This is a genomic window from Paracoccaceae bacterium (assembly GCA_012103375.1).
In the GTDB taxonomy this organism is placed as follows: domain Bacteria; phylum Pseudomonadota; class Alphaproteobacteria; order Rhodobacterales; family Rhodobacteraceae; genus WLWX01.
This window is the reverse complement of sequence record WLWX01000001.1, coordinates 172,457-626,396: the sequence shown is the minus strand read 5'-3', so window position 1 is coordinate 626,396 and position 453,940 is coordinate 172,457. Positions and strand designations below refer to the sequence as shown.

Annotated in this window: 449 protein-coding genes, 4 tRNA genes, 31 pseudogenes and 3 riboswitches (2 of these 487 cut by a window edge); of the genes and pseudogenes, 257 read left to right on the top strand and 227 right to left on the bottom strand. The window is 61.8% G+C overall.

Annotation, left to right across the window (positions count from 1 at the left end):
• Positions 1-1,373 carry the end of a valine--tRNA ligase gene (locus tag GKR99_03255; protein NKB26625.1) on the top strand. The gene continues 1,711 nt to the left of window position 1, outside the view, so only the last 1,373 of its 3,084 coding nucleotides appear in the window; the start codon falls outside the window, past its left edge; its stop codon occupies positions 1,371-1,373.
• 279 nt (positions 1,374-1,652) lie between these two features.
• Here GKR99_03255 and GKR99_03250 read toward each other — a convergent pair whose 3' ends face one another.
• Entirely contained in the window at positions 1,653-1,817 is a 165-nt protein-coding gene (locus GKR99_03250) for a twin-arginine translocation signal domain-containing protein (protein NKB26624.1), read from the bottom strand.
• Positions 1,818-1,912: 95 nt separating this feature from the next.
• Here GKR99_03250 and GKR99_03245 point away from each other — a divergent pair, with 95 nt between their 5' ends.
• A complete protein-coding gene (locus GKR99_03245; GenBank protein NKB26623.1) occupies positions 1,913-3,019 on the top strand; it encodes a pyridoxal phosphate-dependent aminotransferase in 1,107 nt (368 codons plus the stop codon).
• 332 nt (positions 3,020-3,351) lie between these two features.
• Positions 3,352-3,552 (top strand): hypothetical protein, encoded by a 201-nt coding sequence (locus tag GKR99_03240; GenBank protein ID NKB26622.1) that lies wholly within the window; start codon positions 3,352-3,354, stop codon positions 3,550-3,552.
• A 121-nt stretch (positions 3,553-3,673) separates the two neighbouring features.
• On the opposite strand, the gene GKR99_03235 is transcribed toward GKR99_03240, so the two are convergent.
• Positions 3,674-4,864: an aminotransferase class V-fold PLP-dependent enzyme gene (locus tag GKR99_03235; GenBank protein NKB26621.1), complete on the bottom strand. Its 1,191-nt coding sequence runs from the start codon at positions 4,862-4,864 to the stop codon at positions 3,674-3,676.
• A 232-nt stretch (positions 4,865-5,096) separates the two neighbouring features.
• Between GKR99_03235 and GKR99_03230 the strand changes: the two genes are divergently transcribed.
• Positions 5,097-6,779 carry an ATP-binding cassette domain-containing protein gene (locus GKR99_03230; protein ID NKB26620.1) on the top strand — a complete coding sequence of 561 codons (1,683 nt, stop codon included), beginning with the start codon at positions 5,097-5,099 and terminating at the stop codon, positions 6,777-6,779.
• 39 nt (positions 6,780-6,818) lie between these two features.
• On the opposite strand, the gene GKR99_03225 is transcribed toward GKR99_03230, so the two are convergent.
• The 3 genes from GKR99_03225 to GKR99_03215 all read right to left on the bottom strand — a co-directional run bounded on the left by GKR99_03225 (position 6,819) and on the right by GKR99_03215 (position 8,971).
• Positions 6,819-7,589: a periplasmic heavy metal sensor gene (locus GKR99_03225; protein NKB26619.1), complete on the bottom strand. Its 771-nt coding sequence runs from the start codon at positions 7,587-7,589 to the stop codon at positions 6,819-6,821.
• A gap of 177 nt (positions 7,590-7,766) precedes the next feature.
• Positions 7,767-8,360 (bottom strand): RNA polymerase sigma factor, encoded by a 594-nt coding sequence (locus GKR99_03220; GenBank protein NKB26618.1) that lies wholly within the window; start codon positions 8,358-8,360, stop codon positions 7,767-7,769.
• Between the two features lie 80 nt (positions 8,361-8,440).
• On the bottom strand, positions 8,441-8,971 hold the full coding sequence (locus GKR99_03215; protein ID NKB26617.1) for a hypothetical protein: 531 nt from the start codon (positions 8,969-8,971) through the stop codon (positions 8,441-8,443).
• A gap of 189 nt (positions 8,972-9,160) precedes the next feature.
• Between GKR99_03215 and GKR99_03210 the strand changes: the two genes are divergently transcribed.
• A complete protein-coding gene (locus GKR99_03210; protein ID NKB26616.1) occupies positions 9,161-9,547 on the top strand; it encodes a DUF983 domain-containing protein in 387 nt (128 codons plus the stop codon).
• Positions 9,540-10,238: a DNA mismatch repair protein MutT gene (locus tag GKR99_03205; protein NKB26615.1), complete on the top strand. Its 699-nt coding sequence runs from the start codon at positions 9,540-9,542 to the stop codon at positions 10,236-10,238. Before GKR99_03210 ends, GKR99_03205 begins: the two co-directional genes overlap by 8 nt.
• Before the next feature lie 120 nt (positions 10,239-10,358).
• On the opposite strand, the gene GKR99_03200 is transcribed toward GKR99_03205, so the two are convergent.
• Entirely contained in the window at positions 10,359-11,246 is an 888-nt protein-coding gene (locus GKR99_03200; GenBank protein NKB26614.1) for an EamA family transporter, read from the bottom strand.
• Positions 11,247-11,285: 39 nt separating this feature from the next.
• Positions 11,286-12,179 (bottom strand): fatty acid desaturase, encoded by an 894-nt coding sequence (locus GKR99_03195; protein NKB26613.1) that lies wholly within the window; start codon positions 12,177-12,179, stop codon positions 11,286-11,288.
• Between the two features lie 107 nt (positions 12,180-12,286).
• Here GKR99_03195 and GKR99_03190 point away from each other — a divergent pair, with 107 nt between their 5' ends.
• Complete coding sequence (locus GKR99_03190) at positions 12,287-13,144, top strand: helix-turn-helix domain-containing protein (protein NKB26612.1); 858 nt, start codon at positions 12,287-12,289, stop codon at positions 13,142-13,144.
• Here GKR99_03190 and GKR99_03185 read toward each other — a convergent pair.
• The 5 genes from GKR99_03185 to GKR99_03165 all read right to left on the bottom strand — a co-directional run bounded on the left by GKR99_03185 (position 13,141) and on the right by GKR99_03165 (position 18,100).
• A complete protein-coding gene (locus tag GKR99_03185; GenBank protein ID NKB26611.1) occupies positions 13,141-13,884 on the bottom strand; it encodes an SDR family oxidoreductase in 744 nt (247 codons plus the stop codon). The two genes, GKR99_03190 and GKR99_03185, sit on opposite strands and share 4 nt — an antisense overlap.
• Positions 13,881-15,200, bottom strand: a complete 1,320-nt coding sequence (locus GKR99_03180; GenBank protein ID NKB26610.1) for a carnitine 3-dehydrogenase — start codon at positions 15,198-15,200, stop codon at positions 13,881-13,883. Before GKR99_03180 ends, GKR99_03185 begins: the two co-directional genes overlap by 4 nt.
• Entirely contained in the window at positions 15,121-15,738 is a 618-nt protein-coding gene (locus GKR99_03175) for a hydrolase (protein ID NKB26609.1), read from the bottom strand. The genes GKR99_03180 and GKR99_03175 overlap by 80 nt, the downstream gene beginning before the upstream one ends.
• A 47-nt stretch (positions 15,739-15,785) precedes the next feature.
• Complete coding sequence (locus tag GKR99_03170) at positions 15,786-16,700, bottom strand: 3-keto-5-aminohexanoate cleavage protein (GenBank protein NKB26608.1); 915 nt, start codon at positions 16,698-16,700, stop codon at positions 15,786-15,788.
• Positions 16,701-17,065: 365 nt separating this feature from the next.
• A complete protein-coding gene (locus GKR99_03165; protein NKB26607.1) occupies positions 17,066-18,100 on the bottom strand; it encodes an aldo/keto reductase in 1,035 nt (344 codons plus the stop codon).
• A gap of 213 nt (positions 18,101-18,313) precedes the next feature.
• On the opposite strand from GKR99_03165, the gene GKR99_03160 reads away from it, so the two are divergent.
• Complete coding sequence (locus GKR99_03160; protein NKB26606.1) at positions 18,314-18,856, top strand: hypothetical protein; 543 nt, start codon at positions 18,314-18,316, stop codon at positions 18,854-18,856.
• Positions 18,857-19,030: 174 nt separating this feature from the next.
• On the opposite strand, the gene GKR99_03155 is transcribed toward GKR99_03160, so the two are convergent.
• Together GKR99_03155 and GKR99_03150 are read right to left on the bottom strand one after the other, a co-directional pair.
• A complete protein-coding gene (locus tag GKR99_03155) occupies positions 19,031-19,189 on the bottom strand; it encodes a hypothetical protein (protein NKB26605.1) in 159 nt (52 codons plus the stop codon).
• Positions 19,190-20,334: 1,145 nt separating this feature from the next.
• Positions 20,335-21,293, bottom strand: a protein-coding gene (locus GKR99_03150) for an IS630 family transposase (protein NKB26604.1) whose coding sequence is annotated in 2 segments (ribosomal slippage) — positions 20,335-20,949 and positions 20,952-21,293 — 957 coding nt in all. Because the reading frame shifts where the segments join, the coding sequence is not laid out codon by codon here.
• A 471-nt stretch (positions 21,294-21,764) separates the two neighbouring features.
• On the opposite strand from GKR99_03150, the gene GKR99_03145 reads away from it, so the two are divergent.
• Both GKR99_03145 and GKR99_03140 read left to right on the top strand, forming a co-directional pair.
• The gene (locus GKR99_03145; GenBank protein NKB26603.1) at positions 21,765-23,603 is read left to right on the top strand and encodes an ATP-binding cassette domain-containing protein; all 1,839 of its coding nucleotides are present in this window, start codon (positions 21,765-21,767) and stop codon (positions 23,601-23,603) included.
• Positions 23,564-24,271, top strand: coding sequence for a hypothetical protein (locus tag GKR99_03140; protein ID NKB26602.1), 708 nt, complete (start codon positions 23,564-23,566; stop codon positions 24,269-24,271). The genes GKR99_03145 and GKR99_03140 overlap by 40 nt, the downstream gene beginning before the upstream one ends.
• A gap of 218 nt (positions 24,272-24,489) precedes the next feature.
• Here GKR99_03140 and GKR99_03135 read toward each other — a convergent pair whose 3' ends face one another.
• Complete coding sequence (locus GKR99_03135) at positions 24,490-25,161, bottom strand: gamma-glutamylcyclotransferase (GenBank protein ID NKB26601.1); 672 nt, start codon at positions 25,159-25,161, stop codon at positions 24,490-24,492.
• A 117-nt stretch (positions 25,162-25,278) separates the two neighbouring features.
• Here GKR99_03135 and GKR99_03130 point away from each other — a divergent pair, with 117 nt between their 5' ends.
• The 6 genes from GKR99_03130 (at position 25,279) to GKR99_03105 (ending at position 29,715) form a co-directional block, all read left to right on the top strand.
• Entirely contained in the window at positions 25,279-25,734 is a 456-nt protein-coding gene (locus GKR99_03130) for a DUF393 domain-containing protein (GenBank protein NKB26600.1), read from the top strand.
• Complete coding sequence (locus GKR99_03125; GenBank protein NKB26599.1) at positions 25,731-27,419, top strand: DUF4166 domain-containing protein; 1,689 nt, start codon at positions 25,731-25,733, stop codon at positions 27,417-27,419. The genes GKR99_03130 and GKR99_03125 overlap by 4 nt, the downstream gene beginning before the upstream one ends.
• A gap of 314 nt (positions 27,420-27,733) precedes the next feature.
• Entirely contained in the window at positions 27,734-28,342 is a 609-nt protein-coding gene (locus GKR99_03120) for an NAAT family transporter (GenBank protein ID NKB26598.1), read from the top strand.
• A 38-nt stretch (positions 28,343-28,380) separates the two neighbouring features.
• Positions 28,381-28,962 carry a TIGR02281 family clan AA aspartic protease gene (locus GKR99_03115; GenBank protein ID NKB26597.1) on the top strand — a complete coding sequence of 194 codons (582 nt, stop codon included), beginning with the start codon at positions 28,381-28,383 and terminating at the stop codon, positions 28,960-28,962.
• Between the two features lie 25 nt (positions 28,963-28,987).
• Complete coding sequence (locus tag GKR99_03110; GenBank protein NKB26596.1) at positions 28,988-29,395, top strand: hypothetical protein; 408 nt, start codon at positions 28,988-28,990, stop codon at positions 29,393-29,395.
• The gene (locus GKR99_03105; protein ID NKB26595.1) at positions 29,335-29,715 is read left to right on the top strand and encodes a hypothetical protein; all 381 of its coding nucleotides are present in this window, start codon (positions 29,335-29,337) and stop codon (positions 29,713-29,715) included. Before GKR99_03110 ends, GKR99_03105 begins: the two co-directional genes overlap by 61 nt.
• A 344-nt stretch (positions 29,716-30,059) precedes the next feature.
• Here the strand turns inward: GKR99_03105 and GKR99_03100 are convergent, their stop codons facing one another.
• The 3 genes from GKR99_03100 to GKR99_03090 are packed head-to-tail and all read right to left on the bottom strand — an operon-like array spanning position 30,060 to position 33,157.
• Complete coding sequence (locus GKR99_03100; protein ID NKB26594.1) at positions 30,060-31,241, bottom strand: ABC transporter substrate-binding protein; 1,182 nt, start codon at positions 31,239-31,241, stop codon at positions 30,060-30,062.
• Positions 31,242-31,260: 19 nt separating this feature from the next.
• Positions 31,261-31,665, bottom strand: coding sequence for a DNA polymerase III subunit chi (locus GKR99_03095; GenBank protein ID NKB26593.1), 405 nt, complete (start codon positions 31,663-31,665; stop codon positions 31,261-31,263).
• A gap of 7 nt (positions 31,666-31,672) precedes the next feature.
• On the bottom strand, positions 31,673-33,157 hold the full coding sequence (locus GKR99_03090) for a leucyl aminopeptidase (protein ID NKB26592.1): 1,485 nt from the start codon (positions 33,155-33,157) through the stop codon (positions 31,673-31,675).
• Positions 33,158-33,331: 174 nt separating this feature from the next.
• On the opposite strand from GKR99_03090, the gene lptF reads away from it, so the two are divergent.
• The 6 genes from lptF to rsmA are packed head-to-tail and all read left to right on the top strand — an operon-like array spanning position 33,332 to position 40,868.
• Positions 33,332-34,474, top strand: coding sequence for an LPS export ABC transporter permease LptF (gene lptF / locus GKR99_03085; GenBank protein ID NKB26591.1), 1,143 nt, complete (start codon positions 33,332-33,334; stop codon positions 34,472-34,474).
• Positions 34,471-35,565, top strand: coding sequence for an LPS export ABC transporter permease LptG (gene lptG, locus GKR99_03080; GenBank protein ID NKB26590.1), 1,095 nt, complete (start codon positions 34,471-34,473; stop codon positions 35,563-35,565). The genes lptF and lptG overlap by 4 nt, the downstream gene beginning before the upstream one ends.
• A complete protein-coding gene (lptD, locus tag GKR99_03075; GenBank protein NKB26589.1) occupies positions 35,565-37,670 on the top strand; it encodes an LPS assembly protein LptD in 2,106 nt (701 codons plus the stop codon). The genes lptG and lptD overlap by 1 nt, the downstream gene beginning before the upstream one ends.
• A gap of 50 nt (positions 37,671-37,720) precedes the next feature.
• Positions 37,721-38,986 carry a peptidylprolyl isomerase gene (locus tag GKR99_03070; protein ID NKB26588.1) on the top strand — a complete coding sequence of 422 codons (1,266 nt, stop codon included), beginning with the start codon at positions 37,721-37,723 and terminating at the stop codon, positions 38,984-38,986.
• 12 nt (positions 38,987-38,998) lie between these two features.
• Positions 38,999-39,970: a 4-hydroxythreonine-4-phosphate dehydrogenase PdxA gene (pdxA, locus tag GKR99_03065; protein NKB26587.1), complete on the top strand. Its 972-nt coding sequence runs from the start codon at positions 38,999-39,001 to the stop codon at positions 39,968-39,970.
• A gap of 55 nt (positions 39,971-40,025) precedes the next feature.
• Positions 40,026-40,868, top strand: a complete 843-nt coding sequence (gene rsmA / locus GKR99_03060) for a 16S rRNA (adenine(1518)-N(6)/adenine(1519)-N(6))-dimethyltransferase RsmA (GenBank protein ID NKB26586.1) — start codon at positions 40,026-40,028, stop codon at positions 40,866-40,868.
• A gap of 303 nt (positions 40,869-41,171) precedes the next feature.
• On the opposite strand, the gene GKR99_03055 is transcribed toward rsmA, so the two are convergent.
• From GKR99_03055 to prfA, 3 genes are all read right to left on the bottom strand, one after another.
• Positions 41,172-41,774 carry a DUF4167 domain-containing protein gene (locus GKR99_03055; GenBank protein ID NKB26585.1) on the bottom strand — a complete coding sequence of 201 codons (603 nt, stop codon included), beginning with the start codon at positions 41,772-41,774 and terminating at the stop codon, positions 41,172-41,174.
• Between the two features lie 237 nt (positions 41,775-42,011).
• Positions 42,012-42,842 (bottom strand): peptide chain release factor N(5)-glutamine methyltransferase, encoded by an 831-nt coding sequence (prmC, locus tag GKR99_03050; protein NKB26584.1) that lies wholly within the window; start codon positions 42,840-42,842, stop codon positions 42,012-42,014.
• A complete protein-coding gene (gene prfA / locus GKR99_03045; GenBank protein NKB26583.1) occupies positions 42,839-43,894 on the bottom strand; it encodes a peptide chain release factor 1 in 1,056 nt (351 codons plus the stop codon). The genes prmC and prfA overlap by 4 nt, the downstream gene beginning before the upstream one ends.
• A 74-nt stretch (positions 43,895-43,968) precedes the next feature.
• Here prfA and GKR99_03040 point away from each other — a divergent pair, with 74 nt between their 5' ends.
• Positions 43,969-44,241 carry a hypothetical protein gene (locus tag GKR99_03040; GenBank protein ID NKB26582.1) on the top strand — a complete coding sequence of 91 codons (273 nt, stop codon included), beginning with the start codon at positions 43,969-43,971 and terminating at the stop codon, positions 44,239-44,241.
• 8 nt (positions 44,242-44,249) lie between these two features.
• Here GKR99_03040 and speB read toward each other — a convergent pair whose 3' ends face one another.
• From speB to GKR99_03025, 3 genes are read right to left on the bottom strand one after another with little or no spacing between them, the layout of a single operon-like run.
• The gene (gene speB / locus GKR99_03035) at positions 44,250-45,194 is read right to left on the bottom strand and encodes an agmatinase (GenBank protein ID NKB26581.1); all 945 of its coding nucleotides are present in this window, start codon (positions 45,192-45,194) and stop codon (positions 44,250-44,252) included.
• Between the two features lie 12 nt (positions 45,195-45,206).
• On the bottom strand, positions 45,207-46,580 hold the full coding sequence (locus GKR99_03030; protein ID NKB26580.1) for an aminotransferase: 1,374 nt from the start codon (positions 46,578-46,580) through the stop codon (positions 45,207-45,209).
• On the bottom strand, positions 46,577-47,737 hold the full coding sequence (locus tag GKR99_03025; GenBank protein NKB26579.1) for an amidohydrolase: 1,161 nt from the start codon (positions 47,735-47,737) through the stop codon (positions 46,577-46,579). Before GKR99_03025 ends, GKR99_03030 begins: the two co-directional genes overlap by 4 nt.
• Positions 47,738-47,799: 62 nt before the next feature.
• On the opposite strand from GKR99_03025, the gene mazG reads away from it, so the two are divergent.
• The 9 genes from mazG to GKR99_02980 all read left to right on the top strand — a co-directional run bounded on the left by mazG (position 47,800) and on the right by GKR99_02980 (position 56,103).
• On the top strand, positions 47,800-48,609 hold the full coding sequence (gene mazG / locus GKR99_03020; GenBank protein ID NKB26578.1) for a nucleoside triphosphate pyrophosphohydrolase: 810 nt from the start codon (positions 47,800-47,802) through the stop codon (positions 48,607-48,609).
• Between the two features lie 131 nt (positions 48,610-48,740).
• Positions 48,741-49,988 carry a sodium:proton antiporter gene (locus GKR99_03015; protein ID NKB26577.1) on the top strand — a complete coding sequence of 416 codons (1,248 nt, stop codon included), beginning with the start codon at positions 48,741-48,743 and terminating at the stop codon, positions 49,986-49,988.
• Between the two features lie 100 nt (positions 49,989-50,088).
• The gene (locus GKR99_03010; GenBank protein ID NKB26576.1) at positions 50,089-51,036 is read left to right on the top strand and encodes a YihY family inner membrane protein; all 948 of its coding nucleotides are present in this window, start codon (positions 50,089-50,091) and stop codon (positions 51,034-51,036) included.
• A 70-nt stretch (positions 51,037-51,106) separates the two neighbouring features.
• Entirely contained in the window at positions 51,107-51,967 is an 861-nt protein-coding gene (locus GKR99_03005) for a PhzF family phenazine biosynthesis isomerase (GenBank protein NKB26575.1), read from the top strand.
• Between the two features lie 96 nt (positions 51,968-52,063).
• On the top strand, positions 52,064-52,489 hold the full coding sequence (locus GKR99_03000; protein ID NKB26574.1) for a transcriptional repressor: 426 nt from the start codon (positions 52,064-52,066) through the stop codon (positions 52,487-52,489).
• 102 nt (positions 52,490-52,591) lie between these two features.
• On the top strand, positions 52,592-53,872 hold the full coding sequence (locus tag GKR99_02995) for a phosphopyruvate hydratase (protein NKB26573.1): 1,281 nt from the start codon (positions 52,592-52,594) through the stop codon (positions 53,870-53,872).
• Positions 53,873-54,382: 510 nt separating this feature from the next.
• The gene (locus GKR99_02990; GenBank protein ID NKB26572.1) at positions 54,383-54,553 is read left to right on the top strand and encodes a hypothetical protein; all 171 of its coding nucleotides are present in this window, start codon (positions 54,383-54,385) and stop codon (positions 54,551-54,553) included.
• 252 nt (positions 54,554-54,805) lie between these two features.
• Complete coding sequence (locus GKR99_02985; protein ID NKB26571.1) at positions 54,806-55,660, top strand: alpha/beta fold hydrolase; 855 nt, start codon at positions 54,806-54,808, stop codon at positions 55,658-55,660.
• Positions 55,661-55,671: 11 nt separating this feature from the next.
• Entirely contained in the window at positions 55,672-56,103 is a 432-nt protein-coding gene (locus GKR99_02980; protein ID NKB26570.1) for a cupin, read from the top strand.
• A gap of 46 nt (positions 56,104-56,149) precedes the next feature.
• Here the strand turns inward: GKR99_02980 and GKR99_02975 are convergent, their stop codons facing one another.
• Positions 56,150-57,079 (bottom strand): class I fructose-bisphosphate aldolase, encoded by a 930-nt coding sequence (locus GKR99_02975; protein NKB26569.1) that lies wholly within the window; start codon positions 57,077-57,079, stop codon positions 56,150-56,152.
• 459 nt (positions 57,080-57,538) lie between these two features.
• Positions 57,539-58,030, bottom strand: coding sequence for a GNAT family N-acetyltransferase (locus tag GKR99_02970; protein ID NKB26568.1), 492 nt, complete (start codon positions 58,028-58,030; stop codon positions 57,539-57,541).
• Positions 58,031-58,115: 85 nt separating this feature from the next.
• On the opposite strand from GKR99_02970, the gene GKR99_02965 reads away from it, so the two are divergent.
• Together GKR99_02965 and GKR99_02960 are read left to right on the top strand one after the other, a co-directional pair.
• Positions 58,116-58,721 carry a flavin reductase family protein gene (locus tag GKR99_02965; protein ID NKB26567.1) on the top strand — a complete coding sequence of 202 codons (606 nt, stop codon included), beginning with the start codon at positions 58,116-58,118 and terminating at the stop codon, positions 58,719-58,721.
• A gap of 70 nt (positions 58,722-58,791) precedes the next feature.
• The gene (locus GKR99_02960) at positions 58,792-59,901 is read left to right on the top strand and encodes an endonuclease/exonuclease/phosphatase family protein (protein NKB26566.1); all 1,110 of its coding nucleotides are present in this window, start codon (positions 58,792-58,794) and stop codon (positions 59,899-59,901) included.
• Positions 59,902-59,960: 59 nt separating this feature from the next.
• Here GKR99_02960 and GKR99_02955 read toward each other — a convergent pair whose 3' ends face one another.
• Positions 59,961-61,595, bottom strand: coding sequence for an STAS domain-containing protein (locus GKR99_02955; protein ID NKB26565.1), 1,635 nt, complete (start codon positions 61,593-61,595; stop codon positions 59,961-59,963).
• Between the two features lie 191 nt (positions 61,596-61,786).
• On the opposite strand from GKR99_02955, the gene GKR99_02950 reads away from it, so the two are divergent.
• The 4 genes from GKR99_02950 to GKR99_02935 all read left to right on the top strand — a co-directional run bounded on the left by GKR99_02950 (position 61,787) and on the right by GKR99_02935 (position 64,625).
• Positions 61,787-62,419 (top strand): hypothetical protein, encoded by a 633-nt coding sequence (locus tag GKR99_02950; GenBank protein NKB26564.1) that lies wholly within the window; start codon positions 61,787-61,789, stop codon positions 62,417-62,419.
• Positions 62,420-62,496: 77 nt separating this feature from the next.
• A complete protein-coding gene (locus GKR99_02945) occupies positions 62,497-63,366 on the top strand; it encodes an S-methyl-5'-thioadenosine phosphorylase (protein NKB26563.1) in 870 nt (289 codons plus the stop codon).
• Positions 63,363-64,037, top strand: a complete 675-nt coding sequence (locus tag GKR99_02940) for a DUF2927 domain-containing protein (GenBank protein NKB26562.1) — start codon at positions 63,363-63,365, stop codon at positions 64,035-64,037. The genes GKR99_02945 and GKR99_02940 overlap by 4 nt, the downstream gene beginning before the upstream one ends.
• Before the next feature lie 57 nt (positions 64,038-64,094).
• The gene (locus GKR99_02935) at positions 64,095-64,625 is read left to right on the top strand and encodes an adenine phosphoribosyltransferase (protein NKB26561.1); all 531 of its coding nucleotides are present in this window, start codon (positions 64,095-64,097) and stop codon (positions 64,623-64,625) included.
• Positions 64,626-64,740: 115 nt separating this feature from the next.
• Here the strand turns inward: GKR99_02935 and GKR99_02930 are convergent, their stop codons facing one another.
• Positions 64,741-65,058: a hypothetical protein gene (locus GKR99_02930; protein NKB26560.1), complete on the bottom strand. Its 318-nt coding sequence runs from the start codon at positions 65,056-65,058 to the stop codon at positions 64,741-64,743.
• A gap of 74 nt (positions 65,059-65,132) precedes the next feature.
• Between GKR99_02930 and GKR99_02925 the strand changes: the two genes are divergently transcribed.
• The gene (locus tag GKR99_02925; protein ID NKB26559.1) at positions 65,133-65,279 is read left to right on the top strand and encodes a hypothetical protein; all 147 of its coding nucleotides are present in this window, start codon (positions 65,133-65,135) and stop codon (positions 65,277-65,279) included.
• A 296-nt stretch (positions 65,280-65,575) separates the two neighbouring features.
• Here the strand turns inward: GKR99_02925 and GKR99_02920 are convergent, their stop codons facing one another.
• Positions 65,576-66,994, bottom strand: a complete 1,419-nt coding sequence (locus tag GKR99_02920; protein NKB26558.1) for an FAD-binding protein — start codon at positions 66,992-66,994, stop codon at positions 65,576-65,578.
• Between the two features lie 4 nt (positions 66,995-66,998).
• On the bottom strand, positions 66,999-67,838 hold the full coding sequence (locus GKR99_02915; protein NKB26557.1) for a Zn-dependent hydrolase: 840 nt from the start codon (positions 67,836-67,838) through the stop codon (positions 66,999-67,001).
• A 129-nt stretch (positions 67,839-67,967) separates the two neighbouring features.
• Between GKR99_02915 and GKR99_02910 the strand changes: the two genes are divergently transcribed.
• Positions 67,968-69,086: a hypothetical protein gene (locus tag GKR99_02910; protein ID NKB26556.1), complete on the top strand. Its 1,119-nt coding sequence runs from the start codon at positions 67,968-67,970 to the stop codon at positions 69,084-69,086.
• Positions 69,087-69,144: 58 nt separating this feature from the next.
• On the opposite strand, the gene GKR99_02905 is transcribed toward GKR99_02910, so the two are convergent.
• Positions 69,145-69,297 carry a hypothetical protein gene (locus tag GKR99_02905; protein ID NKB26555.1) on the bottom strand — a complete coding sequence of 51 codons (153 nt, stop codon included), beginning with the start codon at positions 69,295-69,297 and terminating at the stop codon, positions 69,145-69,147.
• A 256-nt stretch (positions 69,298-69,553) separates the two neighbouring features.
• On the opposite strand from GKR99_02905, the gene GKR99_02900 reads away from it, so the two are divergent.
• Entirely contained in the window at positions 69,554-69,943 is a 390-nt protein-coding gene (locus GKR99_02900; GenBank protein ID NKB26554.1) for a hypothetical protein, read from the top strand.
• A gap of 45 nt (positions 69,944-69,988) precedes the next feature.
• Positions 69,989-70,783 carry a hypothetical protein gene (locus GKR99_02895; GenBank protein ID NKB26553.1) on the top strand — a complete coding sequence of 265 codons (795 nt, stop codon included), beginning with the start codon at positions 69,989-69,991 and terminating at the stop codon, positions 70,781-70,783.
• 6 nt (positions 70,784-70,789) lie between these two features.
• On the opposite strand, the gene GKR99_02890 is transcribed toward GKR99_02895, so the two are convergent.
• The 9 genes from GKR99_02890 to coxB form a co-directional block, all read right to left on the bottom strand.
• Complete coding sequence (locus tag GKR99_02890; protein NKB26552.1) at positions 70,790-71,374, bottom strand: GNAT family N-acetyltransferase; 585 nt, start codon at positions 71,372-71,374, stop codon at positions 70,790-70,792.
• Positions 71,374-72,636 (bottom strand): insulinase family protein, encoded by a 1,263-nt coding sequence (locus GKR99_02885; protein ID NKB26551.1) that lies wholly within the window; start codon positions 72,634-72,636, stop codon positions 71,374-71,376. Before GKR99_02885 ends, GKR99_02890 begins: the two co-directional genes overlap by 1 nt.
• Positions 72,633-74,021 (bottom strand): threonine synthase, encoded by a 1,389-nt coding sequence (locus tag GKR99_02880; protein ID NKB26550.1) that lies wholly within the window; start codon positions 74,019-74,021, stop codon positions 72,633-72,635. The genes GKR99_02885 and GKR99_02880 overlap by 4 nt, the downstream gene beginning before the upstream one ends.
• Positions 74,022-74,035: 14 nt before the next feature.
• Positions 74,036-74,719 (bottom strand): SURF1 family protein, encoded by a 684-nt coding sequence (locus tag GKR99_02875; GenBank protein ID NKB26549.1) that lies wholly within the window; start codon positions 74,717-74,719, stop codon positions 74,036-74,038.
• 75 nt (positions 74,720-74,794) lie between these two features.
• Positions 74,795-75,622 carry a cytochrome c oxidase subunit 3 gene (locus tag GKR99_02870; protein ID NKB26548.1) on the bottom strand — a complete coding sequence of 276 codons (828 nt, stop codon included), beginning with the start codon at positions 75,620-75,622 and terminating at the stop codon, positions 74,795-74,797.
• A gap of 17 nt (positions 75,623-75,639) precedes the next feature.
• Positions 75,640-76,212, bottom strand: a complete 573-nt coding sequence (locus GKR99_02865) for a cytochrome c oxidase assembly protein (protein NKB26547.1) — start codon at positions 76,210-76,212, stop codon at positions 75,640-75,642.
• 38 nt (positions 76,213-76,250) lie between these two features.
• Positions 76,251-76,430: a hypothetical protein gene (locus GKR99_02860; protein ID NKB26546.1), complete on the bottom strand. Its 180-nt coding sequence runs from the start codon at positions 76,428-76,430 to the stop codon at positions 76,251-76,253.
• Positions 76,427-77,347 (bottom strand): protoheme IX farnesyltransferase, encoded by a 921-nt coding sequence (locus GKR99_02855; protein ID NKB26545.1) that lies wholly within the window; start codon positions 77,345-77,347, stop codon positions 76,427-76,429. Before GKR99_02855 ends, GKR99_02860 begins: the two co-directional genes overlap by 4 nt.
• A 37-nt stretch (positions 77,348-77,384) precedes the next feature.
• Positions 77,385-78,239, bottom strand: a complete 855-nt coding sequence (gene coxB / locus GKR99_02850) for a cytochrome c oxidase subunit II (GenBank protein ID NKB26544.1) — start codon at positions 78,237-78,239, stop codon at positions 77,385-77,387.
• A gap of 191 nt (positions 78,240-78,430) precedes the next feature.
• Here coxB and tldD point away from each other — a divergent pair.
• The 3 genes and pseudogenes from tldD to GKR99_02835 all read left to right on the top strand — a co-directional run bounded on the left by tldD (position 78,431) and on the right by GKR99_02835 (position 80,944).
• Positions 78,431-79,775: pseudogene (tldD, locus tag GKR99_02845) on the top strand (metalloprotease TldD).
• A 39-nt stretch (positions 79,776-79,814) separates the two neighbouring features.
• Positions 79,815-80,102: a transposase gene (locus GKR99_02840; protein ID NKB26543.1), complete on the top strand. Its 288-nt coding sequence runs from the start codon at positions 79,815-79,817 to the stop codon at positions 80,100-80,102.
• Entirely contained in the window at positions 80,048-80,944 is an 897-nt protein-coding gene (locus GKR99_02835; GenBank protein NKB26542.1) for an IS3 family transposase, read from the top strand. Before GKR99_02840 ends, GKR99_02835 begins: the two co-directional genes overlap by 55 nt.
• Here the strand turns inward: GKR99_02835 and GKR99_02830 are convergent.
• The gene (locus tag GKR99_02830; GenBank protein ID NKB26541.1) at positions 80,912-81,226 is read right to left on the bottom strand and encodes a metalloregulator ArsR/SmtB family transcription factor; all 315 of its coding nucleotides are present in this window, start codon (positions 81,224-81,226) and stop codon (positions 80,912-80,914) included. The genes GKR99_02835 and GKR99_02830 overlap by 33 nt on opposite strands.
• A 197-nt stretch (positions 81,227-81,423) precedes the next feature.
• On the opposite strand from GKR99_02830, the gene topA reads away from it, so the two are divergent.
• The gene (gene topA / locus GKR99_02825) at positions 81,424-84,105 is read left to right on the top strand and encodes a type I DNA topoisomerase (protein NKB26540.1); all 2,682 of its coding nucleotides are present in this window, start codon (positions 81,424-81,426) and stop codon (positions 84,103-84,105) included.
• Between the two features lie 10 nt (positions 84,106-84,115).
• On the opposite strand, the gene GKR99_02820 is transcribed toward topA, so the two are convergent.
• Positions 84,116-84,769 carry a ribonuclease T gene (locus GKR99_02820; protein NKB26539.1) on the bottom strand — a complete coding sequence of 218 codons (654 nt, stop codon included), beginning with the start codon at positions 84,767-84,769 and terminating at the stop codon, positions 84,116-84,118.
• 122 nt (positions 84,770-84,891) lie between these two features.
• Between GKR99_02820 and GKR99_02815 the strand changes: the two genes are divergently transcribed.
• Positions 84,892-85,662, top strand: a complete 771-nt coding sequence (locus tag GKR99_02815; protein NKB26538.1) for a DUF1013 domain-containing protein — start codon at positions 84,892-84,894, stop codon at positions 85,660-85,662.
• A gap of 45 nt (positions 85,663-85,707) precedes the next feature.
• On the opposite strand, the gene GKR99_02810 is transcribed toward GKR99_02815, so the two are convergent.
• Positions 85,708-86,666 (bottom strand): IS630 family transposase gene (locus GKR99_02810; GenBank protein NKB26537.1). Its coding sequence is split into 2 segments (ribosomal slippage): positions 85,708-86,322 and positions 86,325-86,666, totalling 957 coding nucleotides; the frame shifts between segments, so codons are not numbered across the junction.
• Between GKR99_02810 and GKR99_02805 the strand changes: the two genes are divergently transcribed.
• A complete protein-coding gene (locus GKR99_02805) occupies positions 86,665-87,318 on the top strand; it encodes a DUF4453 domain-containing protein (protein ID NKB26536.1) in 654 nt (217 codons plus the stop codon). The two genes, GKR99_02810 and GKR99_02805, sit on opposite strands and share 2 nt — an antisense overlap.
• Before the next feature lie 60 nt (positions 87,319-87,378).
• Here the strand turns inward: GKR99_02805 and recR are convergent, their stop codons facing one another.
• From recR to GKR99_02785, 4 genes are all read right to left on the bottom strand, one after another.
• A complete protein-coding gene (recR, locus tag GKR99_02800) occupies positions 87,379-87,975 on the bottom strand; it encodes a recombination protein RecR (GenBank protein NKB26535.1) in 597 nt (198 codons plus the stop codon).
• Entirely contained in the window at positions 87,972-88,592 is a 621-nt protein-coding gene (locus GKR99_02795; protein ID NKB26534.1) for a methyltransferase domain-containing protein, read from the bottom strand. Before GKR99_02795 ends, recR begins: the two co-directional genes overlap by 4 nt.
• A 3-nt stretch (positions 88,593-88,595) precedes the next feature.
• The gene (locus tag GKR99_02790; GenBank protein NKB26533.1) at positions 88,596-88,940 is read right to left on the bottom strand and encodes a YbaB/EbfC family nucleoid-associated protein; all 345 of its coding nucleotides are present in this window, start codon (positions 88,938-88,940) and stop codon (positions 88,596-88,598) included.
• Positions 88,941-89,150: 210 nt separating this feature from the next.
• Positions 89,151-90,902 (bottom strand): DNA polymerase III subunit gamma/tau, encoded by a 1,752-nt coding sequence (locus GKR99_02785; GenBank protein ID NKB26532.1) that lies wholly within the window; start codon positions 90,900-90,902, stop codon positions 89,151-89,153.
• A 193-nt stretch (positions 90,903-91,095) separates the two neighbouring features.
• Here GKR99_02785 and GKR99_02780 point away from each other — a divergent pair, with 193 nt between their 5' ends.
• On the top strand, positions 91,096-91,800 hold the full coding sequence (locus tag GKR99_02780; GenBank protein NKB26531.1) for a 3-oxoacid CoA-transferase subunit A: 705 nt from the start codon (positions 91,096-91,098) through the stop codon (positions 91,798-91,800).
• Complete coding sequence (locus GKR99_02775; protein ID NKB26530.1) at positions 91,800-92,438, top strand: 3-oxoacid CoA-transferase subunit B; 639 nt, start codon at positions 91,800-91,802, stop codon at positions 92,436-92,438. Before GKR99_02780 ends, GKR99_02775 begins: the two co-directional genes overlap by 1 nt.
• 117 nt (positions 92,439-92,555) lie before the next feature.
• On the opposite strand, the gene GKR99_02770 is transcribed toward GKR99_02775, so the two are convergent.
• The 3 genes from GKR99_02770 to GKR99_02760 form a co-directional block, all read right to left on the bottom strand.
• Positions 92,556-93,062, bottom strand: a complete 507-nt coding sequence (locus GKR99_02770; protein ID NKB26529.1) for a response regulator — start codon at positions 93,060-93,062, stop codon at positions 92,556-92,558.
• A complete protein-coding gene (locus GKR99_02765; protein NKB26528.1) occupies positions 93,020-95,404 on the bottom strand; it encodes an AAA family ATPase in 2,385 nt (794 codons plus the stop codon). The genes GKR99_02770 and GKR99_02765 overlap by 43 nt, the downstream gene beginning before the upstream one ends.
• A gap of 184 nt (positions 95,405-95,588) precedes the next feature.
• Positions 95,589-96,959: a transposase gene (locus tag GKR99_02760; protein ID NKB26527.1), complete on the bottom strand. Its 1,371-nt coding sequence runs from the start codon at positions 96,957-96,959 to the stop codon at positions 95,589-95,591.
• 360 nt (positions 96,960-97,319) lie between these two features.
• On the opposite strand from GKR99_02760, the gene GKR99_02755 reads away from it, so the two are divergent.
• The 9 genes from GKR99_02755 to GKR99_02715 all read left to right on the top strand — a co-directional run bounded on the left by GKR99_02755 (position 97,320) and on the right by GKR99_02715 (position 106,555).
• Complete coding sequence (locus tag GKR99_02755; protein NKB26526.1) at positions 97,320-98,414, top strand: alpha-hydroxy-acid oxidizing protein; 1,095 nt, start codon at positions 97,320-97,322, stop codon at positions 98,412-98,414.
• 494 nt (positions 98,415-98,908) lie between these two features.
• On the top strand, positions 98,909-102,343 hold the full coding sequence (locus GKR99_02750; GenBank protein ID NKB26525.1) for a pyruvate carboxylase: 3,435 nt from the start codon (positions 98,909-98,911) through the stop codon (positions 102,341-102,343).
• A gap of 4 nt (positions 102,344-102,347) precedes the next feature.
• Positions 102,348-102,737, top strand: coding sequence for a glutathione metabolism protein (locus GKR99_02745; protein NKB26524.1), 390 nt, complete (start codon positions 102,348-102,350; stop codon positions 102,735-102,737).
• Between the two features lie 43 nt (positions 102,738-102,780).
• Positions 102,781-103,098, top strand: a complete 318-nt coding sequence (locus GKR99_02740; protein ID NKB26523.1) for a hypothetical protein — start codon at positions 102,781-102,783, stop codon at positions 103,096-103,098.
• A 45-nt stretch (positions 103,099-103,143) separates the two neighbouring features.
• Positions 103,144-103,320 carry a hypothetical protein gene (locus GKR99_02735; protein NKB26522.1) on the top strand — a complete coding sequence of 59 codons (177 nt, stop codon included), beginning with the start codon at positions 103,144-103,146 and terminating at the stop codon, positions 103,318-103,320.
• A gap of 165 nt (positions 103,321-103,485) precedes the next feature.
• Positions 103,486-104,226 carry a TerC family protein gene (locus GKR99_02730; protein NKB26521.1) on the top strand — a complete coding sequence of 247 codons (741 nt, stop codon included), beginning with the start codon at positions 103,486-103,488 and terminating at the stop codon, positions 104,224-104,226.
• A 68-nt stretch (positions 104,227-104,294) separates the two neighbouring features.
• A tRNA-Gly gene (locus GKR99_02725) sits at positions 104,295-104,369 on the top strand.
• Positions 104,370-104,684: 315 nt separating this feature from the next.
• The gene (locus tag GKR99_02720; GenBank protein NKB26520.1) at positions 104,685-105,788 is read left to right on the top strand and encodes a glycosyltransferase; all 1,104 of its coding nucleotides are present in this window, start codon (positions 104,685-104,687) and stop codon (positions 105,786-105,788) included.
• A 5-nt stretch (positions 105,789-105,793) separates the two neighbouring features.
• The gene (locus GKR99_02715) at positions 105,794-106,555 is read left to right on the top strand and encodes a hypothetical protein (protein NKB26519.1); all 762 of its coding nucleotides are present in this window, start codon (positions 105,794-105,796) and stop codon (positions 106,553-106,555) included.
• Positions 106,556-106,577: 22 nt separating this feature from the next.
• Here GKR99_02715 and GKR99_02710 read toward each other — a convergent pair whose 3' ends face one another.
• The 3 genes from GKR99_02710 to GKR99_02700 are packed head-to-tail and all read right to left on the bottom strand — an operon-like array spanning position 106,578 to position 108,571.
• Positions 106,578-107,672, bottom strand: coding sequence for a glycoside hydrolase family 3 (locus tag GKR99_02710; protein NKB26518.1), 1,095 nt, complete (start codon positions 107,670-107,672; stop codon positions 106,578-106,580).
• A gap of 45 nt (positions 107,673-107,717) precedes the next feature.
• On the bottom strand, positions 107,718-108,113 hold the full coding sequence (locus GKR99_02705) for a gamma carboxymuconolactone decarboxylase (protein ID NKB26517.1): 396 nt from the start codon (positions 108,111-108,113) through the stop codon (positions 107,718-107,720).
• Positions 108,110-108,571, bottom strand: a complete 462-nt coding sequence (locus GKR99_02700) for a GatB/YqeY domain-containing protein (GenBank protein ID NKB26516.1) — start codon at positions 108,569-108,571, stop codon at positions 108,110-108,112. The genes GKR99_02705 and GKR99_02700 overlap by 4 nt, the downstream gene beginning before the upstream one ends.
• A gap of 194 nt (positions 108,572-108,765) precedes the next feature.
• On the opposite strand from GKR99_02700, the gene carA reads away from it, so the two are divergent.
• Together carA and GKR99_02690 are read left to right on the top strand one after the other, a co-directional pair.
• Positions 108,766-109,944 (top strand): glutamine-hydrolyzing carbamoyl-phosphate synthase small subunit, encoded by a 1,179-nt coding sequence (carA, locus tag GKR99_02695; GenBank protein NKB26515.1) that lies wholly within the window; start codon positions 108,766-108,768, stop codon positions 109,942-109,944.
• A gap of 106 nt (positions 109,945-110,050) precedes the next feature.
• Entirely contained in the window at positions 110,051-111,907 is a 1,857-nt protein-coding gene (locus GKR99_02690) for a glycosyltransferase (GenBank protein ID NKB26514.1), read from the top strand.
• 74 nt (positions 111,908-111,981) lie between these two features.
• Here the strand turns inward: GKR99_02690 and GKR99_02685 are convergent, their stop codons facing one another.
• The 13 genes from GKR99_02685 to GKR99_02625 form a co-directional block, all read right to left on the bottom strand.
• Complete coding sequence (locus GKR99_02685) at positions 111,982-113,151, bottom strand: aminoacetone oxidase family FAD-binding enzyme (GenBank protein ID NKB26513.1); 1,170 nt, start codon at positions 113,149-113,151, stop codon at positions 111,982-111,984.
• Between the two features lie 37 nt (positions 113,152-113,188).
• Positions 113,189-114,301, bottom strand: coding sequence for a gfo/Idh/MocA family oxidoreductase (locus tag GKR99_02680; GenBank protein ID NKB26512.1), 1,113 nt, complete (start codon positions 114,299-114,301; stop codon positions 113,189-113,191).
• Positions 114,298-115,374 (bottom strand): gfo/Idh/MocA family oxidoreductase, encoded by a 1,077-nt coding sequence (locus GKR99_02675; protein NKB26511.1) that lies wholly within the window; start codon positions 115,372-115,374, stop codon positions 114,298-114,300. The genes GKR99_02680 and GKR99_02675 overlap by 4 nt, the downstream gene beginning before the upstream one ends.
• Before the next feature lie 13 nt (positions 115,375-115,387).
• The gene (locus GKR99_02670) at positions 115,388-116,365 is read right to left on the bottom strand and encodes an ABC transporter permease (protein ID NKB26510.1); all 978 of its coding nucleotides are present in this window, start codon (positions 116,363-116,365) and stop codon (positions 115,388-115,390) included.
• Positions 116,362-117,321 (bottom strand): ABC transporter permease, encoded by a 960-nt coding sequence (locus GKR99_02665; GenBank protein ID NKB26509.1) that lies wholly within the window; start codon positions 117,319-117,321, stop codon positions 116,362-116,364. Before GKR99_02665 ends, GKR99_02670 begins: the two co-directional genes overlap by 4 nt.
• Entirely contained in the window at positions 117,318-118,805 is a 1,488-nt protein-coding gene (locus tag GKR99_02660; GenBank protein NKB26508.1) for an ATP-binding cassette domain-containing protein, read from the bottom strand. Before GKR99_02660 ends, GKR99_02665 begins: the two co-directional genes overlap by 4 nt.
• A gap of 61 nt (positions 118,806-118,866) precedes the next feature.
• Complete coding sequence (locus GKR99_02655; protein NKB26507.1) at positions 118,867-119,892, bottom strand: substrate-binding domain-containing protein; 1,026 nt, start codon at positions 119,890-119,892, stop codon at positions 118,867-118,869.
• A 60-nt stretch (positions 119,893-119,952) separates the two neighbouring features.
• Positions 119,953-120,864 (bottom strand): TIM barrel protein, encoded by a 912-nt coding sequence (locus GKR99_02650; protein ID NKB26506.1) that lies wholly within the window; start codon positions 120,862-120,864, stop codon positions 119,953-119,955.
• Positions 120,865-120,882: 18 nt separating this feature from the next.
• On the bottom strand, positions 120,883-122,031 hold the full coding sequence (locus tag GKR99_02645) for a gfo/Idh/MocA family oxidoreductase (protein ID NKB26505.1): 1,149 nt from the start codon (positions 122,029-122,031) through the stop codon (positions 120,883-120,885).
• A gap of 30 nt (positions 122,032-122,061) precedes the next feature.
• The gene (locus GKR99_02640; protein NKB26504.1) at positions 122,062-122,781 is read right to left on the bottom strand and encodes an SDR family oxidoreductase; all 720 of its coding nucleotides are present in this window, start codon (positions 122,779-122,781) and stop codon (positions 122,062-122,064) included.
• An 18-nt stretch (positions 122,782-122,799) separates the two neighbouring features.
• Complete coding sequence (locus GKR99_02635; GenBank protein ID NKB26503.1) at positions 122,800-123,114, bottom strand: Rieske 2Fe-2S domain-containing protein; 315 nt, start codon at positions 123,112-123,114, stop codon at positions 122,800-122,802.
• Positions 123,111-124,217 carry a fatty acid desaturase gene (locus tag GKR99_02630; GenBank protein ID NKB26502.1) on the bottom strand — a complete coding sequence of 369 codons (1,107 nt, stop codon included), beginning with the start codon at positions 124,215-124,217 and terminating at the stop codon, positions 123,111-123,113. The genes GKR99_02635 and GKR99_02630 overlap by 4 nt, the downstream gene beginning before the upstream one ends.
• Entirely contained in the window at positions 124,214-125,419 is a 1,206-nt protein-coding gene (locus tag GKR99_02625) for a DUF4432 family protein (protein ID NKB26501.1), read from the bottom strand. Before GKR99_02625 ends, GKR99_02630 begins: the two co-directional genes overlap by 4 nt.
• A 218-nt stretch (positions 125,420-125,637) precedes the next feature.
• Here GKR99_02625 and GKR99_02620 point away from each other — a divergent pair, with 218 nt between their 5' ends.
• On the top strand, positions 125,638-126,654 hold the full coding sequence (locus GKR99_02620) for a substrate-binding domain-containing protein (GenBank protein NKB26500.1): 1,017 nt from the start codon (positions 125,638-125,640) through the stop codon (positions 126,652-126,654).
• A 210-nt stretch (positions 126,655-126,864) separates the two neighbouring features.
• Here the strand turns inward: GKR99_02620 and GKR99_02615 are convergent, their stop codons facing one another.
• Positions 126,865-128,172, bottom strand: a complete 1,308-nt coding sequence (locus tag GKR99_02615; protein ID NKB26499.1) for an FAD-dependent oxidoreductase — start codon at positions 128,170-128,172, stop codon at positions 126,865-126,867.
• A gap of 311 nt (positions 128,173-128,483) precedes the next feature.
• Here GKR99_02615 and GKR99_02610 point away from each other — a divergent pair, with 311 nt between their 5' ends.
• From GKR99_02610 to GKR99_02575, 8 genes are all read left to right on the top strand, one after another.
• Positions 128,484-130,217 (top strand): extracellular solute-binding protein, encoded by a 1,734-nt coding sequence (locus tag GKR99_02610; protein ID NKB26498.1) that lies wholly within the window; start codon positions 128,484-128,486, stop codon positions 130,215-130,217.
• Positions 130,218-130,363: 146 nt separating this feature from the next.
• The gene (locus tag GKR99_02605; protein NKB26497.1) at positions 130,364-131,428 is read left to right on the top strand and encodes an ATP-binding cassette domain-containing protein; all 1,065 of its coding nucleotides are present in this window, start codon (positions 130,364-130,366) and stop codon (positions 131,426-131,428) included.
• Between the two features lie 12 nt (positions 131,429-131,440).
• Positions 131,441-132,502 carry an ATP-binding cassette domain-containing protein gene (locus GKR99_02600; protein ID NKB26496.1) on the top strand — a complete coding sequence of 354 codons (1,062 nt, stop codon included), beginning with the start codon at positions 131,441-131,443 and terminating at the stop codon, positions 132,500-132,502.
• An 11-nt stretch (positions 132,503-132,513) separates the two neighbouring features.
• Complete coding sequence (locus GKR99_02595; protein NKB26495.1) at positions 132,514-133,374, top strand: ABC transporter permease subunit; 861 nt, start codon at positions 132,514-132,516, stop codon at positions 133,372-133,374.
• A 249-nt stretch (positions 133,375-133,623) separates the two neighbouring features.
• Complete coding sequence (locus GKR99_02590; GenBank protein ID NKB26494.1) at positions 133,624-134,421, top strand: ABC transporter permease subunit; 798 nt, start codon at positions 133,624-133,626, stop codon at positions 134,419-134,421.
• Between the two features lies 1 nt (position 134,422).
• Positions 134,423-134,701 carry a hypothetical protein gene (locus GKR99_02585; GenBank protein ID NKB26493.1) on the top strand — a complete coding sequence of 93 codons (279 nt, stop codon included), beginning with the start codon at positions 134,423-134,425 and terminating at the stop codon, positions 134,699-134,701.
• Between the two features lie 91 nt (positions 134,702-134,792).
• On the top strand, positions 134,793-135,188 hold the full coding sequence (locus tag GKR99_02580; GenBank protein ID NKB26492.1) for a BlaI/MecI/CopY family transcriptional regulator: 396 nt from the start codon (positions 134,793-134,795) through the stop codon (positions 135,186-135,188).
• Positions 135,172-136,308: a hypothetical protein gene (locus GKR99_02575; protein NKB26491.1), complete on the top strand. Its 1,137-nt coding sequence runs from the start codon at positions 135,172-135,174 to the stop codon at positions 136,306-136,308. Before GKR99_02580 ends, GKR99_02575 begins: the two co-directional genes overlap by 17 nt.
• Before the next feature lie 38 nt (positions 136,309-136,346).
• Here the strand turns inward: GKR99_02575 and GKR99_02570 are convergent.
• The 3 genes and pseudogenes from GKR99_02570 to GKR99_02560 all read right to left on the bottom strand — a co-directional run bounded on the left by GKR99_02570 (position 136,347) and on the right by GKR99_02560 (position 138,401).
• Positions 136,347-137,161, bottom strand: a pseudogene (locus tag GKR99_02570) (methyltransferase domain-containing protein).
• Positions 137,162-137,233: 72 nt separating this feature from the next.
• The gene (locus tag GKR99_02565) at positions 137,234-137,416 is read right to left on the bottom strand and encodes a hypothetical protein (GenBank protein ID NKB26490.1); all 183 of its coding nucleotides are present in this window, start codon (positions 137,414-137,416) and stop codon (positions 137,234-137,236) included.
• Between the two features lie 121 nt (positions 137,417-137,537).
• Positions 137,538-138,401 (bottom strand): tetratricopeptide repeat protein, encoded by an 864-nt coding sequence (locus GKR99_02560; GenBank protein ID NKB26489.1) that lies wholly within the window; start codon positions 138,399-138,401, stop codon positions 137,538-137,540.
• A gap of 297 nt (positions 138,402-138,698) precedes the next feature.
• Between GKR99_02560 and GKR99_02555 the strand changes: the two genes are divergently transcribed.
• From GKR99_02555 to GKR99_02540, 4 genes are all read left to right on the top strand, one after another.
• Positions 138,699-139,187, top strand: coding sequence for a c-type cytochrome (locus GKR99_02555; protein ID NKB26488.1), 489 nt, complete (start codon positions 138,699-138,701; stop codon positions 139,185-139,187).
• 170 nt (positions 139,188-139,357) lie between these two features.
• On the top strand, positions 139,358-140,398 hold the full coding sequence (locus tag GKR99_02550; protein ID NKB26487.1) for a C4-dicarboxylate ABC transporter substrate-binding protein: 1,041 nt from the start codon (positions 139,358-139,360) through the stop codon (positions 140,396-140,398).
• A gap of 105 nt (positions 140,399-140,503) precedes the next feature.
• The gene (locus GKR99_02545) at positions 140,504-140,905 is read left to right on the top strand and encodes a TRAP transporter small permease subunit (GenBank protein NKB26486.1); all 402 of its coding nucleotides are present in this window, start codon (positions 140,504-140,506) and stop codon (positions 140,903-140,905) included.
• Between the two features lie 5 nt (positions 140,906-140,910).
• The gene (locus GKR99_02540; GenBank protein NKB26485.1) at positions 140,911-142,269 is read left to right on the top strand and encodes a TRAP transporter large permease subunit; all 1,359 of its coding nucleotides are present in this window, start codon (positions 140,911-140,913) and stop codon (positions 142,267-142,269) included.
• Between the two features lie 111 nt (positions 142,270-142,380).
• Here GKR99_02540 and GKR99_02535 read toward each other — a convergent pair whose 3' ends face one another.
• Positions 142,381-143,082, bottom strand: coding sequence for a 23S rRNA methyltransferase (locus GKR99_02535; GenBank protein ID NKB26484.1), 702 nt, complete (start codon positions 143,080-143,082; stop codon positions 142,381-142,383).
• 104 nt (positions 143,083-143,186) lie between these two features.
• On the bottom strand, positions 143,187-144,311 hold the full coding sequence (locus tag GKR99_02530) for a Ppx/GppA family phosphatase (protein ID NKB26483.1): 1,125 nt from the start codon (positions 144,309-144,311) through the stop codon (positions 143,187-143,189).
• A gap of 284 nt (positions 144,312-144,595) precedes the next feature.
• On the opposite strand from GKR99_02530, the gene GKR99_02525 reads away from it, so the two are divergent.
• From GKR99_02525 to GKR99_02515, 3 genes are read left to right on the top strand one after another with little or no spacing between them, the layout of a single operon-like run.
• Entirely contained in the window at positions 144,596-144,892 is a 297-nt protein-coding gene (locus tag GKR99_02525; protein ID NKB26482.1) for a hypothetical protein, read from the top strand.
• Positions 144,892-145,815 carry a methylenetetrahydrofolate reductase gene (locus GKR99_02520; protein ID NKB26481.1) on the top strand — a complete coding sequence of 308 codons (924 nt, stop codon included), beginning with the start codon at positions 144,892-144,894 and terminating at the stop codon, positions 145,813-145,815. Before GKR99_02525 ends, GKR99_02520 begins: the two co-directional genes overlap by 1 nt.
• A 13-nt stretch (positions 145,816-145,828) precedes the next feature.
• The gene (locus tag GKR99_02515) at positions 145,829-146,815 is read left to right on the top strand and encodes a methyltetrahydrofolate cobalamin methyltransferase (protein NKB26480.1); all 987 of its coding nucleotides are present in this window, start codon (positions 145,829-145,831) and stop codon (positions 146,813-146,815) included.
• Positions 146,816-146,874: 59 nt separating this feature from the next.
• On the opposite strand, the pseudogene GKR99_02510 reads toward GKR99_02515, so the two are convergent.
• Positions 146,875-147,621 (bottom strand): annotated as a pseudogene (locus tag GKR99_02510) (hypothetical protein).
• 91 nt (positions 147,622-147,712) lie between these two features.
• On the opposite strand from GKR99_02510, the gene GKR99_02505 reads away from it, so the two are divergent.
• On the top strand, positions 147,713-148,255 hold the full coding sequence (locus tag GKR99_02505; GenBank protein NKB26479.1) for a MarR family transcriptional regulator: 543 nt from the start codon (positions 147,713-147,715) through the stop codon (positions 148,253-148,255).
• 51 nt (positions 148,256-148,306) lie between these two features.
• Here the strand turns inward: GKR99_02505 and GKR99_02500 are convergent, their stop codons facing one another.
• Positions 148,307-148,861 carry a hypothetical protein gene (locus GKR99_02500; protein NKB26478.1) on the bottom strand — a complete coding sequence of 185 codons (555 nt, stop codon included), beginning with the start codon at positions 148,859-148,861 and terminating at the stop codon, positions 148,307-148,309.
• A 204-nt stretch (positions 148,862-149,065) separates the two neighbouring features.
• On the opposite strand from GKR99_02500, the gene GKR99_02495 reads away from it, so the two are divergent.
• The 4 genes from GKR99_02495 (at position 149,066) to GKR99_02480 (ending at position 153,194) form a co-directional block, all read left to right on the top strand.
• Positions 149,066-149,380, top strand: coding sequence for a hypothetical protein (locus GKR99_02495; protein ID NKB26477.1), 315 nt, complete (start codon positions 149,066-149,068; stop codon positions 149,378-149,380).
• A 90-nt stretch (positions 149,381-149,470) separates the two neighbouring features.
• Positions 149,471-151,513 (top strand): DUF4445 domain-containing protein, encoded by a 2,043-nt coding sequence (locus GKR99_02490; protein NKB26476.1) that lies wholly within the window; start codon positions 149,471-149,473, stop codon positions 151,511-151,513.
• Between the two features lie 428 nt (positions 151,514-151,941).
• Entirely contained in the window at positions 151,942-153,021 is a 1,080-nt protein-coding gene (locus GKR99_02485; GenBank protein NKB26475.1) for a fasciclin domain-containing protein, read from the top strand.
• Positions 153,022-153,120: 99 nt separating this feature from the next.
• Positions 153,121-153,194 (top strand) — tRNA-Gly (locus GKR99_02480).
• 54 nt (positions 153,195-153,248) lie between these two features.
• Here the strand turns inward: GKR99_02480 and GKR99_02475 are convergent.
• Together GKR99_02475 and GKR99_02470 are read right to left on the bottom strand one after the other, a co-directional pair.
• Positions 153,249-154,352 (bottom strand): ATP-binding cassette domain-containing protein, encoded by a 1,104-nt coding sequence (locus tag GKR99_02475; GenBank protein ID NKB26474.1) that lies wholly within the window; start codon positions 154,350-154,352, stop codon positions 153,249-153,251.
• 49 nt (positions 154,353-154,401) lie between these two features.
• Entirely contained in the window at positions 154,402-156,495 is a 2,094-nt protein-coding gene (locus tag GKR99_02470) for a 3-hydroxyacyl-CoA dehydrogenase (protein ID NKB26473.1), read from the bottom strand.
• A 260-nt stretch (positions 156,496-156,755) separates the two neighbouring features.
• Between GKR99_02470 and GKR99_02465 the strand changes: the two genes are divergently transcribed.
• The 4 genes from GKR99_02465 (at position 156,756) to acs (ending at position 160,494) form a co-directional block, all read left to right on the top strand.
• Entirely contained in the window at positions 156,756-157,178 is a 423-nt protein-coding gene (locus GKR99_02465; GenBank protein ID NKB26472.1) for a YeeE/YedE family protein, read from the top strand.
• On the top strand, positions 157,178-157,603 hold the full coding sequence (locus GKR99_02460; protein ID NKB26471.1) for a hypothetical protein: 426 nt from the start codon (positions 157,178-157,180) through the stop codon (positions 157,601-157,603). Before GKR99_02465 ends, GKR99_02460 begins: the two co-directional genes overlap by 1 nt.
• A 191-nt stretch (positions 157,604-157,794) precedes the next feature.
• Positions 157,795-158,532, top strand: coding sequence for a hypothetical protein (locus GKR99_02455; GenBank protein NKB26470.1), 738 nt, complete (start codon positions 157,795-157,797; stop codon positions 158,530-158,532).
• 15 nt (positions 158,533-158,547) lie between these two features.
• A complete protein-coding gene (gene acs, locus GKR99_02450; protein ID NKB26469.1) occupies positions 158,548-160,494 on the top strand; it encodes an acetate--CoA ligase in 1,947 nt (648 codons plus the stop codon).
• Positions 160,495-160,803: 309 nt separating this feature from the next.
• Here the strand turns inward: acs and GKR99_02445 are convergent, their stop codons facing one another.
• The 6 genes from GKR99_02445 to GKR99_02420 form a co-directional block, all read right to left on the bottom strand.
• Positions 160,804-161,562: an SDR family oxidoreductase gene (locus tag GKR99_02445; GenBank protein NKB26468.1), complete on the bottom strand. Its 759-nt coding sequence runs from the start codon at positions 161,560-161,562 to the stop codon at positions 160,804-160,806.
• Between the two features lie 71 nt (positions 161,563-161,633).
• Positions 161,634-162,209 (bottom strand): hypothetical protein, encoded by a 576-nt coding sequence (locus tag GKR99_02440; protein ID NKB26467.1) that lies wholly within the window; start codon positions 162,207-162,209, stop codon positions 161,634-161,636.
• Between the two features lie 123 nt (positions 162,210-162,332).
• Positions 162,333-162,974, bottom strand: coding sequence for a hypothetical protein (locus GKR99_02435; protein ID NKB26466.1), 642 nt, complete (start codon positions 162,972-162,974; stop codon positions 162,333-162,335).
• Entirely contained in the window at positions 162,964-163,392 is a 429-nt protein-coding gene (locus GKR99_02430) for a VOC family protein (GenBank protein ID NKB26465.1), read from the bottom strand. Before GKR99_02430 ends, GKR99_02435 begins: the two co-directional genes overlap by 11 nt.
• Positions 163,371-164,225: a polyketide cyclase gene (locus GKR99_02425; GenBank protein NKB26464.1), complete on the bottom strand. Its 855-nt coding sequence runs from the start codon at positions 164,223-164,225 to the stop codon at positions 163,371-163,373. Before GKR99_02425 ends, GKR99_02430 begins: the two co-directional genes overlap by 22 nt.
• A 555-nt stretch (positions 164,226-164,780) precedes the next feature.
• Positions 164,781-165,530, bottom strand: a complete 750-nt coding sequence (locus GKR99_02420; protein NKB26463.1) for an alpha/beta fold hydrolase — start codon at positions 165,528-165,530, stop codon at positions 164,781-164,783.
• A 125-nt stretch (positions 165,531-165,655) separates the two neighbouring features.
• On the opposite strand from GKR99_02420, the gene GKR99_02415 reads away from it, so the two are divergent.
• From GKR99_02415 to thrS, 3 genes are all read left to right on the top strand, one after another.
• Positions 165,656-166,414 carry a metalloregulator ArsR/SmtB family transcription factor gene (locus tag GKR99_02415; GenBank protein ID NKB26462.1) on the top strand — a complete coding sequence of 253 codons (759 nt, stop codon included), beginning with the start codon at positions 165,656-165,658 and terminating at the stop codon, positions 166,412-166,414.
• A 1-nt stretch (position 166,415) separates the two neighbouring features.
• Positions 166,416-166,817 carry an MAPEG family protein gene (locus GKR99_02410; protein NKB26461.1) on the top strand — a complete coding sequence of 134 codons (402 nt, stop codon included), beginning with the start codon at positions 166,416-166,418 and terminating at the stop codon, positions 166,815-166,817.
• A 166-nt stretch (positions 166,818-166,983) separates the two neighbouring features.
• Positions 166,984-168,930: a threonine--tRNA ligase gene (gene thrS / locus GKR99_02405; protein NKB26460.1), complete on the top strand. Its 1,947-nt coding sequence runs from the start codon at positions 166,984-166,986 to the stop codon at positions 168,928-168,930.
• 77 nt (positions 168,931-169,007) lie between these two features.
• Here thrS and GKR99_02400 read toward each other — a convergent pair whose 3' ends face one another.
• Both GKR99_02400 and GKR99_02395 read right to left on the bottom strand, forming a co-directional pair.
• The gene (locus GKR99_02400; GenBank protein ID NKB26459.1) at positions 169,008-170,045 is read right to left on the bottom strand and encodes an AAA family ATPase; all 1,038 of its coding nucleotides are present in this window, start codon (positions 170,043-170,045) and stop codon (positions 169,008-169,010) included.
• Positions 170,046-170,274: 229 nt separating this feature from the next.
• Positions 170,275-171,063: pseudogene (locus GKR99_02395) on the bottom strand (metallophosphoesterase).
• A gap of 161 nt (positions 171,064-171,224) precedes the next feature.
• Between GKR99_02395 and GKR99_02390 the strand changes: the two are divergent.
• On the top strand, positions 171,225-172,652 hold the full coding sequence (locus GKR99_02390) for a sodium:proline symporter (protein NKB26458.1): 1,428 nt from the start codon (positions 171,225-171,227) through the stop codon (positions 172,650-172,652).
• A 114-nt stretch (positions 172,653-172,766) separates the two neighbouring features.
• On the opposite strand, the gene GKR99_02385 is transcribed toward GKR99_02390, so the two are convergent.
• From GKR99_02385 to GKR99_02375, 3 genes are all read right to left on the bottom strand, one after another.
• Positions 172,767-173,657 (bottom strand): amidohydrolase family protein, encoded by an 891-nt coding sequence (locus GKR99_02385; protein NKB26457.1) that lies wholly within the window; start codon positions 173,655-173,657, stop codon positions 172,767-172,769.
• A gap of 16 nt (positions 173,658-173,673) precedes the next feature.
• Entirely contained in the window at positions 173,674-175,404 is a 1,731-nt protein-coding gene (locus tag GKR99_02380; protein NKB26456.1) for a dihydroxy-acid dehydratase, read from the bottom strand.
• A 120-nt stretch (positions 175,405-175,524) separates the two neighbouring features.
• The gene (locus tag GKR99_02375) at positions 175,525-176,556 is read right to left on the bottom strand and encodes a LacI family DNA-binding transcriptional regulator (protein ID NKB26455.1); all 1,032 of its coding nucleotides are present in this window, start codon (positions 176,554-176,556) and stop codon (positions 175,525-175,527) included.
• A gap of 349 nt (positions 176,557-176,905) precedes the next feature.
• Here GKR99_02375 and GKR99_02370 point away from each other — a divergent pair, with 349 nt between their 5' ends.
• The 5 genes from GKR99_02370 (at position 176,906) to GKR99_02350 (ending at position 180,673) form a co-directional block, all read left to right on the top strand.
• Positions 176,906-177,544 carry an RraA family protein gene (locus tag GKR99_02370; protein ID NKB26454.1) on the top strand — a complete coding sequence of 213 codons (639 nt, stop codon included), beginning with the start codon at positions 176,906-176,908 and terminating at the stop codon, positions 177,542-177,544.
• A gap of 67 nt (positions 177,545-177,611) precedes the next feature.
• Positions 177,612-178,607: an ABC transporter permease gene (locus GKR99_02365; protein NKB26453.1), complete on the top strand. Its 996-nt coding sequence runs from the start codon at positions 177,612-177,614 to the stop codon at positions 178,605-178,607.
• Positions 178,558-179,619 carry a substrate-binding domain-containing protein gene (locus GKR99_02360; GenBank protein ID NKB26452.1) on the top strand — a complete coding sequence of 354 codons (1,062 nt, stop codon included), beginning with the start codon at positions 178,558-178,560 and terminating at the stop codon, positions 179,617-179,619. The genes GKR99_02365 and GKR99_02360 overlap by 50 nt, the downstream gene beginning before the upstream one ends.
• Before the next feature lie 55 nt (positions 179,620-179,674).
• Positions 179,675-179,971, top strand: a complete 297-nt coding sequence (locus GKR99_02355) for an ATP-binding cassette domain-containing protein (GenBank protein ID NKB26451.1) — start codon at positions 179,675-179,677, stop codon at positions 179,969-179,971.
• 57 nt (positions 179,972-180,028) lie between these two features.
• Complete coding sequence (locus tag GKR99_02350; GenBank protein NKB26450.1) at positions 180,029-180,673, top strand: ATP-binding cassette domain-containing protein; 645 nt, start codon at positions 180,029-180,031, stop codon at positions 180,671-180,673.
• A gap of 72 nt (positions 180,674-180,745) precedes the next feature.
• Here the strand turns inward: GKR99_02350 and mmsA are convergent, their stop codons facing one another.
• From mmsA to GKR99_02325, 5 genes are all read right to left on the bottom strand, one after another.
• On the bottom strand, positions 180,746-182,248 hold the full coding sequence (mmsA, locus tag GKR99_02345; protein ID NKB26449.1) for a CoA-acylating methylmalonate-semialdehyde dehydrogenase: 1,503 nt from the start codon (positions 182,246-182,248) through the stop codon (positions 180,746-180,748).
• A 36-nt stretch (positions 182,249-182,284) separates the two neighbouring features.
• Positions 182,285-183,646, bottom strand: coding sequence for a TRAP transporter large permease subunit (locus GKR99_02340; GenBank protein ID NKB26448.1), 1,362 nt, complete (start codon positions 183,644-183,646; stop codon positions 182,285-182,287).
• 2 nt (positions 183,647-183,648) lie between these two features.
• Positions 183,649-184,245 (bottom strand): TRAP transporter small permease subunit, encoded by a 597-nt coding sequence (locus GKR99_02335; GenBank protein ID NKB26447.1) that lies wholly within the window; start codon positions 184,243-184,245, stop codon positions 183,649-183,651.
• Between the two features lie 84 nt (positions 184,246-184,329).
• Positions 184,330-185,421 carry a C4-dicarboxylate ABC transporter gene (locus tag GKR99_02330; GenBank protein NKB26446.1) on the bottom strand — a complete coding sequence of 364 codons (1,092 nt, stop codon included), beginning with the start codon at positions 185,419-185,421 and terminating at the stop codon, positions 184,330-184,332.
• Between the two features lie 79 nt (positions 185,422-185,500).
• A complete protein-coding gene (locus GKR99_02325) occupies positions 185,501-186,664 on the bottom strand; it encodes an iron-containing alcohol dehydrogenase (protein ID NKB26445.1) in 1,164 nt (387 codons plus the stop codon).
• Between the two features lie 182 nt (positions 186,665-186,846).
• Between GKR99_02325 and GKR99_02320 the strand changes: the two genes are divergently transcribed.
• Positions 186,847-187,689, top strand: coding sequence for a hypothetical protein (locus tag GKR99_02320; protein NKB26444.1), 843 nt, complete (start codon positions 186,847-186,849; stop codon positions 187,687-187,689).
• Positions 187,690-187,898: 209 nt separating this feature from the next.
• The gene (locus GKR99_02315; GenBank protein ID NKB26443.1) at positions 187,899-188,354 is read left to right on the top strand and encodes a MarR family transcriptional regulator; all 456 of its coding nucleotides are present in this window, start codon (positions 187,899-187,901) and stop codon (positions 188,352-188,354) included.
• 139 nt (positions 188,355-188,493) lie between these two features.
• Here the strand turns inward: GKR99_02315 and GKR99_02310 are convergent, their stop codons facing one another.
• The 9 genes from GKR99_02310 to GKR99_02270 are packed head-to-tail and all read right to left on the bottom strand — an operon-like array spanning position 188,494 to position 196,828.
• Positions 188,494-190,002: an aldehyde dehydrogenase family protein gene (locus GKR99_02310; GenBank protein ID NKB26442.1), complete on the bottom strand. Its 1,509-nt coding sequence runs from the start codon at positions 190,000-190,002 to the stop codon at positions 188,494-188,496.
• Positions 190,003-190,004: 2 nt separating this feature from the next.
• Positions 190,005-190,466, bottom strand: a complete 462-nt coding sequence (locus GKR99_02305; protein NKB26441.1) for a dCMP deaminase — start codon at positions 190,464-190,466, stop codon at positions 190,005-190,007.
• Positions 190,456-190,806, bottom strand: a complete 351-nt coding sequence (locus GKR99_02300) for a ferredoxin (protein NKB26440.1) — start codon at positions 190,804-190,806, stop codon at positions 190,456-190,458. The genes GKR99_02305 and GKR99_02300 overlap by 11 nt, the downstream gene beginning before the upstream one ends.
• 4 nt (positions 190,807-190,810) lie before the next feature.
• The gene (locus GKR99_02295) at positions 190,811-191,581 is read right to left on the bottom strand and encodes a crotonase (GenBank protein ID NKB26439.1); all 771 of its coding nucleotides are present in this window, start codon (positions 191,579-191,581) and stop codon (positions 190,811-190,813) included.
• Positions 191,578-192,744 (bottom strand): CoA transferase, encoded by a 1,167-nt coding sequence (locus GKR99_02290; GenBank protein NKB26438.1) that lies wholly within the window; start codon positions 192,742-192,744, stop codon positions 191,578-191,580. Before GKR99_02290 ends, GKR99_02295 begins: the two co-directional genes overlap by 4 nt.
• Before the next feature lie 11 nt (positions 192,745-192,755).
• On the bottom strand, positions 192,756-194,123 hold the full coding sequence (locus GKR99_02285) for an FAD-dependent oxidoreductase (protein NKB26437.1): 1,368 nt from the start codon (positions 194,121-194,123) through the stop codon (positions 192,756-192,758).
• A gap of 55 nt (positions 194,124-194,178) precedes the next feature.
• Positions 194,179-194,997 carry an ABC transporter permease subunit gene (locus GKR99_02280; GenBank protein NKB26436.1) on the bottom strand — a complete coding sequence of 273 codons (819 nt, stop codon included), beginning with the start codon at positions 194,995-194,997 and terminating at the stop codon, positions 194,179-194,181.
• Positions 194,997-195,788, bottom strand: coding sequence for an ATP-binding cassette domain-containing protein (locus GKR99_02275; GenBank protein ID NKB26435.1), 792 nt, complete (start codon positions 195,786-195,788; stop codon positions 194,997-194,999). Before GKR99_02275 ends, GKR99_02280 begins: the two co-directional genes overlap by 1 nt.
• 5 nt (positions 195,789-195,793) lie before the next feature.
• A complete protein-coding gene (locus tag GKR99_02270) occupies positions 195,794-196,828 on the bottom strand; it encodes a nitrate ABC transporter substrate-binding protein (protein NKB26434.1) in 1,035 nt (344 codons plus the stop codon).
• Positions 196,829-196,963: 135 nt separating this feature from the next.
• On the opposite strand from GKR99_02270, the gene GKR99_02265 reads away from it, so the two are divergent.
• From GKR99_02265 to GKR99_02230, 8 genes are all read left to right on the top strand, one after another.
• A complete protein-coding gene (locus tag GKR99_02265; GenBank protein NKB26433.1) occupies positions 196,964-197,869 on the top strand; it encodes a LysR family transcriptional regulator in 906 nt (301 codons plus the stop codon).
• A 664-nt stretch (positions 197,870-198,533) separates the two neighbouring features.
• A complete protein-coding gene (locus tag GKR99_02260) occupies positions 198,534-199,508 on the top strand; it encodes a transposase (GenBank protein ID NKB26432.1) in 975 nt (324 codons plus the stop codon).
• Positions 199,459-199,746: a transposase gene (locus GKR99_02255; GenBank protein NKB26431.1), complete on the top strand. Its 288-nt coding sequence runs from the start codon at positions 199,459-199,461 to the stop codon at positions 199,744-199,746. Before GKR99_02260 ends, GKR99_02255 begins: the two co-directional genes overlap by 50 nt.
• The gene (locus GKR99_02250) at positions 199,692-200,588 is read left to right on the top strand and encodes an IS3 family transposase (protein ID NKB26430.1); all 897 of its coding nucleotides are present in this window, start codon (positions 199,692-199,694) and stop codon (positions 200,586-200,588) included. The genes GKR99_02255 and GKR99_02250 overlap by 55 nt, the downstream gene beginning before the upstream one ends.
• Before the next feature lie 8 nt (positions 200,589-200,596).
• Positions 200,597-201,187, top strand: a complete 591-nt coding sequence (locus GKR99_02245; GenBank protein ID NKB26429.1) for an OmpA family protein — start codon at positions 200,597-200,599, stop codon at positions 201,185-201,187.
• Complete coding sequence (locus GKR99_02240) at positions 201,120-202,310, top strand: hypothetical protein (GenBank protein NKB26428.1); 1,191 nt, start codon at positions 201,120-201,122, stop codon at positions 202,308-202,310. The genes GKR99_02245 and GKR99_02240 overlap by 68 nt, the downstream gene beginning before the upstream one ends.
• A complete protein-coding gene (locus tag GKR99_02235; GenBank protein ID NKB26427.1) occupies positions 202,258-202,683 on the top strand; it encodes a hypothetical protein in 426 nt (141 codons plus the stop codon). The genes GKR99_02240 and GKR99_02235 overlap by 53 nt, the downstream gene beginning before the upstream one ends.
• Before the next feature lie 43 nt (positions 202,684-202,726).
• On the top strand, positions 202,727-204,802 hold the full coding sequence (locus GKR99_02230; protein NKB26426.1) for a protein kinase: 2,076 nt from the start codon (positions 202,727-202,729) through the stop codon (positions 204,800-204,802).
• A gap of 58 nt (positions 204,803-204,860) precedes the next feature.
• Here the strand turns inward: GKR99_02230 and GKR99_02225 are convergent, their stop codons facing one another.
• The gene (locus GKR99_02225; protein ID NKB26425.1) at positions 204,861-205,019 is read right to left on the bottom strand and encodes a hypothetical protein; all 159 of its coding nucleotides are present in this window, start codon (positions 205,017-205,019) and stop codon (positions 204,861-204,863) included.
• Between the two features lie 8 nt (positions 205,020-205,027).
• Here GKR99_02225 and GKR99_02220 point away from each other — a divergent pair, with 8 nt between their 5' ends.
• The 3 genes from GKR99_02220 (at position 205,028) to GKR99_02210 (ending at position 207,436) form a co-directional block, all read left to right on the top strand.
• Positions 205,028-205,498: a hypothetical protein gene (locus GKR99_02220; GenBank protein ID NKB26424.1), complete on the top strand. Its 471-nt coding sequence runs from the start codon at positions 205,028-205,030 to the stop codon at positions 205,496-205,498.
• Positions 205,499-205,692: 194 nt separating this feature from the next.
• On the top strand, positions 205,693-206,487 hold the full coding sequence (locus tag GKR99_02215; GenBank protein ID NKB26423.1) for an FHA domain-containing protein: 795 nt from the start codon (positions 205,693-205,695) through the stop codon (positions 206,485-206,487).
• The gene (locus GKR99_02210) at positions 206,471-207,436 is read left to right on the top strand and encodes a SpoIIE family protein phosphatase (protein NKB26422.1); all 966 of its coding nucleotides are present in this window, start codon (positions 206,471-206,473) and stop codon (positions 207,434-207,436) included. Before GKR99_02215 ends, GKR99_02210 begins: the two co-directional genes overlap by 17 nt.
• Before the next feature lie 23 nt (positions 207,437-207,459).
• On the opposite strand, the gene GKR99_02205 is transcribed toward GKR99_02210, so the two are convergent.
• Positions 207,460-207,927 carry a hypothetical protein gene (locus tag GKR99_02205; protein ID NKB26421.1) on the bottom strand — a complete coding sequence of 156 codons (468 nt, stop codon included), beginning with the start codon at positions 207,925-207,927 and terminating at the stop codon, positions 207,460-207,462.
• A gap of 56 nt (positions 207,928-207,983) precedes the next feature.
• Here GKR99_02205 and GKR99_02200 point away from each other — a divergent pair, with 56 nt between their 5' ends.
• Positions 207,984-208,379 (top strand): sulfur reduction protein DsrE, encoded by a 396-nt coding sequence (locus GKR99_02200; protein ID NKB26420.1) that lies wholly within the window; start codon positions 207,984-207,986, stop codon positions 208,377-208,379.
• A gap of 184 nt (positions 208,380-208,563) precedes the next feature.
• Here GKR99_02200 and GKR99_02195 read toward each other — a convergent pair whose 3' ends face one another.
• Entirely contained in the window at positions 208,564-208,731 is a 168-nt protein-coding gene (locus GKR99_02195) for a hypothetical protein (protein ID NKB26419.1), read from the bottom strand.
• A 186-nt stretch (positions 208,732-208,917) separates the two neighbouring features.
• Positions 208,918-210,795, bottom strand: a complete 1,878-nt coding sequence (locus GKR99_02190) for a tetratricopeptide repeat protein (protein ID NKB26418.1) — start codon at positions 210,793-210,795, stop codon at positions 208,918-208,920.
• A 534-nt stretch (positions 210,796-211,329) separates the two neighbouring features.
• Between GKR99_02190 and GKR99_02185 the strand changes: the two genes are divergently transcribed.
• The 3 genes from GKR99_02185 to GKR99_02175 are packed head-to-tail and all read left to right on the top strand — an operon-like array spanning position 211,330 to position 214,999.
• Positions 211,330-212,799 (top strand): pyridoxal-phosphate dependent enzyme, encoded by a 1,470-nt coding sequence (locus GKR99_02185; protein ID NKB26417.1) that lies wholly within the window; start codon positions 211,330-211,332, stop codon positions 212,797-212,799.
• Positions 212,781-214,226 (top strand): aspartate aminotransferase family protein, encoded by a 1,446-nt coding sequence (locus GKR99_02180; protein NKB26416.1) that lies wholly within the window; start codon positions 212,781-212,783, stop codon positions 214,224-214,226. The genes GKR99_02185 and GKR99_02180 overlap by 19 nt, the downstream gene beginning before the upstream one ends.
• The gene (locus tag GKR99_02175; protein ID NKB26415.1) at positions 214,223-214,999 is read left to right on the top strand and encodes an SDR family oxidoreductase; all 777 of its coding nucleotides are present in this window, start codon (positions 214,223-214,225) and stop codon (positions 214,997-214,999) included. Before GKR99_02180 ends, GKR99_02175 begins: the two co-directional genes overlap by 4 nt.
• Before the next feature lie 12 nt (positions 215,000-215,011).
• On the opposite strand, the gene GKR99_02170 is transcribed toward GKR99_02175, so the two are convergent.
• Positions 215,012-215,970, bottom strand: a protein-coding gene (locus GKR99_02170) for an IS630 family transposase (protein ID NKB26414.1) whose coding sequence is annotated in 2 segments (ribosomal slippage) — positions 215,012-215,626 and positions 215,629-215,970 — 957 coding nt in all. Because the reading frame shifts where the segments join, the coding sequence is not laid out codon by codon here.
• Between GKR99_02170 and GKR99_02165 the strand changes: the two genes are divergently transcribed.
• Together GKR99_02165 and GKR99_02160 are read left to right on the top strand one after the other, a co-directional pair.
• Positions 215,969-216,490, top strand: a complete 522-nt coding sequence (locus GKR99_02165) for a hypothetical protein (GenBank protein ID NKB26413.1) — start codon at positions 215,969-215,971, stop codon at positions 216,488-216,490. The two genes, GKR99_02170 and GKR99_02165, sit on opposite strands and share 2 nt — an antisense overlap.
• A 141-nt stretch (positions 216,491-216,631) precedes the next feature.
• Positions 216,632-218,017 (top strand): IS1182 family transposase, encoded by a 1,386-nt coding sequence (locus GKR99_02160; GenBank protein NKB26412.1) that lies wholly within the window; start codon positions 216,632-216,634, stop codon positions 218,015-218,017.
• Between the two features lie 103 nt (positions 218,018-218,120).
• On the opposite strand, the gene GKR99_02155 is transcribed toward GKR99_02160, so the two are convergent.
• The 3 genes from GKR99_02155 to GKR99_02145 all read right to left on the bottom strand — a co-directional run bounded on the left by GKR99_02155 (position 218,121) and on the right by GKR99_02145 (position 218,964).
• Positions 218,121-218,420: a HigA family addiction module antidote protein gene (locus GKR99_02155; protein ID NKB26411.1), complete on the bottom strand. Its 300-nt coding sequence runs from the start codon at positions 218,418-218,420 to the stop codon at positions 218,121-218,123.
• The gene (locus GKR99_02150) at positions 218,392-218,670 is read right to left on the bottom strand and encodes an excinuclease ABC subunit A (protein ID NKB26410.1); all 279 of its coding nucleotides are present in this window, start codon (positions 218,668-218,670) and stop codon (positions 218,392-218,394) included. Before GKR99_02150 ends, GKR99_02155 begins: the two co-directional genes overlap by 29 nt.
• Before the next feature lie 87 nt (positions 218,671-218,757).
• Entirely contained in the window at positions 218,758-218,964 is a 207-nt protein-coding gene (locus tag GKR99_02145; protein ID NKB26409.1) for a cold-shock protein, read from the bottom strand.
• A gap of 162 nt (positions 218,965-219,126) precedes the next feature.
• Here GKR99_02145 and GKR99_02140 point away from each other — a divergent pair, with 162 nt between their 5' ends.
• The 8 genes from GKR99_02140 (at position 219,127) to GKR99_02105 (ending at position 225,838) form a co-directional block, all read left to right on the top strand.
• The gene (locus tag GKR99_02140) at positions 219,127-219,477 is read left to right on the top strand and encodes an arsenate reductase (GenBank protein NKB26408.1); all 351 of its coding nucleotides are present in this window, start codon (positions 219,127-219,129) and stop codon (positions 219,475-219,477) included.
• Between the two features lie 79 nt (positions 219,478-219,556).
• Complete coding sequence (locus GKR99_02135; GenBank protein ID NKB26407.1) at positions 219,557-219,925, top strand: hypothetical protein; 369 nt, start codon at positions 219,557-219,559, stop codon at positions 219,923-219,925.
• A gap of 98 nt (positions 219,926-220,023) precedes the next feature.
• On the top strand, positions 220,024-220,500 hold the full coding sequence (ybeY, locus tag GKR99_02130) for an rRNA maturation RNase YbeY (protein ID NKB26406.1): 477 nt from the start codon (positions 220,024-220,026) through the stop codon (positions 220,498-220,500).
• Between the two features lie 24 nt (positions 220,501-220,524).
• Positions 220,525-221,424 (top strand): CBS domain-containing protein, encoded by a 900-nt coding sequence (locus tag GKR99_02125; protein NKB26405.1) that lies wholly within the window; start codon positions 220,525-220,527, stop codon positions 221,422-221,424.
• A 141-nt stretch (positions 221,425-221,565) separates the two neighbouring features.
• Positions 221,566-223,053 carry an apolipoprotein N-acyltransferase gene (lnt, locus tag GKR99_02120; GenBank protein ID NKB26404.1) on the top strand — a complete coding sequence of 496 codons (1,488 nt, stop codon included), beginning with the start codon at positions 221,566-221,568 and terminating at the stop codon, positions 223,051-223,053.
• A gap of 90 nt (positions 223,054-223,143) precedes the next feature.
• A riboswitch (SAM riboswitch) is annotated at positions 223,144-223,194 on the top strand.
• 7 nt (positions 223,195-223,201) lie between these two features.
• A complete protein-coding gene (locus tag GKR99_02115; protein ID NKB26403.1) occupies positions 223,202-224,383 on the top strand; it encodes a methionine adenosyltransferase in 1,182 nt (393 codons plus the stop codon).
• 61 nt (positions 224,384-224,444) lie between these two features.
• Entirely contained in the window at positions 224,445-225,152 is a 708-nt protein-coding gene (trmB, locus tag GKR99_02110; protein ID NKB26402.1) for a tRNA (guanosine(46)-N7)-methyltransferase TrmB, read from the top strand.
• Between the two features lie 104 nt (positions 225,153-225,256).
• Positions 225,257-225,838: a GcrA cell cycle regulator gene (locus GKR99_02105; protein NKB26401.1), complete on the top strand. Its 582-nt coding sequence runs from the start codon at positions 225,257-225,259 to the stop codon at positions 225,836-225,838.
• A gap of 324 nt (positions 225,839-226,162) precedes the next feature.
• Here the strand turns inward: GKR99_02105 and GKR99_02100 are convergent.
• Both GKR99_02100 and GKR99_02095 read right to left on the bottom strand, forming a co-directional pair.
• Positions 226,163-226,687, bottom strand: a pseudogene (locus GKR99_02100) (transglycosylase SLT domain-containing protein).
• 103 nt (positions 226,688-226,790) lie between these two features.
• Positions 226,791-228,641 (bottom strand): hypothetical protein, encoded by a 1,851-nt coding sequence (locus GKR99_02095; GenBank protein ID NKB26400.1) that lies wholly within the window; start codon positions 228,639-228,641, stop codon positions 226,791-226,793.
• Between the two features lie 65 nt (positions 228,642-228,706).
• Between GKR99_02095 and rimO the strand changes: the two are divergent.
• Together rimO and GKR99_02085 are read left to right on the top strand one after the other, a co-directional pair.
• Positions 228,707-230,213: pseudogene (gene rimO, locus GKR99_02090) on the top strand (30S ribosomal protein S12 methylthiotransferase RimO).
• A 43-nt stretch (positions 230,214-230,256) separates the two neighbouring features.
• Positions 230,257-230,427, top strand: a complete 171-nt coding sequence (locus tag GKR99_02085) for a hypothetical protein (protein NKB26399.1) — start codon at positions 230,257-230,259, stop codon at positions 230,425-230,427.
• Between the two features lie 87 nt (positions 230,428-230,514).
• Here the strand turns inward: GKR99_02085 and GKR99_02080 are convergent, their stop codons facing one another.
• Positions 230,515-231,027: a hypothetical protein gene (locus GKR99_02080; protein NKB26398.1), complete on the bottom strand. Its 513-nt coding sequence runs from the start codon at positions 231,025-231,027 to the stop codon at positions 230,515-230,517.
• A gap of 50 nt (positions 231,028-231,077) precedes the next feature.
• Between GKR99_02080 and GKR99_02075 the strand changes: the two genes are divergently transcribed.
• Positions 231,078-232,032 (top strand): IS630 family transposase gene (locus GKR99_02075; protein NKB26397.1). Its coding sequence is split into 2 segments (ribosomal slippage): positions 231,078-231,428 and positions 231,430-232,032, totalling 954 coding nucleotides; the frame shifts between segments, so codons are not numbered across the junction.
• A gap of 107 nt (positions 232,033-232,139) precedes the next feature.
• Here GKR99_02075 and GKR99_02070 read toward each other — a convergent pair.
• From GKR99_02070 to GKR99_02055, 4 genes and pseudogenes are all read right to left on the bottom strand, one after another.
• Positions 232,140-232,532 (bottom strand): hypothetical protein, encoded by a 393-nt coding sequence (locus tag GKR99_02070; protein NKB26396.1) that lies wholly within the window; start codon positions 232,530-232,532, stop codon positions 232,140-232,142.
• A 42-nt stretch (positions 232,533-232,574) separates the two neighbouring features.
• Positions 232,575-232,919: a hypothetical protein gene (locus GKR99_02065; protein ID NKB26395.1), complete on the bottom strand. Its 345-nt coding sequence runs from the start codon at positions 232,917-232,919 to the stop codon at positions 232,575-232,577.
• A 68-nt stretch (positions 232,920-232,987) separates the two neighbouring features.
• Positions 232,988-234,794, bottom strand: a pseudogene (locus GKR99_02060) (hypothetical protein).
• On the bottom strand, positions 234,706-236,091 hold the full coding sequence (locus GKR99_02055; protein NKB26394.1) for an IS1182 family transposase: 1,386 nt from the start codon (positions 236,089-236,091) through the stop codon (positions 234,706-234,708). The pseudogene GKR99_02060 and the gene GKR99_02055 overlap by 89 nt, the downstream one beginning before the upstream one ends.
• A 224-nt stretch (positions 236,092-236,315) precedes the next feature.
• On the opposite strand from GKR99_02055, the gene GKR99_02050 reads away from it, so the two are divergent.
• The 3 genes from GKR99_02050 (at position 236,316) to xylB (ending at position 239,899) form a co-directional block, all read left to right on the top strand.
• Positions 236,316-236,522: a hypothetical protein gene (locus tag GKR99_02050; protein ID NKB26393.1), complete on the top strand. Its 207-nt coding sequence runs from the start codon at positions 236,316-236,318 to the stop codon at positions 236,520-236,522.
• A gap of 358 nt (positions 236,523-236,880) precedes the next feature.
• Positions 236,881-238,281 carry a Do family serine endopeptidase gene (locus GKR99_02045; protein ID NKB26392.1) on the top strand — a complete coding sequence of 467 codons (1,401 nt, stop codon included), beginning with the start codon at positions 236,881-236,883 and terminating at the stop codon, positions 238,279-238,281.
• 166 nt (positions 238,282-238,447) lie between these two features.
• Positions 238,448-239,899 (top strand): xylulokinase, encoded by a 1,452-nt coding sequence (gene xylB / locus GKR99_02040; GenBank protein NKB26391.1) that lies wholly within the window; start codon positions 238,448-238,450, stop codon positions 239,897-239,899.
• Positions 239,900-240,079: 180 nt separating this feature from the next.
• Here xylB and GKR99_02035 read toward each other — a convergent pair whose 3' ends face one another.
• Both GKR99_02035 and GKR99_02030 read right to left on the bottom strand, forming a co-directional pair.
• A complete protein-coding gene (locus GKR99_02035; protein NKB26390.1) occupies positions 240,080-240,517 on the bottom strand; it encodes a peptidoglycan-binding protein in 438 nt (145 codons plus the stop codon).
• A 214-nt stretch (positions 240,518-240,731) separates the two neighbouring features.
• Positions 240,732-241,130 carry a hypothetical protein gene (locus GKR99_02030; GenBank protein NKB26389.1) on the bottom strand — a complete coding sequence of 133 codons (399 nt, stop codon included), beginning with the start codon at positions 241,128-241,130 and terminating at the stop codon, positions 240,732-240,734.
• A 150-nt stretch (positions 241,131-241,280) separates the two neighbouring features.
• Here GKR99_02030 and GKR99_02025 point away from each other — a divergent pair, with 150 nt between their 5' ends.
• Together GKR99_02025 and GKR99_02020 are read left to right on the top strand one after the other, a co-directional pair.
• Positions 241,281-241,604, top strand: a complete 324-nt coding sequence (locus tag GKR99_02025; protein ID NKB26388.1) for a 2Fe-2S iron-sulfur cluster binding domain-containing protein — start codon at positions 241,281-241,283, stop codon at positions 241,602-241,604.
• Complete coding sequence (locus GKR99_02020; protein ID NKB26387.1) at positions 241,604-242,332, top strand: VCBS repeat-containing protein; 729 nt, start codon at positions 241,604-241,606, stop codon at positions 242,330-242,332. Before GKR99_02025 ends, GKR99_02020 begins: the two co-directional genes overlap by 1 nt.
• Before the next feature lie 4 nt (positions 242,333-242,336).
• On the opposite strand, the gene GKR99_02015 is transcribed toward GKR99_02020, so the two are convergent.
• Together GKR99_02015 and purD are read right to left on the bottom strand one after the other, a co-directional pair.
• Positions 242,337-242,921, bottom strand: coding sequence for a hypothetical protein (locus tag GKR99_02015; GenBank protein NKB26386.1), 585 nt, complete (start codon positions 242,919-242,921; stop codon positions 242,337-242,339).
• Positions 242,918-244,189, bottom strand: coding sequence for a phosphoribosylamine--glycine ligase (purD, locus tag GKR99_02010; GenBank protein ID NKB26385.1), 1,272 nt, complete (start codon positions 244,187-244,189; stop codon positions 242,918-242,920). Before purD ends, GKR99_02015 begins: the two co-directional genes overlap by 4 nt.
• A gap of 63 nt (positions 244,190-244,252) precedes the next feature.
• Here purD and GKR99_02005 point away from each other — a divergent pair, with 63 nt between their 5' ends.
• Positions 244,253-245,812 (top strand): exodeoxyribonuclease VII large subunit, encoded by a 1,560-nt coding sequence (locus GKR99_02005; GenBank protein NKB26384.1) that lies wholly within the window; start codon positions 244,253-244,255, stop codon positions 245,810-245,812.
• An 80-nt stretch (positions 245,813-245,892) separates the two neighbouring features.
• Here GKR99_02005 and GKR99_02000 read toward each other — a convergent pair whose 3' ends face one another.
• From GKR99_02000 to GKR99_01985, 4 genes are all read right to left on the bottom strand, one after another.
• Positions 245,893-246,285 carry a hypothetical protein gene (locus GKR99_02000; GenBank protein NKB26383.1) on the bottom strand — a complete coding sequence of 131 codons (393 nt, stop codon included), beginning with the start codon at positions 246,283-246,285 and terminating at the stop codon, positions 245,893-245,895.
• Between the two features lie 67 nt (positions 246,286-246,352).
• Entirely contained in the window at positions 246,353-246,919 is a 567-nt protein-coding gene (locus GKR99_01995; GenBank protein ID NKB26382.1) for a peroxidase-related enzyme, read from the bottom strand.
• Positions 246,916-247,635 carry a GNAT family N-acetyltransferase gene (locus GKR99_01990; GenBank protein NKB26381.1) on the bottom strand — a complete coding sequence of 240 codons (720 nt, stop codon included), beginning with the start codon at positions 247,633-247,635 and terminating at the stop codon, positions 246,916-246,918. The genes GKR99_01995 and GKR99_01990 overlap by 4 nt, the downstream gene beginning before the upstream one ends.
• Positions 247,632-248,363: a competence/damage-inducible protein A gene (locus GKR99_01985; GenBank protein ID NKB26380.1), complete on the bottom strand. Its 732-nt coding sequence runs from the start codon at positions 248,361-248,363 to the stop codon at positions 247,632-247,634. Before GKR99_01985 ends, GKR99_01990 begins: the two co-directional genes overlap by 4 nt.
• 48 nt (positions 248,364-248,411) lie before the next feature.
• Here GKR99_01985 and sfsA point away from each other — a divergent pair, with 48 nt between their 5' ends.
• Positions 248,412-249,218, top strand: coding sequence for a DNA/RNA nuclease SfsA (sfsA, locus tag GKR99_01980; protein NKB26379.1), 807 nt, complete (start codon positions 248,412-248,414; stop codon positions 249,216-249,218).
• Here sfsA and GKR99_01975 read toward each other — a convergent pair.
• Positions 249,167-250,537: a transposase gene (locus GKR99_01975; GenBank protein ID NKB26378.1), complete on the bottom strand. Its 1,371-nt coding sequence runs from the start codon at positions 250,535-250,537 to the stop codon at positions 249,167-249,169. The two genes, sfsA and GKR99_01975, sit on opposite strands and share 52 nt — an antisense overlap.
• Positions 250,538-250,695: 158 nt before the next feature.
• Here GKR99_01975 and map point away from each other — a divergent pair, with 158 nt between their 5' ends.
• Entirely contained in the window at positions 250,696-251,508 is an 813-nt protein-coding gene (gene map / locus GKR99_01970; GenBank protein NKB26377.1) for a type I methionyl aminopeptidase, read from the top strand.
• Positions 251,509-251,572: 64 nt separating this feature from the next.
• Positions 251,573-252,508, top strand: coding sequence for a 2-dehydropantoate 2-reductase (locus GKR99_01965; GenBank protein ID NKB26376.1), 936 nt, complete (start codon positions 251,573-251,575; stop codon positions 252,506-252,508).
• On the opposite strand, the gene GKR99_01960 is transcribed toward GKR99_01965, so the two are convergent.
• From GKR99_01960 to GKR99_01945, 4 genes are read right to left on the bottom strand one after another with little or no spacing between them, the layout of a single operon-like run.
• Positions 252,503-253,156, bottom strand: coding sequence for an HAD-IA family hydrolase (locus GKR99_01960; GenBank protein ID NKB26375.1), 654 nt, complete (start codon positions 253,154-253,156; stop codon positions 252,503-252,505). The genes GKR99_01965 and GKR99_01960 overlap by 6 nt on opposite strands.
• Positions 253,122-253,496, bottom strand: a complete 375-nt coding sequence (locus GKR99_01955) for an ADP-ribosylglycohydrolase (protein ID NKB26374.1) — start codon at positions 253,494-253,496, stop codon at positions 253,122-253,124. Before GKR99_01955 ends, GKR99_01960 begins: the two co-directional genes overlap by 35 nt.
• Entirely contained in the window at positions 253,493-254,056 is a 564-nt protein-coding gene (rsmD, locus tag GKR99_01950; GenBank protein ID NKB26373.1) for a 16S rRNA (guanine(966)-N(2))-methyltransferase RsmD, read from the bottom strand. The genes GKR99_01955 and rsmD overlap by 4 nt, the downstream gene beginning before the upstream one ends.
• Positions 254,053-255,258, bottom strand: a complete 1,206-nt coding sequence (locus tag GKR99_01945; protein ID NKB26372.1) for a pyridine nucleotide-disulfide oxidoreductase — start codon at positions 255,256-255,258, stop codon at positions 254,053-254,055. Before GKR99_01945 ends, rsmD begins: the two co-directional genes overlap by 4 nt.
• A 97-nt stretch (positions 255,259-255,355) precedes the next feature.
• On the opposite strand from GKR99_01945, the gene GKR99_01940 reads away from it, so the two are divergent.
• Positions 255,356-255,844 carry a redoxin family protein gene (locus tag GKR99_01940; protein NKB26371.1) on the top strand — a complete coding sequence of 163 codons (489 nt, stop codon included), beginning with the start codon at positions 255,356-255,358 and terminating at the stop codon, positions 255,842-255,844.
• 145 nt (positions 255,845-255,989) lie between these two features.
• On the opposite strand, the gene GKR99_01935 is transcribed toward GKR99_01940, so the two are convergent.
• From GKR99_01935 to smpB, 8 genes are all read right to left on the bottom strand, one after another.
• Entirely contained in the window at positions 255,990-256,307 is a 318-nt protein-coding gene (locus GKR99_01935; GenBank protein NKB26370.1) for a mechanosensitive ion channel, read from the bottom strand.
• 190 nt (positions 256,308-256,497) lie between these two features.
• Positions 256,498-257,055 (bottom strand): mechanosensitive ion channel, encoded by a 558-nt coding sequence (locus tag GKR99_01930; protein ID NKB26369.1) that lies wholly within the window; start codon positions 257,053-257,055, stop codon positions 256,498-256,500.
• A complete protein-coding gene (locus tag GKR99_01925) occupies positions 257,055-257,324 on the bottom strand; it encodes a 4a-hydroxytetrahydrobiopterin dehydratase (GenBank protein NKB26368.1) in 270 nt (89 codons plus the stop codon). The genes GKR99_01930 and GKR99_01925 overlap by 1 nt, the downstream gene beginning before the upstream one ends.
• Positions 257,321-258,538, bottom strand: a complete 1,218-nt coding sequence (locus tag GKR99_01920; protein ID NKB26367.1) for a GNAT family N-acetyltransferase — start codon at positions 258,536-258,538, stop codon at positions 257,321-257,323. Before GKR99_01920 ends, GKR99_01925 begins: the two co-directional genes overlap by 4 nt.
• A gap of 92 nt (positions 258,539-258,630) precedes the next feature.
• Positions 258,631-259,815: an aminotransferase class I/II-fold pyridoxal phosphate-dependent enzyme gene (locus GKR99_01915; GenBank protein ID NKB26366.1), complete on the bottom strand. Its 1,185-nt coding sequence runs from the start codon at positions 259,813-259,815 to the stop codon at positions 258,631-258,633.
• A 1-nt stretch (position 259,816) separates the two neighbouring features.
• On the bottom strand, positions 259,817-260,671 hold the full coding sequence (sseA, locus tag GKR99_01910; GenBank protein ID NKB26365.1) for a 3-mercaptopyruvate sulfurtransferase: 855 nt from the start codon (positions 260,669-260,671) through the stop codon (positions 259,817-259,819).
• 90 nt (positions 260,672-260,761) lie between these two features.
• Entirely contained in the window at positions 260,762-261,052 is a 291-nt protein-coding gene (locus tag GKR99_01905; GenBank protein NKB26364.1) for a hypothetical protein, read from the bottom strand.
• A gap of 117 nt (positions 261,053-261,169) precedes the next feature.
• Positions 261,170-261,646, bottom strand: coding sequence for an SsrA-binding protein SmpB (gene smpB, locus GKR99_01900; protein NKB26363.1), 477 nt, complete (start codon positions 261,644-261,646; stop codon positions 261,170-261,172).
• 103 nt (positions 261,647-261,749) lie between these two features.
• Between smpB and GKR99_01895 the strand changes: the two genes are divergently transcribed.
• A complete protein-coding gene (locus GKR99_01895; GenBank protein ID NKB26362.1) occupies positions 261,750-262,181 on the top strand; it encodes a two pore domain potassium channel family protein in 432 nt (143 codons plus the stop codon).
• Between the two features lie 19 nt (positions 262,182-262,200).
• Here the strand turns inward: GKR99_01895 and GKR99_01890 are convergent, their stop codons facing one another.
• Positions 262,201-262,443 carry a hypothetical protein gene (locus GKR99_01890; protein NKB26361.1) on the bottom strand — a complete coding sequence of 81 codons (243 nt, stop codon included), beginning with the start codon at positions 262,441-262,443 and terminating at the stop codon, positions 262,201-262,203.
• 144 nt (positions 262,444-262,587) lie between these two features.
• On the opposite strand from GKR99_01890, the gene GKR99_01885 reads away from it, so the two are divergent.
• Positions 262,588-262,857, top strand: a complete 270-nt coding sequence (locus GKR99_01885) for a hypothetical protein (GenBank protein NKB26360.1) — start codon at positions 262,588-262,590, stop codon at positions 262,855-262,857.
• Positions 262,858-262,876: 19 nt separating this feature from the next.
• On the opposite strand, the gene GKR99_01880 is transcribed toward GKR99_01885, so the two are convergent.
• The 5 genes and pseudogenes from GKR99_01880 to GKR99_01860 all read right to left on the bottom strand — a co-directional run bounded on the left by GKR99_01880 (position 262,877) and on the right by GKR99_01860 (position 264,880).
• Positions 262,877-263,245 (bottom strand): RidA family protein, encoded by a 369-nt coding sequence (locus tag GKR99_01880; GenBank protein NKB26359.1) that lies wholly within the window; start codon positions 263,243-263,245, stop codon positions 262,877-262,879.
• 64 nt (positions 263,246-263,309) lie between these two features.
• Positions 263,310-263,504, bottom strand: coding sequence for a hypothetical protein (locus GKR99_01875; GenBank protein NKB26358.1), 195 nt, complete (start codon positions 263,502-263,504; stop codon positions 263,310-263,312).
• Positions 263,505-263,540: 36 nt separating this feature from the next.
• Positions 263,541-263,813: an AAA family ATPase gene (locus tag GKR99_01870; protein NKB26357.1), complete on the bottom strand. Its 273-nt coding sequence runs from the start codon at positions 263,811-263,813 to the stop codon at positions 263,541-263,543.
• Between the two features lie 4 nt (positions 263,814-263,817).
• Positions 263,818-264,093: pseudogene (locus GKR99_01865) on the bottom strand (4-hydroxy-tetrahydrodipicolinate synthase).
• Between the two features lie 466 nt (positions 264,094-264,559).
• Positions 264,560-264,880, bottom strand: a complete 321-nt coding sequence (locus GKR99_01860) for a hypothetical protein (GenBank protein ID NKB26356.1) — start codon at positions 264,878-264,880, stop codon at positions 264,560-264,562.
• Positions 264,881-265,087: 207 nt separating this feature from the next.
• Between GKR99_01860 and GKR99_01855 the strand changes: the two genes are divergently transcribed.
• Positions 265,088-265,243, top strand: coding sequence for a hypothetical protein (locus tag GKR99_01855; protein ID NKB26355.1), 156 nt, complete (start codon positions 265,088-265,090; stop codon positions 265,241-265,243).
• A 73-nt stretch (positions 265,244-265,316) separates the two neighbouring features.
• Here the strand turns inward: GKR99_01855 and GKR99_01850 are convergent, their stop codons facing one another.
• Positions 265,317-265,736, bottom strand: a complete 420-nt coding sequence (locus GKR99_01850) for a hypothetical protein (GenBank protein NKB26354.1) — start codon at positions 265,734-265,736, stop codon at positions 265,317-265,319.
• 13 nt (positions 265,737-265,749) lie between these two features.
• Between GKR99_01850 and GKR99_01845 the strand changes: the two genes are divergently transcribed.
• The 4 genes from GKR99_01845 (at position 265,750) to GKR99_01830 (ending at position 267,373) form a co-directional block, all read left to right on the top strand.
• Complete coding sequence (locus GKR99_01845) at positions 265,750-266,160, top strand: hypothetical protein (GenBank protein ID NKB26353.1); 411 nt, start codon at positions 265,750-265,752, stop codon at positions 266,158-266,160.
• A 146-nt stretch (positions 266,161-266,306) separates the two neighbouring features.
• A complete protein-coding gene (locus tag GKR99_01840; GenBank protein NKB26352.1) occupies positions 266,307-266,519 on the top strand; it encodes a hypothetical protein in 213 nt (70 codons plus the stop codon).
• A gap of 36 nt (positions 266,520-266,555) precedes the next feature.
• Positions 266,556-267,251: a transglycosylase SLT domain-containing protein gene (locus GKR99_01835; GenBank protein NKB26351.1), complete on the top strand. Its 696-nt coding sequence runs from the start codon at positions 266,556-266,558 to the stop codon at positions 267,249-267,251.
• Entirely contained in the window at positions 267,194-267,373 is a 180-nt protein-coding gene (locus tag GKR99_01830; protein NKB26350.1) for a hypothetical protein, read from the top strand. The genes GKR99_01835 and GKR99_01830 overlap by 58 nt, the downstream gene beginning before the upstream one ends.
• 17 nt (positions 267,374-267,390) lie before the next feature.
• Here GKR99_01830 and mnmD read toward each other — a convergent pair.
• A pseudogene (gene mnmD / locus GKR99_01825) lies at positions 267,391-268,136 on the bottom strand (tRNA (5-methylaminomethyl-2-thiouridine)(34)-methyltransferase MnmD).
• 52 nt (positions 268,137-268,188) lie between these two features.
• Here mnmD and GKR99_01820 point away from each other — a divergent pair.
• Positions 268,189-269,231: pseudogene (locus tag GKR99_01820) on the top strand (FAD-dependent oxidoreductase).
• Positions 269,232-269,499: 268 nt separating this feature from the next.
• On the opposite strand, the gene GKR99_01815 reads toward GKR99_01820, so the two are convergent.
• Positions 269,500-270,225, bottom strand: coding sequence for an acyl dehydratase (locus GKR99_01815; GenBank protein NKB26349.1), 726 nt, complete (start codon positions 270,223-270,225; stop codon positions 269,500-269,502).
• A gap of 170 nt (positions 270,226-270,395) precedes the next feature.
• Positions 270,396-270,539, bottom strand: coding sequence for a hypothetical protein (locus tag GKR99_01810; protein ID NKB26348.1), 144 nt, complete (start codon positions 270,537-270,539; stop codon positions 270,396-270,398).
• On the opposite strand from GKR99_01810, the gene GKR99_01805 reads away from it, so the two are divergent.
• Positions 270,519-270,926, top strand: coding sequence for a VOC family protein (locus GKR99_01805; protein NKB26347.1), 408 nt, complete (start codon positions 270,519-270,521; stop codon positions 270,924-270,926). The two genes, GKR99_01810 and GKR99_01805, sit on opposite strands and share 21 nt — an antisense overlap.
• Positions 270,923-271,618, top strand: coding sequence for a TSUP family transporter (locus tag GKR99_01800; protein NKB26346.1), 696 nt, complete (start codon positions 270,923-270,925; stop codon positions 271,616-271,618). The genes GKR99_01805 and GKR99_01800 overlap by 4 nt, the downstream gene beginning before the upstream one ends.
• Positions 271,619-271,629: 11 nt before the next feature.
• Here GKR99_01800 and GKR99_01795 read toward each other — a convergent pair whose 3' ends face one another.
• Both GKR99_01795 and cobO read right to left on the bottom strand, forming a co-directional pair.
• Positions 271,630-272,172 (bottom strand): NADPH-dependent FMN reductase, encoded by a 543-nt coding sequence (locus GKR99_01795; GenBank protein NKB26345.1) that lies wholly within the window; start codon positions 272,170-272,172, stop codon positions 271,630-271,632.
• Positions 272,173-272,180: 8 nt separating this feature from the next.
• Positions 272,181-272,795, bottom strand: a complete 615-nt coding sequence (gene cobO, locus GKR99_01790) for a cob(I)yrinic acid a,c-diamide adenosyltransferase (protein NKB26344.1) — start codon at positions 272,793-272,795, stop codon at positions 272,181-272,183.
• Between the two features lie 177 nt (positions 272,796-272,972).
• On the opposite strand from cobO, the pseudogene GKR99_01785 reads away from it, so the two are divergent.
• Positions 272,973-273,931 (top strand): annotated as a pseudogene (locus tag GKR99_01785) (IS630 family transposase).
• Between the two features lie 101 nt (positions 273,932-274,032).
• Here the strand turns inward: GKR99_01785 and GKR99_01780 are convergent.
• From GKR99_01780 to GKR99_01770, 3 genes are all read right to left on the bottom strand, one after another.
• Positions 274,033-276,858 (bottom strand): DNA translocase FtsK, encoded by a 2,826-nt coding sequence (locus GKR99_01780; protein ID NKB26343.1) that lies wholly within the window; start codon positions 276,856-276,858, stop codon positions 274,033-274,035.
• Positions 276,859-276,868: 10 nt separating this feature from the next.
• Entirely contained in the window at positions 276,869-278,056 is a 1,188-nt protein-coding gene (locus tag GKR99_01775) for an aminotransferase class I/II-fold pyridoxal phosphate-dependent enzyme (protein NKB26342.1), read from the bottom strand.
• A gap of 105 nt (positions 278,057-278,161) precedes the next feature.
• Complete coding sequence (locus tag GKR99_01770; protein ID NKB26341.1) at positions 278,162-279,490, bottom strand: amidase; 1,329 nt, start codon at positions 279,488-279,490, stop codon at positions 278,162-278,164.
• 82 nt (positions 279,491-279,572) lie between these two features.
• Between GKR99_01770 and GKR99_01765 the strand changes: the two genes are divergently transcribed.
• Complete coding sequence (locus GKR99_01765; protein ID NKB26340.1) at positions 279,573-280,799, top strand: 2-octaprenyl-6-methoxyphenyl hydroxylase; 1,227 nt, start codon at positions 279,573-279,575, stop codon at positions 280,797-280,799.
• Between the two features lie 22 nt (positions 280,800-280,821).
• On the opposite strand, the gene GKR99_01760 is transcribed toward GKR99_01765, so the two are convergent.
• From GKR99_01760 to GKR99_01745, 4 genes and pseudogenes are all read right to left on the bottom strand, one after another.
• Positions 280,822-282,453 carry an alpha-D-glucose phosphate-specific phosphoglucomutase gene (locus tag GKR99_01760; protein ID NKB26339.1) on the bottom strand — a complete coding sequence of 544 codons (1,632 nt, stop codon included), beginning with the start codon at positions 282,451-282,453 and terminating at the stop codon, positions 280,822-280,824.
• Positions 282,453-284,483, bottom strand: coding sequence for a glycogen debranching protein GlgX (gene glgX / locus GKR99_01755; protein NKB26338.1), 2,031 nt, complete (start codon positions 284,481-284,483; stop codon positions 282,453-282,455). Before glgX ends, GKR99_01760 begins: the two co-directional genes overlap by 1 nt.
• Positions 284,484-284,488: 5 nt before the next feature.
• Positions 284,489-285,907 carry a glycogen synthase GlgA gene (gene glgA, locus GKR99_01750; GenBank protein ID NKB26337.1) on the bottom strand — a complete coding sequence of 473 codons (1,419 nt, stop codon included), beginning with the start codon at positions 285,905-285,907 and terminating at the stop codon, positions 284,489-284,491.
• Positions 285,904-286,281: pseudogene (locus tag GKR99_01745) on the bottom strand (glucose-1-phosphate adenylyltransferase). Before GKR99_01745 ends, glgA begins: the two are co-directional and overlap by 4 nt.
• On the opposite strand from GKR99_01745, the gene GKR99_01740 reads away from it, so the two are divergent.
• Complete coding sequence (locus GKR99_01740) at positions 286,251-286,403, top strand: hypothetical protein (GenBank protein NKB26336.1); 153 nt, start codon at positions 286,251-286,253, stop codon at positions 286,401-286,403. The pseudogene GKR99_01745 and the gene GKR99_01740 sit on opposite strands and share 31 nt — an antisense overlap.
• A 61-nt stretch (positions 286,404-286,464) precedes the next feature.
• Here GKR99_01740 and GKR99_01735 read toward each other — a convergent pair.
• The 4 genes and pseudogenes from GKR99_01735 to GKR99_01720 all read right to left on the bottom strand — a co-directional run bounded on the left by GKR99_01735 (position 286,465) and on the right by GKR99_01720 (position 293,791).
• A pseudogene (locus tag GKR99_01735) lies at positions 286,465-287,391 on the bottom strand (glucose-1-phosphate adenylyltransferase).
• A 1-nt stretch (position 287,392) separates the two neighbouring features.
• Complete coding sequence (glgB, locus tag GKR99_01730) at positions 287,393-289,357, bottom strand: 1,4-alpha-glucan branching protein GlgB (GenBank protein ID NKB26335.1); 1,965 nt, start codon at positions 289,355-289,357, stop codon at positions 287,393-287,395.
• Between the two features lie 49 nt (positions 289,358-289,406).
• Positions 289,407-291,807 (bottom strand): annotated as a pseudogene (gene glgP, locus GKR99_01725) (glycogen/starch/alpha-glucan family phosphorylase).
• Positions 291,808-291,889: 82 nt separating this feature from the next.
• On the bottom strand, positions 291,890-293,791 hold the full coding sequence (locus tag GKR99_01720; GenBank protein ID NKB26334.1) for an acyl-CoA synthetase: 1,902 nt from the start codon (positions 293,789-293,791) through the stop codon (positions 291,890-291,892).
• A 349-nt stretch (positions 293,792-294,140) separates the two neighbouring features.
• Here GKR99_01720 and GKR99_01715 point away from each other — a divergent pair.
• Positions 294,141-295,099 (top strand): annotated as a pseudogene (locus GKR99_01715) (IS630 family transposase).
• Between the two features lie 78 nt (positions 295,100-295,177).
• Here the strand turns inward: GKR99_01715 and GKR99_01710 are convergent.
• From GKR99_01710 to GKR99_01680, 7 genes are all read right to left on the bottom strand, one after another.
• On the bottom strand, positions 295,178-296,965 hold the full coding sequence (locus GKR99_01710; protein ID NKB26333.1) for an ATP-binding cassette domain-containing protein: 1,788 nt from the start codon (positions 296,963-296,965) through the stop codon (positions 295,178-295,180).
• 161 nt (positions 296,966-297,126) lie between these two features.
• Positions 297,127-298,137 (bottom strand): Ldh family oxidoreductase, encoded by a 1,011-nt coding sequence (locus GKR99_01705; GenBank protein ID NKB26332.1) that lies wholly within the window; start codon positions 298,135-298,137, stop codon positions 297,127-297,129.
• Between the two features lie 14 nt (positions 298,138-298,151).
• On the bottom strand, positions 298,152-298,730 hold the full coding sequence (locus GKR99_01700) for a DUF3726 domain-containing protein (GenBank protein NKB26331.1): 579 nt from the start codon (positions 298,728-298,730) through the stop codon (positions 298,152-298,154).
• Between the two features lie 8 nt (positions 298,731-298,738).
• Positions 298,739-300,418 carry a hypothetical protein gene (locus tag GKR99_01695; protein NKB26330.1) on the bottom strand — a complete coding sequence of 560 codons (1,680 nt, stop codon included), beginning with the start codon at positions 300,416-300,418 and terminating at the stop codon, positions 298,739-298,741.
• On the bottom strand, positions 300,415-301,392 hold the full coding sequence (locus GKR99_01690; GenBank protein NKB26329.1) for a membrane dipeptidase: 978 nt from the start codon (positions 301,390-301,392) through the stop codon (positions 300,415-300,417). Before GKR99_01690 ends, GKR99_01695 begins: the two co-directional genes overlap by 4 nt.
• On the bottom strand, positions 301,389-302,837 hold the full coding sequence (locus GKR99_01685) for an aldehyde dehydrogenase family protein (GenBank protein ID NKB26328.1): 1,449 nt from the start codon (positions 302,835-302,837) through the stop codon (positions 301,389-301,391). Before GKR99_01685 ends, GKR99_01690 begins: the two co-directional genes overlap by 4 nt.
• Positions 302,838-303,194: 357 nt before the next feature.
• Complete coding sequence (locus tag GKR99_01680; GenBank protein NKB26327.1) at positions 303,195-303,506, bottom strand: hypothetical protein; 312 nt, start codon at positions 303,504-303,506, stop codon at positions 303,195-303,197.
• On the opposite strand from GKR99_01680, the gene GKR99_01675 reads away from it, so the two are divergent.
• Complete coding sequence (locus GKR99_01675) at positions 303,495-303,614, top strand: hypothetical protein (GenBank protein ID NKB26326.1); 120 nt, start codon at positions 303,495-303,497, stop codon at positions 303,612-303,614. The two genes, GKR99_01680 and GKR99_01675, sit on opposite strands and share 12 nt — an antisense overlap.
• Positions 303,615-303,700: 86 nt before the next feature.
• Here the strand turns inward: GKR99_01675 and GKR99_01670 are convergent, their stop codons facing one another.
• The 5 genes from GKR99_01670 to GKR99_01650 form a co-directional block, all read right to left on the bottom strand.
• Positions 303,701-304,174 carry an AMP-binding protein gene (locus GKR99_01670; GenBank protein ID NKB26325.1) on the bottom strand — a complete coding sequence of 158 codons (474 nt, stop codon included), beginning with the start codon at positions 304,172-304,174 and terminating at the stop codon, positions 303,701-303,703.
• Entirely contained in the window at positions 304,175-304,648 is a 474-nt protein-coding gene (locus tag GKR99_01665; GenBank protein NKB26324.1) for an AMP-binding protein, read from the bottom strand.
• Between the two features lie 5 nt (positions 304,649-304,653).
• Entirely contained in the window at positions 304,654-304,791 is a 138-nt protein-coding gene (locus GKR99_01660; GenBank protein NKB26323.1) for a hypothetical protein, read from the bottom strand.
• Positions 304,772-305,326, bottom strand: a complete 555-nt coding sequence (locus GKR99_01655; GenBank protein ID NKB26322.1) for a hypothetical protein — start codon at positions 305,324-305,326, stop codon at positions 304,772-304,774. Before GKR99_01655 ends, GKR99_01660 begins: the two co-directional genes overlap by 20 nt.
• 262 nt (positions 305,327-305,588) lie before the next feature.
• The gene (locus GKR99_01650) at positions 305,589-306,512 is read right to left on the bottom strand and encodes a porin (GenBank protein NKB26321.1); all 924 of its coding nucleotides are present in this window, start codon (positions 306,510-306,512) and stop codon (positions 305,589-305,591) included.
• Between the two features lie 275 nt (positions 306,513-306,787).
• Between GKR99_01650 and GKR99_01645 the strand changes: the two genes are divergently transcribed.
• The 6 genes from GKR99_01645 to GKR99_01620 all read left to right on the top strand — a co-directional run bounded on the left by GKR99_01645 (position 306,788) and on the right by GKR99_01620 (position 312,917).
• Positions 306,788-307,270, top strand: a complete 483-nt coding sequence (locus GKR99_01645) for a DUF3576 domain-containing protein (GenBank protein NKB26320.1) — start codon at positions 306,788-306,790, stop codon at positions 307,268-307,270.
• A 73-nt stretch (positions 307,271-307,343) separates the two neighbouring features.
• On the top strand, positions 307,344-309,908 hold the full coding sequence (locus GKR99_01640) for a leucine--tRNA ligase (protein ID NKB26319.1): 2,565 nt from the start codon (positions 307,344-307,346) through the stop codon (positions 309,906-309,908).
• Positions 309,895-310,383 (top strand): hypothetical protein, encoded by a 489-nt coding sequence (locus GKR99_01635; GenBank protein NKB26318.1) that lies wholly within the window; start codon positions 309,895-309,897, stop codon positions 310,381-310,383. The genes GKR99_01640 and GKR99_01635 overlap by 14 nt, the downstream gene beginning before the upstream one ends.
• Positions 310,380-311,381: a DNA polymerase III subunit delta gene (locus GKR99_01630; protein ID NKB26317.1), complete on the top strand. Its 1,002-nt coding sequence runs from the start codon at positions 310,380-310,382 to the stop codon at positions 311,379-311,381. The genes GKR99_01635 and GKR99_01630 overlap by 4 nt, the downstream gene beginning before the upstream one ends.
• Complete coding sequence (locus tag GKR99_01625; protein ID NKB26316.1) at positions 311,381-311,971, top strand: glutathione S-transferase; 591 nt, start codon at positions 311,381-311,383, stop codon at positions 311,969-311,971. The genes GKR99_01630 and GKR99_01625 overlap by 1 nt, the downstream gene beginning before the upstream one ends.
• Before the next feature lie 13 nt (positions 311,972-311,984).
• On the top strand, positions 311,985-312,917 hold the full coding sequence (locus GKR99_01620; GenBank protein ID NKB26315.1) for a glutathione-dependent reductase: 933 nt from the start codon (positions 311,985-311,987) through the stop codon (positions 312,915-312,917).
• On the opposite strand, the gene GKR99_01615 is transcribed toward GKR99_01620, so the two are convergent.
• The 6 genes from GKR99_01615 to GKR99_01590 form a co-directional block, all read right to left on the bottom strand.
• On the bottom strand, positions 312,912-313,898 hold the full coding sequence (locus tag GKR99_01615; GenBank protein NKB26314.1) for a tetraacyldisaccharide 4'-kinase: 987 nt from the start codon (positions 313,896-313,898) through the stop codon (positions 312,912-312,914). The two genes, GKR99_01620 and GKR99_01615, sit on opposite strands and share 6 nt — an antisense overlap.
• A complete protein-coding gene (locus GKR99_01610; protein ID NKB26313.1) occupies positions 313,885-315,153 on the bottom strand; it encodes a hypothetical protein in 1,269 nt (422 codons plus the stop codon). Before GKR99_01610 ends, GKR99_01615 begins: the two co-directional genes overlap by 14 nt.
• The gene (locus tag GKR99_01605) at positions 315,033-315,278 is read right to left on the bottom strand and encodes a DUF4170 domain-containing protein (protein ID NKB26312.1); all 246 of its coding nucleotides are present in this window, start codon (positions 315,276-315,278) and stop codon (positions 315,033-315,035) included. Before GKR99_01605 ends, GKR99_01610 begins: the two co-directional genes overlap by 121 nt.
• Positions 315,279-315,509: 231 nt before the next feature.
• Positions 315,510-316,307, bottom strand: a complete 798-nt coding sequence (locus GKR99_01600; protein ID NKB26311.1) for a 3'(2'),5'-bisphosphate nucleotidase CysQ — start codon at positions 316,305-316,307, stop codon at positions 315,510-315,512.
• Complete coding sequence (locus GKR99_01595; protein NKB26310.1) at positions 316,294-317,640, bottom strand: TldD/PmbA family protein; 1,347 nt, start codon at positions 317,638-317,640, stop codon at positions 316,294-316,296. Before GKR99_01595 ends, GKR99_01600 begins: the two co-directional genes overlap by 14 nt.
• Before the next feature lie 123 nt (positions 317,641-317,763).
• The gene (locus GKR99_01590) at positions 317,764-319,290 is read right to left on the bottom strand and encodes a DUF2125 domain-containing protein (GenBank protein ID NKB26309.1); all 1,527 of its coding nucleotides are present in this window, start codon (positions 319,288-319,290) and stop codon (positions 317,764-317,766) included.
• Positions 319,291-319,422: 132 nt separating this feature from the next.
• Here GKR99_01590 and GKR99_01585 point away from each other — a divergent pair, with 132 nt between their 5' ends.
• The 4 genes and pseudogenes from GKR99_01585 to GKR99_01570 all read left to right on the top strand — a co-directional run bounded on the left by GKR99_01585 (position 319,423) and on the right by GKR99_01570 (position 321,566).
• Entirely contained in the window at positions 319,423-319,806 is a 384-nt protein-coding gene (locus GKR99_01585) for a hypothetical protein (GenBank protein NKB26308.1), read from the top strand.
• Between the two features lie 114 nt (positions 319,807-319,920).
• Complete coding sequence (locus tag GKR99_01580; protein NKB26307.1) at positions 319,921-320,274, top strand: hypothetical protein; 354 nt, start codon at positions 319,921-319,923, stop codon at positions 320,272-320,274.
• Positions 320,267-321,143: pseudogene (locus tag GKR99_01575) on the top strand (FAD-binding protein). Before GKR99_01580 ends, GKR99_01575 begins: the two are co-directional and overlap by 8 nt.
• 78 nt (positions 321,144-321,221) lie before the next feature.
• Positions 321,222-321,566 (top strand): DUF2794 domain-containing protein, encoded by a 345-nt coding sequence (locus GKR99_01570; protein ID NKB26306.1) that lies wholly within the window; start codon positions 321,222-321,224, stop codon positions 321,564-321,566.
• A gap of 68 nt (positions 321,567-321,634) precedes the next feature.
• Here GKR99_01570 and GKR99_01565 read toward each other — a convergent pair whose 3' ends face one another.
• The 3 genes from GKR99_01565 to GKR99_01555 form a co-directional block, all read right to left on the bottom strand.
• Positions 321,635-322,489 carry an NLP/P60 hydrolase gene (locus GKR99_01565; GenBank protein ID NKB26305.1) on the bottom strand — a complete coding sequence of 285 codons (855 nt, stop codon included), beginning with the start codon at positions 322,487-322,489 and terminating at the stop codon, positions 321,635-321,637.
• Positions 322,486-323,868 carry a leucyl aminopeptidase family protein gene (locus GKR99_01560; protein ID NKB26304.1) on the bottom strand — a complete coding sequence of 461 codons (1,383 nt, stop codon included), beginning with the start codon at positions 323,866-323,868 and terminating at the stop codon, positions 322,486-322,488. The genes GKR99_01565 and GKR99_01560 overlap by 4 nt, the downstream gene beginning before the upstream one ends.
• A 78-nt stretch (positions 323,869-323,946) precedes the next feature.
• A complete protein-coding gene (locus tag GKR99_01555) occupies positions 323,947-324,327 on the bottom strand; it encodes a hypothetical protein (protein ID NKB26303.1) in 381 nt (126 codons plus the stop codon).
• A gap of 142 nt (positions 324,328-324,469) precedes the next feature.
• Between GKR99_01555 and GKR99_01550 the strand changes: the two genes are divergently transcribed.
• Positions 324,470-325,111 carry a carbonic anhydrase gene (locus tag GKR99_01550; GenBank protein ID NKB26302.1) on the top strand — a complete coding sequence of 214 codons (642 nt, stop codon included), beginning with the start codon at positions 324,470-324,472 and terminating at the stop codon, positions 325,109-325,111.
• A gap of 102 nt (positions 325,112-325,213) precedes the next feature.
• Here GKR99_01550 and GKR99_01545 read toward each other — a convergent pair whose 3' ends face one another.
• From GKR99_01545 to GKR99_01525, 5 genes are all read right to left on the bottom strand, one after another.
• Positions 325,214-325,402 carry a hypothetical protein gene (locus GKR99_01545; GenBank protein ID NKB26301.1) on the bottom strand — a complete coding sequence of 63 codons (189 nt, stop codon included), beginning with the start codon at positions 325,400-325,402 and terminating at the stop codon, positions 325,214-325,216.
• A gap of 211 nt (positions 325,403-325,613) precedes the next feature.
• Entirely contained in the window at positions 325,614-326,636 is a 1,023-nt protein-coding gene (locus GKR99_01540) for an aspartate-semialdehyde dehydrogenase (protein NKB26300.1), read from the bottom strand.
• Between the two features lie 66 nt (positions 326,637-326,702).
• Positions 326,703-327,881 (bottom strand): MFS transporter, encoded by a 1,179-nt coding sequence (locus GKR99_01535; GenBank protein ID NKB26299.1) that lies wholly within the window; start codon positions 327,879-327,881, stop codon positions 326,703-326,705.
• A 360-nt stretch (positions 327,882-328,241) separates the two neighbouring features.
• The gene (locus GKR99_01530; GenBank protein ID NKB26298.1) at positions 328,242-328,919 is read right to left on the bottom strand and encodes an ATP-binding cassette domain-containing protein; all 678 of its coding nucleotides are present in this window, start codon (positions 328,917-328,919) and stop codon (positions 328,242-328,244) included.
• A 39-nt stretch (positions 328,920-328,958) separates the two neighbouring features.
• Positions 328,959-330,170: a hypothetical protein gene (locus GKR99_01525; GenBank protein NKB26297.1), complete on the bottom strand. Its 1,212-nt coding sequence runs from the start codon at positions 330,168-330,170 to the stop codon at positions 328,959-328,961.
• Between the two features lie 92 nt (positions 330,171-330,262).
• Between GKR99_01525 and GKR99_01520 the strand changes: the two genes are divergently transcribed.
• The 3 genes from GKR99_01520 (at position 330,263) to GKR99_01510 (ending at position 332,914) form a co-directional block, all read left to right on the top strand.
• Positions 330,263-331,090 carry a sugar ABC transporter permease gene (locus GKR99_01520; protein ID NKB26296.1) on the top strand — a complete coding sequence of 276 codons (828 nt, stop codon included), beginning with the start codon at positions 330,263-330,265 and terminating at the stop codon, positions 331,088-331,090.
• The gene (locus GKR99_01515; GenBank protein NKB26295.1) at positions 331,087-332,076 is read left to right on the top strand and encodes a glycosyltransferase; all 990 of its coding nucleotides are present in this window, start codon (positions 331,087-331,089) and stop codon (positions 332,074-332,076) included. The genes GKR99_01520 and GKR99_01515 overlap by 4 nt, the downstream gene beginning before the upstream one ends.
• 97 nt (positions 332,077-332,173) lie before the next feature.
• Complete coding sequence (locus GKR99_01510) at positions 332,174-332,914, top strand: SDR family oxidoreductase (GenBank protein ID NKB26294.1); 741 nt, start codon at positions 332,174-332,176, stop codon at positions 332,912-332,914.
• Between the two features lie 4 nt (positions 332,915-332,918).
• Here the strand turns inward: GKR99_01510 and GKR99_01505 are convergent, their stop codons facing one another.
• Entirely contained in the window at positions 332,919-333,677 is a 759-nt protein-coding gene (locus GKR99_01505; GenBank protein ID NKB26293.1) for a helix-turn-helix domain-containing protein, read from the bottom strand.
• 118 nt (positions 333,678-333,795) lie between these two features.
• Between GKR99_01505 and GKR99_01500 the strand changes: the two genes are divergently transcribed.
• The 4 genes from GKR99_01500 (at position 333,796) to GKR99_01485 (ending at position 339,884) form a co-directional block, all read left to right on the top strand.
• A complete protein-coding gene (locus GKR99_01500) occupies positions 333,796-335,394 on the top strand; it encodes an FAD-dependent oxidoreductase (GenBank protein ID NKB26292.1) in 1,599 nt (532 codons plus the stop codon).
• The gene (locus GKR99_01495; GenBank protein NKB26291.1) at positions 335,391-336,062 is read left to right on the top strand and encodes a YjbE family putative metal transport protein; all 672 of its coding nucleotides are present in this window, start codon (positions 335,391-335,393) and stop codon (positions 336,060-336,062) included. The genes GKR99_01500 and GKR99_01495 overlap by 4 nt, the downstream gene beginning before the upstream one ends.
• 121 nt (positions 336,063-336,183) lie before the next feature.
• The gene (locus GKR99_01490) at positions 336,184-337,290 is read left to right on the top strand and encodes a C4-dicarboxylate ABC transporter substrate-binding protein (protein ID NKB26290.1); all 1,107 of its coding nucleotides are present in this window, start codon (positions 336,184-336,186) and stop codon (positions 337,288-337,290) included.
• 122 nt (positions 337,291-337,412) lie between these two features.
• A complete protein-coding gene (locus GKR99_01485; GenBank protein NKB26289.1) occupies positions 337,413-339,884 on the top strand; it encodes a TRAP transporter large permease subunit in 2,472 nt (823 codons plus the stop codon).
• Here GKR99_01485 and GKR99_01480 read toward each other — a convergent pair.
• Together GKR99_01480 and GKR99_01475 are read right to left on the bottom strand one after the other, a co-directional pair.
• On the bottom strand, positions 339,776-340,774 hold the full coding sequence (locus GKR99_01480) for an NAD-dependent epimerase/dehydratase family protein (GenBank protein NKB26288.1): 999 nt from the start codon (positions 340,772-340,774) through the stop codon (positions 339,776-339,778). The two genes, GKR99_01485 and GKR99_01480, sit on opposite strands and share 109 nt — an antisense overlap.
• Positions 340,771-341,532 (bottom strand): hypothetical protein, encoded by a 762-nt coding sequence (locus GKR99_01475; GenBank protein NKB26287.1) that lies wholly within the window; start codon positions 341,530-341,532, stop codon positions 340,771-340,773. The genes GKR99_01480 and GKR99_01475 overlap by 4 nt, the downstream gene beginning before the upstream one ends.
• Before the next feature lie 119 nt (positions 341,533-341,651).
• Between GKR99_01475 and ade the strand changes: the two genes are divergently transcribed.
• The 6 genes from ade to GKR99_01445 all read left to right on the top strand — a co-directional run bounded on the left by ade (position 341,652) and on the right by GKR99_01445 (position 347,522).
• A complete protein-coding gene (gene ade / locus GKR99_01470; protein ID NKB26286.1) occupies positions 341,652-343,454 on the top strand; it encodes an adenine deaminase in 1,803 nt (600 codons plus the stop codon).
• Entirely contained in the window at positions 343,451-344,929 is a 1,479-nt protein-coding gene (locus GKR99_01465) for an AMP nucleosidase (GenBank protein ID NKB26285.1), read from the top strand. The genes ade and GKR99_01465 overlap by 4 nt, the downstream gene beginning before the upstream one ends.
• Positions 344,930-345,077: 148 nt before the next feature.
• Positions 345,078-345,368, top strand: a complete 291-nt coding sequence (locus GKR99_01460) for an HU family DNA-binding protein (GenBank protein NKB26284.1) — start codon at positions 345,078-345,080, stop codon at positions 345,366-345,368.
• Positions 345,369-345,437: 69 nt separating this feature from the next.
• Positions 345,438-346,316: an EamA family transporter gene (locus GKR99_01455; protein ID NKB26283.1), complete on the top strand. Its 879-nt coding sequence runs from the start codon at positions 345,438-345,440 to the stop codon at positions 346,314-346,316.
• 60 nt (positions 346,317-346,376) lie between these two features.
• A complete protein-coding gene (locus tag GKR99_01450) occupies positions 346,377-347,090 on the top strand; it encodes a cytochrome c biogenesis protein CcdA (GenBank protein ID NKB26282.1) in 714 nt (237 codons plus the stop codon).
• 15 nt (positions 347,091-347,105) lie between these two features.
• Positions 347,106-347,522, top strand: coding sequence for a thioredoxin (locus tag GKR99_01445; protein ID NKB26281.1), 417 nt, complete (start codon positions 347,106-347,108; stop codon positions 347,520-347,522).
• A 259-nt stretch (positions 347,523-347,781) separates the two neighbouring features.
• On the opposite strand, the gene aroC is transcribed toward GKR99_01445, so the two are convergent.
• Together aroC and GKR99_01435 are read right to left on the bottom strand one after the other, a co-directional pair.
• On the bottom strand, positions 347,782-348,882 hold the full coding sequence (aroC, locus tag GKR99_01440) for a chorismate synthase (GenBank protein NKB26280.1): 1,101 nt from the start codon (positions 348,880-348,882) through the stop codon (positions 347,782-347,784).
• A gap of 68 nt (positions 348,883-348,950) precedes the next feature.
• Complete coding sequence (locus GKR99_01435; GenBank protein ID NKB26279.1) at positions 348,951-349,394, bottom strand: GNAT family N-acetyltransferase; 444 nt, start codon at positions 349,392-349,394, stop codon at positions 348,951-348,953.
• A gap of 73 nt (positions 349,395-349,467) precedes the next feature.
• Positions 349,468-349,565, top strand: a riboswitch (TPP riboswitch).
• Positions 349,566-349,600: 35 nt separating this feature from the next.
• On the opposite strand from GKR99_01435, the gene GKR99_01430 reads away from it, so the two are divergent.
• Genes GKR99_01430 through GKR99_01420 form a run of 3 tightly spaced genes read left to right on the top strand, consistent with a single transcriptional unit; the run spans position 349,601 to position 352,816 of the window.
• Entirely contained in the window at positions 349,601-350,587 is a 987-nt protein-coding gene (locus GKR99_01430) for a thiamine ABC transporter substrate binding subunit (protein NKB26278.1), read from the top strand.
• Positions 350,563-352,137, top strand: a complete 1,575-nt coding sequence (locus GKR99_01425; GenBank protein ID NKB26277.1) for a thiamine/thiamine pyrophosphate ABC transporter permease ThiP — start codon at positions 350,563-350,565, stop codon at positions 352,135-352,137. The genes GKR99_01430 and GKR99_01425 overlap by 25 nt, the downstream gene beginning before the upstream one ends.
• On the top strand, positions 352,124-352,816 hold the full coding sequence (locus GKR99_01420) for an ATP-binding cassette domain-containing protein (GenBank protein ID NKB26276.1): 693 nt from the start codon (positions 352,124-352,126) through the stop codon (positions 352,814-352,816). Before GKR99_01425 ends, GKR99_01420 begins: the two co-directional genes overlap by 14 nt.
• Before the next feature lie 57 nt (positions 352,817-352,873).
• Here GKR99_01420 and GKR99_01415 read toward each other — a convergent pair whose 3' ends face one another.
• The 7 genes and pseudogenes from GKR99_01415 to GKR99_01385 all read right to left on the bottom strand — a co-directional run bounded on the left by GKR99_01415 (position 352,874) and on the right by GKR99_01385 (position 359,156).
• Entirely contained in the window at positions 352,874-353,689 is an 816-nt protein-coding gene (locus tag GKR99_01415) for a cytochrome c1 (GenBank protein NKB26275.1), read from the bottom strand.
• Positions 353,690-353,703: 14 nt separating this feature from the next.
• Positions 353,704-355,047 (bottom strand): cytochrome b, encoded by a 1,344-nt coding sequence (locus tag GKR99_01410; GenBank protein ID NKB26274.1) that lies wholly within the window; start codon positions 355,045-355,047, stop codon positions 353,704-353,706.
• A 12-nt stretch (positions 355,048-355,059) separates the two neighbouring features.
• Positions 355,060-355,647, bottom strand: coding sequence for a ubiquinol-cytochrome c reductase iron-sulfur subunit (gene petA / locus GKR99_01405; GenBank protein ID NKB26273.1), 588 nt, complete (start codon positions 355,645-355,647; stop codon positions 355,060-355,062).
• A gap of 206 nt (positions 355,648-355,853) precedes the next feature.
• Positions 355,854-356,440 (bottom strand): annotated as a pseudogene (locus GKR99_01400) (glutathione S-transferase).
• Positions 356,427-357,074, bottom strand: a complete 648-nt coding sequence (locus GKR99_01395; GenBank protein NKB26272.1) for an FMN-binding negative transcriptional regulator — start codon at positions 357,072-357,074, stop codon at positions 356,427-356,429. Before GKR99_01395 ends, GKR99_01400 begins: the two are co-directional and overlap by 14 nt.
• A gap of 4 nt (positions 357,075-357,078) precedes the next feature.
• On the bottom strand, positions 357,079-358,323 hold the full coding sequence (gene mtaB / locus GKR99_01390) for a tRNA (N(6)-L-threonylcarbamoyladenosine(37)-C(2))-methylthiotransferase MtaB (protein NKB26271.1): 1,245 nt from the start codon (positions 358,321-358,323) through the stop codon (positions 357,079-357,081).
• Positions 358,320-359,156, bottom strand: coding sequence for a diaminopimelate epimerase (locus GKR99_01385; protein NKB26270.1), 837 nt, complete (start codon positions 359,154-359,156; stop codon positions 358,320-358,322). The genes mtaB and GKR99_01385 overlap by 4 nt, the downstream gene beginning before the upstream one ends.
• A gap of 133 nt (positions 359,157-359,289) precedes the next feature.
• Between GKR99_01385 and GKR99_01380 the strand changes: the two genes are divergently transcribed.
• From GKR99_01380 to GKR99_01365, 4 genes are all read left to right on the top strand, one after another.
• A tRNA-Lys gene (locus GKR99_01380) sits at positions 359,290-359,365 on the top strand.
• Positions 359,366-359,555: 190 nt separating this feature from the next.
• Positions 359,556-360,431 (top strand): STAS domain-containing protein, encoded by an 876-nt coding sequence (locus tag GKR99_01375; protein NKB26269.1) that lies wholly within the window; start codon positions 359,556-359,558, stop codon positions 360,429-360,431.
• Positions 360,432-361,056: 625 nt separating this feature from the next.
• Positions 361,057-361,130, top strand: a tRNA-Gly gene (locus tag GKR99_01370).
• Between the two features lie 105 nt (positions 361,131-361,235).
• Complete coding sequence (locus tag GKR99_01365) at positions 361,236-361,883, top strand: YggS family pyridoxal phosphate-dependent enzyme (GenBank protein NKB26268.1); 648 nt, start codon at positions 361,236-361,238, stop codon at positions 361,881-361,883.
• Here the strand turns inward: GKR99_01365 and GKR99_01360 are convergent.
• Positions 361,880-362,005, bottom strand: coding sequence for a hypothetical protein (locus tag GKR99_01360; GenBank protein ID NKB26267.1), 126 nt, complete (start codon positions 362,003-362,005; stop codon positions 361,880-361,882). The genes GKR99_01365 and GKR99_01360 overlap by 4 nt on opposite strands.
• On the opposite strand from GKR99_01360, the gene GKR99_01355 reads away from it, so the two are divergent.
• Positions 361,951-362,157, top strand: coding sequence for a hypothetical protein (locus GKR99_01355; GenBank protein ID NKB26266.1), 207 nt, complete (start codon positions 361,951-361,953; stop codon positions 362,155-362,157). The genes GKR99_01360 and GKR99_01355 overlap by 55 nt on opposite strands.
• Positions 362,158-362,215: 58 nt before the next feature.
• On the opposite strand, the gene GKR99_01350 is transcribed toward GKR99_01355, so the two are convergent.
• Positions 362,216-362,527 carry a hypothetical protein gene (locus tag GKR99_01350; protein ID NKB26265.1) on the bottom strand — a complete coding sequence of 104 codons (312 nt, stop codon included), beginning with the start codon at positions 362,525-362,527 and terminating at the stop codon, positions 362,216-362,218.
• Positions 362,528-362,607: 80 nt separating this feature from the next.
• Positions 362,608-363,684, bottom strand: a complete 1,077-nt coding sequence (gene ribA / locus GKR99_01345) for a GTP cyclohydrolase II (protein NKB26264.1) — start codon at positions 363,682-363,684, stop codon at positions 362,608-362,610.
• Positions 363,685-363,863: 179 nt separating this feature from the next.
• On the opposite strand from ribA, the gene GKR99_01340 reads away from it, so the two are divergent.
• Positions 363,864-364,550 carry a response regulator gene (locus GKR99_01340; protein NKB26263.1) on the top strand — a complete coding sequence of 229 codons (687 nt, stop codon included), beginning with the start codon at positions 363,864-363,866 and terminating at the stop codon, positions 364,548-364,550.
• An 81-nt stretch (positions 364,551-364,631) separates the two neighbouring features.
• On the opposite strand, the gene soxR is transcribed toward GKR99_01340, so the two are convergent.
• Positions 364,632-365,078, bottom strand: a complete 447-nt coding sequence (soxR, locus tag GKR99_01335) for a redox-sensitive transcriptional activator SoxR (GenBank protein ID NKB26262.1) — start codon at positions 365,076-365,078, stop codon at positions 364,632-364,634.
• Positions 365,079-365,169: 91 nt separating this feature from the next.
• On the opposite strand from soxR, the gene GKR99_01330 reads away from it, so the two are divergent.
• Positions 365,170-365,550, top strand: coding sequence for a VOC family protein (locus GKR99_01330; protein ID NKB26261.1), 381 nt, complete (start codon positions 365,170-365,172; stop codon positions 365,548-365,550).
• A 153-nt stretch (positions 365,551-365,703) separates the two neighbouring features.
• Here the strand turns inward: GKR99_01330 and GKR99_01325 are convergent, their stop codons facing one another.
• On the bottom strand, positions 365,704-366,954 hold the full coding sequence (locus GKR99_01325) for an MFS transporter (protein NKB26260.1): 1,251 nt from the start codon (positions 366,952-366,954) through the stop codon (positions 365,704-365,706).
• A gap of 94 nt (positions 366,955-367,048) precedes the next feature.
• Between GKR99_01325 and GKR99_01320 the strand changes: the two genes are divergently transcribed.
• From GKR99_01320 to GKR99_01275, 10 genes are all read left to right on the top strand, one after another.
• Positions 367,049-367,837 (top strand): exodeoxyribonuclease III, encoded by a 789-nt coding sequence (locus GKR99_01320; GenBank protein ID NKB26259.1) that lies wholly within the window; start codon positions 367,049-367,051, stop codon positions 367,835-367,837.
• Between the two features lie 9 nt (positions 367,838-367,846).
• Complete coding sequence (locus GKR99_01315; GenBank protein NKB26258.1) at positions 367,847-369,334, top strand: FAD-binding protein; 1,488 nt, start codon at positions 367,847-367,849, stop codon at positions 369,332-369,334.
• The gene (locus GKR99_01310; GenBank protein NKB26257.1) at positions 369,331-369,732 is read left to right on the top strand and encodes a DUF4383 domain-containing protein; all 402 of its coding nucleotides are present in this window, start codon (positions 369,331-369,333) and stop codon (positions 369,730-369,732) included. Before GKR99_01315 ends, GKR99_01310 begins: the two co-directional genes overlap by 4 nt.
• 3 nt (positions 369,733-369,735) lie before the next feature.
• Positions 369,736-370,173: a hypothetical protein gene (locus GKR99_01305; GenBank protein ID NKB26256.1), complete on the top strand. Its 438-nt coding sequence runs from the start codon at positions 369,736-369,738 to the stop codon at positions 370,171-370,173.
• Between the two features lie 50 nt (positions 370,174-370,223).
• On the top strand, positions 370,224-371,594 hold the full coding sequence (locus GKR99_01300) for a transposase (GenBank protein ID NKB26255.1): 1,371 nt from the start codon (positions 370,224-370,226) through the stop codon (positions 371,592-371,594).
• Between the two features lie 265 nt (positions 371,595-371,859).
• The gene (locus GKR99_01295) at positions 371,860-372,309 is read left to right on the top strand and encodes a hypothetical protein (protein NKB26254.1); all 450 of its coding nucleotides are present in this window, start codon (positions 371,860-371,862) and stop codon (positions 372,307-372,309) included.
• Complete coding sequence (locus tag GKR99_01290; protein NKB26253.1) at positions 372,299-372,601, top strand: hypothetical protein; 303 nt, start codon at positions 372,299-372,301, stop codon at positions 372,599-372,601. Before GKR99_01295 ends, GKR99_01290 begins: the two co-directional genes overlap by 11 nt.
• 65 nt (positions 372,602-372,666) lie before the next feature.
• A complete protein-coding gene (locus tag GKR99_01285) occupies positions 372,667-373,584 on the top strand; it encodes a tetratricopeptide repeat protein (GenBank protein ID NKB26252.1) in 918 nt (305 codons plus the stop codon).
• A gap of 47 nt (positions 373,585-373,631) precedes the next feature.
• Positions 373,632-374,273: an ATP-dependent protease gene (locus GKR99_01280; protein ID NKB26251.1), complete on the top strand. Its 642-nt coding sequence runs from the start codon at positions 373,632-373,634 to the stop codon at positions 374,271-374,273.
• On the top strand, positions 374,270-374,461 hold the full coding sequence (locus GKR99_01275; protein ID NKB26250.1) for a Trm112 family protein: 192 nt from the start codon (positions 374,270-374,272) through the stop codon (positions 374,459-374,461). Before GKR99_01280 ends, GKR99_01275 begins: the two co-directional genes overlap by 4 nt.
• Before the next feature lie 57 nt (positions 374,462-374,518).
• Here GKR99_01275 and pyrF read toward each other — a convergent pair whose 3' ends face one another.
• Positions 374,519-375,235: an orotidine-5'-phosphate decarboxylase gene (gene pyrF, locus GKR99_01270; protein ID NKB26249.1), complete on the bottom strand. Its 717-nt coding sequence runs from the start codon at positions 375,233-375,235 to the stop codon at positions 374,519-374,521.
• A gap of 70 nt (positions 375,236-375,305) precedes the next feature.
• On the opposite strand from pyrF, the gene GKR99_01265 reads away from it, so the two are divergent.
• From GKR99_01265 to GKR99_01170, 20 genes and pseudogenes are all read left to right on the top strand, one after another.
• Complete coding sequence (locus GKR99_01265; protein ID NKB26248.1) at positions 375,306-376,130, top strand: hypothetical protein; 825 nt, start codon at positions 375,306-375,308, stop codon at positions 376,128-376,130.
• Positions 376,131-376,261: 131 nt separating this feature from the next.
• On the top strand, positions 376,262-376,510 hold the full coding sequence (locus GKR99_01260) for a hypothetical protein (GenBank protein ID NKB26247.1): 249 nt from the start codon (positions 376,262-376,264) through the stop codon (positions 376,508-376,510).
• A 197-nt stretch (positions 376,511-376,707) separates the two neighbouring features.
• Positions 376,708-377,910 (top strand): annotated as a pseudogene (locus GKR99_01255) (AAA family ATPase).
• Positions 377,911-378,123: 213 nt separating this feature from the next.
• A pseudogene (locus GKR99_01250) lies at positions 378,124-379,545 on the top strand (AAA domain-containing protein).
• 243 nt (positions 379,546-379,788) lie between these two features.
• Complete coding sequence (locus tag GKR99_01245; protein ID NKB26246.1) at positions 379,789-381,111, top strand: extracellular solute-binding protein; 1,323 nt, start codon at positions 379,789-379,791, stop codon at positions 381,109-381,111.
• 95 nt (positions 381,112-381,206) lie between these two features.
• Positions 381,207-382,079: an ABC transporter permease subunit gene (locus tag GKR99_01240; GenBank protein NKB26245.1), complete on the top strand. Its 873-nt coding sequence runs from the start codon at positions 381,207-381,209 to the stop codon at positions 382,077-382,079.
• 3 nt (positions 382,080-382,082) lie between these two features.
• Positions 382,083-382,910 (top strand): ABC transporter permease subunit, encoded by an 828-nt coding sequence (locus tag GKR99_01235; protein NKB26244.1) that lies wholly within the window; start codon positions 382,083-382,085, stop codon positions 382,908-382,910.
• A 46-nt stretch (positions 382,911-382,956) separates the two neighbouring features.
• Positions 382,957-384,015, top strand: a complete 1,059-nt coding sequence (ugpC, locus tag GKR99_01230) for a sn-glycerol-3-phosphate ABC transporter ATP-binding protein UgpC (GenBank protein ID NKB26243.1) — start codon at positions 382,957-382,959, stop codon at positions 384,013-384,015.
• Positions 384,016-384,020: 5 nt separating this feature from the next.
• Positions 384,021-385,331: a histidinol dehydrogenase gene (hisD, locus tag GKR99_01225; GenBank protein ID NKB26242.1), complete on the top strand. Its 1,311-nt coding sequence runs from the start codon at positions 384,021-384,023 to the stop codon at positions 385,329-385,331.
• 4 nt (positions 385,332-385,335) lie between these two features.
• Complete coding sequence (locus GKR99_01220) at positions 385,336-386,367, top strand: substrate-binding domain-containing protein (GenBank protein ID NKB26241.1); 1,032 nt, start codon at positions 385,336-385,338, stop codon at positions 386,365-386,367.
• Positions 386,368-386,547: 180 nt separating this feature from the next.
• Entirely contained in the window at positions 386,548-387,918 is a 1,371-nt protein-coding gene (locus tag GKR99_01215; GenBank protein NKB26240.1) for a transposase, read from the top strand.
• Positions 387,915-388,103 (top strand): hypothetical protein, encoded by a 189-nt coding sequence (locus GKR99_01210; protein ID NKB26239.1) that lies wholly within the window; start codon positions 387,915-387,917, stop codon positions 388,101-388,103. Before GKR99_01215 ends, GKR99_01210 begins: the two co-directional genes overlap by 4 nt.
• 49 nt (positions 388,104-388,152) lie before the next feature.
• A complete protein-coding gene (locus GKR99_01205) occupies positions 388,153-389,121 on the top strand; it encodes a cupin domain-containing protein (protein NKB26238.1) in 969 nt (322 codons plus the stop codon).
• On the top strand, positions 389,121-389,816 hold the full coding sequence (locus GKR99_01200; protein NKB26237.1) for an alpha/beta fold hydrolase: 696 nt from the start codon (positions 389,121-389,123) through the stop codon (positions 389,814-389,816). The genes GKR99_01205 and GKR99_01200 overlap by 1 nt, the downstream gene beginning before the upstream one ends.
• Positions 389,801-390,168, top strand: a pseudogene (locus GKR99_01195) (RraA family protein). The gene GKR99_01200 and the pseudogene GKR99_01195 overlap by 16 nt, the downstream one beginning before the upstream one ends.
• On the top strand, positions 390,126-390,287 hold the full coding sequence (locus GKR99_01190) for a hypothetical protein (GenBank protein ID NKB26236.1): 162 nt from the start codon (positions 390,126-390,128) through the stop codon (positions 390,285-390,287). Before GKR99_01195 ends, GKR99_01190 begins: the two are co-directional and overlap by 43 nt.
• Positions 390,288-390,414: 127 nt before the next feature.
• Positions 390,415-390,732, top strand: a complete 318-nt coding sequence (locus GKR99_01185; GenBank protein ID NKB26235.1) for a hypothetical protein — start codon at positions 390,415-390,417, stop codon at positions 390,730-390,732.
• 11 nt (positions 390,733-390,743) lie between these two features.
• Positions 390,744-391,697 carry a D-glycerate dehydrogenase gene (locus GKR99_01180; protein NKB26234.1) on the top strand — a complete coding sequence of 318 codons (954 nt, stop codon included), beginning with the start codon at positions 390,744-390,746 and terminating at the stop codon, positions 391,695-391,697.
• A 180-nt stretch (positions 391,698-391,877) separates the two neighbouring features.
• A complete protein-coding gene (locus GKR99_01175) occupies positions 391,878-392,093 on the top strand; it encodes a LacI family DNA-binding transcriptional regulator (protein ID NKB26233.1) in 216 nt (71 codons plus the stop codon).
• Positions 392,094-392,159: 66 nt separating this feature from the next.
• Positions 392,160-392,852, top strand: a pseudogene (locus GKR99_01170) (IS5/IS1182 family transposase).
• Positions 392,853-392,855: 3 nt separating this feature from the next.
• Here GKR99_01170 and GKR99_01165 read toward each other — a convergent pair.
• Entirely contained in the window at positions 392,856-393,125 is a 270-nt protein-coding gene (locus GKR99_01165; protein NKB26232.1) for a hypothetical protein, read from the bottom strand.
• A 51-nt stretch (positions 393,126-393,176) separates the two neighbouring features.
• On the bottom strand, positions 393,177-393,635 hold the full coding sequence (hpaR, locus tag GKR99_01160; GenBank protein ID NKB26231.1) for a homoprotocatechuate degradation operon regulator HpaR: 459 nt from the start codon (positions 393,633-393,635) through the stop codon (positions 393,177-393,179).
• Positions 393,636-393,727: 92 nt separating this feature from the next.
• Between hpaR and GKR99_01155 the strand changes: the two are divergent.
• From GKR99_01155 to GKR99_01120, 8 genes and pseudogenes are all read left to right on the top strand, one after another.
• Positions 393,728-394,116 (top strand): annotated as a pseudogene (locus GKR99_01155) (5-carboxymethyl-2-hydroxymuconate isomerase).
• Positions 394,113-395,072: pseudogene (locus GKR99_01150) on the top strand (aldehyde dehydrogenase family protein). Before GKR99_01155 ends, GKR99_01150 begins: the two co-directional pseudogenes overlap by 4 nt.
• Before the next feature lie 15 nt (positions 395,073-395,087).
• Positions 395,088-395,892 (top strand): annotated as a pseudogene (locus GKR99_01145) (3,4-dihydroxyphenylacetate 2,3-dioxygenase).
• A 154-nt stretch (positions 395,893-396,046) separates the two neighbouring features.
• Positions 396,047-396,900, top strand: a pseudogene (locus tag GKR99_01140) (2-hydroxyhepta-2,4-diene-1,7-dioate isomerase).
• A complete protein-coding gene (gene hpaH, locus GKR99_01135) occupies positions 396,897-397,697 on the top strand; it encodes a 2-oxo-hepta-3-ene-1,7-dioic acid hydratase (protein ID NKB26230.1) in 801 nt (266 codons plus the stop codon). Before GKR99_01140 ends, hpaH begins: the two are co-directional and overlap by 4 nt.
• A gap of 10 nt (positions 397,698-397,707) precedes the next feature.
• Positions 397,708-398,499: pseudogene (locus tag GKR99_01130) on the top strand (2-keto-3-deoxy-L-rhamnonate aldolase).
• Between the two features lie 87 nt (positions 398,500-398,586).
• A pseudogene (locus GKR99_01125) lies at positions 398,587-399,545 on the top strand (IS630 family transposase).
• A 40-nt stretch (positions 399,546-399,585) separates the two neighbouring features.
• A complete protein-coding gene (locus tag GKR99_01120; GenBank protein ID NKB26229.1) occupies positions 399,586-399,909 on the top strand; it encodes a hypothetical protein in 324 nt (107 codons plus the stop codon).
• Here the strand turns inward: GKR99_01120 and cobN are convergent.
• The 4 genes and pseudogenes from cobN to GKR99_01100 all read right to left on the bottom strand — a co-directional run bounded on the left by cobN (position 399,898) and on the right by GKR99_01100 (position 405,848).
• On the bottom strand, positions 399,898-403,596 hold the full coding sequence (gene cobN, locus GKR99_01115; GenBank protein ID NKB26228.1) for a cobaltochelatase subunit CobN: 3,699 nt from the start codon (positions 403,594-403,596) through the stop codon (positions 399,898-399,900). The genes GKR99_01120 and cobN overlap by 12 nt on opposite strands.
• Positions 403,596-404,047, bottom strand: a pseudogene (locus tag GKR99_01110) (GNAT family N-acetyltransferase). Before GKR99_01110 ends, cobN begins: the two are co-directional and overlap by 1 nt.
• The gene (gene cobW / locus GKR99_01105; protein ID NKB26227.1) at positions 404,044-405,111 is read right to left on the bottom strand and encodes a cobalamin biosynthesis protein CobW; all 1,068 of its coding nucleotides are present in this window, start codon (positions 405,109-405,111) and stop codon (positions 404,044-404,046) included. Before cobW ends, GKR99_01110 begins: the two are co-directional and overlap by 4 nt.
• 92 nt (positions 405,112-405,203) lie before the next feature.
• Complete coding sequence (locus GKR99_01100; protein ID NKB26226.1) at positions 405,204-405,848, bottom strand: hydantoin utilization protein A; 645 nt, start codon at positions 405,846-405,848, stop codon at positions 405,204-405,206.
• A 106-nt stretch (positions 405,849-405,954) separates the two neighbouring features.
• Positions 405,955-406,163, bottom strand: a riboswitch (cobalamin riboswitch).
• 218 nt (positions 406,164-406,381) lie between these two features.
• Here GKR99_01100 and smc point away from each other — a divergent pair.
• Together smc and GKR99_01090 are read left to right on the top strand one after the other, a co-directional pair.
• Positions 406,382-409,837, top strand: coding sequence for a chromosome segregation protein SMC (gene smc / locus GKR99_01095; GenBank protein NKB26225.1), 3,456 nt, complete (start codon positions 406,382-406,384; stop codon positions 409,835-409,837).
• Between the two features lie 277 nt (positions 409,838-410,114).
• Positions 410,115-410,591 (top strand): YbjN domain-containing protein, encoded by a 477-nt coding sequence (locus GKR99_01090; protein ID NKB26224.1) that lies wholly within the window; start codon positions 410,115-410,117, stop codon positions 410,589-410,591.
• A 63-nt stretch (positions 410,592-410,654) separates the two neighbouring features.
• Here GKR99_01090 and GKR99_01085 read toward each other — a convergent pair whose 3' ends face one another.
• The 4 genes from GKR99_01085 to GKR99_01070 form a co-directional block, all read right to left on the bottom strand.
• The gene (locus GKR99_01085) at positions 410,655-411,839 is read right to left on the bottom strand and encodes a lytic murein transglycosylase (GenBank protein ID NKB26223.1); all 1,185 of its coding nucleotides are present in this window, start codon (positions 411,837-411,839) and stop codon (positions 410,655-410,657) included.
• A gap of 120 nt (positions 411,840-411,959) precedes the next feature.
• Entirely contained in the window at positions 411,960-412,871 is a 912-nt protein-coding gene (locus GKR99_01080; GenBank protein ID NKB26222.1) for a cobalamin biosynthesis protein, read from the bottom strand.
• On the bottom strand, positions 412,868-413,839 hold the full coding sequence (locus GKR99_01075) for an aminotransferase class I/II-fold pyridoxal phosphate-dependent enzyme (GenBank protein NKB26221.1): 972 nt from the start codon (positions 413,837-413,839) through the stop codon (positions 412,868-412,870). Before GKR99_01075 ends, GKR99_01080 begins: the two co-directional genes overlap by 4 nt.
• Complete coding sequence (locus GKR99_01070) at positions 413,832-414,206, bottom strand: DUF1636 domain-containing protein (protein ID NKB26220.1); 375 nt, start codon at positions 414,204-414,206, stop codon at positions 413,832-413,834. The genes GKR99_01075 and GKR99_01070 overlap by 8 nt, the downstream gene beginning before the upstream one ends.
• Before the next feature lie 152 nt (positions 414,207-414,358).
• Here GKR99_01070 and GKR99_01065 point away from each other — a divergent pair.
• Positions 414,359-414,747, top strand: a pseudogene (locus GKR99_01065) (hypothetical protein).
• Positions 414,748-414,758: 11 nt separating this feature from the next.
• On the opposite strand, the gene GKR99_01060 reads toward GKR99_01065, so the two are convergent.
• The gene (locus GKR99_01060; GenBank protein ID NKB26219.1) at positions 414,759-415,733 is read right to left on the bottom strand and encodes a glutathione S-transferase family protein; all 975 of its coding nucleotides are present in this window, start codon (positions 415,731-415,733) and stop codon (positions 414,759-414,761) included.
• A 307-nt stretch (positions 415,734-416,040) separates the two neighbouring features.
• Between GKR99_01060 and GKR99_01055 the strand changes: the two genes are divergently transcribed.
• From GKR99_01055 to GKR99_01015, 9 genes are all read left to right on the top strand, one after another.
• Entirely contained in the window at positions 416,041-417,234 is a 1,194-nt protein-coding gene (locus GKR99_01055) for a sirohydrochlorin chelatase (protein NKB26218.1), read from the top strand.
• 55 nt (positions 417,235-417,289) lie between these two features.
• Positions 417,290-417,928, top strand: a complete 639-nt coding sequence (locus GKR99_01050; GenBank protein ID NKB26217.1) for a precorrin-8X methylmutase — start codon at positions 417,290-417,292, stop codon at positions 417,926-417,928.
• A complete protein-coding gene (locus GKR99_01045) occupies positions 417,925-418,413 on the top strand; it encodes a hypothetical protein (protein ID NKB26216.1) in 489 nt (162 codons plus the stop codon). The genes GKR99_01050 and GKR99_01045 overlap by 4 nt, the downstream gene beginning before the upstream one ends.
• The gene (gene cbiE / locus GKR99_01040; GenBank protein NKB26215.1) at positions 418,410-419,609 is read left to right on the top strand and encodes a precorrin-6y C5,15-methyltransferase (decarboxylating) subunit CbiE; all 1,200 of its coding nucleotides are present in this window, start codon (positions 418,410-418,412) and stop codon (positions 419,607-419,609) included. Before GKR99_01045 ends, cbiE begins: the two co-directional genes overlap by 4 nt.
• Entirely contained in the window at positions 419,606-420,307 is a 702-nt protein-coding gene (gene cobI / locus GKR99_01035; protein ID NKB26214.1) for a precorrin-2 C(20)-methyltransferase, read from the top strand. The genes cbiE and cobI overlap by 4 nt, the downstream gene beginning before the upstream one ends.
• Positions 420,298-422,130 (top strand): precorrin-3B C(17)-methyltransferase, encoded by a 1,833-nt coding sequence (gene cobJ, locus GKR99_01030; GenBank protein NKB26213.1) that lies wholly within the window; start codon positions 420,298-420,300, stop codon positions 422,128-422,130. The genes cobI and cobJ overlap by 10 nt, the downstream gene beginning before the upstream one ends.
• A gap of 284 nt (positions 422,131-422,414) precedes the next feature.
• Positions 422,415-423,179 (top strand): precorrin-4 C(11)-methyltransferase, encoded by a 765-nt coding sequence (cobM, locus tag GKR99_01025; GenBank protein ID NKB26212.1) that lies wholly within the window; start codon positions 422,415-422,417, stop codon positions 423,177-423,179.
• An 87-nt stretch (positions 423,180-423,266) separates the two neighbouring features.
• Positions 423,267-423,614 carry a hypothetical protein gene (locus GKR99_01020; GenBank protein NKB26211.1) on the top strand — a complete coding sequence of 116 codons (348 nt, stop codon included), beginning with the start codon at positions 423,267-423,269 and terminating at the stop codon, positions 423,612-423,614.
• A complete protein-coding gene (locus GKR99_01015) occupies positions 423,614-424,597 on the top strand; it encodes a rhizopine catabolism protein (GenBank protein NKB26210.1) in 984 nt (327 codons plus the stop codon). Before GKR99_01020 ends, GKR99_01015 begins: the two co-directional genes overlap by 1 nt.
• 286 nt (positions 424,598-424,883) lie before the next feature.
• Here GKR99_01015 and GKR99_01010 read toward each other — a convergent pair whose 3' ends face one another.
• Together GKR99_01010 and GKR99_01005 are read right to left on the bottom strand one after the other, a co-directional pair.
• Positions 424,884-425,249, bottom strand: a complete 366-nt coding sequence (locus GKR99_01010) for a VOC family protein (protein NKB26209.1) — start codon at positions 425,247-425,249, stop codon at positions 424,884-424,886.
• Entirely contained in the window at positions 425,246-426,412 is a 1,167-nt protein-coding gene (locus GKR99_01005; GenBank protein ID NKB26208.1) for a putative C-S lyase, read from the bottom strand. The genes GKR99_01010 and GKR99_01005 overlap by 4 nt, the downstream gene beginning before the upstream one ends.
• A gap of 99 nt (positions 426,413-426,511) precedes the next feature.
• Between GKR99_01005 and GKR99_01000 the strand changes: the two genes are divergently transcribed.
• The 4 genes from GKR99_01000 (at position 426,512) to GKR99_00985 (ending at position 428,767) form a co-directional block, all read left to right on the top strand.
• Positions 426,512-427,033, top strand: a complete 522-nt coding sequence (locus GKR99_01000; GenBank protein ID NKB26207.1) for a peptide deformylase — start codon at positions 426,512-426,514, stop codon at positions 427,031-427,033.
• Complete coding sequence (gene def / locus GKR99_00995) at positions 427,030-427,527, top strand: peptide deformylase (GenBank protein NKB26206.1); 498 nt, start codon at positions 427,030-427,032, stop codon at positions 427,525-427,527. Before GKR99_01000 ends, def begins: the two co-directional genes overlap by 4 nt.
• A complete protein-coding gene (locus tag GKR99_00990; GenBank protein NKB26205.1) occupies positions 427,524-428,423 on the top strand; it encodes a methionyl-tRNA formyltransferase in 900 nt (299 codons plus the stop codon). Before def ends, GKR99_00990 begins: the two co-directional genes overlap by 4 nt.
• Positions 428,424-428,509: 86 nt before the next feature.
• Positions 428,510-428,767 carry a hypothetical protein gene (locus GKR99_00985; protein ID NKB26204.1) on the top strand — a complete coding sequence of 86 codons (258 nt, stop codon included), beginning with the start codon at positions 428,510-428,512 and terminating at the stop codon, positions 428,765-428,767.
• A gap of 60 nt (positions 428,768-428,827) precedes the next feature.
• Here GKR99_00985 and GKR99_00980 read toward each other — a convergent pair.
• The 5 genes and pseudogenes from GKR99_00980 to GKR99_00960 all read right to left on the bottom strand — a co-directional run bounded on the left by GKR99_00980 (position 428,828) and on the right by GKR99_00960 (position 432,706).
• A pseudogene (locus GKR99_00980) lies at positions 428,828-429,971 on the bottom strand (lytic murein transglycosylase).
• A 107-nt stretch (positions 429,972-430,078) separates the two neighbouring features.
• Entirely contained in the window at positions 430,079-430,555 is a 477-nt protein-coding gene (gene rnhA, locus GKR99_00975) for a ribonuclease HI (protein ID NKB26203.1), read from the bottom strand.
• Complete coding sequence (locus GKR99_00970) at positions 430,548-431,150, bottom strand: methyltransferase domain-containing protein (GenBank protein ID NKB26202.1); 603 nt, start codon at positions 431,148-431,150, stop codon at positions 430,548-430,550. Before GKR99_00970 ends, rnhA begins: the two co-directional genes overlap by 8 nt.
• Positions 431,147-432,097 carry a 4-hydroxy-3-methylbut-2-enyl diphosphate reductase gene (gene ispH / locus GKR99_00965; protein NKB26201.1) on the bottom strand — a complete coding sequence of 317 codons (951 nt, stop codon included), beginning with the start codon at positions 432,095-432,097 and terminating at the stop codon, positions 431,147-431,149. Before ispH ends, GKR99_00970 begins: the two co-directional genes overlap by 4 nt.
• Before the next feature lie 339 nt (positions 432,098-432,436).
• Positions 432,437-432,706 (bottom strand): metal-sensing transcriptional repressor, encoded by a 270-nt coding sequence (locus GKR99_00960; protein NKB26200.1) that lies wholly within the window; start codon positions 432,704-432,706, stop codon positions 432,437-432,439.
• A gap of 74 nt (positions 432,707-432,780) precedes the next feature.
• On the opposite strand from GKR99_00960, the gene GKR99_00955 reads away from it, so the two are divergent.
• The gene (locus GKR99_00955; protein NKB26199.1) at positions 432,781-433,296 is read left to right on the top strand and encodes a hypothetical protein; all 516 of its coding nucleotides are present in this window, start codon (positions 432,781-432,783) and stop codon (positions 433,294-433,296) included.
• The gene (locus tag GKR99_00950) at positions 433,296-433,757 is read left to right on the top strand and encodes a c-type cytochrome (GenBank protein ID NKB26198.1); all 462 of its coding nucleotides are present in this window, start codon (positions 433,296-433,298) and stop codon (positions 433,755-433,757) included. Before GKR99_00955 ends, GKR99_00950 begins: the two co-directional genes overlap by 1 nt.
• A 40-nt stretch (positions 433,758-433,797) precedes the next feature.
• On the opposite strand, the gene GKR99_00945 is transcribed toward GKR99_00950, so the two are convergent.
• Entirely contained in the window at positions 433,798-434,358 is a 561-nt protein-coding gene (locus GKR99_00945) for an NYN domain-containing protein (GenBank protein NKB26197.1), read from the bottom strand.
• 169 nt (positions 434,359-434,527) lie between these two features.
• Between GKR99_00945 and folK the strand changes: the two genes are divergently transcribed.
• From folK to GKR99_00870, 15 genes and pseudogenes are all read left to right on the top strand, one after another.
• Positions 434,528-435,064 (top strand): 2-amino-4-hydroxy-6-hydroxymethyldihydropteridine diphosphokinase, encoded by a 537-nt coding sequence (folK, locus tag GKR99_00940; protein ID NKB26196.1) that lies wholly within the window; start codon positions 434,528-434,530, stop codon positions 435,062-435,064.
• Positions 435,065-435,148: 84 nt separating this feature from the next.
• Complete coding sequence (locus GKR99_00935) at positions 435,149-435,502, top strand: DNA-directed RNA polymerase subunit omega (protein NKB26195.1); 354 nt, start codon at positions 435,149-435,151, stop codon at positions 435,500-435,502.
• Between the two features lie 54 nt (positions 435,503-435,556).
• A complete protein-coding gene (locus tag GKR99_00930; protein NKB26194.1) occupies positions 435,557-437,677 on the top strand; it encodes a RelA/SpoT family protein in 2,121 nt (706 codons plus the stop codon).
• Positions 437,678-437,718: 41 nt separating this feature from the next.
• A complete protein-coding gene (locus GKR99_00925; protein ID NKB26193.1) occupies positions 437,719-438,372 on the top strand; it encodes a DUF2062 domain-containing protein in 654 nt (217 codons plus the stop codon).
• A 1-nt stretch (position 438,373) separates the two neighbouring features.
• Positions 438,374-439,132 (top strand): pyridoxine 5'-phosphate synthase, encoded by a 759-nt coding sequence (locus tag GKR99_00920; protein ID NKB26192.1) that lies wholly within the window; start codon positions 438,374-438,376, stop codon positions 439,130-439,132.
• A gap of 426 nt (positions 439,133-439,558) precedes the next feature.
• Complete coding sequence (locus tag GKR99_00915; protein NKB26191.1) at positions 439,559-440,542, top strand: transporter substrate-binding domain-containing protein; 984 nt, start codon at positions 439,559-439,561, stop codon at positions 440,540-440,542.
• A gap of 63 nt (positions 440,543-440,605) precedes the next feature.
• Positions 440,606-441,283 (top strand): ABC transporter permease subunit, encoded by a 678-nt coding sequence (locus GKR99_00910; protein NKB26190.1) that lies wholly within the window; start codon positions 440,606-440,608, stop codon positions 441,281-441,283.
• A gap of 47 nt (positions 441,284-441,330) precedes the next feature.
• On the top strand, positions 441,331-441,981 hold the full coding sequence (locus GKR99_00905) for an ABC transporter permease subunit (protein ID NKB26189.1): 651 nt from the start codon (positions 441,331-441,333) through the stop codon (positions 441,979-441,981).
• A complete protein-coding gene (locus tag GKR99_00900; GenBank protein ID NKB26188.1) occupies positions 441,947-442,684 on the top strand; it encodes an ATP-binding cassette domain-containing protein in 738 nt (245 codons plus the stop codon). Before GKR99_00905 ends, GKR99_00900 begins: the two co-directional genes overlap by 35 nt.
• An 11-nt stretch (positions 442,685-442,695) precedes the next feature.
• Positions 442,696-443,382 carry a glutathione S-transferase family protein gene (locus GKR99_00895; GenBank protein NKB26187.1) on the top strand — a complete coding sequence of 229 codons (687 nt, stop codon included), beginning with the start codon at positions 442,696-442,698 and terminating at the stop codon, positions 443,380-443,382.
• A complete protein-coding gene (locus GKR99_00890) occupies positions 443,383-444,159 on the top strand; it encodes a glucose 1-dehydrogenase (protein NKB26186.1) in 777 nt (258 codons plus the stop codon). It abuts the gene before it with no gap.
• A 24-nt stretch (positions 444,160-444,183) separates the two neighbouring features.
• Entirely contained in the window at positions 444,184-445,284 is a 1,101-nt protein-coding gene (locus GKR99_00885) for a mandelate racemase (protein ID NKB26185.1), read from the top strand.
• Complete coding sequence (locus tag GKR99_00880; protein NKB26184.1) at positions 445,284-446,330, top strand: hypothetical protein; 1,047 nt, start codon at positions 445,284-445,286, stop codon at positions 446,328-446,330. The genes GKR99_00885 and GKR99_00880 overlap by 1 nt, the downstream gene beginning before the upstream one ends.
• Before the next feature lie 13 nt (positions 446,331-446,343).
• Complete coding sequence (locus GKR99_00875) at positions 446,344-447,132, top strand: dihydrodipicolinate synthase family protein (protein NKB26183.1); 789 nt, start codon at positions 446,344-446,346, stop codon at positions 447,130-447,132.
• Positions 447,133-447,291: 159 nt separating this feature from the next.
• Positions 447,292-447,507 (top strand): annotated as a pseudogene (locus tag GKR99_00870) (dihydrodipicolinate synthase family protein).
• A 91-nt stretch (positions 447,508-447,598) separates the two neighbouring features.
• Here the strand turns inward: GKR99_00870 and GKR99_00865 are convergent.
• Positions 447,599-448,498: a rhodanese-related sulfurtransferase gene (locus tag GKR99_00865; GenBank protein ID NKB26182.1), complete on the bottom strand. Its 900-nt coding sequence runs from the start codon at positions 448,496-448,498 to the stop codon at positions 447,599-447,601.
• A 147-nt stretch (positions 448,499-448,645) separates the two neighbouring features.
• On the opposite strand from GKR99_00865, the gene GKR99_00860 reads away from it, so the two are divergent.
• On the top strand, positions 448,646-449,356 hold the full coding sequence (locus GKR99_00860) for a DUF1194 domain-containing protein (protein ID NKB26181.1): 711 nt from the start codon (positions 448,646-448,648) through the stop codon (positions 449,354-449,356).
• Positions 449,357-449,532: 176 nt separating this feature from the next.
• Here the strand turns inward: GKR99_00860 and GKR99_00855 are convergent, their stop codons facing one another.
• On the bottom strand, positions 449,533-450,813 hold the full coding sequence (locus GKR99_00855; GenBank protein NKB26180.1) for an aminotransferase class I/II-fold pyridoxal phosphate-dependent enzyme: 1,281 nt from the start codon (positions 450,811-450,813) through the stop codon (positions 449,533-449,535).
• Positions 450,814-450,947: 134 nt separating this feature from the next.
• Between GKR99_00855 and GKR99_00850 the strand changes: the two genes are divergently transcribed.
• Entirely contained in the window at positions 450,948-451,715 is a 768-nt protein-coding gene (locus tag GKR99_00850; protein NKB26179.1) for an NAD kinase, read from the top strand.
• A gap of 108 nt (positions 451,716-451,823) precedes the next feature.
• Here GKR99_00850 and GKR99_00845 read toward each other — a convergent pair whose 3' ends face one another.
• Both GKR99_00845 and GKR99_00840 read right to left on the bottom strand, forming a co-directional pair.
• Entirely contained in the window at positions 451,824-453,716 is a 1,893-nt protein-coding gene (locus tag GKR99_00845) for an AMP-binding protein (GenBank protein NKB26178.1), read from the bottom strand.
• An 84-nt stretch (positions 453,717-453,800) separates the two neighbouring features.
• Positions 453,801-453,940, bottom strand: the 3' end of a protein-coding gene (locus tag GKR99_00840) for a hypothetical protein (GenBank protein NKB26177.1). 568 nt of this gene lie beyond the right edge of the window; 140 of the gene's 708 nt are visible here — the last part of the coding sequence; its start codon lies off the right edge, out of view; the stop codon is at positions 453,801-453,803.

Sequence of the window (453,940 nt, the reverse complement as noted above, 5' to 3'; positions counted from 1 at the left end):
TTGAAGGTATGCAGAAGACAGCGAACCCAACTGCGTTTGCGATTGGTTCGCCAGAGAGCATGCAACTTGAGAAAGTTGTTCTCGCCCGCGACCCCGACGTCCTTGACACCTGGTTCTCCTCCGGCCTCTGGCCCATCGGCACCCTCGGCTGGCCCGAGGAGACCGAGGAATTCAAACGCTACTTCCCCACCTCGACTCTGATCACCGGGTTCGACATCATCTTCTTCTGGGTCGCCCGGATGATGATGATGCAGTTCGCTGTGGTCGGGCAGAAACCGTTCAGCGACGTTTACGTCCACGCCCTTGTCCGCGATGAGAAGGGCAAGAAGATGAGCAAAAGCCTCGGCAACGTCATGGACCCCCTTGAACTCATTGACGAATTCGGGGCCGACGCGATGCGGTTTGCGCTGATCTCGATGGGCCGCGACCTGAAGCTGTCGAAGCAGCGGATCGCCGGATATCGCAACTTCGGCACCAAGCTGTGGAACGCCGCGCGTTTTGCCGAGATGAACGGCGTTTTTGGCCAGCAGCCCGGCGAAACGCCGACCCCAACCCACCCCGTCAACCGCTGGATCGTGGGAGAGGTCGCGCGCACCGCGGCGGATGTTGACGAAGCACTCGCCGCCTATCGCTTTTCCGACGCCGCCAGCACGCTTTATGCTTTCGTCTGGGGCCGGTTCTGCGACTGGTACGTCGAATTCTCCAAGCCGCTGTTTGATGGCGAACACGCGGGCGAAACCCGTCAGACGATGGCCTGGGCGCTGGATCACTGCCTGCTGATGCTGCACCCCTTCATGCCCTTCATTACCGAAGAGCTTTGGGCGCTGTCCGGCAAGCGCACCAAGCAACTGGTGCATGGCGATTGGCCCGAGTTGGACGCTAGTGTCGCGGATGCCGAGGCGGACGCCGAAATCTCCTGGGTGATCGCATTGATCGAAGGCATCCGATCGGTCCGTGGCGAAATGAACGTCCCCGCATCGCTGAAAGCGCCGCTGGTGCGGGTCGAACTGGACGCCGCCGGGGCGAAGGCGTGGGGCAATAACGCCGCCCTGATCACGCGAATGGCGCGGCTGGGCGATGTGACCGAAGGCTCCGCGCCCAAGGGGTCCGCGACGATCGCTGTTCCGGGCGGCTCGTTTGCTTTGCCGCTGGCCGACATCATCGACGTCGGAGCCGAAAAAGCGCGGCTTTCCAAGACGTTGGAGAAGCTCGACAAAGACCTGCGAGGGCTGAGCGGGCGTCTGAACAACCCCAAATTCATCGACAGCGCGCCGGAAGAGGTGGTCGAGGAAACCCGCGCTCTGGCGACCGAAAAAGAGGCCGAGCGGGCGCGGATTGCGGCAGCTGTGGAACGGCTGGGTGAGGTAAGTTAACGGCGAATTTGCGGGCAGCGTCTGGCCTGAAGGGGACGTTGGCAAGACACGTCTTCCCGCCCGGAATCAAGCCTGCCAGGGCGCCGGGCGATCGCCTGACCGTCCCGCGGGCAGGCGATTTCGCTAAGGGCGCAACTCCTTCGATACTTACCGTCAAGGCTGGACCATAAATTGCCACACAACAGCGTTGCGTCGCCTACCCCCCGGTCAGGCGCTCTCCCGGCTTGGCGATTGATCATTACCGTCCGCTCCAGGCCAGAATAGCCCCGAACGCCCTGACTACGGCACCAGCCGATCAACCGCCCGCATCATCCCCAACGACTTGTCATAGACCAGCGTCAAAATCCGCCGCCCTCCGGTTTTCGTGGCAATCTGCGGCACGGCGCGCAGACTGACGGCGGCGGCGCTTGCGGCGAGAAACCCTCGGCGATTCAGGTTTGGCATATCGGGCCTTTCACTGGTTACCGCTATTATCTGGGGCACGCCCCGCCACCGAATCAAGCCTTGCAGGCGCCCAGCGAATCGGCAGACTGGCGGGCATGAGGGGACCTCGTTTTACCGAACTCGCCGCCAGCCTGCCCGCCACCGTGCCGTTCGTCGGCCCGGAAACGCAAGAACGCGCGCGCGGTGCGCCCTTCATCGCGCGTCTTGGCGCGAACGAGAATATCTTTGGCCCCTCACCTCGCGCAATCGCCGCCATGGCCGATGCTGCGGGCGACGCGTGGATGTACGGCGACCCGGAAAACCATGACCTGAGGGCGGCGCTGGCCGCGCATCACGGCGTCCCATCGGACAACATCGTGGTTGGCGAAGGCATCGACGCGCTGCTGGGGTATCTGGTGCGGCTGCTGATCGGCCCCGGCGATGCGGTGGTGACCAGCGACGGGGCCTACCCGACCTTCAACTTCCACGTCGCGGGCTTTGGCGGTGCGCTGCATAAGGTGCCCTACCGCGATGACCACGAAGACTCCGAGGCGCTGCTGGCCAAAGCCGCCGCAGTGGACGCCAGGCTGATCTATTTCGCCAACCCGGACAATCCGATGGGCAGCTGGCACAAGGCCGCGGTGGTAACGGATATGATCGGCCGCGTGCCCGATGGCGCAGTATTGATCCTGGATGAGGCTTATGGCGAATTCGCCCCTGAAGACAGCCTGCCGCCGCTGGATACCTCCGACCCGCGGGTGATCCGAATGCGCACGTTCTCAAAGGCTTACGGGATGGCGGGCGCGCGCATCGGCTATGCCATCGGGCATAGCGACTTGATCGGGGCGTTCAACAAGCTACGCAATCATTTCGCCGTGAACAGGATCGCACAGGCAGGGGCGCTGGCCGCCTTGGCGGATCAGGGATACCTCGCCAGCGTCGTTGCCGACGTGGCCGCCGCGCGCGACCGGATCGGGTCGATCGCCGCTGAAAACGGGCTGAGCACCCTGCCTTCGGCCACCAACTTCGTCGCCATCGACTGTGGCCGGGACGGCGATTTCGCCCGTGCCGTGCAGGCCGGGCTGGTCGAGCGTGGGATATTCGCCCGCATGCCCTTCGTTGCACCGCAAGATCGCTGCATCCGGATCAGCGCCGGGCGACCAACGGATCTGGAGGCGTTCGCCCTGGCTTTGCCGAAGGCATTTACCAACGCGCAGCGTTAAAAAACGGCACCAACTTTGCAAGGCGCCCATCATCGCCCTACAGACCCCAACCGCACGAGCATAAGGAAAGATCCACCCCAATCCACAACCGCCTCTCCCTTCTTGCCCATCATTGACCCAAAAATATCCCGGGGGGTCTGGGGGGCTGGCCCCCCAGCTATCGTTTGGTCTGGGGGCTGGCCCCCAGCCATCGCCCGCGGCCACGAGCCGACGGATTTTACATCCGGTGGTCCCCGCCTCGAAATCATCGCGACGGAACACGCTCGCTGGAACACAGCCAAATCTCGCCGACGTTATTCGACGATTGCCAACACCGTGTTAAACTGCAGCGCATGACAGAACGCCAGCAGCATCCCGGTCGGGTCGAGGATTACACGATGCCATTTCTGGTGTCGGTCTTCGTGCTGATCTTCATCGCGCTCTTCGCGATATGGGCTTGGGCGGGGCTGGTCTGGGTGCTGTTTTGTGGGTGGCTGGCAGGGCGCGGGCTGTCGCGGGCCGAACAACGCATGGCGGTCAGGGCGGGCTTATAGCGGTTCGCGTTTTACTTGAGACATCGCATATCAGAAATCGCGTTCTAAATCAGCAACTTGCCGATTGAGAGGCGGAGAACTCTGATTCAGGTTAAACGCGAACTGCTTTAGGGTCCCGACCCTAACCAGTTGAAAGCACTTCAGCAGCGGCACTGATCGCTCCGGGTCCGTGCGGGATGTCCAGCGCTTTCATCCCGGTTTCGATGGCGCCCAGCGCGCCCAGGATCATCTGCGCGTTCACATGGCCCATATGGCCAATGCGGAATGTGCCGGTCGCGTCGGGGTCATCGTCTGTGTCAAACCCCAGCCCGATGCCCAGCGTCACGCCTGCGTTGGCGGCGACCCAGCTGCGCAGCTCGGTCGCTTTGGGGCTCGGCAGGTGCAGCGTTGTGACCGCGTGGCTGCGCTGCGCCGGATCGGCCACGTTCAGGCGCAAGGTCCCGGCAATTGCCCAGGCGTCGGCGGCGGCCCAGATCGCCCGGGCCAGGGTTGCGTGGCGGGTCCAGATCGCCTCGATACCTTCCTCGGCAATCATGTCCAGCGCTTCGCGCAAGCCGAACAGATGATGGGTCGGCGCGGTGCCGCAGAAATAATGCGTCAGCAATTCGCCATCGGCGCGCGGTTGCCAGTTCCAATAGTTGCTGACATGCGCCGGTGCCGCCGCCCGTGCGTGGTCGTTGAAATAGACGAATGCCAGGCCCGGCGGCGTCATCAGCCCTTTCTGGGATCCCGCAACCATCAGATCGGCGCCCCAGGCGTCCATCTCGAACCGGTCACAGGCAAGGGCTGCGATGCAATCGACCATCAGCAACGCGGGGTGCCCGGCGGCATCCAGCACGGCACGCAGCTGGGCAATATCGCTTAGCACACTGGTCGAGGTATCGGCCTGCACCACCATCACCGATTTGATCCGCTGGTCCGTGTCAGCAGCCAGCGCCTGGGCCAGACGATCGGGATCGACCGGCGCGTGTATGCCGTGGTCGATGATCAGCGTCTCAATCTGCATCGCCTGCGCCATGCCCGCCCAGCCGTGGGCGAATGCGCCGGTGGCCAACACCAGCGCCAGATCGCCGGGCGCGTGGGTATTGGCCAGGGCCGCTTCCCAGCCTGCATGGCCGTTGCCGATGTAGATGGCGACGTCATGGCGGGTGCGCGCCACCGCCTTCAGGTCGGCAACAATGCCGGGCATCGCATCGGTCAACCCGCCTTCATAGATATTCGGCGCCGGGCGGTGCATCGCCGCCAGCACCCTGTCGGGCATCACCGAGGGGCCGGGAATCGCCAGATAATGCCGCCCCTGTCCCAGTGTCATGTCCCGCCCTTTCCTGCACCCTGTCTGTCCGTACTGGCTATGCCTGCCATCAACCAAGGTCAATCAGCCGCGCCCTGCACGCTTGCCCTTGCACCGGACGCGCGCTAGACCCGCCCGCACTCAAACGCCGGAGCCATTCAGGTTGAGCGACACCTATCCCGAAGATCAGCAACCCGCCCTGCCGCTGGTTGGCCGTTTGTGGCGGACCTATCTGCACAAGCACATCCCCTGGATGGTGGTTGCGTTTGTGCTGATGACGATCGAGGGCGCCTCGACCGGGTTGTTCAGCTATATGCTCAAACCGGTGTTCGACAATATATTCGTCGCCGGGCAGCTGGATGCCCTGTGGTGGGTCGGTAGCGCGATATTCCTGATATTCACGGTCCGTGCCGTTGTGGGCGTTCTGAACCGGATGATCGTGATGCGTATTTCGCAGAAATGCGCCTCGGACATGCAGGTGGATCTGGTGGGCCATGTGCTGCATCTGGATTCGGTGTTCTTCCAGGCAAATTCACCCGGCCACCTGATGGAACGTATTCAGGGTGACTCGGCGGCCGTGCAGGCGGTCTGGCGCACCCTGGTCGAAGGCTTGGGCCGCGATATCATCACGCTGGCCGCGCTGATGTACGTGACCCTGTCGATTGATGTCAGCTGGACCCTGACCGCGCTGATCGGTGTGCCGCTGCTTGTGGTGCCGATCCTGGTGATCCAACGCTATATCCGCCGCCGCACCAGCCGGTTGCGCGAAGACAGCGCGCGCCGTTCAACCCGCCTGAACGAGATTCTGCACGGTGTCGATGCGATCAAACTGAACGAGATGGAGGACTATCAGCAGGGCCTCTACAAGACGCTGATCCACAAGATCATCGACGGCGCGATCCGTTCGGAAATGGCCCGCGCGACGCTGCCGGGGTTTGTCGACGTGGTCACCGGCATCGGTTTTTTCGGCGTGATGATCCTGGCCGGGACCGAGATTGTGGACGGCGACAAGACGGTTGGCGATTTCATGTCCTTCCTGACCGCGATGATCCTGACCTTCCAGCCGGTCAAGCGCCTGGGCACGATGGCCGGAACGATCCAGACGGCAGCGGCCAGTCTGGAACGCGTGTTTGGCCTGCTCGACACGCCACCCACGATCAACACGCCCGCTTCCCCGAAGGCCCGCCCGACAGGGCCGTTTGATGTGGCGCTGGAAAACGTCGATTTCGCTTACGGAGATCTGCCGGTCCTGCGCAACGTCAGCTTCCACGCGGCGGCAGGAAAGACCACCGCGCTGGTCGGGGCGTCGGGGGCCGGGAAGACCACGATCTTCAAGGCACTGACCCGTCTTATCGACCCCGATCAGGGGCGCATTCTGGTCGGCGGGACCGATGGCACCGAAATGGCGCTGACGGACCTGCGGGGGCTGTTTTCCACCGTCACGCAGGACGCGCTGCTGTTTGATGAGACTCTGCGCGAGAACATCGTTCTGGGCGACAACACGGTCTCGGACGATCGACTGATGGCGGTTCTGGATGCCGCACGGGTCAGCGAGTTTCTGGACCTTCTGCCCAATGGGCTGGACAGCCGCGTCGGCCCGCGCGGCTCGGCCTTGTCGGGCGGTCAGCGCCAGCGCGTTGCCATCGCCCGCGCCCTTCTGCGCGACACGCCGGTGCTGCTGCTGGACGAGGCGACCAGCGCGCTGGATACCGAAAGCGAAAAACTGGTGCAGGAAGCGCTGGATCGCCTGGCCGAGGGGCGCACGACCCTGACCATCGCACATCGCCTGTCCACCGTGCAGAACGCCGACAAGATCGTGGTTCTGGACGGCGGACAAGTGATCGAGGAAGGCCCCCATACCGAGCTTTTGGCAAAGGGCGGGCGCTATGCCGATCTGTACAACATGCAGTTTCGCGGCAAGGGCCAGACGGCCTGATTTCTGCCCCTCGTGAACCGGACCCCTGGTGAAACGGGCCTAGCGGCCCTCGCCCCGGCGTGATCCCGGCCCGCGTTTCAGGGCCGCGTCAAGGCGGTCGGCATAGGCGGCGCGCTGATCTTGGGTCATCGCGCTCAGCCGTTCAAGGATCAGCCGCTCGCCCGTGCGTTGCTGGATCTGGGCGGCGTCGCGCTGATTGTCGAACAGGCGCTGCAATGCGTCCGGGTCGAAGGGATCGGCGCGCAGGGCGGCCACCAACGCCTGAAAGCTGCGGCGCAGGGCGGCGCGGTTTTGGCGCAACGTGGCCCCCTCGTCCCGAAGCGCAGTCAGCAGCGCCCGCCTGTCGGCAGGTTCCAATGCGCGCACGAAGGGGGCATTGCCAATCTCGCGCAAGGGACCACGGCGACCATCGGGGTCGATGCCACCGATCCGCCCTGGCCCGCCGCCGGACCAGAGCGCCCCGGCCACCGCCCCGACCACCAGCAGGTTCAGTGCCAGCGACACCGCCAGCATCACTCGCATCCCCGTCCAGCGACGCCTTTTGCCGTTGCCCGTATCCGTCATCGCCCTAGCCTTCCGTTTCCAGCAGATCGAGGCCCGGCAGCAACTCGACATAATCATATTCGGTCGCCGAATCCGCCCAGCCGTATGCCAATGTGCCGACCGTGTCGGGCAGCGCCGCACCGATCCAGACCCCAAGTGCCGCGACCGAGGCGAGCGCCGTCGCCGCGGGCCAGCCGCCAACCGCCGCCAGCGCCATGGCCAGAATGCCCGGTCTGGCCGCGTCTGTCTGGCGCTTGGTTCCGGCATACAGCGCCCGCTGATCGGTCACCTCTGCCGCGTCTGCCAGCACCCGTGCCTGCAATGCCGCGCCGGGCTGCGGTGCGGTTGCGCGGGCCGCATCAAAGAATGCGTCAAGCGCTGAATCGGGCGCGGTATCGGATGCCGCATCTGGCGCGCCCGGATTGTTGTGCGTGTTCTTTGTGCTCATCCTTCAAACCCCAGTTCTGCGCGCCGCCCGGCCAACAGGGCCGCCAGCGCGCGTTTGCCACGGGCGGTCAGACATTCCACCGCCTCGACGCTCATGTCCATTGCCTGCGCAATCTCGGGGTTTGAACACCCGTCGAGATGGCGCATCACCACCGCCTGACGCTGTCGGTCCGGCAGGGCACTCAGCGCTTCCTGCAAGGCCCGCGCGCGATCCCCGTCTTCCAGCGCGGCCACCACGCCCGGCGTCGGATCCACCGGCTCGCCTGCGTCGTCCAGGGGCCGCGCCCGCCCCGATTTGCGCAGCCGGTCCGTGCAAAGATTGCTGGTCACACGGTAAAGCCATGTTGAGACCTTCGCCTCGCCCGCGTGCCAGTCCGGCGCGATCCGCCACAGACGCAACATCGCCTCCTGCGCGACATCTTCGGCCTCGGCCCGGTCGCCGCCCAGCATCCGGGTGGCGAACCCCAGCACACGCGGCAACAGCCGATCCGCCAGCGCCTGCGCGGCGCGCGCACCGCCCTGACCATAGGCAGCCAACAGAGCCTCGTCGCTGTCGGCGGCGGGCGCGTCCTGGGCGGTGCTGAGCTTCATCTGTCGGCGCGATCCTGCGTTCCGTCCAATGCCATGTTGGTGGCAGGGCGACCATGACGCAACCCTGCCACCGACCTGCCTTACCTGTCGCCGCGGCCGCCACCGCCACGCTTTCCGCGCCGCTCGGACATTTCGGCCTTGGCGGTGTCGAACTCTGCCTCGCTGAGGGCGGCATCGCCATCGGTGTCAAAGCGCTCGATCAGACGCTCCAACCGCTGCATCGGATCGCCGCCACCCCGACGGCCCTTGCGCATGCCGCGCCGATCGCCCTTGTCCGCGCTGGCCATTTCCTCGGCGCTCAGCAGGCCGTCGCCGTTCTGGTCAAGCTCTTCAATGCGATCACCGGCGCGCGCAGCCCGTAAGGCACCACGCTGATTGGCGAATTCTTCGGGCGACAGCGATCCGTTGCCATCCGCATCAATCGTTGCAAAGCGTTCGGCGAATGCGGCTTCCACATCCGCCATGGACAATTTGCCATCACCGTTTTGATCAAGCTGCTCGAACGTGATGTCCTGCCCGCGCCCGGGGCGCGCATCGGCCAATGTGGGGGCCATTGCGCCCAGCGCGACTGTGGCTGCAACGGCGGCGAGGATTGTGGTTCTGGTTTTCATGACTGGTACTCCATCTTCAGTAACTGGCAATTTTGCCCGACACGGGATGCCTCATTGCGCCCGCGTTCATGAAGTCAAACGGGCCAGCGCGGGGTTTCCGTCGCGGATCGGCGAAAAAAGTTGCGACACGGCGACGCGGTGGGCTGCAACGGCTTTGATTTCGGCGGCAGCGCGCGTATCTGATGGGGTATGACCGCCACCGACATACATCCCGAAGATCGCCCCCTGCGCCCGGCCCTGCTGCGCGGCTGGCGCCGCCGCTGCCCGAATTGTGGCGAAGGCCATTTGCTGAGCGGGTATCTGAAAGTCGCCGACGCCTGCACCCATTGCGACCAGCCGTTTCATCACCACCGCGCCGATGACGGGCCCGCCTATCTGACCATTGTCGTGGTCGGTCACCTAATGGCCCCGCTGATTCACGTGGTCTTTACCACTTTCCGCCCCGAACCGCTGGTGCTGGCCAGCACCTTCACGGTGGGCTGTGTGGCGCTGTCGCTATACCTGCTGCCGCGCCTGAAGGGCGGGATGATCGCCTTCCAATGGTCGCGCCGGTTGCACGGGTTCGGCGGTGCCTGAACCGGTTCCGATCCGCGACGCCGCAACTGTCATCCTGGTCCGCGACCCCGCTACCGCACCCTGCATCCTGATGGGCCAACGCGGCGCGCGCGCCGCCTTCATGCCCTCAAAATTCGTCTTTCCGGGCGGCGCGGTGGACGCAGGTGACGCCGACATCCCGCTTATAACCCCGCTGCCCGCGCCCTGTCTGCGCAATCTTGGCGATCAGAACGGTGGCGCCGCACCAGCGACCTTCGCCACAGCCGCAATACGCGAGCTGTTCGAGGAAACCGGCCTGATCCTGGGCCAGCCCGCTGAATGGCCCGACCCGCCCGCCGATTGGTGCGCCTTTGCCGCAACCGGCCACCGGCCCGCCGCAGCCAGCCTGTCATTCGTGTTCCGCGCCATCACCCCGCCGGGCCGCCCGCGCCGCTTCGACGCGCGCTTCTTCGTCGCCAACGCCGCCGCCGTCATAGGCGACCCGGATGACTTCTCGGCCGCTTCGGACGAGTTATCGCACCTCGCCTGGGTGCCGCTGGATCAGGCCCGCCGCCACGACCTGCCCTTCATCACCGAAGTCGTCCTGGCCGAGGTCGCGCGCCGCCTGCCTCACCTCGCGCCGCCTGAACAGGTGCCGTTCTTTCGCAATGATGATGAGGAAAGCCTGTTCCTGCATCTGGGCGGCGTCAGCCCGCTACAGTCAGCACAATAAGAACTTTATGCCTTCGGAGAGGATATTTTTGGGTCAATGATGCAGGCAGAAAGCCGGTATTGACCATCATTGATCCGGAAATATCCCTGCCGGAGGCAAGAAATTTCTTCCTGCCATACCTCAGATCACAAGGATCAGCACAACGACCGACAGGCTGATCAGGGCCATGCCCGCAACCTCGCGCCCGGTGATCTTCTCGCGGAAAAACAGCACCGAGGCGGCGATCGAGAAAATCAATTCCGTCTGGCCCAGGGCGAAGACATAGGCGGCGTTTTTCAGCGTGAATGCAGTGAACCAGCAAAAGCTGCCGATCATCGAGGTAACACCGACAAGCGCGCCGATACGCCAGTGCCGCAGGGTGGCGGTGAGCTGGCCACGTTCGCGCCAGACCAGCCACGCCCCGAGAATCAGCGTCTGCACAGCCGTGACCATGGCCAGTGTCGTTCCGGCGCGCAGCACCACATCGGGCGAGGCCAACGCCAGCGTCGCACCACGATAGGTCACAGCAGAAATCGCGAAGAAAACGCCGGACATCAGGCCAAGACCCGCGGCGCGGTTCAGCCGCCAGTCGCCGCCCTTTTCGCGCGACAGCAGCAGCACGCCGCCCAGACCGATGGCGATGGCGATCAATCCGGGGACAGACACAGCCTCGCCCAGGATCACCAGCCCGGCCAGTGCAGTCAGCATCACTTCGGTTTTCTTGAAGGTGACGCCGACGGCAAAATTGCGCAATGAAAACAACAGCACGATGCAAACCGTTGCCAGAATCTGCGCCACGCCACCGGTGATCGCGAACGCCCAGAAGCGGGTCGAGAATGCCGGCACCTCGACTTGTCGCAGGGTGACGTAGGCCAGCAAAAATAGTGCCACCAGAGGCGCGGAAAAGACAAAGCGCGCGAAGGTTGCACCGCCTGCGGACAGGCCGGTCACGCTCAGATGCTTTTGCAGCATATAGCGCACAGTCTGGGCGGCGGCGGCGGTGAGTGTGATCGGAATCCAGGCATCCATCCCCGCGCTATGGCACGGGGACGGCGGCGCGCGCCAGCGCTATCCCCGCTTCGACAACGGATGCGCCACCGGGTCTTTCGGTTTCAGCAGGTGGCGGCGGAAAATCTCAGCATAGCTGGCATAGTGATAATGGCCGTTGCAGGCCAGATACCGCCCGGGGTTCGCCGCATAAAGCCCCGGCAGGCGATACCAGGGCACGCGCGGATGCATGTGGTGCACCTTGTGCAGATTGTTGTTGAGGAACAGCCAGGACAGCGGTCCGCGATCCTCGATCACCACGGTGCGGTTGCGCGACAGGGCATCGGCGCGATGTTCCAGGAAGGTGCGGATGCGCAGCAGGCTGAGCGCGCCGTAGACCGCGATGGCATAGGCCCAGAACGGCATCACCGCGAGTGAAGTGAACCACCAGATCACCGGCACCAGCGCCGGGATATGCCACAGCCAGCCACGCAACACACGCCGGTCGCCGCTGCGCGCTGCACGCAGGTCGGACAGGAAGAACATCGCCGTTCCCAGCGCCGGACCGACGATCAGACGCCCCAGCAGCGTATTGTTGAACCGGCACAGCACCTGCATCGGGCGCGGCAGGCGCGCCCAGACGGCGGGGTCCAGAAAATTGCTTTCCGGGTCGTCATAGGGGTCGGTCAATCGGCTGTCGTGATGGTGGTCCAGATGGGTGTCGCGAAACCGCAGGAACGGGATCACCAGCGTCAGGCCCGGAAACACCAGGGCTGCGTTCAGCATTGGATTGGCGGTTGGATGACCGTGGGTCGCCTCGTGCTGCAAGCTGCCGAAGAAGGCGGTCGCCACGGCGGCCACGGCGATCCCCAACGGCAACCACAGCGCCGCAAGAATAGTCGTCGCGAACGCCCAGACCACGTAGCAGGCCAGCAACAGCGCCAGCGTCGGCCATTCGGGGTTCAGCGGCTTCATCCGGGCTCCAGCAATTTGTCAGGTGATGTCAGTGTGCCCGACTTCACGGTTCCGTGACATTTCGGTTCTGCGCACCATTTGATCACGTTCTGTGATATTTCACAGCAATGGTGACCAAATACGACAAACGCGACCGCGCCGCCCTGTTGCGGGACCGGCTGCTAAAGGCCATGGCCCTGGCCGACACCAACCAAAGTGCGCTGGCCCGCGATGCCGGTGTCGACCGGTCCACAATCTCTCAACTGCTGGCCACGGACGGAGTGCGGTTGCCGAACGCGCAGGTCGTCGCCGAATGTGCCCATGCGCTTGGCGTATCTGCCGACTGGCTGCTGGGTCTGTCCGACCGGCCCGAGATGGCCGCGGATTTGCTGGCGGCGTCCCTTTCAATGACAAAAGCGCCGCGCGCACTGGTCGACGAACAGATCTTCAAGTGGCACCGAGAGGCCGCAGGTTACAAAATCCGCCACGTCCCGGCGGGCCTGCCCGACATGCTGAAAACGCAGGCGCTTCTGGAATGGGAATACACGCCGCATCTGGGACGAACCGCGCAGCAGGCGATTGGGGCGTCCAACGATCGGCTGGATTGGATGCGGGCCTCAGGTTCGGACTATGAGATCGCGATGCCGATGTATGAGGTCGCCAGTTTCGCCCGCGCCGAGGGATATTACACCGGCCTGCCTGCCGCGATCCGGCGCAGCCAGATTGACCGGCTGCTGGAGCTGCACGATCAGCTGTACCCCCGCCTGCGTCTTCACCTGTTCGACGCGCGCCGCCTGTTTTCGGCGCCGGTGACCGTGTTCGGGCCGCTGCTGGCGGTGGTCTACGTCGGGCTGCACTATCTGGCGTTTCGCGATACCGAACGCGTGCACGCCTTCACCGATCACTTCGACGGGCTGGTGCGTGAAGCGAACGTAAGCTCTCGCGATTGGCCGGGGCATCTGCGCACGCTGCGCGACGGGATTTAGACTTTCGGATCGGGGTTTTCGGTATGACCATCGACAGCGATCACCTGGCCGGACACCCGTGCTGCGGCGTCGCTGGCCAGAAACACGGCCATGGCGGCGACGTCTTCGGGGCGCACCCAGCTCCGCAATGAGGTTCCGGCGGCATAGCCTGCGCGCAACGCCTCGGGCGTCATGCCCTTGGCCGCCGCCTCACGCGCAACGACGCCCTCCATCCTCGGGCCTTCCACCGCGCCGGGGCAGATTGCGTTGGCGCGGATGCCGAATGGCCCAAGCTCCATCGCCAGCGTCTTCATCAGCCCGATCACGCCCCATTTCGCCGCCGCATAAGGCGCGCGGTTGGGAAAGCCGAATTGCCCCGCGGTTGAGGATGTGAGGATGATCGCGCCGCGCCCCGCCGCCTTCATCGCCGGGATCGCATGCTTGCAGCTGAGGAACGCGCCGTTTAGAGTGACAGATTGGCATGTATTCCAATCTTTTAACTCAATATCTTCAACCAATGCCGTAGGTCCAGTAATACCCGCGTTCGCGCAGAGTGTGTCAAGCGGACCCACCTCGTCCATCAGCGCCGCGATGGCGTCTTCATCCGCCACATCGGCAACTCGGGCATGCCAGTTTGCGGGCAGATCGCCCAATGCCGCTGCATCCACATCGCTAACCCAGACCGTGGCGCCGCCATCTGAAAAGGCCTGCGCCATGGCCCGCCCGATGCCCGAGGCACCGCCGGTGATCAGCACGTTCACGGCCGCTGACCCACGGCCCGCCCGATGCCATCCGGGCGTGGCAGGCTGGCGTGATCGGCCGCGATTTTGCTGAGCTTGCGCGCAACCTCTGCCCCCGGCGGGCTGGGTTTGCGGGTCTCCAGGCTGACGTGCAGCAGGAAATGTTCGCCCGTCGCCAGAAGGCGAATCTCGTCGTACATCTGATGGAAAAGATGGAGTTTTTTGCCTTCGCCTTGCAGGCAGATCGTGTCGATCCGAATGCGGGTTCCGGCGTGGGCTTCGTCGATATGGCGAATATGGGTTTCGGCGGTGAAATAGCTGCCGCCAGTCGCGATATAGGCAGCGTCGCAGCCGATGAGCTCCATGAAGCGGTCGGTTGCGTCGCCAAAAGCCTGCAGATACCGCGCCTCGTTCATATGACCGTTGTAGTCGGTCCAGTCCAGCGGCACAGCGCGGGTGACTGTGGGGATCGGACCGGTCAGGTCATCGGGATCACGGCGCAAGGCTTTGTCGGCGGCGTTCAGGACCGCGCCCGCGCCTTCGTTCGTCACCTTCAAGGCGCGCAGGATACCGACGAGGTTGGTATCGCGGGCGCGTTCCAATTCGCGGATTGAACGTTCACCGGATTGCGCATCAGATTGATCTGCAATGGCTTTTACCAGATCATCGGTCAACTCTGGCACGTCCATCAACTTGGTCCAGGGCCATTTCAGCGCCGGGCCGAACTGTTCGATGAAATGGGCCATCCCGGCCTCGCCACCGGCGATCCGGTAGGTTTCGAACAGGCCCATCTGCGCCCAACGCAGGCCAAAACCCATGCGGATCGCCTGGTCGATTTCCTCGGTCGTGGCGATACCATCCTTGACCAGCCACAGCGCCTCTCGCCAGACGGCTTCGAGGAAGCGATCCGCGATATGGGCGTCGATTTCGGTGCGGACGTGGAGCGGGTACAGGCTCAAACCGCGTAGAATTCCCGATGCTTTATCAATATGTTTCGGTGCGAACTTCGGGCTTTGCACTAGTTCGATTAATGGCAGAAGGTAAACCGGGTTGAACGGATGTGCGACCAGGATCTGGGCAGGCCGTGCCGCGCCGTCCTGAAGCTCGGACGGTTTGAAGCCGGATGTGGACGATCCGATGATGGCGTCGGGCGCGCAGCTGTCCTGAATATCAGCCAGGATCTTCTGTTTCAGATCAAAGCGTTCCGGCGCGCTTTCCTGAATCCACTCGGCTCCAGCCACGGCCTCCGCGATTGTTTCATGGAAGCTGAGCGTGCCTTCGGGCGGCAGTGCGATGTCGAACAGCCCCGGCCCCGAAATGCACGCCGTCCAGCGGATCGACCGAGATCACCGATCCGGCGTTGAAGAAATCCGCGCCCACCCGCCCGGCGCGGTATCGCAGCGCATCGGTCAGCCCCGCACCCTTTGCTTCGGCACCGGCGAAGTAATTGGCCAGGCAGCCAATCTCGCGTACCGGGGCCGGTGCAACGATCAGGACGCGGGGCGGATGCGCCAATGTCGCGGCAAGCAGGGCGAGTTTTTCAACGCCAAGCGCTATGTCTGCCGCGGGGGCGGAAAAACGCGCCTTGAGGTCATTGGTCCCCAGCATGATGATCAGCCCGTCAATGGGCCGATGGCTGTTCAGGATCGCGGGCAGAATGCGCAGACCGTTCAGATGCACCCCTTCGAAGGGGTCATCCTGAACGGTGGTGCGGCCCGGCAGCCCTTCTTCGATGACCCGGAAACCAGTGCCAAGTTCCGCCGCCATCACGCCCGGCCAGCGTTCGTTCGGGCCAAGGCGGCCATCGTCATCAATCGTCGCCATCGGCAGCGTGCCATGGGTATTGCTGTCGCCATAACAAACGATTATTTTCATACGCTTAAGCCTCGTGTTTCACGTGAAACATATAACAAGATCTTAATCTAGCCATTGATCGGAGCCTGCTTGGTCAAACCCAGTTTATCACGCACGGTTTGCGGGCCGATCACCTTTGCGCCCAGCCGTTCGACGATTTCCACCGCACGGGCCACCAAGGCTTCGTTGGTCGCCAGAACACCCCGATCCAGCATCAGGTTATCTTCCAAACCGACCCGCACATTGCCGCCCGCCAGAACCGATGCCGCGACAAAAGGCATCTGGTTGCGACCCAGAGAAAATGCAGAAAAAGTCCAGTCTTGCGGGATGTTGTTCACCATTGACATGAAGGTGTTGAGGTCATCCGGCGCGCCCCAGGGCACCCCCATGCACAGCTGCACCAATGCCGGGCTTTCCAGGATACCATCCTCGACCAGTTGCTTGGCATACCAGAGGTGGCCGGTGTCGAAGGCCTCGATTTCCGGCTTGGCACCCGCCTCGGTCATCAGGCGGCCCATGGCCTGCAGCATGCCGGGCGTGTTGGTCATCACATAATCCGCCTCGGCAAAGTTCATCGTGCCGCAATCGAGAGTCGTAATCTCGGGGCGGCATTCGAGGACATGTGCGACGCGTTCCTCGGCCCCGACCAAATCAGTACCTGCGGCAAGCGGCAGCGGGGTTGAGGCACCGCCGAACACCATATCACCCCCCATGCCCGAGGTCAGGTTCAGCACCGCATCTGTACCGGAATCTCGAATACGATCAGTAACTTCGCGGTAATACTTCAAGTCACGGCTTGGCGCCCCGGTTTCAGGGTCGCGGACATGGCAATGCACCACCGCCGCACCAGCTTTAGCAGCTGCAATCGCGCTGTCGGCGATCTGTTTGGGGGAGCGTGGCACATGCGGGCTGCGGTCCTGGGTAGAGCCCGAGCCGGTGACGGCGCAGGTGATGAAGACCTCTCGGTTCATGGTCAATGGCATGGTGGCGTCCCCCCGATGTTTTCCGGCAGGTGACAGGGAAATTGCGCATCTGGCAAGGGGGGTGTTGCGGGGCAGCAGTGTCGCGACACGGGACTTGTCGGTGGTGGTGGCGGGATGAAGCGCTGCGGCAAGGTCTAGCGGCCTGGTGCGGAGATCTGCGACACACCTCAAGCAGGGCGCGCGCCGGATCGGTGGGCTGGCGCTGCGCCATAGTGTTTGCATGTTTTATGGTTCAGGCTTGGCCGTCAACCAGCGCCTGACCGGCGAGACCGGTCCGGCGCGCGCCCTGCGCCTTGCGGCGCACACCGGGCGCAAAGACAATTTGCCAATGACCGCTCCGCACCAAGCATTCCGTTGGCCACGCCCTAAAACGGCATCGGATGCGCCTTATGCGCCTCGGCGATGTCACTAAGCACGTCATCGCCTAGCACCAGATCGGCGGCTCCCAAGGCAACCTCTAGCTGCGCCATGCTGGTCGCCCCGAAAATCGGGATCGTCAGGAAGGGCCTCGTGCGGGTCCAGGCCAGCGCCATTTGCACCAGGTCCAGTCCGTGTTTTGCCGCGACCCCCTGATAGGCGCGCACGGCGTCATCCATCCGCGCCGATATCCGCCCGCCAAGGCCGGGGGTCAGGTCCAGCCGAGATCCACCCGGAACCGCGCCATCCAGATACTTGCCCGACAGGATGCCGCAGGCCAGCGGGCTGAACGCCAGCAGGGTCACGTCTTCATGCACGGCCATCTCGGCCAGGTCGGTGTCATACTGACGGCACATCAGCGAGTATTCGTTCTGCATCGTCGCAACGCGCGGGCCACCGGATTCAGCCGCCCTCAGCCAGCCCATCGTGCCCCAGACGCTGTCATTGCTCAGCCCGAAGGCGCGGATCTTGCCGGCCTCCTGCACCTCCTCCAGCGTGCCCATTACATCGGCCATGTGCTGGCGCACCTCGGCCGTGTCCGACCCGTTCGGGTCGTAGTTCCAGATCTTGCGGAAGTGGAACGACCCGCGGTTCGGCCAGTGAAACTGGTAAAGGTCGATATAGTCTGTCTGCAGTCGCTTCAGTGACCCATCGAGCGCCAGCTTCAGATCGCGCGGGTTGATGCCGCGCCCGTCGCGGACCATGGCGATGTCACCGCTCATCTTGGTGGCGATCACCACGTCCTTGCGTCGCCCCTTGGCGTTCCATGTGCCGATGATCGCCTCGGTTCCGCCAACGGTTTCCTTGCTGACCGGGTTCACGGGATACATCTCGGCCGTGTCGATGAAATCGCAGCCCTGTGCCAGCGCGTGGTCGATCTGTGCGTGGGCCTCGGCTTCGGTATTCTGGGTGCCCCAGGTCATCGAGCCCAAGCAGAATTCCGAAACCGCAATCCCCGTGCGGCCAAGCGTCAAGCGTTTCATCTGCGGTATCCCCTGTTGGTTTTGCTTAGTGATAGCGACCGGCGGGGTCGTGGCAAGCCGGTTGTTCCGGCCGGGTGACCGGGCCGATTTTGCTTGAGAACAAATTGAGAACATCTTAACCTATCTGCCATGTCCACGCATCTGGCACCCCATCTGATCACCCGTGGCCCGCCCCGGCGGGACGGTGGCGCGGGCGTGGAATTCGCGCCGGGCATGGCGCTGGCCCCGGCCCGTGTGCACGAAGCTTGCGGCGCGGCGCGGCGCACGCTGGCGATGCTGGTGGCGCGGGCCACCACCGGGCCGGTGTTCTGGATCGCGCCCGGCTGGGGCAGCGACCGCCCCAACCCCGAGGCGATGACCCGCTTTGTCGATCCGGGCCGTTTCATCTTCATCAGCCCGCGCCGCCCCGAAGACCTGCTGTGGGTGATGGAAGAGGCGCTGCGCACCGGCGCCATCCCGCTGGTCGTCGCCGACCTGCCCGGCCCCCCGGCCCTGACCCCGGTGCGCCGGTTGCATCTGGCCGCCGAAACCGGCGCAACCACCAAACGCAGCCTGCCGCTGGGCCTGATCCTGACCCCGGGGACTGGCGGCGGCGCGCCGGGCGTCGAAAGCCGCTGGTCACTGGAACCGGCCCACGAGGCCGACACCTCAGAAGGCTGGTCCCTGACCCGCCTGCGCGCCCGCACCGCGCCCGAGCGGGTCTGGCAGATGGTGGCGGATGCGAAGGATGCAGGGGCGCTGGTGGCGGCGGCGTGAGGTAAGGCCGACGACGGCAGTACGACACCCGGGAACTGCGGGCGGAAACGGTGATTTCAGGAGTCAGCTTTGCGGAGATTGTGTTGAAAAACTCCGTTTTAGGGCCTGAACGATGATTTTTCTTTCCATGCAGCCCGATCCTAAATTTTTGGCGCGGGGGTCGGCCCAAATCGCCTACATGCGCTCACGCGCAGCCATGCGCTGTCTCGTGGTCAAAGCTTTCCGACTATTTCGCTTCATAGGTTTTCGCAAGAAATCCGCGACGCTCTGATTTCGGAGTTTTTCAACACAATCCGGACATTGCTGACCTTGGCCATCAGCCCCAACAGACATACCGGGTATCCCGAAACCTGAGTCGTAGTAGCGTGCTTTGAAGTTCTGTAGGCCAGCGACTGCACCGTAGCGCTCGCCAATGAAGCCCTTGGTCTCAGCCGCAGTGCCGGGGTCGGTGATGGTGTCGAGCGCCTAGCCGAAGGTGCCGTATGTATTCTGTTTGGCGACCGAGCCAGCGGCGTCTGTGATGGCACGGACAGAGGAGAGCTGAACACGGTGCAGATACGGCCTGCGCGGCGAGGAGAGCATTGCTGCGCTGTGTCGCTTTGCTCAATACTACTATGCGCCGGCCATTCCGATTTGAAACTACCTCATCGCAATTCTTCCCAAAATTCTTCGAAAGAATTTGCAATCATAGGTGTGACTTTACGAAATTCTCTAAGGGAGTCTTCCTCCATCTCGATGTTACTATGCAAATAAATCTTGCCATTCTCTTTGAATATTAGCAATAGGTCTCCGATCTCGGTAATGCCTATAACGATATAGGCAGACGCCTCTTTGCCAAAACGATCAAGGTCAAAGGCTTGCTCTAAGTGTCAGTTCATTTCGAGGCTGGAAAAAACAGGAACTGGGCCAAGAGAATATAGATATCGCAACTCGATTTCAACGTCCTCTGCTGGCAGGTATATTTTTTTTCGTTTCGGGAGCCCACCATTGGCCGATTGTGTTGAAAAACTCCGAAATCAGAGCGTCGCGGATTTCTTGCGAAAACCTATGAAGCGAAATAGTCGGAAAGCTTTGACCACGAGACAGCGCATGGCTGCGCGTGAGCGCATGTAGGCGATTTGGGCCGACCCCCGCGCCAAAAATTTAGGATCGGGCTGCATGGAAAGAAAAATCATCGTTCAGGCCCTAAAACGGAGTTTTTCAACACAATCGGCCGAAATCAAATACTGTTTGTAGGGCTCTGGAAGATTCAAGCCGTTGCGTTCTTCGAATTCTTCTACAGCCTTTGGCGAAGTCGCGCCAAAAGGGTTGGGCAAGTGGATAGGATTTGGCATTCCGCGCTCCCAAAATAAGGCGAATCATAGGATCCAATCCAATTGTAGGATTGTTGCTTAAATGCAGTCTGGATCGATTGCACAACGTGTTCCATGATCCATCAAAAACCACTCAGTGAACCTATATCCTAAAGCGTTTCGACATTAACCTGAGACATATCCGGCGGCCTTAAAGTAGTTCCAGCATTCTACTGGGTCGTAGAGATCGCAGATTGCTCCGATTGCTTCGAAGACCTGGGTAAAGGACCTGGCCCCGATCCGTCGCAAATGGGCTTTCAGTTTAGAGAAGGCCTGCTCGATGGGATTCAGGTCGGGCGAGTACGGTGGCAGGTAAAGGAACCAGCAGCCGTGATTGCGTAAAGCCTGCGTCGCCTCCTTATTCCGGTGGGTTGCCAGGTTGTCGAGAATGACGACAGTGCCGGGGTTGATCTCGGGGACCAGCACTTCGCGGATGTAGGCCGCGAAGGCGGGGCCATCTATCGCTCCCTTGATGACCCAAGGTGCGATCAGCGCGCCTTGGGTCAGGCCCGCGATCAAGGTTTGGGTTCCCCAGCTTCCGAAGGGCGCATCCATCGTCAGGCGCTTACCGCGCTTGGCTCTGCCGCGTAGGCGCGTGAGGTTTGTCTTCACTGCGGTTTCGTCAATAAAGACAACGCGCTCAGGAAAGGTCGCAATGGCTGGCGAGCGGTATCTGAACCAGTCGGCCCGTTGCTGCCTTACCTTGGCGCGGCGGCGCTCGGTTGCGACCAGCGACTTTTTTTGTACGTGAAGCCGAGCCGGGACAGAAGGTTGGCGATGGAGGAGTGATGCACCCGCACACCCTCTGCATCGGCCAGCGCATTACGCAACTCAAAGAGCGTGATGTCAGGGTCTTGTGCGATCAACTCCTCAAAGAATTCCCGATGCGGAGCCAGCTTTCCCTTGCCGCGCGGCGGTCCCTGCCGGGCAGGTTCCGCATGACCCTTCATCCTCACCTGACGCGCCCACCGCGCGCCTGTGGCAGGCGACAGCTTCAACCGCAACGCCGCCGCGCGCCCGCTCAACCCTTCTTCAATGTATCTCTGAAACCGTATCCGAAGCGCAGATGGCAAAGGTGCTGACATGATCCATCCTCCCAAACAGGATGAATCACAGATCAGGTCTCAAGGGAATCCCTCGCGATTCAGGTTCAAGACGAAACGCTTTAGGCAGACGATAGAGTACTTCATAACAACTTGAATCTGATACATTCTCTCTACTGCGGTGGCGTGCCCCATCGGGTGGTCCGGTTTGATCGTTAGTGCATCGTGGGCCTTTGCTCCATTGGAACGAGGTTTTTAGGCGCGGGCGGGCGATATCCCAAGTTGTGGACAACTTTCGGGGGGCTACTCCACAGAAAATGTTCGAATGACCGGCTAAACCCGCTCACCTGCTTCGGTAGGTCTGCATTGATCGAATTGGTCAGTAAATCCCCTCGGCGACCAATAGACATCGCCAAGTAAGTTCTTGCGCTTCGGTCACATTGCCTCCCAAGCCGCCATCCAACCCCACCAAGCCCGATTGACGCCATCGCCCCGCTCAGGCATTGCCCGCCCATGCTGAGTATTCGCGACATACGCTATTCCGTCGAAGGGCGGCCATTGCTGGAGGGGGCTTCGGCCAATATCCCCGAAGATCACAAGGTCGGGCTGGTGGGCCGGAACGGGACCGGCAAGACCACCCTGTTCCGTCTGATCCGCGAGGAGCTGGTTCTGGAGGGGGGCGCCATCAGCCTGCCCGCCCGTGCCCGCATTGGCGGTGTCGCGCAGGAGGTTCCGGCCAACGAGGTCTCTCTGCTGAACACGGTTCTGGCGGCAGACACCGAACGCGCCGATCTGCTGGCCGAGGCGGAAACCGCGACCGACCCGACCCGGATCGCCGAGGTGCAGACCCGACTGGCCGATATTGACGCCTGGTCGGCAGAAGCAAGGGCAAGCTCGATCCTGAAGGGCCTTGGGTTCACGCAGGCCGAACAGGCGATGCCGTGTTCGGATTTTTCCGGCGGCTGGCGGATGCGGGTAGCCCTTGCGGGTGTGCTGTTTTCCGCGCCGGACCTGCTGCTGCTGGACGAACCGACAAACTACCTCGACCTGGAAGGGGCGCTGTGGCTGGAAAGCTATCTGGCGAAATACCCGCATACGGTCATCATCATCAGCCATGATCGCGGCCTGCTGAACCGGGCCGTGGGCGCGATCCTGCATTTGGAGGACCGCAAGCTGACCCTCTATCAGGGCAGCTATGACACCTTCGCCGAAACCCGTGCCGCGCGGCTGGCCGCGGCCGAGGCGGAGGCCAAGAAACAGGAAGCGCGGCGCGCCCATCTGCAAAGTTTCGTGGATCGCTTCCGCTATAAGACCAGCAAGGCCGTGCAGGCGCAAAGCCGGTTGAAGATGATCGCCAAGATGAAGCCGATCACCACCCCGGCCGAGGCGGCGCTGCGCAAATTCACATTCCCTAGCCCGGAAGAGCTGTCGCCGCCCATCGTGGCGATGGAAAGCGCCAGTGTCGGTTATGGCGACCATGTGGTGCTGTCCAAACTGACGCTGCGCATAGATCAGGACGACCGGATCGCCCTGCTGGGCCGGAACGGAGAGGGGAAATCGACCCTGTCCAAGCTGCTGGCCGGCAAGCTGGAGGCAATGGGCGGGCGGGTGACGACATCCTCCAAGCTGCGGGTCGGATATTTCGCGCAGCATCAGGTGGATGAGCTGTTCATCGGCGAAACCCCGATTGATCACATCCGCCGCCTGCGCCCAAGCGAAACACCCGCCAAGCTGCGTGCCCGGTTGGGCGGTTTCGGGATCGGGGCGGAACAGGCGGAAACGCTGGTCGGGCGTCTGTCGGGCGGGCAGAAGGCGCGGCTGTCGCTGATGCTGGCCACCATTGACGCGCCGCATCTGCTGATCCTGGACGAACCGACAAACCACCTGGATATGGAAAGCCGTGAGGGGTTGGTCGAAGCGCTGACCGCCTATAGCGGCGCGGTCATTCTGGTCAGCCACGACATGCATCTGCTGAGCCTGGTCGCAGACCGGTTGTGGCTGGTCAGCGGCGGGCGGGTCGCACCCTATGAGGGTGATCTGGAAGCCTATCGCAAGATGCTGCTGACCCGCGACGCCCCGGCGCAAAAGGCGAAACCGGTGGCGAAGGTGATCAGCCGCGACGACCGGCTGGCGCTGAAGTCCGAAGTCAAGAAATGCGAAGCGCGCCTGACCAAGCTGAACGAGATGCGTGACAAGCTGGCCAAAAAGCTGGCCGACCCGGAGTTGTACGAGCCAGGAATGGCCAATCAGGCCGCCACCTGGCAAAAGAAATACGCCGAGGTGATGGGCGGCCTGGAACGCGCGGAAGCGATGTGGATGGCAGCGGCGGAAAAGCTGGAGGCCGCAGGGTGAGAACGTTGCGCATTCCCTACCTAGCGCCAATAATTGCGCTTGGTTTTTTGGCAATGTCTCCGAACTCTTCACATGCGATTGAAAAGATCTACACAAAGGATTTGCATGCGTCGCCGGAGGACACCCTGCGGTTCACAGGCAACGGAGCCATTGCGCCGGGGACAAAACTCAAGGCCTTCGTCCTTGGAGGATGGCCGGAGCATGCAGAGACACCGCGCCCAACACCCGAAACCAACCTGTCTGTCCTGCGCGGGCAACAAGAGAACTTCGAATGGGCAAATGCGTTTCTGCTGCGTGTCGACCCGGCCAATTTTTCGTGGTTGAAGAACGCGTCACTTGCCGGAGTGGACGCGAAACTGAACATGGGCCGCGATCCTATTCTGATTTCCTTCGAAGAACCGATCTGCGCAATCGGGTTGAAATACGCGCAAGGTGGCGCCCATAACCCGCATCATCCGGAACTCAGGAAACGCACTAGCATTTCGTTCTATGATTATTCCGGGGTGCTGATCGGACGCTTTGACGAGAAGCCTGGGTATTTCACAAACGAGGCGGCATTTCAAAAGCAGGCACTTGAGCCAGAGATATTTGCCTTCCAGATCAGTTCCGAAGTGCCGTTTGCGATCATCTGGATCGTGGCCCAGCCCTGCGCTGTCGCCGTCGGTTGAACTGATCACGGTCGCGGGAATCCTGGGGTAGAAATCTCCCGTTTTCGCTGTCCACTAGCACGTAATCTTTTTTGGCCTGTTTAACTTGGAGTCTAGCCACCTTTTCGGTCTGAAGCGGTTGCGCCTTGCAAAAGAATCTTGAGTGCGCTGCAACCATGCAAGGCGGTGATACCCAACGCGTCGGGTCGTGTTTCGGGAACCTACCAAGCAATCGCGCCCTAACGCATGGCCTCCAAATACGCGGCCACCCGGTCCTGCATGTCCCACAAATACGGATCGTGAATTCCTGCTATTTCAAGGTTTTGGACCGTGTTGAGCAGGTAATCCGGGGCCGAGCCGAACAGGCCAACGGCGCGCGACAGGTCTGCGGCGATCTGATCCGGGTCAAGCTTTCCAACGTAACCCGGCAGATCGCGATGTGTTACGAATGCAAGGCAGGTCAGCGGGCCGGAATCCGCATCAGCCTTTGTCCAGACCGGGGGGAATGGCGGTTCACGGCGCAGCAGCGTGTCGACCGTACCGCTCAGATCATCATCGGGAAGTTGCAGGGCAACGCCCCGGCAACTGCCGCCGATATTCAGCGACAACGCTAAACCCGGCGCGTCCGGATTTCCGCGATAGCGGATGTCCGGCCCAAGGCAAAAGGCGCGGTGCCAGCCCTGCACGTCGGCAACACGGCTGTCGTCAGGCGCGAACCCCGGCTTCCAGATCAGCGATCCGAAGGCGAAGACCCAAAGCGGGCCATCGGGGCGGCTGGCCAGCACGTCGTTGCGGGTGGATTCGAAAAAAGCCTCGGTCTGGAGTTCGGCAAGTTCGGGCGATGCGCCGGGGTCGTCGATGTTGGCAGGCAGAAGATTCACCAACTCCCGCGTCAGTCGCATCGTCTTCATTGGCTCCACCCGCGTCAATCCGGGTCAACTGAAGGACGATCTGGCAGCTTGCGTCAACGGATATCCGCGACAAGGCATCGCGTTGCATGCCACCGTCACGCGGCTTAACTTGCTGGTATGATGCCAATTTCCGATCACCCAACCACGAATTCCGCGGCAGAGGTGAACCTGTCCGACATCGCGCATCTGGCCGTGATGGACGCCCATTGCGCGATCTGCGCGCGCGGGGCGCGGTGGATTGCCAAGAATGACCGGCGCGGCGAATTTCGGATTGTGCCGATGCAATCGGACCTTGGGCGCAGCCTGTTGATCCGCCACGGGCTGGATCCGGACGATCCGTCATCTTGGCTCTATCTCGACAAGGGGGTGCCGCATGCCTCGCTGGATGCGGTGATCCGGGTCGGGCAGCGGCTGGGTGGTCTGTGGCGCGCGCTTGCCCTATTGCGCGCGCTGCCACGACCGGCCCAGAACCTCCTGTACTACAGCGTTGCGCGAAACAGGTATCGGCTGTTCGGGCGGGGTGATCTGTGCACGATGCCGGACGATGATGTTCAGGCAAGGCTGTTGCAGTGAAAATCCTGATCCTGGGCGGATACGGCACCTTTGGTGGCCGTCTGGTCGAATTGCTGGCGGACCTCGACGGGATCGAAATTCTTGTGGCCGGGCGCAGCCTGACAAAGGCGCAGGTCTATTGCGACGGGTTTCGCGGGGCCGCTAGCGTCACACCACTAGCGCTGGATCGCGCCGATATCGCCGAAGCGCTGGACAGGTTGGCGCCCGATGCGCTGGTCGATGCGTCCGGGCCGTTTCAGGCCTATGGCAGCGATCCCTACGCCGTGGTGCGCGCCTGCATCGCAGCCGGGGTCGCCTATTTCGATCTGGCTGACAGTGCCGCGTTTGTGGCCGGGATTGACCAGTTTGACGAGGCCGCCAAAGCCGCCAATATTCCGGTTCTGTCCGGCGTCAGCAGCTTCCCGGTTCTGACCACGGCGGTCGTCACCGAAATCGCGCGTGAAATGGAGGTTCGCGCCATATTTGCGGGCATTGCCCCATCGCCACACGCGGGGGTCGGCCTGAATGTGCTGCGCGCGGTGCTTGGGTATGCTGGCGCGCCTGTGACGCATCTTGAGGGCGGCGGGCTGACAACCTCGGTCGGGCTGGGCACGACGCGGCGGGCGGCGATCTGTGTTCCCGGCCATCTGCCGCTGCCGACAAGCCGGTTTTCGATCGTGGACGTGCCCGACCACCAGGTGATCCCGGCACTTATGCCCGAGGTGAGCGACATCTGGATGGGGGCGGCGCCGACGCCGGGTTATCTGCACCGCATGCTGAACCTGCTGGCGTTGGCGCGGGCGAGGTTTGGATTACCCTCGCTCGCGCCGCTGGCCCCGGTGTGCCACTGGGTGCTGAACACGCTGGCACATGGGCCGCATCGTGGTGGCATGCTGGTGCGGGTTGCCGGGATGCGTGACGGCGCGCCGGCTTCAGCCAACTGGGCCCTTCAGGCCGAGGGCGACTCCGGGCCGCTGATCCCCTCGATGGCGGTGGCAGCATTGCTGCGCCATATGGTGTCGGGGAAGATCCGCCCGGCGGGTGCGCGTGCCGCGACGCAGGACCTTTCGCTGGCGGATTATGACCCCCTGTTCAAGGCGCATGGCATTGCAACCGGGTTTCGCCGGGACTGGCCCGCAACCAAGAACCTGTATCGACGCGTGTTGGGGGACGCCTTTGACAAGATGCCGCCCGCCCTGCAGGCGCTGCATTCGGTCACGCGCAAGCACATCTGGTCGGGCCGGGCCGAGGTTACGCGCGGTCGCAATCCGCTGGCCCGTTTTATCGCGGGCCGGATCGGATTTCCAAAGGCTGGCAAGGACGTGCCGGTCACGGTCACCCTGATCGCCGACGGGGCGGGTGGCGAACGCTGGCACCGCAACTTTGACGGGGCAGATTTTCGCAGCCACCAAAGCGGTGGCCGGACGATAAACTCGACTCTGATCGTCGAATGTTTCGGCCCTGTGCGCGTCAGCCTGGCGGCGGTGATCGACGGTGATCGGTTGCGGATCATTCCGCAGCACTGGTCCCTATGGGCGATGCCCCTGCCACGGTTTCTGCTGCCCGGTGGCGAAACGTTCGAGGATGTGGACGACCAGGGGCGGTTCCGCTTTAACGTCACGATTGCGGCGCCGCTGATCGGGCTGATCGTGGCCTATCGGGGGTGGCTGGTCGAAGAGTATGCCGGAAAGGACAAAGCGCGCTGAACCGCGCGCCAATGTCTAAGCCCTTTCGAAAGGCGGGCCAAACCCCCGCCAATCAAAGGATTATTTTTCACATGACTTGAGGCTGCACTCGATTGCGGCGACGCTTGCCAGATTGGCCTTTTTGCAAACGGTCGGTTTTGAATAGGTCTTTTTCATTCTGCGCTTCCCTTCATGTCACAGACAGCATTGGGCCTGAAGCCGCGGATGTCTTCAAGAAAAAACCGTGGAGTCCATCAGACTTCGGTTAACCTGTTGCGGTTTCGCGTCGTGCATCCGGGTTGACGGGCGCATCGGCAAGCGACACACCCCGCCCTATGGACGCTGCCTTCCTTCTGACCGCATTTGCGACGCTGTTCGTTATCATCGACCCGATCAGTCTGGCGCCGATGTTTATCGCCCTGACACCGGGCAGCAGCGCCGCGCATCGCCGCGCGGTAGCCTTGCGCGCCTGTATTATCGGCGCGGCCGTGCTGGCGCTTTTTGGTCTGTTCGGTGAAGACCTGTTGGAGCTGATCGGCATTTCGATGCCCGCGTTTCGTATCGCCGGGGGTGTTCTGTTGTTCCTGACCGCGCTCGACATGCTGTTCGAGCGCCGGTCCGAGCGGCGTCAGGGCCAGACCAGCCCGTCCGACGACCCATCGGTCTTTCCGCTGGCAACCCCATTGATTGCGGGACCGGGGGCCTTGGCCTCGATGATCCTGCTGACGGGTGAGGCCGCCAGCCTCGGCGATACCATCGGCGTCTATCTGGTGATGATCGCGGTCCTGATCATCACAATGCTGATGTTTCTGGCCGCCGGGCCGCTGGAAAAACTGCTGGGCGATACGGGGATCAATGTGGTCACCCGGCTGCTGGGGATGCTGCTGGCGGCGCTGTCTGTACAATTTGTGATCGACGGTGTGCGCCAGGCCTTTGCCATCTGACCTTTTCGCGCGGGCAATCAGCGCTTAAGTACCCTTGCATGGATGGCGATAACATTGGGCGATTGTTCTATCTGGTGCTTCTCGGCATGGCCGTGGGGGGCTGGTTCATCGCGGAAAACCGGCAGTCGCTGGGCAAGACGGCGCGGCAGGCAGCGGCCTGGGGGCTGATCTTTGTCGGGGTGATCGCCGGGGTCGGGCTGTGGTCGGATATCTCGCGCGAGGTTTTGCCGACCCGCGCTATCGTCACCGGAACCGGACAGATCGAGGTGCCGCTGGCCAATGACGGGCATTTCTATCTGACCTTGCGGCTGAATGACACGCCGGTGCGGTTCATGGTTGATACCGGTGCAAGTGCAATGGTGCTGAGCCATCAAGACGCCGAACGTGCCGGTCTGGACCCCGACAGCCTGAGCTTTCTGGGCCGGGCGCAGACGGCAAATGGCGAGGTGAAAACAGCGGATGTGCGGGTGGATCGGGTCACGGTTGGCGGAATTGTCGATCGGAACGTGCGGATGTCGGTGAATGGCGGCGAGATGGACGGCTCGCTTCTTGGGATGAGCTATCTCAGCCGGTTCGACAAGGTCGAGATTGACGGGCGCAAACTGGTGTTGACGCGCTAGGATCAGGCCCGGCCCTCCGGCGTTGGTGCTCCAAACATCTTGCAGTCGCGGCGGGCTGGCGCAATGCTGGGCGCGGGTTTGGGTGAGCATTGCGATGAGCAAACCGAGGACGGATGCCAAGGGCCGCGCCAGTGAGCGGTTGAAAGGCGCCTATGAACTGGCGACACCCGAAGATAATCGGGCGTATTATCAGGGATTTGCGGACGAATATGACGATGGGTTCGCGGCCGCGCTTGGCTATGCCTTACCGCCTGCAATTGCCCGCGCCTATCGCGCAGTTGCCGGGGACGCGGACATTCCTGTTGCCGATATCGGCTGCGGCACCGGGTTGGTGCTGCCGCTTTGGGTCTTCCGGCAGACCGGATCGACGGGATGGATATCTCGCCCGACATGCTGGCGAAGGCGCGGGCCAAGGGGCTGTACCGGGCGCTGATCGAGGTTGATCTGACCGGTGACATCACGCATCTGGCCGCGCGCTATGGCACGGTCCTGTCGGCGGGCACATTCACCCATGGCCATCTGGGGCCGGAGCCATTGGTGAAGCTGCTGGGGATCGCACGGTCGGGCGGTTTGTTCGTGATCGGTGTGAATGGCCAGCATTATATGGCGCAAGATTTCGACGCGGTGTTGGAGCCGCTGCTGAACGACGGGGTGATCCGTAACGTCGCGGTCGAAAACGTGCAGATTTACGATAAGGCAGGGCATGAGCATTCCGAGGATACGGCGCTGATCCTGACGTTCAGGAAGTGTTAGGGGGCGTTGGTTGCATTGGTGGTTTATTGACTGGGGGGCGACGGAAACGCGCATCTCCTCGCCCGGAATCAAGCCCGTAAGGGCGCCGGGCGATCGCCTGACCGTCCCGCGGGCAGGCGATTTCGATGGGCAGTGGAACCTTCATAGCTTGGAGTTAACGCTGAACCATTAATTGCCCCACACCAGCGTTGCATCGCCTACCCCCGGTCAGGCAATCACCCGGCTTGGCGAAGCCAAAATCCACCCCCTCTAATCAGCCGACGATCCGGCTGCCAAGCCGCCGAGACCATGAAAAAACGGCCCGGAGTTTCCTCCGGGCCGCCCTTGTTACGATGTCGTTCAGATCAACGATACTGGATCGTCTCGAACTGCTGATCCTTGACTTCGACTTCACGGTAGGAGCCTGCGGACTCACCACCACCGATCAGTTCAACCGCGGACGCACCGACATAGTCGACATCCCCACCATCGGCGAGGATTTGCAGCGCCTTGGCCAGCTCACCAGGGAAGATTTTTTCGCCCGGTGCGTTGGCGACGTCAAAGATCTTGTCTTTGAAATCTGCACTTGCTGACGACCCTGCGGCCTGCATGGCCAGCATGATCAGCGCGGCAGCGTCGTAGGATTCCGGCGTGAACGGCGATGTTCCGTCAAAGCCTTCGGCGGTGGCAATCTCGGTATAGGTTGCCATGCCGGGGCTGTCGGTGCCCGCAACCTGACCAAACGACCCGTTCAGGTCTTCACCAATGGTCAGAATGTTGTCACCGATCATGCCGCCGGGCAGCACGAAACGTTCCCATGCGCCCGCGTCGAGTGCGGCCTGAACGATCCCGCGACCACCCTGGTCGAGGTATCCGGCAACCACCAGAATCTCACCACCGGCCGAGGACAACGCGCCCACTTCAGCGGAATAGTCCGCTTTGCCGTCTTCGTGGCTGGTGTTGATGGTAACTTCACCGCCAGCCGCTTCAAATGCAGCTGCAAAGCTGTCCGCCAGACCCTTGCCATAGTCGTTGTTGGTATAGGTCAGGGCGACCGACTTGATGCCTTTTTCCATGATAACCTCGGTCATCACCTGGCCTTCGCGGGCATCGGAAGGCGACGTGCGGAAGAACAACCCGTCGTCTTCGGCGTCCGACAGGGCCGGGCTGGTGGCCGAGGGTGAGACCATGACGATGCCGTTCGGGCGCGCCACGTTTTGCAGAATCGCGCCGGTCACACCGGAACAGTCGCCGCCAACGATGGCGTTCACACGGTCCGACGTTACCATACGCTCGGCGGCGGTCGTGGCCGCGGCCGAATCGATGCAGGTCGAGTCACCGCGCACAGATGTCACGTTCGAGCCATCCAGAAGCAGGCCGGATTCGGTGACTTCGGCCATTGCCAGTTCAGCGCCAGCGGCCATCGGGCCGGTCAGCGATTCAATCGGGCCGGTGAAGCCGAAGATGATGCCAAGTTTGATGTCTTCGGCCATCGCGCCAGACGCGATAAGCGAGGTGGCCGCAGCCGTCAGAAGGAGTTTTTTCATAGTCTTCCCTATTGGTTTGTTATGCGCTGGCCCCGGCTTCGGTCAGGTCCTTCCACTGATCGCGCGCGTGTTGCACGGCTGCGGGATCGTGCCCGTCGAACAGGATGCAGGTACGCTCGAATCCGCTAACCTCTGCCGGGGTCACCGGCGCGCCGTCGATGGCCATCAGGCAGGCCGGGTTATTGGTGGGCGCGTCTCCGGTCAGCAGGATCGGCTGGGCGGCATCGTGGTCGCCGCCCGCGATGCCGTGGGGCAGGAATCCCTCGCCCGCCTGCCAGAGGGCACGGTCCAGCCAGTTGCGCCGATCCGCATCCGTCACCCGCACCGCCACCCGCCACCCGTTGGCCAGCGATTTTTCCAGCAACAGCGGCAGCGTCGCCTCCACCGGGTTACGGGTCAGGTGATAAAAGAACGCCGCCCCCATTTGCGCGTCAGCCCTGCGGCTCGTACCGGTCGCGCACCAGCCGGTCCAGCGTCAGGACGCCCCAGCCGGTGGCACCTTTGGGCGCGTATTTCGTGGCCGCTTTCACCTGTGCGGTTCCGGCGATGTCCAAGTGGCACCAGGGCGTGTCATCCTTGACGAAACGTTGCAGAAACTGCGCCGCAGTGATTGAGCCTGCGGCCCGCCCGCCGACATTCTTCATGTCGGCCTTGTCGGATTTCAGCTGTTTGTCATAAGCATCGGCGAGCGGCAGCCTCCAGGCCCCCTCACCCTCCGCATTCGCGGCCTTCAAAAGCGCGTTGCAGAACGGATCGTCGTTGGAAAACACGCCGGTGTTTTCGTGGCCCAGCGCGATGATGACCGCCCCGGTCAGGGTTGCCAGGTCGACCATCGCGGCGGGTTTGTATTTTTCCTGCACGTACCACATGACGTCACACAGGACGAGGCGCCCTTCGGCGTCTGTATTGATGACCTCGATGGTGTCGCCCTTCATGGATTTGACAATGTCGCCAGGGTGTTGGGCGCGCCCGTCTGGCATATTCTCGACCAGGCCGACGATGCCGATCACGTTGGCCTTGGCCTTGCGCATCGCCAGCGTCTTCATGGTCCCGGCGACGGTGCCCGCGCCGCCCATGTCCATGGTCATATCTTCCATGCCGCCCGCCGGTTTCATCGAGATGCCCCCGGTGTCGAACACCACGCCCTTGCCGACCAGCGCCAGCGGGGCGTCGCCCTTCTTGCCGCCAAGATGTTGCATCACCACGACTTTCGATGGGCTTTCCGAGCCCATGCCAACCGCCAGAAGCGAGGCCATGCCAAGCTTTTCCAGCGCCGGTTCGTCCAGAACCTCGACCTTCAGGCCGGTGGATTTCAGATCGACCAGCTGATCGGCAAAGCTGTTGGTGGTCAGCACATTCGCCGGGGCCGAAACCAGATCGCGGGTGAAGAACACGCCCGCGGCACGGACCGCGACATCGGCGGCAGCGGCCTTGGCGGATTTGGCGTCCGTCACCATCATGGTCATCGACGGTTTGGATTTCTTGCTGTCCTTCTTGTCCGAGCGCATGTCGGCGTAATCATAGGCGCGCAATGTCATGCCCAGCGCCAGTTCTTCGGGGCGACGCAAAGCGCCTGCCAGAACAGTCACCGGCCCGTCGGCGGCTGCGCGCCCGATCGCGGCCCCGGCGCGGCGCGCTTCATCAACATTGGCGTTCCGGTCAAGGCGCACGATCTGCAATGCCGTCGCCGCAAGCCCCGCCGGATAGGCAAGGTCGCGCGCGGTTGCAGGCTTCATTTCAGCGCCTGCATCACTTTCCGCGAAGCGTTTCACCGCGCCTTTGCACAGCCGGTTGACCCGCCGTGCGCCGACATCAAGCTGACCGTTCTTGCCCAGCAGGACCACGATCCGCCCCTTGATTGCGGCAAGGTCTTCCAGGTTGGTTTCGATGATATTGACAGCGATCGGCGTGGTCATGGTCTGCGTCCTTTGATCCGGGTTTTGCGGACCTTAGACCTGCCGCTGGTCAGTTGCCAGCAAGCGGCGCCCCACAAACCGCAGAAGCCGGTTCCACCAGCGCGCGCAATGGGCTAACCTTAGGGCAGAGCATGACAACAACAAACGCCACCACGACCAACAGGTAACGACCGCTTGGACCGATTCGACCGATATCTGCTGTCGCAGCTGCTGATAGTTTTCGGCTTTTTCTCACTCTTCCTGGTGCTGGTGTATTGGGTGAACCGGGCTGTCCGGCTGTTTGACCGGCAGATCGGCGACGGCCATTCAACGCTGGTGTTCCTTGAGTTGAGTGCGCTGACCCTTCCGGGCATCATCCGCCTGGCCCTGCCGGTGGCCGGGTTCGTGGCGTCGGTCTATGTGGCCAACCGGCTTATTGCGGAATCCGAACTGGTGGTGGTTCAGGCGACCGGGTCCAGCCCGCTGCGGCTGGCGCGCCCGGTGCTGATGTTCGGCGTCGTCATCATGTCGATGGTTCTGGTGCTGAACCACTTTCTGGTTCCCGCGTCGCGCGCCGAACTGGCGCAGCGTGATGCCGAACTGTCGCAGAATATCTCGGCCAGGTTGCTGACGGCGGGTGAATTTGTGCATCCCAGCCGCGATGTGACCTTCTATGTCCGCGACATCACCCGCCAGGGTGAGATGCTGGATATCTTCCTGTCGAGTGCCGACAGCGATGGGTTTCAGAACACATACACAGCGCGGCGCGCCTATCTTGTCACGCGCAACGATGGCCCCAAGCTGCTGATGTTCGAAGGCGCCTTGCAGACGCTGGACCCCGAGACGCGCCAGCTGACTGTCAGCCGGTTCGAGGATTTCGCCTTCGACCTGAGCGAGGTAACGGGCGATGCCTCGACCGTGCGGCGCACTTATAATCATGTGTCGACGATTGAATTGCTGCGGGCCGACCCGCAACTGGCCGAGGATTTGCGCACCACCCCCGGCAAGTTGCTGGCAATCGGGCATCAGCGGACGACCGCCGCGCTGGTGGCGCTGATTGCGCCGATGCTGGGGTTCCTGTCGCTGCTGACGGGCCGGTTCAGTCGCTTCGGGTTGTGGCGGCAAATCGCGATGGCCACCGGGCTGATCGTCATGATCAATCTGGTCGACACAGTCGTACTGAGCGTGGTTGAGGCGACGCCTGCGCTGTGGCCGATGGCCTATGTCACGCCATTGTTCGGCGCAGCCTGTGTGCCGGGGTTGATCTGGTGGGCATCGCGCGCGAACCGCGCCAGCCGCCGCGCCGGGCGCCAGCAGACCGGGGTGCCGGCGACATGAGGCTGCATATCTATTTCGCGCGGCGTTTTCTGACCTCTTTCGGGGCCGTGGCTGGGGTGCTTGGCGGCGTTCTGGCGTTGTTTTCGATGATCGAACAAATCGGACGGTTCGCTGGCGACGATGTCACCTTCATCCAGCTTCTGGGGCTGACGCTGTTGGATGTGCCGGGTGCAATATACGACGTGCTGCCGCTGATCATGGTTCTGGCGACGCTGACGCTGTTCCTGGCGATGGCACGCTCGAGCGAGCTGGTGGTGACCCGCGCAACAGGGCGGTCGGCGCTGATGGCACTGATCTCTCCGGTGTTGATGGCGCTTTTGCTGGGGATCCTTGCGGTGGCGGTCTTCAACCCCATCGCTGCGGCGACACGGGCACAATATGATGTGACCGCTGCACGTTATGACAATGCGGGCACCAACACGTTGTCCATCGGGCGCAGCGCTTTGTGGCTGCGTCAGGGCGATGCGACCCAGCAAACGGTGATCCGCGCCGGGTCTGCCGAACTGGAGGGCACGTTGCTGGGCGATGTGACCTTCGTGACCTTCGATGCCGAGGGCAACCCCGTGCGCCGGGTCGAGGCCGAATCTGCGCGGCTGGCCGGTGGGCTTTGGAATCTGGAGAATGCCAAGGGCTGGCCGCTGGATGCGGACAACCCTGAACGCGCGGCCGCGACCTTTGATGTGGCCACGCTCCGCTCGGGCCTGACCGAGGATCAGATTCGCGACGGCTTTGGCGCGCCCTCGAAAATCTCGATTTGGGATTTGCCGGATTTCATCCGGTCGCTTGAATCGGCCGGGTTTTCGGCGCGCAATCACCGGGTCTGGATGCAATCGGAACTGGCCTTGCCGGTGCTTCTGGTCGCCATGGTCCTGATCGGAGCGGGCTTCACGATGCGCCACACGCGCTTTGGGCGCACCGGACTTATGTTGCTTCTTTCCCTCGCTACGGCATTTACGCTCTATTTCATCCGAAATTTCGCGCAAATCCTTGGCGAAAGCGGACAAATTCCGGTAGAGCTTGCTGCGTGGGGTGTCCCCATTGCGGCAATCTTGCTGCCACTGGGACTGATATTTCACATGGAGGACGGTTGATGCGGCGATTGATGCTAGCTTTGAGCTTGGTGCTCATGCCTGCATTCGCACTGGCGCAAGTGGCGCTGGTGGCCGACAAGGTCTTCATTCGCAACGATAAAACGCTGGTTGCCGAAGGCAATGTCGAGATTTTTCAGGATGGAACGCGGCTGCGCGCCAGCCGAATCGAATACAACGAACAACGCAACAGCCTGAAGATCGAAGGGCCGCTGTCGCTGGAAGATGGCTCGGGATCGATTCTTTTGGCAGAGCAGGCTTCGCTGGATGAAGGGCTGCGCCGCGGGATTCTGACCAGCGCGCGAATCGTTCTGGACCAGCAGCTGCAGATCGCCGCGAATGAGGTTGCGCTGGTCGATGATCGCTACCGCGCGCTGACCAAAGTCGTCTCGTCAACCTGCCGGGTTTGCGCGACCAGCCAGACGCCGCTGTGGGAAATCCGGGCCGAGCGGGTGATCCACGACACCGAAGAACAGCAACTGTACTTCAAGGGCGCGCAGTTCCGGGTTGCCGGTGTGCCGCTGGCCTATCTGCCGCATCTGCGCATACCGGGCCCCGAGGTTGAGCGTCAGTCAGGCGTGCTGCTGCCAACACTCAAATCCAGCAGCAAGCTGGGGTTCGGGGTCGAGGTTCCTTATTTCCAGACGCTGGGCGCGTCGGCTGATGTTACCTGGACACCGCTGCTGACCACCGACACGCGCACCCTGGGCGCACGGTATCGGCAGGGATTCTCGACCGGGCATGTGGAACTGAACGGCGCAATCAGCGACGACGATATCATGGCGGGCGATGCGCGCGGTTATCTGTTCGCCGAAGGGGCCTTTGCCCTGCCGGGCGAATTCAACCTGCGCTTTGATCTGAAGTCGACCTCGGACGATGATTATCTGGATGACTATGGCTTCTTCAGCGGCGACCGCCTGACCAGCGTGATCGAAGCGGACCGCGTCGATCGCTATAGCTATACCCGCGCCGGGGTGACCCATTTCAACTCGCTGGATGTGAGCGGGACTGACGAAGATGAGCTGCCTGAAACCTTGTTTGAACTGTCCCACAACAAACGCATTGCTTTAGCGGGCGGCGAAGCGCGCCTGTCCTTCGACTATTATGATCTGAATCGTCCCTCGACCGGCGATATGGTTGGCCGCGACACCGCGCGCCTGGGCATTGGCGCCAGCTGGCGCGGCGATCAGCAACTGGCCAATGGCATGGTTCTGGGGGCCGAGGCTGGTGTGACGGTGGATGCCTATTCCATTGATCAGGACAGCAGCTTTCCCGACGACAGCCCGACGCGGGTGATCCCCTTCGGCATGGTCGAACTGCGCTGGCCGCACACGCGGATGGACGCACGCGGTGGTTATCAGACGCTGGAACCGGTGATGCAACTGGTCTGGTCGGATGACGACGATGTTGCCGTGCCTGACGAAACCAGCGTCATGGTGGACTTTGATGAGGGCAACCTGTTCGCCTCCAACCGCTTCTCGGGCTTTGACATGGTGGAAACCGGGCTGCGCGCCAATCTGGGTGTGACCTGGACACGCTATGACGAAGACGGCTGGTCATCGGCGTTTTCGGTCGGCAAGGTGCTGCGGTTTGACGATGAAGACCAGTTTGCCGAAGAAACCGGCCTGCGCGGGGATCAATCCGATTGGCTGGTCGCCGCCGCCTTCAACATGGGCGACAAGGTCTCGCTGGCGAACCGGGCAATCTTTGACAATGGGTTCGATTTCACCTCGAACGAGGCGCGGGTTGATGTGCGGACTGACCGGGCAATGTTCTCGGGCGCGTATCTGTGGATGGAAGGCGAACCGGCGGAAGACCGCCCAGATGACATGCATGAGCTTTTGGTCGACGCCAGCTATCGGCTAAGCCGTCACTGGACCGGCAGTGTTGATGGCCGGTACGATTTCATGGGGGATCGCTTTGCCGAGTTGGGTGTTGGCCTTGAATACCGTAACGAATGCGTGCGCGTCGGCTTTTCAGTCTCGAACAGCTACGACGATGCGGTTAGTACGGATGTCGATACCAGCTATGGGGTCGAACTTCAGTTGCTTGGCATTGGCGGCGGTTCCAGCGACCAAAGCTATGCCCGTCAATGTGGTACATTCTAAGCCACATTTGCCCGCAAATCGCCCGGCCCCTGCAACGAAACCCGTAACGGATGCCTGATGTGACCTGTTCTGTCTTTTCCCGTGCCCTGCTTGCCCGAATTGCCCTGTGCGTCGGCCTGTTGATGACCCTGTTGCCGGTTCCTGCGCCGGTGGCGGCGCAAAACCTGTTCGCCCCGGCTGCCCGCGTGAACGACCGCGTCATCACCCGGTATGAGGTGCGACAACGCGCCCGCTTCCTCAAAATTCTGGGGGCGAATGGCGACCTTAACAAGCAATCACTGGACCGGCTGATTGAAGAACGCGTGCAATTCGACGCCGCTGCCGCCCTTGGATTGTCGGTGACCGAAGCCGGGATTCAGGCCGGCATGGAAGAGTTTGCCAAACGCGCCAACATGGACGCCAACAAGCTGATCGCGGCCTTGCGGCGCGCCGGCGTGGAAGAGGAAACATTCCGCGCCTTTGTCGAGGCCGGATTGCTGTGGCGCGAAGTGATCCGCACGAAATTCGCCGAATCCACAAGGATCGACTCGATCGAAATTGATCGCGCCTTAGCACAGCCGCAGGCAGGCAGCACCAAAGGCGTGCGGGTTCTGCTGTCGGAAATCATCCTGCCTGCGAATTCGGCGGCGGCAAAGAAACGCGCGGACGCCAGGACGGCCGAGATTCTTGGCCTGAACAGCATCCCCGCATTTGCGGCGGCGGCCAGAAAATATTCGGCGGCAGCCTCGCGTGGGCGTGGCGGGCGGATCGATTGGCTACCGCTCAGCAATCTGCCGGGCAATATCGGCAGCCAGATCCTGACGCTGAAGCCCGGCCAGGTCGCCGGTCCCTTCCCGGTGACCAATTCGGTCGCCTTCTTCCAGCTTCGCGAGATTGAAGAAGGTGGCCCCGGTGCCACCGCCAAGGCCGTGGATTACGCGCAATTCCTGTTTCCCGGTCAGCGCACGGAATCAAACCTCAAGGCGTTGTTGAAAGTCGCTGGAAAAGTGGACACCTGCGACGATCTCTATGCCTTTGCCCGCAAGGAACCCAAACGCCTGATCCGGGTCCTGCAACCGACCGAGGCGGTGCCCGGCGACATTGCCATTGAACTGGGAAAATTGGACCCGAACGAGATTTCGACCGCGCTGGTGCGCGGCGGAAACCTGGTCTTGCTGATGCTGTGTCAGCGCACGCGCATGCAAAACCAGCAGGGCGACGACGGGCCGGACCGGAAAGCTGTCGAAAATCGCCTGCTTAACCAGCGTCTGAGCGGTCAGGCCGCTGCCTATCTGGCCGAGTTGAAAGCCAATGCCTCGATCGCGCTGGCGCGCTAGGCGCGGCACTTCATGACGCAGGCGCCCATCGCGCTCAGCTGTGGTGACCCGTCGGGCATCGGCCCTGAAATCGCGGTCAAGGCGCGGGCGGCGCTTGGCGCGGATTGCCCGTTCTTCTGGATCGGCGCCCCCCGGCATCTGCCATCGGGGGCCGAGTTTGCGCTGATCGACAGCCCAGATCAGGCACAGAGGATTTCGCCTGCGGCCCTGCCCGTCCTGCCCATGGCAATTGCGCAGAATGCGGTGCCTGGTCAGCCCGATGCGGCGAATGCCACAGGAGTCATCGCAGCGATTGAACGGGCCGTGACGCTGGTTCAGGCGGGCGATGCCGCGGCCGTCTGTACGGCGCCGATTCACAAGAAGGCGTTGAAGGATGGCGCGGCGTTTGCCTTTCCCGGACATACCGAGTTTCTGGCCGCACTCGCCGGGATTGACCGCGTCGTGATGATGCTGGCCTGTGACGCGCTGCGGGTCGTTCCGGCAACGATCCACATTCCTCTGGCCGAAGTGTCCGCCGCCCTGACCCCGGCCCTGTTAGAGGACACGCTGCGCATCACCCATGCCGCAATGATCCAGGATTTCGGGCTGGCCGACCCGCGCATTGCCGTGGCCGGGCTGAACCCCCACGCAGGCGAAGGCGGCGTCATTGGGCGTGAGGAGATCGAGGTGATCGCCCCCGTTCTGAACCGCCTACGGGCCGAGGGGATGCGCCTGAGCGACCCAATGTCCGCCGATACGATGTTCCACGCGGGCGTGCGGGCGCTGTATGACGTGGCCGTGGCGATGTACCACGATCAGGCGCTGATCCCGATCAAGACGCTGGATTTTTCCGGCGGGGTGAATGTGACGCTGGGCCTGCCGTTCGTGCGCACCTCGCCCGATCACGGCACCGCCTATGACATCGCCGGAACCGGGCGCGCGGATGCGACCTCGTTAATTGCGGCGCTGCGGATGGCGCAGGATATGGCGTCGGCGCGAAGGTGAGGGGTTTCTGCGAAAAATCGGCCCTCGGCCAAGGGGCGGAACGGAAGATGCGCGGATGAGTGCCATCGACGATCTGCCCCCCCTGCGCGACGTGATCGCGGCCCATGGGTTGAGCGCGCGAAAATCGCTGGGGCAGAACTTTCTGCTGGATCTGAACCTGACGTCAAAGATTGCACGTTCGGCCGGGGATCTGACCGGCTGCGACGTGTTAGAGGTTGGCCCGGGCCCGGGTGGGCTGACGCGGGGGCTGTTGGCGGCGGGCGCACGTCGGGTGCTGGCGGTGGAAAAGGACGCGCGCTGCTTGCCCGCCCTGGCGCAGATTGCCGATGCCTATCCGGGGCGTTTGCAGGTGATCGAAGGCGATGCGTTGGAGATTTACGTGATGGCGCATCTGACCCCGCCGATCCGCATCGTTTCAAACCTTCCCTATAACGTCGGAACCGCCCTGCTGACCCGCTGGCTGGACCCACCCGCGTGGCCACCATTCTGGGATTCGCTGACCCTGATGTTCCAGCGCGAGGTTGCCGAACGCATCGTCGCAACGCCGGGGGCTTCGGGTTACGGACGCCTGGGCGTATTGGCAGGTTGGCGCAGTGATGCGCGCATCGTGATGAGCTTGCCACCTGGCGCCTTCACCCCGCCGCCCAAGGTCAGTTCAGCAGTGGTCCGGCTGGACGCCCTGCCCACCCCGCGTTTTCGAGCCGATGCGCGCGTGTTGTTGCCGCTGGTGAAGGCGGCCTTCGGGCAGCGCCGCAAGATGCTGCGCTCGAGCCTGAAGGGCGTCGCGCCGGGGATCGAAGAGCACCTGATCGCCGCCGGAATCGCGCCAACCGCACGCGCCCAAGAAATCCCGGTACAGGATTTCTGCGCCCTGGCCCGGCAGATTGCGCAAGCGTGAACCAGCTAATGTTGCCATCCCAAATATCTGAATCGCGAAAGAATTGATCTGCGCCCGGTGCGCGCCGAAGGCGCGAGGCGCGCACGCCGGACCGGCCCCACCGGTCCGGCGTGCGCCCTGCTAAGGTTGGGCGTTCGACTTTGGGAATCGTTGCAGATTAAATGGATGAAGCTTTAAGGTTGTCTGAAATCAGAGCGACAAACGCGCAAGCGTATCGCCTATAAAATCTGCAACAATGGCCCACGGCGAACACCCGTCGTCAGCTGGGCGCACCGGGCGCAGGCCATCACAATTTTCGGAGTGTTACTCGGCCGCCTCGGGTGCCTCGGGCGCTGCATCCGGTTTTGGGGCCGCTGGTTTGCGGGTGCGTGGGCGGCGCGTCTTGGGGGCGACGGATTCGGGCGTTTCCACCAGATTGCTGTCAACGGCGGGCTCTGCTGCCATGTCCACATCAGGTTGGGGCGCATCGGCGGACAGCGCTGCGGGCGCGTTCTGATCTGCGTTGCCGTTGCGACGCTCATTACGTTGATCCGGGCCGCGGTCATCGCGCTGATCATTGCGACCACCCTGGCCACCTTGAGCGCCCTGATTTCCGTCACTGCGGTTTTGCTGATTCTGCTCGCGCTGGCGATCCTGTTCGGCACGCCGCGCGTCCTGTTCCTTCTGCGCCTCGGCCAGCATGCGGGTGTAATGTTCCGAATGCTGCTGGAAATTCTCCAGCGCCACGCGATCACCGCTTAGCTGCGCGTCCCGCGCAAGCTGGTTGTATTTGTCGATAATCTGCTGCGGCGTGCCGCGCACTTTACCTTCGGGGCCCGAGCTGTCGAACACACGATTGACGATATTGCCCGACGGGGGGCTGTTGTTGCGGTTTTTATTCCGCGAACGGGATTTGGAAGATCTCATTCTCATCCTGATACGCTGTGGCCTCGGCCTGGGGTTCGCTCCGATCCAGCGAGAAGTTCGCCGGTCCCTGGCATCTGATTGGCAAGGGCAAAGGGGATGAGGCAGCAACGTCCCGGCTTTGCTTGAGGTAGGAATAATCATGCCGCGCGCCTTCTGACAAGCAAAAAACCCGCTACGCGGCTGGATTTGGTCGGTTTTTGGCCGAAGTGCGCCGGTTTCACCACGATTTCAGGGGCGTTAACGCAGGCGCGCGACGATAACCCGGTCGTGGCCGTTCAGATCCTTGTGTGGCGGCGCGACCTCCAGCCCGGCGGCGGCGAAAATGTCGCTGACCGCCCGGGCCTGGGTTGCGCCGATTTCGACCATCAGGCGACCCGCCAGGGTCAGGTGCCGGGCGGCTTGTTTGGCGATGGCGCGGTAGGCATCCAGCCCGTCGCCGCCGGGCGTCAGCGCGATGCGCGGTTCATGGTCGCGCACTTCGGGCGCAAGATCCGGCATTTCACCTTCGGCTATATAGGGCGGGTTCGAGGTGATGAGGTCAAAGCGACCCGACACATCCTCTAGCCAGTCAGAGGTGTCAAAGAACGCCCGGCTTTCCAGCCCGAAAGCGGCGCGGTTTTCGCCCGCCACATCAATCGCGCGTTCGCAAATGTCGGTGCCGACGCCGGTGGCGCCGTTGCGTTCCAGCAGCAGCGTCAGCAGGATACAGCCGCTGCCGGTGCCAAGATCAAGCACCCTGTCGAACGGCACATTCAATGCCGCGTCGATCAGGGTTTCGGTATCCGGGCGCGGGTCAAGAACATCCGCGGTGACGCGGAACCGGCGGCCATAAAACTCGCGCCAGCCGGTGATTTGCGACACGGGCTGGCGGGCCGCGCGGGCGGCGATTGCCGCATCGAACCGGGCCAGACCATCGCCCGGCAGCGTCTCGGACATCGCAAGGGTCAGACGCTCGGGCGGGATTCGCAACGCATGGGCCATCAACCGGCGTGCATCGCGTGCCGGCGTATCGACGCCTGCCGCCGTCAGGCGCGCAATCGCCTGGCGCAGGGTCTGATCGGCCGTCATAGCCCGGCGTCGGCCAGCCGCGCGGCCTGATCGTCGGCCGTCAGCGCGTCCACAACCTCGTCCAGGTCGCCCTGCATGATCTGATCCAGCCGATACAAAGTCAGCCCGATGCGATGATCGGTTACGCGCCCTTGCGGGAAATTATAGGTGCGGATGCGTTCGGACCGATCGCCCGAACCGACCTGCGATTTGCGATCTGCCGCGCGTTCGTCATCAACGCGCTGACGTTCCATATCGTAAAGCCGGGCGCGCAGAACCTGCATCGCGATGGCGCGATTCTGGTGCTGCGATTTCTCGGAACTGGTGACCACGATGCCGCTGGGCACATGGGTAATCCGAACGGCGGAATCGGTGGTGTTGACGTGCTGCCCGCCCGAGCCGCTGGCCCGCATGGTGTCGATGCGGATATCGCCGGGATCAATGTCGATATCAACGTCTTGCGCTTCGGGCAGCACCGCGACGGTGGCCGCCGACGTATGGATGCGCCCGCCGCTTTCGGTGGTTGGCACGCGCTGCACCCGGTGCACGCCGCTTTCGTATTTCAGCCGCGCGAATACCCCTGACCCGGTGATGTTGGCCACGGCTTCCTTGATGCCGCCCAGCTCACTCTCGGAATGTTCGATAAGGGCAAAGGTCCAGCCCTGCGCCTCGGCGTATTTCTGATACATCCTAAGCAGGTCACCGGCGAATAACGCCGCCTCGTCGCCGCCGGTTCCGGGGCGGATTTCAATAATCGCGGATCGTTCGTCGGCGGCGTCCTTTGGCAGCAGCGCGACCCGAAGCGCCTGTTCCAGGACTGGCAGGCGGGCGCGCAAGGTCGGCAACTCATCCTCGGCCAGGGCGCGCATTTCGGGGTCGTCCAGCATCGCCTCGGCCTCGGCCAGGTCGGATTGCAGGGTGTTGTATTCGCTGATTGAGGCGACGACCGGCTTCAGATCGGCGTATTCCTTCGCAAGATCAGCGATTTGCCCGGGGTCGACGCCACCGGACATTTTCGCTTCGAGGAACTCGAACCGTTCGACAATTTGTTGCAATGTATCCGCAGGAAGCATCGCTGACCTGTCTCGCATCGGCGTGATTTGGTCAAGGGCGGGTTTTGTGGTAAAAATGGACCATGCGCAGCTTGATGACAGCCTTGATTCTGGGCCTTCCATTGGCCGCCCCTGCGTTTGCAGACGTCAAACAGGGTCAGAAAGTCATCGACTGTTTCTGCACTGACAAATCCGGTCTGCGCGTTGAATTGGGTGAGAATATCTGCCTTCAGGTCGACGGGCGCGCCTTCATCGCACGCTGCGAGATGAGCCTGAATGTCCCGATGTGGCGGGACACTGGTGAGGGATGTTTGTCGAGCCAGGTCAAACCTGCACCCAATATGACCCCGATCCCGACGGCGGGCTAACCGGCGCGTCAGCGATAGGGTACGCCGGGCAGGATACTCAGAATCTCGAACAGCAGGTTTGCCCCGGTCAGGGCGGTGTTGCCGGTGGTGTCATAGGGGGGTGAGACTTCGACAAGGTCGGCCCCGACGATGTTGAGGCCGCGCAGCCCGCGGATCAGCTCCATCGCCTGCGGCGTGGTCAGCCCGCCAATCTCGGGCGTGCCAGTGCCAGGGGCATAGGCAGGATCGAGGCTGTCGATGTCGTAGGTCAGGTAAACCGGGCGCTCGGGGCCGATGGCGGTGCGAACCTTCTCGGCCAGCGGGGTCAGGGATTTGTGCCAGATTTCGGGCGCGAGGACGCAGTTGAAGCCCCAGCCCTGCGCCTCGGTAAAATCCTCCGCCGTATAGCCGGTGCCGCGAAGGCCGATTTGCCAGACATGTTCGGCGCTGATCAGATTTTCTTCGTAAGCGCGGCGAAAGACGGTGCCGTGGGTTTCCTTTTCGCCGAACATCTCGTCATTCACATCGGCATGGGCATCGACATGGACCAGCGCCACCGGCCCATGCTTCTTGGCGATGGATCGCAGGATCGGCAGGGTAATCGTGTGGTCGCCGCCGATGCCGACAGGTTTCACGTCATGGGTAAGAAGATTGTCATAGAACGCTGTAATAATGCGGATACTTTCGGCCAGGTTGAATGTATTGATCGGCACATCGCCCACGTCGGCGCATTGCAGGGCGTCAAACGGTGCAGCGCCGGTTTGAATGTGATAGGGGCGGATCATCGCACTTTCAGAACGTACTTCCTTCGGTCCGAACCGCGTCCCTGACCGCCACGAGGTGCCGTGGTCCATTGGGATGCCGACAATAGCCACGTCAAGCCCCGCCGCGCTGCCCACCTGTGGCAAACGCATGAATGTGCCGGGTCCGGCAAAGCGCGCCAGGTCATTGCCGCTAATCGGTTGGTTGGGCATATCGGTCTCCTGTTAGTCGAGTGTAATGTTCTGGCGGGTCAGATCATCGGCCACGGTTTTTATCACGTTTTCAAGTGTTTCCGCGATGAAGCTGATCTGAAGCTCATCAATGGTCAGCGCCGGGGACATGACATTCAGATGGCCGATGGGCCGGACCATCAAGCCGCGCGCTTCGGCCGCGTCGGCGATCAGGTGGCCGATGTCGACCGCATCCGGCAGCAGCGCCTTGGTGGCCTTGTTGGCAACGAATTCGACGCAACCGATCAGGGCTTTGCCACGGACATCCCCGACCAGCGGCAGGTCAGCCAGCGGGGCGAGTGCGGTCTGAAACAGCGCGCCCATTTTCACGGCGTTTTTCAGCAGGCCTTCCCGTTCGATAATCTCGATATTCTTCAGCGCTGCCGCGCAGGCCACCGGATGGCCGGAATAGGTGAAGCCCGAGGTGTACCAACGATCCTCAGACGCCATCGCGTCCCAAATCTGGTCCGAGAATATCAGTGCACCTATCGGTTGATAACCGCTCGATAACCCTTTGGCACAGCAGATTATATCCGGGATCACGCCATAGACATCCTTACTCGCGAACCAATGCCCCAGCCGCCCAAAGGCGGTCACAACCTCATCCGCGACCAGCAGGATGTCATGGCGATCACAAACCTCTTTCATGCGGGCCAGATAGTCGTCGGGCGGGACCAGAACGCCACCGGAGGCCTGGATCGGTTCGGCGAAGAACGCGCCGACGCGGTCGGGCCCGATGCGGTCGATCTCCGCCTCGAACTCGGCCACCAGCCAGTCGGTCAGATCGCCCTCGCACCCCTCGGGCAGGCGGTACTGGTGCGGTGCGTGGATGTGGCTGATGCCATCGCTCAGATAGCGGAACTCGGGCGCGCGGTCGCCGTCGCGCATCCCCAACGACATCGCCGCGAAGGTGGATCCGTGATAGGAATGCTGCCGCGCGATCACATGGGTCTTGTCGGGCCGGCCCATCGCCGCCTGCGCATAAGCCACCATGCGGAAGGCGGAATCGAGCGCGGTGGACCCCCCCGTCGTCAGGTGAACCCGGTTCAGATCACCCGGCGCCAGTTCGGCCAGTTTGGCCACCAAACGTGCGGCGGGGCCATTCGACATATCGACGAAGGTCGACGAAAACGCCAGCCGCTGCGCCTGATCGGCGATGGTCTGGGCCATCTCGCTGCGGCCCAGCCCGATCTGCGTGCACCATAGCCCGCCGACCGCATCCAGATAGCGATTGCCCTGATCATCCCACAGCAGCAGCCCGTCGCCCTTGACGATCACGCGGCGTTCCGGCGCGCCTTGCATCTGGTTCCACGGGTGCAGGTTATGCGCCGCGTCCAGCGCGGCAAGATCGGCATTTGTGTCAGTCATAGCGGTTGGGCCTTTTCGACGAGGCGGGCGAAATAGGACGCGCCGATCGGGGCCACCGCGTCGTTGAAGTTGAACGCCGGGTGGTGGCAGAACGGCCCGATGCCCTGCCCCAGAAATGCGTAACAGCCGGGGCGTTCGTTCAGGAAATAGGAAAAATCCTCGGCCCCCATATCGGGTAAGCGATCGGCGATGGTCGCCGCATCCCCGACAACCTCGCGCGCGACGGCGGTGGCGAAGGCGGTTTTGTCGGCGTCATTTATCGTTGCCGGGTAATTCATGCGATAGTCCAGGTCAGCGGTGCAGCCGAAGGCCGCCGCCTGACCTGACACAATCTCCTCCATGCGGCGGCGCGCCATGTCTTGCACGCCGGTGTCAAACGTCCGCACCGTGCCCGCGATGGTCACATCAGCGGGGATCACGTTGGTCGCCGATCCGGCGCTGATCTGCGTGACCGACACGACCAGTTCGTCTTTGGCGCGCACATTGCGGCTGACGATGGTGGAAAACGCCTGCGCCATGGCCAGCGCGGGCGGGATCGGGTCCACCGCTTCGTAAGGATAGGCACCGTGGCCGCCCTGCCCAGTCACGGTGATAAAAAAATCATCCACCGCCGCCATAATCCGCCCCGGCGTGGTCGAGATCAGCCCGGCGTCAATTTCCGGATCGCAATGCAGTGCATAGACCTGAGCGATGTCGAATGTGTCGAGGATGCCTTCCTCGACCATGATGCGGCCACCACCGACGGATTCCTCGGCGGGCTGGAAGATCAGCGCCACGCGGCCCTTGAAGTTACGGGTTTCGGCCAGGTATTTCGCGGCCCCCAGCAGCATCGTGGTATGCCCGTCATGGCCGCAGGAATGGGCGACGCCGGGGGTCTGGCTGGCATAATCCACACCCGTCGCCTCGACAATCGGCAGCGCGTCCATATCGGCGCGCAGTCCGATGGTTGGGCCTTCGCCCTGTCCTTCGATGATCGCCACCACACCGCTGGTCGCGATCCCTTCATGGATATCGGTGATGCCAAACTCACGCAGTTTTTCGACCACGAAGGCCGCTGTCTGGTGACACTCCAGGCTCAGCTCCGGGTGCGCATGCAGATGCTGGCGCCATTCGGCCATCTGGGGCGCGAAATCTCCGATGCGGTTGAGGATGGGCATGGCTCGACAGTCCGGGTGGTTCGTTGCGATAACGACCCAATCAGAGGAAGCGGGGCGAAGCAATGGGTGATGACCTGATACGGGACCGGGATGGCGGCATGGACCGGTTGCGCGCGATCATGGCGGCGCTGCGCGACCCCGATGCAGGCTGTCCCTGGGATATCGAGCAGGATTTCGACTCGATTGCGCCCTATACGCTTGAGGAGGCGTATGAGGTTGCCGATGCGATTGCCCAGAAGGATTGGCCCGGCCTGTCGAGCGAACTGGGCGATCTGCTGCTTCAGGTCGTCTATCACAGCCAGATGGCTGCAGAGGCTGGGTATTTCACGCTGGACGATGTGGTGCGCGGGATTTCCGACAAGATGGTTGACCGGCACCCGCATGTGTTCGGCGATGACAGCCGAGACAAGTCGGCAGAACAGCAGACGAAGGATTGGGAGGCTGCGAAAGCCGCCGAGCGCGGCTCGGCGGGCGTTCTGGATGGCGTCGCGCTGGCCCTGCCTGCGCTGACCCGTGCAGGAAAGCTGCAGAAACGCGCCGCGCGGGTCGGGTTCGACTGGCCGACGACCGGAGAGGTGCTCGACAAATTGGCCGAAGAATCGCTCGAACTGGTCGAGGCGAAAGAGGATCTGGGGCCGGATGAGGTGGCCGAGGAATTTGGCGATCTGCTGTTTGTCATGGTCAACCTGGCGCGCCATCTGGACGTCGACCCTGAGGAGGCGTTGCGCGCCGCCAACGCCAAATTCACCCGCCGCTTTGCCAGTATCGAGGGCGCGCTGGCCGAAAAGGGCAAAACACCGGCGCAATCCGATCTGGCCGAAATGGACGCGCTGTGGGATGCGGCAAAACGGGCCGAGAAAGGCCGGTCATAGCGGTCAGTAAGGGTGTGATGATCCGCAAGGGGCAGATGCACGCCGCACCAAAGCCATTCCGCCACCCTGCGCGCCATGTTAGGACGGCGCAACCGCCCCAATAACCACCCAATCATCGGACAGGCCCGCCCATGACATTCCTGCAAATCGCCGCACTTCTGATCGTGCTCGCCGGGCTGTTCGGGTCGGTGAATTACTTCTTCCTCAAGCTGCCATCGTCCATCGGAATTCTGGTGGTCGCGCTGGCGGCCTCGCTTGGGATCATGGGGCTGGATCTGGTTATGCCATCGCTTGGCGTGGCCGATCAGGTGCGTGGTTTCGTGCGCGGCATCGAATTTTCTGAGGCGCTGCTGGAGGGCATGCTGGGGCTGTTGCTGTTCGCGGGTGCGCTGCATGTGAAGCTGTCGGATTTGCAAAAGCAGTGGGGCGTCGTGGCCCTGATGGCGACAATGGGCGTGGCGCTGTCGACGGTGATCGTCGGGTTCGGGTTTTCCTGGCTGACGGGGATGCCCCTGATGGTGGCGCTGGTGTTCGGGGCGCTGATCTCGCCCACCGACCCGGTCGCGGTGCTGGGCGTGTTGCGAGAGGCGAACCTGCAAAAATCGCTGGAAACCAAGATTGCCGGGGAAAGCCTGTTCAACGACGGGGTCGGCTATGTCGTGTTTCTGGTGCTGGTCGGTCTGGCGTTTCCCCATGGGGACGATCACGGCTCGGGCCTGTCGGGGGCCGCACAGCTGTTTCTGCAGGAGGCTTTGGGCGGCGCGCTTCTGGGCATTGTGCTGGGCTGGCTGACGTTCCGCCTGATGCGGCGGATCGACGATTACGCGCTGGAGGTTTTGCTGACGCTGGGCCTGGCCTTCGGCGGCTATGAACTGGCGGTCTGGCTGCATGTCTCGGCCCCGATCATGGCGGTTTGCGCGGGGCTTCTGATCGGCGATATCGGCGCGAAACATGGGATGAGCGAACAGACCCGCCAATATGTCGAAGGGTTCTGGATCCTGATTGACGAGATCCTGAACGCCGTGCTGTTCCTGCTGATCGGGTTCGAGGTCTTCGCCGTCGCCTTTTCCGCCGATCTGGCCACGGCCGGGTTCTTTGCCATCGCGCTGGCGCTGTTCGGGCGTTTTGCGGCGGTACTGGTCCCGGTCAGCCTGCTGCGCCCGCTGCGCGAATTCACGCCGGGAACCGTGCGGATCATGACCTGGGGCGGGCTGAAGGGCGGTATTTCGGTCGCGCTGGCGCTGTCCCTGCCCGAGGGGGACTGGAAACCGCTGATCCTGACCGCCACATACATGGTTGTGCTGTTCTCGATCATCATCCAGGGGCTGACGGTTGCCCCGCTGGCGCGTCGCATCGGGCGCGAACCCGATCTTGTCTGACCCGGACCCGTTGCAGGGCGAACAATCGGACCCATCCCTTGTGCCGCGTGGCACTGATCAGTGCGACACCGATCAGCCTGACGCCGTGGCCAAGCAACAGATCGGACGTGGCCGCAACGCCACCGCGCCGCATCGGATACCGCTGCGCGGTTGGTTCAACATCGGGCTGCGCCTGTGGAAGCGGTTGCGAAGCGACCGGATCGGCCTGATCGCAGCCGGTGTGGCCTTCTATGGTCTGCTGGCGCTGTTTCCGGGCATCGCCGCCTGCGCCGCACTGGCCGCGCTGTGGACCGACCCGGCCATCATCGTCTCAGAGATCACCAAAATCGGCGCGCTGCTGCCAGACGCCGCCGCCACCATCGTCATTGACCAGGCAACCGGGGTTGCCGGCAGTCAGACCGGCGGGCTGGGACTGACCGCGATCATCGGTTTTCTGATTGCGTTCTGGTCCGTTTCTCGCGGGGTGCGCAGCCTGATTGACGGGCTGAACATCGCCTATCAGGAGGTTGAGCGGCGCAGCTTCATCCGCCTTTACCTGACCACTTTCGCGCTGACCCTGTGGCTGATCATCGGCTTTATCATGGCCGTCGCTCTGGCCACCGTGATCCCGGCGGTGTTGGCCTATGCGCATCTGGGTGATGAGTTCGAGGCCACGATAGCACAGCTGCGCTGGGTGGTGATGCTGGTGTTCACCATTCTGGGGCTGGAACTGTTCTATCGCATCGGCCCGTGTCGGCGCGCGGCGGACTGGCGTTGGCTGACACCCGGCGCGCTGCTTGCGACGGCGCTGTGGCTGGCAGGATCGGCGGTGTTCACCTGGTATGTGTCGAATTTCACCAGCTATCAGGAAAGTTTCGGCGCGCTTGGCGGGGTCATCATCCTGTTGATCTGGCTGTGGCTGTCGGCCTTCGTGATCCTGTTCGGGGCCGAGGTTGACGCCGAAATCGAAGCGCAAACTGCCGTGGACAGCACCGTCGGGCCGGATCGTCCGATTGGAAAGCGCGGCGCGGTCAAGGCCGACCAATTGGGATCTGTGAAGAAGCCTTAACAATTTATCATGTGATCTGCGGGCGGACCCTCTGATAGCTTGCGAGCGACCGCAAACAGGGGCGCAAATCATGTCCGATTACCTGATCTATGACGTTTTCACCGACCGCGCCTTTCGCGGCAATCCGCTGGCCATCGTCACCGATGCAACGGCCCTGCCGGATGCGCAGCTTCAAGTGATCGCGCGTGAATTCAACCTGTCCGAGACGGTGTTCCTCTATCCGCCCGAAAACCCTGACCACACCGCACGCGCCCGCATTTTCACCCCGGTGAGCGAGCTGCCCTTCGCGGGCCACCCGACGATTGGCACCGCCATCGCACTGGCGGCGATGGGGCGCGGAAACCATCTGACGCTGGAGTTGGGGGTCGGGCCGATTGCCTGTGTCGTGAATGGGGATGTGGCCAGCTTCACCTCGACCGTACCGCTGGATGTTGGGGCCGCCGTCGACCCGGCGCTGATGGCCGCTTGCATCGGCCTTGCGCCGGATGCGATTCGGTCTGACACGCATGCGCCGACCATGGCCGGTGTCGGCCTGCCGTTCGCCTTTGCCCAGTTGTCGGGGATGGAGGCCCTGCGCGCCGCGCGTCCCGTCACCGATGCTTTTCAGACCTGTGCGCGGACCTATCCGGTGCGCGACGATTTCTTTTCGGCCATGGTCTATGTACGCCAGGGCGACGCACTGTTCGCGCGGATGTTTGCGCCGCTGTCCAATATCCCCGAAGATCCGGCGACTGGCAGCGCCTCGGCCGCGCTGGCCTGCTATCTGGCCGAGTTGGCGGGCGAATCGAAGGTGTTTGACATCACCCAGGGCGTGGAAATGGGGCGTCCGTCATCAATCGGGGTCAAAGTCACCGTTTCTGATGGAAAGGCGCGCAGTTTCGTCGTGTCCGGCCAGGCCGTGAAGGTGATGGAGGGGCGCTTGTGCTTTTAGGGTCAGCCCCCGGTGCGCGCGGCTCCTCAAACCCATAGCCGAGGCCTCGACACCACGTTAGACTGGTCTGACCCTGTTTCGTGGAACGACCCTGTGATGGCCCCTGCCCTGCCCGACGCCGATGATACAATCGCAGCCCGCTGCGCTGCCGCAGGTCTGCGTATGACCGGCCAGCGGCGCATCATCGCCTCGGTACTGGAAGGGTCCGACGATCACCCCGACGCGGAAGAACTCTATGCCCGCGCCGCAGCGCAGGATCCGCGCATCTCGCTGGCGACGGTGTATCGGACGGTCAAGCTGTTCGAAGAGGCCGGGATACTTGAGAAGGTCGAATTCGGCGACGGGCGCGCACGTTATGAAGATGCCGAGCGTGCGCACCACGATCACCTGTTTGATCTGGCAACCGGACAGGTCATCGAATTTGTCGATCCCGAGATTGAGGTGCTTCAGGAAAAAATCGCCGCCAAACTGGGCTATACGCTGAAAGGTCATCGGCTAGAGCTGTACGGCGTCAAGAAATAGGCGGCTGCGGGCCTGTTAGCGCCAACACGCACCATTCACTCTGCCCGGTGCGCCTGCTATAGCGCGCGCAATCCGTAAACACCGCGCAAAGGAAACTGCCCCATGTCCACGATTATCGACATCCTCGCCCGTGAAATCCTCGACAGCCGGGGCAATCCAACGGTCGAGGTCGACGTGATCCTTGAAGATGGCACCATGGGGCGGGCCGCCGTTCCATCTGGCGCGTCGACCGGCGCGCATGAAGCGGTCGAGCTACGCGATGGCGACAAGGCGCGCTATAAGGGCAAGGGCGTTTTGAAGGCCGTGGCAGGCGTGAATGGTGAGTTGGCCGAGGCACTGGTGGGTTTCGACGCGACCGAACAGGAAGCCATCGACGGCGCGATGATCGAGCTGGACGGAACCCCGAACAAGGCGCGTCTGGGGGCAAACGCCATGTTGGGGGTCAGCCTTGCGGTTGCCAAAGCGGCGGCAGATTTCACCGCGCAACCGCTTTACCGCTATGTCGGGGGCACCTCGGCACGCACTCTGCCGGTGCCGATGATGAATATCCTGAACGGCGGCGAACATGCTGACAATCCGATTGATATCCAGGAATTCATGATCGTCCCCGTCGGGGCGGAAAGCCTGTCGGACGCCGTGCGCATGGGGTCCGAGGTGTTCCACACGCTGAAAGGCGAATTATCCGCCGCTGGCCTGTCCACCAGGATCGGCGACGAAGGTGGGTTTGCGCCCGATATCTCGTCCAGCCGCGCGGCGCTGGATTTCATCCTGAAGGCCGTCGAAAAAGCGGGCTATACGCCGGGTGACGACATGATGCTGGCGCTGGACTGTGCCGCGACCGAGTATTTCCGCGATGGCAAATATGAGATGAGGGGAGAGGAGTTGAGCCTTACCCCGGACGAGAATGTCGCCTATCTTCAGGCACTGGTGGCGGATTATCCGATCTTTTCCATTGAAGATGGTGCATCCGAAGATGACTGGGACGGCTGGGCCACGATGACCGAGGTTCTGGGTGAAACAACGCAGCTGGTCGGCGACGACCTGTTCGTGACCAACCCCGAACGCCTGGCCCAGGGGATCGAGGCGCGAACCGCCAATTCGCTGCTAGTTAAGGTGAACCAGATCGGCACGCTGTCCGAAACCCTGCGCGCCGTGGACATGGCGCACCGCAACCGGATGACCTGCGTGATGAGCCACCGTTCGGGCGAGACCGAGGATGCGACCATCGCAGACCTTGCCGTGGCCACGAACTGCGGACAGATCAAGACCGGATCGCTGGCACGCTCCGACCGGCTGGCCAAGTACAATCAGCTGATCCGGATTGAGGAGCTTCTGGAAGACACGGCAATCTATGCGGGCCGTTCAATCCTGCGGCAAACCTGACGGATCAGGCGCGCCGGTTCTACCAGCCCCGTCTGCAAATCTTCTTGTTGAAAATATCCCGGGGGTCTGGGGGCTGTCCCCCAGGAAGTCGCGTGTCTGGGAGCTGGCCCCCCAGCTATCTCATCTCTGGGGGTTGGCCGTTCGTTCGTTCAGCCCTTCCCGATTGACGCCGGCTCAATCACAGATTCCGGCGGGGATGGTTCTGCCGATCTGCAAATCGGCGGCGAAACGCGGCGTCGGCCCGGGCGCGCCGCTGCACCTTTCGGGCGGTATCTGACGGTCCGATCAGCCAAAACAGAATTCGGGTCAGGATCGTCCGGAATGCGGGGGCGCGGTCGGTGACAGCCATGGTGTCCACCTTTCCTGTTATTTGGCGACCCGGTTTGCGTCGCCCTTCATGTCCCCTAAGCTGCCTGTAAGAGCGCACCGCGCGATATCGGGCAGATGTCCCGATACGCGCATTGTGGTCCGAAATTCGCTGGGACATCTGTCCCGAAAGGCAGGCCGATCATGCGTCCGGTGAAATATGCACGTGCTGACGACGGTGCCTCGCTGGCCTGGGTGCGCGGCGGGTCGGGCGTACCGCTGGTGAAACCGGCAAACTGGCTGACCCACCTGCAATATGACGACGACAGTCCGATCTGGGCCGATTGTGTTGAAAAACTCCGTTTTAGGGCCTGAACGATGATTTTTCTTTCCATGCAGCCCGATCCTAAATTTTTGGCGCGGGGGTCGGCCCAAATCGCCTACATGCGCTCACGCGCAGCCATGCGCTGTCTCGTGGTCAAAGCTTTCCGACTATTTCGCTTCATAGGTTTTCGCAAGAAATCCGCGACGCTCTGATTTCGGAGTTTTTCAACACAATCGGCCCATTGGATTACGTTTCTGGAATCGCATTTCGACTATCTTCGCTATGACGAACGTGGCTGCGGGTTGTCCGATACAATGCTTGGCAATCTGACGTTGGACGATTGGGTCGCCGACCTGCGCACGGTGGTCGAAGCCGCCCAGATGCCGCGTCCGTTTGCCCTGTTGGCGATGTCGCAGGGCGCGGGCGCTGCGGCGGCCTATGCCGCGCGCTATCCGTCGGATATCTCTCACATCATCTTCCTGGGCGGATATGCCCGCGGCGCATTCCGGCGCGGCGACGCGGAACAGGACGCGCTCTACCGCGCGGTGACCGAGGTTTTTCGCCTCGGCTTCACCCAGGAAAATCCGGCATTCACAGATGTCTTCACCTCGCGCTTTGTCCCGAATGGGTCGGCCGAGCATCGGCGCTGGTTCTCGGACATGTGCCTGCGCACAACGACGCCCGAAGCCGGAGCGCGGCTGTTGCAAGCGCGCGGAGAGATGGATGCGAGCGGCGCCCTGCCCCAGGTGCTTGCGCCGACCCTGGTGTTTCACGCAACCGGCGATCAAGTGGTGCCGATCGCCGAAGGCCAGGCGCTGTCTCGTGACATCCCTGGTGCGGCGTTCATGCCGCTAGCCAGCGACAACCATGTTTTGCAGGTTGATGAGCTTGCCTGGGGCGAATTCAGCCGACAAATGCTCGATTTCCTCGGCGCTGTCCCGGCAGCGGCAGAACACGCGGCCGCGTTTGACCTGACGGATCGGGAAGCCGCGATCCTGTCACTGATCTGCGACGCCCAAAGCAACAAACAGATCGCCCGCACGCTGAATGTCTCCGAAAAGACCGTGCGCAATCACGCCACGAACATCTTTGCAAAACTCGGCGTCAGCACCCGGCAAGAGGCGATGCTGAAAGCCGCCGGACCAAAACCAGGTTAGGGACACGCCCCATGCAGACTGCAGCCAGCATCATTGAACATTTCAACCTTATCCCCCACCCCGAAGGCGGGTATTATCGCCAGACCTGGGCCGCTGATGCCCCGCCCGGCACACGCCCCAGCGGCACCGCGATCCTGTTTCTGCTGCCTGAGTCTCAGGTCAGCCACTGGCACCGCGTCGATGCGACCGAAATCTGGCTGTTTCACGCAGGAGCGCCGCTGATCCTGCGACAATCACCCCTTGAGGTCGGACCAGCCCGCGCCGACTGGTTGGGCACGGATATCGCGGCCGGGCAGTCACCCCAGCTGATCGTCCCGCCACATCACTGGCAATCTGCACGCTCGACAGGGGACTGGACGCTGGTCAGCTGCACCGTCAGCCCCGGCTTTCAATTTGACGGCTTCACGCTGGCCCCGCCGGGGTTTGATATCCCCGACGCCTGAGATCGGGCCATTCTCATCGCTTGAAAAGGCCGCAAGCGCGGCCCCCTCAGGCGCGGCCCTTGTAGATATCGACCAGCTTGCCCAGCATGTCCAATGCGTCCGCACGGGGCCGCTGGAACGAGTTACGCCCGATGATAGACCCGTTGCCGCCGCCATCGCGGATCGCGCGGGCATCGTCAAAGACCGAATCCGCGCCCTTCTTGGCCCCGCCCGAGAAGACAACGATCCGCCGCCCGGCAAAGGCCGCATCCATACAGTGCCGCACCCGCGCGGCCTGACCGGCGATATCAATACCCTCGCCCTCATAGACCTTCTTGGCCTCGGGGTGTTCCAGATGATCGGTGCTGAGCTTGATCTTGATGATATGCGCCCCCAGCAGGGCGGCGATCTGGGCGGCATAGGCGGCGATGTCGATGGCGGTTTCGCCGTCTTTCGACACGCCTTCACCGCGCGGATAGGACCAGATGACAGTGGCGATGCCGACGGCAGCAGCCTCGGCGCGGATCTCGCGGATTTCTTCCATCATGCCCAGCGCCATGTCCGAGCCGGGATAGATCGTAAAGCCGATGGCCGCACAGCCCAGCCGCAGCGCGTCATCGACTGAAGCGGTGATGGCGCTGTCCTTGCCTGCACTGCCCGACATCAGCGAATTGGCCGAGTTCGCCTTCAGGATCGTCGGGATCTGTCCCGCAAACGTGTCGGCCCCCGCCTCCAGCAGGCCAAGCGGTGCGGCGAAAGCATTCAGTCCGGCATCAATCGCCAGCTTGTAATGATACTGCGGATCATAGCCACCCGAATTGGCCGCAAAACTGCGTGCGGGGCCGTGTTCAAACCCCTGATCGACCGGCAGGATAATCATCTTGCCCGAACCGCCCAGCCGCCCCTGCATCAGGATCGAATGCAATTTGGCTTTCACGCCCGGTGTCTCGCCCTCGTAACGCGCCAGAATACCGCGAACCGCTTTGGTGGTCTTCATGAGGAATGCTCCTGTCTTTTGCCCGATCCTGGCGTTGGAGATACCCGCACCAGCAGCAGCAGCAACCCGGGTTGCGCTAACAGGCGCGCAGAAATCAGCGATGCGCGGATTTGCGCAGGTCGGGCGGGGGCTGTCTGCCCCCCGAATTCGGTCACGTTTCGTGACCGAAACCCCCCGAAGGTATTTTCAGACTGATAATGAAGTTAAGACATTCTTTACCAAGATCCGCCAAACTGGCCTCACGGTACAGGCAGAGGTGCTGATGACCGTGACTGGTAATGGCGGCCCGGCATCCCATAAAGATGCCGGGTCGTTGTTCAGCGCGGTGGAAACGAACAAGACTCCCTGAACATTATCAGTCCTTAAATACCTTCGGGGGTGAATTGTCCGCCAGGACAAGAGGGGGCAGACAGCCCCCTTTTCCCCGCCCGCTGCAAGCGCGACAAACCTTTGGCTTGTCTATTCGGCCTTCGGGTCAAGCCGGCGAACCGGTCCTGCGACCCCGTCCCAAGCGTCCTGCGTCAGTTCCAGGCCAAGCACCCGTTCCGGGTTGGTCGGGGGCGGCATGATGACATCACGCAGACGGTAAAATCCAAATCGCCCGTAATAGGGCGCATCCCCGACCAGCATGGCGCGGTCCCAGCCTTGCGCCTGTGCCAGGCAATCGCGGATCAGTGCGCCGCCCAGCCCTTCGCCCTGGCGCGTTGGGTGCACGGCAATGGGGCCGATCAGCAAGGCAGGCGCCTTGTCAACGGCGACCGGCCAGACACGGATTGCCCCGGCGAGCACGTGATCCTCATCCCGCGCGACCCGGCACATGGCACCGACCGGATCGACGCCATCGCGCAGGCGATAGGACGACAGCGCCTCGCGGCCCGGCGCGAAACACAGGTCATAAAGGGCCTCGACCTCCCACCAGTCGCTGGGGGTTTCTGTTTCAATCCGGATCACGCGCGCCTCGGACGTTTTCACTGGATTTGGCCCTAGCACGGGGCTAACCCGGTGACAAATCGCCGATTTTTTACCCGAGGTTCACATGTTCTATCGCCCCGAAGACGGCCACGGATTGCCGCATAATCCGTTCAACGCCTTAATCACGCCGCGCCCGATCGGCTGGATTTCGACGCGCAGCCGCGATGGCCATGACAACTTGGCGCCCTATTCCTTTTTCAACGGGGTCGCCTATGTGCCGCCGCAGGTGATGTTCGCCTCGACCAGCGGCAAACCAGACCGTGAGGTCGGCAAGGACAGCCTGTCGCAATTGCAGGATACCGGCGTGTTCTGCGTCAACATCGTCGAGACCGCGATGCAGGATGCGATGAACCAGACCTCGGGTGCTTGGGGCGCAGAGGTGGATGAATTCGAGCTTGCCGGCATCGAAAAGGCCGCGTGCGACACCATTGATTGCGCGCGTGTCGCGCATGCGCCCGCAGCGCTGGAATGCCGCGTGACGCAGGTTATCAAGATCGAAGGGGCGGAAAACTATGTCACCTTTGGTGAGGTGACCGGCATTCATCTGCGGGACGATTGCATTGTTGACGGTCTGTTCGAAGTGACCCGGTTCAAGCCGCTGGCCCGGCTTGGATACCGCGATTACACCAGCGTTTCGGACGTATTCAGCCTGAAGCGCCCCGGAGAATAGAGCAAGGGCGCGACAAATCGCGCGGCTGTGCTAGACTTTCGCAGGTATTTGACAGCGAAAGGACTTTATCATGGCCCAGACCAACATGCGCGACCTCAGCTTTGCGACGTTCAACCTGCTGAACCTTCAGGTGCCCGGCGGGCTGACCTATTCCAACTCTCCGCCGATCGAGGATTCTGCCGAAGGCCGCGCCGAATACGCCCGCAAGGTCGGCTGGATCGCGGCGCAGCTGGTGCTGCTGGATGCCGAGGTTATCGGGTTTCAGGAACTGTGGTCGGCCAGTGCGTTGGAGGATGCGTTTCGCGCCGCGGACCTGTTTGACGATTACGATCTGATCGCGCGTGACGCGCCCGGGATCGGGCGCCCGCAGGTGGCGCTGGCGGTGCGCAAGGATCGCAATGGCAACAGCCAGGTGGCACCTGGGGCGGATTGGATTGCGGATTTTCCTGTCGATTTCACCTTCGATGGGCTGCGTGAAACCGACGGTGCGGAAGAAGAGATTACCGTCACGATTAACCATTTCTCGCGCCCGATCCTGCATGCGGTGATCCAATCAGAGGGCGCGCGCCCGACGCCGCCGGGCGTTTCGGTCTATGTGTGTCACCTGAAGTCGAAAGGCCCTGCGCGGCTGTCATTCGCACAACCTCGCCCTGTCGCGTTACAGACCTACGCCAATCTGACCAAAAGCACCGTCAGCCATATTCGCCGGGTGATGGAGGCAGGGGCGCTGCGCGCGATGCTGGACGGCGTGATGAAGCAAGAGGATGACGCCGCGATTTCGCCCACTGTTGTTCTGGGCGACCTGAACGATGACACGTTGTCGGTCACGAACGAGCTGATTTCGGATCAACCGACTTATCGCGTGATCCAGAAAAGCCGGGCCGGGCTAACCTCGGACAAGGGGCTGTATTCGGTTGAACGCTTGCAGCAGTACCGATCCATGCGGCACGTTTATTACACCCATGTTTACAAGCACAAACGCGAAAGCCTGGACCACATTCTGGTGTCCGAGGAATTCTATGACCATTCGCGCAAACGCCAGTGGTCGTTCCGCGAGATGGAAGTTTTCAACGATCATTTGAATCGTGAGGATTTTGAGGAGTTCGGCGCCAGCGATCACGGGCTGGTGCGTGCCTATTTCGACTGGAACCCGATGCCTGCCGAGATTGACCTGACGTGATCGCACGCGAAGAAGGCGCCACCGACCTGATCAGCGGCTCCCCCTTCAATGTTCATTCCTCAGTGGCCGCCGCCCAATTGGCCGACGCGCACGGCATAGTCGACGGCAACTTCGTAATCCGGGTCGTCGTCCTCCTCCACCACCAGCTGTCCTGCGCGTGACAACAGGGCGTGGCAACTGCGGCTGAGGTGGCGCAACTGCACGGATTTTCCGGCGGCCTCGTATTTCTCGGCCACGGCTTCGATCGCGGTCAGGGCGGATTGATCGGCAACCCGGCTGTCGGCGAAGTCGATGATGACGGTGTCGGGGTCTTTCGCGGGGGTGAACAATTCTCCGAACCCGGCACTGGAACCGAAGAACAGCGGCCCCTGCACGCGGTAGACACGGCTGCCGTCGTCGCGGTCTTCGATATGGGCGTGGATGCGCGTGGCATTCTGCCAGGCATAGGCAAGTGCCGAGACGATGACCCCGACCACAACCGCCATGGCGAGGTCTTGCCAGACCGTCACGACCGTCACGACCGTCACCAGAACGATCACCATCGCATCGGTGCGCGGCACGCGGGCCATGATTTTGAACGAGTTCCAGGCAAACGTCCCGATCAACACCATGAACATCACGCCGACAAGGGCCGCCAGCGGGATCTGTTCGATCAGCGGGGCGGCAAACAGGATGAAGACCAGCAGGAACAGCGCGGCCGAGATGCCCGACAGGCGGGTGCGCCCGCCGGATTTCACGTTGATCATCGACTGACCGATCATCGCACAACCGCCCATGCCGCCGAAAAACCCGGTGACCGTGTTGGCGACGCCCTGGGCCGCGCATTCCTGGCTGGCTCCGCCGCGTTTATTGGTGATCTCTCCGACGAGGTTGAGGGTCAGAAGGCTTTCGATCAGGCCGATGGCGGATAGGATCAGCGCATAGGGCAGGATGATCAGGAAGGTTTCAAGCGTCAGTGGCACCGTCGGGATGTGGAACGACGGCAGGCTGCCCTGGATCGAGGCGAGGTCGCCGACGCGCGGCACATCGATGTTGAACGCAACAACGGCCAGCGCCACGATCCCGATCCCGGCCAATGGTGCGGGGATCACGTTGGTCAGGCGCGGCATGATCCAGATGATCGCCATCGTTGCCGCCACCAGCGCCAGCATCGTCACCAGCGGCCAGCCCGACAACCACTGCCCCGAGGCCAGCCCGTGACCTGATTGTTCTGCGGTTCCGGGCACCTGAAACTGGCCAAGCTGGGCCAGGAAAATTACGATAGCCAGGCCATTGACGAAGCCCAGCATCACCGGATGCGGCACCATGCGAATGAACTTGCCCAGCCGGAAAATGCCCGCGCCGATCTGGATCAGTCCCATCAGAACCACGGTGGCGAACAGATATTCCACCCCGTGTTGGGCGACCAGCGCCACCATGACCACCGCTAACGCGCCGGTTGCGCCCGAAATCATCCCCGGTCGCCCGCCAATAACGGCCGTGATCAGCCCGACGATGAACGCCGCATACAGCCCGACCAGCGGGTGCACACCGGCGACAAAGGCGAAGGCCACGGCCTCGGGCACCAGGGCGAGGGCGACGGTCAGCCCGGCCAGAAGCTCGATCCGCAACCGGCGCGGCGTGAAATGCGTATGGCGGCGGTCGAACGCGGGCAGGGAAATGCCGTTAGAGACGGCAGAAAAGATGCTGGGCACGAGGGGTATGTATCCGATTTCGGGGAATTTGTCGGTGCCCGTTTAGCGGCATTGGTGGCCTGTTGGCAACGGCTGGGCGGAATATCAGCTTTGCAGGGCGCGCATGACCGGTCGCAGGCCATGGATCGGTAATATCGCTTGGATGCAGATCACCCGGCTGACACATTGCCGAGAAGATCCAGAGGGGTGCCATGGACTTCATTCCCATGTTTGTCACGCTGGCGGCGATCCAGATCGCAGGTTGGCTGACGCCGGGCGCGAATCTTCTGGCGATCATCGCGGCCTCTACCAGCGTCGGGCGGCGCGCGGGGGTTTTGACGGCATTGGGGATCGCGGCAGGTGTCACCCTGTGGACATTTCTGTCGGTTGCGGGGGTCGCGGTTGTGTTTCAGCTGATGCCGTCGGCGTTCCTTGCACTGAAACTTGCCGGGGCGGTGTATCTTCTTTGGTTGGGGATTGGCGCACTGCGCAATGCGGCATCCGGTGGTCGCAGGCTGACGGCAGATCGCACGACCGCATCGGGTTGGGCGGCGTTTCGCACCGGCTTTGTCGTTTTGTTGCTGAACCCGAAAGCACCGCTGTTCTTTGGTTCGATCCTGACGGCGTTCATCCCGGTCGGCGCGCCCAACTGGGTTCTGGCGGCCATCGTCGTGGAATACGCGGTGTTGAGCGCGGCGTTGAATTCAACCACTGCATTGGTGTTTTCGACCACGCCGGTCCTGGCGTGGTTTCAGCGCGCCCAAGGGGTGATTTCGGCAGTGTTCGGAGTGATGTTCTGCGGGCTTGCAGGCCTCATCCTGTTGGAGTTGTTCGGCGCGGTGTGACCGGGGTTGTGGGTGGACTCGGCCCGATGGTCTGGGCAAGGATAAACCCAGCGAATTTGGCCGGGAAGGGCTGACGAATGGACACGATGATCGGGGTGATCGGCGGCAGTGGCGTCTACGATATCGACGGGTTGGTGGGGGCCGAGTGGCAATCCGTTCAGACCCCTTGGGGCGATCCGTCGGACGCGATCCTGACCGGGCGGCTGGACGGGGTCGCCATGGCCTTTCTGCCGCGTCACGGGCGCGGGCATGTGCATTCGCCGACCAGCGTTCCCTATCGCGCCAATATCGACGCGTTAAAGCGGCTGGGGGTGACGGATGTGATCTCGGTCAGTGCCTGCGGGTCATTCCGGGATGCGATGGCGCCGGGTGATTTCGTCATCGTGGATCAGTTCATTGACCGGACGTTTGCGCGCGAGAAGAGCTTCTTCGGCCCCGGCTGCGTCGCCCATGTCAGCGTCGCCCACCCGACCTGCCCGCGCCTTGGCGCTGCCTGCGCCGAGGCGGCCCGCGCAGAAAGCATCACCGTGCACGACGGCGGCACCTATCTGGCGATGGAGGGGCCGCAATTTTCGACCCTGGCCGAAAGCCGGATGTACCGCGAGGTTTGGGGCGCGGACGTGATCGGCATGACCAACATGCCCGAAGCGAAACTCGCGAGGGAGGCCGAGCTTTGCTATGCCAGCGTCGCGATGATCACCGACTATGACAGCTGGCACCCCGACCACGGAGAGGTCGACGTGACCCAGATCATCGCCACGCTGATGGGCAACGCCGACAAGGCGCGCGGGTTGGTCAAACGCCTGCCGGGGCTGCTCGGGGCCGAGCGTGCGCCCTGCCCGCATGGCTGCGACCTGGCGCTGGAATTTGCCGTGCTGACGGGCCCCGAGGCGCGCGACCCCGCGGTCGTGGCCAAGCTGGACGCGGTGGCGGGGCGGGTTTTGTGAGGGTTTTTCTGTTTGTACTGCTCTTATGCATTCCGAAAATGGCTTTTGCTGAAAATGTTGTTCATCTGGACCAGCACGTACCTGACGAGGATTTTTATCGAGCTCTGGCTTGTGCGGCGAAACCCGGAGGTGCGTGTCAGCAACCATTGGTGCGCTGGCCAAAGGCTCGACAGCGCGACGTTCGTGTTGCGCTTGCCCGTATCGAAGACGGCTACCCAAAGCGTGAGGCGCGTATTGTCGATGATGCAATAAATCGAGCAATTGAAAAGATAAACAATGCCGGATCAAACATCGTCTTGCGACGAGTGGCGCCTGCGGCAAAGGCAGACATTAATATCTTTCTATTGAATGTTCCGCAAAACAGCGTTCTGCGCGGATCGCGCATTCGTGGGATGGACGGGACCAAGATCGAAGCGGCTTCCTCTCGTATTTGGTGGCGAGGGCCGTCGAAATCGATCTATCGAGGTGTGATTGTCATAGCACCCGGACACACGGCATATACGTATAAGTCCATTGTGCTTGAGGAGTTATACCAGAGCCTCGGGCTATTGGCCGATATCACCGGCAACTTCTATAAAACCGCAACAATCGCGGCACAGAATTCAAACATGCGACTGAGCCTAAGCCGCCAAGATATCGCTGCACTTCACCTGCATTATCCAATGCGCTGAACACCAATGTGCACGCCCGGGACGGGATCGGGGCGAGATCATCACAAAGGACACCCAATGAAATCCATCAAAGACTACATCCGCACCATCCCGGATTTCCCGCACGAAGGGATCATGTTCCGCGATGTCACGACGCTGTTCGCGGATGCGCGCGGGTTTCGGATTGCCATCGATCAGTTGATGCATACCTATGCGGGGACCGATATCGACAAGGTTGTGGGGCTAGAGGCGCGCGGGTTCATTCTCGGCGGGGCCATCGCGCATCAGCTGTCGGTCGGTTTCGTGCCGATCAGGAAGAAGGGCAAGCTGCCGGGCGCGACCATCGAACAAAACTATTCTCTGGAATACGGCGAGGCGGTGATGGAGGTTCACGACGACGCCATCCAACCCGGCGAACGCATCCTGGTGGTCGATGACCTGCTGGCCACCGGCGGCACGGCCGAGGCCGGGATAAAACTGATCGAGCGGTTGGGCGGCGACATCACCGGCTGCGCCTTCGTGATCGACCTGCCGGAACTGGGCGGACGCAAGCGGCTGGAAGCGCTTGGAATGGCTGTGCATGCCTTGTGCGAATTTGAGGGGGGATAAGGCGCTGCGGGCTGCTGCCGTCGCCAAGCGATCAATTGCGTGAACAGGTTCCGCGCATTCATCCACAACAGTTTGGTTTTACGCATGATTTGCGCCGCGCCTGTCATCCTAATACTCAGTGGAGCTTGAATCCCAAGCCTGAAAACAAATTCATAATCAAAACCAAGAGCAATTTGAGATGCCAATTATTCTGTTGATCCTTACGGCCATCGGTGGCGCGATCTGGTGGTGGGTGCGCAACAACCCGAGGGACGCGATCCACGCCGCCCAAGATGTCGTTGCGACGGTCAGGAATGCTCCGCGCAAGCTGGCTTTTCGCAGGCAAATGAATGCGCATCCGGTCGAAGGCATTGATGATCCGCGCATCGCAATTTGTGCGATCGCGCAAGCGTTTATCGAGCTCGACGACCTTCCCACAAAAGATCAGCGTCAACACCTGCACCTTATGCTGCGCACAAAACTGCGTTGTGACGAAGCCGAAGCAGAAGAAATGGAAGTTCTGGGCCGTTGGCTTCTGACGCAAAGCAATGGTCCGATTGTGTTGAAAAACTCCGAAATCAGAGCGTCGCGGATTTCTTGCGAAAACCTATGAAGCGAAATAGTCGGAAAGCTTTGACCACGAGACAGCGCATGGCTGCGCGTGAGCGCATGTAGGCGATTTGGGCCGACCCCCGCGCCAAAAATTTAGGATCGGGCTGCATGGAAAGAAAAATCATCGTTCAGGCCCTAAAACGGAGTTTTTCAACACAATCGTCCCAAACCGGCGATCCCACGGCTTGGCCGGCGTCTGAACACGATCGAAGGCGATGCCTCGTGGGATGTGCTTCAGGATATTCTGGCAGAATTGGTCGAAGGCGACCTGTCATCGGCACAGACTGATGCGATTGACGATATCCGACTGGCGTTCCGCAAGAAGTGACACTCGCCCCCGGAAACGCCTGTCGCGCCCATCAGCCCAGCACCGCCCCCGGATTCATGATCCCCGCTGGGTCCAGCGCCGCCTTGATGCTGCGCATTGCTGTCAGGCGCGCCGGGTCGCCATAGCGTTGCAAGTCCGCGACTTTGGCGCGCCCGACCCCATGTTCGGCGCTGAAACTGCCGCCCAGTTCGTGGGTCCGGTCGTGAATCATGCGGGTAATCTGTGCGCCCATACCTGGGTAGTCGGCCTTGCTGCGCCCCGGCACCGGGAACACGTTGAAGTGCAGGTTGCCGTCGCCAAGGTGGCCGAAGGCGTTGATGCGAAACGCATCCAGCGCGGCCAGTCGGGTTGGCATGTCTGCGATGAAACCGGGGATTTCGGACAGCGGCAGCGCGATATCGTGGCTGGCGATGGGGCCGATCCGCTTGTTGGCTTCGGGGATGGTTTCGCGAATCTGCCACAGATCGGCGCGTTGGCTTTGGGTTTGCGCGATGATGCCGTCACTGACTAGGCCCGCTTCGGCCGCGCGGGCAAACAGGGCCTCCAGCGCGGCGTCGGGATCGGCGTTGCCATAGGCGCTGACCTCGATCAGGACACTCCAATCCGGGGTGGTCGGGAACGGGCGGTGATAGGTCAGGCGCGCCTCATCCAAAAACTGCAGCCCCATACCGTCGATCAGTTCGAATGCCGTGACACCTGGCCCCATGTCACTGCCAGCCATGGCCAGAAGGTCCAGCGCGGCGGTCGGATCAGGCACCACGAGCATCGCAGTTCCCAGACGGGTCGGTTGCGGGAACAGGCGCAGGCTGGCCGCGGTGATGACGCCCAGCGTGCCCTCGGCCCCGATCAGCAAGTTGCGCAGGTCGTAACCGGCGTTGTCCTTCCTCAGCCGTCGCAACCCGTGCCAGATTTCTCCGTTGGGCAGCACTGCCTCCAGCCCCAGGCACAGATCGCGCGCGTTGCCATAACGCAGCACCTGCACGCCGCCTGCGTTTGTGGACAGGTTTCCACCAATCCGGCACGACCCTTGCGAGGCGAGCGACAGTGGAAACAGCCGGTCGACCGCTTCGGCGGCGGCCTGTACATCGGCAAGGATCGCGCCGCCTTCGGCGACCAGCACATTCTCGGACGGGAACACGCCGCGAATGGCGTTCATCCGATCCAATGACAGCAGAATGGGGGGCGGGCCGTCCATGGCCACCTGCCCCGCAACCAGCCCGGTGCCGCCGCTGACCGGTACGACGCCGACGCGGGATTGTGCCGCAAGGCGGATCACCTGAGCCACCTGATCGGTATTGGTTGGCGCCACCACGATCCCGGCCTGCCCGGTCCACTTGCCGCGCGGTTCTTCCAGATCCTGTGGCAGGACCGCGCGGGTCGCGCCATCTGGCAGGGCCTTGCGCAGTGCGGCAATCAACGTGTCATCGACAGGGTACAAAGGGGCGTTCATACCCCTAGTTATCACTCAGATACTCCGGGTCCAGGACAACCACTGTGGGGCGTGAGGGCAGCGAGCGTGCCGAAACCTCGATCCAGTTCTGGCCGGGGCGCTGGATGTCGAATTCGTCGCTCATCCCGGCCAAAAAGAACTCTAGCGAACCACCTTCGAACCAGTGCATCGGCAGCACAATGGACGACCGCAATCGTTTAAGAATACGGATCATCGTCGGCAGGTCGACGGTCATCCCGCCATCCACCGCCGCCATCACCACATCCAGCCGCCCGAGGGCCGCATATTGCTGTGCGTCCGGTTCGTGATGCAAATGGCCAAGGTGGCCGATGCACAGGCCCGCAACTTCAAACACGAAGATCGAGTTGCCGAATTTTTCGACATCGTCGAAATAACGGCTGCGGATGTCGGTCGCGACATTCCTGACCAGCATCTCGCCCAGGTCAAGGTGATGATCCGCCGGTTCGCGCCCATTGCCCCAGCCCTTCAGCACATGCGGAATGGCCGGATCCGGGCTGGCCGTCCAGTGGCTGTCATGGGCGTGGTTCATGGTGACAACATCGGGCACATGCCTGGTTGGCCCGATGAAGCGGGTGTAATCGGTCACCGCACTCAACCCGCCCTCAGTCTCCAGCAGGTACATCGAATGCGCGATATAGCTGAGGCGCACCGTGTTGCGTTCCAGCGGCGCGGAAAAACTGGCACGGTGCAGGAATTCGATGCCGGGCGTCGCGTCAGCCAGCGCGATGCAATGGCTGGGCCGGCGATCCTGAGCGTTGGCAGGGTCAGGAAACCCGGCAAACAGCACAGCGGCAAACAGAAACGTTAGGACGACAGGGCGCATGACAATCCTATAGCACAATTGGCTGAAATCTTTTAGTAAAATTGCTGAGACCGAGGAACACCCCGGCACGCTGCGGCGCGTGGTATTCGCATAGACTGGCTGAGCACAGAACAGGAAAGAGGCCTGGCAATGATCGACTGGCTAAAACACCAAGCCGTCAAGGCAGCACAGCCCTATCGAAAACGGATCATCGTTGAAACCAAGGTCGAACCGCACAGGTTCGAATTCAAGATGGGGGATAGGGTCCACTTTCTTGAGGCTGATCGGGATCTTCCGGAATTCGAGACCTTTGATTTTGCAGCCATCATAATTGCGGCCCTGGCCATTCGACGCGGTGTTCCGGTTCAATTTGATTTGCCTGTCTCCGAAGGTATGGCGATCACGCTGGCGCGGATCTCTGTGTTATGGTCGGTTCGGTTTCCGTCCACGTCGCATCCGCTGGACCTTGAACTGACCAATATCGTCCCAGACCCGACGACACCACGCACCGGCGGAATTCTGTGCCTTAGCGGCGGCGTGGATTCGACCCATGCGGCAATCGAGGCATCCCAAGATAAGGGTTATACCCACGGAATGGTTTTGCACGGTCTGGATTTCGCGCTCGACAATCCACAAGGATTTGGCGGGCGGATGGCGAAAATCTCCGAGATCGCGGATCACTTTGGCCTGGACCCCATAATCGTTCGCACGAATATCCGCAAAAGTCTGCGCGCGCGGGAAGCTTATTATACGCTTCTTCTATACAGTTGCCTGCATTTCGCCGGAAATTCTTTGGCTCGTTGCGGATTTGCCGCTGATCAGACAATTCCAGAATCAATGCTGTCAACAACGGCCAGCAATGTCCCGGGTATTGACGGTTTTTTGGGAACGCCAACGCTTCCTTTCGATCATTTCGGCAGAGAACCAGACAGATTTGAAAAAATAAAAGTACTATACGACAGGGATCCGAAACTCGTTTCCCTTTTGGGATTCTGCTTTTTCGACCCGGTTGATGGCGGCAATTGTGGCGAATGTGAAAAATGCATGCGCGCAAGGTTTGCGCTTGATCTGAATGGAATGTCGCAAACACTTCTGTTTGCCGACACGCGTGATCCGGTGGCATTTTACGAAAACCACACTGACAACAAGCGAACCACCCTCCTATTGACCTTATACAGGCTTGAAGGTCTGGCGCTTCGCACCCAACCCGGACCGGAGAGAGACAGGATGATTGTGTTGAAAAACTCCGTTTTAGGGCCTGAACGATGATTTTTCTTTCCATGCAGCCCGATCCTAAATTTTTGGCGCGGGGGTCGGCCCAAATCGCCTACATGCGCTCACGCGCAGCCATGCGCTGTCTCGTGGTCAAAGCTTTCCGACTATTTCGCTTCATAGGTTTTCGCAAGAAATCCGCGACGCTCTGATTTCGGAGTTTTTCAACACAATCGGATAATAGGCGCCGCTGAAAAATGCCGCGCACGTCTGACCGGTTTCAAGGCACCAAAGCTTGGAAAGCGCGCAAGCTGATGCGGTGCAAGAATAAAATCGACTTAACCGTTGACACATATCAAGACAGAGCTGTTTGAATGGATCGTACACAGGGCACCCTTTCCGACAAGGTTCACCGGAAATTCCTGAACATTGTCAGGTCGGCAAGACCAAGGCACCACGCAGATATTGACGCCGTGGGCAATCGGTTGCTTTTTCGAATTGGGAAGAAAACGCGTTATTTTGAAATGGATCGACCGCTGCCGAATTTCGAGACTTTTGATTTCGCGGTCTTCACACTCGCCGCACAATCCATTCGACGCGGTGTTTCATTCCGGTTTGATCTTCCAATCTCGCAATCTGCCGCCAACGCAGCGGCGCGCATCGGTAGCATTTGGCAGCAACGCACGCCGCAGTTCGCTTCACCGATGGATATTGAATTCACCAATATCGTTGCGGATCGGGCACCCGCGTCCGAGGAACGAATATTGTGCATTAGCGGTGGAATTGATTCAGCCGATTGTGTTGAAAAACTCCGAAATCAGAGCGTCGCGGATTTCTTGCGAAAACCTATGAAGCGAAATAGTCGGAAAGCTTTGACCACGAGACAGCGCATGGCTGCGCGTGAGCGCATGTAGGCGATTTGGGCCGACCCCCGCGCCAAAAATTTAGGATCGGGCTGCATGGAAAGAAAAATCATCGTTCAGGCCCTAAAACGGAGTTTTTCAACACAATCAGCCTACAGCGCGCTTACCAACCCTGAATTCGCGCACGGGCTGTCGATCCGCGGTTTTGACTTTCCGATGGAGAACTATTCTGGCTTTAGCGGTCGCCAGAAACGAATGCAGAAAGTCGCGGATCATTTTTCGTTGGAATTGCAGGAACTGCGAACAGATCTGAGCCTGTCGTACAAAACACAATATGATTCCTTCAATGTTTTATTCTTGACGACATGCCTCGGCTTTGCCGGGTACGGAATGGGTGGCGGCGCATTTTCCGGCGATTTTTCGGCAGCGGGTCAGTTGGTTGCAACAACCTTTTGCAGTGCGGAAGGTATTTCGAAATATCTTTCGACCAGTGAGTTCCAGGTCGAAATGCTCGGGTCGCTTCCAAGCCGCGGCGAAAAGATTAAAACAATCTATGAAAATGCACCGGATCTAATTGGTCATCTCGGTTTTTGTCTGGTCGAACAGGAACACGGTGGAAATTGCGGCGTCTGCGATAAATGCATCCGCACGAGATTAGCGATGGAATACATGGGCCTGGACCATTCGCTGATTTTCGAGGATGAGCTTGATCCGATCGAGTATTTCCGCCAGCGCAATCCAGGTTCGGCATATATGGCCAATCTGGTGTTGCTGCACATTGATCTGACCATAGATGGGCAAATCGACGATGCCAAACGGCGTGAATACATGAAAATCGCCGATGATATGCGCCGCAAATGGCACGGGTTGCGCGGCAATTACATTGCCTGACGGCCCCTATCCCGCCGTGGTCCGGCCCCGCCGGTCACTGCGCAAATTCGCGTAAAGCACGTGATTGCGCCATCGCCCGCCGATTTGCAGATAGCTTTGGGCGACGCCCTCATATTTGAATCCAGTCGCCTCTAGCACACCCCGAGAGGCCTCGTTTTCCTTCAGGCACGCGGCTTCGATCCGGGACAGGTCCAGGTTTGTGAACGCGTGGTGGACGACGGCCATGATCGCCTCGCGCATGAAGCCCTGTCGGATGTGGCGCTGCCCGATCCAATAGCCCAGCGTGCCCGCCTGCGACGGACCGCGGCGGATGTTGTCCAGCGTGATCGCGCCTAGCAGTGCGCCATCGCTGCGCCGTTCCAGAAACAATGGCAGCGCCGTACCACCATTGATCGTGCGCTGTGCCCAATAGACCCGGTTGGAAAACGCCTTGCGGGTCAGGTGATCGCGTGCCCACGCGGGCTCCCACGGGGTCAGAAAATCGGCGCTGTCACGGCGCAGGGCGGTCCAGGGGCGGTAATCTGCGTGGGCAGGCGGGCGCAGCGTCAGCCGCGCGGTTTCGATCCGAAGGCGGCGGCGAAACCAGATCATCACGCCGCAAGGCGCGCCAACAGGGCGGCGTGATCCGGGGCCTTGTCGACAGGACCATACAACGCCAGCGCCGCGCCCCCTGCCCCGGCCATTCCTGCGGCCAGTGCTTTGACATCGCCGGTGGTAACCGCGTCAATCCGCGCGACGGTTTCATCCAGATCAGGCACCCGGTCCCAGATTGCCAGCAGGCGCGCGATGCGTTCGGCGCGCGACGACGGGCTTTCCAGCCCCATCAGCAACCCGGCTTTCATCTGGGCGCGGGCGCGCGCGACTTCGGCGGGCGTCATGTCATCGGCGGCGCGCTTCAACTCATCAATGGTCAGTTCGGCAAGTCCTGCAATCTCGTCAGCGCCGGTGCCCGCATAGATCGTCATCAGCCCGCTGTCAGAATAGGCCCCAGCCTGCGCGAAGATCGAATAACACAGGCCCCGCTTTTCGCGCGCTTCCTGAAACAGGCGCGATGACATGCCGCCGCCGAGGGCGGAGGCCAAGATCTGCGAGGTATAGATGTTTTCATCCCTGTAGCCGGGCGATTCCACGGCCAGCGCGAAATGCACCTGTTCCAGATTGCGGGCGCGGCGGAATTCGCCACCGCTGAACGTCGCCGCACTGGCCGGGCCGGTATCGCGCGCAGGGATCGCGCCGAACAGATCTTCGGCCATCCGCACCAGCGCGTCATGATCGACGGACCCAGCTGCGGCGATGATCATCTGGCTGGGCGCATAGCGTTCGGTCACAAAGCCCGCCAGATCATCGCGATTGAACGCGCCGACACGTTCTGCCGGGCCAAGGATCGTGCGGCCGATGGGCTGGTCTGGATAGGCAACCTCTTGCAGCCAATCGAAGACAATATCGTCGGGGGTGTCCAGCGCCTGGCCAATCTCTTGCAGGATGACGCCACGCTCAATCTCGATCTCGGCCGGGTCGAAGACAGGGTTCAGGACGATGTCGGCCAGCACATCCAGCGCCAGCGGCACGTCGGCTTCCAGAACGCGTGCGTAATAGGCCGTCATCTCGCGGCTTGTGTAGGCGTTGATGAAGCCGCCGACATCCTCGATCGCCTCGGCAATTTCCAGTGCCGAACGCCGCTCGGTCCCCTTGAAGGCCATGTGTTCCAGGAAATGCGCGATGCCGTTTTGTTCAAGACGCTCGTGCCGGCCACCGGCGGTCACCCAGATCCCGACCGAGGCGCTTTTCAGGCCCGGCATATTCTCGGTCACGACACGCAGCCCGTTGGGCAGTCTGGCAAGTTCTACGGTCAAGTCTGGCGACGCCCCCGGATCAGATTTTCGACGGCGGCGAGGCCATTTTCGACCTGCGTCACTCGTTCTGATCGGTCATAAAGATCGGCCATCCGGTTGGGAAGGGCCGGGCGCACCCCTGTTGCATTTTCCACAGCATCCGGGAACTTGGCCGGGTGGGCGGTGGCGAGCGTGATCATCGGCGTCGCGCCAATGTGGTCGGCGGCGACCTTCACGCCGACCGCGGAATGCGGGCAGAGGGTTTCGCCACTTGCCGCGCGGGTCGCGGTGATGGTGGCAAGCGTTTCCGCCTCGGACGCGCGGCCCGATGTGAATTCCGCCCGCAACCGTTCCAGCGCACCCTGAGAGATTTTGAACTGCCCCGTGGTCGCCAGATCGTCCATCTGCCCGGCCACTGCCGCGCCGTCGCGGTCGTAAAGGTCGAACAGCAGACGTTCGAAATTTGAGGATACCTGAATATCCATCGACGGGCTGATCGAGGGCGTGACACCGGATTTGGAGTAACTGCCGGTTTCCAGCGTCCGGTGCAGGATGTCGTTCTGATTAGTCGCGATCACCAGCTGCGCAATTGGCAGGCCCATTTTCCGGGCGATATGACCTGCGAAAATATCGCCAAAATTCCCTGTCGGCACAGTGAAACTGACCGGGCGGTGCGGCGCACCAAGGCTGACCGCGCTGGTGAAGTAATACACAACCTGCGCAAGCACCCGCGCCCAGTTGATCGAGTTGACGCCCGCCAGCCCAACCTCATCCCGGAAGTCGAAATCGTTGAACATCGCCTTCAGCATCGCCTGGCAATCGTCGAAATCGCCGTCGAGCGCGAGGGCATGGACGTTATCTTCCGTGGGCGTGGTCATCTGGCGGCGCTGTACCTCGCTGACGCGGCCATGGGGGTAGAGGATGTAGACATCGACGTTATCGAGGCCCCGAAACGCCTCGATCGCTGCCGATCCGGTATCGCCGCTGGTCGCGCCGACGATGGTGATACGTTGCCCCGAACGCGCCAAGGCGGTCTGGAACAGCTGGCCGATCAGCTGCATGGCGAAATCTTTGAAGGCCAGCGTGGGTCCGTGGAACAATTCCAACAGGAAGTAGTTCGCGTCCAGTTGCACCAGCGGCGCGCGGGCGGCGTGGCCGAAGCCGTCATAGGCGGCGGCGATGGCGGCGCGCAATTCGGCCTGGCTGAAACTGTCGCCGACGAAGGGCCACATGATCCGGAACGCCGCCTCTTCGTAGGACAGGCCCGCCAGCGATGCGACCTCATCCTGTGTCAGGGTCGGCACATCTTCGGGCACGTATAGCCCGCCATCCCGGGCAAGCCCGGTCAGCATCGCCTGTTCAAAGCTTAACGCGGGCGCTTGCCCGCGGGTCGAAATGTAACGCATGGGAATGTGTCGCCTTAGAACCGCCGCCGTCTGGGACGACTGATACGGTGAACCAGCGTCACTGTCATCCCCGCCCAGATCAATGCCAGCGCAAACCAGGTGATCGCGTATTGCAGATGATCGTTGGGAATGCCCGAGGTGTCGATGGGATGCGGGGTGGTAGTTGCTTCCAGACCGCCAATTTCGCGCGCGACCAGCAGAACCGGTTCGGTCCCCAGCACGGCTGCCATCAGCGGCACGTCACGGGCGAACCAGATGTTTTCTTCGCGCTGGGGGTCTGGCGTAAACTCGTCAACCTCGTCCGGCCAGTGCAGGTTGCCGATAACGCGTGCCGCCGAAGGTTCGCGAACCGTGTCTTTCTGATCTGTCGGGATCGTGCCACGATCAACCATGACAAGGCGGCCATCTGTCGTCTGGAACGGGGCAATCACGCGATACACAGCGCCTTCGCCTTTGACGCTGGCCAGCACGTGCAGTTCATCCCCGGTGAAGACACCTTCGGCGGCGACCGGAAGATAGCGATGCGCCTCTGCCTGCGGCATCGCGGGCAAGGCCACCGGATCGGCGGTCATGGCGGCCTCAAGCTCTCCCAATACATTCTGTTTCCAGTCGAGGCGCTGCATCTGCCAGATGCCGAGTGCTGCCAGCAGGACAAAGCCTGCGATTGCACCAATGATGATGAGGGTCAGTCGAGTCATGGTCATCCACATAAAAAGGCGCAGGCCGCGACCTGCGCCAGAGCAATTGTCAAAGGGGCCGAATTTCGGCGCTTATCAGCTTCCCCAGATATAGATGGCGGCGAAAAGGAACAGCCAGACCACATCGACGAAGTGCCAGTACCAGGCCGCAGCCTCAAAACCCACGTGGCGTTCGGGGGTGAAGTGGCCGCGCAGGGCACGCATCAGGCAGACGAACAGGAAGATCGTGCCGATCAGAACATGCGCGCCGTGAAAGCCGGTCGCCATGAAGAAGTTCGCGCCATAGATATTGCCCGAGAAACCAAAAGCCGCGTGGCTGTACTCATACGCCTGGAAGAAGGTAAACAACGCCCCCAGCGCGATGGCGATGATCAGCCCGTTCACCAGGTCTTTACGGTTGTTTTCATGCACCAGCGCGTGGTGCGCCCAGGTCGCCGCACAGCCCGACAACAGCAGGATCAGCGTGTTTATCAGCGGCAGATGCCAGGGGTCGAAGACCTCGATCCCGGCAGGTGGCCAGACGCCGTCCACGGCAGGACTGATGCCATCGGGGTGCATCGGATACATGGCGTGCTTGAAGAACGACCAGAACCAGGCGGAAAAGAACATCACCTCGGACATGATGAAGAAGATGAAGCCATAGCGCAGGCCAAGGCGCACAACCGGTGTGTGATCGCCGATCTGGCTTTCCTCAACCACGTCGGCCCACCATGCGTACATCACATAGGCGACCATCAGCAGGCCAAAGATGAACACCCACGGGTAAAGCGGGATGTCGGCGGCCGTAACCTCTTTCATCCACAAGACCGCACCGAACAGCATGACGAAGCCGCCAACCGCACCGATGAATGGCCAGACCGAGGGGTTCAGGATGTGATAATCGTGGTTCTTTGCATGTGCCATTGCGGGGCCCTCTGATCTTATAGGTCGTCCTGCTGCGAAGGGATGGCCAGCGCGGCCTGTTCTTCGGGCAGGTCAGTTACGTGGAAGGTGTAGGACAGCGTGATGTGTTTGACAAACTTTGCGTCGCGATCATCGACCATTTCGGGGTCAACAAAGAAAGTGACAGGCATGCGCACCGTTTCCCCGGGTTGCAGAACCTGAAGTTCAAAGCAGAAGCAGTCGATCTTGGTGAAAAACCCGCCAGCCTCGTAAGGTGCGACATTGAAACTGGCGCTGCCTGCGACGGGCCGGTCGGTCGGGTTGTGGGCGATGTAATAGGCCAGCATCGGTTCGCCGATCTTGGCGGTGATTTCGCGCAGCTCGGGCTTGAACGTCCAGGGCATGCCACGTTCGAGCGAGGCATCAAAGCGTACTGTAACCGTCTGATCCAGCACCTCGGCGGGGGCCTCAGCCGCGACCAGCGGCGTGCCGCCAAAGCCTGTGACGCTGCAAAACCAGTTGTAAAACGGAACCGAAGCCCAGGCCAGCGCGCCCATCACCAGCGCCACGCCAATCATCTGGCGCGCCGTGCGTTTCTTGCGCCGGGCCAGGTCTGCGCCCGCAGCTTCGTCAGGGATCACCGGATCGCTCATTCAGTTTCTGCCAGCGCGGGGCGCGAAACGTGGTCGTATCCTTCAACCGGTCCGTTTGCCGAGACTTTGGCAATCGTCAGCCCAAAGATCAGCGCCCCAAAGGCGGTCAGCGCCAGCCCGACGCCGACGTTGCGCGACAGGCGACGCTTGTGCATGTCATGCTCGGCCCGGATCATACCAGCGCCCGCCAGGTTGCATCGACCAGAAGCGCGCCGAAATGCAGGAACAGGTAGGCGAGCGAGAGTTTGAAGAACTTCCGCTCAGCCAGGTATTTGTCAGCCTCGGCCGCGCCTTCATCCCGGTTCCAGATGTCCCAGGCGCCTTTCAGGAACAGCGCATTCAGAACCACCGCCGCAGCCAGCGTGACCGGCCCGCCGATCGAGGTCAGCGCCAGCCAGATCGCAACCGGCACCAGTAGAACGGTATAGGCCAGAATATGGGTCCGGGTGACACGCCGCCCGTGAGTCACGGTCAGCATCGGCACGCCTGCGTCCTTGTAATCGGACTTCATGAACAGGGCGAGCGCCCAGAAATGCGGCGGCGTCCACATGAAGATCAGCGCGAACATCAGAAGGCTTTCGACCGCGACGCCACCGGTCACCGCTGCCCAGCCGATCATTGGCGGGAACGCGCCCGAGGCCCCGCCGATCACGATGTTCTGCGACGTCCAGCGTTTCAGCCACATGGTGTACACGACGGCGTAGAAGAAGATCGTAAAGGCCAGCAGACCAGCGGCCAGCAAGTTGGTCGCCAGCCCCAGCATCATCACGGAAAACCCGCTGAGCGTCAGGCCGATGGCCAATGCCTCTCCGGCAGTGACGCGGCCCGATGGCACGGGACGGCCCGCGGTGCGCTTCATCACCGCATCAATATCCGCGTCCCACCACATGTTCAGCGCGCCCGAGGCCCCGGCCCCGACCGCGATGCACAACACAGCCGTGAACCCGACGAAGGGATGCAGCGCGCCGGGCGCAACCAGAAGGCCGACCAGCGCCGTGAACACCACAAGAGACATCACACGCGGCTTCAGCAGGGCGACATAGTCGCCGAACCCGGCCTCATAGTCCGCAGTGATCGCAGTTGCGTCGGTCATGTCAGTCTTTCGATGTGGCATGGTTCCCCACGAAACTTCAGTCGGCGGCGGCCACCTTCACGGTGCGCGGAATTCCGGCGTATTCGGCGATCGCGCTGTCCAGCCAGGCTTCATAAGCTTCCTGACTGACGACCTTTACGGTGATCGGCATATAGGCGTGATCCTTGCCGCAAAGCTCGGAACACTGGCCGAAATATACGCCCTCACGCTCGGCCTTGAACCAAAGTTCGGCCAGGCGGCCCGGCACGCCGTCCTGCTTGACGCCGAATGCGGGCATCGCCCAGGCGTGGATCACGTCCGATCCGGTGACCTGCACAACGATGGTCTTGTTGACCGGCACCACGACGGCCGTGTCGGTGGCCAACAGGTATTCGTCATTGTTGTACCCGGCAGCGGCCAGATCTTCGCGCGGAAGCATGAAGCTGTCGAAGCCGAATTCATGGTCAACATACTCATGCGTCCAGAACCACTGGTTCCCGGTCGCCTTGATGGTCACGTCAGCTTCGGGGATTTCCTGCTGATCGAACAGAACCGGCAAGGAAAATGCGCCGATAAAGACCAGAATCACCACCGGAACCAGAGTCCAGGTCACCTCGATCGGGGTGTTGTGGGTGAACCGCGCCGGTTCGGGATTGGCGCGGTGGTTGAAGCGCACGATCACCCAGATCAGCAGCAATGTGACGAATACGGTGATCGCAGCCATGATCCCGTGCACCATGTTGTCCAGCCACACGATGTCCTGCATCAGGCTGGTCACGGCGGGCTGGAAGCCCGTTGCATCCGGATCCGGCTTGCCCACAACCTCAAGCCCCGTGGGGTCGGCCACCTGTGCCTGTGCGGCCGCACCGAAGAAGGCTGCCATGATCCCGGTTGCGATTGATTTCATCTGCATCATCGTGGTCCTGTCTGATCCCGGTCCGGCGCGGCGTTTCCCCCGTTCCGGCCCTGCCCGGTTCGCCCGATGCGGGCCCCCGTTGTTTCCTGGCCGTTAGAAATCATATTAGAGGGGGCGGAACAAGCCCGCAGCCTTGCGGCATTCAGCCGCGAACCCCACCAACGTCTTCGCCCGAAAGGCACCGCCGCATGACCGATTCTACGCCGTTCCGCCCATTTGAAACCACGCTCGACCGCGACGCCGCCCTTTCCCGGCTGCGCGCCGCCACAGATGGCGCCGATGACGGAGAATTGTTTGTCGAACGTCGCCGCGGCGAGACATTGTCGTTCGACGACGGCCATTTGCGTACCGCCAACTACACCACCTCGGAAGGGTTCGGCCTGCGCGGTGCGCGGCGTGGCGACCGGATACGCCCATTCATCCGAGATTTCCGAGGGCGCGCTGGCCCGCGCGGTCGGCACCGTGCGCCTGGCCGTGGGCGACGGCGGCGGCGTCATGGCCCCCGGCCCGCGCCCGACGAACGTAAGGCTTTATGGCGATTTCAACCCGGTCGAGGACGCCGCGTTTCCGATCAAGGTCGAAACCTTGCGCGAAATCGACGCTTTCGCGCGCGACCTCGACCCGCGCGTGGTGCAGGTCACGGCAACCATCGGTGCCAGCGTGCAAGAGGTTGAGATTCTGCGCCCCAAAGGCACTTTGGTCCGCGATGTGCGCCCGATGGTGCGGGTCAATGTCTCGGTCATCGTGGATCAGGACGGGCGGCGCGAATCCGGCAGTGCCGGCGGCGGCGGGCGTATCCCGCTGAGCGGTCTGTTGGGCCGCGACCACTGGGAGGGTTTGGCGCGCGAGGCGTTGCGGATCGCCATCGTGAACCTGTCGGCCGTCCCGGCGCCCGCAGGTGTCATGGACGTCGCCCTTGGCCCCGGCTGGCCCGGTATTTTGTTGCACGAGGCTGTGGGCCACGGATTGGAAGGTGACTTCAACCGCAAGAAAACCAGCGCTTTCGCGGGTCTGATGGGCCAGCGCGTTGCGGCCCCCGGCGTGACGGTTCTGGACGACGGAACAATCCCGGACCGGCGCGGCAGCCTCAGCATCGATGACGAAGGCACGCCTTCGGGCAAAAACACACTTATCGAAGATGGCATTCTGGTCGGTTACATGCAGGACCGCCAGAACGCGCGGTTGATGGGGGTCGAGGCGACCGGCAATGGCCGCCGCGAAAGCCACGCCCACACGCCGATGCCCCGAATGACCAACACTTATATGCTGGGCGGGGATGCCGCGCCCGAGGACATCGTCGCCGACGTCAAAGACGGCATATTCGCCGTCGGTTTCGGCGGCGGGCAGGTCGACATCACCAGCGGCAAATTCGTGTTCAGTTGTACCGAGGCCTACCGCGTCGAAAACGGCAAGCTCGGCGCGCCGGTCAAAGGCGCCACCCTGATTGGCGACGGCGCCACGGCCCTGAAAAACATCCGCGCCATCGGCAACGACCTGGCGCTGGACCCCGGCATGGGTGTCCTTCCCCCCTAAAACTGGGCCACTACATTGGTCTTGAGAGGGGAATATGTAATGGCACGGAAACGGCATTCGGACGAAGATGTATTGAAGCTGCTGCGTGAGATTGAGCTGAAGCTGACGGGAGGAAGTGACGTTGCATCGGCGTGTCGTAGCGTCGGCATCAGCGATGCGACATATTACAACTGGCGGAAACGGTTTGGTGGTATGGGACGGTCGCAGTTGTCGGAGATGCGCAGCCTGGAAAAGGAGAATGGGCGTCTCAAGAAGATCGTCGCTGAGCTTGAATTGGACAAGCTGATCCTCAAAGAAAGCCTGAACTACTTAAAGCCCAGGGCCTGACGACTGGGGAGCTCCGTCAGGCCGTTATTCATACGCGCCAAAAGCTCGCGACCTCGGAGCGGAGGACCTGCCGGGTCGTCGGTATGGCGCGAAGCTCTCTGCAATATCGACCCGCGCCAAAAGACGATGATGCTCTACGGCTCGCTTTGATCCGCCTGGCCAAGCAATATGGGCGCTACGGCTATCGTAAAGTTTCGGAACTCCTGCGCATCGAGGGCTGGCGGGTCAATCATAAGAAGGTTGAGCGTCTCTGGCAGGAAGAAGGACTGCAACTCCCGCAGCGGCACAGGAAGCGCAGACGGCTTTATCACAAGGACAGCTCGATCATTCGCCTCAGGCCGACGCATCCGAACCACATCTGGAGCATCGACTTCGTTCACGACAAGCTCAGCAATGGCCGGAGCTACAAGATGCTGACCGTTCTGGATGAGTACACCCGGCAGGCCCTGGCCGTGGAAGTTCGCAGCAGGATGGGCGCCGAAGATGTTCTGGAGGCGCTATATCCGCTGCTCCTCTGCCATGGCACGCCGGAGTATATCCGCTCCGACAACGGCCCAGAGTTCGTAGCCAAGGCGATGCAGGAGTGGTTGGTTCGCGTTGGTGTTCGACCAATTAGAATCTATCCGGGGTCCCCTTGGGAAAACGGATACAACGAGAGGTTCAACGGCACTCTCCGGCACGAGATCCTCAACGCTGAATGGTTCACAACAACGAAACAGGCACAGATCGTCATCAATCATTGGCTTAAGCAGTACAACCACACACGTCCGCACCAGGCTCTGAACATGCGACCACCAATGCCAGAAACTCTAATCAGAAATGGCCCAGAACTTGGGGGCTAGACAATCGCGCGCCGACATCACGCGATGCAGCCCGGCCAGCCAATCCTCGACCGAGGCCAGCCCTTGCGGCGCAAGGCGACAGGGGCGGCGTGTGCCGTCGATGCGCCGTTCGATCAGGCCAGCACCTTCCAGCACTTTCAGATGGCGAGAGATCGCAGGCTGACTCATCCTGAACGGCCTGGCGATATCCATGACGCCCAGCTCACCATCCGCAAGGCGGGCAAGAATTGCGCGCCGCGTCGGGTCGGCAAGGGCCGCGAATGCGGCGTCGGTGGTGGGCAGTGTCGATACATTCATGCGTCATATGTTATATAACAATTTAATTATGTAAAGATCAAAAATTTCGCGCGGCAAAAATCACTCACCCAAGGGTCGAAATCCCGCTGTCTGAAACCATTTCTCAACACAGCGCGTTGACAAACCCCCTGCCCCGCCCCCACATCTGCCGCGTTTGAATTGATCGCCCCGGAAGGATTCCCATGCCCGTTGTTGTTGTTGAATCCCCGGCCAAGGCGAAAACCATCAACAGCTATTTAGGCAAGGATTACACGGTTCTGGCCAGTTTCGGGCACGTCCGTGACCTGCCGCCCAAGGATGGGTCGGTCGACACCGACAACGACTTTGCGATGAAATGGGAAGTCGCCAGTGATTCCAAGAAACACGTTAAAGCGATTGCCGACGCGCTGAAAAATGACCCTGAACTGATCCTCGCCACTGACCCCGATCGCGAGGGGGAGGCGATCAGCTGGCATCTGGAAGAAACCCTGCGCGGCAGAAAGGCGCTGAAGAAGGACACGCCGGTCAGCCGCGTGGTTTTCAACGCAATCACCAAATCCGCCGTGACCGAAGCGATGGCGAACCCGCGCCAAGTCGACATGGAACTGGTCGAGGCGTATCTGGCCCGCCGGGCGCTGGATTACCTTGTCGGCTTCAACCTGTCGCCGGTGCTTTGGCGCAAACTGCCGGGTACGAAATCCGCAGGCCGTGTGCAATCCGTCTGCCTGCGCCTGATCGTCGAACGCGAGATGGAGATCGAGGCCTTCCGCGCCCGCGAATTCTGGTCGGTCCGCGCGATGATCGAAACCCCGCGCGGCCAGACGTTCGAGGCGCGGTTGACGGTGCTGGGCGGCAAGAAGCTCGATAAATTCGACATCAAAGATGCTACCGCCGCCGAACTGGCCGTGCAGGCGGTCACCTCACGGGCGCTCAAGATCGCCTCGGTCGAATCCAAGCCTGCCAACCGCAACCCGTCTGCGCCGTTCATGACCTCGACCCTGCAACAGGAAGCCAGCCGCAAATTCGGCTTTGGCGCCCGCCAAACGATGAGCGTCGCCCAGCGCCTCTACGAGGCCGGGCTGATCACCTATATGCGGACCGACGGCATCGACATGGCGCCCGAAGCGGTGATGGCAGCGCGCGATGCGATCAAGGATCGCTATGGCGCGGATTATGTGCCCGGCTCTCCGCGGATGTATAAGAACAAGGCGAAAAATGCGCAGGAAGCGCATGAATGTATTCGCCCGACCGAGCTGTCCAAATCGACCGAGGATGCACGGATCGCCGATGCGGATCAGAGGAAGCTCTATGATCTGATCTGGAAGCGCACGATTGCCAGCCAGATGGCCGCGGCCCGTCTGGAACGCACCACCGTCGACGTGGCCAGCGACGATGGCCAGGTGATGCTGCGTGCCACGGGTCAGGTGATGATCTTTGACGGGTTTCTCAAGGTTTACGAAGAAGGCCGCGACGAAGCGCTCGAGGATGACGACAGCCGCAGGTTGCCTCAGGTCCATCAGGGCGAAGCCGCCAAACTGGCCGCTGGTGGTCTGTCGGGTGATTTCGACAAGGGCAGCGATAATCTGATCGAGGTTGCAGCCAATGGCGCGATGATGCGCTCGGCTTCCGCTGTCTTGTCCGAAAACGGCGCGGTGCTGGGCAGCCAGCACCATACGCAACCGCCGCCGCGCTATACCGAGGCGACGCTGGTCAAGCGCATGGAAGAACTGGGGATTGGTCGCCCCTCGACCTATGCCAGCATCGTTACGACGATCCAGGATCGCGAATATGTCCGCAAGGACAAGGGCCGCCTGTTTCCCGAAGACAAGGGGCGGCTGGTGATCGCGTTCCTCGAAAACTATTTCCGCCGCTATGTGGGGTATGAGTTCACCGCCCATCTGGAAGAGGAGCTGGATGACATCACCAGCGGCGACCGGGAATGGACCGATGTGCTGGGCAAGTTCTGGCGCGACTTTTCCGCAGCGATTGCGGAGACTTCGGAGCTGTGGATCACCGAAGTCCTCGAAAAAATCAACGATGTGCTGGAACCACATCTTTTCCCCCCAACCGAAGACGGCGGCGATCCGCGCCTGTGCCCGCATTGTGGCGCCGGGCGGCTGTCGATGCGCACCGCTCGTTCGGGCGGGGCATTCATCGGCTGCTCCAACTATCCCGAATGCCGCTATACCCGCCCCTTCGGCCCGCCCGATCCCGAGGCCGAGGCCAGCGCAATACCGCCCGATGGCAAGCTGCTGGGCGAAGATGCGGGCGACGAGATCCGCATATTCAAAGGCCGCTTTGGTCCCTACGCCCAGCGCGGTCCCGTGACGGAAGAAAACAAGAAGCCGCCGCGCCAGTCGATCCCCGAACAATGGCCCGCCGAAGAGGTGACGCTGGAACAGGCCGTGCGCCTGCTGTCGCTGCCGCGCGAAATTGGCCCGCACCCGGAAGACGGGGTGATGGTCTGGTCCAATATCGGACGCTATGGCCCGTATCTGAAACACGCCGAAAGCACCTCGTTCCGGGGGGGGACCAACGCGAATCTGGAAAGCATCGAAGAGGTGTTTACCGTCGGCATGAACCGCGCCGTGCAGCTGCTGGCCGAAAAAGTCGCCAGCCGCGGGGCGCGTGGCGCCAAGACGCTGCACGAATTGGGCGACCACCCCGATGGCGGCCCGGTCAGCGTGATGGAAGGCAAATACGGGCCTTACGTGAAGTGGGAAAAGATCAACGCCACGATCCCGAAAGAAACCGCGCCTGAAGCCGTGACGATGGAACAAGCCGTGGAACTTCTGGCCGAACGGGCCGCGAAAAAAGGCGTTCGCAAGAAAAAGGCGGCCCCGAAGAAGAAGAAGGCCGCCGCCAAGAAAAAACCTGCGGCGTAAAAAAAGCCGGTTAGGGTTCAGGCCCTTTACGGGCCTGTGGCATTGATTCAAACAATGCGCCGCTCAACTTGCAATCGCGCACCACGTCCGCGCCGCAGGGTCTGGGCTCCAACGCACGCGTCAGGCAGATGCGCGCCTCCTGAATGCGGCTCGCCTTGCAGGTGATGGTGATCCCGTCGGCCACCAAAGCCTCGTTTTCCTCAAGAAACGCCTGTTCAACCACGCCGGCGGGCAGTTTGATGTCACGGTCCAGCTGGCGAAAAACCTCGGGGCGGGTCACACGGGCGTAAGCCTCGCGCGACAGGGCAAAAAAGTCTTCTGACGACAGGCCCGAACAGCGCCCGTGCTTCTTCCACTGATGCCAGGCCGAACCGCCCGACCCCATGATATCGGCCATCGCCGCCGTATCGCGGCGCGACGGATCCCGCGCGCCCGTGCGGCAATAGCTGGGCCAGCCGCGTTCGTATTGCGGCCAAAGCCCGTGCAGCACCCAGCCAAACCCCGCGTCATCGTCACATTGCGGTGACCCGCGCGCATCGCCTTCCAGTGCGCACCAGGTCGGCGACCATGACAGCGACAGCACGTAATAGTCGAAATCGCCCGCCTGTTCGCCCTCGGCCAGGGCCGCGAACGGCCACAACAGAACCAGAATGAGTGCTCGCATTTGCTCTTCCCCTTCGGCGTCGCCGCGCCTATATACCGGCCAACCTCCGAAATTATGAGGATGTGGTCCACCCCGGACCAGCCGAATTCCCGGCGCAGAGAAGTTGTGTGAAGGAGCCCGCGATGAACACCCCCCTGATGGCCAAGGCCACCGCCGTCTGGCTGGTCGACAACACCACGATGACCTTCAAGCAGGTCGCCGATTTTTGCGAGCTGCACGAATTGGAAGTGCAGGGCATCGCCGATGGTGACGTTGCAGCCGGGGTAAAAGGGTTCGACCCGATCGCCAACAACCAGCTGACCCAGGAAGAGATTGACAAGGCCGAAGCCGATCCGCTGCACAAGCTGACGCTGAAGTTCAACCCCGCCTCGGTAGGCGAGGAAAAGCGCCGCGGGCCGCGCTATACCCCGTTGTCCAAGCGTCAGGACCGCCCGGCGTCGATCCTGTGGCTGGTCAAGTTTCACCCCGAATTGTCGGACGCGCAGATCTCCAAGCTGGTGGGCACCACCAAACCGACGATCCAGTCCTTGCGCGAACGCACCCATTGGAACATTGCCAATATCCAGCCGATCGACCCGGTCGCGCTTGGCCTGTGCAAACAGTCCGAACTGGATGCAGCCGTGCAGAAAGCCAACGCCAAGAAGGCGCGGGAAGGCAGTGTGATGTCGGATGATGAACGCCGCAAGCTGGTCAGCACCGAACAATCGCTGGGCGGCGACGCCGAGGCCAAGATTCCGACCGCGATTTCGGGGCTGGAGACATTCACGCTGACCGAATCCGATGAAGGCGAAGAAAAAGAGGCCGCCCTGCCCGACGCAGACAGCCTGTTCACATTTGACGGATCGGATGACGCCGATGATGAAGAAGACAACAGCGACGATCCGCGCGACTGATCAGGCTTGGCGCGGGCAGGGAAACTCGGCTAAAGCGTTTCGACATTAACCTGAGACATATCCGGCGGCCTTAAAGTAGTTCCAGCATTCTACTGGGTCGTAGAGATCGCAGATTGCTCCGATTGCTTCGAAGACCTGGGTAAAGGACCTGGCCCCGATCCGTCGCAAATGGGCTTTCAGTTTAGAGAAGGCCTGCTCGATGGGATTCAGGTCGGGCGAGTACGGTGGCAGGTAAAGGAACCAGCAGCCGTGATTGCGTAAAGCCTGCGTCGCCTCCTTATTCCGGTGGGTTGCCAGGTTGTCGAGAATGACGACAGTGCCGGGGTTGATCTCGGGGACCAGCACTTCGCGGATGTAGGCCGCGAAGGCGGGGCCATCTATCGCTCCCTTGATGACCCAAGGTGCGATCAGCGCGCCTTGGGTCAGGCCCGCGATCAAGGTTTGGGTTCCCCAGCTTCCGAAGGGCGCATCCATCGTCAGGCGCTTACCGCGCTTGGCTCTGCCGCGTAGGCGCGTGAGGTTTGTCTTCACTGCGGTTTCGTCAATAAAGACAACGCGCTCAGGAAAGGTCGCAATGGCTGGCGAGCGGTATCTGAACCAGTCGGCCCGTTGCTGCCTTACCTTGGCGCGGCGGCGCTCGGTTGCGACCAGCGACTTTTTTTGTACGTGAAGCCGAGCCGGGACAGAAGGTTGGCGATGGAGGAGTGATGCACCCGCACACCCTCTGCATCGGCCAGCGCATTACGCAACTCAAAGAGCGTGATGTCAGGGTCTTGTGCGATCAACTCCTCAAAGAATTCCCGATGCGGAGCCAGCTTTCCCTTGCCGCGCGGCGGTCCCTGCCGGGCAGGTTCCGCATGACCCTTCATCCTCACCTGACGCGCCCACCGCGCGCCTGTGGCAGGCGACAGCTTCAACCGCAACGCCGCCGCGCGCCCGCTCAACCCTTCTTCAATGTATCTCTGAAACCGTATCCGAAGCGCAGATGGCAAAGGTGCTGACATGATCCATCCTCCCAAACAGGATGAATCACAGATCAGGTCTCAAGGGAATCCCTCGCGATTCAGGTTCAAGCCGAAACGCTTTAGGCTGTGGTCCATGCGTGCGCTGATCTTCATCCTGACAATCCTGTCCGCCCCGGCCACAGCCGGAACGATTTGTGACGAGTTGTGGCTGACGCGCAATCAGGTATTCGATCAGGCCGGATATTGCTTTGGGTCGACGCTTGGCAAAACGGTATTCAACAACGCCGATTGCACGACCAAATCCCCGGCGCTGAGCGCGCGGGCCAAACAATTCGTCGACCGCATCAAATCTGCCGAGGCCGCCAGCCGCTGCAATGTGAACACCGACCGGCGACAGCTGGATGTGCCCCTGCTGGCGCAGCGTTTGCAGCTGCATGATCTGCCGATCCGCGATGACACAGAAAGCGCCTGCATCGGCTGGCGCGGCCCCGAGGTTGCGTTGTTCGCGGGGCGCAATACTCAAACAATGTCCATCGGCACAATCCGCCCGGGCGATACCATTTACAGCGCACACCTGAGTGCCGAGGGCTGGGATTTCGTGATTTTGCAGCGCGCCGGTCAGCAGGTCGCGCTGGGTTGGACGCCGGGGATCGCCTATGACGTCGACAGTTGCGAAACCTTCGCGGGCTGAGGCGCTGGAAAAGAAAGATGCCTCCGGCGGGGATATTTTTGGGTCAATGATGGCCGGGGGTCAGAAGGATTTGCGGGCCTTCAGTGCGGCGGTGATGGTGCCGTCGTCGAGGTAGTCCAGTTCTCCGCCAATCGGCACGCCTTGCGCGAGCGAGGTGACGGCGCAGCGACCCTCAAGCTCTCCTGAAATGTAGTGCGCTGTGGTCTGGCCATCGACGGTGGCGCCGACGGCGAGGATGACCTCGGAGATATTCTCGGCCGCGACGCGGGCGATCAGGCGTGGAATGCCAAGGTCTTCGGGGCCGACCGCGTCCAGTGCGCTGAGGGTTCCACCAAGCACGTGATAGCGGCCCTTGAAGACGGCTGTGCGTTCCATTGCCCATAAGTCCGCGACATCTTCGACGACGCAAATCTCGCCCGTGGCGCGCTTTTCGGATGCGCAGATATCGCAGGTGTCGGACCCGGCGATATTGCCGCAGGTCAGGCATTCGCACGCGGTGGCGGCGACGGTTTGCAGCACATCGGCCAGCGGCATCATCAGCAGGGCGCGTTTTTTGATCATGTGCAAGACGGCGCGGCGGGCCGAGCGCGGGCCAAGCCCCGGCAGCCGCGCCATCAGGTCGATCAGGGCCTCGATATCCGCGTTGGCGTTGCTCATTGCGATTTCCGGGCGATGATGAAGACAGAATCGCCCCCTTCTGGTTGCCAACTGTCGATGATCGAGAACCCGCCGCTGGTGATTGAGGATTCCAGGTCTTCGCGGGTGAAATGTTTGAGGATCGGGAACAGGCCCAGCGCGCGCGGGATCGGGCCAAGAACTTTTATCCAACCGTGGCGCCCCCCGATACACACCGTGCTGGACACGAACAGACCGCCAGGTTTCAGCATCTTCGCAATATGGGCAATCCCGGCGTCGCGATCTTCCAGAAGATGCGGCAGGCTGAGCGTCAGGACGGCGTCGAAATTGCCGTTGGCATCCAGATCTTCCAGCGCTGCTTTCGTGAGGGTGACGTTGGTCACTGCGGCATCGGCGACCCGCTGGCGCGCGATGTCCAGCATCTTGGCCGAGAAATCCACAGCCTCGTAACTGGCGACGTGGGGCGCATGGATCACCGCCGTGCTGCCGGTGCCGCAACCGATTTCGCGCACGTTCATATCGGGGCGGAAATGCGCCTGTGTTTCGGCCAGTTTTCTGCGATAGGACGCCTCGTCACCGATCTTCTGGCGTGAATACGGGCCTGAAAGAAGGCTCCAGAAGCGGCTGGTATCAGCCATCACCTAGAACGGCAGGTTCATGCCCGCAGGCAGGCCCATGCCTTCGGTCAGCTTGCCCATTTCCTCGGCGTGCTTTTCCTGCGCTTTCAACTGCGCATCCTTGATCGCTGCCAGGATCAGATCCTCGGCAACCTCTTTTTCGCTTGGCACGAAGATCGACGGGTCGATTTCCAGCGCGGTCAATTCCCCCTTGGCGGTGGCGGTCGCCTTGACCAGCCCGGCGCCGGATTCGCCGGTGACCTTCACCTGGTCCAGCGCCTCCTGCATCTCGGCCATCTTGCCCTGCATTTCCTGCGCGGCCTTCATCATCTTGCCCATGTCGCCCAGCGCGCCGAGACCTTTTAGCATGAGGGAGTGCTCCGTTTGGTTGCGGTGATGTTGGACAGATATGCGGCGCAGGGTGCGGGGGCAAGGGCGGGGGGCGCGGTTTGGAACCGGAGTCAACGTCTGTGCGCATGGGACAGGCCGGAAGGGCGCCATGCAATTGGCATGAAATGCGACCCTGCCAGAATTCTTCGAAGTCTCGCTTCTTCGCGCCCGGCCGAAATGCGTTGCATTTCAGCCGTCGTCGAAGGGATCCCATTCGTCTTCTACCTCTGGCAGGGCCTCGGCCTCCGCCTCTGCCGCGATGGCTTCCGGCGTTCGGATGTCGGTGATCTTCGCGCTTGGGAAAGCGTCGAACACTGCTTTGACCAGCGGATTTTCGGCGGCCTCAGCGCGCGCCTCAGCCTCCTCGGCGTCGCGCAATTCGCCGATTGTGGGCGCGCCGCCGCTGCCGGTGACGCTGACGGCCCAGCGCACGCCGGTCCAACGGCCAAGGGCAGACCCGAGGCGGGCGGCAAGATCCCTCGGGGCCTCTGCCGTGGGTTCGAATTCGATCCGACCGGGGCTGTAGCTGACCAGCCGCAGGCTGTTTTCGACCTCGACCAGCAACCGCACGTCGCGGTTCGACCGGATCAGCGCGACGACATTCTGGAAATCCCCGAACCGGGCGAGCGCGATGTCCGGGTCGGCATCAGTCGCAGGCAGGGCCGAACCGGTCTGGCGTGGCGGATTGGCAGCGGCGCGCACCTGCGCCTGTGCAACGGCCTGCGCCCCCGGCGACCCGCCAGAGGGGGCAGCGGGGGCGGGCGCGGCACTGCCCGGTGGGGCGTCGCCCAGCGCCTTCATCAACTCCCCCGGTGTGGGCAGATCGGCCACATGGGTCAGGCGGATCACGGCCATTTCGGCGGCCATCATCGGGTTCGGGGCCTGCGCGACCTCTTCCAATGCTTTCAACAGCATCTGCCACATCCGGGTCAGCACCCGCATCGGCAGGCGCGCGGCCATTTCCTGGCCGCGGTTGCGTTCATCCGGGCCGACGGTGGGGTCGTCGGCGGCGGCGGGCGTGATCTTGATGACGCTGACCCAATGGGTCACCTCGGCCAGATCGCGCAGCACCGCCATCGGATCGGCGCCGTCGGCGTATTGCGCGCCCAACTCCTCCAGCGCGCCCGCAGCTTCCCCCCGCAGGATCAGATCGAACAGGTCCATGACCCGCCCGCGATCCGCCAGCCCCAGCATGGCGCGGACCTGATCGGCGGTGGTTTCGCCGGCCCCGTGGGCGATGGCCTGATCCAGCAAGCTCATCGCGTCACGGGCGGACCCTTCGGCGGCCCGCGTGATCAGGGCGAGGGCATCCTCGGCGATCTCGGCGTTTTCCTGCGCCGCGATGAATTTGAGGTGGTCGATCATCACCTCAGGCTCGATCCGGCGCAGATCAAAGCGCTGGCAGCGGCTGAGGACGGTAACGGGAACTTTGCGGATTTCGGTGGTGGCAAAGATGAATTTGACGTGCTCGGGCGGTTCTTCCAGCGTCTTCAACAGCGCGTTGAAGGCGTTTTTCGACAGCATGTGAACTTCGTCGATGATGTAGATTTTATAGCGCGCGCTGGCCGCGCGGTAATGCACCGAATCGATGATTTCGCGGATGTCATCCACGCCCGTGCGGCTGGCGGCGTCCATTTCCAGAACATCGACGTGGCGGCCTTCGGCGATCGCGACGCAGGGCTCACATTCGCCGCAAGGCTCGGTCGTGGGGCCGCCCTGCCCGTCTTTACCGACGCAGTTCAGCCCCTTGGCGACGATCCGCGCCGTGGTGGTTTTGCCGGTGCCGCGAATGCCGGTCAGGATGAAGGCCTGCGCGATCCGGTCCGCCGCAAACGCGTTCTTCAGGGTGCGCACCTTCGCATCCTGCCCGCGCAGGTCGGCTAATGTCGCTGGGCGATATTTACGCGCCAGCACCTGATAGGCTTTGGTCGGTTCGCTCAACTGATCCCCCGGATTCGCGTGACCGGATCAGGCTATGCCCCACAAGGCGCATCGTCCACCACCGAGTCGTCCACCGCCATGCAAACTCGGCCCCGACGGGCCGGGCAACCGGTTTTGCAACCGCTTGCAACGCCATTGACTTTCGCCCCCCACTCGGCACGAAAGGCCACCGTTCCAGCACGAGGTTTCGCCGATGAAAAAAGTCTATGATTCCGCCGCAGAGGCGCTTGATGGCCTGCTGCATGATGGCATGCTTGTTGCCGCAGGCGGCTTTGGCCTGTGCGGTATTCCGGAACTTCTGCTGGCCGCAATTCGCGATGCGGGCACCAAGGACATGACCTTCGCGTCCAATAACGCGGGCGTCGATGACTTCGGGATCGGCATCCTGTTGCAGACTCGACAGGTGAAAAAAATGATCTCCTCCTACGTGGGCGAGAACGCCGAATTCATGCGCCAATACCTAAGCGGAGAGCTTGAGCTGGAGTTCAATCCCCAGGGCACCCTGGCCGAACGGATGCGCGCCGGTGGCTGCGGAATCCCCGGATTCTATACGAAGACCGGCGTCGGCACGGTGATTGCAGAAGGCAAGGACCACAAGGATTTCGATGGTGAGACTTACATCATGGAACGCGGCATCGTCGCAGATCTGTCCATCGTGAAGGCCTGGAAAGCGGACGAAACCGGCAACCTGGTGTTCCGCAAGACCGCCCGCAACTTCAACCCGCCCGCAGCGATGTGCGGCAAGGTCTGCGTGGCCGAGGTTGAAGAGATTGTGCCGAAAGGATCGCTCGATCCCGACTGCATCCACCTGCCCGGCATCTATGTCCATCGGCTGGTTCAGGGGACGCACGAAAAACGCATCGAACAGCGCACTGTGCGCCAGCGGGAGGACGCATAATGGCCGGTGACACCAAAGGATGGGATCGCAACCAGATGGCCGCGCGCGCGGCTGAAGAGTTGCAGGACGGCTGGTACGTGAACCTTGGCATCGGCATTCCGACGCTGGTGGCGAATTATGTCGGCGACAAGGATATCACGCTGCAATCGGAAAACGGCATGCTGGGCATGGGGCCGTTTCCGTTTGAAGGGGAAGAAGACCCCGACCTGATCAACGCGGGCAAGCAGACGATTACCGAGCTTAGCCGCACAGCCTATTTCGATTCTGCGCAGTCCTTCGGGATGATCCGGGGCGGCAAAATCGCTGCGGCGATTCTGGGCGCGATGGAGGTGGCCGAGAATGGCGACCTTGCCAACTGGATGATCCCCGGCAAGCTGGTCAAGGGCATGGGCGGGGCAATGGATCTGGTCGCCGGTGTCGGACGGGTGATCGTGGTGATGGACCACACCTCAAAGCATGGCGATTCCAAGCTGCTGAAGGAATGTACCTTGCCGCTGACCGGGAAATCCGTGGTTGATCGGATCATCACCAACCTGGGCGTGCTTGACGTGGTCGAAGGCGGGTTGAAAATCGTCGAGACCGCCGACGGCGTCAGCGAGGACGAATTGCGCGCCGCCACGGAAGCAACGATTGTCTGACGGCATTTGACTGCGATCACCCGGGCCGGTCGGCCCAGCGCGGGATAGGCGAAATTGCGAGTCGGCGTCAGTCGACGCCGCTGATTGGCACAGCTCCGCGCACCGGCACGGGTGTTTTCAGGACGCGGCCTTCAGCCCGTGTTCGGCCACGGCCAACAGTTCCTGATTGCTGACTGGCTTGCGCAAAACGGCGGCCACCGACGGGGCCATGGCGAATAATTCACCCGATGGAAATACGGTCGAGCCTGTGGTGATGACAATCTTGCATTCGGGATTGGCATAGGCGGCCAGCGTTGCCACCGACAGCCCGGTATCATCGCCAAGGTAGAGATCCAGAATCATGACATCATACCGGGTCATCATCAGCGTCTTGCGCGCGCCCTGCGAATCCGCGACAGCCACTACGTCATGCCCGGCTTGACCGAAAACCTCGGTCCAGAGGGCGCGCAGCCCGGCATCATCTTCGCAAATCAGGATTTTCACGTTGTGGTATTCACGCCAGGCGCGCCTTTGGTCATTGCCTGGGCCAACCCTAGGCGCGCGTTGGTAAAAAAACCGATAACTCCGTTCCGGCCTGCCGTTCAGAACGGAACGTCGCCGGCCTTTTCGGCGGCCACAACGAATTTTGCGACAACCTTCTTTTCGCCCGCCTTGTCAAAGCGGATGTCCAGTTTGTCGCCTTCGATCCCGAACACCGCGCCATAGCCGAATTTGGTATGGAACACCCGGTCACCTTCCAGAAAGGACGAGGTCGCGCTGGCATCAATGACGATGTTGGAGGCTTCGCGCGGCTGGCTCATCCCGCGGGCCTGGCTGCGGGCCTGCAGGCGCTTCCATCCGGGCGAGTTGTACCCGTCTGCCTGCGCCACACGTTCGGCAATGCCACTTTCGCCAGCCGGGGCCATGCCCGCCGCGCCATACATCCCGCCCTGCAACCCCGAAGGGGTCAGAACTTCAACATGGTCAGCGGGCAATTCGTCGATGAACCGGCTGGGCAGTGCGGATTGCCACTGGCCGTAAACACGGCGGTTTGCGGCGAAGGATATCGTGCAGACCTCCTCGGCCCGGGTGATTCCGACGTAGGCGAGGCGGCGTTCCTCCTCCAGCCCCTTTAGCCCGCTTTTGTCCATCGAGCGTTGGGACGGGAACAGACCATCCTCCCACCCCGGCAGGAAAACGGCGGGGAATTCCAGGCCCTTGGCGGCATGCAGCGTCATGATGGAAACCTTCTCGGCCCCCTCATCGGTTTCGTTGTCCATGATCAGGCTGACGTGTTCGAGGAAACCTTGCAGGTTCTCGAACTGCTCCAGCGCTTTCACGAGTTCCTTGAGGTTTTCCAGGCGTCCGGGGGCTTCAGGCGTCTTTTCGTTTTGCCAATGCGCGGTATAGCCGGACTCCTCAAGGATCACTTCGGCCAGTTCGATGTTGCTTTGCGCGGCGTCCAGCGCCAGCCGGTGCCAGCGATCGAAGCCGGCCAGAACCTCACCCAGCGCCTTGGCCCCCTTGCCTTTGATCCCGCCCGCCGCCAACGCCAGCCGCGCGCCTTCCAGCAGGCTGACGCCATTTGTGCGGGCGGCGATCTGCATGGTCTGGATCGCCTTGTCGCCCAGCCCGCGTTTCGGGGTGTTCACGATCCGCTCGAACGCCAGATCGTCGTCGGGGCTGACCGCAACGCGGAAATAGGCCATGGCGTCGCGGATTTCCATGCGCTCATAGAAGCGCGGGCCGCCGATCACGCGGTACGGCAAGCCGATGGTAAGGAACCGATCCTCAAACCCGCGCATCTGGTGAGAGGCGCGGACCAGGATGGCCATGTGATCCAGTGATTTCGGGGCCATGCCGCGGGTGCCGGACTGCATCGCCTCGACCTCCTCCCCGATCCAGCGCGCCTCCTCCTCACCGTCCCAATGGCCGATCAGGCGGAGCTTCTCGCCCTCGGTCGCCTCGGTCCAGAGCGTTTTGCCCAGCCGCCCCTTGTTGGCCTCGATGACCCCGGCGGCGGCGGCAAGGATGTGGGGGGTAGAGCGATAGTTCTGTTCCAGCCGCACGACCTTGGCGCCTTCAAAATCCTTCTCGAACCGCAGGATGTTGCCCACCTCAGCCCCGCGCCAACCATAGATCGACTGATCATCATCGCCGACACAGCAGATATTCTTGTGTCCGCCCGCCAGCAGCCGCAGCCACAGGTATTGGGCGACGTTGGTGTCCTGATACTCGTCGACAAGGATATAGCGGAACCAGTTGCGGTATTTGTCGAGGATGTCCGGGTGGGTTTGGAATATCGTCACGACATGCAGCAGCAGATCGCCGAAATCCACGGCGTTGAGGGTTTTCAGCCGCTCCTGATAAGCGGCGTATAGGGCGACGCCTTTATTGTCGAAGGCCCCTGTATCGCTGGCGGGCACCTTGTCCGGCGTCCAGGCGCGGTTTTTCCAGCCGTCGATGATATGGGACAGCATCCGCGCGGGCCACCGTTTGTCGTCGATGTTGGCGGCCACAATCAGCTGTTTCAGCAGGCGGATCTGATCGTCGGTGTCGAGGATGGTGAAGTTGGTTTTTAGGCCCACCAACTCTGCATGGCGGCGCAGCAGCTTGGCGCAGATCGAATGGAAGGTGCCGAGCCACGGCATCCCCTCGACCGCTTCGCCCAGATGGCGGCCGACGCGGGACTTCATCTCGCGCGCGGCCTTGTTGGTGAAGGTGACGGCCAGAATCTCGTTCGGGGCCGCCCGCCCGGTGTTCAGTAAATGCGCGATCCGGGTGGTTAGCGCCTTAGTCTTGCCGGTCCCGGCGCCCGCCAGCATCAGCACGGGGCCGTCCAGCGCCTCAACCGCTTCGCGCTGCGCGGGGTTCAGATCGTCCAGGTATGCGGTGCTGCGCGACCCTCCCCGCGCGGCCATCGCCTGTTGCGACAGGCTGGGCGCGGCGGCGGCCTCGAAGGCGTCATCTTCGGAAAGGTCGTTCATGGCGCGCACCCTAATCGGTGAAGGATTGAAAGGCCAGAGTGTTCATTGTTTGTTCGGAATAGTTAACAAGAGCACGCCATCCGTGCGGATGGCCCTAAGGGGATGTTAGCAATGATACTGTTGAAGAAGTCGATGTTTTGGTCGGCGCGTTGTTGAGCGAGAGGCGGCCGCGCGCCGTTTTCTTTCACGTTGGCACTGTTGCTGGCACCAACTTCGCCAGTTTCCGGAGGTTTTGAGCTGTTGCTGCGAGTTGGAACTGTTCGGTTGCGCCTTTGGGTCCTCGAAGCCGCATCATCTGCACGCCGATGTATCGTTTCAGGTGGGCAAAGAGCATTTCAACCTTCCGCCTTTGGATGAACGACGTCATGTAGGCATCTGTTTTTCGGATATCGCGAGCGACGTCTCGGGCGGCTTCGTGAACGGACCGCATAAGGCGTCTGCCGTCGTCCTTCGGACAGCATTGCGACTTCAGAGGGCATGCGTCGCAATCGTGCTTTGAGGCTCGGTATCTGATGAACCCGTCTTTGCTGCCATTGGGCTTTCGCGGTTTTGAGAAGTTCCGCCGATATGTTTGCAAGGCTTTGCCGGTCGGGCAAGTATAGCTGTCGGTCGCCGGGTCGTAGACAAAGTCTTCGCGTGAGAATGTGCCGTCAGTTCGTTTTGACTTATCCCAGACCGGAATGTGGGGTTCGATTTGACGTTCGTCCACAAGCCAGCCCAACATCTCGGCTGATCCGTAACCCGTATCACCCACAAGCTTGTCAGGTTTGATGCCAAACCGCTCATGTACACGATCGATCATCTCCCTTGCTGCCCGCGCCTCTGCAGGCCGGATCGGAGCCGTCGGCTCGACGTCCACGATGACTGCATTATCCAAATCGACCATATAGTTAGTGGAATAGGCAAAGTAGGCGGCTCCCCCGTCAGCCCCAGTCCAACGCGCTGCTGGATCAGCCGGTGAGATGTATTTGGGGACGACCTTGGTCGCAGCACCGAAGGCCACATCATCCAGCGTCTCGAGATATTCGTCGACGGCACGGGACGTCAGATCTGCTGGCAGTCCGTCTTTGCTTTCAACGCCGCGCGTCTGGTTTGCATTCGCGGGGATCAGACTGGCATCAACACCAAAGCTGTGGCCGCCAACCAGCCCCTCATCCATGCAGCGCTGCAAAACGACCTCGAACAAATGTCGGAACAAACCGCTCTCGCGGAAACGGCCATGCCGGTTCTTAGAGAATGTCGAATGGTCGGGCACTGGATCAGCCAAATCAAGCTTACAAAACCAACGATACGCCAGATTGACATGAACCTCTTCGCAAAGCCGTCGCTCGGAACGGATGCCCTGACAATAGCCCAACAACAGCATGCGGATCATCAGTTCAGGATCAATCGAAGGGCGGCCATTGGCACTGTAGTATGAAGCGAGCAAGGGGCGCACACCTGTCAGATCAAGGAAGCGATCAATTCCCCGGACGGGATGATCCTTCGGCACAAAACTCTCGATCGAGAACTCATAGAACAGCGCGCCTTGCGCAACTTGCCTTGGACCCATCATCGCCGAACCCTCCACCCTCAAAACAAGTGAATCAGAGCGTGCGCGGCCAATCAACGGACTTTTTCAACAGTATCCAATCAAACGCCGAGCCGGGCGAGCGCCTGACCGGCGGTAGGCGATGCTACAATCGCGCGTGGCAATTTATGTCTCAGCGATAACTCCAAACTACGAAGGTTTCGCATCCTATCGAAATCGCCTGCCCGCGGGACGGTCACGCGATCGTCCGGCGCCCTTGCGGGCTTGATTCCGGGCGAAGAAGTAGACGGTGCCAACGTCCGCTTCACGCCACACCCACCGGAACACCGGACCATCAGGCAGGTTCCCATTGATCTCGCTGCGAACGCGGGGCAATAGACGCCCATGGATCTCGACCTGCTCTATCCCGAAGTGGCCGATCTGCGCGCCCGGGCGCGCCGACGACTACCGCATTTTGCCTGGGAGTATCTGGACAGCGCCACCGGTGATGAAGGCACCGCGCACCGGAACACGGCGGCGCTGGATGCGGTGACGCTGAACACCGCGATTTTGGGGGGCGAGGTTACGCCGGATCTGACCACCCGGCTGATGGGGCGCGATCAGGCGCTGCCGTTCGGGATCGCCCCCGTGGGCATGTCGGGCCTGATCTGGCGCGACGCGGAACCGATCCTCGCACAGTTGGCGGGCGAGAGCGGCATCCCCTATAGCCTGTCCACCGTGGCAACCCGCACGCCCGAAGACCTGGCGCCGCATATTGGCAACCAGGGCTGGTTCCAGCTGTATCCGCCGGGTGACGGGGACATCCGGCGCGACCTGCTGAAGCGCGCCAAGGACAGCGGTTTCCACACCTTGATTCTGACCGTCGATGTCCCTGTCGCCAGCCGCCGGGAACGCCAGCGCCGCGCCCGCCTGTCGAACCCGATGCGGATCACCCCGCGCGTCCTGGCCCAGGTTGCGATGCGCCCGGCATGGGCGTTGGCTATGGCCACCAACGGCATCCCGAAACTGGCAACCCTCGAAAAATACGCAAGAGTTGATGCCAACCTGCCCTCGACAGCGCATATCGGCTATCTGCTGAGGACCGCGCCGGACTGGGACTATCTGGACGCGGTGCGCACTGAATGGGACGGCAAGCTGGTGGTCAAGGGCGTAACCCGCGCCGATGACGCAAGCGCTTGTGAACAGGCCGGGGTGGATGCGGTCTGGGTCTCGAACCATGCCGGGCGCCAGTTTGCCGCCGCCCGCGCCAGTCTGGATTTTCTGCCCGAGGTCCGCGCTGCCACCAGCCTGCCAGTGATCTTTGACAGCGGCGTCCGCTCTGGCACCGACATCCTGCGCGCCATCGCGCTGGGGGCGGATTTCGTGATGCTGGGCAAGGCGTTCCACTATGGTCTGGCCGCCTTCGGGGCCAGGGGCGCCGCGCATGTGGTGCATATCCTGCGCGAACAATTGATCGCCGACATGGGCGGATTGTGTTGAAAAACTCCGAAATCAGAGCGTCGCGGATTTCTTGCGAAAACCTATGAAGCGAAATAGTCGGAAAGCTTTGACCACGAGACAGCGCATGGCTGCGCGTGAGCGCATGTAGGCGATTTGGGCCGACCCCCGCGCCAAAAATTTAGGATCGGGCTGCATGGAAAGAAAAATCATCGTTCAGGCCCTAAAACGGAGTTTTTCAACACAATCGGCCAGATGGGGATTTCCCGCCCCACGCAGGCGAGGGACCGCTTGCCGGTATGAAAACCGACAGGCCGGGCCGCCGGATATAAGATCCGCCGGGTCATTGCCGTGGGCGGTGGCTTGAGGGGCCTGCCCCTCCAGACCTCCCCGGAGTATTTTTGGCGAAAAGACAATCAACGACGCGATAGTTGGCACCCCGGCAACAGGTTAGCCGCTTGCAACCAATAAGGTTTACCACTTGCCCCCAACCCACTAAAGCAATGCTGCACCTGCACAGTACCGGAGAACCTGTCGTGGCCGAATTCAAGAAAATCCTTATCGCCAACCGTGGCGAGATCGCCATCCGCGTGATGCGCGCCGCCAATGAATTGGGCAAGCGAACGGTCGCGGTCTACGCCGAAGAGGACAAACTGTGCCTGCATCGTTTCAAGGCGGATGAGGCATATCGCATTGGCGAAGGCCTGGGACCGGTTGCTGCCTATCTGTCGATCGAAGAAATCATTCGCGTTGCGAAGGCCTGCGGCGCGGACGCCGTGCACCCCGGTTATGGCCTGCTAAGCGAAAACCCCGAATTCGTTGACGCCGTGACAGCGGCGGGCATGACCTTTATCGGCCCCTCCTCCGACATCATGCGTGCGCTTGGCGACAAGGCCAGCGCCCGGCAGGTCGCCATCAAGGCGGGCGTGCCGGTGATCCCGGCAACCGCAGTTCTGGGCGATGACATGACCGCCATCGCCAAAGAGGCGGATGAGATCGGCTATCCGCTGATGCTGAAGGCAAGCTGGGGCGGCGGCGGGCGCGGCATGCGCCCCATCGAAGGGCCCGATGAGCTGGAAGAGAAGATTCGCGAAGGCAGGCGCGAGGCTGAAGCCGCGTTCGGCAACGGCGAAGGCTACCTCGAAAAAATGATCCTGAAGGCGCGCCATGTCGAGGTTCAGATCATCGGCGACAAGCACGGCGCGATCTATCATCTGTGGGAGCGTGACTGCTCGGTCCAGCGGCGCAACCAGAAGGTGGTTGAGCGCGCGCCAGCCCCCTATCTGTCTGGTGCACAACGCGAAAAACTCTGCAACCTTGGCAAGAAAATTGCCGAGCATGTGGGATACCACTGCGCCGGGACCATCGAATTCCTGATGGATATGGAAACGGGTGAGTTCTATTTCATCGAAGTGAACCCCCGCGTGCAGGTCGAACACACCGTGACCGAAGAAGTGACTGGCATCGACATAGTACGCGCCCAGATCCTGACGGCTGAGGGCAAAAGCCTTGTCGAGGCGACGGGCACCGCCAGCCAGTATGACGTGAAGCTCGATGGTCACGCGATCCAGTGCCGGATCACCACCGAGGACCCAACCAATAATTTCATCCCCGACTATGGCCGCATCAGCACCTATCGCAGTGCGACCGGCATGGGCATCCGTCTGGATGGCGGCACGGCGTATTCCGGCGCGGTGATCACCCGGTACTACGATTCGCTGCTGGAGAAGGTCACCGCCTGGGCCCCGACGCCCGAGGCCGCGATTGCCCGGATCGACCGCGCGCTGCGCGAATTCCGCATCCGGGGCGTCAGCACCAACATCGCCTTTGTCGAGAACCTGCTGAAGCACCCGACGTTCCTCAACTACGAATACCACACCAAATTCATCGACCAGACGCCCGAGCTGTTCGATTTCGCGCCCCGCCGTGACCGGGCGACGAAAATCCTGACCTATATCGCCGACATCACCGTAAACGGCCATCCAGAGGTTGCGGGCCGTCCGCGCCCGCCGTCCGATCTGCGTCAGCCAAAGGCACCGCCCGCCGGTGATGCGCCCAAGGGGCTGAAACAGATGCTGGATGGCAAAGGCCCGGAGGCCGTGGCCAAGTGGATGTCGAAGCAAAAACAATTGCTTCTGACCGATACGACAATGCGCGACAGCCACCAGTCGCTGCTGGCAACGCGGATGCGGTCGATCGATATGATCAATATCGCGCCCAATTATGCGTCTGACCTGCCGGGGCTGTTCTCGGTCGAATGCTGGGGCGGCGCGACCTTTGATGTGGCCTATCGCTTCTTGCAGGAATGCCCCTGGCAGCGCCTGCGCGACCTGCGCCGCGCCATGCCGAACCACCTGACGCAGATGTTGCTGCGCGGCTCCAACGGGGTTGGCTATACCAACTATCCGGACAATGTGGTGCAGTCCTTCGTGCGTCAGGCCGCCGATACCGGCATCGACCTGTTCCGCGTGTTCGACCCCCTGAACTGGGTCGAAAACATGCGCGTGTCGATGGACGCTGTGCTGGAAACCGGCCGCATTCTGGAAGGCGCGATCTGCTATACCGGGGATGTGATGGATCCGGCGCGATCCAAGTACGACATGAAGTACTACGTTGATATGGCCAAGGAATTGGAAGCCGCAGGTTCCCACATCCTGTGCATCAAGGACATGGGCGGGCTGGTCAAACCGGACGCCGCGCGCGCGTTGGTGAAGACATTGAAAGGCGAAGGCGGCCTGCCGATACATTTGCACACCCACGACACCGCAGGGATCGCCTGCGCCTCAATCCTGGCCGCGGCCGAGGTTGGTCTGGATGCCGCCGATGTGGCAATGGATGCCCTGTCTGGCAATACCTCTCAGGCGACGTTCGGCACAGTGGTCGAAGCGCTGAAACACTCGGACCGGGCCACCGACATGGACGCCAGCGCCGTGCGCCGCATCTCGAACTATTGGGAGGATGTGCGCAATCACTACGCGGCGTTCGAATCCGGCATGCAATCACCCAGTTCCGAAGTTTACCTGCACGAAATGCCAGGCGGGCAGTTCACCAACCTCAAGGCGCAGGCGCGCTCGATGGGGCTGGAAGATCGCTGGCACGAAGTGGCCGAGGCTTACGCCGACGTGAACCAACTGTTCGGCGATGTGATCAAGGTGACGCCGATTGCGAAAACTGTCGGCGATCTGGCGCTGATGCTGGTCACCCAAGGCGTGACCTGCGAAGATCTACTGAAGCCCGAAACCGAATTTTCCTTCCCCGACAGTGTCATAACCCTGATGCGTGGTCAGGTTGGCCAGGCGCCTGGCGGCTTCCCGCCCGCGATCGTCAAGAAAGTTCTGAAGGACGAAAAACCGATCACCGTGCGGCCCGGATCGCTGTTGAAAGACGCCGATCTTGACGCGGAACGCGCCGCGCTTGCCAAAGAAGTCGGAGAAGAAATCGACGACGAGGATCTGAACGGATACCTGATGTATCCCAAGGTGTTCACCGACTATATGGCGCGCCACGCCACCTATGGCCCGGTACGCACCCTGCCGACACCTGTGTTCTTCTATGGCATGGAACAGGGGCAGGAAATCTCGGCCGAGATCGACCCCGGCGTGACCCTTGAGATCCGTTGCCAAGCCATCGGAGAGACCAACGACCTGGGTGAACGTCGGGTGTTCTTCGAACTCAACGGTCAGCCCCGCACGGTGCGCGTCGCGGACCGGCGCGTGACCAGCGCGGTCGAGGCGCGCGCCAAGGCCGATCCCGGCAACGACGGGCACATCGGCGCCCCCATGCCCGGCGTCGTCGCCACAGTCGCCGTCGAGGCAGGCCAGAAGGTCAAACAAGGCGACCTGCTGCTGACCATCGAAGCGATGAAGATGGAAACCGGCCTGCACGCCGAACGGGATGCGACAGTAAAGGCAGTTCATGTCGCGGCAGGCGGGCAGATTGATGCCAAGGATCTGCTGGTCGAGCTGGAATAACGCCATGAACCCCTTGTCCATCACGCCCATCTACGACGTTCTGATCGCGGTTCTGTTCCTCTGGCTGTCGTGGCGCGTGATCAAGGGCCGCCAAGGTGCTGGTGCGGGCATGGGCGACGGTGGGGATGAACAGCTGGCCCGCCGCATTCGGGCGCAGGCGAACTGTGCTGAGTATGCTCCGCTGGGCCTGATCCTGATCCTGCTGGCTGAATTGCAGGGCATTGGCCCGCTGTGGCTGCACGGAGCGGGCATGTTGTTGCTTGTCGGGCGTGGTCTGCACGGAGTTGGCATGACCTTTCCTTACGGCCGCTTCATGACGCGGGTGCCGGGTATGGCCATAACGTTCGCGGCCTATGCCTTTGCATGTTCGCTGAACGTCGCCGGTCTGTTTTAGATCGCGCTTTGATCGGTGGTCATTCCGCACCGATAAGAACGTTATGTCGAGGCTTCGCGGCGGAAATAGGCTGAAGCGGACATTACCAGCGCATCTCAAGCAGGGCGCGCGCCGGGCCGGTGGGCTGGCGCAGAACCGTGGAGTTTGCATGATTTATGGCTCAGGTTTGGTCGTCAACTCGCTTGGAAGCGCCAAGATCAGACCAGAGCCTGACCGGCGGGACTGGTCCGGCGCTTCGGCGGATTGTGTTGAAAAACTCCGAAATCAGAGCGTCGCGGATTTCTTGCGAAAACCTATGAAGCGAAATAGTCGGAAAGCTTTGACCACGAGACAGCGCATGGCTGCGCGTGAGCGCATGTAGGCGATTTGGGCCGACCCCCGCGCCAAAAATTTAGGATCGGGCTGCATGGAAAGAAAAATCATCGTTCAGGCCCTAAAACGGAGTTTTTCAACACAATCGGCGGATTGTGTTGAAAAACTCCGAAATCAGAGCGTCGCGGATTTCTTGCGAAAACCTATGAAGCGAAATAGTCGGAAAGCTTTGACCACGAGACAGCGCATGGCTGCGCGTGAGCGCATGTAGGCGATTTGGGCCGACCCCCGCGCCAAAAATTTAGGATCGGGCTGCATGGAAAGAAAAATCATCGTTCAGGCCCTAAAACGGAGTTTTTCAACACAATCGGCCAGCATTGCATGGCAGATGAACGCCATTCTAGGATGACCGCCTCTGCAACAGGTGTGAATCGATATGATCGAACTCCTCTCAAACCCCGCCGTCTGGGCGTCCTTTGCCACGCTGACAATCCTCGAGATCGTTCTGGGCATCGACAACGTCATCTTCATCTCCATTGCCGCCAGCCGCCTGCCCGAACATCAGCGTGCGCGCGCCCGCTATATCGGCCTGCTTGGCGCGTTGGTGCTGCGAATACTGCTGCTGTTCTCGATCGCCTGGATCATCGGGTTGACGGCGCCCATCGCCACGATATTTGGCTTGGAGATTTCGTGGCGCGACATCATTCTTGTCGCCGGGGGGCTGTTCCTCCTCTACAAATCCACGACCGAAATCTTTGCCGAGGTCGAAGGCGAGGATCACGCCAAGAATACCGGCGTCGCGACAGCAACATTCGGTGCCGTCATCACCCAGATCATGATCCTCGATATGGTGTTTTCACTCGATTCGGTCATCACCGCGGTTGGCATCGCGGACCATCTGGAGGTTATGGTGGCCGCGGTCGTCGTCGCCATTCTGGTGATGATGCTTGCCGCCGAACCGATCAGCAATTTTGTCTCGGGCCACCCCAGTACGAAGATGCTGGCGCTGGCCTTCCTGGTGATGGTCGGCATGGCGCTGGTCGCAGATGGTCTGCATTTCCATATCGAGCGTGGGTTTATCTATGCAGCCATGGTCTTCGCCGGCGGCGTTGAGGCGCTGAACCTGTGGCGGCAAAAACGTCGCATGCGGCTGGCAATGGGCAATGTAGCGGACTGAGGCTTGATGCGCGAAAAACCCCTTGCAGCCCCGCGCCAGAGTTTATATCTGACGCAAACCCAATGGATGCGGGCGTAGCTCAGGGGTAGAGCATAACCTTGCCAAGGTTAGGGTCGTGAGTTCGAATCTCATCGCCCGCTCCAATAAACAGGGCCATCCGGCAACGGGTGGCCCGTTTTTTTTGGGACCGCTGCGCAGCAAGCCCCCGGGCACGGCCTGGTACGGTCTTTTATTTGCCGGGCGTCTCGATCATTGTGCGGGGATGGGGCGCGCGACGAACAGTTCTGGCAATGACGATCCGGCGTGGCCCGTTGGCTGAGCGTCGGCATATCCTGCGGATCACGCCGCATTTTCAGCGCCAAGGCCCCTGCCCGGTGCGTTATGATCCCTGCGGCGGATTGCAGATCCAGACCCGACGATTGACCAAAGCACTGGAGTAGGCAGGCGCCAGCCAAACGGTGCTGACAACCCGCCTGCCAAACAGCCCCCGGACCGAGTGTATGTCGGCCCGAACCCGGATCCACTCGGTCGGCCCCGGCCTGTCCGGATGGTTGGTGCCCTGGATGCTGGGTGTGACATGGGGGTTGGCGGTCATGGCGTATCTTTGGCGGCAACGCAGGCGCGACACCCTTGTTCACATCCATTTCAATCACTGGCTGTGCTGTCGCCTTCTGGTGGTCGGCGCACGCATTCTGGGCATGCCGACTGTGGTCACCTTCAGCACCCAGCTTTGGGTGGCGCGCAAAAACCCCGCACTACGGCGTGCGGCCCGCTGGATCGACGGGATCAGTCTGCGCCGGGCCACGCGGGTCATTGCGCTGACGCAGACACAGGCGCGCCGCCTTGTTGATGCCTATTCGATCGCTCCGGCCCGGGTTTGCGTGATCCCGGATGCCATTGATGCGGACGCATTCCGCGCCTCGGCAGACACGGACGATATCGGCGACTTTCGCACGCGCCACGCCATACCGCGTGACAGGAAAATCGCCCTCTACCTCGGGCGTATCCGGGCCGAGAAGGGATGGCGCGACCTGCCGGACATCGCACGCGCGCTTGCGCCGGATGGCTTCCTGCTGATCTGTGGCGACGGGCCGGACCGGGCGAAACTGACGGCGGCCATGCGCCTGAATGCCGCTGAGCCGAACTGGAGCATCACCGGGTTTGTCGATCAAGCCGAAGCGCGTCTTGCACTTGGGGTGGCGGATGTCCTGATCCTGACGTCGCGGCGCGAAGCCTTCGGCAGCGTCATGCTAGAGGCGATGGCCTGCGGCGTTCCCGCCGTTGCTTACCGCGTCGGCGGATTGACCGAGGTTTCGGGCAGTCCCCCCGCGATCCGATTGGTCGAACCGGGCGACAAGACTGCAATGATCGACGCTGTTCGACAGATCCTTGACGATCCCATGGCACATGCGCAACTGACCCGGCGCGGTCTGGCACGGGTGCAGCATTTTGCGCTGTCAGATGCAATCAGCGCAACAATGGCTGTCTATCGCGCGATAGAAACCGATGCGTCCACCGCGCCGAGGAGCGTGCCTGAGCTGCAGAAGAAAAAGGCATATTGACGACGATGACGACAATCGAGGACGCAACAGTCATTGTCGCACACCCGGATGATGAAATCCTGTGGTTCGCCTCGGCCCTGCCAAGGGCCGCACAGGTGATCATTGCGTTTCAGGATTATGCGCGGCGCCCCGGTCTTGGCGCACGCCGGGCAGCGGCGATGGCGGCGCTGCCCTTCCCCGTTGACGCGCTTGCCCTGGCCGAAGCCGGGACATTTGATGCGGTCAACTGGTCCGATCCCATCCTGACAGACCACGGGCTGGCGATGAACGCGCCCGGCCAGCTTGGGGCGGTCATTGACGCCTATGCCGCGAATTTTCGGGCGCTTACCAAAGCCCTCTCTGCCAGGTTGAACCCCGGGTCCCGCGTGTTTACCCATAACCCCTGGGGCGAATATGGTCATGCGGACCATGTTCAGCTTTATCGGGTTCTGGAACACCTGCAGCCTCGGATCGGGTTTCAGATGTGGGTTTCGGGCTTTGTGTCGCGCCGCACCTCGGCATTGGCGCGAAGATATGCGGCCACGCCGGGGCCAATCCTGCGGGCGCGCCCTGACCCGGATCTGGCTGATCAGGTTATGCGAACTTATCAGAGCCATGATTGCTGGACGTGGAAAGAGGACTGGGTCTGGCCGATGGAAGAGGTCTTCCTGCCAGCACCTTTGCAATTGATCGAAAACGGCGAAGCACCTCCGGTGCCGGATACCGCGCCGCTGCTGCACATCCCAGCGCCCGAGGTTGGGCCGGACAATCTGGTCTATTTTCGATAGGTCGCCTGCCTGCACGCGGCGCTCAGCTTTGCCGCAAGGTCTCTATGCGCCGCTCGCTTTGCGCCATCGCCTGATCCGAAATCGCGCCGCCGGCAAGTGCGCCCTGCACGGCGGAATTGATCCGCGCGCCGAGGCCGGCATCGGGGTTGGCGAAATTGCCAAAGATCAGCAGGTCATTGCCTGCCGCGATGGCCTGATGCACTGACGCGGCTTCGTCGTAGGCGTTGCGCACCGCGCCCATTTGCAGATCGTCGGTGATCACCGGCCCGTCGAAGCCGATTTCATGGCGCAGAACCCCGATCGCCTTCTGGCTGAGCGATGTCGGCTGGAACCGCCCGTCAGACAGGTTCTCGTGAAACAGATGCGCCATCATCACGGAATCGGCCAGCCCTTCGCCGACCAGTTTGGCGAAGGGATCCAACTCAACCGCGGACCAGCTTTGCGTGATGTCCGGCAGGCCCAGATGGCTGTCGTCCGTGGTGCTGCCATGGCCGGGAAAATGCTTGAGGCAGGTCGCCAGCCCAGCCGCCCGATGCGCCCAGATGAACTGCCGCGCGGCAGCCGTGACAACACGAGGATCGGCCGAGAAACTGCGCCCAAGCCCGCCGATGATCGGATTGCGCGGGTTGACGTTCAGGTCGGTGACCGGCGCCAGGTTCAGCGTGATCCCGGCCTTGGCCAGCTGGGCGGCGCGCGGTTTGTAGTAGTCATAGACGCAGTCTTCACTGTCGCATCGCGCCACGACCTGCTGCGCGGCCAGCCAGCTTTTGAACCCGCGCGCATCGTTGGTGCGGGTCGTGGGGCCGCCTTCGTTGTCGATTGTGATGATCGGGGGCGTCGCACCGCCCGCGTCCCGCAACACGTCCAGCAGCCTGCGCAACTGGCGCGCGCTGCGGATATTGCGCTGGAACAGGACGACGCCAGCGACGCGGCCCGCCGCAAGATCACGCGCGACAGCCTGAACCCCGGCGTCGCGCGCCCGCGTTCCGGCAAACCCTACCAGAATGCGCGCCCCGGCGCGACGCACAGGATCGGCCTGCGCGATTGCCGGGGCGGCCAGCACGCTGAGCATTGTGGCCGAAGCGGCGTGCAGGAAATGTCGGCGGGTCTGAGTCATGCTGTGCGGGTCTAGCCTGTGTCGGACGCCGCAACCAGAGGCCCCTCAACCAGTGGCGTCAGCCGCGTCCAGCACGCGGCGCGCGATGCGAAAGCACTCCAGCGCCATCGGCACGCCTGCGTAAATCCCGACGGCATGGATTATGGCACGGATTTCATCATGGCTGACACCGTTGTTCAGCGCGCTGCGGCAGTGAACCTCCCACTCATGCAGGCGGCCCAGCGCACCCAGCATCGCCAGGTTCATCATGCTGCGGGTCTTTGGCGGGATCGCCTCATCGCCCCAACCGAAACCCCAGCACCAGGCCGTCATGGCTTCCTGAAACGGGCGGGTTAGATCGTCGGCGGCGGCGAGGTTGTTTTCGACATAGTCGGCACCCAGCGTCGCCTTGCGCTGTTCCAGCCCCTTCAGGAACAGGTCTTCGTCGAAGAGGTCGCTCAACTCAGCCGTGCCTTGACCATCGGCCCGACCGTACCGAAATCCATCTGTCCGGTGAATTTGCCCTTCAGCGTCCCCATGACCGCGCCCATATCCCGGATCGAGCTTGCGCCCGCCTGAGCAATCGCGGCGTCGATGGCGGCGGCGACTTCGTCTTCGGACATCTGCCGGGGCAGGAAATCCTCGATCACTTTGATCTCGTCACGTTCCTTTTCGGCCAGTTCCAGCCGCCCGCCCTCATCATAGGCGCGCGCGCTTTCGTGGCGCTGTTTGACCATTTTGCCCAGAATGACCAGCACTTCGGGGTCGCCGATCGCGGCCTCGCCATCCTCGGTTCCGCGCTGCGCAATCTCGCGATCCTTGATCGCGGCGTTGATCAGCCGCAGCGTCGACAGGCGCGTTGCATCCTTGGCACGCATCGCGTCCTGCAACGCGTCGGCCACTTTCGATTTCAGTGTCATCACAGACATCCCACTGTTTTCGCACCCCAGTCTGCGACAATAGCCAATCAAGGAACCGCCCGCAACAGGGGTATTTCTACGTAACGTGTTGATTTCGTTACGTTAGCCAAAACAAACCAGCCGCTTGACCCGCCCCGGCCACACCCGTAGGTTGCCGCGAATTTGCCAACAGCCACGATCCGGAGGACCCCGTGATGACCAGCGCATCAACGCCTGCGAGGCCAACGGCCTGCCTGGTACTGGGCGACGGTACGGTGTTCTACGGCAAGGGGTTCGGGGCGACCGGGCAGGTCGTGGCCGAGCTGTGTTTCAACACCGCCATGACCGGCTATCAAGAGGTTATGACCGACCCGTCCTACGCCGGTCAGGTCGTGACCTTCACATTCCCCCACATCGGCAATACCGGCGTGACGGAGGAGGATTCAGAAGCCGCCGACCCCGTGGCAGAGGGGATGGTCGTCAAATGGGATCCCACCGCGCCATCAAACTGGCACGCCACCGGTGCGCTTTCCAATTGGCTGGCAGCGCGCAACCGGATCGGCATCGGCGGCATCGACACCCGCCGCCTGACCCGCGAAATCCGCCAGCAGGGCGCGCCGCATGTGGCGCTGGTCCACGACCCCGCGGGTGACTTCGATCTGGAAACGCTGGTCGCAGCCGCGCGCGGGTTTTCGGGGCTCGAGGGGCTGGATCTGGCGAAAACCGTCACCTGCGCGCAATCCTATCGCTGGGACGAGATGCGCTGGGCCTGGCCAGATGGGTTTCCCCGCCGGGAAGGGCCGGGCCATAAGGTCGTCGCCATCGACTATGGCGCGAAACGCAATATCCTGCGCTGCCTGGCCAGCGCAGGCTGCGACGTGACCGTCCTGCCCGCCACTGCAACGGCCGAGGACGTACTGGCCCATGACCCGGACGGCGTGTTCCTGTCCAACGGTCCCGGTGATCCGGCGGCGACAGGGGCTTACGCGGTGCCGATGATAAAAGGCGTGCTTGAGGCGCGGCCAAAGATGCCGGTCTTCGGGATTTGCCTTGGCCACCAAATGCTTGCGCTGGCGCTGGGGGCGCACACCGTCAAGATGAACCACGGCCACCACGGCGCGAACCACCCGGTCAAGGATTTCGAAACCGGCAAGGTCGAGATTACGTCGATGAACCACGGCTTCACCGTTGACGCGCAGACACTGCCCGACGGCGTCACAGAAACCCATGTGTCGCTGTTTGACGGTTCAAACTGCGGCATCCGGATCGTGGACCGGCCGGTCTTTTCTGTCCAGTATCACCCCGAGGCCAGCCCAGGCCCGCAGGACAGTTTTTACCTGTTCGAACGTTTCGCCACTGCGATGGACGCGGCAAAGGAAACCGCCTGGCGTTAGGGTCGGTTTCCTGCTTTTTTACTCAAATGCGCAGCGGTTCGATTAACTGCCTATTAACGCTTGCACCGTTACTCAAAGGTTAATCGCCTGATGCGAAAGACCCTTTATGCAGACTGCGCTTGCCGCAAGACCCGCGACTGACCAACGTTCATTGCCCGATTCAATGGCAAGCGCGCTTGTAGATATGGGCGTTCTGACGGCACGGGATCTTGACGCGGCCTACAGCGCGGCGGCACGGGGCGAGGCGCGTCTGGCTGACGTTTTGTTGTCGATGGGGTTGATCCGGACCGGTGATCTGGCGCGGGCGCAATCCGCCGTTACCGGCGCGGCGCGGTTCGTACCGGATCAGCACATCGTGGATATCCGCCTGATCGACCAGCTTGGCGCGGATGCCTGCATTCATCTGGGAATCCTCCCGCTCAACACGCCCGGCGGCGCGACCCTGGTCGCGACCGCACGCCCGGAACGCTTTGCGGCGGTGCGGCGCTGGCTGGCCACCAAGCTTGGCCCGGTCCGCATGGTCATCGCGACCGAAGACCAGATGCACGCCTGCCTGCTGCCACTGCGCCAGCGCGCGCTGGCCCGCGGTGCCGAGGTGCGGGTCGACGCCGCCGAAAGCTGTCGCGGCTGGTCGCCGCGCAGGTTCGGCTGGCTGTTTGGCGGTGTGATGCTGGCGGCGCTGGCATTCGCGGCCCTCGCGCCGGTGCTGGCGTTTTCGGCCCTGGCGGTCTGGGCTGTCGTGACGCTGATTGCGACAACCGCACTTCGCAGCGCTGCAACACTGCTGCAGATGCGGGCCATGCGCCGGGGCGAGGTTGGCATTAATGTCGATCCCGCCCCCAACAAGCGCCTGCCCGTCGTGACCCTGCTGGTCCCGCTGTTTCGCGAGCGTGAGATTGCCGCCACGCTGGTGCGCCGTCTGGCCGCGCTCGACTATCCGGCCGGTTGTCTCGATATCTGCCTGGTGGTTGAAGAAGATGACCTGACCACGCAGGACACATTGGCCGGTGCCAACCTGTTGCCGTCAATGCGCCAGATCGTCGTGCCGCGCGCGATGTTGCAGACCAAACCCAGGGCGCTGAACTATGCGCTGGATTTCGCCCGCGGCTCGATCGTCGGGATCTATGACGCCGAGGATCTGCCCGCGCCGGATCAGATCCGACGCGTTGCCGAACGCTTCCTTGCCGCAGGTCACGAACTGGCCTGCGTGCAGGCGGTTCTGGATTTTTACAACGCCGGGTCGAATTGGTTGTCCCGCTGCTTCACGGTCGAATACGCCACCTGGTTTCGTATTATCCTGCCGGGGCTGGAACGCATGGGTCTGGTGGTGCCGCTGGGCGGCACCAGCCTGTTCTTTCGCCGCGCCGCGATCGAAGCGCTGGGTGGTTGGGACGCGCATAACGTGACCGAAGACGCCGACCTCGGGCTGCGTCTGGCGCGCCACGGCTATCGGACCGAGCTGATTTCAAGCGTCACCCAGGAAGAGGCGAACTGCCGCTTCTGGCCCTGGGTCAAACAGCGTGCGCGCTGGCTCAAGGGCTATGCCGTCACATACGCCGTCCATATGCGCCGCCCACTTCGGTTGCTGCGCCAACTGGGCGCATGGCGGTTTCTGGGCGTGCAGGTGGTGTTTCTGGGCACCCTCAGCCAGTTTGTTCTGGCCCCGGTCCTGTGGTCCTTCTGGCTGATCCCGCTGGGGTTGCCGTATCCGCTGGTCAACGTCGCGCCCTGGGGCGTGCTCGTCCTGCTGGGCGCCTTGTTTCTGCTGAGCGAGGTCATCACCATCGGCTGCATCGCCGCTGCAACCACCGGGCGCAGCTGGTTGATCAAATGGGTGCCGACATTGCATTTCTATTTTCCGCTGGGCGCGCTTGCCGCATACCGGGGTCTGCTGGATATGGTCGTCCGGCCCTATTACTGGGACAAGACCGCGCACGGAATCTACGACGCACCGCCTGAGTGAGGTTTGTGCGGGCCAGCGCCCATGCCGTCCTTTCGAGTCATGTGTACGCCTGCACAATCACCCCGTCAGCGGCGTCACGCCCGACGCGCCGCAATCGCCCGGCCTGCGGCAACCCCCGATGACCAGGCCCACTGGAAGTTATACCCGCCCAGCCAGCCGGTGACATCCACCGCTTCTCCGATGGCATAAAGCCCCGGAACCGCGCGGGCCTCCATGGTTTTTGACGACAGCGCGTCGGTCGAAATGCCGCCCGCCGTCACCTCGGCCTTGGCGAACCCTTCGGTGCCGCTGGGGCGGAATGTCAGATTGGTCAGCTCGCCAGCTGCAAGATCAAGATCGCCATTGCTGAGGTTGCCCAATTCGGTTTCCAGCCCGATGCGCCCGGCCAGTGCCTCGGCCAGGCGCGCAGGCAACCGATCTGCCAGCGCCGCCTTGAGATGCGCACGCGGCATGCGACCGCGTGCGTCGCGCAGCCACTCCCCAGCATCGGGCGCAAGATTCAATGAAACGGGATCACCCGGCGACCAGTACGACGAGATTTGCAGAATCGCCGGTCCCGACAACCCCTTGTGGGTGAACAACGCGGCCTCGGCAAAGCTGACGTCGCCAACCCGCGCAATTGCCGGAACACTGACGCCCGACATGGTGCGGAACAGCATGTCATCTGCGCCCAGTGTCAGGGGAACCAGCGCCGGGCGCGGCGTCACGACCGGCAGGCCGAACTGACGCGCGATGTCATAAGCGCGCCCGGTCGCCCCCATCTTCGGAATCGAAGGCCCGCCGGTGGCGATGACCAGTTGCGGCGCCGACGCACCTGCCGCGCGGAATCTGCCATCTGTGTGCTCGATATCGCCAATCTCGGTCGACAGGCGCAGCTCGACACCGACCTTGGCGCATTCCTCCAGCAGCATCGCCACGATCTGCCGGGCCGAGCCATCGCAGAACAGCTGCCCCAGCGTCTTTTCGTGCCAGGAGATCCCGTGGTCTTCGACCAGCGCGAGGAAATCCCATTGCGTATACCGCGACAGCGCCGATTTCGCGAAATGCGGGTTTTCGGACAGGAAGCATGTGGGCTCGCAGCCCATGTTGGTAAAATTGCACCGCCCACCGCCCGAGATCAGGATTTTCTTCCCCGGTTTCGCGGCATGGTCAATGACCAGAACCCGCGCCCCGCCCTGCGCCGCCGTTGCGGCACACAGAAACCCGGCCCCGCCGGCACCCAGAATGATCACATCGAAATCCATGGCGGCCTTTTATGGCGCGACCAGCAGCACGGAAAGCCTACATCGACAGACGGCGCACGGTGCCCACGTCCACCGACCGAGCCGTGCGCCGTGACTCGATCGCCGCAAAGGCCAGCGCCAGACTGTCCAGATTTCCGCGTGCCCCATTGGCCGGTTCGCCGCCCTGTTCGATCGCGACCAGCAGCGCGCCCATCGCCCCGCGAAAGCCATCGTTGAACCACGTCCCTTGCAGGTCAGGCTGCGACTGTCCCGCCGGCGTGGTCAGGGTCACAACCTGCCGCCCCAGATCTGCCCCTTCACTGCGCAAACTGCCCTTCGCGCCTGCAATGAATGTGGTGTCGCGCGGCCCTAAGGGCGTCGCCCCGTCAAACACCAGGCTCGCCTGGCCGCCCTCCATCACCACCTGCGCCTGCGCCATCAGCGGCACTTTTGCCGCCTGACTGTCCGGGCGCACCGAGGATGCAAACACACTCCGCGCCCGCCCCGGCATGACGCTGGCGACGAAATCAAACCAGTGAATGCCAAAGTCATAAAGGATCAGATCCTCGATCCCGTCAAAGGCGGTCCCGGCGATCCAGCCGTGATCCCAGTGGACAGCGACGTGACAGCTCAGCACCTCGCCGATCAGCCCTGCGGTAACCGCCTCGCGCATCCAGGCCATATGCGGTGACCAGCGCCCATTCTGGTTCACCGCCAGCTTCACGCCCTTCGCATCCGCCAGATCGGCCAGCCGCGCGCCCTCATCAAGGTCCAGCACGAAAGGCTTCTGGCTGAGGACATGCTTGCCCGCGTTCAACGCCGCCGCGATCATCGGGCCGCGTTCTTCCGGGTGGGGCGTGATGTCGAGGACCTCGATTCTGTCATCCGCCAGAACCGAGGCGAGGTCATCGGTTACCTGCGCGTCGGGATAGTATTCATCGGCCAGCGCCTGCGCCTTGGAAACCGTCCGGTTGCAGATCGCCGCAACCTCCCACCCCGCAGTCCGATAGGCACCCAGATGCGCCGGAACGATCCCACCCGCGCCGACGATCCCGATCCGTGGCGTGTAAGCCCTCGGCATCGGTGGCTGATACGGTAAATCGGGGGCCGGAACCTCGACCATTTCGGACGAGACCTTCGCGTGGCTGGCGCTGCCCGATGTCTCGCTCATGGCAGCAACGCCAGTGTGCGCTTTTCGGCCGCCGAGGCCGCCGCCGTGTCCACGATCCGCTGCGCAGTCAGGCAGAGGTCCGGGGCAAGTGGCCCTTCGACCGGCGAACCACTCGCCAGACAGCCCAGCACATATTCAATGCCGTTCCGCCGCCCCTTGCGTAAAGCATCCGCCGGGACCGCCGTGATCTCTGGCCTTTCACGCGTCTGCACCGTCACGTGATCCGCGTAATCCGCGCTGGCAATCGTGCCATCGCTTCCCACGAAAACAAACCCGCAGGTCGGTTGCGGCTGCGTCGTCCACGGGTCGGTGAAGGTGCCCCAGCGCGTCTCCATCTTAGACAGGCCCCGCGCATATCGGCAAATGGTGATCGAGTGCTGGTCGACCTCGATCCCCTCAGCCTCATCCACAACGCAGGTCACCTCCAGCGGCGCCTCACCATCCATATACCACGTGCCCAGCGTCGCGCCGTATCCAAGGTAATCCAGCAGGCTGCCGCCGCCCGAGGCGCGTTTGTACCACCAGCTGTCGGGCTTCTGGCGCTCAACCTCCTCCGGCGTCACCTCGACCTTATCGGCGAGGTGATAGAGCGGGCCGCGATTGCCGTCGTAGAAATGCACTTCCAGCAGATCGCCAATCACCCCTTCATCCAGCAGGCGCTTGGCGGTGACATGGCTTTCCACCCATGCCAGCGGCCAGTTGATCGCCATCAGCTTGCCGGTCGGTTCCATCGCCGCCAGCATCCGGCGGGCGTCAGCGGCCGAGGCGGCGAAGGGCTTTTCAACGAAGACATTGGTGCCGTATTTGGCCAGCCGTTCGGTGTAATCCGCATGATCCGCCGTTGCGGCGCAAAGGATCGCCAGGTCCGGCTTGGTCGCCTCCATGCAGGCGTCGAAATCGGTGAACAGGCGGTCATCTGGCACGCCGAAGGTCGCCGCCGCACTCGCCATCCTCGCCGGGTCGGGATCGAACAGCCCGGCGATTTCGGCGTCGGGGTGCTCATGCACCATCCGCAGCAGGTCGCCCATGTGCATGTGGTCGAAACTGATGCCAGTCACGCGGAATTTGGCCATAGAAACCCCCTCCTCAACTTTGGTCGGTCAGCCGGATATAGACCGTGGTGACCGCCAGAATAATCGCCCCGAACAGGATGCGCCGCGCGCCTTCGGGCATTTGCAGCAAGGTCAGCAGCGTCCCCAGAACCGTCAGGATCAGCGCGCCCAGAATGGTACCGCCATAACCGCCGCGCCCGCCGAAGATCGAGGTTCCCCCGATCACCGCCGCCGCCACCGACGGCAGCAGCAGCGGATTGACCAGCGACAGCGACGGCGCCTTGATGAGGCCGACATAGAGCAGCCCCGCCACCCCCGCGATCAGCCCCGACAGAACATAAAGCGCCAGGAATACCTGCCACGAACGAACGCCCGATATCCGCGCTGCCTTCTCGTTCGAGCCCAACGCGTATAGCAATCGCCCAAAGCCGGTGCGTCGCTGGCCCCAGACGATCAGCACCGCGAAAGGCACGAAAAGCAGCAGCGAATTCGGCGCGCCCCAGGTCCGCCCGGTGCCCAGCCACGCCAGCCCGTCCGGCACGACCGAGCCTGTGGCGATGACGAACCGCTGGTAGACCTGCAAACACCCGGTCCCGATCAGCCCGGTGCCAAGCGTCATGATCAGCGGATGCATCCGGCAGACGGCCACCCCGAACCCGTTCGCCAGCCCGATCAGGACTGCCGGAATCAACCCGATCAGGATCGCCAAAGGCACGCCCACGATCGGCACCTGTGTCGCCATCACGAAGGCGGTGATTGTCGCGGCGACTGATGCGCTGAGGTCAATCCCGCCGGTCAGCATCGTCAATGTCTGACAGGCCGCCAGCATCGCCAGCGGAATCGCGAATTTGATGGTGTTGCCGACCCAGCGTTCGTTCACGATCCCGGGGCGCATGAACTCCAGCAGGCCGACGAGCACCAGCAGCAGGATCACCAGCGGAATCAGGTGGTTGTCGCCCAGGAACCGCGCCAGACGGCGCATCGGGGGTGTTTGTTCGGTGGTCGAGGTCATGCCGTTTTCACCCGCCCTGCCCGCACCGCCAGAATACCGCCCAGCATCACCACCGCCACCATGATCGAGCCTTCGACGATGGTGGTCACGTTCGGATCCACACTCAGCAGCGTCAGGTCCATCCGCACCAGCCGCAGGATAAACACCGCGATGATCGGCCCCAGCAATGCACCCTTGCCGCCGCCAAGCACCACGCCGCCCAGCACCACTGCGGCAACGCTGGCCATCAGGTAGGGGCCTGGAATCGGTTCACCGTTGCCGGTGGAAAACGTCAGCGCCAGCCCGCCCATCGCCGCGAACAGCCCGCAGATTGCGTAAGCCGCGATCCGGGTCCGCCCGATGGCGATGCCGCTGCGATAGGCTGCGCGTTCGTCACTGCCAATCGCATAGATCGACAGGCCCAACTTCGAGCGCCGGATCGGCACCCAAATGACGGCGAGCGCGATGACCAGAACGACGAAGGCTTTGGGCAGCCAGGGGAAGATCACCGTGCCGACAATCATCTCGCGCAGCCACGGCACCGCCGCGCCGCCCGGCGCCTTCAGGATCAGCAGGGCGACGCCTTCCCACACGAACAACATCGCCAGCGTGACCACGATGTCCGGCACCCGCGTCACCACGATCAGCGCGCCGTTCAGCGCCCCCATTGCGACCCCGATGCCCAGCACCAGCAGGACCAGCGGCACCGCCATCGCATCGCTCGCCCCGTCCATCAGAACCGCCGCCGTCACCCCGGCCACCGCCATCATCGAGGCGACGGACAGATCAATCCCGCCCGCAATCACCACCACCGCCATCGCCGCCGTTGCAAAGGCAAAGGGCAGGGTCGCACGGGCCAGCGATTCGAGGCCCGAAGCGCCGAAATTCGGCTGAATGAACCGGGTCAGAACGAACAGTGCGACCAGCAACGCCACCAGCCCCAGCACCCAACCGTTCTTTGCAATCAGCCGGTTCATGCGGGCACAGCCTCGGCCGCGCTCAGCCCATATGCGGCGCGCATCAACGTCTGTTCATCCGCATCTGCCGCCTCGACCACGTCCACCAGACGCCCGTTGAAAATCACCGCCGCCCGGTCGCAGGCCGCCGGAACCTCGGCCAGTTCGGAGGTGTAATAGAGGACCGAGGCCCCCTGTTCCGCCAACTCTCGCACCAGCAGGTAAATCTGCCGCTTGGTGCGCACGTCGATGCCGCGCGTCGGGTCAAACAGCAGCAGGATATCGACCCCACTGGCCAGCCAGCGCCCGATGGTCACCTTCTGCTGATTGCCGCCCGACAGGCGCTGAACCTCGCCCATGGCGCGGCGGTCGATCTGCATCCGGTCCACGGCGTCATCCACCCGCCGAGCTTCCTCCCGCATCCGGATCGCGCCCCATTTGCCGGGCCGTGCCAACAGCGGCAGCGCCAGGTTTTCGCGCACCGAGCGTTCCATGAGCAGCCCGTCCGCCCGGTCCCCCGGAACAAAGGTCATCCCCGCCTTGATTGCATCCGCCGGGTGGCTGAAGCTGAGCGGCGTGCCGTCCAGTTCCACCGCCCCGCCCGTGGGCCGGATCATGCCTGCAAGCACGTCGAACAGCTCATCCTGCCCCTGCCCTTCCAGCGCGACGACACCCAGAACCTCGCCCCTGTGCAAATCCAGCGAGACATCGGCCAGCTTGGTCCCGGCGGACAGGTTTTTCACCCGCAACCGCGTGTCCGCCTGCGCCGTCGCCACACCCGCGGCTGTCGGCCCGTCGCCCAACGCAGCGCCCAGCATCAGTTCGACCACCTTTTCCTCAACCCCTGCCTCAATCGGCAGGTCGCCCACCGTCTGCCCATCGCGCAGCACGGTGGCGCGGTCGCAGATCTCGGCAATTTCGGAAAATCGATGCGAGATATAAATCACCGCCTGCCCCGCATCCGCCTGTTTACGCACGGTTTTCAGTACATTCTCAACAAGGTCGGTCGGCAGGGCGGCGGTCATCTCGTCCAGCAGCAGCACATCGGGTTCAGCGGCCAGCGCGCGCGCCAGATCGAGGATGCGCAGCGTCGCCAGCGGCAGTTGCCCGATCATATCGTCCAGCCGCAACCCTTCGATCCCCTGTTCCGTCACCCAATGCTGGAACGCCTCAACCGGGGTGCCACCCAGCCGCAGATTATCCGCCACATCAAGGTCCGGGATCAGCGAAGGTTCTTGATAGACCGGCACCAAACCGGACCGCCGCGCTTCGGCGGGCGAGCCGACGCGCCGTTCCTCGCCCCGGATGCGCACATGCCCGGTGTCGGCCTTCAGCGCCCCGGTCAGAATTTTCACGAAGGTCGATTTCCCGGCGCCATTGGCGCCCATCATGGCAACGATCTCACCCCGGTCAATCGTCAGGCTGGCGTCCTTCAGCGCGACGACCGCACCAAAGCGCTTCGACACGCCCTGCGCGTCCAGCAACCGCCCTTCGGGTTCCACCATACCTGCCCCCGTCAATCACGACCGGGCCCCGAAAGGCCCGGCCAGTTTTTAGGTCAGACGATTACTCGCCCGGACCTTTGCAGGCGATGATCTCGTCCATGCTGTACGTCGTCCAGCCAGGGATCGAGACCGAAACAGGCCATTCCGGGTCAAGGTTCGGGTTCTGCGCCGCCTCGATCAGCTTCATGCCTTCGTCGTCGTTGTTGGCCCAAAGCGACGGGTCGACCAGAACGGTGCTGTCCGCCGGCACGTCACCGTCCAGGATCTGGATCGCCAGCGTGACGCCGGCACCGCCGATGGAACCGGGGTTGGTCACAGCCGCGCCGGTGAAGCCTTCCACCGTCGCCAGTTGACCCACGAAGCCCGCGTTATCCGCCCCGACAATCGGCACCAGCGGCACGTCGGATTCGATGAACGCGTCGACGATCACGTTGTCGATGCCGCTGGTCCAGACCCCGTCAAACGGAATGCCGGTGGCCAGATAGTCAAGGATCTGCTGCTTGCCCTGATCCTGCTGCCAGCCGGTGAAAACCTCGTGCACGACATTGACGTCGGGGTGTTCAGCCAAAGCGCGCTGGAACCCTGTGTGGCGGTCGTTGTCGGCCCCCGCCCCGGCGGCACCGCGCATATAGACCACGCTGCCGGAGCCGCCCATTTCCTCAAACAGCCATTTCGCGCCGAGATAAGCGTATTCTTCCTGATTGTTGGACAGGATGTAGGCCCCTTCAGCCGTCACTGCCTGATCGACGGCTACAACAACGATGTCCTTGGCAATCGCCTCTTCAATGGCGGAATTCACACCTTCCGAGTTCGAGGGGTTCAGCACGATGGCGTCCACCCCGGCTTCGATCAGGTTGCGGATATCCTCCAACTGGCCCGCCGCATCGGTGTTGCGGTGCGCGATGTTCAGGCTGTCGACCTTGCCCGACACCAGCGCCTGCGCCTTCATCGCGCAGACCATTTCCTCGCGCCAGCCATTGCCCTGCACGGTGTTGGAAATCCCGATGGTATAGCCGCCGTGGCTGGCCGCGAAGGCCGCCCCGGTCAGGCTGGTCACCAGCATCGCTGCGGCGCTTGTCGTTACCATGAGTTTTTTCATCTTGGTCACTCCCTTGGGTTGGTTATCGGTTTCAGTGCATCCGGTCCGCTACTTGATGAACGGGCTCAGAATATCGCGCGCGAGCAGAAAGCCGCGCTTGATCTTGTCGTCGGTACCCTCAAAATCGCGGTCCTCATGTTCGATGATGACCGGCCCGTCATAGCCGACGCGGTAAAGTTGAGAGAAGAAGTCGCCCCAGTCGACATCGCCGAGGCCACAGAGGCGCGGCACCTGCCAGCCCATGCCCGCAGACAGGATGCCGTGGTCATAAAGGCCATCGCGGTCTATCATCAGGTCCTTGGCGTGGACATGCGCAAAGCGGTCGCCGAATTCGCGGATGAACCGGCCCTGGTCGATCATCTGATAGATCAGGTGGGACGGGTCGAAGTTCATGCCCACCCCGTCCCAAGCCTCGAAAATTCGCCGCCAGATGCGGGGGGAATAGGCGATGTTGTGCCCGCCCGGCCATTCATCGTTTGAGAATATCATCGGGCAGTTTTCGAATGCCAGCGTTACCCCGCTGTCGCGGGCATGCGCCACGATATCGGGAAAGATCTTCTCGGCCCGCGCCCAGTTGTCGTCCACGGTCAGGCTGCGGTCGCCACCGACGAAGGTGTTGACCACGCCCACACCCATGACCCCGGCGGCGGTAATGACCTTCTTCAGATGACCGATCACCTCCTCCCGGTGGTCCGCATCGGCGTGCAGCGGGTTCGGATAATAGCCGAGGCCCGATACCTCGACCCCCTTGTCGGCCAGCGCGCCCATAATCTCGGACCCCTGATCCTTGCTCAGACCATCAACGTTGATGTGCGAGGTTCCGGCATAGCGCCGCGCCTCTCCGCCCGAGGCGGGCCAGCAGGCCACCTCCAGCGCCGACATGCCGTTGGCGGCGGTCCAGTCAGCGACCTTCATCAGGTCGGTGTCTTCAAATGGGGCGGTCAGCAGGCCCAGTTTCATCGCGTCATTTCCTTGTCCTTACAGATCAACCCATTGGCCCTTGGCCGCGCTTTCCAGCACCGCATCACAGAACCGCATTTCATAGTGCCCGTCGGCGAACCCGGCATAGGTCGCATCCGGCGAACGCCCGCCCCTTGCGACGTCGCCATAGACTTGCCGGAACAGCGCGAAGAACGTGTCCGCAAAGCCTTCGACATGGCCCCCGGGCAGGCTTGCCGCCGCCGCGCCCGCCGCATTCATCAGCGCCGCATCGCGTTGCAATACCCTGTTCGCCCCATCCCGCTGCCCGATCCAAAGATGATCCGGCATTTCGGAATCCCAAGCTGCCGAGGCCTTGGACCCCGCGATGTCCCATTGCAGCGAGTTCTTGCGCCCGACATTCACCTGGCTGGTCGTCAGGCAGGCCCGCGCGCCACCCGCGAACTTCAGCATGATCATCGCCGCATCGTCGGTCTCGATCTGCCGCGTCTCCGTTTCGCCCGCAGCGTCCTGCGAAAACGTCGCCACCGGCCCAACCGGCTTCTGACGTTCCCGGATGAAGGTCGTCAGGTCCGCAAAAACCGACGTCGCCTTCTGCCCGGTGATGAAGCTGGTCAGGTCCGCCCAATGGGTGCCGATATCCCCGACCGAGCGCAGCGCGCCGCCCACCTCAGTCTCCAGCCGCCAGTTCCAGTCGGTCGGCTTGGCCAGCCAGTCCTGATGATAGTGGCCGGTGATGAAGCGGATGTCGCCAAGATCGCCATCCCGCACCATCTGATGCGCGTGCTGGTTCAGCGGATAGAAACGAATGTTGTAGCAAACCGCCGCGACCAGCCCGCTGGCCTCGACCAGCTTCAGCATCTCGGACGATTCCTCCGAGGTCATCGCCAGAGGCTTTTCGCAGATCACATGCTTACCCGCCGCCAGGATCGCCTTCACCTGCGAATAATGCGCGTGATTGGGGGATGTTACGTGGACAAGATCAACTTCTGGATCAGCCAACAGATCGTCGAGGTTGCGGTAGGAACGCACCACGCCCATCGCCTTGGCGCCTTCGGCACCACGCTCAGCGCTGGAGCCCAGCACGCCCTCAACCCGCACGCCCAGCCGCCGCAGCGCCTGCGTGTGCACGGTTCCGATGAAGCCCGTGCCAATCACTGCGGCCCCTAATTTGCTGAAATCCGTCATGTTACCGCTCTCAATCCCCATGTGTTAACGTCACGCAACCGAATAGCCGCCGTCAACCGGAATGCAGGCCCCGGTGATGAATTCGGCGGCGTCCGAGGCCAGGAACAGCGCCGTTCCGGCGATATCCTGCGGCTGGCCCCAGCGCCCCAGTGGTGTGCGCAGATTAACCGCCGCCACATGATCCGGATCAGTCCGGCTGCGTGCCGATTGCTCGGTCACAATGAACCCCGGCGCGATGGCGTTGACCTGGATGCCATCCCCGGCCCAGGCGATCGCCAGCGATTTCATCAACTGAGTCACCGCCGCTTTGCTGGCCCCATAAGCCGGGTTCTTCGGGCTGCCAAAACCCGCATACATCGAGGCGATGTTGATCACCGCACCGCCCGCCGCCTTCAACTGCGGATGAAACGCCAGCGCGGTGCGGAATGTTCCGTGCAGATTGATATCGACGACTTTGGCGAAGAAGTCTGGCGCCATCTCTTCGCCCCGCGCCGTGATCGCCGCACAATTCACAAGAATATCAAGCGCTTGCAGACCATTCGCAAAATCCGTCACCGCATCCCCGTCGGCCACGTCCAACTTGTGATAGGTGAACCGATCCTGGTCCTCGGCCGCAGGCTGATCTTCGAGTCCGGTGATCACAACCTTGGCCCCGGCGGATTTGAACGCCCGCGCGATGGCCGCGCCGATCCCGGCACGGCTAGCCCCGATGACGCAAACGCGGCGTCCGGTAAAATCAAATGATGCCAGACTGTTGGTCACTGTTCCTCAACCAATTTCAATCTCGATCCGCCCGTCCTTCAATCGCGCAGGATAAGTCGCCAGCGCCTCGCACACCGGCGCGCGTAATGCTGCCCCGGTCTGGTAGTTGAAGCGCCCGTTGTGCTTGGGGCATTCGATGGTGTCGTCCATCACCAGCCCGTCGGCCAGATGTACTTTTTCATGGGTACACAACCCGTCCGTTGCGAAGACCTCGCCATCGGACGTCCGATAGACAGCGAAGGTTCGATCCCCGTGGTCAAACCGAATAACGTCTTCCAGATCAATATCTTCGGCGTCGCAAACATCCACCCACGCGCTCATGCCTCTGCCCCCCGCGATGGAATGCCGTCGACGGCATGGAATTCTTCACGATAGGGCCGCGCGGTCGGTGGCAACGCGCGGGGCAGCGTATATCCAGCCTCTCGCGTCTGGCGAGCCAGCGCATAAATCAGATCGCCATAGGCGTCGGCGATCGAGGCGTTCGGCGCCGGCAGATCATGCTTGATCAGGGCGTGCAGGCGCGGCAGCGCGTGGTAAGGAACCATTGGAAACATATGATGTTCCACGTGATAGTTCATGTTCCAGTAGAGCCATCGGGAGACCGGATTGATATACACCGTGCGGCTGTTCAGCCGGTGGTCCAACACATCCTCGGCCAGCCCGCCGTGCTGCAAAAGACCCATCATCACCAGATGCCAGCAGCCATAGATCCGCGGGCCGCCGATCAGCAGCAATGGCAGGATCGACCAGCTGACCAGCGCCATCAGGATCGCGGTAGCGTAGATGCCCATGTGGATCCGCGCCCAGAACACCGCCTTGGCACGTTCGGCTTCGGGGATGTAATCCTGCTCAGCTTCTGACACGATGCCTAAAGAGTTCCTTGCAAGCGCCCGTAAATCATAAATAATATCCGGCAAGCCGATGAACTTCAGCGCCACCAGGATCAGCGTCGGCGGGCGCATCAGCGCAATCTCTGGATCGCGCCCGATGATGATGGTGTCGGTGTGGTGGCGCGCATGGCTCCACCGCCACGAGATTGGATTGCGCATCACCATGAAGGACGCGATGTGATAGACGGCGTCGTTCTTCCAGCCGGTCCTGAAGGCCGTTCCATGACCGCATTCATGCCAGCGGCTGTCACAGACGGTGCCATACAGCACCCCATAGCCAAGCAGAAACGGCACCGCCCACCAACTGCCCCACAAGGCGATCACCGACGATCCGGTGAAGATCAGCAGCAGGAACCAAAGCAACGTGTCCTGATCCGCCTGCGCGTCGCTGCGTTTCATCAGGAATTTCATCACCTTGCGCGGCACTTCTGAATGATACCATTCAGCTGAGGCAAGCCCCAGTTCGACGGCGCGCTGATTGTTCGGCCCCACAAGGCTGTAGTCGCGTTTGATCTGCGGGTTGAAAGCATTCATGTGCAATCCTTCCCATTTGTCGAAGCGGCGCCATGCAACTTGGGGTATACTCCCGACGGCTGAGGGTACTCATTTTCCGGCTGCCCGGAAATGGCAGCGATGCGGGCGCGGGCCCCACTCAGATCCGCAGCTCCGTCGAGCACCCGGAAGCGTGCGTCATACGGGCGCTCTGCCCCCGGGGGCAGCCAGATCATCTCATCCCGGTCGCGCGCGAAATTGTTGCCGGGCAGATGGTGGGTCGAAGGTTCCAGGCCCAGGACATATTCACCGGCGCGGAAATTCTGCCATTGCAGGGCAACGGGAAGCTGGTCTTTTCGGGTGGTGATTTCCAGGCCAAGGCCCAGATGATCGTTGATCAACGCCATTGGGACCAGCCCGGCCGCATCCGCCAACATATCGTGCTGCCAGACCTGTTCGCCCAGACCGACGCGCGGTTCAGGGACGGTGCGATACCCGATGCCCTGCGCGTCCAAACCGTGTTCGGCGTGGGTGGCGTGGATCACTTCGGCAATCGGTGCGACAAACTCCGCATTTTTATCAAGCAGCGGATAGCCAAGGTTAACGTGATACATGAACATATGCGGTTCGACCGAAAACCCTGCGTTTACGACGCGATCCCTCAGCCGAACCTCATTCCCGCCAAGGTCCGCTTCGATCCGGCGATGCAGGTGCAGGACCTCTCCGAAAATGGTGGCCTGCACCGTGACGCCTTCGGCCCAAAGGGTGCAGGTATCGCCCGACCAAGCCTCGCCATAGCCGGTCAGGCGCGCCGGGGTATTGCTGATCCGGCCGTGCAACCCGTGGGTCACCGTGGCCTTGCGCGGATAGCCATAGGTATCTGCGGGCACGGTTTCGGGCCCGAGTGTGTGATCCAGCCCGCAGGTTGCCAGAAACCCGGTAAAGCCCCGGTTCCATCCCAACCCGTCATCCTCGGCGGCATTGTGCAGCCCCGGGTGCCGCATCCCGGCGGCCGATTGCCAGCCGATCGCGCGCCCCTTGTGCGACAGCGCCGAAATATCCATTGCCCGGTCGACCGATACGGTGAAATCCAACCCGCTGCCGGTCGCGAAATCCAGCACCCGCATGCCACGCCCGGCGCCATCTTCCAGTGTCGACAATCGCACCCCGCCAATCTGGCTGAGGTTGCCGGTCCGCTGCGCCAGCGACGCGGCCGTATGGTCGGTGCCGAACAATCGGGTCATCGGACGGTTGATCCTTGCGGTGCAGGCATTGGCCAAATGTGACGGGTAATCGACGGGTAAGTCAAACGAATTGAGTTGATTTTTGGGGTTTTCTGAGGTGTTCTCAACAAGTTTGCGCAGTTATCCACAGATATTTACGATCAACAATGCCCAAAAACGCTCTGTCGATGCGTGAATGGCTTGCATGTATACCCCAAAATACCTCAGAATATTACGCGATGCCGCGACCAACCATGTCAGATGTCGCCCGCGAGGCGCATGTATCGCTCGCCACAGTAGACAGGGCGCTGAACGGTCGTGGCGGGGTGCGTGCGCAGACCCGGGCGCAGATCACGGCCGCGGCGCACCGGTTGGGCTATCCGGTCGCTGAAGCAGACGGGTCGATCACACCGCCTGCCCCGGTGCGTCTGGTGTTCCTTCTGCCGGACGGCACCAATGCGTTTATCAACGATCTGGCGCAGCAGGTGGCCGCGCAATCGGATCCGGCCAAGGGGATCCGGGCCAGCGTTGAACTGGTGGCGGAATTCAACCCGACAGCACTGGCGGCACGTCTGGTGGCGCTGAAGGGAACTGTTGACGGGATCGCCCTGGTCGCGCTGGATCATCCCCAGGTGCGCGAGGCGATCCGCGAATTGCTGGCGGCGGGAACGCATCTGGTTACGCTGGCCTCGGACATTCTGAACGTTCCACACCAGGGGTATGTCGGGATCGACAACGCCCAGGCGGGGCGGCTGGCGGGGTATCTGCTGGGGCGGTTTCTTGGGCCGGGGGCCACCGGAAAAGTGGCGTTCTTTGCAGGCTCTCTGTTCTATCGCGGGCATCTGGAACGCGAGATGGGATTTCGTCAGGTTCTGACCGAAGATTTCCCGGCGCTGGAACTGGTCGAACTGCGCGAGGTGCAAGAGGATCGCACCCGCGCCGAGGCTGAAATGACGCAGTTACTGGCCCGCCACCCCGATCTGGCCGGAATCTACAACGCCGGGGGCGCAACAGCGGGCATCGCGGCGGCATTACGACGCGGGCCGCGAAATCCGGTTTTCATCGCGCATGAGGTGACCACCGCCACCAAGGCGCTGCTGCTGGACAACACACTGGATGCTGTCATTGACCAGAACCCCGGCGCCGAAGTGGCCGAGGCGCTGCGCCTGCTGAAGGGCGCGGCGCGCAGGCAGACCGTCGCGGTAATGCCGCCCCAGATGCGGGTATTCTTTCGTGAAAACCTGCCAGAGGCGTAGCAGCTCGGCGCGCGCCAGAAACGCGCCAGCACCAATCGGATCACGGCAGGCCCAAGTCCCCTCGCCAATGTCTTTTCGCCAAAAATACTCCGGGGAGGTCTGGAGGGGCTGGCCCCTCCAGCCACCGATCGCACTCCATCGTTTCCGCCATTCTCAAGGCTCTGACCGTCGGCCCTGAAACCACTCCTCGTAGGATTTCCAAGATTGGCCTTATCCCAAGACCGAAAAACTTGATTCCTCGTTGATTTCGCGCCGCCGCGAATAAAACCCGGCATCGATTATGTGCCCGGTGTAGGGCATGGTGAATTGCAGCGGGGTGATGTCGTGATCTGTCCCGCCCTCGACATAATCCACCAGCGCAGCTATCAGCTTGCCCGCAATCGGTGCGTTCTTGTACTGGTTCCCGCTGGACCCGCAGGCCATATAGAAACCGCCCAGCGCGGACTTGTCATAGATGGGAATCCAGTCGGTCGAGGCATCATAGAGGTCCACCACCCCGCGCGCCTTGGACGGGATGCCAAGCGAGGGCACCCGCTGGCCATAGCGCATCGCCTGCGTTGTCCATTGATCGGTAAAGTCGCGGTTATAGTCGGTGTCGTTCTCGGCCCACTGGTGCGGATCGCAGGGCGGATCTTCCGAGCCGACAAGAATATTGTTGCCGTGTTCGGGGCGGATGTAACAGGCGATATCGCTGTCCGACACGACCATGCCTTCCGCGTCGAAGTCGAACCCTTCGGGCGCTGGGACATGGGTAACCTCTTGCCGCAAGGGCCGGGTCTTGATCGTCATGTCGTCCAGCACACCCGCCAGCGCGTTGATATGGGCCGATCCGGGACCGGCGACGTTGATCACGACGGGGGCTTCGATCACCTCGCCATCCGATAGCGCCACGCCGGTGACCTTGCCGCCCGATTGCAGGATCTTGGCCACCTCGACCCCCATACGAAACTGCGCCCCATGCAGGCGGGCCGCATCGGCGAGGTTTTGCGATGACAGCGCCGGGTCGGTGACGTAACCGGCGTTTTTCCAGAACACCCCTCCGGTCAGGTGCCCTCCGTTCGGCTTGCCGAATTCCGGGTCGTCCATCCGCCGCGCCGGGCTGAAACTGTCGAGGCTGTAGATCGGCAGGCGCGCGGTGATCTGGTCGGCGTCCCATTCCTCGACCGGGATGTTCAGGGCGCGGCTGTTTTCGAGGTGTCTGGCAAGCTGGTCATTTTCTTCGGTTTTCATGACCAGGCAGCCGCATTCCTTGAACTGCGCCAATTCGGCGTCCGCAGGCAGGCCCAGATATGCCGCCCAGTCGCGCCAGTAGTGATACCCTTCCCAGGCAAAGGCGGTGCCGTCGAAGGTGGAATAATGCATGCGGATGATCGCGCAGGACCCGGCGGTCGACCCGTGGCCGATCTGGCTGTTGCGGTCCAGCGACAGGGTCTTCCAGCCCGCCTTGGCCATTTCAAACGCGACCGCCGTGCCGATCACGCCGGTGCCGATGATGATCGCATCGGGGGTGTTGGTCATGGATTCGTCCTTTGATTGGCACCGGGTTTGGGTTTTTTCTGACACCGTCCGACAGGGCGCGCACGATGCCTGAGGCTGACCGAAACTCCACCCTTGAAGCGGATTATTGTCAAGGCACCGCATGCGTTTACAACGTCCGCCGTCAGGCGGTTGGCGCGCCTGTGATATCGATCCAGGGCATGCAATCGTAGCCGAAATTCCCCCGCGCATTCGCGTCTACTAAAGATTTAGTTTGACAACGCGAAACCGCTGACACCAGTATCACGGACCGGTGAACACCGGCACGAACAAACTCTATGGGAGGAGACGAGATGCGTAAGTATCTGCTCTCCGCCGTTGCGGTTTCGGCCGTAATCGCGGGGCCTAACGCTGCGCTTGCCGATGCGGCAGCAGCGAAGAAATGGATCGACGAGGAATTCCAGCCCTCGACGTTGACCAAAGACGAACAAATGTCGGAATTGCAGTGGTTCATTGACGCCGCCGCACCGTATTCCGGTATGGAAATCAACGTATTGTCGGAAGGTATTCCGACGCATGGGTACGAATCCGACGTTCTGACCAAGGCGTTCGAGGATATCACCGGGATCAAGGTGAACCACCAGATCCTGGGTGAAGGCGAGGTTGTGCAGGCTGTGCAGACACAGATGCAGACCCAGCGGAACCTCTATGACGGCTACGTCAATGACTCGGATCTGATCGGCACCCACTCGCGCCTGCAACTGGCCTATAACCTGACTGAGCAGATGGCCGGTGACTGGGCGGCGACAACATCGCCGACACTGGACCTGGATGACTTCATGGGTCTTCAGTTCACCACCGGGCCGGATGGCAACCTGTACCAACTGCCCGACCAGCAGTTCGCGAACCTTTACTGGTTCCGCAAGGACTGGTTCGACGATGCTGACAACCAGGCCGCCTTCAAGGCCAAATACGGCTATGACCTGGGCGTTCCGGTCAATTGGTCGGCTTACGAGGACATTGCCGACTTCTTCAGCAATGACGTGAAGGAGGTCGACGGCACTACGATCTATGGCCACATGGATTACGGCAAACGCGCGCCTGACCTGGGCTGGCGGATGACCGACGCCTGGCTGTCGATGGCCGGTGCCGGGTCGAAGGGTGAGCCGAACGGCATCCCGATCGACGAATGGGGCATCCGCATGGAAGCCGGAACCTGTAACCCGGTCGGTGCGAGCGTTTCGCGCGGTGGTGCAGCGAACGGCCCGGCGGCAGTTTACGCGATCCGCAAGTGGGACGAATGGCTGCGCGCTTACGCCCCTCCGGGTGCGGCGTCGTTTGACTTCTACCAGTCGCTACCCGCACTGGCACAAGGCAACGTGGCCCAGCAGATCTTCTGGTACACTGCGTTCACCGCCGACATGGTGAAGCCGCAGTCGGAAGGCAACAACACGGTGGACGCCGATGGCAATCCGCTGTGGCGGATGGCACCCAGCCCGCATGGCCCTTATTGGGAAGAAGGCCAGAAGGTTGGCTATCAGGACGTGGGAAGCTGGACGTTCCTCAAGTCCACGCCGTCGGACCGTGCGCAGGCCGCATGGCTTTATGCGCAGTTCGTGACCTCCAAGACGGTCGACGTGAAGAAGTCCCACGTGGGTCTGACCTTCATGCGCGACTCGACCGTGAACCACGAAAGCTTCACCGAACGTGCGCCCAAGCTGGGTGGTCTGGTCGAGTTCTACCGCTCGCCTGACCGCGTCGCATGGTCGCCAACCGGCATCAACGTGCCGGACTATCCCAAGCTGGCGCAAATCTGGTGGCAGCAGATCGGTGACGTGAACTCAGGCGCGTTCACCCCTCAGCAGGCGATGGATCGTCTGGCCGAGGAGATGGATATCACCATGGCCCGGATGCAGGCCGCTGACGAGGCCGCCAATGTCTATGGTGGTTGCGGTCCGCGCCTGAATGAAGAGCGTGACGCCGAATACTGGTTTGCCAACGGTGGTGCCAAGCCGCCGCTGGACAACGAAAAGCCGCAGGGCGAGACCGTCAACTATGACGACCTCGTCGCACGCTGGAACCAGTAAGCACACCCTCCCTGTTGGTCGCGGTCCCAGAACCGCGACCAGACAACCGCCGATCCCGGTTAAAATCGGGGTCGGCAATCGCAGGCCGGGCTTCAGCCCGGCATCACCAATGCAGCCGGGGGGAAACCCGGCCTACGGGATCACGCATGACGGTAGAACTTAAAAATGCCAGCAAGGTTGTGCGGGGGATCACGCATATAAAACCGACGTCGCTGCTGCTGGACACCGGGCATTTCAACGTCCTGTTGGGCCAAACCGGGTCGGGCAAGACGTCGCTGATCAAGCTGATGGCGGGGCTGGATCCGCTTGCCTCTGGTCAGATCTTCATGGACGGCAATGATGTCAGCAAGCTGAGCACACAGAAGCGCAACATCAGCCTGGTCCACCAGTTTTTCGTCAACTATCCGCATATGAACGTCTTCGACAACATCGCCTCCCCCCTTCGGGTCGCAGGCATGGCGAAGTCGGAAATCGAAGGGCGCGTGCAGGAAGCCGCCGATATCCTGCAACTGGGCCCGATGCTGAAACGCCGCCCGCACGAGCTGTCGGGCGGGCAGCAGCAGCGCACCGCGCTGGCGCGCGCCATCGCCAAGGAAAGCCGGGCGGTGTTCCTGGATGAGCCGCTGGCGAACCTCGATTACAAACTGCGAGAGGAATTGCGCGAACAACTGCCCGAGCTGTTCGCCGGGCGTGGCGCAGTGGTCGTCTATGCGACCTCGGAACCCGAAGAAGCGTTGTTGCTGGGCGGCAAGACCGCGCTGATGAACGACGGGCGGGTGACGCAATTCGGCGCGACGGCGCAGATCTACCGCGAACCGCAGGATCTGACCTCGGCGCAGGTCTTCTCGGACCCGCCGATCAATGTGGCAGCGATGACCAAACAGGGAACGACGGCGCGGCTGGGTGCGGGCGTGGAATGGACGCTGGCGGGCGAAGCGGCCGGATTGGCCGACGGCATCTATACGGTCGCAATCCGGCCTAATCACGTCACGCCGGTCAAGCACGGCGATCACAATGTTCCGGTGAAAGGCACCGTGCAAATTACCGAGCTTTCGGGCTCGGAAAGCAGCGCGCATTTCACCTTTGGCGAGGACAGCTGGGTGTCACTGGCCCCCGGCGTGCATCCCTATAAGATCGGCGAAGATCATAAGTTTTTCATGGACCCGTCCAAGTGCTATTTCTTTGCACCTGACGGCCAGATTGTGGCCTGAGGGGCGCGCGGAATGGCAAAAATTACTCTGTCCCAGCTGCGCCACAGCTATGATCCCGAAGCCATCACCGAGGATGAATTCGCGCTGAAGATGATCGACCTCGACTGGGACGATGGCGGGGCCTATGCCCTGCTGGGGCCGTCGGGCTGCGGGAAATCGACCTTGCTGAACATCATTTCCGGCCTTTTGGAACCGTCCGAAGGCCGGGTGCTGTTCGATGACAAGGACGTCACGCATCTGCCGCCGGATCAGCGCAACATCGCGCAGGTGTTCCAGTTTCCGGTGATCTACGACACGATGAGCGTTTACGACAACCTCGCCTTCCCGCTGCGCAATCGCGGGATTCCCGCCGCCAAAGTGGACGAAAGCGTGCGCGAGATTGCCGAGATGCTGGAAGTGACCGACATGCTGAAAGTGCGGGCGGCGAACCTGTCGCCCGACAACAAGCAGAAGATCTCGATGGGGCGGGGCCTGGTGCGTGATGACGTTAACGTGGTGATGTTTGACGAACCGCTGACCGTGATCGACCCGCATTTGAAGTGGAAGCTGCGTTCCAAGCTGAAAGAGCTGCATCAAAGGGTGAAGGCAACGATGATCTACGTCACCCACGACCAGACCGAGGCGCTGACCTTCGCCGATCAGGTGGTTGTCATGCAGGACGGGCTGATCGTGCAGATCGGCACGCCGGTCGAATTGTTCGAACGGCCCGCGCATACGTTTGTGGGTCACTTCATCGGCTCTCCGGGTATGAACGTCCTGCCTGCCGAGGTGCGCGACGGGGCGGCGTTTTTCAACGGCGCGCAAGTGGCGCTGGAAGGAAAGATCGGCGACCGGGACGGCACGCCCGAGATTGGCGTGCGGCCCGAGTATGTCGCGATCAGCGACAGCGGACTGCCCGCGACAGTCAGGAAAGTCGCCGACATTGGCCGCCATAACGTGGTCGAGGCGATGCTGGGCGACATCCGCGTCAACGCGATTGTCGAGGCGGACCCGCCCGCGCAGGGCGACACCGTGCATCTGGCGTTCAAGCCCGAACAGACACGGCTTTACCGCGACGGCTGGCTGGCAACTTAGGGGGCCGCATTATGAAAGTTGTCAACCAACGCGCCTGGCTGTTCGTTTTGCCAGTTGTCATCCTGGTCGCCTTCAACGCGCTGATCCCGATGATGACGGTCGTCAATTATTCGGTGCAGGAGACCTTCGGCAACAACGTGTTCTTCTGGCAGGGTCTCGACTGGTTCATCCAGTTGATGCGGTCCGAGCGGTTCCACGCCGCGCTTGGGCGCCAGTTCATGTTCACCGGGCTGATCCTGCTGATCGAGGTGCCTTTGGGTGTCATCATCGCACTGTCGATGCCGAAGAAGGGTTTCTGGGTGCCGGTCTGTCTGGTGACGATGGCCCTGCCGATGCTGATCCCGTGGAACGTTGTCGGGGCGATGTGGAACATCTTCACCCTGCCCGACATCGGTTTGCTGGGCTATTTCCTGAACCACACCCTGGGCATCAACTATGACATGACGCAGGATCCGTTCGCCGCCTGGGTGACGATCATCACGATGGATGTGTGGCACTGGACCTCGCTGGTGGTGCTGCTCAGCTATGCCGGGTTGGTGTCGATCCCCGACGCCTATTATCAGGCCGCGAAGATTGACGGGGCGTCGAACTGGTCGGTGTTCCGCTATATCCAACTGCCCAAGATGAAGCGGGTGCTGACCATCGCGGTGCTGCTGCGGTTCATGGACAGTTTCAACATCTATACCGAACCCTTCGTGCTGACCGGTGGTGGTCCGGGCAATTCAACGACGCTGTTGTCGATTGATCTGGTCAAGATCGCACTGGGTCAGTTTGACCTTGGCCCGGCGGCCGCGATGAGCCTGATTTACTTCGCAATCACCCTTCTGGTCAGCTGGCTGTTCTACACCATCATGACCAAAGACGAGAATTGAGGGCGGGATGGGACAAAAATCAAAGCACAAGCCGGGCGAGCGTCTGTCTGAGGGGAGGCGCCGCAACCTTGGTTCGGGGCACTTAATGATGGCCAAGCACATCCCACAATTGGAAGGTTTGGTGACTTATCCAAAGCGCCTGCCCGTCGGGCAGACAGGCGCTCGCCCGGCGCCTTTCAGGCTTGATTCTGGGCGGAAGGCGATGCGTTCAGACAGCGAAACCAACGTGGTAATACTGGCGGTCGCATCATGAAAAAACGCAACCTGATCCCGATCCTCTATATCCTGTTCCTGATGCTGCCGATCTATTGGCTGGTCGCGATGAGCTTCAAGACAACCGGAGAAATCATCGGCGGGTTTTCCCTGTTCCCGCAGACCTGGACGTTCGACAACTACCGGGTGATCTTCACCGATCCGACCTGGTATTGGGGCTATATCAACTCGATCCTCTACGTGTCGCTGAACACGGTGATCTCGGTCTGTGTGGCGCTGCCGGCGGCCTATGCGTTTTCGCGGTTTTCGTTTCTGGGCGACAAGCATCTGTTCTTCTGGCTGCTGACCAACCGGATGGCCCCGGCGGCGGTGTTCGCGCTGCCGTTTTTCCAGCTTTACTCGGCGGTCGGATTGTTCGACACGCATCTGGCGGTCGCCCTCGCCCACTGCCTGTTCAACATCCCGCTGGCGGTATGGATTCTGGAAGGATTCATGGGCGGCGTTCCAAAGGAACTGGACGAGACGGCCTATGTCGACGGCTATTCCTTCCCGCACTTCTTCGTCACGATCTTCCTGCCTGCGATCAAGGCGGGCGTGGGCGTTGCGGCATTCTTCTGCTTCATGTTCTCTTGGGTCGAATTGCTACTGGCCAAAACCCTGACGGCGGTCGAGGCGAAACCGATTGCGGCGACGATGACCAAGACGGCCTCAAGCGCAGGATATGAATTGGGCCTGTTGGCCGCCGCCGGGACGCTGACGATCATTCCCGGTGCCATCGTGATCTATTTCGTGCGGAACTACATCGCCAAGGGCTTTGCCCTGGGGAGGGTTTGATATGCTGACATGGATGGCCTGGACTTGGCCGACCGCATTCGTTTTCATCGGCATTTTCAGCGCCATGGGCGTGCTGACCGTGCTGGAAATCAAACGCCCCGGCGGGGCGGAACGGCGTGGGATACTGGGGCTGACGACGACGCGCGGCGACCGGTTGTTCATCACGCTTCTGGGGTCGGTCTATATCTTCCTCGCGTGGCTTGGGCTGGTCGGACTGCCGCTGTGGGGACCGCTGGGGCTGGCCATCGCCTGGGCCGTGTTCTGCTTCTGGAAAGTGTGACTTAATCTTGCGTCACCGAAATTGAGCATTTGCCGAATCCGATGGATTCCTTAAGGGTAAGGCCGGGGACATGACCGAAACCGGGGACCGGATGCGGCAAAAAAAGAAAACCGACTTCCTGACCGAGGTCGAACTGGAATTCATGACCGCGCTTTGGTCGCTGGAACAGGGCTCTGTGCGCGATATTCTGGGCGCCCTCGCGCCGACGCGCAATCTGGCCTATACTTCGGCTGCGACGATCATGCGGATACTTGAGAATAAGGAGTTCGTGACGAGTACGCGGGACGGCAAAACCTTCATTTACCGGCCCAGTTTAACCAAGGATACCTATCAGACACGCTCGCTCAAGAACCTGTCGGCGAAACTGTTTGATGACACGCCGGCCTCGCTGGTTGCGCGACTGGTCGACGACGATGAATTGTCCGAAGAGGCAATCGAGGAAATTCGAGCGTTGCTGGATCGGAGGTTGAATGATGATCGAGACTAGCGCTGTATTCGACGCCTATATCAATGCCAATATCCTGTTGATCGTGGCCTATTTTGGCTGGCTTACCGTCACCTTCGGGCTGGACCGTGCCGGGTTCGGCGGGGCACATACCGCGCGCCTGTCACTTCTGAACGGCGTTTTCCTTGCGATCCTGTTCACACCTGTCGTGGTCGTTGCCTATGGCGCAATGCTCAGCGCGGGTGCGCTTCCGCCCGGTGTCTCGCTTTCGGTGTCGGATTTCGTTGTGGCGCAATATCTGAACGGCGGATTCGCCATGAAACCGACCGAGTTTGAATCGGTCATGGATCTGCGCGCGACCCTTAGTGCGCAAATCCTGTCGATGTCGTCGGTAACCGGTATGGTCATCGCATCGGCGCTAATTGCCGGGTTTGTCTGGTTCGCCGCAAAACTGGCGCTGAACATCCGCACCCTGCGCAGTATCATCCGCGACAGCCATCTGTGGCGGCGGTTTGGCGTTGTCGAGTTGCGGCTGTCGGACCGCGTTTCGGTGCCGTTTTCGACCCGTGGCTGGCGGCGGCGGTATGTCGTGATCCCCTCAGCCATGCTGGCCGACAGCGCTGACCTGAAGATGGCGCTGGCGCATGAATTTCAGCACCTGCGGCACTCTGATCTGGAGTGGGAGATCGCGCTGGAATTTCTGCGCCCTCTGTTTTTCTGGAACCCGGTGTTTTTCCTATGGAAGCGCCGTGTCGAACACCTGCGCGAACTGGCCTGTGACCAGCGCGTTCTGGCCACCCGGCGCTTTGATGTCGCCGATTATTGCGAATGCCTGCTGCGGGTTTGCCGCGACAGTCTTGCGCGCCGTGCGGGCGGTTGGGGCGCGGTGCCCAGGGTGGCGCTGGTGGCAACGGATGGGCATTCGCCAGCGACTGCGCCATTCCTGCGCCAACGTTTCACTGCGATGCTGGATGGCGGGCGCGGGCGATATTCGCGCGCGGTTAACACTGGTCTGATGATCGCGCTGGTGTTGCTGATTTCGACTGTTGCGGTGTCGATCCAGAAAACCGGCGATTGGAGCCATGATCGCCTGATGCTGTCCACAATCGTCAATCTTGAGCGGTTGGAAGTCATCAATACGTTTGGGCAGCGCAGGCCCTGAGGATCGGCGCAGAGGGTTTCCCCGCTGCGCCGGACCCATCACTTGCAGATCACCACTTCGGCGTATTCAGACGGCACAACAAAGCCGTCTGGTCCGTCCGTGTTGAACTGGGCTGCCAACGCGCGCAGGTCATCTTCCAGCGCCTGCCCCTTGTCGCCCAATGCGATGAACGCTTTGTGCAGCGGGCCATAGTAGGTGCGGAACACGTCGATGAAGTGATCGAACGAGGCATAGCGGAAAGTGAACGTCTTCAACGTCACGTCGATCGAGGTAACTTTGTCGCCAAACATCTCGGCCAATGCATCGGCGTCGCCCCACATTGCCGGGGACCGCATGCCCGGTGCGGGGGGATGTGCTTGCCCAGTGTTTTGAAGACCTGACCGATGAAACTGCCTGCGGTCCAGTTTGCCAGAGCAATTGTGCCGCCTTTTCGCACCACGCGCGCAAGCTCGGACGCCGCAGTGAATTGATCGGGCGTGAACATCACGCCGAAAGTTGACAGAACAACGTCGAATTTGTTGTCAGCGAACGGCAGCGCCTCGGCGTCGGCCGTTTGGAACCGAACCGGCAGCCCTTCGGCAGCGGCGCGCAACTGGCCCCGGTCCAGCAGTGATTGCACATAGTCGGTCGAGGTCACGTCGCAGTAGCGGCGCGCGGCAGCCAACGTGGCGTTTCCGTTTCCGGCAGCGACGTCCAGCACGGTGGTTCCGGCGCGCAGATTGATCGCCTCGCACAGCGTCTCACCGACGATCTGAATTGTGGTGCCGACGACGGCGTAGTCGCCCGAGGCCCATGCGGCCTGTTGCTTGGTCTTGACGGCGGCGAAGTCGGGGGTTTGGATTTGCATGTTCATGGGATTGGTCTTTCCTTGATTGGATTTGCTGATGGGATTGATTGAGAGTTTCTTTGAGATTTTGCGGGCCATTCAGCCGGAGATATTTCCGTCGCGCGGCAGGATGTTCGGCAGATGGATAATCCCGGCCATCACCTCTCCGCTGCCGGAAAGGCGCATGTTGTCGCGGGCGTTATGGCGCGGATCAGCCGAGTGCAGGCTGCGCACAGGCTTGCGCCTGGTGGCCCGGGCAAGGGATTTCAGAAAGCGTGTCATTAGGTGTCTCCGTTTCGTTTGAGGGCGCCGTGATTGGCGATGAAACGGGTTTAGACCGGCGCAGGGGCGCAGGCTTGAAGACGGTTTGGGGAATTCTCGGGGAAATCGGGGGGATGCGCGATCAGGCGCGCAGGACGGCCATATGATCCAGCAGCGCCGCGCCAAGATCCCGGCCGGTCAGCAGCAGCACTTCGCGATCGGTCACGTCAGGTGTGATGCGCAGCGCATCGCGCAGGGCGCGTTCGGCCCCTGTTCGGTCGCCGCGCGCCTGACAGGCCGCGGCAAGAACCAACCTTGGGATATGATTGCGGTCATCTGCCTGGCATCCGGTCAGCCCGTGCGCATGCGCCTTGTCGGCATTGCCACGCATCAATTCGGCCACCGCCAAGAACGACCACCAGATTGCAATCTCTGCGTTCATCGCGCTGATTTCGATGCCATGTTCCAGGGCTTCGACAGCGCCATCCAGATCGGTCGTCAGAAGCAGCGCCGCCCCCAGCGCCACCCAGGCCTGCGCGTTGTTCGGGTTCAGCCCGATCGCCTTTCGCAAAAGCGGAATCGCACGCTCGGGATGGCCGACATCGGCCAGGGCGCAGGCAGCGATGCCAAGGACAGTCGAGTCCGCCCCGGCCAGATCAAGCGCGCGCTCAGCCTCGGCGATGGTTTCCGCAACCAGGGTCGCGCTTGCGGCGAAAATGCCGATCCGACTGCCGATGCCCAGGATCAACGCCAGATAGGCGCGCACAATCGGCTGGTCGGGATCACGCTGCAGCAGGTCACGCAGAACCTGCTCAGCCTCGGCAAAAGCCGCGCGATTCCAGCCTTTCAAAGACAGCACACCCATCGCCCGGATCAACTGAGCACTCGTGCTTTCGGGACCTTCGGATTGGCTGTTGTCGGCGACCATGGTTTGCACAATCGCGGTTTCCAGACGCGGCAGAATCGCTGTCAGCAGTGCCTTGCCGGTATCTTCGCCTGATGGCACTTCGAAGCGTTGCGCCCAGCAGGAAAAGCCGCTTTCGGTTCGGATCAGCTGATTGTGTTGAAAAACTCCGTTTTAGGGCCTGAACGATGATTTTTCTTTCCATGCAGCCCGATCCTAAATTTTTGGCGCGGGGGTCGGCCCAAATCGCCTACATGCGCTCACGCGCAGCCATGCGCTGTCTCGTGGTCAAAGCTTTCCGACTATTTCGCTTCATAGGTTTTCGCAAGAAATCCGCGACGCTCTGATTTCGGAGTTTTTCAACACAATCGGCCCAAACTTGCAGCCCCGGAGGGACCGATGAAACGTCTGATCGCCATATGCCTAGTTGCCCTGACCAGTGTGCCCGCGCTGGCGGAATCTCATTCAGAACCGCGCATGATCGCAGCCCCCACCGGCGATGCTGAAGCGGGCGAGAAAGCGTTCCGCAAATGCGTGGCCTGCCATATCGTCGCCAACGCCGAGGGTGAGGTTCTGGCCGGCAAGCGTGCCAAGGCGGGGCCGAACCTGTTTCAGGTCGCGGGCCGGATGGCCGGATCGGTCGAAGGGTACAAATACTCCAAATCAATGATCGCCGCTGGCGAGGCCGGTCTGAAATGGACCGAGGCGGATTTCCTGCCCTATGTTGCCGATCCGACCAAGTTCCTGCGGGCCTATCTTGATGACCCAAAGGCGCGCGGCAAGATGACCTTCAAAGAACCCAAAGAACAGGCCGCGGCCGATGTCTGGGCGTTTCTTGTCAGCCTTGATCCCGATGTTGAAATCGACGCTGAAGCGACCAGCAACTAAGCGGTCGCTCACCAGCACCTGAATTTTTCTGTCGTTCTGAGAAATTCAGGTGCCAGGTTTCGCGCCGCGCAAGGCGCTGCGCGCGCCGCATACCATGGTCATCCGATCACAGTTGGCGTTATGCTGCCGCTCAGCCGCGCAGAATCGCGCGCACTTCCAGGGAGACCACTATGAAAATCAACGCTTTGAAAGCCGCCGTCACAGCCTCGGTCCTGGCGATCGCCAGCGCCGGGATTGCGCAGGCGCAGGACTATACCTTCAAGCTGCACCATTTCCTGAGCGAAAAGGCCCCGTCGCACAGCCAGATGCTGGCGCCCTGGGCGAAAGCGGTTGAGGAAAATTCGGGCGGCGCGGTAAAGATCGAGATTTTCCCGTCAATGTCGTTGGGCGGGCGTCCGCCCGAGTTGATCCAGCAGGCGCGCGACGGCGTGGTCGATCTGGTCTGGACCGTGAACGGGTACACGCCGGGCCTGTTCCCACGCACCGAGGTTTTCGAACTTCCAAACGTGTTCAGGAACGACCCGCGCGCCGCCAACCTGGCGATGTACGATATGTTCGAAAGTGACCTGAAGGACGATTATCAGGGCGTTGAGGTCATGTTCCTGCACGTCCACGGCGGTCAGGCGATCCACATGCGCGACGCAGAAGTGCGCAGCCCGGCGGATTTCGAAGGCAAGAAACTGCGCATCCCGACACGCACCGGCGCCTGGGTGATCGAGGCGCTCGGAGCCTCGCCCGTGGCGATGCCGGTGCCCGACCTGCCGCAGGCGCTGGCCAAAGGTGTGATCGACGGCGCGCTGATCCCTTGGGAGATCATCGCCCCGCTGAAAATCCAGGAACAGACCGAATTCCAGATTGAGGGCGCGGAGAAAGAGCGTCTGGGCACGACATCGTTCCAGGTCTCGATGAACAAGGCGCGCTGGGATGGCTTGCCGCCGGAAATACAGCAGACGTTCCGCGATGCGTCGGACCGGGATTGGGTGGCCAAGGTTGGCGACGTCTGGCGTGCAACCGATGATCACGGGATTGAAATGGCGGTCGAATCCGGCAACACCCACATCACGCTGAGCGAGGAAGAAACCGCTGCCTTTCGCGATGCGCTGGCCCCGGTTGTCGACCGCTGGATCGAAGAGGTTTCCGCAAACGGTATCGACGGCGCTGCGCTGGTCGAAAAGGCGCAGGCGCTGATTGCGCAGCACGGCGCGATGTAAGTGGACGCAACAGCGCGAAACAGGGTGGGGCCTTTTGGCCCCGCCCGGCGCCTGATCGACATCTGGGCGCTGGCCGGTGGGGTGATCCTGCTGGCCGTTGTCGTGATGCAAGTGATCTCGGTCATAGGCGGCGTGGTCTGGAAGCCGTTTCCGGGCGACTATGAAATGACCGAAGTTGGCGTTGTGATCGCGGTGTTTTCCTTCCTGCCCCATTGCCAGTTGCACCGGGCCAATGTCTCGGCAGATATCTTCACCCAGCGCGCCCCGCCTTTTGCGATTGGCCTGTTCGGGTTGCTCGCCTCGGTCGTCGCGATGGGGTTTGCGTTGCTGCTGTGCTGGTGGATGTATTTCGGGATGCTGGATCAGAAGGCTTACAATTATGAGACGACGATCCTGCAGTTTCCGACCTGGATCGCGTTCATTCCGATCCTGTTCTCGCTGGCGCTGCTGGCGCTGGCCTCTCTGATCACGCTGGCCGAGGAATTCGGCACCCTGAAAAAGGCCTGAGCCTGATGCAAGACGCGCTGCTGACCGGGTTCGCCGGGCTTGGGGTTCTGGTGGCGCTGATCGCTATTCGCATGCCGATTGGCCTGTCGATGATCCTGGTGGGTGGCATCGGGGTTACGCTGCTGAACGGGCCGGCGATCTTCATGTCGCAGCTGAAGACGCTCGCCTACGGGCAGTTCAGCAACTACGATCTGAGTGTCGTGCCGATGTTCGTGCTGATGGGCGCGCTGGCGACGCGGGCCGGGTTTTCGCGCGATCTGTTTCGGGCGGCGAATGCGTGGTTCGGGCGGATGCGCGGCGGCACAGCGATGGCGGCGATTGCGGGTTGTGCGACCTTCGGGGCGGTCTGCGGGTCGTCACTGGCCACAGCCTCGACCATGGGCAAGGTCGCCCTGCCCGAGCTTAAGCGCTACAATTATTCCGGTGCGTTGGCGACGGGGACACTGGCCGCCGGTGGGGTGCTTGGCATCCTTATCCCGCCGTCGGTCGTGCTGATCATCTATGCGATCATTGTCGAGGCGAATATCGTCACAATGTTCATGGCCGCCTTCATTCCCGGCCTGATGGCGGTGGCGTTGTTCCTGCTGACAATCGCCGTTTATGTCTGGTTCCGCCCCGAGGCTGGTCCGCGTGGCGAAATACCTGACCGGGCCGAATTCATCGCCGCCTCGCTGGGTGTCGTGCCCGTCGCGCTGATCTTCCTACTGGTGATCGGCGGCATCTATGGCGGTTTCTTCAACCCGACGCCGGCGGCGGCGATCGGCGTGGCGCTGGTCTGGCTGTTCGGGGCTTTTCGGGGCCGGATGGGGTGGGGCAATATTTCCGGCGCGCTGCTGGAAACGGCCAAGACGGCGGGCATGATCTATCTGATCATCCTGGGCGCCGAGATGCTGAAGATCTTCATGTCGCGCGCCGGGGTGCCGCAGGCGGCGGCCGAGTGGATGGGGAATTCCGGCCTGGCCCCGATGACAATTCTGGTGCTGCTGCTGGTGTCGCTGATTGTACTGGGCTGCCTGATGGATTCGCTGTCGATGATCCTGCTGGCGATCCCGTTCTTCTGGCCGGTGCTGTTGGAGATCAACGGCGGCCTCTATCAGGGGGCCGAGGGCGCGGGCTTTGGCATGTCGACCGAGGAGCTTAAGATCTGGTTCGGGATCCTGGCGCTGATCGTGGTGGAACTGGGGCTGATCACGCCGCCAGTGGGGATGAATGTCTTCGTGATCTCGGCACTGGCCAAAGACACGCCTATGTCGGAAACCTTCAAGGGCGTGATGCCGTTTTTCGGGGCCGAGTTGATCCGGGTTGCAATCCTGCTGGCGTTCCCGGTCATCACGCTATGGTTGCCGCGGTTTTTGAGTGGGTGATCCGAAGGCATTGCGCCGCGCCTTGCGCGTCGCGGGGATTGGGGGCGTTGCCCCCCTTGCCCTTCGGGCAATTCCCCCCAGGATATTTTTGGGTCAATGATGGTGTTGGGGTCAGCCCCGGAAGCCGGTTGCCACGACGAATTTTTCGGAGCTGTCTGAGCGGCTCGCCTCAGGCTTCACGTGGGCGACTTTGGTGAAGTTTTGTTTGAGGACTTTCTGCAATTCGCCTTCGGCCCCGCCCGCCAGCACTTTGGCCACGAAGGTGCCGCCCGGTTCCAGCACGTCGAAGGCGAAATAGGCGGCAGCCTCGCACAGCGCCATGATCCGGTTGTGGTCGGTCTGTTTGTGACCCGACGCTGACGCGGCCATGTCCGACATCACCACATCCGCCGCCCCGCCCAGCCAGTCGCGCACCTTGTCGTCGGCTCCGTCTTCAAGGAAATCGAGGAGGTGCAGTTCGGCGCCGGCGATCGGCTCCATCTCTTGCAGGTCCACGCCGATGATGCGACCCTGTGCCTTGCCGGATCTGTCACCCAGCGCATTGATCCGTTTCACCGCCACCTGACACCAGCCGCCCGGAGCCGCGCCAAGGTCGACCACGCGCGCGCCGGGGACAAGGAAGCGGTATTTGTCGTCCAGTCCGATGATCTTGTAGGCCGCGCGGCCGCGATACCCTTCGGCGTGTGCCTTGCGCACGAATGGGTCATTCAACTGGCGTTCCAGCCACAGGGTCGAGCTGAGCTTGCGCCCGCGCGCGGTCTTGACCCGTACGCGCAGGTCACGTTCGCCGCGTCCGCTGGTTTTCTTGGCCATGTATGACCCCCCGGGTCTGTGTCGTCGTTTCAGATACGCTTATCAGGGCAGACTGCAAGACGCACGGCGTTGCTTCTTTTTCGGGTTTTGCCTTTTGGCGGTCGTCAGAACGGGCCGTCTTCCAAAACGCCATCTGCCGACATCTGCGAATAGAGCAGCCCTTCGCGCAGGCCCCGGTCTGCGACCGTCAGCCGGTCTGTCGGCCACAGCCGCAACAACGCCTGCAAGATGGCCGCGCCGGACATGATCAGCGTGTGCCGGTCGCGCCCGATCCGGGGGTCATTGCGCCGCCCTTCGGGGCCGAGATGCAGATAATCCTCGATCACTTTGTTGATCTGATCAGACGTCATGCGCAGCCCGTCGACCTTGTTGCGATCATACCGGCGCAGGCCAAGGTGGCTGGCGGCCACGGTGGTCACAGTGCCGGAGGTTCCGACAATCTGGAAACCTTCGCGGGTCTGTTCATCGGCGTAGGGGGCGAAGTTGGACAGGTTTTCCTCGAAAAACCAGCTCATCAGGGCGAATCTGGCGGAATCGTCTTCGACGTCGTTGAATTGTTCGCGCAGGGTCGCAACGCCCAGCGGGACCGAGATCCAGTCAACCACGCGCGCGGCCGGGAACGGTGCGCTGTTGGGATCAGCGGTCGGCGCGAAACCCTGGCGCAGGCGCATGATTGCGCGCGGGCGTTCCAGTGCGGGTACGCGCGTCAGGTCGATCCACACCAGCTCGGTCGAGCCACCCCCGATATCCACCACCAGCAATTGTTCGGTCCTGGTCGAGACAAGCGGCGCGCAGGATACGACGGCCAGGCGCGCCTCCTCCTCGGGCTTGATGATCTCCATCGCCAGGCCGGTTTCGCGGCGGATCAGCTCCATGAAGGTGGCGCCGTTCCTGGCGCGGCGACACGCCTCCGTCGCGACCAGCCGCATGCGTTTGACGTTGTGCTTGTTCAGCTTCTTCTTGCAAATCCGCAACGCCTGCACCGTGCGCCCCATCGAAGCACGCGACAGGCGACCTGAGGCTTCCAGCCCGCGGCCAAGCTGCACGGATTTGGAAAAGCTGTCGACAACGTGAAACTGGCTGCCCTTTGGCTGGGCAACCAACATCCGGCATGAATTCGTCCCCAGATCCAATGCGGCATAAAGCTCGGACGGATCAGGCGACGCTGGCGCGGGCGTTTCGACCGGTTTCGGGAACGCGTCCGCACCAAAGGGACGCTTGGGCGGCATGACGCCCTCCGATATGTCTTGTTGGTTTCACCCTAGGGCGGGCGAAATCATCGTGCAAGATTTGTTCTGTTACAGTTGTGACATGATCGCGCGGTTGGCACCCTCAAGCCATTCATAACCTGAATGAAAATCTTTCACGCCCGCCCCGGTGGCTGTGCGATGTTGAATCGGATACTACATGGCAGGTCGCGCTTGGACTGCACCATGTCGAAAAACGACCCCAGTCGCGCCCGGCAGAGGCATAGAAGCGAAAATGAAACCAGCGCCCAACGGGGAATCATTCCATGCCTGATGTCACCATCGTCTACTGGCGCGATATTCCGGCGCAGGTCATTGTCGGCAAGGGCCGGCGCGCCGAAAAGCGCCCCCTGCCCGAGCGGTTTGAACAAGCCATTGACCGCGCTGCAATGAAAACCGGTGCGGCGGAAACTGACGCCTACCTGGCCGAGTGGCGCAAGGCCGATCCGGTGAGCATCGACGGCGACCCGGCAGATATTGCGGAATCCGAGGCCGGGCGCCTGGATGCGGAGTATGATCGGGATCGCCTGATCTCTTTGATCGACAACGGAGGCCGGGCCTGATGGCATTGCTGAATTTCAGGAAATCCGCCGCACCCGCCACCGGAACGGCGGTGATGGAAGCGTTCCTCGACGGGTATTCGATCGAGGTGATGCCGCGCACCGCCGCCAAGGTTGAGGATTTTCGCAACCATTTGCCGCAAGGCACCCGCGTCTATATCGCCCATATCGAGGGGACGTCGATTGACGACATGGTCGCCACCGCCAAGCGGCTGAACGGCGAAGGGTTTCCGGTGATGCCGCATTTCCCGGCCCGGATTATCGCCGATAAGGCGACATTGGCCGACTGGATCGCGCGTTATCAGGGTGAGGCGGACGTGAAGCAGGCGCTGTTGCTGGCGGGCGGGGTGACCACGCAGGTGGGCGACTTCGATAGCTCGATGCAGCTGCTCGACACCGGGTTGTTCGACAAGGCCGGGTTCACGCATCTGCATGTTGCCGGGCACCCGGAAGGCAACCGCGATATCGACAGCGACGGCACCACGGCGAACGTCGATGCGGCGCTTGTGTGGAAGCAGGGGTTTTCGGAACAGACCGACGCGCAGATGGCCATTGCCACGCAGTTCGCGTTCGAGGCTGCGCCGATCATCGACTGGGCCGACAGCCTGGTGGCGCGCGGGATCACCCTGCCCGTACACATCGGCATAGCGGGCCCTGCCAAGCTGCAAACGATGATCAAATTCGCCATCGCCTGCGGGGTCGGCCCGTCACTGAAGGTGCTGCAAAAGCGCGCGATGGATGTTACCAAGCTGCTGCTGCCGTATGAGCCGACGCAGATCGTCGCCGATCTGGCGGCGCACAAGGCGGCCAATCCCGACTTTAACGTCACGAAAACACACATCTTCCCGCTTGGTGGTATCAAGACCTCGGCCACCTGGGTCACCGACAATGGCGGGGCCGCTGGCGTTCCCGCTGCCCAATCCTGAAGGACTTTCCCCCATGACCCGCACCATCATTTCATCCGCGACCAAGTCCATCGCCATCGGCTTTGACGAACCGTTCTGCGTGATTGGCGAACGCATCAACCCCACGGGGCGCAAGAAACTGGCGGCCGAGCTTGAGGCCGGGGATTTCACGACCGTGGAACGTGACGCGCTGGAACAGGTCGCCTGCGGGGCTATGGTGCTGGACATCAACTCGGGCGCGGTTTTCATCAACAAGATGGCCGAAGACAAGCGCTATGCCGACAACAACTTTGTCGAACCGCCGCTGATGAAAGAGCTGATTACCCGCGTGCAGGCGCTGGTCGATGTGCCGCTTTGCATCGACAGTTCGGTCCCCGGCGCACTTCAGGCGGGGTTGGAGGCGACGACGGGTCGCCCGCTACTGAATTCGGTCACGGGGGAAGAGGAACGGCTGGAGGTCGTGCTGCCACTGGTCAAGAAATACGACGTGCCGGTGGTGGCGATTTCCAATGACGACACCGGTATTTCCGAGGATCCGGATGTGCGGTTCGCGGTGGCCAAGAAGATCGTCGAACGTGCCGCCGATTTCGGCATTCCCGCCCATGACATTGTGGTTGACCCGCTGGTCATGCCGATTGGCGCGATGGCGACGGCGGGCAAGCAGGTGTTCGCACTGGTCCGGCGTTTGCGCGAAGAACTGGGCGTCAACACCACTTGCGGTGCGTCGAACATTAGCTTTGGCCTGCCCCAGCGCCATGGGATCAACGCCGCCTTCCTGCCGATGGCGATGACGGCGGGGATGACCAGCGCGATTATGAACCCCGTCCGCTCGGTCGAGATGGAGGCGATCAACGCCGCCAACATGCTGCTGGATCATGACCCCAACGGCAGCCGCTGGATCGCGTTCAGCCGGATTCTCGATCAGGTGCACGCGGGCGAAAGCTTTCCGGCGGCTAGTATGGCGGCGCAATCGACGGCACGTACGGGCCGTCGGCGGGGTGGGCGACGCTCGGTCGCATAAAGCACCCGCTCCACCTTCTTCGGGGCGCAGCGATCCGGGTCGCTGCGCCCTTTTTCGTTTCAGTGCAGGACACCCGGCAGGCTGAGGTCGCCCGAGGCGACATCGAACACATCCGTGACGCATAATAGCGGCGCGTGGATGTTGGCGTTGACCCGCAGGGCCGCCGTAACACCATAATAATTCACGCCGGACAACTCCACGTCACTGGCGAACCCTGCCGTGACGGTAATCTCCGGCCCGTCGAACAGGGGTGAGAATCAGGGGCTGTCCAGAAAAATCGGGAACCCCGGCCAGGTCGCAGGCAGGCGCGGGGTTTCGCCTTCGGGGATATCGCGCACGGCCAATGCGCCCGCGCCGCAAGCCTCGGTCGGGGTCAGAACGACCCAGTGGCTGTGCCAGATCAACCCGTCATTGGCCGGATCGCCGTCCTGATTTTCATCCACCAGCGGGGTGTCGTCAAAATCCGGGTGGCTGGTTGCCGCCAATGCCAGAATGCCGGTGCCCGCCTCGAACCCGACCGAGCTTGGGTCCAGCGAGGTTGGCCAGACATAGGACAGCACCGGCGCGCCGCCGACAGCGCCTGCCGGTTCGGGCGTTTCGGCCCCCGCAACCCCGTTCGTGGTCATATGGAAGGTCACCTGATTGCCGGTCCGGTGGGCGTGGGCTGCCAGGATATCGAAGGCCGCAACGCCATCGTTTGCGTCCGACCTGATGGCCCCGTCTTACATGTGGGCTGAATGAGAACCCGCAAAAGCGGTCGAGGCCAGCAGTGAAAGCGCCAGTGCGGGAAGAAGTGGATGTGCCATTGGTCTGTTCCTTTCGATCACAATGTGCGTCTCTTATTAGTAGCGAGTCGCTATAGTTGCAATAGTAATATCGACTCGCTACATATCGAGTATGGAACCGACACAGCAAATACGCGCCCTGATCAACCGGCTGGCCCGGCTGGATGCGGCGGAAACTTGGGGGGGTGATCTGAACCCGGCCCAGCGCACGGCGCTGGAATATCTGGCAAGCGCGAACCAGTATTCGCGCGCGCCGTCGCATGTTGCGGATTTTCTGGGAACAACGCGCGGCACCGCGTCACAGACGCTGAAGGCACTGGCGCGCAAGGGATATCTTCGCGAAGCGCCACGCACCGGGGACAAACGCTCGATCAGCTACCGCGTGACCGAAGACGGGCAAAAGGTTCTGGGCGGCCAGTCGGTTTTGCAAACTGCGTTGGGGCAGATGACGGGCGACGCGCAGTCGGTTTTGGCCGATGATCTTGGCGCAGTATTGCGCGGGGCGACCAGGCTCAACAACGCCAAGCCATTTGGCATTTGCCGGACCTGCCGGCACTTCGCGGCGCGGCCCGAGGGCGGGCATTGCGCGCTGTTGAACGTGGCGCTAGCGCCGCAAGAAACGGAACAGCTTTGCCACGAACAACAGCCTGCTTGACGCCGGCCGCGCGGCGCAATGGCACGCGGGCCAAGGCCCGCGCGCGTAAGGTTACTTCATCATTCCGACGTTGGCTTCAGTCGTGAAGACGTAATTGTCCGCATTCTGGTGGCAAGCGATGCACCCAGCCTCGGCCCCTTTGCCGACCAGACCGGCAAGCTGCATGCCCTTCGGGTTCTTGTCGAGCGATCCATCCGGCAGGTATTTCACCCAGAACCATTTGTTCGTTTCGTCATCATACCCGGCCTCACGCTGGAACATGACCGTCAGCGCGCCCAGATGCTTGGACGGATCGCCCAAAACCTCGTCAATGCTGACGCCTTCGGGGCCATAGTTGCGCTTGACGATCAACGCGCCTTCGTGCCCGTCGACAGTGGCCGAAGTATAGAAGGTTTCCAGCATCATGCCGTGGGGTTCTACGCCCTCATAAGGGAACGACATGATCGCCCCGTCGCCGACCAGTTTGCTGGCCTCCATCACCTCCCAGAGCAATGCCGCATAGGCAACATCATGATCCGTCCCGAAGGGGGCCATTTCCTGCGCCGAGGCCGCCGTTCCCAGGCCAAGCGCCACACACGCCGCTGCCGCAGTTTTTTGAATTCGCATCCCGTATCTCCATAGTCTTATTGATGGGACACCGACTCATTTCGGTGTCCGTGACGACTTTAACCGGGGTGGCGAACAGGTGCGGTCACACCCCAATAACAACGCCATCACGTTCCTGTCGAAACGCCGTGATCGGGCCAGGTTGGTGTGGACATGGGCACGATCACAACGCCAGTCTTTGCGCGAAACGATGTGGAGAGTGCGATGCGTATGCCGACGATTTTGACCTGGGCGATCTGTCTGGGCGCTGGCCCGGCGATAGCCGAGGTCTGCGTGACCAATGCGACGGAAAGCCCGGCGTTTTTTGCTGCGGAAGTGCATGGTGGCGCGCGGGTCACCCAAACCTTGCCTGCCGGGGGGACACTCTGCGCGCCGGGTGATGGCACCGGGGTGGTCAGCGTTTTCGAACACGCGGAAGAGACCGAAGGATGCTCTCGTCTGGTGGCTGAAAACGGGTCGGACAGCCTGATCCGCTATGCCTCGTTCGACCGCTGCGAATGGGCCTCGCACAGCCAATAGGTCGCTGGTTTGCCGCGCCATGCCGCGCGGTGGCTTTCCGCTGCCCGATCCCACGCTATGGTGCGCCCGAAGCAGTTGACAGGCAGGCAGATGGCGAACGACGCATTGGTGATTTTCACGCCTTCGGGCAAGCGGGGACACGTGCCTGTCGGAACGCCGGTTCTGACGGCGGCGCGCCAGTTGGGCGTCGATCTGGATTCGGTCTGCGGCGGCAACGGCATCTGTTCCAAGTGCCAGGTCAGCCCCGGTGTGGGGGAATTTCCCAAGCACGGGCTGACGGTGGCAGCGGACGCCCTGTCGCCGATCAACAAGGTCGAGGAGCGTTATGACCGGGTGCGCGGGCTGACAGCGGGGCGCCGCCTTGGCTGTCAGGCGACCGTGCAGGGCGACGTTGTGATCGACGTGCCACCCGAGAGTCAGGTGCACCGGCAAGTGGTGCGCAAGCGTGCCACGGCGCGCGACATCACCATGAACCCCGCCACGCGCCTGCGCTATGTCGAGGTTGCAGAACCCGACATGCACGCCCCGACCGGCGATCTGGAACGCCTGGGCGACGCCCTGCGTGACGCGTGGGAGGTTGAAGAGATCATCATCGACCTGCCCGTCCTGACCCGCCTGCAACCGGCGCTGCGCAAGGGCGACTGGAAGGTCACCGTGGCGCTGTTCCGCGACCATACCGGCGGCCCGCACCGGGTGCTGGACGTCTGGCCCGGTTTCTTCGAAGGCCCGCTGTTCGGGCTGGCCATCGACCTCGGCTCGACCACCATCGCCGCCAATCTGGCGGATCTGTCGGACGCGCGCATCCTGGCCTCGACCGGAATGATGAACCCGCAGATCCGCTTTGGCGAGGATCTGATGAGTCGCGTCAGTTATTCGATGATGAACCCCGGCGGAGCGGCGGAAATGACGGCGGCGGTGCGTGCGGCGCTGGGGCAGCTGGCGGCCGAGATTGCCGGTGAAGCGGATATCGACGCGCGCCAGATTGTTGAGGCCACGGTGGTTTGCAACCCTGTGATGCACCATATTCTGATGGGGATTGATCCGGTGGAACTGGGGCAAGCGCCGTTTGCGCTGGCAACCTCGGACGCGATGGAACAGCCTGCCGCCGACATCGGGCTGACCACGATCAACCCAGCCGCGCGCGCCTATGCCCTGCCCTGCATCGCCGGGCATGTTGGCGCGGATGCCGCCGCCGTTGCCCTGTCCGAAGCGCCGCATCTGGCGGAACCGCTGACGCTGATCGTCGATGTGGGGACCAACGCCGAGTTGTTGCTGGGCAATCGCGAACATGGCGTGCTGGCCTGTTCGTCGCCCACGGGTCCGGCGTTTGAGGGCGCGCAGATCGCCCACGGCCAGCGCGCCGCCCCTGGGGCCATTGAGCGGGTCGAGATTGATCCGATCACCAAGATCGCCCGCGTCTGGGTTATCGGCAGTGACCTTTGGTCCGACGATCCAGGATTTGCCGAAGCCACCAAAGACAGCGGCATCACCGGCATCTGCGGTTCCGGCATCATCGAGGCGGTGGCCGAAATGCGAATGGCCGGGCTGGTCGATCCGTCCGGGCTGATCGGTTCAGCCGAGGCCACGGGCAGTGATCGGATGATCCCGGATGGGCGCACCCACAGCTATGTGCTGCATGATGCGACTGCGACCGGCGGGCCGCTGATCACCGTTACCCAGGGCGATATCCGTGCGATACAACTGGCAAAATCAGCGCTTTATGCCGGGGCGCGGCTGTTGATGGACGAGATTGGTGTCGAAACCGTTGACCGGGTGATCCTTGCCGGGGCTTTCGGGGCCCATATCTCACCCAAGCACGCGATGGTTCTGGGGATGATCCCCGATTGCCCGCTGAAGCAAGTCACCTCGGCAGGGAACGCCGCCGGGACCGGGGCGCGGATTGCGTTGGCCGACATCGACGCGCGTGCTGGGATCGAGGCACGGGTGCGCCAGATCACCAAGATCGAAACCGCGCTTGCGCCGCGCTTTCAGGAACATTTCGTCGCTGCAAATGCGATCCCGCATGCGACGGCAAGTTTCCCCAACCTCAGCGCCGCGGTGACGCTGCCGGATGTGTCATTCAATACCGGTTCGGGTGGTGATGGCGGCGGGCGGCGGCGGCGCAGGCGGTAGGCTGGAATCTAGAAAATGCCCTGAATCGTATGTTGGGCCTCTGCATCGGTAGCCGTGCGCTTGGCAGCCCGTGGGTTGGCGATGCGACGTTTGTGTGGGGCAGTTGGATGGTTCAGCAATCCCGTCAAATCTGAAGGAAACGCGCGCCCGCAGGGTCGCCAACCCGCCCGGACGGGCTGGCGAGTGCACGGCGGCTGCGCCTTGATTCCGTGCACGGGGTACGCCACGCGAATGGCAAATCTCGACCAATCCCCTCAACCGACGGCCCCCTCATATCGCCGCCCCTCAAACCATCCTCACGGTTTCGTCATGACCTCTTTTGAAACCAATCCCGACACGGCCCCGTATCTTTTAGCACAACGACGCTCATGACCGGGCGTTGAGATGTGCAAACAGTGAGGATACCCCCCGTGCTTACAACCATCCGTATGACATTGACCGCAAGCGCCCTGGCCCTGGCCACCGCAGGAACCGCATTCGCCGCAGGCCACGCCAACCCCGAAGTTGGTGGCGCAGAGATGTTCACCGACAAGAACATCATCGAAAACGCCTTGAATTCCCCGATCCACACGACGCTGGTGGCCGCTGTGCAGGCCGCAGGTCTGGTTGACACGCTGATGGGCGATGGCCCGTTCACTGTGTTTGCCCCCACCGATGATGCCTTTGCCGCCCTGCCCGCGGGCACGGTCGAAACGCTGGTGAAGCCTGAAAACAAGGACACATTGACCAAAATTCTGACCTGCCACGTTGTTGGCGGCGCTGTCATGGCCTCGGCCGTGGCGGACATGATCGCCTCGGGCGGTGGAAGTGCCTCGGTCGAGACTTTGGGCGGCTGCGTGCTGACCGCTGCGCTGGATGGTGACAATGTGACGATCACTGATGAAAACGGCGGTGTGGCCACGGTAACCGTTGCCGATGTCAAGCAAAGCAACGGTGTGATCCACGTAATCAACGCGGTGCTGCTGCCGGGTGCTGACGATGCGATGAAGGACGACGCCATGGAAAGCTCCATGGAGATGGAAAATCCGATGGTTGGCGGCGCCGAGATGCTGGCCTCCAAGGATATCATCGACAACGCCGTGAATTCACCCATCCACACCACGCTGGTGGCAGCCGTTCAGGCCGCTGACCTGGTCGAAACACTGAAAGGCCCTGGCCCGTTCACCGTTTTCGCACCGACGGACGACGCCTTCGCCGCACTGCCCGAGGGCACGGTAGAGACCCTGCTGAAGCCCGAAAACAAGGCGATGCTGCAAAAGGTTTTGACCGCGCATGTGGTTGCTGGTGCGGTAACTACCGAAGATCTGACCAAGGCCGCGCGCCGGTCACACGATGGGTTTTATCACTTCAATGCCGTATCGGGCGACGCCCTGTCGGCCAAGGTAACCCACGGGGGCCGCGTGTTCATCTTTGATGAGACCGGAAACGCCTATGAGGTGACAACCGCCAATGTCATGCAGTCCAATGGCGTGATCCATGTCGTCGAAGGTGTCCTTCTCCCCCGCTAAAGCTGAATGTTATCTGACAATTACGGGCCGTCCCTTACGGGGCGGCCTTTGCCAATGGCCTTGACGATGCGCGGCGGCTGCCCTAACTCAGTCGACGTTGCGGGTGTAGCTCAATGGTAGAGCGCCTGGTTCCCAACCAGACGACGAGGGTTCGATTCCCTTCACCCGCTCCAACCCTTTCATACCAAGCGCAACAGAACACTCCGCCTTTGCAGCACGTGTCTGGTTCAGGCCGGAAACACAAAGCAGCGTTCGCGCCGCAGCATCAGCCACAATGCGGTTCCGGGCTGCGGCAGGAACACCGAAGGTACTGAGGCCGTCAGCCGCGATCCGTCGAAATCCATGCGAAAATCGACAAGCGATTCCTTGCCCATAAGCCGCGCACGTTCAACAACACCGCGCGCAGGTGTCCCGTCTTCGGGCGTCGGGTTCGGACCTCGGCCGCCGCGGTCAAAGTCGATGCGGATATGCTGTGGGCGGATCACAATCTCGACCTTGGTGCCATCGGCGAAGCCGGGCGCGAGGAACTGGCCGAAGGGCGTTTCGGTCAGGGCCCCCTCGACAGTGCCCGCGATGACGTTGATGTCGGAAAAGAAGGCGGCGGCGGCACGATCAACCGGTGCGTTATAGACGTTATAGGGCGCGCCCTGCTGCACGATCCTGCCGTCACGCATCAGGGCGATCTGGTCGGCCATGCGCATCGCCTCGTCCGGTTCATGGGTGACCAGCAGCACGGCGGTGCCTTCATCCTTCAGTATTTCCAGCGTTTCATCGCGAATGCCGTCACGCAGCCGGTTGTCGAGGCCAGAAAACGGTTCATCCATCAGCATCACGCGCGGACGCGGCGCCAGTGCGCGGGCCAAGGCGGCGCGCTGCTGTTCGCCGCCCGACAAGGCATGCGGATAAGCATCGGCATACGCGCTGAGCCGTACCCGTTCCAGCAAGGTCGACGCCCGCTCCAGCCGGGCGGCGCGGGGGCCGTTCAGACCGAAGGCCACATTGTCGATGACCTTGAGATACGGAAACAGCGCGAAATCCTGAAACATCAGCCCGATCGAGCGTTTTTCGGCCGGGATATGAACCGTGTGATCGGACAGGATGCGCCCGTCAACCTCGATCACGCCGGCATCCTGCCGGTCCACCCCCGCGATCAGGCGCAGGGTCGTGGATTTGCCGCAGCCCGATGGCCCCAGCAGACAGGTTACCTGACCGGCAGGAACCGCAAAGGACACGTCATCGACAACCGCCCGCCCCGCGAAATTGCGCGACACATGCGATACGACAAGCCCTTTCTGCGGCGCGGGCGTTACCTGATGAAAATCGTCAGACATTTCAGGGTGGCGTATCAGGCGCGCAATTGCGTCGCAAGTCGCCAGCTTTTCATTCGCGCCGGGTATTCAGATCCGAAAACTGCTGGCCGTTCTTGATCAGCTCAGCCCAGAGCGGCGATGGCGTCCATGCGCCGGGTGCCGAGGCGTTCATTGCCGCCAGGGTTTGCTGCAATTGTGGCAGGCCCGTCAGGTCGGCCGCCAACATTGGCCCGCCGCGGGCCCGCGCCATTCCAAGGCCCGAAAGCGCCACCAGGTCGACATCAATCGGGCGTTCGGCGATCTTGTCGGTCAGCAACCACGCCCCGGCATTGGCAAGGGCGGCCTGCATCCGCAGAGTAATTTGCGCCGCTGTGATTGGCGCACCCTGCCCTGACCGTGCCATGGCCAGGATATTGCCAACCTCTGGGTCCGTATAGGCGCGGCCTTCGTTCCTGTCATAGCTGAACCACCCGGCCCCAGCACTGCGACCCGTCCGGTTGGCAGCCAGCATGGCGCCGGTCATCGGCATTCCCAGAATTTGCGGATTGCGATCCGGATAACTTCGCGATTGATCAGCGCGGGTCACGGTCAGGCCGATGCGGTCTTCAGCCTCCAATGGGCCGAGGCGAAAGCCCCAGTCGCGAATGGCGCTGTCCACCGCTTCTGGCGAGGCGCCGAGGCCAAGCAGTTGTTCCGCAACCTGACGCATCGCACCGCGAAGCCGCCCGGCGATCAGGCCATTGCCGGACGCCGCCGGGGATACCGGCACGGCACGCAGACCCATCCGACGCGCCAGCTCATTCAGCGAGGCACCCAGCCCCGGCGCGGCATCGCGGGTCACGACAATTTCGACCAGCGGATTGGCCGCCAATGGCGGGTGGAATACCATCTGCGCCACCCGTTCGGCGGACCCGGTGGCCCCTGCCAGAACCGAAATATCCAGATCGCGCGCCACGGCCAGAATGGGATCGCCGCCCGCCGCGCCTGCGCATTCGGCCAGATCACGTCCCGCCTGCGCGGCATCCTCTGATCCGGCATGAATGATGAAGTCCGCACCCGCGGCCGAGGCGTGTGCGGTCGCGCCACTCAGCCGGGTCATTCGGGCATCCCGTTCGGCAGCGGTAAGGTTTCCTTGCGCAACCGCGCGGTCATAAACGTCAAAGATACGGCCAACTGCATCTTCCAGCGCCTGATCATTCGCCTCGATCAAGGTCACGTCCAGCCCGCAGTTCACCTTGGCCATCGCGATCGAACCGCCCAGCTGACCACCGCCGATCACCACGCAGCAGCGGATCTCGGTCGGGGTTCCGGTCGCAAGGATCGGCGATTTTCCGGCAGATCGTTCGGCTTGAAACGCATGCCGCAGGCCGCGTGACTGATCCGAGGTCATCAGATCGGTGAACGCCGACCGTTCACGGCGCAACCCCGCTTCGAACGGCAACAGCAGCGCGGCCTCGACACAATCAATGATCTTCCCGGTCGCCCCGGCGGCGGGTTCATCCAGCGCGGCCCGCCAGGCAGCGATATCCGCCAGAAAGGCAGCCGGATCCGACAGGCCCGAGGTCACATGGCGAGTCGGACGCGACCCCAGATCGCTTTGGATCACCTGATTTACCCAGATCCGCGCAGCCTCGGTCAGGTCACCTTCGACTACATCGTCCAACATGCCCATCTGCCGGGCAGCTTCGGCAGCAATCGGTTCGCCGGACACGATGACCTCCAGCGCGGCTCTGGCCCCGCTTAGCCGGGGCAATCGCTGCGTTCCGCCAGCACCGGGCAACAAGCCCAGCTTCACTTCGGGCAATCCGACCCGTGCGTCTTTCGCCGCCACCCGGTAGTGCGCCGCCAACGCCAGTTCAAATCCGCCGCCAAGTGCTACGCCCTGGATGGCCGCAACAACCGGGATCGGGCAATCTTCGATGTGGCTGCACAATTCGCCCAGTGACGGATCAACCGGCGGCTTGCCGAATTCCGTGATATCGGCCCCGGCCGAGAAATTCTTGCCCTGACTGCGGATCACCACGCCCAAAGCGCCTTGCGAAATCGCATGATCCAGCCCGTCGTGCAGCCCACTTCTGAGCGACGCCGAAAGCGCATTCACCGGCGGATTGTCCAGCGTCAGCACCGCGATACGGTCGCGCATTTCAATTCCAACTGCGGTCATCAGTTGCCCGGTTTTCGGCTGTTGGTGCGGAATACATGCATGCTTGGGCTCCCTCAAACCGGCACGCCCGACCGGATATGCGTATTCTTATAGGCCGCACCCGATATGGCAACTGATCCGGGCCTTGTTGCGCGCGCCACTCGGCATTCGTGCATCGCGCCCATTGTGGCCGTCGCCAACCCTCAATAAGAAGCGGAACCTTGGGGCGGCGGATCGCGACGGGCAATTGTCCGATCCCGGCAAGCGGAAAGGGACGGGGAATGATTGACTGGGCTTACGGGTTGGCCGGTGGGCTGATGATCGGCTGTGCTGGCGCGATGTTCCTTCTTATCAACGGCCGGATCATGGGCGCCTCGGGCATATTGGGCGGATTGATTGACCGCACCGGCTGGTCGAACGGGGCCGAGCGTGCGGTCTTCGTCGCATCACTGATCCTCGTTCCCGGCGTCATCGCCGGTTTCACTGGTGGGGCAGAATCGTACCTGAGTGATAATTGGCTGGTCGTGGCAATCGCCGGGCTTCTGGTCGGCGTCGGTACCCGGCTTGCAGGCGGCTGTACCAGTGGCCACGGCGTCTGCGGTATCTCGCGCCTGACCTTGCGCGGCATTGCAGCGACGGTGATCTACATCATTGCCGGGGCGGTGATGCTAAGCTTGGTTCGGCATCTTTGGGGGTTAATCTGATGCGGTTGATATTCGCGGCATTGGCCGGCGGCCTGTTTGGCATCGGTCTGATGGTGTCAGGCATGACCAACACCCGCAAGGTTCAGGGATGGCTGGACATATTCGGCGACTGGGATCCGACGCTGGCTTTTGTAATGGGCGGAGCGATTATCCCGATGTCAATTGCCTGGTGGATCACAACCCGCCGCGTCAAACCGGTGTTGGGCGGCAGTTTCCCGGCCCGGCCACCACAGGTGCTGGATCGCGGTCTGGTCATCGGCTCGATGCTTTTTGGCGCCGGTTGGGCGCTGGCCGGGCTATGCCCCGGCCCGGCGCTGGCCGCACTCAGCTGGACCGGGGCACCGGGTCTGGTGTTCCTGATCGCAATGACCGCCGGGATGCTTTTCGCACCGGGTATCCGCGCGAAGATAGCACCCGCACATTAGGGCTTATGTCGGCCAACCGCGCAAACCCAAACAGGACCGCCGATTGAACGGCTTGACGCTGCCGGATTGCCTGGCAAGCAGTCTGTCCCCAGACGCCAAGATCCTGTCTTCGGCAGATTGACCGAGGACCTGCTTGACGACGACCTGTTTGACACCGAGGGTCTGGCAATCTGACAGGTCCACAACTCACCATGTTCTCACTCAATCGGTATCCCGTCTCGGAAGATATGCAGGAATGGATCATTTCCGAATTCCTGTGGGCGGCGAAAAACGGTTTGTTAACAACCGACACTCCGCTGGTGACGCCAACCAAGGCGTTTTTTCCAACCCCGTCGGGCACACCGGAGGACATTGCGCGCGGGATCATTGGCAACATCCTTGCCGTGCTAGGTCGGGCGAACGAACAGATCGGCCTGCTGCCGCTTGACCGCCCAGCCGCCGAATACCGCGCTGCCGGTGCTTTTGAACAACTTGGCGAAACCGCAGGCGCGTGGACTGGTGATGGCGATGGCTCGGTCATTTTCTATGACCCCGAGGCGGTCGCGCGACCGCTGACCATGATCTCGACCCTTGTTCACGAAGTCATGCATCATATCCTGAATGGCGTTCCGTCAGGCCGGGCAGATCCCTTGGAAGAGGAAATGCGGACAGACCTGCATTGCATCACAACCGGATTTGGATTGTTGCAGGTTTTGGGGGCCGAGCAGGCCGGTTGGCAAGGTTATATGCGGCAGCCGACGCGGCTTTATGCACTTGCGTTGTTCCTTGAAGTCCGCGTTATCGAACCGGAAGCGGCACAATCGCGGCTTTCAGGGCGGATGAAACGTGGATTGATCCGCGCGATCCGCGTTGTCAAAACTCATCAAAACCGTATTGAAGAGATACAAGCCGAAATGACGCCTGCGCTGATGCCTGTGTCGCAGACCTAGATTGGGAAACTTGCCATGTCCGACCTATACGCCCCTTCAAAAGAACTTGCCGCGAAGGCCCATATCGACTCCGCCAAATACGATGAGATGTACGCGCAGTCTGTTGCTGATCCGGCGGCGTTTTGGGGGGAGCATGGCAAGCGGGTTGACTGGATGCGGCCTTACACCTCGGTCAAGGACACCAGTTTCGAACACGGCAAGGTCGCGATCAGCTGGTACGGTGACGGCACGCTGAACGTCGCTGCCAACTGTATCGACCGGCATCTGGAAACCCGCGGCGATCAGACCGCGATTATCTGGGAACCCGATGACCCGGATGCGGCGTCAAAACACATCACCTATCGCGAGTTGCACGCCGAGGTTTGCAAATTCGCCAATGTCCTCAAGGCGATGGGCGTGGGCAAGGGGGATCGGGTGATCCTCTATATGCCGATGATCCCTGAAGCGGCTTATGCGATGCTGGCGAGCGCGCGGATTGGCGCGGTGCATTCGGTCGTCTTCGGCGGGTTCTCAGCCGATGCGCTGGCCGCGCGGGTCAACGGCTGCGACGCCGCCGTGGTGATCACCGCCGACGAGGCTCCGCGCGGCGGGCGCAACACGCCGCTGAAGGCCAACGCGGATGAAGCGTTCAGGAAGGTCACCGGCGACGCCAAGATGCTGGTCGTCCGGCGCACAGGCGGCGATGTCGCCTGGAAGGCGGGGCGCGACCACTGGCTGCACGAGATGGCCGCCGAGGTTCCCGCCGATTGCCCGCCCGAGGAGATGGGCGCGGAAGATCCGCTGTTCATCCTCTATACCTCAGGTTCGACGGGGCAGCCCAAGGGCGTGGTGCATACCTCGGGCGGCTACCTCGTCTATGCGGCGATGACCCATGAATACACCTTCGATTACCACGACGGCGATGTCTATTGGTGCACCGCGGATGTGGGCTGGGTGACCGGGCACAGCTATATCGTCTATGGGCCGCTGGCCAATGGCGCGACCACGCTGATGTTCGAAGGGGTGCCGACCTATCCTGATGCCTCCCGCTTCTGGCAGGTGTGCGAGGAACACAAGGTCAATCAGTTCTACACCGCCCCCACCGCAATCCGCGCCCTGATGGGCAAGGGGGATGAGTGGGTGAAGAAGGCCGACCTGTCGTCGCTGCGGCTGCTGGGCACCGTCGGAGAGCCGATCAACCCCGAGGCCTGGAACTGGTATCATGAGGTTGTGGGCGGCGGGCGCTGCCCGATCGTCGACACCTGGTGGCAGACCGAGACCGGCGGCCACCTGATCACCCCCCTGCCCGGCGCCACGGCGACGAAACCGGGCTCGGCCACGAAACCGTTCTTCGGCATCCGCCCGGTGATCCTGGAACCGACCACGGGGCAAGAGATTACCACGACCGAAGCCGAAGGCGTGCTGTGCATTGCCGACAGCTGGCCGGGGCAGATGCGCACGGTCTACGGCGATCATGAGCGCTTCATGAAGACCTATTTCGACGACTATAAGGGCTATTACTTCACCGGCGACGGCTGTCGGCGGGACGCTGATGGTTACTACTGGATCACCGGCCGGGTGGACGATGTCATCAACGTCTCGGGCCACCGGATGGGCACGGCCGAGGTGGAATCCTCGCTTGTCGCCCATGACAAGGTGGCCGAGGCGGCGGTCGTCGGGTACCCGCATGACATCAAGGGTCAGGGCATCTATGCCTATGTCACCCTGATGGGGGGTGAGGAGGCCAGTGAGGCGCTGCGAAAAGAGCTGTCCGACTGGGTCCGCAAAGACATCGGCCCGATCGCCAAACCCGACCTGATCCAGTTCGCCCCCGGCCTGCCGAAGACACGGTCCGGCAAGATCATGCGGCGGATTCTGCGAAAAGTGGCCGAGAATGATTTCGGCTCACTCGGGGATACCAGCACCCTGGCCGAGCCCGAAGTGGTGAATGATCTGATCGCGAACCGGATGAACCGGGGGTAGCGGGCTTTTGGGCCGCGGTCGCTGAGGCGCGAAAGGTCTGGCGCGGACATTGCTCTAAACGAAGTGCAAGCCGGGCGGGTGCCGGACCGGTGGGCAGGCGTCGATACGGGTGCGTTGGGCAATTTATGGTTCAGCGTTGGCCTGTCGTTCTGCGCATTGCGCGACATCTCGAAAGCGCCTGCCCGCCGGGCAGACAGGCGCTCGCCCGGCGCCCTTGCGGGCTTGTTCCGGGCGAAGGGATGCGCGGTGCCAATATCCGGGCAAAGCTGAAAACAGGTAGACGATCCAGAATGCCCGCGCAGCTTACGCCTATCCCGCCGTCCAACCCCCGTCGATCAGCACAGACGACCCCGTCACCAAACCCGCAGCGTCACTCGCCAGCCATTGCACGGCGCCCATGATATCCTCAACCTCGCCCACGCGGCCCAGTTTGATCTTGCTTTCAATCCAGGCTTTCCGTTCCGGGATCTTCAGCGTCTGCTCAGCCAGCTCGGTGCGGATAAACGTCGGGCAGATCGTGTTCACCCGGATTTTTTCGCCCGCCCATTCGATCGCCATCGCCTTGGTCATCCCTTCCAGTGCGTGTTTCGTGGCGCAGTAGACCGTGCGGTCCTGCCCGCCGACATGCGCCATCTGGCTGGAGATCTGCATGATCGAACCACCCCGCCCGACCATTCCGCGCGCCACCTCGGTCGCCAGGAAATACGCCGCCCGCACGTTGACCGACATTACCGCGTCATAGTCCGCCGGGTCCGTTTCCAGCGCCGTAGAATGGCGCGCCAGCCCGGCCGAGTTCACCAGCACATCGAACGGCCCGGCCGCGGCAACGGCTGCTTTCACCGCGTCTATGTCGGTCACGTCCAGCTCCAGCGCCTCGGCCGACATACCAGCGCCATTCACCTCGGCCACCGCCTTCGCCAGGGCCTCGGCCCCACGCGCCGCCATCACCACATGTGCGCCCTGTTCGGCCAGCGCCACGGCGCAGCCAAGGCCGATCCCGCGCGAGGCCCCGGTCACCAAAGCGCGGCGGCCATCGAGGCGGAATGAGGGGGTGCGGGGAAGGGTCATGGGGGCGCTCCGGGTGGTGTTTCGCGCATGCTAACGCATCGCAATGCGGAACTGCAACGAGTCCAAACAGTTTACAACCTGTCCGGTCGCGTCGACATCCAAGCCCGATAATCGCTTTCAAGCGCGCCTATCAGGCCCGGTCTCAGACTTATGATGTCGAATCCTCCATCATAAGGTGCCAGCACCGTTCGTGTCTCCTGCGAGAACAGGATCGCGCGTTCTTGAAAATTGGCAATTTCGACAAACAGGTTGTCCAGTGCGTGTGGTTTCCAATCAAATGCAACAGCGAAGAACGTCATCTCAGATTGGTCTTCCTCCCTATCGCTGCAATCGACCCACGTCATGGCCTTCGTAATATTCATCCGTACAGTTATGTCATCGTCCTCCGCCGGCAGATCTGTGAAATGACCAGTTGCCACCCAAATCCGCGTGCGTTCGCCAAAGCACGCAGTTGCGAGTTTGTTTGCCCGGCAGAGTACAATAGCCCGCTCATCATCAGTGTCGGCATAACGCTTGGCTTCGGGCAGAGCATGAAACCGCGTCCAGCACTCAAAGAAGTCATGCCTCAAAACGTGCGCAAGTGGAGGAGTCTCACCAAAGAATCGCAGCCACACTTGCGCGAAGTCGATGGACTGAAGGGCAGACATGGCGTTCGACATGAACGCTTAATAGTCCAATTGCGGTAAAGGCGGCAATGTACTGCACAGCGTAGACTTTGCGCTCCTTGGACCCTGCACCGTTGGCAATCAGTGTAGGCATTCCCATCGACCTCATGGCAAATCCAACCCCCGAAACGCCGGAAAATCCCGATACCGCGCCCGCCGGGCCTCGGACGATTCACCCGGCTCCGCCCCCTCCCGCTTCAGATAGCCCTTGGGCGCTATGTAACTCAGCACCCGCTTCGCTGCCGGGCCTTCCTTCCACGTCAGGTTGAAGGCCGCGAGTTTGGGGAAAAACCAGACCTCGTGAAAATCCAGGTGATCCCACAGCCACCAGCCCAGATCGCGCCAGTCTCGCCCGGCCTCATAGCGATCCACGAACCACGGGATCACCACCGTCGCGGTTGCCCCCATCCGCCCCTTGGCATCGCGCCGGTCCCAGATATGGCCCGCAAAATCGCTTTCCGAGCGTGCGCAGGACCAGCCCCGCGCATTGCCCAGATCGTTGACCGCAACAGTGCGCAAACCGGATCTGATGGTGATCGGCCCGAAAGTCTCGCACAGGGGTTCCAGAAGGGTCCGGCACAGCCCCTGCCCCGCCGCAATAGCCAGATCCGGATCATCGGGGATGTTGGGAATGCCATTCAGATCGGCAATTTCGGAGTGCAGAAAATCGCGCAGAAAGAAATGCCGCGACAGGCGAACACGCCCCAGATCGTCCAGCCCCGGAACGCTGGTCGGCCTACGCCGCATATCCGTTCCAGCGGAATTCTCGGTTGGGGCCAAGTGGCGAGTGCGGATTCCAGGCAAATTCCCAGATATGACCGTCCGGATCGGCGACATAGGCGATGTGCCCGCCCCAGAAAATGTCATGTGGTTCCTTGATGACGGTTGCCCCGGCGGCCCGCGCCTTTTCAGTCAGCGCTGCAACATCTGCTTTGTCAGGCAGATTGTGGCCCAGCGTGACGCCGGAAAACCCAGGCGTGCGCGCCTGGCCCAAATCGCGTTCCAGATCGGCCAGCGGATAGAGGCCCAGCACCTGCCCGATCAGATCAAACGCCACCACCCCATCCGGGCTGTCCACACGCGCCCAGCCGAGCGCTTCGTAGAAGGCCGCCGAGGCCGCCATGTCGCTCACCCCAAGGGTAATCAGGCTGATCCGCTGGTCCATCCGGGCAACTCCTTCATTCGCGCAAACACATCGACGCCAAGTTGCGCATAAACGTCCAGCAGGTCCACCAGAACCCAGTTTTCCCGGATCAATCCTGACTCCACCCGCCAGAAATCCAGCGATCGCATGGTCAGCCGCCGTGCATTGGGCGGAATGCCAAGCCAGCCATCGCCCGAAAGTGTCATGTGCATCCCGGGCCAGGCGGTGAAGCCGACATAGGCGCCTTCGGCAAAGAAATGGCCGCCCGCCGGATCACCGACACGGTCCGGCATGGCGTTCAGGAACGGGATCTGGTGATGTCGGCGAAAATCGTCGATTCCGCGCGCGGTTCCGATCCCGGCGGGGCCGTACCAGGCGCAGTTCGGGTGCCAGAAGGCATCCAGCCGCATGGCATCGACACCCTGATCGCTTTTGCCCAGATGGGTCAACATATCGCCCACAACGGCCAGTGCCTCTGCCCCGTCGCCCGCCACTGTCAGCCCGTCCTGCGTTATCGGCCCCGGCACCAGCCATTCCCGCCCGAGCGAGGGCGCCATCGGCCAAACACCCGCCTGCATCATCAGTTCTGGTATATCCCAAAGCGCCTGCATTTCGACTATCCTGCCGCCTTCGATGCGGAAGAAGTCGTGGAACCGGACCGAGGCTGCGCGCCGTGTCTGCGGGATGTCCAGAAATGGCGCCATGAAGGTGCCGACCCAGTGGCCGCAGACGCCAACCCAATCTGCGCCGTCAGCGTCCTGCCCGGCAATCCGGATCACCTCTCGCCGTTCCAGATCGGGGAAGGATGTCCGCAGCGTGCCCAGTGCGGTATTCAGGTATCCGGCAGGCTCCATCGTCTCAAACGGGTACGCCAGGTGGACTGTGGCATTTGGCGGATTGTGTTGAAAAACTCCGAAATCAGAGCGTCGCGGATTTCTTGCGAAAACCTATGAAGCGAAATAGTCGGAAAGCTTTGACCACGAGACAGCGCATGGCTGCGCGTGAGCGCATGTAGGCGATTTGGGCCGACCCCCGCGCCAAAAATTTAGGATCGGGCTGCATGGAAAGAAAAATCATCGTTCAGGCCCTAAAACGGAGTTTTTCAACACAATCGGCGCAAAGAGGTCCGCAAGGGCGTCATTGCCTTCAGCCCAGTCAATCAGGCGGGACACCAGTTTCTTGTTCTCAGTCATCAGTGACCCACAATTTTCCAGTCAATAAACCTTCGGCAGAGGTTCCGATCCAGCTGCCGATAGGTTGCGGACAGAATAGGACCTGTGAAAGGACGCTCAAGGGCCGTTTGCAATCGCGTGCAGATTGACAACATTGACATGGGCCGGCCAGTTCCCGACCAGTGCGCCCCCGGTCGCACGCACGCCGCCTGTCAGCGCCGCACCCGGGCAACCAGATCAGGTAGCTGCAGTCAAAACCTCTTCAACCGCCGCCTGGATCATTGCCAGTTGCGCAAGGTCCGAGAACCGGTGATCCGCGCCTTTGACCAGCGTCAGGCGGATATCGTCGCCGCTGGCGTGGTCCAGCAAGCGCAGGGCGACCGACTGGTCAACATCCGCGTCCGCCGTCCCCTGCAACAGGCGCACCGTAAACGGCAGCGGCAACGGGTCGCGCAGCACCAGATTGTCGCGCCCGTCCTCGATCAATCGCTGCGTATAGACGTATGGCTCGGGGCCGTAGTCCGAGGGTTCCTCGATCCGCCCATCACGCGCCAATGCCGCGCGGGCATCCGCGTCCAGTCCGGCCCAGATGCTGTCTTCGGTGAAATCAGGTGCAGCGGCGATGCCCACCAGCCCGGCGACCAGATCGGGGCGCACCCGGGCAATCAGCAGCGCGATCCAGCCGCCCATGGACGACCCGACCAGCACTTGCGGGCCACGTGTCAGCAGTTCGACCGCCGCGCGGGCGTCCACCGCCCAATCACCGATGCAGCCGTCTTCGAAGGCGCCGCTGCTGTCGCCATGGCCGGAATAGTCGAGGCGCAGGAACGCGCGACCCTGCGCTTTGGCCCAAGCTTCCAGATGCAGCGCCTTGGTGCCCTGCCGGTCCGACTTGAACCCGCCCAGAAACACGACGCCCGGCCCCTGCCCCTTGGTCAGATCATAGGCGATTCGACGGCCCTGGGGCGTGGTGAGTTCCTGCGACATTGGTCCTTCCGGGTCAGGCGATTCGTCTGCACGCTATGCCTGCGGCGCCCTTGTTTTCAACGCGAAAATACCTTATCACGTGACCGCATTGACACGTGATTAACGAGTCACCTATAAGAAAACCCATGGACGCGATCTTCAAGGCCCTCAACGACCCCGCGCGCCGTGACCTGCTGGACAGTCTGCGCCAACAGGACGGCCAGACATTGGGAGAGCTTGAGGCGGTGCTGGATATGACCCGTTTCGGCGTCATGAAGCATCTGAAGGTTCTTGAGGACGCACAGCTGATCACAACGCGCAAGAAGGGGCGCTTCAAATACCACTACCTCAACGCCCTGCCCCTGCAGGAGGTGATCGACCGTTGGATCGAACCCCTGCTGGCCAAGCCTGCGGCCCGTGCCGTGATCGACCTGAAGAAGCAACTGGAAGGAACCGCCCCGATGACAACAAAGAAACCCGACTTCGTGATGGCGACGTATATTCGCTGCACTCAGGATGCCCTGTGGGATGCCCTGTCTGATCCGGCCAATGTGGTGCACTGGCACTTCATGGCAACGCGTGCCGAAGGCTCGATGAAGGCTGGCGGATCATCCACCTACTACGGCCCCGACGGCAACGCGTTCCTGACCATCAAGGTCACCGGCCAGACCCCGAAAACGCGCATTGACATGGGGTTTGAGCCATCGTGGGAAGGACCGGGCATGCAGGCCAGCAGCTGCGCTTACATCATCGAACCGGCCAATGATCACTGCAAACTGACGGTCGAACACTATGACCTGCCCGCCGGACAGGAAAACGCGGCCGATGGCTGGCACCGCATGATCTCGGGCCTGAAAACATGGCTGGAAACCGGCAAGGCCGCAAATTTCGGATACGGAGGTTGATATGGCAACTGAACTAGGAATTCTGACCTGTCTGATGATCTTCGCGGGGTCGATGTGGATCCCTTACGTCGTCGGCATTGCCACTGACCCGTCGAAAGAGGACGCGTTTCACACACCCGCCGATATCGCGAAGCTGTGCCCCTGGGTGCAACGCGCCCACCGCGCGCATCTGAACCTGCTGGAACAGGCCATCCCCTTCGCGGTTCTGGTTCTGCTGCTGGACCGGCTGGAGGGCTTTACGGCGCTGACCTATTGGACCGCCATTGCGTTCTTCTGGCTGCGAGTTGCCCATGCGGCGGGCCACATCTCGGGCGTGGCCAAGGAACCGCTGCGCCCGATCATCTTCACTGCAGGATGGATCTGCGTGCTGATCATGGCCTACGCGGTGTTTGCGGCCCGCTGACCCGCGACCCTTCGCGCCCGCAGACAGGTCGGATGCCTCCGGCGGGAGTATTTAAGAAAAGAAGATGGCCCCGTGCGTTGACAAACGTGCGGGGCGACTTCATGTCAGCCCCCGACATACCCGCAACCCGGCGTTTCGTAGGCGCCAAACTGACGAGGAGGCTGACATGGCCCAAATCTCTCTGACCTTTCCCGATGGCAATGCGCGCGACTATGAGGCCGGGGTGACCCCTGCTGAGGTTGCAGCATCTATTGCGTCGTCACTGGCTAAAAAGGCGATCTCGGCCACGGTGGACGGTGCGCATCACGATCTGCAGTGGCCCATCGACGCCGATGCCTCGGTCGCGATCCACACCATGAAGGACGACGCACAGGCGCTGGAACTGATCCGCCACGATGCCGCGCATATCATGGCGCGCGCGGTGCAGGCGCTTTGGCCGGATGTGAAAGTTACCATCGGGCCGGTGATCGAAAACGGCTGGTATTACGACTTCGACCGGGCCGAGCCGTTTACGCCCGAAGACCTGGGTGCGATCGAGAAAAAGATGAAGGAAATCATCGCCGCTCGCGATCCCGTCCGTACCGAGATCTGGGATCGGCCGCGCGCGGTGAAATTCTACGAGGACGCCGGAGAGCCCTATAAGGTCGAACTGATCGAGGCGATTCCGGGCGATGAACCGCTGCGCATGTATTGGCACGGTGACTGGCAGGATCTGTGCCGCGGCCCGCATTTCCAGCATACCGGCCAGGTGCCGGCGGATGCGTTCAAACTGATGAGTGTGGCCGGGGCCTATTGGCGCGGTGATTCCAACCGCGCCATGCTGCAACGTATCTATGGCGTCGCCTTCAAGACCCGCGACGACCTGAAGAAGCATCTGCACATGCTTGAGGAAGCCGCCAAGCGCGACCATCGCAAGCTGGGCCGTGAGATGGAGTTGTTTCACTTTCAGGAAGAAGCACCGGGCCAGATATTCTGGCACCCGACCGGCTGGACGCTTTACACCACGTTGCAGGATTATATGCGCCGTCGCCAGCGGGATGGTGGTTACAATGAAATCAACACGCCGCAGGTTCTGAACCGCACATTCTGGGAACGTTCGGGGCATTGGGAAAACTACGGCGAGAACATGTTTGTCGTCGAGGTCGAGGAAGAGCACGCGCGCGAAGAGGCGATCAATGCGCTGAAACCGATGAACTGCCCGTGCCACGTTCAGGTGTTCAATCAGGGGCTGCGCAGTTACCGCGAACTGCCGCTGCGGCTTGCCGAATTCGGGGCCTGTGCGCGCTATGAACCCTCGGGCGCGCTGCATGGGTTGATGCGGGTGCGCGGGTTCACCCAGGATGACGGCCACATCTTCTGCACCGCGGAACAGATCAAGGATGAATGCATCCGTTTTGTCGACTTCCTCGACAGTGTGTACCGGGATCTTGGGTTCGACAGCTTTGACATCAAATTTTCGACCCGCCCCGAAAAACGTGTGGGGGAAGAGGCCGTGTGGGATCACGCCGAAGCTGCGCTGGAAGATGCGGTCAAGGCGACCGGGCGCCCCTATGAGCTCGACCCTGGTGAAGGGGCATTCTATGGCCCCAAGCTGGATTTCAAACTGACCGACGCCATCGGGCGTGAATGGCAATGCGGAACCTTCCAGGTGGATCCCAACCTGCCCGAACGGCTTGGCGCGACCTATATCGGCGAAGACGGCAACAAGCACCGTCCGTTCATGATCCACCGCGCCTGTCTTGGCAGTTTTGAGCGGTTCCTGGGCGTCCTGATCGAAAACTACGAAGGGCGCTTTCCGCTGTGGCTGGCCCCGCGCCAGGTCGTCGTCGCCTCGATCGTGTCGGACGCGGATGATTACGTGGCCGAGGTTGTGTCCGCTCTGAGGGATGCCGGTATCCGAACCGAGGCCGACATTCGCAACGAAAAGATCAACTACAAGGTCCGCGAACACTCACTAGGCAAGGTTCCGGTGATCCTGGCCATCGGCAAGCGCGAGGTTGAGGACCGCACCGTCAGCGTGCGGCGGCTGGGCGAAAAACAGACCAGCACGCAAGCGCTGGACGCGCTGATTGCGGATCTGAAGGCCGAGGCGACGCCGCCTGATTTGCGATAGGGCGAAAACCATTGCCAGAACCGGCACCGCCATCGCTGCCGGTTCCGGTCCTGCGATAGGGCAAGGCGCGTCGGCCCTTACGACGTCGGCGCGTCCTTTTCATAGGCCTCGATGATCCGGGCGACCAAGGGGTGCCGCACCACGTCGCTGGATGTGAAATAGTTGAAGGCGACGCCCTTAACGCGGCCCAGCAGCCGTTCAGCATCCGCCAGCCCCGAGGGCATTCCGCGCGGCAGGTCAACCTGCGTGCGATCCCCAGTGATGACCATGCGCGACCCTTCACCCAGTCGGGTCAGGAACATTTTCATCTGCATCGTCGTGGCGTTCTGCGCCTCGTCCAGAACGACGAATGCGTTGGACAGCGTGCGTCCGCGCATGAAGGCAAGGGGCGCAATCTCGATCCGCTTATCCTCGATCAGTTTTGCCACCTGCTTGCCGGGCAGAAAATCGTTCAGCGCGTCATAGAGCGGCTGCATATAGGGATCGACCTTGTCCTTCATGTCACCGGGCAGAAAGCCGAAGCGTTCGCCCGCCTCGACCGCCGGGCGGGACAGGATAATCTTGTCGACATGACCACCGATGAACATCGAGACACCCGCCGCAACCGCCAGATAGGTCTTCCCCGTTCCCGCCGGTCCGATCCCGAAGGCCAGTTCGTTCGAGAATAGCGATCTGACATAGGCTTTCTGGGCATCGGTTCGCGGCTCGACCAGTTTCTTGCGGGTCTTGATCTCGACCCGGCCGCCTTGGAACATCTCCATCTGGTCGCCGTCGCGCGCGCCGTCCGCAGTGTCGTCGCGCGGCGGAATGTTGGAGTTTTCCATCCTGAGTTCCGCATCCACGTCGCCCGGTTCGACAGGCCGCCCAGCCTCGAGCCGGGCATAAAGCGCGCCCAGCACCTCGGCGCCACGCTGGCGGGCGGTTTCCTCACCGATCAGCGTCAGCCGATTGCCGCGCCGCACGATCTGCAAATCCAGCGTGGTTTCGACCTGTGTCAGGTACTGATCAAACGGACCGCAAAGGTCGATCAGCAATCGGTTGTCCCGGAATTCAAGCGGGGATTCTCCCGCTGGCGGCTGAGGAACGGCGGCGGGGGTCGCAGGGCTGGTTGCCAAATGGCGCACTCCGGGAAGAAAAGGAACAGTCAGGTTGGCGCAATGGTGGCCCGCTGCGGGGCCAAGGGCAAGCCCCCGTCTTCGATTGGCCTGGCTGGCACGAGGTCAGGCGACGCGGCGTTACACATCGGGGTCGGCTTAGGGACGTTAGCAGTGCGCCGCCATGCCTGTGCCGTGCCCTGTCGCGGCGAAGGAACGGATAGCACTGCCCATGGGGCGCGGGCGCAGATCAAGATCTGCGCAGTTCTGCTGGCAGGATGGATTCGCTTGGCCAGATTCCGGTGATGAGGGATTGGTCGTAGCCGCCTGTCAGCCCGGCCGCCTGCATGGCAGCCGCGGCTGCGTCGGTGTCATAGGTCAGGCGTTCAATCCGCGGGCCGTCACGGGACAAGACGCAATACCGGGTCTGCGCCCGTCAGTCATTGGGCGGCATGCCGATTACGCCCGCGTTGATCCAGGTCACGCCAGCGACCTGGCGCACAAACGCAAGCCCGCTGTGCCCGCAGATCACCACGTCCACGGGTTCGCGGATCGCGGCAAGCTCCGCCTCGAACGCCGCGGGTGGGCTGGTTGGCCAAAGGTATGCGGCGACATCTGAGGCGCCGCCGTGAAGCACGATGTGGCGTCGTCCGGCGTGTTCAAAGAACACTCCGTCCGGCAGCGTTGCCATCCAGGCGCGATCACCCTGCCCTATCCGCGCTTTGGCATAAGGAAACCAGTCGCGCGACAGCCGGTCACAAACGCTGCCTTCGTCAAACCCGCAACCACAAGTGTCGGCGCCCGACTGCAACTGGCGTTCGCAATTGCCCGCCACAACGGTCCAGCCCCGCGCCCGGATCAATGCCACGCAAGCGGCCGGATCTGCGCAATAGGCAACGACATCGCCGGTACAGATCACATTCGACGCCGGATAATCGGCGGCGATCCGGTCGAAGGCCTGCAAGGCCTGCAGGTTGGAGTACGGACCGCCGAAAATCAGCAGGTCGCCCTCTAGCTGCCCCAGATCCTGCGTGTTCATCGCAAATCACTCCCGCCCCGGTGTCGCACAGCTGCCCTCAAATCGAACCGGCGCACAAATCACATCCGCGCGCGCTTAAGGCTTTGTCACAGGCAATTGTAGTGCGGATCCGTATTCGGCCTGATAGCCGACTGAAATCAACACCCGAAGGGGGGACACCCATGCAAGCCGCTGGAATTCTCGGCGTTTTCGCCGCGATTGTCGTGCTGACTGTGATCGTGACACCACGGCGGGTGACACTCGGTGGCTTTTTTGGCGGGCAGAGCGGCGCCGGAACACCGCCGGGCCTTTGGACGCTGGTGTTAAGCCAGGTCACGACTTGGATTTTTGCGCGTTCGCTGATGAACTCGGCCATTCTGGGGTATTACTTCGGGATTGCAGGTGTGCTGGCCTATACAGCCTATTATGCGTCGTTCCTGACCGGGGGGCTGATTGTCGCGCGGCTGCGGGCCTCGGGCGCGGGGTCGGTGCAGGATTGGATTGGCAGGCGCTTCGGTCTGGCGGGGCAAAGCTGCTATAACGTGGTCATCGCGCTGCGCCTTCTGTCGGAAGTTTTCGCCAATCTGATTGTTGTCGGGTTGATATTCGTGGCGGTGCTGCCGGAATTCGGAGACTACAGAAACCTTGCCATTCTGGCCGTCGCGATACTCGCGCTGGCCTATTCTAGCCTGGGCGGGCTAAGCGCGGCCTTGCGCACCGACGTGGTGCAGATGGTGATTTTCCTGGTGGTGTTCGGCACCGCTCTCGCCGCGTTGCTTGCAAGCCCGGAATTCGATCTGGGCGCGACGCTGACTGCGCCCGGTGTATCTGGCCCCTACAACGGATGGGTGCTGCTGGCAGTGGCATTGCTGCAGGTCTTTTCCTACCCGGTCCACGATCCGGTGATGATGGATCGTGGTTTTTTGAGCGATGCCGCCACGACCCGCAGAAGTTTCCAGCATGCGTTCTGGATCTCGACGCTTTGCATCATCAGTTTCGGATTCTTCGGAATTCAAGCGGCCCTGCAGGGCGCGGCATATGAGGCGCAGTTGATCGGCACCTGGGCCGGATTGCTGCCCGGTTGGCTGTTTGCGGCACTGATGGTGTCGTTGCTGGTGTCGGCGCTTTCCACCCTCGACTCCGCATTGGTGTCGTCGGCCCGGCTGGCGGTTGAGGAACTTGGCCTGGCCTCGCGCAGCCTGAATGGCGGTCGGATGACCATGGTCATCTTCGCGGCCATGGGAACGCTGCTGACGCTGTGGGGCAATCAGACGCTGTTTGACGCGGTCGCTGTGTCTGGCACCGCCTCGATGTTTTTGACGCCGGTTCTGCTGGCCGGGTTGTTTCTGGGTCGGCAGGTCCAGCTTTGGGCGTATCTGGTCAGCTTTGCCGCCGCCATGATGGGCGCGCTGCTGTATTTTGCGCGTGCGGCTGATTGGGCGGCTTCCGTGCTGTATGACGGCCACAAATACGAACAACTGCTGCTGATCGGGATTGTCGTTCTGGCGGTTGGATTTGCCGCTGTGGCCCTGGGGTCGCGCAGCCGGGTTCGTACCTCGGCAGATCACCCTGACCAGACCAACCACGTCGAACAAAAAACCCCGGGATAAGGGCGACAACGCCCCAGGGGGTGGTCAGACTGCCGTGGTGCCCGGCCCGTTTCCTGGCCTGCATTCATAGGCTCAGCGCGCAAATCATACTGGCCGCCGCAATCCCATTTTTGATCAGGTGCCGGCCCCCGGCCCGTCCCGGATCGGGCTGTCGCCTTTCCACCAGACTTCGAACGGGTTGGATTGCAGGATCTGATCCATCGTGTCCTGGCTGACGCGCGGCAACTTGGTGCCTTCCAACATGTCGTTGATATTCAGCAGCCCGTCCACGCTTTCCCCGACCCCGGCAAAGGGATAGTCGGTGCCGAAAAAAATCTTGTCGGTGATTTTGTATTCCTGGCTGAGAACCAGCATGTTGTAATACTGCCAGGGCCGGTAAAACAACGCAGATTGATCAAGGAAAACATTGGGTTGCTTGCGGGCGATCACAATAGCCTCTTCGTACCATGGGTGCCCCATATGGGCCATCACCATGGTCAAGTCAGGGTATTTCATCGCCACGGGTTCAACATGAATGGCGCGTCCCAGATCCACCGGCGCGTTGCGCGCGAAGGTGGTCCCCATATGCATCGTCAGCGGCAGGTTTCGGGTCTGCAGGAACTCCAACACCGGCTCCATTCGCGGGTCCGACAAGGAAACGCCGTTGTAGATCGGCCCGAACTTCGCACCTTTCAGACCCAGATCATCAATCGCGTGGTGCAAAAGATCCATACAGTCAGCGCGCCGCGGGTCGACATAGGCGAAGCCGACGAGCTTGTCGGAATATTTCGCCACCGCTGCAGCCGTAGTCTCGTCATCGCCTTCGATGCCGACCGAGTCGCCATAGCGGAGCGAAAAGACAACCGCCTTTTCGACGTCCTGCATCGCCGCATACAGCGTATCGGCATCGGCCTTTGGCGCAATGTCGCCCTGTCGCACACGGGCCTGTTGCTGGTGATACAATGGCAGAACGTGTTCATCGTTCCAGATGTTGACGTGGCAATCGCAATAGGCGCGCGCGGTCATGGCAATGCTCCGGGTGTTAAAAGGACGGCGTTGAGGGGGGTGTGCCTGAACCACCCACAAGAAAATCAAAATCAGCGCCCTTGTCGGCTTGCTGAACATGCGCGACGTAGAGTTTCGCGTAACCGCGCGTCTGATCCGAAGGTTTCGGGTCAAGGGCGGCAAGACGCGCCTGCAGAACCTGTTCGGACAAGTCGACTTCAAGGCGGCGCGCCGCCACGTCCAGAACGATGGTATCGCCGGTTTCAACGGCCGCCAAAGGCCCGCCCACGGCAGATTCAGGCGCGACATGCAGGAGGACTGTGCCGAAGGCTGTCCCGCTCATCCGGGCGTCCGATATCCGCACGACGTCCGTGACACCTGCCGCGATCAGCTTTTTGGGAATGGCCATACTGCCCACCTCGGGCATGCCGGGATGACCCCGGGGCCCCGAGTTTCGCAGGATGAACACGCTGTTTTCGTCAACATCCAGTTCGGGGTCATCGACACGGGCGCGAAAATCCTCGGCACTTTCGAACACAACCGCCTTGCCGGTGTGTTTCATCAAGCCGGGGCTGGCGGCCGAGGATTTCAGGATCGCGCCATCAGGTGCCAGATTGCCCCGTAAGACAACGATGCCGCCTTGTTCGGTGACGGGGTTGTCAATTGTGCGGATAACCTCGTCATCGAAACCCTCCGCATCCGCAATCCTGTCGCCGATGGTTCCGCCTTCCACGGCTGTCGCAGTCAGATGCAACCTGTCGGCGATCCGGCGCATTACGACCGGCAGTCCGCCCGCCTCAAAGAATTCCTCCATCAGGAACCGCCCGGACGGTTTGAGGTCAACCAGACACGGCACATCCCTCCCAAGCCTGTCCCAATCGTCAAGCGCAAGATCGACGCCCAGCCTGCCCGCCAGCGCCAACAGATGCATAACCGCATTCGTCGACCCGCCAATTGCGCCGTTCACGACGATCGCATTCTCGATCGCGTCACGTGTCAGAATGCGGGACATGCGGATGTCTTCGTTGACCAGTTCGACAATCCGCGAACCGGACAATTCGGCCAGAACCGCGCGGCGGCTGTCGGGCGCCGGGATCGCACCGTTCAACGGCAACGCCATGCCCATCGCTTCGGCCAGGGACGCCATGGTCGAGGCCGTGCCCATTGTCATGCAGGTTCCGATGGAACGCGACATCGCGGCCTCAGCATTGCTGAACTCCTGTTTTGAGATCGCACCGGAACGGTAATCTTCATCGAGTTTGAACATATCCGTCCCCGACCCCAGGGTGCGGCCACGAAAACGTCCATTCAGCATCGGTCCCGTCGAAACGACGATCGAGGGTAAATCACAACTCGCCGCGCCCATCATTAAAGCCGGCGTTGTCTTGTCGCATCCGCACAACAAGACCACACCGTCAATCGGGTTGGCGCGCAGGGTTTCCTCGACATCCATGGACACCAGGTTGCGGAACATCATCGTCGTGGGGCGCATGAACGGCTCACCCAGGCTTGTGACCGGAAATTCCAGCGGGAAGCCGCCCGCCATCAGCACACCGCGCTTCACGTGTTCGGCCAGTTCCTTCAGGCCCCTGTTGCAATTTGTCAGCTCGGACCAGGTATTGCAGATGCCGATGACGGGCCGATCTTTCAGCAGGCGTTCGGAAAAGCCCTGGCTGCGCATCCAGCTTCGCGGAACAAATCCGTACTTCCCTTCGCGCGCGAACCATTCGGCGCTTCGCAATCTGGTCTTGTTGTCGTCAGTTGCCATTCGGCGACCCTCAAGCTGAGTGTTGCGATTGCGCAAATTTCAAACTGCCATTCCAACATGTAACGTTAAATTTGCGATGCCACAAGTTGCCGATCTTTCGCCCATGTCGCGGGCCGGATCCTATGTCGTTCCACCCGGCAAAAAATGCACCGGAAGCACCAGATCCCGGGTCGAAAATGTGCCGCCCGTAAGGCGTTCGATAATCAATTTGCCTGCCTGATCACCCAGATCATAGGCCGGAGAGGTCACAGTCGTCAGTTGCGGGCGCAGATACCGGTGCGCTTCAAATCCGTTGAACCCTGCAATCCGAACATCCCCCGGCACCCGAATGCCGCGTTCCGCCAGCAACAGCATCGCCGCAAGCGCGATCTGATCATTGCCGCCGACAATCGCGTCAGGCAAGGGGTTCGTATCCAGGTAATCCTCCAGCGCGGTCTGAACGGAGATCAGCGATTCTGATGCAGCCTCCAGCGTTGTAAACGTCGGCGCGCCTGTTGTGTTCGACATCGCCTTCTGGATGCCCTCAAACCGCTTTTCGATGGCGAACCAGTGTTGCTGCGGGCGCAGGGCAAGGATCGACCGGACCCCCCTTGCCAGCAGGTGATCGCCCATGATCTGGCCGCTTCCGAACTCATCCAGGCGGATCGTGCAGATGTCATCGATGTTTTGCGTATTGGACTGCTGGAACAGAATTAAAGGCTGGTTCAGAGCGTGGAGCTTCTTCACAACCTCGATCCGCGCCTCTTCCGGGCCGGAAATCATGGCGCAAACGCCTGCGACATCAACGCTGCGCATGATCATGGCATCGGACAGGCCCGCCGCGCTGACGCCCTGAACGGTCATCGTGTAATCGGCGCTGTTCAGCGAATTGGCCAATCCGGCGGCAACCTTCGTACTGAACAGATCTTCCAGAAACGCCGGATCATCGCTGACAACAATCAACCCGATCGAGCGCTGGTCCGAGTATCGCAGGTTACGCCCTGCTGCCTGACGCCGATAGTTCAGGCGCGCAATTTCCCGTTCAACCCGCGCCTTGGTCTTCGAACTGACGTACTGCATATTATTGTTCAGAACATTCGAGACGGTCATCGGAGACACCTTGGCCGCAAGCGCCACGTCCTTGATCGTCGCCCGCTTCCTGGTGTTCGGCAATGGGGCTGGTTTCTTGTCTGCCAAATTGCGCCTCCTGCGGGCTCCAAGAATAAGCGCCCCTGTCTAAACGATCGTTCGCGATCAAACAAACCGGGAATTGGCCAGGCTTGGGTTGCCGTCGTTGGTGGCGGCGGCCAGACCTGATTAACCGCGGCGATCAGACCGCTGTTCGCCGCGCGATTTTGCGCGTCGAAGCAACGGTTTCGCGCGTCATGTTGACAGCCGCAAGCGCAGGGTGCAAAGTTACTTTAACGATAAAGGTTTGGAGTGAGTGATGCCTGATAAACCGATGCCGAACACCGGCCCGACTGCGGGGAATGGCCAGGCGTCTGACCCAATTGTCGCGGAAATGCGCGAAAATTTCTTCTGCGCCATGATCTCGGATGTGCTGGACGCGCTTGGACATATGGATCAGGCCATGGCCCCCGGCCTGCGCCCGCTTGATGACAGTCTGGTCATGGTCGGCCGCGCGCGCACGATGCTTTACGCCGATGTCTATGCGCGGCCCGGCCCCGATGAAAACCACTATGCGTTGGAAATCGGGCTGGTCGACGACCTGCGCCCCGGTGACGTTGTCGTGGCTGCCTGCGGCAAGACGGGCCGGATCGCACCCTGGGGCGGGTTGCTGAGCACAGCCGCAACGGTCCGCCGGGCAGCAGGCGCAGTGATGGACGGCTGTGTGCGCGATATCCGGCAGGTGCGTGACCTGAAGTTTCCGGTCTTTTCAGGCGGGATTGCACCGCTTGACAGTATGGGGCGGGGCAAGGTGATCGAAGTTGACGTGCCGGTTGAATGCGGCGGTGTTTTGGTCAACGCCGGTGACATCGTTTTCGGCGATGCCGACGGCTGTGTCATCATACCAAAAGCGCTTGAAATGGCCGTTCTGGAAGAAGGCCGCGCAAAGCTCGCCGCCGAGAATAACTCCATGGACGCCCTTCGGGCCGGGCGCAAATTGACGGATGTCTACAACGAATTCGGGGCCCTGTAAGATGCCCGAAACGGCGGACATTTCTGGCCTCGCAAAGACCGGAAAGCGCAGCACTGGTTCGGGCCTTTTGCAACGATTCCTACAGATGGACGGGGCATCCGTTGCGCTGGTCTTTGCGCTTCTGATCATCGTCTTCATGATCACCGCGCCCCAGGCATTCCTTGGCTATCGGGTCTACATGAGCTTCATGGCGACCGTCCCGCCGCCCCTGATCATCGCCCTTGGTGTCACACTGGTCGCCGTGGCCGGGGAAATGGATCTGTCATTCCCCTCGGTCGTCGCGGCGGCAAGCTATGTCTTTGGGATGTTGTATCAGGATTGGGGCCTGACGTGGGTGGCGATGGCCTGTGCGATCGCCATTGGCACAACGATGGGGCTGATCAACGGTCTGGTCATCACGCTTCTGGGCATCCCCTCACTGATCGCGACGCTGGCCATGCTGTTTCTTTGGGGGGGCCTGGTGACGGTCGTGTCCGGGGGCATTCAGCTGGCCATTCCCGACATCTATGGCACCGCCATGCACAGCATTCTGGTCGGTCGCATCGGTGGCATCTTCCCGGCACAGATGATCTGGGCATTGCTGCTTTCGGTGTTTGTGTGGATGCTTCTGAACCGGCACCGGTTCGGTGAGAACCTGTTGTTCATCGGCGATAGTCTTGAAGTCGCCAAAGTCGTCGGCATCAACGCCACGCGTGAGAAGATCAAGTTATTCGCGCTGTCCGGCGCGCTGTCCGGTCTGGCGGGCGTTTTGCTGACGCTTGAAACGACGGCGTATTTCGCCAGCCAGGGCATGGGTTATCTGTTGACGGTGATCGCCGCCGTCTTCATCGGCGGAACTTCGATCTTTGGCGGTTCCGGGAAGGTCGTCGGGACGGTCTTTGCGGCCTTCATCGTCACCGTAATCGAAGCCGGGCTTGTGGCTTCGGGCATCCAGGGGTTCTGGACCCGCTTCTTCATCGGCTTTGTATTCATACTGTCCGTCACCGCCAACACAGTCATTGAGAACCCCGACAATGTGCCACTGGTACGCATGCTGCGACCCAGGATGCGCAAAAACAACTGAAACCAAATTCACCAACAGGAGGAACACTAAAATGAAACGCATGATAGGGACTCTTCTTTCCGCTATTGCTGCCGTTGGCATCGGCACTGCAAGTCTGTCTGCCCAGGACCGCGAACCGGTTGACGGCGACCTGACCATTTACATGCAACTTGGCGGAAATCCTGGCGGGCCCGCCACGCTTGCGCGTGAGTTGGGGGCCCGGGATGCAGCGCGCATTCTTGACATCGACCTGATCGAGCAACATTCGCAATGGGACCCGCAGCGCATGTTGCAACAAGCGAACGAGGCTTTGGCCGCGGCGCCGGACGCGATTATTGTCATGGGCCATCCTGGCACCGAAGCCATGACAAGTTTCCTGAACCGCGCAGGCCGCGAAGGTGTGACCGTTGTGGTGGGCAACAACAACCTGCCGGGGTCGGGCCGCAGCTATTTCGGGCTGGACAATTATGACGCCGGTGCAAACCTGGCCCGGCTTGCCGCGGATACCGGTGGGCTTGGCGCAGGCGACAAGGTCGTCGTCTATGGCGCGTTTATCGAGGGTGCGCCCGGTGCCAATGTTGCCGAAGGATCACTCGCGGCACTTGATGAAGCGGGTATCGCCTATGACACGCTGCAATGGTCGAACGAGGCGGTGCAGGATCCCTCGCTCGCCGTGCCGGTGTTGGTCAGCTATCTTGAAAGCAACCCCGATACCCGCGCGATCATCGTCCCCGGCCATGGCGGTATCACGGCTTTCCTTGGCAAGGTTCTGCGCGATGCCGGCAAGGATGCCGGTTCGGTCGTGACGGCCGGTTTCGATATTTCGCCCACGGCGATTGACGAAGTTAAAAAGGGCTATCTGACACTTGTGCTGGACCAGCAACCCTATCTTCAGGGCTTCATGCCGGTCGTGGCTGCGGTGCTCGAGTCCAAATACAGGCTTGGCGGTCTGTTCCTGAACACCGGCGGCGGTGTTGTCACCAAGGACAATGTCGACCTGATTGAATCGCTGGTCGCACAGGGCCTGCGCTAAAATCGAAATACCAGGGGCGGCGGTGGACCGCCGCCCCGTTAAAGGAGGCCAAGGGATGGGCGACCAACCGATTGTACAACTCAAAAACGTCGGCAAATCCTATGGCCCCGTCGTCAGCCTGCATGATGTCTCTTTAGAGATTGGCAGCAACGAAATCGTCGGTCTGATCGGCGACAATGGTGCGGGCAAATCGACCCTGATCAAGATCATGACAGGTGTCGAACCCCCGACCAGCGGCGAGGTCTCGATCCGGGGTGAGCGGATAGATATCGCAAATTATTCAGTCCAGCGCGCGCATGAGCTGCGCATCGAAACCGTGTATCAATCGTCATCGCTTGGCCGATTGTGTTGAAAAACTCCGTTTTAGGGCCTGAACGATGATTTTTCTTTCCATGCAGCCCGATCCTAAATTTTTGGCGCGGGGGTCGGCCCAAATCGCCTACATGCGCTCACGCGCAGCCATGCGCTGTCTCGTGGTCAAAGCTTTCCGACTATTTCGCTTCATAGGTTTTCGCAAGAAATCCGCGACGCTCTGATTTCGGAGTTTTTCAACACAATCGGCACAAAACAGCCGCTTTGGCGCAATTTCTTTGTCGGACGCCCCATCACGAACCGGCTCGGCTTTATCAAAGTGGCCGAACAGAAGCGCTTGTCAGAACAGATCATGCGCGAAACCATCGGTTTTCGCGGCGCAGGCATTGATGTTGATACGCCGGTTGGTCGGCTGTCAGGCGGTGAACGCCAGGGCGTCGCAATCGGCCGCGCCATGCATTTTGACAGCGATCTGATCGTGCTGGATGAACCGACCGTGGCTCTGGCCCTTTCCGAGGTCGAGAAGGTCCTGAACTTCATCCGCTCGATCAAGGAAAACGGCCGGTCCTGCATCTACATCGAACATAACATTCACCACGTTCACGCGGTCTGTGACCGGCTGATCGTTCTGGATCGTGGCCGCCTTGTCCTTGACTGCAAAACAGCTACGATGGGTTATGAGGAATTGATAACATTCCTGCGCGATCTTCATTTCGGACATCAGGAAGCCGTCGCGACCTGACGTCCGGGCATCTGCGCAGGCGCGTGAACGCGCAGGCCATTCCAATTGTAAGCTGCGATTCAGAATGGCGGTTTAGACGTCTTTTCCGCCGGTGAAGTGGAACTCGGCACCGGTGCGGATGCCTGACGGCCAGCGCATGGTCATGGTTTTCAGGCGCGTATAGAATCGCACCCCTTCCATGCCGTGAATATGGTGGTCCCCGAAAAGCGAGCGTTTCCAGCCGCCGAACGAATGATAGGCCACCGGAACCGGGATCGGCACATTGACGCCCACCATGCCGATCTGCGCGCGGGCCCAGAAATCGCGCGCGGCGTCGCCGTCCTGGGTGAAGATCGCGGTGCCGTTGCCATATTCATGGGTGTTGATCAGGTCCACGGCTTCTTCATAGCTTTGCGCACGCACGACCGACAGCACGGGGCCGAAGATCTCGTCCGTGTAGATCGACATATCGCGGGTCACGTTGTCGAACAGGCAGCCACCCACGAAATAGCCGTCTTCATATCCCTGAAGGCTGATGTCGCGGCCATCGACGACAAGGTTTGCACCCTTGTCGAGGCCCTGTTGGATGTAGTCGTGGATGCGGTCATAACTGGCTTTGGAGACCACCGGCCCAAGCTCGGACTCGGGATCGGTGTATGGCGCGACCTTGAGGGCGCGGATACGTGGTTCCAGCGCGGCAACCAGGCGGTCGGCAGTTTCTTCGCCCACGGGGACAGCCACGGACACGGCCATGCAGCGTTCGCCCGCCGATCCATAGGCCGAGCCGATCAGCGCGTCGGTCACCTGGTCCATGTCGGCGTCGGGCATGACCACAAGGTGGTTTTTGGCTCCACACAGGGCCTGCACCCGTTTGCCGTTCGACGTACCGCGCGAATAGATATAGTGGCCGATGGCGGTTGAACCGACAAAGCTGACTGCATCGACGCTTGGGTTGTCGAGAAGGGCGTCCACCGCCTCCTTGTCGCCGTTCACGACGCTGAAAACACCTTCGGGCAGTCCGGCTTCGGCCAGAAGTTCAGCGATGCGCATGACGACGGACGGGTCACGCTCGGACGGTTTCAAAACGAAAGCATTCCCGCAGGCGATGGCCACGGGGTACATCCACAAAGGCACCATGGCGGGGAAGTTGAAGGGCGTGATGCCAGCGACAACACCGACCGGTTGACGGACTGAGAAGCTGTCGACGCCGGAAGAAACCGCCTCGGAATATTCACCTTTCAGCACTTGCGGGATGCCGCAGGCGAATTCCACCACTTCGATGCCACGGGCGATCTCTCCCTTGGCGTCGGGCAGGGTTTTGCCGTGTTCGGCGGAAAGCAATTCGGCCAGTTCGTCGGTGTGTTTTTTCAGAAGATCGCGGAATTCGAACATCACCATGGCGCGTTTCGCCGGTGGGGTCGCGGCCCAGCCCGGCGCGGCGGCCGCAGCGGTTGCGACGACCTTGTCGACATCCGCCTTGGAGGCCAGCGCGACCTTGCCCGAAACGGCCCCCGTCGCGGGGTTATAGATGTCGGATGTACGCGCGGACGTGCCTGCCCAAGTGGCGTTAGACAGGAAGTGGGTGACGGTATTCATCGGAAGTCCTTTTTGGGTTTGCGCCGCCGGTCAGGCTCAGGGTCCATAGGCGACGGCGGGCAACCAGGTTGCCAGGAATGGGAAGAAGAAGATCACGCCAACCGCGATCAACTGGATTGTCATGAAAGGCAGGATGCCCTTGTAGATCGTACCGGTGGTGACGCCCTTCGGGGCCACCCCCTTCATATAAAACAGTGCAAATCCCACGGGCGGTGTGATGAACGAGGTTTGCAGCGTCACCGCAAACAGCACGGCGAACCAGACCAGGTTGACGTCCATGTCCAACAGGACCGGCGCTATCAGGGGCAGAAGGATCAGCGTGATCTCGATCCAGTCCAGAACGAAGCCCAGCAGGAAAGCGATGAACAGGATGACCAGAACGACGCCGCTTGGCCCGAATGGCAGACTGTTCAGGGCGTCCTCGATCAACTCGTCCCCGCCAAATCCGCGCAGCACCAGCGCGAAGGCCGTGGCCCCGACGAACAGCGCAAAGATGTAAGACGTTGTTTTCATGGTGCCTTGCAGCACATCGCGCAGGTTTGCAAAGCTCAGCCGCCCGCGCATCATGGCAAGCAAGGTCGCCCCCAACGCGCCAACGCCCGACGCTTCGGTCGGGGTGGCGATGCCAAAGAAGATGCTGCCCAGAACGGCAATGATCAGCAGGCTTGGCGGGACCGTGGATTTCAGCACGTTCAGAACCAGCCGTAAACGCACCGGTTCGGCATCGACCGGCGCGGGCGCAACGCCGGGCCGGGCCCAGGCATAGACCAGGATGAATAGCCCATAGAGCAGCCCCAGCATCAGGCCGGGCAGCATGGCGCCCATGAACAGATCGCCGACCGAGATGCGGATCTGGTCGGCCATCAGCACCAGCATGATCGAGGGCGGGATCAGGATGCCCAGCGTGCCGGTTGCACAAACCACGCCGCACGCCAGCGCCGCATCATAGTGGTGTTTCAGCATCAGCGGAATGCCAAGGATCGCCAGCAGCACCACGGCGGCACCGATGATCCCGGTCGAGGCGGCCAGCAGAACGCCGATCACCACGACAGTGATGGCAAGCCCCCCGCGGACCCGTCCGAACAACTTGGCAAGGTCGGTCATCAGGTCTTCGGCGATGCCGGATTTGTCCATCATGATACCCATGAAGACAAACATCGGCAGGGCCACCAGCACCCAGTTGTTCATCACTGCATAAATGCGGTCGACCACGATCGAGCTATAGCCCCAGTCAACGCCAAAGAAGGTATCCAGATAAGCGTCCGACATGACCGAGATGGCGGTAAAGGCCACGGCCAGACCACCCATCAGCCAGGCCACGGGATAGCCGGTGAATATCAGGCCCACGAAGCTGACGAACAGCGCGATGGCCATGTATTGTGCGGGATCGCTGATCATCTTCAGGCGCCCTTCATCGAAGGGGCGGCACCATAGCGCAGCGTGGTGAGAACCCGGAACAGCCGCGCAATGCCGACAAGCAGCAACAGGACAAAACTGAACAGCAAACATCCCTTGATCAGCCAGCGCGCCGGCAAGCCATTGGCCGAGGTTGAGGTTTCGTTGGTCTGCCAGGAAAGCTCGACGAAGGGGATCGCATAGAGGATCACGAACACCACGAAGGGCAGGAACAACAGCGTCAGCCCAAGAAATTCCAACACCATCCGGGCGCGCAGGGACAGGCGGTCATGCACCACGTCGACGCGCACATGCCCATCGGAAATGAAGGTATAGGACAGGCCGACCAGCCAGGCGGCTGCATATAGGTACCACTGAAGCTCTTCCAACTCGATCATGCCCTGGCTGAAGACATACCGCAGAATGACATTGCCGATGATCACGGCCAGAAGCACCAGCCAAAGCCAGCTGAAAACCTCGCCCACTTTGCCGACCACCTTGTCAATTGCTTGGCTGAGTCCTGTGTCGCGCATCACCTCGTCATCGTGGTGATGCAGGTCGCCTGCGCCCGTTGGGCCTGTCGGCTTATCGTCGGATTGCATGTGTCACCCCATCCCTGTCTGAACTTATTTCGGCAGCCCGGGTACAGGGCCCGGGCTGCCGCCTGTTCAGTTTAGGCTGAAACCCTAGTCAAAGTCGCGAGGCAGATAGCCCAGCTCTTTCCAGATCTGGTAATCAGCGTGGAAGGCTTTCTGCGATTCCCAGACACGGGCGAAATCGGCGTCCTTGGCGGCCTCTTCCGTCATGACTTCCAGGGTGACGCGCTTCAGTTCCTGAATGACGTCATCGGGCAGCTTGGCCGCGGTCACGCCCTTGTCAGGGAAGCTTCTGATCTGTGCGCCCTGCAATGCCTCGCCGGTGGTCAATGCGCGCATGGTGGCCGCCGTGCAGGCCATTTCAAACAGCGCCTGATCGGAAGACGACATCTTGTTCCATTCGTCCAGATTGATCAGCAAATGGGTCGAGGTTGAAGGCTGGTGCCAACCGGGGAACAGATTGTACTTGGCGATCTTGTGGAAGCCGAGGATTTCGTCGATGGCGGGCATCGAGTATTCCGTGGCATCCAGCGTGCCTTTTTCAAGGGCGGCAAAGATCTCGCCACCTGCCATCAGGGTTGCCGACGCTCCGATCCGGTTCAACACCTGACCGCCCAGTCCCGAGAAGCGGATTTTCAGCCCCTCAAGATCGCTGAGCTTGGTGATCGGCTTGCGGAACCAACCAGCGGTTTCCGGCCCGATCGTGCTGCACAGCAGGGGATGGATGTTCTGTTTGGCATAGATTTCTTCGGCCAGCCCGTGGCCTTCGCCTTCAAACCACCAGGCGGCGTATTCCCAGGGCTCCATACCGAATGGCACGGCCGAAAACAGCACGGCAGACGGGATGCGCCCCTGATCATAGGCCAGATAATTATAGGCCGCAGGCAGGTTGCCGTTGCTGATCGAGGGAGAGATTTCCAATGGCGGAACGATTTTGCCAGGCTCAAATATCTTCAACTGGATCCGCCCATCGGTGGCGGCATCCAGCATCTCGGACACGCGGGCAATCGGGTCACCCAGGGCGGGCCAGCCGGTATTGAACGTGGCCTGAACCTTCCAGCGAATTTTCTCCTGCGCGTCGGCGGGTACCGCAAATCCGGCACCAAGGCATAGCGCGGACAGGGCCGCAACGCCGACGACACGGCGGCTTAGCCCGGTCAGTGAGTTGGTAAGGGTTGTCATGTTGATCTCCTCCACAGTTGCAATTCTGGTCATGTTCAGGTGTCGAGCGCGATCTGCCTGCGCCTCGATGGTCGGGCGATCAGGCCCATGCCTCGTGATAGAGGTCTGTTATCTCTTGCGCGCTTCCGACGCGGGGGTTGTTGCTGGGCGCGCCAGAACGAACGGCGTCTTCGGCCATATGTGCGGCGGCGGCGGTGTAGGCGTCTTTGTCGATGCCAAACCCGGACATGGTCGGGACATCCAGCCGGATATTATAGGCGTACAGCCCCGCTACCAACGCGGCACTGGCCTTGTCATCACTGGCTGCGTCATCGGCCACACCGATCACGCGCGCGCAGGTCGCATAGCGGGCCAAGGCAGCGGGTCGCGAAAATTCCGTAACCGATGGCAGCAGCATCGCATTGCTCATCCCGTGGGGCACGTGAAACAGGCTACCCAGGGGGCGGCTCATCGCGTGAACAAGTGCAATTGACGCGTTCGAGAATGCCAGCCCGCCGAACGTGGCGGCCAGCATCAGGGCTTCGCGCGCGGCCAGATCCTCGGGGTTTTCATAGGCGGCGTCCAGGTTGGCCGCCACAAGGCGCATGCAATCCAGCGCCATGCGATCTGAAAACAGCGTGGCCTTCTGGCTGACATAAGCTTCGATTGCATGGGTCAGCGTATCCAGCCCGTTGTCCGCGATCAGGCGTTTCGGCTTGGTCAGTGTCAGGTTGAAATCAACAATCGCCGCAGTCGGGACAAACCCCTCACCCCGGCACGAGATCTTTTCCCGGCTATCGTCATGAATGATGACGGCGTGGTGGGTGACTTCTGATCCGGTTCCGGCCGTGGTCGGGATCGCAAGCATCGGCAGGCCCGGTGTATCGGATTGCAAGGGCGGGCGGTAATCCTGAATGTCTCGGCTGCCCCGTGCCATCACGGCAATGGCCTTTGCCGCATCAATCGGGCTGCCCCCGCCAAGCCCGATCACGGCGTCATGGCCCCCGCTTTCCAGCTTTTCGATCCCGGCCAGAACGATTGTATCGGTCGGGTCCGGAAGCACGGCGTCGAATACCGATGACGTCAGCCCGGCCTTTTTCAACAGCGACTGAACGCGTTCGGCCATGCCGCTTTCGGCCATGAACCTATCGGTCACAATCATGGGATTCCGGATCGCCCCCATGCGGCCCAGGACGTCCACAATGCCGTTCAGGGCGTCAGCACCAACTGACATAAAGCGAGGTGCGCAGACCCTGACATTCATCGGCTGTTCCTTTCCCCAAACCAGCGGCGCGGCACCGCTGATTGCAGACAAGCCTATGTGACGGGTTTCGCATCTGTCAACTAAGTGATGTTAATTTTCTCATTTAGTTGACTTTGATCTTTCCGTAACTCACCTTGGTTGCACCTGATCAGGCGGTTGCCAAATTGTCTTTCGTGTTGGAAATGAGTGTCGGGAGACCTCAGTTTCTTTTCGCGAAAACCGCGCCCATGCCGCCGAAGACCCAAGAACGAAAAGGCAGACCTGTGACCGAGAAGAAAACCACCCGGAATTCACCGCGCCGAATCCTCGAGATTATCGAAGCTATCTGCCTCAACCCGGAAGCGGCCACAGCCGCGCGCCTGTCGCAGTCATTGGAGATCCCGTCACCGACGATCTACCGGTGGCTGGATGCGCTGAGTGAGGAACGGTTCATCGCGCCAACAGCCTCGGGACATTATGTTCCGGGTGAACGGTTTCGCGACCTGATCCTGAACAGCCTTCAATATGAACCCAAGGTCACCGAACGGCGGTCTTTGCTGCGGTCCCTGTCGGATCAGTTGAAGGAAACCGTCAGTCTTTCAATCCCGCACGGCACCAAGCTGATCTATTTTGACAGGCTGGAATCGCATTGGCCGTTTCAGGTCAATCTGAAGGTTGGGGCGCCCCTGCCGCTGCATTGTTGTGCTTCGGGAAAGCTGTATCTTTCTACGCTGGACCCAAAGGCAGCGATGGGAGTTTTCGAACGCATTGCAAAGACAGAATTTGCGCGCAACACGATCACCACCAAGTCAGCATTTGCCGCCGAGTTAGAGAAAATTCGGACCCAAGGCTACGCAATCGACAATGAAGAATGGTTTGACGACATGGTGGGCGCTGCCGTGCCGATCTTTGGTGATTCCGGCGCATTGATGGCCTGTCTTTCGACCCATGCGTTAACGACGCGAAAGTCGGTTGATGACCTGGAAAAAGACATCCCGCAGATGCGGGACTTTGCCCTGAAACTGAAGGCCTGCCTGGGCGGATAAGCCGGGTTTTTTTGACCTCGATCAGGTTCTCGCCGCGCGCATTGAGCCACCGGCGACGGTTATGTTAGCGTGCTAATGAACTGCCGCATGATCACACTGGCCGGTTCGGCCATGCGCAGCAAACCGGGGACATGGCGTGGGTTCACGCCACAGGAGGACCGGAACCGGAATACGGTGCTGATCGCCGATTTCCCTTACGGAGGCGGGACATGCCCAGGAAGAAGAAGCAATGCCCAGACGTGAATTCCGGCACAGAAGACTATGTGCTTGAGGATCAGGTCGGATATCTCCTTCGGACTGCGGGGCAGCGCCATGCGCTGCTGTTTCAATCGCTTGCGCCTGCCGGGCTGACCCCGACGCAGTTTTCCGCGCTGGTCCGACTGGCGCAGCTTGGTGAATGCTCGCAAAACGAACTTGGGCGTCGCACGTCGATGGATGTCGCAACGATCAAGGGCGTGGTCGACAGGCTGCGCAAGAAGGGGTTGGTTGAAATGCGTATCGACCCGAATGACCGGCGCCGGGCGATGTTGTCCGTTGCCGCTGACAGCTGGGAATTGATCGACCAATTGCACGAGGCCGGACACCGCATTTCGGCCAGCACCATGTCGCCGCTGACCGCGACGGAAAAGGAAAAGCTGCTGTATTTGCTAAAGAGAATCAGTTGATCGCGACGCTTTGATGGCGTCGCCCCCTGCCCGACCGAATTGCGCCAGCGATTATGCCAGTGGATTGGTGAACCAGCCAACGCGTCGAAACCTCGGAATTCGGGCAGCGTTGACTGATGCAAGTCCTTTGAAAACGGCTTTACTGATCCGGCGTCGCGGGGCGCAGGCTTGCCGGAATATCCTGATAACACACCGGTCGCAGGAAGCGGCGGATCGCCATCGTTCCGACCGAGGTTGCGCCGAAATTGGTCGAGGCCGGATAAGGACCGCTGTGTACCATACTGTCGCAAACCTCGACCCCGGTCGGAAAACCGTTCGCCAGAAGACGCCCTGCCTTGCGCTCCAGAATCGGCATGAGTGTTTTGGCCGCCTTTTCATCCGACGCATCCAACTGCAACGTGCAGGTCAACTGCCCTTCCAGCGTTTTTGCGACCTGCGCCATCTGATCCAGATCTTCGGCTTCAACCACAATGGCCAGCGGGCCGAAAACCTCGTCATGCAGGGCGGGGGTTTCCAACCAAGTCTTGGCCGAAGTCCTGAACAATTGCGGCCCGGCGGACCTTGTTGCGTTGTCCGAGGTCACGACAGCCTCGATTCCCGCCGTGTCCGAAACGGCACTGCAACCGGCCTGGAAGGCTGCGGATATTCCATCGGTCAGCATTGTCTGCGCCCCGACCTGGCGCAGGGCCTTGGCGGTGGAGTCGACGAAAATGTCGGCATCGCTGCCAGAAATCACCACGGCCACGCCCGGGTTGGTGCAGAATTGCCCCGCCCCCATGGTCAGCGATCCGGCCCAGCCGGCGCCGATGTCCGCGCCGCGCGCGGCCATGGCATCGGGCATTACGAACATCGGATTGGTTGACCCAAGCTCTCCGAAAAACGGGATCGGATTGGGGCGGCTGGCGGCGATGTCGAACAGGGCGCGCCCGGCACGTTGCGATCCGGTAAATCCGACGGCTGTGATAAGCGGATGTTTGACCAGAGTTTCGCCAACGACATGTCCGCCGTCCAGCACTTGGCTGAATACACCGGGATGCACGCCCGTGGCCCTGATCGCCGCGTCGAAAGCCTGGGCGATGTAATCCGCGATGCCGGGATGCGCCGGGTGTCCCTTGACCACGACAGGGCAGCCCGCCGCCAGCGCCGCCGCCGTGTCGCCGCCCGCCGATGAAAACGCGAGCGGGAAGTTCGACGCACCGAAAACCGCGACCGGGCCTATCGGGCGCTGCAACAGATGCAGATCGGGGCGCGGCAGGGGGGCACGGTCTGGCAACGCCGGGTCGTGGCGATGATCCAGATGGCTACCCGCACGAATATGCGCCGCAAACAGGCGGAGTTGGGCGACGGTTCGGCCACGCTCTCCCTGCAGGCGCGCTTGGGGCAGGCCGGTTTCTTTCACGCCGATTTCGGTAATCTGATCACCGCGTGCATCTATCTGGCTGGCAACCTCGTCAAGGAATGCGCCGCGGGTGTCGTCGCTGGCGTAACCATAGGACCAGAATGCCTGTTCTGCGACCTGGCAGGCGCGATCCACCATCTGGGGCGTGCCGCAGGCAAAACTGTCGGGTGCGCCGCTGACGGGTTCATTTTCGAACGTCGCGTCCGCGCCGACCCAGTCGCCAGCGATCAGTGATTTACCTTTGAGCATCATTATTCCTGTTCATATTCGATGAGGGTCAGTCCAGCCTCGGCCAGCATTTGCGCCGAGACCTGAAAGCTGTGATCAAGCGCGCCATCCGCCTGGGGGATCGGCGGCGCGACGATTTTGGTCACACCAGACTGGATCAGCGCCCGCCCGCAATCCGCACAGGGAAAACGGTTGACGTAGGCGGTGCATCCAGCCAGCGAAACGCCCGCGCGGGCGGCGTTGTAAACCGCGTTGCGTTCGGCGTGTTCGATCCAAAAAAATTTCTCTCCGCTGGGGCGGTCGAAGCGGGCGTCATCCGTATCGGATACGCCGCGCGGCAGGCCGTTGTAACCGGTGGCGCGGACGACGTGGCCCTCGGGGTCCACAATGACGCATCCGACCTGAAAATCGCGATCCTCGGACCAGCTGGCGATGTGATCGCACGGCCCCATGAACCGGTGTGACCATTCGATTTCATCCGCCATTCTCTGCGCCCTTCGATGGTTGCACCAATGTCGCGAGTTCCGGCGGATCGGCGATGGCCGGTTGCTTTTCAGACCAGCCGCCGGGTTCAACCACCTCTCCGGCCGCATTGCGAAAGGCGGCGGCGTTCAGATCGACAAAGGGGAGTTCTTCGGTTGGGACTTCGTCGTCGTAGCGGATCGCATCGACCGGGCAGATGCTTTCGCACATGCCGCATTCGATGCATTCGGTGGGGTGGATGTAGTACATCCGCTCCCCCTCATAGATGCAGTCCACCGGGCATGAGGTTGTGCAGATACCGTCCTTCACGTCGACACAGGCGCTGATAATGACAAGTGTCACCGGATCACCGGCCCTTCCAGACCGGCGCGCGTTTTTCGCGAAAAGCGGTGACGCCTTCGTCGGCGTCTTCAGAGTTCAGCGCCGCGATCAATTCGGGCGTTTCGCGGGCAAACGCATCGTGGACCGGCATGGTGGCGGTTTCGCGGGTGACGGATTTGATGGCGCGCAGGGACAGAGGCGCTGCTGCAAGGATATCGGCGACCCAGCGGTCAACCTCGGCGTCCAGATCAGCGGCGGGGACCACGGCATTCACCAGACCATAACGCGCCATTTCTTCCGCCGGTGCAATCCGACCCGTCATCATCATGCCGACCGCGATGTTGCGTGGGATCAGGCGTTGCAGCAGCACAATGCCGCCGTCCAGCGGCACCCGGCCCACGCGGGCTTCGGGCAGGCCAAAGCGGGCTGTGTCGGCGGCGATCACGATGTCGCAGCCCATGACCATTTCCAGCCCGCTGCCCAGCGCCAAGCCATTCACACGGGCAATCACCGGCGTTTTCAATGTCTTGCGCAGCGCTAGTCCTGCGCAATCTTGAATTTCTTTCCAGTATTCGACACCCGTCTTACTGCCACCCGCCTTCATGTCCGCCCCGGCACAGAACGCTTTTTCGCCCGCGCCGGTCAGCACGACGCAGCGGATGTCGGGGGTTGCTTCCACCTCGGCCCAGACCTCGGCCAACCGCTGGAATGTCGCCGGGTCGATGGCGTTCATCCGCTCGGGCCTGTCGATGGTGACCCGTGCGACGTGGTCTTTGACGTCGAAAATGACGCTCATTCAGCGGCCTCGGTTCGCAGCAGCGTGGCGAGTTCCTGCAACACCTCGTCGGTATGTTCGCCCAGTTTCGGCGGCAGATGGCGGACCTCCATCGGGGCGGCGCTCAGATGCACCGGGGACCCGACGACGGTGACTTCGCCCAACACGGGATGATCAATCGGGCAGAGCATGTCGTTGATCCGGGTCTGTGGATCGTCCAGCGCTTCGCCCAGGGATTTGACCGGGGCGCACAGCAAATCCTGCGCCTCTAGCCGTTCAAGCCAATGGGCCGAGGTATTGGTGGCGATGCGGGTGCGAAACGTGTCCTGCAGGAACGGTTTGTTGGCGCGCTGGGTGTCGAGCGTGGGATACTCCGGCGACAGGTCGTCGATTTCCAGCGCGTTGCAGATATCCTGCAACGGGTTCGCCTTGAACGCGCCGACGATGACAATCGCGCCGTCGGTCGTATCAAACACGCCGGTCAGCGGCATCGCGGCCCAGTTCAGAACCTCGCGATGTTTCGACCATTGCGCGGCCTCCTGCATCTGCATGGCGATCATGCTGTCATACAGCGAAACGTTGACCTGCTGGCCGGTCCCGGTCTTTTCGCGCATCAAAAGAGCGGCCAGAATCCCCTGCACCAGATGCATGCCGGCCGAATAATCGCACAGCGTTGTCGGATAGATCGACTTCGGGATCGAGGGGTCCTGGGTTTTCTCCATCACCCCGGTCATCGCCTGGGCCAGCACGTCCTGCCCGCCCTTGTGGGCATAGGGCCCCGTCGGTCCGAACCCTGTGCCCGAGGCGCAGATGATCCGCGGGTTGATCTTGCAAAGGTCATCATACCCGAACCCCAGCCGCCCCATCACACCGGCGCGGAAATTGTCGACCACCACATCCGCCGTGCGCACAAGGTCCAGCACCTGCTGGCGGCCCTCGTCCGACTTCGTGTTGATGGTGATCGAACGTTTGTTGCGGTTGAGCGAGGCGAAAACCGCATTGTTCGCCGCCAGTTCCGACGGATCACCGAAGAAGTTGCGGGACAGATCGCCGCTGCCGGGGCGTTCGATCTTGATCACATCCGCGCCAAAATCGCCCAGCATCTGCGTGGCACAGGGGCCAAGCATCACCTGGGTGAAGTCGATCACGCGAACACCGCTCAGCGGCATTGTGGCTTCAGTCATGGGTAACCTCGTTACTCGGCCGCAACCGGATTTTCGATCAGCGCGTTGGGCGATGGCTTGTCACCGGGGTCAGCACCCTGGGCGCGCATCTGCTTCTGGATTGCCTTGTGATCGACATTGCGCAGCGCCAGATCGCCGTTCAGTGCCAACGACACAGCAACACCCGCCGCTTCGCCCTGCGCCTGACAGGGCGGGATTTCGCGGCTGAGTTTCTGTGCATCGCTTTCAACGGAATAGTGCCGCCCGGCAACGATCAGATTGTCGATCCCCTTGGGCAACAGCGCGCGGTAGGGGGTATAGTAGTCGCGGCCCCGGCAGACGGTATCCTCGAAGTAGCGGCGAGACTTCACGTCGTCCTTGTTCACCACATACTCTCCCTGCAACAGGCGAGTCTGGCGGATGCCCATCTGTTCTGCGGCACCCAACATCTCGGCATTCTCAAAGCCGGGGATGTTCTCCTTGGCGAATTTGTAAAGGTTCATCATCCGCTCGCGGCCCTCAACCTCGCTTTCAACCATGCTTTCGACGGACAGCCCGTCATAGCCGGGCATATGCGGGCAGTTGCACCAGACGATGCCGGGCAGCGGGGTTTTCAGCCACCACATGCCCCAGGCCCCACCGATGACGCGGCGGGCCTGCCGGTCGAGTTTCTTATATTCCTCGGGCTCGGCAAATTCGAAGGCGATGGCTTTTTCCGTGTCGACATTGGCCATGCGGAAAACGGTGGTGACGATGTATTGGCCGTCGATGTATTCGGCCCCTGCCGACACACCCACATCCAGATCACCCGTCGCATCCACAACATATTTGGCACGGATCGCCTGACGACCCAGTTTGGTCTGGGCGATCACGCCGGTGATCTTGCCGCCTTCGCGCAGCACGCCCGAGAACCAGCTGTGGGTGCGCAGGTTGACCTTAGCCTCGCGCACCATGTCCAGGCTGACACGCTTCCAGCCGTCCGGATCAAAGGCGACGGCGTGGATGATCGGCTGCGGCATCATCGCCTTGTGGAAATCAATGCAGCCCCAGCGTGACCATTTCTGCCAGGCCTCCCAATTGGTCTGGCATTCCTCGCTTGGGGGATAGACGGCAGCGTTCTGCTTGCTCATCCGGTCGACGAATTCGCTGACGATGCCGGTGGTGACGATCTCATTGCCCTCATTCACCATGTCGTCCAGCACCAGAACCATCCCGCCCGAGGCCATGCCGCCCAGATGGTGATAGCGTTCCAGCAACGTGACCAAGGCGCCGTTGCGCACCGCCGAGATCGCCGCCGCATGGCCCGCTGGCCCGGCGCCCACGACCACCACGTCGCAATCGGCGACCACGGGGATCTGTTCTGCATCTGCCTGGACAAACGTTGTGTGACGTTCTGACATTGTCATGTCCTCCTGTTTGGATCGACCCGTTCAAGGGCCGGAAAATCTGTTGTTCTCACCAGCGGACGATCAGTTTCTCGGCAATCGTGACGCTGGCAAACAGCACCACAGACAGCCCGGACGAAACGAAAACCGTGGCGTAAAGCAATGGAGAGCGGAAGTTGAAGGTGCTTTCGATGATCAGCGCGCCAAGACCCACATTCGCCCCGATCCATTCGCCCACAATTGCGCCGATCACACAGGTGGTGGCGGCGATCTTGAGGGCCGAGAACAGAAACGGCAGTGAGGATGGAAGGCGGATTTTCCAGAACACCTCGGACTTCGACGCGCTGAGGATGCGCGCCAGTTCCAGCGTTTGGGGCGACACGGCCTGCAACCCCCGCACCATATTCACCAGCGTCGGGAAGAAGCAGATGAGTGAGGCGATGACGACCTTGGCGGTCATGCCGGGGCCGAAGATCAGTACCAGGATCGGCGCGATGGCGAGGATCGGGATCGTGTTGATGAAGACCGCGATTGGAAAGAACGCGCGTTCGACTGTGCGGCTGTGCACGAAGGCGATGGCCAGCAGGATCGCCGCCAGATTGCCCATGGCAAAGCCCGACAGGCTTTCGATCAGGGTCGGCCACAGGTTGCGCAAAAGCAGCGGGTATTCATTGGCGAAGACGCTCAAAATATCCGTGGGTGCGGGCGCGATGTATTGCAGCACGCCGAACAGGCGCACGCCCAACTGCCAGATCAGCAGCAATGCCAGCGCGGTGCCGATGGGAATGGCCGAATTCCTCAGCCGTTCACGCGCCTGCACGCTCAGGCCGGCGGTCGGTTTGGGCTGACTTGGGGTTTGGGCCTGCGATTGAGGTTCCGTGACGGCCATCAGCACTCCTCCAGCAATTTGCGCAACTGGCTGCAATAGGCGTTGAATTCCGGTCCCTCGCGCAGCGCAATCTCACGCGGGTAAGGCAGGTCGATGTCGATCACGTCCTTGATGCGACCCGGATGCGCCTTCAGCATCAGGACCTTCTGACCCAGGAATACGGCTTCGGGGATAGAATGCGTCACGAACAGGATCGTCGTGCCGGTTTGCTTCCAGATATCCAGAAGTTGCAGGTTCAGATGGTCGCGCGTCATTTCGTCCAGCGCGCCAAAGGGTTCATCCATCAACAGCAGTTTCGGCTGGCAGACCAGTGCGCGGGCAATGGCGACACGCTGGCGCATGCCGCCGGATAATTCGTGGGGCAAGGCATCTTCGCGGCCCTTCAGACCGACCAGCTCCAGCAGCTCCATCGGCGTGCGGTCGCCGCGCGGTATTTCGATCCCGCGTTTCTTGCCCATTTCCAGCGGCAATTCGACGTTCTTGATCGCGCTGCGCCAGGGCAGCAGGGTCGCGTCCTGAAAGACGAAGGCAAATTCGCGGGCCAGGCGCGCCGCCTCGGTCGATTTGCCAAGGATCGTGACGGTGCCTGCGGCGGGCGGAACAAGATCCGACACCAGCCTGAGCATCGTGGATTTCCCGCAGCCCGACGGGCCGAGGATCGTCCACATCTCACCTTCGCCGATCTCCAGCGAGATATCGGTCAGCGCGGTGAAATCGCCAAACTTCACCGACGCATCGGTGAGGGAGGCCGCGATGCTGCGGCCTTCCCCGGTAGTATGTGCGGTGTCCATCACCCTCAGCCGATTTTCGGGCGCGCATCAGCAGTCGCGTCCAGAATATCCAGCGTCATGATGTCCTCCAGCGCCGGCGCGCCATTAGCGAACTGACCCAACGCATCATAAGTGTCGATCTGCGCCTGCCAGTTTGCCGCGTCCATCTGACCCCAGCCATTGGCGGCGGTCAGCCCGTTGAACGAGAAGCCGAGCACGAGGCCGACGGCCTCCATCTCGCTGGCTTTGTCGAGGTTCGGATAGCGTTCGACCAGCGCATCAACGCCCGCTTCCGGGTCGGCGTGGACCGCACCCCAACCGCGCGCCGTGGCGCGGATTGCGGCGGTGATCTTGTCGCCGTTTTCGGCCAGCATGGCATCCGTGGTGTAATATGGGTTGGCGTAAAGCTGAATGCCCGCGTCCCACAACATCATGTCGACACGTTCGTCACCAAGTACCGACAACGCGCCGACGTTGGTTTGCCAACCGGTGACGGCATCGACCTGACCGGTCTTCAGCGCGGCCATGTCGCCGCCCATCACAACGACTTCGACGTCATCCTCGGCAATGCCGTTCTTGGCCAGCAACGCCCGCAACAGAATTTGCGCCGTGCCCTGGGTGCCGATCTTCTTGCCGATCATGTCTTTCGGCTCGTTGATCGGATTTCCCTTCAGCGAGAAATAGGTGAACGGGTGTTGTTGATAACCCGCTGCAACGCATTTGATCGGCAACCCGGCCGAGCGTGCCAGCATCAGCGACGGCGAGGACGAGATCGAGGCGAAATTGTTCGCCCCCGACGCGACCGAGGCGACGCCGTCGATATTCGGTCCACCCGGCACGATTTCGAGCGACAGCCCCTCTTCTTCGAAATAGCCCAGCTTGTCGGCCATTACTTCGCCGAGGATGCCGTTCGAGGCCAGCCAGCCAAGTTGCATGCGAATCTGAAACGTGTCCTGTGCCAATGCTGGCCCGACCGACAGCATAGTGCCGCCTGCCGCCATTCCGGCAGCAGCGCCCATACCCGCAAGGACCCCGCGGCGACTTAGATCGCGTTGTGTCATGTTCTGTAACTCCCAATTGGTTGAGATTCTTTTGCGCAGTGCCCTGATCGTAGACTCTTCGAGGGCGATGCGCATAGAATAGAAAACGCCACGTAGCGGTGCGATTATCGCATCACCCAGGATTTTGGCGGAGCGATGCACGATAAGTTCCTGACATACTTCGATGAAGTCGCACGACAGGGGTCGATCCGAAAAGCGGCGGCCGTTCTGAATGTGGCGTCTTCCTCGGTGAACCGAAAGATCCTCAGCATCGAAGACAGCCTTGGCGTCCGCCTTTTCGACCGGCATGCCGATGGTGTCGAACTGACCGACGCAGGTGCCGTTGTCCTGGAACACTGCCGCAAGACCATTTTTGATTACCAGAAAATTCTCTCGCAAGTCGAAGACATCAGCGAACTGCGCACAGGCCACATCCACATCGCGACGCTGGATTCGGTTGCCCACAGCCTGCTGCCAGAAGTGCTGGACCAATTCTCGCGCAGCCATCCCGAGATTGCTTACACCGTCCAGACCGCGCAGCCAGATGAGGTAATGCTGGGTGTTGCCAATGGCGACGTGAATATTGGCATTACTTTCAGCAATGATCTTTTGCCGGGTGTTCGCATCCATTCGGAAAAATCGACTCCCATCGGGGCGATCCTGCGCCCGGATCATCCGATGGCCGAACGAGATGCGCTCGATATCGACGATCTGGAAGCCTTTCAGGTGGTCAGGTCGTTCGATGGGCGGGCCAAACACTCGTTGTTCACGGATGCAATGTCGGATGCTGATACAAAACTGCCGCGTCAACTGATCACCAATTCCCTGCCACTGGCGCGGGCGCTGATCCTGCGCAAGCACGGTATCGGCATCTACTCCAAGATCGGGTTTCTTGAAGAGATCGAACAGGGGCTGCTGCGCTATATCACCATCCTGTCGCCAGTTCTGAAGGACCTGAAGATGAGCATTCTGATCTCGTCACGCAGCAACCCCTCGCCCGCAACGCATCTAATGTGCCGGTCGCTATCCAGATCGCTCAAGGCGCTTCGATTGGATTCGTGAGGTCAGCGCGCGTTTGAACATGGGGCAAATGTCCGTTCCCATTTCACACCGGACAGAATAGACCCGACTACGATTGTCGCACGTAGTGCACTTTAGCTTTGAACGCCCCTGCCGCGTTTATCCGCTTCGCCAGACATATCATGCGACTGTATCAATGTGCGAAATGTGCAATTCTCCGAAATCCCGAAATTGCATCCATTGCTCACCCATGATGCAGCAAGGGATCGAAGGCGACTGTCCGTTGGAATATGTCCAAATGATCGCGGATACCGAATGGGATCGTTGTTTGAATGCGCTTGATCGCTGTCTTCCGTCGCGCGTTCAAACTGCCGCCAATCAGCGCTACATGGAGCAACCTATAGCGACGGTCAGAGAATCAACTTCAAATTGCGCAAAGATTCGCGATCTCAATATGGGATTGCAATCACATTGATGACAAAAAGTTGCCGTTTTCGAACGCAAATTCCTAAAAAAAGCGAAAACTACCCCCTGTTTTGCGCGACAATCCCCCTCGATTTCCAGAATCCAGTCTCATTCTGTGCACAAACCGGGGCTAACACTTAGGAACTCAGCAATGGTGAGATCGCGGAGATACTGTTGAAAAAGTCCGTTGATTGGCCGCGCACGCTCTGATTCACTTGTTTTGAGGGTGGAGGGTTCGGCGATGATGGGTCCAAGGCAAGTTGCGCAAGGCGCGCTGTTCTATGAGTTCTCGATCGAGAGTTTTGTGCCGAAGGATCATCCCGTCCGGGGAATTGATCGCTTCCTTGATCTGACAGGTGTGCGCCCCTTGCTCGCTTCATACTACAGTGCCAATGGCCGCCCTTCGATTGATCCTGAACTGATGATCCGCATGCTGTTGTTGGGCTATTGTCAGGGCATCCGTTCCGAGCGACGGCTTTGCGAAGAGGTTCATGTCAATCTGGCGTATCGTTGGTTTTGTAAGCTTGATTTGGCTGATCCAGTGCCCGACCATTCGACATTCTCTAAGAACCGGCATGGCCGTTTCCGCGAGAGCGGTTTGTTCCGACATTTGTTCGAGGTCGTTTTGCAGCGCTGCATGGATGAGGGGCTGGTTGGCGGCCACAGCTTTGGTGTTGATGCCAGTCTGATCCCCGCGAATGCAAACCAGACGCGCGGCGTTGAAAGCAAAGACGGACTGCCAGCAGATCTGACGTCCCGTGCCGTCGACGAATATCTCGAGACGCTGGATGATGTGGCCTTCGGTGCTGCGACCAAGGTCGTCCCCAAATACATCTCACCGGCTGATCCAGCAGCGCGTTGGACTGGGGCTGACGGGGGAGCCGCCTACTTTGCCTATTCCACTAACTATATGGTCGATTTGGATAATGCAGTCATCGTGGACGTCGAGCCGACGGCTCCGATCCGGCCTGCAGAGGCGCGGGCAGCAAGGGAGATGATCGATCGTGTACATGAGCGGTTTGGCATCAAACCTGACAAGCTTGTGGGTGATACGGGTTACGGATCAGCCGAGATGTTGGGCTGGCTTGTGGACGAACGTCAAATCGAACCCTGTCCTTCCCCCCTAAAACTGGGCCACTACATTGGTCTTGAGAGGGGAATATGTAATGGCACGGAAACGGCATTCGGACGAAGATGTATTGAAGCTGCTGCGTGAGATTGAGCTGAAGCTGACGGGAGGAAGTGACGTTGCATCGGCGTGTCGTAGCGTCGGCATCAGCGATGCGACATATTACAACTGGCGGAAACGGTTTGGTGGTATGGGACGGTCGCAGTTGTCGGAGATGCGCAGCCTGGAAAAGGAGAATGGGCGTCTCAAGAAGATCGTCGCTGAGCTTGAATTGGACAAGCTGATCCTCAAAGAAAGCCTGAACTACTTAAAGCCCAGGGCCTGACGACTGGGGAGCTCCGTCAGGCCGTTATTCATACGCGCCAAAAGCTCGCGACCTCGGAGCGGAGGACCTGCCGGGTCGTCGGTATGGCGCGAAACTCTCTGCAATATCGACCCGCGCCAAAAGACGATGATGCTCTACGGCTCGCTTTGATCCGCCTGGCCAAGCAATATGGGCGCTACGGCTATCGTAAAGTTTCGGAACTCCTGCGCATCGAGGGCTGGCGGGTCAATCATAAGAAGGTTGAGCGTCTCTGGCAGGAAGAAGGACTGCAACTCCCGCAGCGGCACAGGAAGCGCAGACGGCTTTATCACAAGGACAGCTCGATCATTCGCCTCAGGCCGACGCATCCGAACCACATCTGGAGCATCGACTTCGTTCACGACAAGCTCAGCAATGGCCGGAGCTACAAGATGCTGACCGTTCTGGATGAGTACACCCGGCAGGCCCTGGCCGTGGAAGTTCGCAGCAGGATGGGCGCCGAAGATGTTCTGGAGGCGCTATATCCGCTGCTCCTCTGCCATGGCACGCCGGAGTATATCCGCTCCGACAACGGCCCAGAGTTCGTAGCCAAGGCGATGCAGGAGTGGTTGGTTCGCGTTGGTGTTCGACCAATTAGAATCTATCCGGGGTCCCCTTGGGAAAACGGATACAACGAGAGGTTCAACGGCACTCTCCGGCACGAGATCCTCAACGCTGAATGGTTCACAACAACGAAACAGGCACAGATCGTCATCAATCATTGGCTTAAGCAGTACAACCACACACGTCCGCACCAGGCTCTGAACATGCGACCACCAATGCCAGAAACTCTAATCAGAAATGGCCCAGAACTTGGGGGCTAGACAGCCGTATGTACCTGTATAACCGGTCGGACAACCTTGACGATGCCGCAAAGCAGTTCCTGGACTTTGCAGTATCCGAAGGGGCCGATGGCGTTGTTGCCAAGTCCGGCTTCATCGACCTGGGCATTGTTCGCCGCGCACAGGATCTGAATGGTGATCGTGCACTGGGCCTTATCAACGCCGAGGCTGACAACTTCGAAGCTGGCGTGATGCGGGAAATGCTGGGTGCGATGGTAACCTCGGACCGCCTATCCACCACGTTCCGTTTCCGCCCCGGCTCCTCAACCATGGACGAAAAGGCACAGCTCGATATGGCGCGCCTGATCCGGTTCCTGGCCAATGAACCCGAGGGAACCTCGCTTTCGCTGGTTGGATTTACCGATGACGTTGGCGCGTTCGAAGCCAACCGTCGCCTGTCCGTCACCCGCGCCGAGCAAGTCCGCGACGATCTGCGTGCGGCTGCCGAAGGTGCCCTGGACGATATGTCGATTGACGTGATCGGATTTGGCGAAATCGCTCCGGCCGCCTGCAATGACACAGAGTCGGGTCGCGAGATCAATCGTCGCGTCGAAGTGTGGATCGCAAAAAATGAGGGATGATCAGCACGTGAATCCCGCAAGCGATCCCCGGCAATTGAACGGGGCCGCCGATCACCGTCTGGTCAGCAAGATTGAAGGCCGGAAGACCCAAAAACCGCGACAAATTTACAAGTCGATTAACGAAATGGAAGCCGTCATGCACATTGCCAATTTGTTCAGAATGGCCCCAAAGGCAGCAGCGGTTTGTGTGGCGCTGCTCGCCCAGGGCGGGGCGGCGCATGCCCAGGCCGAAACTGTCTTTGACGGCAGCAAGGCGCGGGTGAACCTGTCGAACAAGCTTCTGATGCTGACGCAAAGCATCGGTTCGGCAAGTTGCCGGATCAACGGCGGCATCGGCACCGACGCCGCGCTGGAAGAATTGAAGACCGCACGCAGCGACTTCAATACAATTCTGACGGGTCTGGAAATCGGGGGCGTTGCCCTTGGCATCCCGGCGCCCGAGAAGCACGGCGTGGTCATCAATTCCATCGCCGAAGTCCGCGAAGCCTGGGCACCGATCGACGAGGCAAGCGAACGGATGCTGGCCGCACGTGGCGGAACCGGGACAGCGGGCGATGTCATCGCAGAACGAAACCTGCTGCTGGAAGCCACCAAGATCCTGGCATCTGACATTTCGGGCAAATACAGCAACCCGCATGAGCTGACACAGGCCGACGCCATGGCCCTTAACATCGCAGGGCGCCAGCGCATGCTGGGGCATCAGGTGGCAAAGCAGGTCTGCGGCATCGCGGTCGGATCCAGCGAACTTGGAACGCGGGATACACTTGCAGAGTCTGTTGGCCTCTATTCAATCTCGCTCAAGGCGCTGCGCGAAGGTTTGGTCGATGCCGGTGTCAACCCGCCGCCGAATGAGGTTATCGCTGCCGAGTTGGAGCAGGTTAACACAAGCTGGGAGGACAAGCTGGCCACCCTTACCGGTGTTCAGGGTGGGGCCGAACCGTCACCGGAAATTGTGGAATCTGTTGCCGAAGTTTCCGGCGAGATGACGAAAGACATGAGCAACATTGTCACGCTCTACATGCTTTCGACCCCTGGTCAGGAAGATGTCTACCGGGTTCCGCTGCAATCCTATGCAGAACGCGACCCACGCCAGCCTGTCCCAGGCAGATATCGATCAGCTTGATCTGGATTGGCGCGCACAGCGCAAACTGGACGAAAAGCCCTTGATTGATCAGTTGCTTGGCCACCCGTCACCGGAATGGCTGCGTACCAAACAGGCCAGCACGGCAAACTTCGTGACCGAAGTATTCGCGATGGACAACCGTGGTCTGAACGTTGCCCAAAGTGTCGAGACTTCCGACTACTGGCAGGGTGATGAAGGCAAATGGAAACTGACGTTCGGAAACGGCAGCGGTGATATTCACATCAGCGAAGTCGAATATGACGAAAGCACCGGCTCTTATCAAAGCCAGGTTTCCATGCCGATCTCTGACCCGGACACCGGCAACCTGATCGGCGCAATCACCTTCGGAATTAACGTTCAGTCGCTGCTGTAACACCAGCAGACGATGGATGACGCCAACGTGAATGGAATAGAGTATGGCACTTAAAAAGTTGATTGAAGAAGCCGACGATGATGGCGCACTGGATGAGCTGAAGCCAGGTACAAAGCTTCTGCACGGACAATATACGATCGTGCGCTACCTCAACAGCGGCGGCTTCGGGATCACGTATCTGGCCAAAGACAGCCTGGATCGGGATGTGGTCATCAAGGAGTGCTATGCCGACGCCTTTTGCCGCAGGACCAATACGGTGGTCAGTGCAAGATCTCGGGCGCATCAGGGCGAATTGAAATCCATCATTCGCCACTTCGTACAGGAAGCACAAAGCCTGTCGAAACTGGTGCACCCGAACATTGTCGGTGTTCATCAGGTCTTTGATGACAATGACACCGCCTATATGGCAATCGACTATGTCGAAGGTCAGGATCTTTTGGAGATTCTGGAGGATCCGAAGAAGAAGTTCGACCCCGATCACGTCGTTGCCATGACGCGGAAATTGCTTGGTGCAGTTGGCTTCATTCACGAACACAGCTTGCTGCATCGCGATATTTCACCCGACAACATCCTGATCGACGCGGCAGGAGAACCGATCCTGATCGACTTTGGCGCCGCACGCGAAAATCTTGCGATGTCGAACAAGAAACATTCGGCGTTGCGGGTCGTAAAAGACGGGTATTCCCCGCAAGAGTTTTATATTGCTGGCAGCGATCAGGGCCCGTGGAGTGACCTTTATGCGCTTGCGGCATCGCTCTATCATGCGATTACGGGTCAGCCGCCGATCAACGGCCAGAACCGCCTGGTCGCAATCGCCGAACAGCGACCCGACCCCTATGAGCCGTTGACCGGAAAGATAAAGGGGTATCCCGCCGGGTTCCTCGAAGCGATTGACAAGGCATTGATCACGATGCCGGCCAAACGCATTCAATCTGCACGCGAGTGGCTGGACATACTGGATGGCACGGTTCCGGCGAACTCGGATGTTCCTGCAAAAGCCAAGGCCGGTAAAAAATCGTCGAAGCCGTCCCAGAAGGCGGGCGCAGCTGCCCCGGCGACTGTGATGCCCAAGGTACAGCGAAAAACGCTGATGATGGCGGGATCCGCCCTGGCGGTCGTCGCAGTTTTGGGATTGCTTGGCTATAACAACTACACGAATAATCAGGCCGCAATTGCCGCCGAGCAGGCCGAAAGCGCCCGCATCGCTGCAGAAGCCGAGACAGCTCGCCTAGCCGCCGAGGCTGAAACGGCCCGAATTGCTGCCGAAGCCGAAGCCGCACGTGTCGCTGCCGAAGCTGAGGCGGTGCGGGTTGCCGAAGCCGCCGAAGCCGCGCGCATAGCGGCCGAGGCTGAGGCCGCGCGGGTTGCAGAAGCCGCCGAAGCCGCACGCATCGCTGCCGAGGCCGAGACTGCGCGCCTGGCCGCCGAGGCAGAAGCGGCCCGCATAGCAGCCGAAGCAGAAGTTGCGCGTATTGCCGCCGAAGCCGAAACAGCACGTATCGCGGCAGAAGCAGATCTCATCAGCATGGCTTTGCAGGCCGAAACGGCAAGCCTGGCTGCAGAAATGCAGGCCGCGCGTCTGGCCGCTGAACAAGAAGCCGCCCGCATCGCCGCCGAAGCCGAAGCCGAGGCCAATCGCCTTGCCGCGGAAGAAGCCGCACGTATTGCGGCCCTGCAAGATTCGGAACGCGCCGCCGCCGAGGCTGCCGAGGCGCTTGCCCTGGCCCAGGCGGAAACCGCACGTCAGGCAGAAGAAGCCGAAGCGAAGCGTATCGCAGACGAAGAAGCCGCCGCCGCACAACGCGCTGAAGAGGCCGAAGCCGGTCGGCGCGCTGCCGAAGCCGAAGCAGGCCGACGCGCCGCCGAGGAAGAAGCCCTTCGGCAGGCAGAAGCCGCCCAGCAAGAAGCCGCACGGCGTGCAGCCGAGCAATCGGCCCAGCCGACCCCTGCCCCGCAAACTGCTGGCGCTGTCGTCGACGCGCCGGTTGTTGCGCAATCGCAAGGCAGCGATGTCCAGGACGCCACTGCTGTCATGTCGGTAACGTCAGCGCTGCTTCCATTCAGCGCCAGTTCTGCTGAGATTGTGTTGAAAAACTCCGTTTTAGGGCCTGAACGATGATTTTTCTTTCCATGCAGCCCGATCCTAAATTTTTGGCGCGGGGGTCGGCCCAAATCGCCTACATGCGCTCACGCGCAGCCATGCGCTGTCTCGTGGTCAAAGCTTTCCGACTATTTCGCTTCATAGGTTTTCGCAAGAAATCCGCGACGCTCTGATTTCGGAGTTTTTCAACACAATCCTGACCCGGCGGCGGTTGGCTCGATCGCCGACGATGCACCCGCCTGGTTGAGGGCAGGAAACAAAATCGTCTCGGTCAACGGCGTTCCGGTCGACTCGATCGGTGACATCCAAAAGGTCGTTACAGCAACTGCGCCGATAGACACCGAAGGGTCCATCGCCGTCGAACTGGGGGTCGAGGATCAGCTAGGCAAAACGGCGATCGTGCGGTCCCTTGACCTTCCCGTCGTCGAAAATCTGGCCCTTCTGAACGGCGTTCAGTTCCAATCGCGTCTTGAAAATGGCGAATGGGTGACCCGTGTAAAAGCAAGCCCCGGTACGAAACCCGACGAATTCCAGAACGGCGACGCGGTGGTTTCTTATATGACGACGAACGAGGCCATCCAGGGTCGGCAGGGACTGCACGCCTTGATGCGCCGCGAAATCGCCAACGGGACCTCCAATTTCAACTTTGCCGTGAACCGTGACGGCGCGATGTGGCTGGTCACCATGTATTACAATAGCGCCGTGGTGAATTAGCGGATGGGAAGCAGAGAAAACACAATTCTGGATCAGAACCGGAAGATGAAATCCAAACCGATGGCAAAGCGAAAACGACAGAATTGATCGTCGCAGTGCTGGCCAAACAAGCGCCAGTCAGACCGACATCAGATACGACAGCGCACAAAGCGCGGCAGAACGCAGATCTCGGCCAAAATAGCAGAGGATAGATTATGGGACTACTTGGCAAACTTTTCAGACGGTCCAGCAAGAACGCGGAAACGCTTGGGACGAACGGAGTAGATGCATTCGATCGCCTAGGCGGCAGCACAGGTGTTGCCCATGAATTCCGCCGATCCGGCGGCGCTGCGCCGAGCCAGCCGAACCCCGCCCAGCCGCTTGCGGCAGTGCACGAACCGCTGGCCGAGCAACCGGCCGAGGATGGCGTGAACATCTGGGATCTGGAAGATTTTGACCCGACAAATCCTGCGGCGACCCAACAAGCCACCGCAGATTTGCTTGACCGCGCCGATGCCGCACCTGCGCGCAAGCGTCGCAACCGGACACGTTTGCTGGGATTCGAACATTCGGACGGGCAGGTTGTTGATCTGTTTGAAAACCCGGTGGAAGCCAAGGTCCAGACCTCGGCCCGGTTCCCGGTTGGTTGGGTGATCGTACTGGATGGGCCCGGACGCGGAGAATCGTTCACGCTGCATACAGGAATGTCATCAATCGGGCGCGGCGAAGACCAGGCCGTCCAGCTTGATTTCGGCGACAATGCGATTTCACGATCAAGCCATGCCGCAATTGTTTTTGACCCCGAAGAGAGTAAATTCGTTTTGGGTCAGGGCGGCAAAAGCAACATCGTGCGCCTGAACGGCAAGCCGGTCATCAGCAATGAGCCGCTGACGACCATGGACAAGATCAACATCGGCGAAACGACGCTTCAATTCATCGCCCTGTGTAACGAGAACTTCACCTGGACAGAAAACAAGGACGACGAGGCGGAAAATGTGGAAATCGCCTGAACCACGCTTTGACGTGGCGTCGGCGGTTTGCCAGGGCGGCCGCGACTATCAGGAAGACGCAATTGTCACCGATTTTCCGGCCGGAACGGATATCGGGGTCGTGGTGCTTGCCGATGGCATGGGCGGGCACGCGGCCGGGGACGTTGCGTCTAAAATTGTTGTTACGGAAGTATATGGAGAACTGAAATTCGAAAGCGCGAATTTTTCGGAATTCGAAACGCAAATCCCGAAATACCTTTTGAAGGCAACCGCAAACGCCAACCAAAGTGTGCGTGAATACGTCGAGGATAACCCCAAGGCGCGCGGAATGGGTGCAACCCTTGTGGCGCTGGTAATGGTCGAAAACCGGATGTACTGGATGTCGGTGGGTGACTCTCCGCTGTATCATCTGCGGGGCGGTAAGCTTTCGCAGCTGAACGAAGATCACTCGATTGCGCCGCAAATTGACTTTATGGTTGAAAGCGGGCTGATGGATCCAGAAGTGGCCAAAAACCACCCGGATCGCAACTGCCTTACCTCCGTTCTGTTGGGCGAAAAGGTCGCGAAATCGGATTGTCCCGGGCGCCCATTCAAACTGGAAGTCGGCGATATGGTTGTCGTTTCCAGCGATGGTCTTCAATATCTGGAAGATCCCAGGATCGAAAAGATCCTGCGGCGTTACCGTAGGCGCAAAAGCGCCGAAATCGCCGAGCATTTGCTGGCCGCGATTCTGGAACTGGCCGACCCGGATCAGGACAATGTGTCGTTTGCCGTGGTCAAACTGAACCATAACAAACCAGTTGCCCGCGTCACCCGCCAGAAACCCGTTGATCTTGTCGAAACGGTGACCGCACGTACCACGCGCGTTGTTGAAATCGACAGCAGCGTCCCACCCGGCATACCCGGCGACGGCGCTGTGCCCGCCAACGACGATGCATCCAGCCCCAAGGTAGCGGGCAGCGCGACCTGATGAACGGGGCGGGCGGGCAAAAGTCAGCGCAGGTCGATCTGGACCCGCTGCTGCGTGGAAAGCATCTCCCGGACGAGGTGCGAAAACGCGCGGAAGCGCTGGTCAAAAGACTGACGACCCCCGTCTGCGCCCGGTGCGCGCCAAAGGCGCAAGGCGCGCACGCCGGACCGGCCCCACCGGTCAGGCGTCGGTTTGAGGTTGGCACTTCGGTCAGAGTTGACGGCTAACACTGCACCATAAGTCATGCCTGTCCCCCGTCGCTGCGCCAGCCCGCCGGTCCGGCGCGCGCCCTGCTTGGTAGGGTTTTTCGTCTTCAGGCATCGTTGCAGATTGAACCGAAGATGCTCCAACCGATGCTCGCTGCCCCAAGCTATTTCAAAAAACCATTGGCCGCAGTGCTCCGTCGCCCGCCAGTACGGCCGCTTTAACTGAATTTCTTGTAGCTTCACGCCCAGATCCCGGTAATTCACGGCAAGTTTCGCGTTGTTCACCCTGAATTGCGGATTGGTTCGCGCCCCGGAGAACGCCCGCTTCACCGGGCTGCCAGATGTTGGCGACATCGAAATCGACAACATCAAAAAGGAGAATTTCAATGTCGTACCTCGTAAACAGCAGCTTTGGCCCCGAAGATCTTGAGCGTGCAACCGTGCCTTTCATTCTTGCCTGTGCAGCCGCCAATCGTGGCCCGGCGCGCGCGTTTCTGACGGGCGATGCGCTGAACCTTGTGGTCAAGGGCCGCGCCGATGGTCTGGCCGCCGAAGGATACCCACCGGTGGGTGAATACATCGCCGAATTCGTCGAAAAAGGCGGGATCATCTGGGTCTGCAAGGTCTGTGCCGCTGTGATGAACATCACCCAGGACGACCTGATCGACGGCGCAGAAATTGCCGGTGCTCCGCACTCGATGGATTTCCTTGAGGCTGGCGGGAAAGTCCTGCTTTGAGGGTTGGCCCCGATGGATCCTGAGGGTTCCCACGCTTTCGCCGTCGCCCAAGATCGAACCTGTGATGCGGCCTTGGCCGCGCATTGGTTCGGGACCGGGCGTCTGCGTCGCACTTTGAATGTGCCAGCAGGTTGAAATGGCCTGCTGGCACCATCTTTGCGCGCCCTGCCCGCAAATTGTACGCCTATTCCAACCCTGCCTTTCGCAGACCGGAAACATAGGTTTCAACCTGTTCAGGGTCGCGCAGATAGAACAGGCGACTTTCGATGAAGTCGCAGGAAATGCCGGGCCGCAAGGCGATCAACCGTTCCAGTGCCGCCTTCGCCTCGCCCTCGTGACCGGCATGTGCCAATGCCGAGGCACGAATGGCTGTCGGCCGATTGTGTTGAAAAACTCCGTTTTAGGGCCTGAACGATGATTTTTCTTTCCATGCAGCCCGATCCTAAATTTTTGGCGCGGGGGTCGGCCCAAATCGCCTACATGCGCTCACGCGCAGCCATGCGCTGTCTCGTGGTCAAAGCTTTCCGACTATTTCGCTTCATAGGTTTTCGCAAGAAATCCGCGACGCTCTGATTTCGGAGTTTTTCAACACAATCGGCCAGTAATGGGCGTTCGGCATCGATTCAGCCTCTGCGGCCCATTTGTCCGCATCAAGAAAATCACCTCGAAACAAAAGCGCAGTTGCGCCGTAACTCAGGAACGCCCAGCGGTAGGGATCATTCGGCGAAACCCGCACCGCTTCTTCAAAGCAGGACATGGCGGCATCAAGGTCGCCCGCATAGGCCATTGAATCGCCAAGCCCGCAATGGGCCTGCGCCATATTGGGGTTCAACTCGATAGCGCTTTTGAGGTGCGAGATTGATTGGTCGTATTCCCCCCGCGCCAGCAGAACCCGCCCCAGCGCAAACCGGACAACGGCGTCATCAGGTTCAAGGCGCGAAGCGGTCTGGGCAAGCTCTAGCGCGTCGTCCAGCAATGCTGTGACATCTGCCGCCTCGAAGTAAATCGCTGAAATGACGATGGCATAGGACAGCCGCGCATAGGCAAGTCCAAAGTTCGGATCCAGCGCGATGGCGCGGCGAAAGTGACGTTGGGCTTGCGAATTCGTTGCGGCGTCGAATTCATACTGGATCGCAAGGCCGCGATGATAACATTCCCAGGCGTTCATATCGTCAAACGAAAGGCTGCGCGTACTGCGCCCGGCAAGCCGCGCAATTGATGCCTCCAGCGATCCGACGACAGCGTCTGAAAGATCATCCTGAAGCGAAAACAGATCATCGGTCGACCGGTCAAACCGTTCCACCCAAAGGTAACGCCCATCACGCGGATCGGCCAGTTGCACAGTCAGGCGAAACCGATTTCCCTGCGATCTGAGCGATCCGTGTATAAGATAGTCGATCCCCTGTTCGCCAAAAAGCGCGCTCATCTCGGCGCCGGTCAGGCGTGCGCCGTGGGTGTTGGCACCGGCCTTGATGGTCAGCCAGCTGAACCGCGAAAGCTTGGTCGACATATCCTCGACAAGGCCATCAACAAGAAACCCATGATCGGCTTCGGACGCCATCCACGCGAAGGGCACTATCGCGATCGAGGTTTGCCCATCTGCAGCGTCGGGGGCACGTTCGGCCATTGGCAACGCAGAAGCCGGAGGCGAGGCCGACAGCGCCGGGTCATTTGGTGAATGCTCTGCGGGCGCAAAGGTTTCACCACGGATCTGCGCGATCAGTTCGCGCAATTCCTGCCCGACACCGATCCCCAGTTCGTCTTTCAAAGTGCTCTCATACTTCTGGAAATGCTGGATCGCCTGCGCGCGTTCACCATTCTGCGCCAGAAGTCGCAGCAGGACGCCATGGGCGGCGTCACTCCAGGGGTTCAACTGGGTCACCCGGCGCGCATGCACAAGCGCCTGTGACATGTTTCCGTTGCGGGATTCGGCATCCGCCGCACGTTCCAGAAGCTTGCAGGACAGCTCATTGATACTTTGGCGTTCCGATGAAATCCAATCTTCGAACTCTGCCTGTTGCCCGAAAAATCCATCCAGAAGCGGGCCACGCAGCAAGGCAACCGCGGCGATCGCGTCCTGGACCCGGTCGTTTTCGGCCAGTTCGGTGAACCGGTCCAAATCAACACGCACCACGGCAGGGTCGAAACTGATCCTGTCATGTTCGATAACCAACGCACGGTCACCGTCAGGCAGGATGCGGCGCAGCTTGGCAATCGCCTGGCGCAGGCTTTGGCGCGCCTGATCCGTGAACCGGTCGCCCCAGAACAGATTGACGATCCGGTCGCGCGTCGGCGGCATCCCCATATTCATGGCCAGGAAAGCAATAAGCCCCTGCGTCTTTGCCCCCGCCACATTGATTGCTGCACCGTCTTGAGAGAGGACTTCGAATTTCCCGAACAGTTTCACGTCAAACATGGCGTTGACCCGTTTGAATGGCTGGCGTTCACAGTAAGTGGGTCACGGCAAAGATTGAAGAGAAACTGAAAAACATGCCCGCAGGCGGGGGCCGTGCGGCGACTCTGGTGGCCAAATTTGGGCCGATCCTGACCCAAAACGACCAGATTTTTGTGGATCGCCCAGGTTTTTTTTCAAATTCACCCCCGAATTCACAGCAGAGTTCACGGCAGGCTCACGGCGCTTTTTGATCCGGCTGGGACATTGCTGCCAGTTCGAAACACCACTCTAGGAGCCAAACTCAATGACCTTCATCAATGATACCCGTCCCAGCAAACCCGCGATCATCGGGCCCTACAGCGTCTGGCCACGGCGGCGCCTGCGTCGTCGCCCCGCCCTATTCGCCGCGGGGGGTGCCGCAAGTGTCGGGATATTCCTGCATTGCATCCTACCGATTTTGGCCGGCGCGTAAGACTTGTAGCGAGGAGCAGGAAAATGACACACTTGGATCGAAGATTACCGCAGCCGCAATGTGCGGCCCAAAGGAATACGCAGATGCAGAAGATCAGAGACTCGATTCTGGATACGATTGGAAACACCCCGATCGTGCGGATCAACAACATCGGCCCAAAGCAGGTCGAGCTTTTCGTGAAGCTGGAAGCGTTCAACCCGCTGGGATCCGTCAAGGATCGCTTCGCGCTTGCCGCGATCGAGGCGGCCGAGGCGTCAGGTGCCCTGAAGCCGGGCCAGACGGTGGTCGAAGCGACCTCGCGCAACACCGGGATCGGCCTTGCGATGGTCTGCGCGCAGAAAGGGTATCCCATCGTCGTGACAATGGCCGAGAACTTCAGTGTCGAGCGGCGCAAGCTGATGCGGTTTCTTGGTGCCAGGGTCGTGCTGACTCCGGCGGCCGAAAAAGGTTCGGGCATGGTCGCCAAAGCTGAAGAGCTTGCAGAAAAGCACGGTTGGTTCCTGGCCCGCCAGTTCGAGAATGAAGCCAACGCGGATATGCATTCGCGCACGACTGCGCCGGAAATCCTCGACGCGTTTGGTGCCAATGAGCTCGACTTTTTCGTGACCGGATTTGGCACCGGCGGCACCCTTAAGGGCGTGTCGCGCGTGCTCAAGGAACGCAGCCCCAAGACACGGATCGTGCTGACCGAACCAGACAATGTGCCCGTCATGGGCAGCGGGATTGCGCAGGAACGCGATGCCGACGGCAAACCGACCGCAAGCCACCCGATGTTCCGCCCGCATCTGATGCAGGGCTGGTCGCCGGATTTCATCCCGAAGCTGGCCGAGGATGCCGCGACCCATATCGACGGCTTTCAACCTGTCGCCGGTGTCGACGCGCTTCAGGCCGCACGCGATCTGGCCACCAAGGAAGGCATCTTCTGCGGCATCAGCAGTGGCGCGACCTTTGCCGCCGCCCTGAAACTTGCCGAAACTGCACCGGCTGGCGCAAAGATCCTCGCGATGCTTCCGGACACGGGCGAACGCTATATGTCGACGGTCCTGTTTGACGAAGTCGCCGAAACCATGACCGACGAAGAGATGGAGATTTCGCGTTCGACCGACGGCTATCGTTTTGATGTCAGCGGCAGTGCAGCACCTGCCACGGCAGCCGAGCCTGCGAAAGCGCACGCGACGGCCTTCGTCGAACAGACCATCGCCGAGAATAAGGTGACCATGTTCGCCCTGGAATGGTGCGAGTTCTGCTGGTCCGTCCGAAAGATGTTTTCAGCAGCCGGTATCGAATACCACTCGGTCGACCTCGATTCAGTTGCGTTTCAGAAGGACAACCTGGGCGGCGATATTCGCGCCGATCTGCGCCAGCGCTGTAATGCGCCGACAATTCCGCAGATTTTCGTGGATGGGCAACATATCGGTGGCGCGACCGAGACCTTCGATGCCTTCAATGATGGGTCATTGAAAGCGATGCTTGCCGAGGCCAGCGTGGCCTTCAACGCAGATATGGACCGGGACGCATACAGCTTCCTGCCGACATGGCTGCACCCAAGATGACGCCATCGTCCGGGACCGACGGGCCGCTTGCCCCCCTGGCGGCGGCGGCCGATTATGCCGTGCGGTATCGGGATCAGACCCGCCCGCTTCACCCGACTGTGACAGCCGACGACCTTCGCGCCCGGTTTCGGATCGCATTGCCGGAAGCGCCCCGCGATGGCACGGCGGTGATCAACGATCTGATCGCCGCCGCCGAACCGGGTTTGGTCGGCAATACCGAGGGCGAATTTTTCGCCTGGGTGATGGGCGGTTCCAGCCCTGTCGGGGTCGCCGCCGACTGGCTGACATCCGCCTGGGGGCAGAATGCGGCGATCTATCAGACGTCGCCCGCTGCTGCCATCGCCGAGGAGGCGGTTTCAGACTGGCTTCTCGATCTCCTCGACCTGCCGCGCGACGCGTCGGTGGGGCTGGTGACGGGCGCGACAATGGCGGCGTTTGTCGGGCTTGCCGCCGCACGCACGGCAGTTCTGAAACGCGCGGGACATGACTATGAACGCCTCGGGTTGCAGGGCGCGCCGACGCTGCGCGTTTTTCTGAGTGACGACGCCCATGTTACCAACCACACGGCCATCCGGCACATCGGTCTGGGGGACGCAAACTGCGCCCGCATTCGCTCGGATGCACAGGGGCGGATGGATGTTCAGGCGCTTGAACACGCCCTTGCCGCGCACTGCGGGCCCAAGATCATCATCTCGCAGGCGGGGCACATCAACTCGGGCGCGTTCGAGGATATTGCGGCAATTGCCGGGCTGGCGCAGCGCTACGGTGCGTGGCACCACGTCGACGCGGCCTTCGGCCTCTGGGCGCGGGTTCTGGCGCAAAAGGCACCGTTGACGCAGGGGATCGAGCTTGCGGACAGCTGGTCGGTGGACGGGCATAAATGGTTGCAGATCCCCTATGACAGCGGCTTTGCAATCGTGCGCGACAGTAATGCACATCGCCGCGCGATGGATATTTCTGCCAGCTACCTTAACGAAGCGGCCCAGGATGGGCGCAATCCGACCCACTTCAACCCCGAACTGTCGCGCCGTGCCCGCGGGTTTGCCGCCTGGGCGACGCTGCAATCGCTGGGGCGGTCCGGGGTGCGCGATTTGGTTGAACGGCATTGTGACATCGCGCGCGTGCTCGCACAGGAGGTCGCCCAGATCCCGGGCCTGCAGGTCCTAAACGAGGTGGACTTGAACCAGGTCGTAATCGGAACCGACCTTGGCCCCGGCGCGATTCAGGCGATGACCGAAGATCTGAACGCCCCCGGTGATATGTTCGTGCGGCCCACCCAATGGAAAGGTGCCGATGTGCTGCGCGTTTCGGTCATCAATCCAATGACAACGACCGACGGCATCCAGCGCCTTGCACGCAGACTTAGCGACAGCCTTAGCGCCTTTCAGGCGAAACGCCCGGCACGGCAGGGCGGACCGGGATCATGAACACCCTTTCAGACGGGAAGAACATGGCACAGTTTTCCAACCAATCAGTATTGATAACCGGCGCAAGCGGTGGCCTGGGGCGGCAATTGGCGATCGACTTTGCCAAACGGGGCGCGAAGGTCGCGCTCAACTATGCCAACTCACGCGACAAGGCCAAGGGTGTCGCGTCAATGATCAGGGATGGCGGCGGCGAAGCGCTGGTCATCGGCGCGGACATTTCCCAATCGCGCGACGTCAACAAAATGGTTGAAACGGTCGAAAGCGCCTTTGGTGGTATCGACATTCTAATCAACAACGCAGGCCTCAGCCAGGATGCGCCCTTCCTTGACATCAGCGAAGAGGCCTGGGACCGGGTCTGCGACGTCAATCTGAAGGGGCCGTTTCTGGTGTCCCAAGCTGTCGGGCGACTTATGGTGGCGGCCCGGCAAGGGCGGATCGTCAACATTTCGGCAACCTCTGCCATCGTGGCGCGCACCGGAAACGCCAATTACGCGGCCTCCAAGGCCGGGCTGAACATGCTGACGCAGGTCATGGCGCTTGAACTTGGCCCCTGCGTAACCGTGAACGCAGTTGCCCTTGGGTTTGTCGACAGCGACCTTCTGCGTGCGTTGTTTTCGGCGAACGACATTGAACAGATCGAACTGAGTCTTCCTTTGGAGCGGCTGACCACATTTGAAGAAACATCGGCATTTGTTCAGATGCTGGCGTCAGGTACCGCATCATATGTCACCGGTCAGATCATCCCCTTCGACGGGGGCCGCGTGATGCGCTAAAGCGTTTCGACATTAACCTGAGACATATCCGGCGGCCTTAAAGTAGTTCCAGCATTCTACTGGGTCGTAGAGATCGCAGATTGCTCCGATTGCTTCGAAGACCTGGGTAAAGGACCTGGCCCCGATCCGTCGCAAATGGGCTTTCAGTTTAGAGAAGGCCTGCTCGATGGGATTCAGGTCGGGCGAGTACGGTGGCAGGTAAAGGAACCAGCAGCCGTGATTGCGTAAAGCCTGCGTCGCCTCCTTATTCCGGTGGGTTGCCAGGTTGTCGAGAATGACGACAGTGCCGGGGTTGATCTCGGGGACCAGCACTTCGCGGATGTAGGCCGCGAAGGCGGGGCCATCTATCGCTCCCTTGATGACCCAAGGTGCGATCAGCGCGCCTTGGGTCAGGCCCGCGATCAAGGTTTGGGTTCCCCAGCTTCCGAAGGGCGCATCCATCGTCAGGCGCTTACCGCGCTTGGCTCTGCCGCGTAGGCGCGTGAGGTTTGTCTTCACTGCGGTTTCGTCAATAAAGACAACGCGCTCAGGAAAGGTCGCAATGGCTGGCGAGCGGTATCTGAACCAGTCGGCCCGTTGCTGCCTTACCTTGGCGCGGCGGCGCTCGGTTGCGACCAGCGACTTTTTTTGTACGTGAAGCCGAGCCGGGACAGAAGGTTGGCGATGGAGGAGTGATGCACCCGCACACCCTCTGCATCGGCCAGCGCATTACGCAACTCAAAGAGCGTGATGTCAGGGTCTTGTGCGATCAACTCCTCAAAGAATTCCCGATGCGGAGCCAGCTTTCCCTTGCCGCGCGGCGGTCCCTGCCGGGCAGGTTCCGCATGACCCTTCATCCTCACCTGACGCGCCCACCGCGCGCCTGTGGCAGGCGACAGCTTCAACCGCAACGCCGCCGCGCGCCCGCTCAACCCTTCTTCAATGTATCTCTGAAACCGTATCCGAAGCGCAGATGGCAAAGGTGCTGACATGATCCATCCTCCCAAACAGGATGAATCACAGATCAGGTCTCAAGGGAATCCCTCGCGATTCAGGTTCAAGCCGAAACGCTTTAGGCTAAAAAAACCGCTAACAGGACCGCGACTCGCAACCAAGATATCGCAACAAGAGAAAGCACTTTTACTTGAGATTTCAGACGCAACGCTGTTTAGCGAAGTTTCAGAAGTCGAAAGTGCAGTGCACTCTCTGAACGATTTGCTGGATCGGCACGAAAAAGCGTTCGTGAAATTCTCGGAGTCACTGATCACGCAAGGGGCAAACGTTGACGGCCGCGTAATTTCAGGACACTTCACGATCAAACAAACTGACTTGATCGGTTTGTCCGATCTTGAGGGTCACATTCGATCGCTGGTCACGGATGCGCGCACTCATTCTGACGAAACATTGGGACGCGTATCAAAAATGATGCGCGAGAACTTTGGGAAAAGTTTTGAATATGCTCCGGACATAACAAGGACTGGCAGTCGGCAAACTTTGAATAACAACGGGTAGCCCTATCTTAATGCGCGACCCCGTTTGAGGTATTGGCAAATTGACCAGGTGACCGATTTTGGCTAATTTTGTTGGAAAACTCCTGCTTGATCGAGGGCTATGGCGCTGATTCAATCCTCTCAACAAGCGGGAGGATCAGCCATGATGGGACCGAGGCAGGAAGCACAGGCGGCGCTGTTCTATGAGTTCTCGCTGGAAGACCATGTCCCGCAAGATCACCTGCTGCGATCGATTGATCGTTTCGTCGATCTGAGCAGCATCCGCGCCCATCTTGCCGATTTCTACAGCCACACCGGTCGTCCTTCGATCGATCCTGAACTGCTGATCCGGATGCTGATCGTCGGTTACTGCTTCGGCATCCGGTCCGAGCGGCGGCTCTGTGAAGAGGTACACTTGAACCTCGCGTACAGGTGGTTTTGTCGGCTCGACCTGGCCGATCGGGTGCCGGATCACTCGACCTTTTCAAAGAACCGGCATGGTCGGTTCCGCGAGAGTGAGCTGCTGCGCCATCTCTTCGAGACCACGGTCGCGCGATGCATCGCCGAAGGTCTCGTCAGCGGTCAGCGCCTGGCCGTCGATGCCAGCTTGATCGAGGCGGATGCCAACAAGCAGTACTCTGCGCCAAAGGAAGAATGGGACATTGCGCGGATCGATGCAGACGCTGCACCCCGCGCGGTCCGCGAGTATCTCGACACTCTGGATGAGGCCGCATTCGGAGCAGCGACACCGGTCGAGCCAAAGTTCACGTCCTATTCCGACCCAGCCAGCCAGTGGACGGCGGCGCGTAAGGGTCCCGCATTTTTTGCCTACTCCGACAACTATCTCATCGATACCGATCATGGTGTCATCGTCGACGTGGAAGCGACACGGTCGATCCGTCAAGCCGAGGTGGGGTCAACCAAGACGATGCTGAAGCGGGCCAAAGAGCGCTTCGATCTTCATCCCGAACGGCTGATCGCCGACACCGCCTACGGATCGGGACCCATGCTCGGATGGCTGGTGGGTGAAAAGATCGCACCGCACATCCCGGTCTTCGACAAAGCCGGGCGCACCGATGGCACCTGGTCCCGAGCTGACTTCGAATGGGATGCCGAGAACAATCAATACATCTGCCCGGAAGGCGAGGCTCTGAAGCAGTTCCGCCGAAACTACTCCGACCCCAATCGCGGCCCAACCGGCAAGGGCGTGGCCAAGTACCAAGCGCTGAAGCACACCTGCCAATCCTGTCCTTCCAAGCCGAAGTGCTGCCCGAATGCCGACGCCCGTAAGATCACCCGTGAGGAACATGAGGACGCTCGCGACATCGCCCGCGCAATCGCCAAAACGCCGCAATACAAGATCTCGGTGAAGCTCCGGAAGAAGGTCGAAATGCTCTTTGCCCACCTCAAGCGCATTCTCGGCCTGGGACGGCTCCGATTACGTGGACCATGCGGCGCAAATGACGAATTCCTGCTCGCCGCCACTGCCCAAAACCTTCGCAAACTGGCAAAGATCTTTCCTGCACCGCAGCAAACGCGCAAAGCCTGATCAGAAAGGCGCTCGCGCTATGTTCAAATCGCTACTTTCTGCGCCCGCAACACGTTGTTTTTCCACAGAATCGACGCAAAACGGGCACGGACCGGTGGTGCAACTAAGCGCTGACCTTCAATTCCCCTAACGCATCACGCGCCACCTCCAACTCCCAGTTCTTCTGCAAATTCATCCAGAATTCAGCCGTTGTGCCAAAGGCCGCAGCAAACCGCAGCGCCGTATCTCCTGTGATCGAGCGCCGCCCCGCCGCAATCTCGCTCACCCGGTTGGCAGGCACGCCGATCTTGCGGGCCAGTGCCGTGGCGGACAGCTTGAGGGGTTTCAGAAACTCCTCGGCCAACACCTCGCCGGGATGGATTTGGGTAATGGTGTCAGTGATAGTCGCAGATTTCGACGTCATGGGCCTCTCCTTCACTCCAACGGAAGCAAATCCGGTATTGGACGTTGATGCGGATCGAATGTTGCCCGGCACGGTCGCCTTTCAGCGCTTCAAGCCGGTTGCCAGGCGGAACCCGCAGATCGTCGAGCACGACCGCCGCCCGCAGCATTTCGATCTTGCGCAGGGCGATCCGTTCGATATTCGCAAATTTTCTGACGCGCTGTCGTGCCGCAAGCCCGGCGGTATGCTTGTCCGCAAACGACGCAATCATACGTGATACGTATCACGTATTTTTTCAAAGTCAAGCTCATGTGAAGCGGGCCATCACAGCCCGTCCTTTCGACTTAGCGAACCGCCCCTACAAAACCTGCAGTTCCCCCGCAGATGACCGTCCGTCGCGGCCCTCGGTCAGCTCATAGCTTACCTTCTGGTTGTCGGCCAGGCCGGTCAGGCCGGCGCGTTCCACGGCCGAGATATGCACGAAGACGTCCGAGCCTCCGTCATCGGGCGCGATAAACCCGTAACCTTTTGTGGTGTTGAACCATTTCACGGTGCCAGTGGGCATTCCGTCTCTCCTCAGTCAGGCCCGCCCGCGGTATGCGACGGGTTGGTGCAGCCAGGGAATTCGAAGTATCCAGCAGCCCCGAGAAGGGAGGCGGTCGTCGAAAGTCTGTTGTCACAGGGGAAATTTGGCGCAGTATCAGGTAAAATTCAAGGATTTCAGTAAATGGACCCATCAAAGAAGACTGACGTTAACGTCACATTATTCGGATTGGGCAGCTGCGATACCTGCCGGAAGGCCGCGAAACAGCTGTCCGCCGCCGGGTATTCACTGGTGCGGGTCGATGTGCGCGCGGACCCGCTGGATCCGCGACAGATTGCGCGGTTCCTCGACGCATTCGGTGACGCCCTGATCAACCGCAAATCGACAACCTGGCGCGGTTTGTCCGAAGCGGAGCGTGCGGGCGCACCGGCCGACTTGCTGGCCGCACATCCGGCACTTATGAAACGCCCTGTGGTCGACGGGCCGGGTGGGCTGACGCTGGGCGCGGACGCGCAGGCCGCGCATCTTGGATAATGTGGCCGCGCCCCTTACTTGAGGTGCTGAAACCAAGTTGCCATACGTTTGGCATACGCAACGCATACGGAAGGCAGACATGCGCAACGCAGCCCTTGTTCTTGGCATCATCGGCGGGGTCCTGGCCCTGATCGTCGGGTTTTTCAGCTATGGCTACACGGTCGCGGTGGAAAGCCATGAGGTCGTGCGCGATTTCGTAGATCAGGTTGAAAATGTTGAGAAAACGCGCGCCGTTGCCCTGTTCGCGCCGATCCTTGCGATCGCCGGGGCGGCGATGTCCAAGGTGCGCGCGCTTTGGGGTGGGGCCGCGATGCTGATTGCGGCTGGTCTTCTGGTCTGGGGGCTCGGCTGGGGGTTCTTCATCACCTTCCCCGTGGCGCTGATCGGCACCGCCGGACTGCTGGCAATCGCCGCTGGCCGTCCCGATGAACCCAAGGCACATTTTTGAGTGCGCGCTTCGGCGCGGGCGTTGTTGAAAATCCAGCAAGCCCCATTCGGTTCGTCGCTCCTTGCAACACCGGGCCGCAATAGCGTACCGGGCGCTGCATGAGTGTTGATGTCATCATCGAAGACCCCCGTTGGGATGCGGTCGCACTTGCGCCGCTGGCCCGGACTGCGGCACACGCGGCGCTGTCCGATCTGGCGCTTGACCCTGACGCTTGCGCCATCGCGCTTCTGGCCTGCGATGACGCCCGTATCGCGGTGCTGAACGCCGATTTTCGCGGCAAACCGGGGGCCACGAACGTGCTCAGCTGGCCGTCGGGTCCCTGGACACCGACCCGCCTTCCGCAAGACGGCGAACTCGGCGATATTGCGCTTGCTTACGACACATGCGCAGCCGAGGCCGCCGATCAGGGCAAATCGCTGGCCGATCATGTCACCCATCTGATCGTCCATGCCACCCTGCATTTACTGGGATTTGACCACGAAACGGACGCCGAAGCCGCCGAAATGGAGGCATTAGAGGTCGCAATACTTGCACGTCTGGGCCTTGCTGACCCATATAGGGGGCAGGGGGCGTGATCCCCGGGCCACCGGAAAGGTAAAATGACCGACGCCACTGACGGGTCTTCTAGCGCGGCGCAGCGCGCGCAAGACATCCAACAAGACCCGAACGCCCCGCCTGCGGGCCCCGGCTTTCTGTGGCGTTTGTTCCGGGGGCGGTCCGCCTCTGAACCGGTCAGCGAAGCCGCGGCGCAATCGCAGTCGCCCGAATTGCCGCGCACGACCCTGCCGGGCCTGTCCAACCTTTATCAGTTGCGCGTTGAAGACGTTGCGATCCCGCGCCCCGAGATTGTGGCCGTCGAAGCGGCGACCAAACGCGAGGCGCTGCTGGATGTGTTCCGCGACAGCGGCCTCAGCCGGCTACCGGTCTATACTGGAACGCTGGACACCCCGCTGGGGCTTGTGCACCTCAAGGATTTCGCGCTGGAACATGGCTTCAACGGCAAGGCATCGACTTTCCGCCTGCGCAAGCTGGTGCGCCCGCTGCTCTATGTGCCGCCCTCGATGCCGATTGGTGTGCTGCTGCAGAAAATGCAGACTGATCGTATCCACATGGCGCTGGTCATCGACGAATATGGCGGCGTCGACGGTCTGGTCACTCTGGAAGACCTGATCGAACAGGTATTGGGAGAGATCGAGGACGAGCACGACATTGACGAGGATAAATACTGGGTCGCCGAGCGTGACGGCGTCTGGCTGGCAGAAGCACGCACCCCGCTGGACGAGTTTGAGGCTGAAAGCGGCATGACCCTGCGGATCCCGGATGAGGAAGAGATCGACACTCTTGGCGGCGTCGTCTTCCTGTTGCTGGGCCGCGTGCCCGCGCGTGGCGAGGTGATCGTCCACCCCGGCGGCGCAGAGTTCGAGATTGTCGACGCCGACCCGCGCCGCGTCAAACGCCTGCGCGTCTGCCGCCCCGATGCCCGCAAACCTGCGACCTGACGCGGTGTTCTGGGCTGAAGCCTCGCCTGACAAACCACTGGGCAATGTGGAGTGGCAGATCGTCTCGGGGTCACTCAAGCCCGCGCCAGCCTGGTGACGCAATCCGTGCCGGGCCGTGCAATCCACCCGCTGTCTGTCGATGTGATATCGGCGCGCAGGGCCGCGATCCTGGCCCCGTTCATTGGCGCGCTGGCGGCGGTCGGGCAGGCACCGCTGGGTTGGGAAAAACTGTCGCTGGTGGGGTTCGCGCTGCTGATCTGGCTGGTTGCGGGTGCGCCGCGCGCGCGGGTTGCGTTCCTGCGGGGCTGGCTGGCGGGCATCGGCTATTTCGGTGCCACGTTGTTCTGGATTGTCGAGCCATTTTTGGTGGATGTGGCGCGCACCGGCTGGATGGCGCCTTTCGCATTGCTGTTCACCGCGACCGGTTTCGCACTATTCTGGGGCGCCGGGTCGGCTGTTGGTCTGCGGTTTGCGCGCGCACCCGCCCGGCGCGCTGTCGGCGTTGCACTGGCCTTGTCGTTGGCCGAGGTTCTGCGCGGTCACATCCTGACCGGCTTTCCCTGGGCCTTGCCTGCCTATATCTGGATCGACCGCCCGCTTGGACAATGGCTCGCCTGGGTCGGGCCATACGGGCTGACGACGCTGACGCTTCTGGCCGTTGCTGGTCTTGGCACTGCACCGCTTGCCGGGCGTGGGAAGATCTTCGTGGTTCTGACTGTGGCCCTTCCAATCCTGGCGCTGGAGCTGAGCGGTCTGACGCGCCTGCGGTCTTTGCCTTTGGCGCAGCCCGACCGGCCAATCGTCCGCCTGATCCAGCCCAATGCCCCGCAGCACCAGAAGTGGGATCCGGCGATGATCCCGGTGTTCTTTGAACGCGCCGAAGCCGCCACCGCCGCATCCGCTGAAACACCGCCCGCCCTGGTCGTCTGGCCCGAAACCGCACTGCCCACATTCCTCGACCTGGCTGAAAACGCCCGCACCCGCATTCGCGCCGCCGCAGGGGACGCCGAAGTCGTCGTCGGCACCCTGCGCCGCGATGCAACCGGCATCTTCAACAGTCTGGCGGTGATCGGTCCCGACGGCGCGGCCAGCCAGATTTACGACAAGCATCATCTTGTTCCTTTTGGAGAGTTCATTCCGCTGGAAGCGCTGGCCCGGCGCATCGGGCTTGGCGCATTGGCAGCACAGGGCGGCGCGCTGTCGGCGGGCCCCGGGCCAAAGCTGATCGACCTCGGCCCGCTTGGCACCGCGCTGCCGCTGATCTGTTATGAGGCGATCTTCCCCGCAAATGCCCGCACCGGCCAACGCCCGGATCTGCTGTTGCAAATCACCAACGATGCCTGGTTCGGGGAATACGCTGGGCCGTTCCAGCACCTTGCCCAGGCCCGCGCGCGCGCCATCGAACAGGGGCTGCCGCTGATCCGGGCCGCCAACACCGGGGTCAGCGCCGTGGTCGCGCCGTCAGGCGATGTCGTCGCTTCGCTGGGGCTGGGCCAGCAAGGACACCTTGACGCGCGCCTTCCCGCACCATTGGCCCCGACATTCTATTCCCGGTTCAACGACTGGCCTACGATCATCCTGATCCTTCTGGGCCTGCTTTTCGTCGCCAGCCCAAGGCGCAAATCCTAAGGGGTATCAGCCCGGAATTGTGCCCGCCGAAGGTATAAATCCACTGACTTGCGTTGACGCCAAGCGCTGTCCCGCATAGGGCAGAGTCCTTGCCCGCCCCAACGGCTTCCTGACGGGGCGGCGTGTTATATCAATGGAGCGCCCCCCGATGGCCCGTCAAAACTATACCTTCACCTCGGAATCCGTATCCGAAGGTCACCCCGATAAACTCTGCGATCGCATCTCGGATTCCGTACTGGACGCGTTTCTGGCCGAGGAACCCGAAGCCCGGGTCGCGGCCGAGACATTCGCCACCACCAACCGCGTGGTGATCGGCGGAGAGGTGGGCCTGTCCGACAAGGATCGGCTGGCCACCTATATGGGCCGGATCGAGGGGATCGCACGCGATTGCATCCGGGACATCGGTTACGAGCAGGAGAAGTTCCACTGGAAAACCTGCAAGGTCACCAACCTGCTGCACGAACAATCCGCCCATATCGCCCAAGGCGTCAATGCGCGTGGCAATAAGGACGAAGGCGCGGGTGATCAGGGGATCATGTTCGGCTATGCCGTCAACGAAACGCCCGAACTGATGCCCGCCCCGATCCAGTATTCCCACGCCATCCTGCGCCGCCTGGCTGAGGTGCGCAAATCCGGTGAACAGCCGACGCTCAGGCCCGATGCCAAAAGCCAGATCTCCTTGCGGTATGAAAACGGTGACCCGGCCGAGGTGACCTCGATCGTGCTATCGACCCAGCACGCCGAGGAAAGCCAGACCTCGGATGATATTCGCGCGATTGTCGAGCCTTACATTCACGAGGTTCTGCCCGATGGCTGGATCACCGCCAACACCGTCTGGCACGTCAACCCGACCGGCACCTTCGTTATCGGCGGCCCGGACGGCGATGCGGGCCTGACAGGCCGCAAGATCATTGTCGACACTTACGGTGGAGCGGCCCCGCACGGCGGCGGCGCGTTTTCCGGCAAGGACCCGACCAAGGTCGACCGCTCAGCCGCCTATGCCGCGCGCTATCTGGCCAAGAACGTGGTTGCGGCGGGCCTGGCGCACCGCTGCACGATCCAGCTGAGCTATGCCATCGGCGTCACCAAACCGCTGTCGATCTATGCCGACACCCACGGAACCGGACAGGTCGAGGATGCGGCCATTGAAGCGGCGGTGTCCCAGGCGATGGACCTGACCCCGCGTGGCATTCGCGAGCACCTGGGCCTGAACCGCCCGATCTATGCCCGCACCGCAGCCTACGGCCACTTCGGGCGGGAACCTGACGCAGACGGCGGCTTCAGCTGGGAACGGACCGATCTGGCCGAGGCGTTGAAAAGGGCCGTCTGACGACGGCCAGCCTCCGCCGAAAACGGGCGGAGCCCTTGGGCGGTCACAGTCTGGAATGACAATGAGCAACCCTCAGCGCCCCTGGCGCAACTTCTATGGTCGCCTCAGCGGCAAAACCCTGCGCGACAGCCAGAAGGAATATCTGGAGTCCGACCTCGGCGTGCTGTCGCCGGGGCCGGTTGGCTGGGATGACAACCCGGAACGCACTCCGCTGGACCTCATCGCGCGTTTCGGAGATGTGCCGGTCTGGCTGGAGGTTGGATTTGGCGGGGGTGAGCATTTGGTGCATCAGGCCGCCCAAAACCCCGGTGTCGCGATTATCGGGGCGGAACCTTATATCAACGGCGTTGCCATGCTGTTGGGCAAGCTGCGCAAGGCGGCCGTCGAAAACGTGGCGATCCACCCCGGTGACGCCCGCGATCTGATGGATGTGCTGCCAGCGGGTTCGATTGCCCGCGCCTTCCTGCTTTACCCCGACCCCTGGCCCAAGGCGCGCCACCATCGCCGCCGGTTCGTCACGCCCGAACATCTGGAGCCTTTGGCCCGCGCCATGGCGCCCGGCGCGATTTTCCGCGTGGCAACGGATATCGAGGATTATGTTCGCCAGACCATGGAAGAGGTTCCGGGCACGTATTTCACCAACCTGACCGATGACATCTACCGCCCCTGGGATGACTGGATTTCCACCCGCTACGAACAAAAGGCCCTGCGCGAGGGGCGCAGACCGCATTATTTGACGTTTCAGCGCAACGGAACTGCGTCGGATTGAGGGCGATGCCTTGTTCGCCCGCGCGCGGATGATTACACTGTCACCAACTCAAGACCCACCAAGGCGGCCCGCAGGGGTCGCTTTTACTTATTCAAGGAAGCGGCATGTCCTGGACCGATGAACGCGTCGAGACGCTGAAGAAAATGTGGACCGAAGGTCAATCTGCCAGCCAGATCGCCAAGGAACTTGGCGGCGTGACCCGCAATGCGGTGATTGGCAAGGTGCATCGCCTGGGCCTGTCGAACCGCTCGGGCGGGCAGGCGGCCCCGGCGGCCAAGGAAAAACCGGCCCCGGCGCGCGCCAAGCCCAAGACCGAACCCAAGGTTGAGGCAAAGCCAGCGCCCGAGGTGAAATCCGCCCCCGGCCGCGCCACCGAAATCCCGCCGCCCGCGCCGGTCAATCTGCGCACCAAGATCATCCCCGCAGGCCAGCCCCTGCCACCGCAGCCCAGCGCGAATGAGATCAGTCCAGAAGCGCTGGCCAGCGTGCGCGAGGTTGAGAAGAAGGCAAATAAAATCAGCCTGATGGAACTGACCGAGCGGACCTGCAAATGGCCGATCGGCGATCCGGCGACAGAAGATTTCTGGTTCTGCGGTTTGGGCGTCAAATCTGGCAAGCCCTATTGCGAGGCCCATGTCGGCGTCGCGTTTCAACCGATGAGCTCTCGCCGGGATCGTCGCCGCTGATCAGCACGTGATGGTTTGGCTGGGGAGATCCTTTGCCGGGTGACCGGTTGGGGATGAAGCGGACGTTCTCATCGCTCACTTCTTTGCCTGGAATCAAGCCCGTGAGGGCGCCGGGCGATCGCCTGACCGTCCCGCGGGCAGGCGATTTCGATGGGTAGTGAAACCTTCGTATCTTAGAGTTACCGCTGAACCATAAATTGCCCTACACCACCGTTGCGTCGCCTACCCCCGGTCAGGCGACCACCCGGCTTGGCGATTGATCGCAAACGTCCGCCCCAGCCCAGGAACGACGCCAGCCAATTCCACAGTTGTAACCCCCAGACCTCAACCGCAGTGCTTCCTGACCTCGGTATCCCGCAACCCGGTCTCTCGCAGCATGCAGCGGTTGCGCGCTTCATAGTAATAGCCCTTGGCGTACCACTGCACGGCCTGTGCCTCGCTCCCGTTGGACAGCAGCCAGGCGCCGCGCAGGTATTTCGTGGCGTATTTCAGGTTGGTATTGGCATCCAGCAAATCGCTCGGCGCACCGGAAAACCCCATCGTTCCAGCCGTCGCTGGCAGGATCTACATCATCCCGTAATAGGGCCCGTTGCGCGCATCCGCCCGGTAATCGCTTTCGCGCTGGATCACCCGGTGCAGCAGGCTGCGCGGAATGTCATAGTGATCGGCCCATTTGTTCACCAGGCGGCGAACGGCGCGCGTTTCCCCGGGGTAGAGGTCCGGTGAAGCCGCCCTATGAACGGGCGCAAAATACGGGGCGGCACGTGGTTCGGGCTGCGGGGTCTGCGCGGCGCAGGCCGACAGAAGGATCAGAACGGCCAGGGGCGCGAAAATTCGGGCAGAACACATGCGGGCAACCTTTGGATCATTCGGTCCGGGTATGTGACGTGCCCGCGCGGTCCGGGCAAGACCCAACCGGCGCAGGTGGCAGAGTCCCGCGCAAGGCGCCGCGTCAGGCGCCGGAAAGATCGTCCCAGCGCATGTCATCCAGATACAGCGCAAATTTACCGCCGAAATCCTCATACCCCTGCGCCGTCTGTATTTTTCCGCCCGATACGACGATCCGGTCACCATCCAACTTGGCGCGGTGGCGACTGATCCACCCCGGAGGATTTCCCGACGTCGCAACCGGTGAAATCGCGTAGTCAGACAAATCCAGTTGCAGCACCTGCGTTTCACCAACGCGCCGGTTCTGTTGGTAGCCCAGGCTGCCAATCAGAATGATCCGCCCCTCTAGCAACGTGGCCGTATGAAAATCGGTCGGCGGGAAAACCTCTGCGGGGTAGGCAAATATCTGCACGCCCCCGACACCGTCATGCACGACAACATCGTTGTAGATGTTGAAATCGGGATCATAGTGATCCTCATGCTCGCCTGCGATCTGCACCCAGCGACCATCGGGCAGGCGGGTTGTGGTGCGCCCGAAGCGATCGAAACTCCAGGTTGCGGGGCGCGGGAACGCCGCCTTTTCCGCGTCGGATGCGAAGTCCTGCAACCCGGCATAACCGCTTTTGCCGGTGCGGATCATGTGTCGAAGGAATGCCGCGTCAACCGTTTCAGGGTTGTGCAGGCCGGGTCGTGGAACAGACTGACTGTTGAATGTGTCTGCTGACACGGCCTGTTCCGGGATCAGACAAGCCCCGGTGACAAAGCGCATCTGGTCCGCATTCAAACTGTCCAGTTGCGCCGGATCCCAGCCCGCCGCGACCAGCATGCGCGCGATGACCACGACCTTGGGCGTGCCATCGGCGGTCAGTTCGGCGGCCGGATCCTCCTGATAGGCGGCGATGTCGTCAATGTCCGACATATCCGGGTCATGCGACAACAACAGGCGCAGCACATCGACATGATGCATGTTGGCGGCGGTCCAGACAGGGCTTTGGCCCCAGGCATTCTCGGCATCCGCCGAAACCCCGGCCTCCAGCAGCGAGGCAACAACCACGGCGTCGCCGGATTCGACTGCGGTGTGCAACGCCTCACCCGCCTCAACCCCATCGGTGCCGCCTGCGTCCAGTTGTGCCGCCATCACCAGCCTGGTCTTGTCGGCATCGCCAACCAATGCTGCCAATTCCGCGGCTGTGTTCTTTTCTTCATCCGGGCGCATCAGAAGATCCGAAGGCAGGGCAGCCGCCACATCCCCCGGCGTTCCCCACGCAATCGCGGTGTGCAGCGCGCCCCAGCCAACTGCATCCGGGTTAGCGCCCGCATCCACCAGCCGGTTCATCACGTCAAACCGCCTGCGCTCATAAGCATAGGCCAGCGGCGCATCCATCAGGAACGACCGCTGGTTCGGGTCCGCACCGCCGTCCAGCAGGGCGCGAACCTGGCCTGTCAGATCATCATCGTCAGCCCGCTCAATCGCTTTGATCAGCGGCGTGCGCGATTTTTCGTCCTGCTTCAGCAGGCGCTTCAACTCTTTTTCGATCTGCTTGTGGCTTTTGGCTTCGGCTTCAACCTCGGCACGCTCAGCACTAAAATCGTTCAGTATGTCGAACTGGACGTCCTGCCCGCTCAGCGCCACCCGGCGCCGCCATTTGGCCAGCAGGTCACGGGCCTGATCCAACGTCGCGTCGTTAGCGCGCGCAATCTCGGGGCCGATCTCGGCGAATGTCTCGGCCAGGCCATCTTCGAATTGCGCCATCAGCGCGTCGCGCTGGTCCGGGTCCAGGTCGTCCATCGCGCCTTCCAGCGATTTGGCGACCTCGTCCAGCGTGCCTTCCAGCATCGCCTTGTCGTCGGCGGGAATGGCCGCATCCACATCGCTGTGCTTGCCCATCACCTTGCGCAGAATTCCCGAAAACATGCCCGATCCACTTTGCAATAACTCGAAACCTCCGATAGGCGGAGCCGTGACGAAAGAGGGTCTGAATGAACAATCCGCCAGAATTACGGCCAGATTTGGCACCTGCACCCCGTCTTGCAGATACCCGCCGCCCCGGTCAACCGACCATCGGCATGGTCAGCCTTGGTTGCCCCAAAGCGCTGGTCGACAGTGAACGCATCCTGACCCGCCTGCGCGCCGAAGGCTACGCCATGTCGCCCGACTATGCCGGGGCCGACGCGGTGATCGTCAACACCTGCGGGTTTCTGGACAGCGCCAAGGTAGAAAGCCTTGATGCGATTGGCGAGGCGTTGACCGAAAACGGCCGCGTCATCGTCACCGGCTGCCTGGGGGCCGAGCCGGAGTATATCCGCGAACACCACCCGAAAATCCTCGCCGTGACTGGCCCGCATCAGTACGAGGCTGTGCTGGACGCCGTCCACGCCGCCCGCGCCCGACCCGTTCATCGACCTGCTGCCCGCCAGCGGCGTCAGCCTGACCCCGCGCCACTACAGCTATCTGAAGATCGCCGAGGGCTGTAACCACAAGTGCAAGTTCTGCATCATCCCCGACATGCGCGGGCGGCTGGTGTCGCGCCCGGCCCATGCCGTGATCCGCGAAGCCGAACGGCTGGTCGACGCAGGCGTCAAGGAACTGCTGGTCATCAGTCAGGACACGTCAGCTTACGGAGTCGACATCCGCCACGCGGAAGATCGCTGCCACCGCGCCCATATCACCGATCTGGCGCGCGACCTCGGCAGCCTCGGCGCCTGGGTCCGCCTGCACTACATCTACCCATACCCGCACGTCCGCGATCTGATCCCGCTGATGGCAGAGGGGCTGATCCTGCCCTACCTCGACATCCCGTTCCAGCATGCCGACCCCGGCGTCCTGCGCCGCATGGCCCGCCCGGCGGCGGCGAAAACGCTCGACGAGGTCGCCGCCGGGCGACAAATCTGCCCCGACATCGCCCTGCGCAGCACCTTCATCGTCGGCTATCCCGGAGAAACGGAGGCCGAATTCCAAGTGCTGCTCGACTGGCTGGAAGAGGCGCAATTGGATCGCGTCGGCTGCTTCAAATACGAAGACGTCGCCGGGGCGAGGAGCAACGCACTGCCCGACCATGTGGCCGAGGAGGTCAAACAGGAGAGGTGGGAGCGGTTCATGGCCAAAGCGCAAGACATCTCAGCCGCGAAACTGGCCGCGAAGGTCGGCCAGCGGCTGGAGGTGATCGTGGATGAGGTCGAGGACGGCGTCGCCACCTGCCGGACAAAAGCCGACGCGCCGGAGATTGATGGGAACCTGTTTATTGATGAGGGGGCAGAGGGGCTGTCACCGGGGGATATCGTTAAGGTGGTTGTGGATGAGGCGGGTGAGGGCCGTCTAGGAAACGCCCCAGTGGGGCGTTTCAGGCCCGAACGGGCGGAGCCCCGGGGCGAAATAGAAACGCCCCAGTGGGGCGTGTCCGCCACCAACGGGCGGAGCCCCGGAGCGAATAAAGAAACGCCGTGGGGCGGCGTTTCCAGCACAAGCGGGCGGAGCACAGCAGTTTGAGTAGGAGTTAAACCCGAATGTCTAGTGTCTCGGTTACTGGGTTATGATCACGCATTCGCATTTTGCGACTAAGATCGTAAGGATTGTTTCGGCCGATTGTGTTGAAAAACTCCGAAATCAGAGCGTCGCGGATTTCTTGCGAAAACCTATGAAGCGAAATAGTCGGAAAGCTTTGACCACGAGACAGCGCATGGCTGCGCGTGAGCGCATGTAGGCGATTTGGGCCGACCCCCGCGCCAAAAATTTAGGATCGGGCTGCATGGAAAGAAAAATCATCGTTCAGGCCCTAAAACGGAGTTTTTCAACACAATCGGCCGACAATTGCTGCTTGCGCAAGCAAGTAGGATAGCCTTTCTGGGTATCCATAGATTCGATCCCAAGGAACGATTGGAATCTTTACATCATCCTTCAAAAGGTTCTCAATTATTCGACCTGGCATATTCGGGTATCGATTCTCGTATTCAGTTTTGGTTGAAATTGTCGTCCACGGACCTTCGTAGTCCGCATAAATTGCCTTCTTCTCATCTGGAAATGCCGCATGCCAACTAGTGCTTCCAGATGATGGAAGATCAATAACTACAATCCCTGATCTTCCATTAACTTTGCCGTCAATCATTGAGGATTTCAATTCCCAATCAACGTGTTTTCGATATCTGGTTTCGAGTCCGCTAAGCAAAACAGTAACTTCAGAATCCCGAAGGTACGTGTCTCTAATAATCCTTCTAATAACTTGTGGCTCTAGGTTCTCATCAATATCTCCAACGCCGACCGAGTAGTCAGATATTAGAGCGCCGTCCTTGAAATCTGAATCGATGGGATTCCCAGAGGTCTGATTTTGTGATTCACCGAATGTGGAGGTGGATCATGGGGAAATCACTGTCTTTGGACATTCGAGAGCGCGTCGTCGCGCTGGTAGATGAAGGACTTTCCTGCCATGAGGCGGCCCGGCGTTTGCGGATATCGGTCGCGAGCGCGGTGCGGATCATGCAGCGCAAAAGGCGAACCGGCGGCGTGAAAGCTGCGCCTCAAGGACGGCCTCGACGCAGCAAGTTGGACGCGGCGTCCGAGTGGTTGAAATTACGCGTGCAAGCTGAACCGGACATCACCATGCCGGAGCTGGCCGAAGCGTTGAAGCAGGAGCATGACCTAATCGCCACACCGGCGATGCTCTCGCGTCACTTGCTTCATCGCCTTGGGTTCACATATAAAAAAATAGCTGATCGCAACGGAAAGGCTGCGCAAACGGGTTCGCGCCGCGCGATACGAGTGGCGGCGTCGGATGCCGAGGATGCGCCGTGAGCCGCATAGGCTGGTGTTTATCGACGAAACCGCCGTCACCACCAAGATGACACGCCTGCGGGGCCGATCCCTCCGGGGGACTCGGCTTGAGGCGGACGCGCCCTTCGGCCACTGGCGCACGCAAACCTTCATCGCCGGGCTGCGGATGGATGAACTCAGCGCACCCTGGGTTCTGGACGGCCCCATGAACCGCGCCGCCTTCGACATATACATTGAAACCCAATTGGTTCCGACCTTGCAGCCAGGTGACGTCGTGATCGCTGACAACCTGTCGTCCCACAAATCCGCAAAGGCACAGGCCATCCTGAAAGCGCAGGGAAGCTGGCTCCTCCTCCTGCCGCCCTACAGCCCCGACCTGAACCCTATCGAAATGGCATACGCCAAGCTCAAAGCACATCTGCGACGGCTGAAAGCACGTACCTTCGACGCGCTGTTCCAATCCGTCGCACAAACCTGCGACCTCTTTCCACCAGAAGAATGCAGAAACCTCTTCAAGGCTGCCGGATATGTTGCAGATTAAATGGACCATGCTCTAGTCCGCTCGCGGTTGCCCAATTGACGAATAATTCTTTGTGTTCCTGATCGAGGCGATGATGATAACAGGTAAATGTTTTAATCATTTTTTTCCTATAGGGCAGAGAGAAATATGAATATTGTAACTAAGAAACAGATCGCGGCGGAAATTAGGTACCCAACCTCGATGTAGTAAAACACTGATGCTTTTCGATCGGAAACGTCCGGAAGATCTTCGTCGCCGATTGCTGCGCCGTAATCGCGAAGCGCCTGTCCGTTTCCGATGATGGCGTCGTTAACTTTGTAGAGCACTTTCCAAAACATCATCGCGGCCAGCCCGACTATCAGAAAGAACCAAAAGGGTAACGAATTGTCGGAAAAGTTAATAACAACTGCCCCGGCGGCTAGCAATGCGATAGACGCTTGTATTATCTGATAGCGAATCTTGTCTAGATGCCGCCAGGTTTCATAGCGTTGGCGATATCGCTCTAGTTTTCCTTCTTCCATCACGGCAATGTGGGACTTGATTGGTTAAACTTCAAGGTATCCTCACTCCCTAACCAACCGTTCCAACGCCGTTCCACCACCCCAGGTCCCGTGCAACTCCCGGCCCGGCATCACCACGTAGACCACCGGCGTCTCGGCGCCCCAGTCCACCGTTACCACCCGGCCCTCGCGCACGCCTGTCCCGGCATAGGTCTGCCCGCCGACGTTCCAGGCAAATGCCACCGCGCCGTCGGTCTCCTCAATCCGCACGGTCCCGGAATAGGCGGATCCATCGGGGTTCCGCCCTTCGGCGATGTAATTCCCTGTCAGGCTGCGCACCTTGTCCTGCGCCAGTGCGGGCAGGGCCAGTGTGGCGCTCAGCAGGGTGAAGGCGATGCGGCGGGTCATGGGGCGGCCTTTCAATGGGGCAATGAACGCCCACAGCTTGCGTCACTGCCACTGGCCTTGCAACACGTTCAGGCCTGGAGCGCCTTGACGCCAACCGCCCCCTCACGTTCGGCCTGCATCGCGTGCGCGGCGGCATGGGCCCCGGCCAGCGTGGTGAAATACGGGATCCGGTCCGACAGCGCGACGGCCCTAAGCGAGCGTGAATCTTCCACCGCCTGCGTCCCCTCGGTTGTGTTCATCACGATCTGCACGCCGCCGTCCTTCATCACATCGACGATGCTGGGCCGGCCTTCATAGGCTTTCTTGACCACCTCGGCGGTAATCCCGTGTTCGCCCAGATAGACCGCCGTTCCGCTGGTCGCCAGCAGGCCAAAACCCAGCCCTTCCAGCACCTTGGCCGTTTCCACCAGCAGCGGGCCTTTGTCCGCCTCCTTGATCGACAGGAAGGCCACGCCCACCTGCGGAAACACAACGCCCGCGCCCATCTGCGCCTTCAGAAACGCCCGGTGGAAGCTGGAGTCATATCCCATCACCTCCCCGGTCGAGCGCATTTCCGGCGCCAACAGTGTATCCACGCCGGGAAAGCGCGCGAAGGGCAGCACCGCTTCCTTTACCGCGAAGCCGTCGATCATCGGGTCTTTCAGATCAAACGCCGACAGCTTTTCCCCCGCCATCACCCGCGCCGCAATGGCCGCAATCGGGGACCGCACTGCCTTGGCGACGAAGGGCACGGTGCGGGATGCACGCGGGTTCACCTCGATCAGGAAAACCTCACCATCCTTCACCGCGAACTGCACGTTCATCAGCCCGACGACGTTCAGCGCCAGCGCCAGCGCGCGGGTCTGCACCTCGATCTCGGGCAATGATCGGGGCAGGCAGGGAATAGGGCGGCAGGGAACAGGCCGAGTCGCCCGAATGCACGCCCGCTTCTTCAATATGCTGCATGATCCCGGCGACATGCACGTCCGTGCCGTCGCACAGCGTGCCGTTGTCCTGTTCAACCCGCAGGATTTCCATCACATGTTCGAAGGTCAGCGGTTCAAAATACAGACGGTCCGAGGTGTCATAGTCGGTGCTCACCGTTTCCGGATTGCAGTTGACCATGATGGTTTCATAGCCCGCTTCGGTCAGCGCATAGCAGGCGTGGCAGCAGCAATAGTCGAACTCGATCCCCTGACCGATCCGGTTCGGCCCGCCGCCCAGGATGACGACCTTCTTGGCGCCCGATGGGCGTGCTTCGCATTCAACGTCGACCATCACGGGGGATTCGTAAGTCGAGTACATATAAGGCGTCTGCGCCTCAAATTCCGCCGCACAGGTGTCGATCCGTTTGAAAACGGCGGTGACGCCAACGTCCTTCCGGGCGCGGCGCACATCCGCTTCGCTTTGCCCGGTCAGATGGGCCAGCCGCGCGTCGGTGAAGCCCAGCATTTTCAACGCGCGCAGGTCCTGGGCGTCGGCGGGAAGGCCGTTCTGGCGCAGTTGTTCCTCGGCCTCGATAATCTTGCGTATTCGGGCCAGGAACCACGGGGCAAAGGCCGTGGCGGTGAATATCGCATCGTCGCTCATCCCGTGGCGCATCGCCTGCGCGATCACACGCAGGCGGTCCGGTGTCTCGCGCGACAAGGCCGCGATCAGCGCGCTGTCTTCCGGCGCGCCCTCAATTTCGATCTCATCAAATCCGGTCAGGCCGGTTTCCATGCTGGCCAGCGCCGATTCTGTGGAAAAACAACGTGTTGCGGGCGCAGAAAGTAGCGATTTGAACATAGCGCGAGCGCCTTTCTGATCAGGCTTTGCGCGTTTGCTGCGGTGCAGGAAAGATCTTTGCCAGTTTGCGAAGGTTTTGGGCAGTGGCGGCGAGCAGGAATTCGTCATTTGCGCCGCATGGTCCACGTAATCGGAGCCGTCCCAGGCCGAGAATGCGCTTGAGGTGGGCAAAGAGCATTTCGACCTTCTTCCGGAGCTTCACCGAGATCTTGTATTGCGGCGTTTTGGCGATTGCGCGGGCGATGTCGCGAGCGTCCTCATGTTCCTCACGGGTGATCTTACGGGCGTCGGCATTCGGGCAGCACTTCGGCTTGGAAGGACAGGATTGGCAGGTGTGCTTCAGCGCTTGGTACTTGGCCACGCCCTTGCCGGTTGGGCCGCGATTGGGGTCGGAGTAGTTTCGGCGGAACTGCTTCAGAGCCTCGCCTTCCGGGCAGATGTATTGATTGTTCTCGGCATCCCATTCGAAGTCAGCTCGGGACCAGGTGCCATCGGTGCGCCCGGCTTTGTCGAAGACCGGGATGTGCGGTGCGATCTTTTCACCCACCAGCCATCCGAGCATGGGTCCCGATCCGTAGGCGGTGTCGGCGATCAGCCGTTCGGGATGAAGATCGAAGCGCTCTTTGGCCCGCTTCAGCATCGTCTTGGTTGACCCCACCTCGGCTTGACGGATCGACCGTGTCGCTTCCACGTCGACGATGACACCATGATCGGTATCGATGAGATAGTTGTCGGAGTAGGCAAAAAATGCGGGACCCTTACGCGCCGCCGTCCACTGGCTGGCTGGGTCGGAATAGGACGTGAACTTTGGCTCGACCGGTGTCGCTGCTCCGAATGCGGCCTCATCCAGAGTGTCGAGATACTCGCGGACCGCGCGGGGTGCAGCGTCTGCATCGATCCGCGCAATGTCCCATTCTTCCTTTGGCGCAGAGTACTGCTTGTTGGCATCCGCCTCGATCAAGCTGGCATCGACGGCCAGGCGCTGACCGCTGACGAGACCTTCGGCGATGCATCGCGCGACCGTGGTCTCGAAGAGATGGCGCAGCAGCTCACTCTCGCGGAACCGACCATGCCGGTTCTTTGAAAAGGTCGAGTGATCCGGCACCCGATCGGCCAGGTCGAGCCGACAAAACCACCTGTACGCGAGGTTCAAGTGTACCTCTTCACAGAGCCGCCGCTCGGACCGGATGCCGAAGCAGTAACCGACGATCAGCATCCGGATCAGCAGTTCAGGATCGATCGAAGGACGACCGGTGTGGCTGTAGAAATCGGCAAGATGGGCGCGGATGCTGCTCAGATCGACGAAACGATCAATCGATCGCAGCAGGTGATCTTGCGGGACATGGTCTTCCAGCGAGAACTCATAGAACAGCGCCGCCTGTGCTTCCTGCCTCGGTCCCATCATGGCTGATCCTCCCGCTTGTTGAGAGGATTGAATCAGCGCCATAGCCCTCGATCAAGCAGGAGTTTTTCAACAAAATTCGCCCGGAGCGGACATTGGCAGATTTTCCCTGCGCCCGGTGCGCGCCGTAAGGCGCAGGGCGTGCGCCGGACCGGTCCCTCCGGTCAGGCGCTGGTCTGAAGTTGGCGCGTCCAAGCGAGTTGACGGCCAAAGCTGAGCCATAAATCATGCAAACTCTATGGCGGCGCAGCGCCAGCCCACCGGTCCGGCACGCGCCTTGCTTGCGATGCATCTGCGAACGTCCGCTTCGGGCCGATTGTGTTGAAAAACTCCGAAATCAGAGCGTCGCGGATTTCTTGCGAAAACCTATGAAGCGAAATAGTCGGAAAGCTTTGACCACGAGACAGCGCATGGCTGCGCGTGAGCGCATGTAGGCGATTTGGGCCGACCCCCGCGCCAAAAATTTAGGATCGGGCTGCATGGAAAGAAAAATCATCGTTCAGGCCCTAAAACGGAGTTTTTCAACACAATCGGCCATATTGAGGCAACCACACCCCGCGCAGCGAACGCATATTTCAACCTCGTAACGGCCAAGTGACGCCGTGCGACGGATCGTACCCTTGAAGGCGCTGCCATCTGCCCCAAAATTACTGTATCAGATTTGCATCGCTGCCGGTTGATCCGGCACAGTATGTGTCATCGAGAAGGAGTGAGTAAGTGAACCAACAGGCAATCACCCTGCAGCCATCGCGCGCATTGTCCGCGAATGCGCTGTGGACCCTGACCGTGGGGCTGGGCCTTATCCTGGCCAGCGCGCTGGCCGCCGACGCCCAGAACCGCCCCGTGACATTCGCCGATCTGGCCGAACAGGTCAGCCCGGCGGTGGTGAATATCACCACCTCGACCACCGTGGCTGGCAACACCGGATCCGGCCCAATTCTGCCCGAAGGATCCCCGTTCGAGGATTTCTTCCGCGATTTCATGGACCGCAACGGCCAGCCGGGTGACCGCCCCAGCCGTCCGCGTCGCAGTCAGGCGCTGGGCTCGGGCTTTGTGATCTCCGAAGATGGGTTCATCGTCACCAACAACCACGTCATCGAAGGCGCTGATGAAATTCAGATCGAATTCTTCGAAGGCGGAGAACTTGAGGCCGTCGTGATCGGCACCGACAAGAACACCGATCTGGCGCTTCTGAAAGTTGAAAGCGACGAACCGCTGGCCTTCGTGCCCTGGGGCGACAGTGAAGCGGCCCGTGTTGGCGATTGGGTCATGGCGATGGGCAACCCGCTGGGCCAGGGCTTTTCGATCTCGGCCGGAATCATCTCGGCCCGTGGTCGGGCGCTTTCGGGCAGCTTTGATGACTTCATCCAGACCGATGCGGCGATCAACCGGGGCAACTCGGGCGGGCCGCTGTTCAACATGGATGGTCAGGTGATCGGCGTGAACACCGCGATCCTGTCTCCGAACGGGGGGTCGATCGGGATCGGCTTTGCGATGAGCAGTGAGGTCGCGACCAATGTGATCAGCCAGCTGCAGGAATTCGGCGAAACCCGCCGCAGTTGGCTGGGCGTGCGCATTCAGGATGTGACACCGGACGTGGCCGAGGCAATCGGCCTTGAAGAGGCGCGCGGCGCACTTGTAACCGATGTCCCCGAAGGCCCCTCGAAAGAGGCGGGTGTTCTGGCCGGTGACGTTATCCTGTCCTTTGACGGAACCGAGGTTGAGGATACGCGCGAGCTGGTCTCGACAGTTGCCAACGCGCCGGTGGGCAAGGCCGTGCGCGTGATCGTTCACCGCGATGGCGGCACCCAGACACTGCTGGTGACGCTGGGACGTCGCGAAGATGCCGAGGCCGAAGCGGTCCCGGCATCGGCCCCGGCTGACGAACCGATTGCAAAGGATCTGCTGGGTCTGTCGATCTCTCCGGTGACAAGCGATCTGCGCGCCGAGATGAACCTGGCCGATGGCCTGGAAGGCCTGGTTGTGACCGAGGTTGGCGAAGATACCGAGGCCTTTGAAAAAGGCGTGCGCGCCGGCGATATCATCACCGAGGCTGGGCAACAGCCAGTGACCAGCGTTGACGATCTGGAAGCCCGGATCGAAGACGCGCGCGAAGCGGGGCGCAAATCGATCCTGCTGCTGGTACGCCGCGAAGGCGACCCAAGGTTCGTGGCGCTGTCGCTGGACGGGTAACAACCCGCCGAACCGAAAACGAAAGGCTCCGCCATGGCGGGGCCTTTTTTCTTGTGGGTCTCAATGAACGAAGGCCCGATCTGCGTGTGTTCAGCCAAACCTCTGATGCCAAATCCGCAAGGACAGCGTAGAAACTGTTCGTCGCCAGAATTGGAAAGGCATCTGAATGACGTTTCTTGGCATTGATCTTGGCACTTCCGGCCTGCGCGCGCTGTTGGTCGATGAACATGGCGCGCCAATCGCCTCGTCCGAGCGTCACTACAGCGCAAGTCATCCGCATCACGGATGGTCAGAACAGGACCCGGCGGACTGGATCGCGGCGCTGGAGGGTGCGGTCAGGGAATTGCGTGAGACTTGCCCGGCATTCGGCGCATTGCGCGGCATTGGCGTCGCAGGGCACATGCACGGGGCGACGCTTCTGGACAAAACGGGCAAGGTTTTGCGGCCTTGTATCCTTTGGAATGACTCGCGGTCCCATGCTGAGGCGGCCGAACTGGATGCCATGGCTTGCGTGCGCGATCTTTCAGGCAACATCGTGTTCCCAGGTTTCACCGCGCCGAAGTTGAAGTGGGTATTCCGGAACGAACCTGCGGTCTTCAGGGCGACGGCCAAGGTTTTGTTGCCGGGCGCCTATCTGAATTACTACCTCACCGGGGAATATGTCGCCGATATGTCTGACAGCGCCGGGACATCCTGGCTGGATGTGGGCAAGCGGGACTGGTCGGACCGTCTGCTGGATGCGGGCAAAATGCGCCGCGATCAAATGCCGCGCCTTGTCGAAGGCTCAGAAGCGGCTGGCACCCTGCGGAACAGTCTGGCGCGGGATTGGGGCCTGAACGGCACCGTCACTGTGGCTGGTGGGGCCGGTGACAATGCGGCTGCAGCCTGTGGGATTGGCGCGTTGGAGGAAGGTCAGGCGTTCGTGTCGTTGGGCACCTCGGGCGTGCTTCTGGCTGCGCGTGATGGGTATCACCCCGCGCCCGAAACAGCCGTTCACACCTTTTGCCATGCGGTGCCGGGGCGCTGGTATCAGATGGGGGTGATGCTGTCAGCGGCCGACAGCCTGGGCTGGTTCGCGCGCATTTGCGGCCAGACGCCATCCGATATGACCGCGACGCTTGGCGACACGCTTCATGCGCCGGGAAAGCTGCGCTTCCTGCCCTATCTGTCGGGCGAGCGGACCCCCCACAACGATGCAGACATCCGCGGCGGGCTGACCGGATTGTCGTCGGGCACAACGCGCGAGGATATCACCCGTGCCGTTCTGGAAGGCGTGGCTTTCGGATTGCGTGACAGCTTTGACGCCCTGGCCGCGACCGGCGCGAAACCGGACAAGATTATTGCCATCGGCGGCGGCAGTGCCTCGCGATATTGGCTCAGGCTCATCTCGACAATGTTTGGCGTGCCTTTGCAAGTACCGGCCTCGGGCGAGTTTGGGGCCGCACTTGGAGCCGCACGTCTTGGCATGATCGCGGCCACCCGGGCCGCAGTTGAAAATGTTATGTCACCTCCGGAAATTCAGAACGAAGTGCAACCTGACGACGCTCTACGCCCGGCATTTGACCAGGCTTATCAGGCCTTCCGCGCCGCCTATCCAGGATTGAAGGCGATCCAGTGACGAATGCGAAATTCCGGCCAGGTGTTCAGGTCAGACATGTTGAAACACCTTTCCTGATCCGCTGACATGCCACCGCATTTGCCAACCGGTGCTACTGCGAATGCGTGGCCAATCAGCTATTGGTTGTCGGTACCCATGTGCGACCGGTCTTGTGGTGGTGCCGTCAAGGGTGACCTGCGCCTAGCCCTTGCGCGGCACAGTGACCAATCCCAACCGCCGTGCGCTTTGCATCGACAGTTCGCCGCTGTTGGGGCCGGTGTCGGCCTGAAACGCCCGGATGGCGGCACGGGTGGGGGAATCCAGCATTCCGGTTGGCGCGCCTGTCAGCAGTTCGCGGGCGATCAGGGCGCGTTGCAGTGAGGCGATGAAATCCGGCGTCATATCGGCAAAACACGGCGTTTCGAACCAGATCTGGCGGCGCGATTGCACGATATTCTGGCGCACCTCGGTGCGGTATGTCGCGGCCTGAGTGATTTGGCCAGCGGCATCATAAATCGGCGGAGTTGCCTCAATCTGGCGGGTCGCGGTTTCGACCGTGGCGGGTGTCGTATCGCGGACATAGCACGCCCCGGGGCGCGCATCCGGCGGCGCGTTGCGCATGACCTGCGGCAGCGGCATGGCAACGCAGGCCGACAGCGCTAGGCCAAGGCTGCAGATGCCAGCATATCGGTTCAGATGTCTCACTACTCGGTCGCCTCTTATGGGCATTGATGGCCTAGCTTAATCGGTCAGGCCCGAATCGTGTTAGGCCGCGATTCGTGGCAGGCCCTGATGGTTCCCGGTTCGTGGCTTCGTGGCAACCGATATCTTGGGCGTGCATAGAGTTTGGCCACTAGTCCTTTGAGGAATGTCCATCAGCCGTGGTCGCGCCGTCGCTTCGCACCAGTTCATCCAGCATCCAGGAAATATCCTCGACATGTTCGGCGATCACATGGGTCACCCCGCTGTCACGCTGCACCCGGCCCGTCACCCGCAAGCAGCGGCCCGAGATGACCGCCCGGCGGAATTGTTCATAAAGCTTGCGCCAGACGATGACGTTGCAGATGCCCGTCTCATCCTCCAGCGTGACGAAGATCACCCCCTTGGCCGTGCCGGGACGCTGGCGGATCAAGACCAGGCCCGCAACCACGACGCGCGCGCCATTGGGTGGTTCGGCCAGCCGGGCGTTGGGGATCACCCCGGGCGGACGGATCCAGGCATCGGGGTGCGGGGTCGGCGGTGGTTCACTCATCAGTACCGGGGCAGAGTTGGTCAGGTGGGGCATGTGAACAAAGATAGAACATTTGCCGTCACGCGCAAGTGTCGGCAAATGACTGGCAATAACCGCGCGGTGCCTATATCTGGCGAAGGCAACAGTAAACGACGAAGGGCCTGCAGGATTATGGCGAAGATCACTTACATCGAACATGGCGGCACCGAACATGTCGTCGACGTGGCCAACGGCCTGACGGTTATGGAAGGCGCGCGTGACAACGGCATTCCGGGGATCGAGGCGGACTGCGGCGGTGCCTGCGCCTGTTCGACCTGCCACGTCTATGTCGATCCGACCTGGGTGGAAAAGTTGCCCGCCAAGGACGCGATGGAAGAAGATATGCTCGATTTCGCGTATGAGCCGAACCCGGATCGGTCGCGCCTGACCTGCCAGTTGAAGGTTACCGACGCACTGGACGGTCTGATCGTGCAGATGCCGGAAAAACAGATCTGATGCGCGGGTTGATCGCGGCCTGCCTGTGGTTTGCGGCCACCAGCGCGGCAACGGCCGGATCGACCGCTCAGGTGATCTCGGCCAAATTCAGCGCGCCGACGACGCGTTACGCGCACGGTATCCTGGGTGATGCGGTCGAATGGGGCGCGTTGACGCTGGTGATCGACGGCTGCCCGGCGCAGTCCGGGACCTGCCGCAAATCTGTCACCTATCGCTTACCCGAAAGCCGCGTGTTTGAGGATATCGAGGCGCGCCTAACAGATGTCGATGGCGATGGCCTGTCCGAGGTTGTGGTGATCGAAACGCACGTCAACCGCGGCGCCAGCCTTGCCGTCTATGGTGCGCAAGGCAAACTGGCGGCGACGCCCCATATCGGCACCTCGAACCGCTGGCTGGCCCCGGTCGGAGCGGCCGATCTGGATGGCGACGGGCTGGTCGAGCTTGCCTATGTCGACCGCCCGCATCTGGCGAAGGTATTGCGTGTCTGGCGCTGGCAGGGCGGCGGGTTGCGCCATGTTGCCGACCTGCCCGGTGTGACCAACCACCGGATTGGCGAGGATTACATCTCGGGCGGGATCCGCAATTGCGGACACGCGCCTGTAATGATCGTGGCCAGCGCAAATTGGCAGCGGCTGATGGCCGTGACGCTGAAAGGTGGCAAGTTGCACGCGGCTGATATTGGTGCCCACAAGGGGCGCGGCAGTTTTCGCACAGCGCTTGGTTGCTGAGGGTTCATCCGACGCTCAGGCCGCGCCCACCCGCAGGGCCTCGGCCAAATGCGCCGCAGGTACCGACACCTCGTCCTGCCCGGGCCGAATACCGCCAACTGACATAGCCACCAAGCGCCAGCATTGCCGCGACATAGATCAACCCCTCTGGGCCGCGCCGCGACAGCGCGCAGGTGGCGATGATCGCGCCGCCCAGGCCCAAAGCTGCAAGAAGGGTCAGGGCCCCCACCGCAAACATCGTCCAGCGCATGCGCCCGGCAGGGCCAATCAGAACCGCCCGGCCGGGCGCGGTCTGTTCGATCCGTTCAAGAATCGTGGCCACGCAGTCGCGGAATTCCTGATCACGCGCGCCGTTCTTTTCTGCAATTGTCAGCGACTGGCTCAGCCGGTGGTGTCCGTTCTGATCGCTCAGCACCAGATACTGGCTGATGGTCCCTGCGACAGCTATCGAGGCATAGCGCAGTTTGCGCAGCTGCCCCAGATTGATCGTCGCCCCCTTGCCACCCCACAGAGACAGGGTATCGCCGTCCAGCAAATGTTCCACGCGGCCCCTCAGCAAGGCGGGCCGGTATCCGATTGTCGTGGTCATCCGGCCGACAACGCCCGCCAGCCGATATCACGCCGACAGAACCCGCCGGGCCAATCCACTGCGTCCACCATCACATAGGCGCGTTCATGCGCCTCGGCCAGTGAGGCTCCACGCGCGGTCACATTCAGCACCCGACCACCGTTTGCCACAACCTGCCCGTCACGCTCGGTCGTTCCGGCGTGGAAAGTCATCTGAAAACTGTCCTCTGGCAGACTATTCAAGCCACCGATAACCGTTCCCTTTTCGTAGGCGCCCGGATACCCATCCGCCGCCATCACCACTGTCAGCGCGTGATCATCCGCCCAGTTCACCGTCATCTCGGCCAGCCGCCCCTCGGCGCAGGCTTGCAGTAGGTCCAACACCTGCGCGCCCAGCCGCATCATCAGCACCTGACATTCCGGATCGCCAAAGCGGACGTTGTATTCCACCAGCCGCGCGCGACCGCCCTCGATCATCAGCCCGGCATAGAGCACGCCCTGAAACGGTGTCCCGCGCCGCGCCATTTCGGCGACAGTCGGGCGGATGATCTGATCCAACACCTGCGCCTGCAACGCCTCGGTCAGGATCGGCGCGGGCGAATACGCCCCCATCCCGCCCGTGTTCAGATCGGTGTCACCTTCGGCGACCCGCTTGTGATCCTGCGCGGTGCCAAAGGGCAGCACGGTGTCACCATCGCACAGCACGAAAAAGCTGGCTTCTTCCCCGTCCATGAAGTCTTCGATGACAACTTCGGCGCCTGCATCTCCGAACATCCCGCCGAACATCTCGTCAATCGCATCGCATGCCGTCGCCTCGTCCTGGGCCACTACTACGCCTTTGCCCGCCGCCAGCCCGTCTGCCTTGACGACAATCGGCGCGCCCTGATTGCGGACATAACCCTTGGCCGCAGCCGCGTCCGAAAACCGCGCCCACGCCGCCATCGGCGCGCCCGCCGCATCACAAACCTCATGCGTGAATGTCTTGGAAGCCTCCAGACGCGCCGCCGCCGCCGATGGCCCGAAGACCGAGAATCCGGCAGAACGCAGATCATCCGCGACGCCAGCGGCCAGCGGTGCCTCGGGCCCGACGATCACCAGATCGATCGAGGCACCTTCGGCCAGCTCCACAACCGCCGCCCCATCCATGATGTCGATGTCCGCGCAATCGGCGACCGCCGCGATACCTGCATTGCCCGGCGCCACGATCAGCCGATCACACTTGGGGTTCTGGTTCACCGCCCAGGCCAGCGCGTGTTCCCGCCCGCCGCTGCCAAGTATCAGGATGTTCATAGCTCTTTCCCCCGCTTCCCCGGCCTTCTAAAGTCCCGGCATGGCCGCCACAAGCACAGCAATATGTCCGACCTGATCGACGACCCCACACCGGGCCAGAATGCCCATGAATTCACCGTCACCGAAATCTCGGGCGCGATCAAACGGGTGATCGAGGGCGAATTCGGCCAGGTCCGCATCAAGGGAGAGGTCGGCCGCGTCTCACGCCCCCGCTCGGGCCATGTGTACCTGGACTTGAAAGACGACCGGTCGGTGATATCCGGCGTGATCTGGAAGGGCGTCTCGGCCCGTCTGGCCACCCAGCCCGAAGAAGGCATGGAGGTGGTCGCATCCGGCAAGGTCACCACCTTCGCCGGCCAGTCGAAGTACCAGATTGTCATCGACGACATCCGCCCCGCCGGGGTCGGTGCGCTGATGGCGATGCTGGAAAAGCGGAAGAAAGCGCTGGAGGCCGAGGGGCTGTTCGATCCGGCCCGCAAACAGCCGCTGCCCTTCCTGCCCGAGGTGATCGGCGTCGTGACTTCGCCATCCGGTGCCGTGATCCGCGACATCCTGCACCGGTTGCGCGACCGATTTCCCTGCAAGGTTCTGATCTGGCCCGTCGCAGTCCAGGGCCAGGCCGCTGCCGGGCAGGTTGCCGCCGCCATCGCAGGCTTCAACCGCCTGACGCCGGGCGGCAAGCTGCCCCGTCCCGATGTGCTGATCGTGGCCCGCGGCGGCGGGTCGCTGGAAGACCTCTGGGCCTTCAATGAAGAGGTCGTCGCCCGCGCCGTTGCCGCCAGCGATATTCCCCTGATTTCTGCTGTGGGTCACGAAACCGATACCACCCTGATCGACTTCGTCTCGGATCACCGCGCCCCAACGCCGACCGCTGCCGCTGAACGCGCTGTGCCGGTGCGCCTGGACCTGCTGGCCTGGCTGGACGGGCAGGGCGCGCGCCTGTCCCGCGCCGCGTCCGAAGCGACCAGCCGCCGCCGTCAGCGCCTGGCTGATCTGTCCCGCGCCCTGCCGCGTCCTGAAACCTTGCTGAGCACGGCACGCCAACGCCTCGACCTTGCCGAGGGTCGCCTGCCGCAGGCCCTGCGCAACACAGCGGCCCGAAAACGCCTGCGGCTGGTCGAGGTTTCGGCCAACCTCTCTCCTCGGGCATTAAAAGTCCGGCTGGCCACGGCCCGCCAACAATTGCACGACCAAGCCAGTCGCGCCGCCGCCACGCAGCTGCGGCAAAGCCGCGACAACCGGCGCGCCTTTGGCGCCGCATCAGATCGTCTGCGCCCCGCTTTGCTGCACCGGCCACTGGCCCAGAAACGCCGCGACCTTTCCGCTTTGGGCACCCGGCTGAGTGTGCTGGCGCAATCCCAGACCACCGCCCGGCGCGCAAAGCTCGACGCCATCGAACGGCTGCGATCCTCTTTGGGGTATGAAGCGACGCTGTCGCGTGGCTATGCGGTTGTCCGCGGCGATGGTGACGTCGTGATGAGTGCAAAGGCCGCGGCCAAGGCCGACGCGCTGGAAATCCAGTTCCGCGATGGGCGCTTGCCGGTTGGCGGTTCTGCGGCACCAAGCCCGCCACCCAAAAAACCCGCAAAAAAACCACCGCCGGGGCAGGGATCCCTCTTCTGACATCATTGACCCGAAAATATCCCGGGGAGGTCCGGAGGGGCTGGCCCCTCCGGCTATCTCAACGTGCGCAGTCCGGTCAATCAAACGCCGACATCGGGTCCGATGCAGGTCATCGGCTCATCGCTTTCCCGGGTTTCATAAAGTTCCAGGACTTCGTCACTATCGGCAAAATCTGCGCGCAGCCCGCCGCCACGCCGGGTGAATCGCCAGCATTGCGGGCTTGGCTCCAACTCATAGACGAAGCAGATTTTGTCGCCCTCTTCGTACCAAACGCCTTCTTGACATTGCCCATCGAGGAATGACCAACGCACGCGGCGATCATCGAAATACTCTTCGATCCCGTATTCGCGCCCAGCGCGGCTGAACGTCAGAGTCTTGCCCGTGGTATAGGCTTCAAACTCGGCCGCGCTCATCGGGGTTTCGGCGGCAACAGGGGCAGCAAGCAGCTGTAAGGCGAACAGAATGCGTATCATGGCACAAGCCTGCCACGCACGGGCGCTACAGGCAAATGACGATCACAGTTATCAAACCGGTCCGGCATCAGCGCGCCTGCGCGTGATAATCTGCGTTCGGCTGCATTCCGGTGGCCGAGGCGACCCGATTGCTCATCGCGAAGAACCCCGCGACCGAGGCGATGTCCCAGATGCCGCGATCGGTGAAGCCCGCATCGCGCAGCGCCTGCCGGTCACCCTCCGCAATCGTTGCGCTGGCCGTTGTGACCTTTTCGGTGAATTCCAGCATCGCCCGCTGGCGCGCGTTCAGGTCAGCGGCGCGCCAGTTCATCACCATCGCTTCACCCAGTGCCGGGTCACCGGACAGGGCGCGAACAGCCGCGCCATGGGCGACCTGACAATACCAGCAGCGATTGATCGACGAGGTGACGACGGCGATCATCTCGCGCTCCAGCTTGGTCAGGCCGCTGTCGCCCAGCATCAGATCGTTGTAGAGCGCGGTGAATGCATCCAGCTTGGCGATGTCGAAGGCATAGGCGCGCAACACATTCGGGATCAGCCCCAGCTTTTCAGCGCAGATGTCGAAATATTTCTGCGTTTCCGGCGGCAGCGGGTCGACGGCAGGCAGGTCCAGGGCGGTTGGTTGGTCGGTCATGCGTCCTCCTTGATGCGATAGTGATACTGCCCGACTGCCTGCATCCCAAGCCCGGAATACAGCGCGTTTGCCCCCGAATTTGCCGTGGTCACGGCCAGCGCCAGCCAGGTCGCACCCTGACGCGCCGCCCAATCCGCAGCGGCGCGGGTCAGGGTCGCGCCCATCCCGATGCGCCGCATTGCGGGTGCGACCTCCAGCGCGTGAATCATCGCGATATCTTTGGCACAGGCGACGAAGGCGCAGGCGGCAGGGCGGTTCTGCGCCCGCCCGAACAATGCGGTTTTCGGCCCCTGAACCCGCTCCATCACTTCCAGTCGGCCCGCGCCGATCCCGCCGTCGGCCCATAGGTCCGCCATGATCGCCAGCGGCAGCCAGACCTCGAAGGCGACCATGCGCGGGGCGGGGGTGGCAATCTCGGTCGCGCGCACGACGTAAAGCGTCACCGGGTCGATCACCGCATATCCCAGGCTTTCCAGCGAAGCGTCCAGCAACGCCTCGCCTTCGCGAACCATGACCAGCGGGGTCTGTCCCAGGTCGCGCATGGCGGCTTCGGCATCAGGCAGGGCATCGAACGCCCCCTCCAGCGTCACGGCCGAGACGCGTTTGCCGCCACCAGCGCCGTGCCGGATCGTCCATGGACCGACACGATCCGTTGCTGCAGGCGGCCAGGTCGCCTCTATCGCGGCATAGATGTCGGGCGCCCCGGGCAAGGTCACGCCGCATCACCGGCGAAGGCGTCCAGCAGCGCGTTGCGCACGGCGGATATCTCGACTTCATCAGTGCCCCGGATCACGATGTTCGCGCCGAATTTACCGTCGCGTTGGAACGGATAGCTGCCGATCGACAAATCCGGGTGCGCCTGTGCCAGCCCTGTCAACACCATGGCAATGTCGCTTTCACCCCGGTCGATGCGGACCGTCTGGCTGATCAGGGGCGCGCCGCCTGTCAGCTCGGACATAACTGTGGCCACCATCGCCTCGAACACCGCAGGGACGCCTGCCATGACATGCACGTTGCCGATCGAGAACCCCGGCGCGACCGAGACCGGGTTGTCGATCAGAACCGCCCCATCCGGGATACGCGCCATGCGCAGGCGTGCCGCATTGAATTCGGATTCGTTGCGGACGTAATGGGCGGCCAACAGCGCGCGGGCATCGTCACGCACATCAATGCCGACCCCGAAAGCCTCGGCCATGCAATCGGCCGTAATGTCATCATGCGTTGGCCCGATCCCGCCCGAGGTAAAGACGTGATCCCAGGCACCCGACAGCACCTTGACCGCCGTGACGATGGCAGTGCGGTCATCGGCGACCACACGCACCTCTGTCAGGTCGATGCCTTTTTCGGTCAGCACATTGGCCAGATGGTACATGTTGGCATCGCGTGTGCGGCCCGACAGGATCTCATCTCCGATCACAAGCATTGCGGCGGTGGGGTTTGGCATGCGCGGGCGTCCTTGCTTGGGGCTGGCCACGGGTATAGGTCGCGCGCCATGCAGTTTCCAACCCCTCTGATCCCGGCCATTTTGATCCGGCGCTACAAGCGCTTTCTGGCGGATGTGTCACTGGGCGACGGGTCCGAGGTGACGGCACATTGCCCAAACCCCGGTTCGATGATGGGTCTGGCGACGCCGGGCATGCGGGTCTGGCTGGAACCCAATGACGACCCGAAGAAGAAGCTGAAATACGGCTGGCGGTTGGTCGAACTGCCCGGCGGCCACATGGTCACCATCGACACCGGCGTCGCGAACCGCGTGGTGCAGGAGGCGTTGACCGCACAGACGATCCCGGCGCTGGCCGCCTATGGCACATGCCGCCCCGAGGTCCGCTATGGCGACAACAGCCGCTGCGATTTCCTGCTGAGCGCGCCCGGATTGCCCGATTGCTGGGTCGAGGTCAAAAGCGTCACCCTGCGCCGCGCGGAGGACTGTGCCGAATTTCCCGACAGCGTCACCAAACGCGGGGCAAAGCATCTTGACGATCTGTCGGTGCGGGTGGCCGCCGGGGATCGCGCCGTGATACTGTACCTCGTGCAGCGCACCGATTGCGCGCGGTTTCGTTTGGCTGATGACCTTGATCCGGGCTATGCGGCGGCGTTCCATGCTGCGCGCCGCGCGGGTGTCGAAGCTTTGGCCATAGGTGCGCGGATAGACCAGAACGGCGTCACGCTGGGCGGAGATACTGTTGAAGAAGTCGATGTTTTGGTCGGCGCGTTGTTGAGCGAGAGGCGGCCGCGCGCCGTTTTCTTTCACGTTGGCACTGTTGCTGGCACCAACTTCGCCAGTTTCCGGAGGTTTTGAGCTGTTGCTGCGAGTTGGAACTGTTCGGTTGCGCCTTTGGGTCCTCGAAGCCGCATCATCTGCACGCCGATGTATCGTTTCAGGTGGGCAAAGAGCATTTCAACCTTCCGCCTTTGGATGAACGACGTCATGTAGGCATCTGTTTTTCGGATATCGCGAGCGACGTCTCGGGCGGCTTCGTGAACGGACCGCATAAGGCGTCTGCCGTCGTCCTTCGGACAGCATTGCGACTTCAGAGGGCATGCGTCGCAATCGTGCTTTGAGGCTCGGTATCTGATGAACCCGTCTTTGCTGCCATTGGGCTTTCGCGGTTTTGAGAAGTTCCGCCGATATGTTTGCAAGGCTTTGCCGGTCGGGCAAGTATAGCTGTCGGTCGCCGGGTCGTAGACAAAGTCTTCGCGTGAGAATGTGCCGTCAGTTCGTTTTGACTTATCCCAGACCGGAATGTGGGGTTCGATTTGACGTTCGTCCACAAGCCAGCCCAACATCTCGGCTGATCCGTAACCCGTATCACCCACAAGCTTGTCAGGTTTGATGCCAAACCGCTCATGTACACGATCGATCATCTCCCTTGCTGCCCGCGCCTCTGCAGGCCGGATCGGAGCCGTCGGCTCGACGTCCACGATGACTGCATTATCCAAATCGACCATATAGTTAGTGGAATAGGCAAAGTAGGCGGCTCCCCCGTCAGCCCCAGTCCAACGCGCTGCTGGATCAGCCGGTGAGATGTATTTGGGGACGACCTTGGTCGCAGCACCGAAGGCCACATCATCCAGCGTCTCGAGATATTCGTCGACGGCACGGGACGTCAGATCTGCTGGCAGTCCGTCTTTGCTTTCAACGCCGCGCGTCTGGTTTGCATTCGCGGGGATCAGACTGGCATCAACACCAAAGCTGTGGCCGCCAACCAGCCCCTCATCCATGCAGCGCTGCAAAACGACCTCGAACAAATGTCGGAACAAACCGCTCTCGCGGAAACGGCCATGCCGGTTCTTAGAGAATGTCGAATGGTCGGGCACTGGATCAGCCAAATCAAGCTTACAAAACCAACGATACGCCAGATTGACATGAACCTCTTCGCAAAGCCGTCGCTCGGAACGGATGCCCTGACAATAGCCCAACAACAGCATGCGGATCATCAGTTCAGGATCAATCGAAGGGCGGCCATTGGCACTGTAGTATGAAGCGAGCAAGGGGCGCACACCTGTCAGATCAAGGAAGCGATCAATTCCCCGGACGGGATGATCCTTCGGCACAAAACTCTCGATCGAGAACTCATAGAACAGCGCGCCTTGCGCAACTTGCCTTGGACCCATCATCGCCGAACCCTCCACCCTCAAAACAAGTGAATCAGAGCGTGCGCGGCCAATCAACGGACTTTTTCAACAGTATCCGGACGCATTCGCCTTGCACCAGAACTGGAATAACTGCCTGTAACGCCCTATATACCCGCAAAATCGCAGCGAAAGAGAATGCCTTGGACGACCCGACCCCCTCTCGTATCACTCGTGACGGCATCCGCCTGTTTGAACCGGCGGATTTTGCAGGCATGCACAAGGCGGGGCAGCTGACGGCCCGGATCCTCGACAGTATTGCACCGCTGGTCGAACCGGGGCGCACCACGGCCGAGATTGACAAGGCCATCAATGATGCGGTGGATGCGGCTGGCGCAACCTCGGCCACCATCGGCTATAAGGGGTACAGGCACGCCAGCTGTATCAGCGTAAATCATGTGGTCTGCCACGGTATTCCGGGTGATAAGCGCCTGAAAGATGGTGATATTCTGAATGTCGACGTGACGGTGATCGTCGATGGCTGGTACGGCGACAGCAGCCGGATGTATGTCGCCGGCAAGTTGTCCCGCAAGGCCGAGCGGTTGATCCAGGTGACCCACGACGCCCTGATGAAAGGGATCGAGGCGGTGCGCCCCGGCAATACTTTTGGTGATATCGGCCACGCCATTCAGGCCTATGCCGAAGCACACCGCATGTCGATTGTCCGCGATTTCTGCGGCCACGGGCTGGGCCGGGTGTTCCACGCGCCGCCCAACGTGCTGCACTATGGTCGCGCGGGCACAGGTGCGACGCTGGAAGAGGGCATGTTCTTCACGATCGAGCCTATGGTCAATCTTGGCCGCCCCGAAACCAAAGTGCTGTCCGATGACTGGACGGCGGTGACGCGCGACAAATCGCTGTCAGCGCAATTCGAACATTCCGTCGGCGTCACGGCGGATGGGGTCGAGATCTTTACGCTTTCGCCTGCGGACAAATTCCACCCGACCTGGGCATAGCGGCTTGCCGCCCGTACATGCCGAATAGTAGCCTGCCCTGAACCATGGAAGCGGGGGGCGGGACATGAAAATCGCTGTGATGGGCGCGGGTGCAATTGGCGGATACTTCGGCGGTCGGCTGGCACAGGCGGGCCATGATGTCTGGCTGATCGCCCGTGGCGCGCATCTGGCCGCGATGCAGGCTGACGGCCTGCGGATCACCAGCCCGCTGGGCGACGCCCATGTGACAGACATTCACGCAACCGGTGACCCGGCCGAGGTTGGACCGGTCGATGTTGTGATGTTCATGGTCAAAAACCGCGATGTCGAAATCGCTGCCGAGGCGATCAAGCCGATGCTGCGCGACGACACATTGGTCGTGACCTGCCAGAATGGCGTCAGCGCGCATGAGCGTCTTGGCGCCGTGATCGGCATGCATCACGTGGTGCCCGGTGTCGCGCGCATTCCTGCAAGTGTCCCGACACCCGGCACGATCAAACATGACTCGGACTTCGAGATTCTGCTGTTTGGCGAACTGGACGGAACCGAGACTGCGCGTTGCCAGCGTCTTGCCGATGCGCTGAACGACAGCCCGGCGGCGACCGGGTTGCTTTCTACAACAATCCTCAACGACATCTGGGCGAAGTTCTGTTCGCAAAGCGCGCTGGCCAGCCTGACGACCCTGACCGGCCTTGATATCGGACCATTGCGGGAAAACCCGGTTTCTGGCGAGCTGTTTCAGAATGCAATTGCCGAAGCCTGCGCCGTCGCAGATGTCATTTTGCCAGACTTCCCCGACACCGCACTTGAACAATATTGGGGCTTCATCCAGCGCCTGCCCGGCACGATGCATGCCTCGATGCTGGACGATCTGAGCGCCGGAAAACCGCTGGAGCACGAGTTTATGAGCGGCGAGGTGGTGCGTCTTGGCACAAAACACGGCGTGCCGACGCCGATCCACTCGGTCCTTTATGCGGCACTTAAACCGATCGCGGATCAGCTTGAGGCCGCCGCCTCATAACCCCAACAGCGCGCGCACCTCGGCCATCGAGGTGACGGGGTCTGCCCCGACGGCGCGCAGGCTTTCGGGATCGCTGGCATGGGCAAAACCAATGGTGCGGCTTCCTGCGGCGACCCCGGCGCGGCACCCTGCGACGCTGTCGTCGATGACAACGCAATCTTCGGGGCGCTGGCGGGTTGCCGCAGCCCCGCGCAGGTAAAGATCCGGCGCAGGCTTGGCGTCCCCGTGTTCGTGGCACGAGAATATCCGTCCCTGAAACCGGTCCCACAACCCGTGCTGGCCCAGCGTGATCCGCATCTTCGCCATCGGCCCGTTGGATCCGATAGCATAGGGAATACCGCGCAGGTCCAGCGCGTCCAGCACCTCTGGCACGCCGTCAATCAAGGGCGTTCCTGCCTGCAACTGTTCGAAGGTCGCGGCATAGATCCTGTCGATCCAGTCTGCGGGAAGGTCGGCGCCCATGCTGCGCGCGCTTTGCTCGACACCTTTGATCGTGCCGCCGGTGAACATCTTGGTCACCTGCTCGGGGGCAAGGTGCAATCCATATCCGGCAAGATTGGCGATCAGCACAGTATCAGTGATCGGCTCGCTATCGACGAGCACGCCGTCGCAATCAAATAGGACGGCGCTTGGTGTCGTCAGGGACATAGCGTTCCTTGCCTTTCAGGTTGATCGTATCATTGGGCGAGCTTTCCAGTGGTCGGTCCGGCACCGGCTGGGCGACAATGCCGCCAAATCGCGCCTCGCCCACCAGAACCGGGCGCCGCTGAATCCGGCACAGCACGTGGCCACAACAGACCCAGTCATCGGCCGCAGCATAGGCGAATGCGAAGCCGCCGCCAGCGCTGGTATTGGCGAATTTCAGCGCCCGCCCCGCGCCGTCGGTGGCGCGCTTGACGCAGTCTTTGCAAAAATACCAGGGATAGCGGGGAAACACCTTTTGCGCGGCCCCGCAGCCGGGGCAGAAATGGTCCGGCAAATCGCTCATGGGCCTTCGACTTCGTAGATCGTCACCACCGTATCGCCATAACGCCGACTGTCGAGGCGTTTCAGGCCTGCAGTCGGAGTGGGCTCGGCCTCATCCTCCCAAACTACCAATGCACCTTGTGCCAGCCAGCCGCCTTGCAGCGCAATCGGCATCGCCAGATTGCCCAGCCATTGACCGTAAGGCGGGTCGAGGAACACCAGATCATAGGGCGCATCCGGGTTCACCGGCAGGCGGGTTGCATCCAGTGATTTCAGGGTCGCCGCCGCCGCACCGCAAAGCGCGATATTCTTGCGGATCAACCCCTGGGCAATGCGCCCGCTGTCGATAAACGTCGCATGGGCGGCCCCGCGGCTGAGCGCTTCCAGCCCTAACGCCCCGGTCCCCGCGAAGAGGTCCAGCACCCGCGCGCCTGTAATCGGGTCACCAAATCGCCCGCCGGTCAGCATGTTGAACAGGCTTTCGCGGATGCGATCAGTTGTGGGGCGCAGATGCGCGCCCGCGTCGCCTTTGCCCACCGGCGTCAGGGTGCGGCCGCGCCAGTCACCGGCGATGATCCTCACGCGCGCAGCAGCGGCTTCAGTTCGGTCGCGGGATCGGCGACCACCTCTGGGGCCGGGGATTTACCCGCCTCGATCAGCCGCTTGGCGACCATATAGGCGCGCGAGTCGTTCATCGCATCGACCGAGATCAGCCTGTCCCCGCGATAATACCAGTGCGACCGTGCATCCCCGACCTGGCGCACGACCACTTGGTCGTATCCGGTGTTCAGTCCGGCGATTTGCAGCTTCAGATCGTATTGATCCGACCAGAGCCAGGGATGCGGCACATACTCGGTTTCCGCCCCCAGCATGTTTGCTGCGACGGTTTCGGCCTGATCAATGGCGTTCTGCACACTTTCCAGCCGGATGCGCCCGCCGCGATAGGGAAATGACGCGCAATCCCCCGCCGCCCAGATCGACGGGTCAGATGTCTGACCCAGCGCGTTCACCGCAATTCCATTGTCACAGGTCAGCCCGGCAGCATCTGCCAGCGATGACCCCGGCGTCACGCCGATCCCGACGATGGCAAAATCTGCGTCAATTTCGGTTCCGTCGGACAGCCGCGCGCCGGTCACATTGTCATCGCCCAGCAGCCGGTCCAGCCCGGTATTCTCCAGGATTTTCACGCCGTGGCTGCGATGCAGATCGGCCATGAAGGCCGAGGTTTCGGGCGACGCGACGCGCTGCAAGATACGGTCGGCCATTTCAATGACGGTGACTTGCAGGTCAAGTTCGGCGGCCACGGCTGCGGCCTCCAGACCGATATATCCGCCGCCGACCACCAAAAGCCGCTGGCCAGCTTGAAACGCCGGGCGCATGCCGTCGACATCGGCGAGTGATCGGACTTCGTACACCCCTTTAAGATCGCCGCCTATTGCCGCAGGAAGGCGGCGCGGCGTGGATCCGGTGGTCATTGCAAGTTGATCATAGGCGATCACCTCATCACCCACAGTGAGGGTCTTTGCAGACGCATCAATGGCCGTGACCGCAGCTCCCAGTTTCAGCGTGATATCCTGATCGGCGTAATAAGCGGCCGGGCGCAGGTACAGGCGCGCCTCCTCCATCTCGCCTTTCAGATAGGCTTTGGACAGCGGCGGGCGCTGGTAAGGCGGCACCGGTTCGGCGGAAATCAGGGTGATCTGGCCGTCAAACCCCTCGGTCCGCAGTTTCGCCACCAGCGATGCCGCTGCCTGCCCGCCACCTACTATTACGAAATGTGCCATTCGGTTCCTCGCCTATCGCATCCCGCGCTGGTCTTGCCTGCGAACCTGTCTATATCCAGTCAGAAGGTCCAGTTGAAACAAATGAAAGCGCACGAAAATGAGCATCCGTGAAGGCGACACCCTGCCAGCCGCAACATTTGTGCGCAAAGGCCCTGACGAGCCCGAGGCGGTAAATTTGGCCGATCTGACCACGGGGCGCAAAATCGTCGTCGTTGCGGTGCCGGGCGCATTCACGCCGACCTGCCATTCGGCGCATATGCCAACGATCATCGACGCGCATGGCGCGATTCGCGCGAAAGGCGTGGACGAGGTGATCGTGCTTTCGGTCAACGACATGCATGTGATGAAATTTTGGGGCGAGGTGACCGGCGCTGCGGCGGCCGGGATTACCCTGCTGGCCGATCCGCAAAGCAAGTTCACCAAGGCAATCGGCATGGATTTCACTGCCGAAGCGACGGGCATGATCGACCGGTCGTCGCGTTATGTGATGGTCGTGGATGACGGCGTTGTCACGCGGTTCCAGCCCGAGGATATCACAGGTGGCTGCGCGCTGACCGGCGGGCAGGCGATCCTGGATTTGTTGTGAGGCGGGGCGATACGTCGGACGCACACTCAGACCCAAAGGCATCATCGACCTGAGGCGGTAGTCGCGGAACCTCTTTCATTCGCCCGGCTTCTATCCGAGATCAATCAAAGTTCGCCCCGACCAGGTTTTACCGGCCCGCCCGCCCTTACCCTTCGCGGATAACCGTCTGAGTCGGGAAGGGAATTTCGATGCCTTCGGCGTCAAATGCCTCTTTCACCGCGCGCTTCATGTCGGCCTGAAACTGGAACAGATTGTCGCGATCACACCAAACCCGCACCAGAAAATCGACCGAGAAATCACCAAGGTTGTTGACTTGTATGAACGGTTCGGGCTCGGCATGGGCGCGGGGGTCGTTGAAGATGGTTTCGCGTATGATCCGCTCGGCCTTTTTCAGTTCTGCCCGATAGCTGACACCAAACAGCCATTCTGCGCGTCGGGTCGGATAGACCGAATAATTGGTGATCGGAGGATTGTGTTGAAAAACTCCGAAATCAGAGCGTCGCGGATTTCTTGCGAAAACCTATGAAGCGAAATAGTCGGAAAGCTTTGACCACGAGACAGCGCATGGCTGCGCGTGAGCGCATGTAGGCGATTTGGGCCGACCCCCGCGCCAAAAATTTAGGATCGGGCTGCATGGAAAGAAAAATCATCGTTCAGGCCCTAAAACGGAGTTTTTCAACACAATCCGGAGCGCCCCAGACATTCGAATTCGGCACGATGACCTGCAGATTGTCCAGCGTCGCCAGTTCGGTCGCCACGATCGAGATATCCTTGACTGTCCCCATCAGCCCGTCGACCTCGACAAAATCGCCGATCCGAAACGGGTGAAAGATCACCAGCATGATGCCCGCCGCAATACTGCTTAGCGCGCCCTGCATGGCCAGTCCGATGGCCAGACCCGCCGCACCAATCACCGCCACAAGCGAGGTTGTCTGAATCCCGAACCGGTTCAGAATGAACACCAGCGCCATCGCAAGAATAGCATAGCGCAGGATATTCGCCAGGAACGAGAATAGCGTCAGGTCAAGTTCTTCGTTGTCGGTCGCGATGCGGATCAGCTTGCGCCGCACCCAGCCCGAGATTGTCAGCGCGACAAACAGGATCACAAAGGCTGCAACGACATTCAGCGCGATGCCCAGCACCACATCGCCGGTGATCACATCGCCAACGGTACGATCCGTTCCGATCGGCAGTCCCAGAATCTTATCCATCACAGCGCATCCATTTTTTCGGCCAGTTTCCTGTCCCGTTCACTCAGACCCCCGGTATCGTGCGAGGTCAGGCGGACTTCAACCGTTCGGTACACATTTTGCCATTCCGGGTGGTGGTTCATTTTTTCGGCAATTATTGCGGCGCGGGTCATCCAGCCGAAGGCCTCGACAAAATTGCGGAACTGAAAGGTCTTCGTGATCCCGGTGCTGTCGCCGTCCAGCACCCAGCCGTTGGCCAGCAGGTCGTCGAATTCGGATACATCAGTCATTCCACCTCTCTCTCGGCCGCATCCACTTTGCGGAACGGGCCATAGCTTGTCAGCACCTCAATCTCTTCATCTACGGCGCGGCGCTCGGCGGCCAGATAGTCGGCCACCGCGCGGCGAAACCCCGGTTCGGCGATCCAGTGCAGCGAATGGGTCGCCACCGGCAGATAGCCGCGCGCCAGTTTGTGACTGCCCTGTGCGCCCGCTTCCACGCGCGCCAGCCCGTGTTCGATGGCATAGTCGATAGCGCGATAATAACAGAGCTCGAAATGCAGGCAGGGATGATCTTCAAGGGCGCCCCAATAGCGGCCAAACAAGGCCTCTCGGCCAATGAAATTCAGCGCCCCGGCAACCGGGACGCCATCGGCCAGCGCCAGAACCAGCAGAATGTCGTCACGCAGCACCTCATGCGCGATACGGAAAAAATCGCGCGTCAGATAGGGCGTGCCCCATTTGCGCGCTCCGGTGTCCTGATAGAACGCCCAGAAGGCATCCCAATGTTCCGGCTGGATCTGATCGCCGGTCAGGCTGACGATCTGACCACCGAATGCCGCCGCCGTGGCGCGTTCTTTGCGAATATTCTTGCGCTTGCGCGACGACAGCGAGGCGAGGAAATCGTCGAAATCCCCATAGCCGTCGTTCACCCAGTGAAATTGTTGCGTCGTGCGGTGCAGCAGGCCCATCCCGGCCCCGGCATCAGCCTCATCCTCGGTACAGAATGTGATGTGAACCGAAGACAGATCGTTCTGCTCGGCAATCTGCATCGCGCCTTGAATCAGGGCCGCGCGGCCAAGGTCTTCCAATCCGGGACGGATCAGAAATCGCCGTCCGGTGGCGGGCGTGAAGGGTACGGTCATCTGCAACTTCGGGTAATAGCGCCCGCCGGCCTGTTCAAATGCATGCGCCCAATTGTGATCGAAAATATACTCGCCCTGGCTGTGCCCCTTGGCGTAAAGCGGCGCGACCGCAATGATCTGCCCGTCGATCTTGGCGCTCAGATAACGCGGCTGCCACCCCGTGCCCGGCCCGACCGAGCCGCTGTCTTCCAGCGCCAGCAGGAAGCGATGGGTCGTAAAGGGATCCAGTGGACGGCCCGACGCGGCATCGGGCGCAGCACAGGCATCCCAGTCCGTCGCCGGGATGTCGTGCAGGCTGGCATGGGCCGAAATTTCGATGGGCTGATCTGTCACGGGCGCTCGGGCGATAGGAGGGGCCATGCCATAGGTGGCCTTCCCCCGGCGATGGTCAAGAGGCGCGCGACGCCGTAACGGCGCCGCTGACGCAAGGCAGGTCGCAGTTGCGCGCCCGATCAGACCCCGGCCGCCACAATTGCATCTGCCAGGATCGGCACAGTTTGCGCATTCAGCCCGGCGATGTTCATGCGGCTGTCGCCGACCATGTAGATGCCGTGATCTTCGCGCATTTTCAGCACTTGTTCGGGGGTGGCCCCGATCCGGCTGAACATGCCGCGATGCTGGGCGATAAAACCAAAACGATCCGATCCGCTGCGTTCGCGCAAGGCGTTCGCAAGCTGCGTTCTGAGGTCCAGCATCGAGGTCCGTACCGCCTCCAACTCTGCCTCCCACTCGGCGCGCAGGTCGGCGTCGTTCAGGATCATCGTGACCAACCGCGCGCCGTGATCCGGCGGGAATGAGAAGTTCTGCCGGTTCAGATAGGCAAGCGTGGCCTGCGCCTTGTCACGCGCCGTCGCATCCGGGGCCACGGCCATCAGGATGCCGGTGCGTTCGCGGTAGATGCCGAAATTCTTCGAACAACTTGCCGCGATAAGGGTTTCGGGCAGACGCGAGGCGATCAGACGCGTCCCGGCGGCGTCCGCCTCCAGCCCGTCACCGAAGCCCTGATAAGCAATGTCGATCAGCGGTGTCACGTTTTTCGCAACCAGCAGGTCAGCCACCGCTGACCATTCCGGACCGGTCAGATTCGCGCCTGTCGGATTGTGGCAGCAGCCGTGCAGCAGCACCACATCGCCCGGCTTCACCGCGTCCAGATCGGCCATCATCCCGGCGAAATCGACGCCGCGCGAAGCCTCGTCGAAATAGCGGTAGGTTTGCATCTTCATGCCGAGGTATTTGATGATCGACGGGTGGTTTGGCCAGGTCGGATCGGAAATCCAGACCGTCGCCTCGGGCGCGGCCATCTGGATCAGCTCAAGCGCCTGGCGTACCGCACCGGTGCCGCCGGGCGTTGCCGCCGCCGCGACGCGATCTGCCGGGACAGCGTCGCCCAGAAGCAGCCCGCGCATCGCTTCGCCAAAGGCCGGGTCGCCTGCAAGACCGGTATAGGCCTTGGTCTGCTCGGCCTGCCACAACATCTTCTCGGCCTTTTTGACCGATGCCATCACCGGCGTATTGCCGCTGGCATCGCGGTAGACGCCGACGCCAAGGTCGACTTTATCGTTGCGCGGATCGTCGCGGAACATCTTGACCAGCATCAGGATCTTGTCCTGTGGCTGGTCCTGCAGGGTGGTGAGCATCTCAGGCCTCTCCGGTGGCTATCTTCAGATCTTGGTATTGGCCCCATTCCGTCCAGGAGCCATCGTAAAGCGCGTGATCGCGGTGGCCGATGCGGTCCAGCGCCAGGAACAGAACCGCCGCGGTCACGCCGGATCCGCAGGTGGTGATCACCGGCTTGTTCAGGTCGACACCCGCGTTGCGGAATATCGCTTCGAGTTCGCCAGGCGCGCGCATCGTGCCGTCACTGTTCAGCAAGGTCTTGAAAGGCACGTTTTTCGAGCCTGGAATATGCCCGGCGCGCAGCCCTTCGCGCGGTTCGGGCGCATCGCCGCGGAACCGTTCAGGTGCGCGGGCGTCGACAATCTCGTGATCGCCCAGCTTGGCGGCGGCCGCCACTTCGGTGACGTCGCGGACCAGCCGGTTTTGGCGGCTGACGGTCATGTGGCGATCCCGGATGATCGGGTCTTCGTCTGTAACGTCGCGCCCCTCGGCCAGCCATTTCGGCAAGCCGCCGTCCAACACGGCAACGTCGGTCTTGCCCATTAGGCGGAACAGCCACCAGACGCGCGCCGCCGAAAACAGGCCAGCACCATCATAGACCACGACCTGATGCCCGTCGCCGATGCCCATGGCGCGCATGCGCGGCATGAACAACTCGACCGGAGGCACCATATGGGGCAGGGCGCTGCGTTTGTCGGAAATCTCGTCGATATCAAAAAAGCGCGCACCGGGGATATGCCGGTCGGCATATTCCGCGCGCCCGTCACGACCGTCTGCCGGCAGATACCAGCTGGCATCCAGCAAACGCACGTCCGGCATTTTCAGCCGGGCCGCCAGCCAGTCGGTCGAGACCAGCGTCCTGGGATCATCTGTCATCTGTTGCCGCCTCGCATGCCGGAAACCACTGCCCCCCACCTAGCCAGAGGCCGGGCCAAGGACAAGTCCGTCACGCGGGCGGACGGTGTCTTACTTGGACATTGCGCCCTTGATCATGCCGACCACGGCCATCAACACGCCGCCACCGACGCCGCCACCGGCAATCTGGCCGATGATTGCACCGATATCCATACCGCCGGCCGCTTCAGCCGCGGCGGGCGCCGCACCCATCATCCCGATGATGGTCGAGCCCAATCCGCCACCGACGATTCCGGCGATCGAGTTCATCAACGTGCCCATATCAAGCTTTGGCACGGCCTTGCCTGCAACATTGCCGCCCACGGCCCCGGCAATCAGTCCGATGATTAATTCCATAGCGATACCTCGTTGGGGTCACTCAATGATCAACCGCCGAACACCGCCCCGCGCGCCGACAGGTACCTTTTGGGCCAGACGGTGCCGAAAATCAACATATTGTGTTCTGGTGGAGTGGTTCGTCTATCCGTGGTCGCGGATCAGGCGCGCCTTCTGACGTTGCCAATCTCGCTTGGCGCTGGTTTCGCGCTTGTCCTGGTTCTTCTTGCCCTTGCCGATGGCAATCTTGATCTTCGCCAGACCACGATGGTTGAAATACAGAACCAGCGGCACCAGCGTCATGCCTTCGCGCTGCGTCGCCTGCCACATCTTGGCCAGTTCGCGTTGCGATACCAGCAGTTTGCGACGGCGCCGATCCTCATGCCCCCAGGTCTTGGCCGGGTCATAGGGGGCGATATAGCTGTTGACCAACCACAACTCGCCCTCGTCAACCGTGGTATAGCTTTCGGCGATGTTCGCGGTATTCAGGCGCAGGCTTTTAACCTCGGACCCCATAAGCTGGATGCCGCATTCGATGTCTTCCTCGATGGCATAGTCGTACCGTGCCCGCCGGTTTTCGGCGATGACCTTGTAGTTCGGATTGTCCTTCGGCTTTGCCATGAAGGCGATCTAGGGGTTGGCGCGCCGCAAGTCCAGTATGGGGCGCCGACTTGACCAGCGCGCGCTTCGCCGGGATAAGCCGGATATGCCCAACGATGCGAATATGGTGGTCCAGATTGCCCTCGGCAGCGGTTTGATCCTTGGGTCGATTGTCATTGCCGGCATGCTGTACTGGGCGTTGAGGAAGGTGACCAACGCGCTGCGTCCCTGGTCGCTGCGCCCACCCCATGGGCCGAAAGTGATGATTTTGCTGTGCCTGTCGGTGCTGATGAGTGTTGCAATCCTCAGCGCGACGATCTGGATGTGGGCCGTCACCCTGCGTGCGCTTGGGATATTCGCCACGTTAGAGGCTTCGGTCTATTTCTCGCTCACGGCCTTCACCACGCTGGGCCTGACCGAAAGCGAGCTGCCTTTCGCATGGCGGCTGCTGGGCGGGATGGCAGCGGCGAACGGGTTTCTGGGCTTCGGGATGATCACCGCGCTTCTGGTGGAATCGCTGCGCGATCTGCGCTCAAAACAGCGGGCGCTGGACTGAAGGCCGGTTGCGTTGTTGGTCAGCGTTCCTGCCATCCTGCAATGATCGCATCGACCTCGAATTCGACCAGCCATTCCGGATTCACGAAACGGGTCACGGCCATGATCGTGTCGACCGGACGGACATCAGCAAAAAACTCTTTCCTGACATCAATGGCTTCGCGCCACCGCTCGATATCTGTCAGGATGACACGGGTGCGCACGACATCGTGCAGACCGGAGCCTGCCTGTTCCAGGGCAGTCTTGATGATTGCCCTCGGCATGCGGTTTGATCCTTGGGTCGATTGTCATTGCCGGCATGCTGTACTGGGCGTTGAGGAAGGTGACCAACGCGCTGCGTCCCTGGTCGCTGACCGCCCACCCCATGGGCCGAAAGTGATGATTTTGCTGTGCCTGATCGGTGCTCGATGAGTGTTGCAATCCTCAGCGCGACGATCTGGATGTGGGCCGTCACCCTGCGTGCGCTTGGGATATTCGCCACGTTAGAGGCTTCGGTCTATTTCTCGCTCACGGCCTTCACCACGCTGGGCCTGACCGAAAGCGAGCTGCCTTTCGCATGGCGGCTGCTGGGCGGGATGGCAGCGGCGAACGGGTTTCTGGGCTTCGGGATGATCACCGCGCTTCTGGTGGAATCGCTGCGCGATCTGCGCTCAAAACAGCGCGACGCGCTGGACTGAAGGCCGGTTGCGTTGTTGGTCAGCGTTCCTGCCATCCTGCAATGATCGCATCGACCTCGAATTCGACCAGCCATTCCGGATTCACGAAACGGGTCACGGCCATGATCGTGTCGACCGGACGGACATCAGCAAAAAACTCTTTCCTGACATCAATGGCTTCGCGCCACCGCTCGATATCTGTCAGGATGACACGGGTGCGCACGACATCGTGCAGACCGGAGCCTGCCTGTTCCAGGGCAGTCTTGATGATCGTCAGGCATTGACGCGATTGGGCCGCAACGTCGCCGATGCCGACCGTCTCGCCGTCGGCGTTCACCGGTGCGGTGCCGCCGATCGAGATAAATGGACCAACCCGGACTGCACGGGAAAACCCAACAACCGCTTCCATCGGGTTCCCGTTAGAGATCAGTTCGCGGTCATATCCAGGCATGATTCTAAATTACGTTCGGAGGTCATGCGCCGATCATAACACCGTTTCGCGCTGACATCTCAGCCTCTGTCGGAGCTTCCCAAAGGTCTTCAATGAATTCGAACATCTCACGCGTGACCTCCAGCGCGAATGTTGCGCCTTTTTCGGTGTTGCGTTGCTGGACCCGATCCCAACGGATATCGCGTGGAACATCAATGTAATGCAGCGTGACCGGCACCCCCAACCCGTCCGCCCAATCATAAAAGATTGTGCGTTAGTGCAGGTTGGTGAAGCCGCAGTCAAAGACCGCAGGCTGTCCGGCGTCCAGCACGTGGTCGGCCGTGGCCCGCATCTGCTTACAACAGCGCTGCACGCGATCATAGAACCACTGAAAGCTTGAAGTTGGCGCGCGATCGGGAAAAAACAGCACCGCGTTCCAGTCGTCGATGGAAAAGCGCACCGCGCCAAGATCACGCCGCAGGCGTTCGGCATAGGTGGATTTCCCGGCACCGGTAAGGCCGGTGATCATATGAACCTGCGCCACCATTGGATCAGTTCAGCAGACCGGCGTGAACCATCGCATCCCTGATCGCCGCCTTTGTGCTGTCCTCCAACGTCGTCAGTGGCGGGCGGACATCTTCAAGGCATCGCCCCAGCAGGGACAGCCCGTATTTCGCGCCCACCAGACCCGGTTCAGTGAATATCGCCAGATGCAGCGGTATCAGCCGGTCCTGGTATTTCAGGGCCTTGGCGAAATCCCCTGCCAACGTGGCGGCCTGGAACTCGGCACATAGTTTCGGCGCGACATTGGCGGTGACCGAGATGCAGGCCAACGCCGCCATGCGCATTCGGCCTTTCGACGGCCTGGGCCTGCATGCGGCGCGGCGCATCCCAGGTCATCGCCGAATGGCGTGGCTGCCGGGGCCAGTGGAGGATCCTCCGAGAACTGGAACGACAGTTCAGTTCGAAAGCCTGAATGGCCGAGGCGTTCTGGGCCGGTGGCGCAGACAGGTGGCGCGCTGGCGTCTGCAACCTGTTGCGGACGACGCGGCGCTGGCCCTTGCAAATACCCGGGCCGAGGCTGCCCGAACACTCTGGCAAGGACGCGCGAAATGGGAGGTTATTTCGGCGTCAGCGGCGCCTGGCCTTTCCCCGCCCAGCCCGACCGGCCTGCTGATCCACGACACGCTCAGCGCGCGTCTGCATCCGGCGCGCGCTTGTGCCGCGCTGGCCGACGCGCTGCGTGCCAATGGCGTTCGGATTCTCAGCGACGGAACCGCGACCGGCGCTGTGCTATGGGCCCATGGTTTCCGGCGTCATGTCGACGACCGAACGCGGCGGAATGTTATAGATGATCAGCGGCAGGCTGGTCGCGGCGGCAACGGTCGTGAAATGCGTGATCAGCCCGCGTTGCGTCGGCTTGTTGTAGTAGGGCGTAACCACAAGAATGCCATCCGCGCCCACAGCTTCGGCATGTTTGGCAAGGCGGACCGACTCGGCCGACCCGGCCCCGGCGATGACCGGAACCCGGCCCGCTGCGGCCTTGACCACGGCGGCCACAACGGCGTCATGTTCTTCATGGCTGACCGTCGGGCTTTCCCCTGTCGTTCCCATCGGCACCAAACCGGCGCTGGTTTTCAATCTGCCACTCGACAAGTGCGCTCAGCGACTGAGCCGTCTTTGAACGGTGTCACCAAGGCGGGCATAGATCCGCGAAACATGAGGCAGGCCCCGGGCCATAGGCGGGTTTTCGCGCCCGCTGCGGCGGACCCTATCCGGGTGTCATGCCCTTGCCAAGATAACGTGTAGAAGTAGAGCCGTATGAGCACGAGCGAGGGCGCGATGACGAACGCCGGAATAACAGGGTTGAGCTTGATTGCCGTGTTCGGGGTCTCGGTGATGCTGGCCTCGACTGCCGTATTCTATGGCAGTGGTGAACGGATCGAGGTTGCTGACCAGTCCGCAAGACGCAGATGATCCGGCCGCAAGCGCGTCCCGCGTCCCGGACGATGGAGCGGCGGCACTGGGTTCTGCCGACGCAGACGTGCCCCTAACCGACGGGCCCCTTACCGAAGTGCCCCTTACCGAAGTGGCGCTGATTGCAGGCGCTGATGGGTCGGGCGACAACGGCGCGGTTTTGCCGCTGACCGGGGTCGAGTCGAATGCCATTCGCCCACAGCCCCGCCCGTCCGAACGATTTGTTCCGGTCGTCGTCGAAGACCCTGTCCCATTGATCGACATCGGACCGATCGGCCTGACCGGCCTGACCGAGGACGAGGCTGTAAAAATGGCCGCCGAAGGTCCGAAAGTTGCTGCCATGATGGCCGAAGTGCGCGGCGACGATTGGGACAAGGCGCGCAGTCTGGCAGCCGGGATCGGGCCGGTCGCCAAGGATATCGTCGAATGGCGCTATCTGCGGGCCGGGCTTGGCACATTTGACGAAATGCGCCGGTTTCTGGCGCGCCGCCACGATTGGCCCGGCCTTGCGCGGCTATCGGGGCGAGGGCGCGATTCCGCTGGAGGGTCGCAAAGCCGAAGTTCTGGGCCTCGCACCAGTCGAACTGGGGCGGGGGCTTTGGGTGAACGCCCTGAAGGCCGACGGACGCGACGATGCCGCCAAGGCCGAGGTGATCCGCGCCTGGACAACCCTGTCCGTGGATGCCGCGACCGAGGCATTGTTCCTGCGCGATTGGTCCGACACTCTGGCGCCGCACCACGCCGCGCGGCTGGACAATCTGCTTTGGCTGGGGCTGCGCAACGAAGCCGACCGCATGATTGCGCGTGTTCCGCCTTGCCAGGGCGCGGATGGTCCTCAGGGCGCGCGGCAATGGCGTGGATGCGGCGATCGATGCCGTGCCCAACGCGTTGAAGAACACCGCCGGGCTTGCTTATGAGCGCTTCCGCTGGCGCATGGCAAAGGGTCTGCGCACCGATGCTGTCAAACTGATCCTGAAGCAATCTGCAAGTGCCGAAGGGCTTGGCCGGCCCGAGCTTTGGGCCCGCCAGCGCCGCGATCTGGCACGCCGCGCAATGCGCGCCGGTGACGAAGAAACCGCCTATCGCCTCGGAACATTGGCTGAGCGACGGTCAGCATTACGCCGATCTGGAATGGCTGGCGGGGTATCTGGCGCTTAGGTTCCGGCGCGACCCGGGCAGCGCGCGCCAGCATTTCGCCAATTTCCGCACCGCCGTCTTTACGCCGATCAGCCTGGGCCGCGCCGGGTATTGGGAAGGCCGTGCCGAAGAACAATGAAGCCGCCGCCAAGGCCGCCTATGCCCGTGGCGGCGTCTGGCAAAGCGGGTTTTACGGCCAGCTCGCCGCCGAAAAGGCCGGGATCGAAATGCGCGCCGAACTGCCCGGCACCGCGGACCGGGCGACTGGCGCAAGGCATCCTTTGCCGACAGTTCCGTCGTGCGCGCCGCGCAGCTGTTCATCGCAGCCGATGAACACCAGTTGGCGGCGCAATTCCTCAGCCACCTGGTCGAGAGCCTGGATGCCAAGGATGCCGCGATCCTTGGCGATCTGGCGCTGGAACACGGCGCACCGCACGCGGCCCTCAAGCTGGCAAAAGAGGCTGCGCAACGCGGCATCGTGCCCCGAGCCTATTTCCCGGTCGTTGGCCTTGGCGTCGACAGCCTGCCGGTGGACCGGGCGTTGGCCCTGTCGATCGCGCGGCGTGAAAGTGAGTTCAATCCGGGTGTCTCAAGCTGCCGGGGCGCGCGGATTGATGCAGCTGATGCCCGCCACGGCGCGCAATGTCGCGCGCAGCTGGGGTTGCCATATTCGAAATCCCGGCTTCTGACCGACCCGGTCTATAATGCCCGCCTCGGCAGCGCTTATCTAGCGGATCTGGAGCGTCGTTTCGGCAAGAATGTCGCGCTGGTTTCGGCCGGGTACAATGCCGGTCCGGGCGCCCGGAACGCTGGATGCGTGACCGTGGCGATCCGCGTCGTGACACGATTGATGCGGTCGGGATCGAGATGATCCCGTTTGACGAAACCCGCAACTACGTCATGCGGGTCGCCGAGTCGGTGCCGATGTACCGCGCGCGGCTGTCCGGCAAGGTCGGGCCGTTGAACACCGGCGCGTTGCTGAAAGCGCGATAAGCATTAGGCGCGGTTCGTCATCCAGCATCGAGGCGCAGGACACCGACCATGTGCCGCTTGCGACCGAACCCCTTGCGGCGTTCTACTTCAAACCCGGCATCGGCCAGGGCGCGGGTACATGGCCTGCGGCGGTGTAGGTCGCGAAGGTTCCGCCCGGTGCCGTGTGGTTTGCGACCTCGCACATCAACGCCGCGCCCCACATCCCCGGATTTCGCGCTGGCGCGAACCCATCGAGGAACCACGCATCGGCCCCGCCCTGCCACTTGGGTAGTGTTTCCGCGTCGCCGAAAACCACCTCGGCGTGCAGATCGGCAAGGATCAGCGCTGAACCCGGATCGTGCCACCAGTCGAGGATTGGGGCGGCCGCCTCGGCAACCTCGGGGAAGGCCCTCAGGGCTTGCGCCATCTCGGCCACGGACATCGGAAACGCCTCAAACCCGGTGTAAAGGCGGCCTGCAATCCCGGTCGCGCGAAATTCCATCAGCGCCGCAAAAAGGTTCAGCCCGGTCCCGAATCCAAGTTCGGCGATCCGAAACCCATCGCGAAACCGCCCCGGCAGCCCGTTGCCTGCAAGAAAGACATGGCGCGTCTCGGCCAATCCATCCGCGCCTGCATAATACGGATCATCGAATTTGTCCGATACGGGAATCCCGTCGCGCCAGTTCAAACGCGCGGTTTCGGTTCCCAGTATGACATATCTTTCCCTCGCGCCGGGGACCTGCCGGGTCAAGATGGAAATGGCATCCGACCAGATACTGCGCATCTGCGGTGGTACTCCCCCTCATATTCGCGATTCAGAATTCAGCGTGAGTGACATGCCCGATCTAACCATCTACGGCGCCGGAATATTCGGCCTTTCGCGGCCTGGGCCTGCATGCGGCGCGGCGCATCCGTTCAGGTCATCGACCCGAATGGCGTGGCTGCCGGGGCCAGTGGAGGAATTCTGGGCGCTTTGGCCCCCCACACGCCCGAGAACTGGAACGACAAGAAGGCGTTTCGTTCGAAAGCCTGATAATGGCCGAGGCGTTCTGGGCCGAGGTGGCGCAGACAGGCGGTGGCGACCCCGGATATGGTCGCATAGGGCGTCTGCAACCTGTTGCGGACGACGCGGCGCTGGCCCTTGCAAATACCCGGGCCGAGGCTGCCCGAACACTCTGGCAAGGACGCGCGAAATGGGAGGTTATTTCGGCGCAGCCGCGCCTGGCCTTTCCCCGCCCAGCCCGACCGGCCTGCTGATCCACGACACGCTCAGCGCGCGTCTGCATCCGGCGCGCGCTTGTGCCCGCTGGCCGACGCGCTGCGTGCCAATGGCGTTCGGATTCTCAGCGACGGAACCGCGACCGGCGCTGTGCTATGGGCAACCGGGGTTGATGGACTGGCCGATATTTCCGCTGCGCTGAACGCAACCATCGGCGACGGCGTGAAAGGCCAGGCGGCATTGCTTGCCGCCGACCTTGGTGATCAGCCCCAACTGTTCCTGGACGGCGCCATATCGTTGCGCACAACGACGGCACGGTGGCTGTCGGATCGACATCCGAGCGTGATTTCGACGCGCCCGACACCACAGACGCACAGCTTGACGTGCTGCTTGCCAAGGCCACCGGGGCGATCCCACGGCTTGCCGACGCGCGGGTAATGCAACGTTGGGCCGGGGTTCGCCCGCGCGCGCGCAGCCGCGCCCCGATGCTGGGCGCCTGGCCCGACCGACCGGGCCATTTCCCGCCAACGGAGGGTTCAAGATCGGCTTTGGCATGGCCCCGAAAATCGCGGAGGTCATGGCCGCCTGATCCTTGAGGGTCATGACAAGATCCCCGACGGATTTCGCGTCCGGGCAAGCCTGCCCGCGTCTGCCCGCTAAGCCGCCTCGGCCATCATGCACAGCCGCCCATCCGGCCCGGCGACCCAGAACCGTTCGCCATGCGGTGCCCAGCGTCGCGTCTTCCTGCACGAAAAGTGCGGGATGCGCGGAATGAAAACCTCGTCAAGGTCCCCAGCCGCTCGGCCGCCCAACCGGCAAGCAGCTGGGCCGATTGTGTTGAAAAACTCCGTTTTAGGGCCTGAACGATGATTTTTCTTTCCATGCAGCCCGATCCTAAATTTTTGGCGCGGGGGTCGGCCCAAATCGCCTACATGCGCTCACGCGCAGCCATGCGCTGTCTCGTGGTCAAAGCTTTCCGACTATTTCGCTTCATAGGTTTTCGCAAGAAATCCGCGACGCTCTGATTTCGGAGTTTTTCAACACAATCGGCCAGAAGCGGGCCGTGAACCACCAGCCCGCCATACCCTTCCGCTGCCGCATAGGGCGCGTCATAATGAATCCGGTGTCCGTTCAGCGTCAGCGCGGAATAGCGAAACAGGGTCAATTCGCCGAACGTGGCGGCCCGCGTTTGCGTTGCCCTCGGTGCCATCGCCGGGTCAGGCATCACATCGCCGGGTGCCGGGGCCGCGCGGAATACCAGATCCTGCCGCTCGACCACCTTAACCTCGCCATCCTGAGACATCCGGTGCTCCAACGCCACGAAAGCCAGTGGCCCACTGCGCCCGGTCTTACGCTCAACACTCAGCAACCGCGTCTGTTTCTCGGCCATCTGCCCAAGGATCAGCGGCGCGCGAAACTGTAATGCACCCCCGGCCCACATCCTGCGCGGCAGGCCCATGTCGGGGATCATCCCGCCAAGCGCGGTATGTCCGTCCGCGCCCAGATCAGTCGCAGGCCGCGGCGACCAGAAATAGATCTGATGCCAGAATGGCGGCAGCGCGTCGCCCGCAGCCGGCGGATCGCCCGCCGCGCCGAGTGTCACATGCAGCGCCGCCGCCCGCGCCGGATCCAGCCGGTCGGTCAGGGTTTGCATCTGGTCAGGTGCCTCTGTCATGGTCGCCCAAGGCTGGGGCGATGGGCAGGCATGTGCAACATGAAAATTATAGATTGTGTTGAAAAACTCCGTTTTAGGGCCTGAACGATGATTTTTCTTTCCATGCAGCCCGATCCTAAATTTTTGGCGCGGGGGTCGGCCCAAATCGCCTACATGCGCTCACGCGCAGCCATGCGCTGTCTCGTGGTCAAAGCTTTCCGACTATTTCGCTTCATAGGTTTTCGCAAGAAATCCGCGACGCTCTGATTTCGGAGTTTTTCAACACAATCTATATGAAGCGGCCATCGCTGCAATCTCTCGACCACCTTGTGCTGAGTGTTGCCGACATCGACGCGACCACTGCTTTTTATCATGACGCGCTGGGGATGGAGGCGCTCGACTTCCCTGCTGCCGACGGCACCTGCCGTAGGGCACTGGGCTTTGGTGCACAGAAGATTAATCTGCACGCCGCCGACGCCCCGTTCCTGCCCCATGCGAGACACCCAAAACCGGGATCCGCGGATCTGTGTTTCTTGTCAAAGGTTCCACTCTCTGACTGGATACAGCACCTCACCACGCTCGGCATTGTCATCGAAAGCGGCCCGGTGGCGCGCAGCGGCGCGCGGGGGCCGATCACCTCGATCTATCTGCGCGATCCCGATGGCAATCTGATCGAAATTTCGAACCAGGTATCCGGATGAGCGCGGTTCTGGCGCTGGGGCCATGGACATTGGCCTTTATCGCATTGGCCGTTCTGCTGGGGACGATGCTGCAACGGCTGGCCGGGCAGGGTTTCGGGATGATCGCCGCGCCGCTGGTCGCATTGGTCGCGCCCGAGTTTCTGCCCGCGACCTTGTTGCTGATCGGACTGGTGGTGGGGATGACCTCGGCCACGCTGGATGCCTCGGCGATCCGCTGGGCGGACGTGCCATCGGGGTTTGCCGGGCGCGCGCTGGGGGCCGCGCTGGCCGCAGCTGTTGCCACCAGGCTTAGCGATCCGCAGATGCTGGCGGCGGTGGTGGCGGGCGCAATCTATCTGGGCATTGCGCTGTCGCTGATCGGTGTCCGTGTTGCGATCCGTCCCGCCACACTGTTCCCGGCGGGAGTTGTGGCCGGGGTTATGGGCACGCTGACAGCCGTGGGCGCGCCGCCCATGGCATTGCTGTATCAACACGAACCCGCGCGCCGATCTGCCGCGATGCAGAATTTGTTCTTCTTTTTCGGCATGTTCGTCTCACTCGCAGCGTTGGGCGCCGTCGGCCTGATCAACACGCGCCATGCCGCCCTTGCCGGTGTGATGCTGCCGGTGGTCGCTGTTGCATTGCTTGGTGCGCAACGCCTGGCCCCGCGCGTTCAGCGGGCCGAGATTCGACCCTGGCCGCCAAGCTGCTGATGTGATGCCCTTCAACCCGATGCGGTGGCGTGCAGAGTGCTTACAAGTTCGGTCAGCTTGGCCAGATAGCGTTCGTCGATCAGCGTACCTGCCGCATCAAACTGTTTGGACGCACCGGCCACCAGAACCTCTGGCCCTGTAAGCAGGCGCGGCTGGAACGGGTTCATCGCCAGCCGCAGCGCATCCTGCGCACGTTCCCCGCCAGTGCGCCCGGCGGTTGCGGATAGGATGGCAACAGGTTTGCCCTTCCACGGATTCCCCTTGATCCGGCTGACCCAGTCGAGCGCATTTTTCAGAACACCGGACAGGGATTTGTTGTACTCTGGCGTGGCGATCAGCACCGCGTCCGCCTCTGCGATCGCCGTTGCCAGGTCCGTGACAGCCGCCGGGATCCCGTCCGCCTCCAGGTCGCCATCGTACAGCGGCAGCCGGATATCCGCGATGTCGTGCGGACCGGGCCACAGAAGTGCGCCGGATCTAACAAGTTTAGTATTAAACGATGCAGCGCGCAATGAGCCGGACATGCACAGCAATCGAAGGTTTGAATCCGCCATACCGGACCCTATAATTCTACCCCGGCCTGCGCTTTCACGCCGGACCGGAAAGGGTGTTTGATCAGCTCCATCTCGGTCACCAGATCGGCAACCTCGATCAACTCGTCCTTGGCATTGCGCCCGGTCAGAACAACATGAGTCATTGCAGGCTTGTGATTTTGCAAGAACTCAACAACCTCGGCCACGTCGATATAGTCATACCGAAGCGCAATGTTGATTTCGTCCAGCAAGATCATGCGGTTGCCCGGGTCCGCGATAAGCTCTTTCGCCTTGGCCCAGGCCGCTTGCGCCATTTCGGTGTCGCGCGATTTGTCCTGCGTTTCCCAGGTGAACCCTTCGCCCATGGTGTGGAAGGCGCAACTGTCCGAGAAGTGGTTTAATATTAAATCACGCTCTCCGGTTGACATGCCGCCTTTGATGAATTGCACCACCGCACAGGGCATCTGATGCGCGATACAGCGAAAGATCATCCCGAACGCGGCCGAGCTTTTGCCCTTGCCCTTGCCGGTGTGGACGATGATCAGGCCCTTTTCTTCGGTCTTGGTGGCCATGATCTTGTCACGCGCCGCTTTCTTCTTCGCCATCTTGGTGGCGTGGCGGGCAGGGTCATTAATATCGGTCATTCGCGCACTCCTTCGGGTTCGGCGAACTTTGGTCTGGTGGCGCGGCATCTGCAAGGGCAGCGCCGCATTCGTTACCAAAGCGTTAACGAAAAATTAAAGCGTTTCGGCTTGAACCTGAATCGCGAGGGATTCCCTTGAGACCTGATCTGTGATTCATCCTGTTTGGGAGGATGGATCATGTCAGCACCTTTGCCATCTGCGCTTCGGATACGGTTTCAGAGATACATTGAAGAAGGGTTGAGCGGGCGCGCGGCGGCGTTGCGGTTGAAGCTGTCGCCTGCCACAGGCGCGCGGTGGGCGCGTCAGGTGAGGATGAAGGGTCATGCGGAACCTGCCCGGCAGGGACCGCCGCGCGGCAAGGGAAAGCTGGCTCCGCATCGGGAATTCTTTGAGGAGTTGATCGCACAAGACCCTGACATCACGCTCTTTGAGTTGCGTAATGCGCTGGCCGATGCAGAGGGTGTGCGGGTGCATCACTCCTCCATCGCCAACCTTCTGTCCCGGCTCGGCTTCACGTACAAAAAAAGTCGCTGGTCGCAACCGAGCGCCGCCGCGCCAAGGTAAGGCAGCAACGGGCCGACTGGTTCAGATACCGCTCGCCAGCCATTGCGACCTTTCCTGAGCGCGTTGTCTTTATTGACGAAACCGCAGTGAAGACAAACCTCACGCGCCTACGCGGCAGAGCCAAGCGCGGTAAGCGCCTGACGATGGATGCGCCCTTCGGAAGCTGGGGAACCCAAACCTTGATCGCGGGCCTGACCCAAGGCGCGCTGATCGCACCTTGGGTCATCAAGGGAGCGATAGATGGCCCCGCCTTCGCGGCCTACATCCGCGAAGTGCTGGTCCCCGAGATCAACCCCGGCACTGTCGTCATTCTCGACAACCTGGCAACCCACCGGAATAAGGAGGCGACGCAGGCTTTACGCAATCACGGCTGCTGGTTCCTTTACCTGCCACCGTACTCGCCCGACCTGAATCCCATCGAGCAGGCCTTCTCTAAACTGAAAGCCCATTTGCGACGGATCGGGGTCAGGTCCTTTACCCAGGTCTTCGAAGCAATCGGAGCAATCTGCGATCTCTACGACCCAGTAGAATGCTGGAACTACTTTAAGGCCGCCGGATATGTCTCAGGTTAATGTCGAAACGCTTTAGGCAGGCCCGCCCCCTAGGGGGCGTTCGGCGGCGTTCCGGCATAGGCCGACCCGGCGCTCATACCGCACCGGGAATCTGCCCTGCCCTACTGACCTTCGGGCACAAGGATCTCTCGCTTGCCGACATGGTTGGCCGGGCTGACGAGGCCCTGATCCTCCATCTGCTCAACCAGGCGCGCGGCTTTGTTATAGCCGATGGCCAGCTTGCGCTGGATGTAGCTGGTGGAACACTTGCGGTCCTTCAGTACGATGGCGACGGCGGTGTCGTACATCGCGTCTTCGCTGTCGGTGTTTCCGCCCAGACCCAGCACCAGTTCAATGTCGGATTCCGAGTCATCCGACGGGCCATCGACAACACCGCTCATATACTCCGGCGGGCCGAAGGTCTTGAGGTGGTTGACGATTTCCTCAACCTCTTCATCGCTGACGAAGGGCCCATGAACCCGCGTAATCTTGGCCCCGCCGGCCATGTACAGCATGTCACCCATGCCCAGCAGTTGCTCGGCCCCCTGTTCACCCAGGATCGTGCGGCTGTCGATCTTGCCAGTCACCTGGAACGAAATCCGCGTCGGGAAGTTCGCCTTGATCGTGCCGGTGATCACATCGACCGAGGGGCGCTGCGTGGCCATGATCAGGTGGATGCCGGACGCCCGCGCCATCTGCGCCAAGCGCTGAATGCAGGCCTCGATTTCTTTACCGGCAACCATCATCAGGTCGGCCATTTCGTCCACAACGACGACGATATAGGGGATCTTCTCGGGCGCGAATTCTTCGGTCTCGAAGACGGGTTCACCGGTGTCATCATCAAACCCGGTCTGCACCGTGCGGCTGAACATCTCGTCCTTGGCCAGCGCATCGGCCACCCGACCGTTATAGCCTTCGATGTTGCGCACGCCCATTTTGGACATTTTGCGATAGCGTTCTTCCATTTCGCCGACGACCCACTTCAGCGCGACAACCGCCTTTTTCGGATCGGTTACAACGGGGGACAACAGATGCGGGATGCCGTCATAAACGGACAGTTCCAGCATCTTCGGGTCAATCATGATCATCCGGCATTCCGCCGGGGTCAGCTTGTACAGCAGGCTGAGGATCATGGTGTTGATCGCAACCGATTTACCGGACCCCGTGGTCCCTGCGATCAGCAGGTGGGGCATCTTGGCAAGGTTCGCCACAATCGGATCGCCGCCAATATCCTTGCCCAGCGCCAGCGGCAGTTTCTGGGTTCCGTCGCCGAAATCGCGACTGGCCAGAATCTCGCGCAGCAGCACTTTCTCGCGGTTTTCATTGGGCAGTTCGATACCGATGACCGACCGTCCCGGAACCGTGCTGACACGGGCCGACAGGGCCGACATCGAGCGCGCGATATCATCGGCCAGACCGATCACCCGGCTGGCCTTCAGTCCCGGCGCGGGTTCCAGTTCGTACATGGTGACAACGGGGCCGGGGCGGACGCTGACGATTTCGCCTTTGACGCCATAGTCGTCCAAAACAACCTCCAGCATGCGGGCGTTTTCTTCCAATGCCTCATCGCTCAGCTGGCTGCGTTCGATGGTAACCGGATTTGCCAGAAGGCTGAGGGGGGGCGTTTCAAATTCATCGCCATGCTCATCAAAGCCCAAACCTGGCTGCGCCTCGGCGCGCGCCTGACGTGACTGTTTCGGGGCCTTGCGGATCGGATGCTGCACCTTGCGCGCCAGTTCGGCCAGCGGGGCCAGCATCGGGCGAGATTCTGTCGCCTCTCCGCCAACGTCTTCAATCGGATCGGGGGTGAATCCGTCGTCGAAATTTTCGACAAATGCGTCCAGATCGTCATCGCTGGGCGCCGGCGGCACCAGACCGGATATGGTTCCCGATGCCCCGCCGCCTGCAACCGCAGGATCGTCTTTGGCACGCAAGGCGCCACCAAGGCTCGGCTCGCCCGATGCTGCGCGCGATACCAGTGGCGGTACGATGCGCGCTGGGGCTGCTGCGCTGGACGGTTCCTGACCGACACGTTTGCGGATGACGTCTGCAATCCGCGCGGAAATACGCGCGTCACCTTCAAGGTCATCATAAGCCTCGAATTCGTCCTCGGCTTCCTCTGCATCCTTGTTGCGTGTCAACGCGGTGAACAGGCCAGACATCCCACTGCGCTTTTCGACCGGCGCGTCGGGCATGGCCGCCTTGGCGGCAGCTTCGGCTTCAAATGCGGCAATCGCGGCCTCACGCCGTTGCGCGCGTTTGGCGGCAGTATTGCGCGCCACGGCGACCGACCCGGTCAGGGAACGCGTCACCAGCGCGGCAATTCCGGCGTAAACCATGATGATCCCGGCGGCCATGATGCGGAACCCCAGACGCAATTCACGCCCGTTCACACCCAGCACGAACAGCGCCATGGCAACCGCCCCGATGGCCATCACGAAGGCCATCGCCTTCAGGCCCAGCGCCGTGCCCAGCGGAACAATCCCAAGAATCGCACCCAGCACCGTGTCGCCGAACAACCCGCCCAATCCGAACGAATGCGTCCAGGCCGAGGTCGGCACATGGGTCGAGGCATAGACCGACGCCACCGCAATCGCGATCGGCGCAAAGATCAGCCGCCCGATGGCGCGTTCTTCCCCGACGTGCAGAACAAACCGCGCGCCCCAGACCGTCAGCACCAGCGCCAGCCCCCAGGACCCCATGCCCGCGATGATATAAAGCGGCGAGGCGATCGAGGCCCCGAACCGCCCCAGCATATTGGCCGCAGGTGCATCCGTCGCCGTCAGCCAGCTTGGGTCTTCGGGCACATAGGTCGCCAGAAGCGCGGCAATCGCCAGCCCCATCGCAATGAAGGCAAATCCCAGCAATTCCTTGCCGCGCCGTTCCAGAGTCGCTTGCGTTGCACTGTCGAATAGCGGGTCACGCCGCCGGGCTGAATAAGACGCCATCTGATTTACCTCACGTATACAGGCAGTCACGAAGCCGGGTCAGGCCGTGCTGCAGGTCTTCTGTTGGGGCGACCATGGCCACCCGGATATATCCGTCACCCGGCGTGCCGCCGCCGGGGGTCGTTTCGCGCGCCAGATAGGCGCCGGGCAGAACCCGGATGCCGGTCTGTTGCCACAGCTTCAGCGCTGCGGCCTCTCCGTCATCGACGGGTAGCCACAGGAAGAAGCCGCCTTCGGGCGCGGCGCAGCCATCGACGCCCGCAAACACTGCATCGGCAATGTCGTATTTCTGCTGATAGAGCGTGCGGCTCGCCTCCACATGATCCTCATCCGCCCACAGGCGTTCCGACACCCGCTGGATCGGCAGAGGCACCGGCGCGCCGGAATAAGCGCGCAGACGGCGGATGTGGCGCATCGATTCTGGCCCAGCCGCCACAAAACCCGACCGCAGCCCGGCCAGGTTCGACCGTTTGGACAGCGAATGAATAATGATCGCGCGTTCAGGATCGGCCCCGACTTCTTCGGCGACCTCAATCAACCCGGCAGGCGCGGCATTACGATAAATCTCGCAATAACATTCATCGGCGATGATGCGGAAATCATGGTGTTCAGCCAGGGCCAGAAGCTCGGCCCAGTAATCCCGCGTCGCAACCGCGCCCTGCGGGTTTCCGGGCGAACAAACGAATGCAACCTCGGTTCGGTTCAGCACGTCGGTCGGCAAGGCGGCATAATCCGGCAAAAACCCGGTGTCTTCGGTCGCCGAAACAAAAATCGGCTCGGCCCCGAGGGTCAGCGCGCCCACTGCGTAAACCTGATAAAACGGGTTCGGCACCAGAACCGCCGGGCGGCTGCCATCGCGCGCCGCTTCCGGGCAGAGCGCAAGAACCGTGTTAAACAACCCCTCACGCGACCCATTCAGCGCCATGATCCTGTCCACCGGCACCTGCACGCCATAGCGCCGCGACAGCCAGGACGAAATCGCGGCCAAAAGCTCTGGTGCGCCATCGTTGGGCGGATAAAGCTGAAATCCGCGCGCCGTCGCCGCAATCCCTTCGGCGACCCAGTCCGGGAACGCATGTTTGGGCTGACCGATGGACAGATGCAGCACATCGCCGCCCGGTTCATGAGCGTCGAGAAGGTTCCGCAGACGCGGAAACGCATATTCTGGCAGGTTCGAAAACCGCTCAGGAAAAACCATATCTGCCTCAGTCCGGGATCATTGGCGCCCCGTGTAAGGCCTAGAATAAACTAGGAAATGCCCGCTGGTCCAGTGCGCAGTTCAGGCACAGGGGCGATGTTGCATTTAGGCAAGTTCCGCCTCAACCGCCGCGCCGATGCGCAGCAAACGCGCCTCTGCCATGGGCGCGCCCATCAGCATCAGACCCGTCGAAGGCACACTCTGTGGTAGTGTCAGCGCACACAGCCCCAACAGGTTGCCGATACGGGTATTTCTAAGCGCCATCAGGTTGGCACGCACGAAGTAGTCATTGTCGGTGTTCAGCCGGTCGACATTCGGCGGCATGATCGGCGCAGTCGGTAAAATAACCGCGTCAAATCCCGCCGTTGCCGCCAGATATCCGGCGCGATGGGCCTCGATTTTGCGCCATGCGGCGATGTAATCGGGGGCAGACACAGTCGCCCCACCCCGGAATCGTTCACGAACCTGATGGAACATGGCGTCCGGGTTGGCCTCTATCTGGTCCTGCCAAAGGCCATAGGCCTCACTCGCGAAGACCAGACCGGATGTTCCCAGAACCGCCTCAGCATCCGGCAAGCTGCGCGCCTCGATCACGGCCCCTGCCGCACTCAACCGGGTCAATGACGCCTCATACCCTTGCAAAACAGGCGCTTCGGCATCCACAAGCGGCGCACCCTGCAAAGCCAGAAAGCGCAGGCCCGACAGCGATGCGCCGGTCAGATCAACGGGCCTTGACCCCTCCATCGCGGCCAGCAGCAGGCTGGCATCCTCGACCGACCGGCACAGCGGCCCAACGGTATCAAAACGCGGGCATAGCGGAAAGACACCGTCCAGCGATACCCGGCCCGAGGTGGTTTTCAGCCCCACCAGATCGTTCCACACCGACGGAATGCGCACCGAACCGCCGGTGTCCGAGCCGATTCCCGCCGCTGCCAACCCGAACGCGACCGAGGTTGCCGCCCCCGAAGACGACCCGCCCGGCGCCGCACCGGCATCATTCACACACGGCGGCGTTTCAGTCATCGGGTTCAGCCCCAACCCGGAAAACGCCAATTCCGTCATATGCGTCTTGCCCAGACAGACCAGCCCCGCACCGGTCGCGTTTTTCAGCACCCGCGCGTCCCGATCCGGCACCCGGCCCGCCAGCAATTTGGTTCCCGCCTCGGTCACTGTTCCGGCGGTATCAAACAGGTCCTTCCAGCTGATCGGCACCCCGTCGAGGGCGGACCGTCGCTGGCCCGACGCTGCGCGATCCCGCGCCGCCATCGCTTCGGATCGCGCACGATCCGGCGTGGTTCGCGCATAGATGCGCGGGGTCAGATCATGGGCGGCGACTGCGTCCAGATAGGTGTCGGTCAGGTCCACCGGGTCGATATGTCCCGCGGCAATCGCGCGCCCCAGATCCGCCGCCGTCATCTTCAGCCAGTCGCCCATATCGCGCCCTCCGTTGGTCGCCCGACGCTAGCGTCACCCGGCCACATGGACAATCCCGCACGACCCCGGTTAGGTCGCACCCATGGCACATGATGCAGATGTTCTGATTGTCGGCGGCGGGCTGGTCGGGGCCTCGCTGGCGCTGGCGCTGGATGGCGCGGGGCTGTCATCGGTTCTGGTGGATGCCACGCCCGCGGGGCGTCAGACCAGCCCCGATTCTGATGGCCGGAGCTATGCGCTGGCGCTGTCGAGCGTGCGTATGCTGAAAGCCATCGGCCTTTGGCCGGCCCTGGCCCAAACCGCCCAGCCGATGCTGGAAATCAAGGTCAGCGACGGGCGAGCGGGCAGCGGACCTTCCCCTTTCGTCGCCGAATTCCACCATGGCGAGATCGAGGAAGGCCCGATGGGTCATATGGTCGAGGATCGCCATCTTCGCGCGGCCCTGCAAAGCGCAATGGACGCCGCGAAACGGGTCACATGCCTGTCCGGCCTGACGGTCGAGGCACAGGAACCGGGCAGTGCCGGGATTGCCCTGACCCTGTCGGATGGGCGCAGCCTTTCGGCGCCGGTGGCGATCGGCTGCGATGGACGTATGTCAGCTACCGCCAGTCGGGCCGGGATACGCCACCAGCGCCTTGACTATGGTCAGACCGCACTGGTCTGCGCGATTGCCCATGAGCGCCCGCACAATGGTGTCGCGCATCAGTTTTTCATGCCCGAAGGGCCACTGGCGGTTCTGCCGCTGGCAGGCAACCGATCCTCCATCGTCTGGACCGAGGCGACCGCGCGGGCCACCGCGATCCAGGCGCTGAGCGATGGGGATTGCTTGCAGATTCTGCGCCCAAGGTTCGGGGATTTCCTGGGGAGTATCTCGCTTGCCGGGGCGCGCTGGACCTATCCGCTGGGTCTGTCGCTGGCCGATGATTTCGCTGCGGATCGTGTTGCGCTGGCTGGGGATGCGGCCCATGCGGTGCATCCGATTGCGGGGCAAGGCCTGAACGCCGGTTTGCGCGATGTGGCCGCATTGGCCGAGGTTTTGGCCCACGCCAAGCGGCGCGGCGAAGACATCGGGCGCGCCGATGTTCTGTCGCGGTATGAGGGTTGGCGCCGCGGCGATGTCACCACGCTGGCCCTGGCAACAGATACCTTTAACCGACTGTTTTCAAACGATGATCCAATCCTGCGCGAGTTGCGCGACATTGGGCTTGGCGCGGTGAACGCTGTGCCCGCATTACGCCGGCGCTTCATTCGTGAGGCTGCCGGTCTGTCCGGCGATGTCCCACGACTTTCAGCAGGTCAGGCGATCTGACCGCGCGAAGCTCTGCCCAGCCTCAGGTCATCACATCCGGGGCATCCCAGCCCGTTGCGCCTTTGATCCCGGCGATGTCTTCCGCCGCTGCGATGATCGGCGCAAGCGCTGCCTGCGTATCAAGGTTCAACTTGGCGGGATCATCCTCGTACCGCTCAAGATACACCCGCAGGGTCGCGCCGACCGTGCCGGTTCCCGACAGGCGGAACACCACACGAGATCCACCTTCAAACCCGATCCGCAGCCCCTGATGCTGTGACCGCGACCCATCCACAGGATCGTCATAGGCAAAATTATCGGCGGACGTGACGGTCAGGCCCGCAAAGCTTTGCCCCGGCAGGTCGTTCAGTCGCGAGGTCAAATCCGCCATCATCTTCGCCGCATCACCCGCATCAACGCCTTCGTAATCGTGGCGCGAGTAATAGTTGCGCCCATAATTTGCCCAGTGATCTGCCATAATCTCAGCCACGGATTTTCCACTGGCGGCAAGGATGTTCAGCCACAGCAGAACCGCCCAAAGGCCATCCTTTTCGCGGACATGATCACTGCCGGTTCCGGCGCTTTCCTCACCGCAGATCGTTGCGCGGCCTGCATCAAGAAGGTTGCCGATGAACTTCCACCCGGTCGGCGTTTCGTAACAGGCGATCCCCAAGGCATCGGCCACACGATCCACCGCACCCGAGGTCGGCATCGACCGCGCCGCCCCCTTCAGCCCGCCGGCATAGCCCGGCGCCAGATGCGCGTTTGCCGCCAGCACGGCCAGACTGTCCGACGGGCCGATATAGATGCCGCGCCCGACGACCATGTTGCGGTCGCCGTCCCCGTCGGAGGCTGCGCCGAAATCGGGCGCATCTGACCCCATCATGTGATCCATCAGATCCTTGGCCCAGATTGGGTTCGGATCCGGATGACCACCGCCAAAATCCGGCAGCGGGGTCGCATTGACGACACTGCCCGGCGCCGCGCCAAGGCGGCGTTCCAGAATCTCTGTCGCATAGGGTCCGGTGATCGCATGCATGGCGTCAAACCGCACCCGGAACCCGCCTGCGAACAGCGCGCGGATCGCATCGAAATCGAACAGGGTTTCCATCAACGCGGCATAGTCGGCGACGGGGTCCACAACCTCGACCACCATCCCGGCCAGAGATTGCGTGCCCAGGGCGGACAGGTCGATATCCTGCGTTTCGACGATGTGGTATTCGCTGATGCTTTCGGTCGCCGCGAAAATTGCGTTGGTCACATCCTCAGGCGCCGGGCCACCGTTCGGGGTGTTGAACTTGACGCCGAAATCCTCATCCGGGCCGCCGGGGTTGTGGCTGGCCGACATGATGATGCCGCCATCGGTGCCGTTCTGCCGGATCAGGTTTGACGCCGCTGGTGTGCTCAGCAATGCGCCCTGCCCGACGATCACCCTGGCTGCACCAGACGCCGCCGCCATCCGCAGGATCACCTGCGCCGCGCGGTCGTTGAAATAGCGCCCGTCGCCCCCCAGAACCAGGGTTTTGCCCGCCACCCCGCCGATCCCGTTCCAGATCGCCTGCACAAAGTTTTCAAGGTAATGCGGCCCCATGAACACCGCCGTCTTCTTGCGCAGGCCGGATGTGCCGGGCTTTTGCCCGCTGATTGGCTGGGTTTGAATGGTCAAGGTTTCCATCAGGGTGACTCCGCTTGGGTGGCCAGCAGCACCAGGCTGGCGGCGTTAAGGGGGAATGTAGTATCCACATGCGCCCGCGGCGATGCTTCCGGCTGTGAAGTATCAAGCAGGCGGTGCCAATCGCCATCTGGCAGATGTATCCGTGTCGCCGGACCGGCATTCAGCGCCATCAGCATTGCCGTGGAATCAGTCGCCCCCGGCGCATCGGCGGCGATGCGCAACTCGGCGATCACCAGACGCAGATCCGGCCTGGTCCAGTCGGCAGCCTCCATCACGGCCCCATCAGCGCGACGCCAGATCAGATCGGGCGCACCATCGGCCCTCGGTTCGCCGTGCAGGAAATGCCGTTGGCGCAGTGCAGGCCAGGCGTGGCGGATTTCGATCAATCGGCGGGTGAATTCCTGCAATCCGGCGTCCGCCCCGGCCCAGTTGATCCACGTCGTCTCATTATCCTGATTGTAACCGTTGTTGTTGCCGTTCTGGGTGCGCCCGCCCTCATCCCCGGCCAACAGCATCGGCGTGCCCTGCGACAGCATCAGCGTCGCCAGCATGTTGCGCTGCCGTTGCGCACGCGCGGCCAGGATATCGGGATCATCGGTCGGACCCTCGACGCCGAAGTTGTCCGAAAAGTTCTGACCGTGGCCGTCGCGGCCACCTTCACCGTTCGCCTGATTATGGCGGCGCGCATAGCGGGTCGTGTCGGCCAGCGTGAACCCGTCATGGGCCGTGATCAGATTGACCGAGGATGTCGCCGCGCGCCCCGAATGATCAAACTGCGCCGCTGAGCCCATCAGCCCGGCGGCCATATCCGCCGCCTGCCCTGCGTCACCGCGCCAGAATCGCCGCGTGGTGTCGCGAAACCGGTCGTTCCATTCGGCAAAAGGCGCCGGAAACGCGCCCAACTGATAGCCTCCGGGGCCGATATCCCAGGGTTCGGCAATCAGCTTCACGCCCACCAGCGCCGGGTCTTGCCGGATGGCGTCCAGCAAGGGCGCGCGTGGGTCAAACCCGCCTTCCCTGCGCGCCAGCGTAGCCGCAAGATCGAAGCGGAAGCCGTCAACGCCCATCACCTGCACCCAATAGCGCAGGCTGTCCATCACCATGCGCAGCACCATCGGATGCGTCAGATCCAGCGTGTTGCCGGTGCCGGTGTCGTTGACATAACGGCTGCGATCCGCCGCCAGCCGATAATAACTCGCGTTGTCGAGGCCGCGAAAACACAGCGTCGGACCCAGATGATCCCCCTCACCCGAGTGATTGTAGACGACGTCCAGAATCACTTCGACGCCATCCTCATGCAGCGCCGCGATGGCGCGCTGAACCTCGATCACCTGATCGCTGGCCAGATAGCGTGGATCGGGCGCAAAAAACCCGACAGTCTGATACCCCCAATAGTTGGTCAGCCCCAGATCGACCAGAAACCGATCATTGATGAACGCCTGCACCGGCAGCAATTCCAGTGCAGTCACCCCAAGGTTTGTCAGATGACCGCGCAACCGGGGGTCGGCAAGCGCCGACCAGGTGCCGGGATCGGCCACGCCGGGCATGCATGCGGTCAGGCCTTTCAGATGCGCCTCGTAAATCACTGTCTGTTCCAGCGGCCGGCCTGCAATGCGGGGCGCCTCGGGTAAGGGCGCGTCAACAACGCAGCGCGGCATGAACGGGGCGGTATCGGTCGGGTTGGCCACGTCGCCATCGAACATGGCCGGGTCCCAGATCGGGTGACCGGTGATCTTGCGCGCATAGGGGTCCAGCAACAGTTTCGCCGGGTTGAAACGGTGCCCCTGATCCGGGGCAAACGGCCCATGGGCGCGCAGACCGTAATGCTGGCCCGGACCGATCCCCGCGATATGACCGTACCAGATACCACCTTCGCGCCCGGGCAAAGCAAAGCGTTCCTCGGTCCCGGCATTGTCGAACAGACAAACCTCGATCCGAACCGCATTGTCGGAAAATACCGCGAAATTCACCCCAGCAGGGTCGGGCGTTGCCCCCATCGGGTACGGACGACCAGACGACAGTGCCGGCATCCCCGTCACCGGGCGAGGGCGCCATAAAGCTGGGCATACAGCGGCGCCGAGGCGTCCCACCCCACCGGCTGACCCATTGCGTTGCGTTGCATCTTTGCCCAGATCTTTGGCGCGCGCCACAGGTCCAGCAAGCGCGCGAAGGCCCCGGCGACGGCGTCCGCCGTGACGGGGTGAAACTGAATGCCCGTCGCCACGCCACTGGCCAGTGCCACAGGGTTCGCATCGATGACCGTATCCGCCAGGCCACCGGTGCGCGCCACCACAGGCAAGGTCCCGTAACGCAGCCCGTAAAGCTGCGTCAGGCCGCAGGGCTCAAACCGGCTGGGCACCAGAATCGCGTCGGCCCCGGCAATCATCCGATGGCTCATCGCTTCGTCATAACCGATGTGCACGGCCACATTCGGATGACTGGCCGCCCCCCTCCACGCCGCTTCGAGCCGTTTGTCACCGGTCCCCAGCAGGGCCAGCTGGCCACCGTGGTCAATCAATGCAGGCAGCGCATCCAGCAGGGCATCAAGACCCTTTTGCTCCGACAATCGCGACACCACGACCGTCAAAGGCCCGTCCGTATCGGGCAATCCGAACTCTGCCCGCAGGGCGGCCTTCGCCCTGGCCTTGCCGCGCGGGGTTGAATAGGTCTTGATCGCCGGATCGGTCACCGGGTTCCAGACCGTCGCGTCGATGCCGTTCAAAATACCACTCAGATCGCTGGCACGGGTCTTCAACACGCCGTCCATGCCCATCCCGAATTCCGGCGTCAGCAACTCCCGCGCATAGGTGGCCGAGACGGTGTTGATCTTGTCCGACCAGACGATCCCGGCTTTCAGGGCCGAGGCTTGCCCCCAGAATTCGAACCCCGCGCTGGTGAAATCCGCCCGGTCGAGGCCCAGCTCAGCCATCGCAGCCTCTGGGGCAAGCCCGTGAAACGCGACATTGTGGATCGTCAGCAGTGTTCCGGGCCGGTTCGCCGTGTCGCGCAGGTAATAGGGCACCAGCCCTGCCTGCCAGTCATGCCCATGCACCACATCGGGCTGCCAGCCCTTGATCGCTCCGGTCGCAAGCCGCGCGGCCATCTGGTTGAACGCCGCAAACCGCTGCGCATTGTCCGGCCAGTCGGTCCCGCCTGCATCAAGATAGGGCGAGCCATCGCGGTCAAACAAATGCGGCGCGTCAAAGACCAACAGGTCAAGGCCCGCCGCTTCCCCGGCCAGAACCCGCACCGGTCCGCCGAAGAAGTCACGCTCTTTCAGGACTGTTTTCGCGGACGTCAGTGCGTCGGTGACCGCCGGATATCCGGGCAGGAAGCTGCGCACACGCCACCCTTGGCCCGCCATCGCCCCGGGCAGCGCGCCGACGACATCGGCCAGCCCGCCGGTTTTCACCAGCGGGGCGCACTCGGACGCGACCGACAGGACCTGCGTCATGCGTTCGCGTTCCACCGGTCTATCATCGGCTTGGTAATCAGCGTGACGCCCCCGTCCGAGACGTTGAACCACTTGGCATCCTCGGCCGCATCCTCGCCCACGACCAGTCCTTCGGGGATTTGGACACCCCGGTCGATCACCACATTGGTCAGGTGCGCAGATCGCCCAATCTCGGCATAAGGCAGCACCACAGCCCCGCTCAACTGTGCATAGGAGTTTGTATGCACCTGCGTGAACAGCAGCGAATTGCGGATCTGCGTGCCGGACACGATGCACCCGCCCGAAATCAAGGAAGAGACTGCGGTTCCGCGCCGATCCTCGGAATCATGAATGAACTTGGCTGGTGGCACGCTTTCCGAATAGGTCCAGATCGGCCGATTGTGTTGAAAAACTCCGAAATCAGAGCGTCGCGGATTTCTTGCGAAAACCTATGAAGCGAAATAGTCGGAAAGCTTTGACCACGAGACAGCGCATGGCTGCGCGTGAGCGCATGTAGGCGATTTGGGCCGACCCCCGCGCCAAAAATTTAGGATCGGGCTGCATGGAAAGAAAAATCATCGTTCAGGCCCTAAAACGGAGTTTTTCAACACAATCGGCCATTTGCGGTCCCACAGGTCCAGATCGGGCTTGAAATCCGTCAGGTCGATATTGGCCTTCCAGAACGCATCCACCGTCCCCACATCACGCCAATAGGCAGGCGCTTCGGGCGCGTGGCGCACGCAGCTTTCATCGAACCGATGCGCCATTGCCTTGCCGTTCTTGACAATCTCGGGGATGAGATCGCTGCCGAAATCATGGCTGGAATTGCTATCGTCGGCATCCTTCAGCAACAGATCCCGCAGGAAGTCCCAGCGGAACACATAGATCCCCATCGAGGCGAGCGCGACACTCGGGTCATCCGGCGTGCCCGGTGGATCTTTGGGTTTTTCCAGAAACTCGGTGATGCGCCCATCAGCATCCGTGGCCATCACGCCAAAGGCGGTTGCTTCGACGCGCGGAACGGTCAGACACCCCACAGTGACGTCTGCGCCGGTCTTTTCATGCTGGCGCAGCATCATCTCGTAATCCATCTTGTAGATATGGTCCCCGGCCAGAACCAGCACGTAATCCACATTGTAACTGTCAACGATATCAATGTTTTGCGTGACGGCATCCGCGGTTCCCAGATACCACTTATGCTCACTCACCCGTTGGCTGGCAGGCAGGATATCAAGGTATTCATTGCGCTCGGCCCGAAAAAAGCTCCAGCCGTGCTGACAATGGCGGATCAGCGAATGTGCCTTGTATTGCGTCGCGATGGCCATCTTTCGAATGCCCGAGTTCAGCGCATTCGACAGCGCAAAGTCGATGATCCGGGTCTTGCCGCCGAAATAAACCGCCGGTTTGGCGCGCATGTCGGTCAGTTCCTGTAATCGGCTGCCGCGCCCACCTGCCAGCACAAAGGCCATGCTGCGTGCAGAAATCCGGTCGTTCATATTGGCCATGTCAGTCCCTTTCCAGGTCGGTTTCGGGGTCGGTATCGGGCATCAGGATAATCGTGCTGAGCGGCGGCAGCGTCAGGTTCGCCGAAGCCGGCTGACCGTGCCAGCCATCGCCCGAGGCTTTGACGACACCAAGGTTGCCTCTGTTGCCACCGCCATAGATTTCGGCGTCCGTGTTCATCACTTCGCGCCACCGACCTGCCAAGGGCAAGCCACAGCGCCAGCCACTGCGTTCCACCGGGGTCATGTTACTGATCACCACAGCGGGCGGGTCGTCCGGTCCGCCAAGCCTAAGCCAGGCAAAGATTGATTGCGCTGTATCGCCGCCTTCGATCCACTGAAAACCCGCGGCCTGGCAATCAAGGGCATGAAGCGCAGGCGTGCCACGATAGAGCGTGTTCAGATCGCGCACCAAACGCTGCACGCCCTTATGCGCCGGATCGCCCAACGCGCCCCAATCGACCGAGGCGTCGTGGTTCCATTCGCTCCGCTGCGCCAGTTCCTGCCCCATGAACAGCAGCTTCTTGCCCGGATGGCCCCACATGAAGCCGTAATAGGCGCGCAGGTTGGCGAATTTTTCCCAATCGCTGCCCGGCATCTTTGTCAGCATCGCGCCCTTGCCGTGCACCACCTCGTCATGGCTGATCGGCAGGATGAAATTTTCCGAGAACGCATAGTCGATGCCAAAGGTCATCTTGTGATGGTGGTGGCTGCGATTGATCGGGTCTTCGGCCATGTAGGACAGCGTGTCGTTCATCCAGCCCATGTTCCACTTGAACCCAAAGCCGAGGCCGCCAGAATCCACTGGCGATGAAACCCCCGGATAGGCGGTCGATTCCTCGGCCACTGTCATGATCCCCGGCACTTCGCCGTAGGTCGTGACGTTCATCGCCTGAAGCATGCCGATGGCCTCGTAATTCTCGCGCCCGCCATCCTTGTTGGGAATCCACTCACCCGCATCGCGCGAATAATCGCGGTACAGCATCGAGGCGACGGCATCGACCCGCAGCCCATCCAGGTGATATTCTTCCAGCCAATACAACGCGTTCGAGACGAGGTAGTTGCGAACCTCGGTCCGGCCATAGTTGAAAATCAGGGTGTTCCAGTCGCGGTGGAACCCCTCTTTCGGGTCGGCGTGCTCATAAAGATGCGTGCCGTCAAACTGCGCCAGCCCGTGCGCATCGGACGGGAAATGCCCCGGCACCCAGTCGAGGATCACGCCGATCCCCCGGTCATGCGCCGCTTCGATCAGGTCGCGGAATTCATGCGGCGGGCCGTGGCGGATCGTCGGCGCGTAAAGGCCCACCGGCTGATAGCCCCATGACCCATCGAACGGGTGTTCGGTGATCGGCAACAGCTCGATATGGGTGAAGCCCATGTCATGGGCGTAGTCGATCAGCTCAACCGCCGCCTCCTTATAGGAAATCGGGCGATTGCCATCCCGGCGCTTCCAGCTTGCCAGATGCACTTCGTAGATCGAGATCGGCGCGCGCCGGTCCTGATGCCCAGCGCGAGTGTCCATCCAACCATCATCGGACCAGCCATAGCCCAGGATATCGCGCACAACGCTGGCGTTATCAGGGGGATGCTGGCTACCAAATCCCATCGGATCGGCCTTCAACAAACGCTCTCCGTGATGAGGCAGGATCGCGTATTTATAGGTGTCGCCGTCGGCAACGCCTGGCACAAACGCCTCCCAAACGCCGGTATTGCCGCGCTGCGCCAAAGGCGTCGCACCGTCGTTCCAGCCGTTGAACGATCCGACAACCGATACGCCTTGGGCGTTCGGGGCCCAGACAGCGAAATGCGTGCCCGCAACACCACCCTGCGCGGTCACATGCGCACCCAGCGCCGTCCACAACCGCCGATGCGTCCCTTCCGATATCAGATAGTCGTCAAGTTCACCCAACACGGGTTTGAAACCCGCGGAGTCGGCGGCGTCATCGGCGGATGATTTATCCGATGTCATGTCTACAGGCTAACGCCCTGACACCACAGGTCAATTCCAATTCCAAGAATCATTCGGCCGCCAACGTGGTCGCGCCATTGACCGGACCCGCGTGCCAGATGTCCGACAGGTACCCGCGTATCGTGCGGTCCGACGAAAACCAACCTGACCGCGCGGTGTTCAGCGCCGCAATCCGGGCCCAGCCGTCACGGTCGCGATAGGCCGCGTCCGCCGCGCGCTGCGCCCGCCAATAGTCGCTGAAATCCGACGCGACGAGGAAGTAATCTGGCCCGCCAACGTTGTCGGCAATATGCCCGAATCGATCAGGATCCCCATCGGAGAACATGCCAGACCGGATCGCCTTCAACGCGCCCGCAAGGCGCGGATCAGCCGCGATTGCCTGCCCGGCGTGCCCATCAATCGCGCGGCGCGCATCAACCTGATCGGCCGTCATGCCGAACAGGAAGAAATTCTCGGCCCCGACATGATCGCGAATCTCGACATTTGCGCCATCCAGCGTTCCCACAGTGGGCGCACCGTTCAGCGCAAACTTCATGTTACCGGTGCCTGAGGCTTCCTTGCCAGCGGTCGAAATCTGCTCACTCAGATCACTGGCCGGGATCAGACGTTCCGCAAGGCTGACGTTGTAGTTCGGGGCAAAGAACACCTTCAGCTTATCGCCCGTCACCGGATCCGTGTTCACCACCGCCGCGACCGAGTTGATCAGGTGGATGATGTCCTTGGCAAAGCCGTATCCGGGGGCTGCCTTGCCGCCGAATATCTTGACCCGCGGCGTCCAATCCGCGTTCGGATTTGCCCGCATCTCTTGCCACAGGGCAATCGTTTCGATGATGTTGAGATGCTGGCGCTTGTATTCGTGGATGCGCTTGATCTGCACATCGAACATGGCCGCCGCATCGACGTCCAGCCCATGTTCGCGGCCCAGCCAGTTCGCCAGATCGACCTTGTTGGCGTGTTTGGCCGCCGCAAACCGGTCGCGCCAGCCGGCATCCTCGATGGAAGGTTCCAGCCGCTTGAGCTGTTCCAGATCGTCCACCCAGTCGGTGCCAATCGTCTCATCAATCAGGCCGGACAGACGCGGGTTGCAGCCCAGCAGCCAGCGGCGCGGCGTGACGCCGTTGGTCTGGTTGACGATCCGGTCCGGGTGCAGCGAGTGGAGCTCTTCGAACACCGTTTCCTTGACCAGACCGCTGTGCAGCGCTGACACACCGTTCACGCGGTTCGCCATCACAAAGGCCAGCCGCCCCATCTTCACGTGGTGATGGTCGCGAATACCCTGTGTCCGCTTGGGGTGCGCCTTGGCGTGCGCGTCGTCGATGACGCCGATCAGCTCCATATGGCGCGGCAGAAGATGCGCCATCAGCCCCTCGGACCAGCTTTCAAGCGCTTCGGGCAGCAGCGTATGATTGGTGTAGTTCAGCGTGTTCTGCGCAATCGCGATCGCATCGGGCAGGTCAATCCCACGCTCATCATGCAGCAGGCGGACCAGTTCCGGCCCGGCAATCGCGGGGTGCGTATCGTTAAGCTGGATCGCAACTTTCTGCGGCAGCAGGCGCAGATCGCCGTGTTCGCCTTCGAACCGGCGCAGCAGGTCGCGCATGGATGCGGCCGTAAAGAAATACTCTTGCTTCAGGCGCAGCGCCTTGCCCTGATCCGTGGTGTCATCAGGATACAGAATCCGGCTGATCGTGCGCGCCAGTGCTTCGGGTTCCGCCGCCCCGGCGTAATCACCCTGATTGAACCGATGCAGATCGAACGAGGTCACCGGCACCGCACCCCAAAGGCGCAGCGTATTCGCCCAGCGCCCCTTCCAGCCAATCACCGGTGTGTCATAGGCCCGCGCGATTACCGTTTCCGCCGGGCGCCATTCGTTGCGATCCCCGTTGCGGGCAACCTCTCCTCCGAAACCGATGTTAAAGGCGGCCTCGGGGCGTTCAAATTCCCAGGCGTGGCGCTGGGTCAGCCAGTCTTCGGGTTCTTCAACCTGGCGACCATCTTCGAACCGCTGCCGGAACAGCCCGTGTTCATAGCGGATGCCATAGCCCATCGCGGGCACGCCCAGCGTCGCAAGGCTTTCCATGAAACAGGCCGCCAACCGCCCCAGGCCACCATTGCCCAGCGCCGCGTCAGGTTCATTCGCCATTACCTCGTTCAGTGACAGGCCCAGATCGGCCATCGCAGCCTCGGCCGCCTCGCCCAGTCCAAGGTTCACGATGGCGTCCTGCAACAGCCGCCCGATCAGGAATTCCATCGACAGGTAATAGAATGGCCCGCTTGGCCCCCGCCCCGTATGCGGCCCGTGTCGAGGTGAACCAGCGGTCCATCATCCGGTCGCGCACCGCCAGCGACAGTGCCATGCGCCAGTCATAAAGCTTGGCGTGCTCGGCATCTTTACCCAGCGAATAACCCAGATGGCGCAGCACTTCTGCGCGTAAAACGTCCGTCGTCATATCTGACTTCCCATTTGATCAGGGCGCTTATTCAGCCAATGGCCGGGCGGCGCAAGGTCAATTGCTGCAATGCAGCGTTGCGTCAGGCACTCTCGGCCCACTTCCAGGGCCGGGTGAATTGCCCCAGCACTGCGTTAACTGTCGCGTCGTCAGCCTCGCCGGTCTTTTTCACCTTGGCGACCAGACCGAGGGCCTTGTCTTCCACCACAGATTCGATTTCGGCGGCGACGCCAGCTTCGGACAGGGCGGCGTCATAGACACGGGCAATCGCACTGCGACGCAGATCGGGCTTGAACACTTTGCCGACTGCGGTTTTCGGCAGTTCATCCATGATCTCGATGTATTTTGGCAAGGCCGCGCGTTCGCTGATCCTGCCCAGCAAAAATGCCGTCAATTCGTTCGTCGTCGCCGATGCGCCTTCGACCAGTTCGACATAGGCGGCCGGAATCTCGCCGGAATGGGCATCGGGCTGACCAATCGCACCGGCCATGGCCACGGCATCATGCCCGGCCAAAGCCTCTTCAATCACCGCAGGGTCAATGTTGTGCCCGCCCCGAATAATCAGATCCTTCGCCCGCCCGGTAATCCAGAGATAGCCATCTTCGTCAATCCGACCCAGATCGCCGGTCCGCAAAAAATCACCATCCGCAAACAGCCCCGCGTTCTTGGTGGCATCGGTATAGGGATGCCCGGCCCAGACACCGGGTGTGGACACGCAAATCTCACCCACGTCGCCAGGCGCACATTCGGCCTTCACGGTGCCATCCTCGGCACAATCCAGAATGCGCACCCGGCTGTAGGGCAGCGGCACCCCGACCGAGCCGATTTTTTTGGTCCCATCCACCGGATTGACCGCGACCAGACAGGTCGCTTCGGTCAGGCCATAGCCTTCGGTGATCTCAACACCCGAGGCTTCGTTGAAACGCCGGAACAACTCGATCGGCATCGGCGAAGACCCGGAAAACACATTCCGCACGGTCGAGATATCGGCGTCCACCGGCCGTTGCATCAATGCCGAAACCGCCGTGGGAACCGTGATGATGAACGTCACCTTCCAGCGCTCGATCAGCTTCCAGAAGTTGTCGAACACCCCATCGCCGCGATAGCCCGCTGGTGTCGGGAATACGACATGGCTGCCAGAGGTCAGCATCGCCATCAGGATCACATGCACCGCGAAGACATGAAACAGCGGCAGCGGGCAGATGATCGTATCCTGTTCCGAAAACAGCAGCCGCGCGCCCAGCCAGCCATTATAGATCATGCCCGAATGCCGATGCTGCGCGACCTTGGGCATGCCGGTCGTGCCGCCGGTGTGGAAATACGCGCCGACACGGTCCTCGGTTATTTCGTCGAATGTCAGCTTGTCGGACGGCTCTTTCGCCAGTTCCGCCACGAAGTCTAACACCTGCGCCTTGTGGAGCCGCGGGTTCTTCGGACGGATCAGCGGCACGATCCAGCTTTTCGGCGGGCTGAGGTAGCGGTTGAGGTCAACCTCCAGCACCGTCTCAACATTCGGCGCCAGCGCCAGCGCCCTGGCTGTATTCTGCGGCACATCCGTTTTCGGGAACGCCTTTAACGTCACCACGACTTTCGCCCCGGTTTCCCGCAGGATCGAGGCGATCTTTTCAGGCTCCAACAGCGGATTGATCGGATTGACGATCCCCGCCGTCATCCCGCCCAGCAGGGCAAAGATCGTTTCGGTCGCATTGGGCAGGATATAGGCGACAACGTCATCGTCGCGAATACCCAGCCGATGAAACAGGTTCGCAGCCTGCGTCGTCTTGGCGAAAACCTCGTTCCAGGTCAGCGTCTCGGCCTTGTCGCGCGGACCCGATTCCAGTTGATAGGTGATCGCCGGGCGGTCCCCATGCGCCGCCGCCGTCTGGCCAATCCGCGCATAGACCGAATGCGCCATGCCCCGGTCTTCCCAGCTCGATTCAGCTTCAATCGCCCTGCAGTCGGCAGTACCGGCAAAGTTGCGCATAATGATCTCTCCCCGGAGCGCGGCCATATGGCTGACCGTCATATTAAAGCGTTTCGGCTGATTGTGTTGAAAAACTCCGAAATCAGAGCGTCGCGGATTTCTTGCGAAAACCTATGAAGCGAAATAGTCGGAAAGCTTTGACCACGAGACAGCGCATGGCTGCGCGTGAGCGCATGTAGGCGATTTGGGCCGACCCCCGCGCCAAAAATTTAGGATCGGGCTGCATGGAAAGAAAAATCATCGTTCAGGCCCTAAAACGGAGTTTTTCAACACAATCGGCTTGAACCTGAATCGCGAGGGATTCCCTTGAGACCTGATCTGTGATTCATCCTGTTTGGGAGGATGGATCATGTCAGCACCTTTGCCATCTGCGCTTCGGATACGGTTTCAGAGATACATTGAAGAAGGGTTGAGCGGGCGCGCGGCGGCGTTGCGGTTGAAGCTGTCGCCTGCCACAGGCGCGCGGTGGGCGCGTCAGGTGAGGATGAAGGGTCATGCGGAACCTGCCCGGCAGGGACCGCCGCGCGGCAAGGGAAAGCTGGCTCCGCATCGGGAATTCTTTGAGGAGTTGATCGCACAAGACCCTGACATCACGCTCTTTGAGTTGCGTAATGCGCTGGCCGATGCAGAGGGTGTGCGGGTGCATCACTCCTCCATCGCCAACCTTCTGTCCCGGCTCGGCTTCACGTACAAAAAAAGTCGCTGGTCGCAACCGAGCGCCGCCGCGCCAAGGTAAGGCAGCAACGGGCCGACTGGTTCAGATACCGCTCGCCAGCCATTGCGACCTTTCCTGAGCGCGTTGTCTTTATTGACGAAACCGCAGTGAAGACAAACCTCACGCGCCTACGCGGCAGAGCCAAGCGCGGTAAGCGCCTGACGATGGATGCGCCCTTCGGAAGCTGGGGAACCCAAACCTTGATCGCGGGCCTGACCCAAGGCGCGCTGATCGCACCTTGGGTCATCAAGGGAGCGATAGATGGCCCCGCCTTCGCGGCCTACATCCGCGAAGTGCTGGTCCCCGAGATCAACCCCGGCACTGTCGTCATTCTCGACAACCTGGCAACCCACCGGAATAAGGAGGCGACGCAGGCTTTACGCAATCACGGCTGCTGGTTCCTTTACCTGCCACCGTACTCGCCCGACCTGAATCCCATCGAGCAGGCCTTCTCTAAACTGAAAGCCCATTTGCGACGGATCGGGGTCAGGTCCTTTACCCAGGTCTTCGAAGCAATCGGAGCAATCTGCGATCTCTACGACCCAGTAGAATGCTGGAACTACTTTAAGGCCGCCGGATATGTCTCAGGTTAATGTCGAAACGCTTTAGGGAAGAAAATGCGCTATTTGCGGCGATCCCGCAACGTTTTGCGCAAATCCGGCACCGCGTGCCTATTCAGCGGCCATGCCTTCGGTGAACTGAAGGCGTGCAAGGCGGGCATAAAGCCCCCCTTCGGCAACCAGCGTGTCATGGGTGCCTTCGCCCACGATGCACCCCTCGTCCAGCACGATGATCCGGTCCGCCTGTTTCACCGTGGCCAAACGATGCGCAACAATCAGCGTGGTGCGATCCTGCGCCAACCTCTGCACCGCTTGCTGCACGGCACGCTCACTTTCCGCATCCAGCGCGCTTGTCGCCTCATCCAGCAACAGCACCGGCGCGTCCCGCAGAATTGCCCGCGCAATCGCGATCCGCTGCTTCTGCCCGCCCGACAGCATCACGCCGCGCTCTCCGACATAGGTGTCATAGCCGTCCGGCAACGCGCCAAGAAACCCATCCGCAGCCGCCGCTTTTGCCGCAGCCTCGACATCCGCATCGCTCGCGTCCGGTCGGCCAAAGCGAATATTCTCACGCGCCGTCGCCGCAAAGATCACCGGATCCTGCGGCACCAGCGCCATGGCGCGGCGAAAATCGGTGCGCGCCAGATCGCTTAACGGTTGCCCGTCAAGGCGGATTTCACCGGCGGTCGGATCATAGAACCGTAACAGCAATTGCAGGATCGTCGATTTGCCCGCCCCCGACGGCCCGACCAATGCGACGGTTTCCCCAGGCTTGATCCGCAAGGCGATTGCGTCCAGCGCCGCGGCATCGGGGCGGGCCGGATACCGGAAACTGACACCGTCAAATTCAATCTCGCCCCGGACCGGATGCGCCAGTGTCGCTGGCTGCGCCGGATCGGCAATCGCGTCCTCGACATTCAGCAATTCCACCAGACGTTCGGTCGCACCGGCAGCCCGCTGCAACTCTCCCCACAGTTCGGTCAGGGCCGCCACGGACCCTGCGACCAGAACCGCATAGATCACGAACTGCACCAACTCACCCACCGTCATCAGATCAGCGCGCACATCGCGCGCCCCGATCCACAGCACCCCAACCACGCCGGAAAATATCAGCGCGATCACGATCATCGTCATCAACGCCCGCACCCCGACACGGGTTTTCGCAACCTGGAAACTGCGTTCGGTCACGTGGGCAAATTCTTCTTGGCTGGCGGCCTCATGGGTGAAGGCCTGAACCGTCTGAACGGCCAGCAACGCCTCGGACGCATTGCCCGAAGACGCCGCGATCCAATCCTGATTTTCCCGGCTGAGCACCCGCAGCCGCCGCCCCAGAACGAATATCGGCACCAGCACCGCAGGCACGATCAACAGCACCAACAACGTCAGCTTGACCGAGGTGAACAGCAGCAATGTCAGCCCGCCAAAGAACAGCAACGTGTTGCGCAAGGCCAGCGACAGGGACGAACCGATGACCGACAGGACCAGAGTTGTATCCGTGGTGATCCGGCTGATCACCTCGCCGGTCAGGATCGTCTCATAAAACTTCGGGCTCAGCGTGATGACCCGGACAAACACCGCCTTGCGGATATCGGCCACGACCCGTTCGCCCAGCCGCGTCACCAGATAATACCTGAGGCCGGTTCCTACGGCCAGCATTCCCGCCAGCGCCAGCGCGGCCAGGAAATACTCGTCCAGCAAGGCCACCGCGCTGCTTTCAAACCCATCCACGACCCGGCGCACCGCCAGCGGCAGGATCAGCGCCACCCCGGCCGTCAGCACCAGCGCCGAAAACGCCGCCAGCATCAGAAGCTTGTATGGCCGCATGAACGGCCACAAACCGCGCACCGCACCAACACGCCGGGATGTCGCCCGTTCTTCCTCGACCTGTCCGCGCGCCATGATGCCCTCGTTCGGATGCAATCCGCGCGTGATACTAAGCGCGCCCGCCACTCACAAGATCACCCACGGCAAGTTCATCACAGGTCCGGTTGGTTCAGAGGCACCTCAATGCCATCATTGACCCATAAATATCCCCGCCGGAGGCATTATTCTTTTCTGCCTCACCCGATCAGCGCACGCACTTTCGCCAATGTGGTCGAATTGACCGCAACGCCGTCCTTTGCCGCAACAGCCCGCTTGCCGCCACGCCCGTCGCCGGGAAGCCGCGCGCCGTCTTGCGCGTGGATCGCCCCGACCAGTTCGGCCACGTTGCCCGCGAATCCGCCGCCCGAGGTCGCGCCGGGATCAATCGCCAGAAAGAACTGTCCGGTTTTCGGCGGCCCGCCTTTGGTGCCCGAAAACGGACTGGCGTTGATCCCCAATGTCGCACCGGTCATAGCGGCGGCCATCACCTCGACCAGCAGCGCGATCCCGACGCCCTTGTATCCCCCCGATGGCGCCATCGAGCCGGTCAGCGCCACAGCCGGATCCGTTGTCGGCTTGCCGTCCGGGTCCAGCGCCCAGCCTTCGGGGATCGGTTGACCTTCGCGGTTGTGTTTCATGATCTCGGACTTGGCGATCACGCTGGCGCTTTGGTCGATCAACACCGCCGCGCCACCCTTGCCGTCCGGCACCGCCAGCGAAAACGGGTTGGTCCCGACCACCGGCGTCTGCCCGCCCGAGGGCGCGATGGACGCAGGCGCGTTGGTGAATCCGATCCCCAGCAACCCGGCCTGCGCCAGACGATAGGTGTGATAGCCCAGCACCCCGCAGTTATAGGAATTTCGGATCGACAGTGCTGCGACGCCTTGTTCGCGCGCCAAAGGAAACAACGCCTCAAACCCTGTATCAATCGCCGCATGGGCAAACCCGGTGGCGGCATCGACGGCCACGACACCGGGTGCGGGGCGTGTCAGAACCGGCACCGCCTGCCCGTCGACCTTGGCGCACTGAACGTGCTCGGCATAGATCGGGATATAGGCAAGACCGTGGGAGGCGACACCGTCCGCCTCGGTCGCGGCCGTCGCAACGGCCAGGGGCCGGGCGTTCGCCTCGGACGTTCCGGCGGCAATCAGGGCGCGCAGGGACAGGTCTTCGATTTGTGCAAGGCTCAGCGTTTCGGTTTCAGGCATGTGGATCTCCGGTGTTAATCATTATCGCTCAGCCCCGCCCCGGCCCCCGCCAATCGCGAGGCTTCGGTGGCAGGCGCATAGGTACGCTGGGCAAAGGCGCCAAGACGGTACCAGACATCGGGTGCAAGCCGCGCACGGCTGGTGACCGGCCCGACGGCCTCGGCACTGGCGGCGGCGATGCGCACCTGTGCGGCTTTGGGCCCGGTCAGATCTTTGGGTTCAACGATTGCACCGCCGGGCCAGATATCGGCCACCGCAGGACGCAGAAGCAGCGGGCAAAGGGTTGGGCCAAGCGTCAGCGATGCTTTGGACAGGTGGTCGGCACGGTCGAGCATGGCGGCTGCGGTCGCAACCGGGCAAAGCCAGCCGCCCGATGCGGACCACATGTCACCTTCGAGCAAGGGCGCGAATCCCGCCATCGGCCGGCCGTCCAGACGTTCCAACAGCTCTGCCAGCGCGGTTGGCCCCGGCAGATTGCGCGCCGCCAGCCAACAGGTTGCGCGCGCAGCCTCATCCGCCATGCCCCAACCAAACCCGGCGCCGCGGGCAGCCTTGGTGGCCATCGCCGTCAGTTCCGAAATCGAAATGTCGATGAGTCCAGTCATGGCTTCGGATAGGTCCAGTCATCGGCCTCCTCCGCCGCCAGTTCGCCGGGATAGGGCGCATTCTGGAACATGTTGATCCGCACCCATCTGTCACTGCGCGGGTCAAAATGCCCGGCCCCGAAGAAGCTCAGCTTGCAGCGCAGCATGTCGATGGGCAGGACCGTCGCGCTGATCGTGTTGTCGCGAATCTCTCCGTAGGGTGCGGTCTGCGCGATCTGGATGCGGCGCACCATATGGCGGTGCTCGGGCCTCGCCAGCAGCAGATCCGCGATCGGCGCATCGTCAGGCCAATCCGCCAGCGCACCATACAGCACCGCTGCATCGCGCCCCGGCGCAAGGGGTTGTTCATAGTCGGCAATCGGCTCCTCAAACCGCTCACCCAGACGCGGCTCCAGCTTTTCGGCACTGACGTACCAGACCCGGGCCTGTTCGTCGCGCGCCATCCAGTCGGTCTTTAGTGCCCAGCCATAGACCTGTTCCAGCGCCCGCCGGGTGGCAGCAACCGACGCCGCCCCGTCAATCCGCGGCGCCGCGCTGCGCAGGCTCATGCCGTCGGCCAGATCATCGACAATCGCGCCATGAGGTTCCAGCATCAGCGAGACGAGCTGTTCCTGGCCTTCGCAAGACAGCTGCCCTTCGCCCCATTGGTAGAGGTCATCCCACGGCGTCAGGCCGGTCAACGGCGACGCCTTCAGATGCGCAGCCAATGCATCCAGGTCCGGGCGCAAGTCAGCCAGTTTTTCCTTCTGCAACGGATGGTCCGAATGCCACTCGGCAGCATTGGCCTGCGCGCGGGCGACCAGTTCAGCGAATTCGCGAAAACTGGACTCATCACCCGGCAGTGCCCTGACCCGGGCCAGCGCGGTTTCGCGCGCCGCAATCCAGTTGTTCAACAGCGCCGGGTGATTGACCAGATAGGGTACCATGCCCAGACCGGTCGAGTTGCCGATGCCAAGGCGCCGGGCCAGCGTGGCGGACATCGCCACGGCCTTTTCCCCGCCCCGGACGCGGGCCAGATGTTCGGCCAGTCGCCGAACAAAATCGCGGATCAGGAAAACGGTCAGCATCTCGGCCTGGAACGGGGCGGCAAATTCCGGGCGGTCACAGATCGCACGATAATCACAGGCGCCGAATTTGCCCGACCCATAGACCGCCGTGGTCCGCATGAGGTAGCCGACACGAAGGATCATATTCTCGTCCGGCTGCTGTCCGGCGGCAAGCCGATCCACCACGTGATCAAACATCCGCACCGAACGGTTGGTCCGTGACAGGGTCAGTTCCTTTTCGCTGACGCGACCCGCCTCCTGAAAGGGAACATTTTTGCGCAACCGCTCAATATCCGCGCTGGTCGGCAGGCCATCATGCAACGCATAGGTGCAATCCCAGGCCTCGGCGATGACGCGGTCGCTGCGTTGATCGGCTGGCAGGTCATGGGCGAAGGCGACCAGCGCGTAGGTGCGGGTCGGCGTTTGGGCCGTCAGCACAGCATGGCCGACACCTTTGTCGTCAATCGCAAACACCGGGCAATCGAAGGTCCAGCCTTCCGCCTTCATCCGGCGCATCAGGATGCGCATGAACGACAGGCGGCTGGCGTGAAAAGACCCCAGGCGCGCCAGGCGCATCACCTGTTCGGGTGGACGCAGGGCGACCTGCGCGGGGGCGGCTTCGGGCGTCATGCCGGGCCGAAACTGGCGTCGAAGAAACGCAGCCAGTTGTCCCCCATTATGCCCGCAACATCCCCCGCCGACAGGCCGGTGGCGCGCAAGCCATCCTCGATATTGCCGAAATCACGGTTGTCCCTGTACCATTCCGGCATCGGCGGAAAGCCTGCGTCGCTGGCTGACCCTTCGCCATAGTCTATCGCCTTGGTCCAACGCCCGACCCGCATCCATTCGACGATTGAGTCCGGCTGATCCTGACAAAGATCGCTGCCAATCCCGAGGTTCTCCGGCCCCGCCAGATCGGCAGTCCGCGCGATCATGTCGCAGAAATCCTGAAGCGTGCAGTCGGATTTGCCCTTCAGATGATGCGGATAGAGCGAGAAGCCCAGCATCCCGCCGCTTTCACCCAAGGCCTTGATAATCGTATCAGATTTGTTCCTGAGCGCCGGGTGCCAGAACGCCGGGTTGGCATGAGTGATGGCAATGGGGCGGCTGGAATGCTCGATCGCTTCCATGGTCGAGCGATCCGCAGAATGGCTCATGTCGACCACCAGACCAACGCGGTTCATCTCGGCCACAACCTGTTTGCCCATGCGCGTCAGGCCGGGGTCTTCCGCCTCATAACAGCCGGTCGCCAACAGCGACTGGTTGTTATAGCTCAGCTGCATGAAGCGCGCGCCAAGCGTGTGGTTGACCTCGACCAGGCCGATATCATCCTCGATCGGGCTGGGGTTCTGATAGCCAAAGAAGATCGCCGTCCGCCCGGTTTCCTTCGCCTTTCGCACGTCATCCCCGGTGCGGCCCTGAAAAATCAGGTCAGAGTGCAGTTCGAACCACCGATTCCATTGTTCGATGTTCAGCACGGTTTCGCGGAACACCTCGTGATAGGCGATGGTCACATGAACGGCATCAAGGCCGCCCGCTCGCATCTGGCGGAAGATTTTTTCGGACCAATTGGCATATTGCAGCCCGTCGATACGGACCGTCATTTTGGCGATCCCGCCGCGACATAGGCGGTTTTGACCGTGGTATAGAATTCGGCGGCATAGCTGCCCTGTTCGCGTGGGCCATAGCTGCTGTCGCCGCGGCCACCGAACGGGACGTGATAATCCGTGCCCGCCGTGGGCAGGTTGACCATCACGCAACCGGTGCGCGCGTTCTGGCGGAAGTGGGTGGCGCGGGCCAGATCGCGGGTGACAATGCCGGATGTCAGGCCAAAGTTGGTATCGTTGACGACACTCAGCGCTTCTTCATAACCCGATACCTTGATGACGCTTGTGGCCGGGGCGAACAGTTCTTCCCGGTTGATCTGCATGTCGTTGGTGGTGTCCGCGAAAACGGCGGGGGACATGTAATAGCCTTCGGTCGGTTGGTCGACGCGCTCGCCGCCGCAAAGCAGCGTTGCGCCTTCGGATGCGCCCAGCGCAATATTGTCCAGGTTGGCCTGAAGTTGTCCGGCGCTGACCACGGGGCCGATCTGCGTGCCCTCTGCCAGGGCGTGCCCGACCTTCATCGCCTTGGCACCGGCGACCAGCCGGCCGGTGAATTCGTCATTCACATCCGCATGGACCACAAGGCGCGAAGACGCGGTGCATTTCTGCCCTGAACCGCCGAACGCCCCGCCAAGTGCCACGGTGACGGCCAGATCTAGATCGGCATCTTCCATCACAGCCAATGCGTTTTTCGACCCCATTTCCATCTGAAGCTTGGTCAGGTTGCCGATGGCCGAAGCCGCGATCCCCTTGCCCACGGGGACCGAGCCCGTGAAGGAAATCGCGTCCACGCCCGGGCTTTCCACCAGCGCCTGACCGATGCTGCCGCCGGACCCCATGACCAGGTTGAACAGCCCCGGCGGGATATCCTGTTTGGCGATGATCTTGGTCAGTTCCACCGCCGAGGCAGGCGTCAGGTTCGCCGGCTTCCAGATCACCGCATTGCCAAAGGCCAGTGCCGGGGCAATCTTCCAGCTGGCCGTCGCGGTCGGGAAGTTCCAGGGAGAGATCACCGCTACCACCCCCACAGGTTCACGATCCACCAGCACCTCGATCCCCGGCCGGGTCGAGGCGGCGCGATCCCCAATCTGGCGCAGGCATTCGGCAGCGTAATAGGTGAAGAACTGGCCGGCGCGATAAACCTCGCCCACGCCCTCACCGCGCGGTTTGCCTTCTTCGCGCGACAAAAGTTCGCCCAGGTCAGCCGATTTTTCCATCAATTCCGTGCCGATGGCCATCAGGACGTTATAACGATGCTCGATCCCCGTCGCGGCCCAGGCGCGCTGCGCAACCTGCGCCGCCGCGATCGCGTCATCCAGCTGACCGCCCGAAGCTTGCGCGAAAAGTCCAATAATATCAGAGGTATCGGACGGGTTGACGTTCTCGATCGTGGACTCACCGTCCAGCCAATTATTGGCGATGAAGTTCTGGTTGACGGTCATCGGGCACACTCCGGTTATAAGATAGCAGGCTGGTGTTATTGCCAAACACCGCGCTTATGATAGGTTCGTTACCGCAGTTTGCCAATGACGTCTGCATTGAAATGCGGCACATCGGCAGGCCGATCCGCCAACTGGGGGTTTGGAGGGTCAGCAACCTACCTGTGTCAGGAAGCGCGATTGGAGTTTGGGCACGTGAAACGTGTAACCAGTGAACTCTGAAAGGCTTGAACCATGATACTCAGCTTCAAGAAAACCCGAATGGCCGGTGCGATGGCGCTGACCTTTGCAATGGCGGCAACCTCGCTTAATGCGGGCGGCGCGGTGCAGATGCCAGGCTATGGCCAGGCGCCTGTGGCGTCATTTGGCATCGGTCTGGCGGACCTCGTCGAGGTTAATCACAAGAACAATCGTTGGCGCGGAAAAAAGTGGTGCCGCAAGCACCCGCGACGCTGACGCGCGCTTAGCAACCGGGGTTTCGACCGTCCACGCTTCCTGCGTGGCCACCGGGGTTCCAAATGGCGCCGGCACGGATATCGTCGCCATAACGACGGCTGGTGGTACCCGCTGGCCGCCTTTGCCTTCACCGCCTATTTGCTGGATCAGCAGCATCACCACCACCACGGCAATAGCGGCTGGAGCCACATCCCACGCCGCAACATGGAGCGCCACGATGACTGGTGCGACTGGAAATACCGCAGCTACAGCCGCCGGACCAAAACGTTCCAGCCGTATCACGGGCCACGCAAGTTCTGCGATTCGCCACATGATCGGCTGTAAGGGTGTTGTTGGGTCGGGGCGCCATAGAGGGCGCCCCGACCATGGCCAAAACATTCATTCCGATCGGCGTATCTTTTGGCGCCCGATCAATCGGGCGCAGTGTTCTCTGAGACGGTCACAATCATCGGTACGTCGACATCCGGCGAAAACATCTCGCGAATTGCCGAAATATCAATCTTTCCTGACACGAGTTTTGGAAGGGTCTCGACGTGCTTCAGCACATGAACCGGAAATTCAAATTCTGTTTTGATCAAGTGCCAGTTCGCGGCGTCCAGCCCTATTTCGCGGTCTGACACAATCGCGGCACATATCCTTGGAAAGCCATCGGGCGCTTCAACGCCGACGACTGCCACAGCAGTGACGCCGTCAATCCCGAGTAAAGCCTGTTCAAGAAATCCGGGATGCAGCTTGTTGCCACCATAGTTGATGACCACCGAGCTGCGTCCGAGGATCGTCAAATACCCATCGTCCGAAACACGCCCAATATCCCCGGTAGGGAACCAACCGTCGATCAGGGCGCTACCGTTTCCGGCGTCTTTTCCGATATATCGCCCCACAATCTATGGCGTGACGCGTGCGCGGATAAGGCCTTCCTGACCAGCAGGCAACTGCACATTGTCGTCAGTGAATGCGGCTGCTTCTACACCGTCGATCACCTTGCCCACACATCGTTCTTCGGCGACGTTTTCTGTCGAGGATTTCCAGGCTATTCGGGCAACCTCGGTGGCACCATAGGACGTAACGATTTCATCGATAAGGACTTCGACCGCATCCTTGACCAGTGCGGGCGGGCAAAAGGCGCCGGTGACGCGCGCGACAGGTACGCGGGTTCTGATGGGTCGAGTTTTCAGATCATCAATGACTTCTGCCAGTAGGGCGGGTGCGATCAGAACATAGCTGGGGCAATACCGCTGTATTGCCGCGATTACAGCCGGTGAGCCGATTGTGTTGAAAAACTCCGTTTTAGGGCCTGAACGATGATTTTTCTTTCCATGCAGCCCGATCCTAAATTTTTGGCGCGGGGGGCGGCCCAAATCGCCTACATGCGCTCACGCGCAGCCATGCGCTGTCTCGTGGTCAAAGCTTTCCGACTATTTCGCTTCATAGGTTTTCGCAAGAAATCCGCGACGCTCTGATTTCGGAGTTTTTCAACACAATCAGCTGTTTGCGGGCGCATTTATAAGGACGCCCCCGGCTGCGACCGCGACCATGGTGTCAACGAAAACAGAAAGGCTGCCGCGACCGGCCGACAACAGGAATCTTTTCTGTGAGGGGAAATAGGCATCCTGCCCTTTTGTCCCAATTCTGTGCAGTATCGCACGAGCGCTGAATTCAATAAGTTTGGGTCGCCCGGTTGATCCCGAAGATGAGAATATAGCGGAAAAATCCTGCGCGATCGGCAGGCCCAGGGTTGCAATCGGTTTCTTGGGTTGGAACCACTCTTGCGAGACTGCCATCGTGGGGAGGTCGTCGACCTTGCCGCTTTTGTCAGTCAGGACGAGGTCGATCTTAACCCCGGTCGCCTTATAGATCGAAATGTCCTTACTATAGCCGACGCGGCAGCCGTTGATCATTAGCGACAATGCCAACACGAAGTTGAGATCCGGATTGTTGCAGCAAAGGCAGACGGTGCGCCGCCCGCGAACATTCTTTTTGCGCAAGACCTTCGCCGCTGAAACCACATTCCCGATCAGATCGCTGAGCGACGTCATGCCACTGTCCGAACACAGCGCCAGCGCATCGGGGTAGGAATTCGCCAGGTCGATCAGGTGACTGAAGAAGGCCTTGGGTGACTGGGTGTGTGCAGGTTTGGTTTTCAACTGTGAATGCCTGAAGCTCTCTGCCCCGAACCTGTTGCCCTACCAGCCTGATGTCAACGGCGATGGTCGGCAAGTGATACTGGGTCAACTTCCGCTTCAATGAAAAGGGCGGACCATCTGGCCCGCCCTTCCCAATTAACTGATCCGGTTTGGATCAGAATGTCATTGCGACACCAAAGTCATAGATGACTTCGTCTTCATCGTCGGAGTCTACGACACCAGCAACGAGCGAAGCGCCACCGCCGAGGTCGTGGGACGCACCCAGACCCCAAGCAACATCCCCATCATCATCCGAAGCAAAGACGGTGAAGGTCGTCGCGCCGGAGGTGAAGTCAGCTGAAAGTGCCCAGAAATCATCGCCATCCTGATCGGCAACAATACCTTGCAATGCGACCGCGCCGACATCCACACCGGCACCAAGGTACCAGCTTGTGTCGCCTTCATCATCTTCCCAACCAAGAGCGACATTGAAGGTTCCAGCGTCATACGCAACACCGACCGAGGGTCCATCTGAAATGTCCCTGTCACCATAAATGTCCCTGTCACCATCAATGTCCCTGTCACCATCAAAGCTCAGGTGAAAGCTGAGTGCGCCACCAGTATAGGAGTACAGAGCGCCAGGCGCTTCACCATTCAGATCGTAGCCAACTTCATTGTTGTCACCCAGACCGGTAAGGCCTACACCGGACACTTGACCGACAGCAGCATTTGCGGCCGAGTCGACGTCGCCCATGGCCAGCGTGTGACCGCCCTGGCTGATGAAGACCGTACCATTTTCCCCGTCATCAGCGCCCGACGCATCACCAGCACGGAAGTTGAAGCCGAAGCCCAAGCCACCATCAGTTTCGCCAGCGCCGGTGAACTGCACCCGTGCACGGCTGGTAAACTTAATGTCGTAGCTGGTAAACTTAATGTCGGAACTGTCACCCGGCGAATCGTTGTTGATCATACCCATGCGGGCGTCGCCGGACAGCGTGATGCTGTGATCGTGGCCGGTGTCGGCCATTGTGAAATCTGCCGCGGCGGCTGCGCCGACCGACAGGACCAGAGCGGTCGATGCAAGTAGAGTAGTTTTCATTTTCCACGTCCCCTTTGAGGTTTTGACAAGTCGTTGCTATCGCGACAGGGGATTCTCTCCAAGGGCGCCTTGTAGCTTTTCCGGATTCAGCGCATTGGTGCGACCCGTATGCAACACAACCACCCCTCAGACCTATGTTTTCAGGCAAAATATGGCCGAATGCCGCCGATCCGGCGTCCCGACGCCCTCAATTTTGGCATATACCATAGGGCCTTGTTAGAGGGAATCGCCTCGGATACTAAGTTCCGGGCGCGACAGGTTGGGAGCTTCGGTACATGTTAAAGCAATTGGTCCTGATGACGGCACTGGCGGGAATCACCCTGCTGCCTGCGGCCTGCGGCAAGGTCAGCCTTGGTGGTGACGGGTTTGATGGCACGGCGGGCAGCAAACGGTCCGCGTCGACACCGCGCAAATCCTCGCTTCTGGATCTGTTTGAGAATAATAAGGACGACCCCAACACCACTATTGAAGTGAACAAGTATATCTGGCGCGCGTCACTTCAGGTTCTGGATTTCATGCCCATTCAGTCGGCCGACCCTTTCTCGGGCGTATTGGTCTACGGGTTTGGCACGCCGCCGGGATCGCAGACGGAGTATCGCGCCACGGTCTTCGTGCAGGATCCGGCGCTGGATGCCCGCGCATTGTCAGTTGCCATGAACACCCGCCAGGGTCCCGCAGACCGCGCCACGATTCGCGCCATAGAAGACGCGATCCTGACCCGCGCGCGTCAGTTGCGGATTGCGGACGGGAAGCTCTAGACCCTTCGCCGACAACAACTTATCAGAAGCGCCGGGCCAAATGGTCCGGCGTTTTCACGACAAGGACCGACTGATGACCCGCTATGACCCCGCATCGGCAGAACCGAAATGGCAGGCTGCCTGGGATCAGGCGCAGACGTTTCTGGCCCGGCGGGATGAAACCCGCCCCAAGTACTATGTGTTAGAGATGTTTCCGTACCCCTCGGGACGGATCCACATCGGGCATGTGCGCAATTATACCATGGGCGACGTGGTGGCGCGGTATAAAAGGGCCACTGGCCATAACGTGCTTCACCCGATGGGCTGGGACGCTTTCGGGATGCCTGCGGAAAATGCGGCGATTGAACGGGGCGTGAACCCGGCAGACTGGACCTATGCCAACATCGCCGACATGCGCGACCAGATGAAGCCGCTGGGGCTGAGTATCGATTGGACTCGCGAATTCGCCACCTGCGACCCGGAGTATTACGGCCAGCAGCAGGCGTTGTTTCTGGATATGCTCGACGCCGGCCTGATCACCCGCAAATCGGCGGTGGTGAACTGGGATCCGGTCGATATGACCGTGCTGGCTAATGAACAGGTGATCGACGGCAAGGGCTGGCGATCAAACGCACCGGTTGAACGGCGCGAGCTGACGCAGTGGTTTTTCAAGATCAGCGATATGGCGGATGAACTGCTCGAGGCGCTGGACGGGCTGGACGACTGGCCCGCCAAGGTGCGGTTGATGCAGGCGAACTGGATCGGCAAGTCGCGCGGCGCCCAATTCACCTTCGATATTGACGGAGGCCCGGACGGGATCGACGGCATCGACGTCTATACCACCCGCCCCGATACGATTTTCGGGGCGTCTTTCGTCGGCATTTCACCCGATCATCCGCTGGCCAAAGCGCTTGCGGCGAATGACCCAAAGATCGCCGATTTCTGTGCCGCGTGTCGCAAAGGCGGCACCACGGCCGAGGCTTTGGAAAAAGCCGAGAAACTGGGCTATGACACTGGCATAAAGGCGAAACTCGGGGCCGAAGGCTTTGTCAGCGACCTGCCGGTCTACATCGCGAATTTCATTTTGATGGACTACGGCACCGGCGCAATATTCGGCTGTCCGGGCCACGACCAGCGCGACCACGAATTCGCACGGAAATACGGCCTGCCGATCATTGATACGTTTCGCCCGTTGGGCTCTGACCGCAGCGACAGCTATGTGATGCCCGAAATCCTTGCCGAACCATTCGTGCCCGCCAAGGACGAGATGGTCGAATTCATCCGCCCGACCAAAGGCCCGGATCAAATGACCGGGCAGCAGGCCATCGACTACGCAATCGAATGGTTCGAAAGCCGCGGGCTTGGCACCGGTCAGACGAACTATCGCCTGCGCGACTGGGGGCTGTCGCGGCAAAGATTTTGGGGATGCCCGATTCCCGTCGTACACTGCGACACCTGCGGCGTCGTGCCCGAGAAGAAAGAGAACCTGCCAGTCGAATTGCCCAAGGACGTGAGTTTCGACATCCCCGGCAACCCGCTTGACCGGCACCCGACCTGGCGCGATGTTCCCTGCCCCGCCTGTGGCAAGCCTGCGAAACGCGAAACCGACACGATGGACACGTTTGTCGATTCGTCCTGGTATTTCGCGCGCTTCACCTCTCCGCGCGCCGAGGTGCCGGTGGACCCTGAGGAAGCCGCCTATTGGATGAACGTCGATCAGTACATTGGCGGGATCGAGCACGCGATTCTGCACCTGCTGTACTCGCGCTTTTTTGCCCGAGCGATGCAGATCACCGGACATTTGCCGAAAACGGCGATTGAACCCTTCGACGCCCTGTTCACTCAGGGCATGGTCACGCATGAGATCTATCAGACCCGCGATGCCAAGGGCCGCGCGGTCTTTCACCTGCCCGAAGAGGTGAGCGACGGAAAGCTGGCCGATGGAACAGCGGTCGAGGTGATTCCCCCCGCCAAAATGTCGAAATCAAAGAAAAACGTCGTCGATCCGGTCGCGATCATCGACCAATACGGGGCGGACACGGCACGCTGGTTTGTCTTGTCCGATTCGCCGCCCGAGCGCGATGTCGAATGGACCGCCGCGGGCGCAGAAGCGACGCACAAGCATCTGGCGCGGGTCTGGCGGTTGGCGAATGAGATTGCCACCGCATCAGGCCCCGGCGAAGGCGACGATGACCTGATCCGCGCCATGCATCACGCAATAAACGAGGTGACCCTGGGCATCGACAGCTTCGGCTTCAACGCAGCTGTCGCACGCCTTTATGCCTTCGCGGGCGCCTTGGGGAAATCCAAGGCCGGGGCCGATGCCCGGCGCGAAGCGATGAAAGTGCTGGCGCAGCTGATGTCGCCCATGGTGCCGCATCTGGCCGAGGATATCTGGGCACTACTGGGCGGCGAAGGGCTGATTGCAAACGCCGCCTGGCCGGTCGCGGATCCGGCAATGCTGGTCTCGGATACGGTCACCTTGCCGATCCAGATCAACGGAAAGCGTCGCTCGGAAATCACGGTTGCCAAGGATATGTCCACATCCGAGGTTGAAAAGCGCGCGCTTGCCGACCAAGCTGTGCTAAAGGCCTTGGAGGGGGGGACCCCTCGCAAGCTGATCGTAGTTCCGGGACGGATTATCAATGTCGTCATTTGACCGCCGTACACTGCTCTTGTCGCTGACCGCTCTGGCGGGCTGTGGCTTCACTCCGGCGCTGGCTCCGGGCGGGTCCGCCGCGGGCCTGCGCGGGTCCATTGTCGTGGACGCCCCTGCCGACCGGCAAACCTTTGTGATGGTTCAGCATCTGGAACAGCGTCTGGGTAAACCAAACGGGGCCAGCTATCGCCTGGCGGCTGATCTGAGCGTTAGCGAACGCAACATTGGTCACGACCCTGACTATTCCACCACACGCCGCCAATTGACCGGCACGCTGAACTACAGGCTCTACCCGCTTGGCAGCGAGACTGTGGTTGCCAGTGGCAAGGTCAGCAATTTTGTCGGCTATGGCTCGACCGGGAACACGGTGGTGACCCGATCAGCCGAGGCGGATGCGCGGGATCGCCTGATGGTGATTCTTGCCGACCAGCTGGTCACACGGCTGATCGCGACTGCGCCTGACTGGCGGGCATGAAGCTAACCACACGCGACGCTGCCCCCTATTTCGCCAAACCTGACCCGACGAAGACCGGGCTTCTGATCTATGGCGGCGATGCCATGCGCGTGGCGCTGAAACGTCAGCAGGTGATCGCGGCGCTGATCGGCCCCAATGGCGACGACGAAATGCGTCTGACCCGGATTCCGGGCGGGGATCTGCGCGGCGACCCGGCGCAATTGCTGGATGCGATCAAGGCGCAGGGGTTCTTTCCCGGCCCGCGCGTTGCCTTTGTCGAAGACGCCAATGAATTCGCCGCCCCGGCCATTCTGGCCGCGCTGGAAGATTGGGCGGAAGGTGACGCGCAGATCATTGTTACTGGCGGCGCGCTGAAGCCGACCTCGAAACTTCGCAAGGCGTTCGAGGGGCATCGCAATGCCTATGCTGTCGGCATCTATGATGACCCGCCCAGTCGGGACGAGATTGCGGCGATGTTGAAAGACGCCGGGCTTGGCGCATTGGATCGGGACGCCGAATCAGCGCTGAACGCGCTGGCCAATGACCTTGACCCCGGTGATTTCCGCCAAACGGTCGAGAAGATCGGCCTTTATAAGCTAAACGACGCGACCCCGTTGATACCTGCGGAAATCGACGCCCTTGCCCCGGCTTCGGCCGAAGCGGAAATCGACGCGGTGCTGAATGCGGCCGCCGAGGGTGGATCGGCCAGGATCGGCCCGCTGCTGGCCCGGCTGGAGGCGCAAGGCACCACCCCGGTCAGCCTGTCGATCGGCGCCGCGCGCCATTTTCGCGCCCTGCACGGTGCGGCGGTGGACCCGTCGCGTGGCCTTGGCCGCGTCCCCTGGAAAGCGCGTGAACGGATGCAGCGCCAGGCAAATGCCTGGGGCATGCACCGGCTGGAACGCGCCATGGCCACATTGGTCGAGGCGGATTTGACGCTGCGCTCAGCCTCGACCGCGCCACCGATGGCGGTGATCGAACGCACGTTCATACGGTTGGCGATGATGGCCCCGCGCTGATGCTGCAGGTCATCGGCAGGCGCGCCTCACGTACATTCCGGGTTCTGTGGCTGCTGGAGGAAATCGGCGTACCCTATGAGCACCTGCCCGCCGCCCCGCATGCGCCCGAGGTTCGCGCGCTGAGCCCCTTGGGAAGAATCCCGCTGCTGGTGGATGGCGATGCGGTCATCAGCGAATCGATGGCGATTCTGACCTATCTGGCAGACAGGCATCAAGCGCTGACATTCCCGGCAGGCTCAATAGATCGCGCCCGGCAGGACGCGGTGACGCATCGCATCCTGTTTGACCTTGAGGCACCGCTTTGGACCGCCGAACGTCATACGTTCGTTCTGCCCGAAGCGCAGCGCATTGCCGCCGTCGCCGATAGCCTGCGCGCCGAGTTCACCGAAAACCTGCGCCGGTTCGCCGACCAGCTGGGAAAGGGTCCGTTCCTGATGGGGGGTAACCTCAGCATTCCTGACATTCTGGCGGGCAACATTCTGGGATGGGCCAGCCGTGCGGGATACGATCTGGGCCAGGGCGACCTGCGCGCCTATCTCGGCCGGTTACAAGACCGCCCGGCCCATCAGCGCGCAAGCGGGAAGGAATGAACCATTGGGTGCGATGATCGACGGAGATTACCACGTCAAGGACCCCGACCCCGACAGCTATGCCGGAGGAGAATTCAAACGCGCCCGGTCGGATATTCGCCACTGGATCACCGCCGATGGCGCAGCGGGACCACCCGGCGATGGCGGGTTCACGCCTGATCCCGGTCGCTATCACCTTTATGCCGCGTGGAACTGCCCCTGGGCGCACCGGGCCTTGCTGGCCCGGGTGATGCTTGGGCTTGAGGCGGCGATCAGCGTGTCCTACGCCCGGCCCCGGCGCACCGATGACGGCTGGGTTTTTGATGAGGATGGTGCGTTTGCCGATCCCGAACTGAAGGTCGCCGCGCTGCATCAGGTCTATGCCCGTCAATCGCCCGGCTACACCGGCAGGATCACCGCTCCGGTGCTTTGGGATCGCCGGACACAACAGATCGTTTCAAACGAATCTGCGGACATCGTGCGGATGCTTGGCACTTTCGGGTCCGGGCCAAACCTGTATCCGGCACCGCTTCAGGCCGACATCGACAGCTGGAATGACCTGATCTATCGCACGGTCAACAACGGCGTTTACCGCGCCGGGTTCGCCCGCACGCAAGACGCCTATGACCGCGCCGTTGCCGAAGTCTTCGACACGCTGGATCGGATCGAAGCGCACCTGGCGACCCACGAATGGCTCTGCGGTGAGACATTGACCGAGGCTGACCTGCGCCTGTTTCCGACCCTGGCCCGCTTCGATGTCGCCTATCACTATGCGTTCAAATGCAACCTGCGCCGGTTGATGGATTACCCGCGCCTCTGGCGCTATGCGCGCAAGATCCATGCCATGCCCGGGGTCGCAGAAACCGTGCGGTTTGAGATTTACAAGCAGGGCTACTTCTCGGCTTCCGAGTTGCGCAATCCGCTGGGCATTGTGCCTGCCGGGCCGGTGATCGACTGGACGCTATAGGTCCAGATCGGCGAGCTTTGAGTCCAGTTCCGACCAATCCGTTACCACCAACCGGACAGGCACGCTCAGCACTTGCGACCGCGCCTCGGCACTCAGCCGCACGGCGTCTTTTTCGGTGCAGACCAGCTGCGCGCCCAAAGCTTCGGCGCGGGCCAGAAGCCGTTTGAACAGCGCGTCCGAAATCTGTTGATGATCGTCCAACGCAAGGCTTTCTGCGCGTTCGGCCCCAAGATCATCCAGGGTCGCAAAGAACCGCGCCGGATCGCCGATCCCGGCAAAGGCCACGACTCGCAGGCCGGCCCAATCCATCCCGGTTGCAAGGGGTTCCAACCGTGCCGTGACATGCGGGATCGTGATCACGTCACCCCAGTTTTCCGCAAACCGCATCTGATCCGACGTCGCCCCGACCGATATCAACAGATCAGCACGCGCCAGACCTGCGACAACCGGTTCACGAAGTGGCCCGGCGGGAAACACGCGGCCATTGCCGAACCCCTTCGCGGCATCAACGACAACCACCGACAGGGATTTCGCAACCGAGGGGTTCTGATGCCCATCATCCATCAGAATAACCTCAGCGTCGGTGACAGCCTGCACACCCTCCGCCCGGTTGCGCGCCACAATCGTGGTGGTGAAGGCGGCGTGGAGAAGCGCCTCATCACCCACCATGTCGGCAGTATGCTGACGCGGATCGACGCGCAGCGGCCCAGCCTCGGAACCACCGTGGCCACGGGTGACCACGCTGACCTTTTGACCGCGCTGCATCAACCGCTCGGCCAGGGCGATGGTCACCGGCGTCTTTCCGGTGCCGCCCATGTTGATGTTCCCGATGCAGATTACGGGAACATCCGGGGTAATATCAGCGGGGCGCGCCACCCTTCTGGCCGTAAGCCGCGCCGCAATCGCGGCGAGCGGCGCAAGCATTCGCGCACGTATCCCGGGCGCGCTGTGCGGTTTCTGCCAGAACTCAGGCGGGCGCATTGTCGACACCCTTGTCGGATCCACGATCGGCTTCGGCCAGGACTTCGCAAATGACTTCGACGGCTTTCTCGATGGCCTCGGCCCCTGCGGTTGTTACCTGCCAGGCGGCATGCGCCATTTCGGCGGCACGCTCGGGCTGCTGCAAATCCTCGACCGCTGCCCCCAGTTGCGCAGGCGAAACGACCGAGCGCGCCGCGCCAGCGGACGCCAGCCGGCCATAAGCGTCACGATGATCCGCAACATTGGTGCCATGCAGAATGGCCGAACCAAGCGCCGCCCCGGGCATCGGATCAATTCCACCCCCGGGTGCGACCAGTGAACGGCCCAGAAACGACACCGAGGCAAGACGATACCAGAGGCCCAATTCTTCTTCCGTGTCGGCAATGTAGATCTGCACATCCGGGTCAGGCTCGGCACCGGTGCTGCGCAGCGCGACGACCCATCCCTCACCGTCCAAACGATCGCGAAGGGCCGGTCCGTCGGCGGGGTTGCTCAGCGCCAGAATCAGCAGCAGGCGATGGGCGGAACGGGCGGCGCGTGCGTGGGCGGCGACGACGATCGGGGCTTCCGGAAAGGAAATGTCAGCGGCCAGCCAGACCGGGCGCGCGGCCAGCAGATCGGCCAGGGCGCTGCGATCGGTTTCATTATACGGCAGCGGCGCGGGCAGCACTTCGAACCTGCCGGTGCGAACCAGCCGGTCCGACAACGCGGTGCGGCGCTCCAGCGTCGCTGCAGCCTCGGCATCCGAAATCAAGATCCGGCTGGCGTGGTCCAGACGCGGGCCACGGCCCGGCAGCGGCAACAGGCGCTTGACCAGCCCGGCACCGGGAAGGACCGGATCAATCAGCACCAGCGGCAGCTTACGGTGAACCAGTTCATCATTGAATTGCGGGCGCAGATCGGCCGCGATCCAGACGGCAATGGCGGGTTGGTGACGATCAAGGAAACTGACAAAACCGGCCCGGTTTTCCGTTGGTAAAACAAGGTGTTCCGGCCCATCAAGCCTTGAATTAGACGTCACTGTCACGGCGAAATCCGGGTAAATATCCTGCAACCGCACGCCCAGCGCTTCAGCCGCCGCAAGCGCATCAGGGGTCCCGGCGTGCAGCCAGAGCGTCGGTGGCGGATTGCGGTTCAGGAACCAAGCTCTTCTGTCGGCGATGCGGGGGCTTCTTCGTCCCGCAAGCGGTGAATATGGGCGATGAAATACCGCATATGGGCGTTGTCCACGGTGCGCTGCGCCTCGGCCTTCCAGGCGTCATAGGCGGATGCATAATCGGGGAACATGCCGACCACGTGGATGTCCTTGACGTCCTTGAACGCGGTCTTGGTGGGGTCAATCAACTCGCCACCAAAGACGAGATGCAGGCGCTGGGTCATGAGGTGCTCCGGGGCGGCAAGATCATATTGCGCGCAGGGTATCGGAGGGCCGCGGGGCGGTAAAGCGGTGCGTTTCAAGGCGTCGGCAAAGGGTCGGCAAAACGTATGCAAAACGTATGGCAGGGGATAAGCCGCAGACGCTGAGTTTCGGATACTCTCCAATACCGCAGTTCTGATCCGCTACGGTGATCCAAAGAGCCGTCAGCTCTGTGAGGGCGTGCAACGCCGTATTCACATAAGTCTGGCCAGCAGCCCCTGATGGACACGGTTCGCAGCGGTCACCACGCCCGGCGTCAGCGCACCTGCGCTGTTGAATACCAGTGGCGCGCCGGTCCGGTCGCTGACCTCCGCGCCCGCTTCGGCCGCGATCAGGGCACCGGCGGCGATGTCCCATTCCCAGGCGTCGCGCAGGGTTATCATCGCGTCAAAGCGGCCTTCGGCGACCAGCGCCATGCGATATGCCAGTGACGGGCGGAAGTGGCGGTTGATGTCTGGCACGCCACCGGGCCAGTTGGCGGCATCCAGCGTGACGCGGGGCGTAAGGACGGTTGCGCCGCCAACATCGGTGCGCATGTTGGCGCGGATCGGCGCGGCGTTTCTGGTCGCCCCACCACCAATGACGGCGGCATAGGTGCAGGATTTGGCGGGCATGGCGATGGCGGCGGCGATTGGGGTGCCTGCCTCGACCACGGCGAGTGAAATTGCCCAGTTGGCCTGCCCGTCAAGATAGGCGCGGGTGCCGTCGATTGGGTCGATAACGAAGGTGCGTGCGGCACTCAGGCGGTTGGGATCCGCTTCGGATTCTTCGCTCAGCCAGCCATAGGCGGGGCGGGCGCTGCGCAGGTGGTCCTCCAAGGCGGCATTGACCGCCAGATCGCCCTCGGAAACCGGGCCGGCACCGTCGTCCTTGTCCCAGACCTGCGGGTCGGATTTCCAGTGGCCAAGCGCAATTGGCCCCGCCGCGGCCGCAGCTTGCAGCAGCAGCGCGAGATCTTCGGCAGCGTCATGCGCGCGATCAGGCCCCGGCAATCGTCAGCCCCGCGACCAGAAGTGACGGGATGACGCGCGACAATTCGGGGCGGCCATCATCTGCGGCGATCAGACTGCGCAGCATGTCGCGCAGATTTCCGGCGATGGTGCATTCATTGACCGGGTATTGGATCTGCCCGCCCTCGACCCAGAAGCCGGAAGCGCCGCGCGAGTAATCGCCCGTGGTCGGATTGATCGAGGCCCCGATCAGCGAGGTGACCAGCAGCCCGGTCCCCATGTCGCGGATCAGGTCGGCGCGGGTGGCATCGCCGGGCGTCAAGGTCAGGTTGCCGACCATCGGAAAGGGTGCGCCGCCGGTACCACGGCTGGCGTTGGCGGTGCTGGGCATTCCCAGTTTGTGCCCCGTCGACAGGTCCAGCGTCCAGCCGGTCAAAATACCGGCGTCGATGATCTTGCGATCCGCCGTGGCAAGCCCTTCTGCGTCGAACAGGCGGGACTGTGCGATCCGTGGGCGGTGCGGAGTTTCGGTCAGGGTCAGCGCGTCGGGCAGTACGGGCTGGTCCAGCGCGTCGCGCGCCCATGTCCCGCCGCGCACCACCGCCGCGCCATCGACCGCAGCCAGCAGGTGCCCGATCAGCGTGCCCGAGATGCGTTCGTCAAACAGTACCGGCGCGGGGCCAGTCGGCGGTTTGCGCGCGCCTGCGCGGGCGATCGTGCGTTCGCCTGCCTGGGTCCCGACCTGTTCGGGCGATGGCAGGTCGGCGGCAAAGACGCGGGATTCCCCGGCGTAATCACGCTCCATCCCCGTGCCTTCCCCGGTGATCGCAACAGCCGAGACCGAGCGGTTTGTGCGGGCATAGCGCGCAGCGAAACCGTTGGTCGCCGCCAGAGCGATATCAGAGCGGGAGTATCCGGCGCTGGCGGATTGAACCTGGCTGACACCATCAATCATGGCTGCTGCCGCTTCTGCGCGTCGCGCATCGGTTTCCAGCGTGGCGGCATCTGGCGCCGCGCCGGGATCGGCCAGTTCAAGCGCTGTCGCATCCGTGTCGCTGGTCAGCTGTTCGGGGTCAGCCAGGCCAACCGCGGCGTCCTGCGGCGCTTCGCGCGCCATGGCAACGGCGCGGGCGGCCATGTCTTCCAGCGTTGCCGCATCGCCCTTCCCGGCCGAGATATTCGCCTGCCGCTGGCCAACGAACACGCGCAATCCGATGTCCAGCGCCTCGGAACGCTCAACATGCTCAAGCACTCCGTTCAGGACATCCGCCGACAGGGCTGCGGATTGAACCGCGATCGCGTCAGCGGCGTCGGCACCCGCCTTCTTGGCAGCGGCGATCAACTGCCCGGTCAGGTCGAAAAGCGTGTCGGTCATATCAGGTGATGGTCCTTCTTCAGCCTCTGGCACCTAATCCGTGGTTCGACTGTCGGCAAGGCCGCTGACACGAAACGGGCCGCCCGGGTGGGGGCGGCCCGCTGTTGATGGTGACGAAGCGTCTTAGCGCAGGCGCAGCCCGTTGGCAGAGATGCCGCCGTCCGGCGTCAGCTCAATCTCGGACACAAGCGAGTCCGGTCCGGCGCCGGGGCGGGCGAACATGCCCATCATGCCACGAAAGCCCAGCGCCTGTTCTGCCGGTATCAGGCCCATCGCGATCAGCTTGTCCAGCAGCGCATTTGCGCCATCAAGGCTGAAGTTTGCCTTGCCAACCGGTTTGGGCATGCCCGGAAAGGTCTGCATGTCGGTATTGTCGAAGGTGAACGATCCGGTGCCCTGCAGCAGCGCCCCGGCGATGGCCAGCTGCAGATTGCGCAGATCCAGCGCATGGAGCTGACCCGGCACATCGGACCCGAAATCGCCCTGCTGAACTTCGGGCGACAGGATGTCGATGTTCCAGTTCGCCTTGCCGGTCGTGTCGATCACCAGTGTTGCGGGATCACGCGGCAGCGCACCGGCGGGGTCAATCATCGACCAGATCATCTCGGACACGGCAAGATCGCGCAGGGTCAGGCCAAAGGCGAAATCCTGCGGTGTGCTCGATACGGTGAGCGGCATGGCCAAACGGCCGCCAGCCTCGGCCGCGTTGATCTCGATCTGCGGGAACGGAATGTCCGACCCGTTCACGACAATCGCAATATCGGTGTTTGCGCCGCCATAATTGATACCGCTTTCATCCAGCGCAAAGTCCAGCGCGCCTGTTGCGGATGAGACATCTGCGGCAAAGGTCGACCCATCGGACCCGGAGGCTTGCACCGAATAGGACGCCGGACCGGTTGCCAGAGTCCCTTCGACCGCGAAACCGGCAGCCAGCATCGCGGCCATATCGGCCAGATCGGCGTTTGCCAGCATGGTCGACGTCGAGGTTGAGGTGATATTCGCAATCTCACCCGTGACAACGATGCGGCCTTCCTGCCCTTCGGGATCCGCGAAATCGACATTGATGGTCGCGCGTTCGATGTTGGAACTGGCGTCGATCTGGCTCGGTTCGCCCTCGGCAATGGTATAGCTGCCGTCCAGACCGATGGCTTTCAGGTCAAAGATGCCCTCAATCTGCTGCTCATCAACGCTGAGGTCCTTCAGCGCCAGGCCGACTTCGGGGGCCACATAGTCATATCGGCGCAGCGCGGAATCGCCCGAGGCGATCATCGTCATGCCGGCCATGTCAATCGCCAGCCGGTAACTGACATTCGGGCCATCCGGCACGTTCTGATCAAAAATCATGTCGAAATCAGGAGAGGTCGAGATTGAGACGGTGCCGTCGCCGCGTTCCTGAAAGCGCACTTCGGCCAGTGTACCGCTGGCGTCATCACCACCGTCACCGTCGATGTCCATCGCAATCCGAAGCCCTGAAACCACCAGCGTATCACCGTCGCGGCCGACATTGTCGGCTGTCAAAACCTCGCCATAACTCGCGGCCTGGGCCTGCCAATCTTCCCAGACTTGTTCGGCGGTTACGTCGGCAAATGCGGATGTCTGGGATACCAGCAGCAGGATCGCCGCGCCCCCCAGGGTTGAGCGATTGAACATGATTTACCTTTCCGGGTTGCAAATTTGGGCCATAGTCTGCCTGTACTGTCCGGCGCGTCAAGGGCCGGGCGGCTTGGCGTCGATGACTTTCGCGGTTAGGTCACCCCAAGCGCTGGAAGACAGGGGATGCAGATGATCCGAAACGTCACGCAAGGGTCCATGACCCGGCTGATTCTGGACCGTGCGGACAAGGCCAACGCCCTGAACTGGGCAATGCTGGACGCCCTGGATCAGGCTGTCAGCGAAGCGCAGAGCCCGGTTCTTGTGCTGACGGGCGCGGGGCGGTGTTTCAGTGCCGGGGCCGATCTGGCCGAGGTTGAGGCCGGTCTTGCCACCAGCCCGGTTTGGGAGCGTCTATCCGCCCGCATCGCCGCCTATCCTGGGCTGACGATCGCGGCGCTGAACGGGACGGCGGCGGGTGGATCGCTTGGCATGGTCCTGGCCTGTGATCTGCGGGTCTGTGTTCCGGATGCACGCTTCTTTTATCCGGTGATGCGTCTGGGCCGATTGTGTTGAAAAACTCCGAAATCAGAGCGTCGCGGATTTCTTGCGAAAACCTATGAAGCGAAATAGTCGGAAAGCTTTGACCACGAGACAGCGCATGGCTGCGCGTGAGCGCATGTAGGCGATTTGGGCCGACCCCCGCGCCAAAAATTTAGGATCGGGCTGCATGGAAAGAAAAATCATCGTTCAGGCCCTAAAACGGAGTTTTTCAACACAATCGGCCATTTGCCGCAACCGTCCGACCCGGCCCGGCTGAGCGCGCTGGTCGGACCGGCGCGCGCCAAGCTGCTGCTGATGGCAGGGCAGCGGTGGAGCGCCGAACAGGCGCTGACCTTCGGATTGGTGGATGACGTGGTACACCCGGACGCGTTGGACACAACAGTCGCGGCATTGGCCGCCGATGCGCTTGGCGCGGATCCGGGCCATGTGGCGGCAATCAAATCGCTGATCTCGCGAAGGGATTCCCGCCGCGATGCCTGACACCGTGGCACCAGTTGATGCGCTGGTCATCGGGGCCGGTCCCGCCGGTCTGATGGCCGCCGAGGTTCTGGCCGCTGCCGGATGCAGCGTCATCCTGGCCGAGGCTAAGCCGAGTGTCGGGCGCAAGTTTCTGATGGCCGGGAAATCCGGGTTGAACCTGACCAACGCCGGGGGACTGGACGCGGTTCTGGCCAGTTTCGGGGACCGGGCGGCGACACTGGAACCGATGATCCGCGCCTTTGGACCGGACCAGATCTGCCGCTGGGCGACCGCGCTTGAACAGCCGCTGTTCACCGGCAGCACGGGCCGGGTGTTTCCGCGCGCGATGAAGGCTTCGCCCCTGCTGCGGGCCTGGCTGGCGCGGTTGTCCGGGCTGGGGGTCGAGGTTCGGACCCGTTGGCGCTGGACCGGTTGGGACGGCGCGGATGTGCAGTTTGACACAGCGGAAGGGCCGCGACGCCTGCGCCCTGCGGTGACGGTTATCGCAACCGGCGGGGCAAGCTGGGCGCGGCTGGGCGCAGATGGTGCCTGGGCGACGATCTTGGCGGCGGACGGCGTAGCGATGGCACCGTTCCGCCCGGCCTTTGCCCGCCGACGCCGAACAGCTTGCTGCAATCCTCAAGGCCGTGCCGGTTGCCCACAATGGCCCGCGACCGCTGGACGAGGCGATCTCGACCGCGGGCGGGGTGCCGTTTGCAGCGCTTGATGCGGGGCTGATGATGCAGAAGCGTCCGGGGACATTCATCGCCGGTGAGGCATTGGATTGGGAGGCGCCAACAGGTGGCTATCTTCTGACCGCATGCCTGTCGACCGGGCATTGGGCGGGTCAGCAGGCGGTGAAATTCAGGAACACCGGTCAGGCGGAATGACCAGTGGGGCGTGCGGGGGTGCCAATGCCGCCGATGCGGCGACTTGATTTTGCCGCGTGACCCGGTCAGAGTTTCGTCATGACGATCCAGACTCCGACGCCGTTCCCATCGGCCCGCCCCGCACCCGAACAGGTGACGTTTGATCGTGGTGAACTTTCTGTCATCCTCAGCCTCTATGGCCGCATGGTCGCGGCGGGAGAATGGCGCGATTATGGCATGTCGTTCCTGCGTGAGGTCGCAGTATTCTCGGTCTTTCGGCGCAGTGCGGAAAACCCGCTGTACCGGATCGAAAAACGCCCCAAACTGCGCAATCGACAGGGGCTTTATGCGGTGATCGGGATGGATGGGCGCATCCTGAAGCGTGGCCATGATCTGCGCACCGTTCTGCGCGTGCTTGAGGTCAAGCTGATCCGCGCCGTCTGAAGGCGTCTGCGCAAGGGCGGACATCTGCCGGTGTTTTCGGATTGCGGGACGGCTGGTGCCGTGTGGGGTTACGCAGGGTTTCGCGTGATCCGTTTGCGCGACGTCGGCAACCCATCCCCGGCTGCTTTGATGCGTTTGATTGCGGCGGCGGTGTTTTCGACGACAACCTCTAACGGGGCGGATGTTGCGTGGATGATCCGTTCGCCGTCCATTGCCAGCGCGACATGGCCTTTCCAGATGATCAGATCGCCGCGCGCCAGGGTCGCGCCTTCGGGCAGCGGGTCACCAACCGCCGCTTCAATCAGGTCGCTGTCGCCGGGGCACGGGATGCCACAGGCCAACAGCGAAGCCTGGACCAGCCCGGAACAATCCAGCCCGTCGCCGGTATTTCCGGCCCAGAGGTAGGGCGTGCCGAGGAACAGTTTCGCAACCGCGACCGGGTCACCCTCGACCGACTCGGCGGGGCGCAGATGATCGGTCCGCACCCAGGCGGCGGGCTGACCCGGTATCTGGATCATAGACCAGATGCCGTCAGTCCCCGTCACGGCCAGCCGTGCGCCGAAGGGGGGGCGGAACAGCATCGCGGATTTCATATCGGGTTGTGCGAAGGCCAGCGTGTGGCGCATCGCGACGCGGTGCGTCGGGGTGATCGGATCGCGCAGATTGGCAACCTCGGTCCAGCCGACATAACCGTCTTTCTGCGCCTGCACGAACCCCCAGACGTTGCGGGTTTCAAAAAGCGTCACCGCCTCACCCAGCAGAACCTGTCGGTCCGGTTTTCCGTCCGGGGTTGCGCGCAAAAACGCCGCCATCGCGGTGACGGATTTAGGCTGCCCGTCAACATATTGATCTGCCGCAATAATTCCGCTGAGGTGCCGCGCGGCGACGCGGCCGTTGGCGGGTGTGATGCGACGATCGCTCATAAGTGCAGTATGCCGGGAAGCGCGTCGAGGATGGCTCGCGTCCCCTGCCCGACGCCGCCTTTTGGGCGGCCTGGTGCGGCGGTCGGCTGCCAGCCATAGATGTCGAAATGCGCATAGCGTGCCGAGCCTGCGAAACGGCGCAGGAACAGGGCGGCGGTGATTGCGCCAGCGAACCCGCCCGATGGCGCATTGTCGAGGTCTGCGATGCCCGGCTCGATCATCGCCTCATAGGGTTCGTGGAATGGCAGTTGCCAGACCGGGTCGCGCACCGTTTCGGCGCTTGCGCGCAACGCATCGGCAACGCCGGTATCATCGCAGAAAAAGGGTGCCAGATCCGGGCCGACGGCGACCCGCGCCGCCCCCGTCAGGGTCGCCATTGAAATGGTCAGATCGCTGTCACCTTCGGCGGCCAGGGCCAGTGCGTCTGCCAGAACAAGGCGACCTTCGGCGTCAGTGTTATTGATCTCAACCGTCGTTCCATTGCGCGCAGTCAGGATATCGCCGGGGCGGAAACTGGCGCCGCTGACCGCGTTTTCCGCGACCGGCAACAGGACGCGCAGCCGAATCAGCAGGCCTAGCCCCATGATCATCCGCGCCAGCCCAAGGACAGCCGCGGCGCCCCCCATGTCCTTCTTCATCAGACCCATCGAACTGCCAGGTTTCAGGTTCAGCCCGCCAGTGTCAAAAACCACGCCTTTGCCGACCAATGTCAGCACCGGTCCCGAGCTCCCCCAGGACAGATCAATCAGGCGCGGCGCACGGGGTGAGGCGCGCCCAACTGCATGAATCAGCGGGAAATTCTGTGCCAACAGCTCATCACCGACAATCACCGATACACGCGCGTCATAGGCTTCGGCCAGCGCGTGCGCCTGGGACTCGAGCTCATCCGGGCCCATGTCGCTGCTAGGGGTGTTGATCAGATCGCGGGTCAGCGCCTCGCCCGCGGCGATGTGCATCAGCCGGTCAGCGTCAACCCCTTTGGGTGCAACCAGCTGAGCCTTTGGCGGTGTTTTGTCGTTGTAGCGTGTGAAGCAGTAGCCACCCAACAGCCAGCCCAGCGCGCATTCGTTCAGATCATCGCCGTCGGGCGAATCGGTCAGTGCATAGGTTGCCGCAGGCAAGGCGGCGCGGATGGTCGCGGCCAGAAACCGCTTCCTGCGGGGGTGTGCGGCCTTGCCAAGCCCGCCGATTGCCGCGCGCAGGTTGCCATCCGCGCCCGGAATCGCCAGCGCGCTGCCAGCGGCGGCGCGAAAGCCATTGACCGCGACCCAGGCCTGCACGCTGTCGTCCTGCCTGGTCAGCCAATCTTGCAACTGATCGGCCAGGACCAGCGACAACGGCACTGCATCTTTCGTTGGTTTGGCAAAGCTGAGGGGCATGGCAGTGTTCCGCTGGACAAATCCAGCAGAACACTAGCCGTTGGGCGTCACGCTGCAACCCCGCGCGCGGAGTGACGTTCAGCCGGTGGTGTTTCGCAGGTCGCAGACCACCGACATCGACCCTTCGCCCATGCGCAACAATCGCGCCACTGTCGCGGCCAATGCGGCGCTGTTCCCGATCAACCCAGTATTCTGGACGTCGCGCGCGACCTTTGACAGGTTCCCCATCCCCATCTGTTCGGCAATTCCGCCCAGCCCGCGCGCCCGGCGGACAACATCGTCAACATCACCGCCTGCCCAGGCGAATTCCAGTTGCGTCAAACGCTCGGCCAGTTCATCCATGGCCCGTGCCAACACGTCCCCGGCCTTTGTGCGCCCAAGATGGTCGACCAGACCGGACAGGCGGTCATGATCCACGGTGACGTCTTCGTTAATAAACAATCGTGCTACACGACTCATGCTACTCTTTCCCATCTGTTCCCTCTCACACCGGCATTAACACCCAACAGCCTTCATAAATCGTTTCGCCGGAACGGTGATATCCCTCGAATTTCGTGCGAATACCTCCTATTTACATCGTGTTGACCAAGCGAGGATGCCCATGTTGAACGCCAGCCATCTGCCGACCTATCTTGTGAAGCGCTATCAGGGCTGGAAAGCTACGACCTGGGCGGAAAACAAGGCCTGGTATCGCCGATTGGCCGAAGATGGGCAGCGCCCGCGCGTGATGGTGATTTCCTGCTGTGACAGCCGGGTGCATGTCACGTCGATCTTTGGCGCCGATCAGGGAGAGTTCTTCATTCACCGCAACATCGCCAGCCTGGTGCCGCCGTTTGGGCCATCCGGCGATTATCACGGCACCTCGGCGGCGGTCGAATACGCCGTCAAACACCTGAAAGTCGCGCATCTGATCGTTCTGGGTCATTCTTCATGCGGCGGCGTTCAGGCCTGTCGCGATATGTGTTCGGGTCAGGCGCCTGAACTGGCCGAAGATACAAGTTTTATCGGACGCTGGATCGACATTCTGCGCCCCGGGTTTGAGCGGCTGGGCGAAGCCGGCAATGATCTGCAAACGCTGGAACGCGAGGCGGTGCTGATCTCGCTCGAGAATCTGATGACATTCCCCTTCGTGCGCGACGCGGTCGAGGCCGAGCGTCTGTCGCTGCACGGGCTTTATACGGATATCGGCGAAGGCGGGCTGGAAGTTTACGATGCAAAGGTTGAACGCTTCAGCCCGATCTGACCGCGTCCGGCTTCCCGCCGGGCCGCCGCCACGCCCCCGGTTCCCCTCAGAACCAAACGTGGCGGCGTGCAGCCGGTCTTTCCCCCCGTTCCCCCGGTGGAATCAGCCGTAGCTGATGTTCATGGCCCTGTCGGCCGAGCGCAGGTCGCCTGCAAACAAGGTGCGCATCTCGATCGCGGTCACCGGTTCATCGGCCTCCATGGCGGTACCCGCACCTGGAACCGCGATTCTGGTCAGCGGCGTCTGAGCATGTGCAGCAAAAAGTTTGATCGCGGTTTTCGTCCAGGCCATGTTGCGTCCCCTTGGTGTCTTTCGATGACACAGGTTTTGCCACATCAGCCTTAACAGCCCCTCAATCGAAACGATCCAAGTCGTTCGACTGCAATCGTTTCCATTACCGCTCGCTTAACCATGCGTCCTGCGGCGCGACGGTCGGATGTTGCAGGATGTAAGTCTGCTGCGCGCCGATCCAGATGAACCGGCGCGCATATCAAGTGCGGCGTTAGCCCTTCTTCAGCACCCGGTTGCCCAGAAGCTCGGCGATCTGCACCGCGTTCAGCGCCGCGCCTTTCCTGAGGTTGTCGCTGACCACCCAGATGTTCAGGCCGTTGTCGATTGTCGGGTCCTGGCGGATCCGGCTGACGAAGGTGGCAAAATCACCGACACATTCGACGGGCGTGATATAGCCGCCGTCTTCGCGCTTATCGACGACCAGCACACCGGGAGAGGTGCGCAGAATCTCGCGCGCTTCGTCCTCATCCAGAGGGTCCTCGAATTCGATATTCACGGCTTCGGAATGGCCGACGAAGACCGGCACCCGCACGCAGGTCGCGGTGACCTTGATTTTCGGGTCGACGATTTTTTTCGTTTCGGCAACCATCTTCCATTCTTCCTTGGTCTCGCCCGAGTCCATGAAAGCGTCGATATGCGGAATCACGTTGAAGGCGATCTGCTTGGTGAACTTGGTTGCCGGCTTGTCATCGGTCGGGTTGTAGATCGACTTGGTCTGATCCCACAGCTCGTCCATGCCCGCCTTCCCGGCGCCGCTGACGGATTGATATGTGCTGACTACAACCCGCTTGATCGTCGCGCGATCATGCAGCGGCTTCAGCGCCACGACCATCTGCGCGGTCGAACAATTCGGGTTCGCGATGATGTTCTTGGCCGCGTAGCCTTCGACCGCGTCTGGGTTCACCTCGGGCACGATCAGCGGGACTTGCGGGTCATAGCGGTAGAGTGACGAGTTATCGATCACAACACAGCCCGCCTTGGCCGCGCGCGGGCCGTAAGTTTTCGTCGCGTCCGAGCCGATGGCGAACAGCGCGATATCCCAGCCGGTGAAATCGAAGGTGTCGATGTCTTTGACCTTCAGGGTCTTGTCGCCAAATGTAACCTCGGTCCCTTGTGAGCGGCGCGAGGCAAGGGCCGCGATCTCATCCACGGGGAACTGGCGCTCGGCCAGGATGTTCAGCATTTCGTGGCCCACGTTGCCCGTGGCGCCAGCGACGACGATTCTATAGCCCATCGGGGCCTCCTGTTGGTCTTCGTAAACGCGCCCCCTTACCGCCGTTCCGGGGCAAGGAAAAGACCCTCAGTCGACCGAGTCGCGGGCGAACAGGTAAAATGCACAGCCGATGAACAGCGCGGCGCCGTAGATAAGGAAGGTGACGGCATAGGCATCGGCAGGCGGGGCGGGGCCGGTACTGGCGGCGAATACACGGCCCGTGATCAATTGCATCACGCCGACGCCGCCAACCCCGAACAGGTTCATCAGGGTGACACCGCGTCCGGTCAGATGGGCGGGGATGAAGCTGCGGGCGTGGGCGATCAGAACGGCAAAGCTGCCTCCCATGAATCCGACCAGCGCCATCAGCAGTGTGGCCTGAATAATGCCAGCCGTTGGGGAAACCGCAAGGATCAGACAGCCCACCCCACCCAGCAGGTTGCCGGTTAGGGCCACCCATTTGCGGGTGCCGAGGATGCGATCCATCGGGCCGTAGACAAAATTACCGATCACCATCGCCAGCCCCATCACCAGCGAGGCGGTGCCAATCACCGTGTCGCTGGCGCTGTAGACATCGTCCAGATATGGCCCGATCCAGACGCCGCGAATACCGGCGGCGGCATAATTGACGAACATCAGCGCGAATAGCGGCCAGAGGATCGGCATGCGCAGCAAATCAATGACCGAGCCGCGCTGCCCATCAGTTTTTTCAGCCGGGGGCGGATCGCGCACCAGCACCAGCATGGCCAGCGCCGCCGCCAGTGTGATCAACGCCAGCGCCGCCAGCGCCCCGCGCCAACCCAGCGCCTGCACCGCCAATGTCATCGGAAGCGCAGCGGCCAGATTGCCGAGCGAGCCAAAGCCCAGAACCGCCCCCGCATAGGTGGCGAAGACCGCCGGGCGGCTGTTGCGCGCCAGGATGTAGTAACAGGCCATCAGCACGGGCGAGCAACCGATGCCAATCAGCACCATCGCCGCGTCGATGTGCCAGACCCGGGTCGCCATCGCGAACAGCGCCGCACCCCCTGCCCCGCCAATGGCCAGCAATGTGCTGGCGGTGCGGCGCGGGCCAATGATGTCCAACGCCCAACCGACGGGAACTTGCATGAGCGCAAAGATCAGGAACCACAGGCCCGAAGCGCGTGCCAGATCGTCGGGCATCGCGCCAAGGTCGGCTTCAAGCGCCGGGGCCAGCACTGCAAGGAAGGCGCGATAAAACTGGCTGAGCATATAGCTCAGCGTCAAAATGATGATCGCGCGTGACACGTCCGGCGGCGTCCTGCCTGTTGCTTGCAATGCCCTACACGCGACACGGGGCGATGGGAAGCCGGAGCGGAAGGGAGCGTGTTGCGGTTTGACAATGTTGACCGGGGGCAGACGCTGCGCTGATGCTGGCGAGATACAGGTGACAAGAATTGCAGAAGGCGCAGGCGCGCCAGCGGTGTGAAAAGGGGCCGTTTTGCACCATTCGAACAGAGTTGTTTTCGAATTGGCGCGACGCCCGAAGCAGATCGGATCTAGTGAGCATCCAACGCCCGGGAACAGTCTAATCCGCTTATTCCGGGCATCATTACTTTGCGGTATCGGTTGTGACCTAGTCCACGATTGGCCCCGACGAGCCTCAGGTCAGGCCGAGGCGCGCCAGACGGGCTGCATCAGGTCGCGGTGGTGCGCGATGGCATCCTCGACTTTCTCATGCCAATGCAGATGCCCCCCTTCCAGCACCGCGCCAGCGGTGCAGATCCGGCGCAACAATCGCAGTTGATGCGACACGACGATGGCGCCGGAGTGTTTCAGGCGATCCAGAAACAGCGCCTCGGACCGGGCGCGGAAGGCGGCGTCGCCGACGCCCGTCACCTCATCCACCAGATAAGTGTCAAACCGGATCGCCATCGACAGCCCAAAGGCCAGGCGGGCGCGCATCCCGGCGGAATAATGTCTGACCGGCTGATGCAGATGGGCGCCAATGGCGGCGAAATCGGCGACGAATTCGATCAGGCTGGCGGGGGGGACGCCATAGGTGCGCGCAACGAACCGCAGGTTCTGCGCGCCGCTGAGGTCGCCGTGAAATCCGCCGCGAAACCCGACAGGCCAGGACACTGTCCCGCTGCGATGCACCTGACCCGAGGTTGCCTGCATGGTTCCGGCGATCATCTGCAACAGGCTGGTTTTGCCAGCGCCATTGCGCCCAAGCAGCGCGACAACGGAGCGGTCGGGGAATTCGGCGCAGATGCGATCGGCCACAACCGTGCGCAGGCCCGGTGCGCGATGCACTTTGGTCAGGCGGTCCAGTCGGATGCTCATCCGCGATGCTCTGCGATGCTCAATCTTCGCCTGCCCATGTCAGCGCCGATCCCTGAGCGATTGCACCACCATCACCCCCACCGCCCACAGCAATGTGGCAAAGAAGGCGGTCATCCCCAATATCACTGGCCGGTCCGGATAGGTGGCGCGTTCGGCCAGTGTCGGGTTGGTATAGGCGGCCAGATACCGGGTCTGGCGACGTGCCTCGGCCACGGCAACGTCATAGGCAACCTGGGCGGCGGCATAGGCGGCTTCTGCAATCTCGCGTTCGACCTGCAGGCGTTCGAACCCGGCGACGACGGTTGCATATCCTTCTGCGGAGACCTGGGCGTCACCACCGCCGATCTTGCCGCGTTCATCGGCCACGCGCGCCTCGATCACCCGCACCCGCTGTTCTGCCTGATCCCCCCGCGCCTGATTGGACCGTCTGCGGCTTTTGAGCATATCGAGGCGAATCACCTCATCCGCCAGTTGTTGTTGCAGTGTCGCCAGAACCCCCATCTGCCCCTGCACATCCGTGCCCGGATTGACCACTTGATTGGCCGAGCGATAGGCAGTCAGTTCGGTGCGCGCGACTGCCAGCCGCGCCTCAGCCTCGGCCAGATCGCGTTCGGCGTGGCGCGTGGTGTCGGCGCGGGCAATGGCGGACAGGGCGTTGATCCGGTCCGAACTTTCACCGAATATCGCCGCCGCAATCATCTGAGCATCGTCGGGCGCGAAGGCGCGAACCTCAACCTCGATCAGGCCCGCGCCCGGATCATGGGTGACCCGGACCATGCGTTGCCAGTAATCGGTCAGATCCTCGATCGTGCCGGACGGATCGAAGCCAAAGATCGGGTCGTATTCGGGAAGCGACCAGCGGGCGCGCAGATCCAGCCTGGTATCCAGCGTGCGCACCATGTCCTGACTGCCCATGAACGCGACCAGCAGGTCGGCGTCGGACCGCGCGCTGGAGCCGGACAGGTCGGCCACGCCACCCAGCAATTCGATTGCGGATCCGACCTCTTCCGCGCGGACCGAGAATCCGGTTGTTGCGGCATATTGATCGGACGCTTCGGACCACAGATACCAGGCCACGGCCGCCACGGGCAGCAGGACATAGACAAGGAACCCGGCCCACAAGGCCCAGGGACGGCGGGCCCGATGTGGGTCATACCAATCGGGCGCGCGCTGCATCGGCGCCACGGCAACAACGGTTCCGTTGTCGGCGCGGCCTTCGGGGATCGCTGGGACGGCGGCCTGGCTGGTCATGAACTCTCCGATTGATAACGAAGGATTAGGATTCGGAACGTAGTTAACGGACAGACCGTGAACAAAAGGTTGCCACACGCCATGATCTGCCGATGACACTGCCAACCACCCCCACGACCTTCACCCCAATCGCGCCGCTTGAGCATTTGCAGCCTTCGCCGCGTGCAGGCTGGCGGGCGATCTGGGCGCTGATGCTGCGCGAGATGGCGACGACCTTCGGACGTTCGCCCGGGGGGTGGATATGGGCGGTGGCGGAACCGGTGGCGGTGATTGCCCTGCTGGCGTTCGCCTTCTCGCTGGCGTTTCGGGCGCCATCGCTGGGCACATCATTCCCGCTGTTTTACGCCACCGGCTATCTGCCGTTCCTGTTGTTCCAGGATGTCTCCTCCAAACTGGCGCAGTCGCTGCGGTTTTCGCGACCCCTGATGACCTATCCGCGGGTGACCTGGTTCGATGCGCTGATGGCGCGGCTGGCGCTGAACATCGCGACGCATCTGGTGGTTGCCTGCATTGTGATCGCCGGGATCGAGGTATTCTGGCCATCAGGTGCGCAATATGACGCCCGCCATCTGGCGGCGGGATTTGCGATGGCGGCGGTGGTGGCGGTGGGTGTGGGGACGATCAATTGCTATCTGTTCACGGTTTTCGCCCCGGCCGAGCGTATCTGGCTGATCATCAGCCGCCCGCTGTTCATCGCCTCGGGCGTTTTCTATATTTTCGAGGATCTGCCGGGATCGCTGGGCGATCTTCTGTGGTACAACCCGCTGCTGCATGTCGTCGGTTCAGTCCGGGCCGGGGCCTATGGCGCCTATGATCCGGCCTATGTGACGCCGCTTTACCCGCTTGGCATCGGGCTTGGCGCGCTGACGCTGGGCCTGATCCTGTTGCGCGGGCACGGCGCAGATCTGCTGCGGCGATGAGACCGCATTATCCCCAGGCAGCCGCCGCGCAGCCTGACGTGCCAGAGCCGCATGTCGCGATCCTGTTGGGTCTGCACAATGGCGGTCGCTGGATTCGGGCGCAGCTGGACAGTATCGCAAGGCAAAGCCACACCAACTGGTCGCTGATCGTCAGCGATGACGGTTCCGTGGACGATGGGCCCGCAGTGACTGAACGGTTTCGTCGATCCGCCGCGCCGGGAACGGTACATGGGTGTGCCGGACCAAAGCGGGGCTTTGTGCGCAACTATCTGTCGATGCTGGGCCGCGTGCCGCGTGATGTCGGGGTCGTGGCGTTTTGCGATCAGGATGATGTCTGGCTAACCGACCGGTTGACGCGGGCCTGTACCGCGCTGAATTCGGGTCCGCAGGATGTTCCGGCGCTGTATCTTTCGACCACCTTGATCGCGGGGCCGGACTTGTCCTTGCGGGGGACCTCTCGCCCAGTGAGGCGGCGCCCGTGTTTTGCCAACGCGCTGGTGCAGTGCATCGGGGGCGGCAACACAATGGCGGTGAACCGGGCCGGGCTGGCGCTGTTGCGTGCAGCCGCGCCCGAGGCGCTGCTTGCCACCGGCGGCTATGGACCAGCCTCACACGATTGGTGGATGTACCAGATGATCACTGGCGCGGGTGGGCGCGTGATTGCCGACCCGGACCCGTCTTTGATGTATCGTCAGCATGGTGGTAACCTGTCCGGATCGAACCGAGGATTGCGTGCGCAGCTTGGTCGGGCCGCACAGATCCTGCGCGGCGACGCCCACCGGATGAGCGACCGTAATCTGGCGGCATTGTTGGCCTCAGCGCACCGCCTGACGATCGCGAACCGGGACGTGCTGAACCGCTTCGCAGCCGCCCGCGCCCTGCCACCGCCGATGCGCCTGCAGGCAATTGCGCGCCTGGGCCTGCACCGGCAATCGCGCGCTGGCACCGTGGCGCTGATGCTGGCCGCAGCGCTTGGGCGGGTCTGATCGCGGCCCCGAAATCCTGGCGCGATGATCAAGTTTCGGCTTGCACCTCAACACGTTCCCCGGCTTCCTTGGGCGAACACCCAGAGGAGCGGACAACATGAGCGGCAGGCTAAACGGAAAAACGGCAATTATCACGGCGGCGGGGCAAGGGATCGGACGGCGCACTGCGGAGGTTTTTGCCCGCGAAGGTGCGCGGGTAATCGCAAGCGACATCAATGCAGGCCTGCTGGAGGACCTGGGCACAATTGCGGGGATCGAGGTTGAGCCGCTGGATGTCACAGACGCCGCCGCTGTGGCCGATTTCACGGCGCGCCACAATGATGCGGATGTGCTGTTCAACTGCGCCGGGTTCGTTCATGCAGGCTCGATCCTGGAGTGTTCGGACGCGGATTGGGATTTTGCCTTTGATCTGAACGTGCGGGCCATGTTCCGGCTGATGAAAGCGGTGCTGCCGGGGATGCTGGAACGCGGCGGCGGGTCGATCATCAACATGTCGTCGGTCGCCTCGTCCCTGAAGGGGGTGCCGAACCGCTTCGCCTATTGCGCTAGCAAGGCGGCGGTTCTGGGGATGACGAAATCGGTGGCCGCCGACTATGTCACGCAGGGTATCCGCTGCAACGCGATCTGTCCGGGAACCGTCGACAGCCCCAGCCTGCATGAGCGGCTGCGCGCCACAGGGGATTACGACGCGGCGATGACGGTTTTCATCGCGCGACAGCCGATGGGCCGCGTTGGCACAACGGACGAAATTGCGGCCCTAGCGCTGTATCTGGCCAGCGACGAAAGCGGGTTTACCACCGGACAGGGACATATCATCGACGGCGGCTGGGCGATGTAGCAGCTCAGGGCCCGAACAGCACCTGGGTCAGGCGGGATGATGCGTCGATCACCCGGTCTTTCAACTCTAACAGTTTGGGCACCGGTATCCGCTGAACAGGGCCGTGGAATGCGACCGCGGCGGCGTATCGTCCGGCGGAATCCAGAACCGGAACGGCAATCGCTGTCATGCCTTCGATGAACTCCTCGCGGTCCAGCGCATAGCCCTGGCGCGAGATTTCGGCCAGTTCAGCAAGCAGTTTGTCGGGATCCGTGATCGTACTGGCCGTCTTGCGTTCAAGATGCATGACATTCACCAGGCGCGCGCGCTCGGCCTTTTGCAGGCTGGCCAGGTAGGTCTTGCCGCTGGCGGTGCAATGGAACGGCACATGGGTGCCGACCGGCAGCTGAATGCGAAACGGCCAATCCGTTTCAACGCGGTCCTGATAGGTCATGCCGCGCTCTTCCGGGGACACGAAGTTCACCGTCTCGCCAACCTCGGCGGCCAGTGTCATCAGCACCTGATACCGGGCCAGATGCTCGCTCGACGCGTTCATGACGCCGGAAGCCATAAGCCGCATGCGCCGCCCTGGCCGCAGCCCCTTCTGGCGATCATCACGCACCAGAAAGCCCTGATCCAGCAGGGTTGCGCACAGCCGGTGCACCGTTGGTTTGCTAAGCCCCAGCGTGCGGCCCAGTTCGGCAGGCGTCACCGGGCCTGACATATGGCCAATCTCTTCCAGGATCAGCAGCATCCGAAGGTTCGTTGGAATTCGATCCGTCATGGCAGCCTCTGAATACATGTGTGGAAAAAGCTTGCGCGACTCGTTAAAGCGTGTTCCCGTTAAAAACGAGACTTTAAGTCTCAATAATTGAAAAATCCACCCTAAACTGGGGAATTGAGTGGAATTTGACTTCGTCATCGTCGGTGCAGGGTCAGCGGGATGCGTGCTGGCGAACCGTTTGTCCGCGCATGGACGCTATTCCGTCGCCGTGATCGAGGCGGGCGGGCGCGACAGTTCTGCGTGGATTCACGTGCCGGTGGGTTATTTCAAGACCATGGGCAACCCGAAAACCGACTGGTGCTTCAAGACGGAACCGGATCCGGGGTTGAACGGGCGGTCGATCAACTATCCGCGTGGCAAGGTTCTTGGGGGGTCAAGCTCGATCAACGGGCTGCTATATGTGCGTGGCCAGCCGCAGGATTTCGATGGCTGGCGGCAGATGGGCAACACGGGCTGGAGTTGGGAAGACGTTCTGCCCTATTTCAAACGCTCGGAAAGCTGGGAGGCGAACGGCAGCGCGCTGCGCGGCACTGATGGGCCGCTGAGTGTCTCATCCCAAAGCATCACCCGTGATGTTGTCGATAAATGGATCGAAGCGGCGGTCAACGCCGGGTATCGCTGCAATCCCGACTATAACGCCGAGGATCAGGAGGGCGTCAGTTATTTCCAGTTCACCGCGCGCAAAGGGCGGCGGTGTTCCACTGCTGTGGCCTATCTGCGTCCGGCACAGAAGCGCGCCAATCTGACGATCCTGACCAACACCGCCGTCACCGGGCTGACGTTTGAGGGGCGGCGCGTGACCGGGATGACGGCCCGTCAGGGCGACCAGGATGTTCAGATCAAGGCCCGGCGCGAGGTGATCCTGTCGGCCGGTGCGCTGGCGTCACCGCAGCTTCTGATGACGTCGGGGATTGGCGCGGGCGAGGCGCTGGGCGCGCATGGAATCAGTGTGCGCCATGATCTGAAAGGCGTCGGGCAGAATCTGCAGGATCATCTGCAGGCGCGTCCGGTATATAAATGCAACGTGCCGACCATCAACACCGAGGTTGGCAACCTGTTCAAACAGGCAATGATCGGTCTGCAATATGCGGCGACACGCACGGGTCCGATGACCATGGCAGCCAGTCTTGGAACCGGGTTTCTGAAGACCCGGCCTGACCTGGAAACGCCGGATATCCAGTTTCACATTCAGCCCTGGTCGGCGGATAAACCGGCGGACGGGCCGCACAGATTTTCGGCCTTCACGGCCTCGGTCCTGCAACTGCGCCCGGAAAGCGTCGGGCATATTGCCCTGAAATCACCCGATATGCGGGACGCGCCGGCGATCTATCCCAATTACCTGGCGACCAAGACCGATTGTGACACGCTGGTCGAAGGGATCCGCGTGTCGCGGCGCATCGCAAGAACCGCGCCGCTCAGCGACGTTATCACGGCCGAGCATATCCCTGGCGAAGCGGTCGGCGATGACGACTATGACGCGCTGCTGGATTGGGCGCGCAATACCTCGACCACGATTTATCACCCGACCGGCACCTGCAAGATGGGTCAGGACGACATGGCCGTCGTGGATGAGCGTCTTCGGGTTCGCGGCATTGATGGCTTGCGGGTTGCCGACGCCTCGATCATGCCAATCATCACTTCCGGCAACACCAATGCCCCCACCATCATGATCGGCGAGAAAGCCTCGGACATGATACTCGAGGATGCGCGCGCATAATGGAACAGATTGCAGATTTCGGACAGATTATCATCGCGGACCTGATCCTGTCGGGCGACAACGCGCTGATCATCGGCATGGCCGCAGCAGGGCTGAGCCCTGAGTTGCGCAGGCGCGCGATCCTCTATGGTATGGTGATCGCGGCGGTTCTGCGGATTGTATTTGCGGTGATCGCGACCAAGCTGCTGGGGATTCCCGGCATTCTGTTTGTCGGTGGTTTGCTGCTGATCTGGGTCTGCTGGCGGCTGTTCGTCGAGATCCGCGCCGGTCACGGCGAGGAGGAGGCCGCAGCCGCAATGGCAACTGCGGACGACCCCCAGGGCGGCTATACCGGTCCGCCGCGGCGGACCATGGCCTCGGCCCTGATCTCGATCACGATCGCGGATGTGTCGATGTCGCTGGACAATGTTCTGGCGGTGGCCGCGATTGCCGATGGCGACACCCAGATGCTGGTCTTCGGGTTGGGGCTGGCGATCCTGCTGATGGCCTTTGCGGCCACGCTGATCATGAAACTGCTGACGAAGTACCCATGGATATCCTGGCTGGGACTGATCGTGCTGATCTATGTCGCCGGCGAGATGCTGTTCCGCGGCGTGTTCGACATCAACCACGGCATCGGGCCGATGCTGGGCCTGATCGAAGGGATGAACCTGGGCAAAGGCCACTAAAGAATTCTCGGGCGCTCCGGTGCGGAGCAACCTTGATGAAAGACCCGCAATACGCGCCGTTTGATGCCTTCACGGCGGCGCAGGGAGGACGAAACAGAAGGCAACTCTAGGGAGGAACATAATGTTCAATATCAAAACTCTTGCAACGGGCGTGGTTGCGCTGTCGTTGTCACTTGGCACATCGGCACTCGCCGAAAGCCACTCCAAAGTGCTGCGCATCCAGTCGGTGCTGCCAGCAACGGCGGACGAAGTCTTCATGCTGAACGAATTCGGTAAAGACGTGGCTGCCCTGACGGGCGGGTCGCTGACCATCGAAGTTCTGCCAGCCGGTGCCGTCGTTGGCCCGCGTGACATCATGGATGCGGTTGACGCCGGTCTGGTCGAAGGCGGCTTTGCCTGGACACACTACTGGGGTGGCAAACACGTTGCAGCCAACCTGTTCGGCGCACCGGTCGCCGGTGCCGGTGTTGGCATGGACAACATCGCATTCCTGTCCTGGTTCCAGTACGGCGGCGGCAAAGAGCTGTATGACCGTCTTTGGGACGAAATGGGCGTGAACGTCAAAGGCTTCATGCTGCAGCCGGTCGGCCCCGAGGCCCTGGGCTGGTTCCCCGAGCCGATTGAAAGCATGGATGACTTCCGTCAGATGCGTTTCCGCGCCCCTCCGGGCATGGTTGGTGCAGCCTATGCTGACATCGGCGTACCTGCTGTCGCCATGGGCGGCGGTGACATCCTGCCGGCACTTGAAAAAGGCACCATCGACGCAGCCGAGTGGTGCTGCCCGAAGCCGGATTCGGTGTTTGGTTTCCAGAAAGTGCTCAAGCACTACTATCTGCAAGGCCTGCACCAGGTTGTCGTGAACGCCGACATGTATGTGAATGGCGATTTTTATGATGGCCTGACCGAGCTGGAACAGAAGGCGCTGGAAGTTGCAGCAAACGCGTCGCTGTCAAAGTCCATGTCCTACCGCATCCTTGAAAACGGCAAGGCGCTGAAGGATCTGACCGACAACCACGGTGTTATCCTGGAAGACACGCCTGCTGATTACTTCACCGAGTATTCGGCGGCTGCAAACAAGGCGCTTCAGGCTGCTGCGGATGAGAACGAGTTCTTCGCAGAAGTTTGGCAGTCTCAGAAAGACTTTGCTGAGATCGCTGTGCCGTTCTGGTCCGGCGCTCAGACGTCGAATGCAAGCCTGGGTCGTGCATTTGCCGACACCCTGAAGTAAAAACAGGTCAGAACGGGCCCTTTCGGGGGCCCGTTCGTTCCTGTTTTCCAAGCGCCCGGCAGGGGGTGTTTTGAAAAAGGAACGCGGATACAAAAATCCACGTCCACGGGAGGGATAGCCAAATGGCGGACGAACCGAATCCAGAGGATCTGGAGATCGCGGACGAGTTGATTGCCGAACGCCGCGCCGAAGCGCCTGGTGAAACGCCCGAAGACATGACGGCCTGGCAGCGTCCGATCACGGCGGCAATTGATGTCATCAACTATCGCGCAGGTCAGATCATTGCGCTGTTGATGGTGCCACTGATCTTCGTGGTGGTGTTCGAAGTCATCTCGCGCAACTCCTTCTCGATCCTGTCCAATGCCGGGTTCGAGGAATTTGCACGCTCGATCGGCCTTGGTCCGACGCTTTGGGTCTATGGCACCAGTCGGATGATTGCCGGAGTGCTGTTCATGGCGGCGGCGGGTTACGGGTTGATGCGTGGTGTGCATATCCGCGCGGACTTCCTGTACCGCAACTGGTCAGACAAGACACAGGCGACGGTCGATGCCTCGCTCTACCTGTTGTTCTTCATGCCCTCGATGATCTTCTTCACGGTCGTTGCAACGCAGTTCTGGTGGCTTGCCTATTCGACGGGCGAGACCATGGCCATCGACAGTGCCTGGGGACCGATCCTTTGGCCTGCGCGCACCGCGATGCCGGTTGGCGGATTGCTGTTGCTGCTGCAAGGCATACCAGAAATTTTCCGCGCCTTTCACAAGATGGGCAAGGATCGCGAGCGCCTGTTCGTGCGCGCGCTGCCGTTCTACCTGATCGGGCTGATCTGGCTGGTCCTGGCCATCTTCTCGCCGGATGTGGTGCCAGGTGGTGAGTGGTTCACCAATGCAATGAAGGCGCCTGCGGGCCTCGACAAGCCAACCATCGGGCTGATCATGCTGGGCGCGATGCTGTTCGTGATCTTCATCGGCTTCCCGATCTCGTTCACGCTGATCTTCCTTGGGTTCGTGTTTGGCATCTGGGGGGTGAACTTCAAGCTGACGACCTTGCTGATGACGCTGAACACCAACTCCACCATGCTGAACGATCAGCTGATGGCGGTGCCGCTGTTCGTGCTGATGGGCATCGTGATGGAGGCAGCGGGCCTGATGGAACGGCTGTTTGCGTCGATCCAGATGATCATGGCGCGGGTGCGCGGGGCGTTGTTCTTCGCGGTGCTGATCGTGTCGACAATCTTTGCTGCCGCAACCGGCATCGTCGGCGCCTCGGTCACGCTGCTGGGCATCATGGCCGGTGCCACGATGAGCCGGTCAGGCTATGACGTGAAACTTGCCGCCGGCACGATCACTGCGGGCGGCACGCTGGGCATTCTGATCCCGCCGTCGATCATGCTGATCGTCATGGGACCGGTGCTGGAAGTGTCGACACTTGACCTGTTCCGGGGCGCGTTTGTACCCGGCGCGATCCTGGCATCGCTCTACCTGCTTTACACGTTGGGGCGGTGCTGGATCAATCCAAGCCTCGGGCCGATTCTGTCAGAGGAGGACCAGCCGGACACGTCGAAGTTCTATGGTGCCGAGGTAGCGTTGATCTGTCTGGGGGTTCTGACCATGTGCCGGGTGTTCGGCCTTGGAATGGGCGGAGCCTTTGGTGGTGTCGTGCCCTTCGCTGGCCTGATCGTCTTTGCGATCACCGTGGCCATCGCCTATGCGGCCTACCGCAAGCTGAGCATCCTTCGTATCGTTCTGCCGATTGCCGTTCTGTTCCACGTCTACATGATCTTCGCGAACATGGGTGCGGATGGCGGCCTGCCGATCTGGTCCATCGTCTTTGCGGCCTTCATCGGGCTTCTCGCCGTGCTGGCGCGCCCGATCTACCATAAGGAGGCTGACGACGGCTTCTATTTCTCGGACCTCTGGGACGAGTTCTTCGCAGGGTTGATGCCGCCAACGATCCTGATCTCTTTCGCGCTGGGTTCGATCCTGCTGGGCTTTGCGACACCTGCCGAAGCCGCCGCCATGGGAGCTTTCGGCGCGATCCTGCTGTCGGTCGGTTATCGCAAGTTCACCATCCCCGGCTTTTTCGACAGCCTGATCAAGGCGCTGGAAATAACCGTTTTGATCATGTTCCTGGTCGCCGCATCGAACTTCTTCGGTGCGCAGTTCAGCGCCCTTGGCACGCCCAAGATGATGACCGAACTGCTGCTGGGGCTTGAGATGTCGCCCTATCTGATCCTGCTGATGGTCATGGCGCTGATCTTCCTGTTGGGCTGGCCGCTGGAATGGGTGCCGATCGTGCTAATCGTGGTGCTGATCCTGCTGCCCACGGTCGAGGCGCTGTCGGTGCACGGGCTGGAACGCTATGACATGATGGTCTGGTTCGGCATTCTGGTCGCGGTGAACCTGCAAACCGCTTGGCTTAGTCCGCCGGTGGCGCTGTCGGCGTATTTCCTGAAGGGGGTCGTGCCGGATTGGGATCTGAAGGACATCTATCTGGGCATGATGCAGTTCATGCTGGTGCAGCTTCTTGGGTTGATCCTGCTGTTCATCTTCCCGCAACTGGTCTTGTGGCTGCCAAGGGTCATGTCCGGCGGATAGGCCCGCGACGGGGCGCATCCAGAGTCCGGCCAGCGCGCGGTCAGCAGTGCGGCAAGCCCGGATCGGAAATCCGGGAAGGATAGTGTCACGCCCAGTTCTTCCTTGATCCGGCGGTTACGAACCCGCTTGGATTCGGCATAGAAACTGCGGGCCATCGGGCCAAGTTCGGCCTGTTCGATCGGGGTTTCCGGCGGTATCGGCAGGTCGAGCAATTCGGCTGCGTGGGCGATCACGTCCTGTGGCGGGGCCGGATCGTCATCGCAGACATTATAGACCGCGCCGGGGTTTGGCCGCGCGATCGAAGCGTCCAGCGTCGCGGCAATGTCGTCCACGTGAATGCGACTGAACACCTGCCCCGGTTTGACGATCCGCCGCGCGGTGCCAGCCCGCACCTTGGCGAATGGCCCGCGACCGGGGCCATAGATTCCGGCCAGACGGAAGATATGCAGCGGCAGGCCGGTGCTGGCGGCAATGTCCTGCCAGGCAGCCTCAGCCGCCACACGCGCGTGGCCGCGTTTGGTGGTGGGGGTAAGGGGGGTCGCCTCGTCCACCCAGCCGCCCTGGTGATCGCCGTAAACGCCAGTTGTCGACAGGTACCCGACCCATTCCAGTTGGGGCGCCACAGCCGCAATTTCATAGCGCAGGGCGTTCAGCACCGGGTCGCCATCTTCGCCGGGGCCAGCGGAAATCAACAGATGTGTGGCGTCATGAAGCGCCGGACCGGGATCATCGCCGGGCCAGTGCAGCGGCACCACCCCGGTGGCGGCGATATCGGCCATCTTGTCCGGCGACCGGGTCGTGCCAATGATCTTCCAGCTGCGTGGCAGCAACCGGCGCGACAGGGCGCGGGCGGAAAATCCGTGACCGAAGGACAGCAGGGTTTGCGTCATGTGGCGTAGTCAGAGCCTTCCGAATCCAGGATCGCGCGCAATTCGCCCAGATGGCGAATGTCCTGCTCGGGATAGGACTCAAGTTCAGCCGCCGTCTTTTCGGCGATATTATCGGGCAATACCCGCAGCGGCTGTCCGGTTTGCAGGGCACGGATATAGGTTTCGGCGGCGCGTTCGAAATAGAACATGCGGTTGAAGGTGTCGGCCACGGTGTCGCCGATTACCAGAACGCCGTGATTGCCCATCACCATGACCTTCTGCCTGGGATCGCTGAACAGGGCCGAGCACCGCTCGCCCTCCTCCTCGAACGCCAGGCCGCCGTAGTGTTCGTCAATGACCACGCGGTTGAAGAAAATGGCCGAGTTCTGGTCGATCGGCAAAAGGCGGCTGTCGGCAAGGCTGGCCAGTACCGTGGCGTGGATCGAATGGACATGCATCGCGCAGCGGGCGTGGGGGACGTTGCGATGCAGCGCGCCGTGAAGACCCCAGGCGGTTGGATCGGGCGCGTTGGGACCACTAAGCGTTTCGGGATCATTGGCGTCGATCAGCAGCATATCGCTGGCGCGGACGCGGGAAAAATGCATCTGGTTCGGGTTCATCAGGAACCGCGATCCATCGTCGCTGACCGCAAACGAAAAATGGTTCGCCACAGCCTCGTGCATGTTCAGGCGCGCGGTCCAGCGGAAGGCGGCGGCCAGATCGGCGCGCTGCTGCCAATGGTCGATATTGGGGCGGTTGGTCAGGGCTTGGACGGTCATGGCGGCCTCGGCAATTGTCGGCACGCACAATTGCGGCAGTTGGTGGCGGCGTCAATTGAAAGCTGTGTGCCGCCCAAGGGGGGGGTTGAACATGGCCGCAGGTTCATGACAATTGGTCTATGGAACACCCCCTTATTGATAGCTGGGCCAAGGCGGCCCCTGAACTGGTTGCCGTTGCAGCGGGACGCGCAGCGGCGGATCTGGTTGTGAAGAATGGCCGCTGGGTCAATGTCCACACGCGCGAGGTGATCGAGGGCACGGATATCGCCATATCGCGCGGGCGCTTTGCCTATTGCGGCCCCGATGCCAGCCATTGCATCGGTGAATCGACCGAGGTGATCGAGGCGGACGGTGCCTATCTGATCCCCGGCCTTTGCGACGGGCATATGCATATCGAAAGCGGCATGCTGACCCCGGCGGAATTCGCCGCTGCGGTGATCCCGCACGGCACGACCAGCATCTTCCATGACCCGCACGAGATTGCCAATGTTCTTGGCCTGCGTGGCGTGCGGCTGATGCATGACGAAAGCCTGTTGCAGCCGATCAATGTGTTCACGCAGATGCCCTCCTGCGCGCCCTCGGCCCCGGGGTTGGAGACGACGGGGCATGAGATCAGCGCCGAGGATGTGGCCGAAGCGATGGCATGGCCTGGGATCATCGGGCTGGGTGAGATGATGAATTTCCCCGGTGTCTCGGCAGGTGACGCGCAGATGCTGGCCGAGATTGCGGCGACGCAGAACGCGGGCAAGACCGTCGGCGGTCACTATGCCAGCCCCGATCTGGGCCCGGCCTTCGCGGCCTATGTCGCGGGCGGCCCGGCGGACGACCATGAAGGTACTTGCGAGGATGATGCGGTGGCCCGCGCGCGGCTTGGCATGCGTTCTATGATGCGGTTGGGGTCGGCCTGGTATGACGTGGAAAGCCAGATAACGGCGATCACTGAAAAAGGCCTCGACCCGCGCGGGTTTATCCTGTGCACTGACGACAGCCATTCCGGCACCATCGTGAACGTAGGTCATATGAACCGGGTGGTGCGTCACGCGATATCCTGTGGCTGTGACCCGGTGGTGGCGATCCAGATGGCGACGCTGAACACCGCGACGCATTTCGGGTTGGAGCGTGAGATCGGCTCGATCACGCCGGGGCGGCGGGCAGATATGATCCTGACCGGCGATCTGGAAACACTGCCGATAGACCGGGTGATCGCGCGCGGGGTCACAGTGGCCCGCGATGGGGTGGGCAAAGTCGATTGCCCACATCTGGACTGGCCTGCCGAGGTGCGCAGCACCGTCAATATGGCCCGCGATCTGGCCGAGGTGGATTTCCGCATTGAAGCGCCCGAGGGGGCGAATTCGGTGCGCGCAAAGGTGATCGGTGTGGTCGAGAATCAGGCCCCGACGCGGGCGCTGACTGCCGACCTGCCGGTGCAGGACGGCGTGGTGGAAGCCGAGGGTGAGGTCTGCCAGATCGCCCTCGTCGAGCGGCACCGGGCGACCGGGGGTGTGGTGAACGGGTTCGTTTCGGGCTTTGGATACACCGGGAACATGGCCATGGCCTCGACCGTGGCGCATGACAGTCATCATATGATCGTGGTCGGGACATCGCGCGCGGATATGGCGCTGGCCGCGAACCGGCTGCGCGCCGTGGGCGGCGGGATCACGGTGTGGCGGGACGGGGTCGAACTGGCCATGGTCGAACTGCCGATTGCCGGGCTGATGTCGGACCGGCCTGCCGCGCAGGTGGCCGCTGCGGCGGACCGGATGGTGCAGGCAATGGCCGAGTGTGGATGCACGCTCAACAACGCCTATATGCAGCATTCGCTGCTGGCACTGGTTGTCATACCAGAGCTTCGGATCTCTGATATGGGGCTGGTTGATGTTACCCGGTTCGAACTGACCGAACTTTTTGAAAGCACCGCATGACTGATCCCAACCTGCCCATCGTCAGCCCCGAAGTCCCTGGATTTGAGGAGTTTCGCGACGCCGACGCCGCCGTCGAGCGCCTGAACGATTTGTACCAGACGGCCAGCAAGTTTCTGTGCAACGCGTTTTCCGACGCGGCAAAAGGCGGCATTCCAGCGGCGCGCGCGCGGGCGTTTTACCCCGAAATCCGCCTGACTACGACAAGTTACGAAGTCGGCGACAGCCGGTTGAGCTTTGGCCATGTCGCCGGTCCCGGAACCTATTCGGCGACGGTGACACGCCCCGATCTGTTCGCCAGCTACCTTAAGCAGCAAATCTCTCTGGTGATGGAGAATCACTCGGTCCCGGTGCGGATCGGGCCGTCGACGACGCCGATGCCGGTGCATTTTGCGGTGGCCAACGATGCCTCGGTCAGCGTGCCGCAATCGGGCGTGATGGACTATGCGCTGCGCGATTATTTCGACGTACCCGACCTGTCGACAACCCATGACGAGATCGTCAACGGCTATGGCTTTGCCCATGCCGATGGCGCCCATGCGCTGGCGCCATTTTTGGCCCAACGGGTGGATTATTCGCTGGCGCGGCTGTCGCATTACACGGCGACGGCCCCGGACCATTTCCAGAACCACATCCTGTTCACCAACTATCAGTTTTACGTGGATGAATTCGAGGCCTTCGCCCGTTCGGTCATCGAAGACCCGGACAGTGATTACACCAGTTTTGTCGGCCCGAATAATCAGGAGATCACGACAGCCGACGGCGCCATCACGGTGCCCGAACGCTTGCCGCAGATGCCGACCTATCATCTTAAACGTCCCGGGGGCGCCGGGATCACGCTGGTCAACATCGGGGTCGGCCCATCGAACGCCAAGACGGCGACGGATCATATCGCGGTGCTGCGCCCGCATGCATGGCTGATGGTCGGGCATTGTGCGGGCCTCAGGAATTCGCAGCGGCTGGGTGATTATGTGCTGGCCCATGCTTATCTGCGCGAAGATCACGTGCTGGACGACGATCTTCCGGTCTGGGTGCCGATCCCGGCGCTGGCGGAAATTCAGATCGCCCTGGAACAGGCTGTGGCCGAGGTGACGGCGCTTGAAGGGTTCGAGCTAAAGCGCATCATGCGGACCGGCACGGTCGCCACCATCGACAACCGCAACTGGGAGCTTCGCGACCAATCTGGCCCGGTGCAACGGCTGAGCCAGTCGCGCGCCATCGCGCTGGATATGGAGTGTGCGACCATCGCGGCCAATGGGTTTCGGTTCCGCGTGCCTTATGGAACCTTGCTGTGCGTTTCGGACAAACCGCTGCACGGAGAGCTGAAACTGCCGGGCATGGCCTCGGATTTTTATCGCAATCAGGTCACCAATCACCTGCTGATCGGCATCCGTGCGATGGAGGCGCTGAGCAAAATGCCCCTGGCGCGAATTCACTCTCGTAAGCTGCGCAGTTTCGAAGAAACGGCGTTTTTATGAGGCCGCGAGCGGCGTGAAGACGGTTTTCCGGCCAATAATTCGCGAAAAGCACTTGCAACTGACCGCTAATCGTTGTGGAACCCCCATATATAAGGCTATTGTGGCAAGGTGAGCCCCAAGTATAGGGGGCCGCATGAGGAGAGATATCATGGCAAGCAAACCGATGACCAAAACCCAGCTGGTGGCCGCACTGGCTGAGCGGATGGACACCGACAAGAAATCCGCTGGTGAAGCGCTGGACGCCATCACCGGCATCATCACCGACGAAGTGTCAGGCGGCGGTGCCGTGACGCTTCCGGGTGTTGGCAAAGTCTATTGCCGCGAACGTCCGGCCCGTATGGTCCGCAACCCCGCCACGGGCGAGCAGATCCACAAGGATGCCGACAAGGTCGTCAAGATGACCATCGCCAAGGCTCTGAAAGACAGCGTCAACGGCTGATCCGGCCCTGACGAACTGACCAGAAAGGTCGCCCATTGCGGGCGGCCTTTTTTTGTATAGAGCGTTTCCATGGATGTCCGCGCAATTCTGATGGGGCTGGCCTTTGTGGTGATGTGGTCCTCGGCCTTCAGCTCGGCGCGGATCATTGTGGCCGACGCGCCGCCGTTGAACGCGCTCGCGCTACGCTTCCTGATTTCCGGGCTGATCGGTGTGGCGATTGCGCGCGCGCTGGGCCAGTCGTGGACCCTCAGCCGGGGGCAATGGTGGGCGACGTTGCTGTTCGGGGTATGCCAGAACGCGATTTACCTGGGGCTGAACTTTGTCGCGATGCAGACGGTCGAGGCATCGCTGGCCTCCATCGTGGCATCGACCATGCCGCTTTTGGTGGCGCTGGCGGGTTGGGTGGTTTTCCGGGAACGGCTGAGCCTGCTGGGGTTTACCGGTCTGGTGGCGGGCACCATCGGCGTGGTGATCATCATGGGCACACGGATCGGCGCCGGGGTCGATCTGTTCGGCCTGTCGTTGACAGGCATTGGGGTGCTTGGCCTGACATTCGCGACCCTTGCGGTGCGCGGCACGGGCGGTGGAAAGAACATGCTGATGATTGTCGGCTTGCAGATGCTGGTCGGGGCGGCGGTGCTGGCCCCGTTTGGGTTGTGGCTGGAGGACCCGAGTGTGACGTTGTCGACACCGCTGGTTCTTGCCTTTGTCTACACCACTCTGATCCCCGGGCTGGCGGCGACGCTGGTCTGGTTCCATCTGGTCGACCGGATCGGCATGGTGCGCGCCGCCACATTCCATTTTCTCAACCCATTTTTCGGGGTGTTGATCGCTGCAATTCTGTTGAACGAAGCCGTACGCGCGGCGGATCTTCTTGGCGTCGTCATCATCATGCTGGGCATTCTGGCGGTGCAGATGGCGAAGGTCAGACACCATAAACATACCTGACACATTCTCTGACGTGCATTTGATGTGACAGGTCAGGGGCTTGGCCCTATGCCAATCGCCATGGAATTGATCCTGGGATATGCCGCCGGACTGCTGACGCTGATTAACCCCTGCGTCCTGCCGATCCTGCCCATCGTATTGGCCACGGCGTTGCAGGCTAGTCGTCACGGGCCGCTGGCCATCGCCGCAGGGATGAGCCTGTCATTCGTGGTCCTTGGCCTTGGCGTCACGGTTGTCGGCTATAGCCTGGGTATTACCGAGGAAACCATCGCCCAGGCTGGCGCGGTGCTGATGGTCGGTTTCGGTCTGATCCTTCTGGTGCCGCGTTTTTCTGCCGGGTTCGCCACGGCAACCGCTGGGTTTTCCGGCCGTGCGGATTCGCAGATCGACGATCTTGAACAGGGCGGTATGCGCGGGCAGTTTCTGGCCGGCGTACTGCTTGGCGCGGTCTGGTCGCCCTGCATCGGGCCGACACTGGGCGGCGCAATCTCGCTGGCCAGTCAGGGCGAAAGCATCGGCTGGGCCGCCGCCATCATGATGTCTTTCGCGCTGGGCGTGTCGACGATCATCATCGCACTTGGCTATGGCGCGCGATCCGTCATCCTGCGCCGTCAGGCCACGATGCGCGCGATTGCCGGTAAGGCCCGCCCGATCATGGGGGCGGTGTTCGTCCTGGTCGGTCTTGGCATCCTGTTCAAAGTTCACCACCTGGCCGAGGCCTGGGCCGTGCAAAACCTGCCTGCCTGGCTGATCGACCTGTCTGTTTCCATTTAACCAAGGAGTATCCACATGAAACGTCGCGACTTTCTGATTGCAGCAAGCGCTACAGCCGCCGCCACAATGGTTCCCGCCGCCGCAATGGCCGCCAAGAACTACAAGCCCGGTCTGGTCCAGTCAGAGCTGGCTGCGGGCAAGACCGTATTCCTGGATTTCAAGGCTGCCTGGTGTTCGACCTGCGCCAGTCAGGAGCGCACGATCAATGCCCTGAAGTCCGCGAACCCGGCGTATGAGCAGGCGATCAGCTTCATCAACGTGGATTGGGACAAATATGGTCGGTCGGATCTGGCCAAAGCGCTGAAGATCCCGCGCCGCTCGACCCTGGTGGCGCTGAAAGGCAATCATGAGATTGGGCGCATCGTGGCCGGAACAGGCCGGGCGCAGATCCAGGGGCTGATGGATGCCGCGCTGAACGCTGCGACCAGCTGAGGGTATTTTAGCCGGGGCGGGCGTAGGTAATCAATCACCAAGCTGGGCGAACGCCTGACCGGGGGTAGGCGATGCAGCATGTCTGTATGGCAATTTATGGTTCAGCGGTAACTCTAAGATAAGAAGGTTCCGCGACCCATCTAAATCGCCTGCCCGCGGGACGGTCAGGCGATCGCCCGGCGCCCTTGCGGGCTTGATTCCGGGCGTTGTTCGCACATTTGGCCAACGTCCACTTAAGTCAAAACCCAACAACGCGAACTCAGCCAATTGGGCCGCGCCGACCTCCGGTCTGGGCGCGGTCCAGCAGCAGATGATCCAGCAGCACGCAGGCCATCATCGCTTCGCCCACCGGAACGGCACGGATACCGACACAAGGGTCGTGGCGACCTTTGGTGATGATCTCGGTCGGCTGACCGCCTTTGGTGATGGTCTTGCGCGGGGTCAGGATAGACGACGTCGGCTTGACCGCGAAGCGCACCACGACATCCTGCCCGGTTGATATCCCTCCGAGGATGCCGCCAGCGTGGTTTGACGAATAGACCGGCCCGTCCGGGCCCATCGAAATCTCATCCGCGTTCTTCTCTCCGGTCAGCATCGCGGCGGCCATTCCGGCACCAATCTCGACCCCTTTGACGGCGTTGATTGACAGCATCGCCGCCCCAAGATCGGTGTCGAGCTTGCCATAGACCGGCGCGCCCAGCCCCGGCGGGACACCCTGCGCCGTAATTTCGATCATCGCACCGACCGAGCTGCCGGATTTGCGTAGCCCGTCCAGATAGTCGGCCCAGCCCGCCGCCGCCTTGGCGTCGGGGCACCAGAACGGGTTCTGTGCGATCTGATCCCGGTCAAAGGCACTACGGTTGATGGCCTGATCGCCCATTTGCACCATATAGCCGGTGATCGAGAGGTCCGGCACCAGCGCTGCCAGCGCTGCCCTTGCCACCCCGCCCGCCGCCACCCGCGCCGCCGTTTCGCGGGCCGAAGACCGCCCGCCGCCACGCGGATCGCGAATACCGTATTTCTGCCAATAGGTGATATCGGCGTGGCCGGGGCGGAACTTTTCGGCAATGTCGCCATAGTCTTTGGAGCGTTGATCCGTGTTCAGGATCATCAGCTGGATCGGGGTGCCGGTGGTTCGCCCCTCGTAAACGCCGGACATGATCTGAACCTCGTCCGCCTCGCGCCGCTGGGTGGTGTATTTGTTCTGCCCCGGCTTGCGCTTGTCCATCCAGACCTGAATGTCACCTTCACTCAGCGGCACGCCCGGCGGACAGCCATCAACCGTTGCGCCCAGCCCCGGCCCGTGGCTTTCGCCCCAGGTGGTGACACGGAAGATATGTCCGAATGTGTTCAGGCTCATCGCGCGGCTCCTTTGCATGTTCCTCTAAAGGCATCACAATGCGGATGGAAGCGGCTGCACCAATCTGGCTAGCGATCCAAAGCCAGCATCATCGTCACCTTGTTGCCCACAGCCCCACTGACCGTCCAGCCCAAACGTTGATAGAAGTCGACGTTGGCGGACATCTTGCGGTGCGTGGCCAGGTGCATTTCGCGGCATCCCAAGGCCCGCGCCAGCGTCTCGGCAAACCGCATCAGATCGCGGCCGACGCCCTTGCCGCCATGATCTGGCGCCACTGCGATATTGGCCAAGTGAAAGTTGGCGTCTGTCGCCCACCCGATCAGGCAACCGATTACGGTCTGGTCCTGCTCGGCCAGATGGACGTGGCCTGCAGCGATGTCGTCAACCACGCCGGCACTAACATCAGGCAGATCCGGCAAATGACTCACCCAGGGCGCATAGGCCGCACGGATCACGTGTCGGACTGCGGCGGCATCAGCGTGCTGCGCTTTTCTGATCGAAACCTCGGCCATGAGACGATCAAAACCCACGGCGCGCGCGTCCGCAAGACTCCCCCTTGCCGAAAGATGCCCCGGCACCTAAGAAGACAATACCTCGGGGGGCCCATTGGGCTGAGATGCGAAAGCGAACCCGTCGAACCTGAACCGGTTAATACCGGCGGAGGGAAGGTCGAGCATTCCTCACCCGATCCTTCGTCCGGCCACCAAGGAGAGTGAGAATGCGTACCCTATTCCTTGCGGCAGGGCTTTTGGCAGCAACACCTGTGTTCGCGCAGGACAAGCCGACCCTGACCGTGCTGACCTATGACAGTTTTGTGTCCGATTGGGGCCCCGGCCCCGTGGTCGAGGCTGCGTTTGAAGAGGTCTGCAACTGCGACCTGAAATTCGTCGGCTCTGGCGACGGGGCTGCCCTGTTGGCGCGTATCCGACTGGAGGGCGCGCGATCCGAGGCGGATGTGGTGCTGGGCCTCGACACCAACCTGACGGCGGCAGCTGCGGGCACCGGCCTGTTTGCGCCCCATGGCGTGACGCCCGAAGGCCTCAGCCTGCCCATCGCCTGGGATGATCCGCTGTTCCTGCCTTTCGACTGGGGCTATTTCGCCTTTGTCCATGACACGGGCAAACTGGTGAACCCGCCTGCCGATTTTCGGGCACTGGGCGCGTCGGATGTGTCTGTCATCATCCAGGATCCGCGATCCTCGACCCCCGGTCTGGGCCTGCTGATGTGGGTCAAGGCAGCTTATGGCGACGAGGCCGGGTCGGTCTGGGCCGACCTGTCGGACAACATCGTCACCGTCACCAAAGGCTGGTCCGAGGCCTATGGCCTGTTCCTTGAGGGCGAGGCGGACATGGTGTTGTCCTACACCACCTCACCCGCCTATCACCGGATTGCTGAGGAGGATGACACCAAGGCGGCGGCAGAGTTTGCCGAAGGGCATTACCTGCAGATCGAGGTGGCCGGGAAGCTTGCCTCTGGCGATCAGCCGGAATTGGCGGACGCCTTCCTTGCTTTCATGCTGTCCGAAGGGTTTCAGGGCGCGATCCCGACGACCAATTGGATGTACCCGGCGGTGACCCCGGCGGGCGGGCTGCCCGAAGGGTTCGGATCGCCGCGTGACGGCACGTCCTTGCTGGTCGCCCCGGGTGACGCACCTGCGGTGCGCGATGCGGCGCTGGACGAATGGCTGAACGCGCTGGGCCAGTAACCCCGCGCGTCGCGCTGATTGGGGGGCTGGCAGCTGGGGTGATCCTGCTGCTGGTCCTTGGGTCTATCGCCGCCGTCGCCCTGCGCGCCGAGGTCTGGAGCGGGTTGAAACCGTCCGACTGGGCGGCGCTGCGCTTCACGCTGTTGCAGGCCGTTTTGTCGGCGGTGATCAGCGTCGGGCTGGCGATTCCGGTGGCGCGCGCGCTGGCGCGGCGGCAATTTCGCGGGCGTGGTGCGCTGATCACCCTGCTGGGCGCGCCGTTCATCCTGCCGGTGATTGTCGCCGTCTTCGGGCTGTTGGCCGTCTTTGGTCGCAGTGGGATTGCCAGTCAGGCGCTGGGCTGGCTGGGCCTGCCACCACTTTCGATCTTCGGGCTGCACGGCGTGGTGCTGGCGCATGTCTTCTTCAACCTGCCGCTGGCGGTGCGGCTGATCCTGCAAGGCTGGATGGCGGTACCAGCGGAACGGTTCCGATTGGCGGCCTCGCTGAACTTCACCTCTCGCGACGTGGCCCGCCACATCGAGTGGCCGGTGTTGCGAGAGGTCGTGCCAGGCGCCCTGATGGCTGTGTTCCTGATCTGCACGACCAGTTTCGCAGTGGCCCTGACCCTTGGCGGAGGGCCGCGCGCCACCACCATCGAATTGGCGATCTATCAGGCGTTCCGGTTCGATTTCGACCTGTCGCGCGCGGCATTGCTGGCGCTGCTTCAGGTGGCGGTGTCAGGCACCGCCGCGCTGATCGCGCTGCGGGTGTCGCGCCCGGCGGATCAGGGCGGCGGGTTGGACCGGGTTGCCCGGCGCTGGGATGCCGCCGGGCCGGTTGCGAGGTTGCAGGATACGCTGTTTCTGGCGCTGGTGTCGCTGTTTCTGTTGCTGCCGTTGCTGACCATCGTGTTGCGCGGCCTGCCCGGCCTGCTGAGCCTGCCTGCGCCGGTATTCGCGGCGGCTGGCCGCTCGATCCTGGTGGCGCTGGCATCGACAGCGCTGACGCTGGCACTGGCCCTGCCGTTGGCGGCGATGGCGCATGGATTGCGCGGGCGCGGCGGTAAGGTGGTTGAGGGGCTGGGGTATCTGACAATCGCCGCCTCTCCGCTGGTGATCGGGACGGGGTTGTTCATCGTCATCTTTCCCTTTGCCAATCCGGTGGCGCTGGCCTTGCCGGTCACGGCGTTGGTGAATGCGGCGATGGCGCTGCCGTTCGCGCTGCGTGTTCTGGCCCCTGCCCTTGCTGGGGTCGAGGGCGGCTATGGCCGCCTTGCCGACAGCCTGCGCCTGACCGGGTTTGCCCGATTGCGGCTGCTGTGGTTGCCGCGCCTGCGCCGTCCGCTGGGGTTTGCCGCCGGGTTGGCGGCGGCTTTGTCGATGGGCGATCTTGGCGTTGTCGCGCTGTTTGCAGACCCGGAGGGGGCGACGCTGCCGCTGACCCTCTATCGGTTAATGGCGGCCTATCGGACCGGGGATGCGGCGGCGGCGGCGCTGTTGCTGCTGATGCTTAGCCTGGCGGTATTCTGGGTATTTGATCGGGGGGGACAGACGGATGCTGACGCTTGAGGGGGTGCGCCTGACGCGTGGCGACTGGACGCTGAGCGCCGATCTGACGGTCCAGGCCGGTTCGCGCGTAGCGGTGATCGGCCCGTCGGGGGCGGGCAAGTCGACATTGCTGGATCTGATCTCGGGCTTCGTCGAACCGACCGGGGGGCGTATTCTTTGGGACGACACGCTGCTGACCGGACAGGCCCCCGGCGCGCGCCCGATCAGCCTGTTGTTTCAGGATGGCAACCTGTTCCCGCATCTGAGCGCCTTCCAGAACATCGCGCTGGGGCTGCGCCCCTCGCTGCGGCTGACGCCGGCGGAACGCGACCGTGTGCGCGCCAGCCTGTCGCGGGTGGGGTTGTCCGGGATGGAAGATCGCAAACCCGGCGCGCTTTCAGGGGGGCAACGCAGCCGGGTGGCGCTGGCGCGGATGTTGCTTCGGGCGGAACCGCTGGTGCTGTTGGATGAACCCTTCGCAGCGCTGGGTCCGGCGTTGAAGGACGAGATGCTGGCGCTGCTGCTGGATCTGATTGCAGAGATTGGCGCCACCCTGCTGATGGTCACCCATGATCCCGAGGATGCGCGGGCATTGAAGGGCCAGACGATCCTTGTTGCCGATGGGGTGGCGCATCCGCCAGAAGACACTGGCGCGCTGTTTTCGAACCCGCCTGCGGCACTGGCCGCATACCTCGGATAGAAAAACGCGCCCTGGCAAACCGGGGCGCGTTTTTTCATTTCATCCGATCAGGCGATGTCAGGCGGATTTGGCGCGCTTCTTCACCGGCGCCCAAAGCGCCTTGTTGGTCAGGTAGAGCAGCACTGACAGGATCGCCAGCATCAGCACCCCGACCAGGCCGGCCTGCTTGCGCTGTGCCAGCTTGGGCTCAGCCGCCCACATCAGGAAGGCCGCCGCATCTTCGGCAAGATGATGAACGTCATTTGCATGCTCGGGCTCAAAGGTGATCGCGCCGTCTGACAGCGGTGGCGACATCGAAATCCAGCCACCGGGATAGGCGGTGTTTTCGTAGAGAGTCGTATCGCCGACAGTCTTTTCCTCACCCGTATAGCTGGTCAGGATTGCAACGATGTACTCTGGCCCGCCCATGCCCTTGAACAGCTGGTTCAGGCCAAGGCCATAGGGCCCGTGGAACCCGGCGCGCGCCTTTGCCATCATGCTGAGGTCGGGCGCGCCTACTGTCGGGTTGGCCGGGAAATTCGAGGTGTAGGTGACCACATATTCCTCTTTCACCGGATCGTAATGTTTCGGGTTCGCGCGCTCGTCCGGGACAAAAAGCTCGGCGGCATAGGCACGAACCTGATCCTCTGGCAGGGCTGGTCCGCCGCTTTCGGTCAGCGAGCGGATCGGAACATACCGCAGCCCGTGACAGCCCGAGCAGTTTTCCGTGTAAATCTGCAACCCGCGTTGCAGCTGATGCTGGTCGTAAGTGCCGAAGGGCCCTTCGAAGGAGAAATCGACATCCTCGATATGTCCATCTCCGCCGCCTGCGGGGATTGCGGGGGTTGCAAGGGCAAATACGGTCAGGACCGATGCGATGGTTGTGCGGATCATGATACCGGTCCCTCTTATTCTGCCGGGGTCGCGTCAGCCGCGCCCGTGGCCGTGCCATGGCTGACCTTGGCGCGGAAATCGTCTTCGATGGTGTCGGGCAGCGGCAGCGGTTTTTCGATCACGCCAAGCAGTGGCAGGATGACCAGGAAATACGCGAACCAATAGGCCGACGCGATCAACGCGATGATGCCATAGATACCCTCGGCCGGTTGCGCGCCGCACCACATCAGCACCACGAAGTCGATCGCAAGAAGCGCGAACCACATCTTGAACATCGGGCGATAGCGGCCCGACTTGATGCTGGAAGTGTCGAGCCACGGCGTCAGCGCCATGACCGCAATCGCGCCGAACATCGCCAGCACACCGAAGAACTTGGCGTCGATGATGCCGCCGGTCACCCAGCTTGCCAGCATCACAACCCAGACGTCCGAGGTGAAGGCCCGCAGGATCGCGTAGAACGGCAGGAAGTACCATTCGGGCACGATGTGTTCCGGCGTCGCCAGGGCGTTCGCCTCGATATAGTTGTCGGGGTGGCCGAGATAGTTGGGCATGAAGCCGACGATGGCGAAGAACACCGTCAGGATCACGACCAGCGCGAACAGGTCCTTGATCACGAAATAGGGCCAGAACGGCAGCGTGTCTTTTTCCGCCTCGGCTTTGGAGCCTTTGCGCACGTCCACGCCCGCCGGGTTGTTGTTGCCGGTGGTGTGGAAGGCCCAGATGTGGACGACCACCAGACCGGCGATCACAAAGGGCAGCAGATAGTGCAGGCTGAAGAAGCGGTTCAGCGTGGCGTTGTCGACCGCAGGACCGCCCAGCAGCCAGGTCTGGATCGGTTCGCCGACAAAGGGGATCGCGCCGAACAGGCCGGTGATGACCGTGGCACCCCAGAACGACATCTGACCCCATGGCAAGACATAGCCCAGGAAGCCGGTGGCCATCATCAGCAGGTAAATCAGCATGCCGATGATCCACGTCACCTCACGCGGGGATTTGTAGCTGCCGTAGTAGAGGCCGCGGAAGATATGCAGGTAGACTGCAAAGAAGAACAGCGAGGCGCCGTTCATGTGCAGATACCGCAGCATGAAGCCGCCGTTGACGTTGCGCATGATGTGCTCGATCGAGGCGAAGGCCTGATCCACATGCGGCGTGTAATGCATCGCCAGGATGATGCCGGTAACGATCTGCAACACCAGGCAGAAGGTCAGCACGATGCCCCAGATCCACATCCAGTTGAGGTTCTTGGGCGTCGGGATCATCAGCGTGTCATAGAGCAAGCCGACAACAGGCAGGCGCTTGTGCAGCCACTTTTCGCCGCCAGTCTTGGGTTCGTAATGGTCGTGCGGGATACCGGACATGCGTTCTCTCCCCTATCCCAGTTTGATCGTTGTGGCGTCGATGAAGGCCGCGACCGGCACGGCAAGGTTCGTCGGTGCGGGGCCCTGGCGGATGCGCCCGGCGGTATCATAGTGCGACCCGTGGCAGGGGCAGAACCAGCCGCCGAAGTCGCCGGCGCCGTCACCCAGCGGCACGCAGCCAAGGTGCGTGCAGACGCCGATCATCACCAGCCATTCGCCGGTCGGGCCAGCGTCTTCTTCGCCAAAGGGCGTCAGGAAACGGTTGGCATCAACCGCGCTGTCGCCATCGGGCAGGTTCGCGTTGCGGGCCTGATCGTCAATCAGCTCGTCCATCTGGACCTGATTGGCGGCGTCAATCTCTTCCTGGGTGCGGCGGCGGATGAACACCGGCTTGCCCAGCCATTTCACGGTCAGCTGGGTGCCGGGCAGAACCTCGGCCACGTCCACACGGATCGAGCTGAGTGCCTGAACATCGGCAGACGGATTCATCTGGTTGACCAGCGGCCAGACGGCAGCGCCGGTCACGACAGCGCCGGTGCCAGCGGTGGCATAGTAAAGGAAGTCGCGGCGTGTGCCGTCGTGGTCGTCTGCGTGGGACAAAAGATCTCTCCATCGTCGCGGCCCTTGAAAGCAGGGCGAATCCCGACCCGCCGCGACGCGCGCAGCGGATATTCGAGCGTTGTTTAGCTGCCCCTGCAAGGGGCGTCCAGCGGACAAACGGGCGCAGGGGAATGATTTGGTCGTTTCACCGAATTCGCCGCAACGCAGGGCGCGCCCTGGCCAGCGGAAATATCAGCGAATGAGGCCTATGGCGCATGCGGCAGCGTTGAGGCGACAGATGGACGCGCCGTCATCGCTTCTGCCCAGCGCGCCAGTCCCGATCCGCAAGTCGGAAATCAACATAGCCAAGTGCTGCAATGCAGGCGATCTGCCCCATGTCCAGCGCGCCTGACAGATGCGCGGTCCAGCGACCCTCTAACGTGTCCAGCGCGCGTTCGATCTTGGCCCACTGCGCCTCGACCGAGGGCGGGTTCTGCTTGTCTGCGGGGCGGGTGCGCCCCTCATAGACCATGGCGACCGCAGCATCGCTGATCCCGTCGCCCAACGCCTCAAGCGTCAGCACGTCCCAGATCGGCGCGTCGGGATAAAGCCCGCCATTGGCGCGCGCATCGAAAAAGCGACAGATCACCCGGCTGTCAAACAGTGCCGAGCCGTCTTCGCGTTGCAGCGTCGGTATTTTCCCAAGCGGATTTTCCTCGGTTGGCATCTTGCCGCTGTCCAGGGGGTGACCGATGGCCGGGCGCAGCTCTACATCATCGTGCTGGCCGGTTTCCAACAGCACGATGCGCAACTTGCGGCAGAATGGTGAAGCGGGGTTGTCATACAGAATCATTGGTCGTCTCCGTTGGATAATTCGGGGTCAGCATCAGGCGGGACAGTTCAGCAACCTCTTGCCCGAAATCGCTGTCGGTGATGGCACGAGCCGCGTTCAGACGCGCCGCGTCGGGCTTGTTCTGGCCCAGCTTCCAGGTGCCATCCACCGACGCAAGCGTCATTCGGCATGGCACGATCATACGCAGCATCCTGGCCAGCGCTTCCGGCGTCATCTTGTCGATGGTCCAGGGCGGCTTGGGGGCCAGGCGGCTTTCGTATTCGGCGGACTGGCGGGTCAGCACATCGGTCAGCCTGTCATCGGGCAGGCGTACCAGAGTTCCGCGCAGATGCACCGCCACATAGTTCCATGTCGGCACCTGATCGGGCGCCTCGTACCAATCGGGCGATATATACCCGTCCGCCCCTGCCACCGCGATCAACGCCGTCTGTGGGGATGTGAGCTCGCGCAGGATCGGGTTTGAACGTACCAGATGCAGGTCGAGCGTTTCGGCCTTTGCATCCAGAAGGAACGGCACATGGGCCGCAAGTGGTCCATCGGCACCGTTCAGCAGCAGCGTGCCAAAACTGCGTGACCGGGCAAGAGCAATGTGGCGGCTGGCAGCTTCGCCACGAAAGGCGGGATTTGGGTGCATTGGATCAGGCAGCCCTACCCAAAAGCATCGCGCCGTCCTGCCCTGTGATACGGGATCTGACGATTGCCCCGCAGCGCTGAGGGGTGGACAGGGTAACCTCGGCAAAATGCGCTGTCCGCCCCTTGGTGGCGGATTCCATCAAGACCGATTGGTCCGTTCCGGGCAGCGTTGCCAGATAACGATCGACCGCCGCCTCGCCCGCCGCACGCAACCGCGCCGCACGGGTCTTGATTGTCGCGCCATCCACCTGCGGCATCCGCGCCGCCGGGGTTCCGGGGCGCTGCGAATAAGGGAAGATGTGCAGCCAGGTCAGCCCGCAGTCTGCGATCAGTTTCATTGAATTGTCGAACATCGCATCGGATTCGGTCGGGAACCCGGCGATCAGGTCTGCGCCGAATGTCATATCCGGACGCAGCGCCCGCGCCTGTTCGCAGAACGCAATTGCATCGTCACGCAGGTGCCGCCGCTTCATCCGTTTCAGGATCATGTCGTCGCCCGATTGCAGCGACAGGTGCAGATGCGGTATCAGGCGGGGCTGGGTTGCGATCGCCTCGATCAGGGCCGTGTCCACTTCGATTGAATCGATGGAGCTGATGCGCAGGCGCGGCAGGTCCGGCACGCCGCGCAGGATCGCCTGTACCAGATCGCCAAGGCGCGGGGTCTCGGGCAGATCTGCGCCCCAGCTGGTCATGTCGACGCCGGTCAGAACAACCTCATTAAAGCCACGATCCACAAGGCGCGCGACCTGTTCGATAACGGTCTTTGCGGGTACCGAGCGTGAATTGCCGCGCCCGTAGGGAATAATGCAGAACGTGCAGCGGTGATCGCAACCGTTCTGAACCTGCACGTAGGCGCGCGCCCGGGTGCCGAGCCCGTCGATCTGCGGCGCAGGGGCAGCGGTTTCAGCCATGATGTCCGAGACTTGCGTACCGCCGGACCCACCCGCCAGACCCTGCCAGGTGTTTGCGCGCATCTTCTCGGCATTGCCGATCACGTCATCAACCTCGGGCATGGCGGCGAAACGTGCCGCCTCGGTCTGGGCAGCACAGCCGGTGACAATCAGCCGCGCCTTGGGGTTGTCGCGCCGCAACTGTCGGATATCTTGTGTCGCCTTACGCACCGCACGGGCCGTTACCGCGCAGGTGTTGACCACAATCGCGCCGTCCAGCCCGGCCTGACCGGCAAGCTTGCCCATAACCTCGGACTCATAGGCGTTCAGCCGGCAGCCGTGGGTGGAAATCCGGGTCAAAGCGGCAAGCCCGGGAAATCGTCGGACAGCACGCCGTCAAACACATGCGCGGTCGGCCCTGCAAGCCAGACACCATCCTCGCGCCAATCCACGGTCAGGATCCCGCCGTCGGCCACGATTTCAACCCGGCGGCCGGTCAGGCCCTTTTGGGCGGCAACCACGCCAGCCGCGCAGGCACCCGAACCGCAGGCCATCGTGATACCAGTTCCCCGTTCCCAAACCCGCAGCCGCAGCTTGTCCGCCCCAAGCAGAGACAGGAATTCGACATTCGTCGCCTCGGGAAACAGAGCGTCGGTTTCGATCATCGGGCCAATCGCGGCAAGATCCACGGTTTCGGCATCATCGACGACATGAACACAGTGCGGATTGCCCATCGACAAAGCCATCGGCGCACCATCCAGCGGCAGCGATGCCGGGTCGACCGCCCGGGCCAGCGGAACTTCGTTCCATTCGAACCGGGGCTGCCCCATATTGACCGCCACCTGCCCCGAAGGTTCGCGAACCGCCCTGAGGGCGCCAGCCGCCGTTGTGAGCGTGACTTCTGAGACCCCGTTTGCACGCATCAGCCAATCCGCAACGCAGCGCGTGGCATTGCCACAGGCCCCCGACACAGATCCGTCCGTATTCATGAACGACAGCCGATAGTGACCGGATTCGCCCGACAAAACAGCAAGTTGATCGAAACCGACGCCCCGATGGCGGTCGCCCAGGGCGCGCGCCAACGCGGCACTGACCGGAGTGCCACCAGACCGCTGGTCCAGCACAACAAAATCATTGCCAGCGCCGTGCATCTTCCGAAATGCAAGGCCCGCATATGCCGAGGATTCGCCCATAATTGCGCATATACTCCCTGCGTGCTGCCTTGCAAAGCCCACCACCCCACCCGCACACCCGGGAACCAACGGAATTCACACCGAATACAGGGTTGACGGGTGAAAGACGCAACGATAGGTCGTCGGGCCGAGTGGGCCGTTAGCTCAGTTGGTAGAGCAACTGACTTTTAATCAGTGGGTCGCAGGTTCGAATCCTGCACGGCTCACCACTGAAATCAATGACTTAGCAAACTATTTGACGCCCGAGGCTCGACTTTAGTCTCTTTTTAGTCTCTTTAATCGCTCTGCTTTGCGACGGTTCGCTATGTTCATCAATGTGACTGATGCCACTGCGAAACGAGCATCAGATTCGCGTGCGACGCGTGCACCTGATATGGTGGAGCCGCCTATGTTGAAACCATCTCCGTTGCCCAAACGCTTGCTGCAAAGCGCCGCGAGCGCATCGACCCCGATCAGGAGCTCGTCGCTCTTGGTGCCTCGAACGTTGGCGCAGCCGTTTCCGGTGGTTTCCCGGTCACCGGGGGGTTCTCCCGGTCTGTCGTGAACTTCGACGCCGGCGCACGGACACCAGCAGCAGGCGCCTTCACCGCCATAGGCATCGCGTTCGCGACCCTGTTTCTGACCCCGCTCCTGTTCTTCCTACCCAAAGCCACGCTCGCCGCGACCATCATCGTCGCCGTTCTGTCACTCATTGATCTGGAGACAATCAAGCGAACGTGGACCTACTCGAAGGCCGATTTCACAGCCATGCTCGGGACAATTCTTGGAACTCTGGCATTGGGTGTAGAAATTGGTATCGCGATTGGGGTCTTGTCCTCGCTTGCACTTCACCTGAAGCGAACATCGCGACCGCACTTTGCCGTTGTCGGAAAGGTTCCTGGGACAGAGCATTATCGAAACGTCAGGCGCCATACGGTAGAGACGACACCGGGCGTCTTGTCGATCAGGATCGATGAGAGTCTTTATTTCCCGAACGCTCGCTTCTTGGAGGACACCATCAATGATGCTGTTTCTCTGGACCCATCAATCCGTGAGGTCGTACTGATGTGCTCTGCTGTAAACTTCATCGATGCTTCGGCGCTGGAAAGCCTCGAGCAAATCGACCACCGACTTAAAGACGCTGGACTTCACCTTCATCTTAGCGAAGTGAAGGGACCAGTTCTGGATCGCCTACACCGCTCTGACTTTCTTGAGCATCTGTCAGGCAAGGTCTTCCTGAGCCAATACCAAGCAGATCAGGCGCTCAAGAGTATGCACCCAATATCGACGGGTTAGCACGAGAACGTTGGGGTCGGTGCTGAATTGGACGAACGCCATAACGACAATGGCGTCACGAACCGGCATTGGTAGGCCCAAATCCCACCCGCACGTTCATTACCGCCATTCATGTCTGTTGAGTCGCGCGATCCAGTCATCGGGTCACGCTGCGATCTCGCGGGCGCAGCGAATGGCCGGTTCGGTGAAGCTGCACTGCGGCGTAGTCTGACACGATGAATGGCTGGTTCGGGCCGATTGTGTTGAAAAACTCCGTTTTAGGGCCTGAACGATGATTTTTCTTTCCATGCAGCCCGATCCTAAATTTTTGGCGCGGGGGTCGGCCCAAATCGCCTACATGCGCTCACGCGCAGCCATGCGCTGTCTCGTGGTCAAAGCTTTCCGACTATTTCGCTTCATAGGTTTTCGCAAGAAATCCGCGACGCTCTGATTTCGGAGTTTTTCAACACAATCGGCCGTTGGCGTCAGTCTGGAAGGTTGCGATTGATGAACCTGCCAACACTGGGCTCTGCTGGGGCTGGGCTTTCAACAGTCTTCTAATGTTTTCTTCGAGTGACAAGCGCAAGGCAATCTAGACATCATGCTTGACCCCTGAAAGCCAATGAAATAGCCCCTAACTCGCTTCGCGGGCGTTGTGTAATGGTAAGACCTCAGATTTCCAATCTGAAGATGCGGGTTCGATTCCCGCCGCCCGCTCCAGGTCATTTCCAGTATTGTTACGAAAACTGAAACCGGGCTTGCGCGCTTTTCATCGGGCGGCGCTTGCGGGTAACAAAGCTGCGGAACCGTCAGAGGGGGTGGGGCATGTCTTTGGGCGATATCAAAGGCCGGATCGAAGCGGCTGCCATTGCCAGTGGGCGGCCTGCGGATGCGGTCACGCTGATCGCGGTGTCAAAAATGCAGCCGGAGGATCGGGTTCGTGTGGTGCTTGAGGCCGGGCAGCGTGTGTTTGGCGAAAATCGCGTGCAGGAGGCGCAGGGGCGTTGGGAACAGCTTGGCGGTGGGCGCGATGATCTGGAACTGCATCTGATCGGTCCGCTTCAGACAAACAAGGCGCGTCAGGCAATGGCGATGTTCCATGCAATACACTCGGTTGATCGTCCGAAACTGGCCAGGACCATTGCCCGGCTGGCCGATGAAATGGGCACCTGTCCGGATGTGTTCGTCCAGGTGAACACCGGGGCGGAACCTCAGAAGGCCGGTATCCTGCCAATGGACACGGACAATTTCGTTGATCAATGCCGCGACCTGAACCTGCCGGTTCAGGGGCTGATGTGCATTCCGCCGGCCAATGAAGATCCGAAACCGCATTTTCACATGCTGTCCGACATGGCCGCGCGCAACGGGCTCGCCTGCCTGTCGATGGGGATGAGCGGAGATTTCGAAGTCGCGATTGCCTGCGGGGCGACGCATGTTCGTGTCGGTTCAGCGATCTTCGGCGCGCGGGACTAACCGCGCACAATCAGGCGAGAGGTTCGCGTCCAGTTCTGGGCGATCCAGCGCAGGTCTTTCGGTGCGAATGCCACACAGCCTTCGGTCGGGTGGCGGGGTTTGCGCCAGCGGTGCAGGAAAATGGCAGAGCCGGCGCCAGGTTTCGCATTCGGCCGATTGTGTTGAAAAACTCCGAAATCAGAGCGTCGCGGATTTCTTGCGAAAACCTATGAAGCGAAATAGTCGGAAAGCTTTGACCACGAGACAGCGCATGGCTGCGCGTGAGCGCATGTAGGCGATTTGGGCCGACCCCCGCGCCAAAAATTTAGGATCGGGCTGCATGGAAAGAAAAATCATCGTTCAGGCCCTAAAACGGAGTTTTTCAACACAATCGGCCAGTTGTAGTCCGTCATAAGGACCAGATCATAAAGCCGGTCGCCCCGGCGCATTCGTTCGTGTGAAAATCGGTGGCCGGGCGCGCGCAGGCCGTGGTTATAGGCCGGATCCGCTGGATCGTCTGACCAAATATCACCCGGGCTGATCGGGGAAAGCGGGAAAGCGGTGTCGGCCCTGCACCACACGCGATCGGCGCGGTATTTCGCGCCGACGATCCGCCAGACGCCGACCGGGGTTGCGCCGTCGCCTTCGGATTTGGAACCGCTCATCCCGCCGCGCCCAATGGCGCAGGGCAAGCGGCGGCCGCGAAACCGCGCACCCAAGCGTGTGACGACCAGATCAGTCGACCTCATAAAATATGCCCGGACTTTTTCGCTTTCACATCCAGATAGTCGGTGTTGTCACTGGTTCGCCCTACAGCCAATGGCACCCGTTCGACCACATTTATGCCGCAGGAGCGCAGGCGTTCGACTTTGGCCGGGTTGTTGGTCATAAGACGCGCGCTTGAAAACCCAAGCGCACGCAGAAGCGACGCGCCGATGCGGAAATCGCGTTCGTCATCTTCAAAGCCCAGGCGATGGTTCGCCTCGACCGTATCAAACCCCTGATCCTGAAGCGCATAGGCACGCATCTTGTTGGCCAGCCCGATACCGCGCCCTTCCTGGTTGAGGTACAGCAATACACCGGCGCCCTGGTCCCCCATCGCGCGCAAGGCAGCCTTCAGCTGCGAACCACAGTCGCATTTGAGCGATCCAAGCACATCGCCGGTAAAGCAGGCTGAATGCAGCCGTGTCAGGACCGGACCGTCCCGATCCGGTGCGCCGATTTCGACGGCGTAATGTTCTTCGCCCCCGTCAGCGGGGCGGAACACATGGACCCGCCCGGCGTCCGACACGACAAGCGGGACGCGCCCCGCGGCGATCTGGGACAGCGCTTCGGGTGCACTCAACGCGGCCAGGTCGTCTGGCGAAAGTGACGTCAATTCTGACGCAGCCGCAGGATCGGCCAGCGGGGCGACCAGAACCGCCGGCAGAAGATGCGCCGACTTTGCCAGACGGATCGCCGCGCGATGAACCTTGGCCGGGCTGTCGCGTAGGCTGGTAAACGGGCCTTTCATCGGGTGGCTTAGGTCCGATGCCGGGTCGGCCATGGCCCGAACCCAGGCGACATCCGCATCCGATGGCAACGCAATCCGCGCCAGATCGCGGTCATATGCACGCGCCTTCAGCGTCGTGGCGCGCCGTTCGGTGATCGCCAGAACCGTCTGACCCGCCGCGCGAAGTGCAGCCAGCCGATCCACACTTGCAGTTTCCGCCGCCAGAATCAGGGATGCCCCGCCATCATCCTGCAACACAACCGGCACCCCGGCGCGCAAATCGGTGCGCGCACGGGCCAGACGTTCGGCAGAGTTCAGTGACAGGCCCATGGTCCCCCTCGGGCGTTTCGTTACATGTCGTGGCGCTGCAATAGCGCTTTGAGGGGGTGAATTGAAACAAAACCCGCGCTCGCGACACGTCCGCGTGAGAGGTTTGCCACAAATCTTGCCCTGACCGCACCTTCACCGCATCTGTAGGGACATCAAGGCGGAAACTCCCGGAGGGCGAGATGGCGAACCTGAAAAAAATTCTGCTGGTCGATGATGATGATGATCTTCGCGAAGCGCTGAGCGAACAGTTGGTCATGACCGAGGACTTCGATGTGTTCGAAGCCGTCGACGGGGCCGATGCAATGGTGAAGGCCAAGGCGGCGCTTTATGATCTGGTGATCCTTGACGTCGGTCTGCCCGACACCGACGGGCGCGAGCTTTGCCGCCTGATGCGCAAAGGCGGGGTGAAATGCCCGGTTCTGATGCTGACGGGCCATGATTCTGACGCTGATACGATCCTGGGTCTGGATGCCGGCGCGAACGATTACGTCTCCAAGCCCTTCAAATTCCCGGTTCTTCTGGCCCGCATCCGCGCGCAACTGCGCCAGCACGAACAATCCGAGGATGCGGTATTCCAGCTTGGGCCGTATACGTTCAAGCCCGCGCAGAAGATGCTGGTGGATGAGGAAGAAAAGAAAATCCGGCTGACCGAGAAAGAGACGAACATTCTCAAGTTCCTCTATCGGGCGACGGAAGGCGTGGTCGCCCGCGATATCCTGCTGCACGAGGTCTGGGGCTATAACGCCGGGGTGACGACGCATACGCTGGAAACGCACATCTATCGGCTGCGCCAGAAGATTGAACCCGATCCGTCGAATGCACGACTTCTGGTTACGGAAAGTGGCGGTTACCGCCTCGTCGCCTGACACGTTCCCGCCCTGCGTCCGGGTTACGACGCAGACCCTCCCTGTTGGACTGGCCCGGCCTTAGCGCCGGGCCTTTTTTTGTCATGTTTCCGGCCTGTCACCCAAAAGATACCGCGGCCCGGGGCCTTTGGCGGCGGCCTGGTCGGCGGGATTGAACAGCGCACAGCGTTTCATCGACAGGCACCCGCAGCCGATGCAGCCACCAAAGTCGTCACGCAGACGGGTCAGCGTGTCAATCTTCGCGTCGAGGTCGGCCCGGAAAGCTTTGGCAATGCGCTCCCAATCCGCCTCGGTCGGGGTGCGCGCTTCGGGCAGGCGGGTCAGCACCTCACGTATCTGCGTCAGGGTGAAACCCAGCTTTTGCGCGATGATCACGAAGGACAGGCGGCGGATGTCGGATTTCGGATACCGGCGCTGCCCGCCGGCATTGCGGTTGGGTGCGATTAGACTTTGGGATTCGTAATACCGTATAGCCGAAACCGCCAGCCCGGTGCGGCGCGCCATTGCGCCGATTGTGATCTCTGCCATGTTGATATCTTTCGAAAAAAACTGTTGACCTCAAGTTAGGTTGAGGAATTACAAAGAGCAAATCAGAAATGCAATACAAAGGAAAAAGGCCATGGCCGCACGATTGGAACATGTGAACTACACAGTCACCGACCCCCATGCGACAGCCGCGATGCTGGACCGGGTGTTCGGGTGGAAAATCCGCTGGCAGGGGGATTCGATCCACAACGGAACTTCGCTCCATGTCGGACCTGAGGAAACGTATCTGGCGCTTTATGCGTCGGGGTCCGACCCTGCCGCGAAACCGCGCAGCTATTGGACGCTGTCGGGCCTGAACCATGTCGGCGTTGTCGTGGACGATCTGGATGCAACCGAAGCCCGCGTCAAAGCCGAGGGGTTGGAGACACATTCCCATGCGGATTACGAACCCGGTCGCCGCTTCTATTTCCACGATACAGACGGGATCGAGTACGAGGCCGTGCAGTACGACTGAGGCAATTATCACAAGATTGCCGCAGAAAGTTCATCAAATCGGAACGATTCGCTGTTCTATGAAGACTCAGACGACCCGAAGACTGTGCCCGGGCAATGGCATGGATCCTCCCTGTTGGACTTGCCCGGCCATTGTGCCGGGCATTTTTTTTGCTCAGGAGGCGGGCAGACGCAAACGCGCCAACCCATAGGCAAACATCGCCCCCATCCCGAGGGCTGCAATCAGGTAGACGCCGCGCAGGGCCGCCTCGCGCCCGAAACCGGGCTCTAAAAGCGCGACCAGCGCGCCGCCTGCGAAAGCACCCAGCGGCATCGCGCCCCAACCGAAGAAACGGTAAAGGCTGTTGACCCGGCCCAACAACTCATCCGGGATCACCCGCTGGCGCAGCGAGACGGTGATGACGTTCCATTGCAGCGCGCCAATCATCTCGACAAACAGGGCGATGGCGACAATCCACGGGTTGCTGGTCAGCCACATTGTAACGAAGGGCAACGGGAACAGTGCCATCGCCAGCCAGATGCCCCGCTGCGTCCCAAGCCGCTTGATGAGCGGCGGACAGATCAGACCGCCGACAACGCCACCAGCCGCACCCGCTGTCAGCAGAATGCCATGGCCTGCCGCGCCAAGCCCAAGGATTTCCTGCGAATAAAGCACGAGAATCGTGAGCCCCATGATCGACACAAAGTTGACGATGCCCAGCATCAACGCCAGTTGCAGGATCAGCGGGTGCGCTTTCATCCAGGCCCAGCCCTCGGCCATTTCAGCCCGCAAGCTGGTCGTCGCGGTGCGCGGTGGGCGTTTGGGCAGGGCAATGCACCAGACCAGCCAGGCCGCCAGCGCGAATGTGACCGCATCGACGCCGAAGGGCAGGGGAATTGCCAGCGCGATCAGAAATCCTGCAACCGGCGGGCCGATGAACTGACCGGTGATCTGTTCGACACTCCACAACTGGCCGTTGGCGTTTTCAAGGTCGGTCTTTGGCACGATCGAGGGAAGCACAGTCTGGGCGGCATTGTCGCGCAGGACTTCGGCGGAACCCAACAGGAAGGCAAGACCGGACAGCGCAAGGATATAGGGCAGCGCACTGCCCACCAGTGGCAAGGCAGGCGTAGACAGGATCAGGGCAATGACGCCCACAGTCAGCAGCAGGCGGAACACATCTGCGCGCACCATCAAGGCGCGTCGATCCGCACGGTCGGTGATGGCACCGGCAGGTATCGCGAACAACAACCACGGCAGCTTTCCAGCGGCGGCAACCAGCCCAATCAGCAAAGGATCGCGGGTCAGCAACGTGGCCAGCCACGGAAAGGCCAGCGCGGATATCCCGTCGCCCAGATTTGAAACGGCGGTGGCAGAGAACAGCAAGCGATAGTTGCGGTTGCGGGTCAGAAGCATATCCCAGATGTCGCGCCCGGCTGGCAGGATGTCAAACAACCTCGGTTGTGGCGCGACCTCGGCGGGGGTATTCTGACGCCAATCCAACAGAAAGCCCCTGCCAATGCCAATTACGATTGCGACCTGGAACATCAATTCGGTCCGCCTGCGCGAACCGATTGTCTGCAAGCTGTTGGGCGAAGAAGCCCCCGATGTGCTGTGCCTGCAAGAGTGTAAGTCCCCGGTCGACAAGATCCCGGTCGAGGCGTTTCAGGTGCTGGGCTATACCCATATGGTTGCGCGCGGTCAGAAAGGATACAACGGCGTCGCGATCCTGTCGCGCCTGCCGATGGTCGAGGCCGGGGCCTATGATTTCGCGGCGTTGGACCACGCCCGCCACATCGCCGGGCGGCTGGAAAACGGCCTGACGATCCACAATTTTTATGTGCCCGCAGGCGGCGATGTGCCGGACCGGGACGTGAATGAGAAAATCGGGCAAAAGCTGGATTACCTTGCCGAAATGCGGGATTGGTTCCACGCGGAACGTCCGCAAAAGTCGGTAATGGTGGGCGATCTGAACATCGCTCCGCGCGAAGATGACGTTTGGGATCACAAGAAGCTGCTGAAGGTCGTCAGCCATACGCCGGTCGAGGTTGAAGCATTGGGGCAAACGCAGGATGCCGGGGCCTGGGTCGATGTCACCCGGCAGGATATCCCCGAGGGCAATCTGTATTCCTGGTGGTCCTACCGCGCCAAGGATTGGGACGGGGCCGACAAGGGGCGGCGCCTGGATCATGTCTGGGCGACGCCGGATATCTCGAACGCGGCCTCAGGCTCGCGCGTGTTGCGGGCGGCGCGTGGGTGGGAAAAACCCTCGGACCACGCGCCGGTCTTCGCGACCTTCGATCTTTAGGTCGCGCCTATGGGCCGCCTGTCACGTCGCGCACTGTTGCTGGGGTCAGGCGCTGTCGTTGGCTGGCTGGGCGCCAAGGCGGTCGCCCCGGCGTTAAGCGATCTGACCGGAACGCGGTCTTTGGCGCATGAACCGGCGGCTGGAACGCTGAACGATGCCTCGATGCTGTCCGAAACGCCGGTGTCCGCCCATGTGATCGTCAAGGAAGATCCCGGAGAGGTTCTGGTCGACATCCTGCGCAGCGAAATGCGCCAGGCAGCGGCCGAGGGGCGGGCGATCAACATCGGTGCTGCGCGTCATTCCATGGGCGCACAGGCGATCCCGCGCGGCGGGCGGGCGATTACCCTGCAAAGCGGGTTTGTCGAGGCGGACACTGCCGCGCAGACCTATCGCGTACAGGCCGGCGTGCGCTGGCATCAGGTGATTGCGGCGCTGGACCCGTTGGGCCTGTCGCCCAAGGTGATGCAATCGAACAATGATTTCGGCGTGGCGGCGACCTTTTGTGTGAACGCTCATGGCTGGCCCGCGCCCCTGGGGCCGATGGGCGCGACGGTGCGGTCCTTCGACATGCTGTTACCGACCGGCGATCTGGTGACCTGTTCGCGCGACGAAAACCCGGACCTGTTCGGGCGCACCATGGGCGGTTATGGCCTGACCGGTCTGATCACCGAGCTTGAGGTCGACGCCGCGCCCAACGCCAATCTGGTCCCGACGTTCACCGAAATGCCCGCTGTCGACTTTGCGGCATCGCTGGCAGCGGCCCTGACCAAGCCGGACCTCAACATGGTCTACGGGCGGCTGAACGTGGATCGGGCGCAGTTCTTCGAAGACGCGCTGCTGATCGATTATGTGCCCGGCGCGGATCAGGACGATATCGCGCCCGCATCCTCATCCGGGACGCTGTCAAAAATCTCGCGCCATATATTCCGGGGTCAGCTGGGGCGTGAGCGGGTGAAGCGTGGCCGGTGGTGGGTGGAAACGGCTTTGGGCCCAAAGGTCGGCGGCGGCGTGGTGACGCGCAATTCGCTGATCAACGAACCGGTTGTGACGCTGGATGATCGTGACCCGATGCGCACGGATATCCTGCACGAATACTTCGTCGTGCCCGATCAGTTTGGCGCGTTTCTGACCCTCTGCCAGACGGTGATTCCGGCCAGTTATCAAGAGTTGCTGAACGTCACGCTGCGCTATGTGGCCGCCGACACCGAAAGCTGGCTGAGTTACGCGCCCGAACCCCGGATCGCCGCCGTAATGCTGTTCAGTCAGGAAATGACCGCAAGGGCCGAGGCGGACATGGCGCGGATGACGCGGGCGCTGATCGACGGGATCATCGCGATTGGCGGGACGTATTACCTGCCTTATCGTCCCCATGCCACAGTGGGCCAGTTGCAACGCGGTTATCCACGGGCCATCGAATTCGCGGTTGCGAAACGGGCGCAGGATCCCGCCGGGCGGCTGCGCAACAACCTTTGGGACAGCTACTTGAGGCATCTATGACCATCTTGCAGAAAATCGCCCTGGGCTATTTCGTCGTGCTGCTGGGCGCGGCGGCGCTGAACTACATTCCGGGCATCACCGACGATCAGGGGCGCTCGTTCGGAGTGTTCGCGCTCGATCCATTTGATGATGCGCTGCATCTGGCGTCCGCGATCTGGGCGCTGGCCGCTGCGTTGCTTGGACACCGGGCGTCGCGGATGTTTCTTGTGTTGTTTGGCGCGCTGTACCTTGGGGATGGTTTGCTGGGGTTGGCAACCGGGTCGGGGTATCTGGACTTTGGCATATTTCTGAACGGTACGCTGGACTTGCCGTTCACCTTCAGGATCCTGGCCAATGCGCCGCATATCCTGCTGGGTGGTGTCGCGCTTTGGTCCGGCCTGCGCTTCGGGCGGGGCTGAGCGGTGCGTGCCATAATTCGCTGGCTTGCGCGTTTGCTGTCGATCGCATTGGTCGTGGTCGCCGGGCTGGCCATTCCGTCGCTATGGGTCGAACTCAGCTGCCGCCCGCAGGGGGAGGTTGCTGAGGACGCTTCGCTGTTGCCGCCCCAGCATCGCCGGGCCGAGGCACGCACATTGCTGACCTATCCGGAATGGCACATCGTGCATGCTTATGACGATTACGGCGCCACGCTCCGGCAGGGCGACCCGCATGGGTTCGGCTATGTCGAAGCCGTAGCGGGTTACTGGTCGTCGCTGTGCAAACTCAGCCGTGCATCAGGGCCGATGGGCGGGGTCGATGGGCCAACCAAGCAGCTGGTTCACACCATCGGAATCAGTTTCACCGCCGAGATGATGCTGAAAGCCGCCTATGAAGAAGATACTGTTGAAAAAGTCCGTTGATTGGCCGCGCACGCTCTGATTCACTTGTTTTGAGGGTGGAGGGTTCGGCGATGATGGGTCCAAGGCAAGTTGCGCAAGGCGCGCTGTTCTATGAGTTCTCGATCGAGAGTTTTGTGCCGAAGGATCATCCCGTCCGGGGAATTGATCGCTTCCTTGATCTGACAGGTGTGCGCCCCTTGCTCGCTTCATACTACAGTGCCAATGGCCGCCCTTCGATTGATCCTGAACTGATGATCCGCATGCTGTTGTTGGGCTATTGTCAGGGCATCCGTTCCGAGCGACGGCTTTGCGAAGAGGTTCATGTCAATCTGGCGTATCGTTGGTTTTGTAAGCTTGATTTGGCTGATCCAGTGCCCGACCATTCGACATTCTCTAAGAACCGGCATGGCCGTTTCCGCGAGAGCGGTTTGTTCCGACATTTGTTCGAGGTCGTTTTGCAGCGCTGCATGGATGAGGGGCTGGTTGGCGGCCACAGCTTTGGTGTTGATGCCAGTCTGATCCCCGCGAATGCAAACCAGACGCGCGGCGTTGAAAGCAAAGACGGACTGCCAGCAGATCTGACGTCCCGTGCCGTCGACGAATATCTCGAGACGCTGGATGATGTGGCCTTCGGTGCTGCGACCAAGGTCGTCCCCAAATACATCTCACCGGCTGATCCAGCAGCGCGTTGGACTGGGGCTGACGGGGGAGCCGCCTACTTTGCCTATTCCACTAACTATATGGTCGATTTGGATAATGCAGTCATCGTGGACGTCGAGCCGACGGCTCCGATCCGGCCTGCAGAGGCGCGGGCAGCAAGGGAGATGATCGATCGTGTACATGAGCGGTTTGGCATCAAACCTGACAAGCTTGTGGGTGATACGGGTTACGGATCAGCCGAGATGTTGGGCTGGCTTGTGGACGAACGTCAAATCGAACCCCACATTCCGGTCTGGGATAAGTCAAAACGAACTGACGGCACATTCTCACGCGAAGACTTTGTCTACGACCCGGCGACCGACAGCTATACTTGCCCGACCGGCAAAGCCTTGCAAACATATCGGCGGAACTTCTCAAAACCGCGAAAGCCCAATGGCAGCAAAGACGGGTTCATCAGATACCGAGCCTCAAAGCACGATTGCGACGCATGCCCTCTGAAGTCGCAATGCTGTCCGAAGGACGACGGCAGACGCCTTATGCGGTCCGTTCACGAAGCCGCCCGAGACGTCGCTCGCGATATCCGAAAAACAGATGCCTACATGACGTCGTTCATCCAAAGGCGGAAGGTTGAAATGCTCTTTGCCCACCTGAAACGATACATCGGCGTGCAGATGATGCGGCTTCGAGGACCCAAAGGCGCAACCGAACAGTTCCAACTCGCAGCAACAGCTCAAAACCTCCGGAAACTGGCGAAGTTGGTGCCAGCAACAGTGCCAACGTGAAAGAAAACGGCGCGCGGCCGCCTCTCGCTCAACAACGCGCCGACCAAAACATCGACTTCTTCAACAGTATCAAGAAACCATCGGGCGGCTGGCCGCGCTGATCCGTGGGCCAAAGCGCGCGCCGCTGGATGACCTGTCGGCCGATCAGGCCGGGGATTATGCCGCGTTTCTGACCCAGACTCCGTGGTATCTTTGGGATTTTAGGGCTGATGCGGCCGAACTGGCCGACGCCGCCGGGCCGTCGTTGCGTGATTGGGAAAGGCGCATGGCGCTGGGCCTCGAATACCGGGCCAAGGCGGCCTATGCGGGCCTGATTGCCCGCGCCGTGGCCGAGGTTGGCCCGGATGAATTGATCATGCGCTCGGTCGTGACAGTCGCCAGCGCCAGCCAGCTGTCGCGGGTCGAGGGCCTTCAGGTATATGGGGCGACCGGGGCTGGCATCGTGATCGAAACGCCGCGCTATCGCGCCTTCACGACTCTGGCCCGGGACCTGGCCGCCCAGGGTGTTGCGTTTTCCGAAATCGCCGGCAACGATCAGATCATGTTGACGGCGCTTTCGGACGCGCCAGATGAACCGGGTGCTTTGCTGTCTTTGCCTCGGCAGGGGCGGGGCGGTTACCGGCACCTGATCCTGTTGCCAGTGACGGATCTGACGGGCTGGATTGCCAGGATGGATGGCAGTGCGCTGATACTGGAACATATCCATGATTATTAAGACCATCATGCTGATGAGTCCTCTGGTGCTGCTGTCATGGATCGCCGTGATGGCCGTGGTCATGGTGACCACCGATGCCGCACCCGGAGCAGTCGTCATTCTGCCGTCGCAAGGCCTGATCGGCAATCTGCCCGACGGGGCCGCGATTCTTGGCCATTCGCCGGTGTCGATCACCCTGACCAGCGATGCCCCGGGGTTCGGGCGCGCACTTTATGCGGCCGGGGCCTGGCTGGTGCTTCCGGCTGGCCTGACCGGCTGTCTGCCGCTGCCGAAAGCGCCTGTGCAGGCGTGATCTTGCGTATGGCCCCGGTTTGCCCCATCTAGTGCGCAAAACAAACCACCTGAGGGCGAGAGATCATGTTGGAGCTTGGAGCGAACCTTGACGCGGAACCCGTCGGCGAGGACCTGATCAGCGACACAACCGAAGCACAGTTCATGGATGACGTGATCGAGGCATCCAAGATAACGCCGATTGTCGTCGATTTCTGGGCACCCTGGTGTGGCCCATGCAAGGCACTTGGCCCGCTGCTGGAAGATGCTGTGACAGCTGCCGGTGGCAAGGTCCGGATGAAAAAGCTCGACGTCGATCACGCGCCGATGGTCGCACAGCAGTTGAACATCCAATCAATCCCGACAGTCTATGCCTTCTGGCAGGGCCAGCCGGTGGATGGGTTCCAGGGCGCGATCACCCCGGCAGAAGTCCAGACTTTCATCAAACGGGTCGCAGCCTTCGCCGTTGATGAGGATGGCGGGCTGGCCGATGCGCTGGCAGCGGCGGAAGAGATGCTGGAAGCCGGGGCCGCCGAAGATGCCGCGCAGACATTCTCGGCCATATTGGGCGAAGATGGCAACAACGCCGCCGCCTATGGCGGTCTTGCGCGGGCACATGTGGCGCTGGATGACCTGGACCAGGCCGAGGCGATCCTGAACGGCGCACCTGCCGAAATTTCCGAAGCTGTCGAGATTGACTCGGTGCGCGCGCAGATTGCACTGATCCGTCAGGCTGCCGAAACCGGGCCGGTGAACGAATTGCGCGCCCGGCTTGAAGGCAATCCCGACGATTTGCAGGCACGGTTTGACCTGGCCGTGGCTTTGCATGGTTCCGGCGATGTCGAAGGCGCGGTGGATGAATTGCTGGACGTTTTCCGGCGTGACCGTGACTGGAACGCAGGTGCGGCAAAGGCGCAGCTGTTCACGGTGTTCGAATCATTGTCACCGCAGGATCCGATTGCGCTTGCCGGGCGGCGTCGACTGTCGTCGATGATCTTCGTCTGACACCTGAACGGCTTGCCACGCGGCTCAACCGGACTAGGTGACCGGCAATGATCAAAGCTGCCGACCTGCCCGATATCCTGCCAGTGTTTCCCCTGCCGCGCGCGCTGTTGCTTCCGCGTGCGCGCCTGCCGTTGCATCTGCTCGAGCCGCGCTACCTCACGATGTTGCAGGACGCGCTGAAAACGCCCGGGCGGCTGATCGGCATGGTGCAGCCGCGCCAGATGCCGGTCGGGCAGCCCGAAGCATTGCATGCCATCGGTTGCGCCGGACGCATCACCGGCTTTTCCGAGACTGAGGACGGGCGCTACATGATCACGCTGACCGGGATCAGCCGGTTTCGTATCAATGAAGAGGTTGAGGGCTTCGCGCCCTACCGACGCTGCTCGGTTCGCTGGCAGGGCTTTGAACGGGATCTTGGCCGCTGCGAAGACGATCCCGGTTTCGCGCGCGATGGGTTTTTCCGAATGCTGTCGCGATACTTCGAAGCGCAGGAGTTAAAGACCGATTGGGAAAATCTGCGCGAGGCAGACGACGAATTGCTGATAAACTCTCTATCAATGCTGTGCCCGTTCGAGGCCGAGGACAAACAGGCGTTGTTGGAGGCGCCGTCGCTGACAACGCGGCGCGAGACTTTCGTGACCCTGGTGGAATTCGCCCTGCGCGATACCGGAGTGGAGAAATTGCAATGAACGACGAAACGGATGTCGCGCATGATCGCAGAATGCTGGAAGCGTTGATCTGTCCGCAGACCCAAACGCAGCTGGTCTGGGACGCTGACGCGGGGGAGCTGATTTCGCGCGCGGCGCATCTGGCTTATCCGGTGCGCGCCGGAATCCCGATCATGCTGGTGGACGAAGCACGCCGGATCGAGGATTGAGCCTGCGGCGCAATACCCCGCGCACCAGCAATCGGCGGCCAGTGGCCCCGCTTCGCATTATCTATTCGGTGAAAGCGCCTGCGGGCTGTTTAGTTCGGCAATGATGGCCTGCGCGGCAGCAACCGGATCATCTGCGCGCCAAACGGGACGACCAACGACGATATGGTCCGCGCCGTCCGCGACAGCCGCCGCCGGGGTCATGATGCGTTTCTGATCGCCCGCATCGCCGCCTGCCGGGCGCACGCCCGGCGTGACGATCAGGCGGCCCTCTGCCTGGGGCAGTTTGCGCACCAGCGCGGCCTCATGCGGGGAACAGATCACGCCATCGGCCCCGGCCTCCAGCGCGCGCTCAGCGCGTTCCAGCACCAGGTCGGCAGGGCTGCCCGGTTTGATGCAGGCGTCGTCCATATCGGCGCGATCCAGCGAGGTCAGGATCGTCACGGCAAGGATCTTTGTATCCGCCCCGCCGCGCCCCTCGACAGCGGCGCGCACGACATAGGGGTCGCCGTGGACTGTCAGAAAGTCGTGGTTGAAACGGGCGATGCCACGCACCGCGGCCTCGACCGTGGCACCGATGTCAAACAGCTTCATGTCCAGAAAGATGCGTTTTCCGTGTTCGTCCTTAAGCTCATTGGCCAGGGCCAGCCCGCCGCCGGTCAGCATCCCAAGACCGATTTTGTAGAAGCTCACAGCCTCTCCAAGCGTTTCGGTCATTTGCAGCCCTGCCAGCGCGTCGGGCAGATCTAGGGCGACGATCAGGCGGTCATCGGACATGGTGCGGAAACTCCGGGTTCTGAAGATATCGCGGACGGGGTACAGGGGACGCAGCACAGGGGGAAGAGGCATGCGTAGCTCGCTGGAAATATTTGATCTGGATCGCGGTGCATCGCGTGTGGTCTGGCAGACCGACGACCTGATCGAAGCCCCGAACTGGGATCCGGTGGACGACACACTTCTGTTCAACGGCGGCGGCCGCCTGTTTCGCATTCCGGCGGCTGGCGGTGTGCCGCAGGTTGTGGACACCGGCTTTGCCGACGCCTGCAACAACGATCACGGGATTTCACCGGATGGCAGTCGGATCGCAATCTCGCACCAGACCGAAGGCGGGTCGTGCATCTTCACACTTCCTTCGGATGGAGGCGTGCCGGTGCGGATTACCGAAAATACGCCGAGTTATTGGCATGGATGGTCGCCGGACGGGGCGCGGCTGGCCTATTGTGCCGAACGGGGCGGGCAGTTTGACATCTATACCATCGGGGTCGGTGGCGGGGCGGAATGCCAACTGACCGGGCAGAATGGTCCGGAAGGGCACAATGACGGGCCGGATTATTCTGCCGATGGGCGGTTCATCTGGTTCAACTCGGACCGGACCGGCCACGCCCAGATCTGGCGGATGGATGCGCGCGGGGGAAACCCGGTTCAGATCACGGATGACGCGCGGGTCAACTGGTTCCCGCATCCGTCGCCTGACGGCGCGAAGGTGCTGTATCTTTCCTACCCGGAAGGGACCGTGGGGCACCCCGCGGACAAGCCCGTCGAACTGCGCCTGATGCAGCCCGATGGCAGCGAAATCCGCACCCTGGCGGCCTTCCAGGGCGGGCAGGGCACCATCAACGTGCCCTGCTGGGCGGCGGATGGGCGCGCGTTCGCATTCGTCAAATACGCATGAAATGGCCGGGATTCGCCCATTGATCACCGGCGCCTAGGGCCGCGTGTGAAGCAGGCGTATGCAGACGCTCGGGGAAAGATACGGCTTGGCAACGGTTTTTCGGAACATGCAGCCAGACAGGAGATATTCCAATGGCCCAACAGAACTACAGACCCGATTTCAACGCGCATCAGGGGCGCAGCTATGATGACGGAAGCGGCGGACCCGGGGCGACCTGGTTCATCGTCGGCGGCCTGATCCTGGCGGCCTTGCTGATGTATTTTGTCTATGCGGGCGGACAAACAGCGTCGGACAGCCCCGATGGGTTGACCGCGCCAGCAGCCGAATCAAGCGCGCCGGCAACACCCGAAGCGCCCGCAGTCCCGGCCACTGACGGCTGAAATCGCACAGGAATCGGCGGCGAAACAGCCGTCCGACCCAAAGAAGACGCACCGCGCCCGGGATACCGGGCGCGGTTTTTTGCTGTTACCCTTGCGCAACACAGGGACGTTTCCCAAATAGGCTGGGAAGGCCCCAAAAACGGATGCCGCTTTGTCGGGTCCAAATAGTCGAGGGCGCTTAGTGAAGGAGAAAGACCATGAACTTGGATAAGTTCACCGAGCGGTCGCGCGGTTTCGTTCGGGCCGCCCAGACCATCGCAATGCGCGAAAATCACCAAAGACTGGCCCCCGAACATCTGCTGAAGGCCCTGTTGGATGATGAACAGGGGTTGGCCGCCAACCTGATCTCGGCCTCAGGCGGCAACCCGGGCCGGGTTCTGGACGCTGTTGACGCCGCCTTGGGCAAGGTGCCGAAGGTGACCGGCGACGCTGGGCAGGTTTTTCTGGACGGTCAGACCGGCAAGGTGCTGGATCAGGCCGAAACGCTGGCCAAGAAGGCCGGTGACAGTTTCGTGCCGGTCGAGCGGGTTTTGACCGCGCTCGCCATGGTGAAATCCAAGGCGCGCGAAGCACTGGAAGCCGTGGGCGTGAACGCCCAGGCGCTGAACGCGGCCATCAACGATGTGCGCAAAGGCCGCACGGCGGATTCGGCAAGTGCCGAAGACAGCTATGACGCGCTGAAGAAATACGCCCGCGACCTGACCGAGGCGGCGCGGGACGGCAAGATCGACCCGATCATCGGCCGGGATGAGGAAATCCGCCGCTCGATGCAGGTGCTGTCGCGGCGCACTAAAAACAACCCGGTGCTGATTGGTGAACCGGGCGTGGGTAAAACGGCGATTGCCGAAGGTCTGGCGATGCGGATCATCGACGGCGACGTGCCGGAATCCCTCAAGAACAAGAAACTGATGGCGCTGGACATGGGCGCGCTGATCGCCGGGGCGAAGTATCGCGGTGAGTTTGAGGAACGCCTGAAGGCGGTCCTGAACGAGGTGACCGATGCGGCGGGCGAAATCATTCTGTTCATCGACGAAATGCACACGCTGGTCGGCGCGGGCAAGTCCGAGGGGGCGATGGATGCCTCCAACATGATCAAACCGGCGCTGGCGCGGGGTGAATTGCACTGCGTGGGCGCGACGACTCTGGATGAATACCGCAAACATGTGGAAAAAGACGCCGCATTGGCGCGGCGATTCCAGCCGGTGATGGTGACCGAACCAACGGTGTCGGACACGATTTCGATCCTGCGCGGCATCAAAGAGAAGTATGAGCTGCACCACGGTGTGCGGATCAGCGACTCGGCACTGGTGTCGGCGGCGACGCTATCGCACCGCTACATCACCGACCGCTTCCTGCCCGACAAGGCCATCGACCTGATGGACGAAGCCGCCAGCCGATTGTGTTGAAAAACTCCGTTTTAGGGCCTGAACGATGATTTTTCTTTCCATGCAGCCCGATCCTAAATTTTTGGCGCGGGGGTCGGCCCAAATCGCCTACATGCGCTCACGCGCAGCCATGCGCTGTCTCGTGGTCAAAGCTTTCCGACTATTTCGCTTCATAGGTTTTCGCAAGAAATCCGCGACGCTCTGATTTCGGAGTTTTTCAACACAATCAGCCGGTTGCGGATGTAGGTCGACTCCAAGCCCGAAGCGCTGGACGCGCTGGACCGCGACATTCTGCAAAAGCAGATCGAGGCCGAGGCGTTGAAGAAAGAGGACGACAAAGCCTCCAAAGATCGCCTTGCCAAGCTGGAAAAGGAACTAGGTGACTTGCAGGAAAAATCCAGTGAGTTGACCGCCCAGTGGCAGGCCGAGCGTGACAAACTGGAAGGCGCGCGGACCCTGAAGGAACGGCTGGACCGCGCGCGGGCCGAGCTGGATCAGGCCAAGCGGGATGGTGACCTCGGCAAGGCCGGGGAATTGTCCTACGGCGTCATTCCGGGGCTTGAGAAGGAGCTGGCCGAGGCCGAAACCTCAGAATCAGGCCTGATGGTTGAAGAGGCCGTGCGGCCCGAGCAGATCGCCCAGGTGGTGGAACGCTGGACCGGCATCCCGACCAGCAAGATGCTGGAAGGTGAGCGTGAAAAGCTGCTGCGTATGGAAGAACAGATCGGCAAGCGGGTCATCGGCCAGCGCAATGCCGTCAAGGCGGTCGCCAATGCGGTACGGCGCGCGCGGGCCGGTCTGAATGATGAGAATTGCCCGCTGGGCTCGTTCCTGTTCCTCGGGCCAACCGGTGTCGGCAAGACCGAGCTGACCAAGGCGGTCGCGGAATTCCTGTTCGACGACGATAGCGCCATGGTGCGGATTGATATGTCCGAGTTCATGGAAAAACACGCGGTCGCGCGGTTGATCGGCGCGCCTCCGGGCTATGTCGGCTATGACGAAGGCGGCGTGCTGACCGAAGCGGTGCGGCGTCGTCCCTATCAGGTTGTGCTGTTTGATGAGGTCGAAAAGGCCCACCCGGATGTGTTCAACGTGCTGTTGCAGGTTCTGGACGACGGCGTTCTGACCGATGGTCAGGGGCGTACGGTGGACTTCAAACAGACGCTGATTATCCTGACGTCCAATCTGGGCGCGCAGGCGCTGAGTCAGCTTCCCGACGGGGCCGATGCCAGCGATGCCAAGCGCGACGTGATGGATGCGGTCCGCGCGCATTTCCGCCCCGAATTCCTGAACCGTCTGGATGAAACGATCATCTTTGACCGCCTGGCGCGGGACGATATGGCGGGGATCGTCGATATCCAGCTTGGCTTGCTGAAAAAGCGGCTGGCCGGGCGGAACATCGGGATCGAATTGTCGGATGCGGCCCACAAATGGCTGGCGGACGAGGGGTACGATCCGGTGTTCGGCGCGCGGCCCCTGAAACGGGTGATCCAACGGGCCTTGCAGGACCAGCTGGCCGAAATGCTGCTGGCCGGGGATATCGGCGACGGCGATACGATCGAGGTTGGCGCCGGTGCAGACGGGCTTCTCGTGGGGGACAGGGTGTCTTCATCCAACCGCCGTCCGCCTGAAGATACGGTGCTGCACTAAGGCCAGCACCGAAGAAAAACAGGGCCGCGCGATCCGGTGTCGCGCGGCCCTTTTTGTGCCTGCTGCGGATCATGTGTCGGTTCCGCTCCGGCATATCTTGTCCCTTCGCATTTTGGTCATCCGACACAGCCCAAACGGCCTATGTGAAACCTTCGCTGAGAATACGTATTCAAAACTTGTTGAATACGTATTCTCACCGCCCTATGCTGACCCGGCAAATTGCGACTCACCAGGGAGGATAGAATGCGCAAGAGGACACTAATCAAGGCCGGGCTGGCGGCAGCAACCATGCTGCTTGCGCCGCTTTCGGCAACCGCTCAGGACACGCCCTACAATCTGATGGACGGCAAACCCTATGCGGGCACCAAGCTGAACATTCTGAGCGTGGTAACGCCCCAGTTTGACGGCTTGATGCTGCGCGACGAAGAATTTACCGAGCTGACAGGCATCGAAACCGAATGGACATTCATTCCCTTCGGCAGCCTGCAGGAAAAGATCAACGCAGAAGGCATCGCCGCCAACGGCACCTTTGACGTGGTCAACTATCTGGACAGCTGGGGCCCGCCCAACGCCCACTGGCTGATGAAAATTGACGAGATGATGGAACGCGACGGCATCTCGATGGATCGCTATCCGGCGGCCTTCGCGCGTTCGGCGCAGTTCGAGGGTGAGACACTTGGCTTCCCGCTGCGTGCGCACCCGCAGTTGATGTTCTATCGCAAGGATCTGATCCCCGAACCGCCCACAAGCTGGGAAGAGGTGATCGAGATTGGCAAGAAGCTGAAGGAAACCAACCCGGAAATCGCTCCGCTGGCGCTGTACTACAATAACGACGGCAACCGGCAGAACCTGTTCATCTGGATCAACTTCCTGTGGGCCGCCGGTGCGGACATCTTCAACGATGACTGGACCCCGGCCTGGACTTCGGAAGAAGCATTGAAGGCGACCGAGGATTACATCGCGCTGCACACCGTTCATGGCGTGACCAACCCAAACAGCCTTGCCTTCGTCGAACAGGACGCGCGCCAAAGCTTCATGCAGGGTAATTCTGCGATGATGCCTGTGTGGTGGTGGGCCTATTCCGGGTTCTACAACCCCGACAGCTCGACCCTGACCAAGGACCAGGTCGCGTTTACGGGCATGCCCTCCTACAACGGTGTGACCAAGACCTATGCGATCTCGATGCCATTCTCGATTTCGGAGTACTCCGAAAACAAGGAGGCAGCCTGGGAATTCCTCAAGTGGCTGTCCAACCCCGAGATGGACAAGACCAACGCGATCGAGCGTGAGGTTGCCGGAAAACCCATCGTCAACAACGTGGTGACGCATATTTCGTCGCTGCAGGACGCGGATGTGAATGCGGCCAACGATGGCATTCAAGCCGCCGCCTGGGAGTCGCTGAAGGAATCCGACATCATGCCGCAGATTGCCGAGTGGCCCGAGGTTGGTGACATCCTGTCCGCTGCAATCGCCGAGGCCGCAGCCGGTGGCGATACCCGGCAGCTGATGATGGATGCGGCAGAACAGGCCACACGCGTGCTGAAGCGCGCCGGACGCATCGAATAAGCGTTTCTCCCTGATCGGGCTGCTTTTGTGGCCCGGTCAAACCTGAACCATTCTGCCGGTGGCAGGGTGGTTCACCCCCCAAGGGCGGCGACCCCATGCGCGATAACACACTGAAATATCTGCTGGTTCTGCCAGCCGTATTTGTGGTCTTTGCCACAGCGATCTGGCCCCTGATCGAAAGCCTGCGCCTGTCGTTCACGGTTGGGCGGCTGAACCGACCAGGTTCGTTAGATCAATACCTCGCGTGGGAGAACTTCTCCTGGGCGTTCAGCCAGGAACCCGCGTTCTGGAATTCTGTTCAGGTCACGGCGATCTACACTGTGCTGACCGTCGCACTGACGACATTGCTGGCGCTCGGCCTTGCGATGTTGCTGGCGCCCGGCGGCAAGTTTCGTTCGGGCGTGCAGACGCTGCTTATCCTTCCCTTCGCTATGAGTCCGGCCCTGATCGGGGTCAGCTTTCGCTTCATGTTCAATCCCGAATTCGGCCTGTTCGACGCCTTCTTCGGAGTCGTGATCCCGCCGCTTGCCGATGTTTCGTGGCTGGCCGACCCGGTGCTGGCCTTTGCCGTTTGCGTGATGGCCGACGTCTGGGGCTGGATTCCGTTCCTGACACTTGTGCTGATCGGCGGATTGGCGAGCGTTCCGCAAGACACGATCGAGGCCGCGCAGGTCGATGGCGCGTCCGGCTGGCGGGTCTTCAAGGATGTCACGCTGCCGCAACTTGCGCCTGTGCTGGCCGTGGTAATCATCCTGAAGTCGATCTTCAGCCTGAAAACCTTTGACCAGATCTTCATGCTGACCAACGGCGGCCCGGGCACCGCGACCCAAACGCTCAGCCACTATATTTACTTTAACGGCATGAAATACGGGCAGATCGGTTATGCCGCGTCGGTTGCCTGGCTGATGGTGATCCCGATGATCTTCCTGACCTATGCCTATGCCAAATTCGTCTTCCGCAAGGACTGAGCCATGACCGGGAAACAAAAGAAACAGATCGGTAAGGCATTTCAGATCGGGCTGATCCTGATCGCGATTTTCATCATGCTGGTGCCAATCGTCTGGATCTTCATGGCGGCGTTCAAAAGCCATGTGGATGTGTATCAGTTAAAGCTGTTCTTTACGCCCACGTTCAAGAATTTCGGCCTGGTGTTCGACGCGCCCTACTATCTTGGCGACAAGCTGCTGAATTCGACAATCGTGGCGTTCGTCACAGTGCTTTTTGCGATCCCGATTGCCACCATGGCCGCCTATTCGTTCAGCCGGTTCCGACTGCGCGGTGAAACGGCGACGCTGGTGGTGATCCTGGCCACGCAGTTCGTTCCGGCGGTGGTGATCATCCTGCCGTTCTTCGTGATGTTCCGCGATATCGGGCTTCTGGATACCCGGCTGGGCTTGATTCTGGTCAACCTTGCCATCGTGATGCCCTTTGCGATCTGGATGATCAAAGGCTTCATCGACGGCATCCCGCTGGACACCGAAGAGGCCGCGATGGTTGACGGATCGTCCAGGGTTCAGGTGATCCTGAACATCGTTCTTCCAATGGCAGCACCGGGCCTTCTGACGGCGGGCATCTTCTGCTTCATCATTGCGTGGAACGAATTCCTGTTCGCCCTGATCCTGACCAACAAGGATGCCGTGACGCTGCCCATCGGGCTGGCGCTGTTCAAGGCCGAGGAAGGCGATCTTTGGAACCTGCTCAGCGCGGCGGGCATCATCATCATGCTGCCGATGTTCGTGCTGGCGTTGATAATCCGGAAATACTTCGTGCAAGGCATGACAATGGGAGCGGTCCGATGACGTCGATCAATAAAGGCGCCTTTGCCGCGCAGGGGGCAGTTCGATAATGGCTGAAGTTACACTCAGAAACCTCAGCAAACGCTGGGGCGATTTTGTAGGCGTCGACAACCAGTCGCTGGAAATCCACGACAAGGAATTCCTGGTCCTTCTTGGGCCGTCGGGCTGCGGAAAAACCACCACCATGCGGATGATCGCGGGCCTAGAGGAACCGACGGACGGCGAAATCTTGATCGCGGGGCGCGTGGTCAACGATGACCTGCCCAAAGACCGTGACGTGGCGATGGTGTTCCAGAACTACGGCCTCTACCCGCATATGACGATCTTCGACAACATCGCCTATCCGCTGAAGGTCCGCGGCACACCAAAGGCCGAAATTCAGCCGCGCGTGCAGAAAGCTGCCGAACAGGTTGAGCTGACCGAGTTCCTGCACCGCAAACCCAAGGCCCTGTCCGGCGGGCAACGCCAACGGGTGGCCCTGGCCCGTGCCATCGTGCGCACGCCCAAGGTCTTCCTGATGGATGAGCCGTTGTCGAACCTGGATGCAAAGCTGCGGGTCACCATGCGGGCCGAGCTGAAGCACCTCAGCCGCGAATTGAAGATCACAACCATCTACGTCACCCACGACCAGATCGAAGCGATGACATTGGCGGACCGGGTTGCGGTGATGAAAAACGGCATCATCCAGCAGCTTGGCACGCCGGATGAGATCTACAATGATCCCGCGAACCTGTTCGTGGCCGGCTTCATCGGGTCGCCTGCGATGAACCTGATCAACGGATCCGTACAGGATGGCCATTTCGTAACCACAGGTGGCACCAAGCTGGTGCGCGTTGCCGCCCCCGACAGCGCCAGCGTGGCCCTTGGGGTGCGCGCCGACGACATGCGCGTCTCGGAAGAAGGCCAGGGCGACATCGACGTTCGCATCTATGCCTTTGAAAACACAGGTGAGGCTACGCTTCTGACGGTGCAATGGGGGCAGCAACGTGTCATTGCCAAGGGCGACCGACATCTGCGCAAGGATCAGGATGACGTGGTCAGCATCTCGCTTGATCCCGATCATCTGTACCTGTTCGACCCCGAATCCGGAAACCGCATCAAGAGTTGACACATATGCCTACTACTCATCTGAAACGCTCCAAACCTGCGGACGAGATTGCGCAGGACGACGCCAAGGTCGCCAGTGCAGTCGCCACAACGCTGGCTGATATCGAGGCGCGCGGCGATGCTGCTGTGCGCGAGCTGGCCAACAAATTCGATGGCTACGACCGCGAGTCCTATCGTCTGACGCCGCAGGAAATCGACAGCATCATTGCCAAGGTCGCCCCGCGCGACATGGAAGATATCAAGTTCGCCCAGGAACAGGTGGTCAACTTCGCACGTGCGCAGCGGGCCTCGATGACCGATATCGAGGTTGAGACGCTGCCCGGCGTCATTCTTGGCCACAAGAACATCCCGGTCCAGTCGGTCGGCTGCTATGTCCCCGGCGGCAAGTTTCCGATGGTTGCCAGCGCGCATATGTCCGTGGCGACAGCCAAGGTCGCCGGCGTGCCCCGCATCATCGCCTGCACGCCGCCCTTCAACGGCGAACCGAACCCCGCCGTGATTGCAGCGATGCACCTGGGCGGTGCCGATGAAATCTATGTCCTTGGCGGTATTCAGGCCGTCGGCGCCATGGCCATCGGAACCGAAAGCATCGATGCGGTCCACCTGTTGGTCGGCCCCGGCAACGCCTTTGTCGCCGAAGCCAAGCGGCAATTGTTCGGCCGCGTTGGCATCGACCTGTTCGCAGGCCCCACTGAAACCATGGTCATCGCGGATGAATCCGTCGATGCCGAACTTTGCGCCACCGACCTGCTGGGTCAGGCCGAACATGGCTATAACTCGCCCGCCTGCCTGATCACCAACTCGGAAAAGCTTGCGCGCGAAACCCTTGCCGAGATCGATCGAATTCTGGAAATCCTGCCCACCGCCGAAACCGCCCGCGCAAGCTGGGAAGACTATGGCGACGTGGTCCTGTGCGACACCTATGATGAGATGTTAGAGGTCGCCAACGACATGGCTTATGAGCACGTCCAGGTCATGACCGACCGCGACGATTGGTTCCTCGACAAGATGCACAGCTATGGTGCCCTGTTCCTTGGTCCGCGCACCAATGTGGCCAACGGCGACAAGGTCATCGGCACCAACCATACCCTGCCAACCAAGAAGGCGGGCCGCTATACTGGTGGGCTTTGGGTCGGCAAATTCCTGAAAACCCACAGCTATCAACGCGTCACGACTGATGAGGCGGCGACCATGATCGGCGAATACGGGTCGCGGTTGTGTCTGTTGGAAGGCTTTGTCGGCCACGCCGAACAATGCAACATCCGGGTGCGTCGCTATGGCGGCAAGAATGTCCCTTACGGAGAGGCGGCCGAATAACGCGATGGCGGACACGCGGATCACGGCGGCCCATGTGGCACTGAAAGCGGGCGTCAGCCAGCCCACCGTCAGCCGCGTGTTCACACCTGGGACGCGGGTATCGCCCGACAAGGTAAAGCGTGTTCAGGATGCCGCACGCGATCTGGGGTATCGACCCAACACATTGGCGCGTTCGCTGAACACCGGGCGATCCTTCACCATCGGCATCGTGCTCGCCTATCTGAAAAACCCGTTCTACCCGGAAGCTTTGCAGAAACTGTCAGAACAGCTCAGCAAGCGCGGCTATCATGTGATGGTGTTTTTCGCCATGAACATGGCGGAAGAGGTCGACGGCGTTGTCGAGGGGTTGTTGGCCCACCAGGTCGACGGGATTATCCTGGCCTCGGCCAGTATGTCCAATGATCTGACGGCGCGGTTGCAGGAACTGAACATGCCTTTTGTGCTGTTCAACCGGGGGCAGGAAGACTGTTCGCTGCCCTCGGTCACGGCGGCGAATTACGAAGGCGGGCGATTGGCGGGCCGGTTTCTTGCCGCAGCCGGCCACAAACGGATCGCCCATATCGCGGGCTGGAAGAAATCCATTAACGGACGTGACCGGCAAAGCGGGTTTGTGGACGGGCTGGCCGAATACGGCATGAAACCGTTCGCGATAATCGACAGCCACTTTCGGCGCAGCATGGCGATGGACGCGACCCTGGACCTTTTTAAGGGCGGCGACGTCACCGACGCAATTTTTGTCGGCAACGATCATATGGCCTTTGCCGTGCTTGAAACACTGCGCTGCGATCTGGGGCTGCGGGTGCCCGAAGACGTGTCGGTCGTGGGATATGATGACGTCGCGATGTCATCCTGGAAGACCTATGATCTGACGACCCTGCGTCAGCCGGTCAACCAGATGGTGGACGAGGCTGTGTCGATGCTGCTGGACATGATTGAAAAGCACCAGCAGCCCGATGGGCGGCTGGAAATTGCAAGCCCGCTGATCATCAGGGGCAGCGCGCGCATACCCGTTGGGTGGCCCGATGAACGGATGTGATGCGCGCGCCATGGTTGCGGCCGGGAAGCGGTGCAGATCGACACCGCGGCGATCTGCAAGCAAGTTCCTCGGCTTTTGGGCGACGCCTGAATGATCGCTGCGTCCAGATACTGTTGAAAAAGTCCGTTGATTGGCCGCGCACGCTCTGATTCACTTGTTTTGAGGGTGGAGGGTTCGGCGATGATGGGTCCAAGGCAAGTTGCGCAAGGCGCGCTGTTCTATGAGTTCTCGATCGAGAGTTTTGTGCCGAAGGATCATCCCGTCCGGGGAATTGATCGCTTCCTTGATCTGACAGGTGTGCGCCCCTTGCTCGCTTCATACTACAGTGCCAATGGCCGCCCTTCGATTGATCCTGAACTGATGATCCGCATGCTGTTGTTGGGCTATTGTCAGGGCATCCGTTCCGAGCGACGGCTTTGCGAAGAGGTTCATGTCAATCTGGCGTATCGTTGGTTTTGTAAGCTTGATTTGGCTGATCCAGTGCCCGACCATTCGACATTCTCTAAGAACCGGCATGGCCGTTTCCGCGAGAGCGGTTTGTTCCGACATTTGTTCGAGGTCGTTTTGCAGCGCTGCATGGATGAGGGGCTGGTTGGCGGCCACAGCTTTGGTGTTGATGCCAGTCTGATCCCCGCGAATGCAAACCAGACGCGCGGCGTTGAAAGCAAAGACGGACTGCCAGCAGATCTGACGTCCCGTGCCGTCGACGAATATCTCGAGACGCTGGATGATGTGGCCTTCGGTGCTGCGACCAAGGTCGTCCCCAAATACATCTCACCGGCTGATCCAGCAGCGCGTTGGACTGGGGCTGACGGGGGAGCCGCCTACTTTGCCTATTCCACTAACTATATGGTCGATTTGGATAATGCAGTCATCGTGGACGTCGAGCCGACGGCTCCGATCCGGCCTGCAGAGGCGCGGGCAGCAAGGGAGATGATCGATCGTGTACATGAGCGGTTTGGCATCAAACCTGACAAGCTTGTGGGTGATACGGGTTACGGATCAGCCGAGATGTTGGGCTGGCTTGTGGACGAACGTCAAATCGAACCCCACATTCCGGTCTGGGATAAGTCAAAACGAACTGACGGCACATTCTCACGCGAAGACTTTGTCTACGACCCGGCGACCGACAGCTATACTTGCCCGACCGGCAAAGCCTTGCAAACATATCGGCGGAACTTCTCAAAACCGCGAAAGCCCAATGGCAGCAAAGACGGGTTCATCAGATACCGAGCCTCAAAGCACGATTGCGACGCATGCCCTCTGAAGTCGCAATGCTGTCCGAAGGACGACGGCAGACGCCTTATGCGGTCCGTTCACGAAGCCGCCCGAGACGTCGCTCGCGATATCCGAAAAACAGATGCCTACATGACGTCGTTCATCCAAAGGCGGAAGGTTGAAATGCTCTTTGCCCACCTGAAACGATACATCGGCGTGCAGATGATGCGGCTTCGAGGACCCAAAGGCGCAACCGAACAGTTCCAACTCGCAGCAACAGCTCAAAACCTCCGGAAACTGGCGAAGTTGGTGCCAGCAACAGTGCCAACGTGAAAGAAAACGGCGCGCGGCCGCCTCTCGCTCAACAACGCGCCGACCAAAACATCGACTTCTTCAACAGTATCTCCACATATCGCGCGGTCGGCGGCGGGGTTTCGGAAACCAAGGCCACCCGCCGTTTCCACGCCTATCGTCAAAGCCTGCGCTCAAGACGGCTCAACCTTCGACCGCCCAATTGAACGGGTGCAACGCGTTACACCGATCAATTTGAACAGCAAGGCAAAGAACATGACACTGCAAGACATGGAAAACCGCATCGTTCGCTATGGCGAACTGAAACCCTGCAAAACCGCCTTCATTGATGCCCATACACCGGGCAGCGACCAGAAGGAGAATTTTACCATCATCGGCGGCGGCGTCTCGGAAAGCCCCGATCAGCATGTGCACATCCGCGAGACTCCGGGTTTCAACATTGGCGCGGCGGGTCAGCCGCCGCGGTGCCGAAACTCGTTGCACGACCACAACACTGCCGAAGTGTTCTTCGTCCTCAAGGGCCGCTGGCGCTTCTTCTGGGGCCGCTGGGGCGACGCGGGCGAGGTGACGCTGCAGGAAGGCGACATCTTCAATATCCCGACCGGCATGTTCCGCAGGTTCGAGAATATCGGCACCGACTATGGGATGATCATGGCGTTCCTTGGCGGTGACGACGCGGGCGGCGGCGTGATGTGGGCACCGCAGGTCATTGAAGAGGCTGCGGCCCATGGTCTGATCCTGGGTGAAAACGGTGTGCTTTATGACAGCAAGAAGGGCGAAACCCTGCCGCACAACGTCAGCCCAATGCAGCTGATGTCCGACGCAGAGCTTGCCAAGCGCGCCGAACCGACAACCGCCGATGTGGTCCCGAACTATGTCGCCCGCTATCTTGATCTGATGGCACTTGCCGACCACCAGCCTGCAAAGGTCATTGGCCATGATGCAATTTTGCGCGACCGACCGGGCTTTGAGGCCGATTTCATTACGCGCGGCTCGATCCCGGCGGAAAGCTATGCCTGCGACGTGCCCGAAGTGCTGATGCCGGTGAAAGGGCATTGGCACCTGGGATGGGACGGCGGCGAAACCGTGCTGGCCCCCCGCGACACCTGCCTGGTTCCCGAGGGCATGGCACGGGCGCTTGCGCCTTCGATGACGGGCGAGGCCAGCATGTACCGCGTCCGGCGCACGGACGACCCCGCTGGCAAGACCATGCCGCTGGGCTGATGCGGGAACCACTGGTCCTGTTGCCCGGCATGATGTGTGACGGGCGCTTGTTCGCCCCCCAGATCGCCGCCTTCTCGTCCGAGAGGGCGGTCATGGTGGCCCCATTGACCGGGGCTGATACCATGCAGGCGCTGGCGGGTGCGATCCTTGCCATCGCGCCGCCTCGTTTTGCGCTGGCGGGTCTGTCGATGGGGGGCATCGTCGCGATGGAGATGTTTCGCCAGGCACCGGAGCGGATCAGCAGGCTTGCCCTTCTGGATACCAATGCGCTTGCCGATCCACCCGAAAACGCGCCGGTACGCCAAGCCCAGGTCAAACAGGCGCTGGGCGGCGGTTTGCGCAACGTGATGCGCGACGAGATGAAGCCGAACTATCTGAGCGACGGCCCGGACCGCGACAGGATCCTCGACCTGTGTATGCAGATGGCCGAAGATCTTGGGCCAAAGGTCTTCGCCGACCAATCCGCCGCTATCCAGCACCGCCCGGATCAGCGCCAGACGCTGAAGTCCGTGGCGGTGCCGACATTGATACTCTGCGGTGAAGACGACCGGCTTTGCCCGCTGGCGCGTCATGAACTGATGCACGACCTGATCGAAGGATCGCGGCTTGCCGTGATCCCCGGCGCTGGCCACCTGCCAACGCTGGAAAATCCAGAACCCACAAACAGGAAATTGAACGAATGGCTGACACAGTAATCCCCGACGATCTTCTTGCGCTTTTGCGGGCCGTCGATACACCGACGGTCTGCAACGCCATCGAAGTGGTACAAGGCAAGCGCGGCTTCAATCGCTTCACACGGGGCACCATGCAGCATTCCAAACCCGGCGATCCGGCCACCGTTGGATTTGCCCGGACGGCCAAGATCTCGGGTCTGGCCCCCCGAACGAGGCTGCCGACGTCATTCGCGCCCGGCGCATGGAGTATTTCCGTTCGATGGCTGGCGGCGTTGGGCCGACTGCGGCTGTGGTCGAAGATGTGGATTATCCCAATTGCATTGCCGGGTGGTGGGGCGAAGTGCATGTCGCCGTTCACAAGGGGCTTGGGCTGATTGTGTTGAAAAACTCCGAAATCAGAGCGTCGCGGATTTCTTGCGAAAACCTATGAAGCGAAATAGTCGGAAAGCTTTGACCACGAGACAGCGCATGGCTGCGCGTGAGCGCATGTAGGCGATTTGGGCCGACCCCCGCGCCAAAAATTTAGGATCGGGCTGCATGGAAAGAAAAATCATCGTTCAGGCCCTAAAACGGAGTTTTTCAACACAATCGGCTAAAAGGCGCGGTAAGCAATGGCGTCATGCGTGACCTGGATGTGATCGACGACGGTTTCCCGGTTCTGGCAGGGTCCATCGGGCCAAGCCATGGGTTCGTCCACGTGGTCGAGATCGGCACGCCGGTCAACATCATGGGCATGCGCGTGGCGCAGGACGAATTGATCCATGCCGACCGTCACGGCGCGCTGGTGATCCCTGCCGAGGTGCTCCCCGAGTTGAAGCAGGCCATCGACACCGTGATATCCTGCGAGGCAATTGTACTGGAACCGGCGCGCGCGCCGGGGTTCAACATCGACAAGCTTGAAGAAGCCTGGGCCAGGTTCGAAGCCGCCAGAACCTGAATGACAAAACAGTGAAACCCAAAATTCTGGTCACCCGGACGCTGCCCGCCGCGGTCGAGGCGCGGTTGGATCGCGCCTTTGATGCCACTTTCAACAGCACTGACGCCCCGATGACATCCGCCGACCTGACGGCGGCGATGGCTGACTATGACGCGCTGGTCCCAACGGTCAGTGACAGGATCGACGCAGCTGTTCTTGGTAGCGAAGCTGCCCGGGTTCGTATGATCGCAAATGTCGGCGTCGGGTACAGCAACATCGATATCGCGGCCGCGCACGATCTGGACATCGCCGTCTCAAACACGCCTGACGTGCTGACCGATGCCACCGCCGATATCGCGATGCTGCTGATCCTTGCCGCGACCCGGGGCAGCACCGCCGCCGAGGCAAAACTGCGCACTGGTCGCTGGGGCGGGTTTTCGATTGTCGAGGGGCTTGGCACCAGTATTCAGGGCAAGGTTCTGGGGATTGTCGGGATGGGTCGCATTGGCCGCGCAACGGCGCGCCGCGCCGCCCTCGGCTTCGGGATGAAGGTGGTGTTCTACAACCGCTCGGCCATCGACGATCTTGGATTCGACGCCACCCGGCTGGACAGTATCGACGCCGTCATGGCCGCAGCAGATGTGGTATCGCTCCATGTGCCGGGCGGTAGCCCGCCGCTGGTAACCGCCGATCATATCGCGCGCATGAAACCGACCGCCTATCTGGTGAACACCGCCCGTGGGGACAGCATCGACCAGTCTGCCCTGATCGACGCCCTGGCGACGGGCCGCATCGCCGGCGCAGGTCTGGATGTATTTGAAAACGAACCATCGGTGCCCGACGCCTTGCAACAGATGAACAACGTCACCCTGCTGCCGCACATCGGTTCAGCCACGCAGGAGGTGCGCACCGCGATGGGTATGCTGGCGGCCGACAATCTGGATGCCTTCTTCGCAGGCAAGGATCTGCCCTGCCGCGTTGTGTGACAAGGACCGCGTCGGCACAGGCGGGGATTGGCCAGGATAAAAACCGCCAGAATACGCCACTTGCGGCGCCAAACCGCTGCCGCCGAACCCTGAACAGAAACCGAACCGGAACCTCTGCCAGGAAAATGCATCAGTTTCCCGGAAAACTCCGTTATTGTAAGGTGAACACCAGACGCCTGCCTGACGCGTGTTTTAGGCGCAACAGACATAGGAGCTACAGTGACCGCTGATCGTATCACACTGCCCAAAGGGCGCGCGAACCTGGCAATAGTTGCTGAACGCGCCGGTGTGTCCGCAATGACTGTGTCCAGGTCAATCAACCAGCCCGGCAAAGTTGCGGATGCCACCAGAAAAAAGGTAGAGGCGGCACTGGATGCACTGGGCCAATTTTGTTGAAAAACTCCTGCTTGATCGAGGGCTATGGCGCTGATTCAATCCTCTCAACAAGCGGGAGGATCAGCCATGATGGGACCGAGGCAGGAAGCACAGGCGGCGCTGTTCTATGAGTTCTCGCTGGAAGACCATGTCCCGCAAGATCACCTGCTGCGATCGATTGATCGTTTCGTCGATCTGAGCAGCATCCGCGCCCATCTTGCCGATTTCTACAGCCACACCGGTCGTCCTTCGATCGATCCTGAACTGCTGATCCGGATGCTGATCGTCGGTTACTGCTTCGGCATCCGGTCCGAGCGGCGGCTCTGTGAAGAGGTACACTTGAACCTCGCGTACAGGTGGTTTTGTCGGCTCGACCTGGCCGATCGGGTGCCGGATCACTCGACCTTTTCAAAGAACCGGCATGGTCGGTTCCGCGAGAGTGAGCTGCTGCGCCATCTCTTCGAGACCACGGTCGCGCGATGCATCGCCGAAGGTCTCGTCAGCGGTCAGCGCCTGGCCGTCGATGCCAGCTTGATCGAGGCGGATGCCAACAAGCAGTACTCTGCGCCAAAGGAAGAATGGGACATTGCGCGGATCGATGCAGACGCTGCACCCCGCGCGGTCCGCGAGTATCTCGACACTCTGGATGAGGCCGCATTCGGAGCAGCGACACCGGTCGAGCCAAAGTTCACGTCCTATTCCGACCCAGCCAGCCAGTGGACGGCGGCGCGTAAGGGTCCCGCATTTTTTGCCTACTCCGACAACTATCTCATCGATACCTGTCTAGCCCCCAAGTCCTGGGCCATTTCCGATTAGAGTGTCTGGCATTGAAGGTCGCATGTTGAGCGCTTGGTGAGGGCGCGTGTGATTGTACTGCCCGACATATGCAACGTTGTTATAGCAATCGAGGTACTTGTGCCCCTCGGCATCCCACAGCCAGACATCGCTGGCGCGAACCACATGGACGGGGTCGTCGTAAAACGTCGAAACATTCGGACTCGACAGGTTTGCCCGGCGATCCAGCAGGTCCTGAATGGGCTTGGAAGTCTGCATGATGCGATGCCTTTTTTGCCGGGATATGGTCAAACGCTGGGGCGGGTAACCTCAGGGGGCGATGCTCTGCAGACGCTCTAACATGTCGAGCAGTTTGCGCATGTCGTCGTGCCCGTAATTGTCACGCAATCGCTGGAAAATCGCGTTTGATTCATCGGCGTGTTTTTCAAGGATTGACTGGCCATTTGGCGCAATGGAAACAAGCGTCTTGCGCCGGTCGGTTTCGCTGGGATTGCGATCAAGCAACCCGTCGTCTTCCATCGCCTTCAGGATCCGCGTCAAACTGGGCAGCAGCAGGCAGGCCCGGTCGGCCAGAACGGTCTGATCCATCGGACCAGATTCGGCCACAACACGCAGAACGCGCCATTTTTGTTCGCTGATCCCGCTTTTGCTAAGCATTTCGCGGATCGGCTGCATCACGCTTTCCCGCGTCCTCAAAAGGGAAATCGCAAGCGATCTGTCGGTGCTACGCAATTCGGGCTGCGGATCATCGTCTTTGTCAGATGCCATCATGTCACCCCTTCGCATCATCCTACCATCCGGAAAATACTATTGCCAAGTTAAGCATTTTACTTAACAAGGCAATTAAAAAGGAGTCAACTGTGCCCCACATTCATACCGACTATTCGGCCAATCTTGAGGACGCCGTGGACATCGGCGCGCTTTGCGAAGCAATCCGCGCTGCCGCCGCCCGGATTGAGGCCTTTCCGATGGCCGGAATACGGGCGCGCGCCACCCGCGTCGATCATGTCGCAATGGCCGACGGGGACGGTCGGCATGTGTTCATCGACCTTCGGTCCGGTTGCGCGAAGACAGGTCAGAAGACGTCAAAAGCGATGCAATCGCGCAGATTTTTGACACCCTGAAAACGTTCATGGCACCGGCCATGCAAACACGCTCTGTCGCGTTGTCGGCCGAAATGCGCGACATCAACGCCAACCTGTCCCCGAAATTCGGCAACCTCCGTGACCACCTGGAGGACCGCACATGAGGGCACTCAACGACAACATCGCCAAGCTGAACGGCATTTTGGAACGGTTCCGTGACGGCGGCATCATGAACCGGATCGCCGGGCAGGATGTCGCGGGCGGCGATGGCACGTTCCTGAACACATCGCCCGTCGACAAATCCCTGATCTGCACTGTCGCGCACGGAAATGCCGCCGATATCGACAAGGCCGCAATGGCCGCGCAGAAAGCGTTTGCCGACTGGCGCGATATGCCCGCGCTTGCGCGCAAGAAGATCCTCATCAGGATCGCCGGAGGCATCGAACAGCGCGCCGAAGAGATCGCCCTCTGCGAATGCTGGGACACCGGCCAAGCCTATAAATTCATGTCCAAAGCCGCCCTGCGCGGGGCCGAGAATTTTCGGTATTTCGCCGATCAGGTGACATCCGCGCGGGATGGCAAACATCTTCAGTCGCCGACCCTGATGAATATCACCACCCGCAAGCCGATTGGACCTGTCGGTGTCATCACGCCGTGGAACACGCCGTTCATGCTGTCCACGTGGAAGATCGCCCCGGCGCTTGCGGCGGGCTGTACGGTCGTCCACAAGCCCGCCGAAGCCTCACCCCTGACGGCGCGCCTGCTGGTCGAAATCGCCGAAGATGCGGGCCTGCCCGCCGGTGTCCTCAACACCGTCAATGGCTTCGGAGACGGCGCCGGAAAAGCCTTGTGCGAACATCCCGCGATCAAGGCGATCGCATTTGTCGGGGAATCCCGTACCGGCAGCCTGATCACCAAACAGGGGGCCGACACGCTGAAACGTAACCATCTGGAACTGGGCGGCAAAAACCCGGTGATCGTGTTTGACGACGCCGACCTGGCTCGGGCGCTGGATGCCGTGATCTTCCTGATCTATTCGATCAACGCAGAGCGTTGCACATCATCCTCACGCCTGCTGATCCAGGATACGATCCGCGAAGACTTCGAATCCCGCCTGATCTAACGGGTCAACACCATCCGCCTCAGCCATGTATGTCTGAACGTCAAAGACCTTGCCGCCAGTAAGGCGTTTTAAACCGAGCTGGTCGGATTGCAGGTTACCGATGAAAGTGACAGCCACGTTTACCTGCGCGCGATGGAAGAACGTGGGCATCACTGCGTCATCCTGTAAAAATCCGACCAGCCCGGCACGGTCGAGGTTATGGGATTCAAGGCGTTTGACGAAGATGATCTGGACCGCGCTGCGGCCTATTTCAAAGCCAAGGGCCGCCCAACCTCCTGGGTCGAACGCCCCTATCAGGGCAGGACGCTGCTGACCTCGGACAATATGGGCATACCGCTCGAATTCTATCACAAGATGGACCGGTTGGCGCCGATCCACCAGAAATACGCGCTCTATCATGGGGTGAAGCAGCTGCGGGTCGACCACTTCAACTGCTTTAGCCATGATGTGGATGCATCGGATGCACCATGTTGCGTTCTAGGTGCCGACGCCGCTGAACATCATCGACCTGCTCGACCTGATGGCCACCACCGGGCATGTCGGCAATATCGAGCGTGGGCCGGGGCGGCACGGAATTTCGAACGCGTTCTTTCTGTATATCCTCGACCCGGACGCGCACCGGATCGAAATCTACTGTTCGGATTACCAGACCGTCGATCCCGCCATGGAACCGATCAAATGGGATTTGCAGGATCCGCAGCGCCAGACCCTTTGGGGCGCACCCGCATCCGAAAGCTGGTTCCGGCACGGGACGGCCTTTGTCGGGGCCCCGCAAAAGGACTCGACCATCAAAGCCAGCCCGATCATCGCGCCATGACACTCCCACAGCAGCGGAAACCCGCCCCCGTGTCCAATACCCGCACCAGGCGTGATGCGCGGACCGGATTTTGGATTACGCCAGCAGCCCGAAGTTCATACAGCAACCAGATAGAACACCTGTGCGGCCCTGACCGCGCAAAGGGAGCCTGAGAATGCGTTTCGCCACCTATACTTCCGACAATCAGATCCATTATGGCGCGGTCACCGACGCCGGTATGATTGCGCTGAACCATGATTTTCCAAAGTGGCCAACGCTGTTTGAAGCGGTCGTGGCCGGCGGGCTGGGCGATCTGGCACGGGCCGCAGATGGCAAACCCGTCACGCATGCAGAATTCAGATACGAAATGGTCTTACCAAACGCGCGCCGCATCCTCTGCGTGGGGTCAATTTCCCGGACCGCAATTCGGAATACAAAGACGGCTCGGATCAGCCAAAGTACATGTCCCTTTTTCCGCGTTTTGCCAGCGGCTTTACCGGTCACGACCGTCCCCTGATCCGCCCGCCCGAAAGCCACATGCTGGATTACGAGGGCGAGGTCGCAATCGTCATCGGCAAGGCGGGCCGCCGCATATCCCAGGCCGATGCCTATGATCACATCGCTGCGCTGACCCTCTGCAATGAGGAGACAATCCGGGACTGGGTACGGCATGCCAAATTCAACGTGACACAGGGCAAGAACTGGGACAATTCCGGGTCCATTGGCCCCTGGCTGGTCCCGTTCACAGATGCCAGCCAGCTGGACGACGCGCGTATCATCACCCGCGTGAACGGCGCGGTGCGTCAGGACGACACCCTCGCCCGTATGATGCATCCCATTCGCCGCGAGGTTGAATATATCTCGACTTTCATGACGCTGCAGCCGGGCGATATCATCGTGACCGGCACACCGACTGGATCAGGCGCGCGGCTTGACCCGCCACAATACCTGAAGCCGGGGGATGTGGTCAAAGTCGAGGTGAACGGCATCGGCACATTGCGCAACACCGTCGAGGATGAGGTTCGATGACCCCGCAAGATCTCGCCAAAGCTGCGACCGACCTGCTGAGTGCCGAGGCGTCCGGCACCCAGATCGGCCTGCTGACAAAGGTGCACCCTGACATGGGCATGGATGATGCCTATGCCATTCAGAATGCGATCTATCGGGCCAAGCTGGACCAGGGGCGTCGCGTTGTCGGCTGGAAAATCGGTTTGACCTCGAAGGCAATGCAATACGCGTTGAACATCGATATCCCCGATAGCGGGATCCTGTTTGATGACATGGTATTTGACCACGGCGCGACCATTCCAGCCGGGCGGTTCATTCAGCCCCGGATCGAAGCCGAAATCGCATTCGTGATGAAATCCCCCATCGGCGGTTCCGCCGTTACGCGCGCGCAGGTTCTGGCGGCAACGGACTATGTCGCGCCAGCAATCGAAATCCTGGATACACGGATTGTTCGGTTGGATGCCGACACCGGCGAGACCCGCAATGTGTTTGATACCATAAGCGACAACGCGGCCAATGCAGGCGTGGTTCTGGGGGCCGGGAAACACGCCGTGGATGCCTTCGATCTGCGCTGGGTCGGCGCGATTACATCCCGCGACGGTGTCGTCGAAGAAACCGGCCTTGGGGCCGGGGTTCTGAATGACCCTGTAGAAAGCGTCGTCTGGCTGGCGCATCGAATGGCGCAATACGGACAACAGATCGAGCCGGGCCAGATCATCCTGTCGGGCAGTTTCATCCGCGCCGTCGAATGCCCTGCGGGTTCACAGATCCATGCAGATTTCGGCGGCTTCGGGTCCGTCGACATCTCGTTCGCCTGAGGGAGACGCCATGCCAGCGCCGCACAATCCGTTCAAATACGCCATCGCCAGGGACGATCTGCAACTGGGCTGCTGGCTGGGACTGGCCGACCCCTACATCGCCGAGATCAGCGCCGGTGCCGGTTATGACTGGCTGCTGATCGACGGCGAACACGCGCCAAATGATCTGCGTTCCATCACCGCGCAATTACAGGTTCTTGCGGGCAAAGGTTGCCACGGTGTGGTCCGGCCACCCATTGGCGAGGCCTGGGTCATCAAGCAATTGCTTGATGCCGGGGCGTAATCGCTGCTTGTTCCCATGGTCGACAGCGCCGAACAGGCGCGAGACCTTGTCGCGGCAGTGACCTATCCACCCCATGGCGTTCGCGGAGTTGGATCTGCCCTGGCCCGTGCCTCGGATTTCGCAGGAATTGGCGATTACCTGACGACCGCCCGGGACGAGATTTATTTGATCGTCCAGGTCGAAAACCTGAAAGGATTGGCAAATCTGGATGACATCCTGGCCGTTGATGGGCTTGATGGGGTTTTCATCGGTCCGTCCGATCTGGCGGCGGACATGGGATTCATCGGTCAGGCCGGGCGCGCGGAAGTCAAAGACGCAGCCACAGATGCGATCAGGCGCATCATGGCCGCGGGAAAGGCCGCAGGCATTCTGACGCTGGACCAGGACCTGCAAGCGCAGTGCCGAAGGCTCGGCGCTTCCTTCATTGCGACAGATATCGACGTGACGTTTTTTGCTCGCAACATGCGTCTGGCTGCCACAGACGCATCCGAACGCCTCAAAAACCCCGAAGACGGCTGATCACTAAAGCGTTTCGTCTTGAACCTGAATCGCGAGGGATTCCCTTGAGACCTGATCTGTGATTCATCCTGTTTGGGAGGATGGATCATGTCAGCACCTTTGCCATCTGCGCTTCGGATACGGTTTCAGAGATACATTGAAGAAGGGTTGAGCGGGCGCGCGGCGGCGTTGCGGTTGAAGCTGTCGCCTGCCACAGGCGCGCGGTGGGCGCGTCAGGTGAGGATGAAGGGTCATGCGGAACCTGCCCGGCAGGGACCGCCGCGCGGCAAGGGAAAGCTGGCTCCGCATCGGGAATTCTTTGAGGAGTTGATCGCACAAGACCCTGACATCACGCTCTTTGAGTTGCGTAATGCGCTGGCCGATGCAGAGGGTGTGCGGGTGCATCACTCCTCCATCGCCAACCTTCTGTCCCGGCTCGGCTTCACGTACAAAAAAAGTCGCTGGTCGCAACCGAGCGCCGCCGCGCCAAGGTAAGGCAGCAACGGGCCGACTGGTTCAGATACCGCTCGCCAGCCATTGCGACCTTTCCTGAGCGCGTTGTCTTTATTGACGAAACCGCAGTGAAGACAAACCTCACGCGCCTACGCGGCAGAGCCAAGCGCGGTAAGCGCCTGACGATGGATGCGCTCTTCGGAAGCTGGGGAACCCAAACCTTGATCGCGGGCCTGACCCAAGGCGCGCTGATCGCACCTTGGGTCATCAAGGGAGCGATAGATGGCCCCGCCTTCGCGGCCTACATCCGCGAAGTGCTGGTCCCCGAGATCAACCCCGGCACTGTCGTCATTCTCGACAACCTGGCAACCCACCGGAATAAGGAGGCGACGCAGGCTTTACGCAATCACGGCTGCTGGTTCCTTTACCTGCCACCGTACTCGCCCGACCTGAATCCCATCGAGCAGGCCTTCTCTAAACTGAAAGCCCATTTGCGACGGATCGGGGCCAGGTCCTTTACCCAGGTCTTCGAAGCAATCGGAGCAATCTGCGATCTCTACGACCCAGTAGAATGCTGGAACTACTTTAAGGCCGCCGGATATGTCTCAGGTTAATGTCGAAACGCTTTAGCGACACATTGCGAAGATCCCGTCCATGACGTACCGCACCCTGTCCATCCTGCTGCTGCTGCTGGCCGCCTGCGACAGCCCCAGCCCGCAATTCATCGGATCGCCCAAGGCCGAGATTGAAGCCGGCGGCATGCGCTTTTCCATACACCGTCGCGGCGACGCGGTCGAAGCCTATCGCCTGGGGTTCATTTTCCGCCCGAGCGAGGCGCAAGTCCTGCTCAACGCCACCCGCGCCATCGAGTCATCCACAGGATGTCAGGTCAAGAAACTCAGCGGCGATCAGGCGCTGGTGAAAGCCATTCTGGAGTGTTCATCGCCTGCCGAACAGGACCTGACTTCAGGCACGTAGCCGATCAATCAACGCCCGGGCAGAGTTTGATCGTGGCGTCCAGAGGCCGCGATCAATCGCTTCGGCCAGCCGCTCGGCAATCTCGGCAAGGGCTGGGGCATTCGCCTCAGCAATGAAGTCGCGGGTGTCTTCATCTTCCAGAAACGCGGCAAGGACGGCGTCAAAATGGTGGCCCTTCACCGCCCCGGTGGTCGCCGCGAATGCGAACATATAGTCCACCGTCGCCGCGATTTCGAACGCACCTTTGTACCCGTGCCGTTTCACCCCGTCGATCCACTTGGGGTTCACCACACGGGAGCGTACAACGCGCCCGATCTCATCCTCCAACGTGCGGATCAGCGGGCGTTCCGGGCGCGAATGATCGTTGTGATAGATCGTGCGGGATTGCCCCTGCAGGTGTTGAACCGCCGCCGCGGCGCCGCCTTCGAACTGGTAATAATCGTCGCTGTCCAGCACGTCATGTTCGCGGTTGTCCTGGTTCTGAACCACCGCCTCTACCTGTCCCAAACGCGTCTCGAACGCTTGGCGCGCGCGCACACCTTCGGCTTTGTTTCCATAGGCATAGCCGCCCCATTCCAGATACGCATCTGCCAGGTCTGCCGGGTCGCGCCACAGCTTTTCGTCAATCATCGCCTGTAGTCCGGCGCCATATGCACCGGGCTTAGAACCGAACACACGATGCTGCCCGTCCGCCCCCTTGGCATTGGCCCGCGCCGGGTTCAGGTCCGCCGGTTCGTCCAGCGCCATGACGGCCCGTGCGGCGCTGTCCACAAGGTCGATCAGGCCAGGAAACGCATCGCGAAAAAACCCCGAGATCCTGAGCGTCACATCCACCCGGGGCCGTCCCAGAACACTGGCTGGCAACACCTCGAACCCGGTGACGCGGCGGTTCGCGGAATCCCATGTCGGTTTGACCCCCATCAGCGCCAGACACTGCGCGATGTCGTCACCGCCGGTGCGCATGTTGGCCGTGCCCCAGGCGGTCAGAAGCATGGCACGCGGCCAGTCTCCGTGATCCTGAAGGTGCTTTTCGATCAACAGGTTGGCGGATTTCCACCCCAGTTTCCATGCGGTCGGCGTCGGCACCGCACGGGTATCGACCGAATAGAAATTTCGCCCCGTCGGCAACACATCGGGCCGTCCGCGCGTGGGCGCACCGGACGGCCCGGGTGGCACCGCACGCCCGCTTAGCGCGGTCATCAGCCCATCCATTTCGGCATCCCCGCAGGCCGCGACCGAGGGGCGCAGACCGGCCAAGATCTGATCCAGAACCGCCCCTGTGGCCGGTCCCGGAACGGGCGCTTCGGGGTCATCCAACAGCGCCTGCGCCAACAGTTCCAGACGTTCGACCGTGTCGCCGTTGCTGCGCCAGTTTTCCGTGGAAAGACCTGCCAGCGCGTCAGGCTTTCCGATCGCCGGTGACGCCATATCGCAATCCAGCGGGTCAAGCGACAGGCCAAGATCAGCGGCCATCGCCCGCAGGATCGAGGCATTTCCGCCGGTCCCGTCACCGCGCGGCGTGCGCGCCAGCGCGATCAGCAGATCACGTTCCAGCGCCCCTTCCGGACTGTTGCCAAACACATGTAATCCATCGCGAATCTGCGCCTCCTTCAGCTCACACAGATAGGCGTCCAGCTTGGCCAGATCGCCATCCGCATCACCGGTGAACCCGGCATCCGCGTCCAGCCCGGTGGCCGAGGTCAGCGACAGAATTTCGCGGCGCAGGTGCGTGATGCGCCGGGGATCGACGCCTGCAGCTTCGTAGTATTCGTCAACCAATGCCTCAAGATCCCGTAGCGGTCCGTAGGTTTCCGCGCGTGTCAGGGGCGGCGTCAGGTGGTCGATAATGACCGCCTGTGCCCGGCGTTTTGCCTGTGTTCCTTCGCCGGGATCATTGACGATGAAGGGATAGATATGCGGCGTCGGGCCAAGGATGGCTTCGGGGCAGCAGCTATCGGACAGGGCCAGCGCCTTGCCGGGCAGCCATTCCAGATTGCCGTGCTTGCCCATGTGGACGATTGCGTCGGCGCGAAACTGATGCCGCAGCCAGAAATAGAAGGCGAGGTAATTGTGCGGCGGCGTCAGGTCGGGCGAATGATAGGTATCGGTCGGGTCGATGTTATAACCGCGCGCAGGCTGGATACCGACGACGACGTTGCCGAACTCCAGAACAGACAGGCTGAAATGCCCGCAATCGACCTCTCCGGGTGAAAAGAACGGGTCGGCCTGTGGTGCCCCCCAGCGCTCTTCGATCTTTTGGCGGACCTCAAGCGGCAGTTGACCATAATCAATCTGGTAATCCGCCATCGACAGGGTGACGCCGCCGGTTCGGATGGCGCGATCTGTCAGCCAGTTGGTCGGACCTTGCAGGATCGTTTCCATCAACGTCGCGCTGTCGCCGGGCAGGTTGTGGGTGCGATACCCGTCCTGCGCAAGACGGTGCAGGGCATTCACCGTCGCCGCGGGCGTATCTAGACCGACCCCATTCGCCAGTCGCCCGTCCTTGTTGGGATAATTGGCGAGGATCAGCGCGACCTTGCGGTCAGACGCAGGGGTATTGCGCAGACGTGCCTGGTTGGCGGCAAGTTTGGCGACAAAGGCAATGCGATCCCCCTGGGCACGGTATGTGGCGATGGGGCATTCCGTCGCCTCGTCAAAAAATGCTTCACCCTTAAACGATACCGCGCGGGACAGGATGCGGCCGTCGACCTCTGGCAGGGCGACGTTCATGGCGATATCGCGCGCGGACAGGCCCGAAGTTCCGTTGGCCCAGCTGTCTTCCGAGGCGGCGGAAAAGACGACCTGATAGACCGGGGCGGCATTGGCGGCGGGACCGGCCAGCGGGTTGTTCGCCGTTGGATCGTCGGTGTGTGGAGAGCCAACCGCAAAGCTGGTCGCGTTCAGGATCGCATCTGGCGGCGCTGCGCGAAACAGACCATCCAGCGTTGCAACGCTTACCGGATCCTTCAGCGAGGCGACGAAAATCGGCAGCGGGTTCACCCCCTCGCGCAGCAGCGTGCGCGTCAACCGGTTGACCGGGTTCAGCCCCGCCCCCTGCACCAAGGCGCGATAGAAGATCAGCGGAACGACCGGTGCGCCGTCGGTCCAGTTCTGCTGCGCCGTTGCAATATCGGCAACACCCGCACCGGGCCAATAGACGCCCGCGCGCAACAGTGGGCGGGCCGGATTCGGTTCTTCCGTGCTGTCCAGTATGTGGTTGCAATAGCTCAGGAAATTCGCCGAATTTTCGCCACCACCTTCCACAAGATAGGCCCAAAGCGCGTCGTAATGTTGCGTCGAAACGGTCGAGAATTCGCGCAGTTCGGGGTCTGGTTTGTCATCGCCTGGCAGGAAGGCGACAGGCACGCGCGCCTCGGCCAGCCGGGCGGCGTATTGTTCAAACCCGTATCGCCAATAGCCCGCGCCGCCGAGCATCCGCACCACCACCAGACGGGATTTCGTGGCGCAGGTGTCCAGATGCAAATCAACCGACATCGGGTGCTTCAGATGCATCAGGCTGGCCAGTCGCAGGGTCGGGGGGGACTCCATTTCTGTGCGGGCTTCGGACAGCGCGGCCAATTCGGTATCGGCGGCTGAAATCACCACAACATCTGCCGGGGTCTGGCCCAGGTCGACGGGTTCGGTGCCATCGTCGATGGCGCCGGGGGTTGCCGCCAGCAAATGCATCAGAGGGGTTTTTCCATGAACACACTCAGCGGGTCGTCACGGTAGTCGCCAAACGGACCGCGCCGGGTGAATCCCCGGCGTTCATACAGTCGATGGGCGGCGTGCAGCAGGTTGCCAGTCTCCAACCGCAGCTTTTTCACGCCCTCGTCGCGGGCGATGGTTTCAAGGTGAACCATCAACGCCTCTGCGATGCCCTTTCCACGGGCCTCGGGGGCGACGAACATGCTCTTCAGCTCTCCATATCCGTCCTTCAACGCCAACGCACCGCACCGCACCCAAGCGGCGCGCCGCCATCGCGAGCAATCAGAAACCGGATATTCGGGGCTGCCAGCGCCTCGACCGGCAGATAGTGGTTCGACTCCGACGGAAACAGCGATTGCATCAGCGCGTGGCTGGCGCGCAGCAGATCGGCGGCCTCCTCCGGGTCGCCGATGGCGACCATCACGCTCATGCCGACAGCGCCGCCGTGATCGCGGCCTGGTCAAGTCCTGATTGGCCGATGACGACAAGTCGGGTTTCGCGCGCAGCACTGCCGAATGGGCGGTCGAAATAGGTGTCGATACGCGGGCCGACGGCCTGCAGGGTCAGGCGCATGGGTTTGCCGGTGACGGCCGCGAAACCTTTCAGGCGCAGGATGTCATGGGCGCGAATAACCGTGGCCACCTGTTCGGCAAAGGCGACCGGATCGTCGATTTCGCCGCGTGTTACGGTGAAACTTTCAAAGTCGTCGTGGTCGTGGTGATGGTGGTCATCGCCTGCATCGTCGCTGTTTTCGTCGTGGTCATGATGATGGTGATGCACTTCGTGACGGGCATCCATGTCGCCCTCGGCCCCTGAGCCTTGCCCAAGCACAACATCCACCGGCAGCGCCCCGTGCGAGGTTGCCAGCACCTGCACGCCATCCCGGCTGTCAATGCGCAGGCTGTCCTGAAGGTCCGAAGCCTCGGCCGCGCCCAGAAGATCGGATTTATTGACGACAATCATGTCCGCGCAGGCGATCTGATCCTCGAACAACTCGCTCAGCGGGGTTTCGTGATCCAGGTTGTCGTCCATCGCGCGCTGGGCGTCCACGGCGGCGACGTTATGGGCAAACCGCCCCTCGGCCACCGCCTTGCCATCGACCACGGTGACCACGCCGTCCACCGTCACGCGGGTTGCGATTTCGGGCCAGTTGAAGGCACGGACCAACGGTTGCGGCAGGGCGAGGCCGCTGGTCTCGATCACGATATGATCGGGTGGTGTTTCGCGTGCCAGCAGGGCTTCGATCGTGGGCACGAAATCCTCGGCCACCGTGCAGCAGATGCAGCCGTTGGACAGCTCAATGATGTCATCCTCGGCGCAGGCCTCATCCCCGCAACCTTTCAGGATATCTCCGTCCACGCCCAGGTCGCCGAATTCGTTGATAACCAGCGCGATGCGGCGGCCCCCGGCATTTTCGATCAGATGCCGGATCAGCGTGGTTTTGCCGGACCCGAGGAAGCCGGTGACGACAGTGGCAGGAATTTTTGCGGGCATGACAGCGCCTTTTTTCGGGTCCGGATTATGGAACAGGGCAAGCGGGCCGCGCGGTGCCGCGCGACCCGTTCAGGTCAGAATGTTTCGTCGGATCAGACGCCGAAGACAGCACCCAGAACCGGGCCTTCGACGGCCTCCAGCACCAGGAACGCGCCAACACCGGCGACCATTGCGCCCGCCAGGCGGGCGTTCACGGCGGCAGCCTCGGTCGCGCCAAGCAGGCGTTCCGCGACCCAGCCCGCGGCCAGTGCGATGCCGTATTGGATCGCGCCCAGGCCAATCAGATAGCCGATCAGAACCGCGCCTCCGACGCCGCCTTCCTGCCCCGCGATGGACCCGCCAAAGGCGGCTCCGTGGAACAGGCCGAAGCCGGCGAACAGGACCAGCGCGGCGGGCATCCCAAGCGCGCGGCCCGACAAGACGACCGCTCCAAGCGCCAGCAGCGACAGGGCCACGACGAACTCGATCCCCGGCAGGGTCAGCCCGGTCGAAATCATCAGCGTCCCGGCCAGCATCGCGCCGATATACGCCAAGGGTGAGGCATACTTGCGCACAGTGAACAGTGCCGCGACGCCCATCAGCGCCACGAAAAACAGATGGTCAAAGCCCAGCACCGGATGCCCGGCACCCGACAACAGGCCATGTGCAAAAGTTTCCATCGGCAAGCCACCCAGCGGGTGGTGGGCCATGGCAGGCGTGGCAGCAAGCGCCAGCGCAGCGGTCAGAATTTTTTTCATAAGTCCCTCATCCTTCGAGATCAGCGATGTAGGGAGAGTTCGTCGAAGGGGCACCAGGTCGTCAGCACCACCATCACGGAACACCCCGTCCGTTCAGTCGGACCGGGGCGAACCCCGGGTGCATGGCAGGTCTCCTGGCTTCGCGGGTCGCTGCGTGCTGCCGCCTTCCCGGATCGCTCCAGTGGCTAAGTGACAGCCCGCTCGCCGCTTACAGTCGCGGGGGCGGCTTCGGCATCTGGCCCCGGATTGGGTCACCATCACCGAATTCCCATTTGATCCCCTTGGTGTTGAGACACCGGAACGGGGAACCATGCTCGACCATTTGCGCCCACGGGCAAGGCAGGGTCAAGCGGGAAACCGACATCGCAGCGCAGTGAAACGGCGTGACGCGCCCGTGGCGGAGCGCTGGCGATCTGCAATATCTTGGGGATAACTCCGCCGATCGCCCCATATGCGGGGTTGCGCTGTTGACTCCGCCCCACTGGATGCGGGATTTTGGCACTCGAGCAGGAATCATAAAGGCACGCCCAACAGTGCGCTTTTCACGGCTGAAACTAAACGGCTTCAAAAGCTTCGTGGACCCGACCGATCTGGTGATCGCGGACGGGCTGACTGGCGTTGTCGGCCCGAACGGCTGCGGCAAGTCGAACTTGCTGGAGGCATTGCGCTGGGTCATGGGCGAAAACCGCCCCTCGGCCATGCGTGGCGGCGGCATGGAAGATGTGATCTTCGCCGGTGCCTCGACACGGCCCGCGCGCAACTTTGCCGAAGTCGCGCTGTCCATCGACAATTCCGAACGGCTTGCCCCGGCGGGCTTCAACGACACCGACACGCTGGAAGTGGTGCGGCGGATCACCCGCGATGCGGGCAGTGCGTATAAGGCCAATTCCAAGGACATGCGGGCGCGCGATGTGCAGATGCTGTTCGCCGATGCCTCGACCGGTGCGCATTCGCCGGCGCTGGTGCGGCAGGGACAGATCAGCGAGTTGATCAACGCCAAGCCCAAGGCGCGGCGGCGCATTCTGGAAGAAGCCGCCGGGATCAGCGGCCTTTATCAACGGCGTCATGAGGCGGAGTTGAAGCTGAAAGGCGCGGAAACCAATCTGGCCCGCGTGGAAGACGTGATCGAAGCGCTGGCGACCCAGCTGGCGCAACTGGCCCGGCAGGCCCGGCAGGCCGCGCGGTACCGGGAAATCGGCGGCAAGCTGCGTCAGTCGGAAGGCGTACTGCTCTATCGTCGCTGGGCCGAGGCCGATGCCGCCCGGCTGGCCGCGCAGGAGGCGCTGACGGAACGCACCACTGCAGCCTCGGCCGCCGAACGTGCGGCGCGCTCCGCTGCTGAGGCGCGCGAAAAGGCGGATGAGGCTTTGCCGCCATTGCGTGAGGAAGAGGCCATCGCCGGGTCGATCCTGCAACGCTTGCAGGTCGAACGGGACACGCTGAACGACCGCGAAGCCCGTGCCGTGAAGGCCATCGAGATGCTGGGCGCGCGGATCGAACAACTCAGCCGGGATATCGAACGGGAAACCGGTCTGAACGGCGATGCGGTCGACACCATTGCCCGGCTGGAACAGGAACAGGCCGACCTGGCCGCCAAGTCCAAAGGCTTCGGCGACACGGTGGAGGAGGCCGAGGCAGCCGCCGCCGAAGGGGCCGCTGTTTTGCAGACCCGCGAAGGCGCGCTGAGCGAGCTCAACGAGGACGTCGCCCGCCTGTCGGCGCGCCACCAGTCTGTGCATCGCCTGTTGGAAGACGCGCAGAAAACCCTGACGCGGGCTGAGGGTGAGGCCACGCAAGCCCGCGAAACAGTCGCCAGCGCAGAGGCGGATGTGGCGCGATTTGAAGCTGCATTTGCTGAAGCCGAACAGGCCGATACCGCCGCCCGCGCTGCGGCAGAAGCCGCCGAAACGGCGCTGGCCGAGGCCGACGAAGCCCGCGCCGAAGTTCAATCGCGTGAAGCGGACGCCCGCGCCGCCCGATCCGAAGCCGAAGGCGAAACCGGTGCGTTGACGGCCGAGGTTGCGGCGCTGCGCCGTCTTGTGGAACGCGACACAGCGGAAGGCGGGCAAATCCTTGATTTGCTGTCGGTTTCGCCGGAGTACGAAAAGGCGTTGGGCGCGGCTTTGGCGGACGATTTGCGCGCACCAGCGGTTGGGCCGGATGCGCCTTCGGGCTGGGCGGAACTGGATGGATACGCGCAGCCTCAATCGTTGCCCGGCGGCGTTTCCGCGCTGTCGAACCACGTCACCGTGCCTGCGGTTCTGGGCCGCCGGATTGCACAAATCGGGCTGGTCGATGCAGCTGACGGCGCGCGGCTGCAGGGCGACCTGCTGCCCGGTCAACGGCTGGTCAGCGTTGAGGGCGACTTGTGGCGCTGGGACGGGTTTCGGGCCGGGGCGGCGGATGCGCCCTCGGCGGCGGCGCTGCGATTGCAGCAACTCAATCGCCTGCAGGAGTTGAAACAGGACCTGGAAGGCGCGACGGCCCGGGCCGACGGCACCCAACGCGCCCATGAGCATCTGCGCGCCGAACTCGCCCGCCTGACCGAGGCCGACAATCAGGCCCGCGCCGCCCGCCGCGATGCCGACCGCGCCGCGACCGAGGCCAGCCGCGCGCTGTCACGGGCCGAGGCGGATCGCAACATTGCCGCGGGCAAACTGGAAAGCCAATCGCTGGCCGTGGCGCGCCATACTGAGGCGGCGATGGCTGCGCGGGCAAGTCTGGCAGAGGCTGAGGCTGGCCTGAAGGACCTGCCCGATCTGGACGCCGCGCGGGCCGAGGTCGAAGATGTCAAGCTGACCGTCGAAGCGGCCCGGATGACGATGATGGCGCGGCGGTCCGCACTCGACGAATTGCGCCGCGACGGCGAAGCGCGGGCCCGGCGAGGTCAGGAGATTGTCGAAGAACTGGCCAGTTGGCGCAAACGGCTGGAAACAGCCTCCAAGCGAATGGCAGAACTGGAAGGGCGGCGCGAGACAAGCCGGGCGGAACTGGCCGAAGCCGAGGGCGCGCCCGCGCTGATCGCGGCGGAGCGCGACACGCTGGCCGGGTCCATCGAAACGGCCGAGGCGCGGCGGCGTGCGGCGGCGGATGCGCTGGCAACGGGCGAAACGGCGCTGCGTCAGGCGGACCAATCCGCACGTGAATCGGAACGCGCCGCTGGTGAGGCACGCGAAGCTCGTGCCCGCGCCGAAGCCCGCGCCGAGGCTGCCGTGGAAGGTGTCGCGCTGGCCGAAGAGCGGATCACCGAAGCGCAGGATGTGACGCCGGCGGCGCTGCTCGAAAGCCTCGAAACCGATCCCGACAAGATGCCCCCTGCCGAAACGGTCGAGGCCGAAGTCGCCCGCCTGAAACGCCAGCGAGAGGCGCTGGGCGCGGTCAACCTGCGCGCCGAAGAAGACGCCCGCGAGGTTGAGGAAGAACACACAACCCTGGTCAACGAAAAGGCCGATCTGGACGCCGCGATTGCCAAATTGCGTACCGGAATCAACAGCTTGAACCGCGAAGGTCGCGAACAGCTGCTGACCGCGTTCGAACAGGTGAACGCCAACTTCGGCACCCTGTTCACCCATCTGTTCGGCGGTGGAGAGGCGCGTCTGCAACTGGTTGAAAGTGATGACCCGTTAGAGGCGGGGCTGGAGATTCTCTGTCAGCCGCCGGGCAAGAAACTCAGCACGCTGTCGCTTCTGTCGGGGGGCGAACAGACGCTGACCGCGCTGGCGCTGATCTTTGCTGTGTTCCAGGCCAACCCGGCCCCGATCTGCGTGCTGGACGAGGTTGACGCACCGCTGGACGACGCCAACGTCACCCGGTTCTGTGACTTGCTGGACGAGATGACGCGCCAGACCAACACCCGCTTCATGATCATCACCCACCACGCGGTGACGATGGCCCGGATGGGCCGTCTGTTCGGCGTCACCATGGGCGAACAGGGCGTCAGCCAGCTTGTCAGCGTGGACCTGAGCGCGGCGGAAAAGATGGTCGCCTAGGGTCAGGACCCATTAATCCGGCATCGCTGGCGTCAAATCCGCTTCATCTCAGCGGTTCGGGCCGCTTGAAAAGTGAACCATACTTGCCTGCGCGTCCCAAACCACTGATATTTCGCGGATTTGACGCCAGCGATGCCGGATTAATGGGTCCTGACCCTAATCTGCCCGTTTGGCTGAATTCATTGATTTCTGTCGGTAATTGTCACGGACACCGGGTTGCCACCGCGTCAGCCCTGCCGTTAGTTTGACCGCAGATATCGCGAAAAGGAAACAAGGTATGACAGCATTTCGGACCGCACTTCTGTGCTCAGCGGCAGGCGCCTTTCTGGCCTATCCGGCCATGGCGCAATCCAATGTGGTGGCAAGTGACCCTGGCAGTGTCATCGCATTTTTTGAATCCGAAGGCTTTCCGGTGACTTTAGACAGTGATGGTCAGGGCGATCCGCTGATCGAGGTGAAGTATTTCGGAAACAGCTTTTCCATTTACTTCTATGGCTGCGACAACAATACCGACTGCCTGTCCATTCAGTTCTTCTCGGGCTATCGCACCGAAGGTTCGGTCCCGGTCGAGAAGATCAACGAATGGAATACCGAATTCCGGTATATTCGCGCCTATCTGACCGAGGAACAATCCAGTCGCATCGAATTTGACGTCTATCTTGGCGCGAACGGTTTGAGCCACGAAGACTTTGACGGGGTCGTGGACAATTGGACGCGCGGTTTGCAGCGGTTCGAAGAATTCATCGACTGGTAATCCGGTACATCTTTCTGATTGATGAACGGCGCGCGCGGGGGCGACCCCGGCGCGCCGCTTTCGTCACAACCTTTGCAGCAATTCTCGCGTCGGCCAGGCATCGGCGGGCAGGCCCAGTTCCTGCTGCACCTTTTGCACCGCGCCGCAGGTTCCGGCGCCCAGGATGCCATCGACATCACCGACGTCATACCCCAGATCGGTCAGGCGTTGTTGCAGGGCCTTCATCTCATCCCCCGACAGCGGCGGCGTCGGGTTGCCCGCGTCATAGACCTGCGCGCCCTCTAGCCGGGTGGCGAAATACGCGGCGGTCAGGACATAGACAAAGCTTTGATTCCACTCAAAATAAACGTTGAAGTTGGGATAAGCGATGAAGGCAGGACCATTGCGCCCCTGTGGCAGGATGATCGAGGTTGGCAGGCCACCAGCCGCGAAACCCCCGGCCCGCGCGCGCACGCCCATCGCGGCCCATTCGTCGGGTGTTTTGGTGGTTTCCAACCCGGTCAGTGACCAGTCCAGATCCGAGGGGACCACCACCTCCTGAATCCAGGGCTCATCCGGTCGCCAGCCGAGGTCGGACAGCATGGCAGCGCCCGAAGTCAGCGCGTCAGGGGCCGAGGTTTTCAGGCTGACCAGCCCATCGCCGTCGGCGTCGATGCCGTTTTCCAGGATGTCGCCGGGCAGCATCTGGACCATGCCAATCTCGCCCGCCCAGGCCCCGGTCGTGGTCGCCGGATCAAGGTCACCGCGTTCGAACAGCTCAAGCGCCGAGAAGACCTGCGGGCGGAACAATTCCGGGCGGCGGCAGTCATGCGCCAGCGTCACCAGAGAGTTCACCGTGTTGAAATCTCCCTGGATCGCGCCATAGTCCGTCTCGAACGCCCAAAAGGCCAGAAGCACGCCCCGGTCGATGCCGTAGGTTGCCTCTATGTTGCTGAAAACGCTGTCCCATTTCTGCCCGTTCGACTTGCCGTTGTTGATCCGTCCCGCGCTGATTAACCGGCGCGAGAAGTCGACGAAGGGCAGTTGGAACACGCCTTGTCGGCGGTCGGCCTTGATGGTGCGCGGGTCCTGGCGGACGCCGGCAAAGAACTGCGCGGCGGCCCCGGCGTCGGCGCCGTTCAGCACCGCCTCGGCCTCCATTTCGGATTTGAAGGTGTTGAAATCGCCGCCGCAGGGGGCGGTCTGGGCCGCCGCGGCGGTGGCCGAAACGAAAGCGAGGGGGAGGGCGAATGTGCGCGAAAGCCGCATGATATATGTTCCAGTTCTGACAATACCTACTGCCCGCGACCCTAACAGGGAATGGCCGTCAGGCAATGTCGGCATTGCGTCTGCAAAGCGTCGGCAAAACGTATGGCAGGTTTCTGCCGCTCAGATCAGGGCCAGAACCGCGATGATCAGGATCAGCAGCGTCCAACTGCGCCAAAGGGCGCGAACGGCGGCGTCGATGTCTGGGGCCAGCGGCGGGCGGCCCTCGGGGTAGACGAAGGGGAAATCGCGTGCCTCACCTTCGTAGGTGCGCGGCCCGGAGAGCGCGATGTTCAGGACCACCGCCATCGCCGCCTCGGGCCAGCCCGCATTGGGCGACCGGTGCAGCGCCGCATCGCGCCGGATGATCCGGGCGGCATCGGGCCGGGCGTGGGCCAGCGCGATCAGCGCGGCGGTCAGGCGGGCCGGGATCCAGTTCAGCAAGTCATCGAAACGGGCAGTGGCCCAGCCGAACGCCTGATGCCGGGGCGTGCGATAGCCGATCATGCTGTCGGCGGTGTTGACGATCTTATAGGCCAGCATCGCGGGCAGCCCGCCGATCAGGAACCAGAACGCGGGGGCGATTACGCCATCTGACAGGTTTTCGGCGGCGCTTTCGATGGCACCGCGTGCCACGGCGGGGGCGTCCATGTCGGAGGTGTCGCGCCCGACGATCTTCGCCACCGCGCGGCGTCCATCGACCAGCGACAGGCGCAGCGCATCGGCGACGGCGGCGACATGGTCGGCCAGGCTGCGCTGGGCCAGGATCATGGCAGCAACGATAATCTCGATTACGGGGCCGAAGGGCAGGGCGGCGATGAAGATCCCGACCAACAGCGCAACGGCGACCAGCACGATCAGCGCAAAAACCCCGGCGAGGCGTCTTTGCGCCCCTCGGTTAAGCCGCTGGTCCAGCCCGTCCACCAGACGGCCCATCAGAACGGCGGGGTGGGGCAAGCGGTGCCACAGCCATTTCGGTTCGCCCAATGCGGCGTCCAGCAGCAGTGCGATGACAAGCGGGAAGGCGAAGGTCATGGGGTCAGCGTGGCCAGGGCGCGGTGCAATTGGTCGCGTCGATTAGGGTGCGGCAAGCCGATGCGCAGCCAGGTCGGCGCATAGGCAAAACAGCGGATCAGCACTTTGGATTTCGCCAGTTCCGACTGCCAATCTGCCGCGTCGGGAACCTCATAAAGACGAAACAGCGAGGTTCCCCCGAGGGATCTGGCCCCTTTGGCAAGGATCGCGGTGTCGAGCGTTGCAGCCTCCTCCGCCAGCTTGCGCCGGGTCGCTTTGGCCCAATCCCTATCGCTCAGCGCCGCCGTGCCGATGGCCAACGCAGGGCCAGAGGTTTGCCAGGGGCCCAGCCAGTCGGCCAACCGGGCCAGCAGCGCGGGGTCGCCCACGGCTGCCCCAAGGCGCAGCCCGGCAAGACCCCAGAATTTGCCAATACTTTTCAGGACGATGACGCCCGGTCCGGCGCGATGGATCAGGCTTTCGCCCAGCGCTTCGTCGCAGAAGCTTTCGTCGATCACGACCAACGGGCGCTGGCCCCAGTCTTCATCCGCGCCGTCCCATCGCTCACCCGTCGGATTGTTGGGGTGGACGACGACGCGGGCCTCGGCCCTGCCGGATTGGACAACGTCCCAGCCGGTTCCGGCAAAGGCGGCGGCGTGTTCGTTATAGGTGTCGCTGCGGATCAGAACGCTGCCCTTAGGCAACAACGCCGGTATGCGCGCGATCAGCGCCGAAGCACCCGGCGCGGCCAGCACTGCGGCGTGGTCGGGAACTGACCAGAAGCGGCGGGCGGCGGTCTCAAATCCCGCGAAGGCGTGGCGGTCGGGCAGGGCGGTCCAGGCGTCGGCGGGCAGATCGGGCAATGGATAGGGCACCGGGTTGATGCCGGTCGACAGATCCAGCCAGTTGGCGCGCGTCCCGCCATACTGCGCGATCATCGCGTCGATGCCGCCGCCGTGTTCGCGCCGGGCTGACCCCGGTTCAGCCATCGTCGAGCAGGGGCGGCAGGCGCGCGACGAAATGGCCCTTCACGCCCTCGGGCCAGGTCCGGTAGGGGACTTGGCCGGTCTCACTCGTGTCATGCAGGACCGCCCATTCTACGATGGCTTGCGCAGACATCTGGTCCGGTTCGAACCGACCAAGCATAAAGCTGAGCTTGCCGGGCGCCTGCACGGCGATGTTGCAAGACCTTTCACAGCCCAGCATGCAGCTGACGCGGCGGGTGCGGACCTGTGGCGCATCCTTGGCGACGCCCTCGACAAGGTCGGCCAGGCGCTCTCCGTCCGTCAGCGACATGTCGCCGTCTTCCCAGCCATCGCGTTTGCAGGTGTCGCAGACCGTTATCCAGGTTGTCATCGGGCCATCCATTAAATTGTGGGCCCATGAAGCGGAAAATCGCGCGGAACGCAACGTCACCCAACCGGTTTGGTACTGTTCGCAGCGTAAACGCTGCGTTAACCCTTGGGCAACCTTTCCGGCACGACTTCGGATCCCGAAATCAGGGCAATATGGACGTATTGATCGTTACCAGCATGGCAGATCTCGGCGCGCTTTGGGGCCGGCATCTTGAGTGTTCCGGCGCCGTTGTGCGGCATGCGGCGCCGTTGTGCGGCATGCGGCGTCGCAGGAACAGGCCGTTGCGGCGCTGGATGCGGCCCCGGCAGACATCGTGGTCCTGAACATGGAACTGGTTGAAGGCAGCGCCATCGCGGTGGCGGATTACGCCGGTTACCGTTGTCCTGATGCCAAGATCATCTCGGTCACCGGCGATAGTTTCTTTTCGGACGGGTCAATCTTTGCGCTGCTGCCGAATGTATGTGCGCAGGTATCTGCCACGGCAGACCCCGGTGATTTGGTCGCGATGGTCGATCATTACGGGTCCGATACCCAAAGCTAATCGCGCCTGCGTCAGCCGCGCCCATGTGGTTCGGTCCAGTTGATATCCGGCCCGATGGGAACGATCCGGTGCGGGTTCACCGTCTCATGGCTGTAGTGATAGTGGCGGATGAAGTGGTCGAAATGGGTCGTCGGGGCGACGCCCGGCCACTGGTACAACTCGCGCGCATAGCCCCAGAGGTTCGGATAATCGATCAGCCGCCGACGATTGCATTTGAAATGGCCGTGATAGACCGCATCAAAGCGCACCAGCGTCGGGAACAGGCGCCAATCCGCCTCGGTCACGCGATCGCCCATCAGATAGCGGTTCGATGACAGGCGATCCTCCAGCCAATCCATTGTGTCAAACAGGGCGGTGACGGCCTCGTCATAGGCGGGCTGTTTCTGGGCAAACCCGGATTTATAGACGCCGTTGTTCAGCGTGTCATAGATGCGGGCGTTCACCGGCTCGATGGCCGCGCGCAGGTCTTCGGGCCAGAAATCGAGCGTATTGCCGGTCAGCCCGTCGAAGGCCGAATTGAACATGCGAATGATCTCGGAACTTTCGTTGGACACGATGGTTTCGCGCTGTTTGTCCCACAGGATTGGCACCGTCACGCGGGTGGAAACGCCCGGGTCGGCGTGGATATAGATGTCGCGCGCATATTGGTGCCCGTAAAGGGTATCGCCAGTGGCGCCGGGGAAATCATCGGAAAAGGTCCAGCCGTCGGAAAGCATATCGGGGTGAACGACCGAGACGCTTATCATGTCTTCCAGCCCTTTCAGAGCCCGGAATATCAGCGTGCGATGCGCCCAGGGGCAGGCGTAAGAGACATAGAGGTGATAGCGCCCCGCCTGGGCCGGGAAGTCGCCTTCGCCTGAAGAACCGGCGCTGCCGTCTGCGGTGATCCAGTTGCGAAAGCTGGCTTCGGCGCGCTTGAATGCACCTTTGTCGTTGTCAGAGACGAATCCGCCGTCGTGCCAATTGCCGTCAAGAAGATGTCCCATGGTGCCCGCCCTCGGTTCAGAAGTGATGTCTCGCCCCCATCTATGACCGGCGGGCGGCATTCACACCAGTGCGCCGCGCGCAGATGCCCTGCGTGGATGCACAAAGGTCGGTTCGGGCCGCGGAGCTGCCGCCTTTCGCGATTGTCGCGCCCGCCCGCCCGTGCGATGAAGGCGCCTGACGAGGCCCGAACGGGCCGGAGCGGTGTGCCAAGGCGGGTCGACCCAGATCGGGGACCGGGCGGGCACTCGTCATGCGGCCCCGGTGGGGGCGTTGTCCGGTTCTGTCGGCGTTTGAACGGACGGACCAATGACCAGTGAACCAAAAACCGGCGTGATGATTTGCGGCCATGGCTCTCGCAGTCAGGCGGCGGTGGATGAATTTGCGGTGCTGGCCAGAAAATTGCCCGCGTTGCTGCCGGATGAGTGGCTGGTCGACTATGGCTATCTGGAATTCGCCAACCCGGTGATCCGCGATGGTCTGGACCGCCTGCGCGAAGCGGGGTGCGAACGGATTCTGGCGGTTCCAGGCATGCTGTTTGCCGCGATGCACGCCAAGAACGATATTCCGACGGTGCTGAACACCTATGCCGCCCGCCACGGGATCGAGGTGCGCTACGGGCGCGAACTTGGCGTCGACCCCCGGATGATCGCCGCCGCCGGGGCACGAGTGATGGAGGCGGTCGAGCGCGCCAATGCCGAGCATGGCCTCCTGCCCCTGGCCGAAACCTGTCTGGTCGTCATCGGGCGCGGCGCATCTGACCCGGACGCCAACGGCAACGTCGCCAAGATTGCACGGATGTTGCAGGAAGGCATGGGCTTTGGCTGGTGTGAGGTTGGGTTTTCGGGCGTCACCTTTCCGTTGGTCGAACCCTGCCTGACCCACGTGGCCAAGCTGGGATACAAGCGGGTAATCGTCTTCCCCTATTTCCTGTTCACCGGCATTCTGATCGACCGGATTTACGGCTTCACCGATCAGGTCGCCGCGGCGCATCCGGGGATTGATTTCGTCAAGGCCGGGTATCTCAACGACCACCCGCAGGTGCTCGCTACCTTTGCCGAGCGGGTCACGGAACAGATCGGATCCAACCCGCCACCCAACTGCGGCATCTGCGCCTACCGCGAACAGGTGCTTGCCTTCGACAACGGAGAGAATCGCCATATCACGCCTGACCAGCGCGCCCATCCCGCCTTCGCGGACACGCCGCCGTCGACCTGCGTGCTGTGCAAATACCGGGTACAGGTGCTGGGGTTCGAGGCCGAAGTCGGCGCGGTGCAGGAAAGCCACCACCATCATGTGGAGGGGCAGGGGGCCAGCGCGCCGGGGTCCAACGTCGCCGATTGCGCCCTGTGTGAGGCGTTCTGCACCGGAGAATGCCGGCTTCATATGGGCCATCACCACCACCATCACGGTGATGACGGTCATCACCACCATCATCACGCGCATTATCCGCACGAGGCACATCCCCATGGCCCGGAATCAGCACGGAAGATCCGGCGATGAGGGATTTTTCCGCGAAAACGGGCGGAGCCCAAACTGGCGAAAAGACGGGGGAGCGATGCGCCCTTATCTGAAAGACCCGGCTGCGATCTATGCGCAGAGTTTCGCGACGGTGCGCGATGAAGCCCGTCTGGATCGGTTTGATCCCGGTATGGCAGCGCTGGCCACGCGGGTGATCCACGCCTGCGGGATGATCGAGGTTGCGGATAGGCTGGCCTTTTCACCCGGTGCCTTTGTGGCCGGGCAGGCAGCGCTGGCGGCGGGCGCACCGGTCCTGTGTGACTGCCAAATGGTGGCAGCCGGGGTGATCCGGCGGTCGCTGCCTGCGGAAAACGAGGTTCTCGTGACGCTGAACAACGCCGCAGGTGTCGGCTTGGCGGCAGAGCTTGGCACCACACGCTCGGGCGCGGCGGTAGAGCTGTGGCGCGATCGGATCGAGGGCGCGGTTGTGGCCATCGGCAATGCACCGACGGCACTGTTTCATCTGTTGGAGCGGCTGGATCAGGGTTGGCCGAAACCGGAGGTGATCCTCGGTTTTCCGGTCGGCTTCGTCGGCGCAGCGGAAAGCAAGGCAGAACTGGCCGCCAACCCGCGCGGTTGCGACTTCGTGGCGCTGAAAGGGCGGCGTGGCGGGTCGGCCATGGCCTCGGCCGCAGTAAATGCGCTGGCGGCGGGGCTGCCGGGGGAAGACGCATGACAACCTGCCCTGCCTGCGGCCATCCGGGCGACCACGACGGTCCCGCCCATGCCTATATCAGCCCCAGTCCGGCATGCTGGGCGCGCTATGGCGAGGTTCTGACGCGCGAGTATTCGGACCGCGATTACTGGCAGGCGCATCGCCTGCTGACGGATGCCTATTGCGGTCAGCACTCGGTCGGGGAAGATCGTCGCGCGCGCCAGTCGCTGTATATCCATCTTGCCGCGTTGATGCTGCATTTCGAAGACGCGGTCCCTGCGGACCGGATCGTTGCGTTCCTGCGAAAAGCCGCCAAATCCGGCAATCCTTTCAACCCGCTGCCGATGCCGCAAGACTCTGTGAACGTGCGGATTGACGACGTTCATGCGGCGCGCGATGTCAGGGAACATAGTGCGGCCGTCACCGACTATGCGCGGGCCGTTTATGATGTCTGGGCACCCCAGCACGATGTTTTCCGGCGGTTGAATGATGAGGTGGGCATATGACGCCCTGGCTGCATATCGTCGGCATTGGCGAGGACGGGATGGCGGGGCTGACCGCGCCGACCCGCGCTGTGGTCGAAGCTGCCGAGGTTATTATTGGCGGCGACCGACATCATTTGTTGTCAGACGCGGTGAATGCAGAACGCATTGCCTGGCCCTCGCCCTTCGTCGCGCTGATCGACACGCTTTTGGGGCTGCGCGGCAAGCGGGTCGTGGTGCTGGCGACGGGCGATCCGCTGTGGTTCTCGGTCGGGGCGCGGATCGGGCGGGCGATTGCGCCGGGTGAGATCACCTATCATCCGCAGCTGTCGGCGTTTCAACTGGCCGCCGCGCGGATGGGCTGGTCGATGGCGGATGTGGAGACGCTGACCGTTCATGGCCGCCCGGTCGAGCAGATGATTGCTTTCATCCAGCCTCAGCAGCGCCTGTTGATCCTGACCACGGGATCCGAAACACCGGGGCAGATTGCGGCATTCCTGACCGAACGGGGTTTTGGCGACAGCCCGATGACGGTTCTGGCGGCGATGGGGGGCGCGGATGAGGTGCGCTTTGACGGGACGGCGCGGGACTGGTCGCATGCGGTTCCGGCGTTCAATACTCTGGCCGTTGATTGCGTGGCGGCACCCGATGCCGCGTTGCTGCCGCGCGTGCCGGGGCTTCCAGACGATCTGTTTCAGCACGACGGCACGATGACCAAATCCGAGGTGCGGGCCGCGACTCTCGCCAAGCTGATGCCGATGCGCGGAGCGCTGCTGTGGGATGTCGGGGCTGGCTGTGGCTCGGTCGCGATCGAATGGATGCGTTCGGCCCGCTACGCGCGGGCGCTGGGGATCGAGCCGCGCGCGGATCGCCGCACCATGGCGGCGGCAAATGCGCTGGCGCTGGGCACGCCCCGGCTGGAGCTGATCGACGGCGAAGTGCCGGACGCATTGGCCGGGCTGGAAGCCCCGGACGCGGTGTTCATCGGTGGCGGGCTGTCGGTTGAGACGTTTGCGGGTTGCTGGGAAGCGCTGAAACCGCTGGGACGGCTGGTGGCGAATGCCGTGACGCTGGAGAGCGAGGCGGTGCTGATCGATCTGCACAAACGCCACGGTGGCGCGCTGGTGAAACTGCAGGTGAATCGGGCCGAAACGGTTGGGCGACTGACCGGCTGGCGGCCGCTGATGCCGGTGACGCAGTGGAGCCTTGTGAAGCGATGAGCGGGGTTTTGTACGGCGTGGGCGTCGGGCCGGGCGATCCCGAACTGATGACGCTGAAGGCGGCGCGGCTGATCGCGGCCTGCCCCGTCGTCGCCTATCCGGTGTTGCCGGGGGCGGAGAGTTTTGCGCGGGCCATTGCGGCGGATGTGATTGCGCCTGGAACGGTTGAGATCGCCATCGAGGTGCCGATGACCACCGCGCGGGACCCGGCGCAGGCGGCCTATGACATTGGCGCGGCGCGGATTGCCGAGGCGTTGCAGGCCGGGCGGAATGTGGCCTGCCTGTGTGAGGGCGATCCGTTCTTCTATGGCAGTTTCATGTATTTGTTCGCGCGGCTGGCGGATCGGTTTCCGGTTCAGGTCGTGCCGGGGGTGACGTCGGTCACGGCCTGTGCCGCGCGCGCGGGCCTTCCGTTGGTGGCGCGTAGCGAACGCCTGACAGTGCTGCCGGGCACGCTGCCGGAAGGCGAACTTAGGGCGCGGATCGAGGGTGCGGAAAGCGTCGCGATCCTCAAGGTCGGACGGCATCTGCCGAAAATCCGCGCCGTGGTCGATGGGCTGGGCCTGACCGGGCGCGCGCGCTACGTCGAACGGGCGACGCTGTCGGATGAGCGTATCGTGGCGTTGAAGGATGCGCCGGGCACGGCCCCGTATTTTTCGATGATTCTGATCGTGAAAGGGGCCGATCCGTGGCTGTGAATTCTGATCCGGTTGTTGTCTGCCTGTCGATGTCGGGCCTGCCTGTGGCGCGGGAAATTACCGGCGCGCTGGGCGGGCAGGTGCATGGCAAGGCGGGGCGTGTTGAGGGCGCAGATGCCACGTTCGACGACGCGCCCGAACATCTGCGTAGCCTGTTCGCGGCGGGCGTTCCGATCATCGGCGTCTGCGCGGCGGGCATCCTGATCCGGTCGCTGGCACCGATGCTGGCGGACAAATGGGCCGAGCCGCCAGTGCTGGCGGTGTCGGACGACGGGGCTTCGGTCGTGCCGCTGCTGGGCGGGCATCGCGGGGCGAACGCGCTGGCCGGGCGGGTAGCTTCGGCGACGGATGGCGCTGCGGCGTTGACGACGGCGGGCGAGGTGGCGCTGGGCGTCGTGCTGGATGCGCCGCCGCCGGGGTGGGTTTTGGCGAACCCCGAGGACGCAAAGGCGGCGATGGCGAGCTTGCTCTCAGGGCGCGGTGCACGGGTCTGCGGGGATGAGGCGGCGCATGCGGGCTGGCTGGACGGGTTGCCGGACGGTGACGACGTTCTCATCACCTGCACGCAAGAGCCGCTGTCGCTGCTGGCTCAGACAGGTCCGGCGCATCTGGTGTATCACCCCAAGCGGTCCGTGTTGGGTGTTGGATGTGCGCGGAATTGTTCGCCACAAGAGATGATTGGTCTGGTGGACGGGATACTGACGGAAGAGAAGCTGTCGCCGAAGGCACTGAAGGCCATCGCGACGCTGGACCTGAAGGCGGATGAGCCTGCGATGTGGGCGCTGGCGGCGCATCTGGGCGTGCCGCTACGGCTGTTTGATGCGGCAGAGCTTGAGGCGCAGACGCCGCGCAGCGCGACCCCCTCTCAGGTGGTCCATGCCGAGGTTGGCACGCATGGTGTCGCTGAAAACGCGGCACTTGCCGCGGCGGGGCCGGACGCCGGTTTACTGCGTGTGAAAGTAAAGACCGCGATGGCCACGGCAGCGTTGGCGAAGGCGCCTCAGCCGATCAGCGAATTGCGGGGCCGGGCGCGGGGCCGTGTCTCGCTGGTGGGCATCGGACCCGGGCAGGCGGCTTGGCGGACGCCGGAGGCCTCGCGTTTGGTGGCTGAGGCGGAAGAGTTGGTCGGCTATTCGCTTTATATCGACCTGCTGGGGCCGTTGGCTGCCGGGAAACCTCGGGTGGATTTCCCGCTGGGTGGAGAGGAGGCGCGGTGCCGGCATGCGTTGGAACGCGCCGGTGAGGGTGTGGATGTGGCGCTGATCTGTTCCGGGGATGCGGGGATATATGCCATGGGCGCGCTGGTGTTTGAATTGCTGGATCGCGGTGACGGGCCGGGCGGGGTTTCCGATGCCGCGCGACGGGTCGAGGTGATCTCGGCCCCCGGTGTGTCCGCGCTTCAGGCAGCGGCGGCGCGGGCGGGGGCACCGCTGGGGCATGATTTCTGCGCGATTTCGCTGAGCGATCTGCTGACCCCCCGCGCCGACATCCTGCGCCGGGTAAAGGCGGCGGCAGAGGGGGATTTCGTGATCGCCTTCTATAATCCGGTGTCGAAAACCCGCCGGACTTTGCTGGCCGAGGCACGGGACATTCTGCTGACGGCGCGCCCGGCGGAGACTCCGGTGTTGTTGGCGTCCTCGCTGGGACGGCCCGAGGAGGAGCTGCGCTATCGGCGTCTCGACGCGTTGCAGGTGGATGAGGTCGACATGCTGACCGTGGTTCTGGTCGGATCGTCACAATCCCGGCTGGTGGAACGGGGTGAGGGCGCGCGGATGTACACGCCGCGCGGCTATGCCAAGAAGCTGGAGCAGGGCGATGGGTGATTTTGCGGCGCGGGCGCTGCCCGCATGTGAGGCGCGTGCCCCCCTCCCTGACCCTCCCCCGAGCGGGGGAGGGGACCCTGTGGCGGGCCGACCCCGTTTCTGCGGTCGTCGGATTTTTGGCTGGCAGAGGCCCCAATTGCTGAGAGGCCGTTTGCGGGCAGGTCTGCCGCAAACAGGCCAGTTCGAGGGTGTGAGTGCGAGTCGCTGACGCGTCAAGGACAGGCCGCCGTTGGCGGTCGCCTGCGGCGATCCTTGACCCGACAGCGAATCGCGGGGGCGCGGCGATGACGGTGTATTTCATCGGGGCGGGGCCGGGCGATCCGGAACTGCTGACCAAGAAGGCCGAGCGGCTGATCGCGGCCTGTCCGGTGTGTTTGTACGCGGGCTCATTGGTGCCTGCGGAGGTTGTGGCGATTGCGCCGACGGGCGCGCGGGTGTTGGACACGGCCCCCATGACTTTGGACGAAACGCATGCCGAGATTGTGGCCGCCCATGGTCGGGGCGAGGATGTGGCGCGGGTGCATTCGGGCGATCCTTCGCTTTATGGGGCGATTGCTGAGCAGATCCGGCGGCTGCGCGCCGATGGCATTGATTATCAGATCGTCCCCGGTGTGCCCGCCTATGCCGCCGCCGCTGCGGCGCTGGGGCAGGAACTGACAATCCCGGAAGTGGCGCAGTCCATCGTGTTGACCCGGATGTCGATGAAATCATCCTCGATGCCCGAAGGCGAAACGTTGGAGAATTTCGCCCGCACTGGCGCGACTTTGGCGATCCATCTGGGTGTGCGGGCTTTGTTGGAGATCGAGCGGGTTCTGGCGCCGCATTATGGCGCGGACTGTCCGGTGGTGGTGGCCTACCGCGTCGGCTGGCCGGACGAAATGCTGATCCGGGGCACGTTGTCGGACATCCGCGACAAGGTGCGTGCGGCCAAGATCACCCGCACGGCGCTGATCCTTGCGGGGCCTGCTTTGGGTGAGGTTTCGGATTTTCGCGATTCGGCGCTGTATGATCCCGCGATGCCCCATGTGCTGCGGCCCAAACGACGCTAAGACCTGCCTGTCATTTATGGCGCGGCGGGAAAAGCTTGACGGATCGATATCAGCCGCCATGCTGTCGCACCGAAATGAGGGGATCAGATGTCGGATTTTCTGCCGAAGGAAGTACGCGACGGGCTGGTGGCGGCGCGCAAGGCGGCGCTGCGCAAGAAAAGCCGTTTGCGGTTGCAGGTGGGTGACGAGATCCACACGGTTCTGCGCTATTGGGATGACGGGTTTTCGCTGGAGCGCGAGGGTGCGCCGCATCTGCGTGGGTTGGTCGACCTTTATTACGGGGCCAAACATCTGATGCGCTGTCTGATCGTGGCGTCTTCCGAGGAAGAAGATGAGGTGACATACGAATTCAAGCGCTCGACCGAGGCGGTGGACAGCCAGCCGCTGGATTTTGAGCGCGCGGTGAATGCACCGACCGCACTGCTGGGGCGCTGATGGAGGCTGAGTTTTCGCGCCGCAAGCTGGTCAGCCCGACAGAAATGCGGGCGTTGACGCAGCGGTCCGATCTGCGCGGGGCGTTGCAGATGGGCAGCCACTTGGGCGCGATCCTCCTGGTCGGAGTGCTGCACTGGCTGGCACTGGGCAGCTGGTGGGTGCTGGCGACGGGCTTCATTTTGGGGGTGCTGATTAACTTCCTTTACGCCGCGCAGCATGAGTTGAGCCATGCGACCGTTTTTGCGACGCGGCGCGCGAATGAGCTATTCGGGCGGCTGGTCGGCTTCGTGATGCTGTTTCCGCGTGATTACGACCAGATCATGCATTTCGCGCATCATCGCTGGACCCAGGATTGGGAGCGGGACGGGGAGCTGGTGCGGGAGCCCTATACGCTGACCACCTATCTGCTGTGGCTGTTCGGGGTGAGTTATTGGCGCAATCGGGTTGTCGGGCTTATCCGGCGGGCGCGCGGGATCATTGTCGAACCCTACATCAAGCCGGGCGAAGAGGCGCGGGTGATCTGGGAAAGCCGTCTGCATCTGGCTGGTTACGGGCTGATCGCGCTGGTCTCGGTGCTTGTCGGAAGCTGGGCGGTGCTGAGCTTCTGGATCATCCCGATGGTGCTGACCAAGCCGGTGCACCAGTTGCAGAATACGATAGAACATCTGGGGCTGAGCCATGAAGAGGATATCCTCGAAAATACCCGCTCGACCCGGACAAATGCGCTGATGCGCTGGCTGTGCTGGCAGATGCCCTATCACACGGCGCATCACACGTTTCCGGCGGTGCCATTCTGGAAGCTGCGGGAGTTGAACGCGAAGATCGAAGCGCAGGCGGGCGAGGTGCACCGCATGGGCTGGATCGAGTTTCAGCGCGAGGTGATCGGCAAGCTGGCGCAGAAGGACGAAAGCCAGTGGCCGATGAACGAGGTCTGGGTGGTGCCGCGCCAAGGCGGGCGGATGATGCGGGTGGCGGCGGAGTAGCGGGTTTGTAGTGATGTCGTTGGCGCGGTGAATTTGGTCTTGGAGCGAAATTTGGCAGAATGTCCCTGCGCCCGGTGCGCGCCGTAAGGCGCAGGGCGCGCGCCGGACCGGTCCCGCCGGTCAGGCGCTGGTCTGAACTTGGCGCATCCAAGCAAGTTGACGGTCAAACCAGAGCCATAAATCATGCAAACTCAATGGCGCAGCGCCAGCCCACCGGTCCGGCGCACGCCCTGCTTGCGGTGTTTCGGTTGACGTCCGCTCTAGACCAAATCTACCGCCGCCTCCGCTACATCTCTTCCCACAGCTCGAATTTGTTCCCCTCGGGGTCCCAGGCGTGGGTGAATTTGCCGATGGGGGGCATGTCGGGTTGAACCTCGATGCGGGCACCGGCGGCTTCCAGTTGGGCCACCATGGCGGCCATGTCGCTGACCCGGAAGTTGACCATGAATTGTTGGTCGGGGTTGCCGAAATACTGGGTGTCGGCGGCAAAGGGCGCGAAGACGGTGGGCCCGCCTGCGGCCACCCAGGGGTTGGTGGTTTCATCCGTTGGCGTCAGGTCGATGCCAAGGGTGTCGCGATACCACTGGGCCAGTTTGGCGGGGTCTTTGGCGCGGAAGAACACTCCGCCGAACCCCAATACTTTCTCGGTCATTGCAAATCTCCGAATGCGTCATGCAGGCGTGACAAGGCTTCGGTGATGTTCGCCCGCTGGGTGCCGATATTGAACCGCATGAAGCCTTCGCCGCCAAGCCCGAAATCTGTGCCGGGATGGACTGCCAGGCGGGCCGTCTTGTGGACGCGGGCGTTCACCTCGTCCTGGCTCATCCCGGTGCCGCGGAAATCGACCCAGCTGAGGTATGTTGCCTGAAGCGGCACGGCGCGCACGCCGGGCAGGGCGTTGATCCCTGCCTCCCACTCGGCGCGGTTCTTGTCGAGGTAGTCCATCTGCGCGTCGATCCAAGCGGCCCCTTCGGGGGAAAATGCCGCCGTGGTCATCGGTACGGCGAACAGATTTGTTGAAATGCTGAACGCCTGGATGGTCTGGGCAAAATCCTTTTGCAGGGTTGGATCCGGAATGATCGTCTGGCCCAGATAGGCCCCGGCAAGATTAAACGCTTTCGATGCAGCGTGCAGGATCACCAGCCGATCCTCGACCCCCTCAACCAGCGGCATGGCGGTGTGGGCATGTCCGGGGAAGATCATATCGGCATGCACTTCGTCCGAGATCAGCAGAACATCGTGGCGGCGGCAGAATGCGGCGATCGCCTCCAGCTCAGCCCGGGTCCAGACCCGCCCGGCGGGGTTATGCGGTGAACACAGGATCAGGATTTTTTCGCGCCCGGTCATCATTGCGTCCCACGCCTCGATGTCCAGTTCCACGTGATCGCCCATCCGCAATGGCAGTTCCACCATTTCGCGTTTTGCCGCCCGGATGACGCGGCCAAAGGCGTGATAGACCGGCGCCATGACCAATACCGCATCGCCGGGGTCCGACCAGGTATGCAGGCACAGGCCGACTGCGTTGACCAGACCGTATGTCGCGAAAATGGCCGACGGGTCAGGCCGCCAGCCGTGGCGGGTGTCCATCCACCAGCAGACAGCTTCGCGATAGGCGTCCTTGTCACCGCCATAGCCATAGACACCATGATCGGCGATCTTCTGTACCGCTCGCTGGACGCAGGCTGGTGGGCGGAAATCCGAATCGGCGACCCACATGGCAATGCCGTCATCTGGGCTGACGCCATAGACACGCTCCATGTCGTCCCATTTGTTGCAATCTGTTCCGCGTCTGTCGATTGGCTCGTCGAAATTCATAACCACCTCTGAAAACTACGCGCGGCACGCTAACGTCCTTGGCCAGGTTCGCAAGGGCCATCGTTGCGCAGGCGGCGGTGATCCCCTACATCACCGATTATGACCAAACGACCGATCATCCTGCACCCCGACCCGCGCCTGAAAAAGCTCTGCAAGGAGGTGCCCGAGGTTACTGACGACCTGCGCGCGCTGGCCGAGGATATGCTGGAAACCATGTATGATGCACCCGGTATCGGGCTGGCCGCTCCGCAGGTCGGGGTCACCAAGCGGATACTGGTGATGGATTGCGTCAAGGATGAAGAGGCCGAGCCGCGCCCGCTGGTCCTGATCAACCCGGTGATCACCCGCACCTCGGACGCAATGAACGTTTATGAAGAAGGCTGCCTGTCGATCCCGGAACATTTCGCCGACGTGGAGCGCCCGGCCGAGGTTGAGGTTTCGTGGACCGATCTGGACGGCGTTGCACAGGCCGAGGCCTTCGACGGCCTATGGGCAACCTGTGTCCAGCACGAGATTGACCATCTGGACGGTGTCCTGTTCATCGACCACATCAAGCCGCTGCGCCGTCAGATGATCACCCGCAAGATGGTCAAGCTGAAGCGGGAAATGGCGCGGGCATGAGCCTGCGCACGTGTTTGCCCTGGCCCGACAGGCGGCTGCGCACCGCTGCCGCCCCGGTCGAAGGCATCACCGATGACATCCGCACCCTCTGGGACGAGATGATTGAGGTGATGGAGGCGATGCCGGGCGTCGGACTTGCCGCGACCCAGCTGGGTGTGATGCAGCGCCTGGCGGTTGTCGATGCTTCAGAAGCGCGTGGCCAGGCGGTGCGGATGGCCAATCCGGAAGTCTTGCACGCCTCGGCCAAGATGCGCACCCATGAGGAGGCAAGCCCGAACCTGCCCGGCGTATCTGCGAAGATCGAACGGCCCCGGGCTGTGACAGTGCGGTTCCTGAATGGCGATGGCGTGGTGGAAGATCGCGACTTTGTCGGCCTCTGGGCGACCAGCGTGCAGCATCAGATCGACCATCTGGCCGGGCGAATGTTCTTTGACCGCCTGAGCAAAACCAAACGTGACATGCTGCTGCGCCGCGCCGCCAAGGTGGCGACATGAGGGTCGTCTTCATGGGCACGCCGGAGTTTTCGGTCACCGCACTGGATGCGTTGGTCGCGGCGGGTAACGAGGTTATCTGCGCCTATTCCCAGCCACCGCGCCCGGCGGGTCGGGGCAAGAAACCGCGTCCGTCCCCGGTGCAAAGCCGTGCCGAGGCGCTGGGCATTCCGGTGCGCCACCCGGTATCGCTGAAGACGGCAGAGGCGCAGGCGGAATTCGCGGCGCTGAACGCGGACGTGGCCGTCGTCGTCGCCTATGGGCTGATCCTGCCGCAGGCGGTTCTGGACGCGCGACGTCTTGGATGCCTGAACATCCATGCTTCGCTTCTGCCGCGCTGGCGCGGGGCGGCGCCGATCCACCGGGCGGTGATGGCAGGGGATGCACAGACGGGCATCTGTATCATGCAGATGGACGCCGGGCTGGACACCGGGCCGGTCCTGCTGCGCGCCGCGACCCCGATTGGCGTCGAGGAGACGACCGGCGATCTGCATGACCGGCTGGCCGCACTGGGCGGCAAACTGATCGTCGAAACGCTTGCCCGGATCACTGAACTGACCCCCGAACCGCAACCCGACACCGGCGTCACCTATGCCGCCAAGATCGACAAGGCCGAAGCGCGCATCGACTGGACCCGCCCCGCTGCCGAGGTTGATCGCCTGATCCGGGGCCTGTCTCCGTTTCCCGGCGCCTGGTGTGAAGTGGACGGCGCGCGGGTGAAGCTGTTGCGCTCAGAAGTGACCGGCGGCACTGGTGCGCCGGGCGCGCATCTGGGCGGGTTCGAGGTTGCCTGCGCCGACGGCGCAGTCCGGATCCTGCAAGCGCAGCGCCCCGGAAAACGGGCGATGCGCAGTGAAGAGTTTCTGCGCGGGGCACCTTTGCCGAACCACCTGACCTGACGCCCCTTCCCCTTTTGGCAGCAAGAAAATACTGTATGCGCGCCGAGGCATGGCTTTTGGCGCGTTTCTGGTTGGAAGGTATCAAGATGTTATTCGCATTCTGGGGATCACTGGTGATCGGCGGCATCGTCGCCTACCTGTCTGAAAAGAACGGCTTTACCCATCATGGCGTCATCCAGGCGATCATCATCGCGATTGGCGGCGTTGTTTTGCTGTTCATGGCGCGGGTGATGTTCAACCTGTCGCTGGGCTCGCACGGGCTGAACGCGATTGCCGGGGCGGCGGGGGCGTTGATCCTGATCCCGTCCGAAGCGATTGCCCGCAAACGGCGCGCGCGGCGGTAGCGACCGACGCGACCGGGCGCAGGTCATTCCAGTGGCGAATCAGGTTTTTGGGATGGCGCGCTAACCCAGCGCCGCAAGCACCGCCTGGGTGGCGATGCCGGTGACGGCCAAGCCCCTGGCACGCTGAAAATCGCGTATCGCGACCTCGGATTTCGTTCCGATCACGCCGTCGATGGTGCCGACGTCATAGCCGCGCGCGGCCAGCCCGCGCTGCACCGCGATCCGGTCCTGTTTCGTCAGCCCATTGGCGTCGGGCGGGAAACGCCCCCTTAAAGGTCCGTCACCGCCGATCCTGTCGGCAAGACGGCCAACTCCGATCGCATAGAGATCGGAATTGTTGTAGGTCTTCAGAACATCGAAATTCTTCGTCACTGTAAACCGCACACCGCCGCTTTGTGGTTGGATCGTGCGTCCGGGCGGCCCGCCGGTTCCCGCCTCGCCCCCCCCATTTCAGGCCGGTCCGCCACCCGTTCTTCGCCAGATAGCTTGCGGTCGAGGCCAGCGCGTCCGCGGGATCGCTGCCCCAGATATCGCGGCGCCCATCGCCGGTGAAATCCACCGCGAAAGACTGATACGAGGTGGGAATGAACTGCGTGTGCCCCATCGCACCAGCCCAGCTGCCGACCATTCGGGCGGGCGTGGTGTCGCCACGCTGAAGGATGCGAAGCGCGGCGATAAGCTGTTTTTCATAGAACGATCCGCGCCGCCCGTCGAAGGCCAGGGTTGCGGTGGCTGAAATCACCGGGATGGTGCCGCGTTTCTCTCCGTACTGGGTTTCCATCCCCCAGACGGCTGCGATGATGTTCGCGTCGACACCGTAACGCGCCTCAATCGCGCCGAGTGTGCGAGCATGCCGGGATGCAGCGGCGCGGCCTTTGGAGATACGCTCGTCCGAGGTTGCGATGGACAGGTATTCCTCAAGCGTTCGGCGGGTCTGGATCTGGTTGCGATCCCGTTCGACAACGCCGGGCAGATAGGCTGCATTGGCCAGCGCCGCGTTCAGGGTGCGGGGCGAGATCCCGGCATTCGTCGCGCGCGATCGAAACGACGCAAACCAATTGTCGAAGGCAGCATTTGCAACGGGCCGATATTGGGGTGATTGCGGGGGCGCACCGGACGGCAAGGCAAGCGGAAACGGCCCGCTGCACGAGGCGACAGCCGCCGTTCCCAGCGCGGCAACAAAGTGACGTCGGTTCATCCTCATGTCATGGCGCAGGATATACACCATGTTACTCGCCCGCAACGCAGCATGTTGTGGTTCGGCCAGTGTTTGCCTGCGCTGGCGCGGCGGCGCAGCCGTGGCCACAAGCCCTATCGCGGGGTGCGCGCCGAAGCCCGGTTTTTGAACGGTTCCATCCCGTCGCGCGCCAGTTCATCGGCGCGTTCGTTTTCGGCGTGGCCTGCGTGGCCTTTGATCCACGCCCAGGTCACATCGTGGCGGTCCTGTGCGGCATCCAGCCGTTGCCAGAGGTCGGCGTTCTTGACCGGCTTTTTCGAAGCCGTGCGCCAGTTGTTGCGTTTCCAGCCATGTATCCAGCCGGTGATGCCGTTCTTCACATAGGTGCTGTCGGTGACGATGGTGATCGCGCTGGGGCGGGTCAGGCTTTCCAGCGCGCTGATTGCGGCCATCAACTCCATCCGGTTGTTGGTGGTGTCCGCCTCACCCCCGCTCAGGTCGCGACTGCGGACCACGGTGTCGCCATCCCGCGCAATCAGCAATACGCCCCAGCCGCCGGGGCCGGGATTGCCGCTACAGGCGCCATCGGTATAGGCGAACAACTCAGCCACGGGGTTCAGCACGGGCGCGGATCGCGATCCATTTCGAGATTGAGCCCTCTAGCCCCGGCCCTTCGCCATGCACTTTGTCGACGATACCGAACCCGGCGTTTTCCAGAAGGCCGGTCAATTCATCCTCGGCGTAGTAGGTGTAATAGCGATCTATCCGGTCGCGCGCATCGCCGTCGCCCAGTTTCAGGGCGATGTGGAACAATCCACCGGGGGTCAGAGCGGCGTGAATGTCGCCCAGGTGACGCGGCATGTCTTCGCGCCTTGCATGCAGCAGGCAGAAGTTGGCCCAGATGCCGTCGAATTTTCCAAGCTCGGGGATGTCATCGAATGACCCGAGAATGACATCGATGTCGTGAAGCTGTTTCGCCTTGGCGATCATGCCCTCTGATGGATCGACGGCGACGATCTGCAATCCGGCGTCCCGCATTTTTGCCGCCGCGTGGGCCGTCGCGCAGCCGATATCCAGAACGCGCCCCTTCGCAGGCAACGCGGCGATGAAGGCGGCGATGTTTTCATTGTCCGGTTCATGAGCGACCGTTTCGACATAGGCGTCAACACGGGCATTGTAGACGTCGATGGTGCGCTGATCGCTCATGCGGGTTCACGCAGCACGCGCGGCACCTTGAATTTGACGGATTCGACGGCGGTGACGACCTCTTCCTCGGTCACGTCAAAGCGCGCGGCAATGGCGTCAACGACCTCGCGCACCAGAACCTCCGGGGCAGAGGCGCCTGCGGTCAGCCCCAGCGCCGTAACCCCGTCCAGCGCGCGCCAGTCAATGTCAGCGGCCCGCTGGACCAGTTGCGCGTATGCACAGCCGTTGGCTTGTGCCACCTCGACCAACCGGCGCGAGTTGGACGAATTTGGCGCGCCTATCACCAGCAGCGCGTCGACTTTGGGGGCCATCGCTTTGACCGCCTCTTGCCGATTGGTGGTGGCATAGCAGATGTCTTCCTTATGCGGCCCGACGATGGCCGGAAACCGGGCCTTCAGGACGGAGACGATATCGGCGGTGTCGTCGACGCTGAGCGTCGTCTGCGTGATAAAGGCCAGCCGCTTTGGATCGCGCGGTGTGACGGTCGCGACATCCGCGACGGTTTCGACCAGGATCACCTCGCCTTCGGGCAGCTGCCCCATCGTGCCGAGAGTTTCGGGGTGTCCCGCATGCCCGATCATCACCATTTGCAATCCGTTTTCGGAATGGCGCGCCGCCTCGATATGCACCTTCGAGACCAGCGGACAGGTGGCATCGACAAACAGCATCTCGCGCCGCGCCGCCTCGGCCGGGACGGCCTTCGGAACGCCGTGGGCCGAGAAGATCACCGGGCGGTCATCGGGGCAATCGGCCAGGGATTCGACGAATTCCGCCCCCTTCGCACGCAGGCTGTCGACGACGAATTTGTTGTGAACAATCTCATGGCGAACAAAGACCGGCGCGCCGTATTTTTCCAACGCCAGTTCCACGATCTTGATCGCCCGGTCGACGCCCGCGCAAAATCCGCGCGGCGCGGCGAGGTAGAGCGTAAGGGGAGGATTGGGCATTGCGACGGGCTTTCCTTCGGTCAGGTCAGAGATAGGGGGTTGGGCAGGTGGGGTCCAGCCCGGTGCGGGGGGGCGGAGGGCTGCTACGTGTTTGGTCCGGAGCGGACCTTGGCACCGGCCCACGTCCTCGCCCGGAATCAAGCCCGTGAGGGCGCCGGGCGATCGCCTGACCGTCCCGCGGGCAGGCGATTTCGATGGATCGCGAAACCTTCGTAGTCCGGAGTTACCGCTGAACCATAAATTGCCACACACGATTGTTGCGTCGCCTACCCCCGGTCAGGCGCTCACCCGGCTTGTCGTTTATCGCCGTCGTCCGCTCCACGCAGCACACTCTGCCTGCTACCCCCGCTTCGCAATAGTCCGCACCAACTCCCCGAATTTCTCGCGCTGTTGATCCGGATCACCCGAGGCGATGGCGTCTTCGACGCAATGGGCGGCGTGGTCGTCCAGGATCAATTGTTCAACCCCGCGCAGGGCGGCGCTGACGGCGGCGGTCTGGCCCAGCACGTCGACGCAGTACCGATCCTGCTCAATCATGCCGGCGATGCCGCGCACCTGCCCCTCGATCCGTTTCAGGCGCTTCAATGCAGCCTGTTTGTTGTCATGCATGAGGCCCCTCTTGACGTTGCCGCGATTGCATATACCCTAGGGGGGTATAAAGGCCTTCGCAAGGAATTGATGAAATGGCGACCTATCACGTGCGTGCCGACGGCCGGGGCAGCCACATTGGCGACTATTGGCCCCTGATCGCGCTGGTCGGGACGGCAATGCTGGCCGGGGCGGCCTATGCGACGGCGCTGGGCGGCGGGCTGATGGTCTGGATGCACGGCTTCATGGGGGTGTTCCTGCTGATCTTCGCAGTGCTCAAGATCTTCGACCTGAAAGGATTCCGGCGTGGGTTCAAGATGTACGACATTCTGGCCAAACAGGTGCCGGATTACGCGTTCGTCTATCCGTTTATCGAACTTGGGCTTGGCCTGCTGTACCTGTCATTCCTCTGGCCGGTATTCACCTATGCGGTGACGGTGATCGTCTTCGCCTTCGGCACCATCGGCGTGCTGCGCGCAGTGCGCGCCGGTCTGGATATCGATTGCCCCTGCATGGGATCGATCCTGTCAGTGCCACTGTCCACCGTCACCCTGACCGAGGATCTGGCGATGGTCGCCATGGCCGGAGTGATGTTGTTAACGGTGATCTGATGCGCGCACTCGTTGCCCTGGCCCTTGTCGTTGGCTGTATCGCGATCGCTGGCTTCTGGCTGATGCAATCCACCCGGTCACACGCCGGTCTTTTGCCCTATGACGATCCGGTTGCGGTGGCGCGTGGCAAGGAAATCTATGGCGAACATTGCGCGTCCTGCCATGGAGAGGATCTGCAGGGCGAACCGGATTGGCAAACCCCCAAACCCGACGGCAAGATGCCCGCCCCGCCGCATGATGCGACCGGCCACAGCTGGCACCATGCGGATGCGCATCTGATCCGCATCACCCGTGACGGCACCGCAGCGGTTGTCGGCGATGGCTATGAAAGCGACATGACCGGCTTTGGCGATGTGCTGAGTGCCGAAGATATCCTGGCGGTCCTTGGTTTTATCAAAAGCACCTGGCCGCCCGAGATAATCGACCGGCACAACGAAGTGAACCGGTCAGGCGGCCATTAAGTCAGTCGTCCGAACGTATTGCTGTGCGGCAGGCGGTGCCTCAGTCGTCGCGCAGTTCTTCCTCGCGCGGTTCGCGCGGCGGGCGACCGATGACGTCCTTCAATTCTTCCAACTCGATGAAGTTGTCGCACTGGCGGCGCAGCTCATCCGCGATCATTGGCGGCTGGCTGCGGATGGTCGATACGACCGAGACGCGCACACCCTGGCGCTGCAGGCTTTCGACCAGCGGGCGGAAGTCGCCGTCGCCCGAAAAGATCACCGCGTGATCCAGACGGGGGGCAAGCTCCATCGCGTCGACGGCCAGCTCGATATCCATGTTGCCCTTGACCTTGCGGCGGCCCTCACGATCCGTGAATTCCTTGGCGGGCTTGGTCACCATCGAAAAGCCGTTATAGTGCAGCCAGTCGACCAGCGGGCGGATCGGCGAATACTCTTCGTTCTCAAGCAACGCTGTGTAATAAAACGCGCGCAGCAATTTGCCACGACGCATGAATTCCGACCGGAGAAGTTTGTAATCAATATCGAAGCCAAGGGCGCGCGCTGCCGCGTACAGATTCGCGCCGTCGATGAACAGCGCCAGCCGCTCGTCTTTGTAGAACATTCATCGTCCTTCCGATGTGTTCGGACCGCTCGGGCCGTATCCGGGCGTGTTGAGTATTTTCTTGAGCCCGTGAGTTGCACTAGTCATAGGGTTTGAGCAGCAATGTGCAATGAATTGGGCGTAATAATTGGCTGAAATCGATCAAAATGGCGATTTAACGCTGATTGCGATGGGCTCGAACGCAACGCTGAGGGGAAAGCCGTCAGATACCCTCATCCGGGCGGCGATGGATGCGATGGATCGGCAAATGTTCCCGATTCGGTCCAGATCGCGATTGTATCTCACCCCGGCGTTCCCGGCGGGCAGCGGGCCGGACTATGTGAATGCCGTGGTTGCCGTAAAGTCAACATTGCCTCCCGCAGAAGCGCTTGCCGCGCTGCACGGGATCGAGGCGCAGTTTGATCGCCAGCGCGGTCTGCGCTGGGCACCACGGACGCTTGATCTTGATCTGCTGTCGGTCGGAAACCGCGTGGCCCCCAGCCGCGCAACCCAGACAAAGTGGCGCAAGATGCCGCTGGAGGATCAGCTGCGCCGTTCGCCCGACCGGCTGATCCTGCCGCATCCGCGCATCCAGGATCGCGCATTTGTCCTGGTGCCGATGGCCGATGTCGCACCGGATTGGCGCCATCCGCTGCTGTATCGGACGGTGACCCAGATGCTGGATGCCCTGCCACCGGAAGAAGTTGCCGCGCTGCGACCGATCTGACCACCCGGTGCCATGCGTTTCGCCTTGTCATTCTGGGCAACTGCCCCTACATAGCGGGCTGATTTCGAGATAGCGGAGACGATCATGGCCCGGGTAACGGTTGAAGACTGCGTTGACAAAGTTCCGAACCGGTTCGAACTGGTGATGCTGGCTGCCCACCGTGCGCGCGAACTCAGCACCGGGTCGCCGATCACGATCGACCGCGACAACGACAAGAACCCCGTCGTCAGCCTGCGAGAGATCGCGGATGAGACACAAGCCTCGGACGACCTGCGCGAGCGGATGATCGAATCGCAGCAAACCCAGATCGAAGTTGATGAGCCCGAAGAAGACGCGATGGCGCTTCTGATGGGGGCCGAACAGGACAAACCCGCCCAGGACGACATGAGCGAGGAAAAATTGCTGCGTGCGCTGATGGAAGCGCAGGAAAGCCAGTAACGGGTGCCGCGCAGGGCGCTTGCCGCCGCCTGCGCCAGCTAGGGCAGGGCCGGAATGATCACTGCCGATGACCTGATCACCTCGGTCCGTTCCTATAATCCAAAAACCAACGACGCGCTGATCCGGGCGGCCTGGGACTATGGCGCCCGCGCCCACGACGGGCAATTCCGCCACTCGGGAGAGCCATATTTCACGCACCCGGTCGCGGTTGCCGCGATCCTGGCCGAACAGCAGTTGGATGATGCAACAATCATCACCGCCCTGCTGCACGACACCATTGAAGACACCGGGTCGACCTATTCCGAGATCAGCAAGCTGTTCGGCGAAGAGATTGCCGAACTGGTCGATGGGGTCACCAAGCTGACCAACCTGCAATTATCCTCGACCGAGACCAAGCAGGCAGAAAACTTTCGCAAGCTGTTCATGGCGATGTCCAAGGATCTGCGTGTGATCCTGGTCAAGCTGTCCGACCGGCTGCACAACATGCGCACGATCAAGTCGATGCGCCCCGATAAGCAGGCCCAGAAAGCGCGCGAGACGATGGATATTTTCGCGCCACTCGCAGGCCGCATGGGCATGCAGTGGATGCGCGAAGAGCTTGAGGATCTGGCCTTCCGTGTCCTGAACCCGGAAGCGCGCGCCTCGCTCATGCGGCGCTTCATCACGCTTCAGAGGGAAACGGGCGATGCGATCAACAAGATCACCGGCGATATCCGGGCCGAATTGAAGGGCGTCGGGATCGTTGCCGAAGTTTCGGGCCGGGCCAAGAAGCCCTATTCGATCTGGCGCAAGATGGAAGAAAAGAAGCAGGGGTTTTCGCGGCTTTCCGATATCTACGGCTTCCGGGTAACTTGCCAGAGTGAGCGCGATTGCTATGGCGTGCTGGGCGCGATCCATCTGCGCTGGCGGGCCGTGCCGGGGCGGTTCAAGGATTACATCAGCCAGCCAAAGTCGAACGGGTATCGGTCGATCCACACCACGGTATCGGGCCGGGATGGCAAGCGGGTCGAAGTGCAGATCCGGACCCAGCAGATGCACGATGTGGCCGAGGCGGGCGTGGCGGCGCATTGGTCGTACCGCGACGGTGTGCGCACTGAAAACCCCTTTGCGGTTGATCCGGCGCGATGGATTTCGACCCTGACGGATCGTTTCGGCGCGGGCGAGGATCACGATGAATTCCTCGAACACGTCAAGCTGGAGATGTATCCGGACCAGGTGTTTTGCTTCACCCCGAAGGGCGAGGTTGTGAAACTGCCGCGCGGCGCGACGCCGCTGGATTTTGCCTTTGCGATCCACACAAGGATCGGGGCCAGTTGCGTCGGCGCCAAGGTGGATGGCATCCGGGTGCCGCTGTGGACACGGCTGAAGAATGGCCAATCGGTCGAGGTAATGACCGCCGAGGGTCAGCGCCCGCAGGCGACCTGGATCGACATTGTTGCCACCGGTCGCGCCAAATCGGCGATCCGCCGGTCGTTGCGCGAAGAAGATCGCGAACGTTTTGTCCGCCTGGGCCGGGAACTTGCCCGAGTGGCTTTTGACCACGTCGGCAAACGCGCCACGGACAAGGCGCTGACCACGGCGGCCAATCACATGGGTCTCAGCGATGCCTCGGAACTGCTGGCGCGGCTGGGCTCTGCCGAGTTGATCGCGCGCGATGTCATCCAGGTGCTCTATCCCAAGCTGGCCGACAAAAAGGGGGATGAGATTGACGCCGCCCGCGCCATCGTCGGCCTGGACCCCGATCAGCCGTTCCGCCGCGCCGCTTGCTGCGGCCCGCTGCCCGGCGAACGCATCGTCGGTATCACCTATCGCGGCCAGGGCGTGGTCATTCACGCCATCGCGTGCGAGGCTTTGGCCGAGGTTGAGGATCAGCCCGAACGCTGGGTCGATCTGCAATGGCACTCGGGCACGCACCCTCCGGTGCATACGGTCGGCATGGATCTGACAATCCGCAATGACGCGGGCGTGCTGGGGCGGATTTGCACGCTGATCGGGGAACAGGGGGCCAATATTTCGGACCTGCACTTTCTGGACAGAAAACAGGACTTTTATCGCCTTATCGTCGACGTGGATCTGCGCGATGTCGAACATCTGCACGCCGTGACGCTGGCACTGGAGGCTGAAAGCGATGTGGCCACGGTTGAACGCCATCGTGACTTGAACCGACGACCATAAAAGGTCACCTGAAACAAGAAGCCGACGAAAGACTCCACCCTTTGTTCAAGCGCCGCCGCAAACGCAGTTACGCCGAGATCGTCGCCGAGGGGATATACCCCCGTGGCGGCTGGAGCCGGGCGGCAAGTTACGTTCTGCACCGCATTCGCCGCCTGCCCGATCCGCCGCATAAGATCAGCCGGGGGATCGCGGCGGGGGCCTTCATCAGCTTCACGCCGTTCTTCGGTTTGCACTTCCTGTTGGCGGCAATGCTGGCCTGGGTGATGCGGGGCAATATCCTGGCCGCCGTGCTGGCGACGTTTCTTGGCAACCCGATCACCTTCCCGATTTTCGCGCAGATCGCAGTGGAAGGGGGCCTGTGGATTCTGGGTCAGGAAGGCCACATGCCGCTGCACAGGATCGTCGGGTCATTCTCGACCGCCTCGGTCGAGCTGTGGTCGAATTTCGCCGCGATATTCACGGCCGAGGTCGCCGAATGGGGCCAGTTGCACCGCTTCTTTCACCGCGTCTTCCTGCCCTATCTGGTGGGCGGGATCGTTCCGGGGATCATTCTGGGCATCGCCGCATATGTCTTGTCGCGCCCGGTGATTACGGCCTATCAGAAAGGGCGGATCAAGCGGCTGAAGAAGCGCTATGAAAAACGCGTCGCCGCCGCGCAGGAACTGGCCGAGAAACGGCGGATCGAAGGGGACTGAGATGGCATTGCGTGACCCACTGGGGCGGCTGCGGCTGGGGATCAACATCGACCATGTGGCGACCGTTCGAAATGCACGCGGCGGTGATTACCCCGATCCGCTGCGCGCCGCCAAACTGGCCGAAGACGCGGGGGCCGACGGGATCACCGCCCATCTGCGCGAAGACCGACGCCATATCAGTGACGCGGATATCGACGGGTTGATGGAGGTTCTGTCGGTGCCGCTGAACTTCGAAATGGCCGCGACCGACGAGATGCAAAAGATCGCCCTGCGCCACAAACCCCACGCTGTCTGCATTGTGCCCGAAAAGCGCGAAGAAAAGACGACCGAGGGCGGGCTGGAACTGGCACGCGAGGAAAACCGCATCGCCCATTTCATCGCGCCGCTGGCAGACGTGGGCTGCCGGGTGTCGATCTTCATCGCCGCTGATCGCCGCCAGATCGAAGCTGCTGCACGGATCGGGGCGGCGGTGGTCGAACTCCACACCGGGGCCTATTGCGATGCCCATGCCGAGGGGCGTTTCGACGAACGCGATGCTGAGTTGGAGCGCCTGCGCGAGATGTCGTCCCTGGCCCACAATCTTGGGCTGGAGGTTCACGCCGGTCACGGGCTGACCTATGACACCGTGGCCCCCGTAGCCGCATTCCCCGAGGTGATGGAACTCAACATCGGGCATTTCCTGGTGGGAGAGGCGATCTTTCTTGGCCTTGGCCCCGCGATCACCGAAATGCGCCGCTTGATGGACGACGCACGGGCTTGATCAATCCCGGCTTTGTCAAAACCGGCCTGATCGCGCGGATCGCGCTGCAGATGTGACGGCTGCGGATGATCAAGTGTCGTCCATTTAGTCTGCACCGATGCCCAAGGTCGAACAACCGCCCTTAGCCGGGCGCGCGCCGGACCGGCGGGCTGGCGCAGCAACGGTTGAGGGGCACGATTTATGGGGAGGTGTTAGCCGTCAACTATCCCGGATGTGCCCACCTCGAACCGACGCCAGACCGGTGGGGCCGGTCCGGCGTGCGCCCTGCGCCTTTGGCGCGCACCGGGCGCAGGTAATTCCGTCAGCGAATCAGTTATTTGGGATGGCGCTCTTGCGGCGCGTTTTCGTAACTCTTGCAATCTGGCCAAACACGCTCTGCCCCCGCACACATCCGACCAAAACCAACCTGCGAAATACCCCAGGCGAATGCCTGCGCTTTGCGGGTGCGAAAGGGCCAGCACTCCGGGGATTGACTCACCGTCGAATCTCGCCATGTTTGACATGCGCACAAAAGTTCGTTTTGCGCACAAATCAGACGGCAGCCACCAAGGCCTGCCCGGACCTGCCCCGCTGCTGGGGCGCGACATGGGAGTACGATACATGCTCAAGAGACATTTTCTGGCGGGGATCACCGGCATTGCGATGGCCGCAATGGCCACCACCGCCGTGCACGCCAAAAGCCTGGATGACATCCTGTCCGATGACGTCATCCGCATCGGCATCAACCCCAATTTCCCGAACATGAGCACGCGAAACGACGCGGGCGACTGGGAAGGCTTTGACATCGACGTCGGCAACGCGCTGGCCGCGCAGCTGGGCGTGGAAGTCGAATGGGTGCCGACCGAAACGCCCCAGCGGGTGCCGTTCCTGGTCTCGGACCGGATCGACCTGTCGCTGGGCGCGCTGACGCGCAACACCGAACGCGCCAAGCTGATCGACTATACCGTGCCGCTGCATACCGAAGTGCTGGCCGTGCTGGCGACCGACAAGATTGACGGCGGCAGCTGGGAAGACTTCAACAAGGATGGCGTGACGCTGGCCAACATGCGCGGCAACTGGACCGTCGGCTGGATCGAAGAAAACATGCCCAATGTCGAGATTGAGCTTGTCGATACACTCGCCGACACCGTGCGTCTTGTCGCGCAAGGCCGCGCCGATGCGATTGTCGAGAATATCGACTTCTTCATGGCGTTCACCGAGAACTATTCGGATGTGAACTGGCGCGTGGTCGAGAACCCGATCTTCGTGGCCTACTGCGCCATCGGTGTCAGCCAGGGCAATGACAACCTGACCGAGGTTCTGAACATCGCCCTGCACGGGCTGCACTCGTCCGGTATGATTAACGAGACCTGGGAAAAGCACTATGGCGCGCCGATGCTGCGCACCGTCAATCCCGATCCGTACTTCTAAAACCTGACGTTACCCCCGGCGCGCTGCTGGCGTGCCGGGGGGCATTGGAATGCAGCGCGCAGCATGAATTACAGATTTCAGTTCGGGGTTGTCTGGGACAACTTTGGTGCGCTGCTCGAAGGCGCCCTGCTGACTTTCCAGCTGGGCGTCATCGCTTTCGGGGGCGGCGCGATCATCGGGCTGATCTGCGCAACGCTGAAAACATATGGCCCCTGGCCGGTGCGCGCGCTGGTCAATACCTACGTCGTCTTCGTCACCAACACCCCCGCCCTGATCCAGATCTACTTCCTGTTCTTCGGCCTGCCCGAAATTGGCATCCGCTGGTCGAACGAGGCTTGCCTGCTGATCGGCCTGACGCTGAATGCGGGCGCCTATCTGACAATGATCCTGCGCGCCGGGTTCCTGTCAGTCCGCATCACGGAACTTGAGGCGGGCCAGACCCTCGGCATGTCGCTGATCCAGCAGGTGCGCTACATCATCGTCCCGCATATCGCGAAATCCATCTATCCCGCACTGGCCAATTTCTTCATTGTCGTGCTGGTCATGGGCACCTCGGTCGGGGCGTTGATCGGCGTGGATGAGCTGACCGGGCAGGCGATCAACCTGTCTGCCGTCAACTATCGCTGGCTGGAATACTTCACCGTCGTCGCAGGCATGTATGTGGTGCTGACGCTGGTCGCCAGCATCGGGCTGGCGCTGCTGGGCCGTTGGGCGTTTCGCGTGAAGGCGCGGATCTTCTGATGGACCGGATCATCGAACAACTGCCGCGCTTCTTTTCCGGCCCCAACATGCTGCTGCTGCTAGAGGCCGCAGGCCTGACCCTTGGCATGACGATCATGGGCTGCCTGATTGGTTTCGGCCTGGCCTTTGTGCTGGTCTTTCTGCGCCAGACGCCGGGCAAATGGTGGTTCCCGCTGCGCCTGATCTGCATCCTTTATGTCGAGGTTTTTCGCCGCATCCCCTTTATTGTCGTCGTTTATCTGGTGCTGTTCTTCATCCAGACGGTGACGCCCAATGCCTCACTTTTCACCATCGCGGTGATCGCCATCTGCCTTTACGCGGTGGCCTATACCGCCGACATCATTCGCGGCGGGCTGGAATCGGTGCCCCAAACCCAGGTCGAGGCGGCGCAGGTGATGAACCTGTCGCGGCTTCAGATCAACCTGATGGTGGTTCTGCCCCAAGCCTGGCCCGTCATCATCCCGCCTGCCATCGCCTTTGCCGTGTCCTTCATCAAGGACACCGCACTGGTCAGCCAGGTCGGCGTGTTCGAACTGGCGTTTCGCGGTAAAGAGCTGAACAATCAGGGCTTTTCCGGAATCCTTGTCTTCGGAACGATTGCCTTATGCTATTTCATCCTGTCCTTCCCGCTCAGCCTGCTGGGCCAACATCTGGAGAAGCGTCTTGCCACACCTCGCGGTCAGCGGCGTTCGCGCTAGTTACGGGGCGCTTGAAGTCCTGAAAGGCATCGACCTGACGGTCGAGAAGGGCGGCATCCTATCGCTTGTCGGCCCGTCCGGATCGGGCAAATCGACGGTGCTGCGCGCGCTGATGGGGCTGACGCCAATCACCGGCGGGCATGTGGAGATCGCAGGCGAACGGATGGATTATTCCAGCGCCCGCGCGGTACGCGAGGCCCGCGACCGCATGGCGATCGTGTTCCAGCAATACAACCTGTTCCAGAATATGACCGTGGGCCAGAACGTCACGCTGGCTCCGACCAAGATCAAACGCCGCCCCAAGGATGAGGTTGAGGCGCAGGCGCGCCGCCTGCTGACCCTTGTGGGTCTTGGCGACCGCTATAACTCCTATCCCGATAAGCTGTCAGGCGGGCAGCAACAGCGTGTGGCCCTGGCCCGCGCGCTGGCGCTGGACCCGCAGATCCTGCTGCTGGATGAGGTTACCTCGGCACTCGATCCCGAACTGGTGAACGAGGTTCTGGACGCGATCCGCAAACTGGCGGACGAGGGGATGACCATGATCATCGTCAGCCACGAAATGGCCTTCGTGCGCGAGGTTGCCGATCAGGTCGCCTTCATGGACGACGGAGAAGTGATTGAGGCCGGCCCGCCCGCGCAGATTCTGGACACGCCCGAAAGCCAGCGCGCACGGGATTTCTTTGGCAAAATCCTGCGGCACTAGGGGGCCAAAACATGCTGGAATACTACTACAACGCCGCGCCGAACCCCCTGAAGGTCAGCCTGTTTCTTGAAGAATCGGGGCTGGACTATACCCCGATCCCGCTGGACACTAAGCGGGGCGATCAGCACCGCGAAGCCTACCTTGCAATCAATCCGAACGCCAAGGCCCCAGCGATTTTCGATGACGGCGTGGCGGTATTCGACAGCAACGCGATCCTGCTGTATCTGGCTGAAAAGACGGGGCAATTCCTGCCTGGCCCGGATCAACGTGGCGCGTTGTTGTCCTGGCTGATGTTCGTCGCCAGCGGGGTCGGCCCGTACTCCGGGCAGGCCGTGCATTTCCGCAACTTCGCGCCCGAACGCATTCCCTATGCGATCAAGCGCTATGATTACGAGGCGCGCCGCCATTGGGGCATTGTCAACGACCGGCTGGCGGATCGCCCCTACATGCTGGGTGAAGCTTTTACGATTGTCGATATGGCGGTCTGGGGCTGGGCGGGACGGATTCCGTTCATGCTGGGCAAGGACGACGCGTTTGACGACCTCCCAAACCTCAAACGGCTGGTGGATCAGATTGATGCGCGTCCGGCGGCCCGCCGGGCGGTCGCGCTGGCCGACCAGCACAAATTCAAGGTCGAATTTGATGAGGCCGCGATGCGCAACCTCTATCCGCAGATTTTCGCGCCGGACCCGGATTAGATGGCAACCGACCGCCAGAGTGTGATCGTCACCGGGGCCGCGTCGGGTATCGGGCGGCGCGCGGCAGAACGCTTTGCGGCGGACGGATGGGCCGTGGTCTGCGCAGATTGGGACGGGGCCGGGGTGCGCGCGCTGGCGGAGGAACTGACCGCGGCAGGCCATGCGGCCATGGCGGTCGCGGCGGATGTCTCGGACGAAGCTGCCTGCGCTGGCATGGCCGGTGCCGCGCTGGAATGGACGGGCCGGATTGATGCGCTGATCGCCAATGCCGGGATCATGGTCGAAGGTAGCGCGCTGGATGTTTCCATCGAAGACTGGAACCGCGTCATGCGGGTCAACGCGACCGGCGCGTTCTTATCGGCCCGCGCTGTACTGCCGCAGATGCAGGCGCAAGGGGCGGGGGCAATTGTGTTCACCGCATCCACCGTCGGTCTGTCAGGGATGAAGGGGGTCGCGGCCTATTCAGCCTCCAAAGGCGCCGTCATCGCGTTGACGCGGCAGTTGGCGGCGGATTACGCGGGTGATGGCATCCGGGTGAACGCGGTTGCGCCGGGTGCGGTGCGCACGCCGCTGTCGGAATCGCAGTTCCGGGCGCGGGCGGCGGATGACGCCGAATTCGACGATCTGCTGACCGCCGTGATTGATCGCTATCCGCTGAAACGCTGGGGGACGACTGATGACATTGCGGAACTGTTCCTGTTCCTCGCCAGCGCAAGATCCGGCTGGATCACTGGCCAGATCATCCCGGTGGATGGCGGGTTGCTGGAACTTCGTTAAAGTCGGCTTCGGAAAGGACGCCCCATGAAAATCACCGCCATCCGCGCCTATCAGGTCGACCTGCCGCTGAAAGAAGGCCGCTATAGCTGGTCCAACGGCAATTTTGTCGAGGTGTTCGATTCCACCGTGGTCGAGGTTCAGACCGACGCCGGGATCACCGGCTATGGTGAATGCTGCCCGCTGGGCTCGGCCTATCTGCCGTCCTATGCGCTGGGCGTGCGCTCTGGGCTGGCGGAAATTGCGCCGCAGGTGATTGGCATCGATCCGCGCGATCTGAACGTGCTGAACCGGCATATGGATGCGGTGCTGCGCGGCCACCCCTATATCAAGGCGGCGATTGACGTGGCGTGTTGGGATATTCTTGGGCAGGCGACGGGCCTGCCAGTCTATCAGCTGCTTGGCGGCAAGGCGCAGGAGGACATCAAGCTCTACCGCGCGATTTCGCAGATCGAACCGGCGGCGATGGCGGCGAATGTCGCCGGATATCGGGACGAGGGATACACCAAGTTTCAACTGAAGGTCGGCGCAGATGCGGACAGCGATATTGAGCGTATCCGCCTAAGCGCCGCCGAAATGCGCCCCGGAGACATCCTGGTCGCCGACGCCAACACCGGCTGGACGATGCACGAGGCTGCGCGGGTCGTGAACGCGGTGCGCGACGTGGACGTCTACATCGAACAGCCTTGCCCGAGTTACGAAGAATGCCTGGTGACCCGGCGCCGGACCGCCCTGCCATTTGTTTTGGATGAGGTGATCGGCAGCATCGGCGATCTGACTCGCGGTATCGCGGATGGGGCGATGGATGTGATCAATCTGAAGATCTCCAAGGTCGGCGGGCTGACCAAGGCGCGCCAGATGCGCGATCTGTGCGTTCACGCGGGAGTTCCGATGACGATCGAGGATACCTGGGGCGGCGATATCGTCACCGCCGCAATCGCCCATCTGGCACAAAGCACGCTCGAGGAATTCGCCTTCTCTGCCACGGATTTCAACAGCTACGGCACAGTAGATATCGCCGACGGTGCGCCGCGCCGTGTCGAGGGCAAGATGCGCGCCAGCGACGAACCCGGCCTTGGCATCCGCCCGATCATGGCGGCGCTGGGCGATCCGGTGCTGTCGGTCTGATGCGCTCGACCAGGTCCATACAGGTCATCGGCTGCCATGCCGAGGGCGAGGTGGGCGACGTCATCGTCGGCGGCGTCGCCCCGCCGCCCGGCGACACGATCTGGGACCAATCGCGCTGGATCGCCGCTGACAACAGCCTGCGCAACTTCGTGTTGAACGAACCGCGCGGCGGTGTCTTCCGCCATGTAAACCTGCTGGTCCCACCCAAACACCCCGACGCCGCCATGGGCTTCATCATCATGGAACCGGTCCATACCCCGCCGATGTCGGGGTCGAACTCGATCTGTGTGGCGACTGTCTTGCTGGACACCGGGATCGTCCTCATGACCGAACCGGAAACCCGCTTCAAACTGGAAGCCCCCGGCGGGCTGATTGACGTGGTGGCGACCTGCCGGGATGGCAAGGTGCAGTCAATTCGCGTGACCAACCTGCCGAGTTTCGCCGCCAGCTTGGATGTCACGATCGAGGTTGCGGGGCTGGGCACCCTGACCATCGACACAGCCTTCGGCGGTGACAGCTTCGCACTGATCGACGCCGCCGCCCTGGGCTTTTCGCTGCAACCGGACGAGGCGCGCGACCTTGTCGAAACCGGCATGAAGATCACCAAGGCGGCAAGTGAACAAATCGGCTTCCATCACCCGGAAATGCCCGCGTGGAACCATATCTCTTTCTGCCAATTCACCGCCCCGGTCGCGGTCATCGACGGCCGCAAGACCGGACGCAACACCGTCGTGATCGACCCTGGAAAACTGGACCGCAGCCCAACCGGCACCGGCTGTTCCGCCCGCATGGCCGTGCTCCACGCGCGGGGCGAACTGGCCGTGGGCGAGGCGTTTCGCGGCGCCTCGATCATCGGCAGCCAGTTTGATTGCCGCATCGAAGCAGAAACCGTCGTGGCCGGGACGCCGGCGATCATCCCCTCGATCTGCGGACGGGGCTGGATAACCGAAACGAAACACCTGATGCTGGACCCGGATGATCCCTGGCCGGAAGGCTACCGGGTTGGCGACACCTGGCCAATGCTGACACCCGCCATACAGACATAAGAAAGGACCCGTGATGAACGCCCAAGTCTTCTCCGGCTGCATGCCCGCCCTGATGACCCCCTGCACCCCGGACCGCGCCCCGGATTTTGACGCGATGGTCGAAAAAGGGGTCGAGATGATGGGCCTTGGCATGTCGGCCGTGGTCTATTGCGGCTCCATGGGGGACTGGCCGCTGTTGACGGACGCGCAACGGATGGAGGGTGTCGCGCGGCTGACCAACGCGGGCGTCCCGGTGGTGGTCGGCACCGGCGCGGTGAACACGGCCAGCGCGGTCGCCCATGCTGCCCAAGCCGCAAAAGTCGGGGCCGCTGGCCTGATGGTGATCCCGCGCGTGCTGTCGCGCGGATCGTCCCCGGCAGCGCAGAGCGCGCATTTCAAGGCGATCCTGTCGGCGGCGCCCGACCTGCCCGCTGTGATCTACAACAGCCCGTATTACGGCTTTGCCACCCGCGCCGATCTGTTCTTCGCCCTGCGCGCCGAACATCCCAACCTGGTCGGGTTCAAGGAATTCGGCGGCAAGGCGGATCTGAGCTATGCGGCCGAGAACATTACTTCGGGCGATCCGGATATCGCCCTGATGGTCGGCGTCGACACCGCCGTCTGCCACGGTTTCATTAACTGCGGCGCGGTGGGTGCGATCACCGGCATCGGCAACGCCCTGCCGCGCGAGGTTCTTCATCTGATGACCCTCAGCCAGAAGGCCGCCGCGGGCGATGCAACCGCCCGCAAACTGGCGTTTGAGCTGATTGTGTTGAAAAACTCCGAAATCAGAGCGTCGCGGATTTCTTGCGAAAACCTATGAAGCGAAATAGTCGGAAAGCTTTGACCACGAGACAGCGCATGGCTGCGCGTGAGCGCATGTAGGCGATTTGGGCCGACCCCCGCGCCAAAAATTTAGGATCGGGCTGCATGGAAAGAAAAATCATCGTTCAGGCCCTAAAACGGAGTTTTTCAACACAATCAGCTGGAAGAGGCGCTTGGCGTGCTGTCCAGCTTCGACGAGGGCCCGGATCTTGTGCTGTATTACAAACACTTGATGGTTCTGAATGGCGAAGATGCCTATGCGCTGCATCTGAATGCGTCCGATGCGCTGTCGGATGCGCAGCGCGGACATGTCGAACAGCAATATGCCTTGTTCCGCAACTGGTACAAAGATTGGTCGCAGAATGTGAACTGACACGCAGATCTGGCCCTGTGTGGACCATCCGGCGGGCACCTGAGATCGCTTGTTGCGAACGCCGGTCGCCTCAGCGCGCGACCTGAACGCCTTATTCCAGATGTTGTTTGCCACGGGCTGCGGCCAGGTCGATCTGGCGTTGGCGTTCGCGGTATCGCGCGCGATCTGCCTGACTGCGTGTGTCGACACAGTGGTGGCAGGCCACGCCAACCTCAAATTCCGGCCGCGCTTGATCTTCGGGCGTCAGCGGAAAGCGGCAGGCCCGGCACAATACATGGGGGCCAGGCTGAAGCCCGTGCCCGACCGAGACACGCTCATCAAACACGAAACACTCACCATTCCAGCTGGAGTCCTGCTCGGGCACCTCTTCAAGGTACTTGAGGATTCCGCCTTTCAGGTGAAAGACATCCTCGACCCCCTGACCCAGAAGGTAATTTGTCGACTTCTCGCAGCGGATCCCGCCGGTACAGAACATCGCGATGCGCTTGTCTGCGAACCGGTCCTTGTTGGCGGCCCACCATTGCGGGAAATCGCGGAAGCTTTCGGTTTCGGGATCAACCGCCCCGGCAAAGGTGCCGATGGCGACCTCGTAACTGTTGCGCGTGTCGATCACTGCGACATCCGGGGCGGCGATCAGGGCGTTCCAGTCCGCCGGATCGACGTAGCGCCCGACCGCGCGGGTCGGATCAACGTCCGGCTGGCCCATCGTCACAATCTCGCGCTTCAGGCGTACTTTCATGCGCCGGAATGGCATGGTGGGCGCGTGGCTTTCCTTGACCTCCAGCTCGGCGCAGCCCGGCAGGTCGCGGATATGGCGCAAGACCGTGTCCAGCCCGGCGCGCTGACCTGCGATGGTGCCGTTGATGCCCTCAGGCGCCAGCAGCAGTGTTCCGCGCAACCCGTTCTCGCGGCACAGCGCTTCCAGCGGTGCGCAAAACGCGTCAGGCGCATCGAACCGGGTGAATTGGTAAAGGGCTGCGACAACGAACATGGGCGCTGGATACGTCGCCAGCCACGGCAGGCGCAAGTGCGTCACCGGATCGCAGACCGACACAAGGGGCGCGATTGGTCAACGCCCGGCGCAGGCACCACGAATGCGTAATTCCGAAACCCGCACGGCCAGTGTTAGGGTCCGCGAATGACGCAATTCCCCCGTAATCTGAGCCGTCACCTCCGGCAGGTCTTTGGCACTGCCAGCCTGTGCCTGGTCCTGCTTGGTGTGGCGGGGCCGGTCCGCGCCTGTGATATTGCGCTGGCATTGGCCGTTGATGTGTCGGGATCGGTTGATCCCTCGGAATATCGGATCCAGATGGGCGGGCTGGCGGCGGCGATGCGCGACCCCGCCGTGGCGGATGCGCTGGTGCAGGCGCAGGCGGCGATCCTGGTGGTGCAGTGGTCTGGCCTTGGGCGGCAGCAGGTCTCGATCGGCTGGACCCGGATTTCCGGGCGCGGCGACCTGTCGGCGTTGGCCGAGCAGACCGAAGCCCTGCCGCGCGCATGGCGCGATTACTCGACCGGAATAGGCGAGGCGCTCGCCTTCGCCGCCAATACCTATTCCGATGTTGGCGATTGCCGCCGCAAGGTGATCGATGTGTCAGGCGATGGACCATCCAACGAGGGCCTGCCGCCCGAGGTTCTGCGCCGAACGCTTGCGGTCGAGGGGTTCACGGTGAACGCGCTGGCCATCGAAGGCACGGTGCAGAATCTTACCGGGTACTACCGTGATCACGTCATCGCCGGACCCGGTGCCTTTGTGGTGACGGCCAGCGGTTTTGACGACTATCCGCGACGCATCCGCCAAAAGCTGCTGCGCGAGGTTTCGGCGCAGATTTCGGGGCTGGATCGCTGACCCGGCAGAAACGCGGGGCCCGGCTGGCGCGGGGAAACACCACGCTGCCGCCAGCGTTTAGGGCATCCAGTCTGCCATACAGTTTGCCATACACTTCGCCGACGGTTTGCCGACGTTGTGCAGCCCACCCGCAGCGGTGGTTTGACGCCACGCGCGGGGCTGCAAGAACGCCTGCCTCAGGTCTGCGGATAAATCGGGAAACGCGCGCAGAGTGCGGTGACTTCGCCGCGAATCCGGTCTTCGACTCCGGCATTGCCTTCGTCCCCGTTGGCGGCCAGGCCGTCCACAACTTCGACTACCCAGCGGGCGATCTGGCGGAATTCTTCGGTGCCGAACCCGCGCGAGGTTGCCGCCGGGCTGCCCAAGCGTATCCCGCTGGTCACAAATGGTTTTTCCGGATCGAACGGAACCCCGTTCTTGTTGCAGGTGATGTGCGCGCGGCCCAGCGTCGCCTCGGTCGCTTTGCCGGTGACGCCCTTGGGGCGCAGGTCGGCCAGCATCAGGTGGTTGTCCGTCCCGCCCGAAACGATGTTGATCCCGCCCTTCATCAACTCATCCGCCATCGCCTGCGCATTGGCGACCACAGCGGCGGCATAGTCCTTGAATTCAGGGCGCAGAGCCTCGCCAAAGGCGACAGCCTTGGCCGCAATCACATGCATCAGCGGACCGCCCTGAAGGCCCGGGAAGACGGCGGAATTCACCTTCTTGGCGATATCCGCGTCATTGGTCAGGATCATGCCGCCGCGCGGTCCGCGCAGGGATTTATGCGTGGTGGTGGTGCAGACATGGGCGTGGGGCAGGGGCGAGGGGTGCTGACCGCCCGCCACCAGACCTGCGATATGGGCCATGTCGACCATCAGATAGGCGCCGATCTCATCCGCGATGGCGCGGAACGCGGCCCAGTCCCAGATGCGGGAATAGGCGGTGCCGCCGGCAATGATCAGCTTGGGGCGGTGTTCCAGCGCGCGGGCGCGAACGTCCTCCATGTCCAGCAGTTCATCCTGCTGGCGCACGCCATAGCTGACCACGTTGAACCATTTGCCCGACATGTTGACGGGCGACCCGTGGGTCAAGTGACCGCCCGAGTTGAGGTCCAGCCCCATGAACGTGTCGCCCGGCTTTAGCAGCGCCAGAAACACTGCCTGGTTCATCTGGCTGCCGGAATTGGGCTGAACGTTCGCGAATTGGCAATCAAACAGCTGACAGGCCCGTTCAATCGCCAGATTCTCGGCAATATCAACGTATTGGCAGCCGCCGTAATAACGTTTGCCCGGATAACCTTCGGCATATTTGTTGGTCAGGACCGAGCCCTGCGCCTCTAACACCGCCGCAGAGACGATATTTTCCGAGGCAATCAATTCGATCTCGTCCTGCTGGCGACCGTGTTCCAGGGCGATGGCACTGGCGATTTCAGGGTCGGAAGACGCGATGGTGCGGGTGAAAAAGTCACTGGACATGGGGCTGGTCCTTTCGCCGGGTCTGTCGCGGCTTTTATCGTGGTCGGCTGGGTCAAAAAAGCGCCAAAACGTCGCTGCCCTTGCCAATAGCGGCACGGCGGGCAAAGACTTGGCGGATTGTTGAAAGGAAGCAGATGCCCAACACCCGCCAGATCGCATTTCTTGCCAGCGAAACACCGCAGGCGCAGGATGCGCTTGCGGCGCTGAGTGCGCGTTATGGCAGTGCTGATGCTGCGGATGCCGATGTGATCGTTGCGCTGGGCGGCGACGGCTTCATGCTGCAAACGCTGCACGCAACAATGGACCTGGACGCCCCGGTTTACGGCATGAACTGCGGCACCATCGGGTTCCTGATGAACGAATATGGCGAAGACGATCTGCCCGACCGCCTGTCGGCAGCGGTGGAAGAGGTGATAAACCCGCTGACCATGCGCGCCGAATGCGAGGATGGCGGCACCAAAGAGGCGTTGGCGATCAACGAAGTCTCGTTACTGCGCGCCGGGGCGCAGGCCTCGAAACTGCGGATATTCGTCGACGGGCGTGAACGCATGGAAGAACTGGTCTGCGACGGCGCGCTGGTCAGTACGCCCGCCGGATCGACGGCGTATAATTATTCCGCGCATGGGCCGATCCTGCCGATCGGTTCGGACGTGTTGGCGTTGACGGCGGTGGCGGCGTTCCGGCCCCGACGCTGGCGCGGCGCGCTGTTGCCCAAGGCCGCAAAGGTGCGGTTCGAGGTCATAAACCCGACCAAACGCCCCGTGATGGCCGAGGCGGACGGGCGATCCGCCGGGCGGGTATTCGCGGTTGAAGTGCGCAGCGACCCGGACATCCGCCATCGTATCCTGTTCGATCCCGGTCACGGGCTGGAAGAACGTCTGATCCGCGAGCAGTTCACTTGAATTGAGGCGTATTCGCGCCGCATGATTCATTCAAATCGGGCTTTTCAGCCCGATTTGGCGGATGCCTCCGGCAGGAGTATTTGCAAAAAGGTGACGGGCAGGGCGGTGTTATCCCGGATAGCCGATACGCATTAGCGCCGCCTTGATCTCGTCCAGGATTGCCGGGTCGTCGATTGTTGCGGGTTGTTTATAGGCCACGCCGTCGGCGATGTTGGCCATAATGCCGCGCAGGATTTTGCCGGATCGGGTTTTTGGCAGGCGCTCGACCTGAACAGCCAGCTTGAAGGCCGCGACGGGGCCGATCTGGTCGCGCATCAGTTTGACGCATTCGCCGACAACCTCGGCCTCGGTCTTCTGGCTGCCTGCGTTCAGGCACAGGAACCCCACCGGCAGTTGGCCCTTCAGGGCATCGGCGACACCGACCACGGCGCATTCGGCGACATCAGGGTGGCCGGCAAGGATTTCTTCCATTGCGCCGGTCGACAGGCGATGCCCGGCGACATTGATCACGTCATCGGTGCGCGCCATGATGTAAAGATAGCCATCTTCGTCGATGTATCCGGCATCTCCGGTTTCGTAATAGCCGGGGAATGTGTCGAGATAGCTTTTGCGAAACCGGTCATCGGCGTTCCACAGGGTGGGAAGGCACCCCGGCGGCAGCGGCAGCTTGACGGCGATCGCGCCAAGGGTTCCGGCCGGAACCGGGTGGCCGCCTTCGTCCAGCACCTGCACGTCATATCCGGGCATGGCCACTGACGGAGAACCGATTTTGACTGGCAAAGCCTCGATCCCCATCGGGTTGGCGGCGATGGCCCAGCCAGTCTCGGTCTGCCACCAATGGTCGATCACCGGCACGTTCAGGGTGCGTTCGGCCCAATGGATGGTGTCGGGGTCCGCACGCTCACCCGCCAAGAACAGCGTGCGCAGCGTGGTAATGTCATAGTTGGCGACAAGTGTTCCGCCGGGGTCTTCGCGTTTGATTGCGCGGAAGGCGGTGGGGGCGGTGAACAGACTGGTGACCTTGTGATCCTGAATGACCCGCCAGAATGTGCCCGCGTCAGGGGTGCCGACCGGTTTGCCTTCAAACACAATTGTCGTGCACCCGGCAATCAGCGGAGCGTAACAGATATAACTGTGCCCCACGACCCAGCCGACGTCGGATGCGGCCCAGAAGACCTCACCAGGGTTCACGTCGTAGATTGCCTTCATCGTCCAGTTGAGCGCCACAAGATGCCCCGCTGTCGGACGGACGACGCCCTTGGGCGCGCCGGTGGTGCCAGAGGTATAGAGGATATAGGCGGGGTGATCGCCTGCCACCGGGACACATTCGGCCGGGGCGACGCCCTGCTGAACCTCGTGCCAGTCGTGATCGCGCCCCGGCGTCAGATCGGCGCGCTGCTGGTCGCGTTGCAGGATGATGCAGGCCTCGGGCTTATGCGCGGCCTGCTCGATCGCCCCGTCGATCAGCGGTTTGTAGGCGATGATGCGCCCCGGTTCGATCCCGCAACTGGCCGCGATGATCGCCTTGGGGGTTGCGTCGTCAATGCGGGTGGCAAGTTCATTGGCGGCGAACCCACCGAACACGACCGAATGGATCGCCCCGATCCGCGCGCAGGCCAGCATCGCGACCAGCGCTTCGGGCACCATGGGCATATAGATGATGACCCGGTCGCCGACCCCGATGCCCTGGCCCTGCAAGGCGCCAGCCAGACGGGCAGTCTGGTCGCGTAATTCGGCATAGCTGACTTTTGAGGTGGTGCCGGTGATCGGGCTGTCGTGGATGATGGCCGTGCGCGCGCCATTGCCAGCTTCCACATGCCGGTCGACCGCGTTCCAGCAGGTGTTTACCCGGGCATCGCTGAACCAGTTGTAGATTGGCGCATTGGTGTCGTCCAAGGCGCGGCTGGGTGGCTTGACCCAGTCAATTGCGCCTGCGGCGTCCATCCAGAAAGCCTCGGGGTCGTCATGCCAGGCTTGGTATAGGTCAGCGTATGTGGTCATGTTCGGCTCCGTTTGTCGGATGGGATTTAAGCGGCTCGACCACAAGCATGCAAGCGCTGGCACGAGCGCCCTGTCCGTTGCGCGTCAAGCGGTGCTGGAATCGGCCTGCTCTATTCGGTGCAACAGCCGATCATAGTGCAGGCTGGGCGGTACAAAACCGGCGATCCGCGCCTTTTGCTTGTGCCGCCGCCGCTGGAGCGAGGATTGTGCGGTTCTTGCCATTT

Excerpts from the sequence above, each read along its gene's own strand:
- GKR99_03250 (NKB26624.1), bottom strand. The coding sequence starts at position 1,817 with ATGCCAAACCTGAATCGCCGAGGGTTTCTCGCCGCAAGCGCCGCCGCC.
- GKR99_03245 (NKB26623.1), top strand. The coding sequence starts at position 1,913 with ATGAGGGGACCTCGTTTTACCGAACTCGCCGCCAGCCTGCCCGCCACC.
- GKR99_03240 (NKB26622.1), top strand. The coding sequence starts at position 3,352 with ATGACAGAACGCCAGCAGCATCCCGGTCGGGTCGAGGATTACACGATG.
- GKR99_03235 (NKB26621.1), bottom strand. The coding sequence starts at position 4,864 with ATGACACTGGGACAGGGGCGGCATTATCTGGCGATTCCCGGCCCCTCG.
- GKR99_03230 (NKB26620.1), top strand. The coding sequence starts at position 5,097 with ATGGTGGTTGCGTTTGTGCTGATGACGATCGAGGGCGCCTCGACCGGG.
- GKR99_03225 (NKB26619.1), bottom strand. The coding sequence starts at position 7,589 with ATGCCGGAACCAAGCGCCAGACAGACGCGGCCAGACCGGGCATTCTGG.
- GKR99_03220 (NKB26618.1), bottom strand. The coding sequence starts at position 8,360 with ATGAAGCTCAGCACCGCCCAGGACGCGCCCGCCGCCGACAGCGACGAG.
- GKR99_03215 (NKB26617.1), bottom strand. The coding sequence starts at position 8,971 with ATGAAAACCAGAACCACAATCCTCGCCGCCGTTGCAGCCACAGTCGCG.
- GKR99_03210 (NKB26616.1), top strand. The coding sequence starts at position 9,161 with ATGACCGCCACCGACATACATCCCGAAGATCGCCCCCTGCGCCCGGCC.
- GKR99_03200 (NKB26614.1), bottom strand. The coding sequence starts at position 11,246 with ATGGATGCCTGGATTCCGATCACACTCACCGCCGCCGCCGCCCAGACT.
- GKR99_03195 (NKB26613.1), bottom strand. The coding sequence starts at position 12,179 with ATGAAGCCGCTGAACCCCGAATGGCCGACGCTGGCGCTGTTGCTGGCC.
- GKR99_03190 (NKB26612.1), top strand. The coding sequence starts at position 12,287 with ATGGTGACCAAATACGACAAACGCGACCGCGCCGCCCTGTTGCGGGAC.
- GKR99_03175 (NKB26609.1), bottom strand. The coding sequence starts at position 15,738 with ATGAAAATAATCGTTTGTTATGGCGACAGCAATACCCATGGCACGCTG.
- GKR99_03170 (NKB26608.1), bottom strand. The coding sequence starts at position 16,700 with ATGCCATTGACCATGAACCGAGAGGTCTTCATCACCTGCGCCGTCACC.
- GKR99_03165 (NKB26607.1), bottom strand. The coding sequence starts at position 18,100 with ATGAAACGCTTGACGCTTGGCCGCACGGGGATTGCGGTTTCGGAATTC.
- GKR99_03160 (NKB26606.1), top strand. The coding sequence starts at position 18,314 with ATGGCGCTGGCCCCGGCCCGTGTGCACGAAGCTTGCGGCGCGGCGCGG.
- GKR99_03155 (NKB26605.1), bottom strand. The coding sequence starts at position 19,189 with ATGTCTGTTGGGGCTGATGGCCAAGGTCAGCAATGTCCGGATTGTGTT.
- GKR99_03145 (NKB26603.1), top strand. The coding sequence starts at position 21,765 with ATGCTGAGTATTCGCGACATACGCTATTCCGTCGAAGGGCGGCCATTG.
- GKR99_03135 (NKB26601.1), bottom strand. The coding sequence starts at position 25,161 with ATGAAGACGATGCGACTGACGCGGGAGTTGGTGAATCTTCTGCCTGCC.
- GKR99_03130 (NKB26600.1), top strand. The coding sequence starts at position 25,279 with ATGATGCCAATTTCCGATCACCCAACCACGAATTCCGCGGCAGAGGTG.
- GKR99_03120 (NKB26598.1), top strand. The coding sequence starts at position 27,734 with ATGGACGCTGCCTTCCTTCTGACCGCATTTGCGACGCTGTTCGTTATC.
- GKR99_03115 (NKB26597.1), top strand. The coding sequence starts at position 28,381 with ATGGATGGCGATAACATTGGGCGATTGTTCTATCTGGTGCTTCTCGGC.
- GKR99_03105 (NKB26595.1), top strand. The coding sequence starts at position 29,335 with ATGGATATCTCGCCCGACATGCTGGCGAAGGCGCGGGCCAAGGGGCTG.
- GKR99_03100 (NKB26594.1), bottom strand. The coding sequence starts at position 31,241 with ATGAAAAAACTCCTTCTGACGGCTGCGGCCACCTCGCTTATCGCGTCT.
- GKR99_03095 (NKB26593.1), bottom strand. The coding sequence starts at position 31,665 with ATGGGGGCGGCGTTCTTTTATCACCTGACCCGTAACCCGGTGGAGGCG.
- GKR99_03090 (NKB26592.1), bottom strand. The coding sequence starts at position 33,157 with ATGACCACGCCGATCGCTGTCAATATCATCGAAACCAACCTGGAAGAC.
- lptG (NKB26590.1), top strand. The coding sequence starts at position 34,471 with ATGAGGCTGCATATCTATTTCGCGCGGCGTTTTCTGACCTCTTTCGGG.
- lptD (NKB26589.1), top strand. The coding sequence starts at position 35,565 with ATGCGGCGATTGATGCTAGCTTTGAGCTTGGTGCTCATGCCTGCATTC.
- GKR99_03070 (NKB26588.1), top strand. The coding sequence starts at position 37,721 with ATGCCTGATGTGACCTGTTCTGTCTTTTCCCGTGCCCTGCTTGCCCGA.
- pdxA (NKB26587.1), top strand. The coding sequence starts at position 38,999 with ATGACGCAGGCGCCCATCGCGCTCAGCTGTGGTGACCCGTCGGGCATC.
- rsmA (NKB26586.1), top strand. The coding sequence starts at position 40,026 with ATGAGTGCCATCGACGATCTGCCCCCCCTGCGCGACGTGATCGCGGCC.
- GKR99_03055 (NKB26585.1), bottom strand. The coding sequence starts at position 41,774 with ATGAGATCTTCCAAATCCCGTTCGCGGAATAAAAACCGCAACAACAGC.
- prmC (NKB26584.1), bottom strand. The coding sequence starts at position 42,842 with ATGACGGCCGATCAGACCCTGCGCCAGGCGATTGCGCGCCTGACGGCG.
- prfA (NKB26583.1), bottom strand. The coding sequence starts at position 43,894 with ATGCTTCCTGCGGATACATTGCAACAAATTGTCGAACGGTTCGAGTTC.
- GKR99_03040 (NKB26582.1), top strand. The coding sequence starts at position 43,969 with ATGACAGCCTTGATTCTGGGCCTTCCATTGGCCGCCCCTGCGTTTGCA.
- speB (NKB26581.1), bottom strand. The coding sequence starts at position 45,194 with ATGCCCAACCAACCGATTAGCGGCAATGACCTGGCGCGCTTTGCCGGA.
- GKR99_03030 (NKB26580.1), bottom strand. The coding sequence starts at position 46,580 with ATGACTGACACAAATGCCGATCTTGCCGCGCTGGACGCGGCGCATAAC.
- GKR99_03025 (NKB26579.1), bottom strand. The coding sequence starts at position 47,737 with ATGCCCATCCTCAACCGCATCGGAGATTTCGCGCCCCAGATGGCCGAA.
- mazG (NKB26578.1), top strand. The coding sequence starts at position 47,800 with ATGGGTGATGACCTGATACGGGACCGGGATGGCGGCATGGACCGGTTG.
- GKR99_03015 (NKB26577.1), top strand. The coding sequence starts at position 48,741 with ATGACATTCCTGCAAATCGCCGCACTTCTGATCGTGCTCGCCGGGCTG.
- GKR99_03005 (NKB26575.1), top strand. The coding sequence starts at position 51,107 with ATGTCCGATTACCTGATCTATGACGTTTTCACCGACCGCGCCTTTCGC.
- GKR99_03000 (NKB26574.1), top strand. The coding sequence starts at position 52,064 with ATGGCCCCTGCCCTGCCCGACGCCGATGATACAATCGCAGCCCGCTGC.
- GKR99_02995 (NKB26573.1), top strand. The coding sequence starts at position 52,592 with ATGTCCACGATTATCGACATCCTCGCCCGTGAAATCCTCGACAGCCGG.
- GKR99_02990 (NKB26572.1), top strand. The coding sequence starts at position 54,383 with ATGCGTCCGGTGAAATATGCACGTGCTGACGACGGTGCCTCGCTGGCC.
- GKR99_02980 (NKB26570.1), top strand. The coding sequence starts at position 55,672 with ATGCAGACTGCAGCCAGCATCATTGAACATTTCAACCTTATCCCCCAC.
- GKR99_02975 (NKB26569.1), bottom strand. The coding sequence starts at position 57,079 with ATGAAGACCACCAAAGCGGTTCGCGGTATTCTGGCGCGTTACGAGGGC.
- GKR99_02965 (NKB26567.1), top strand. The coding sequence starts at position 58,116 with ATGTTCTATCGCCCCGAAGACGGCCACGGATTGCCGCATAATCCGTTC.
- GKR99_02960 (NKB26566.1), top strand. The coding sequence starts at position 58,792 with ATGGCCCAGACCAACATGCGCGACCTCAGCTTTGCGACGTTCAACCTG.
- GKR99_02950 (NKB26564.1), top strand. The coding sequence starts at position 61,787 with ATGGACTTCATTCCCATGTTTGTCACGCTGGCGGCGATCCAGATCGCA.
- GKR99_02945 (NKB26563.1), top strand. The coding sequence starts at position 62,497 with ATGGACACGATGATCGGGGTGATCGGCGGCAGTGGCGTCTACGATATC.
- GKR99_02935 (NKB26561.1), top strand. The coding sequence starts at position 64,095 with ATGAAATCCATCAAAGACTACATCCGCACCATCCCGGATTTCCCGCAC.
- GKR99_02920 (NKB26558.1), bottom strand. The coding sequence starts at position 66,994 with ATGAACGCCCCTTTGTACCCTGTCGATGACACGTTGATTGCCGCACTG.
- GKR99_02915 (NKB26557.1), bottom strand. The coding sequence starts at position 67,838 with ATGCGCCCTGTCGTCCTAACGTTTCTGTTTGCCGCTGTGCTGTTTGCC.
- GKR99_02910 (NKB26556.1), top strand. The coding sequence starts at position 67,968 with ATGATCGACTGGCTAAAACACCAAGCCGTCAAGGCAGCACAGCCCTAT.
- GKR99_02900 (NKB26554.1), top strand. The coding sequence starts at position 69,554 with ATGGATCGACCGCTGCCGAATTTCGAGACTTTTGATTTCGCGGTCTTC.
- GKR99_02895 (NKB26553.1), top strand. The coding sequence starts at position 69,989 with ATGGAAAGAAAAATCATCGTTCAGGCCCTAAAACGGAGTTTTTCAACA.
- GKR99_02890 (NKB26552.1), bottom strand. The coding sequence starts at position 71,374 with ATGATCTGGTTTCGCCGCCGCCTTCGGATCGAAACCGCGCGGCTGACG.
- GKR99_02880 (NKB26550.1), bottom strand. The coding sequence starts at position 74,021 with ATGCGTTACATTTCGACCCGCGGGCAAGCGCCCGCGTTAAGCTTTGAA.
- GKR99_02875 (NKB26549.1), bottom strand. The coding sequence starts at position 74,719 with ATGACTCGACTGACCCTCATCATCATTGGTGCAATCGCAGGCTTTGTC.
- GKR99_02870 (NKB26548.1), bottom strand. The coding sequence starts at position 75,622 with ATGGCACATGCAAAGAACCACGATTATCACATCCTGAACCCCTCGGTC.
- GKR99_02860 (NKB26546.1), bottom strand. The coding sequence starts at position 76,430 with ATGATCCGGGCCGAGCATGACATGCACAAGCGTCGCCTGTCGCGCAAC.
- GKR99_02855 (NKB26545.1), bottom strand. The coding sequence starts at position 77,347 with ATGACCGACGCAACTGCGATCACTGCGGACTATGAGGCCGGGTTCGGC.
- coxB (NKB26544.1), bottom strand. The coding sequence starts at position 78,239 with ATGCAGATGAAATCAATCGCAACCGGGATCATGGCAGCCTTCTTCGGT.
- GKR99_02840 (NKB26543.1), top strand. The coding sequence starts at position 79,815 with ATGGCACGGAAACGGCATTCGGACGAAGATGTATTGAAGCTGCTGCGT.
- topA (NKB26540.1), top strand. The coding sequence starts at position 81,424 with ATGCCCGTTGTTGTTGTTGAATCCCCGGCCAAGGCGAAAACCATCAAC.
- GKR99_02820 (NKB26539.1), bottom strand. The coding sequence starts at position 84,769 with ATGCGAGCACTCATTCTGGTTCTGTTGTGGCCGTTCGCGGCCCTGGCC.
- GKR99_02815 (NKB26538.1), top strand. The coding sequence starts at position 84,892 with ATGAACACCCCCCTGATGGCCAAGGCCACCGCCGTCTGGCTGGTCGAC.
- GKR99_02805 (NKB26536.1), top strand. The coding sequence starts at position 86,665 with ATGATCCATCCTCCCAAACAGGATGAATCACAGATCAGGTCTCAAGGG.
- recR (NKB26535.1), bottom strand. The coding sequence starts at position 87,975 with ATGAGCAACGCCAACGCGGATATCGAGGCCCTGATCGACCTGATGGCG.
- GKR99_02795 (NKB26534.1), bottom strand. The coding sequence starts at position 88,592 with ATGGCTGATACCAGCCGCTTCTGGAGCCTTCTTTCAGGCCCGTATTCA.
- GKR99_02790 (NKB26533.1), bottom strand. The coding sequence starts at position 88,940 with ATGCTAAAAGGTCTCGGCGCGCTGGGCGACATGGGCAAGATGATGAAG.
- GKR99_02780 (NKB26531.1), top strand. The coding sequence starts at position 91,096 with ATGAAAAAAGTCTATGATTCCGCCGCAGAGGCGCTTGATGGCCTGCTG.
- GKR99_02775 (NKB26530.1), top strand. The coding sequence starts at position 91,800 with ATGGCCGGTGACACCAAAGGATGGGATCGCAACCAGATGGCCGCGCGC.
- GKR99_02765 (NKB26528.1), bottom strand. The coding sequence starts at position 95,404 with ATGAACGACCTTTCCGAAGATGACGCCTTCGAGGCCGCCGCCGCGCCC.
- GKR99_02760 (NKB26527.1), bottom strand. The coding sequence starts at position 96,959 with ATGATGGGTCCAAGGCAAGTTGCGCAAGGCGCGCTGTTCTATGAGTTC.
- GKR99_02755 (NKB26526.1), top strand. The coding sequence starts at position 97,320 with ATGGATCTCGACCTGCTCTATCCCGAAGTGGCCGATCTGCGCGCCCGG.
- GKR99_02745 (NKB26524.1), top strand. The coding sequence starts at position 102,348 with ATGAACCCCTTGTCCATCACGCCCATCTACGACGTTCTGATCGCGGTT.
- GKR99_02740 (NKB26523.1), top strand. The coding sequence starts at position 102,781 with ATGTCGAGGCTTCGCGGCGGAAATAGGCTGAAGCGGACATTACCAGCG.
- GKR99_02735 (NKB26522.1), top strand. The coding sequence starts at position 103,144 with ATGGAAAGAAAAATCATCGTTCAGGCCCTAAAACGGAGTTTTTCAACA.
- GKR99_02730 (NKB26521.1), top strand. The coding sequence starts at position 103,486 with ATGATCGAACTCCTCTCAAACCCCGCCGTCTGGGCGTCCTTTGCCACG.
- GKR99_02715 (NKB26519.1), top strand. The coding sequence starts at position 105,794 with ATGACGACAATCGAGGACGCAACAGTCATTGTCGCACACCCGGATGAT.
- GKR99_02710 (NKB26518.1), bottom strand. The coding sequence starts at position 107,672 with ATGACTCAGACCCGCCGACATTTCCTGCACGCCGCTTCGGCCACAATG.
- GKR99_02700 (NKB26516.1), bottom strand. The coding sequence starts at position 108,571 with ATGACACTGAAATCGAAAGTGGCCGACGCGTTGCAGGACGCGATGCGT.
- carA (NKB26515.1), top strand. The coding sequence starts at position 108,766 with ATGACCAGCGCATCAACGCCTGCGAGGCCAACGGCCTGCCTGGTACTG.
- GKR99_02690 (NKB26514.1), top strand. The coding sequence starts at position 110,051 with ATGCAGACTGCGCTTGCCGCAAGACCCGCGACTGACCAACGTTCATTG.
- GKR99_02685 (NKB26513.1), bottom strand. The coding sequence starts at position 113,151 with ATGGATTTCGATGTGATCATTCTGGGTGCCGGCGGGGCCGGGTTTCTG.
- GKR99_02680 (NKB26512.1), bottom strand. The coding sequence starts at position 114,301 with ATGAGCGAGACATCGGGCAGCGCCAGCCACGCGAAGGTCTCGTCCGAA.
- GKR99_02675 (NKB26511.1), bottom strand. The coding sequence starts at position 115,374 with ATGGCCAAATTCCGCGTGACTGGCATCAGTTTCGACCACATGCACATG.
- GKR99_02670 (NKB26510.1), bottom strand. The coding sequence starts at position 116,365 with ATGACCTCGACCACCGAACAAACACCCCCGATGCGCCGTCTGGCGCGG.
- GKR99_02665 (NKB26509.1), bottom strand. The coding sequence starts at position 117,321 with ATGAACCGGCTGATTGCAAAGAACGGTTGGGTGCTGGGGCTGGTGGCG.
- GKR99_02660 (NKB26508.1), bottom strand. The coding sequence starts at position 118,805 with ATGGTGGAACCCGAAGGGCGGTTGCTGGACGCGCAGGGCGTGTCGAAG.
- GKR99_02655 (NKB26507.1), bottom strand. The coding sequence starts at position 119,892 with ATGGTAACGACAAGCGCCGCAGCGATGCTGGTGACCAGCCTGACCGGG.
- GKR99_02650 (NKB26506.1), bottom strand. The coding sequence starts at position 120,864 with ATGAAACTGGGCCTGCTGACCGCCCCATTTGAAGACACCGACCTGATG.
- GKR99_02645 (NKB26505.1), bottom strand. The coding sequence starts at position 122,031 with ATGACGGATTTCAGCAAATTAGGGGCCGCAGTGATTGGCACGGGCTTC.
- GKR99_02635 (NKB26503.1), bottom strand. The coding sequence starts at position 123,114 with ATGAGCGCGTGGGTGGATGTTTGCGACGCCGAAGATATTGATCTGGAA.
- GKR99_02630 (NKB26502.1), bottom strand. The coding sequence starts at position 124,217 with ATGAATGCTTTCAACCCGCAGATCAAACGCGACTACAGCCTTGTGGGG.
- GKR99_02625 (NKB26501.1), bottom strand. The coding sequence starts at position 125,419 with ATGACCCGATTGTTCGGCACCGACCATACGGCCGCGTCGCTGGCGCAG.
- GKR99_02620 (NKB26500.1), top strand. The coding sequence starts at position 125,638 with ATGCCGCGACCAACCATGTCAGATGTCGCCCGCGAGGCGCATGTATCG.
- GKR99_02615 (NKB26499.1), bottom strand. The coding sequence starts at position 128,172 with ATGACCAACACCCCCGATGCGATCATCATCGGCACCGGCGTGATCGGC.
- GKR99_02610 (NKB26498.1), top strand. The coding sequence starts at position 128,484 with ATGCGTAAGTATCTGCTCTCCGCCGTTGCGGTTTCGGCCGTAATCGCG.
- GKR99_02605 (NKB26497.1), top strand. The coding sequence starts at position 130,364 with ATGACGGTAGAACTTAAAAATGCCAGCAAGGTTGTGCGGGGGATCACG.
- GKR99_02600 (NKB26496.1), top strand. The coding sequence starts at position 131,441 with ATGGCAAAAATTACTCTGTCCCAGCTGCGCCACAGCTATGATCCCGAA.
- GKR99_02595 (NKB26495.1), top strand. The coding sequence starts at position 132,514 with ATGAAAGTTGTCAACCAACGCGCCTGGCTGTTCGTTTTGCCAGTTGTC.
- GKR99_02590 (NKB26494.1), top strand. The coding sequence starts at position 133,624 with ATGAAAAAACGCAACCTGATCCCGATCCTCTATATCCTGTTCCTGATG.
- GKR99_02585 (NKB26493.1), top strand. The coding sequence starts at position 134,423 with ATGCTGACATGGATGGCCTGGACTTGGCCGACCGCATTCGTTTTCATC.
- GKR99_02580 (NKB26492.1), top strand. The coding sequence starts at position 134,793 with ATGCGGCAAAAAAAGAAAACCGACTTCCTGACCGAGGTCGAACTGGAA.
- GKR99_02575 (NKB26491.1), top strand. The coding sequence starts at position 135,172 with ATGATGATCGAGACTAGCGCTGTATTCGACGCCTATATCAATGCCAAT.
- GKR99_02565 (NKB26490.1), bottom strand. The coding sequence starts at position 137,416 with ATGACACGCTTTCTGAAATCCCTTGCCCGGGCCACCAGGCGCAAGCCT.
- GKR99_02555 (NKB26488.1), top strand. The coding sequence starts at position 138,699 with ATGAAACGTCTGATCGCCATATGCCTAGTTGCCCTGACCAGTGTGCCC.
- GKR99_02550 (NKB26487.1), top strand. The coding sequence starts at position 139,358 with ATGAAAATCAACGCTTTGAAAGCCGCCGTCACAGCCTCGGTCCTGGCG.
- GKR99_02545 (NKB26486.1), top strand. The coding sequence starts at position 140,504 with ATGCAAGTGATCTCGGTCATAGGCGGCGTGGTCTGGAAGCCGTTTCCG.
- GKR99_02540 (NKB26485.1), top strand. The coding sequence starts at position 140,911 with ATGCAAGACGCGCTGCTGACCGGGTTCGCCGGGCTTGGGGTTCTGGTG.
- GKR99_02535 (NKB26484.1), bottom strand. The coding sequence starts at position 143,082 with ATGGCCAAGAAAACCAGCGGACGCGGCGAACGTGACCTGCGCGTACGG.
- GKR99_02530 (NKB26483.1), bottom strand. The coding sequence starts at position 144,311 with ATGCCGCCCAAGCGTCCCTTTGGTGCGGACGCGTTCCCGAAACCGGTC.
- GKR99_02525 (NKB26482.1), top strand. The coding sequence starts at position 144,596 with ATGCCTGATGTCACCATCGTCTACTGGCGCGATATTCCGGCGCAGGTC.
- GKR99_02520 (NKB26481.1), top strand. The coding sequence starts at position 144,892 with ATGGCATTGCTGAATTTCAGGAAATCCGCCGCACCCGCCACCGGAACG.
- GKR99_02515 (NKB26480.1), top strand. The coding sequence starts at position 145,829 with ATGACCCGCACCATCATTTCATCCGCGACCAAGTCCATCGCCATCGGC.
- GKR99_02505 (NKB26479.1), top strand. The coding sequence starts at position 147,713 with ATGGAACCGACACAGCAAATACGCGCCCTGATCAACCGGCTGGCCCGG.
- GKR99_02500 (NKB26478.1), bottom strand. The coding sequence starts at position 148,861 with ATGCGAATTCAAAAAACTGCGGCAGCGGCGTGTGTGGCGCTTGGCCTG.
- GKR99_02495 (NKB26477.1), top strand. The coding sequence starts at position 149,066 with ATGCGTATGCCGACGATTTTGACCTGGGCGATCTGTCTGGGCGCTGGC.
- GKR99_02490 (NKB26476.1), top strand. The coding sequence starts at position 149,471 with ATGGCGAACGACGCATTGGTGATTTTCACGCCTTCGGGCAAGCGGGGA.
- GKR99_02485 (NKB26475.1), top strand. The coding sequence starts at position 151,942 with ATGACATTGACCGCAAGCGCCCTGGCCCTGGCCACCGCAGGAACCGCA.
- GKR99_02475 (NKB26474.1), bottom strand. The coding sequence starts at position 154,352 with ATGTCTGACGATTTTCATCAGGTAACGCCCGCGCCGCAGAAAGGGCTT.
- GKR99_02470 (NKB26473.1), bottom strand. The coding sequence starts at position 156,495 with ATGACCGCAGTTGGAATTGAAATGCGCGACCGTATCGCGGTGCTGACG.
- GKR99_02465 (NKB26472.1), top strand. The coding sequence starts at position 156,756 with ATGATTGACTGGGCTTACGGGTTGGCCGGTGGGCTGATGATCGGCTGT.
- GKR99_02460 (NKB26471.1), top strand. The coding sequence starts at position 157,178 with ATGCGGTTGATATTCGCGGCATTGGCCGGCGGCCTGTTTGGCATCGGT.
- GKR99_02455 (NKB26470.1), top strand. The coding sequence starts at position 157,795 with ATGTTCTCACTCAATCGGTATCCCGTCTCGGAAGATATGCAGGAATGG.
- acs (NKB26469.1), top strand. The coding sequence starts at position 158,548 with ATGTCCGACCTATACGCCCCTTCAAAAGAACTTGCCGCGAAGGCCCAT.
- GKR99_02445 (NKB26468.1), bottom strand. The coding sequence starts at position 161,562 with ATGACCCTTCCCCGCACCCCCTCATTCCGCCTCGATGGCCGCCGCGCT.
- GKR99_02440 (NKB26467.1), bottom strand. The coding sequence starts at position 162,209 with ATGTCTGCCCTTCAGTCCATCGACTTCGCGCAAGTGTGGCTGCGATTC.
- GKR99_02435 (NKB26466.1), bottom strand. The coding sequence starts at position 162,974 with ATGCGGCGTAGGCCGACCAGCGTTCCGGGGCTGGACGATCTGGGGCGT.
- GKR99_02430 (NKB26465.1), bottom strand. The coding sequence starts at position 163,392 with ATGGACCAGCGGATCAGCCTGATTACCCTTGGGGTGAGCGACATGGCG.
- GKR99_02425 (NKB26464.1), bottom strand. The coding sequence starts at position 164,225 with ATGGAGCCTGCCGGATACCTGAATACCGCACTGGGCACGCTGCGGACA.
- GKR99_02420 (NKB26463.1), bottom strand. The coding sequence starts at position 165,530 with ATGTCGCAGGAACTCACCACGCCCCAGGGCCGTCGAATCGCCTATGAT.
- GKR99_02415 (NKB26462.1), top strand. The coding sequence starts at position 165,656 with ATGGACGCGATCTTCAAGGCCCTCAACGACCCCGCGCGCCGTGACCTG.
- GKR99_02410 (NKB26461.1), top strand. The coding sequence starts at position 166,416 with ATGGCAACTGAACTAGGAATTCTGACCTGTCTGATGATCTTCGCGGGG.
- thrS (NKB26460.1), top strand. The coding sequence starts at position 166,984 with ATGGCCCAAATCTCTCTGACCTTTCCCGATGGCAATGCGCGCGACTAT.
- GKR99_02390 (NKB26458.1), top strand. The coding sequence starts at position 171,225 with ATGCAAGCCGCTGGAATTCTCGGCGTTTTCGCCGCGATTGTCGTGCTG.
- GKR99_02385 (NKB26457.1), bottom strand. The coding sequence starts at position 173,657 with ATGACCGCGCGCGCCTATTGCGATTGCCACGTCAACATCTGGAACGAT.
- GKR99_02380 (NKB26456.1), bottom strand. The coding sequence starts at position 175,404 with ATGGCAACTGACGACAACAAGACCAGATTGCGAAGCGCCGAATGGTTC.
- GKR99_02370 (NKB26454.1), top strand. The coding sequence starts at position 176,906 with ATGCGCGAAAATTTCTTCTGCGCCATGATCTCGGATGTGCTGGACGCG.
- GKR99_02360 (NKB26452.1), top strand. The coding sequence starts at position 178,558 with ATGTGCCACTGGTACGCATGCTGCGACCCAGGATGCGCAAAAACAACT.
- GKR99_02355 (NKB26451.1), top strand. The coding sequence starts at position 179,675 with ATGGGCGACCAACCGATTGTACAACTCAAAAACGTCGGCAAATCCTAT.
- mmsA (NKB26449.1), bottom strand. The coding sequence starts at position 182,248 with ATGAATACCGTCACCCACTTCCTGTCTAACGCCACTTGGGCAGGCACG.
- GKR99_02340 (NKB26448.1), bottom strand. The coding sequence starts at position 183,646 with ATGATCAGCGATCCCGCACAATACATGGCCATCGCGCTGTTCGTCAGC.
- GKR99_02335 (NKB26447.1), bottom strand. The coding sequence starts at position 184,245 with ATGCAATCCGACGATAAGCCGACAGGCCCAACGGGCGCAGGCGACCTG.
- GKR99_02330 (NKB26446.1), bottom strand. The coding sequence starts at position 185,421 with ATGACAACCCTTACCAACTCACTGACCGGGCTAAGCCGCCGTGTCGTC.
- GKR99_02325 (NKB26445.1), bottom strand. The coding sequence starts at position 186,664 with ATGAATGTCAGGGTCTGCGCACCTCGCTTTATGTCAGTTGGTGCTGAC.
- GKR99_02320 (NKB26444.1), top strand. The coding sequence starts at position 186,847 with ATGAGTGTCGGGAGACCTCAGTTTCTTTTCGCGAAAACCGCGCCCATG.
- GKR99_02315 (NKB26443.1), top strand. The coding sequence starts at position 187,899 with ATGCCCAGGAAGAAGAAGCAATGCCCAGACGTGAATTCCGGCACAGAA.
- GKR99_02310 (NKB26442.1), bottom strand. The coding sequence starts at position 190,002 with ATGCTCAAAGGTAAATCACTGATCGCTGGCGACTGGGTCGGCGCGGAC.
- GKR99_02305 (NKB26441.1), bottom strand. The coding sequence starts at position 190,466 with ATGGCGGATGAAATCGAATGGTCACACCGGTTCATGGGGCCGTGCGAT.
- GKR99_02295 (NKB26439.1), bottom strand. The coding sequence starts at position 191,581 with ATGAGCGTCATTTTCGACGTCAAAGACCACGTCGCACGGGTCACCATC.
- GKR99_02290 (NKB26438.1), bottom strand. The coding sequence starts at position 192,744 with ATGACTGAAGCCACAATGCCGCTGAGCGGTGTTCGCGTGATCGACTTC.
- GKR99_02285 (NKB26437.1), bottom strand. The coding sequence starts at position 194,123 with ATGTCAGAACGTCACACAACGTTTGTCCAGGCAGATGCAGAACAGATC.
- GKR99_02280 (NKB26436.1), bottom strand. The coding sequence starts at position 194,997 with ATGGCCGTCACGGAACCTCAATCGCAGGCCCAAACCCCAAGTCAGCCC.
- GKR99_02275 (NKB26435.1), bottom strand. The coding sequence starts at position 195,788 with ATGGACACCGCACATACTACCGGGGAAGGCCGCAGCATCGCGGCCTCC.
- GKR99_02270 (NKB26434.1), bottom strand. The coding sequence starts at position 196,828 with ATGACACAACGCGATCTAAGTCGCCGCGGGGTCCTTGCGGGTATGGGC.
- GKR99_02265 (NKB26433.1), top strand. The coding sequence starts at position 196,964 with ATGCACGATAAGTTCCTGACATACTTCGATGAAGTCGCACGACAGGGG.
- GKR99_02260 (NKB26432.1), top strand. The coding sequence starts at position 198,534 with ATGATGGGTCCAAGGCAAGTTGCGCAAGGCGCGCTGTTCTATGAGTTC.
- GKR99_02255 (NKB26431.1), top strand. The coding sequence starts at position 199,459 with ATGGCACGGAAACGGCATTCGGACGAAGATGTATTGAAGCTGCTGCGT.
- GKR99_02245 (NKB26429.1), top strand. The coding sequence starts at position 200,597 with ATGTACCTGTATAACCGGTCGGACAACCTTGACGATGCCGCAAAGCAG.
- GKR99_02240 (NKB26428.1), top strand. The coding sequence starts at position 201,120 with ATGACACAGAGTCGGGTCGCGAGATCAATCGTCGCGTCGAAGTGTGGA.
- GKR99_02235 (NKB26427.1), top strand. The coding sequence starts at position 202,258 with ATGCAGAACGCGACCCACGCCAGCCTGTCCCAGGCAGATATCGATCAG.
- GKR99_02230 (NKB26426.1), top strand. The coding sequence starts at position 202,727 with ATGGCACTTAAAAAGTTGATTGAAGAAGCCGACGATGATGGCGCACTG.
- GKR99_02215 (NKB26423.1), top strand. The coding sequence starts at position 205,693 with ATGGGACTACTTGGCAAACTTTTCAGACGGTCCAGCAAGAACGCGGAA.
- GKR99_02210 (NKB26422.1), top strand. The coding sequence starts at position 206,471 with ATGTGGAAATCGCCTGAACCACGCTTTGACGTGGCGTCGGCGGTTTGC.
- GKR99_02200 (NKB26420.1), top strand. The coding sequence starts at position 207,984 with ATGTTGGCGACATCGAAATCGACAACATCAAAAAGGAGAATTTCAATG.
- GKR99_02190 (NKB26418.1), bottom strand. The coding sequence starts at position 210,795 with ATGTTTGACGTGAAACTGTTCGGGAAATTCGAAGTCCTCTCTCAAGAC.
- GKR99_02185 (NKB26417.1), top strand. The coding sequence starts at position 211,330 with ATGCAGAAGATCAGAGACTCGATTCTGGATACGATTGGAAACACCCCG.
- GKR99_02180 (NKB26416.1), top strand. The coding sequence starts at position 212,781 with ATGGCTGCACCCAAGATGACGCCATCGTCCGGGACCGACGGGCCGCTT.
- GKR99_02175 (NKB26415.1), top strand. The coding sequence starts at position 214,223 with ATGAACACCCTTTCAGACGGGAAGAACATGGCACAGTTTTCCAACCAA.
- GKR99_02165 (NKB26413.1), top strand. The coding sequence starts at position 215,969 with ATGATCCATCCTCCCAAACAGGATGAATCACAGATCAGGTCTCAAGGG.
- GKR99_02160 (NKB26412.1), top strand. The coding sequence starts at position 216,632 with ATGATGGGACCGAGGCAGGAAGCACAGGCGGCGCTGTTCTATGAGTTC.
- GKR99_02155 (NKB26411.1), bottom strand. The coding sequence starts at position 218,420 with ATGACGTCGAAATCTGCGACTATCACTGACACCATTACCCAAATCCAT.
- GKR99_02150 (NKB26410.1), bottom strand. The coding sequence starts at position 218,670 with ATGATTGCGTCGTTTGCGGACAAGCATACCGCCGGGCTTGCGGCACGA.
- GKR99_02145 (NKB26409.1), bottom strand. The coding sequence starts at position 218,964 with ATGCCCACTGGCACCGTGAAATGGTTCAACACCACAAAAGGTTACGGG.
- GKR99_02140 (NKB26408.1), top strand. The coding sequence starts at position 219,127 with ATGGACCCATCAAAGAAGACTGACGTTAACGTCACATTATTCGGATTG.
- GKR99_02135 (NKB26407.1), top strand. The coding sequence starts at position 219,557 with ATGCGCAACGCAGCCCTTGTTCTTGGCATCATCGGCGGGGTCCTGGCC.
- ybeY (NKB26406.1), top strand. The coding sequence starts at position 220,024 with ATGAGTGTTGATGTCATCATCGAAGACCCCCGTTGGGATGCGGTCGCA.
- GKR99_02125 (NKB26405.1), top strand. The coding sequence starts at position 220,525 with ATGACCGACGCCACTGACGGGTCTTCTAGCGCGGCGCAGCGCGCGCAA.
- GKR99_02115 (NKB26403.1), top strand. The coding sequence starts at position 223,202 with ATGGCCCGTCAAAACTATACCTTCACCTCGGAATCCGTATCCGAAGGT.
- trmB (NKB26402.1), top strand. The coding sequence starts at position 224,445 with ATGAGCAACCCTCAGCGCCCCTGGCGCAACTTCTATGGTCGCCTCAGC.
- GKR99_02105 (NKB26401.1), top strand. The coding sequence starts at position 225,257 with ATGTCCTGGACCGATGAACGCGTCGAGACGCTGAAGAAAATGTGGACC.
- GKR99_02095 (NKB26400.1), bottom strand. The coding sequence starts at position 228,641 with ATGTTTTCGGGAATTCTGCGCAAGGTGATGGGCAAGCACAGCGATGTG.
- GKR99_02085 (NKB26399.1), top strand. The coding sequence starts at position 230,257 with ATGATCACGCATTCGCATTTTGCGACTAAGATCGTAAGGATTGTTTCG.
- GKR99_02070 (NKB26396.1), bottom strand. The coding sequence starts at position 232,532 with ATGGAAGAAGGAAAACTAGAGCGATATCGCCAACGCTATGAAACCTGG.
- GKR99_02065 (NKB26395.1), bottom strand. The coding sequence starts at position 232,919 with ATGACCCGCCGCATCGCCTTCACCCTGCTGAGCGCCACACTGGCCCTG.
- GKR99_02055 (NKB26394.1), bottom strand. The coding sequence starts at position 236,091 with ATGATGGGACCGAGGCAGGAAGCACAGGCGGCGCTGTTCTATGAGTTC.
- GKR99_02050 (NKB26393.1), top strand. The coding sequence starts at position 236,316 with ATGCAAACTCTATGGCGGCGCAGCGCCAGCCCACCGGTCCGGCACGCG.
- xylB (NKB26391.1), top strand. The coding sequence starts at position 238,448 with ATGACGTTTCTTGGCATTGATCTTGGCACTTCCGGCCTGCGCGCGCTG.
- GKR99_02035 (NKB26390.1), bottom strand. The coding sequence starts at position 240,517 with ATGCCGCTGCCGCAGGTCATGCGCAACGCGCCGCCGGATGCGCGCCCC.
- GKR99_02030 (NKB26389.1), bottom strand. The coding sequence starts at position 241,130 with ATGAGTGAACCACCGCCGACCCCGCACCCCGATGCCTGGATCCGTCCG.
- GKR99_02025 (NKB26388.1), top strand. The coding sequence starts at position 241,281 with ATGGCGAAGATCACTTACATCGAACATGGCGGCACCGAACATGTCGTC.
- GKR99_02020 (NKB26387.1), top strand. The coding sequence starts at position 241,604 with ATGCGCGGGTTGATCGCGGCCTGCCTGTGGTTTGCGGCCACCAGCGCG.
- GKR99_02015 (NKB26386.1), bottom strand. The coding sequence starts at position 242,921 with ATGACCACGACAATCGGATACCGGCCCGCCTTGCTGAGGGGCCGCGTG.
- purD (NKB26385.1), bottom strand. The coding sequence starts at position 244,189 with ATGAACATCCTGATACTTGGCAGCGGCGGGCGGGAACACGCGCTGGCC.
- GKR99_02005 (NKB26384.1), top strand. The coding sequence starts at position 244,253 with ATGTCCGACCTGATCGACGACCCCACACCGGGCCAGAATGCCCATGAA.
- GKR99_02000 (NKB26383.1), bottom strand. The coding sequence starts at position 246,285 with ATGATACGCATTCTGTTCGCCTTACAGCTGCTTGCTGCCCCTGTTGCC.
- GKR99_01995 (NKB26382.1), bottom strand. The coding sequence starts at position 246,919 with ATGACCGACCAACCAACCGCCCTGGACCTGCCTGCCGTCGACCCGCTG.
- GKR99_01985 (NKB26380.1), bottom strand. The coding sequence starts at position 248,363 with ATGCCAAACCCCACCGCCGCAATGCTTGTGATCGGAGATGAGATCCTG.
- sfsA (NKB26379.1), top strand. The coding sequence starts at position 248,412 with ATGCAGTTTCCAACCCCTCTGATCCCGGCCATTTTGATCCGGCGCTAC.
- GKR99_01975 (NKB26378.1), bottom strand. The coding sequence starts at position 250,537 with ATGATGGGTCCAAGGCAAGTTGCGCAAGGCGCGCTGTTCTATGAGTTC.
- GKR99_01965 (NKB26376.1), top strand. The coding sequence starts at position 251,573 with ATGAAAATCGCTGTGATGGGCGCGGGTGCAATTGGCGGATACTTCGGC.
- GKR99_01960 (NKB26375.1), bottom strand. The coding sequence starts at position 253,156 with ATGTCCCTGACGACACCAAGCGCCGTCCTATTTGATTGCGACGGCGTG.
- GKR99_01955 (NKB26374.1), bottom strand. The coding sequence starts at position 253,496 with ATGAGCGATTTGCCGGACCATTTCTGCCCCGGCTGCGGGGCCGCGCAA.
- GKR99_01945 (NKB26372.1), bottom strand. The coding sequence starts at position 255,258 with ATGGCACATTTCGTAATAGTAGGTGGCGGGCAGGCAGCGGCATCGCTG.
- GKR99_01940 (NKB26371.1), top strand. The coding sequence starts at position 255,356 with ATGAGCATCCGTGAAGGCGACACCCTGCCAGCCGCAACATTTGTGCGC.
- GKR99_01930 (NKB26369.1), bottom strand. The coding sequence starts at position 257,055 with ATGGATAAGATTCTGGGACTGCCGATCGGAACGGATCGTACCGTTGGC.
- GKR99_01925 (NKB26368.1), bottom strand. The coding sequence starts at position 257,324 with ATGACTGATGTATCCGAATTCGACGACCTGCTGGCCAACGGCTGGGTG.
- GKR99_01920 (NKB26367.1), bottom strand. The coding sequence starts at position 258,538 with ATGGCCCCTCCTATCGCCCGAGCGCCCGTGACAGATCAGCCCATCGAA.
- GKR99_01915 (NKB26366.1), bottom strand. The coding sequence starts at position 259,815 with ATGCTCACCACCCTGCAGGACCAGCCACAGGACAAGATCCTGATGCTG.
- sseA (NKB26365.1), bottom strand. The coding sequence starts at position 260,671 with ATGACAGATGATCCCAGGACGCTGGTCTCGACCGACTGGCTGGCGGCC.
- smpB (NKB26363.1), bottom strand. The coding sequence starts at position 261,646 with ATGGCAAAGCCGAAGGACAATCCGAACTACAAGGTCATCGCCGAAAAC.
- GKR99_01895 (NKB26362.1), top strand. The coding sequence starts at position 261,750 with ATGGTGGTCCAGATTGCCCTCGGCAGCGGTTTGATCCTTGGGTCGATT.
- GKR99_01890 (NKB26361.1), bottom strand. The coding sequence starts at position 262,443 with ATGCCGAGGGCAATCATCAAGACTGCCCTGGAACAGGCAGGCTCCGGT.
- GKR99_01885 (NKB26360.1), top strand. The coding sequence starts at position 262,588 with ATGAGTGTTGCAATCCTCAGCGCGACGATCTGGATGTGGGCCGTCACC.
- GKR99_01880 (NKB26359.1), bottom strand. The coding sequence starts at position 263,245 with ATGGAAGCGGTTGTTGGGTTTTCCCGTGCAGTCCGGGTTGGTCCATTT.
- GKR99_01870 (NKB26357.1), bottom strand. The coding sequence starts at position 263,813 with ATGGTGGCGCAGGTTCATATGATCACCGGCCTTACCGGTGCCGGGAAA.
- GKR99_01860 (NKB26356.1), bottom strand. The coding sequence starts at position 264,880 with ATGGGAACGACAGGGGAAAGCCCGACGGTCAGCCATGAAGAACATGAC.
- GKR99_01855 (NKB26355.1), top strand. The coding sequence starts at position 265,088 with ATGAGCACGAGCGAGGGCGCGATGACGAACGCCGGAATAACAGGGTTG.
- GKR99_01830 (NKB26350.1), top strand. The coding sequence starts at position 267,194 with ATGCGTGACCGTGGCGATCCGCGTCGTGACACGATTGATGCGGTCGGG.
- GKR99_01815 (NKB26349.1), bottom strand. The coding sequence starts at position 270,225 with ATGCAAACCCTGACCGACCGGCTGGATCCGGCGCGGGCGGCGGCGCTG.
- GKR99_01805 (NKB26347.1), top strand. The coding sequence starts at position 270,519 with ATGAAGCGGCCATCGCTGCAATCTCTCGACCACCTTGTGCTGAGTGTT.
- GKR99_01800 (NKB26346.1), top strand. The coding sequence starts at position 270,923 with ATGAGCGCGGTTCTGGCGCTGGGGCCATGGACATTGGCCTTTATCGCA.
- GKR99_01795 (NKB26345.1), bottom strand. The coding sequence starts at position 272,172 with ATGGCGGATTCAAACCTTCGATTGCTGTGCATGTCCGGCTCATTGCGC.
- cobO (NKB26344.1), bottom strand. The coding sequence starts at position 272,795 with ATGACCGATATTAATGACCCTGCCCGCCACGCCACCAAGATGGCGAAG.
- GKR99_01780 (NKB26343.1), bottom strand. The coding sequence starts at position 276,858 with ATGGCGTCTTATTCAGCCCGGCGGCGTGACCCGCTATTCGACAGTGCA.
- GKR99_01775 (NKB26342.1), bottom strand. The coding sequence starts at position 278,056 with ATGGTTTTTCCTGAGCGGTTTTCGAACCTGCCAGAATATGCGTTTCCG.
- GKR99_01770 (NKB26341.1), bottom strand. The coding sequence starts at position 279,490 with ATGGGCGACTGGCTGAAGATGACGGCGGCGGATCTGGGGCGCGCGATT.
- GKR99_01765 (NKB26340.1), top strand. The coding sequence starts at position 279,573 with ATGGCACATGATGCAGATGTTCTGATTGTCGGCGGCGGGCTGGTCGGG.
- GKR99_01760 (NKB26339.1), bottom strand. The coding sequence starts at position 282,453 with ATGGAAACCTTGACCATTCAAACCCAGCCAATCAGCGGGCAAAAGCCC.
- glgX (NKB26338.1), bottom strand. The coding sequence starts at position 284,483 with ATGCCGGCACTGTCGTCTGGTCGTCCGTACCCGATGGGGGCAACGCCC.
- glgA (NKB26337.1), bottom strand. The coding sequence starts at position 285,907 with ATGACGCAGGTCCTGTCGGTCGCGTCCGAGTGCGCCCCGCTGGTGAAA.
- glgB (NKB26335.1), bottom strand. The coding sequence starts at position 289,357 with ATGACATCGGATAAATCATCCGCCGATGACGCCGCCGACTCCGCGGGT.
- GKR99_01720 (NKB26334.1), bottom strand. The coding sequence starts at position 293,791 with ATGCGCAACTTTGCCGGTACTGCCGACTGCAGGGCGATTGAAGCTGAA.
- GKR99_01710 (NKB26333.1), bottom strand. The coding sequence starts at position 296,965 with ATGGCGCGCGGACAGGTCGAGGAAGAACGGGCGACATCCCGGCGTGTT.
- GKR99_01705 (NKB26332.1), bottom strand. The coding sequence starts at position 298,137 with ATGCCTGAAACCGAAACGCTGAGCCTTGCACAAATCGAAGACCTGTCC.
- GKR99_01695 (NKB26330.1), bottom strand. The coding sequence starts at position 300,418 with ATGACGCCCGAAGCCGCCCCCGCGCAGGTCGCCCTGCGTCCACCCGAA.
- GKR99_01690 (NKB26329.1), bottom strand. The coding sequence starts at position 301,392 with ATGACGGTCCGTATCGACGGGCTGCAATATGCCAATTGGTCCGAAAAA.
- GKR99_01685 (NKB26328.1), bottom strand. The coding sequence starts at position 302,837 with ATGACCGTCAACCAGAACTTCATCGCCAATAATTGGCTGGACGGTGAG.
- GKR99_01675 (NKB26326.1), top strand. The coding sequence starts at position 303,495 with ATGGAGCGCCACGATGACTGGTGCGACTGGAAATACCGCAGCTACAGC.
- GKR99_01660 (NKB26323.1), bottom strand. The coding sequence starts at position 304,791 with ATGCGCCCGCAAACAGCTGATTGTGTTGAAAAACTCCGAAATCAGAGC.
- GKR99_01655 (NKB26322.1), bottom strand. The coding sequence starts at position 305,326 with ATGACGTCGCTCAGCGATCTGATCGGGAATGTGGTTTCAGCGGCGAAG.
- GKR99_01650 (NKB26321.1), bottom strand. The coding sequence starts at position 306,512 with ATGAAAACTACTCTACTTGCATCGACCGCTCTGGTCCTGTCGGTCGGC.
- GKR99_01645 (NKB26320.1), top strand. The coding sequence starts at position 306,788 with ATGTTAAAGCAATTGGTCCTGATGACGGCACTGGCGGGAATCACCCTG.
- GKR99_01640 (NKB26319.1), top strand. The coding sequence starts at position 307,344 with ATGACCCGCTATGACCCCGCATCGGCAGAACCGAAATGGCAGGCTGCC.
- GKR99_01635 (NKB26318.1), top strand. The coding sequence starts at position 309,895 with ATGTCGTCATTTGACCGCCGTACACTGCTCTTGTCGCTGACCGCTCTG.
- GKR99_01630 (NKB26317.1), top strand. The coding sequence starts at position 310,380 with ATGAAGCTAACCACACGCGACGCTGCCCCCTATTTCGCCAAACCTGAC.
- GKR99_01625 (NKB26316.1), top strand. The coding sequence starts at position 311,381 with ATGCTGCAGGTCATCGGCAGGCGCGCCTCACGTACATTCCGGGTTCTG.
- GKR99_01620 (NKB26315.1), top strand. The coding sequence starts at position 311,985 with ATGATCGACGGAGATTACCACGTCAAGGACCCCGACCCCGACAGCTAT.
- GKR99_01615 (NKB26314.1), bottom strand. The coding sequence starts at position 313,898 with ATGCGCCCGCCTGAGTTCTGGCAGAAACCGCACAGCGCGCCCGGGATA.
- GKR99_01605 (NKB26312.1), bottom strand. The coding sequence starts at position 315,278 with ATGACCCAGCGCCTGCATCTCGTCTTTGGTGGCGAGTTGATTGACCCC.
- GKR99_01595 (NKB26310.1), bottom strand. The coding sequence starts at position 317,640 with ATGACCGACACGCTTTTCGACCTGACCGGGCAGTTGATCGCCGCTGCC.
- GKR99_01590 (NKB26309.1), bottom strand. The coding sequence starts at position 319,290 with ATGTTCAATCGCTCAACCCTGGGGGGCGCGGCGATCCTGCTGCTGGTA.
- GKR99_01585 (NKB26308.1), top strand. The coding sequence starts at position 319,423 with ATGATCCGAAACGTCACGCAAGGGTCCATGACCCGGCTGATTCTGGAC.
- GKR99_01570 (NKB26306.1), top strand. The coding sequence starts at position 321,222 with ATGACGATCCAGACTCCGACGCCGTTCCCATCGGCCCGCCCCGCACCC.
- GKR99_01565 (NKB26305.1), bottom strand. The coding sequence starts at position 322,489 with ATGAGCGATCGTCGCATCACACCCGCCAACGGCCGCGTCGCCGCGCGG.
- GKR99_01560 (NKB26304.1), bottom strand. The coding sequence starts at position 323,868 with ATGCCCCTCAGCTTTGCCAAACCAACGAAAGATGCAGTGCCGTTGTCG.
- GKR99_01555 (NKB26303.1), bottom strand. The coding sequence starts at position 324,327 with ATGAGTCGTGTAGCACGATTGTTTATTAACGAAGACGTCACCGTGGAT.
- GKR99_01550 (NKB26302.1), top strand. The coding sequence starts at position 324,470 with ATGTTGAACGCCAGCCATCTGCCGACCTATCTTGTGAAGCGCTATCAG.
- GKR99_01545 (NKB26301.1), bottom strand. The coding sequence starts at position 325,402 with ATGGCCTGGACGAAAACCGCGATCAAACTTTTTGCTGCACATGCTCAG.
- GKR99_01540 (NKB26300.1), bottom strand. The coding sequence starts at position 326,636 with ATGGGCTATAGAATCGTCGTCGCTGGCGCCACGGGCAACGTGGGCCAC.
- GKR99_01530 (NKB26298.1), bottom strand. The coding sequence starts at position 328,919 with ATGAGCATCCGACTGGACCGCCTGACCAAAGTGCATCGCGCACCGGGC.
- GKR99_01525 (NKB26297.1), bottom strand. The coding sequence starts at position 330,170 with ATGACCAGCCAGGCCGCCGTCCCAGCGATCCCCGAAGGCCGCGCCGAC.
- GKR99_01520 (NKB26296.1), top strand. The coding sequence starts at position 330,263 with ATGACACTGCCAACCACCCCCACGACCTTCACCCCAATCGCGCCGCTT.
- GKR99_01515 (NKB26295.1), top strand. The coding sequence starts at position 331,087 with ATGAGACCGCATTATCCCCAGGCAGCCGCCGCGCAGCCTGACGTGCCA.
- GKR99_01510 (NKB26294.1), top strand. The coding sequence starts at position 332,174 with ATGAGCGGCAGGCTAAACGGAAAAACGGCAATTATCACGGCGGCGGGG.
- GKR99_01505 (NKB26293.1), bottom strand. The coding sequence starts at position 333,677 with ATGACGGATCGAATTCCAACGAACCTTCGGATGCTGCTGATCCTGGAA.
- GKR99_01490 (NKB26290.1), top strand. The coding sequence starts at position 336,184 with ATGTTCAATATCAAAACTCTTGCAACGGGCGTGGTTGCGCTGTCGTTG.
- GKR99_01485 (NKB26289.1), top strand. The coding sequence starts at position 337,413 with ATGGCGGACGAACCGAATCCAGAGGATCTGGAGATCGCGGACGAGTTG.
- GKR99_01480 (NKB26288.1), bottom strand. The coding sequence starts at position 340,774 with ATGACGCAAACCCTGCTGTCCTTCGGTCACGGATTTTCCGCCCGCGCC.
- GKR99_01475 (NKB26287.1), bottom strand. The coding sequence starts at position 341,532 with ATGACCGTCCAAGCCCTGACCAACCGCCCCAATATCGACCATTGGCAG.
- ade (NKB26286.1), top strand. The coding sequence starts at position 341,652 with ATGGAACACCCCCTTATTGATAGCTGGGCCAAGGCGGCCCCTGAACTG.
- GKR99_01465 (NKB26285.1), top strand. The coding sequence starts at position 343,451 with ATGACTGATCCCAACCTGCCCATCGTCAGCCCCGAAGTCCCTGGATTT.
- GKR99_01460 (NKB26284.1), top strand. The coding sequence starts at position 345,078 with ATGGCAAGCAAACCGATGACCAAAACCCAGCTGGTGGCCGCACTGGCT.
- GKR99_01455 (NKB26283.1), top strand. The coding sequence starts at position 345,438 with ATGGATGTCCGCGCAATTCTGATGGGGCTGGCCTTTGTGGTGATGTGG.
- GKR99_01450 (NKB26282.1), top strand. The coding sequence starts at position 346,377 with ATGGAATTGATCCTGGGATATGCCGCCGGACTGCTGACGCTGATTAAC.
- GKR99_01445 (NKB26281.1), top strand. The coding sequence starts at position 347,106 with ATGAAACGTCGCGACTTTCTGATTGCAGCAAGCGCTACAGCCGCCGCC.
- aroC (NKB26280.1), bottom strand. The coding sequence starts at position 348,882 with ATGAGCCTGAACACATTCGGACATATCTTCCGTGTCACCACCTGGGGC.
- GKR99_01435 (NKB26279.1), bottom strand. The coding sequence starts at position 349,394 with ATGGCCGAGGTTTCGATCAGAAAAGCGCAGCACGCTGATGCCGCCGCA.
- GKR99_01430 (NKB26278.1), top strand. The coding sequence starts at position 349,601 with ATGCGTACCCTATTCCTTGCGGCAGGGCTTTTGGCAGCAACACCTGTG.
- GKR99_01425 (NKB26277.1), top strand. The coding sequence starts at position 350,563 with ATGGCTGAACGCGCTGGGCCAGTAACCCCGCGCGTCGCGCTGATTGGG.
- GKR99_01420 (NKB26276.1), top strand. The coding sequence starts at position 352,124 with ATGCTGACGCTTGAGGGGGTGCGCCTGACGCGTGGCGACTGGACGCTG.
- GKR99_01415 (NKB26275.1), bottom strand. The coding sequence starts at position 353,689 with ATGATCCGCACAACCATCGCATCGGTCCTGACCGTATTTGCCCTTGCA.
- GKR99_01410 (NKB26274.1), bottom strand. The coding sequence starts at position 355,047 with ATGTCCGGTATCCCGCACGACCATTACGAACCCAAGACTGGCGGCGAA.
- GKR99_01395 (NKB26272.1), bottom strand. The coding sequence starts at position 357,074 with ATGCACCCAAATCCCGCCTTTCGTGGCGAAGCTGCCAGCCGCCACATT.
- GKR99_01385 (NKB26270.1), bottom strand. The coding sequence starts at position 359,156 with ATGGGCGAATCCTCGGCATATGCGGGCCTTGCATTTCGGAAGATGCAC.
- GKR99_01365 (NKB26268.1), top strand. The coding sequence starts at position 361,236 with ATGTCTTTGGGCGATATCAAAGGCCGGATCGAAGCGGCTGCCATTGCC.
- GKR99_01355 (NKB26266.1), top strand. The coding sequence starts at position 361,951 with ATGCCACACAGCCTTCGGTCGGGTGGCGGGGTTTGCGCCAGCGGTGCA.
- GKR99_01350 (NKB26265.1), bottom strand. The coding sequence starts at position 362,527 with ATGAGCGGTTCCAAATCCGAAGGCGACGGCGCAACCCCGGTCGGCGTC.
- ribA (NKB26264.1), bottom strand. The coding sequence starts at position 363,684 with ATGGGCCTGTCACTGAACTCTGCCGAACGTCTGGCCCGTGCGCGCACC.
- GKR99_01340 (NKB26263.1), top strand. The coding sequence starts at position 363,864 with ATGGCGAACCTGAAAAAAATTCTGCTGGTCGATGATGATGATGATCTT.
- soxR (NKB26262.1), bottom strand. The coding sequence starts at position 365,078 with ATGGCAGAGATCACAATCGGCGCAATGGCGCGCCGCACCGGGCTGGCG.
- GKR99_01330 (NKB26261.1), top strand. The coding sequence starts at position 365,170 with ATGGCCGCACGATTGGAACATGTGAACTACACAGTCACCGACCCCCAT.
- GKR99_01320 (NKB26259.1), top strand. The coding sequence starts at position 367,049 with ATGCCAATTACGATTGCGACCTGGAACATCAATTCGGTCCGCCTGCGC.
- GKR99_01315 (NKB26258.1), top strand. The coding sequence starts at position 367,847 with ATGGGCCGCCTGTCACGTCGCGCACTGTTGCTGGGGTCAGGCGCTGTC.
- GKR99_01310 (NKB26257.1), top strand. The coding sequence starts at position 369,331 with ATGACCATCTTGCAGAAAATCGCCCTGGGCTATTTCGTCGTGCTGCTG.
- GKR99_01300 (NKB26255.1), top strand. The coding sequence starts at position 370,224 with ATGATGGGTCCAAGGCAAGTTGCGCAAGGCGCGCTGTTCTATGAGTTC.
- GKR99_01295 (NKB26254.1), top strand. The coding sequence starts at position 371,860 with ATGGCGCTGGGCCTCGAATACCGGGCCAAGGCGGCCTATGCGGGCCTG.
- GKR99_01290 (NKB26253.1), top strand. The coding sequence starts at position 372,299 with ATGATTATTAAGACCATCATGCTGATGAGTCCTCTGGTGCTGCTGTCA.
- GKR99_01285 (NKB26252.1), top strand. The coding sequence starts at position 372,667 with ATGTTGGAGCTTGGAGCGAACCTTGACGCGGAACCCGTCGGCGAGGAC.
- GKR99_01280 (NKB26251.1), top strand. The coding sequence starts at position 373,632 with ATGATCAAAGCTGCCGACCTGCCCGATATCCTGCCAGTGTTTCCCCTG.
- GKR99_01275 (NKB26250.1), top strand. The coding sequence starts at position 374,270 with ATGAACGACGAAACGGATGTCGCGCATGATCGCAGAATGCTGGAAGCG.
- pyrF (NKB26249.1), bottom strand. The coding sequence starts at position 375,235 with ATGTCCGATGACCGCCTGATCGTCGCCCTAGATCTGCCCGACGCGCTG.
- GKR99_01265 (NKB26248.1), top strand. The coding sequence starts at position 375,306 with ATGCGTAGCTCGCTGGAAATATTTGATCTGGATCGCGGTGCATCGCGT.
- GKR99_01260 (NKB26247.1), top strand. The coding sequence starts at position 376,262 with ATGGCCCAACAGAACTACAGACCCGATTTCAACGCGCATCAGGGGCGC.
- GKR99_01245 (NKB26246.1), top strand. The coding sequence starts at position 379,789 with ATGCGCAAGAGGACACTAATCAAGGCCGGGCTGGCGGCAGCAACCATG.
- GKR99_01240 (NKB26245.1), top strand. The coding sequence starts at position 381,207 with ATGCGCGATAACACACTGAAATATCTGCTGGTTCTGCCAGCCGTATTT.
- GKR99_01235 (NKB26244.1), top strand. The coding sequence starts at position 382,083 with ATGACCGGGAAACAAAAGAAACAGATCGGTAAGGCATTTCAGATCGGG.
- ugpC (NKB26243.1), top strand. The coding sequence starts at position 382,957 with ATGGCTGAAGTTACACTCAGAAACCTCAGCAAACGCTGGGGCGATTTT.
- hisD (NKB26242.1), top strand. The coding sequence starts at position 384,021 with ATGCCTACTACTCATCTGAAACGCTCCAAACCTGCGGACGAGATTGCG.
- GKR99_01220 (NKB26241.1), top strand. The coding sequence starts at position 385,336 with ATGGCGGACACGCGGATCACGGCGGCCCATGTGGCACTGAAAGCGGGC.
- GKR99_01215 (NKB26240.1), top strand. The coding sequence starts at position 386,548 with ATGATGGGTCCAAGGCAAGTTGCGCAAGGCGCGCTGTTCTATGAGTTC.
- GKR99_01205 (NKB26238.1), top strand. The coding sequence starts at position 388,153 with ATGACACTGCAAGACATGGAAAACCGCATCGTTCGCTATGGCGAACTG.
- GKR99_01200 (NKB26237.1), top strand. The coding sequence starts at position 389,121 with ATGCGGGAACCACTGGTCCTGTTGCCCGGCATGATGTGTGACGGGCGC.
- GKR99_01185 (NKB26235.1), top strand. The coding sequence starts at position 390,415 with ATGCGTGACCTGGATGTGATCGACGACGGTTTCCCGGTTCTGGCAGGG.
- GKR99_01165 (NKB26232.1), bottom strand. The coding sequence starts at position 393,125 with ATGCAGACTTCCAAGCCCATTCAGGACCTGCTGGATCGCCGGGCAAAC.
- hpaR (NKB26231.1), bottom strand. The coding sequence starts at position 393,635 with ATGGCATCTGACAAAGACGATGATCCGCAGCCCGAATTGCGTAGCACC.
- hpaH (NKB26230.1), top strand. The coding sequence starts at position 396,897 with ATGACCCCGCAAGATCTCGCCAAAGCTGCGACCGACCTGCTGAGTGCC.
- GKR99_01120 (NKB26229.1), top strand. The coding sequence starts at position 399,586 with ATGACGTACCGCACCCTGTCCATCCTGCTGCTGCTGCTGGCCGCCTGC.
- cobN (NKB26228.1), bottom strand. The coding sequence starts at position 403,596 with ATGCATTTGCTGGCGGCAACCCCCGGCGCCATCGACGATGGCACCGAA.
- cobW (NKB26227.1), bottom strand. The coding sequence starts at position 405,111 with ATGCCCGCAAAAATTCCTGCCACTGTCGTCACCGGCTTCCTCGGGTCC.
- GKR99_01100 (NKB26226.1), bottom strand. The coding sequence starts at position 405,848 with ATGAAAAAAATTCTGACCGCTGCGCTGGCGCTTGCTGCCACGCCTGCC.
- GKR99_01090 (NKB26224.1), top strand. The coding sequence starts at position 410,115 with ATGACAGCATTTCGGACCGCACTTCTGTGCTCAGCGGCAGGCGCCTTT.
- GKR99_01085 (NKB26223.1), bottom strand. The coding sequence starts at position 411,839 with ATGCGGCTTTCGCGCACATTCGCCCTCCCCCTCGCTTTCGTTTCGGCC.
- GKR99_01080 (NKB26222.1), bottom strand. The coding sequence starts at position 412,871 with ATGACCTTCGCCTTCCCGCTTGTCATCGCACTGCTGCTGGACGCCGCA.
- GKR99_01075 (NKB26221.1), bottom strand. The coding sequence starts at position 413,839 with ATGGCTGAACCGGGGTCAGCCCGGCGCGAACACGGCGGCGGCATCGAC.
- GKR99_01070 (NKB26220.1), bottom strand. The coding sequence starts at position 414,206 with ATGACAACCTGGATAACGGTCTGCGACACCTGCAAACGCGATGGCTGG.
- GKR99_01060 (NKB26219.1), bottom strand. The coding sequence starts at position 415,733 with ATGGGACATCTTCTTGACGGCAATTGGCACGACGGCGGATTCGTCTCT.
- GKR99_01055 (NKB26218.1), top strand. The coding sequence starts at position 416,041 with ATGACCAGTGAACCAAAAACCGGCGTGATGATTTGCGGCCATGGCTCT.
- GKR99_01050 (NKB26217.1), top strand. The coding sequence starts at position 417,290 with ATGCGCCCTTATCTGAAAGACCCGGCTGCGATCTATGCGCAGAGTTTC.
- GKR99_01045 (NKB26216.1), top strand. The coding sequence starts at position 417,925 with ATGACAACCTGCCCTGCCTGCGGCCATCCGGGCGACCACGACGGTCCC.
- cbiE (NKB26215.1), top strand. The coding sequence starts at position 418,410 with ATGACGCCCTGGCTGCATATCGTCGGCATTGGCGAGGACGGGATGGCG.
- cobI (NKB26214.1), top strand. The coding sequence starts at position 419,606 with ATGAGCGGGGTTTTGTACGGCGTGGGCGTCGGGCCGGGCGATCCCGAA.
- cobM (NKB26212.1), top strand. The coding sequence starts at position 422,415 with ATGACGGTGTATTTCATCGGGGCGGGGCCGGGCGATCCGGAACTGCTG.
- GKR99_01020 (NKB26211.1), top strand. The coding sequence starts at position 423,267 with ATGTCGGATTTTCTGCCGAAGGAAGTACGCGACGGGCTGGTGGCGGCG.
- GKR99_01015 (NKB26210.1), top strand. The coding sequence starts at position 423,614 with ATGGAGGCTGAGTTTTCGCGCCGCAAGCTGGTCAGCCCGACAGAAATG.
- GKR99_01010 (NKB26209.1), bottom strand. The coding sequence starts at position 425,249 with ATGACCGAGAAAGTATTGGGGTTCGGCGGAGTGTTCTTCCGCGCCAAA.
- GKR99_01005 (NKB26208.1), bottom strand. The coding sequence starts at position 426,412 with ATGAATTTCGACGAGCCAATCGACAGACGCGGAACAGATTGCAACAAA.
- GKR99_01000 (NKB26207.1), top strand. The coding sequence starts at position 426,512 with ATGACCAAACGACCGATCATCCTGCACCCCGACCCGCGCCTGAAAAAG.
- def (NKB26206.1), top strand. The coding sequence starts at position 427,030 with ATGAGCCTGCGCACGTGTTTGCCCTGGCCCGACAGGCGGCTGCGCACC.
- GKR99_00990 (NKB26205.1), top strand. The coding sequence starts at position 427,524 with ATGAGGGTCGTCTTCATGGGCACGCCGGAGTTTTCGGTCACCGCACTG.
- GKR99_00985 (NKB26204.1), top strand. The coding sequence starts at position 428,510 with ATGTTATTCGCATTCTGGGGATCACTGGTGATCGGCGGCATCGTCGCC.
- GKR99_00970 (NKB26202.1), bottom strand. The coding sequence starts at position 431,150 with ATGAGCGATCAGCGCACCATCGACGTCTACAATGCCCGTGTTGACGCC.
- ispH (NKB26201.1), bottom strand. The coding sequence starts at position 432,097 with ATGCCCAATCCTCCCCTTACGCTCTACCTCGCCGCGCCGCGCGGATTT.
- GKR99_00960 (NKB26200.1), bottom strand. The coding sequence starts at position 432,706 with ATGCATGACAACAAACAGGCTGCATTGAAGCGCCTGAAACGGATCGAG.
- GKR99_00955 (NKB26199.1), top strand. The coding sequence starts at position 432,781 with ATGGCGACCTATCACGTGCGTGCCGACGGCCGGGGCAGCCACATTGGC.
- GKR99_00950 (NKB26198.1), top strand. The coding sequence starts at position 433,296 with ATGCGCGCACTCGTTGCCCTGGCCCTTGTCGTTGGCTGTATCGCGATC.
- GKR99_00945 (NKB26197.1), bottom strand. The coding sequence starts at position 434,358 with ATGTTCTACAAAGACGAGCGGCTGGCGCTGTTCATCGACGGCGCGAAT.
- folK (NKB26196.1), top strand. The coding sequence starts at position 434,528 with ATGGGCTCGAACGCAACGCTGAGGGGAAAGCCGTCAGATACCCTCATC.
- GKR99_00935 (NKB26195.1), top strand. The coding sequence starts at position 435,149 with ATGGCCCGGGTAACGGTTGAAGACTGCGTTGACAAAGTTCCGAACCGG.
- GKR99_00930 (NKB26194.1), top strand. The coding sequence starts at position 435,557 with ATGATCACTGCCGATGACCTGATCACCTCGGTCCGTTCCTATAATCCA.
- GKR99_00920 (NKB26192.1), top strand. The coding sequence starts at position 438,374 with ATGGCATTGCGTGACCCACTGGGGCGGCTGCGGCTGGGGATCAACATC.
- GKR99_00915 (NKB26191.1), top strand. The coding sequence starts at position 439,559 with ATGCCTGCGCTTTGCGGGTGCGAAAGGGCCAGCACTCCGGGGATTGAC.
- GKR99_00910 (NKB26190.1), top strand. The coding sequence starts at position 440,606 with ATGAATTACAGATTTCAGTTCGGGGTTGTCTGGGACAACTTTGGTGCG.
- GKR99_00905 (NKB26189.1), top strand. The coding sequence starts at position 441,331 with ATGCTGCTGCTGCTAGAGGCCGCAGGCCTGACCCTTGGCATGACGATC.
- GKR99_00895 (NKB26187.1), top strand. The coding sequence starts at position 442,696 with ATGCTGGAATACTACTACAACGCCGCGCCGAACCCCCTGAAGGTCAGC.
- GKR99_00890 (NKB26186.1), top strand. The coding sequence starts at position 443,383 with ATGGCAACCGACCGCCAGAGTGTGATCGTCACCGGGGCCGCGTCGGGT.
- GKR99_00885 (NKB26185.1), top strand. The coding sequence starts at position 444,184 with ATGAAAATCACCGCCATCCGCGCCTATCAGGTCGACCTGCCGCTGAAA.
- GKR99_00880 (NKB26184.1), top strand. The coding sequence starts at position 445,284 with ATGCGCTCGACCAGGTCCATACAGGTCATCGGCTGCCATGCCGAGGGC.
- GKR99_00875 (NKB26183.1), top strand. The coding sequence starts at position 446,344 with ATGAACGCCCAAGTCTTCTCCGGCTGCATGCCCGCCCTGATGACCCCC.
- GKR99_00865 (NKB26182.1), bottom strand. The coding sequence starts at position 448,498 with ATGTTCGTTGTCGCAGCCCTTTACCAATTCACCCGGTTCGATGCGCCT.
- GKR99_00860 (NKB26181.1), top strand. The coding sequence starts at position 448,646 with ATGACGCAATTCCCCCGTAATCTGAGCCGTCACCTCCGGCAGGTCTTT.
- GKR99_00855 (NKB26180.1), bottom strand. The coding sequence starts at position 450,813 with ATGTCCAGTGACTTTTTCACCCGCACCATCGCGTCTTCCGACCCTGAA.
- GKR99_00850 (NKB26179.1), top strand. The coding sequence starts at position 450,948 with ATGCCCAACACCCGCCAGATCGCATTTCTTGCCAGCGAAACACCGCAG.
- GKR99_00845 (NKB26178.1), bottom strand. The coding sequence starts at position 453,716 with ATGACCACATACGCTGACCTATACCAAGCCTGGCATGACGACCCCGAG.